The 461373-nt window shown below is 52.5% G+C and carries 421 protein-coding genes, 6 pseudogenes, 2 riboswitches and 2 other annotated features (2 of these 431 cut by a window edge); of the genes and pseudogenes, 197 read left to right on the forward strand and 230 right to left on the reverse strand.

The annotated features are described in order from the left end of the window. Nucleotides 1-320, reverse strand: the beginning of a protein-coding gene (locus tag ACZF99_RS11880) for an electron transfer flavoprotein subunit beta/FixA family protein (protein WP_483612007.1). Its footprint begins 448 nt before the window's first position; 320 of the gene's 768 nt are visible here — the first part of the coding sequence; its start codon is at nt 318-320; its stop codon lies beyond the left edge, outside the window. A gap of 288 nt (nt 321-608) precedes the next feature. Then, nucleotides 609-1193, reverse strand: a complete 585-nt coding sequence (locus tag ACZF99_RS11885; protein WP_483612009.1) for a TetR/AcrR family transcriptional regulator — start codon at nt 1191-1193, stop codon at nt 609-611. A 372-nt stretch (nt 1194-1565) separates the two neighbouring features. Here ACZF99_RS11885 and ACZF99_RS11890 point away from each other — a divergent pair, with 372 nt between their 5' ends. The 7 genes from ACZF99_RS11890 (at nt 1566) to ACZF99_RS11920 (ending at nt 12541) form a co-directional block, all read left to right on the forward strand. Then, on the forward strand, nt 1566-3752 hold the full coding sequence (locus ACZF99_RS11890; protein WP_483612011.1) for a (Fe-S)-binding protein: 2187 nt from the start codon (nt 1566-1568) through the stop codon (nt 3750-3752). Nucleotides 3753-3781: 29 nt separating this feature from the next. Continuing rightward, the gene (locus tag ACZF99_RS11895; protein WP_483612013.1) at nt 3782-6178 is read left to right on the forward strand and encodes a 3-hydroxyacyl-CoA dehydrogenase/enoyl-CoA hydratase family protein; all 2397 of its coding nucleotides are present in this window, start codon (nt 3782-3784) and stop codon (nt 6176-6178) included. Nucleotides 6179-6201: 23 nt separating this feature from the next. Continuing rightward, the gene (locus ACZF99_RS11900; RefSeq protein ID WP_483612015.1) at nt 6202-7389 is read left to right on the forward strand and encodes an acetyl-CoA C-acyltransferase; all 1188 of its coding nucleotides are present in this window, start codon (nt 6202-6204) and stop codon (nt 7387-7389) included. Nucleotides 7390-7405: 16 nt separating this feature from the next. Next, nucleotides 7406-9190, forward strand: coding sequence for an acyl-CoA dehydrogenase family protein (locus ACZF99_RS11905; protein WP_483612017.1), 1785 nt, complete (start codon nt 7406-7408; stop codon nt 9188-9190). A gap of 26 nt (nt 9191-9216) precedes the next feature. Next, nucleotides 9217-10905: a long-chain-fatty-acid--CoA ligase gene (locus ACZF99_RS11910; protein WP_483612019.1), complete on the forward strand. Its 1689-nt coding sequence runs from the start codon at nt 9217-9219 to the stop codon at nt 10903-10905. A gap of 52 nt (nt 10906-10957) precedes the next feature. Then, nucleotides 10958-11374, forward strand: a complete 417-nt coding sequence (locus ACZF99_RS11915) for a PaaI family thioesterase (protein ID WP_483612021.1) — start codon at nt 10958-10960, stop codon at nt 11372-11374. Between the two features lie 87 nt (nt 11375-11461). After that, nucleotides 11462-12541, forward strand: coding sequence for a glycosyltransferase family 4 protein (locus tag ACZF99_RS11920; protein WP_483612023.1), 1080 nt, complete (start codon nt 11462-11464; stop codon nt 12539-12541). A gap of 82 nt (nt 12542-12623) precedes the next feature. On the opposite strand, the gene ACZF99_RS11925 is transcribed toward ACZF99_RS11920, so the two are convergent. Then, a complete protein-coding gene (locus tag ACZF99_RS11925; RefSeq protein WP_483612025.1) occupies nt 12624-13394 on the reverse strand; it encodes a YheC/YheD family protein in 771 nt (256 codons plus the stop codon). A 173-nt stretch (nt 13395-13567) separates the two neighbouring features. On the opposite strand from ACZF99_RS11925, the gene ACZF99_RS11930 reads away from it, so the two are divergent. From ACZF99_RS11930 to ACZF99_RS11940, 3 genes are read left to right on the forward strand one after another with little or no spacing between them, the layout of a single operon-like run. Further along, nucleotides 13568-15121 carry a spore germination protein gene (locus ACZF99_RS11930; protein ID WP_483612027.1) on the forward strand — a complete coding sequence of 518 codons (1554 nt, stop codon included), beginning with the start codon at nt 13568-13570 and terminating at the stop codon, nt 15119-15121. Between the two features lie 16 nt (nt 15122-15137). Beyond that, a complete protein-coding gene (locus tag ACZF99_RS11935; protein ID WP_483612029.1) occupies nt 15138-16376 on the forward strand; it encodes a Ger(x)C family spore germination protein in 1239 nt (412 codons plus the stop codon). 24 nt (nt 16377-16400) lie between these two features. Further along, nucleotides 16401-17507 (forward strand): GerAB/ArcD/ProY family transporter, encoded by a 1107-nt coding sequence (locus ACZF99_RS11940; protein ID WP_483612031.1) that lies wholly within the window; start codon nt 16401-16403, stop codon nt 17505-17507. 32 nt (nt 17508-17539) lie between these two features. Here the strand turns inward: ACZF99_RS11940 and ACZF99_RS11945 are convergent, their stop codons facing one another. Both ACZF99_RS11945 and ACZF99_RS11950 read right to left on the reverse strand, forming a co-directional pair. After that, on the reverse strand, nt 17540-18397 hold the full coding sequence (locus ACZF99_RS11945) for an SDR family oxidoreductase (protein ID WP_483612033.1): 858 nt from the start codon (nt 18395-18397) through the stop codon (nt 17540-17542). Between the two features lie 157 nt (nt 18398-18554). Beyond that, a complete protein-coding gene (locus ACZF99_RS11950; protein WP_483612035.1) occupies nt 18555-18731 on the reverse strand; it encodes a hypothetical protein in 177 nt (58 codons plus the stop codon). 309 nt (nt 18732-19040) lie between these two features. On the opposite strand from ACZF99_RS11950, the pseudogene ACZF99_RS11955 reads away from it, so the two are divergent. Both ACZF99_RS11955 and ACZF99_RS11960 read left to right on the forward strand, forming a co-directional pair. After that, nucleotides 19041-20198 (forward strand): annotated as a pseudogene (locus ACZF99_RS11955) (family 8 glycosyl hydrolase); the annotation flags it as partial. A 63-nt stretch (nt 20199-20261) separates the two neighbouring features. Continuing rightward, nucleotides 20262-20621 carry a discoidin domain-containing protein gene (locus ACZF99_RS11960; protein WP_483612677.1) on the forward strand — a complete coding sequence of 120 codons (360 nt, stop codon included), beginning with the start codon at nt 20262-20264 and terminating at the stop codon, nt 20619-20621. A gap of 61 nt (nt 20622-20682) precedes the next feature. On the opposite strand, the gene ACZF99_RS11965 is transcribed toward ACZF99_RS11960, so the two are convergent. Next, nucleotides 20683-24024 carry a DEAD/DEAH box helicase gene (locus ACZF99_RS11965; protein WP_483612037.1) on the reverse strand — a complete coding sequence of 1114 codons (3342 nt, stop codon included), beginning with the start codon at nt 24022-24024 and terminating at the stop codon, nt 20683-20685. 198 nt (nt 24025-24222) lie between these two features. Here ACZF99_RS11965 and ACZF99_RS11970 point away from each other — a divergent pair, with 198 nt between their 5' ends. From ACZF99_RS11970 to ACZF99_RS12020, 11 genes are all read left to right on the forward strand, one after another. Next, nucleotides 24223-24909: an FHA domain-containing protein gene (locus ACZF99_RS11970; protein WP_483612038.1), complete on the forward strand. Its 687-nt coding sequence runs from the start codon at nt 24223-24225 to the stop codon at nt 24907-24909. A gap of 31 nt (nt 24910-24940) precedes the next feature. Further along, nucleotides 24941-25930 carry a glycerophosphodiester phosphodiesterase family protein gene (locus ACZF99_RS11975; RefSeq protein WP_483612040.1) on the forward strand — a complete coding sequence of 330 codons (990 nt, stop codon included), beginning with the start codon at nt 24941-24943 and terminating at the stop codon, nt 25928-25930. 66 nt (nt 25931-25996) lie between these two features. Further along, nucleotides 25997-27643: a helix-turn-helix domain-containing protein gene (locus ACZF99_RS11980; protein ID WP_483612042.1), complete on the forward strand. Its 1647-nt coding sequence runs from the start codon at nt 25997-25999 to the stop codon at nt 27641-27643. Nucleotides 27644-27752: 109 nt separating this feature from the next. Next, the gene (locus tag ACZF99_RS11985) at nt 27753-28751 is read left to right on the forward strand and encodes an ABC transporter substrate-binding protein (protein ID WP_483612044.1); all 999 of its coding nucleotides are present in this window, start codon (nt 27753-27755) and stop codon (nt 28749-28751) included. A 3-nt stretch (nt 28752-28754) separates the two neighbouring features. After that, nucleotides 28755-29762: a FecCD family ABC transporter permease gene (locus ACZF99_RS11990; protein WP_483612046.1), complete on the forward strand. Its 1008-nt coding sequence runs from the start codon at nt 28755-28757 to the stop codon at nt 29760-29762. After that, nucleotides 29755-30789 carry a FecCD family ABC transporter permease gene (locus ACZF99_RS11995; RefSeq protein ID WP_483612048.1) on the forward strand — a complete coding sequence of 345 codons (1035 nt, stop codon included), beginning with the start codon at nt 29755-29757 and terminating at the stop codon, nt 30787-30789. The genes ACZF99_RS11990 and ACZF99_RS11995 overlap by 8 nt, the downstream gene beginning before the upstream one ends. A 20-nt stretch (nt 30790-30809) precedes the next feature. Beyond that, on the forward strand, nt 30810-31631 hold the full coding sequence (locus ACZF99_RS12000; protein ID WP_483612050.1) for an alpha/beta hydrolase: 822 nt from the start codon (nt 30810-30812) through the stop codon (nt 31629-31631). Nucleotides 31632-31968: 337 nt separating this feature from the next. Continuing rightward, complete coding sequence (locus tag ACZF99_RS12005) at nt 31969-33015, forward strand: ABC transporter ATP-binding protein (RefSeq protein WP_483612052.1); 1047 nt, start codon at nt 31969-31971, stop codon at nt 33013-33015. Beyond that, complete coding sequence (locus tag ACZF99_RS12010; protein WP_483612054.1) at nt 33008-33811, forward strand: ABC transporter permease; 804 nt, start codon at nt 33008-33010, stop codon at nt 33809-33811. Before ACZF99_RS12005 ends, ACZF99_RS12010 begins: the two co-directional genes overlap by 8 nt. Nucleotides 33812-33817: 6 nt before the next feature. Then, nucleotides 33818-34603, forward strand: coding sequence for an ABC transporter permease (locus tag ACZF99_RS12015; RefSeq protein WP_483612056.1), 786 nt, complete (start codon nt 33818-33820; stop codon nt 34601-34603). A 193-nt stretch (nt 34604-34796) separates the two neighbouring features. Continuing rightward, nucleotides 34797-36149 carry a transcriptional regulator gene (locus ACZF99_RS12020; RefSeq protein WP_483612058.1) on the forward strand — a complete coding sequence of 451 codons (1353 nt, stop codon included), beginning with the start codon at nt 34797-34799 and terminating at the stop codon, nt 36147-36149. 207 nt (nt 36150-36356) lie between these two features. On the opposite strand, the gene ACZF99_RS12025 is transcribed toward ACZF99_RS12020, so the two are convergent. Together ACZF99_RS12025 and ACZF99_RS12030 are read right to left on the reverse strand one after the other, a co-directional pair. Further along, a complete protein-coding gene (locus ACZF99_RS12025) occupies nt 36357-37406 on the reverse strand; it encodes a FecCD family ABC transporter permease (protein ID WP_483612060.1) in 1050 nt (349 codons plus the stop codon). After that, nucleotides 37406-38386 (reverse strand): FecCD family ABC transporter permease, encoded by a 981-nt coding sequence (locus ACZF99_RS12030; protein WP_483612062.1) that lies wholly within the window; start codon nt 38384-38386, stop codon nt 37406-37408. The genes ACZF99_RS12025 and ACZF99_RS12030 overlap by 1 nt, the downstream gene beginning before the upstream one ends. Nucleotides 38387-38577: 191 nt before the next feature. Here ACZF99_RS12030 and ACZF99_RS12035 point away from each other — a divergent pair, with 191 nt between their 5' ends. Continuing rightward, on the forward strand, nt 38578-39597 hold the full coding sequence (locus ACZF99_RS12035; protein ID WP_483612064.1) for an ABC transporter substrate-binding protein: 1020 nt from the start codon (nt 38578-38580) through the stop codon (nt 39595-39597). A gap of 4 nt (nt 39598-39601) precedes the next feature. On the opposite strand, the gene ACZF99_RS12040 is transcribed toward ACZF99_RS12035, so the two are convergent. Next, complete coding sequence (locus ACZF99_RS12040) at nt 39602-40474, reverse strand: YitT family protein (protein ID WP_483612066.1); 873 nt, start codon at nt 40472-40474, stop codon at nt 39602-39604. Nucleotides 40475-40618: 144 nt separating this feature from the next. Here ACZF99_RS12040 and ACZF99_RS12045 point away from each other — a divergent pair, with 144 nt between their 5' ends. From ACZF99_RS12045 to ACZF99_RS12080, 8 genes are all read left to right on the forward strand, one after another. Further along, nucleotides 40619-40909, forward strand: a complete 291-nt coding sequence (locus ACZF99_RS12045) for an alpha/beta-type small acid-soluble spore protein (protein WP_483612068.1) — start codon at nt 40619-40621, stop codon at nt 40907-40909. 22 nt (nt 40910-40931) lie between these two features. Further along, a complete protein-coding gene (gene glsA / locus ACZF99_RS12050; RefSeq protein WP_483612070.1) occupies nt 40932-41873 on the forward strand; it encodes a glutaminase A in 942 nt (313 codons plus the stop codon). Nucleotides 41874-42018: 145 nt separating this feature from the next. Next, a complete protein-coding gene (locus tag ACZF99_RS12055) occupies nt 42019-43335 on the forward strand; it encodes an ABC transporter substrate-binding protein (protein ID WP_483612072.1) in 1317 nt (438 codons plus the stop codon). Nucleotides 43336-43496: 161 nt separating this feature from the next. Next, nucleotides 43497-44459 (forward strand): carbohydrate ABC transporter permease, encoded by a 963-nt coding sequence (locus ACZF99_RS12060; protein ID WP_483612074.1) that lies wholly within the window; start codon nt 43497-43499, stop codon nt 44457-44459. After that, entirely contained in the window at nt 44456-45298 is an 843-nt protein-coding gene (locus ACZF99_RS12065; RefSeq protein ID WP_483612076.1) for a carbohydrate ABC transporter permease, read from the forward strand. Before ACZF99_RS12060 ends, ACZF99_RS12065 begins: the two co-directional genes overlap by 4 nt. 21 nt (nt 45299-45319) lie before the next feature. Next, on the forward strand, nt 45320-47122 hold the full coding sequence (locus ACZF99_RS12070) for a cache domain-containing sensor histidine kinase (RefSeq protein WP_483612078.1): 1803 nt from the start codon (nt 45320-45322) through the stop codon (nt 47120-47122). A gap of 58 nt (nt 47123-47180) precedes the next feature. Beyond that, a complete protein-coding gene (locus ACZF99_RS12075; RefSeq protein ID WP_483612679.1) occupies nt 47181-48800 on the forward strand; it encodes a response regulator in 1620 nt (539 codons plus the stop codon). Nucleotides 48801-48918: 118 nt separating this feature from the next. Further along, a complete protein-coding gene (locus tag ACZF99_RS12080; protein WP_483612080.1) occupies nt 48919-49683 on the forward strand; it encodes a MerR family transcriptional regulator in 765 nt (254 codons plus the stop codon). Between the two features lie 53 nt (nt 49684-49736). Here ACZF99_RS12080 and ACZF99_RS12085 read toward each other — a convergent pair whose 3' ends face one another. Then, nucleotides 49737-50966, reverse strand: a complete 1230-nt coding sequence (locus tag ACZF99_RS12085; protein ID WP_483612082.1) for an aminopeptidase — start codon at nt 50964-50966, stop codon at nt 49737-49739. 186 nt (nt 50967-51152) lie between these two features. Here ACZF99_RS12085 and ACZF99_RS12090 point away from each other — a divergent pair, with 186 nt between their 5' ends. The 4 genes from ACZF99_RS12090 (at nt 51153) to ACZF99_RS12105 (ending at nt 55639) form a co-directional block, all read left to right on the forward strand. After that, a complete protein-coding gene (locus tag ACZF99_RS12090) occupies nt 51153-52301 on the forward strand; it encodes an NAD-dependent epimerase/dehydratase family protein (protein WP_483612084.1) in 1149 nt (382 codons plus the stop codon). 17 nt (nt 52302-52318) lie between these two features. Further along, nucleotides 52319-53494 (forward strand): glycosyltransferase family 4 protein, encoded by a 1176-nt coding sequence (locus ACZF99_RS12095; RefSeq protein WP_483612086.1) that lies wholly within the window; start codon nt 52319-52321, stop codon nt 53492-53494. A 257-nt stretch (nt 53495-53751) separates the two neighbouring features. Further along, the gene (locus ACZF99_RS12100; RefSeq protein WP_483612681.1) at nt 53752-55299 is read left to right on the forward strand and encodes an acetate--CoA ligase; all 1548 of its coding nucleotides are present in this window, start codon (nt 53752-53754) and stop codon (nt 55297-55299) included. Between the two features lie 70 nt (nt 55300-55369). Then, complete coding sequence (locus tag ACZF99_RS12105) at nt 55370-55639, forward strand: hypothetical protein (protein WP_483612088.1); 270 nt, start codon at nt 55370-55372, stop codon at nt 55637-55639. 87 nt (nt 55640-55726) lie between these two features. Here the strand turns inward: ACZF99_RS12105 and ACZF99_RS12110 are convergent, their stop codons facing one another. After that, a complete protein-coding gene (locus tag ACZF99_RS12110; RefSeq protein ID WP_483612090.1) occupies nt 55727-56176 on the reverse strand; it encodes a MarR family winged helix-turn-helix transcriptional regulator in 450 nt (149 codons plus the stop codon). Between the two features lie 143 nt (nt 56177-56319). On the opposite strand from ACZF99_RS12110, the gene ACZF99_RS12115 reads away from it, so the two are divergent. The 10 genes from ACZF99_RS12115 to thpD all read left to right on the forward strand — a co-directional run bounded on the left by ACZF99_RS12115 (nt 56320) and on the right by thpD (nt 64474). Further along, the gene (locus ACZF99_RS12115; protein ID WP_483612092.1) at nt 56320-57204 is read left to right on the forward strand and encodes a manganese catalase family protein; all 885 of its coding nucleotides are present in this window, start codon (nt 56320-56322) and stop codon (nt 57202-57204) included. Between the two features lie 53 nt (nt 57205-57257). Then, nucleotides 57258-57848, forward strand: a complete 591-nt coding sequence (locus ACZF99_RS12120) for a spore coat protein (RefSeq protein WP_483612094.1) — start codon at nt 57258-57260, stop codon at nt 57846-57848. A 68-nt stretch (nt 57849-57916) separates the two neighbouring features. Next, nucleotides 57917-58057, forward strand: a riboswitch (cyclic di-AMP (ydaO/yuaA leader). Between the two features lie 219 nt (nt 58058-58276). Then, the gene (ehuB, locus tag ACZF99_RS12125) at nt 58277-59185 is read left to right on the forward strand and encodes an ectoine/hydroxyectoine ABC transporter substrate-binding protein EhuB (RefSeq protein ID WP_483612096.1); all 909 of its coding nucleotides are present in this window, start codon (nt 58277-58279) and stop codon (nt 59183-59185) included. 1 nt (nt 59186) lies between these two features. After that, nucleotides 59187-59840, forward strand: a complete 654-nt coding sequence (ehuC, locus tag ACZF99_RS12130) for an ectoine/hydroxyectoine ABC transporter permease subunit EhuC (RefSeq protein WP_483612098.1) — start codon at nt 59187-59189, stop codon at nt 59838-59840. 3 nt (nt 59841-59843) lie between these two features. Beyond that, nucleotides 59844-60506 carry an ectoine/hydroxyectoine ABC transporter permease subunit EhuD gene (ehuD, locus tag ACZF99_RS12135; protein ID WP_483612100.1) on the forward strand — a complete coding sequence of 221 codons (663 nt, stop codon included), beginning with the start codon at nt 59844-59846 and terminating at the stop codon, nt 60504-60506. Between the two features lie 18 nt (nt 60507-60524). After that, nucleotides 60525-61313, forward strand: coding sequence for an ectoine/hydroxyectoine ABC transporter ATP-binding protein EhuA (gene ehuA, locus ACZF99_RS12140; RefSeq protein ID WP_483612102.1), 789 nt, complete (start codon nt 60525-60527; stop codon nt 61311-61313). Nucleotides 61314-61331: 18 nt separating this feature from the next. Continuing rightward, entirely contained in the window at nt 61332-61841 is a 510-nt protein-coding gene (gene ectA, locus ACZF99_RS12145; RefSeq protein ID WP_483612104.1) for a diaminobutyrate acetyltransferase, read from the forward strand. Between the two features lie 13 nt (nt 61842-61854). Continuing rightward, nucleotides 61855-63147 (forward strand): diaminobutyrate--2-oxoglutarate transaminase, encoded by a 1293-nt coding sequence (ectB, locus tag ACZF99_RS12150; protein WP_483612106.1) that lies wholly within the window; start codon nt 61855-61857, stop codon nt 63145-63147. Further along, complete coding sequence (locus tag ACZF99_RS12155) at nt 63144-63521, forward strand: ectoine synthase (protein WP_483612108.1); 378 nt, start codon at nt 63144-63146, stop codon at nt 63519-63521. Before ectB ends, ACZF99_RS12155 begins: the two co-directional genes overlap by 4 nt. Nucleotides 63522-63565: 44 nt before the next feature. Further along, the gene (gene thpD, locus ACZF99_RS12160; protein ID WP_483612110.1) at nt 63566-64474 is read left to right on the forward strand and encodes an ectoine hydroxylase; all 909 of its coding nucleotides are present in this window, start codon (nt 63566-63568) and stop codon (nt 64472-64474) included. A gap of 212 nt (nt 64475-64686) precedes the next feature. Here the strand turns inward: thpD and ACZF99_RS12165 are convergent, their stop codons facing one another. Next, nucleotides 64687-65127 carry a spore coat protein gene (locus tag ACZF99_RS12165; protein ID WP_483612683.1) on the reverse strand — a complete coding sequence of 147 codons (441 nt, stop codon included), beginning with the start codon at nt 65125-65127 and terminating at the stop codon, nt 64687-64689. 241 nt (nt 65128-65368) lie between these two features. Between ACZF99_RS12165 and ACZF99_RS12170 the strand changes: the two genes are divergently transcribed. Further along, a complete protein-coding gene (locus ACZF99_RS12170; protein WP_483612112.1) occupies nt 65369-65932 on the forward strand; it encodes a spore coat protein in 564 nt (187 codons plus the stop codon). Between the two features lie 80 nt (nt 65933-66012). On the opposite strand, the gene ACZF99_RS12175 is transcribed toward ACZF99_RS12170, so the two are convergent. Continuing rightward, nucleotides 66013-66831, reverse strand: a complete 819-nt coding sequence (locus tag ACZF99_RS12175) for an arsenite methyltransferase (RefSeq protein WP_483612114.1) — start codon at nt 66829-66831, stop codon at nt 66013-66015. A 480-nt stretch (nt 66832-67311) separates the two neighbouring features. Here ACZF99_RS12175 and ACZF99_RS12180 point away from each other — a divergent pair, with 480 nt between their 5' ends. The 10 genes from ACZF99_RS12180 to ACZF99_RS12225 all read left to right on the forward strand — a co-directional run bounded on the left by ACZF99_RS12180 (nt 67312) and on the right by ACZF99_RS12225 (nt 77289). Continuing rightward, nucleotides 67312-67647 carry an ArsR/SmtB family transcription factor gene (locus ACZF99_RS12180; protein ID WP_483612116.1) on the forward strand — a complete coding sequence of 112 codons (336 nt, stop codon included), beginning with the start codon at nt 67312-67314 and terminating at the stop codon, nt 67645-67647. An 83-nt stretch (nt 67648-67730) separates the two neighbouring features. Then, nucleotides 67731-68801, forward strand: coding sequence for an ACR3 family arsenite efflux transporter (gene arsB / locus ACZF99_RS12185; RefSeq protein ID WP_483612118.1), 1071 nt, complete (start codon nt 67731-67733; stop codon nt 68799-68801). A gap of 20 nt (nt 68802-68821) precedes the next feature. After that, a complete protein-coding gene (gene arsC / locus ACZF99_RS12190) occupies nt 68822-69244 on the forward strand; it encodes an arsenate reductase (thioredoxin) (RefSeq protein WP_483612120.1) in 423 nt (140 codons plus the stop codon). A gap of 101 nt (nt 69245-69345) precedes the next feature. Next, nucleotides 69346-70179 (forward strand): AraC family transcriptional regulator, encoded by an 834-nt coding sequence (locus ACZF99_RS12195; protein WP_483612122.1) that lies wholly within the window; start codon nt 69346-69348, stop codon nt 70177-70179. A 98-nt stretch (nt 70180-70277) separates the two neighbouring features. Further along, entirely contained in the window at nt 70278-71270 is a 993-nt protein-coding gene (locus ACZF99_RS12200; protein ID WP_483612124.1) for an aldo/keto reductase, read from the forward strand. Between the two features lie 152 nt (nt 71271-71422). Beyond that, entirely contained in the window at nt 71423-72979 is a 1557-nt protein-coding gene (locus ACZF99_RS12205) for an ABC-F family ATP-binding cassette domain-containing protein (RefSeq protein WP_483612126.1), read from the forward strand. A 73-nt stretch (nt 72980-73052) separates the two neighbouring features. Beyond that, nucleotides 73053-73469, forward strand: coding sequence for a VOC family protein (locus ACZF99_RS12210; protein ID WP_483612128.1), 417 nt, complete (start codon nt 73053-73055; stop codon nt 73467-73469). 156 nt (nt 73470-73625) lie between these two features. After that, nucleotides 73626-74348, forward strand: coding sequence for a YebC/PmpR family DNA-binding transcriptional regulator (locus tag ACZF99_RS12215; RefSeq protein WP_483612130.1), 723 nt, complete (start codon nt 73626-73628; stop codon nt 74346-74348). 124 nt (nt 74349-74472) lie between these two features. Beyond that, nucleotides 74473-76038, forward strand: coding sequence for a ClC family H(+)/Cl(-) exchange transporter (locus ACZF99_RS12220; protein WP_483612132.1), 1566 nt, complete (start codon nt 74473-74475; stop codon nt 76036-76038). 201 nt (nt 76039-76239) lie between these two features. Beyond that, nucleotides 76240-77289 carry a UDP-N-acetylmuramate dehydrogenase gene (locus ACZF99_RS12225; RefSeq protein ID WP_483612134.1) on the forward strand — a complete coding sequence of 350 codons (1050 nt, stop codon included), beginning with the start codon at nt 76240-76242 and terminating at the stop codon, nt 77287-77289. A 106-nt stretch (nt 77290-77395) separates the two neighbouring features. Here the strand turns inward: ACZF99_RS12225 and ACZF99_RS12230 are convergent, their stop codons facing one another. Next, nucleotides 77396-78880, reverse strand: coding sequence for an MFS transporter (locus tag ACZF99_RS12230; protein ID WP_483612136.1), 1485 nt, complete (start codon nt 78878-78880; stop codon nt 77396-77398). A gap of 151 nt (nt 78881-79031) precedes the next feature. Between ACZF99_RS12230 and ACZF99_RS12235 the strand changes: the two genes are divergently transcribed. From ACZF99_RS12235 to ACZF99_RS12305, 15 genes are all read left to right on the forward strand, one after another. Further along, complete coding sequence (locus tag ACZF99_RS12235) at nt 79032-79460, forward strand: MarR family winged helix-turn-helix transcriptional regulator (protein WP_483612138.1); 429 nt, start codon at nt 79032-79034, stop codon at nt 79458-79460. Between the two features lie 38 nt (nt 79461-79498). After that, nucleotides 79499-80014, forward strand: a complete 516-nt coding sequence (locus tag ACZF99_RS12240; RefSeq protein WP_483612140.1) for an N-acetyltransferase family protein — start codon at nt 79499-79501, stop codon at nt 80012-80014. Between the two features lie 168 nt (nt 80015-80182). Then, nucleotides 80183-80608 carry a DMT family transporter gene (locus tag ACZF99_RS12245; RefSeq protein ID WP_483612142.1) on the forward strand — a complete coding sequence of 142 codons (426 nt, stop codon included), beginning with the start codon at nt 80183-80185 and terminating at the stop codon, nt 80606-80608. Between the two features lie 42 nt (nt 80609-80650). Then, nucleotides 80651-81349, forward strand: coding sequence for a Crp/Fnr family transcriptional regulator (locus ACZF99_RS12250; RefSeq protein WP_483612144.1), 699 nt, complete (start codon nt 80651-80653; stop codon nt 81347-81349). 13 nt (nt 81350-81362) lie between these two features. After that, entirely contained in the window at nt 81363-81848 is a 486-nt protein-coding gene (locus ACZF99_RS12255; protein ID WP_483612146.1) for a DMT family transporter, read from the forward strand. A gap of 26 nt (nt 81849-81874) precedes the next feature. Continuing rightward, nucleotides 81875-82273, forward strand: a complete 399-nt coding sequence (locus ACZF99_RS12260; protein ID WP_483612148.1) for an NUDIX hydrolase — start codon at nt 81875-81877, stop codon at nt 82271-82273. Between the two features lie 287 nt (nt 82274-82560). After that, a complete protein-coding gene (locus ACZF99_RS12265; RefSeq protein WP_483612150.1) occupies nt 82561-86238 on the forward strand; it encodes a nitrate reductase subunit alpha in 3678 nt (1225 codons plus the stop codon). Then, nucleotides 86228-87775 carry a nitrate reductase subunit beta gene (gene narH / locus ACZF99_RS12270; protein ID WP_483612152.1) on the forward strand — a complete coding sequence of 516 codons (1548 nt, stop codon included), beginning with the start codon at nt 86228-86230 and terminating at the stop codon, nt 87773-87775. The genes ACZF99_RS12265 and narH overlap by 11 nt, the downstream gene beginning before the upstream one ends. After that, a complete protein-coding gene (gene narJ, locus ACZF99_RS12275; RefSeq protein ID WP_483612154.1) occupies nt 87768-88343 on the forward strand; it encodes a nitrate reductase molybdenum cofactor assembly chaperone in 576 nt (191 codons plus the stop codon). The genes narH and narJ overlap by 8 nt, the downstream gene beginning before the upstream one ends. After that, the gene (gene narI, locus ACZF99_RS12280; protein ID WP_483612157.1) at nt 88330-89028 is read left to right on the forward strand and encodes a respiratory nitrate reductase subunit gamma; all 699 of its coding nucleotides are present in this window, start codon (nt 88330-88332) and stop codon (nt 89026-89028) included. Before narJ ends, narI begins: the two co-directional genes overlap by 14 nt. Nucleotides 89029-89054: 26 nt before the next feature. Then, nucleotides 89055-89513, forward strand: coding sequence for a GAF domain-containing protein (locus ACZF99_RS12285; protein WP_483612159.1), 459 nt, complete (start codon nt 89055-89057; stop codon nt 89511-89513). Beyond that, the gene (locus tag ACZF99_RS12290) at nt 89510-90571 is read left to right on the forward strand and encodes a sensor histidine kinase (RefSeq protein WP_483612161.1); all 1062 of its coding nucleotides are present in this window, start codon (nt 89510-89512) and stop codon (nt 90569-90571) included. Before ACZF99_RS12285 ends, ACZF99_RS12290 begins: the two co-directional genes overlap by 4 nt. Nucleotides 90572-90628: 57 nt before the next feature. Next, on the forward strand, nt 90629-91276 hold the full coding sequence (locus ACZF99_RS12295; protein ID WP_483612163.1) for a response regulator: 648 nt from the start codon (nt 90629-90631) through the stop codon (nt 91274-91276). A gap of 19 nt (nt 91277-91295) precedes the next feature. After that, nucleotides 91296-91814, forward strand: a complete 519-nt coding sequence (locus tag ACZF99_RS12300; protein WP_483612165.1) for a hemerythrin domain-containing protein — start codon at nt 91296-91298, stop codon at nt 91812-91814. 189 nt (nt 91815-92003) lie between these two features. Beyond that, nucleotides 92004-93506 (forward strand): nitrate/nitrite transporter, encoded by a 1503-nt coding sequence (locus tag ACZF99_RS12305; RefSeq protein WP_483612685.1) that lies wholly within the window; start codon nt 92004-92006, stop codon nt 93504-93506. 62 nt (nt 93507-93568) lie between these two features. On the opposite strand, the gene comA is transcribed toward ACZF99_RS12305, so the two are convergent. Both comA and ACZF99_RS12315 read right to left on the reverse strand, forming a co-directional pair. Further along, on the reverse strand, nt 93569-94432 hold the full coding sequence (gene comA / locus ACZF99_RS12310; protein WP_483612167.1) for a phosphosulfolactate synthase: 864 nt from the start codon (nt 94430-94432) through the stop codon (nt 93569-93571). 111 nt (nt 94433-94543) lie between these two features. Further along, entirely contained in the window at nt 94544-95854 is a 1311-nt protein-coding gene (locus ACZF99_RS12315) for an MFS transporter (protein WP_483612169.1), read from the reverse strand. Nucleotides 95855-95999: 145 nt separating this feature from the next. Between ACZF99_RS12315 and ACZF99_RS12320 the strand changes: the two genes are divergently transcribed. Continuing rightward, nucleotides 96000-96695, forward strand: a complete 696-nt coding sequence (locus ACZF99_RS12320; protein WP_483612171.1) for a 2-phosphosulfolactate phosphatase — start codon at nt 96000-96002, stop codon at nt 96693-96695. Nucleotides 96696-96729: 34 nt separating this feature from the next. Here the strand turns inward: ACZF99_RS12320 and ACZF99_RS12325 are convergent, their stop codons facing one another. Then, a complete protein-coding gene (locus tag ACZF99_RS12325) occupies nt 96730-97236 on the reverse strand; it encodes a DUF3231 family protein (protein WP_483612173.1) in 507 nt (168 codons plus the stop codon). A gap of 114 nt (nt 97237-97350) precedes the next feature. On the opposite strand from ACZF99_RS12325, the gene ACZF99_RS12330 reads away from it, so the two are divergent. The 3 genes from ACZF99_RS12330 (at nt 97351) to ACZF99_RS12340 (ending at nt 100168) form a co-directional block, all read left to right on the forward strand. Next, entirely contained in the window at nt 97351-98001 is a 651-nt protein-coding gene (locus ACZF99_RS12330) for an RNA polymerase sigma factor (protein WP_483612175.1), read from the forward strand. Beyond that, complete coding sequence (locus ACZF99_RS12335; protein WP_483612177.1) at nt 97962-98948, forward strand: hypothetical protein; 987 nt, start codon at nt 97962-97964, stop codon at nt 98946-98948. The genes ACZF99_RS12330 and ACZF99_RS12335 overlap by 40 nt, the downstream gene beginning before the upstream one ends. A gap of 65 nt (nt 98949-99013) precedes the next feature. Continuing rightward, nucleotides 99014-100168, forward strand: coding sequence for a hypothetical protein (locus ACZF99_RS12340; RefSeq protein ID WP_483612179.1), 1155 nt, complete (start codon nt 99014-99016; stop codon nt 100166-100168). A 62-nt stretch (nt 100169-100230) separates the two neighbouring features. Here ACZF99_RS12340 and ACZF99_RS12345 read toward each other — a convergent pair whose 3' ends face one another. Both ACZF99_RS12345 and ACZF99_RS12350 read right to left on the reverse strand, forming a co-directional pair. Then, nucleotides 100231-101133, reverse strand: a complete 903-nt coding sequence (locus ACZF99_RS12345; protein WP_483612181.1) for an aldo/keto reductase — start codon at nt 101131-101133, stop codon at nt 100231-100233. Between the two features lie 138 nt (nt 101134-101271). Further along, nucleotides 101272-102462: a M14 family metallopeptidase gene (locus ACZF99_RS12350; protein ID WP_483612183.1), complete on the reverse strand. Its 1191-nt coding sequence runs from the start codon at nt 102460-102462 to the stop codon at nt 101272-101274. Between the two features lie 169 nt (nt 102463-102631). Here ACZF99_RS12350 and ACZF99_RS12355 point away from each other — a divergent pair, with 169 nt between their 5' ends. The 4 genes from ACZF99_RS12355 to ACZF99_RS12370 all read left to right on the forward strand — a co-directional run bounded on the left by ACZF99_RS12355 (nt 102632) and on the right by ACZF99_RS12370 (nt 107110). Next, on the forward strand, nt 102632-103324 hold the full coding sequence (locus ACZF99_RS12355; RefSeq protein WP_483612687.1) for a response regulator: 693 nt from the start codon (nt 102632-102634) through the stop codon (nt 103322-103324). Next, the gene (locus tag ACZF99_RS12360) at nt 103321-104328 is read left to right on the forward strand and encodes a sensor histidine kinase (protein ID WP_483612185.1); all 1008 of its coding nucleotides are present in this window, start codon (nt 103321-103323) and stop codon (nt 104326-104328) included. The genes ACZF99_RS12355 and ACZF99_RS12360 overlap by 4 nt, the downstream gene beginning before the upstream one ends. Nucleotides 104329-104426: 98 nt before the next feature. Further along, nucleotides 104427-105182: an ABC transporter ATP-binding protein gene (locus tag ACZF99_RS12365; protein WP_483612187.1), complete on the forward strand. Its 756-nt coding sequence runs from the start codon at nt 104427-104429 to the stop codon at nt 105180-105182. Next, nucleotides 105179-107110 (forward strand): FtsX-like permease family protein, encoded by a 1932-nt coding sequence (locus tag ACZF99_RS12370; protein ID WP_483612189.1) that lies wholly within the window; start codon nt 105179-105181, stop codon nt 107108-107110. Before ACZF99_RS12365 ends, ACZF99_RS12370 begins: the two co-directional genes overlap by 4 nt. 88 nt (nt 107111-107198) lie before the next feature. On the opposite strand, the gene ACZF99_RS12375 is transcribed toward ACZF99_RS12370, so the two are convergent. Further along, on the reverse strand, nt 107199-109253 hold the full coding sequence (locus tag ACZF99_RS12375) for a GxGYxYP domain-containing protein (RefSeq protein WP_483612191.1): 2055 nt from the start codon (nt 109251-109253) through the stop codon (nt 107199-107201). A gap of 367 nt (nt 109254-109620) precedes the next feature. On the opposite strand from ACZF99_RS12375, the gene ACZF99_RS12380 reads away from it, so the two are divergent. The 4 genes from ACZF99_RS12380 to ACZF99_RS12395 all read left to right on the forward strand — a co-directional run bounded on the left by ACZF99_RS12380 (nt 109621) and on the right by ACZF99_RS12395 (nt 113022). Next, nucleotides 109621-109785 (forward strand): hypothetical protein, encoded by a 165-nt coding sequence (locus tag ACZF99_RS12380; protein ID WP_483612193.1) that lies wholly within the window; start codon nt 109621-109623, stop codon nt 109783-109785. 98 nt (nt 109786-109883) lie between these two features. Continuing rightward, a complete protein-coding gene (locus ACZF99_RS12385) occupies nt 109884-111302 on the forward strand; it encodes a glycoside hydrolase family 1 protein (RefSeq protein WP_483612195.1) in 1419 nt (472 codons plus the stop codon). A gap of 65 nt (nt 111303-111367) precedes the next feature. Next, the gene (locus tag ACZF99_RS12390; RefSeq protein WP_483612197.1) at nt 111368-111478 is read left to right on the forward strand and encodes a DUF3502 domain-containing protein; all 111 of its coding nucleotides are present in this window, start codon (nt 111368-111370) and stop codon (nt 111476-111478) included. 293 nt (nt 111479-111771) lie between these two features. Next, nucleotides 111772-113022 carry an Nramp family divalent metal transporter gene (locus ACZF99_RS12395; protein WP_483612689.1) on the forward strand — a complete coding sequence of 417 codons (1251 nt, stop codon included), beginning with the start codon at nt 111772-111774 and terminating at the stop codon, nt 113020-113022. A 51-nt stretch (nt 113023-113073) separates the two neighbouring features. Here the strand turns inward: ACZF99_RS12395 and ACZF99_RS12400 are convergent, their stop codons facing one another. Both ACZF99_RS12400 and sleB read right to left on the reverse strand, forming a co-directional pair. Continuing rightward, entirely contained in the window at nt 113074-113451 is a 378-nt protein-coding gene (locus ACZF99_RS12400; protein ID WP_483612199.1) for a collagen-like protein, read from the reverse strand. Between the two features lie 141 nt (nt 113452-113592). Then, complete coding sequence (sleB, locus tag ACZF99_RS12405) at nt 113593-114183, reverse strand: spore cortex-lytic enzyme (RefSeq protein ID WP_483612691.1); 591 nt, start codon at nt 114181-114183, stop codon at nt 113593-113595. A 413-nt stretch (nt 114184-114596) separates the two neighbouring features. Between sleB and ACZF99_RS12410 the strand changes: the two genes are divergently transcribed. The 6 genes from ACZF99_RS12410 (at nt 114597) to ACZF99_RS12435 (ending at nt 119692) form a co-directional block, all read left to right on the forward strand. After that, nucleotides 114597-116030, forward strand: coding sequence for a helix-turn-helix domain-containing protein (locus ACZF99_RS12410; RefSeq protein ID WP_483612201.1), 1434 nt, complete (start codon nt 114597-114599; stop codon nt 116028-116030). 451 nt (nt 116031-116481) lie between these two features. Next, nucleotides 116482-116922, forward strand: coding sequence for a GreA/GreB family elongation factor (locus tag ACZF99_RS12415; protein ID WP_483612203.1), 441 nt, complete (start codon nt 116482-116484; stop codon nt 116920-116922). Between the two features lie 176 nt (nt 116923-117098). Next, the gene (locus ACZF99_RS12420; RefSeq protein WP_483612205.1) at nt 117099-117506 is read left to right on the forward strand and encodes a hypothetical protein; all 408 of its coding nucleotides are present in this window, start codon (nt 117099-117101) and stop codon (nt 117504-117506) included. Between the two features lie 49 nt (nt 117507-117555). Further along, nucleotides 117556-118047 (forward strand): hypothetical protein, encoded by a 492-nt coding sequence (locus ACZF99_RS12425; protein WP_483612207.1) that lies wholly within the window; start codon nt 117556-117558, stop codon nt 118045-118047. An 80-nt stretch (nt 118048-118127) separates the two neighbouring features. Then, entirely contained in the window at nt 118128-118790 is a 663-nt protein-coding gene (locus ACZF99_RS12430; protein ID WP_483612209.1) for a carboxypeptidase-like regulatory domain-containing protein, read from the forward strand. A gap of 254 nt (nt 118791-119044) precedes the next feature. Further along, entirely contained in the window at nt 119045-119692 is a 648-nt protein-coding gene (locus ACZF99_RS12435; protein ID WP_483612211.1) for a FusB/FusC family EF-G-binding protein, read from the forward strand. A 289-nt stretch (nt 119693-119981) separates the two neighbouring features. Here the strand turns inward: ACZF99_RS12435 and ACZF99_RS12440 are convergent, their stop codons facing one another. Next, nucleotides 119982-120905: a serine/threonine protein kinase gene (locus ACZF99_RS12440; RefSeq protein ID WP_483612213.1), complete on the reverse strand. Its 924-nt coding sequence runs from the start codon at nt 120903-120905 to the stop codon at nt 119982-119984. Between the two features lie 164 nt (nt 120906-121069). Between ACZF99_RS12440 and ACZF99_RS12445 the strand changes: the two genes are divergently transcribed. The 16 genes from ACZF99_RS12445 to ACZF99_RS12520 all read left to right on the forward strand — a co-directional run bounded on the left by ACZF99_RS12445 (nt 121070) and on the right by ACZF99_RS12520 (nt 138518). Continuing rightward, a complete protein-coding gene (locus ACZF99_RS12445) occupies nt 121070-123466 on the forward strand; it encodes a polyprenyl synthetase family protein (protein ID WP_483612215.1) in 2397 nt (798 codons plus the stop codon). 236 nt (nt 123467-123702) lie between these two features. Further along, on the forward strand, nt 123703-124716 hold the full coding sequence (locus ACZF99_RS12450; protein WP_483612217.1) for an ABC transporter substrate-binding protein: 1014 nt from the start codon (nt 123703-123705) through the stop codon (nt 124714-124716). 4 nt (nt 124717-124720) lie between these two features. Beyond that, nucleotides 124721-125734 carry a FecCD family ABC transporter permease gene (locus ACZF99_RS12455; RefSeq protein WP_483612219.1) on the forward strand — a complete coding sequence of 338 codons (1014 nt, stop codon included), beginning with the start codon at nt 124721-124723 and terminating at the stop codon, nt 125732-125734. Then, nucleotides 125731-126774 carry a FecCD family ABC transporter permease gene (locus ACZF99_RS12460; RefSeq protein WP_483612221.1) on the forward strand — a complete coding sequence of 348 codons (1044 nt, stop codon included), beginning with the start codon at nt 125731-125733 and terminating at the stop codon, nt 126772-126774. Before ACZF99_RS12455 ends, ACZF99_RS12460 begins: the two co-directional genes overlap by 4 nt. Nucleotides 126775-126788: 14 nt before the next feature. Beyond that, the gene (locus ACZF99_RS12465; RefSeq protein WP_483612222.1) at nt 126789-127613 is read left to right on the forward strand and encodes an ABC transporter ATP-binding protein; all 825 of its coding nucleotides are present in this window, start codon (nt 126789-126791) and stop codon (nt 127611-127613) included. After that, entirely contained in the window at nt 127579-128364 is a 786-nt protein-coding gene (locus ACZF99_RS12470; protein WP_483612224.1) for an IucA/IucC family C-terminal-domain containing protein, read from the forward strand. The genes ACZF99_RS12465 and ACZF99_RS12470 overlap by 35 nt, the downstream gene beginning before the upstream one ends. A 75-nt stretch (nt 128365-128439) precedes the next feature. Next, nucleotides 128440-129051: a DUF1349 domain-containing protein gene (locus tag ACZF99_RS12475; RefSeq protein ID WP_483612226.1), complete on the forward strand. Its 612-nt coding sequence runs from the start codon at nt 128440-128442 to the stop codon at nt 129049-129051. Nucleotides 129052-129081: 30 nt separating this feature from the next. After that, entirely contained in the window at nt 129082-129723 is a 642-nt protein-coding gene (locus tag ACZF99_RS12480; RefSeq protein ID WP_483612228.1) for an HAD family hydrolase, read from the forward strand. A 290-nt stretch (nt 129724-130013) separates the two neighbouring features. After that, a complete protein-coding gene (locus ACZF99_RS12485; protein ID WP_483612230.1) occupies nt 130014-131492 on the forward strand; it encodes an Lsa family ABC-F type ribosomal protection protein in 1479 nt (492 codons plus the stop codon). A gap of 41 nt (nt 131493-131533) precedes the next feature. After that, nucleotides 131534-131659, forward strand: coding sequence for a hypothetical protein (locus ACZF99_RS12490; protein WP_483612232.1), 126 nt, complete (start codon nt 131534-131536; stop codon nt 131657-131659). 139 nt (nt 131660-131798) lie between these two features. Further along, a complete protein-coding gene (locus ACZF99_RS12495; RefSeq protein ID WP_483612234.1) occupies nt 131799-132833 on the forward strand; it encodes a Cfr family 23S rRNA (adenine(2503)-C(8))-methyltransferase in 1035 nt (344 codons plus the stop codon). 349 nt (nt 132834-133182) lie between these two features. Beyond that, the gene (locus tag ACZF99_RS12500) at nt 133183-134232 is read left to right on the forward strand and encodes a FecCD family ABC transporter permease (RefSeq protein WP_483612236.1); all 1050 of its coding nucleotides are present in this window, start codon (nt 133183-133185) and stop codon (nt 134230-134232) included. Nucleotides 134233-134235: 3 nt separating this feature from the next. Next, on the forward strand, nt 134236-134997 hold the full coding sequence (locus tag ACZF99_RS12505; protein ID WP_483612238.1) for an ABC transporter ATP-binding protein: 762 nt from the start codon (nt 134236-134238) through the stop codon (nt 134995-134997). Between the two features lie 16 nt (nt 134998-135013). Continuing rightward, nucleotides 135014-136045: an ABC transporter substrate-binding protein gene (locus ACZF99_RS12510; protein WP_483612240.1), complete on the forward strand. Its 1032-nt coding sequence runs from the start codon at nt 135014-135016 to the stop codon at nt 136043-136045. A gap of 46 nt (nt 136046-136091) precedes the next feature. Next, on the forward strand, nt 136092-137807 hold the full coding sequence (locus ACZF99_RS12515; protein WP_483612242.1) for an ABC transporter ATP-binding protein: 1716 nt from the start codon (nt 136092-136094) through the stop codon (nt 137805-137807). 183 nt (nt 137808-137990) lie between these two features. Further along, the gene (locus ACZF99_RS12520; RefSeq protein ID WP_483612244.1) at nt 137991-138518 is read left to right on the forward strand and encodes a hypothetical protein; all 528 of its coding nucleotides are present in this window, start codon (nt 137991-137993) and stop codon (nt 138516-138518) included. Between the two features lie 3 nt (nt 138519-138521). Here the strand turns inward: ACZF99_RS12520 and ACZF99_RS12525 are convergent, their stop codons facing one another. Continuing rightward, the gene (locus tag ACZF99_RS12525; protein WP_483612246.1) at nt 138522-139493 is read right to left on the reverse strand and encodes a helix-turn-helix transcriptional regulator; all 972 of its coding nucleotides are present in this window, start codon (nt 139491-139493) and stop codon (nt 138522-138524) included. A 214-nt stretch (nt 139494-139707) separates the two neighbouring features. Here ACZF99_RS12525 and ACZF99_RS12530 point away from each other — a divergent pair, with 214 nt between their 5' ends. Continuing rightward, complete coding sequence (locus ACZF99_RS12530) at nt 139708-141402, forward strand: M3 family oligoendopeptidase (RefSeq protein WP_483612248.1); 1695 nt, start codon at nt 139708-139710, stop codon at nt 141400-141402. Between the two features lie 45 nt (nt 141403-141447). Here ACZF99_RS12530 and ACZF99_RS12535 read toward each other — a convergent pair whose 3' ends face one another. Further along, nucleotides 141448-141618 (reverse strand): hypothetical protein, encoded by a 171-nt coding sequence (locus ACZF99_RS12535; RefSeq protein WP_483612250.1) that lies wholly within the window; start codon nt 141616-141618, stop codon nt 141448-141450. 156 nt (nt 141619-141774) lie between these two features. On the opposite strand from ACZF99_RS12535, the gene ppsA reads away from it, so the two are divergent. Then, nucleotides 141775-144372, forward strand: a complete 2598-nt coding sequence (gene ppsA / locus ACZF99_RS12540) for a phosphoenolpyruvate synthase (protein WP_483612252.1) — start codon at nt 141775-141777, stop codon at nt 144370-144372. A 165-nt stretch (nt 144373-144537) separates the two neighbouring features. Beyond that, nucleotides 144538-144942, forward strand: a complete 405-nt coding sequence (locus ACZF99_RS12545; RefSeq protein WP_483612254.1) for a hypothetical protein — start codon at nt 144538-144540, stop codon at nt 144940-144942. Between the two features lie 6 nt (nt 144943-144948). Here ACZF99_RS12545 and ACZF99_RS12550 read toward each other — a convergent pair whose 3' ends face one another. Together ACZF99_RS12550 and ACZF99_RS12555 are read right to left on the reverse strand one after the other, a co-directional pair. Then, complete coding sequence (locus ACZF99_RS12550) at nt 144949-145689, reverse strand: EcsC family protein (RefSeq protein ID WP_483612256.1); 741 nt, start codon at nt 145687-145689, stop codon at nt 144949-144951. A gap of 215 nt (nt 145690-145904) precedes the next feature. Continuing rightward, entirely contained in the window at nt 145905-146693 is a 789-nt protein-coding gene (locus ACZF99_RS12555) for a helix-turn-helix transcriptional regulator (RefSeq protein WP_483612258.1), read from the reverse strand. A 113-nt stretch (nt 146694-146806) separates the two neighbouring features. On the opposite strand from ACZF99_RS12555, the gene ACZF99_RS12560 reads away from it, so the two are divergent. The 6 genes from ACZF99_RS12560 (at nt 146807) to ACZF99_RS12585 (ending at nt 155719) form a co-directional block, all read left to right on the forward strand. Next, complete coding sequence (locus tag ACZF99_RS12560) at nt 146807-147952, forward strand: DUF2264 domain-containing protein (protein WP_483612260.1); 1146 nt, start codon at nt 146807-146809, stop codon at nt 147950-147952. Between the two features lie 30 nt (nt 147953-147982). After that, the gene (locus tag ACZF99_RS12565; RefSeq protein WP_483612262.1) at nt 147983-149098 is read left to right on the forward strand and encodes a glycoside hydrolase family 88 protein; all 1116 of its coding nucleotides are present in this window, start codon (nt 147983-147985) and stop codon (nt 149096-149098) included. 379 nt (nt 149099-149477) lie between these two features. Continuing rightward, complete coding sequence (locus tag ACZF99_RS12570) at nt 149478-150458, forward strand: ABC transporter permease (protein WP_483612264.1); 981 nt, start codon at nt 149478-149480, stop codon at nt 150456-150458. A 75-nt stretch (nt 150459-150533) separates the two neighbouring features. After that, complete coding sequence (locus tag ACZF99_RS12575) at nt 150534-151412, forward strand: carbohydrate ABC transporter permease (protein WP_483612266.1); 879 nt, start codon at nt 150534-150536, stop codon at nt 151410-151412. 52 nt (nt 151413-151464) lie between these two features. Beyond that, complete coding sequence (locus ACZF99_RS12580; protein ID WP_483612268.1) at nt 151465-152979, forward strand: extracellular solute-binding protein; 1515 nt, start codon at nt 151465-151467, stop codon at nt 152977-152979. 181 nt (nt 152980-153160) lie between these two features. Beyond that, the gene (locus tag ACZF99_RS12585; protein ID WP_483612270.1) at nt 153161-155719 is read left to right on the forward strand and encodes a helix-turn-helix transcriptional regulator; all 2559 of its coding nucleotides are present in this window, start codon (nt 153161-153163) and stop codon (nt 155717-155719) included. A gap of 362 nt (nt 155720-156081) precedes the next feature. On the opposite strand, the pseudogene ACZF99_RS12590 reads toward ACZF99_RS12585, so the two are convergent. After that, nucleotides 156082-157325, reverse strand: a pseudogene (locus ACZF99_RS12590) (MFS transporter). Between the two features lie 208 nt (nt 157326-157533). Between ACZF99_RS12590 and ACZF99_RS12595 the strand changes: the two are divergent. The 3 genes from ACZF99_RS12595 (at nt 157534) to ACZF99_RS12605 (ending at nt 158570) form a co-directional block, all read left to right on the forward strand. Beyond that, nucleotides 157534-157686, forward strand: a complete 153-nt coding sequence (locus ACZF99_RS12595) for a hypothetical protein (protein ID WP_483612272.1) — start codon at nt 157534-157536, stop codon at nt 157684-157686. 139 nt (nt 157687-157825) lie between these two features. Next, nucleotides 157826-157963, forward strand: coding sequence for an ester cyclase (locus ACZF99_RS12600; protein WP_483612693.1), 138 nt, complete (start codon nt 157826-157828; stop codon nt 157961-157963). 25 nt (nt 157964-157988) lie between these two features. Next, entirely contained in the window at nt 157989-158570 is a 582-nt protein-coding gene (locus ACZF99_RS12605) for a TetR/AcrR family transcriptional regulator (RefSeq protein WP_483612274.1), read from the forward strand. Nucleotides 158571-158793: 223 nt separating this feature from the next. Here ACZF99_RS12605 and xerS (ACZF99_RS12610) read toward each other — a convergent pair whose 3' ends face one another. Beyond that, a complete protein-coding gene (gene xerS / locus ACZF99_RS12610; protein ID WP_483612276.1) occupies nt 158794-159864 on the reverse strand; it encodes a tyrosine recombinase XerS in 1071 nt (356 codons plus the stop codon). A 198-nt stretch (nt 159865-160062) separates the two neighbouring features. After that, the gene (locus tag ACZF99_RS12615) at nt 160063-161235 is read right to left on the reverse strand and encodes a bis-aminopropyl spermidine synthase family protein (protein ID WP_483612278.1); all 1173 of its coding nucleotides are present in this window, start codon (nt 161233-161235) and stop codon (nt 160063-160065) included. A 618-nt stretch (nt 161236-161853) separates the two neighbouring features. Between ACZF99_RS12615 and ACZF99_RS12620 the strand changes: the two genes are divergently transcribed. Beyond that, nucleotides 161854-162225 carry an ArsR/SmtB family transcription factor gene (locus ACZF99_RS12620; protein ID WP_483612280.1) on the forward strand — a complete coding sequence of 124 codons (372 nt, stop codon included), beginning with the start codon at nt 161854-161856 and terminating at the stop codon, nt 162223-162225. A 134-nt stretch (nt 162226-162359) separates the two neighbouring features. On the opposite strand, the gene ACZF99_RS12625 is transcribed toward ACZF99_RS12620, so the two are convergent. Beyond that, entirely contained in the window at nt 162360-164597 is a 2238-nt protein-coding gene (locus tag ACZF99_RS12625) for a heavy metal translocating P-type ATPase (protein ID WP_483612282.1), read from the reverse strand. A 352-nt stretch (nt 164598-164949) separates the two neighbouring features. On the opposite strand from ACZF99_RS12625, the gene ACZF99_RS12630 reads away from it, so the two are divergent. Beyond that, nucleotides 164950-165903: an IS110 family RNA-guided transposase gene (locus ACZF99_RS12630; protein WP_483606406.1), complete on the forward strand. Its 954-nt coding sequence runs from the start codon at nt 164950-164952 to the stop codon at nt 165901-165903. After that, nucleotides 165897-166190, forward strand: coding sequence for a hypothetical protein (locus tag ACZF99_RS12635; RefSeq protein ID WP_483606408.1), 294 nt, complete (start codon nt 165897-165899; stop codon nt 166188-166190). Before ACZF99_RS12630 ends, ACZF99_RS12635 begins: the two co-directional genes overlap by 7 nt. Before the next feature lie 149 nt (nt 166191-166339). On the opposite strand, the gene ACZF99_RS12640 is transcribed toward ACZF99_RS12635, so the two are convergent. The 3 genes from ACZF99_RS12640 to ACZF99_RS12650 form a co-directional block, all read right to left on the reverse strand. Next, nucleotides 166340-166576 carry a hypothetical protein gene (locus ACZF99_RS12640; protein ID WP_483612284.1) on the reverse strand — a complete coding sequence of 79 codons (237 nt, stop codon included), beginning with the start codon at nt 166574-166576 and terminating at the stop codon, nt 166340-166342. 162 nt (nt 166577-166738) lie between these two features. Continuing rightward, nucleotides 166739-167518 carry a class I SAM-dependent methyltransferase gene (locus tag ACZF99_RS12645; protein ID WP_483612286.1) on the reverse strand — a complete coding sequence of 260 codons (780 nt, stop codon included), beginning with the start codon at nt 167516-167518 and terminating at the stop codon, nt 166739-166741. Nucleotides 167519-167644: 126 nt separating this feature from the next. Next, nucleotides 167645-169819: a 5'-nucleotidase C-terminal domain-containing protein gene (locus ACZF99_RS12650; protein ID WP_483612695.1), complete on the reverse strand. Its 2175-nt coding sequence runs from the start codon at nt 169817-169819 to the stop codon at nt 167645-167647. A gap of 186 nt (nt 169820-170005) precedes the next feature. Here ACZF99_RS12650 and ACZF99_RS12655 point away from each other — a divergent pair, with 186 nt between their 5' ends. Next, the gene (locus ACZF99_RS12655) at nt 170006-170185 is read left to right on the forward strand and encodes a small acid-soluble spore protein H (protein WP_483612288.1); all 180 of its coding nucleotides are present in this window, start codon (nt 170006-170008) and stop codon (nt 170183-170185) included. Nucleotides 170186-170252: 67 nt separating this feature from the next. Here the strand turns inward: ACZF99_RS12655 and ACZF99_RS12660 are convergent, their stop codons facing one another. Continuing rightward, nucleotides 170253-171812 (reverse strand): 2-isopropylmalate synthase, encoded by a 1560-nt coding sequence (locus tag ACZF99_RS12660; protein WP_483612290.1) that lies wholly within the window; start codon nt 171810-171812, stop codon nt 170253-170255. Between the two features lie 122 nt (nt 171813-171934). Then, nucleotides 171935-172166, reverse strand: a binding site (T-box leader). A 66-nt stretch (nt 172167-172232) separates the two neighbouring features. Then, a complete protein-coding gene (locus ACZF99_RS12665; protein ID WP_483612291.1) occupies nt 172233-172802 on the reverse strand; it encodes a hypothetical protein in 570 nt (189 codons plus the stop codon). 400 nt (nt 172803-173202) lie between these two features. Between ACZF99_RS12665 and ACZF99_RS12670 the strand changes: the two are divergent. Further along, nucleotides 173203-174534: pseudogene (locus tag ACZF99_RS12670) on the forward strand (IS4 family transposase). Nucleotides 174535-174596: 62 nt separating this feature from the next. On the opposite strand, the gene ACZF99_RS12675 reads toward ACZF99_RS12670, so the two are convergent. The 5 genes from ACZF99_RS12675 to ACZF99_RS12695 all read right to left on the reverse strand — a co-directional run bounded on the left by ACZF99_RS12675 (nt 174597) and on the right by ACZF99_RS12695 (nt 179851). Further along, nucleotides 174597-175406 (reverse strand): hypothetical protein, encoded by an 810-nt coding sequence (locus ACZF99_RS12675; protein WP_483612293.1) that lies wholly within the window; start codon nt 175404-175406, stop codon nt 174597-174599. 214 nt (nt 175407-175620) lie between these two features. Next, nucleotides 175621-177579 (reverse strand): GTP-binding protein, encoded by a 1959-nt coding sequence (locus ACZF99_RS12680; RefSeq protein ID WP_483612295.1) that lies wholly within the window; start codon nt 177577-177579, stop codon nt 175621-175623. An 18-nt stretch (nt 177580-177597) separates the two neighbouring features. Beyond that, nucleotides 177598-178953: a DUF711 family protein gene (locus ACZF99_RS12685; RefSeq protein ID WP_483612697.1), complete on the reverse strand. Its 1356-nt coding sequence runs from the start codon at nt 178951-178953 to the stop codon at nt 177598-177600. Between the two features lie 22 nt (nt 178954-178975). Beyond that, a complete protein-coding gene (locus ACZF99_RS12690; protein ID WP_483612297.1) occupies nt 178976-179245 on the reverse strand; it encodes an ACT domain-containing protein in 270 nt (89 codons plus the stop codon). Nucleotides 179246-179332: 87 nt separating this feature from the next. Beyond that, nucleotides 179333-179851, reverse strand: a complete 519-nt coding sequence (locus ACZF99_RS12695) for a MerR family transcriptional regulator (protein ID WP_483612299.1) — start codon at nt 179849-179851, stop codon at nt 179333-179335. Between the two features lie 158 nt (nt 179852-180009). On the opposite strand from ACZF99_RS12695, the gene ACZF99_RS12700 reads away from it, so the two are divergent. After that, on the forward strand, nt 180010-180660 hold the full coding sequence (locus tag ACZF99_RS12700; protein ID WP_483612301.1) for an SDR family NAD(P)-dependent oxidoreductase: 651 nt from the start codon (nt 180010-180012) through the stop codon (nt 180658-180660). 18 nt (nt 180661-180678) lie between these two features. Here ACZF99_RS12700 and ACZF99_RS12705 read toward each other — a convergent pair whose 3' ends face one another. The 6 genes from ACZF99_RS12705 to ACZF99_RS12730 form a co-directional block, all read right to left on the reverse strand. After that, entirely contained in the window at nt 180679-182241 is a 1563-nt protein-coding gene (locus ACZF99_RS12705) for a glycine betaine uptake BCCT transporter (RefSeq protein WP_483612303.1), read from the reverse strand. 94 nt (nt 182242-182335) lie between these two features. After that, entirely contained in the window at nt 182336-182905 is a 570-nt protein-coding gene (locus ACZF99_RS12710; RefSeq protein WP_483612305.1) for a GNAT family N-acetyltransferase, read from the reverse strand. 103 nt (nt 182906-183008) lie between these two features. Continuing rightward, nucleotides 183009-183875, reverse strand: a complete 867-nt coding sequence (locus tag ACZF99_RS12715) for a VOC family protein (protein WP_483612307.1) — start codon at nt 183873-183875, stop codon at nt 183009-183011. Nucleotides 183876-184033: 158 nt separating this feature from the next. Then, nucleotides 184034-184468, reverse strand: a complete 435-nt coding sequence (locus ACZF99_RS12720; RefSeq protein ID WP_483612309.1) for an Rrf2 family transcriptional regulator — start codon at nt 184466-184468, stop codon at nt 184034-184036. Nucleotides 184469-184585: 117 nt separating this feature from the next. After that, nucleotides 184586-185074, reverse strand: a complete 489-nt coding sequence (locus tag ACZF99_RS12725) for a cysteine hydrolase family protein (RefSeq protein WP_483612311.1) — start codon at nt 185072-185074, stop codon at nt 184586-184588. A gap of 249 nt (nt 185075-185323) precedes the next feature. Further along, nucleotides 185324-185791 (reverse strand): hypothetical protein, encoded by a 468-nt coding sequence (locus ACZF99_RS12730; RefSeq protein WP_483612313.1) that lies wholly within the window; start codon nt 185789-185791, stop codon nt 185324-185326. Nucleotides 185792-185941: 150 nt separating this feature from the next. Between ACZF99_RS12730 and tnpC (ACZF99_RS12735) the strand changes: the two genes are divergently transcribed. Further along, the gene (gene tnpC, locus ACZF99_RS12735) at nt 185942-187405 is read left to right on the forward strand and encodes an IS66 family transposase (RefSeq protein ID WP_483606239.1); all 1464 of its coding nucleotides are present in this window, start codon (nt 185942-185944) and stop codon (nt 187403-187405) included. Between the two features lie 116 nt (nt 187406-187521). Here the strand turns inward: tnpC (ACZF99_RS12735) and ACZF99_RS12740 are convergent, their stop codons facing one another. Further along, on the reverse strand, nt 187522-188604 hold the full coding sequence (locus ACZF99_RS12740; protein ID WP_483612315.1) for an AI-2E family transporter: 1083 nt from the start codon (nt 188602-188604) through the stop codon (nt 187522-187524). A gap of 48 nt (nt 188605-188652) precedes the next feature. Next, complete coding sequence (locus ACZF99_RS12745; protein ID WP_483612317.1) at nt 188653-188925, reverse strand: hypothetical protein; 273 nt, start codon at nt 188923-188925, stop codon at nt 188653-188655. A gap of 116 nt (nt 188926-189041) precedes the next feature. On the opposite strand from ACZF99_RS12745, the gene ACZF99_RS12750 reads away from it, so the two are divergent. The 3 genes from ACZF99_RS12750 to ACZF99_RS12760 all read left to right on the forward strand — a co-directional run bounded on the left by ACZF99_RS12750 (nt 189042) and on the right by ACZF99_RS12760 (nt 192503). Then, nucleotides 189042-190391 (forward strand): TrkH family potassium uptake protein, encoded by a 1350-nt coding sequence (locus tag ACZF99_RS12750; protein ID WP_483612319.1) that lies wholly within the window; start codon nt 189042-189044, stop codon nt 190389-190391. 85 nt (nt 190392-190476) lie between these two features. Further along, complete coding sequence (locus ACZF99_RS12755) at nt 190477-191709, forward strand: aminopeptidase (protein WP_483612321.1); 1233 nt, start codon at nt 190477-190479, stop codon at nt 191707-191709. Nucleotides 191710-191915: 206 nt separating this feature from the next. Continuing rightward, on the forward strand, nt 191916-192503 hold the full coding sequence (locus ACZF99_RS12760; protein WP_483612323.1) for an RNA polymerase sigma factor: 588 nt from the start codon (nt 191916-191918) through the stop codon (nt 192501-192503). A 28-nt stretch (nt 192504-192531) separates the two neighbouring features. Here ACZF99_RS12760 and ACZF99_RS12765 read toward each other — a convergent pair whose 3' ends face one another. The 3 genes from ACZF99_RS12765 to ACZF99_RS12775 form a co-directional block, all read right to left on the reverse strand. Further along, on the reverse strand, nt 192532-193812 hold the full coding sequence (locus ACZF99_RS12765; RefSeq protein ID WP_483612325.1) for a hemolysin family protein: 1281 nt from the start codon (nt 193810-193812) through the stop codon (nt 192532-192534). 315 nt (nt 193813-194127) lie between these two features. Further along, nucleotides 194128-194574, reverse strand: a complete 447-nt coding sequence (gene gerQ, locus ACZF99_RS12770) for a spore coat protein GerQ (protein WP_483612327.1) — start codon at nt 194572-194574, stop codon at nt 194128-194130. Between the two features lie 43 nt (nt 194575-194617). Continuing rightward, nucleotides 194618-195040: a cell wall hydrolase gene (locus tag ACZF99_RS12775; protein ID WP_483612329.1), complete on the reverse strand. Its 423-nt coding sequence runs from the start codon at nt 195038-195040 to the stop codon at nt 194618-194620. A 266-nt stretch (nt 195041-195306) separates the two neighbouring features. Between ACZF99_RS12775 and ACZF99_RS12780 the strand changes: the two genes are divergently transcribed. Beyond that, on the forward strand, nt 195307-196629 hold the full coding sequence (locus ACZF99_RS12780; RefSeq protein WP_483612331.1) for an FAD-dependent oxidoreductase: 1323 nt from the start codon (nt 195307-195309) through the stop codon (nt 196627-196629). A gap of 140 nt (nt 196630-196769) precedes the next feature. Here the strand turns inward: ACZF99_RS12780 and ACZF99_RS12785 are convergent, their stop codons facing one another. The 4 genes from ACZF99_RS12785 to ACZF99_RS12800 all read right to left on the reverse strand — a co-directional run bounded on the left by ACZF99_RS12785 (nt 196770) and on the right by ACZF99_RS12800 (nt 200146). Further along, entirely contained in the window at nt 196770-197189 is a 420-nt protein-coding gene (locus tag ACZF99_RS12785; RefSeq protein WP_483612333.1) for a DUF2500 domain-containing protein, read from the reverse strand. A 206-nt stretch (nt 197190-197395) separates the two neighbouring features. Next, nucleotides 197396-197593 carry a hypothetical protein gene (locus ACZF99_RS12790; protein ID WP_483612335.1) on the reverse strand — a complete coding sequence of 66 codons (198 nt, stop codon included), beginning with the start codon at nt 197591-197593 and terminating at the stop codon, nt 197396-197398. 204 nt (nt 197594-197797) lie between these two features. Then, the gene (locus tag ACZF99_RS12795) at nt 197798-199084 is read right to left on the reverse strand and encodes a WD40/YVTN/BNR-like repeat-containing protein (RefSeq protein ID WP_483612337.1); all 1287 of its coding nucleotides are present in this window, start codon (nt 199082-199084) and stop codon (nt 197798-197800) included. Nucleotides 199085-199150: 66 nt separating this feature from the next. Beyond that, entirely contained in the window at nt 199151-200146 is a 996-nt protein-coding gene (locus ACZF99_RS12800; RefSeq protein WP_483612339.1) for a polysaccharide deacetylase family protein, read from the reverse strand. Between the two features lie 342 nt (nt 200147-200488). Between ACZF99_RS12800 and ACZF99_RS12805 the strand changes: the two genes are divergently transcribed. Then, nucleotides 200489-201415: an L-lactate dehydrogenase gene (locus ACZF99_RS12805; RefSeq protein WP_483612341.1), complete on the forward strand. Its 927-nt coding sequence runs from the start codon at nt 200489-200491 to the stop codon at nt 201413-201415. A 158-nt stretch (nt 201416-201573) separates the two neighbouring features. Here ACZF99_RS12805 and ACZF99_RS12810 read toward each other — a convergent pair whose 3' ends face one another. Then, on the reverse strand, nt 201574-202029 hold the full coding sequence (locus ACZF99_RS12810) for a CBS domain-containing protein (protein ID WP_483612343.1): 456 nt from the start codon (nt 202027-202029) through the stop codon (nt 201574-201576). 220 nt (nt 202030-202249) lie between these two features. Between ACZF99_RS12810 and ACZF99_RS12815 the strand changes: the two genes are divergently transcribed. Both ACZF99_RS12815 and xerS (ACZF99_RS12820) read left to right on the forward strand, forming a co-directional pair. Next, complete coding sequence (locus tag ACZF99_RS12815; protein ID WP_483612345.1) at nt 202250-202906, forward strand: spermidine synthase; 657 nt, start codon at nt 202250-202252, stop codon at nt 202904-202906. A 31-nt stretch (nt 202907-202937) separates the two neighbouring features. Next, nucleotides 202938-204020 (forward strand): tyrosine recombinase XerS, encoded by a 1083-nt coding sequence (xerS, locus tag ACZF99_RS12820; RefSeq protein WP_483612347.1) that lies wholly within the window; start codon nt 202938-202940, stop codon nt 204018-204020. Between the two features lie 71 nt (nt 204021-204091). Here xerS (ACZF99_RS12820) and mobB read toward each other — a convergent pair whose 3' ends face one another. Genes mobB through ACZF99_RS12845 form a run of 5 tightly spaced genes read right to left on the reverse strand, consistent with a single transcriptional unit; the run spans nt 204092 to nt 207904 of the window. Then, nucleotides 204092-204589 (reverse strand): molybdopterin-guanine dinucleotide biosynthesis protein B, encoded by a 498-nt coding sequence (mobB, locus tag ACZF99_RS12825; protein ID WP_483612349.1) that lies wholly within the window; start codon nt 204587-204589, stop codon nt 204092-204094. 41 nt (nt 204590-204630) lie between these two features. Next, the gene (locus ACZF99_RS12830; protein WP_483612351.1) at nt 204631-205899 is read right to left on the reverse strand and encodes a molybdopterin molybdotransferase MoeA; all 1269 of its coding nucleotides are present in this window, start codon (nt 205897-205899) and stop codon (nt 204631-204633) included. Next, nucleotides 205896-206240: a prenylated flavin chaperone LpdD gene (lpdD, locus tag ACZF99_RS12835; RefSeq protein ID WP_483612353.1), complete on the reverse strand. Its 345-nt coding sequence runs from the start codon at nt 206238-206240 to the stop codon at nt 205896-205898. The genes ACZF99_RS12830 and lpdD overlap by 4 nt, the downstream gene beginning before the upstream one ends. Before the next feature lie 39 nt (nt 206241-206279). Then, a complete protein-coding gene (locus ACZF99_RS12840; RefSeq protein WP_483612355.1) occupies nt 206280-207212 on the reverse strand; it encodes a dihydroorotate dehydrogenase in 933 nt (310 codons plus the stop codon). Further along, entirely contained in the window at nt 207209-207904 is a 696-nt protein-coding gene (locus ACZF99_RS12845) for a dihydroorotate dehydrogenase electron transfer subunit (RefSeq protein ID WP_483612357.1), read from the reverse strand. The genes ACZF99_RS12840 and ACZF99_RS12845 overlap by 4 nt, the downstream gene beginning before the upstream one ends. Before the next feature lie 198 nt (nt 207905-208102). On the opposite strand from ACZF99_RS12845, the gene ACZF99_RS12850 reads away from it, so the two are divergent. Continuing rightward, nucleotides 208103-208924, forward strand: coding sequence for a polysaccharide deacetylase family protein (locus tag ACZF99_RS12850; RefSeq protein ID WP_483612359.1), 822 nt, complete (start codon nt 208103-208105; stop codon nt 208922-208924). Between the two features lie 38 nt (nt 208925-208962). On the opposite strand, the gene ACZF99_RS12855 is transcribed toward ACZF99_RS12850, so the two are convergent. The 4 genes from ACZF99_RS12855 to ACZF99_RS12870 all read right to left on the reverse strand — a co-directional run bounded on the left by ACZF99_RS12855 (nt 208963) and on the right by ACZF99_RS12870 (nt 212345). Next, nucleotides 208963-209664: a 3D domain-containing protein gene (locus ACZF99_RS12855; protein WP_483612361.1), complete on the reverse strand. Its 702-nt coding sequence runs from the start codon at nt 209662-209664 to the stop codon at nt 208963-208965. 7 nt (nt 209665-209671) lie between these two features. Beyond that, nucleotides 209672-209844, reverse strand: a riboswitch (cyclic di-AMP (ydaO/yuaA leader). Between the two features lie 181 nt (nt 209845-210025). After that, nucleotides 210026-210748 carry an amino acid ABC transporter ATP-binding protein gene (locus ACZF99_RS12860; RefSeq protein WP_483612363.1) on the reverse strand — a complete coding sequence of 241 codons (723 nt, stop codon included), beginning with the start codon at nt 210746-210748 and terminating at the stop codon, nt 210026-210028. Continuing rightward, the gene (locus ACZF99_RS12865) at nt 210735-211397 is read right to left on the reverse strand and encodes an amino acid ABC transporter permease (RefSeq protein WP_483612365.1); all 663 of its coding nucleotides are present in this window, start codon (nt 211395-211397) and stop codon (nt 210735-210737) included. The genes ACZF99_RS12860 and ACZF99_RS12865 overlap by 14 nt, the downstream gene beginning before the upstream one ends. Nucleotides 211398-211493: 96 nt before the next feature. Continuing rightward, nucleotides 211494-212345, reverse strand: a complete 852-nt coding sequence (locus tag ACZF99_RS12870; RefSeq protein ID WP_483612367.1) for a transporter substrate-binding domain-containing protein — start codon at nt 212343-212345, stop codon at nt 211494-211496. Between the two features lie 272 nt (nt 212346-212617). On the opposite strand from ACZF99_RS12870, the gene ACZF99_RS12875 reads away from it, so the two are divergent. Further along, nucleotides 212618-214360: an alpha-glycosidase gene (locus ACZF99_RS12875; RefSeq protein WP_483612369.1), complete on the forward strand. Its 1743-nt coding sequence runs from the start codon at nt 212618-212620 to the stop codon at nt 214358-214360. Nucleotides 214361-214390: 30 nt separating this feature from the next. Here the strand turns inward: ACZF99_RS12875 and glgA are convergent, their stop codons facing one another. Next, nucleotides 214391-215821, reverse strand: coding sequence for a glycogen synthase GlgA (glgA, locus tag ACZF99_RS12880; RefSeq protein ID WP_483612371.1), 1431 nt, complete (start codon nt 215819-215821; stop codon nt 214391-214393). Further along, the gene (glgB, locus tag ACZF99_RS12885; RefSeq protein ID WP_483612373.1) at nt 215818-217749 is read right to left on the reverse strand and encodes a 1,4-alpha-glucan branching protein GlgB; all 1932 of its coding nucleotides are present in this window, start codon (nt 217747-217749) and stop codon (nt 215818-215820) included. Before glgB ends, glgA begins: the two co-directional genes overlap by 4 nt. Nucleotides 217750-217933: 184 nt before the next feature. Here glgB and ACZF99_RS12890 point away from each other — a divergent pair, with 184 nt between their 5' ends. Beyond that, nucleotides 217934-219154, forward strand: coding sequence for a glucose-1-phosphate adenylyltransferase (locus tag ACZF99_RS12890; RefSeq protein WP_483612375.1), 1221 nt, complete (start codon nt 217934-217936; stop codon nt 219152-219154). 94 nt (nt 219155-219248) lie between these two features. Here the strand turns inward: ACZF99_RS12890 and ACZF99_RS12895 are convergent, their stop codons facing one another. The 6 genes from ACZF99_RS12895 to ACZF99_RS12920 all read right to left on the reverse strand — a co-directional run bounded on the left by ACZF99_RS12895 (nt 219249) and on the right by ACZF99_RS12920 (nt 225396). Continuing rightward, nucleotides 219249-219785: a GNAT family N-acetyltransferase gene (locus ACZF99_RS12895; protein WP_483612699.1), complete on the reverse strand. Its 537-nt coding sequence runs from the start codon at nt 219783-219785 to the stop codon at nt 219249-219251. A gap of 43 nt (nt 219786-219828) precedes the next feature. Further along, a complete protein-coding gene (locus tag ACZF99_RS12900; protein ID WP_483612378.1) occupies nt 219829-221274 on the reverse strand; it encodes a sensor histidine kinase in 1446 nt (481 codons plus the stop codon). Beyond that, entirely contained in the window at nt 221271-221969 is a 699-nt protein-coding gene (locus tag ACZF99_RS12905) for a response regulator transcription factor (protein ID WP_059042890.1), read from the reverse strand. Before ACZF99_RS12905 ends, ACZF99_RS12900 begins: the two co-directional genes overlap by 4 nt. A gap of 29 nt (nt 221970-221998) precedes the next feature. Beyond that, nucleotides 221999-223273, reverse strand: a complete 1275-nt coding sequence (locus ACZF99_RS12910) for a hypothetical protein (protein WP_483612380.1) — start codon at nt 223271-223273, stop codon at nt 221999-222001. Then, nucleotides 223270-224004, reverse strand: a complete 735-nt coding sequence (locus tag ACZF99_RS12915) for a phosphonate ABC transporter ATP-binding protein (RefSeq protein ID WP_483612382.1) — start codon at nt 224002-224004, stop codon at nt 223270-223272. The genes ACZF99_RS12910 and ACZF99_RS12915 overlap by 4 nt, the downstream gene beginning before the upstream one ends. Nucleotides 224005-224106: 102 nt before the next feature. Next, on the reverse strand, nt 224107-225396 hold the full coding sequence (locus tag ACZF99_RS12920; RefSeq protein WP_483612384.1) for an MFS transporter: 1290 nt from the start codon (nt 225394-225396) through the stop codon (nt 224107-224109). A 74-nt stretch (nt 225397-225470) separates the two neighbouring features. Between ACZF99_RS12920 and ACZF99_RS12925 the strand changes: the two genes are divergently transcribed. Further along, nucleotides 225471-226388 carry an ArsR family transcriptional regulator gene (locus tag ACZF99_RS12925; RefSeq protein ID WP_483612386.1) on the forward strand — a complete coding sequence of 306 codons (918 nt, stop codon included), beginning with the start codon at nt 225471-225473 and terminating at the stop codon, nt 226386-226388. 107 nt (nt 226389-226495) lie between these two features. Further along, the gene (locus tag ACZF99_RS12930; protein ID WP_483612388.1) at nt 226496-227263 is read left to right on the forward strand and encodes an HAD family hydrolase; all 768 of its coding nucleotides are present in this window, start codon (nt 226496-226498) and stop codon (nt 227261-227263) included. 51 nt (nt 227264-227314) lie between these two features. Here the strand turns inward: ACZF99_RS12930 and ACZF99_RS12935 are convergent, their stop codons facing one another. The 11 genes from ACZF99_RS12935 to ACZF99_RS12985 all read right to left on the reverse strand — a co-directional run bounded on the left by ACZF99_RS12935 (nt 227315) and on the right by ACZF99_RS12985 (nt 240924). After that, nucleotides 227315-227809: a DUF4358 domain-containing protein gene (locus tag ACZF99_RS12935; RefSeq protein WP_483612390.1), complete on the reverse strand. Its 495-nt coding sequence runs from the start codon at nt 227807-227809 to the stop codon at nt 227315-227317. Next, nucleotides 227806-228948 carry a DHHW family protein gene (locus tag ACZF99_RS12940; RefSeq protein WP_483612392.1) on the reverse strand — a complete coding sequence of 381 codons (1143 nt, stop codon included), beginning with the start codon at nt 228946-228948 and terminating at the stop codon, nt 227806-227808. Before ACZF99_RS12940 ends, ACZF99_RS12935 begins: the two co-directional genes overlap by 4 nt. Before the next feature lie 21 nt (nt 228949-228969). Continuing rightward, nucleotides 228970-230376, reverse strand: a complete 1407-nt coding sequence (locus ACZF99_RS12945) for an MBOAT family O-acyltransferase (protein WP_483612394.1) — start codon at nt 230374-230376, stop codon at nt 228970-228972. A gap of 46 nt (nt 230377-230422) precedes the next feature. Continuing rightward, nucleotides 230423-231103, reverse strand: a complete 681-nt coding sequence (locus ACZF99_RS12950; RefSeq protein ID WP_483612396.1) for a GDSL-type esterase/lipase family protein — start codon at nt 231101-231103, stop codon at nt 230423-230425. Nucleotides 231104-231247: 144 nt separating this feature from the next. Continuing rightward, nucleotides 231248-233077, reverse strand: a complete 1830-nt coding sequence (locus ACZF99_RS12955) for a sensor histidine kinase (protein ID WP_483612398.1) — start codon at nt 233075-233077, stop codon at nt 231248-231250. After that, nucleotides 233074-233751 carry a response regulator transcription factor gene (locus ACZF99_RS12960; protein WP_483612400.1) on the reverse strand — a complete coding sequence of 226 codons (678 nt, stop codon included), beginning with the start codon at nt 233749-233751 and terminating at the stop codon, nt 233074-233076. Before ACZF99_RS12960 ends, ACZF99_RS12955 begins: the two co-directional genes overlap by 4 nt. Before the next feature lie 106 nt (nt 233752-233857). Then, the gene (locus ACZF99_RS12965) at nt 233858-236119 is read right to left on the reverse strand and encodes a type IA DNA topoisomerase (protein WP_483612402.1); all 2262 of its coding nucleotides are present in this window, start codon (nt 236117-236119) and stop codon (nt 233858-233860) included. Between the two features lie 142 nt (nt 236120-236261). Beyond that, on the reverse strand, nt 236262-237749 hold the full coding sequence (locus ACZF99_RS12970) for a glutamate synthase subunit beta (protein WP_483612404.1): 1488 nt from the start codon (nt 237747-237749) through the stop codon (nt 236262-236264). A 165-nt stretch (nt 237750-237914) separates the two neighbouring features. Further along, nucleotides 237915-238379: a dihydrofolate reductase gene (locus ACZF99_RS12975; RefSeq protein WP_483612406.1), complete on the reverse strand. Its 465-nt coding sequence runs from the start codon at nt 238377-238379 to the stop codon at nt 237915-237917. A gap of 51 nt (nt 238380-238430) precedes the next feature. Further along, nucleotides 238431-239225: a thymidylate synthase gene (thyA, locus tag ACZF99_RS12980; RefSeq protein ID WP_483612408.1), complete on the reverse strand. Its 795-nt coding sequence runs from the start codon at nt 239223-239225 to the stop codon at nt 238431-238433. Between the two features lie 103 nt (nt 239226-239328). Next, complete coding sequence (locus tag ACZF99_RS12985) at nt 239329-240924, reverse strand: alkaline phosphatase family protein (RefSeq protein WP_483612410.1); 1596 nt, start codon at nt 240922-240924, stop codon at nt 239329-239331. A 307-nt stretch (nt 240925-241231) separates the two neighbouring features. On the opposite strand from ACZF99_RS12985, the gene ACZF99_RS12990 reads away from it, so the two are divergent. Continuing rightward, the gene (locus ACZF99_RS12990) at nt 241232-242005 is read left to right on the forward strand and encodes a hypothetical protein (RefSeq protein ID WP_483612412.1); all 774 of its coding nucleotides are present in this window, start codon (nt 241232-241234) and stop codon (nt 242003-242005) included. Nucleotides 242006-242012: 7 nt separating this feature from the next. On the opposite strand, the gene ACZF99_RS12995 is transcribed toward ACZF99_RS12990, so the two are convergent. Beyond that, on the reverse strand, nt 242013-242477 hold the full coding sequence (locus tag ACZF99_RS12995) for a hypothetical protein (protein ID WP_483612414.1): 465 nt from the start codon (nt 242475-242477) through the stop codon (nt 242013-242015). A 176-nt stretch (nt 242478-242653) separates the two neighbouring features. On the opposite strand from ACZF99_RS12995, the gene ACZF99_RS13000 reads away from it, so the two are divergent. From ACZF99_RS13000 to ACZF99_RS13020, 5 genes are all read left to right on the forward strand, one after another. Further along, nucleotides 242654-242947: an ArsR/SmtB family transcription factor gene (locus ACZF99_RS13000; RefSeq protein ID WP_483612415.1), complete on the forward strand. Its 294-nt coding sequence runs from the start codon at nt 242654-242656 to the stop codon at nt 242945-242947. After that, nucleotides 242944-245454 (forward strand): FAD-dependent oxidoreductase, encoded by a 2511-nt coding sequence (locus ACZF99_RS13005; protein ID WP_483612417.1) that lies wholly within the window; start codon nt 242944-242946, stop codon nt 245452-245454. Before ACZF99_RS13000 ends, ACZF99_RS13005 begins: the two co-directional genes overlap by 4 nt. 148 nt (nt 245455-245602) lie before the next feature. Then, complete coding sequence (locus ACZF99_RS13010) at nt 245603-246421, forward strand: class I SAM-dependent methyltransferase (RefSeq protein WP_483612419.1); 819 nt, start codon at nt 245603-245605, stop codon at nt 246419-246421. Nucleotides 246422-246568: 147 nt separating this feature from the next. Next, nucleotides 246569-246931, forward strand: a complete 363-nt coding sequence (locus ACZF99_RS13015) for a MerR family transcriptional regulator (RefSeq protein ID WP_483612421.1) — start codon at nt 246569-246571, stop codon at nt 246929-246931. Between the two features lie 13 nt (nt 246932-246944). After that, nucleotides 246945-247763: an SDR family oxidoreductase gene (locus ACZF99_RS13020; RefSeq protein ID WP_483612423.1), complete on the forward strand. Its 819-nt coding sequence runs from the start codon at nt 246945-246947 to the stop codon at nt 247761-247763. 177 nt (nt 247764-247940) lie between these two features. Here the strand turns inward: ACZF99_RS13020 and lpdA are convergent, their stop codons facing one another. From lpdA to pdhA, 4 genes are all read right to left on the reverse strand, one after another. Beyond that, entirely contained in the window at nt 247941-249356 is a 1416-nt protein-coding gene (gene lpdA, locus ACZF99_RS13025) for a dihydrolipoyl dehydrogenase (RefSeq protein ID WP_483612425.1), read from the reverse strand. 3 nt (nt 249357-249359) lie between these two features. Beyond that, nucleotides 249360-250652: a dihydrolipoamide acetyltransferase family protein gene (locus ACZF99_RS13030; protein ID WP_483612427.1), complete on the reverse strand. Its 1293-nt coding sequence runs from the start codon at nt 250650-250652 to the stop codon at nt 249360-249362. Nucleotides 250653-250744: 92 nt separating this feature from the next. After that, nucleotides 250745-251725, reverse strand: coding sequence for an alpha-ketoacid dehydrogenase subunit beta (locus ACZF99_RS13035; protein ID WP_483612428.1), 981 nt, complete (start codon nt 251723-251725; stop codon nt 250745-250747). Between the two features lie 50 nt (nt 251726-251775). Then, the gene (gene pdhA / locus ACZF99_RS13040; protein WP_483612430.1) at nt 251776-252843 is read right to left on the reverse strand and encodes a pyruvate dehydrogenase (acetyl-transferring) E1 component subunit alpha; all 1068 of its coding nucleotides are present in this window, start codon (nt 252841-252843) and stop codon (nt 251776-251778) included. Nucleotides 252844-253101: 258 nt separating this feature from the next. Between pdhA and ACZF99_RS13045 the strand changes: the two genes are divergently transcribed. Next, nucleotides 253102-253830 carry an alpha/beta hydrolase gene (locus ACZF99_RS13045; protein WP_483612432.1) on the forward strand — a complete coding sequence of 243 codons (729 nt, stop codon included), beginning with the start codon at nt 253102-253104 and terminating at the stop codon, nt 253828-253830. Nucleotides 253831-253932: 102 nt separating this feature from the next. On the opposite strand, the gene ACZF99_RS13050 is transcribed toward ACZF99_RS13045, so the two are convergent. After that, on the reverse strand, nt 253933-254619 hold the full coding sequence (locus ACZF99_RS13050) for a trimeric intracellular cation channel family protein (RefSeq protein WP_483612434.1): 687 nt from the start codon (nt 254617-254619) through the stop codon (nt 253933-253935). A 146-nt stretch (nt 254620-254765) separates the two neighbouring features. Between ACZF99_RS13050 and ACZF99_RS13055 the strand changes: the two genes are divergently transcribed. After that, the gene (locus ACZF99_RS13055; RefSeq protein ID WP_483612436.1) at nt 254766-255407 is read left to right on the forward strand and encodes a thiamine diphosphokinase; all 642 of its coding nucleotides are present in this window, start codon (nt 254766-254768) and stop codon (nt 255405-255407) included. 278 nt (nt 255408-255685) lie between these two features. Beyond that, entirely contained in the window at nt 255686-256195 is a 510-nt protein-coding gene (locus tag ACZF99_RS13060; protein WP_483612438.1) for a C40 family peptidase, read from the forward strand. 112 nt (nt 256196-256307) lie between these two features. On the opposite strand, the gene ACZF99_RS13065 is transcribed toward ACZF99_RS13060, so the two are convergent. The 3 genes from ACZF99_RS13065 to ACZF99_RS13075 form a co-directional block, all read right to left on the reverse strand. Further along, nucleotides 256308-256985 carry a winged helix-turn-helix domain-containing protein gene (locus ACZF99_RS13065; RefSeq protein ID WP_483612440.1) on the reverse strand — a complete coding sequence of 226 codons (678 nt, stop codon included), beginning with the start codon at nt 256983-256985 and terminating at the stop codon, nt 256308-256310. 97 nt (nt 256986-257082) lie between these two features. Beyond that, nucleotides 257083-258135, reverse strand: coding sequence for a MoeB/ThiF family adenylyltransferase (locus tag ACZF99_RS13070; RefSeq protein ID WP_483612442.1), 1053 nt, complete (start codon nt 258133-258135; stop codon nt 257083-257085). A 34-nt stretch (nt 258136-258169) separates the two neighbouring features. Next, nucleotides 258170-259048: a LysR family transcriptional regulator gene (locus tag ACZF99_RS13075; protein WP_483612444.1), complete on the reverse strand. Its 879-nt coding sequence runs from the start codon at nt 259046-259048 to the stop codon at nt 258170-258172. 141 nt (nt 259049-259189) lie between these two features. Between ACZF99_RS13075 and ACZF99_RS13080 the strand changes: the two genes are divergently transcribed. Then, a complete protein-coding gene (locus ACZF99_RS13080; RefSeq protein WP_483612446.1) occupies nt 259190-259939 on the forward strand; it encodes an SDR family NAD(P)-dependent oxidoreductase in 750 nt (249 codons plus the stop codon). 52 nt (nt 259940-259991) lie between these two features. On the opposite strand, the gene ACZF99_RS13085 is transcribed toward ACZF99_RS13080, so the two are convergent. The 21 genes from ACZF99_RS13085 to ACZF99_RS13185 all read right to left on the reverse strand — a co-directional run bounded on the left by ACZF99_RS13085 (nt 259992) and on the right by ACZF99_RS13185 (nt 282075). Beyond that, entirely contained in the window at nt 259992-260984 is a 993-nt protein-coding gene (locus tag ACZF99_RS13085; protein WP_483612448.1) for a hypothetical protein, read from the reverse strand. Further along, nucleotides 260971-261513 carry a hypothetical protein gene (locus ACZF99_RS13090; protein WP_483612450.1) on the reverse strand — a complete coding sequence of 181 codons (543 nt, stop codon included), beginning with the start codon at nt 261511-261513 and terminating at the stop codon, nt 260971-260973. Before ACZF99_RS13090 ends, ACZF99_RS13085 begins: the two co-directional genes overlap by 14 nt. 10 nt (nt 261514-261523) lie before the next feature. Continuing rightward, complete coding sequence (locus ACZF99_RS13095; RefSeq protein ID WP_483612452.1) at nt 261524-261940, reverse strand: hypothetical protein; 417 nt, start codon at nt 261938-261940, stop codon at nt 261524-261526. 40 nt (nt 261941-261980) lie between these two features. Then, the gene (locus tag ACZF99_RS13100) at nt 261981-262472 is read right to left on the reverse strand and encodes an ABC transporter permease (protein WP_483612453.1); all 492 of its coding nucleotides are present in this window, start codon (nt 262470-262472) and stop codon (nt 261981-261983) included. 23 nt (nt 262473-262495) lie between these two features. Next, on the reverse strand, nt 262496-264586 hold the full coding sequence (locus ACZF99_RS13105) for a hypothetical protein (protein WP_483612455.1): 2091 nt from the start codon (nt 264584-264586) through the stop codon (nt 262496-262498). Next, nucleotides 264576-266417 (reverse strand): P-loop NTPase family protein, encoded by a 1842-nt coding sequence (locus ACZF99_RS13110; RefSeq protein WP_483605491.1) that lies wholly within the window; start codon nt 266415-266417, stop codon nt 264576-264578. The genes ACZF99_RS13105 and ACZF99_RS13110 overlap by 11 nt, the downstream gene beginning before the upstream one ends. Before the next feature lie 3 nt (nt 266418-266420). Beyond that, nucleotides 266421-267263: a hypothetical protein gene (locus ACZF99_RS13115; RefSeq protein WP_483605492.1), complete on the reverse strand. Its 843-nt coding sequence runs from the start codon at nt 267261-267263 to the stop codon at nt 266421-266423. Then, nucleotides 267260-267949, reverse strand: a complete 690-nt coding sequence (locus ACZF99_RS13120) for a hypothetical protein (RefSeq protein ID WP_483605494.1) — start codon at nt 267947-267949, stop codon at nt 267260-267262. Before ACZF99_RS13120 ends, ACZF99_RS13115 begins: the two co-directional genes overlap by 4 nt. Before the next feature lie 14 nt (nt 267950-267963). Continuing rightward, entirely contained in the window at nt 267964-268920 is a 957-nt protein-coding gene (locus tag ACZF99_RS13125) for an SAF domain-containing protein (protein WP_483605496.1), read from the reverse strand. 18 nt (nt 268921-268938) lie between these two features. After that, nucleotides 268939-270462 (reverse strand): protein kinase domain-containing protein, encoded by a 1524-nt coding sequence (locus ACZF99_RS13130; protein WP_483605498.1) that lies wholly within the window; start codon nt 270460-270462, stop codon nt 268939-268941. 180 nt (nt 270463-270642) lie between these two features. Then, nucleotides 270643-272022, reverse strand: coding sequence for a cyclic-phosphate processing receiver domain-containing protein (locus ACZF99_RS13135; RefSeq protein WP_483605499.1), 1380 nt, complete (start codon nt 272020-272022; stop codon nt 270643-270645). 54 nt (nt 272023-272076) lie between these two features. Further along, the gene (locus tag ACZF99_RS13140) at nt 272077-272931 is read right to left on the reverse strand and encodes a deoxyribonuclease IV (protein WP_483605501.1); all 855 of its coding nucleotides are present in this window, start codon (nt 272929-272931) and stop codon (nt 272077-272079) included. Continuing rightward, nucleotides 272921-273739, reverse strand: coding sequence for an Fpg/Nei family DNA glycosylase (locus ACZF99_RS13145; protein ID WP_483605503.1), 819 nt, complete (start codon nt 273737-273739; stop codon nt 272921-272923). Before ACZF99_RS13145 ends, ACZF99_RS13140 begins: the two co-directional genes overlap by 11 nt. A 55-nt stretch (nt 273740-273794) precedes the next feature. Further along, nucleotides 273795-274613 (reverse strand): HAD-IIA family hydrolase, encoded by an 819-nt coding sequence (locus ACZF99_RS13150; protein ID WP_483605504.1) that lies wholly within the window; start codon nt 274611-274613, stop codon nt 273795-273797. Nucleotides 274614-274811: 198 nt separating this feature from the next. After that, the gene (rnz, locus tag ACZF99_RS13155) at nt 274812-275753 is read right to left on the reverse strand and encodes a ribonuclease Z (RefSeq protein WP_483605505.1); all 942 of its coding nucleotides are present in this window, start codon (nt 275751-275753) and stop codon (nt 274812-274814) included. A 97-nt stretch (nt 275754-275850) separates the two neighbouring features. Further along, nucleotides 275851-279294, reverse strand: coding sequence for a methionine synthase (gene metH, locus ACZF99_RS13160; protein WP_483605507.1), 3444 nt, complete (start codon nt 279292-279294; stop codon nt 275851-275853). A gap of 252 nt (nt 279295-279546) precedes the next feature. After that, on the reverse strand, nt 279547-279957 hold the full coding sequence (locus tag ACZF99_RS13165; RefSeq protein WP_483605508.1) for a FixH family protein: 411 nt from the start codon (nt 279955-279957) through the stop codon (nt 279547-279549). Nucleotides 279958-280008: 51 nt separating this feature from the next. Next, nucleotides 280009-280803 (reverse strand): HAD family hydrolase, encoded by a 795-nt coding sequence (locus tag ACZF99_RS13170; RefSeq protein ID WP_483605509.1) that lies wholly within the window; start codon nt 280801-280803, stop codon nt 280009-280011. Between the two features lie 30 nt (nt 280804-280833). Continuing rightward, nucleotides 280834-281364, reverse strand: a complete 531-nt coding sequence (locus ACZF99_RS13175) for a hypothetical protein (protein WP_483605510.1) — start codon at nt 281362-281364, stop codon at nt 280834-280836. 12 nt (nt 281365-281376) lie between these two features. Next, the gene (locus ACZF99_RS13180) at nt 281377-281550 is read right to left on the reverse strand and encodes a DUF896 domain-containing protein (protein WP_442420262.1); all 174 of its coding nucleotides are present in this window, start codon (nt 281548-281550) and stop codon (nt 281377-281379) included. A 153-nt stretch (nt 281551-281703) separates the two neighbouring features. After that, nucleotides 281704-282075, reverse strand: coding sequence for a LysM peptidoglycan-binding domain-containing protein (locus ACZF99_RS13185; protein ID WP_483605511.1), 372 nt, complete (start codon nt 282073-282075; stop codon nt 281704-281706). Nucleotides 282076-282279: 204 nt separating this feature from the next. On the opposite strand from ACZF99_RS13185, the gene lexA reads away from it, so the two are divergent. After that, the gene (gene lexA, locus ACZF99_RS13190) at nt 282280-282906 is read left to right on the forward strand and encodes a transcriptional repressor LexA (RefSeq protein ID WP_483605512.1); all 627 of its coding nucleotides are present in this window, start codon (nt 282280-282282) and stop codon (nt 282904-282906) included. A 109-nt stretch (nt 282907-283015) separates the two neighbouring features. Here the strand turns inward: lexA and ACZF99_RS13195 are convergent, their stop codons facing one another. The 21 genes from ACZF99_RS13195 to ACZF99_RS13295 all read right to left on the reverse strand — a co-directional run bounded on the left by ACZF99_RS13195 (nt 283016) and on the right by ACZF99_RS13295 (nt 308484). Further along, complete coding sequence (locus tag ACZF99_RS13195) at nt 283016-283171, reverse strand: hypothetical protein (RefSeq protein WP_483605514.1); 156 nt, start codon at nt 283169-283171, stop codon at nt 283016-283018. Between the two features lie 159 nt (nt 283172-283330). After that, nucleotides 283331-284659, reverse strand: a complete 1329-nt coding sequence (gene glnA, locus ACZF99_RS13200; protein WP_483605516.1) for a type I glutamate--ammonia ligase — start codon at nt 284657-284659, stop codon at nt 283331-283333. A gap of 23 nt (nt 284660-284682) precedes the next feature. Next, a complete protein-coding gene (locus tag ACZF99_RS13205; RefSeq protein ID WP_430704110.1) occupies nt 284683-285096 on the reverse strand; it encodes a MerR family transcriptional regulator in 414 nt (137 codons plus the stop codon). Between the two features lie 82 nt (nt 285097-285178). Continuing rightward, nucleotides 285179-286432 carry a methionine gamma-lyase family protein gene (locus tag ACZF99_RS13210; protein WP_483605517.1) on the reverse strand — a complete coding sequence of 418 codons (1254 nt, stop codon included), beginning with the start codon at nt 286430-286432 and terminating at the stop codon, nt 285179-285181. An 18-nt stretch (nt 286433-286450) separates the two neighbouring features. Further along, complete coding sequence (hflX, locus tag ACZF99_RS13215; RefSeq protein ID WP_483605518.1) at nt 286451-287785, reverse strand: GTPase HflX; 1335 nt, start codon at nt 287783-287785, stop codon at nt 286451-286453. A gap of 41 nt (nt 287786-287826) precedes the next feature. Next, nucleotides 287827-288810, reverse strand: coding sequence for an AAA family ATPase (locus ACZF99_RS13220; RefSeq protein ID WP_483605520.1), 984 nt, complete (start codon nt 288808-288810; stop codon nt 287827-287829). A gap of 109 nt (nt 288811-288919) precedes the next feature. Next, nucleotides 288920-289606 (reverse strand): YdcF family protein, encoded by a 687-nt coding sequence (locus ACZF99_RS13225; RefSeq protein WP_483605521.1) that lies wholly within the window; start codon nt 289604-289606, stop codon nt 288920-288922. 3 nt (nt 289607-289609) lie between these two features. Then, nucleotides 289610-290170 carry a ribonuclease FAU-1 family protein gene (locus ACZF99_RS13230; RefSeq protein ID WP_483605523.1) on the reverse strand — a complete coding sequence of 187 codons (561 nt, stop codon included), beginning with the start codon at nt 290168-290170 and terminating at the stop codon, nt 289610-289612. A 155-nt stretch (nt 290171-290325) separates the two neighbouring features. After that, the gene (locus ACZF99_RS13235) at nt 290326-292965 is read right to left on the reverse strand and encodes a transglycosylase domain-containing protein (protein ID WP_483605524.1); all 2640 of its coding nucleotides are present in this window, start codon (nt 292963-292965) and stop codon (nt 290326-290328) included. 272 nt (nt 292966-293237) lie between these two features. After that, nucleotides 293238-293477, reverse strand: a complete 240-nt coding sequence (gene hfq / locus ACZF99_RS13240) for an RNA chaperone Hfq (protein WP_016312028.1) — start codon at nt 293475-293477, stop codon at nt 293238-293240. Nucleotides 293478-293501: 24 nt separating this feature from the next. Continuing rightward, a complete protein-coding gene (gene miaA, locus ACZF99_RS13245) occupies nt 293502-294476 on the reverse strand; it encodes a tRNA (adenosine(37)-N6)-dimethylallyltransferase MiaA (RefSeq protein ID WP_483605525.1) in 975 nt (324 codons plus the stop codon). Further along, on the reverse strand, nt 294460-295245 hold the full coding sequence (locus ACZF99_RS13250; protein WP_483605526.1) for a class I SAM-dependent methyltransferase: 786 nt from the start codon (nt 295243-295245) through the stop codon (nt 294460-294462). The genes miaA and ACZF99_RS13250 overlap by 17 nt, the downstream gene beginning before the upstream one ends. 24 nt (nt 295246-295269) lie before the next feature. Then, nucleotides 295270-297357 carry a DNA mismatch repair endonuclease MutL gene (mutL, locus tag ACZF99_RS13255; RefSeq protein ID WP_483605528.1) on the reverse strand — a complete coding sequence of 696 codons (2088 nt, stop codon included), beginning with the start codon at nt 297355-297357 and terminating at the stop codon, nt 295270-295272. A gap of 511 nt (nt 297358-297868) precedes the next feature. After that, a complete protein-coding gene (gene mutS, locus ACZF99_RS13260; RefSeq protein ID WP_483605529.1) occupies nt 297869-300595 on the reverse strand; it encodes a DNA mismatch repair protein MutS in 2727 nt (908 codons plus the stop codon). Nucleotides 300596-300668: 73 nt separating this feature from the next. Beyond that, nucleotides 300669-302135 (reverse strand): putative amidoligase domain-containing protein, encoded by a 1467-nt coding sequence (locus ACZF99_RS13265; RefSeq protein WP_483612701.1) that lies wholly within the window; start codon nt 302133-302135, stop codon nt 300669-300671. Between the two features lie 156 nt (nt 302136-302291). Next, nucleotides 302292-302837, reverse strand: coding sequence for an outer spore coat protein CotE (cotE, locus tag ACZF99_RS13270; RefSeq protein WP_483605530.1), 546 nt, complete (start codon nt 302835-302837; stop codon nt 302292-302294). A gap of 64 nt (nt 302838-302901) precedes the next feature. Beyond that, nucleotides 302902-303897, reverse strand: coding sequence for an aromatic acid exporter family protein (locus ACZF99_RS13275; RefSeq protein WP_483605531.1), 996 nt, complete (start codon nt 303895-303897; stop codon nt 302902-302904). 228 nt (nt 303898-304125) lie between these two features. Next, nucleotides 304126-304872: an ABC transporter permease gene (locus ACZF99_RS13280; protein WP_483612703.1), complete on the reverse strand. Its 747-nt coding sequence runs from the start codon at nt 304870-304872 to the stop codon at nt 304126-304128. A 90-nt stretch (nt 304873-304962) separates the two neighbouring features. Beyond that, nucleotides 304963-305742, reverse strand: a complete 780-nt coding sequence (locus tag ACZF99_RS13285) for an ABC transporter ATP-binding protein (protein ID WP_483605532.1) — start codon at nt 305740-305742, stop codon at nt 304963-304965. 31 nt (nt 305743-305773) lie between these two features. Continuing rightward, nucleotides 305774-306778, reverse strand: coding sequence for an ABC transporter substrate-binding protein (locus tag ACZF99_RS13290; protein WP_483605533.1), 1005 nt, complete (start codon nt 306776-306778; stop codon nt 305774-305776). A gap of 185 nt (nt 306779-306963) precedes the next feature. Then, nucleotides 306964-308484 carry a carboxypeptidase M32 gene (locus ACZF99_RS13295; protein ID WP_483605534.1) on the reverse strand — a complete coding sequence of 507 codons (1521 nt, stop codon included), beginning with the start codon at nt 308482-308484 and terminating at the stop codon, nt 306964-306966. A 140-nt stretch (nt 308485-308624) separates the two neighbouring features. Here ACZF99_RS13295 and ACZF99_RS13300 point away from each other — a divergent pair, with 140 nt between their 5' ends. From ACZF99_RS13300 to ACZF99_RS13310, 3 genes are read left to right on the forward strand one after another with little or no spacing between them, the layout of a single operon-like run. Then, nucleotides 308625-308948, forward strand: coding sequence for an iron-sulfur cluster biosynthesis family protein (locus ACZF99_RS13300; protein WP_483605536.1), 324 nt, complete (start codon nt 308625-308627; stop codon nt 308946-308948). 42 nt (nt 308949-308990) lie between these two features. Then, complete coding sequence (locus ACZF99_RS13305) at nt 308991-309563, forward strand: beta-class carbonic anhydrase (RefSeq protein WP_483605537.1); 573 nt, start codon at nt 308991-308993, stop codon at nt 309561-309563. 55 nt (nt 309564-309618) lie between these two features. Continuing rightward, nucleotides 309619-310797, forward strand: coding sequence for a MalY/PatB family protein (locus tag ACZF99_RS13310; protein ID WP_483605539.1), 1179 nt, complete (start codon nt 309619-309621; stop codon nt 310795-310797). A gap of 49 nt (nt 310798-310846) precedes the next feature. On the opposite strand, the gene ACZF99_RS13315 is transcribed toward ACZF99_RS13310, so the two are convergent. Next, nucleotides 310847-311632: a class I SAM-dependent methyltransferase gene (locus ACZF99_RS13315; protein WP_483605540.1), complete on the reverse strand. Its 786-nt coding sequence runs from the start codon at nt 311630-311632 to the stop codon at nt 310847-310849. Nucleotides 311633-311667: 35 nt separating this feature from the next. Next, nucleotides 311668-312357: a glycosyltransferase gene (locus ACZF99_RS13320; RefSeq protein ID WP_483605541.1), complete on the reverse strand. Its 690-nt coding sequence runs from the start codon at nt 312355-312357 to the stop codon at nt 311668-311670. A gap of 234 nt (nt 312358-312591) precedes the next feature. Here ACZF99_RS13320 and ACZF99_RS13325 point away from each other — a divergent pair, with 234 nt between their 5' ends. Next, nucleotides 312592-313302 (forward strand): GT-D fold domain-containing glycosyltransferase, encoded by a 711-nt coding sequence (locus ACZF99_RS13325; RefSeq protein ID WP_483605542.1) that lies wholly within the window; start codon nt 312592-312594, stop codon nt 313300-313302. Nucleotides 313303-313332: 30 nt separating this feature from the next. On the opposite strand, the gene ACZF99_RS13330 is transcribed toward ACZF99_RS13325, so the two are convergent. The 4 genes and pseudogenes from ACZF99_RS13330 to ACZF99_RS13345 form a co-directional block, all read right to left on the reverse strand. Next, nucleotides 313333-314601: an MFS transporter gene (locus ACZF99_RS13330; RefSeq protein ID WP_483605543.1), complete on the reverse strand. Its 1269-nt coding sequence runs from the start codon at nt 314599-314601 to the stop codon at nt 313333-313335. A 191-nt stretch (nt 314602-314792) separates the two neighbouring features. Next, nucleotides 314793-315167 (reverse strand): annotated as a pseudogene (locus ACZF99_RS13335) (ABC transporter permease subunit); the annotation flags it as partial. Between the two features lie 613 nt (nt 315168-315780). Beyond that, nucleotides 315781-318897, reverse strand: coding sequence for a hybrid sensor histidine kinase/response regulator (locus ACZF99_RS13340; RefSeq protein WP_483605544.1), 3117 nt, complete (start codon nt 318895-318897; stop codon nt 315781-315783). 73 nt (nt 318898-318970) lie between these two features. Continuing rightward, complete coding sequence (locus tag ACZF99_RS13345; protein WP_483605545.1) at nt 318971-319894, reverse strand: hypothetical protein; 924 nt, start codon at nt 319892-319894, stop codon at nt 318971-318973. A gap of 316 nt (nt 319895-320210) precedes the next feature. Here ACZF99_RS13345 and ACZF99_RS13350 point away from each other — a divergent pair, with 316 nt between their 5' ends. The 7 genes from ACZF99_RS13350 to ACZF99_RS13380 all read left to right on the forward strand — a co-directional run bounded on the left by ACZF99_RS13350 (nt 320211) and on the right by ACZF99_RS13380 (nt 326436). Next, on the forward strand, nt 320211-320618 hold the full coding sequence (locus ACZF99_RS13350) for a BlaI/MecI/CopY family transcriptional regulator (RefSeq protein WP_483605546.1): 408 nt from the start codon (nt 320211-320213) through the stop codon (nt 320616-320618). Beyond that, nucleotides 320618-322150 carry a M56 family metallopeptidase gene (locus ACZF99_RS13355; protein WP_483605548.1) on the forward strand — a complete coding sequence of 511 codons (1533 nt, stop codon included), beginning with the start codon at nt 320618-320620 and terminating at the stop codon, nt 322148-322150. Before ACZF99_RS13350 ends, ACZF99_RS13355 begins: the two co-directional genes overlap by 1 nt. An 86-nt stretch (nt 322151-322236) precedes the next feature. Continuing rightward, nucleotides 322237-322605 carry a hypothetical protein gene (locus tag ACZF99_RS13360; RefSeq protein WP_483605549.1) on the forward strand — a complete coding sequence of 123 codons (369 nt, stop codon included), beginning with the start codon at nt 322237-322239 and terminating at the stop codon, nt 322603-322605. A 440-nt stretch (nt 322606-323045) separates the two neighbouring features. After that, the gene (locus ACZF99_RS13365; RefSeq protein ID WP_483605550.1) at nt 323046-324278 is read left to right on the forward strand and encodes an N-acetylmuramoyl-L-alanine amidase; all 1233 of its coding nucleotides are present in this window, start codon (nt 323046-323048) and stop codon (nt 324276-324278) included. 66 nt (nt 324279-324344) lie between these two features. Then, nucleotides 324345-325262, forward strand: a complete 918-nt coding sequence (locus tag ACZF99_RS13370; RefSeq protein ID WP_483605552.1) for a helix-turn-helix transcriptional regulator — start codon at nt 324345-324347, stop codon at nt 325260-325262. Nucleotides 325263-325346: 84 nt separating this feature from the next. Beyond that, on the forward strand, nt 325347-325862 hold the full coding sequence (locus tag ACZF99_RS13375; RefSeq protein WP_483612705.1) for a DinB family protein: 516 nt from the start codon (nt 325347-325349) through the stop codon (nt 325860-325862). A 4-nt stretch (nt 325863-325866) separates the two neighbouring features. After that, entirely contained in the window at nt 325867-326436 is a 570-nt protein-coding gene (locus ACZF99_RS13380; protein ID WP_483605553.1) for a YdeI/OmpD-associated family protein, read from the forward strand. A 20-nt stretch (nt 326437-326456) separates the two neighbouring features. Here ACZF99_RS13380 and ACZF99_RS13385 read toward each other — a convergent pair whose 3' ends face one another. Together ACZF99_RS13385 and ACZF99_RS13390 are read right to left on the reverse strand one after the other, a co-directional pair. Beyond that, a complete protein-coding gene (locus tag ACZF99_RS13385; protein ID WP_483605554.1) occupies nt 326457-326864 on the reverse strand; it encodes a hypothetical protein in 408 nt (135 codons plus the stop codon). Nucleotides 326865-326894: 30 nt separating this feature from the next. Continuing rightward, the gene (locus tag ACZF99_RS13390; protein ID WP_483605555.1) at nt 326895-327749 is read right to left on the reverse strand and encodes a helix-turn-helix domain-containing protein; all 855 of its coding nucleotides are present in this window, start codon (nt 327747-327749) and stop codon (nt 326895-326897) included. A gap of 110 nt (nt 327750-327859) precedes the next feature. On the opposite strand from ACZF99_RS13390, the gene ACZF99_RS13395 reads away from it, so the two are divergent. Then, nucleotides 327860-329026, forward strand: a complete 1167-nt coding sequence (locus ACZF99_RS13395) for an epoxide hydrolase family protein (protein WP_483605556.1) — start codon at nt 327860-327862, stop codon at nt 329024-329026. 38 nt (nt 329027-329064) lie between these two features. On the opposite strand, the gene ACZF99_RS13400 is transcribed toward ACZF99_RS13395, so the two are convergent. The 7 genes from ACZF99_RS13400 to ACZF99_RS13430 all read right to left on the reverse strand — a co-directional run bounded on the left by ACZF99_RS13400 (nt 329065) and on the right by ACZF99_RS13430 (nt 335886). Further along, nucleotides 329065-330102 (reverse strand): Gfo/Idh/MocA family protein, encoded by a 1038-nt coding sequence (locus ACZF99_RS13400; RefSeq protein WP_483605557.1) that lies wholly within the window; start codon nt 330100-330102, stop codon nt 329065-329067. Between the two features lie 15 nt (nt 330103-330117). After that, a complete protein-coding gene (locus ACZF99_RS13405) occupies nt 330118-331086 on the reverse strand; it encodes a sugar phosphate isomerase/epimerase family protein (protein WP_483605558.1) in 969 nt (322 codons plus the stop codon). A gap of 13 nt (nt 331087-331099) precedes the next feature. After that, on the reverse strand, nt 331100-331810 hold the full coding sequence (locus ACZF99_RS13410) for a ThuA domain-containing protein (protein WP_483605559.1): 711 nt from the start codon (nt 331808-331810) through the stop codon (nt 331100-331102). Nucleotides 331811-331828: 18 nt separating this feature from the next. Beyond that, entirely contained in the window at nt 331829-332902 is a 1074-nt protein-coding gene (locus ACZF99_RS13415) for a Gfo/Idh/MocA family protein (protein WP_483605561.1), read from the reverse strand. 161 nt (nt 332903-333063) lie between these two features. Beyond that, nucleotides 333064-333930, reverse strand: coding sequence for an AraC family transcriptional regulator (locus ACZF99_RS13420; RefSeq protein WP_483605562.1), 867 nt, complete (start codon nt 333928-333930; stop codon nt 333064-333066). Nucleotides 333931-334069: 139 nt separating this feature from the next. After that, nucleotides 334070-334543 carry a hypothetical protein gene (locus ACZF99_RS13425; RefSeq protein ID WP_483605563.1) on the reverse strand — a complete coding sequence of 158 codons (474 nt, stop codon included), beginning with the start codon at nt 334541-334543 and terminating at the stop codon, nt 334070-334072. Continuing rightward, nucleotides 334528-335886, reverse strand: a complete 1359-nt coding sequence (locus ACZF99_RS13430) for an IS4 family transposase (protein WP_483605564.1) — start codon at nt 335884-335886, stop codon at nt 334528-334530. Before ACZF99_RS13430 ends, ACZF99_RS13425 begins: the two co-directional genes overlap by 16 nt. A gap of 452 nt (nt 335887-336338) precedes the next feature. Between ACZF99_RS13430 and ACZF99_RS13435 the strand changes: the two genes are divergently transcribed. Next, on the forward strand, nt 336339-337331 hold the full coding sequence (locus tag ACZF99_RS13435; protein WP_483605565.1) for a phosphotransferase: 993 nt from the start codon (nt 336339-336341) through the stop codon (nt 337329-337331). A gap of 59 nt (nt 337332-337390) precedes the next feature. On the opposite strand, the gene ACZF99_RS13440 is transcribed toward ACZF99_RS13435, so the two are convergent. The 4 genes from ACZF99_RS13440 to ACZF99_RS13455 all read right to left on the reverse strand — a co-directional run bounded on the left by ACZF99_RS13440 (nt 337391) and on the right by ACZF99_RS13455 (nt 339493). Next, nucleotides 337391-337741 (reverse strand): hypothetical protein, encoded by a 351-nt coding sequence (locus ACZF99_RS13440; protein WP_483605566.1) that lies wholly within the window; start codon nt 337739-337741, stop codon nt 337391-337393. Next, on the reverse strand, nt 337731-337919 hold the full coding sequence (locus ACZF99_RS13445) for a hypothetical protein (RefSeq protein WP_483605567.1): 189 nt from the start codon (nt 337917-337919) through the stop codon (nt 337731-337733). The genes ACZF99_RS13440 and ACZF99_RS13445 overlap by 11 nt, the downstream gene beginning before the upstream one ends. Nucleotides 337920-337975: 56 nt before the next feature. Then, complete coding sequence (locus ACZF99_RS13450; protein WP_483605568.1) at nt 337976-338191, reverse strand: hypothetical protein; 216 nt, start codon at nt 338189-338191, stop codon at nt 337976-337978. A 333-nt stretch (nt 338192-338524) separates the two neighbouring features. Then, nucleotides 338525-339493 (reverse strand): tyrosine-type recombinase/integrase, encoded by a 969-nt coding sequence (locus ACZF99_RS13455; protein WP_483605569.1) that lies wholly within the window; start codon nt 339491-339493, stop codon nt 338525-338527. A gap of 149 nt (nt 339494-339642) precedes the next feature. Here ACZF99_RS13455 and ACZF99_RS13460 point away from each other — a divergent pair, with 149 nt between their 5' ends. The 6 genes from ACZF99_RS13460 to ACZF99_RS13485 are packed head-to-tail and all read left to right on the forward strand — an operon-like array spanning nt 339643 to nt 344287. After that, complete coding sequence (locus tag ACZF99_RS13460) at nt 339643-340275, forward strand: HD-GYP domain-containing protein (RefSeq protein WP_483605571.1); 633 nt, start codon at nt 339643-339645, stop codon at nt 340273-340275. A 10-nt stretch (nt 340276-340285) separates the two neighbouring features. Beyond that, on the forward strand, nt 340286-340735 hold the full coding sequence (locus ACZF99_RS13465) for a chemotaxis protein CheW (protein WP_483605573.1): 450 nt from the start codon (nt 340286-340288) through the stop codon (nt 340733-340735). Next, the gene (locus ACZF99_RS13470) at nt 340732-341022 is read left to right on the forward strand and encodes an Hpt domain-containing protein (protein ID WP_483605574.1); all 291 of its coding nucleotides are present in this window, start codon (nt 340732-340734) and stop codon (nt 341020-341022) included. The genes ACZF99_RS13465 and ACZF99_RS13470 overlap by 4 nt, the downstream gene beginning before the upstream one ends. Continuing rightward, nucleotides 341019-342671: a chemotaxis protein CheW gene (locus tag ACZF99_RS13475; protein ID WP_483605575.1), complete on the forward strand. Its 1653-nt coding sequence runs from the start codon at nt 341019-341021 to the stop codon at nt 342669-342671. The genes ACZF99_RS13470 and ACZF99_RS13475 overlap by 4 nt, the downstream gene beginning before the upstream one ends. Before the next feature lie 31 nt (nt 342672-342702). Continuing rightward, a complete protein-coding gene (locus tag ACZF99_RS13480) occupies nt 342703-343029 on the forward strand; it encodes an MCP four helix bundle domain-containing protein (RefSeq protein ID WP_483605576.1) in 327 nt (108 codons plus the stop codon). Next, entirely contained in the window at nt 342989-344287 is a 1299-nt protein-coding gene (locus tag ACZF99_RS13485) for a HAMP domain-containing methyl-accepting chemotaxis protein (protein ID WP_483612707.1), read from the forward strand. The genes ACZF99_RS13480 and ACZF99_RS13485 overlap by 41 nt, the downstream gene beginning before the upstream one ends. Nucleotides 344288-345017: 730 nt before the next feature. Here the strand turns inward: ACZF99_RS13485 and ACZF99_RS13490 are convergent. The 16 genes from ACZF99_RS13490 to ACZF99_RS13565 all read right to left on the reverse strand — a co-directional run bounded on the left by ACZF99_RS13490 (nt 345018) and on the right by ACZF99_RS13565 (nt 364652). Further along, on the reverse strand, nt 345018-347327 hold the full coding sequence (locus ACZF99_RS13490) for an FtsX-like permease family protein (RefSeq protein WP_483605577.1): 2310 nt from the start codon (nt 347325-347327) through the stop codon (nt 345018-345020). Continuing rightward, on the reverse strand, nt 347324-348007 hold the full coding sequence (locus ACZF99_RS13495; RefSeq protein WP_483605578.1) for an ABC transporter ATP-binding protein: 684 nt from the start codon (nt 348005-348007) through the stop codon (nt 347324-347326). Before ACZF99_RS13495 ends, ACZF99_RS13490 begins: the two co-directional genes overlap by 4 nt. A 64-nt stretch (nt 348008-348071) precedes the next feature. After that, on the reverse strand, nt 348072-348344 hold the full coding sequence (locus tag ACZF99_RS13500; protein ID WP_483605579.1) for a type II toxin-antitoxin system RelE/ParE family toxin: 273 nt from the start codon (nt 348342-348344) through the stop codon (nt 348072-348074). Continuing rightward, the gene (locus ACZF99_RS13505) at nt 348326-348511 is read right to left on the reverse strand and encodes a hypothetical protein (protein ID WP_483605580.1); all 186 of its coding nucleotides are present in this window, start codon (nt 348509-348511) and stop codon (nt 348326-348328) included. Before ACZF99_RS13505 ends, ACZF99_RS13500 begins: the two co-directional genes overlap by 19 nt. 76 nt (nt 348512-348587) lie before the next feature. Further along, nucleotides 348588-349649: a sensor histidine kinase gene (locus ACZF99_RS13510; protein WP_483605581.1), complete on the reverse strand. Its 1062-nt coding sequence runs from the start codon at nt 349647-349649 to the stop codon at nt 348588-348590. A gap of 9 nt (nt 349650-349658) precedes the next feature. After that, nucleotides 349659-350357 carry a response regulator transcription factor gene (locus ACZF99_RS13515; protein ID WP_483605582.1) on the reverse strand — a complete coding sequence of 233 codons (699 nt, stop codon included), beginning with the start codon at nt 350355-350357 and terminating at the stop codon, nt 349659-349661. Between the two features lie 588 nt (nt 350358-350945). Beyond that, complete coding sequence (locus ACZF99_RS13520; protein ID WP_483605583.1) at nt 350946-351560, reverse strand: carbohydrate-binding protein; 615 nt, start codon at nt 351558-351560, stop codon at nt 350946-350948. Continuing rightward, a complete protein-coding gene (locus ACZF99_RS13525; RefSeq protein ID WP_483605584.1) occupies nt 351520-351936 on the reverse strand; it encodes a hypothetical protein in 417 nt (138 codons plus the stop codon). Before ACZF99_RS13525 ends, ACZF99_RS13520 begins: the two co-directional genes overlap by 41 nt. Before the next feature lie 726 nt (nt 351937-352662). Next, complete coding sequence (locus ACZF99_RS13530) at nt 352663-353436, reverse strand: alpha/beta hydrolase (protein ID WP_483605586.1); 774 nt, start codon at nt 353434-353436, stop codon at nt 352663-352665. Between the two features lie 111 nt (nt 353437-353547). Then, entirely contained in the window at nt 353548-354594 is a 1047-nt protein-coding gene (locus ACZF99_RS13535; RefSeq protein ID WP_483605587.1) for a response regulator transcription factor, read from the reverse strand. Further along, nucleotides 354591-356381: a sensor histidine kinase gene (locus ACZF99_RS13540; protein ID WP_483605589.1), complete on the reverse strand. Its 1791-nt coding sequence runs from the start codon at nt 356379-356381 to the stop codon at nt 354591-354593. Before ACZF99_RS13540 ends, ACZF99_RS13535 begins: the two co-directional genes overlap by 4 nt. A 38-nt stretch (nt 356382-356419) precedes the next feature. Beyond that, on the reverse strand, nt 356420-358969 hold the full coding sequence (locus ACZF99_RS13545) for a hypothetical protein (protein WP_483605590.1): 2550 nt from the start codon (nt 358967-358969) through the stop codon (nt 356420-356422). A 25-nt stretch (nt 358970-358994) separates the two neighbouring features. After that, nucleotides 358995-360599 carry an extracellular solute-binding protein gene (locus ACZF99_RS13550; protein WP_483605592.1) on the reverse strand — a complete coding sequence of 535 codons (1605 nt, stop codon included), beginning with the start codon at nt 360597-360599 and terminating at the stop codon, nt 358995-358997. An 83-nt stretch (nt 360600-360682) separates the two neighbouring features. After that, nucleotides 360683-361558, reverse strand: a complete 876-nt coding sequence (locus tag ACZF99_RS13555; RefSeq protein WP_483605593.1) for a carbohydrate ABC transporter permease — start codon at nt 361556-361558, stop codon at nt 360683-360685. A gap of 22 nt (nt 361559-361580) precedes the next feature. After that, a complete protein-coding gene (locus ACZF99_RS13560; RefSeq protein ID WP_483605594.1) occupies nt 361581-362513 on the reverse strand; it encodes an ABC transporter permease in 933 nt (310 codons plus the stop codon). A 24-nt stretch (nt 362514-362537) separates the two neighbouring features. After that, the gene (locus ACZF99_RS13565; RefSeq protein ID WP_483605595.1) at nt 362538-364652 is read right to left on the reverse strand and encodes a glycoside hydrolase family 88/105 protein; all 2115 of its coding nucleotides are present in this window, start codon (nt 364650-364652) and stop codon (nt 362538-362540) included. Between the two features lie 158 nt (nt 364653-364810). On the opposite strand from ACZF99_RS13565, the gene ACZF99_RS13570 reads away from it, so the two are divergent. Then, a complete protein-coding gene (locus ACZF99_RS13570; RefSeq protein WP_483605596.1) occupies nt 364811-365464 on the forward strand; it encodes a VOC family protein in 654 nt (217 codons plus the stop codon). Beyond that, on the forward strand, nt 365461-365658 hold the full coding sequence (locus ACZF99_RS13575) for a hypothetical protein (protein WP_483605597.1): 198 nt from the start codon (nt 365461-365463) through the stop codon (nt 365656-365658). The genes ACZF99_RS13570 and ACZF99_RS13575 overlap by 4 nt, the downstream gene beginning before the upstream one ends. Nucleotides 365659-365889: 231 nt before the next feature. Here ACZF99_RS13575 and ACZF99_RS13580 read toward each other — a convergent pair whose 3' ends face one another. Beyond that, the gene (locus ACZF99_RS13580; RefSeq protein WP_483605598.1) at nt 365890-366570 is read right to left on the reverse strand and encodes a serine/threonine protein kinase; all 681 of its coding nucleotides are present in this window, start codon (nt 366568-366570) and stop codon (nt 365890-365892) included. A 184-nt stretch (nt 366571-366754) separates the two neighbouring features. Continuing rightward, a complete protein-coding gene (locus tag ACZF99_RS13585; RefSeq protein ID WP_483612709.1) occupies nt 366755-367786 on the reverse strand; it encodes a glycoside hydrolase family 88/105 protein in 1032 nt (343 codons plus the stop codon). Nucleotides 367787-368020: 234 nt separating this feature from the next. On the opposite strand from ACZF99_RS13585, the gene ACZF99_RS13590 reads away from it, so the two are divergent. Then, complete coding sequence (locus ACZF99_RS13590) at nt 368021-368854, forward strand: cupin domain-containing protein (RefSeq protein WP_483605599.1); 834 nt, start codon at nt 368021-368023, stop codon at nt 368852-368854. A gap of 48 nt (nt 368855-368902) precedes the next feature. Next, entirely contained in the window at nt 368903-369403 is a 501-nt protein-coding gene (locus tag ACZF99_RS13595; RefSeq protein ID WP_483605600.1) for a hypothetical protein, read from the forward strand. 747 nt (nt 369404-370150) lie between these two features. Here the strand turns inward: ACZF99_RS13595 and ACZF99_RS13600 are convergent. Together ACZF99_RS13600 and ACZF99_RS13605 are read right to left on the reverse strand one after the other, a co-directional pair. Further along, entirely contained in the window at nt 370151-370867 is a 717-nt protein-coding gene (locus ACZF99_RS13600) for an NAD(P)-dependent oxidoreductase (protein ID WP_483605602.1), read from the reverse strand. Between the two features lie 211 nt (nt 370868-371078). Next, nucleotides 371079-373715 carry a winged helix-turn-helix domain-containing protein gene (locus tag ACZF99_RS13605; RefSeq protein ID WP_483605603.1) on the reverse strand — a complete coding sequence of 879 codons (2637 nt, stop codon included), beginning with the start codon at nt 373713-373715 and terminating at the stop codon, nt 371079-371081. A 182-nt stretch (nt 373716-373897) separates the two neighbouring features. Here ACZF99_RS13605 and ACZF99_RS13610 point away from each other — a divergent pair, with 182 nt between their 5' ends. Together ACZF99_RS13610 and ACZF99_RS13615 are read left to right on the forward strand one after the other, a co-directional pair. Beyond that, nucleotides 373898-374158, forward strand: a complete 261-nt coding sequence (locus tag ACZF99_RS13610) for a hypothetical protein (protein WP_178019601.1) — start codon at nt 373898-373900, stop codon at nt 374156-374158. After that, nucleotides 374155-374535 (forward strand): pepsin/retropepsin-like aspartic protease family protein, encoded by a 381-nt coding sequence (locus ACZF99_RS13615; protein WP_483605604.1) that lies wholly within the window; start codon nt 374155-374157, stop codon nt 374533-374535. Before ACZF99_RS13610 ends, ACZF99_RS13615 begins: the two co-directional genes overlap by 4 nt. Nucleotides 374536-375009: 474 nt before the next feature. Here ACZF99_RS13615 and ACZF99_RS13620 read toward each other — a convergent pair whose 3' ends face one another. Genes ACZF99_RS13620 through ACZF99_RS13635 form a run of 4 tightly spaced genes read right to left on the reverse strand, consistent with a single transcriptional unit; the run spans nt 375010 to nt 381736 of the window. Then, the gene (locus ACZF99_RS13620) at nt 375010-376293 is read right to left on the reverse strand and encodes a Wadjet anti-phage system protein JetD domain-containing protein (RefSeq protein WP_483605606.1); all 1284 of its coding nucleotides are present in this window, start codon (nt 376291-376293) and stop codon (nt 375010-375012) included. Between the two features lie 56 nt (nt 376294-376349). Then, nucleotides 376350-379736, reverse strand: a complete 3387-nt coding sequence (locus ACZF99_RS13625) for an ATP-binding protein (protein WP_483605607.1) — start codon at nt 379734-379736, stop codon at nt 376350-376352. Next, entirely contained in the window at nt 379705-380310 is a 606-nt protein-coding gene (locus tag ACZF99_RS13630; protein WP_483612711.1) for a DUF4194 domain-containing protein, read from the reverse strand. The genes ACZF99_RS13625 and ACZF99_RS13630 overlap by 32 nt, the downstream gene beginning before the upstream one ends. Before the next feature lie 4 nt (nt 380311-380314). Then, nucleotides 380315-381736: a Wadjet anti-phage system protein JetA family protein gene (locus ACZF99_RS13635; protein WP_483605608.1), complete on the reverse strand. Its 1422-nt coding sequence runs from the start codon at nt 381734-381736 to the stop codon at nt 380315-380317. Between the two features lie 458 nt (nt 381737-382194). On the opposite strand from ACZF99_RS13635, the gene ACZF99_RS13640 reads away from it, so the two are divergent. After that, nucleotides 382195-382389: a type II toxin-antitoxin system HicA family toxin gene (locus ACZF99_RS13640; RefSeq protein WP_483612713.1), complete on the forward strand. Its 195-nt coding sequence runs from the start codon at nt 382195-382197 to the stop codon at nt 382387-382389. A 62-nt stretch (nt 382390-382451) separates the two neighbouring features. Then, the gene (locus ACZF99_RS13645) at nt 382452-382799 is read left to right on the forward strand and encodes a toxin-antitoxin system HicB family antitoxin (protein ID WP_483605610.1); all 348 of its coding nucleotides are present in this window, start codon (nt 382452-382454) and stop codon (nt 382797-382799) included. Nucleotides 382800-383663: 864 nt separating this feature from the next. Here ACZF99_RS13645 and ACZF99_RS13650 read toward each other — a convergent pair. Continuing rightward, the gene (locus ACZF99_RS13650) at nt 383664-384128 is read right to left on the reverse strand and encodes a hypothetical protein (protein ID WP_483605611.1); all 465 of its coding nucleotides are present in this window, start codon (nt 384126-384128) and stop codon (nt 383664-383666) included. A gap of 37 nt (nt 384129-384165) precedes the next feature. Next, complete coding sequence (tnpC, locus tag ACZF99_RS13655; RefSeq protein ID WP_483605612.1) at nt 384166-385629, reverse strand: IS66 family transposase; 1464 nt, start codon at nt 385627-385629, stop codon at nt 384166-384168. A gap of 286 nt (nt 385630-385915) precedes the next feature. On the opposite strand from tnpC (ACZF99_RS13655), the gene ACZF99_RS13660 reads away from it, so the two are divergent. Together ACZF99_RS13660 and tnpC (ACZF99_RS13665) are read left to right on the forward strand one after the other, a co-directional pair. Then, complete coding sequence (locus tag ACZF99_RS13660; protein ID WP_483605613.1) at nt 385916-386188, forward strand: hypothetical protein; 273 nt, start codon at nt 385916-385918, stop codon at nt 386186-386188. Between the two features lie 192 nt (nt 386189-386380). Continuing rightward, the gene (tnpC, locus tag ACZF99_RS13665; protein ID WP_483605614.1) at nt 386381-387844 is read left to right on the forward strand and encodes an IS66 family transposase; all 1464 of its coding nucleotides are present in this window, start codon (nt 386381-386383) and stop codon (nt 387842-387844) included. A 6-nt stretch (nt 387845-387850) separates the two neighbouring features. Here the strand turns inward: tnpC (ACZF99_RS13665) and ACZF99_RS13670 are convergent, their stop codons facing one another. Together ACZF99_RS13670 and ACZF99_RS13675 are read right to left on the reverse strand one after the other, a co-directional pair. Beyond that, complete coding sequence (locus ACZF99_RS13670) at nt 387851-388210, reverse strand: hypothetical protein (protein ID WP_483605615.1); 360 nt, start codon at nt 388208-388210, stop codon at nt 387851-387853. Nucleotides 388211-388435: 225 nt separating this feature from the next. Continuing rightward, nucleotides 388436-388723, reverse strand: coding sequence for a DUF6809 family protein (locus ACZF99_RS13675; protein ID WP_483605616.1), 288 nt, complete (start codon nt 388721-388723; stop codon nt 388436-388438). Nucleotides 388724-388873: 150 nt separating this feature from the next. On the opposite strand from ACZF99_RS13675, the gene ACZF99_RS13680 reads away from it, so the two are divergent. Next, nucleotides 388874-389092, forward strand: coding sequence for a helix-turn-helix domain-containing protein (locus ACZF99_RS13680; protein WP_483605617.1), 219 nt, complete (start codon nt 388874-388876; stop codon nt 389090-389092). A gap of 422 nt (nt 389093-389514) precedes the next feature. Here ACZF99_RS13680 and ACZF99_RS13685 read toward each other — a convergent pair whose 3' ends face one another. The 5 genes from ACZF99_RS13685 to ACZF99_RS13705 are packed head-to-tail and all read right to left on the reverse strand — an operon-like array spanning nt 389515 to nt 391111. Beyond that, nucleotides 389515-389649, reverse strand: a complete 135-nt coding sequence (locus tag ACZF99_RS13685; RefSeq protein WP_483605618.1) for a hypothetical protein — start codon at nt 389647-389649, stop codon at nt 389515-389517. Then, nucleotides 389634-390596 (reverse strand): ABC transporter substrate-binding protein, encoded by a 963-nt coding sequence (locus ACZF99_RS13690; RefSeq protein ID WP_483612715.1) that lies wholly within the window; start codon nt 390594-390596, stop codon nt 389634-389636. Before ACZF99_RS13690 ends, ACZF99_RS13685 begins: the two co-directional genes overlap by 16 nt. Then, complete coding sequence (locus ACZF99_RS13695; RefSeq protein ID WP_483605620.1) at nt 390566-390775, reverse strand: hypothetical protein; 210 nt, start codon at nt 390773-390775, stop codon at nt 390566-390568. Before ACZF99_RS13695 ends, ACZF99_RS13690 begins: the two co-directional genes overlap by 31 nt. Beyond that, nucleotides 390738-390884 carry a hypothetical protein gene (locus ACZF99_RS13700; protein ID WP_483605621.1) on the reverse strand — a complete coding sequence of 49 codons (147 nt, stop codon included), beginning with the start codon at nt 390882-390884 and terminating at the stop codon, nt 390738-390740. The genes ACZF99_RS13695 and ACZF99_RS13700 overlap by 38 nt, the downstream gene beginning before the upstream one ends. Continuing rightward, nucleotides 390875-391111 carry an AraC family transcriptional regulator gene (locus ACZF99_RS13705; protein WP_483605622.1) on the reverse strand — a complete coding sequence of 79 codons (237 nt, stop codon included), beginning with the start codon at nt 391109-391111 and terminating at the stop codon, nt 390875-390877. Before ACZF99_RS13705 ends, ACZF99_RS13700 begins: the two co-directional genes overlap by 10 nt. A gap of 64 nt (nt 391112-391175) precedes the next feature. Between ACZF99_RS13705 and ACZF99_RS13710 the strand changes: the two genes are divergently transcribed. Further along, entirely contained in the window at nt 391176-391664 is a 489-nt protein-coding gene (locus ACZF99_RS13710) for an N-acetyltransferase family protein (protein ID WP_483605623.1), read from the forward strand. Between the two features lie 140 nt (nt 391665-391804). Here the strand turns inward: ACZF99_RS13710 and ACZF99_RS13715 are convergent, their stop codons facing one another. From ACZF99_RS13715 to ACZF99_RS13755, 9 genes are all read right to left on the reverse strand, one after another. Then, nucleotides 391805-392419, reverse strand: coding sequence for a hypothetical protein (locus ACZF99_RS13715; protein ID WP_483605624.1), 615 nt, complete (start codon nt 392417-392419; stop codon nt 391805-391807). A gap of 187 nt (nt 392420-392606) precedes the next feature. After that, nucleotides 392607-392768 carry a hypothetical protein gene (locus tag ACZF99_RS13720; RefSeq protein WP_483605625.1) on the reverse strand — a complete coding sequence of 54 codons (162 nt, stop codon included), beginning with the start codon at nt 392766-392768 and terminating at the stop codon, nt 392607-392609. Nucleotides 392769-392982: 214 nt separating this feature from the next. Beyond that, nucleotides 392983-395568: a glycosyl hydrolase gene (locus ACZF99_RS13725; RefSeq protein WP_483605626.1), complete on the reverse strand. Its 2586-nt coding sequence runs from the start codon at nt 395566-395568 to the stop codon at nt 392983-392985. Between the two features lie 351 nt (nt 395569-395919). Continuing rightward, entirely contained in the window at nt 395920-396669 is a 750-nt protein-coding gene (locus ACZF99_RS13730; RefSeq protein WP_483605627.1) for a sugar phosphate isomerase/epimerase family protein, read from the reverse strand. Nucleotides 396670-396821: 152 nt separating this feature from the next. Beyond that, nucleotides 396822-397319 carry a hypothetical protein gene (locus ACZF99_RS13735; protein ID WP_483605628.1) on the reverse strand — a complete coding sequence of 166 codons (498 nt, stop codon included), beginning with the start codon at nt 397317-397319 and terminating at the stop codon, nt 396822-396824. A 215-nt stretch (nt 397320-397534) separates the two neighbouring features. Continuing rightward, nucleotides 397535-398767 carry an NAD-dependent epimerase/dehydratase family protein gene (locus ACZF99_RS13740; RefSeq protein ID WP_483605629.1) on the reverse strand — a complete coding sequence of 411 codons (1233 nt, stop codon included), beginning with the start codon at nt 398765-398767 and terminating at the stop codon, nt 397535-397537. Between the two features lie 36 nt (nt 398768-398803). Then, entirely contained in the window at nt 398804-399619 is an 816-nt protein-coding gene (locus tag ACZF99_RS13745) for a patatin-like phospholipase family protein (RefSeq protein ID WP_483605630.1), read from the reverse strand. Nucleotides 399620-399647: 28 nt separating this feature from the next. Continuing rightward, on the reverse strand, nt 399648-400121 hold the full coding sequence (locus ACZF99_RS13750) for a GtrA family protein (RefSeq protein ID WP_483605631.1): 474 nt from the start codon (nt 400119-400121) through the stop codon (nt 399648-399650). After that, a complete protein-coding gene (locus ACZF99_RS13755; protein WP_483612717.1) occupies nt 400121-401152 on the reverse strand; it encodes a glycosyltransferase family 4 protein in 1032 nt (343 codons plus the stop codon). The genes ACZF99_RS13750 and ACZF99_RS13755 overlap by 1 nt, the downstream gene beginning before the upstream one ends. A 19-nt stretch (nt 401153-401171) precedes the next feature. Between ACZF99_RS13755 and ACZF99_RS13760 the strand changes: the two are divergent. Further along, nucleotides 401172-401273, forward strand: a pseudogene (locus ACZF99_RS13760) (DNA-binding response regulator); the annotation flags it as partial. Between the two features lie 637 nt (nt 401274-401910). Here the strand turns inward: ACZF99_RS13760 and ACZF99_RS13765 are convergent. The 3 genes and pseudogenes from ACZF99_RS13765 to ACZF99_RS13775 form a co-directional block, all read right to left on the reverse strand. After that, on the reverse strand, nt 401911-404559 hold the full coding sequence (locus ACZF99_RS13765) for a MerR family transcriptional regulator (protein WP_483605632.1): 2649 nt from the start codon (nt 404557-404559) through the stop codon (nt 401911-401913). Between the two features lie 55 nt (nt 404560-404614). Further along, nucleotides 404615-405028: pseudogene (locus tag ACZF99_RS13770) on the reverse strand (CPBP family intramembrane glutamic endopeptidase); the annotation flags it as partial. After that, entirely contained in the window at nt 404976-405140 is a 165-nt protein-coding gene (locus ACZF99_RS13775; RefSeq protein ID WP_483612995.1) for a hypothetical protein, read from the reverse strand. The gene ACZF99_RS13775 and the pseudogene ACZF99_RS13770, both read right to left, overlap by 53 nt. A 93-nt stretch (nt 405141-405233) precedes the next feature. On the opposite strand from ACZF99_RS13775, the gene ACZF99_RS13780 reads away from it, so the two are divergent. Continuing rightward, nucleotides 405234-405710, forward strand: coding sequence for an SAM-dependent methyltransferase (locus ACZF99_RS13780; RefSeq protein WP_483605633.1), 477 nt, complete (start codon nt 405234-405236; stop codon nt 405708-405710). Nucleotides 405711-405790: 80 nt separating this feature from the next. Here the strand turns inward: ACZF99_RS13780 and ACZF99_RS13785 are convergent, their stop codons facing one another. The 11 genes from ACZF99_RS13785 to ACZF99_RS13835 all read right to left on the reverse strand — a co-directional run bounded on the left by ACZF99_RS13785 (nt 405791) and on the right by ACZF99_RS13835 (nt 413596). After that, complete coding sequence (locus ACZF99_RS13785) at nt 405791-406384, reverse strand: DUF5780 domain-containing protein (RefSeq protein WP_483605635.1); 594 nt, start codon at nt 406382-406384, stop codon at nt 405791-405793. A 51-nt stretch (nt 406385-406435) separates the two neighbouring features. Beyond that, nucleotides 406436-407578 (reverse strand): ABC transporter permease, encoded by a 1143-nt coding sequence (locus tag ACZF99_RS13790; RefSeq protein ID WP_483605636.1) that lies wholly within the window; start codon nt 407576-407578, stop codon nt 406436-406438. Next, a complete protein-coding gene (locus ACZF99_RS13795) occupies nt 407575-408525 on the reverse strand; it encodes an ABC transporter ATP-binding protein (RefSeq protein ID WP_483605637.1) in 951 nt (316 codons plus the stop codon). Before ACZF99_RS13795 ends, ACZF99_RS13790 begins: the two co-directional genes overlap by 4 nt. Before the next feature lie 52 nt (nt 408526-408577). Beyond that, nucleotides 408578-408997 (reverse strand): DUF3788 domain-containing protein, encoded by a 420-nt coding sequence (locus ACZF99_RS13800; RefSeq protein WP_483605638.1) that lies wholly within the window; start codon nt 408995-408997, stop codon nt 408578-408580. A 39-nt stretch (nt 408998-409036) separates the two neighbouring features. Then, nucleotides 409037-409396 carry a VOC family protein gene (locus ACZF99_RS13805; protein WP_483605639.1) on the reverse strand — a complete coding sequence of 120 codons (360 nt, stop codon included), beginning with the start codon at nt 409394-409396 and terminating at the stop codon, nt 409037-409039. Between the two features lie 203 nt (nt 409397-409599). Further along, complete coding sequence (locus ACZF99_RS13810) at nt 409600-409959, reverse strand: VOC family protein (RefSeq protein ID WP_483605640.1); 360 nt, start codon at nt 409957-409959, stop codon at nt 409600-409602. Between the two features lie 215 nt (nt 409960-410174). Beyond that, on the reverse strand, nt 410175-410699 hold the full coding sequence (locus tag ACZF99_RS13815; protein ID WP_483605641.1) for a hypothetical protein: 525 nt from the start codon (nt 410697-410699) through the stop codon (nt 410175-410177). Between the two features lie 54 nt (nt 410700-410753). Further along, nucleotides 410754-411167: an ester cyclase gene (locus tag ACZF99_RS13820; protein ID WP_483605642.1), complete on the reverse strand. Its 414-nt coding sequence runs from the start codon at nt 411165-411167 to the stop codon at nt 410754-410756. A gap of 87 nt (nt 411168-411254) precedes the next feature. After that, on the reverse strand, nt 411255-411773 hold the full coding sequence (locus ACZF99_RS13825; RefSeq protein WP_483605643.1) for a signal peptidase II: 519 nt from the start codon (nt 411771-411773) through the stop codon (nt 411255-411257). Next, nucleotides 411770-412612, reverse strand: coding sequence for a nucleotidyltransferase domain-containing protein (locus tag ACZF99_RS13830; protein WP_483605644.1), 843 nt, complete (start codon nt 412610-412612; stop codon nt 411770-411772). The genes ACZF99_RS13825 and ACZF99_RS13830 overlap by 4 nt, the downstream gene beginning before the upstream one ends. A 15-nt stretch (nt 412613-412627) precedes the next feature. Next, nucleotides 412628-413596 carry a phosphotransferase family protein gene (locus tag ACZF99_RS13835; RefSeq protein WP_483605645.1) on the reverse strand — a complete coding sequence of 323 codons (969 nt, stop codon included), beginning with the start codon at nt 413594-413596 and terminating at the stop codon, nt 412628-412630. On the opposite strand from ACZF99_RS13835, the gene ACZF99_RS13840 reads away from it, so the two are divergent. From ACZF99_RS13840 to ACZF99_RS13850, 3 genes are all read left to right on the forward strand, one after another. Next, complete coding sequence (locus ACZF99_RS13840; RefSeq protein WP_483605646.1) at nt 413583-414800, forward strand: helix-turn-helix transcriptional regulator; 1218 nt, start codon at nt 413583-413585, stop codon at nt 414798-414800. The two genes, ACZF99_RS13835 and ACZF99_RS13840, sit on opposite strands and share 14 nt — an antisense overlap. 222 nt (nt 414801-415022) lie before the next feature. Further along, the gene (locus tag ACZF99_RS13845; protein ID WP_483605647.1) at nt 415023-417323 is read left to right on the forward strand and encodes a hypothetical protein; all 2301 of its coding nucleotides are present in this window, start codon (nt 415023-415025) and stop codon (nt 417321-417323) included. A 275-nt stretch (nt 417324-417598) separates the two neighbouring features. Continuing rightward, entirely contained in the window at nt 417599-418309 is a 711-nt protein-coding gene (locus ACZF99_RS13850; RefSeq protein ID WP_483605648.1) for a transposase, read from the forward strand. Between the two features lie 1272 nt (nt 418310-419581). Here the strand turns inward: ACZF99_RS13850 and ACZF99_RS13855 are convergent. The 7 genes from ACZF99_RS13855 to ACZF99_RS13885 form a co-directional block, all read right to left on the reverse strand. Beyond that, nucleotides 419582-420739: a glycoside hydrolase family 172 protein gene (locus ACZF99_RS13855; RefSeq protein ID WP_483605649.1), complete on the reverse strand. Its 1158-nt coding sequence runs from the start codon at nt 420737-420739 to the stop codon at nt 419582-419584. A gap of 28 nt (nt 420740-420767) precedes the next feature. Beyond that, nucleotides 420768-421601 carry a carbohydrate ABC transporter permease gene (locus tag ACZF99_RS13860; protein WP_483605650.1) on the reverse strand — a complete coding sequence of 278 codons (834 nt, stop codon included), beginning with the start codon at nt 421599-421601 and terminating at the stop codon, nt 420768-420770. Beyond that, nucleotides 421598-422530 carry a carbohydrate ABC transporter permease gene (locus ACZF99_RS13865; protein WP_483605652.1) on the reverse strand — a complete coding sequence of 311 codons (933 nt, stop codon included), beginning with the start codon at nt 422528-422530 and terminating at the stop codon, nt 421598-421600. The genes ACZF99_RS13860 and ACZF99_RS13865 overlap by 4 nt, the downstream gene beginning before the upstream one ends. 90 nt (nt 422531-422620) lie before the next feature. Further along, nucleotides 422621-424030: an ABC transporter substrate-binding protein gene (locus ACZF99_RS13870; RefSeq protein WP_483605653.1), complete on the reverse strand. Its 1410-nt coding sequence runs from the start codon at nt 424028-424030 to the stop codon at nt 422621-422623. Nucleotides 424031-424207: 177 nt separating this feature from the next. After that, nucleotides 424208-425992, reverse strand: a complete 1785-nt coding sequence (locus ACZF99_RS13875; protein ID WP_483605654.1) for a cache domain-containing sensor histidine kinase — start codon at nt 425990-425992, stop codon at nt 424208-424210. Nucleotides 425993-426001: 9 nt separating this feature from the next. Beyond that, nucleotides 426002-427609: a response regulator transcription factor gene (locus tag ACZF99_RS13880; protein ID WP_483605656.1), complete on the reverse strand. Its 1608-nt coding sequence runs from the start codon at nt 427607-427609 to the stop codon at nt 426002-426004. A gap of 200 nt (nt 427610-427809) precedes the next feature. Then, nucleotides 427810-428685: an ROK family protein gene (locus ACZF99_RS13885; protein ID WP_483605657.1), complete on the reverse strand. Its 876-nt coding sequence runs from the start codon at nt 428683-428685 to the stop codon at nt 427810-427812. 262 nt (nt 428686-428947) lie between these two features. Between ACZF99_RS13885 and ACZF99_RS13890 the strand changes: the two genes are divergently transcribed. The 7 genes from ACZF99_RS13890 to ACZF99_RS13920 all read left to right on the forward strand — a co-directional run bounded on the left by ACZF99_RS13890 (nt 428948) and on the right by ACZF99_RS13920 (nt 438021). Beyond that, the gene (locus tag ACZF99_RS13890; RefSeq protein WP_483605659.1) at nt 428948-430411 is read left to right on the forward strand and encodes a GH32 C-terminal domain-containing protein; all 1464 of its coding nucleotides are present in this window, start codon (nt 428948-428950) and stop codon (nt 430409-430411) included. A gap of 68 nt (nt 430412-430479) precedes the next feature. Further along, complete coding sequence (locus ACZF99_RS13895) at nt 430480-431829, forward strand: ABC transporter substrate-binding protein (protein ID WP_483605660.1); 1350 nt, start codon at nt 430480-430482, stop codon at nt 431827-431829. Between the two features lie 105 nt (nt 431830-431934). Continuing rightward, a complete protein-coding gene (locus ACZF99_RS13900) occupies nt 431935-432810 on the forward strand; it encodes a carbohydrate ABC transporter permease (protein WP_483605661.1) in 876 nt (291 codons plus the stop codon). 1 nt (nt 432811) lies between these two features. After that, entirely contained in the window at nt 432812-433645 is an 834-nt protein-coding gene (locus ACZF99_RS13905; RefSeq protein WP_483605662.1) for a carbohydrate ABC transporter permease, read from the forward strand. Between the two features lie 31 nt (nt 433646-433676). After that, the gene (locus ACZF99_RS13910) at nt 433677-434765 is read left to right on the forward strand and encodes a glycoside hydrolase family 172 protein (RefSeq protein WP_483605663.1); all 1089 of its coding nucleotides are present in this window, start codon (nt 433677-433679) and stop codon (nt 434763-434765) included. A 43-nt stretch (nt 434766-434808) separates the two neighbouring features. Further along, on the forward strand, nt 434809-435807 hold the full coding sequence (locus tag ACZF99_RS13915) for a LacI family DNA-binding transcriptional regulator (RefSeq protein WP_483605664.1): 999 nt from the start codon (nt 434809-434811) through the stop codon (nt 435805-435807). Nucleotides 435808-436197: 390 nt separating this feature from the next. Then, nucleotides 436198-438021 (forward strand): rhamnogalacturonan lyase, encoded by a 1824-nt coding sequence (locus tag ACZF99_RS13920; protein WP_483612719.1) that lies wholly within the window; start codon nt 436198-436200, stop codon nt 438019-438021. A gap of 228 nt (nt 438022-438249) precedes the next feature. Here the strand turns inward: ACZF99_RS13920 and ACZF99_RS13925 are convergent, their stop codons facing one another. Together ACZF99_RS13925 and ACZF99_RS13930 are read right to left on the reverse strand one after the other, a co-directional pair. Next, nucleotides 438250-439215: an aldo/keto reductase gene (locus ACZF99_RS13925; protein WP_483612721.1), complete on the reverse strand. Its 966-nt coding sequence runs from the start codon at nt 439213-439215 to the stop codon at nt 438250-438252. 202 nt (nt 439216-439417) lie between these two features. Further along, entirely contained in the window at nt 439418-440263 is an 846-nt protein-coding gene (locus tag ACZF99_RS13930; RefSeq protein ID WP_483605665.1) for a helix-turn-helix transcriptional regulator, read from the reverse strand. Between the two features lie 168 nt (nt 440264-440431). Between ACZF99_RS13930 and ACZF99_RS13935 the strand changes: the two genes are divergently transcribed. Beyond that, nucleotides 440432-441490 carry an LLM class flavin-dependent oxidoreductase gene (locus ACZF99_RS13935; protein ID WP_483605666.1) on the forward strand — a complete coding sequence of 353 codons (1059 nt, stop codon included), beginning with the start codon at nt 440432-440434 and terminating at the stop codon, nt 441488-441490. A 316-nt stretch (nt 441491-441806) separates the two neighbouring features. Here ACZF99_RS13935 and ACZF99_RS13940 read toward each other — a convergent pair whose 3' ends face one another. Further along, entirely contained in the window at nt 441807-443129 is a 1323-nt protein-coding gene (locus ACZF99_RS13940) for a hypothetical protein (protein ID WP_483605667.1), read from the reverse strand. Beyond that, nucleotides 443122-443679 carry an RNA polymerase sigma factor gene (locus ACZF99_RS13945; protein ID WP_483612723.1) on the reverse strand — a complete coding sequence of 186 codons (558 nt, stop codon included), beginning with the start codon at nt 443677-443679 and terminating at the stop codon, nt 443122-443124. Before ACZF99_RS13945 ends, ACZF99_RS13940 begins: the two co-directional genes overlap by 8 nt. A 420-nt stretch (nt 443680-444099) precedes the next feature. Between ACZF99_RS13945 and ACZF99_RS13950 the strand changes: the two genes are divergently transcribed. Both ACZF99_RS13950 and ACZF99_RS13955 read left to right on the forward strand, forming a co-directional pair. Further along, entirely contained in the window at nt 444100-446259 is a 2160-nt protein-coding gene (locus tag ACZF99_RS13950; RefSeq protein ID WP_483605668.1) for an alpha-amylase family glycosyl hydrolase, read from the forward strand. 221 nt (nt 446260-446480) lie between these two features. Continuing rightward, nucleotides 446481-447185, forward strand: a complete 705-nt coding sequence (locus ACZF99_RS13955; protein ID WP_483605669.1) for a type II toxin-antitoxin system prevent-host-death family antitoxin — start codon at nt 446481-446483, stop codon at nt 447183-447185. Between the two features lie 72 nt (nt 447186-447257). On the opposite strand, the gene sstT is transcribed toward ACZF99_RS13955, so the two are convergent. Both sstT and ACZF99_RS13965 read right to left on the reverse strand, forming a co-directional pair. Then, entirely contained in the window at nt 447258-448502 is a 1245-nt protein-coding gene (sstT, locus tag ACZF99_RS13960; protein WP_483605670.1) for a serine/threonine transporter SstT, read from the reverse strand. 114 nt (nt 448503-448616) lie between these two features. After that, nucleotides 448617-449744: an NAD(P)/FAD-dependent oxidoreductase gene (locus ACZF99_RS13965; protein WP_483605671.1), complete on the reverse strand. Its 1128-nt coding sequence runs from the start codon at nt 449742-449744 to the stop codon at nt 448617-448619. A gap of 103 nt (nt 449745-449847) precedes the next feature. Here ACZF99_RS13965 and ACZF99_RS13970 point away from each other — a divergent pair, with 103 nt between their 5' ends. Continuing rightward, entirely contained in the window at nt 449848-450159 is a 312-nt protein-coding gene (locus ACZF99_RS13970; protein WP_483605673.1) for a YbjQ family protein, read from the forward strand. 81 nt (nt 450160-450240) lie between these two features. Here ACZF99_RS13970 and ACZF99_RS13975 read toward each other — a convergent pair whose 3' ends face one another. From ACZF99_RS13975 to ACZF99_RS13985, 3 genes are all read right to left on the reverse strand, one after another. Further along, entirely contained in the window at nt 450241-450699 is a 459-nt protein-coding gene (locus ACZF99_RS13975) for a GNAT family N-acetyltransferase (RefSeq protein WP_483605674.1), read from the reverse strand. Nucleotides 450700-450731: 32 nt separating this feature from the next. Further along, nucleotides 450732-451817, reverse strand: a complete 1086-nt coding sequence (gene asd, locus ACZF99_RS13980; protein ID WP_483605675.1) for an aspartate-semialdehyde dehydrogenase — start codon at nt 451815-451817, stop codon at nt 450732-450734. Nucleotides 451818-451900: 83 nt separating this feature from the next. Beyond that, nucleotides 451901-452166 (reverse strand) — a binding site (T-box leader). A gap of 292 nt (nt 452167-452458) precedes the next feature. Continuing rightward, nucleotides 452459-453337, reverse strand: coding sequence for an AraC family transcriptional regulator (locus tag ACZF99_RS13985; RefSeq protein ID WP_483605676.1), 879 nt, complete (start codon nt 453335-453337; stop codon nt 452459-452461). 133 nt (nt 453338-453470) lie between these two features. On the opposite strand from ACZF99_RS13985, the gene ACZF99_RS13990 reads away from it, so the two are divergent. Then, nucleotides 453471-455429, forward strand: a complete 1959-nt coding sequence (locus ACZF99_RS13990) for a beta-galactosidase trimerization domain-containing protein (RefSeq protein ID WP_483605677.1) — start codon at nt 453471-453473, stop codon at nt 455427-455429. A 46-nt stretch (nt 455430-455475) separates the two neighbouring features. Here the strand turns inward: ACZF99_RS13990 and ACZF99_RS13995 are convergent, their stop codons facing one another. Next, nucleotides 455476-455670: a hypothetical protein gene (locus tag ACZF99_RS13995; protein WP_483605678.1), complete on the reverse strand. Its 195-nt coding sequence runs from the start codon at nt 455668-455670 to the stop codon at nt 455476-455478. Between the two features lie 49 nt (nt 455671-455719). On the opposite strand from ACZF99_RS13995, the gene ACZF99_RS14000 reads away from it, so the two are divergent. Beyond that, entirely contained in the window at nt 455720-456445 is a 726-nt protein-coding gene (locus tag ACZF99_RS14000) for a DUF6199 family natural product biosynthesis protein (RefSeq protein WP_483605679.1), read from the forward strand. Between the two features lie 47 nt (nt 456446-456492). Here the strand turns inward: ACZF99_RS14000 and ACZF99_RS14005 are convergent, their stop codons facing one another. Both ACZF99_RS14005 and ACZF99_RS14010 read right to left on the reverse strand, forming a co-directional pair. Then, entirely contained in the window at nt 456493-457035 is a 543-nt protein-coding gene (locus ACZF99_RS14005) for a polymer-forming cytoskeletal protein (RefSeq protein WP_483605680.1), read from the reverse strand. A 216-nt stretch (nt 457036-457251) separates the two neighbouring features. Continuing rightward, nucleotides 457252-461373, reverse strand: the 3' portion of a protein-coding gene (locus ACZF99_RS14010; protein WP_483605681.1) for a discoidin domain-containing protein. It continues 852 nt past the right edge of the window; only the last 4122 of its 4974 coding nucleotides appear in the window; the start codon falls outside the window, past its right edge — the gene reads right to left on this strand; its stop codon occupies nt 457252-457254.

Raw genomic sequence — 461373 nt, forward strand, 5'->3', positions numbered from 1 at the left:
CTCAGCGTTTGCAGGAAAGCGGCGAGCAGGCGGGAGATGCCGTATTCGTCCGTATCGACCGCCTCCGTGGCGATTCGCACGGCCTCGTCGGCGCCCATCGCCAGCGCGGTGCGCAGCGCCTCCGCCGTTCTTTCCGGCCCCGCCGACACGACCGTCACCGTGCCGCCATGAGCTTCTTTCAGGCGCAGCGCTTCCTCCACCGCGTATTCGTCGTAAGGATTGATCACGAACTTGACGCCATCCTCACTCACTTTTCCATCGGTTATGACGATTTTTTCCTCCGTGTCGAAGGTTTGTTTCAGGATGACAACCACATGCATACTAGCCAACTCCTTTCGAGGGTAAAGGTAGAATGGGGCATGACAAAATGAGCGCGTCTGATCCTTGGCGTAGGCGCTAACGCTTACCAGCGGGCTTATTTGGGCCAAAAGCAGGACTTGTCATATCTAACGCTTGCCAGTCACGCTATTGGATCGGATGCAGCGATTTTCCGCATGAAAACTCCAAATTAAGCTGTCTGACAAGCGTTACACGGCGTACGTCCGGTTTCTGAGGCGGTTAGCGATTGACATAAGCGTTAGAACTCATACATGCGAAATAGAGAGGAGCTACTTCTTGACCGCGCGCAGAAAAAAATCGACGGTGTTCTCCACTTGGCCGGAGAGGGAATACTTCATGCCGGAAATGAGCCAGGAGGTGACGACCTCGTCCAGCGCGCCGAAAATCAACTGCCGGGAGAGCTTCGGATCCAGGTTGGAACGGAACGATCCTTCCTCGATCCCTCTCTTCAAGATATGCTCAATCAGCGTGATATAGGGCTTCACGGCGAGGCCGATGGCCTTGCGCAGTTCGAGGGAGCTTTGCCGCAGCTCGATTTGCGTGACGTACGCAAAATTGACGTTCTGCTCCAGATGGGTGAAATGGATTTCGCACACCTTGCGCAGCGCTTCTTCGGCCGTATTCGTCTCGCGGATGCTTTGATGGAACAGTTCGACGAGCTTGCCCAGCCGGTCTTGGAAGAGAGAGATCAGGATATCTTCTTTATTTTTGAAATATAAATAAATCGTACCGTCCGCGACGCCGGCCTCTTTGGCGATTTTAGACACCTGGGAGCCGTGAAATCCGTTCTCCGCAATGACTTTTTCCGCCCCATCCAAAATCATTTCAAATTTTTCCTGTTTCCTACTTGTCATCGGGCCACCTCAATGCTAAAATTTAAAACACCTGAATGAACCGTCATTCATTTTCTTAATCTTAGGGGAACCACGCACCGGTTGTCAAGGCTGAATCCTTAAGATTTCAATTAAAAACCAACATGCAAGCGCTTACTCGGATTGTCCTACTTAAAAAGGCCACACTCAATCACTGCACTTAATCGCAACTCTCAATCACTACTACTCTCAATCGCAACACTCAATCGCAACATTAGTCCTCCACAAATGGAACCATTCGACCTCAACGCTTGATCACAATTTTTAGGAAACATCGCCATCCGAAGGAACCATTTTCGTCCGCAATCCACTTGTCACGAAAGGAAATTTCCCATAAGGAGGGAGGTCTGAATCATGGTCACGTTTTGGCTAACGCTGAACGCTTTGCTGTTTGCGGTCGTCACGGGATACGCCGTGTTTGCGTTCTATCAGGCCGTATTCCGCCGGTTTCTTTATCTGCGGCTCGGCCGGCCGATCGATTTTCGCGCAAGGCGCGGAGGAGCCCAAGGCGAATTCTGGTCGCAGGTGTTCGGGCAGAAGAAGCTGCTCAAAGACCGCAAAAGCGGCATCATGCATGTCGTCGTGTTCTACGGATTTATCGTGCTGCAATTCGGGGCGATCGATTTGATCGTCAAAGGGCTGTCGCGCGGCGGACATCTGCCTTTGCCGGCCTACGAGCTGTTCGGATGGTTCCAGGAGTTTACCGCACTGGCAATCCTCCTCGCGATGGGGTACGCGGCATACCGCCGTTATATCGAGAAGCTGCCGCGCTTGAAGAAGGGCTGGAAACCCGGCATCGTCGTGATCTTCATTTACTCGTTAATGGTTTCGGTCCTGTTGTCGCTAGCCTTCGAACGCGTCTGGATGGGGCTTGAGTTCTCTTGGTACGCTCCGGTTTCGTCGGCCATCGCCGCCGCATTCGCCGGGCTGCCTTCCGTCGCTGCGGAAGCTGTCTTTTACGTGTTCTGGTGGCTGCACTTGTTGATTCTGCTCGCTTTTCTCGTCTATGTCCCCCAGTCGAAGCACTTCCATCTCATCACCGCGCCGATCAACATCTGGCTGCGCCGCCGGGAACCGCATGGCCGGCTGCAGAGCCTGAACCTCGAGGATGAAGAGGCGGAAAGCTTCGGCGTGGGCAACGTCGAGGACTTCACGCAAAAGCAAATGCTCGACTTCTACGCTTGCGTAGAGTGCGGGCGCTGCACCAGCGTCTGCCCGGCGGCGAGCACCGGCAAAACGCTGTCGCCGATGCATCTGATCACGAAGCTGCGTGATCATCTTACCGAAAAAGGCGCTGCGGTCACCGGCAAATCGCCGTGGGTGCCGGCGAATGTGTTCGGCTCCGCCGGCGTCCATGCGGTGGCGGCCGGTGCAGGGCACGCCGCACCAGCCTGGGACAGCGCTGCGGGCATCACCGACATCCGCCCGACGCTCGATTGGCAGAAGGCGGCCTGGCAGCCGGCCGCCCAGGGCAAAGCCGCAACCGAGCTTGAGCTGATCGGCGACGTCATGACCGAAGAGGAAATCTGGGCCTGCACGACGTGCCGCAACTGCGAGGATCAGTGCCCGGTCGGCAACGAACACGTCGACAAGATCGTTGACCTGCGCCGCCATCTGGTGCTGATGCAGGGCAGCGTGCCGGCGGAAGGGCAGCGCGCGATGCAGAACATCGAGCGCCAAAGCAATCCCTGGGGCATCAGCCGCAACGACCGCGCCGCCTGGACCGGCGAGCTTGCGGGCATCCCCGTGCCGACGGTCAAGGAGAATCCGGCCTTCGAAATTTTGTTCTTCGTCGGATCAATGGGCTCCTACGATTTGCGCAGCCGCAAAATCACGCGGGCGTTCGTCCGGCTCTTAAACGAAGCGGGCGTCAATTTCGCCATCCTTGGCAATGAGGAGCGCAACTCCGGCGATACGCCGCGCCGGATGGGCAACGAGCTCTTGTTCCAGCAGCTGTGCCAGGAGAACATCGCGACGTTCCAAAGGTACGGGGTGCGCAAAATCGTCACCGCTTGCCCGCACACGTTTAATACGCTGAAAAACGAATATCCCGAATTCGGTTTGGAGGGGGTGGAAGTGCTGCACCATACGCAGCTGCTCGAGCAACTGATCCGCGAAGGCCGGCTGAAGCCGGCCCACCGGGTGAGCGAACGGATTACCTATCACGATTCTTGTTATCTCGGGCGGTATAACGGCGTATATGACGCACCTCGCGAGGTGCTGCGGGCCGTGCCCGGCGTGGAGCTGGTCGAGATGGACCGGTCGCGGGAGAACGGGATGTGCTGCGGCGCCGGCGGCGGGCTGATGTGGATGGAGGAAACCGCCGGCAAACGGATCAACCTGGCCCGCACCGAACAAGCGCTGGAGGTCCGCCCCAGCATGATCAGCAGCGCGTGTCCTTACTGCCTGACGATGCTGGAGGACGGCACGAAACTCAAGGAAGTGGAAGGCCAGGTGAAGGCGCGGGATATTGCCGAAATTCTGGAGCTGTCCGTATTTGGCGAGCAGGCGGCCGATTTGGTTCCCGTGTTGTCTCAATGAAATATTCAATGTCATAGGAGGTAGATCAAATGAACAAACCGATCCGGAAAGCAGCCGTCATCGGCTCCGGGATCATGGGCTCCGGCATCGCAGCCCAACTGGCAAACGCGGGCATCACATGCCTGCTGCTCGACATCGTCCCGCAGCGGCTGACCGACGCGGAGATGGCCGCCGGGTTGACGCTCGACCACCCGTCGGTGCGCAATCGCCTGGCGACGACCGCCATCGCCGGGCTGGCCAAGACCAAACCCGCCCCGCTTTATGACAACGCTTTCGCCGAGCGAATCACGCCCGGCAACCTGGAGGATCACTTGCCGCTGATCGCTGACGTAGATTGGGTCATCGAGGTCGTCGTCGAGAACCTCGCCGTCAAACAGCAACTGCTGGCCCAGGTGGAGCGCCACTGGAAACCGGGAACCGTCGTCAGCTCGAACACGTCGGGCATTTCGATCAGCGCGATGGCCGAAGGCCGGTCCGAGGAATTCCGGAGGCATTTTCTCGGCACGCATTTCTTTAACCCGCCGCGGTATATGAAGCTTCTGGAGATCATTCCCGGGCAAACGACCGACCCGGAGCTGGTTCGAGGCTTAAGCCGTTTCTGCGAACGCACGCTGGGCAAAACGGTTGTGCTCGTTAAAGACACGCCGAATTTCATCGCCAATCGCATCGGTACTTACGGGCTGCTGGTGACGCTGCGCGAAATGGCGGAAAAGGGGTACACCGTCGAGGAAGTGGATGCAGTCACCGGACCGGCGATGGGCCGTCCGAAAAGCGCCACCTTCCGCACCCTGGATCTGGTCGGACTCGATACGTTCCTGCATGTGGCCGATAACGTGTACGCCAATGTGACGGAGGAGGCGGAGAAACAGGCGTTTGCCGCGCCGGAGCCGCTCAAGGAGATGGTATCCCGCGGCTGGCTCGGGGAGAAGAGCGGGCAGGGCTTTTACCGGAAAATCAAAGGGGAACGGGGGAGCGAGATTTTGTCCTTGAACCTCCGGACGATGGACTACGCCCCGCAGCGTAAGGTGGCGTCCGCTTCCTTGGAAGCCGCCAAGCTGGCGAAAGGCGCGGCCGCCAAGACGAAAGCGCTGCTCGGCACCCCGGACCGCTACTCGCAGTTGGCCTGGGATGTGCTCAAGCAGGTGTTGATTTACTCCGCCGCCAAGCTGGGCGAAATTGCGGACAGCATCCGCGAGATCGATGAGGCGATGAAATGGGGCTTCAACTGGGAGCTGGGCCCGTTCGAAACGTGGGACGCCATCGGCTTGGTCCGCTCGGTCGAGAAGATGGAAGCGGATGGGCTTACGGTGCCGGCCTGGGTTAAAGATTGGATTGCACAGGGGAATACCTCGTTCTACAAAAAAGACGGGGGCTCCCTCTTTCAGGCCGCGGTTGGTGGATATGCGCCAGTGGAGCTCCCGCCGGAACAGATATCGCTGCGCGATCTGAAGGCGCAGAACCAAGTGGTTCGCAGCAACAGCGGCGCTAGCCTGATCGATCTCGGCGACGGCGTGGCCTGCCTGGAGTTTCATTCGCCGAACAATGCGATCGGCGCCGATATTCTGCAAATGATCTCGCAAAGCATGGACGAGGTGCGGGACAATTTCGAAGGCCTCGTCATCGCCAACCAGGGCCGCAATTTCTGCGTCGGGGCCAACCTCATGCTGCTTCTGATGGAGGCGCAAGACGAGGAATGGGAGGAAATCGACGACATCATCCGTCTGTTCCAGAACACGATGTACCGGCTGAAACGGTTCGAGAAGCCGGTGATCGCCGCACCGCACCGCATGACGCTGGGCGGCGGAGTGGAGGCGTGCATGCCGGCCGATCAGGTGATCGCCGCCGCCGAAACGTATTACGGACTTGTGGAGGTCGGCGTGGGGCTGATCCCGGCGGGCGGGGGCTGCAAAGAGCTGGCGCTGCGTGCCAGTCAGCAGGCGTCCCTTGCGGAGGCCGACTTACAGCCTTATATCAACGCGTACTTCCAAACGGTCGGCACCGCCACGGTTTCAAGCAGCGGCCACGATGCCAAACGATTGAGCCTCTTAAAACAGACCGACCGAGTCGTGCTGAATCCCGACCATACGATTTATGAGGCGAAGCAGGCTGTGCTGAAGCTGGCGGGCGGCGGGTATGAGCCGATTCCCGAAACGAAGTTCCGCGTCGTCGGCTCCGAAGGGAAAGCGGTGTTGCAATTGGGCGCGCTGGGTATGCGCGAAGGCGGCTACATCAGCGACCACGACCTGCTGATCGCGAACAAGCTGGCCCATGTGCTGGCAGGCGGCGACGTTCCAGCGGGAACGTTCGTGACGGAGCAATACATGCTTGACCTGGAACGCGAGGCGTTCCTGAGCTTATGCGGAGAGCCGAAGACGCGTCAGCGCATGCAGCACATGCTGAGCAAAGGCAAACCGCTGCGCAACTAATCGAGAGGGAGAGTGAGTCTACGATGAAAGAAGCTGTAATCGTATCGACAGCCCGAACGGCGGTGGGCAAAGCCAAAAAAGGCAGCCTGACCCAAACGCGCGCCGACGACTTGGGCAAGATCGTGCTGGATGCGGCGGTGGAGCGCGCTCCCGGGCTAAGCAAAGCGGATGTCGAGGACATCATCATCGGCTGCGCCATGCCGGAAGGCGAGCAGGGATTGAACTTCGCGCGCATTATGGCGTTATACGCCGGTTTCCCGGTGACGGTGCCGGCATTAACCATCAATCGCTTCTGCTCGTCCGGACTGCAAGCGATCGCTTTCGCGGCGGAGCGGATCATGCTGGGCCAGGCCGACGTGCTGATCGCCGGCGGCGTGGAAAGCATGAGCCACGTGCCGATGACCGGCTTTAAGGTGTCGCCGAATCCGCGGATCGTTGCCGAGATGCCGGAGGCGTATATGGCGATGGGCCATACGGCGGAGCGCGTCGCCGAGCGGTTTGGCGTTTCCCGCGAGGATCAAGACCGCTTCGCCTTGGAGTCGCATCGCAAGGCGGCCCGGGCTATCGCCGAAGGCAAGTTTAAGGAGGAGATCGTACCGTTTGAGGCGGAACAACGCAGCCTGGATGAGAGGGGGAAAGTCAACGTGAAGCGTTTTGTCTTCGACACCGACGAAAGCGTACGCGGCGACACGACCCTGGAGGCTCTGGCCAAGCTGAAACCGAGCTTTAAGCAAGGCGGTACGGTGACTGCGGGGAACTCCTCCCCGATGAACGACGGGGCGGCGGCGGTTGTCGTCATGAGCCGGGAGAAAGCCGAGGAGCTGGGGCTTCAGCCGCTGGCCACGTTCCGCTCTTTCGCCGTGGCTGGCGTAGAGCCGGAGCTGATGGGTGTAGGGCCGGTAAAGGCGATTCCGAAAGCCCTTTCGGCAGCCGGAATCACGTTGGACGATGTGGATCTGTTCGAAATTAACGAGGCTTTTGCTTCCCAATGCCTGCACGTGATCCGTGAATTGGGTCTGGACGAGGACAAAGTGAACGTGAACGGCGGTGCGATCGCGCTGGGGCATCCGCTGGGCTGCACCGGCACGAAGCTGTCCATTTCGCTGATCCACGAGCTGCGCCGCCGGGGCGGCGGGTACGGGGTCGTGTCGATGTGCATCGGCGGCGGTATGGGGGCGGCCGGCGTGTTAGAAGTTCATCCCATTAATTAATGAAGGAGAGGATCGCATGAGCAACGAAACGATGGAGAAAATTGCAGGCGGCAGCTTCGTCATCACGGATATCGATTACACCCGGGTCGTTACCCCGGAGGACTTCAGCGAAGAACAGCGCATGATCGGGGAGACGACGGAGGAATTCGTGAAGACCGAAATTCTCCCGCGGGACGAGGAGATCGAGCATCTGAACTATGAGCTGACCGCCGATTTGCTGCGTAAAGCGGGCGAAGTGGGGCTGCTGGGGGCTGACGTACCCGAAACTTACGGCGGGATGGGGCTCGACAAGGTCAGCACGACGCTGATCAGCGAGAAGCTGACCAAAGCGTCCTCGTTTGCGCTTTCCGCCGGAGCCCATGTCGGGATCGGGACGCTGCCGATCGTTTATTTCGGGACCGAAGCGCAGAAGCGGAAATATTTGCCGAAGCTGGCGACGGGCGAGCTGCTTGCGGCTTATTGCCTGACGGAGCCTTCCTCGGGCTCCGATGCGCTGGGCGCCAAAACGACGGCCGTGTTGTCGGAGGATGGCACGCATTATGTGTTGAACGGCACCAAGCAGTTTATTACCAACGCCGGTTTCGCCGACGTGTTCATCGTCTACGCCAAAGTGAACGGCGCGGATTTCAGCACGTTTATCGTTGAACGGAGCATGGATGGGGTCAGCGTCGGGCCGGAGGAGAAAAAGATGGGCATCAAAGGCTCCTCCACCTGTCCGCTGATTCTGGAGGATGTGAAGGTGCCGGCCGAAAACCTGCTTTGGGAGGTGGGCAAAGGCCATTTGATCGCCTTTAACATCCTGAATATCGGGCGCTTCAAATTGGCGGCGGGATGTCTCGGTTCCTCCAAAGACGCCATCGAGTACGCGGCGAAATACGCCAACGAGCGCACCCAGTTCGGGCAAAAAATCTCGTCCTTCCCGCTCATCGGCAAAAAGCTGGCGGAGATGAATACGCGCACGTTCGTGCTGGAAAGCATGGTGTACCGCACCGCCGGCCTGTTCGATGTCGGTTTGGCCGACGTGGATCACGGCAGCGCCGATGTAGGTTATCAATCGGCCAAGGCGATTGCCGAATATCAGCTGGAATGCTCGATCAACAAAGTGTTTGGCTCGGAGACGCTGGATTTCGTTGCGGACGAAGGGGTGCAGATCCACGGCGGTTATGGATTTACGCAGGAATACCGGATCGAGCGGATCTATCGCGACTCGCGAATCAACCGGATTTTTGAAGGCACGAACGAAATCAACCGTCTCTTGATTCCCGGCAGCCTGGTGAAGCGCGCAATGAAAGGCGAACTGCCGCTGCTGCCTGCCGCACAGAAGCTGCAAGCGGAGCTGATGGAGCCGATGCCGAGCCGTTCGTTCGAAGGGACGTTGGAGGAGGAAGCGCACCTGCTGTCCATGTCCAAAAAGATCTTCCTGATGGCCGGGGCCCAGGCCGTGCAGAAGTATCAACTAAAGCTCGAGCGCGAGCAGGAGGTGCTGAGCCATCTGGCGGACATCATGATTTCCGTTTACGCGATGGAAAGCGTTCTGCTTCGAACACAGAAGCTAATCGCACGTGTCGGCGAAGACAGGGCGGAGCTTCCGATCGCCATGACCCGCTCATTCATCCATGAAGAATTCGGCAACATCGAAGCATGGGCCAAAGAGGTGTTAAGTTACATGGAACAAGGGGATCTGCTGCGTACCCAGCTGTCCATTCTCAAGAAATTGACAAAGCGTTCGGCCGTGAATGCGCTGTCATTAAAACGGAAAATCGCCGTCAAAGTGATCCAGGCGGAGAGATACGTTGTGTAAAAATTGCGAGGTTGGGAGGCAGGCGTATGACAAGGAAACCTTGGCTGAAGTTTTATCCCGCTGAAGTACCGCCCACCTATGAGTATCCAAAGCAAAATCTCGCCCATTTCCTGGAACTTTCCGCCGCTCGGTATCCCGAAGTTACGGCTCTGGAATTCATGGGAAAGAAAATGACGTACCGCGTTTTGCTGGAACAGTCGTACCGGTTTGCGAATGCCCTGCGGAAGCTGGGCATTCGCAAGGGCGACCGGGTAGCCATCATGCTGCCGAACTGCCCGCAGGCGGTGATCGCGTATTACGGCACCCTGCTGATGGGCGGCATCGCGGTGATGACGAATCCGCTGTATATGCCCAGGGAGCTGGAGCATCAGCTTGGGGATGCCGGCGCGCGCGTCATGGTCACGCTCGACCCGTTCGTCGAACGCGTGAGAACGGCAACGAAGCTAAACCCGCTGGATTACATCATCGCAACCTCCATCAAGGACTATTTGCCTTTTCCCAAGAACCTCCTGTATCCGATCAAAGCCAAGAAAGACGGCATGGCCGCTCATTTGAACTATACCGATCGGCTGCTCGCCTTCCCGGCTTTCCTCGCTGGCGGAAGCCCGGAGCCGTGCCGCGTCGAGCTCGATCCCGAGCAGGATCTGGCCTTATTGCAGTATACCGGCGGGACAACGGGTTTTGCCAAAGGCGTCATGCTCACGCATATGAATCTGGTGGCCAACACGATTCAGAATCAGCTCTGGTTCTACCGTTCCCGTTTGGGGAAAGAGAAATATTTGGCCGCGCTGCCTTTTTTTCATGTGTTCGGCATGACGGTGTTATTAAATCAATCGGTCGCTTTGGGCGGCACTTTGCTGATGTTGCCGCGCTTTGACATCCATCAGGTGCTGCAGGTGATCCATCACAAGAAGCCGACGGTATTCCCCGGAGCGCCCACGATGTACGTGGCTATCATTAACCACAAGGACATCGCGGGATACGATTTGTCCTCGATCAATGTGTGCGTTAGCGGTGCGGCGCCGCTGCCGCTGGAGGTTCAAACCCGGTTCGAGGAAGTGACCGGGGGAAAGCTGATCGAAGGTTACGGCTTGACCGAGGCTTCGCCCGTCACCCATGCCAACAATATCTGGGAGACGCGGAAGAGCGGGTCGATTGGGATTCCTTTTCCCGACACCGACGCGATGATCGTGCATCCGGACACGCTTGAGGAAGTCCCGGTCGGCGAAATTGGCGAGCTGGCCGTGCGCGGCCCGCAGGTGATGCGGGGGTATTGGAACCGTCCGGAGGAGACGTACAAGACGCTGCGCGAAGGCTGGTTGCTGACCGGCGACTTGGGACGAATGGACGAAGACGGCTTCTTCTACATCCTGGATCGTCGCAAGGATTTGATTATTGCCGGCGGGTATAACATCTATCCGCGCGAAGTCGAGGAGGTGCTGTTCGAGCATCCGGACGTGGAGGAGGCGATTGTGGCGGGGATTTACGATCCGTACCGCGGCGAGACCGTCAAGGCGTACATTGTATTGAAGGAAGGTGCCTCCCCGGACGCAGAGGGAATCAAGCGCTGGTGCAAGGAGAAGTTGGCTGCCTATAAGGTGCCGAAGGTTTACGAGTTCCGCGATAGTCTTCCCAAGACGTTAGCCGGTAAAGTGTTGCGCCGCAAGCTCGTTGAAGAAGAAGCGGAACGCCAGAAACCGCCGCAAGCGAATTAACCGCCAGAGGATGAAGTTCGCCGCGGGCGAAAGGAACAGGGAGGGAATCGAAATGAAAGCGGATTCAGAAGAACTGCGGCAGCGTCTGGAGCTGTGGAATCAAGCTGCGGTCGGTTCGTTCGTCGAGTATCTCGGCTGCCGGGTGGAGGAGGCGAATGAACACAGGGTCGTGATGACGCTGGATATCCGTCCCCATCATTTGAATTTGATCGGCATTGTGCACGGCGGAGTCCATGCGACGCTGATCGATTCGGCCATGGGGCTGCTGGCGATGATCGCCAAGCCCGAGGCGAGCGTCGTCACGACGAATTTGAATTTGAATTATGTGGCCAAAGCCGAGCATGGGCGCATTACCGTGACCGCCGAACGAGTCCACGTATCGCGCAAATCGGTGACGACGATGGCGTATGCCCGGTTGGATCAGGGCGAAATTTGCGCTTTTGGGACAGGAACGTTCCGCGTTACCTGACAGCTTGGGTGGTTGCCGCGGTGCGGGAGGCTCGCTTTGCGCATATGGTAAATAGACACAAGCCATATGCGCAAGGAGGAGCCCCCCATGAACCTATTGATGGTGGCGCCCGAGCAAATTCCCATTCCGGGCAGCGGCTCGGTCGAGATTAGCATGCTGGCCATCGCCAAACAGCTGGCGGTTAACCACACGGTGACGCTCATCAGCAGAGCGGACCGAGGCCTACCGCGCGTCAGCCGTATGGGCGGTTTGACGATCGTCCGCGTAAGGGCCGGCAGCCCAAGCCGGTATATCGCTTCAGTACTGCAATACATCCGGGGATGGCGCTACGATATCATTCAAGTGGATAATCGCCCGCATTACGCGGCCAAAATCAAAGCCGCGCTTCCGCATACGCCCGTCACCTTGTTTCTGCATTCGCTGACGTTCGCCAAACCGACGGCGCGGGTGAACGAAAGCTTAGGCAAAGCCGATCTGATCATTGCCAACAGCGAGTCGCTTAAAACGAGCTTGGCCGCTCGTTTCCCCCGCCATGCGGGCAAGCTGCGAAAGGTCCATCTCGGCGTCGATACCGGACGGTTCAGACCGGAAGAAGGGCGTTCGAGCCGTTCGGGCCGCCGTTTCCGCGTGTTGTTCGTCGGCCGGGTGATCCCGCGAAAAGGCGTTCCGGTGCTGATCCGGGCGATCGGACTCGTCCGCAAGGAATACGGGCCCGTCGATTTAATCGTTATCGGCCGCGGACGGCCCGGCTACATGCGGGAGCTGAAACGGTTGGCTAGAATCAATGGATTGTCGGTTACGTTCGCCGGGAAAATTCCGCATCGCGCCATTCACCGCTGGTTTCGCGAGGCCGACCTGTTCGCCTGCCCTTCCCAGCAGCATGAAGCGTTTGGACTCGTGAACGTGGAAGCGATGGCTTCCGGACTCCCCGTCGTAGCCTCCAACATCGGCGGGATCGGGGAGATTGTCAAACATGGAGCCAACGGTTATCTGGTGGACGCGTATACCCAGCCGAAAGAACATGCGAAGTGGATTTTGAAGCTGGCCCGGGATCGCGACCTGACCGCGAAAATGTCCAGGCAAGCGCGGAAAGATGCCGTAGCGCAGTTCAACTGGAAGCAGACCGCCGGCAAGCTGGTGGGAATCTACCGGCAGTTCGGTGCCTGAAGGCTGAAGACAAAGAAACCGGGCGGAAGGCGCCAAAATGGCTGCCAACTCCGTCCGGTTTTCTTGATTGGCGTTCAGACGCTCATTTGTATTTGCCGTAAGCCCGGGCATATTTCATGATCTTGCGGAAAATGTTCTTGTCCTTTAGCTTACGGAAGATGAACGGGTCCGGAGAAGTGTTGACCTCCAGAATCCACGGCCGCAGCTTTTGGTCGATCGCGACGTCCACCCCGATTTCGCGCAGTCCGGGAAAACTGATTTTCAAGTGATTGGCAATATCCTCGCCGAAGTTCTCCAGCATATTCATATAAGACTTGAGCCGCGGTTCCTTCAAATAGGGAGAGAGCAGCTTCTCCGCCGCCATAAGTTTTCCTTCGCTGTGATAGTTGGTGACAATCTTCTTCGGGTGGGCCAGTCTGCCGATGATGCCGGTCGTTTCCCAAACCTTCCGGGGGGTACGCTGAACCATGACGCGCAGATCGAATCGGCGTTTGTCATATTTGAGCAAGTCGATGCCTTGCTGGACCAGGTAACGGCCCCGCAGCTTATGCTTGCGGATCACAGCGTACAGCTCGTCGAACGAACCGCAGGAACGAACCGTTTTCTCATGCTGAAACTGGTAGGTCCCTTGCCGCAGGTAAGGTCTGAATTCCACTCGCATGACCCCGTTCCCCCAGGTTCCGTTCACGGGCTTCACGTAAACCATTTTATGTTTTAGCAGCATATTCAGCAGATGCTCTTTACTGAATCTTCGGGTTTCGGGGAGGTAGGCCCGCAGCTCGCTGCTTTGCATCAAAGCTTCGTTTTTTCTCCATTTACTGGTGACATGGCGCGCATGCCGTGAAGATTTCATTTGCGCATTTCCCCTTCGATATCGTATAGGGTAGTGTATTCCCGCGCTCCGAAAAGGGAGAAGATGATCACCTAATGATCTGAAAATGGACATCGGCAGGCGTCCGGACGCATACAAAATTTGGATATGAAGCATATTACAAATTACAACTGCTTTAGAGCCGGAGGCGCGCGATGAGAAGAATGAATCGAAATCTAGCCCCCCATATCCGCCGGAAGAAAAAAACGGAACCTGCCGCAAATGGGCTTAATGACGCGACAAACCGTTCATTGGACGGTTCCCTCGCCGGAACGGTCGCTTTGATCCAGGAAGCATTGGGAAACAGCCCGGATGTCATTATCCGCAGGATGGCGGACGGGAAGCTCGTTGCGAGTTATATTGACAGCTTGATTGATCCTCAACTGTTAAGCGAGCTGATGGGCAATATCGAAAACATGATCCAGACAGGGGAAGCGGTGACTTCGACGGCACGGTTAGCGGACTCGATGAATGCGGGAAGCGTAAAGTTGGTTGGCACCGAGCGCGAGTTGTTAGCTGGAATGTTGGCGGGAGGGGCAGTAATTATCGTCGACGGGGTGGTTGGAGGAATGGTTGTCTCCATTCCCGGAGGGGCGCGGCGGTCTGTCGAAGAACCGTCCTCCCAGACCGTTATCCGCGGGCCAAAGGAAGGCTTTACCGAAGATTTGTCAACGAACCTCTCGCTGCTCCGTAAGAGGTTACGAACGCCGGATTTGCAATTTGAAAACCGTGTCATCGGCTCCTACACCCAAACTCGAGTGGTTGTTGCTTATATCAGGGGGATCGCCCACCCGCCGGTGGTGAAGGAAGTGTTGAAAAGGCTCGATGCCATCGATACGGACAGCATATTGGAAAGCGGTTATATCGAAGAGTTTATTCAGGACCGTTCGTTCACCCCGTTCCCGACGATCTTGAACACCGAGCGTCCCGATGCTGCTGCGGGAGGGCTGCTGGAAGGGCAGGTCACCATACTGATCGACGGCAGTCCCTTTGTACTGATCTGTCCGGTAACGTTCTTTAAGTTCTTCCAATCTAGTGAAGACTATTATCAAAGATATGACATTTCTTCATTGCTGCGGAATATTCGCTTATTTTCCTTTGTGGTCGCGCTGCTGCTTCCTTCCCTTTATATTGCGGTGACCACGTTTCACCCGGAAATGCTCCCCGCCACGTTGCTGATTAGTATCGCGGCTCAGCGCGAAGGGACGCCGCTACCGGCGCTGCTGGAAGCGATGCTGATGGAGATTACCTTTGAGGTAATTCGGGAAGCCGGCGTTCGTATGCCTCGGGTGGTTGGTCCGGCCATCTCGATCGTGGGAGCCCTGGTGCTGGGACAAGCCGCAGTGCAGGCAGGGCTCGTTTCCGCTGCAATGGTCATTATCGTGTCGTTTACGGCGATTGCCAGCTTCGTCATCCCGACATTTGGCATGTCGGCGGCCGTACGCTTAATTCGTTTTGGCCTGATGCTGCTGGCGGGCTCCTTCGGCCTTTACGGTATCCTGGCGGGGTTGATTCCGTTGCTCATGCATCTGGTATCGCTTCAATCGTTTGGTGTTCCCTATTTCTTGCCGGTTTCTCCGTTAAGCTGGTCCAATATGAAGGACGTGTTTATCCGGTTGCCTTGGCCAAAGATCGTAAAACGCCCTGAATTTATCAGCCTCCATAACCAAACGAGACAAGACTCCGGCCCGGAAGAGGCCCAAAACTGAACTAGGGGAGTGCGAGATGCGACGTATTCTGTTGTGCTGCGCAGCTGTGCTTATCTGTTTGGCATCGGCCGGTTGCTGGAACCGTACGGAGTTGAACGAATTGGGGATCACCGTTGCAACCGGATTTGATCGCAGCGGTGACGATTGGGAAATGACGTACCAGGTCATCGTTCCGTCAGCTAGCGGGACGAGCCATGGCGGAGGAAGCCCCGGCGGCGGCTCCCAGCCCAGCGTTTATGTCTTTACGACGAAAGGGAAAACGATTCGCGAAGCGGCCGATCTCGGCTATACGGAGAACCCGCGGCGTTTGTATTTCGGCCATACCGACATTATGGTCATCGGGAAAGATGCGGCCGAATCGGGCATTGAACAAATCTTTGATTTGTATTTTCGAAATATAGATGCGCGCGAAACCGTGCTGGTCGCTGTAACGGACACGAAAGCAAGTGAAATCTTGCGCAAGATGGTGCCTCCGGAAAAAATACCGGGCACGGCCTTGGCTGATTTGTTACGGAAGCAAGACAGTTTCTCTTCTTATTTTTCGATCATTAATGTATTTCAAATGGGCCAGAAGCTGGTTTCTGACGCGCAAGCGGTTGGCGTGCCGGAGATTATCGTCACAAAAGGGAATGATAAAGCGCTGGAGTCGCTGGACGTGAATAAAACCACATCACCCCCCGTTAAAATGAAAGTTGAACGATTGGGCGTATTCCATCAAAACCGGCTCGTTGGGTACCTTAACCGAGATGAAAGTTATGGCATCTCTTGGTTAACAAACCAGGTCAAAGGCAGCACGATCTCGTTTTCCTGCCCCGACACCGATGCAAAGACAAAGGATGGAACCGTTCGGATTACGGGCGCCAAAACCAAAGTGACGCCGGTTCGGGCAGGTGACCGGTACAACATGCGCGTAGAGACGGAAGCCAGCGGCGGTTTGCTGATGGAATATAAGTGCCCGGTGGATTTGTCCAAGCCGGGAAGTATCAATGCCATCGAAAAGGCGGTGGAGGAGGAAATTCTTAGCGCAATCGAGACGGGTTGGGAAGCGAGCCGGAAACTTCGGGGCGATTTGCCCGGGTTTGCCGATATTATCCATCGCAAAGATCCCAAAGCATGGAAACGACTGCAAAAGAACTGGAGCGAGGAGTTAACCCGCATCGAGCTGGACGTCCGCGTCAAGATGAAGCTGCAGCGTCCGGGGTTGACGAAAAAATCGTTTGGTTCCCTGCTGAATCGGGAACAGGAGCAGGAATGAAACGCTGGAAGGAGGCAGAACATCATGACATTAAATAAAAGCCGGGTACCGGAGTTGATCGCCTGTTTTGCGTTGTTTGAAGTCGGAAGCACCACCTTGTTCCAAATCGCCGCCGAAGCAAAGCAGGATGCCTGGCTGGTCATGCTCATAGCCGCGCTGGGCGGATTGCTGCTTCTCCTGATGCATCTGGCCATTCACCGCCTGGACCCGAAACGGGATTTATTCGAATTATGCCGAACCTATTTCGGTAAAATCGTCGGTACGTTCATCGGCGTGATTTTTGCGGGATACTTCGCTTACGAGGCCTCTCGAAATTTACGGGATTTGGGGGAACTCGCTTCGTATGTACTGTTGAATCGGACTCCGACAGGGGTTATTGCGCTCATCGCCATACTGGTGATTGCCAACAACGTTAGATATGGACCCCGATTGGTATTTCTATTGTTACTGGCTTTGCTTCCTTTTGTCATTCTGAGTTATTTGACGCTCATGTCGATGATAACCGGAGTGGGCCTACTTCATTTCGAGAACATGCTCCCCGTACTGGAGAACGGGTTGCTGCCGGTGTTAAAGAACGTTCCGGACGTCATTTCTTTCCCGTTTGCGCAGTCCGTCCTGTTTTTGGTTTTTTTTCCGATCATCGCTCCAGCCAAGAACCTTCGTAAATCGATGCTAATCACCTACGGAATAACCGCGGTGTTTCTGATTCTCGTCAATCAAATGAACATTCTGGTCTTGGGGCCAAAGCTGGCGGAGATGGTAACCTTTCCGCTGCTGCAGTCCGTTCAGCTGATCGAATTGGTTGAAGTATTTGAAAGAATGGATATTTTGTTCGTGCTCGTTCTGTTTATCGGTCTGGGGTCCAAAATACTCCTTTTCTACGTAGGGGCGGTGGTGGGAGGCTCCCGAATCACGGGGACTCCTTACAAAAAGTGGGTTATCCCGTTTGGCATCGCCATTTACGGCATGTCGTTCATTTCTCCCAATTTTACGCACCATTTATGGTTGGGGATCGACGTAGTCCTGAAATGGTACCCCTTGGTTCAAATCGGGCTGCCGGCTTTGCTGCTCATCCTGATTCTCATACGGAAAAACAAGAGGGGGGGCGAGGAGGAACGGCATATCGCCTAAGTTCATCTATTTCCGTCCCCCGCTCAACTTTGCTATTTGCCCTTCCGCGTCAACTCGGCAAGCCGATCCCATTCCTCCTTTGTGACTTCAGCAAAATCGTTGAACTGCCCGGCCCCCCGCAGCCACTCGCCGCCATCGATCGTGACGACCTCGCCGTTGATGTATGCCGCGGCGTCCGACACGAGGAAGGCGGCCAAGTCCGCCAACTCCCGCGGGCGGCCGGTTCTGCCAAGCGGGACGCGTCCCGACAGCTTCGCTTCCAATTCCGGCGTAGGAGACAGGCGCGATCCGGCTCCTTCCGTCGGAAATGCACCGGGCGCGATCGCCACCTGGCGGATGCCGTAAGGCGCCCATTCGACGGCCAGCGATCGGGTTAAGGCGAGAACGCCGGCTTTGGCCGCCGCGGAAGGGACGACGTATCCCGAGCCGGTCGAAGCGTAAGTGGTGGCGATATTCAGCATCGTCCCCGGCCGTTCCTGATCAATCCAGCGTTTCCCGACCTCCAGCGTCATGTAAAACGTGCCGTGCAGCACGATGCCCAACACCGCGTCAACGGCTCGGGGCGACAGGCGTTCGGTCGGGCTGATGAAATTCCCGGCAGCGTTATTCACAAGCACGTCGATCCCGGCGAAATGACGCCATACGGTGTCGACGCAGGCCCGTACCTGCTCGGGATCGCGCACGTCGCAGCGCTGGACAAACACCTCGCCGCCGCTGCCCTCGGTCATCTCTTTGGCCGCGCTCCGCAATACCTCGTCGCGGCGTCCGCAGATGGCGACGTTAGCCCCGAGCCGGTGAAACCGCTCGGCCATGGCCCGGCCCAATCCCGTGCCGCCGCCGGTAATCAGGATGGTTTTATTCTTCAGCAGATCCTTCGCAAACGCTTCCATCATTCCACGCTCCTCGGGTCGAATTTGAAGCTTCCGATATCAAGATATTCGCCTGCCAAGCCTATTTATCCTGTTCTCTTGTTACCTGGGAGCAAACGAAGGCATAAAAAAGCAGGAACCCAAGCGGGCCCTGCGGACGGTTTCATGGGAGTGCCAGTTATTTCGCGGAATCCGTATCGGCAAACGGCGCCGGTTTGGCTACCCATTCATCGGCTTCCGGTTCGATATCCACGCCGTTTTCCATTTTCTTCTTCTCGGCCAACGAGTCGCCCTGACGGTCCATTTTGTTGCGCAACTCGGCCTCATCGCGGTTTTGTTCGTTTTGATGTTCCATCCTGATCCTCCTTATGTCGGTCTGCTATGTTGGTCATTACCTTCTTTAGGGTATCCCGATCGCGGCGTTTACAAACATCGGGTTTGTGGAGGGCCGTCCGGTTTATAATCCTGGCGATTTGTAATAAAATACAAATAAGACATCCTTGCTGCTTCACGACAAGCAATTCCGAAGGCGCTTAACGAAAGATGAAGGTTTGCACTTTCGATTTGAGGAGGAATGAGAAGGATGCTTCAGAAGATTTGTCTTATCCTGTTATGCTTATTCGTAACGGCCTCATTAGGGGCGGCCGGTCCAATTTCTCCGGCTTCCGCCGCCGGTGAACTGAAACCTTTCCCTCAGCAGGCCAGCTATCCGGGGACCCTGAAGCCAAACCACGTGACCCAAGCAGCGATGAATCAGGCGGTTGCGGCTTACTATGATTACTGGAAAGCGACTTATCTCAAAAGCAATTTGACTTCTTTGCCGGGCGGTTATTACGTGAAAGGGAATATCACAGGCGATCCCGACGGATTTACGGCGCTGGGTTCCTCCGAAGGTCAAGGCTACGGGATGATCATTACCGCGCTGATGGCCGGATACGATCCGAACGCCCGGACGATTTACGACGGATTGTTCAAAACGGCGCGCGCGTATAAGAGCAGCGGCAACCCGAACCTGATGGGTTGGGTCGTAGCCGACAGCAAAGCGGCCCAAGGACATTTCGGCTCGGCGACCGACGGCGATCTCGACATCGCATACTCGCTTATTTTGGCACATAATCAGTGGGGGTCGGGCGGGGCCGTAAACTACCTGCAGGAAGCGAAAAAAATGATCACCGACGGGATCAAAGCCAGCTACGTCACGACCGGCTACCGGCTCAACCTGGGCGATTGGGACGGCAAAGACGCTTTGAACACGCGCCCATCGGATTGGATGCTCAGTCATCTTCGGGCCTTTTACGAGGTGACCGGAGACGAAACGTGGATTCACGTGATCGACAACTTGTACGGCGTCTACCAGCAGTTTACCGCGACTTATTCGCCGAATACCGGACTCATCTCCGACTTTGTGGTCGGCAATCCCCCGAAGCCGGCGCCGGAATGGTATCTGGACGAATTCAAGGAAACCAATCAATACTCCTATAACGCCAGTCGGGTGCCGCTTCGCATCGTTATGGATTACGCGTTTTACGGCGATCCGCGGGCCAAAGCGCTGGCCGATCAAATGGCCGGCTGGATCAAAGGCAAAACCGGCGGATCGCCGGCAAATATCAAGAACGGGTATAAACTGGACGGCACGCCCTTCGGCGATTACGCCACCGCCGTATTCGTCTCTCCCTTCATTTCGGCGGGTACGGCTAATCCGGCCAACCAAGCATGGGTGAATGCCGGCTGGGATTGGATGAACAACAAAAAAGAGGATTATTTCAGCGACAGCTACAATTTGCTGAATATGTTGTTTCTGACGGGCAACTGGTGGAAACCCGGCGGCTCACCGGTACCGGAAGCGCCAAACCTGGCGCTGAACAAGACGGCGGTTTCCAGCACGATGGAAGGCGTCGGGTTTGAGCCGGGTCAAGCGGTGGACGGCAACCAGATGACGAGATGGGCCAGCCGGGAAGGCAGCGATCCGGAGTGGATCTACGTCGACCTGGGAGCGGTGCAGCAGATCACCGGCGTCAAATTGCGCTGGGAGGTTGCCTACGCCAAGCGCTACAAGATCGAAATTTCCACCGACAGCGGAGCGCCGGAGCATTGGCAAGAGGTGTATTCGACCGCGGCCGGGGACGGTGGACTTGACGAAATCCCGCTGGCGCCGCAGCCTGCCAGGTATGTCCGCATGTACGGCATCGAGCGGGGGACGCCTTACGGCTATTCGCTTTACGAGTTCGAAGTCACCGGTCGGTAAAGCAAGAGGGGGCGGGACCGCCGGTTTCGCCAGGCGGACTCGATCCCCATTCGAGAGTGGGCTATATCATCAAAATTTCGCGGATTTCCTGCTCGGTGAGCGCGGACAACGTTTCCTGACCGGGCTTCAGCACCTCTTCGACGAGGTGCTTTTTCTTTTGCTGCAGCTCGTACATTTTGTCTTCCACGGTGCCTTGCGCCACCAGACGAATGACCTGGACGATATTTTTCTGACCGATCCGATGGGCGCGGTCGGCCGCTTGCTGCTCGACCGCGGGATTCCACCATAAATCATAGAGAATCACGGTATCCGCGCCGGTCAAATTCAAGCCGGTGCCGCCGGCCTTCAGCGAGATAAGGAATAAGTCGCGCTCCCCGTCGTTAAATCGGGAGCAAAGCTCCACCCGTTCGGCCGCCGGCGTCTTTCCATCGAGATAGAAGAAGGGGAGGCCCCGATATCCCAGCTCGCGGCCGATCAGACCAAGCATTTCCGTAAATTGGGAGAAGATCAGCACGCGTTTGCCGGCGCTTTGGCATTCCTCGATCATTTCCATCAGTTGGTCGAACTTCGCCGAACCGCCGTCATAGCCGTCGACGAACAAGGCCGGATGGCAGCAAAGCTGGCGAAGCCGGGTCAATCCGGCCAGAATGCGGATGCGGTTTTGGCCGAAGGTGTCCGCATCCAAATGCTTTAACGTCTCCTGCTGCAGCTTGGCCAAGTAGGCGAGGTACAGCTTCTTTTGCTCGGGCAGCAGTTCGGAGGCCTGAAGGGACTCGATTTTTTCCGGAAGCTCTTTCAGCACGTCGGATTTCAACCGGCGCAAGAGGAATGGGCGTATGCGTTTGGCCACCGCCTCCCGGGACAGGTCGTTAAAGGCCTGGCGGCTCGGAAATAATTCGGGGAATACCGCGCTGAAGATCGACCATAGTTCCTCCAGCGAATTTTCCACCGGGGTGCCGGTCAAGGCGAACCGGTGCTTCGCCTGCAGGCTTTTTACCGCTTGGGCCGTTTGGCTCGCGTGATTTTTTAAGCTTTGGGCTTCGTCCAAGATCAACGTATGGAACGACAGCTCGGCGAACTGCTCGATATCGCGGCGCAGCAGCGGGTACGAGGTTATGACCACGTCCGCTTGCGAAGCGTCGCGCAGCGTCCGAACCCGTTCGGCTTTGCTGCCGTCGGCGATGACCGCCTTGATGTCCGGCGCGAATTTCGTCAGCTCGTTTCGCCAGTTATACACCAGGGAAGCGGGGGAGACGATCAGCGCCGGCTGTCCGGATTCGGCGATTTCCGGCAGCACCGAAACGAGGAAGGCGATGCTTTGCAGCGTCTTCCCGAGTCCCATGTCGTCGGCGAGAATGCCGCCGAAGCGGTAGTGGGCCAGCGTCTTCAGCCATTGATAGCCGTAGGCCTGGTAATCGCGAAGCACGCCGGAGAGCTGCGGCGGCACCGGGAAGTCCAAATTACCGGGCTGCTGCAGGTTATGCAGCAGCTCGCGGTAAGCTTTGCCGAGCTTCACCGGGCCGCCTTGCCCCTGATCGTCCCGAATATGCAGACCGCGAAGCACCGGCAGCCGGAACTCCGGTCCGCGGATTTCGCTTTGGCGCAGGCCGAATTCGTTCAGGAAGCGGACGATGTCCTGAAATTCTTCGCTCTCGAGCGGCATCAGCGCGCCGCTTGGCATTCGGTAATACCGGCGTTTCTCCTCCAGCGCCGTAAGCAGGCCGCGAATTTCGGATTCGCCGATCCCGGTCATGCTGAAGCTGAATTCCAGCCAATCCGTACGCTCGTCCAGCTCGACGGAGATTTTCGGCGGACGCAGATCGGGAATGAGCCGGGTCTTCACGGCCGAGGTGGCATAGATTTCCGCCAGCTTCTCGAGCTCCGGCATGACATGGTACAGGAACTCGTACTCCGCCTCCTCATCGTCGAGGAAATAGGCGCTTTCCGTCCGCGCAAACAAGCCGGCTTCCATCAAATCCAGGATCTGCCGTTCCCGCTCGCCGTCGCGCAGCAGAATCAAATCGGTTCCCCGCTTGGGGCCATGCTCCTCCAATGGATTAAACACGACATCTCCGTATTGGAATTCCAGGCCGGCCAGCAGGCGATCCTTGACCCGGTCGAGATACACCCGGGCCTTAAGCTGGGTCCGCACCATGCGGGCGGCAACCTTCTCTTCGACGTTGACGGCCCCCAGCTTCATCAGCCCGGGCAGCACCCGTTCCACGAAAGGCTCGATCTGATCGGGGGAGATCAGGATATGCTGCTTGCGGGCGGTAGCGAGCATATGCTTCATTTCCGCAAGCCGGCGGGTTTGCGCCGGCGGCCGCCGGATCAGCTTGCCTTCGGACAAAATTACGCCGTAGGCGTCCATCACCGTCACCTCGTCGAGGCCCTGGGCGGAAAACTGGTAGCTCTCGTCTCCGGCTTGGCCGAGGTCAAAGCTTAGCGGCAGCGGCTCGTCCGTCACCGTAAGCCCCGGCCAAATCCGGCCATCCTGTTCCAACTGCACGAGCGGCGCCTGGGTCAGCAGGGGCAGCAGTCCGTCCCAAAAAAACGGCGGCACCGGCAGCAGCCGATCGGTATGCCCGTAGGATTTGGCCGAATATCCTCCCAAGCTCTCTTGGTACATCTGCTCATTGCGTTGGATCTCCGCCAGCTTCTGCAGGATCGCCTCATCCTCCGGCCGGAAGCCGTAACGTTCCGGGTCGTAGTTGAAGTGTTTGGAGAAGCTGTAGGGCTCGCGGCGCGAGATTTTATCGAGAAAATCCCGAATGTTCTTGACGATGTACAGGCGCTTCTCGCCGATCTTCAGCTCCAGGCCGAACAGGTACTTGCGGTATCCGTACGGTAGCGGACGAAGCGTGAATTCGGCCTCCAGCGGGGTCCGCTGATCGAACCTCATACCGGTCCGCAGCGGCGGCTGGCCCTGCTCTTCGAACAAGCGCATCATATCGCGGGCGATCCAGATGTCGCGGGAGGGGATATCCCCGGGATGTTTCCTCTGGATCGGGCCGAGGGCCCCGTCCCAACCGTCCGTTGCGATATTCGGGCTGTCGCCAAGCAACCGTTCTTCCTTCAGCAAAGACGGGGAGGGACGAACCGGGGCTTTGCCGCCTTGCAGCATGTCGTGAATGCCCAACAAAACGGCGGCGATATGTTTGCAATAATTGTTGTAGGAATAGAAGGCTGGGCAATTGCATTCCGCGTGCACGTCGCCGTGTTGATCGATCTGCAGAGCGACGTGATAGTGTCCGGTCCCGGACACTGCCGCTTCATAAACCCGGGAGCCGTGATCCATGCGGAGAAAAGTCACTTTACCGGTCCGGTAATAAGCTTCTCCGCGCTCGTAAGCGATTCGGCCGCATAACAATTTAATGACGCGCTGCGTTAACTGAAAGCTCATGGCTGGGTTCCTCTCTCGTTCATTTCCCGTTCGTCAGGCGTTCGCCTTTTGTTCTCCTCTTATGATAACAGAAAAACGCTTCGGGAAAAACGTGGGGTTATCAGCCGGGTGTGAGGATAATGTCACTGCGGTTGCCATATTCTTTGCGCTTCCCTTAAGATAAGATGATGATGGAATCGCAAATGGAGGGAATTAGGTGTGGATACCTTTGCCTGTATTTATATTCTTCGCGGCGACCCGTTTCGTCCCGGAACCTGCTTGTACCTGGATCAAGATGTGACGGAGATCGGGCGCACGTCTTCGGATCACTTTCCGGATATGGCGTTTACGAACATTTTTATTTCCCGCAAGCACTTGGTCATTCGGAGGGAGCGGGATCGTGCGGTCGCGTACGATATGGGGAGCCGTCACGGCACCGAGCTGAACGGGATTCGAATGATCCCGCATGCCCCTTACGTGCTGGAAACGAACGATATCCTGATGTTGGCGCGGGGCACGAGCGTCCTGCATTTCTCCTATTCGCCCGGGGAACAAACGCTGGAGTTTGAGCCGGTCAGCGGCTCGGCGCATCCGGAGGCGGTGGAGGGACCGGTTACGATTCATTGGGAGAAGCGGGAATGCATCGTGGACGGCGTGAAAATTTCGATGTCGGAAAAAGAATTTTTGCTGCTGCAGCTGCTGCACGAACATCCGAATCGGCTGGTGACGATCCGCGACATCAAGCAGAAAGTGTGGTACGACCGCAATCCTGGCCCTGACGGGCTGCCGGATGTGACGATCGACGAATTGACGACGCTAATCTATCGCATTCGCAAGAAGTACGGCCGAGACACGTTCCAGATCAATGCGATCCGAGGAAGCGGATATATATTAGAGACAGAATAGGTTTGGCCTGGGAAGGATCGGGGGGACTGGTTTGCGAAAGCTTAGAAATATTTTCAGAAAAAGAACGTTGTGGATTTTGCTCTTCCTGATCGCATTCATTTATTTGAACAATACGCCGCATTTGACCGCCGCCCGCGACGGAGAGCCCAAACTGCTGGCACATCGCGGGCTCGCGCAAACCTTCCCGATGGAAGGGATCGATAACGACACGTGTACGGCCGAGCGGATTTACGAGCCGGAGCACGAGTTTCTTGAGAATACGCTGCCTTCCATGGAAGCGGCGTTTGCGGCGGGAGCGGACATGGTGGAGCTGGACCTGAAGCCGACCAAGGACGGGCAGTTCGCCGTGTTCCACGATTGGACGCTGGATTGCCGCACCAATGCCCAAGGCACGACCAAGGACTACACGATGGCCGAGCTGAAAATGCTGGACATCGGCTACGGCTATACGGCCGATCAAGGCAAGACGTATCCGTTCCGCGGCAAAGGCGTTGGACTGATACCGTCGCTGCCCGAGGTAGTGGAGCATTTTCCCGGTAAAGCCCTGCTGCTGCATATCAAGAGCGAAGATCCCGAAGAAGGCAAGCAACTGGCGGCTTACCTTTCGACCCTGACGAAGGAGGAGCGCGACTTGCTGACCGTCTACGGCGGCGACCAGCCGATCGCGGCTTTAAAGGAACTGCTGCCGGATTTGCGGGTCATGTCCAAAGCGACGTTAAAGCAATGTCTATTATCATACGAGGCCTCCGGCTGGTCGGGGTACATCCCGGACGCTTGCCGAAACACCGAGCTTCATGTCCCCGAGAAAATCGCGCCATGGCTGTGGGGCTGGCCGGACAAGTTCTTGAGCCGCATGGAACGGGCGAACACGCGCGTCGTCGTGGTCGGCGGCGACGGCAGCGACTTCTCCAGCGGCTTCGATACCCCGGAGGACGTACAACGCCTGCCGGCGGGATACACCGGCTGGATCTGGACGAACCGGATCGACCGGATTGCGAAGACGATTCGCGGCGGGGGTTGACGATTGAGAACCATTATCAATATACTGGGATCAGGATATGATATGGATAAAGAGAGATGAAGGACGATGAGTCAAAATCCCCAAGAATTGCAATTGCGAAAGCTGGATGAGTTATGGGTCCGGCTTCGTTCCGTTGAGGCGGTATCCGGAACGGGAGACCGGGCCATGCGCCAGCAGTTGGCGTTGTCTTTCGCGCTCATCGTTGCGACCCGCGGGGAAGGGCGGTTGACGGTCGACCGGGAAACGGTGGAGCTGGATTTCGGCAGCGCGTATCTGTGCGTGCCCGGTCAGACCTTCGGGGCCATCGGTTTAAGCGAGGATGGCGAGCTGCTGGTCTTTTATTTCGATGCATACGGTTCGTCCGCTGCCGGAGAGGATGCCGGGCCATCCGCTCGAGAGGCGGGCCAGAAGGACTCGCTGCTGCCGTATCATGGAAAAATACGGGTTCATCATCCCGGCAAGCTGGCCTTCATGGCCGAGGACGCCTTCCGACGCCGGCAGCACGGGGAACCGATGGGGCATTTCCGCAGTCAGATCGATCTGCAGGAGATGCTTTATTATTTGTACCGGAACAGCCGGACCAAACCGGATCACGCGAGCGGGGCGTTGGAGGCGGCGAAACGGTATATCGATCAGCATTACGACGAATCGGTTACCTTGGAGCAACTGGCCCGTGTGGCGGAGTTGAGCCCGAAGTATTTTGCCGAAATGTACAAGAAGAAGTACGGAAAAAGTCCGATCGAATACGTCACCGAGAAAAGAATGCAGCGGGCGAAGCAACTGCTGGCCACCGCTTCCGCAAAACTGCGTGAGATCGCCCATCAAACCGGGTATGCGGACGAGTTCTACTTCAGCCGCAAATTCAAGCAGGAGATCGGCGTATCGCCGTCCGCATATATGAAGAGCCGCCGGCGGAAGCTGGCGGCCTATAGTCCTTCGGTGCTCGGTTTTCTGGCTCCGCTGGGCTGCATGCCTTACGCTGCGGCGCTGCACCCCAAATGGACCGAATATTATTACCGCGAATTCCGCAACGACATACCGCTGCTGTTCAGCGCTTACCGCTACAATGAAGACTGGCGAGACAATCTGGAACGGTTGCGGCAAACTCCCGTCGATGTAATATTGGCCGTGGACTCGATCTCGGAGGAAGAGCGGCGGGAATTGGAACAAATGGCACGGGTGTTGCTGCTGTCGGCATCGCGGACGGATTGGCGCGAGCTGCTGATGCAGGTCGCGGAGGAGCTCAATGAGTCGTGGCAAGCCAAACAATGGCTCAAGGCGTACGCTTGCCGCTTGGAGCAGGTGAAAGAACAGCTTCCGCGCTCGTTGCGACAGGAAACGCTGGTCATCGTTCGCATGAAAGAGAACCGGCTGTATCTCCACTGTAATCGCGGCATGGCCGGACTGTTGTTTGATGACTTGCAGCTCGCGCCCGGATATGCTTGCGGCACCCCTTGTTACAATCGTCCGGTCGCTCTGGAAGAACTGGAGCGCATCGACCCGGGATATCTCCTGATGATGATCCGGCAGGACAGCGATACGCTTGAGGCGTGGGGGAGACTGCAAGCCGATCCGGACTGGCAGTCGCTAAGGGCCGTCCGGCGGCGGCGGGTCAAACAGTTGTCCTCCGATCCGTGGCTCGAATATTCCGCGCACGCGCATCTTCGGATGCTGGACCAGTTCAGCGCGCTGTTTTCGGAAGAATGTCCATAATTGTTCGGTGTTTTGTCCATGGCCTATTTCGGGCCTCTTTTTTATAATCGACAATGATAATCATTATCACTAGAGAGTTTGTCGGAATAGACGAAAGGGGTAAACCGAAATGAAAAAACCAACTTGGGCAGCTGGGGCGATCCTTTTGCTGGCCGTGGTCTTAACGGCTTGCGGCGGAAACAATCAAGGAGGAGCCGCAAACGGCGGGAGCGGTGCGAATCAAGCGGCGACCGCCGCGGAAGCGAACGCCGCCGGATCGAATGCCGGCTCGCGGACGATTCAATATCTGGACAAGAGCTATGAGGTTCCCGCTAACATAGAGCGGATTGTCATCACCGGCGCGATGGAAGCCATGGAGGACGCATTGGTGCTGGATGTTCATCCGGTTGGCGCCATCACTTTTGGCGGCGCATTCCCGGAGCGGTTTGCGGCGATCACGGACGGCGCCGAGTCCATTGGCGAGAAAACTCAGCCGAATTTTGAAACGATTTTGCAGTTGAAGCCGGACCTTATTCTCGGATCCACCAAATTCCCGGAGGAGGTTTCGGAGCAACTGGTCAAAATCGCACCGACGATCCTGGTCTCCCATCAGGCCGTCCATTGGGAAGATAACTTGCTGCTGCTGGCGGAAGCGACGGGCAAACCGGACGCCGCCAAGCAGGTCATCGCCAGCTATAAAAACGATCTCGAAGCGGCAAAAGCCGAATTGACCGAGAATTTGAAAGATCAGACCGTGATGGCGATCCGTATCCGGACAGGGAAGTTGTTTATTTATCCGGAAAGCGTCTTCTTCAATCCGATCCTGTATGAAGATCTCGGTTTGCAAGCGCCGGCCGAAGTTAGCGCGGCGAAAGCCCAGGAGGAAATCACGATCGAACAGCTGGCGACGATCAATCCCGACCGATTGTTCATTCAATTTGCCGCCGATGAAAATAAGGAAACGGAAACCGCGTTGGACGAGTTTCTGAACAACCCGATCGTCAAAAACGTTGCCGCGGTGAAAAACGAGAAGGTGTACGTTAACGTCATCGACCCGCTGTCGGAAGGCGGGCCGGCGTGGAGCCGAATCGAGTTTTTGAAAGCGGCGCGGGAACGGCTCGCCGAATAAGCCGTGCGCAGTTTTAAATGGAAAGCGGCGACGATTTGCGGATTGGGCCTGGTGCTGATGGCGGTGACGGTCGTCATCTCCGTGTTGCACGGTACGAAGCCGATCGGCTATGAAACAGCTTGGGATGCTCTCGTCCGGTTCGATGAAGGAAACGTTGACCATCAGATCATCCGCACCTCGCGAATTCCGAGGGCGATCGGTGCGCTGCTGATCGGCGGCCTGCTTGCCGCATCCGGGGCGCTGATGCAGGGAATGACCCGCAACCCGTTGGCTTCCCCCTCGATCATGGGGATTTCCGACGGTTCGGTGTTTGCGATTACGTTATGTATGGCGTTTTTGCCAGGCACCGGCCATTTGACGATGGTGGGCTATTCGCTGGCGGGTTCCGCCCTGGGCGGGATTCTGGTCTTCGGAATGTCCCGGCTGCTGCCGGGCGGCTCCTCCCCCGTGATGATGGCGGTGCTTGGAACGATTATGGGGACGTTTCTGGGCGGAGTATCCCAGGCATTGGCCAGCTATTATCAGGTATCGCAAAATATCAGCTTCTGGTACAACGCCCGGCTGCACGGCATCTCTCCGGATATGATCCGGCTCGCTCTCCCGTTTGCCGCCGCCGGGCTGATTCTGGCGTTGTTCATGGCCCGCCCGATCACGGCGTTGTCGCTCGGGGAGGAGATGGCGGCCGAGCTCGGGATGAACGTGAAGCGGATCAAGTTGCTGACGATGCTCAGCGTCGTGATCATGACGGGCATTTCCGTGGCGATCGCCGGAAAAATCGCGTTCGTCGGGTTAATTCTGCCGCATGTCACGCGTTTTCTCGTCGGTCCGGATTACCGGCGGATCGTTCCGTTTTCGGCGCTGCTCGGCGCGTTGTTTTTGGGCTGGTGTGACCTAATCAGCCGATTCTTGAACCCGCCGTTCGAGGTGCCGATCGGTGTTGTCACCGCGTTGTTTGGCGTGCCCTACTTCCTGTACTTGATCAAGACGAGAGGAGGGGGCAGAAGTGAATAAATATCGCGAGGCTTCCCGTTTTTGGCTGGTGCTCTTCGGCTGCCTGATCCTGGCGTTGGCTTGCTTCTACATCAGCCTCACCAACGGAACCTTCGACTTGTCCGTCCGCGATATCGTCAAGACGCTGCTGCGCATCGATCCGCAGCGGGAGCATGACCTGGTCGTCTTCGACTTCCGACTGCCGCGCATCGTGATCGCGGCTTTGGTCGGCTGCGGGCTTGGCGTTGCCGGAGCGGTTCTGCAAGGGATTACGCGCAATGGACTGGCTGACCCCGGCATTTTAGGCATTCATGCCGCCGCCGGTTCGGCGGTGGTCGTATTCATGTTTCTGACGCAAGGGACAGTGAAGGGGGCGGGGATATGGTCCTTCCTGACGATGCCGATGTTCGGCTGGCTGGGCGGATTCGCCGCGGTCTGGCTGTTGTATCTGTTTGCCCGCCACAACGGATCGATCGATCCCCAGCGTTTGATTCTGGTCGGCATTGCGCTGGGTTCGGGTTTTGGCGCGTTAACGATGTATGTCTCGCTGAAAATGAATCCGCAGGACTTCGAGATGGCCACCGTTTGGCTGTCGGGAAGCATTTACGGGGCCAACTGGGAACAGGTGTGGGGGATCCTGCCGTGGCTGCTGGTGTTGATCCCGGTCATCTGGCGGAAGGCGGCCGTGCTGGACATCATGCAGCTGCATGAAACGAGCGTTGTCGGACTTGGCGTCCGCGTCAATATGCAAAGGCAATGGCTGCTGATCTGCTGCGTCGGGATCATTAGCGCCTGCGTATCCGTGTCCGGGAGCATCGGCTTTGTTGGTTTGATCGCTCCGCATATCGCCCGGCGCCTTGTCGGCCTTCATTACCGTTATCTCGTACCGGTTTGCGGAGGCATCGGCATGGTGATGGTGCTGCTGGGCGATTTTCTGGGCCGGACCGTGTTCTCGCCGGTTGAATTGCCCGTAGGCATCGTGATTTCCGTTATCGGTGTCCCTTATTTTGTCGTATTGTTGTATCGGGCAAAAAAGGCTAAGGCCTAGTCGAAGGAGGGCGTGGTTAGATGAATCAGGTTGGCGAACGGCAAACGTTTCGGATTCCCGGTGCCGAACAATGGACGATGACGAGCCGCTCCGGCCGCAATTATCGCATCATGTTGTGGACGCCGGACACGGAAGCGCCGCAAGGCGGCTTTCCGGTCATTTACATGCTGGATGCCAACGCATGTTTTGGCGCGATGACGGAAGCGGTGCGCATGCATTCGCGCGGGCCGCACCGGCTGGAGACGGCCGTGGTGGTTGGGATCGGCTATGAGACGGATCAACCGTTTGCAACGGAACGCCGTTTTTACGACTATACGATCCAGGCGACGGCGGAGGAGCTGCCGGAGCGGAAGATCGATGTGCCATGGCCGGAGACCGGCGGGGCGGAACCTTTCCTTGCGTTTATCGAAGAGGAGTTGAAACCGAAGATCGAGCGGGAGATTCCGATCGATCGGCAGCGTCAAGCCTTGTTTGGCCATTCGTTGGGAGGGTGGTTTACGTTATACACTCTGTTTAAGCGGTCTCAAGCATTCCAGGTGTATGCGGCGGGTAGCCCGTCGATTTGGTGGAAAAATCACGATTTGCTCGCGGTCGCTAAACGTTGGTTAAGCGATCGCGAGCTCGCAGACACCCAAGCTGAAATACCTTTAAGGGTATTCCTCGGCGTTGGCAGCTTGGAGAAGCCGCATATGGTCCAAGACGCGAAGGTCATGTCGGAACTGCTGGCATCCGGTATCGCAGGTTTGAATACGGAATATTGCCTTTACGAAGATGAAACCCATTTGTCGGTGATCTTTCCCTTTATCGTCCGGGTCGTCCGAAACTTCCTGAAGCCGATGTAAATCGCGGCAAAAAAGCCGGCTTACAGTCTTTCTTTAGACGTTGAGCCGGCTTTTTTAGAGCCGGTGGATAAGTTTAGAGAGGGAAAAGGCCTGGGTGCCCTCCCCGCAGCATTGCACGATTATCCCTTTCGTTAAGGGAATAAGATTCAGTCCCTGGGAATGAGTAAATCTTGTTTTCTGATCCAAAGGGATAATGGTGGAAAAGCGTCCCAGCCATAGGCGCTGACCGGCCTGACACTAGGACTTCAAAAACTCGCGTTTAAGGGGTGGTGCTTTGACGGAAGTTACTATATAATTTTTAGCGGACTCCAAATTGATTTAAAGCGAGGGATTACCCATGGCTGCCATTGAAGTGCGCGATTTGCGCAAGACATTTAAGGTGCAGAAAAACCGCGAAGGCCTCAAAGGGGCCTTTCTTGATTTATTTAAGCGGGAATACAACGAAGTGGCTGCCGTAAAGGATATTTCGTTTCAGATTCCGGAGGGGGAGATCTGCGGATATATCGGGGAGAACGGGGCCGGCAAATCGACGACGATCAAGATGCTCACCGGCATTCTGGTGCCGACGTCGGGCCAGTTGAAGGTCGGCGGCTTCGTGCCGTACGCCGAGCGCGAGAAGTTCGTGCAGCATATCGGCGTCGTGTTCGGCCAGCGTAGCCAGCTCTGGTGGGACATCGGCGTGATCGAGTCGTTCGAGCTGCTGCGCAAGGTCTATCGGGTGCCGCAGGCCGAATACAAGAAACGGCTCGACGAACTGGTGGAACGCCTGCAACTGCAGGACCTGCTGAACCGCCCGGTTCGCAAGCTGAGCCTGGGCCAACGGATGCGCTGCGAACTGGTCGCGGCGCTGCTGCACAATCCGTCGATCGTCTTTCTGGACGAGCCGACGATCGGCCTGGACATCGTCGTTAAATCGGAAATTCGCGATTTTCTCAAGGATATGAACCGCGAGTACGGCACGACGATCCTGCTGACGACGCATGATCTGCAAGATATCGAGGCGCTTTGCTCCAGAGTCATTATGCTCGATGACGGTCGGATCATATATGACGGGGGCCTGGAGGAACTGAAGGACCGCTGGGGCACGGGCAAAGAGGTGCTGTTCCAGTTCGGGACGGCCACCAAGCTCGAGCAGCTGCGGGGATGGACGGGAACGCTGCCCGTCATCTGGACGGCGGAGAACGACCTGAACGCCAAAGTCTGGATCCCGCGGGAGATCGGCGTCTCCGAGGTGCTCTCGCAGGTTGTCGGCCAGGCGGACATCACCGACATCAAAATCATCGAAACCAATACCGACGAAATCGTTCGCAGCATCTACCAATCCGGTTCGGCGGACAAACCGGCGGATACGGAGAGCAAGGAAGGTGCGGTCGTCCATGTCTAACCAGTGGGGGGCGTACCTCGATTTTATCCGCATCCGATTTTTGACGATGCTGGCGTATCGGGTGAACTATTATTCCGGCATTTTGATTTATTCGCTCAATATCGGGGTTTACTATTTTACCTGGAAGGCGATATACGGCGGCGGCGGCGAGCTGGGCGGTTTTACCGCCTCGCAGATGACGACTTACCTGGCCGTTTCCTGGATGGCCCGGGCGTTTTATTTCAATAACCTGGACCGGGAAATTTCCACGGACATCCGCGACGGAAGCATCGCGATTCAATTTATCCGCCCTTATAACTATCTCATTGTAAAAATGATGCAGGGCTTCGGCGAAGGCATGTTCCGCTTCATCATGCTGATGGTTCCCGGCATGGCGATCGCCATGCTGCTGTTCCCGGTCAAGCTGCCGACCGAGGCGAGCGCTTGGGCAGGATTCCTCGTGATGCTGTTCTTCAGCTTTCTGATCAACTCGCAATTGAACGTGATCACGGGACTCATGTCTTTTTTCGTGGAAAATAACGAAGGCTTCATGCGCATGAAACGGGTTGTCGTCGATCTGTTCTCGGGTTTGATCATCCCGATCAGCTTGTTTCCGTCCTGGCTTGGCGGCATCATGTCGTTCCTGCCGTTCCAGGCGATCACGTATTTGCCGGGTTCGGTCTTTACCGGCCGGATTCAAGGCGCTTCGATCTGGAACGTGCTTGGCATTCAAGTCGTCTGGTTTGTCATCCTGCTCATTCCGATGATGGGGTTATACCGCGCTTCGCGGAAACGCCTGTTCGTGCAAGGGGGTTAAGGAAGCATGTACTTCTTGGGCCTCATGGGCGAATATTTGAAAAATTATATGAAAACCCGCATGACCTACCGCGCCGATTTCTGGGTGGAGGTGATCTCCGACCTGTTGTTTCAGGCTACAAACCTGATCTTTATCTTTGTCATCTTTATGCACACCAACAGTCTGGGCGGCTGGAGCGAAAGCGAAGTGGTGTTCGTTTACGGCTTCTTTATGGTGCCGTTCGGCGTGTTCAGCTGCTTCATCAACCTGTGGAACTTCAGCGAACGGTATATCGTCAAAGGCGAGATGGATCGGATCATGACGCGTCCGGCCTATAACCTGTTCCAAATCTTCCTGGAAAATGTCGATCCGCCTGCGCTCGTCGGCTCGATCATCGGATGCATCATCATGGCGATCAGTGGAGGCCAGTTGGGGCTCGGCTTCGAGTGGTGGACGATTCCCGCTTTACTGCTGTTTACGCTGAGCGCTGTAGCCATTTACACGGGGATCTACACGACGTTGACGTCTCTGTCGTTCTACTCGGACGCGCCAACCGGCATCCTGCCGCTCATGTACAATGTTCAGGGGTACGGGCGCTATCCGGTGACGATTTACAACCGGACGATTCAAGTACTGCTAACGTGGATTTTGCCGTTTGCTTTCGTTGGCGTCTATCCGGCTTCGCTCTTCCTGGAGCGCGAGGAGATGCGGCAAATGGCTTGGCTGACCCCGCTGGTCGGCGTCGTATTCCTGGCGATCGGATTAACCGCATGGAACTATGGCGTCAAGCGGTACAGGGGGGCAGGGTCGTAGAAATCAATCAAAGCCGGCGTCCCTGATGGGGCGCCGGCTTTGATTCGTCAGGCGGACTTTGACACAGTTTTTTCCTTTTTATTCATTGACCATTGGTAGATTAAATTCTACTATTAGAAATATATGGTTGTATATTCCATTAATAAGCAAAGGAGGTGTTGACTTGAAACGGACAGACACGATACGCGCCCATATGGAGGATTATATCAATAAGGAGGGGATTTCGCTTAAACATTTTTCCGAACTGACAGGGATTAACTGCGGGACGTTAAGCGGGATTCTCAACGGTCATCGCCACATTGCTATGCAGCAGCTTGACCGGATTACAAAGGGGATGAAGCTCCCCGAGGGTTATTTTTACGAAATGTATATTGACGAGTGCTTCTACCGGGCCGCGCCTGATTGGCGCAGACTGGGGCCTTTCTTGCAACGGTGCGCCGATTTGAATATGTTGGACTGTATCGCACGGTCGGTTCGGTTACTGTTGGACAACCTTTTTTACCTCCCTCTGCTGTTTCACTTGGCCGAACAGTTTTATCGTGAAGGCAAAGGGGAAGCGGCCGTCTTGCTGTACGAAGCGATAGCGGAGGGGGAGCAGAAACAGCATTCCGAAAGGCTGGCGCTGTGCCAATACCGGTTGTTCACGTTGCGGCTGTCCAAAGATCAGACCCGAAATCTCTTGTTGACCGCACAATTTGAACCTTATGTCGACCGGTTGGATGAAGCTTATCAATTGGATGCGCTGAATGATTTAATCAATGTATTTGGTTCATTGCGTCGGTGGAACAAAGTTAAGGAACTAGCCGAAAAACTGAAAGTAAAAGCGACCATTCTCTATGAGTTGGGCGGGAGCAATAAATCAACCGAAACGAACAAGCAGATTATATTCTACATATTGTATTCCTATTTAGCATTGGGTGCTGCTCATATCAACTTGAATGATTATGAGAATGCACTATACTACGTCTCTATGTATACGGATTGCAGTTGGGTACAGAACCCTACAGAAGACGAGATGGCAGTGATCGAGCAGTTTCAGGAGTGGGCCGAAGGCAATCGCTGCATGTATCAACTGGTATCGGGCAAGGTCGAGGTTCTTCCGGAATATTTGGAGTATATTTCCACGAGGGAGGATGAAGTATTCCCGGCCTTATGCGAGATCGTAACGGCGGCCAACAAATTTGGTTTAAATATCGACGATGTGCTGGAAAAGTACGCTTCTTATCTAACTTACCAAGAGCGACACTACCGGATTAAGAAAATCGGCGAGCAATTTACCGGAGATCGATACGCCAATTTGTTGGTTGGTTTAGGGGAGTATTATTTAAATAAACAGGAGTTTGCCCGAGGGCTGGAGTATGTGCTGGACAGTATGCAATTTGCTATTGAAATTTACAACAGTTACGGTATTCTAAAATGTATAGGGCTATTTGAACAACACCGGAATTTTGCAACTGAAGCGGCGAACGGGCGGTACAAAAAATTAATCAGCGAGGTGCAAAAGCGGAATGAAAAGAAAATTGGCTATATGGATAGCGACTTGTAGCTTATTGGCCGCAGTGGCGGCCCCGGTTACGACTCTGTTTCCTGGCGGAAACCAGCCCAACCCAGGCATCATCACCACGAATAGTCACGGATTTGGTTAATGTTTAACTTTATAAGATGCTAAAAAAGACCATTTGGCATTTTGAACTGCGACCCGCAAGAAGAACACTTGAAAAAGTGACCTTCTTGCGGGTCATTTGTGTTTAAACTAAAACCGATTGCGGTTGCGATACAGCATCACCATGAAGAACGGTGCGCCGATCGCCGCTGTCAACACGCCGGCAGGCACGTCCCGCGGCAAAAATGCCGTTCGGGCGACCAGATCCGCGACAAGCAGGATCAACGCGCCCAGCAATGCGCTGACCGGGAGCACGCCGGAAAAGGACGGGCCAATCAGCCGGCGGGCCATATGCGGCGCCATCAGCCCGATAAAGGCGATGGCGCCGCCGATCGCCACCGCGGCGCCGGCGAGCGAAACGCTGAGTACGATCAGCAGCAGACGCTGCAACTGAACGCGGGAACCGACGCTGGTGGCGATATCGTCGCCCAAGGCCTGGATGTTCACCTGGCGGGCTTGCAGCCAGGTCAGGATCAGCAAAGCGGTCGTCCACGGCAGCAGCGTCAGCACGTCGCTCTCCCAAGAGACGCCATAGATACTGCCGGTCATAAACGTGAGTGATTGATTGGCCAATTGCATGGGACCGGAGATGATCAGCATGTACGACAACGATTTAATCGCGGCGGATACGCCGATCCCGATGAGGATGATGCGCAGTGGGGAAGCGCCTTTTTTCCAGGCCAGTACGTACAATAACGCCGTCACGAAGAACGCGCCCAAGATCGACGCGAGCGGCATCCAGTGAATTGAGACGGTCCCTTGGAACAGGTAAATAAACAGAATAGCGCCCAGCGAAGCCCCTTCGGTGATCCCTGCGACATCGGGCGAAGCGAGCGGATTGCGGATGACGCCCTGCAAAATGGCCCCGGCCACCGCCAAGGAGGCTCCGACCAGTACGGCCACCAGAATTCGCGGCAGGCGGAGGTTGACGACGATGACCTGATCGCCCGGCTCGGCCATGCCGAACAAGGATTTCAAGACGGTCAGGGGAGGAAGGTAGTGGCTGCTGACTCCCACGCTGATGACCATCAATCCCAGACAGAAGACGGATAAGAGCAGGCAAATCCAAAGGATTCTTTTCTTCTTCGCCTCCAGGGATGAATGGACGGTGAGCAGAGATGATTTTCCGGATTTGACCATCAGTTCTTCACCCCTTTCCTGGCGATGTAAACGAAAAACGGGACGCCCAAGATCGCGGTCATGACGCCGACCGGGATTTCCTTCGGCATGGCGATGTATCTTGAGCCGATGTCGGCCGATACGAGCAGCAAGGCCCCGGACAAAGCGCAATAAGGCAAAATCCAGCGGTGATCCGTTCCGACGAAATGGCGGACGATATGCGGAATAATGATGCCGACAAACGCGATCGGTCCGGCCACGGCCACGGAGCTCCCGGCTAACAGAATGACGGCGGCTGCAGAGAGCGTCTTGATCAGGCCCGTACGTTGGCCGAGACCTTGCGCCACGGTATCCCCCATCGCCAGTACGTTGAGCTGGCCAGCCAACAGGAGGGCGGTAACCATCCCGATCCCCATATAGGGCAGCACATTAAGAAGTTGGTCCGTTTCTCGTCCCGCTACGGAACCAACCAGCCAGACGAGCACCTGGTCGAACATTTTGCCGTCGGAGAGCATCAGGCCCTGAGTCAACGAATAGAAGAAAGCGGCCATCGACGCGCCGGCCAGCGTAATCTTCAGCGGTGTCATGCCGTCCCGTCCGAGGCTCCCGAGCAGGAAAACCACCGCTCCGCTTACGGCGGCCCCGATCAAAGCAACCCAGGTCAATGCCTGCATGCCCGACAGACCCAGCCATCCGGACGCCAGGATGATGAAGAAAGCAGCTCCGGAATTGACGCCCAGCGTGCTGGGCGAAGCGATCGGGTTCCGGGTGATCACCTGCATCAGCGCGCCCGCAACCGCGAGGCTGGCCCCGACGGCGGCAGCGATGAAGGCACGCGGCACGCGGGCGGTTTGAATGAGCAGGTGCTCGTTGCTGCCGTTCGGATGAACAAAGGATTCCCAGACGGCGGGGAACGGGATGTCCGTCACGCCAAAGCTGATGCTGCATACGAGCGCTGCGGCCAAGGCCAAAGCGCAAATCAACAAGCCGAAACCTTTCATGAGGATTTTCCCACTTTCAGATCGAATAGATCATGTCCATTAAATCTTAGAAGATGGGGAAACGGCTGTCAATGAGTATGAGAATCATTCTTAGTGTATTGACAAGCGGATAGCTCATGCCCTATATTCGTGAAGATGATAATCATTATCACTTTGCGTACGCAGACTCATTTTAAGGGGGAAAATAAATCATGAATCCAATGCGTAACCGCTCCATATGGTGGGCCTTCGCGGTGCTGGCGCTTGCGCTTGTTGTCGCGGGATGCGGGAAGAACGGGAATCAAGGGGCGTCCGGCAATACCGGAACTAAGGACAGCGCGGCTGCCGAGAGCCAAGCGGGAAGCTCTAACGCGGCTAGCGATGGGGCACGTACCGTAACACATGCGATGGGGGAGACCGAAATCGTCGGGATGCCGCAAAAAGTCGTGATCTTGACCAACGAGGGAACGGAAGCGCTGCTGGCGTTGGGCGTCAAACCGGTAGGCGCGGTTCGCTCCTGGACGGGGGACCCTTGGTATGCGCACATCAAGGACGAGATGGAGGGAGTGACAGTCGTAGGCGAAGAAAGCCAGCCGAACCTGGAGTTGATCGCCGGGCTGCAGCCCGATCTCATTATCGGAAACAAGATGCGTCAGGAGAAAGTATACGAGCAGTTAACGGCGATCGCTCCCACCGTGATGTCCGAGGATTTGCGCGGGAACTGGATGAATAATTTCAAATTGTACGCGGAAGCGTTGGGAATGAGCGACAAAGGCAACGAGCTGTTGGACGCATTCGAAGCGCGGATTGCGGACTTTAAGGATAAAGCCGGCGATCAGTTGAAAGAAACCGTATCGGTCGTCCGGTTCATGGACGGGAAAACGCGCGTCTACCATACGAACACGTTCTCCGGCATTATTTTTGAACAGCTGGGTCTTGCCAGAAATCCGATGACGCTTAACGCCAAGGATACGTTCGTCGATGAGATTACCAAGGAACGGCTGCCTGAGGTGGATGCCGACCGTTTATTCTATTTTACGTATGAAACGGGCGACGGCAAGGCGAATCAGACCGAACTGGACTGGACAAACGACCCGTTGTGGAACAATTTGAACGCCGTCAAGAACGGGCAGACCTACAAGGTCGACGATGCGGTCTGGAATACGGCCGGCGGCATCCAAGCGGCCAATCTGCTGCTTGATGAACTTTACAAAATCTACGAGTTAGAGTAAAAGATCATTTGACCGGTCTGGCGAACCGTCCAAGAATTTCCGTGGACTGGACCACATTCATGAAAGCATGGGGATCGGTTTCGGCCACGGCTTTTCGGACGGCCGCCAGCTCGTACCGGGTCGTAACGGTCATCAGTGTGTAGTTCTGCTCTTCGCGGTACCCGCCTTCGGAATGAAGACAGGTGATGCCGTGATGCAGCTTGCGCAATCGGCAGAGCATCTCTTCTTTGCGCTTCGTAATGATGAAGCAGGTTACCTTGATATGCCTGACGTGGATCATATCGACGACTTTGCCTTTGACGAAGGTGGACAACATGGAATACAGGGCCAAGTCCCAGCTTTGAAAAAAGCCGAGGGCCAGAATGACGAGCCCGTTGAGCAGAAAGAGGATGTTCCCCATGGGAACGTCCCTTTTTCGCGTGACGATGGACCCGAGAATGTCAAACCCGCCGGTCGAGCCGCCGACGCGCAGCGAAAATCCGATGCCCGCCGCCGAAATGATCCCGCCGAAAACCGCCGCAAGTATCGGATCTTTGGTCACTTGCACCTCGGGGATGATCGAGATAAACCAGGTGGTGCTGACGACGGAAATGCAACTGAGCACGATATAACGGCGGCCCACCGCTTTCCATCCCCATAAAATCAGGGGGACGTTAAGCATAAAGTAAACGAGCGAGATGTTCCAGCCGGTTAAATAACCGATGATCGAGGCGACGCCCGTGACACCCCCGGACAGCAGTTTGTGCGGGATCAGAAATAAGTCGAGCCCTGCGGCCACAAGCAAGGCTGACAACAAGATGATGCCGACCTCCTGCGCAGGTTTCAGCGAGGCTCGAATCGGTTTTTCGATCATCGGGCGATACTGGTCCAAATTCATGTCTGCCCTTCCTTACTTCTCATTGTTATAAAATATAATTATCGGCTTAAATTATCTTTTTTATCACAACATCGGACTATGATTTATCTCACGACTGAAGGGGTATCTTATTGGGTAAATCTCACTTGAAAGCGAGGGACATCCATGGTACAACCAAAAGGGAACGGCGGGAATGGCCGTCAGGAGACGGATTCAGCGGTCCGACTTAGCCGGTTCAAGGCAGAAGTAATGAAGCGTGAGGGATATAACGTCAATCCGGAGCGGCCGGATGACGTGAAGTTTGAAGTAGCCCAATCGTTGGGCGTGACGATGCGAGAAGGCGATAACGGCGATTTGACAACCGCGAAAGCAGGCAAGGTCGGCGGCGCGATCGGCGGTTCGATGGTCAAGGAAATGATCCGCTTGGCCAAACAACGCTTGAACGATCAGCCGTAAACTAACCATATGGGGGTTCGCCATGGTCTTGAATGAATGGGATCAATTGAAGCTCCACCTTCAAGAGTGGGTGGAAGAATGCCGGGGAACAAGCGCTGCAGGTAAAGTTGCGGAGTACATTCCGGAACTGTCGAAGGCGAAGCGGGATTGGCTAGGGATTTATCTCCTGGATGCCAAGGGAAACTCGATTTCCGCAGGCGAAGCCCGTGCAGAGTTTACGATGCAGAGCATTTCGAAGGTGTTTACGTTGATTCTTGCGCTCATGGACCATGGGGAAGCCGCCGTATTTTCCAAAGTGGGCATGGAGCCGACCGGCGATAACTTCAATTCGATCATGAAGTTGGAGCTGGTGCAGCCGGCGATTCCGTTCAACCCGATGATCAACGCCGGAGCGATCGTGGTCTCCTCCATGATCAAGGGGGAGAATGCGGAGGCGAAAGCGGCGCGCATTTTGGCTTTTTTTCGCGAGTTGGCCGGAAACCCCGGTTTGGATTATGATTTGCAGGTCTACCGCTCGGAGTCGGAGACGGGACATTTGAACCGGTCGATGGCTTATTTTTTGCTGGATAAAGGCATCTTGGGCTGCGGTGTGGAAGAGGTGCTGGACGTCTATTTCCGCCACTGTTCGATCAAAGTTTGCTGCGAAGATCTGGCAAGAATGGCGCTGGTGCTGGCTTTTGAAGGAACGGATCCTCTGACGGGCAAGACGCTGATTCCGCGGCGATATGTGCAAATCGCCAAAACATTCATGGTCACCTGCGGAATGTACAACGGCTCCGGCGAATTTGCGATCGGCGCGGGGCTGCCGGCCAAGAGCGGCGTGTCCGGAGGGATCTTGACGCTCGTGCCCGGACGATACGGCATTGGCGTCGTGGGGCCGGCATTAAACCGCAAAGGCAACAGCATCGCGGGGGTCGAACTCATCGAGCGTCTGTCGCGGACATTTGATTGGAGCCTATTTTAAATAAGGAAAGGGCATGTCTGGGTGAATCCATATAATCGGGCAATTTTAAAACAAATCGTGCATTGCTCTCCTACCCACTTCCAATTGGAGTCGTTACTATAGAGGTGTAAACCAGATACTCACGATTCAAATGGGAGGGTTATCAATGTTTAAATGGAAGCGTTTACTAACGGCGCTGGTTGCGGTTACCCTGGTCGGGTCACTGGCCGCCTGCGGTGGCGGAAAGAACGGAAATTCGGCTAAGCCGGCAGGAACAGATGCCGAAGGCAATACCGTAAACAGCTCGGGCAGTGAGCCGGTGAAGCTGCGGATCATGTGGTGGGGATCTCAGGAACGGCATGAAGCGACCTTGGCTGCCCTTGATTTGTATTCGAAAAACAATCCAAACATCACTTTCGAACCGGAATACTCCGGCATGGACGGTTACCTGGACAAGCTGTCTACGCAGGCGGCGGCGAAAAATGCCCCTGACATCGTCCAACTCGATCCGGGCTGGGCGCCGGATTGGGCAAACCGCAAGCAACTCGCAGCGCTGGATGCCGTCGACGTGTCCAAGATCGATCCGAAACTACTGGCCGGCGGACAGCTGGACGGCACGCAATATGCCGTACCTCTGGGCTCCGTCGCCTTCGGGATGATTTACGACAAGGCCGCGCTGGATAAGTTGGGTGTCCAAAATCCGGAAAACGGCTGGACCTGGGACGATTTCTTCGCGCTGGCGAAAGAGCTGAAAGGCAAGCTGCCGAGCGGCCAATATTTTACGAAGGATTATGCGGCGAACTACTTCATGTATTCGGCTTACCAGTACAGCAAGGGCAAAGGCATGGTCATCACGGAGGACGGGAAATTCAACATCGACGAAACGTCGTTTCTGGAATGGACCAAGCACTTCGAGGAGCTCCGCAAGGAAGGCCTGGTGCCGCCGGCGGACGTGAACTCCTCCGATAAAGAATTCGACCCGCAAATGGATCTGATGGTTGCCGGAAAGATTTTGTTCCGTTACAGCTTCTCCAATAATTACAGCGCTTGGGACAGCATCAAGAAAGGCGCTTACGCCCTGGTGACGATGCCGCGGGCCGAGGAAGCCGGCGGTTGGCTAAAACCGTCGATGTATCTGTCCGTCTCCGATAACTCCAAGCATAAGGCTGAGGCCGAGGCATTCATCAACTGGTTCGTTAATGATCCGGAAGCCGCGCAAATCCTGAAGACGTCACGGGGCTTGCCGGTGAACAAGGATAACGCGGCGGCGCTGGAATCCAGTATGAGCGACGTGGACAAGGTCGGCATGCAACTGCTCCGCGCCACCGAGAAGGACGGTCAAACCTGGACCGCCGGTGCGGGCGGCTGGACGAACTACATCGATAAAGATTTCCCGCTGGTGCACGACCAACTGAGCTTCAACAAGATCACGCCGGAAGAAGCTTACAAGCAGCTGAAAGAAGCGGCTGCGGCTTACGAATAAGACGTTCGATCCCAGCCCGGAACAGGATTCCCGTTCCGGGCTGATTATTGATATTTTCGTGATATTTTAAAAGATTTCGAGGATTCCTCTTCTACAACCGGCCGCAGGTACGCCCTATACTTGAGTTATAAGCACTCAGAAACTGCAGAGGTGAAGCAAGTATGAAAAGTTCCGCGGCCTTGTCTGTCAAAGACGCACCGGAAATCAACAAGCGCCGGCATTTCCTGAAAAGATGGAATGCGCCGGTGGCCGGCTATTTATTTATTTCGCCATGGCTGCTCGGTTTTCTCGGGCTGACCGCGTATCCGCTGTTTTTATCGCTTTACTATTCGTTTACGGACTACACGCTGTTGGAACCGATCAACTGGGTCGGCACCAAAAACTACGAACAGATCTTTACGGCGGATTCCAAGTTCGTCACTTCGGTCAAGGTCACGTTCCTGTACGTTCTGGCTTCGGTCCCCTTAAAGCTCATCGCGGCGCTGCTCGTCGCCATCGTGCTGAACCGGGCGGTGCGGGGGATCGGACTGTATCGCACAGCGATTTATTTTCCGTCGCTGATCGGAGGCAGTATCGCTGTATCCCTGTTGTGGCGTAACATTTTTGGGGTGGACGGGATCTTCAACAAAATCATCGGGGTGTTTGGCCTCGAGGGGAAAGGCTGGATCACCAGTCCCGATACGGCATTAAGCACACTGATTCTCCTCACGGTATGGCAGTTCGGCTCGTCGATGGTTATTTTTCTGGCGGGGCTCAAGCAAATTCCGGGCGATCTGTACGAGGCCTCCGCCGTGGACGGCGCCGGCAAGTTGCACCAATTCTTCAACATCACGCTGCCGATGTTGTCGCCGGTCCTGTACTTTAATTTGGTCATGGGCGTCATCAACGCGTTCCAGATGTTCACCTCGGCATTTGTCATCACGAACGGCGGCCCGATGAACTCGACGTACGTTTATGCGCTGTATTTGTACGAGCGGGCGTTTAGCCGGTACCAGCTCGGTTATTCGTCGGCGCTGGCCTGGATCATGCTGGTCATGATCGTCATTGCCACGCTGATCATCGCGGGGACTTCGAAATATTGGGTGTTCTACGAATCGGAACCGGAAGGGAGAAAAGGCAAATGACCTTCAAATGGAAGCCGTTGATCCGGCACTTCTTCATGATTGCGTTCAGTCTGATTATGGTTTATCCAGTGCTTTGGTGGATCGGAGCGTCGCTCAAAACGAATGCCGAGCTGGCATCGCCGAACATTTTCCCTGCGGTCCCGCAATGGAGCAATTTCGTCAAGGGCTGGAATTCGGTGCCGGGGCATTCATTCACCGACTTTTATCTCAACACCTTCGCCCTGGAAGCGGCCGTTATCGCGGCGACGCTGGTCTCCAGCACGCTCGTCGCGTTTGGGTTCGGAAGACTGAATTTCCCCTTGAAGAATCTCTGGTTCTCCCTGTTCATGCTCACGTTGATGATGCCGGGGCAGGTGCTGATCATTCCGCAGTACGCCTTGTTCCATCAACTCGGATGGGTGAACACGTATTGGCCGTTTATCGTGCCGCATCTGCTGGCCGGCGGCGCGGGCGGAACGTTTTTCGTCTTCCTGCTGATCCAGTTCGTGCGCGGCATTCCCAAGGAATTGGACGAATCGGCGAAAATCGACGGCTGCTCCTGGTTCGGCATCTACTTCCGGATCGTCATGCCGCTGATGGTTCCGGCGATCGTGACGGTGACGATCTTCTGCTTCCTGTGGAATTGGGACGATTTCCTCGGCCACCTGTTGTATTTGAATTCGGTGGACAAATATACGGTCAGTCTGGCGCTGCGGATGATCAACGATTCCCAATCCGCCCAGGAGTGGGGACAACTGCTGGCGATGTCGCTCGTGTCCATCGTTCCGGCCACCCTGATCTTTATGTTCTTGCAGAAATACTTCGTCGAGGGGATTGCCACGACCGGAATAAAGGGATGAAGGGAGGAGCTCAGCTCTAAGATGAAGAATCCATTCAAAAAATTCCGCATCGACAGCTTGTTTTTTCGCAGCTTCTCCATCTTTATCGTAGCCGTGCTGGCCTGCATTGCCTGGGCCAGCTATCGCATCTCATCCAACGAGCTGGCGAAGACCAGCTCCCATTACCAGCAGTTGCTGCTGGATGAATTAAACAACGAAATCACCACCCGGCTGGTGACCATCGAACAAATCTCGTTATCGACGTCCCGCGATAGCGAGCTGATTACGTTTCTGCGCGACCGGCAGGACGAATACGACCGGCACCGCCGCTCGGTCAGCGTAGAGCGGGCACTGGCCAATCTGACCTATTCGATCCCGATTATTCAGGGGATTGACTTATATATGGAACGCCCCTTAAGAGGGGACGCCAATAGCTATATCCAATTCCGCGGGTTGGGCGATCTGGCCAAACAGGAATGGGCGGAAGCGCTCGATAAGAACGATTTCGCCTGGTTTCGCGAGCATGAAATTCCAAGCTTTCAGGGGAACGTGCCGGTGCTCAGCTTCGCGCGAAAAATCGTCGAGGAGGACAAATACCTCGGCGTTCTTGTCGTTCACGTCAAAGCGAAGGAAATTCAGAAGTTGTTGGCGGGGCATTCCGCGCCAGTCAACCGGATGATGATCGATACGCTGGGTCAGCAAACGGTAAAAACCGGCCAGGTGCCGGAGCATACGGAGCTGTCCCAGTGGATTAACGTGAAAACCGACCAGTCCGGGTATATGCATATTCGGGGCGATCGGGAGCTGGGAAATTCGCTTCTGGTGTATTCCAAGCTGCGTGAATCCCATTGGATGCTCGTAGAAATTACGCCTTGGAGCGAAATCACCGACGGCAGCTTCCGTCTGGCGCTGGTTATCGGGGTCATCGGGGTTATCGCCGTTCTGTTGGTGCTGCTGCTGACCCTCTACTTGAGCCGCCAGTTCACGAAGCCGATCAAGCAGCTCGTCACGGCGATGCGGCAGTATTTCGTGGGCGGCGGGGGCCCTGCCGGCAGCGGCGGGCATCCCGTCGATCTGCCGGTCGACTACGAGAACGAGTTCGGTTATTTATTCGCCGGGTACCGCAAGCAGATGGAGCAGATCGAAGAGCTGTACCGCTCGTTGCAGCGGCGGTACGATCAGCAGCGTAAAGCGGAAATCGAAGCGCTGCAGGCCAACATTAACCCGCATTTTCTGTACAATATGCTGGATCAGCTGAACTGGATGGCGATCGAAGCGGGACAAGACGAGCTGAGCCGGATTCTTGAGCTGATGGGACGGATGTTCCGGATCGGCTTATCCAACGGCAACAGCTTTATTACGATCGGCGAGGAGCTGGAACATATCCATTGTTATTTGGAAATTCAACAACTGCGTTGGCGAACCGGAGGCGGGGACAAGTTGGATTACACGATCGATGCGCCGTTCTCCGTCCAGGAGTTGTTTATTCCGAAGCTGACGCTGCAGCCGTTCGTGGAAAATGCTATCGTCCACGGGTTTAACGGGCGTTCCCGCGGCAAGGTATGGATCCAACTGGAGGAGCAGCCCCACCTGCTCGTCATCACCATCGAAGATGACGGCGCCGGGCTGCAGCAAGCCGTTCACCGCGAGCAAAAGCGGCGGACCGGGGGGTATGGCATCCGCAATGTGAAGGAACGGATCGCCGGGTATTTTGAAGGCGCTTACGGCGTGGAATTGTCCGAACGGGAGGAAGGCGGAACCCGCGTCGTCATTACGCTGCCGAAACTGCTGGAGCCGCCGGTGCCCCCGCTCGGCGAACCGATAGAGCCGGGACCTGCCGCGTGAGGCGTCATGTCCGAGGCAAAAGATTCATCTGGGAGAACTACCAAGGGGGTAGATGAGGGTGTGGAAAATCGCCATCATTGATGATGAACGCCAAGTGCTGCAAGGGATGAAGCGGGCCATTCCCTGGGAGCAATTGGGGGCGAAATGGGTTGGAGAAGCGCAAAATGGCGCGGACGGGTTGGATGTGGTTCGCCGAACCGAACCGGATATCGTGATTACGGACATTTACATGCCGGCGATGAACGGCATTGACATGATCGAGCAATTGCGTAAGGAAGGGTATGACGGCAAAGTGATCATTTTCAGCGGCTATTCGGACTTCGAGCATGCCCGGCAAGCGCTGCGCTTTCATGTCAGCGACTACGTCTCCAAGCCGATCAGCGTACCGACGCTGAAGTCGATCTTGGCCAAGGTGATCGGCGAGCTGGCCAAGGAGGAAGAGAGCCGGCAGAAGCAAGGCGAGATGGAGTGGAAGCTTAGCTTGTATGAACCTTTCATCGAAAAAGAATGGGTCCGATCAGCCGTCGTCGGTACGCTGGACAGCTCCTACCGCGAGGCAGGTGGGCTTCCGGAGCCCTACCGGTATTGGACGGAATTCAGCCATGTCACCGTCGGCATCGACCTGGTCCGAGATGCTCGCGTCGGCGAATTTTCCTTGTCGGACTGGAACCTGTTCCGGTTTGCGATCCGCAATATCGCTTGCGAAGTGGGCCGCAAAATGTTCGGATCCGTGGAATATACCGAGCTGCACGGCACAAGGGCGGTGCTGATCGTCCACCCCCGGCCAGAAGAGCCGGCAGAGCTGCTGGACCGGAAGCTGCATGAGCTGGGCGCGAAGCTGATCGATGCGATCAAAAGCTACCTCAAGCTGGTCGTGCGGATTGGGATCGGAGGCGTCAAGCGGCAGTGGCAGCACATCCCGGATTCGACCGAGGAAGCGTTCCGTGCCATCGATTTGAGGTCGGGGCGGCGGGATCCGGCATACGTGCTGTATGCATATCAAGAGCAAGAAGGCGCTGACGCATCCGCAGACAATTTGTTTTCGGTCAAGTTCTACGTGGAATTGGCCGCTGCGATGAAAGCGTCCCAGGAAGCCGAAGCGAAGAAGCTGGTCGCCGATTATATGAGCCGGCTGGAGCTGCAGAGAACGATGACGCCCGAATCCGTGCAGATCCTCGCCTGCGAGCTGTGGGGGGTATTTACGTATTGTCTCTATGAAGCCGGCGTGCTGCTCAATGATCTCGTGCCCGGCGAGCAGATCACGAAGGAGCTGGTTGGCTTGGCCAGCCCGGAGCAACTCGCCGAATGGTTGACGGACAAAATCACGCTCATTTGCAGCAGCCGCCAATGGCGAGGGAACAGCAAGCACCGGCAGGTAGTGGATTACATGACCGGTTATATCCATGAGCATTATGCCGAGGACCTTACTTTGGCTGAGTTATCGGAGAAGCTGTACATTTCCCGAAACCACTTGTCGATCATTTTCAAAAACATGACCGGCGAAACGTTCAACAACTATCTGACCCGGGTACGGATCGAAAAAGCGCGCGAACTGCTGCTGCAGCGCACGATGCTCGTCTATGAGGTGGCCGAACGGGTCGGCTACAAAAACGTGCCCTACTTCAGCACCTTGTTCAAAAAAATTACCGGCATGAACCCAACCGATTTGATCAAATAAGATACCGGAGGAATGACGGTTGCTGCACATCCGGTTTGGGCTTAAAATTATTTTAAAAAAAGATTTGACCTTCACGTTACGTCAACGTTTATCATGAGTTTTGTCAGGAGGTGAGCATATGGAATACACCGTTCAGAAGCTGGGCCGCCTAGCCGGGATCAGCACCCGGACGCTGCGGTATTACGACGAGATCGGGATTCTGAAGCCGGCAAGAACGAACTCGTCGGGGTACCGTATCTACGGTCAGCGGGAAGTCGATCTGCTGCAGCAGATCTTGTTCTATCGGGAGCTTGGCTTGAGCCTTGAGGATATCCGTGCCATCGTTACCGATCCCGGCTTCGACCGTGCTCGCGCGCTGAGAGAACACCGGAATCAGCTCCTTGACAAACGCAAACAATTGGACGCTTTAATCGCCAATGTGGAGAAAACGATGGCGTCACAGGAAGGGAGAATCACGATGAGCGATCAAGAAAAATTCGAAGGCTTCAAAAAACGGATGATCGAGGAAAACGAGCAAAAATACGGCCGCGAAATCCGCGAAAAATACGGGGAAGACACGGTTGATCAATCCAACCGGAAGCTGATGAACATGACCGAAGAGGAATACAAGAAGGTGACGGAGCTGGCGGACGAGGTGAACGCCACGTTGGCCGAGGCTTATCTGACGGGCGATCCGGCAGGGGAGTTGGCGCAAAAAGCCGCCGATTTGCATCGGCAGTGGTTGACCTTCTACTGGACCGAATACAGCAAAGAAGCCCATGCGGGCGTCGCTCAAATGTATGTGGACGACGAGCGCTTCACGGCGTATTATGACAAGGAACAGCCGGGAACCGCGAAGTTCCTGCGCGATGCGATCCGCATCTATACCGGGATGGATAAGTAAAAATACCGACAGGCCCCGCGGCACGCGCTGCGGGGCCTGTCGGCATGAGCCGTTTACGCCCAATTCCCTTTGCGGAACACCGGCTCGATCGTACCGTCGGCCAGTTCGCCGTCGATGTCGAGCTCGGCGGAGCCGATCATGAAATCGACATGGGTCAGGCTGACGTTGGCGCCTTTGGCCAGCAGTTGTTCTTTGCTTAGCCGGGCGCCGCCTTCGAGATTAACCGGATATGCGCTGCCCAAGGCGAAATGGCAGGAGGCGTTCTCGTCGATCCCGGTGTTGTAGAAAATCCGGTTCATCCGGGAAATCGGCGAGTCGTGCGGCACGAGGGCGATTTCGCCGAGATGCCTCGCTCCTTCGTCCGTGCCAAGCAGATTCTCAATATGCTCTAGGCCGGATGTTGCCTCATAACGGACCACTTTACCGTCCCTGAACGTCAGCGTCAGGCCTTCCACAAGCTGGCCGTTCAAATTCAGCGGCATCGTGCTGGCTACGGTGCCGTTCACGCCGGTACGGTGCGGCATCGAATAAATTTCCTCGGTCGGCATATTGGCGACAAAATAAGCGCCCGCCGCGTTGGAATCCCCGCCGCCGAGCCAAAGGTGGCCTGTGGGCAGTTCCACTTGAAGGTCGGTGCCCGGAGCGCGGTAATGCAGCTTTTTGTACCGTTTGGCATTCATCTGTTCTTGTTTTTCTTTCAACTGATCGATATGTTCGCGCCAGACGGCAATCGGATCCGCGCGGTCGACGCGGTTCATTTGGAACACGGCTTCCCACATCGCCGGGATGCGCCGTTCTTCGGGCAAATCGGCAAATACTTTGTTTGCCCAGGCCTTGGTCGGCGCTTTGATCAGCGACCAGGTGATCCGGTTGTTGCGCGTTTGGGCGGAATGTTTCTCGCGCGCTTGGGCCGCCGCTTTGACCGCGGTGGACACCTTGGACGAAGGAATGCCCTGCAGCAGTTCCGGATCCGGCACTTTGATCCGAAGGATCGCACCGCCTTCCTCCCCGAATTGTTCGGCCATATCGGCGAGCCATTTTGGATAATAAGATAAGGAATCGTCCGCGGCGTGCTCGTAGCGGATGCGGGTCACTTGTTCGTCCTCCCAGTCGACGTGAACGTATTTGGCTCCGGCGTCGTAGGCTTTGGCCACCAGCAGCCGCGCGAAGTCCACGGTTTCCAGCGGCGCCGTCAGCATCAGATTTTGGCCGGGCTGGATGTTGACGCCGACCCGGATGACCAATTCGGCGTATTTTTCAAGAAGAACCTCGAAAGCTTCCATCGTTGCAACTCCTCCCGTATTTCTTCTTCCTATGTACAAACAATCTATATTGTAGCACGAACGGGCGGGGAGTGAAAAAGGATCGGCGAACGCTCCGCGAAAGTCCGCCAGTTTATGTCTCCTTAATATTCCGGTGTTATGGTTAATCTGTATCAATTCATGACGCCATGGAGGAGGTCGATTTCGATGCGCCTGATCGTAGCGGGCGGCGACGGTTTTTGCGGGTGGCCGACGGCGCTGTATTTATCCAGGAAAGGCCATGAGGTAGCCATCATCGATAATTTGGCAAGACGCAAATGGGACGACGAGCTGCGCTCCAATTCCTTGACCCCGATCGCTTCATTGCAGGAGCGGGTGGAACGGTGGGAGGCGCTGACGGGCCATAAGATTCGCGTGTTTCTCGGGGACTTGAACCATTACGATTTTTTGGGCGAGGTGATGCGCCAGGTACGTCCGGACGCCTTCGTGCATTTCGCCGAGCAGCGCTCCGCGCCTTATTCGATGATCGACCGCGAACATGCGGCGTTCACCCAAGCCAACAATGTCATCGGAACGTTAAACGTCGGATACGCGATCCGCGAGTATGCTCCCGATTGCCATTTGATCAAGCTGGGCACAATGGGGGAATACGGAACGCCCAATATCGACATCGAAGAAGGTTATCTCGAAATCGAACATAATGGCCGGAAGGATGTGCTTCCTTATCCGAAACAGCCGGGTTCTTTTTATCATCTGTCGAAGGTGCATGACAGCCATAACCTCATGTTCATGTGCAGGATATGGGGGTTGCGCGTGACGGATTTGAACCAGGGCGTGGTTTACGGCCTCCATACGGAGGAAACGCGGCTGGATCCGGTCTTGGTCAACCGGTTCGATTATGACGGGGTATTCGGGACGGCGCTCAACCGGTTCTTGATCCAGGCCGCGATCGGGCATGATTTGACCGTTTACGGAAGCGGCGGGCAAACCCGCGGGTTCCTGAACCTCACGGATACGGTGCGCTGCATCGAGATCGCGGCGAACCATCCGGCGGATCGCGGGGAATTCCGCGTGTTCAACCAGTTTACGGAGGAATTCTCCGTGCTGGATTTGGCGGAGAAGGTGAAGCGAGTGGCGGAGCGGGAAGGGTTCCCCGTGAGCATCGACCATTTGCCGAATCCGCGGATCGAAAAAGAAACCCACTATTACCGCGCCAAGAACACCAAGCTGCAGGAACTGGGCCTGGTGCCGAATCTGCTGACGGACGAGGTATTGTTGGACATTTTCCGCACGGCCGTCCAATATCAAGACCGCGTCGTTAGGGATAATGTGCTGCCCGGCGTGAAGTGGGGATAACAAGGAGGCGGCTGGCCATGAAAATCGCGATCGTCACGGAGACGTTTTTTCCGTCCACGAACGGGGTCGTCACTCGGCTGACGCACAGCATCCGCTGGCTCACGCGGCAGGGGCATGAGGTGATCGTCATCGCCCCGGATCAGGGCGTCGGGGCTTACGCGGGCGCGCAAATTTACGGCATTCCGTCGTTTCGTTTCTTCCTCTACCCGAATCTGCCGCTTTCGCTGCCCGGCCGGAAGGTGGGCAAGCTGCTGCGCGCATTTTCGCCGGACGTGGTGCATGTGGTCAATCCGGCGATGCTGGGCGCCGCCGGCGTCTGGTTCGGGCGGCGCTACCCGCTTGTCGCTTCCTATCATACCCACGTTCCGCAATACGCCGATTTCTATAAGCTGCCTTGGCTGAAGCCGGCGCTGTGGGGGTATCTGCGGATGCTGCATAACCGCGCGGACCTGAACCTCTGCACGTCGGAGGCCGTGCGGGGCGAGCTTGAGGAGCGGCGGTTCCGGAACGTGCGGCTGTGGAAGCGGGGCGTCGATCCGGAGCTGTTCGGCCCGCATCGCCGCAGCGAAGCCATGCGCCGCCGGCTGTCCGGCGGGGAGCCGGAGAAACGGCTCCTGCTGTACGTCGGCCGGCTGGCGGCGGAGAAGGAGATCGAGCGGCTCCGCGATCTTCTGCTGTCTTCCAGCGGATTCCGGCTGGCCGTCGTCGGAGACGGCCCGCACCGCGCCGCGCTGGAAGCTTATTTCGCCGGTACGGGCACGGTGTTTACCGGCTTCCTGCACGGGGCGGAGCTCGCGGAGGCGTATGCCTCGAGCGATGTGTTTGCGTTTCCGTCGGCCACGGAAACGCTGGGGCTGGTGCTGCTGGAGGCGATGGCCTCGGGCTTGCCCGTGATCGCCGCCGCCAGCGCGCCCACCCGGGAGCAGGTCGCCGAAGGGACGACCGGCTTCCTGTACGAGCCCGGCGCGGCGGACGGGCTCGTGCGGGCGGCGCAGCCGCTCCAGGACGTCGAGCGGCTGCGCCGGATGGGCGCCGCGGCCCGGGCGGAAGCGAGCCGGCTGGGCTGGGACGAACCCAGCCGGCAACTGCTGGAGCTGTACCGCCATGCCATACGGGAACGGCAACTACGCGGTGCGGGAGCGCTTAAGCGGAAACGGGTCAAGGAGGCCGTCAACAAAACCAACAGCCAATAAGCTCTACCGATAGGTGTACTAAACGAAAACCTGCAATTTCGCGGGTTTTTTGTTTTATGCAAACCTGTTGATTGTCGATTTATTGGCACACTTGGATGGGGTTATTTTTTAGAACCTGGTACTATTACGTGGTATAATGAGTTCGATTGTAAATGACATCAATAAGGACTCGATTTCGTGAGTTGCGAAGGGGATAGGATCATTTGAAACCGTATGAGCAATGGATCGCTCCCGAATCCTACAATGTCGCCTCGGAAATGGAACGGCATGATCCAAACAAAATCGCGTTGAAATGGCTTAGCGAACTAGGAGATTACGAGGAAATTTCTTATGGGAGGCTGCTGGCCATGGCCAACCGATTGGCCGGCGGATTAAGCCAATTGGGCTTGCACCCGGGCGACCGCGTGCTGGTAATGATGCCCCGGCATATTATGGCTTACGCGATTTATCTCGCTTGCTTGAAGCTGGGAGTGACGATCATTCCCTCTTCGGAAATGCTGCGGGCCAAGGATTTGGCATACCGATTGCGGCATTCCGAAGCGCGCGCGGTCGTCGTGTGGCATGACGTGACGGCGGAGGTCGACCAAATCGGAGATGATTTGCCGGCGCTGGACTTCCGTTTGCTGGTTGGTTCCGACACCTCGGAGGAATCGTTCAGTCATAAAGGCTGGACCCCGGTCGAATCGCTGATGGACGGTCAGCCGGAGACGTTTGATGCCGTCAAGACGCATCGCGACGATCTGGCCGTGTTGGCTTATACCTCCGGTACGACCGGGAATCCCAAAGGCGTGATGCACAGTCATGGCTGGGGGTACGCGCATTTGCGAATCACCCGATCGTGGCTGGACATTCGGGAGAACGATCTCGTATGGGCTACGGCGGCGCCGGGCTGGCAAAAGTGGATATGGAGCCCGTTTCTGTCGGTTCTGGGCAACGGGGGGACCGGCTTCGTGTACCATGGCTCTTTTCAGGCCCGGCGGTATTTGGAGCTGATCAAGCAATACGGCATCCAGGTGCTGTGCTGTACGCCAACGGAATATCGAATTATGTCGAAGATCGACGGTCTGAATCGATATGATTTATCGGGACTGCGCAGTGCCGTTTCGGCGGGCGAACCGTTAAACCAAGAAGTGATCCGCAAGTTCAAGAGCGTGTTTGACATTACGATCCGGGATGGATACGGGCAAACGGAAAGTACCCTCTTGATTGGAAATCTTAAGGATACGCCGTTGCGGCTTGGTTCGATGGGCAAGGCGATCTCGCCCGGCGTGGCGGAAATTGTCGACGAAGAAGGTACACCGTTGCCTGCCGGCGTTGTGGGGAACATTGCCGTCCATATCGACATGCCTGCCTTATTTCAATCGTATTATTTGGATCCCGAACGGAAGGAGCAAAATGTCCGCAGTTCTTATTTTATGACCGGGGATCGGGCTCGAAAAGACGAGGAAGGGTATTTCTGGTACGAGGGACGCGGGGACGACATCATTATCAGCTCCGGCTATACGATCGGACCGTTCGAGGTTGAAGAGGCGCTGATGAAGCACGACGCCGTCAAGGAATGCGCGGCGGTAGCCAGTCCGGACGAGCTGCGCGGCCATATCGTCAAAGCGTTCGTGGTGTTGAAAGAAGGCATTCGTGGCAGCGATGAGCTGGTTAAAGAGCTACAAGCCCATGTCAAAGCGTGGACCGCGCCTTACAAGTATCCGCGTCAAATCGAATTTATCGACGACTTGCCGAAAACCAACACCGGCAAAATCCGCCGGTTGGAGCTGCGGGAACGGGAAGAGCGGGCATATCGCCAATAGCTAAAGCCTCGTGTATGATTTCATGTTTTTCATCGCATCCTAAGCCCATTATCGCTAGAGGAGGCTGAACATGGAAAACCCGTTTTCCAGCATGCAATCGCAAAATCCGATCTCACTCGCGCAGCAGTCGGTCAAAAAAGCGCATCGCGCGGTAACCCAGGCTCAATCGCACCCCAGCGAGGAAACGGTGGAGGGCGCCCGCAACGCCATCGAAAAAGCGGAAAACGCCATCGTCCAGGCCGACGGCCGGATGAATACCGAGCCGATGGAACGGGCCAAGGAGGATTTGGCCGAAGATCAGGCGGCTTTGGCGGAAGCGGAGAATCAATTGAATTCTTGAATATGAACGCATGGCGAAAGCCGGCAGCGACTTACGAATCGGTTCGTGAATCGCTTGCCGGCTTCTTTGCCTCCGAGCCTAGAAGGATTAAACGGAGACCGGATTGCAGCATTTGCTGGATTTGGCCATCGCCTCGTTAAACAGCTTGACGGATCGGAGAACGGTATCTTTTTCAAACTCGCTCATATAGGAAAAGACCTCATCCAAGTATTCATTCATCTGCACGTCGATCGTCGTAGCGATGTATTTGCCTTCGGTAGTCAGCGATAACGTTTGAACTCGGCGGTCGTCGGGATCGGCCGTTTTCTCCACCAAGTTCAGCTTGATCAGCGCCTGGATCTGCCGGCTGAACGTCGTAATATCGGTACCCAGGGCGTCGGCAATTTGCTGCATGGACGGTTTGTCCCGCCGGTCGATTTCATAAAGGATATGACTTTGAACCAGAGAAATATCGCAACTGCCTACGCTGCAGCAATTCCGGTTTAACAATCCAAAACGGCGGGTCATGATTTGGAATAACTCGCGCGGATTTTCCATAGTGAACTCACCTCTTGCTTCATTTATAGCCCAATTGCTTGCAAGATGCAAGTTTTTTGCGATTTCCATCAATTGGTGGAGGATAAGGGGGACCGAGTCCGTTCAATACTAACTTGGACACGAAGCAAAAAAGGAGGGATGAGATGTTTTTTCATATAAAGGAGTTGCAATACAATGCCAAACCCGATAAACCCGATGCTGTATATGCCAAAAAGCTGCAGGAGGTATTAGGCGGCCAGTTCGGCGAGATTACGGTGATGATGCAGTACCTGTTCCAAGGATGGAATTGCCGTGGGGAACAAAAGTACCGCGATATGCTGCTGGATATCGGAACCGAAGAAATCGCACATGTCGAAATGTTGTCCATCATGATCGCTCAGTTGCTGGATAACGCACCCGTTCAGGATCAAGAGGAAGCAGCTAATAAGCCTATCTTGAATGCGGCGATGGGCGGAATGAACGTGGAGGATGCAATCGTGAAGACCGTGATGGCCGGGATGAATCCACAGCATGTCATCGTCTCCGGATTGGGTGCGACCCCGACGGATAGCGTAGGATACCCTTGGAACTCCCGTTACACCATAGCCAGCGGCAATTTGCTTGCCGATTTTCGGGCCAATCTGAATGCGGAGTCCCAAGGCCGTTTGCAGGTTTGCCGTTTGTACGAAATGACGGCGGATCGTGGCGTTCGTGACATGTTATCTTTTCTGATTGCCCGGGATACGATGCATCAAAATCAATGGATGGCCGCGATTGAAGAACTAGAGAAAAACCAGAAGCCGATTGTCCCTAGTACGTTCCCGCAGGGGTTGGAGAAACATCAAGTTTCTTACTCCTTCATGAACTTTTCTTCCGGGGAAGAAAGCAAGCAAGGACGCTGGGCACAAGGGACCAGCATGGATGGACAAGGCGAATTCGAGTATATTACCCATCCGGAAGCCATGGGGCAAAAGCCAGTATTGTTGCCGCCTCCATTATATGTACACGGAACACCTCCGACGTCCCATAATCCCGTTGACGTAAGGTAAATAACGATCCTAAAAGTAAGCGGGTTAACTCCATTCGAGATTAGAAAGGAACGATGGACAACATGAAAAATTGGGGAGCTCATGAATTTCTGGAAACGAACGAATTGCTTCGGAAATTGACTGCGGATATTGAGCTTCATGCGCTATTCGCCGGAATGACGAATGATCAGGCTTTTAGAACAATGCTGCAACGCCATATCCAAATGATGGATGGGGCTTATCACCAAGCGATCCGTTTAATGCAGTACAAAGGGGTGGACGTGTCTCCAAGCACCACCGCGGCTCGCCGGTTCAACCTTCAACAGACGCCCCATGTTGGTTTCCAGCACCCGCATTCGATTCCGGCTCCGTCCTTGAACGTCCAGCAGTTAAGCGATATGACCATGGCGACGCTAATTTTAAATTCTCACAAAACAGGCTCGGCGGTCGGTATGTTATGGGCGGCCGAATGCGTGGACCCGGATGTACGTGCACTCCACGTCATGTGCGCCAACAACTGCCAACAAATGGCATATGAAGCATTTCAGTTTATGAACGAACGCGGGTATTACGAGGTTCCGGCAATGCCGCAATCCGACGTATCGCGAATGGCGTCGCTTTATCAATACGGATCTCCGACAAGTTACGCAAACAACCCTGTTTGATCATTATTTTGAAAGTTAAAATGTGAAATTGCAGATAATGGGTTGACATTGTCTGGAATAGCCTTTACGATAAACACACGCTTAGTTTCCAGTTCATGGCTGGAAAGCGGGGGAACCAGTTTTTTGGGGCGAATCATTCTTTAACGATTGTAGGGTACCATCTTACCCGAGTCCGTCAGCTAACCTCGTCAGCAGTGGATGGGTCTAGTTTCACGCAACTTTACGCAAACTTCCAATGGCCCTTATATAAGGGCCGTTTTCTATTTTTTTGTGCGGACCCCTGCTGGCGGAGCTATGCTTTCCCCTAGGCGAGGGGTCTCTTTTTTGGACTCCGGATTGAAAAATGAAAGGGGGAGTCAGGCATTCGGAATAGAGTTTGAATTTAAACCTACTAAACCGATGAAAAAAATGAGAATGAAAGGCTGTGAATGGGGTTGAGAAAAGTATCATGGTTGTTAATTTCATTGCTTGTAACGGTCTCGCTAACCGCTTGTAATCCGGGACCAACCGCTAATTCGGGCAACGGGGGCACAAACACCGATTCCGAAGCTGAAGGGACGCTGGCCGAGGCAATTCGAACCGGGTCCATTACGGTTGGATTCGCGAATGAGAAACCCTATGCCTACAAAGACGCTAACGGAGAACTAACCGGCGAAGCGGTGGAAATCGCCCGGGTGATCCTCAAAAGGCTGGGCGTTAACGAGATGAAAGGCGAGTTGACCGAATTTGGCTCCTTAATCGCCGGGTTGCAGGCCAATCGATTCGATCTGATTACCGCGGGAATGTTCGTGAACCCGGAAAGGTGCGAGGCCGTATTGTTCGCCAACCCGGAGTATAGTATCGGCGAAGCGATTGCCGTAAAACAAGGGAATCCTCTTCGTCTTGGTAGCTATGAAGACATCGCGAATAATGAGAAGGCTCGCGTTGCCGTTATGACAGGCGCGGTGGAAATCGGATATCTGCAAAAATCCGGTGTCCCGGATGATCGGATTATTCAAGTTCCGGACCAGGCGTCTGCGATCAGCGCCCTCCAATCCGGACGCGTGGAGGCGATCACAATGACGGGGCCTTCGCTGCAAGCGATGCTTGAATCCGCCGGGGACAAGGACATCGAGAGGGTCAACGATTTTTCGCAACCGGTTATTGATGGACAAAGTGTACGCGGGTACGGCGCTACGGCGTTTCGTTTGGCAGACAAAGAATTTCAGGAAGCCTATAATGCGGAATTGACCAAGATGAAGGAATCGGGCGAACTGCTGGATATCCTGCAGCAATTCGGATTCACGGAGCAGGAATTACCCGGGGACATGACGGCTGCCGAGCTTTGCGGGGCATGATATGCCAGAGTCCTGGATCGACTTTATTCCCACCTTGCTGGAAGGAGCGAAAACCACCGTTACTGTCGCCTTGTTTGCGGCATTATTGGCGGTCATCGCCGCCTTCGTCTCGGGCTTGATGTGCTTATCCCGCCTTCGCCCGATTCGTTGGCTCTCCTCAATTTATGTGGAGGTTTTCCGAGGGACGTCCTTACTCGTTCAGTTGTTCTGGCTGTATTTTGCACTGCCATTCGCCGGTCTGGAGCTTCCCAAATTGCTCGCGGCCATATTAGCGGTGGGATTGAACTTTGGAGCTTACGGCTCTGAGGTTGTACGTAGCGCCATATTGGCCGTGCCGAAAGGCCAATGGGAAGCGTCGATTGTTTTAAACATGAAACCATGGCAAAGGATGACTCACATTATTTTGCCGCAGGCTGCATTAAGAATGCTTCCTCCCTTTGGCAATTTGCTTGTTGAATTAATCAAATCCACGTCACTGGTTTACTTCATCACTATGGCGGATCTCACTTACCAGGCAATGGTTCTCCGCAACAACTATATTTCCTGGACATCGGAGATTTTGTTCCTGCTGCTGCTTATGTATCTGGCGATCGCTTCTATCGTCTCCTTCGGCATCCGGATTTGGGAGCGCAAATGGTCCGAAGGGAGGATGTGACGGATGTGGGATTGGCAGTACGCCTTTGAAATCCTTCCGGAGCTTCTCGTTGCTCTCAGAATGACCATAGTAGCTACGCTTTTGGGATTCTTGACTGCATTGATCGGTGGATTGCTGCTGGCTCTCGCCATGCGTTCGAGATTTGTCGGGCTACGTATGGCGGCAAAGGGATTCAATGGATTTATCCGGAACACGCCGTTGTTGGTTCAGGTGTTCTTTATTTATTACAGCTTGCCGATGATGGCCGGCATTTCATTACCGGCTTTCTATGCCGGAATTCTAGGATTAGGGTTGCACTATAGTACTTATTTATCCGAGGTTTATCGCTCAGGAATTGATGCCGTTCCCAGAGGTCAATGGGAGGCGGCCGTAGCGCTGAATTATTCCAAGGTAGATACCTGGCGTTCGGTGATACTTCCGCAAGCTATTCCGCCAATCATTCCAGTTCTTGGGAATTACCTGATTGTGATGTTTAAGGAAACCCCGATCTTGTCCGCTATCACCTTGGTTGAATTGCTATTGACCGCGAAAAATATCGTTTCGGAATCCTTCCGGGTATTTGAACCTTATACACTGGTTGGCGTCTTGTTTCTGGCTATCAGCTATCCGTCCTCGCTATTCATTCGCCGATTGGAAAAAAGAATGAATCTCCAAAGGGGCAAATAACGAAGGGAGGTGGAAAAAATGTCTTTGCCGATGGTGAAGTACACGGGGGTTACGAAGACTTATGGCGAACGTCAGGTGCTTACCGGCATTGATTTGGACATCGCGGCAGGCGAAAAGGTAGCGGTCATCGGACCAAGCGGTTCAGGCAAAACGACGATGGGTCGTATGCTTGTGACTTTGGAGGAGCCTACGACCGGTACGATCGAAATTGACGGCGTCCATTTGTGGCATATGTCCAGGAAAGGTCGGCTCGTACGGGCTAATGAGAAGCATTTGCATGAGATGCGTGGAAATGTAGGCATGGTATTTCAACACTTTAATCTTTTTCCGCATCGGACAGTACTACAGAACGTGACTGAAGCTCCAAGGAGAGTGCTGAAGCTGTCAAAGGAAGAAGCTGAAGAGCGGGCAATCGGCATGCTCCGCAAGGTGGGATTGGATGAAAAATTGGCAGATTATCCGGCTCAATTGTCCGGCGGACAAAAACAGCGCGTGGCGATTGCCCGGGCGCTCGTGATGCGTCCCAAAGTGATGGTGTTTGATGAGGTGACTTCGGCGCTTGACCCAGAGTTGGTTGGTGAGGTGCTGGAGGTCATTCGGGAAATCGCCGATGAAGGGGAAATGGCAATGATGCTCATTACTCACGAGATGGACTTCGCTAGGGAGATCGCGGATCGTGTGCTCTTTTGCGCGGATGGGAACATCATAGAAGAAGGGCCGCCGGAGGCTATTTTTGAACATCCACAAACGGAACGGCTTCAATCGTTCTTAAAGCGATTCCGCTCTGCCGTGTATTCCATGGCGTGAAAAGGTAGGTGAGTCTACATGAACAATACGCTACGCAGTCTGATTATTCGCAAACCGGATCCAAACGATGCGAAAGGCGTTTATGAATTGATTCGCAGCTGTCAAACGCTTGATCTGAATTCTGCTTATGCTTACTTGGTATTATGCGATTATTTTAGAGATACTTGTGTGATTGCGGAGGATGGAGCGAATCTTGCCGGTTTTCTCTCGGCTTTTCGATCGCCGCTCCGCCCGGATTTGTTGTTCGTGTGGCAGGTAGCGGTAGCGGACACTCATCGAAGGCAGGGTATCGGTAAACGGATGCTATCCTACGTACTTTCGGAGAATACGGTTCCCCCGATTATTTATTTGGAAGCCACGATCTCCCAAAGCAATTTGGCGTCGTCCCGTTTGTTTACAGGGTTGGCCAGGGAACATTCCGCTCCGGTCGAGATCACATCCGGCTACAAGGCATGGATGTTCCCCGAGGGGATTCATCATGAGGATGAACCTCTTTACCGAATCGGCCCTATAATTCATCAACTTTAAATGGAGGTATGAGATGCAGACCCAAACTCTTGAAACACCGAGTATGAACGTGTTCGAACAGCTAGAATCGGAGGTCCGAAGCTATTGCCGAAACTTCAGAACGGTTTTTCACAAGGCGCAAAATGCCAAGCTTTGGGATACGAAGGATAGAGAATATATCGATTTTTTTGCAGGTGCCGGTGCTTTGAATTATGGACATAACAATCGAAAGATCCGCGATAAGCTGATCACTTACTTGCTTGAAGACGGCGTGACCCATAGTTTGGATATGGCAACCCACGCTAAAGAACAATTTTTGAGCAAATTTGATGAAGTTATATTGAAGCCACGCGGGTGGCAATACAAAGTGATGTTTCCGGGACCGACAGGGACCAATGCTGTGGAGAGTGCCTTAAAAATCGCTCGCAAAGTGACGGGGCGCTCGACGGTCATCAGCTTTACCAATGCCTTCCATGGGATGACGCTGGGTTCGCTGGCTGTCACGGGGAATGCATTTAAACGCAAAGGGGCGGGAATCGAGTTGCCTCACTCCGTTTTCATGCCCTATGACGGGTATTTCGGCGAAGACGTCGATACGATTCACTATATGGAGAAGCTGCTTGATGATCCAGGAAGCGGAGTGCCGTTGCCTGCTGCTGTTATTGTGGAGGCGGTTCAAGGCGAAGGAGGACTGAATACCGCTTCGGATGACTGGCTTCAAAGGCTGGAGCTTCTCTGTCAAAAAAGGGGCATTCTGTTGATTCTGGACGACATTCAAATGGGCTGCGGCCGAACGGGACCGTTTTTCAGCTTCGAGTCAGCCGGGATCGTGCCGGATCTCATTTGCCTATCTAAATCCATCGGCGGTTATGGCTTACCGTTAGCACTTACTTTAATCAAACCGGAGTTGGATGCTTGGAAGCCAGGTGAGCACAACGGAACTTTTCGCGGCAACAATCTCGGGTTTGTCGGGGCTTCGGAGGCACTGGATTACTGGAAAACCGAGACATTTCGCGAACAAATTGAAGGCAAGGCAAAGCGGATCGAGTCTTCTTTACACCGGATGATCGAGCGGAAGCCTGAGCTGAAAGGCAAACATCGCGGAAAAGGAATGATTCAGGGCATTGCCTTTGAGCAGCCGGGTTTGGCGGAAAGATTGTCCGAATTGGCTTTTGAATCGGGGTTGATCCTGGAAACCTCAGGTCCATGCAGCGAAGTGGCTAAATTAATGCCGCCGCTAACGATTGAATATTCGACGCTTGAACAAGGTCTTGAAATACTGGAACATTGCTTGAACCAATTAGCTGCTGAGGAGGTTTCTTCATGATTGTGAAACATCTAAGTAACATCGTCGGAACGATTGATGACGTAGATACGGAAACTTGGAACTCTCGGAGATTGCTCCTGGCTAAAGACAAAATGGGGTTTTCACTAAACGATACCCTGATTAAAGAAGGGACGGAAACGCTGATCTGGTACAAAAATCATGTTGAGGCGGTTTATTGCATTGAGGGCGAAGGGGAAATCGAGGTAATTGGCGGCGAAACCTATCCGATTTCACCGGGCATGATGTATGCGCTGAATGGCCATGAGAAGCATTATCTGCGGGCGCGTTCGCAATTGCGAGTGATCTGCGTGTTTAATCCGCCGCTTACGGGCCGGGAGGTTCATGATCAAGATGGGACCTATCCATTGCTGTAGCCCGTACGAATACATCTATTTTATTATAGAAAGGATGAAGTGAAATGCGCGGTACAGAACTCTCAGCGCAAGTCGATTTTTCTAAGGATGTTTATCCTTCCCGAATCCATGCGGAGCCGCAATGGTTGCCACGGCAGGATCCGGTGGTGTATTCCGAGTGGAGCTCGGCGAGTCCTATCCCTAAGGAGCAGTTAGAGTTTTACCAGCAGAACGGATACTTATTCTTGGAAGGTTTCTTAGCTGAAAATGAATTGAGAGGGTATCAAAACGAGGCTCGCCAACTGCAAGAGTTGTCGCGGAAACAGCAAGCGGATGAAATTATTCGCGAACCTGGCGGAGACGAAGTGCGATCCATTTTCGCTATTCACCGAAGCCAACCGGTGTTTCGCGAGCTCTCGCAGCATCCGAAACTGTTGGCGATCATTGAATTCCTCTTAGGCAGCTCCGTGTACATCCATCAATCCCGGATTAATTATAAACCCGGGTTTACGGGTAAGGAATTTTATTGGCATTCGGATTTTGAGACCTGGCATGTCGAGGACGGGATGCCGCGTATGCGGGCACTTAGCTGCTCCATAGCGTTAGAAGACAATTATGCTTTTAACGGCCCGCTGATGGTGCTTCCCGGTTCGCAACAAATCTTTGTTCCCTGCATTGGCCAGACGCCGGATCATCATTATAAAGAGTCGTTGCGCAAACAGCAGTACGGCGTACCTGATCAAGAAAGTCTCACCGAGCTTGTAAAACGCTACGGCATCGATATGCCCGTGGGCCCGGCGGGCTCGATCCTGCTCTTTGATTGCAATATCATGCATGGATCAAACAGTAATATTACACCGTACCCACGTAGTAATATCTTTATGGTGTACAACAGTGTGGAAAATAAGGTCGTACAACCGTACTCCGGACAAAAACCAAGACCCGAGTATATAGCAACCCGTCAGGGGCTTTAAATTAACGGATCGGCCATTGTCCTGAGGGAGAATGGCCGTTTCTCGGGGATTAGTTGCTAACCTAATAAATATTATGTAAACCAAAATAAAAACGGAGGACACATTATGCAATAAAATTAAAACCATCACGACAAACGTAAACGAAGCGGTGGAGCAATCACGGCGCAATGAAGAGCCCCGACTCCCGGGGCTCTTCGGTATTTCCAGTACATTTACAGATTCAAGGCGTTGTTGGCCATCTTCACGTCATTGGCAAGCAGTTGCTCCAAGTTATAGGAAGGGTAGTATCCACGTTGATGCATGTAGTGGAAGACTTTAGCATGCAAAGCGATGGCGCCGAGCAGTTGTTTCTGGAAGGTCTCACGAAGCTGCGGCGTGGCGGTTTCGGTAATGGCGATGGCGTAGTTGCGCACGGCGGTCTTCAAAAAACCAAGCAACGTGGCCGCTTCCACCGCCGTCATGTCGGGAGCGGAGTTCCGAGCCATGGTCGGAGCCATCGGATAAAATTTCAGCAATTCGCGCAAATTTTGTTCCAGCGCTTTGATCGTTTCGGCGTAAAGCGCCTTGAGGGCAGGTTCTTGAATGGTTGGAAGTTTCTTCTTAAATACCGTCAAATGAGTAGATTGAAAAGCGACCAGCTCATGCAGTTCCATCGTTTCATGCCATGCCAAGTGTTCATGCGTCCAAGAATTATTCACGATTTCACTCTCCAAAGGATAGAATTAGTTCATTATATTCGCCTGGGTGGAATTGGGTATTTGTCCTTAACAATCCTTAAGGAGTAATTTATGCGGGAGTTGGATTCATTTCATGGCAGCGAACTCCGGTTAGTTCGCAACTATAGGTGCATTCTATAGGCGGTATGAAAAAATCAACTAAGGAGGGCATGACCCCATGCAACTGGCCGCACACGAAGCGCAAGATTTAAACGAACTGACATTAAGCTGCGTCAATTCCATTACGAATATGGCATGTTTTATGAACCAAGTCCAAGATCCCGAGCTGAAAGCGATTTTGCAGCGCCATTTTCCTCTCCACGTTCAGGATTATAATATGAAGGTCGATTACTTGAGCAAGGTGGAGGGAGCCGTAGGCAAGTTGCCGATCCCCGATTTGACGCCGATGCTGCAGTCCTTCACGATGGCTCAGACGCCCCCCGTACCGGTCATGCCGAGAACGGAGGTTCAACAATTCAATGACCGCGAAATCGCCACCGCCTATCTGCTGACGTTGAAGCGGGCGGGGCGGGAGTACGCCTGGGCGGCGATGGAAATGAGCCATCCGGAAATCCGCAGCTTCTTGGAGCACGCCTTTTGCATGAGCTCGCACCATGCGTACGATGTTTGGCAGTGGATGGTGAAAATGGGTTACTATCCGCTTGAAGCTGCTCCGACCACGACAATGGCTACTTTGGGTTCTATGTATCAAAAAGTGAAAGAACCTGTTGCCGCGCTCTAACCCGGATTCAAGCTAGTCGAAAGCCCCGTGCCAAAGAGGAATTGGACGGGGCTTTCCGTATTTTGCTGGCCGCCCCCCTTTTAGGCCTTAACCGCTTGGATGACGGCGGAGACGAGATAGTCCTCCAGTTTGGTGCCGGGCACCCAATCTTTGATGAAGGCTTTAGAGTCGTCTTTCGGCTGGACGTTGATCTCGGAGAAGCCGCTGCTGGTTAGCATGCTTACCAATTCCGGGATGGAGGAAGCACCGGAGATACACCCGGCGTACAGATCCTCCAGGTCGTTTTTGATTGCCGGAGGAAGTTCCGCTGTCGTGACGACATCGGAGATGGCCAGCCGTCCGCCGGGAACCAGCACGCGGTAGGCCTCCCGGAAAACCTGCTCTTTATCGGGCGAGAGATTGATGACGCAGTTCGAGATGATCACGTTGACGGACTGATCGGCAACCGGAAGGTGTTCGATTTCGCCCAGGCGGAAGTCCACGTTGGCGAATCCGCCTTTGAGCGCGTTTTGACGGGCACGGCTGACCATTTCCGGCGTCATGTCCACTCCGATGACTCGCCCTGTTTCCCCAACCTGACGCGAGGCGAGGAAACAATCGAATCCTCCGCCGCTCCCCAGATCAAGCACGGCTTCGCCCGGCGAAAGCTCCGCGATCGCTTGGGGATTGCCGCAGCCGAGGCCAAGATTGGCGCCTTCGGGCACGGCGTTTAATTCCTCGTTCGAATATCCCAATCCGGCGGAGATTTCCTGGAAGTCGGTGGGGGTGCGGCAGCAGTCGATGGCATCCGTTGAACAACAGCTTGAAGGTGCGCTGGAATCGGAAGCAGATTGAACGGCCACTTGCCGATACCGTTCGCGGACGTTTTGGCGGATTTCATCATGAGTTCGTTTTTTCATGGCCAGTTCCCCCTAACAACAACCGGCACAGCAAGGATCGGCCGCAACCGTGCGGGAACGGAACCACTCCGAAATACGCGTGGAGATTCGAACCCTAGGCGATTTTGGTACAACCCACATCCAGGCTTCCCGGTTAATCCTTTGGAGTTCTTGTTCCTGGAACTTCATCAACATTTCGGCGGTGTACCCGTGATCCAGCATACGAATCCCTCTTTTCTTAAATTTGATATTTGCAACTAATTCGGGACGCAAGAGCCCTTTTGTCAAGATGGGTTATAGAAGCTGTAATATTACGACAACTTGCTATTAGTAGTGAATTCGCTGTTCCGACTAACCCCATCTCCTGCTTTATGTTATACCGCATTTATTTGCAAAATACAAGTAATAAATGAGGTGATTCTAAATATTCGTATTTGCTTATATAATTATATTCAGCTACGATATACATTGTTGAAGATTTATAACCAGGAGGTGTAGGAGATGAATCCGACTCAAACCATCGATGCGATGGCAGAAACGTTTAAACTGCTGGGCGATAAAACCAGATTGACGATCCTGGCCATGCTAAAGGAACGAGAGCTTTGCGTTTGCAATATCGTCGACTTGCTGGACATGTCGCAGCCCAGTATCAGTCAGCATTTACGCAAAATGAAGACAGGTGGGCTAGTCAAGGAAATCCGCCGCGGGAAATGGACCTATTATTCTTTGAATCTGGAGGATAAGCCTTATATTCAGGAATTGCTTACTTATTTACCATCCCAGGCTGTTCGGCTTAAGCAGTTGGAGGAATGCGACTTGGCCACAACTTGCGACTAATTAAATTAAGATATAATTATTTACTTATATGATGATATGTATATATAATAGGATTAAGTTTCAATAGGTTTCAAAATGAAAGGATGGTGAAAAGCTTGCCGGAAACGCCGAGATTGTCTTTTCTCGACCGGTATTTGACCGTTTGGATCTTTGCCGCCATGGCGCTCGGACTGGGCCTGGGAACGCTAGTGCCGAATTTCGCGGAGCTCTTATCCCGCATGCAGGTGGGGACAACCTCGATTCCCATTGCGCTCGGCTTGATCGTCATGATGTATCCGCCGCTGGCCAAAGTGAAATACGAAAAGCTGGGTCGCGTGTTCAAGGATTGGAAGGTCCTGCTGCTCTCCCTGCTGCAAAACTGGGTGATCGGGCCAATCCTGATGTTTTTCCTGGCGATTCTACTGCTTGGTGACATGCCGGATTATATGGTGGGCCTGATTATGATCGGGTTGGCGCGCTGCATCGCAATGGTGCTCGTCTGGAGCGATTTGGCCAAAGGCGATCCGGAGTATACCGCCGGATTGGTTGCCTTTAACTCGATTTTTCAAATTTTATTCTATTCGGTGTTTTCCTATGTATTTATTACGGTGCTCCCGGAATGGTTTGGGGTGCAGGGCGCGCAAGTGGGGGTGTCCATGGGAGAGATTGCCCGCAGCGTGCTCATTTATTTGGGGATTCCGTTTGCGGCCGGACTTCTTACCCGGGTTATCGGGATACGCTGGAAAGGCAACGAGAAGTATGAACGGGAGTTTATGCCGAAAATCAGTCCGCTGGCATTGATCGCTTTGCTGTTCACGATTGTGCTGATGTTTTCGCTGAAAGCCGAACTGATCGTAACGCTGCCGCTGGACGTGATTCGCATCGCGATTCCAATGGTGATTTATTTCGTGGTCATGTTCCTGTTGTCTTTCCTGATCTCCAAAAGAGCGGGAACGTCGTACCCCGTAGCTTCTTCCTTGTCTTTTACGGCGGCGAGCAACAACTTCGAACTGGCGATCGCGGTGGCGATCGGCGTGTTTGGCTTGGATTCCGGCGTCGCTTTTGCGGCGGTCATCGGTCCGCTCGTGGAAGTGCCCGTGCTGATTGCATTGGTTAATGTGGCGCTGCGCATCAAGCGAAACTATTTCGATGCCTCGCCGGCAAAAACTCAATAACCGAAGGAGACTTTGAAATCATGGACAAAAAAACAATCTATTTTCTCTGCACCGGTAATTCTTGCCGCAGCCAAATGGCCGAAGGATGGGCGAAAAAATATTTGGCGGGCGGCTGGAACGTATACAGTGCCGGGATTGAAGCACACGGTTTAAATCCTAACGCGGTGAAGGCGATGGCGGAGACGGGCATCGACATCTCGGAGCAAACCTCGGATATTATCGATATGGAGCGGTTGAATTCCGCGGACATGGTCGTAACCCTTTGCGGCGACGCCGCGGATCGCTGTCCGATGACGCCGCCGCACGTGCGCCGCGAGCATTGGGGGTTCGACGATCCGGCGAAAGCAACGGGCACGGATGAAGAGAAGTGGGCGGTGTTTGAGCGCGTCCGCGACCAAATCGGCGAGCGTATTCGGCGGTTTGCCGAAGAAGAAGGAAGATGAACCATGGGGATCATTCGGAGTTAACGCCGAATGATCTTTTTATTTGCGTTGATGTGATACAATGGCAGCAACGAAGGTTACGTTAAGGGAGGCGGCAGCCGTTGCCGGCGATATTTCGTTACAATCCGGATCGCCCGTTTCGCGAAAGCCCGGAGCTCTATTTATGCTATTGGGGAAAAGAACGCTGTGCGCCGCTCCATTCCTTTGGTCCGGGCGTGCGCGATATCTACAAAATCCATTTCGTTCACGCCGGACGGGGGATCGTGCGCGCCGAAGGCGTCACGCATGAATTGACGGCCGGGCAGGCGTTTCTCGCTTACCCGGAGCGGGTGATCTTTTACCAGGCGGACGAAACCGATCCTTGGACATATTCGTGGATCGGCTTTTGCGGCGATCAGGCCGCCGAGATCTTAAGCCGGACCCGGTTAAGTCCGGCGGCTCCCGTGTTTCCGATGGATACGCGGCTGATGCCGCAGCTGTACGAGCTGCTGAACGAAGCCGAGGGCAACGCCGCGACCCGGGACTTACGCCTGCAGGCGTTGCTTCACGAATTTTTGACGCTGTTGGTGGAACTTACGCTGGCATCGGGGCAGTCTGCGCCAAACCGGATGCAACCCAAGGATGCATACATCCACCGCTGCCTCGATTTCCTGCACGGCCATTACAGCGAGGAAATCACCGTCGGCCAGTTGGCTGCCATCGTAGGTCTGGACCGCAAGTACTTATCCGTCCTGTTTAAGCGCGCGACCGGAATACCGCCGCAGCAATATTTGCTGAATTACCGGATGGAAAAAGCCTGCGGCCTGCTGAGAAAAGGCCATTATTCCATCGGCGAGGTGGCGCGGTCGGTCGGGTACCAGGATGCCCTGTTGTTCTCCAAAATGTTCAAAAAGACGGTAGGCGTGTCGCCGTCCGATTATCGAAGCCATTCCTAACAGCAGACATCATGCCATATTTATCATCCTTGTTGACATAGGTAAGTCGTGCCGGTTGCTTTATATTGGACATATATGGACCAAAGGAGGAACAAGCATTGACATATCAAGCAGCCGATAATAGATATGAAACGATGACCTATCACCGTTCGGGACGAAGCGGTTTGAAGCTGCCGGCCATTTCGCTGGGCTTGTGGCATAATTTCGGCGGCATCGACGTGCTCGAGAACGGGCGCGCCATGCTGCGGAGAGCTTTTGACTTGGGCATAACGCATTTTGACCTCGCCAACAACTACGGACCGCCAGCGGGATCGGCAGAGGAGACGTTCGGCCGGATCCTTCATGAAGATCTGCGCCCTTATCGCGATGAGATGATCATTTCGACCAAAGCGGGTTATTACATGTGGCCGGGACCGTACGGGGAATGGGGTTCCAAAAAGTACTTGATTTCCAGCCTCGATCAAAGCCTGAAGCGGATGGGCCTGGAGTATGTCGATATTTTCTACCATCATCGTCCCGATCCGGATACGCCGCTGGAGGAAACGATGGCCGCGCTTGACCTGATCGTACGCCAAGGGAAAGCCCTATATGTCGGCTTATCCAACTATCGTCCGGAAGAGACGCGCGCAGCGTCCCGAATCCTGAAACAACTCGGCACGCCGGCGGTCATCCATCAGCCGAACTATTCGATGATGAACCGTTGGATCGAAGAGGGTCTGCAGGACGTGCTGGAGGAAGAGGGCATCGGCTCGATTGTGTTCTCTCCGCTGGAGAAAGGCATTCTTACCGACCGCTACCTGAACGGGATCGCGCCGGATTCCCGCGCTGCCGGTCCTAGCGTGTTCCTTCGCCCGGAGGATTTGAACGAGGAACGGATTGCGAAGGTTAAGCAGTTGAACGAGCTGGCCGCCGCAAGAGGTCAGAAGCTCTCGCAAATGGCATTGGCTTGGGTGCTGCGCGGCGGCAGAGTGACTTCGGCGCTGATCGGCGCCAGCAAGGTGAGCCAAATCGAGGATGCGGCAGGCGCATTGGCCCATCGTTCGTTTACACCGGAGGAGTTGCGCAAAATCGACGAGATTTTAGGTTTTTAGGATATTAAGGCGTGCGCCGACCGAGAGAGCCTCGGAACGGCGCTTTTTTTCTGCAAAATTTCCCCTCCATATTGAGCTTTGACCCGAATAACCAGTATAATATGCCCTAGTGCAACCAACCATACTTCCTATAGAAAAGGTGTTAATATCCCATGAGTATTTTAAGCGTAGAACGGCTGAGCCACGGATTTGGCGACCGGGCTATTTTTAACGACGTGTCCTTCCGCCTTCTGAAAGGCGAGCATATCGGATTGGTCGGTGCCAACGGCGAAGGCAAATCGACCTTCATGAACATCATCACGGGGAAGCTGCAGCCGGACGAAGGCAAAGTCGAATGGGCCAGACGCACGCGCGTCGGTTATCTGGACCAGCATGCCGTCCTGGAGAAAGGAATGACCATCCGTGACGTGCTGCGCGGGGCTTTCCAATACCTGTTTGATTTGGAACAGGAAATGAATGACATGTACGGCAAAATGGGCGATGTGTCGCCGGAGGAGCTGGAGCAGTTGCTCGAGGATGTGGGCACAATCCAGGATACGCTCACAAATCAGGATTTTTACCTGATTGACGCCAAGATCGATGAAACGGCCCGCGGACTGGGTTTAACGGATATCGGGCTCGATAAGGACGTCAACGATCTCAGTGGAGGGCAACGCACCAAGGTGCTGCTGGCTAAGCTCTTGTTGGAGAAACCGGATATTCTGTTGCTTGACGAACCGACCAACTACTTGGATGAGCAGCATATCGAATGGTTGAAGCGATATTTGCAGGAGTATGAGAACGCATTTATCCTGATATCGCATGATATCCCGTTCCTTAACAGCGTCATTAACCTGATCTACCACATGGAAAATCAAGAACTGAACCGCTACGTCGGCGATTATGACAATTTCCTGCAGGTGTATGAGGCGAAGAAGCAACAGTTGGAGTCGGCCTACAAGCGCCAGCAGCAGGAGATTGCCGATCTTAAGGACTTCGTGGCACGCAACAAGGCGAGCGTGGCGACGCGCAATATGGCGATGTCCCGGCAGAAGAAGCTCGATAAGATGGAAATCATCGAGCTGGCCAAGGAGAAGCCGAAACCGCAGTTTCATTTCAAGGATGCGCGGACATCCGGCAAATTGATCTTTGAGACGACGGAGCTCGTGATCGGTTACGATTCGCCGTTATCCAAGCCGCTCGATCTGCGGATGGAACGCGGGCAAAAAATCGCCCTTGTCGGCGCAAACGGGATCGGGAAAACGACGCTCCTGCGCAGCATTCTGGGGCAAATTCCGGCGCTGTCCGGTTCGGTGCAGCTCGGCGACCTGCTGGAAATCGGCTACTTCGAGCAAGAGATGAAGGAGGCCAACTACAATACGTGTATCGAGGAAATCTGGAACGAGTTCCCGTCGTTCACACAGTTCGAGGTGCGTGCCGCTTTGGCGAAATGCGGCCTGACGACCAAGCATATCGAAAGCAAGGTCGCCGTGCTGAGCGGGGGCGAGAAAGCTAAGGTGCGCCTGTGCAAGCTGATTAACCGGGAAACGAACTTGCTCGTGCTGGACGAACCGACAAACCATTTGGACGTTGACGCCAAAGAGGAGTTGAAGCGCGCATTGCGTGCCTACAAAGGCAGTATTCTATTGATTTCCCACGAACCGGAGTTTTACCGCGATATCGTTACGGAGACCTGGAACTGCGAATCGTGGACGACGAAGATGCTATAATCGTTAATCGTTGTCTAGCAATCTCTGGTTGGATCCGCTATAATTATTTTAAATTTGAAATAGGGGTGATCCGATGGCCGTGTCTTTGAGCAATATCTTTGTGAACCTTCCCGTCAAAGATTTGCAGAGATCCATGAATTTCTTTCAAGCAGTTGGATTTGAATTCAACCCGCAATTTACCGATGAGAAAGCGGCTTGTCTGGTGATTGGCGAGAATATCTTCGCCATGCTGCTGACAGAGGAGTATTTTAAATCGTTTACCAAGAAAGAAATTCCGGATACCACGGGCCATGCGGAGGTCATCATCGCCTTGTCGGCCGATAGCCGGGGCCAAGTGGACGAGATCGTGAACAAGGCGCTCGCCTCCGGCGGGAAGCCTTACAGCGATTCGGTCGACCATGGATTTATGTATACCTGGAGCTTTCAGGATCCCGACGGCCATTTATGGGAAGTCATGCACATGGATCCAAGTGCAGTACCGTCAGAATAATGAATGTGTAATCTACTCATCACAATTGTCCTATGTGAATCGCATAGGGCATTTTTTGTTCCCGGGTATATGGGAGCAACCCGGGCAGCATTCATTGCCGCCAAATCAGTTGTTGGTTATAATAGTTGGGTAGATTATTAAGAAAGTGGGAAGAGTATGGGCCGCAAATGGAATAATATTAAAGAGAAGAAGGCTTCGAAAGATGCCAACACCAGTCGAATCTACGCGAAGTTCGGCGTCGAAATTTATGTTGCCGCCAAAAAAGGCGAGCCGGATCCGGAATCGAACCGCGCCTTGAAGGTCGTTCTGGAACGGGCGAAAACGTACAATGTACCCAAAGCGATCATCGATCGGGCCCTCGACAAGGCGAAGGGCAGTTCGGACGAAGTCTATCAAGAGCTGCGTTATGAAGGCTTTGGCCCTAACGGCTCCATGGTGATTGTAGACACATTGACGAATAACGTAAACCGTACCGCACCGGAAGTACGCTCCGCATTCAACAAGAACGGCGGGAATATGGGCGTAAGCGGATCGGTTTCTTATATGTTTGACGCAACCGCGGTCATCGGGATGGAAGGCAAATCGATCGATGAAGTGTTCGAGATCTTGATGGAAGCCGAGCTTGAGGTGCGTGATATCGTCGAAGAGGACGAGTCGGTCATCGTGTACGCCGAACCGGATCAATTCCATGCGGTGCAGGAAGCGCTCAAAAACGCCGGGATCACCGAATTTACGGTTGCCGAACTGACGATGCTGGCACAAAACTATGTAACTTTGCCTAACCAAGAAGCTGAAGCGCAATTCGAGAAGTTGATCGACGCGCTGGAGGACCTGGAAGACGTGCAGCAGGTGTATCATAACGTGGAGTTTGCCGAATAGTCGGAACATCGGGCCAAGGGCTGAAGAGGACACCCATTCTCTCAGCCCTTTTGCTGTGGCCCGGACCATGCGAGCCTCCAAACATAAATGACACGTATCAAATCTAACAAAGAAGGTCTTACCTTTGCATGAAAACGAAACGCGCAATATTTTGTCGGTATGGTTTAATTTTAAATTCCGGCTGCTGATCGGCGGGATTGCGGTAGGTTTTGCCGCCGGTATCATTGTGGTGCTGTACCGCTTTGTCCTCGAAGAGGTTTTGACGGGCGTGCTGGAGCTTTACGGGTATTTTCTGCATCATCTTTGGCTGGTCCCTTTATGGCTGGTTGTCCTGGCCGCCGCCGGTTGGGTCACCGGAAAGCTGGTAACCTCACAGCCGATGATTTCCGGCAGCGGCATCCCGCAGGTCAAGGGGATTTTGCAAAACAAACTGCACATGAATTGGTGGAAAGGGCTGACGGCCAAATTCATCGGCGGTTCGCTTAGCATCGGCTCCGGGTTGTCTTTGGGCCGGGAAGGCCCGTCCATCCAAATCGGAGCGAGCGTAGGGCAAGGACTGAGCCGGCTTCTGCGCCGCTCGAAGACGGAGGAGCATATGCTGATCACATGCGGTGCGAGCGCGGGGCTGGCGGCGGCTTTTAATGCGCCGATCGCCGGCGTCATTTTTGCGTTGGAAGAAGTGCATATGAATTTCTCCCCTTTGATCATGATCGCGGCGTTAGGCTCCTCGCTGATTGCCGATTTCATATCCAAGGAGTTTTTTGGACTTAACCCGATTTTTCACTTTTCTTCGATCGGCGCGTTGCCGTTAAGTCAATATATTCAATTGCTTCTGTTAGGAGTGATCGTCGGGGTCGCCGGCATAGGGTTCAATAAGGCCATTTACGCTTTTCAAGACCTGTATCGGCGGATGAACCGAATTCCGGCCGAATTCCGCCCTGTATTGCCTTTTCTGGCATCCGCCGTGGTGGGCTTAGGTTTACCTCAAGTGCTGGGTGGAGGAAATCACCTGGTGAACGAACTGGTCACGAAAACTTTTCCGCTAAAAATGCTGCTTGTTATCCTTCTAGTGAAGTTTTTGTTTACCATGTTCAGTTACGGTTCATCTGCGCCCGGCGGCATTTTTCTGCCGATGCTGGTCATCGGTGGGATGATCGGAGTGATTTACTGCAAGGCGGTGAACGGATTAACGGGATCTTCTCTTAGTGAAAGCGGATTTCTAATCCTGGCGATGGCCGGTTATTTTACCGCCAGTGTTAGAGCGCCGATTACCGGCATCATTTTAATAACGGAAATGACAGGATCCTTCAACAATCTGTTATCGACGGGGGTCGTATGTCTCGTCGCTTATATGACGGCGGAATGGTTTCATTCCCGTCCGATCTACGAGGTTCTCCTGGATCGCTTTCTGCATCAAGGAAAGGGGCAGGAGGAAGTGGGCACGCCCGGCAAAATCCTTATGGAAATCGCGATTCATCAAGGTTCTCCGTTGGATGGCTTGCGGATCAGGGATTTCCGGTGGCCGGGGCATTGCTTGATCGTTTCCGTTAAGCGGGGCTCGGATGAGGTGATTCCTGCTGGCGATTTCGTCATGATGGCCGGCGACTATTTAACGGTATTAACCGATGAAGGCTACGCCAAACGGGTTCGGCAAACCTTACATCAGGCAGCGGTTCAGTCATTAGGATAAACAGACCTAGGCAGGCCGTCAACGAAGGTTTCAACCTCGTGATTTTTTGGTCGGGTCGATTTGGAGGGTCTGAGGGAGGATGAGGTCGCGCACGACTTTTTGGTACGAAAAGGACTTATAGAATAACGTCCCTTGACACGGTTGGCGCCGGGCGACATAATATACATTACTGTTTAGTAAGCGGCAAGGAAGGGGCTTCTTATGTCTGACTGGAATCTGTCATGTTTACGAAAAGGACAAATGTTATCCCGTTATTCGACCTATGAAATCGGGGGAGAGGCCCGGTTTGTGGGAGCGCCTCAAACGCAAGAACAATTGCAGGAACTGCTGGGGCTGGCGTATCGCCGCGGAATCGCGCCGGTTTTTTTTGGCGGGGGCTCCAATATGCTGTTTCCCGATCGGCCTGACCCCGATGCTTTGTTTCTCACGACCCGGGAGATGGTAGATGTCCGGCTTGACGGGGATCGGCTGTACGTCTCGGCGGGGATGCCGATGTCGATGTTGGCCGTTATTGGATATGGCCTGGGTATTGCTGACTTTGATTTTACCTTTTTGCTGCCGGGAACGGTCGGGGGTGGAATTTATATGAATGCCAAGTACTTTGACCGCCATATATCGGATGGATTGGTCAACGTTCACTATATCGATTTGCATCGGCCCAACGGGATTCAAACCCTAAGCCGGGAGGCTTGCGTTTTCGGGTATAAACAGTCGGTGTTTCAACACCATCGAAGCCGTTGGCTGATTGTTGGAGCCGAATTCAAGTTGAACACGTTCGCTCGGGAAGCCGTTTTGCCGTCGTTGCCGGAACTGGACGCTCTACGGGAGGGAAAGCTGCCGCCTACCCGATTGCCGGATTTTGCTTCGCATTTCATCGATTGGTTGGAAGCCAAGAAAGGGAGGGGGACGGAGAACCCGACATTGGCCCCGATGCGAAAGATCGTTCAGGACCGCGTAGGAAAAATGCATTTCGCTTATCCCTCCTGCGGATCGGTGTTCAAAAACAACTACTCCGCAGGCGAGCCGATCGGTAAACTGGCGGACCGCCTACATTTGAGAGGGGTCCAGCGCGGCAAAGCCAGGATTTCGCCCGTTCACGGCAATGTGATTCAAAATGTGGGCGGGGCGGCAGGGTCCGACGTGATCGAACTGATCCATCTTGTGCAGGACGCCTTTGATCGTCATTACGGATTCGTCCCCGAGCCGGAAGTCGTGATCATCGATAATCAGGCTTCTTCGCTCCAGTATTAATAAACTTTTAAGCCCGTCTCCGGCGTCACATTGCCGGGACGGGCTTTTGCATGACTTCGGGAGATTTCGTTGGCGGCTTGCTGCAAGTTCGGGATGGCCTTCCGGGTTAATACGACGACCGGACCTGCTCGCGCCGCAGCGCGCGTCTTGCGGACCAAAACCGCCAGCCGGTCATAAGCGCGGCGACCAGACAGATGGTAGCGGACGTCATGAACACCACATGCATGCCGGACAGAAACAGATCGGGTCGATCCGGCACCAAACCGGTCACACGGCGTCCGGCCCGGCTGCTCATGACGCTGAACAGCGTGGTCGTAGCGACCGTAATGCCGACAACCATGCCGATATTGCGCACGAGCGAATTGATGCTGCCGGCGATGCCCAGCTGGGTTTTGGGGATCTTCGACATGACCAGCGAGTTGTTCGGAGATTGGAATAAGCCGCTGCCGAGGCCGAGCATGGCGATCCATACCCCCACCAGCGCGATGGGGCTGCTGCCGTGCAGACGGGCGAGTCCGATCTGCGCGATGACCATCACGATCAACCCGGCGAACGTCAGCAGCTCGGAGCCGATCTTGTCGGACAACGCGCCGCTCAGCGGCGCCACGATGACCATGACGATCGGGAACAACATCATCAGGAATCCGGCATGGGAAGGAGAAAGGTTTAAGATGCTTTGCGTATAAAACGGCGCGATGATATTAAAGCAGAAATTGGCGACGAACACCAGGAACCCGGTCAGGATGCTCAAGCTGAACAACGGGTTGCGGAACAGGGTAAGCTGGAGCATCGGCGCTTTGCTGCGCCGCTCGACCCAGAGAAACAGGATGAATACGGCCGCAGCCAGCACGAGCGCACCGATAATCCGAGCATCCCGGTAACCGATCTGCTGCCCCAGCAGCAGGCCGGAAAACAGCGCCAGGATAAAGACCGGAAACAGCAGGCTGCCGGATTTATCGATTTGTACGTTTAACTTGGTGCGGTCCGCGGGGAGCATTCTCCAGCCAATGCCAATCGCAATCAGACCTACGGGGAGGTTGACCCAAAAGATATATTCCCAGCCTAGACCGGAGACGATCACGCCTCCCAGGCTCGGTCCGGCGATACTGCCCAGGGATACAAAAGTACCAATCAACCCGAGGGCTTTGCCCCGCTCTCGCGCCGGGAAGATGTCCGTGACAATCCCCTGGCTGTTGGCCATCGTCATGGAAGCGCCAAGCGCTTGAATCAGCCGCGAGCCGACGAGCAGCGGCAGGCTGTAGCTGAAGCCGCATAACAGAGAGCCGATCGTAAAGACGACCATTCCCCACTTGAAAATCTTGATTTTGCCTAAAATATCCCCCAGCTTGCCGAAGAAGAGAATGGCCGCGCAAATCATCATCAAATACGCAGTGACGATCCATTCAGCCTGGGCTACCGTCAGATTCATCTCATGGGAGATCACGGGCAGGGCGATATTGACGATGCTGCCATCGAGCGTTGACATAAACGTAAATAAATTCAGTACGATCAAGATCAACCAACGTTTGCGCTGGATGTCCGGGTCCTCCTGATAAGAAGCCGTACGAAGGTCTGAGTGATCGGGACGCATGAAACTACACCTCACTATTCGAATCTGAAACCATTTTGTTGCGTCTGCAACTAATTTTTGAGCATCATCAGTTTACTCTAATTTAGTTGCGTGCGCAACTGACATCGGGTAAAATTTGCGTAAACCAGAAGAATGCAAAGAGGTGCAGGGGATGAACAGCCCTTCCGTAAGCAAATTGATCGCCTATATTCAACGGATTAACCAAAAGGAGCTGGCCGCGCTGTTGAAGCCGTACGGACTCCGGGGCGGTGGAAACCACAGCTATCTGTTGGCCATCCTCACGACGCCCGGATTAAACCAAGATCAGTTGACGAGCATGATCAAGTTCGACAAAGCCACCACGGCCCGCTGCGTCAAGCAGCTTGAGGAAGCGGGTTTTATCGAGCGCCGGGTTGACGAACATGACCGCAGGTCGATCTTATTGTATCCAACGGAAAAAGGCCGGGCCTTCGAGCCGACGTTACGGCAAATTTTGGCCGATTTTAACCGCCAATTGACATCCGTACTAAGCGAAGCGGAAAAACGTCAGCTCGAGGGGCTGCTTACGAAAATATATAAAAGTAAGCTATATGGCGATTAAGGGTCTTTATTTATTTCTTCCGAAAGCAGGTGATCCAGATGGAATTACAGATCAGGCCGGGACGCCCGGATGAATTGGACGAGATCATGGATATGATCGCGCGTTGCATCCAAGTCATGCGGAAGGGCGGCAGCGATCAATGGAACGACGACTACCCGAACCGTAAGGTACTGGAGGATGACTTGCGGCGTGGCGTACTGTTTGCCGCTGAATTGAAGGGGGAAGTAGCCGCCATCGTCGTTTTGGACGAACATCAAGACGAGGAGTACGAGACAATTGTTTGGAGAGAAACCGAAGGACCTTGTTTGCTGATGCACCGCCTGGCCGTTGACCCAAATCAACAAGGGCGGGGGATCGCCCGCCGGATGGTCGGTTTTGCCGAGGCGTATGCCCGGCAGCAAGGGTATCGAAGCCTTCGGCTCGATACCTATGCAAGAAATACCGCCGCTTTGAAGCTATACCGCGGGCTGGGCTATGAGCAGCGAGGAGAAGTGCGTTTTCCCGGCCGAATGGACGTTTTTCCCGTGTTCGAGAAGATTCTCGAGGCGGAATGAACCAAAGGCAGCACATTCTCCGGTTCGGCCCCATGCTGAAACGCTTCCCGATAGATCGGTCTCGCATTTCCTACTTTCAGGACATATGTCCTTTCCAAACGGCAGAAGATATCCTTTAATAAGGTATTGACATAAAGGATCTCAGGGTCCATAACGAGGAGAGAGAAGATGAGGGGTTTGTTGTTTGCGTTCTTGGCCGGGGCGTTCATCACCCTGCAGGGGGTGGCCAACACGCGGATCAGCGCGGATATCGGCACATGGCCGGCTGCGGCGCTGACCCAGTTTACCGGCTTTGCGGCCGCCTTGATCATTTGGCTGTTCGTCCGCGACGGGGGGCTGAGAGATTTGCGGCGGGTGCGTCCGCTGTATGTCAGCGGCGGGGCTTGGGCGGCAATCATTATTTTTGCCAATGTGACGGCAATTCAGCAGGTCGGGGTGACCTTAACGATCTCGGCGGTCTTGATCGCCCAATTGTGCATCACCTTTTTGATCGATAGCTTGGGATGGTTCGGCGTACCGAAGCAAAAGATGCGCCTGCCGCAATTTATCGGCATCGGCTTGATGATTGCGGGGGTCGTGATCCTCAAATTTTAGCGAAAAACCGGAATCGCCCATGCGTCAGGGAGGAGAACGGACATGAAAGAAGTTGCGGACCGGGTTCTGATGGCCGGTTATATGGAAACTTACGGACTCCGGCACGTGTTTCCCGAAGCGCTGCTGCCTTATCTCACGTTATACGGATTTGAGCAGGGGGAGCTGATCTGCACGCAAGGGGAACCATCGCATTCGATCTATGTGCTGGTTCGAGGAAAAATCAAAATTTACAACACGTCTCCGGAAGGCCGCACGTTAGTCATCTCCTTCAAAAATCCGCTAGAGGTTGTCGGAGATGTCGAATACATCCGCGATGGAGATATTATCAATACGGTCGAGGCGGTGTCGCCGGTCCAAATGATCGGGGCGGAATACCGCTGGTTGCGAAAATACGGCGCCGATCATTCGCCGCTGCTGCATTTTCTGCTGGACATCATCACGAAGAAGTTCTACATGAAATCGAGCTCCATGAGCTTCAATTTGCTGTATCCGGTCGAAATCCGGCTGGCCAGTTATCTGTTGTCCGTTTCCTTTGACGAAGCGGATGCTCTGTTTCTCGGGAAGCTAGGTACGGGGGATTTGGCGGATGCGGCCAATTTGATCGGCACCAGCTATCGGCATTTGAACCGGGTGCTGCAAAAGTTCGCGGCGTTAGGCTTGATCGAGCGGAGCCGGGAGGGCATTACGGTCATCGACCGGGAAGGCCTCCGCAATCTGGCCAGCCGGAATATTTACGAATAGGGGGACACCATACGTGCTGTGGGGAATAGTGTTCGCGTTAACCGCGGGGGCGCTGGTCGGGATGCAAAACGTGTTTAACACGCAAGTCAACGAACGAACGGGAAACTGGACGACAACGATGCTGGTACTGGGTTTGGGATTCGCCGCATCCTTCGCGATCGGCCTGGCGGTCGAGGGCAAAGCGATGTTTACGTCGTTGCCCGGGATGCAAACCTGGTTTTGGTTCAGCGGGTTGATCGGCGTCGGCGTCGTCACCTGCATGGTTCAAGGGGTCAAACTGCTGGGGCCGACCTACGCCGTAGCCATTGTCATGACTTCGGAACTGGGGTTTGCCTTGTTGTTCGATTCACTGGGCTGGCTGGGCTTGCAAAAGGTGCCGTTTACGCTCCATCAACTGATCGGCGTGCTGGTTATTGTCGGAGGGATCTTCGTATTTAAACTGGGCGGAGGCCGCGAAAGCGAGGAGAACGCCGTTCGGCAGAAAGAAGCGCTGAATTAAAGCGCAGAAGTAGGGAGGTGTTGGTTATGGAGGGAAATATCGATAAGATCGCTTGGATCTGCCTGCGGAACGGGCGCATGTTGAACGTGCGTTCCAAGGGGAAGGAGCTGTTTTATGCTCCGGGCGGCAAACGGGATGCGGGCGAGTCCGATCTTGAAACCTTGCAGCGGGAAATTCAGGAGGAGTTATCCGCTTCTGTCAAGCCCGATACGGCCGAGTATTTTGCTACGTTTGAAGCCCAGGCCGACGGAAAGCCGGAGGGAGTGCTCGTTCGCATGACCTGCTATTTTGCCGAGGTTGACGGCGAACTTCAGCCAGCCTCCGAGATCGAGGAAATGGCTTGGCTCAGCTATGCGGAGCGCGATCGTACTTCGCTGATCAGCCGAATGATATTTGACCGGCTGCATGAGCTGAATTTGTTGTGACGGAAGTGCGGGCAACGAAAATCATTCGACCTTTGCATGCCGAGGATAACGCGGCGATTAAAGCCGTCATCCGCTATATTAGGGATTTACAACAATAAGGATATCGATTTGGTCCGAAAAAACGCCATCCGGCGTTTTTTTGTCGTTATAGGGCATTCTCCGGCAACCTAAGGGAATTCCCTGATGGGAAGCGGGAGCAAGGAGTTCCATAATGGAATCAGAAGCTCGAATACCATTGATTCCCCGTCAAAGGCATTCATTTGGGCGATGAAGGAGTGAACGCTTCCATGAAACGAAGATCAGGACTTAGCTTTTTTAAGAAGCCGGAAACGATTTCGGGAAACTGGACGAAAATCGAAGAGAAAAGCCGGGAATGGGAGAACATGTACCGCGGGCGCTGGTCGCACGATAAAGTGGTGCGGACGACGCACGGCGTGAACTGCACCGGCTCTTGCAGTTGGAAGGTATTTGTGAAAAATGGCATTATCACCTGGGAGAACCAGCAAATTGATTATCCGTCTTGCGGACCGGACATGCCGGAGTTCGAACCGCGCGGTTGTCCGCGGGGCGCCTCGTTTTCTTGGTACGAATACAGCCCGCTGCGGGTGAAATACCCTTATATGCGCGGTAAGCTGCTGCGCCTGTGGCGCGAAGCGATGACCAAGCATCACGGGAATCCCCTGGAGGCCTGGGCGAGCATCGTGGAGAATCCGGAAGCCGCTCAATCGTATAAGCAAGCCCGCGGGAAAGGCGGCCATGTGCGCGTCACCTGGGAAGAAGCGACTCAGCTGATTTCGGCGCAATTACTTTATACCATTAAGAAATACGGACCGGACAGGATCGCCGGCTTTACGCCGATTCCGGCGATGTCGATGATCAGCTACGCTTCGGGCGCACGGTTTATCTCCTTGCTGGGCGGCGAGATGCTCAGCTTCTACGATTGGTATGCCGATTTGCCGCCGGCTTCCCCGCAAATCTGGGGCGAGCAGACCGACGTGCCGGAGTCGTCCGATTGGTACAACGCCGGATACCTCATGATGTGGGGTTCCAACGTACCGCTGACGCGGACCCCGGATGCGCACTTCATGACCGAAGTCCGCTATAAAGGGACCAAGGTGGTGTCGGTAGCGCCGGACCATGCGGAAAACGTGAAGTTTGCCGATAACTGGCTGGCTCCGCATCCGGGGACGGACGCGGCGGTTGCGCAAGCGATGACGCATGTTATCCTTGACGAGTTCTATGTACAGCGCCAGGAACCGATGTTCCTGAACTACGCCAAGCAATACACGGACATGCCGTTCCTGATTTTGCTCGATCCGCACGAAGGCAGCCATAAGGCTGGACGGTTCCTGCGGGCAAGCGATTTGGGACAAACCTCCGAACATGCCGAATGGAAGCCGGTCATCTATGACGAGGCGGCGGGTGAACTGGTCGTACCGAACGGTACGATGGGGCAACGCTGGGAGAAGGACGTGAAGTGGAACCTGATCCTGGAACGGGAAGACGGCAGCCGGATCCAACCGGCCTTGTCGGTCGAGCCGCACGGAGGGGTATGGACGGAGATCGTGTTCCCTTATTTTGATGCGGCCGGCAACGGCACGTTTACCCGGTCGATTCCGGCCAAAACCGTCACGCTGGCCGACGGATCAACCCGACTGGCCGCTACGGTTTACGACTTGATGCTTAGTCAATACGGTGTCAACCGCCTTGGCAGCGCGTTTGCGGCCAAAGGGTATGACGATGCCGAATCGCAATACACCCCCGCCTGGCAAGAGCGGATCACCGGCGTCAAGGCTTCGCTTGTCGTGCAGATTGCCCGCGAGTTTGCGCAGAACGCGCTGGACACCGGCGGACGTTCGATGATCATCATGGGCGCCGGGATCAACCACTGGTTCAACAGCGATACGATCTATCGCTCGATTCTGAACCTGGTGGTGCTTACGGCCTCCCAAGGCGTTAACGGCGGCGGTTGGGCCCACTACGTCGGGCAGGAGAAATGCCGGCCGATCGAAGGCTGGTCGACCATCGCATTCGCCCGCGACTGGCAGGCGCCGCCGCGGCTGCAGAACGCGACTTCGTTCTTCTATTTCGCCACGGACCAATGGAAATACGAGGAGATGAGCGCGGATTCGCTGAAATCGCCAACCGGCGGCGACATCCCGTACCGTCATCCGGCGGATTACAATGTGCTCGCGGCTCGTCTGGGCTGGCTGCCGTCGTATCCGCAGTTCAATAAGAACAGCCTGGCGTTCGCCGAAGAAGCGGCCGGCCAGGGCAAAACGGACAATGCCGAGATCATTCAGCATGCGTATGAGCAAGTGGTCTCCGGCGAAACCAAGTTTGCCGTAGAGGATCCGGACGCGCCGGAGAATTTCCCGCGTTCGTTGTTCGTCTGGCGCTCCAACTTGATCTCCAGCTCGGCCAAAGGTCAAGAGTTCTTCATGAAGCATCTGCTGGGTACGCATAACGGACTGTTGTCCAATCCGAATGAAGAAGAGAAGCCGGAGGAAATCGTTTGGCGCGATGAGGTTGAAGGCAAGTTGGATCTGCTGGTATCGCTTGATTTCCGCATGACGGCGACGCCGATGTACGCGGACATCGTGCTTCCGGCGGCCACCTGGTACGAGAAAGTCGATATTTCCTCAACCGACATGCATCCGTTCGTGCATCCGTTTAATCCGGCGATCGACCCGCTGTGGGAGTCGCGGACGGACTGGGATATATATCGGACACTGGCTAACGTCTTGTCCGAAATGGCGAAGGAGCATATGCCGGGGGTCTATAAAGATCTGGTTACCTCTCCGCTCGGACATGATTCCATGGCGGAAATCGCCCAACCTTATGGGGAAGTGAAGGACTGGAAGCGCGGAGAAACGAAGCCGGTCCTCGGCAAAACGATGCCCGGCTTTACGGTCGTCGAGCGCGATTATACGAAGATCTATGACAAGTACATTACGCTGGGGCCAAATCTGGAAACGGGCAAGGTTGGCGCACACGGGGTTTCGTTCTCCGTGAAGGAAGAATACGAAGATTTGAAGAAAATCAACGGCTCCTATATCGACGACACGATCAAAAACGGTCGGCCGAAGCTGCGTACGGCGAGACAAGCGGCCAACGCGGTGCTGCATTTGTCCTCGGCTACGAACGGTAAAGTGTCGCAGCGCGCCTGGGAATCGGCGGAACAGGATACGGGCGTGGAACTCAAGGATATCTCCGCCGACCGTGCAGCCGAGCGGATTACGTTCGCCAATATTACCGCTCAGCCGCGCGAAGTCATTCCGACGCCGGTGTTCAGCGGCTCGAACAAATCGGGACGCCGGTATTCGCCGTTTACGACCAATATTGAACGGCTGGTGCCGTTCCGGACGTTAACCGGACGCCAGCATTTTTACCTGGATCACCAAATCTTCCTGCAGTTTGGCGAGGCGTTGCCGGTTTACAAGCCGACGCTGCCGCCGATGGTATTCGGCCCGAGAGACAAGCAGGTTCAGGGGGGCAAAGATGCGCTGGTACTGCGGTACTTAACGCCGCACGGCAAATGGAACATCCACAGCACGTACCAGGATAACCTGCACATGCTGACCTTGTTCCGCGGCGGTCCGACCGTATGGATCAGCAACGAGGATGCCGAAGCGCATCGGATCAACGATAACGATTGGCTGGAGGTCTATAACCGCAACGGCGTTGTAACGGCAAGAGCGGTGGTCAGCCACCGGATGCCGAAAGGCACGATGTTTATGTATCATGCCCAGGACAAACACATCAACGTACCGGGCTCGGAAATCACGCAGGAGCGGGGCGGAAGCCACAATGCCCCGACGCGGATTCACTTGAAGCCGACGCAGCTTGTCGGAGGTTATGCGCAGCTCAGCTACGGCTTCAACTACTACGGACCGATCGGCAACCAGCGCGATGTCTACGTTGCCGTGCGCAAACTGAAGGAGGTCGACTGGCTTGAAGATTAAAGCGCAAATCGCCATGGTGATGAACCTGGACAAATGCATCGGTTGTCACACCTGCAGTGTGACCTGCAAGAGCACCTGGACCAACCGGGAAGGCGCCGAATATATGTGGTTCAACAACGTGGAAACGAAACCGGGCATCGGTTACCCGAAACGGTGGGAGGATCAGGAGCACTACAAAGGCGGCTGGACGCTGCGTAACGGCAAGCTGGAACTGAAGTCCGGCAGCAAGCTGTCCAAGATCGCTCTCGGCAAAATTTTCTACAATCCGGACATGCCGGAAATGAAAGATTATTATGAACCCTGGACTTATGATTACGAGAAGCTGACGAATTCGGGCGAGAAGAAGCACCAGCCTGTTGCGCGACCCAAATCCGCCGTGACCGGCGATCAGATGGACCTGGACTGGGGGCCCAACTGGGAAGACGATTTGGCCGGCGGCCATATCACCGGGCCTAAGGATCCGAACATCGAGAAGATCGAAGAGGAAATCAAATTCAACTTCGAACAGTCGTTCATGATGTATTTGCCCCGCTTGTGCGAGCATTGCCTCAATCCGAGCTGCGTGGCCTCCTGCCCGTCGGGCGCCATCTACAAACGCGATGAGGACGGCATCGTCCTCGTCGACCAGGAGGCTTGCCGTGGCTGGCGTTACTGCATGACGGGTTGCCCTTACAAGAAGGTCTACTTCAACTGGAAAACCAATAAAGCGGAAAAATGTACGTTCTGCTTTCCGAGAATTGAAGCGGGACTTCCGACCGTGTGCTCCGAGACGTGCACCGGACGCATTCGCTATCTTGGCGTGTTGCTGTATGACGCGGATCGCGTGCAGGAAGCCGCTTCCACCCCGGACGAGAAGGATCTGTACGAAGCGCAGTTGGGCTTATTCCTTGACCCGCACGATCCGAAGGTGATCGAGCAGGCCCGCAGGGACGGCCTGTCCGAGGAATGGATCGAGGCGGCGCAAAACTCGCCGGTCTATAAGCTGGCGATCGAATACAAGCTGGCGTTCCCGCTGCATCCGGAATACCGCACGCTGCCGATGGTTTGGTACGTGCCGCCGTTGAGCCCGATCATGAGCCATTTCGAAGGCAAGGATTCGATCCAGAATCCGGATCTGATCTTCCCGGCGATCGAGGAGATGAGAACGCCGGTCCAATACTTGGCCAATCTGTTGACGGCCGGAGATACCACGACCGTCAAAATCGCTTTGCAGCGCATGGCGATGATGCGCTCGTACCAACGGGCGCAATTCTCCAAGCAGCCGTTTGACGAAAGCCGCTTGGCCCGCGTCGGGCTGACCGCACAGCAGATCGAAGAGATGTACCGCCTGCTGGCCATCGCCAAATACGAGGACCGATTCGTGATCCCGACTTCGCATAAGGAAGGTTATATGGATCCGTACCGTGCCCAAGGCAGCGCAGGATTCGGCATGGATTGCGACGGCTGCGGTCCCGCAACGCCGATTCCGGCCAACACCGGCAAGAGCGGTCGGGAGCTTTACGAACAAAACTTCTACGGGGGGATCTGGCGTGATTGATCTGGTGAAACTGGATGAGAATCGCGAGTTGTTCGGCTTCTTTGCCGGGCAACTCGCCTACCCGGATAAGGAGACGTTCGCATCGATCCGCGAGAGCGGGGAGGAGGCGTGGCCGCCCGCGGTTATGGACCCGGTGGCGAAATATCGGGAACGGATGCTTGCGCTGAGCATGGAAGAAATCGAAGAGCTGTATGTCGATACCTTTGATTTCGAGAAATCGTCGACGCTCTATATGACGTATTTCAAATACGAGGAATCCAAAGAGCGCGGCCAGTTGCTCACGTCGCTCAAAGCCGTTTACGAGATGTTCGGCCTTGAAATGGTCGACCGCGAGCTGCCGGATTTTCTGCCGCTAATGCTGGAGTTTTTGTATGTCGCCGATTGGCTGGGACATCCCCACGGCGAGGCAGGCATCAACACGGTGATTGCGATTCTGGAGGACGGCACGTATCAGTTAATGAAGTCCTTGGAACAAAAGGAGAACCCCTATTTCAACCTGATCAAGGGGCTCCGGGAGACCTTTAAGCGCTGTTTGTCGCAGGAGGTGAAAATCCATGGGTCTGTTTGAGCAATTTTTATGGATCATCTTCCCGTATTTATGCGTAGCCATCTTCGTGGTGGGGCATATTTTCCGTTACCGCTACGACCAATTCAACTGGACGGCCAAATCCAGCGAATTCATCGAGAAGAAACGGCTGATGCTGGGCAGCATGCTGTTTCATATCGGCATCATCCCGGTCATCATGGGGCACGTGGCCGGGTTAGGCATTCCGAAGGAATGGATGACCGCGATTGGCGTGAGCGAGCATTTGTATCATATCGGGGCGATGTACGGCGGCGGCTTCTTCGGCGTCGTCACGTTCGCCGGGATGCTGATCCTGACGATGCGCCGTTTGACCATGAAAAACGTACGCCGCCTCAGCTCCGCGTCGGATATGATCGTGAACGGACTGCTGCTGTTCATCATTTTCATGGGGATGTTCTCCACGTTGGTGACGAACAACGTACAACCGGATTTTGATTATCGGGAGACGATCTCCGTCTGGTTCCGCAATCTGTTGATCTTCCGACCGGAAGCATCCTATATGGCGGAGGTGCCGCTTTCTTTTCAAATTCATATTTTGGCAGGATTCTCGATCTTTGCCTTATGGCCGTTTACCCGTCTCGTCCACGTCTGGAGCGTGCCCTTGAATTATGCTCGGAGAAGCTATATCCTTTATAGGAAGAATCGCTCGCATACCGCGGGACGTTAAGGATTTGAAGTTTAGGAGACGAGTACATGAATCCAACCTCCAGTGACTACCAGGGAATCATAGATCGGTTAAGAGAACAGATGGGTTATGACTTCGTGTCGGTGGCGATCGCCGAGTCGGCCGTCAACGATTTCGTTCTAACCTGGAAATATGCCTCGGGCAACTTGAACAATCGCTACCAGCGCATCGTTCTCCAGTCGGGCAAAGGCATTGCCGGCATCGTGTTCAAGACCGGAAGCCCCATGCTGGTTCCCTGTGTCGCCGACGGGCTTGACCCGCAACAATTGTACAACTATCCAATTTTGATCTCGGAGCGGTTAACCAGCCTGACGGCAATCCCTTTGTATTTGGCGGGCCGAGTGGAAGGCGTGCTGTTGGCGGCCTATCGCGGAGAGCAGCGTATGTCACAGGAAGAATTACACCGGCTGTACGAAAAGCTTCAAGGCAGCTTTGGCGATTATGAAATCAAGGAGCTGACCCCATGAATCCGTCATCCTTGAATATCCCGATCCAGATGCTTCAAAAGCATTTTGAACATAGCACCGATTCCATCGTTTTCTTCGATGCCGAACATCGGATCATGGCGATGAATCCTCAGGCCGAACGATTGCTGGACCGCCGGGTGCTGGAGGATCCGGCAGAACCGGACCAAAATGCGTTCTGCTTCTCCTGCCGAGGGTACACCAGCGAGGAAGAACCGATGTCCTGCTTGAATTGCTACCTGTCCAATTCCGAGAAGGATTTCAGTTCCTTCCAGCTCTATCTGGAGACGAAAACCAAAGGCGTGGTGCCGTTCTCGGCAAGCTTTCAAACCGTGGATGCGGCGGCGGGGGTTCGGGTGCTCATCTTGCGCGACTTGACGAATCAGCTCATGACGCAGCAGACGCTCAACCGGAACACGATGATGAAAAGCGTGATCAAAGCGCAGGAAGACGAACGCAAGCGGATCTCCCGCGAGCTGCACGACAGCGTGGCCCAGGAGCTGATCAGCTCGCTGGTGGATCTGCGGGTCCTTAAGTATCTGAACGTGCAGGAGGAAGCGCTGCAGAAAATCCAGCAAACCGAAGCATCGCTCACGCGGCTGCTGGAGCAAATCCGCAACCTGTCGGTGGAGCTGCGGCCGGCTTCTCTGGACGATCTCGGCCTTGACGCCGCGTTTCGCTCGCATTTCAAGTGGATCGAAAAGAACTACGGCGTGCTGGTGCGTTTTGTCGCGGAGCTCGGCGGGCGGCGGTTTAACAGTGAAATTGAAACGGTCGTGTACCGCGTCTGCCAGGAATCGGTGCTTAACGCCTTGAAATATGCCGATGTGGACGAAGTCGACGTACGCCTGTTCGCCACGGAGCAGAAGCTGGAGCTCATCGTTGCCGATCGGGGGAGCGGATTCGATGTGAATACGAACGATCCGAAGGGAACCGGACTCGGCATCTACGGGATGAAAGAGCGGGCCGAGCTTGTGGGCGGGGAGCTCTCGATTACCTCCGAGCGGGGAAAGGGGACGAAGGTTCATTTACGGATTCCGATCGGAGCCGCCTCTTCGTGAATGGCCGCAGCTCGCAGCCGGAAGGCTTTACTTTCGAGTGCAAGGGGGAAAGGGGCTATGAAAGTGGTAATCGCGGATGATCACGCCGTCGTCCGAAGCGGATTTGCAATGATCATCAATTTTCAAGAGGATATGGAAGTGGTGGCGACGGCCGCGGACGGGATTGAGGCGTACAAAATGGTGGCGAAACACCGGCCCGACATTTTGCTGATGGATCTCAGCATGCCTCCCGGGGAGAGCGGGTTGATCGCGACGGCCAAAATCCACGAGGATTTTCCCAATACCCATATCATCATCCTGACGATGCACGATGACGAGGAATATTTATTTCATGTGCTTAAGAAAGGCGCCCGCGGATACGTTCTGAAAAATTCCCCGGATGAGCAGCTCATCTCGGCCATTCGAATGGTGCATCAAGGCGGCGTCTATATTCATCCGAAGCTGGCTTCTTCCCTTGTCCGCGAATTCGTGAACCATGATCAGCAGGCGGATGAAAGCAACCCGTATCAACTGCTGTCCACCCGCGAGATCGAGATCCTGCCGCTGGTCGCCAAGGGCTACGGCAATAAGGAGATTGCCGAAATGCTGCACATCTCCGTGAAAACCGTAGAGGCGCATAAGGCCAAAATTATGGAAAAGTTAAATTTAAAATCAAGACCCGAGCTGGTGGAATATGCCATCAAGAAAAAGCTGCTCGATTTTTAACGGAAGCTGGTGAGGTGACATGGAACAAGGAGCGCTGCTGAGCGAATCGCCCGCCATGCGTGTTCTGGAGAACGAACATCGGTATTTGGCCAGTTTAATGAACGAATGGCATCGCATCGTGCTGGACTTTCAAAACGACCGCTATCCGCAGGAACAGGCTAAGCCGCAATTCGCCCGTTTGCGCGAACTGTTGAGCGATTTCAAATCGCCTTTGCGCAGGCATTTCGAGAAAGAAGAGGCTTATTTTTTTCCTCGTTTGGGGAAACATATAGGATATGATCAAGGGCCTATCGTTTCAATTGAACAGGAGCACGAAGAGATCTTCGCTTATATCGACCATTTTCTCCATTATGCCGTCGGCGATTTTTCGCTGGAGGAGATGAAGGCTTTGTCCCGGGACGCGGGCGAAGCTTTTGAAATTCTGACCGTGCATTTCGTCAAAGAAGAAACCGTGTTGTTTCCGATGACCGGTCAGGTGATGAAACCGGCGGAACAAGATCAGTTGAATAAGGAGCTTTACACCCTGATTGTTGAATAGTCCGATTCAATGAGCAGCCCATAATCATCGAACGGTGCTTATGGGCTTTTTTGTGTCTAAACCGGCAGATTAGGGAGTTTCCGGCGGCGAATGGGGAAAACCCTGTTCAGTGCGCCGAAGCCGATCGGCTAAAATACGGGTGGGGAAATCGATGGTCATTCAGAAGTCATTTTGGAAAAGGTGATCGTTTTGATTAAAAAAGTTCAATTGCCGCTGCAAACGTTTAATCTGATTGTAGGTTTTGCCGTTTGGGTCATTATTTCGTCCCTCGTCTCGTTTATGGGCGAGGATATCGAGATCCCGCCCGATAAGATCGCGATCATCACGGCAATCCCGGTCGTATTGGGCTCGGTCCTGCGCATTCCGCTCGGATATTACGCCAACATTTTAGGGGCGCGGATCGTCTTCTTGGTCAGCTTCATCTTGCTGTTGTTTCCGGTGTATTACATCAGTGAAGCGAATTCTTACGTTGATCTGATCATCGGCGGGTTGTTTCTCGGGATTGGCGGGGCCGTGTTTTCCGTAGGCGTCACCTCGCTGCCGAAATATTACCCGAAAGAACGTCACGGTCTTGTGAACGGCGTATACGGTTTGGGGAATCTCGGGACCGCGGTGACTTCGTTCTCCGCACCGGTAGTAGCGACGCAAATCGGCTGGTCGATGACCGTCAAGCTGTATCTGATCCTCTTGCTGGTTTTTGCGGCGCTGAACCTCTTCTTCGGCGACCGCAAGGAACCGAAGGTGAAAACAGCCTTGATGGAACAAATCAAAGGTGTCTACAAGAACGAAAAGCTCTGGTTGTTCTCGCTGCTGTACTTTATCACGTTTGGCTCCTTTGTGGCCTTTACCGTCTATCTGCCGAATTTTCTGGTCACGAACTTTGAGTTGACTAAGGTGGATGCGGGAATGCGCACCGCCGGATTCATCGCTCTCGCGACGTTTATGCGTCCGGTCGGAGGCTGGCTGGCGGATCGGTTTAATGCTTTAATGCTGCTGATCGTCGTGTTTTCGGGCTTCACGTTGGCCGCGATCGTGCTGGCCTTCTCCCCGACGTTTACGCTATATACGATCGGCTGCTTGGTGATCGCGATGGTCGCCGGGGCAGGGAACGGGGTTATCTTTAAGCTGGTTCCGCAATACTTTAACAAGCAGGCCGGGATCGTAAATGGGATCGTTTCGATGATGGGCGGCCTGGGCGGATTTTTCCCGCCGTTGCTGTTGTCCTATATCCACTCGGTAACCGGGCAATATGCCATCGGATTCATGTTGCTGTCGCAGGTAGCTTTGGCCAGCTTGATTCTCGTGCTCTGGATGATCTACTCCGACAAGCTGAGCTTGTCCTCGGAGGTATTCAACAATACGGCGCAGGGCATTCTGGTGACGGACCCCAAAGGCATGATTGTGGCGGTGAATCCCGCGTTTACCGCGGTAACCGGATTTAGCGAAGCGGAGGCGGTCGGGCGGAAACCGAGCATTTTGCGTACAGACCGGCAAGCCCCTGATTTCTATGCGCGGATGTGGAAGAGCATTAAAGAAACCGGCATGTGGCAGGGCGAAATCTGGAACAAGCGCAAAAACGGCGAGGTGTATTTGCAATGGCTGAATATCAGCGCCGTGAGGGACGAAACGGGGGAGGATATCCGCTATGTCGGAACGTTCTCCGAACTGCCGGAAGCCAAAGCGAATAAATAAGATCGAAAAGCGATTAAACAGGCGGGCTGTTTAATCGCTTTTTTTTCGTGCCGAACAAAGATTTAGATTACATAGATACACTCTTCGGCCGGCTTCTGGCGGATGCCGAACTCGAACGTATCCTGACGGAGTCCCCGCCGCATCGTTTCGAGCGACAGAATATCCTGCGGCTGGATATTGCCCAGGTGCACGCCCGCCCCGAATTTACGCAGCAATAGTACTTGCTGCTGTTTAAGCGGAGCTTCCCACATGAGCCGCTTCGTATCCGGCACGAATTTGAGGATATTGTCCAATATGTCCTGGCGGCATTCGCCATGATCATCGAATATGCCGACGCCCATCCCCGATTCGCGCGCTTCCACGGTCATCAGCTCGGCTCCGGCTTCGAGATCGGCTTCCTGGGTTTCCGCGAGATGGGTCGCATCGATCAAAGAACCGGATAATTTCTTGCCATATTCGGTGACGACGCGCAGGCCTCGACTTTTGCCTTCCTGGATTAGTTCGGTGCGGCGTTTGCGAGGCAGATCGATCGTGCCGTCGGACACCTCGATGCCGTTAAAGCCAAGCCGGCAGATGGTATTGAAGAAGTCCGGGACTACATCCTGTTGAACCGCCGTTTCCAGCAGCGTCCCGCCGGGCATCACCATTATGCCCTGCTGCTTGGTAAGATTGATCTTGTACATCAACAGCTCCGTGCTGTAGAGCGGGGCCGTGCCGAATCCGAATTTGATGCAATTTACGTAATCCGCGGCCAGTTCAATGAAATCCGTGAAGGCGCTCCGGCCAAGCCCTTTATCGATTACCATCGTCAGGCCGGGACCGGTAACCTGCAGTTCGGGCAGGCTTCCTTCCGGATCGTTCGTTTGACGCAGTCCGCTCGGATCAAACAGCTCGGCAGGCCATACGGCACGTAAGGTACTCTTCATACTGGAATCTCCTCGTTTCCTTGTTAACTTATCGTTTCACCGATGACATAAGCATCATATGCAAATCCGATGCGGCGGGTGCCCATGAATTAACAAATAATGGTGAAAGAATCAGTTGATTTGGCGAGGAGGTTTGATCAGAAAAAAGACCAGTCCCAACGCAACCAGAGATAAAGAGGACACCGTGATAAACACGACGCGGTCGGAGATGTCCATCATCCATCCGAACAGGGGTGGACCAAAGGCAACGCCCAAAAAACGCAGGCTGTTGTAAAGCGACGTAATCATGCCGCGCTCGCTTTTTTGCACCGCGCCGGTAATCATTGTGTTCAAACAAGGCAGAAGCAAGCCGGTACCGATGCTGCTGACCGTCAATAGTCCGATAAATACATAAATGTTCTCGAAAAAGAAAATCGTCGCGGCCAGCGCCAACGTCATCATGACCAGCCCGATGTTCATCAGCCAGCGGATCAGCAGCCCCTTCTTCTTGATCAAGCTGCCCGTCGTATAAGAAGTGATGACCATGCCGAGCAGGGGGATCGCCAATACCGCGCCCTTTAAGACTCCGTCAATGTTATAGGGAGCTTCCTCCAACGTATTGGACAAGTAAAACAAAACCCCGAATAAAATAAACAGGCCCAAAGAACCGGCGAAAAAGGAAGTGATGAGCCAGCTCCCCTTTTTGCGGAAGATTTGGCCGATTTTATGGATATACGCCTTCAAAGGCTGTTTTTCGCCCAGCTTGGGTTCCTTGATTAGAAACAGAACGGCCAGCAGCGATAAAGCGCAAAACACGGGGAATGCGAAAAAGGAAGCATACCAAACAATCAGCACCAGCAAAGACCCGATGATCGGGCTCAGCACCTTGCCGACGCCGTTCGAGGCTTCGATCAATCCCAGGGCTTTGCTTTCCGTCCCGCCTTTGTACAAATCCCCTACCAGCGCCATCGCAATCGGCGCCGTTCCCGCCGCCGCCATTCCTTGAATGGCCCGCGCCGTGATGATAATGGCGTAGGAGTCCCAAATCGCGCCGAAACCGGCCAAGAGCCCGGCGCTCCCGTAGACGATCAAAGCCGGTATCATGATTTTCTTGCGGCCAAACCGGTCGGACAGGTAACCGATCACCGGAATGAATACGCCTGCGGCCAAAGAGAAAATCGAAATGATCAAGCTGCTTTGAAACTTGCTGATTTCCAACTGCCGCTGCATTTCCGGAAGAACGGGCACCAGCATCGAATTGCCGAACACCAGCACGATGGGGATTGTAGCAATGGCCATAAATTCCCATATCCGGCCTTTAGAACCGCTCTTTTCCGAGGTTTCCGCCTTGGGGTCGTTCCGTTCGGCCGATTCCTGCTCGGGCAGGGAAATGTCGCTTTGGAACGTGATTTGCAGCCTTTTCCGCGTTTTGGTGTTATCCATGGGTTTAGCTCCTCAACGTTGAATTCGGAACACAAAGAATACGTTCATTATTTGTCATTCGGAAATCGGGTATGCATCGATTTGCACGGCGCACCACCTATCGGGCATAAGCTGATAGTGTTCAAAGCAGAAGGGTAGGGGAAACATGATCCAAATTGTACAGGGGAATAACCACCGGCTGCCGGATGCGGAGGTCCATGTGGTGATCGATGTGATCCGGGCCTTTACGGTGGCGCATTACGCTTTTATTCGGGGAGCAAGAAGAATTGTTTTGGCCGGTTCGCTGGAAGAGGCGTTTCGCTTCAAACGGGACGATCCGGATTGCTTGCTGGCGGGAGAGATCAATGGCTTGCCCATTCCGGGGTTTGATTTGGACAATTCGCCTGCTCGGATCGCGCAAGTCGACCTGACCGGAAAAACGTTGATTCAAAAAACGACGAACGGCGTGGAAGCCGCTTTGAACTCGCTCAATGCCAAGCATGTTTTCGTTACGGGGTTTTCCAATGCGGCAACGACGGCGGCATGGATCAAAAGTCGGCTTATGAGTGCCAGTTCCGAGCTTGCGTTGCATTTGGTCGCGTCGCATCCGACGGGCGATGATGATCTGGCCTGCGCCGAATATATCGCCGGGATCTTGCGCGGGGACGGAAGGCCAACGGCGGCGCAAACCTTGGAGCGGATACGCGGGTCAGAGGCGGCGGCCAAATTTTGGGATCCGGAGCAGCCGGCGTTTTTCCCCGAGGATCTCGAGCTTTGCTTGCGGGAGCGCCTCGCCGGTTTTGTGATGAAGGTGATTACCCGTGGCGGAATCCCTGTTGTTGAACGGGAGAACATTTATTAAGGGAGAATCGCGAAGGATTCTCCCTTTTTTGTGCCTACTCCGGCTTTTTGACTTGCAGCGGCGGAGGAACGAGCCAGCCTTTGTCTTTGCTCATGCGCAGAATTCTTAATGCCAGCGCGGTTTTCGTCGCATGGTATTTGGCAAACAATGCACCGATATCCTCCCGGATCGATAACCCCATGGCTCCGCTGCAGCCGGTCAATGAAGCGGCAGTGTCCATGGCGATTTTCGCCCCGATTTCCGCATCGGCAAATCTGGCACCCGGCGGGATATCCTCCAGCTTCACTTCCGGCCGCTCCGGCAGCATTGGGGATGGGGTGATCCCATTATCCGTTAACAGCTTGTCCAATTCTTTAATCTCCAGCTTGGCTTGATCCATCAAATCCTTCAGGATCTCTTTCAAATCTTTGTCACCGGCATGATACGTGAACAGCTGGTAGCAGGACAAGATCATCTTGGCCGCCATCGAACTTTCCCAAACGGTAAATATTTCGCCGTAATGCATCGGCTCGTGCTTCGGATTGCCGTCTAACACACCCATGAAGATTTCTCCTTTGCTTCGTCAAATTTCCTTGCTATGTGTAGTATGTCTCCGGATGGGAGGTTATATGATGAAGATTTGTGTGGCCAACTAGGCACTTTTGCAGCAAGTCATTTGTTATATAGTGTAGTTAAAGGCAAGGAGGGGTGTAAAACGGAACGGGAACAAGGAAGGGAGCAAGCCTTCATCGAAGCGCTGGTCGCTCGCGTGCAACAAGGGGACAAGGAGTCGTTCGCACCGATCGTCGACCAATTTCAGCAGCAAATCTTCCGCTATTGCTGTCGGTTGCTTGGAAATCACTGCGATGCGGAGGATGCGGTTCAGGATGTCTTTGTCAAAGCTTACCGCGCGATTCATAGTTACAAGCCCACCGTGAATTTCTCCGCGTGGTTGTACCGGATTGCAATGAACCATTGTTACAACCTGCTGCGAAGAGAACGTCTGCACCGGAAATGGCTTGGGCACTTTAAGCCGATCCTTACCGCAGCAAGCGCGGAGCAAGAGATCGAGGGGCGATTATACAGCTACCCGGTTGAGCGGGCATTGAAGCAATTATCGTTGGAGGAACGCAACATGGTAGTGCTTCGCGTTATGGAGCAGCGTTCATTTACTGAAATGAGCGAAATTTTGGGGCTCAGCTCCAATGCGTTACATAAACGGATGAAACGGATACAGCGCAAGCTGCAAACGGCCATATCCGCGGATAAAGAGGAGGAGGAAATTGCATGTTGCGAAACGGAAACCGCCTTGAATTCGAAAATCTGATTCGAGTCGAAGGCCGAATGGAACAGCTTCCGAGGATCGAGGTGACACAACGGGTCATGGCAAGGATTGAAGGGGTGACGCCGGTACGAAAACGGCATACCTGGAAGCTCCTGAGCCCAACCGGGGCGGCGGCCGGGTTGCTTATGCTGCTGCTGATCTCCGTCACTGCATATGCGGCATCGGAGTATATTCAAATTCGCAATGCGGCGGGGCAAGTCAAAGTACAGTATGCGGCACCGGAACGTAAACCGGAACCTGCAGCGTACAACAACTTCGAGCAGCAAGCACTGAAGAAGGCAGAGCCTGGGGAGCTTGTCGCCTACTACGTCAGAGATAACCCGAATAACCCGAGTCCGGCGTCCTCCGATTCCGATCCGAGGAAGAAACTGCAATTCGCTTATCAAGAAAAACGCTGGACCTCTTATGCTGCATTTCTAAAAGAAATGAAACGAACGGGCGCACCGCAGCTGCCGGAAAGCGTGGCCGGTTATCCGCTCGATTATGGGATATTGTGGCCCAATTATCCAACATCGCAGCAACTGAATACGTCACCTTTTTATCAAAAGGTATTGGGTGAGTTAATCTCGGAGGCGGAGGGTGCGACGGGAACACGGGTGTTTAGCCAAACTGTTCCATGGTCGGAGGCGGCTTCCGTCTATGGCAAGTATACTCTCGGGACGGCTCATATCGGGTTAAGCGCCAACCTGTTGCATGGGGGGGATATGACCGTTTTCCAGGAGCCGGAGAATCATACGGAAACCTTCCAAGTGGAAGGGCGGACCGTAATTTACAATGACGTGGATCGGAAAGAAGTCAGCTATCACTACCTTAGTTGGTATAACGAAAAGCAGGACGCTTATTATATGTTGACGACCCATGGCGGGCGGGTGCTTTCAAAGGAAGAACTGCTCCTTCTGGCCGAAGAATTAATTCGAGATGGATTATAATATCGTAACTTTCTCCCGGATTCGCCGTCTATATTTGGTAGATGAGCGAGAAAGGAGAAACGAGTATGAAGTTAGGCAAAATTCGGCTGCGGCCGGCGGTATACGGCGCGTTGGCGACAACGCTCGCCTGGATCATGACCGCGAACCCGGTTGCTGCCGCAGAGGCGGAGTTTTACCACGCCTATACGAACCCGGATACGAAGGAGGCTTACTATAATGCCTATTTACCGACAGATGGCGGCAAATTGGAGCGGAAGGTCTTGTCCCGGACGGCGGACGGGACTTGGTATGTGCTTCCCGATACCGTCAGCGAGCTGTGGGGCGACGAAATGAGTCCCTATGTGCATGTACTGACGCAAGGATTAAACCCGCCGCCGTTCGGCGAAGTCTACCTGGACACGGCCGGGGACCGGTTGGTGGGGAAGACGGGGTATCAGCATTCGCCAAGCGGGAAGTTCGGGATTCGAAAGGTGATTTATTACGAGGGTTATTCCAAGCGGGTCGCCCTGTTTCTGAAAAATAATCAGAACGGCGTGATCCGTCAGGTCTCGGATCGCGGGGAATGGCCCGTAACCTATTGGCTTCCGGACGGTTCTCTCTTGATGGAGCGGTACAGCGAAACGGCCAAGCAGAATGAAATCGTCCGCCTGAACCCCGATACGCTGGAAACGCAACGATTGTTGCTTGCTTCTTTGCTGGGTTATGACGAGCAGCGGGGACAGCTTCTGCTGGCTTATAACGAGCCTGCCCGGCAGCCGAATTTATACGATGTTCACACCCGTAAGGTCCGGAGCGTAACCGATCAAGAGGTTAAAGCTTTTTATGACCGATTGCAAGATTCGGCCGGGACGAAAGCACCTGAAGTGCCGAATGATTTGGCAGCCGATCAACTGCCGGTGAAAACGCTGGAGTACGTTCAAGAAGGGGAGGCCCATTTGACGGTAAACGGCACGAAAATCGCTTTGCCGTTCGTCTTTTTTGGACTCGACCGAAAGTTGTATATTCCGGTTCGCCCCGTCTGCGAAAGTTTGAGTTGGGAAATGGAGCGGAGCTCGGGAAGCGATATGAAATCCTATCGGTATACCGTTTCAACGGGGACCGAGTCCTTTCAAATTGACCGCTCGAACTCGAAGGTGATTGGGGATCGGCTATATCTGCAAGCCAATGTGCTCAACCGACTGGTTTCCGACTGGGGGATTGAATGGGACCCCGTAAAATAACGTAAATCCCGCATAAAAAAGCAGGCCGTTTGGTATCCTTAAGGCCTGCTTTTTTATGCGGATTAACGGTGCAACGTATAACGATTTGCTTTACTTAAGCTGCGAATCAGCTCAACTTCCTCGGCGCGTAGCTCGGGAAGGTCCGCCGCGGCAAGATTCCGCAGCAACTGGTCGCGCGAGCTGGCTCCGGGAATGGCCACGGCCACCGCCGGATGGGCAAGCGAATAGCGGATCGCCAGTTGGGTCAAGCTGCGTTCCGGCGTTTCCAGCTCCTGCAGCTTCCGGCGCAGCTCAAGCAGCTCGTCCAGCTCGTAATCCAGCACGCCTTTGGCCGGTTCGCGGTTAGCTGCCAGCGCTCCGCTGGCTAACGGACCCCGGGCGATCACGCTGATCCGATGCTCCTGAAGCAGGGGAAACACGGTCTCCTCACCGCGCCGGTCCAGCATGCTGTATTGATTCATGACGCTGACGATCGAAGAACGGGAGACATACTCCCGTATCACGTTCGGACGAATCGAAGAAATTCCGTATTCGCGGATGACGCCTTCCCGCTTTAGTTGTTCAAACGCTTCAATCGTGTCCTCGATCGGATCTTCGATCGTCCCGCCGTGGAGTTGATACAGATCGATATAATCCGTGCCGAGCCGGCGCAGGCTGTCTTTGACCGCCGACAGGATATACGCCTTGGACGGATCCCAACTCCAGCCGTCTTGGCCGGGAATCCGGCGGTTGCCGACTTTGGTCGCCAAGATCACGCGATTCCGGCGTCCCTGGATTGCCTTGCCGACGATTTCTTCATTGGTTCCGGCATCGTATAAATCGGCGGTATCGAGAAAATTGACGCCCCGGTCCAGCGCCTCATGGATCAGGGCAATCGCCTTCGACTCCTCCGTCCCCAGCGACATGCAGCCCAGTCCGATTTCGCTGACCATCAGGTCGGAGGAGCCCAATCGGTTCATTTTCATTTTTATGTACTCCTTATCATTCATAGTGGTCATTCTATTATAAACCAACCCTCGAACATCTGGAATCTTACAGAAGCTCCATTAGCAATGAAAAATAACGCGGGACTCTCCGTTGTTCTCGGAAGGCCCCGCGTTAATTTACATATACAAGCTGGCCAGCAAGATCCCCAAGCTTTCCTCATAAATCTCGTCGAATTGCGATAACGGCAACGGGTTGACGCCGGTTCCCAGCTCGATGGTAAACCCGGGACGCCGAAAATCATAGATGAACCAATCCTTAAATCCGGCATAGCTTTCCACGTTGCGGATCGCCTCGTACCCGCTGACCCGGGCGAATTCGTTCGCCATCGTTTCGGCATAAGCCGGCTCGCGGTTTTCGAAGCCCCAGTAAATGACCTCGCCTTGGGTATGGAAAGCGAGCACATGGGCAAAGTTGCTTTCCCGGGTTAGGTTGGCCATGGCGATCGCTTCGGGTTCGGTCAGCGGAGCGGTGCCCGGAAAATCCCGGGGGCCGCGTTCCACCGGATTCCGGGCAACCTCGCGCTCCCATAGCGCCGGGAACTGGTCGTTCAAGTCAACTCCGTTGATATTGGCTTTCCACCCCTGGAAATCGGTGTTGCCGCCGTTGTAAGCCAGCACGTTGCTGCGGTAGGGCTCTTCGGGCGGCAATCCGTGAAGCGCGAGGTCTACGCCGTCCGGGTTCACCATAGGCACCATCGAGAAGGTAACCCCTTCGTAATAAGGCCACATTTGCAGACCGCGAATCGGGCCGCTGTTCGTCAGAGCAAGCAGATACTGGTTCAGAAATTTGATCAACACCGGCGTCGTGATCCATTCATTCGCATGAAAAGCCCCGTTGACATGCACCGATTTACCGCCTTTTCCGATGCGCAGTTCGGGGATAGGCTTGTTCATGACCGTATTCCCGATATTCCGGAAGGCTATAAACGGATAGATGTCCATCAATCGGTTCAAATCGTCCCGCAATGCGGCGTAATCGTACGGTTTGCGGATGTCGACCACGAACCAGGTAACCCGCAGCGGAAGCTGCAGCGGCTGACCGGCGGCAAGCTGGTTTGGATTCACCGATTGGTTGAGCAGCAGGATCGCATCCATCGGAACTCCGCGGTCCCTGGACAGCTTCCAAATGGAGTCCCCGGCTTTGACCCGGTATTCGCTGGACACAAAACCGGGGATGCGGATGGTCTGGCCCGCGCTCAGACTCTCGGCTTGAAGGCCCGGGTTGGAATCCGCGATCAACTGCAGCGGCAGTTGAAAGATCTGGCTGTAATGCCATAACGTATCCCCCGGGCGCACCTGTATACGCATAACTCATCCCTCCTGCACATTATTGCCTTATAACAGCCTATGTAGGAGGGAGCGAGCTCCATGCCAAAAGGAATTCGCCAGCGGACGGCGATTTAACGGAAGGATAGCACAACGACCCGTTTTCCATTACACTGGATGAAGTAAAGAATCCGAAAATGTGGTGATCCGTTTGTTTCAAATCATGTTAATTGAGGACGATCCGTCGTTGTTTCAAGAAATTCGGGAACGTCTGCAGCAGTGGTCCTACGGGGTGCATGGCGTTCAGGATTTCGGCAGCGTTCTGCAGGAATTCACGAGGATCCGCCCGGATCTGGTCCTGATCGATATTCAGTTGCCCAAATTCGACGGTTTTCATTGGTGCCGCCAGATCCGTGCCCATTCCAACGTACCGATCATTTTCCTGTCCTCGCGCGATCATCCGACCGACATGGTGATGTCCATGCAATTAGGCGCGGATGATTTCGTCCAGAAGCCGTTCCATTTCGAGGTGCTGATTGCCAAAATCCAGGCTACGCTGCGCCGTGTGTACAATTACAATACGGAACGCGTCGAGCTGAGGACCTGGCGCGGAGCGACGATCGAATATGGCCGGAACACCATCGCGACGGAGCGGGGAACGATCGAGTTAACGAAAAACGAGATGCTGATCCTCAAGCTGCTGGTAGAGCAGAAAAACCGCATCGTCAGCCGCCAGGAGCTGATCCGCAGTTTGTGGGACAACGAGCATTTTGTGAGCGACAATACCTTGACGGTGAACGTGAATCGGCTGCGCAAAAAGCTGGAGGAGCTCGGGCTCGGTGCTTACATCGAAACGAAAGTAGGACAAGGGTATATGGCAACGGAAGAGGTCCAGGTTCTATGATTGGAAAATACTTGCGCGAACGCTTAAGCTGGATCGTGCTCGTGCTCGCCTTGCAGGTGCTGCTCCTGTTCGTCGCTGCGGTTGACACGGCCATTCCGTTCATGCCGATGGTGTACGTCGTTTTTTTGTCTCTGTTATTGTTTGGAGCGTTTCTGCTGATTCGCTATCCTAAGGAAACCCGCTTCTATCAAAGTCTGGCGGCCTGGGACGACACGTACGATCTGAATGCGATCGCTGCGCCGGAAAGCCCGCTTGAAGGCGTCGTCATGGACCGGTTAAACGAGCAGACGGACAAGTTCCGCAAAGAAACGTCGCAGCTCGTTGCCCAACTGGAAGAGGAGAAGGACGAGCTGATGTCCTGGATTCACGAGGTTAAAACGCCGCTCACCGCCATGCGGCTGATGATCGACCGGATGGGCGACGAGCCGTTGAAGGAGCAACTGCGGCTGGAATGGCTGCGCATACACCTTCTGCTGGACCGCCAACTGCACCAGAAGCGGATCCCGTTCATCGAAAACGATCTCTACATCGAACAGGTGAAGCTGGAGCCGCTGCTGTTTCAAGAAATTCGGGAATTGCAAGCGTGGTGCTTGCAGAAAGGCATCGGCTTTGATGTTAACCTAGTTGTCCAGGAGGTACTTACGGATGCCAAATGGCTGGCGTTCATCGTTCGGCAGCTCTTGACCAATGCCGTGAAATACAGTGAAGCCTCCGACATCGCAGTGGAATCGGGATTTAGGCCGGATGGCCGGGTCTGGCTTAGAATCCGCGACAAAGGGAGGGGGATCGACGCCAAGGATTTGACGCGCATCTTCGATAAGGGGTTCACCTCCACGATAAATCATGAGGATCAAGCGGCTACCGGAATGGGGTTATATTTGGCGAAGAAAGCGGCGGATTCCCTGTCGATTCGCATTCGCGTCGAATCGTTGCCCGGCGAAGGCACCGCTTTTACGTTGCATTTTCCAAGAAGCAATGGCTACGTCCGTACGCTGGGCATGTGACGATATTGTCACATGCCCGGTTGCTTTGTTCGGCGAATCGCAGGAAATGCTCATCCCGGTTGAGCTAAGATTAGGGCAGGACAAAGGAGGGATCAATCATGGCGATACTCGAAGCCAGCAAAATCCATAAAAGCTACGGCAACAAATTCAATCGTCAGGAAGTGTTGAAGGGGATTGACCTGAACGTGGAGAAGGGCGAGTTCGTCAGCATTATGGGGGCGTCCGGCTCCGGCAAGACAACCTTATTAAACGTGCTGTCTTCCATCGACAAGGTCAGCCTCGGCAGCATTAAGATCGAAGGCAAAGAGTTTACGGGGCTGAAGGAGAAGGAACTGGCCGAATTCCGCAAATCCCATCTCGGCTTTATTTTTCAGGAATACAACTTGCTGGATACGTTAACGGTCAAAGAAAACGTTCTGTTGCCGCTCTCGATCCAAAACGTCTCCCGCAAAGCGGCTGATCATAAGTTTCAGGCGATCGCCACCGAGCTGGGCATCTACGATATCAAGGACAAATACCCGAACGAAATCTCGGGCGGGCAAAAGCAGCGGACGTCGGCGGCGCGGGCGTTCATCCATGATCCGAGCATTATTTTTGCCGATGAACCGACAGGTGCGCTAGATTCGAAGTCGGCGTCCGATTTGCTGAACAAGCTCAGCGAGCTGAACCGCAAAATCTCGGCTACGATCATTATGGTCACCCACGATCCGGTGGCGGCGAGCTACACCAGCCGCGTCGTCTTCATTAAGGACGGACAAATCTATTCGCAGTTAAATAAAGGCGATGAGCCGCGTCAGGCGTTCTTCAACGACATCATCAAGGCGCAGGGCGTGTTGGGCGGGGTGCAGGAATGAGCTTGACCCATCTGATTTACCGGAATTTGAAGAAAAATCTCAAAAACTATTACCTGTATGTATTTGCCTTGGTATTCAGCGTTGGGCTCTATTTCGCGTTCGTCACGTTACAGTACGATCCGGCGCTGGATGAGATAAAGGGTTCCGTGAAGGGCGCTGCCGGGCTGGCCGCGGCTTCGGTGCTGCTCGTCGCGATTGTCGCGATTTTCTTGCTCTATGCCAATACCATCTTCATTAAACGGCGAAGCAAGGAGATCGGACTGTTTCAATTAATCGGGTTAACGAAAGGGAAAATCTTTCGTATCCTCAGCAGCGAAAATCTGATTCTTTATTTCGGATCGATGCTGATCGGCATGTTCGTCGGGTTTTCCTGCTCTCGGCTGCTGCTCATGATTCTGTTCCGGATCATCGGCGTGGACGCCGAGGCGAAGCTGCGGTTCTCTTCACTAGCGCTGGTGCAGACTGTTGTCGTCTTTGCGGCGATCTACCTGCTGATCATGCTGATGAACTATATGTTCATCAAACGTCAAAGCATCCTGTCGCTGTTCCGAGTGACGTCCACAACGGAGAATACCTACCGCAAAATGCCGTTGTCCGAAATTGTCATCGGCGTTCTGGGAATCGGCTTGATTCTCTTCGGCTACCGGATATCGGCGGATCTGTTCAGCGGCGAGTATACCGAGATGAAGGGGTTGTTCCTGGCGATGATCCTGATTTTAGGGTCGGTGATCATCGGGACGTATCTGTTTTATAAAGGATCCGTCAGTTTTATCTTTAATCTCGTTCGTAAAGCCAAAGGCGGCTACCTTTCCCTGAATGAGGTGTTGTCGCTATCCTCGATTATGTTCCGGATGAAATCGAACGCGCTGCTGCTGACGATCATCACGACCGTATCGGCGCTGGCGATCGGATTGTTGTCGCTCAGTTATATCTCATATTATTCGACGGAAAAATCGGCCGAACAAACCGTACCGAATCATTTCGCGTTAATGGATCCCGTGGACGTATCCGCATTCGAGCAAGCTTTGGCCAATGCCGGGATCGATACGCGTAAAACCCAGCGCCGGGTGCTTACGGCAAAGGCCGATATATCACAGATTTTCGGCAACATTCCGGAGGCGGAAGAGGGCGTCACGCTGGCCGTCGTTGACGAACAAGAGGTCGAGGGCGTGGATCTGGATCCGGAGGAAGCACTGTTCGCCGGTTCGAGTAATGCTATGGAGCAATTCATGGGACTCAAGAATCGGGGAGACGTGATTCTAACGGGCCGTGCGGAAGTGGTGCAAGTGACCGTGATCGAGACGATCAAAGATGCCGTCGTGTCGATGTCATTTTCCTCGGTCATGCCGTCGCTGATCGTCGATCATACGGTTTTTGAGCGTTTAGTCGAGGATGCAGATCCGGGGCTCCAAATCAGGTCCCCGTATTATTACGGGATCGACGTGACGAATCCCGATTTCTTGGAGCGGGCGAACCGGATCTTTCATGACACGGGCTTCGATGAGCGTGCCGGCGCGATGTCCCAATTCCAGATCATCATGGACCAGAAGAGCAATATGGGATTGATCATGTTCATCGTCGGATTCCTGGGATTGACCTTCCTGATCACTTCGGGCTGCATCCTGTATTTCAAGCAAATGGGCGAAGGGGAAGAGGAGAAGCCGAGCTATACGATCCTGAGGAAGCTTGGATTTACGCCGGGCAACCTGCTCCGCGGCATCCAGTTCAAGCAGGTATTCAACTTCGGCATTCCGCTGGCCGTCGGCTTATCGCACAGTTATTTTGCCGTCAGATCCGGCTGGTTCTTGTTCGGAACGGAGCTGTGGACGCCGATGATTCTGGTGATGTTGATCTATACGGTTTTATATTCTATCTTTGGTTTGCTGTCGGTCTTGTTTTACAAGCGAGTGATTAAGGAATCGCTGTAACGCGAGGGAATTCTAAGCGCAAACAAGGCGGAATCGCCCATTTTGGGGCGACCCGCCTTGTTTTGTTGGTTGATTCGGTCGATTAAGATTAAGGTTTCTTCGGAAGCCCGTAAGCTTCACGAACAAGTGCAAAGTAAGAATCTGCCAGCACGACTTCAAATTCCGGTCCGAGCGATTCCGTGATGGCCACCACGTCCGACGGTTTCATGCTCCAGGCGTTGATCCCCACGGAAATAAACGTCGGAGAGTTCCCGTCCCAAGCGGATTTGAACTCATTTAAGATGTTGATCCCGTCCTGGACGGTGGAGGTGCCGCGAAGATAGGACACGGGCAAATTACCGTTGACGATTTCTACGCCCATCTTATCTCCGCCTCCGAGGAACAGGCCCGGTACTTTCAAATATTTCACGTAGGCCTCCGCTTTGGAACCCGTGAGTGGAACGTCCAAGGCGACTTCGCGGTTCAGCACGTAAGGATACGACATGCCGGATTTTTTCAAGTAGGGGTAGGAATCTTTCATGAACCGGGCAAAGCTTTCCTCCGGCCAAACCTGCGGGCTGAAGTAACCGGCTCCCGACGGCCCGGCGACCAGTTGGTCGTTCTTCGTTGCGGTTGACTGGTAGTAGCCCAAAATCGCCGGCGCCGCATCATAAAGAAGCGGGCTGGCCGTCCAGTTGATCGGTACTTGACCGCGTGCGGGATCATCCCACAGATTGCGCATATGATTTTGATCGTATTGCAGATTGTCGCCTTCACCAAACGTGAAGGTCACGTAAATCTTGTTGTTCAGTTTTGGAGTTGTCGGCTTGTTGGCAGGCGCCGGCTGCGCTTTGGTTCCCGACAGCACCGTCATATTGTGGAACCAGTCGGCAGGCAGGACGTAAACGCCATGACGTGAGGTCAGATCGATTCCGGCCACTTCGCCTTCAAAATCATTATCGAACCAGCCCAAATACGGCGTCCCCGGCTCAACGTCCGCTAAAATCCGTTCGAACAACGCCTTTTGTTCGGGCACTCCGCTGGAGAGCCAGAACACCATCGCTTTGTTGGCAACCGCGTAATCGCGGAGGTAACCGAACGGCTCCTTTTGCTCCGAGGAGAGCGGCTTCACGCTGCTGGCGGAGACTTTGAATTGGTTCCACATTTCAACGGATACGGTCAGTTGCTCGGTTCCCGCCGGCGGGATGAACTCGTACACGAAATAATTGCCATTGTCGGCAAAACGGTGGTCGGCGCCCGGTAGAAATTTGGAGCCTTGCCGGTCATACAGATACGGTTCCTCTTCCGGCGTGCCGGTGTCGAAGCGAAGGATCTCTTCCCCGTCCGCCGTCACGCGGATTTCATGGACCGCAGGCCCCCAGCCGTCCTGTGTAAAGGCATCCTGAAACCGCAGGTAGACGGCATCTCCTCCTAAAAACTCGGACAAATCAAGGTCATACGATCTCCGGTTGCTCGCATCGCGAATTTGCTCCGATTCGGCAAGGATCGTCCGGAATGAAGCGAAATTATCCGGAGGAAGCGGGATCGACGTATTCGGGCTGAGGCCAACCAGCATTCGTTTCGTCGTTTGGCTCCATAAATGCTCATATTGCCAAGTGTAGGCATCCATCCGATCTTGGAATTTCCCTTGCAGGTCCTCGACCACGCGCAAACGATAAGGCGCCGCAGTCAGTTCTTCAGCCATATCGGGACTGGCGACGACGGCGTCTTTCAAACCGGCAAGCGTCGTCGCCACATTGATCGAGTCGGGTACGGCCGGATCGTAGACGATCACGCCCTTTACCTCTCGGGCATAAGCCTTGACGATGTCTATCGCGTCGTCATGAACCCGATAAGGAACCCGAATCTCGTTTAACCAGGGATCGTTCTCGTTTTGCTGCACATAAATTCTCGGTTCTTTGCGGTTAACGATGCCTTGAAGCGTCGTGAGCAGAATTTTGATGTCGCCTGGCGCATCGTACACTTGAGCCACATCCAAACGCTTGGCCTTGGCGAACGTGGGAAGCTCCTGATCCTTCGGCCATACGATGCCGCTCTTCTTGTTTAAATCCGCTTGAGCGGAATTCTCCGCGGATGCCCCTAAGGGCAGAGTGAATGTACAAACTAATGCCAAACTTAACACAATCCATTTTCGAAACATCATTCGTCACCTCTCTTAATTAGAAAATAAGTTGCGAAGAACATGTGATGATCGATGATCCACCTCCTGGCTTGACGAAATGGGTGAAATGGAAAGGCTTTCATGATATATTTAATATATTCATTTATATATTTCAATACCTTCGACAAAACTTCGCATGGATCGATTGAAAATTTTAGGTTTATATGAATTTTCGACCCCTGCCGCAATAGAATAATAAATTCCCGCAAGGACTAAATCACGCCTAACGATATATCAAATATGACATTTTAGGTTTGAGAAACATGACGAATGCCTTCCAGATTTAAGTTCGGCTGAATGAAAAGCCAAGCCGCAGGAAACGCTATTCAGCGAAAAGGGGGGAATCGCCATGCCCAATCGCGATCACGCACCGATCGAAACGGATGGAGATGCGCGCACGATTTACGAAGATACGACCCCGCATACGCGGTCCGGTTTCATGCCGGAGCAACCGGATGTCACCTCATTCGAGTCCGACGATCGGGATGCGGACCAAGACGCAGCGCGAACTTGACGGAAAACAGGCCTTTCTTCCGGACGTAGAGAGGCCTGTTTTTGCCTATGTTGATTCCGGGAGCGAAATTACGATACGGGTATAAAGGATGGGGAACTATGGGGTTGCAATTTCCGAAGGGATTTCTGTGGGGAGGTTCCGTTGCCGCCAATCAGCTTGAAGGCGCGTATCGGGAGGACGGAAAAGGCTTGTCCATCCAAGACGTCCTGCCGCATGGCGTGAAGACGCCGCCGACCGAAACGCCGACCGAAGCCAATCTGCGGTTGGTCGGGATTGATTTTTACCACCGTTACAAGGAAGATGTCAAGCTGTTCGCCGAGATGGGATTTCGAACGTTCCGCACCTCGATCGCTTGGTCGCGGATCTTCCCGAACGGGGATGAAGCCGAACCGAACGAAAAGGGGCTGCAATTTTACGATCGTCTGTTCGATGAGTGCCTGAAATACGGGATCGAACCCATGGTGACGCTCTCCCATTATGAAACGCCGCTGCATTTGGCAAAGGCATACAACGGATGGACGAATCGCAAATTGGTCGATTTTTATATCCGGTTCGCCGGAACGGTGTTTGCGCGGTACAAAAACAAAGTGAAATATTGGCTGACCTTTAACGAGATTAATTCCATCCTGGAGCATCCGTTTATGGGCGGGGGCATCGTGACCCCGAAGGAAGAGCTGACCCAGCAGGATCTGTATCAGGCTATCCATCATGAGCTGGTGGCGAGCGCTGCGGCGGTGAAGATCGGGCATGAGATCAACCCCGATTTCAAGATCGGCTGCATGGTGCTCAGCTTGCCGACTTATCCGTTAACGCCGCATCCGGGCGATGTGATGCAAGCGATGCATACCGATCATCAAAACACCTTTTTTCTTGAGGTTCACGCACGCGGCCGTTATCCGGGATATATGAGACGGTTCTTTCAGGAAAACGGGATCGAGCTCCGCCTGGAACCGGGGGACGAAGAGACGCTCGCGCATACGGTCGACTTCATCTCCTTCAGTTATTACATGAGTATATGCGAGACGGTCGATCCGAAGAAACAGCGCAAAGGCGAAGGGAATTTGTTCGGTGGCGTGCCCAATCCGCATCTTCCGTCCAGCGAATGGGGCTGGCAAATCGATCCTCAAGGGCTTCGGTACATCATGAACGCGTTTCACGACCGATATCAAAAGCCGTTGTTTATTGTCGAAAACGGCCTGGGTGCAGCGGATCGGCCGGTTACGAACGATTGGGGGGAGCTTACGGTAGAGGATGATTACCGGATCGATTATTTGCGGGCGCATCTTCTCCAGGTGGCGGAAGCGATTGCCGATGGAGTCGAGGTCTGGGGATATCTCGTTTGGGGATGCATCGATCTGGTCAGCAATTCCACCGCCGAAATGAAGAAAAGATACGGATTGATCTATGTGGACCGGCATGACGACGGTTCGGGAACACTTGGGAGATATCGGAAGAAATCGTTCCACTGGTACCGGGAAGTGATTCGCACCAACGGCCAGAGCCTGTTTGAAGGTTGACTCGATCCGTCGTATGAAGCCCGGTTAGTGTTGGGGACCGTATATTTGCTCCGAGTGGGACGGAGATGCGTTTTCAGGCGTATCTCTGCAGCAAGCTGAAACTGGCCGGCTACGATAAAGTGCTGGCGGAGCTGCCAAAACAGCTGGACGCCTATAAGGTCCAGTTGGGCGACTAACCATTTCACCAGGCTTACCTGTAGCTCCAACGTGCAAGGAAATGTTAGGCTGAACCGGCGTGAACTCCTGGAGTCGCGCGACCGGTTCGGCCTCTTTTTCTGGGAAGACGAGAGGGGATTTTAATTTGCAAGAAAATAGATTTACATTTTTCATAATGAGGCATATACTAGAGCTATAAAGTTGCATTGGGGAAACTTTAATGGATATAGACAACTTTGGATGGCGCAAGGGAGGGAACGTCATGATGGAACAAAGTGTTGCGCAGCAACCCACTCAACTAGCTTCAAATGGGATGGATCACCCATCGTCCGCGCAGGCCGCTTTGGACGGCCGAACGAAAGGCCTGAAACGGCTATTGCCGTTTCTTGGACCTGCGTTCATCGCAGCGGTTGCTTATATCGATCCCGGCAATTTTGCAACGAACATCACGGCGGGGTCCAAATATGGATATCTCTTGCTGTGGGTCATCTTCGCCTCCAATTTAATGGCGGTATTGATTCAAGCGTTATCTGCCAAACTGGGCATTGCCACCGGCAAAAACCTGCCTGAGATCGCCCATGATCGGTTTCCGAAAGGCGTTTCGATTTTCTTGTGGATTCAGAGCGAACTGGTCATTATCGCTACGGATTTGGCTGAGTTTATCGGGGCGGCTTTAGGGTTATATCTGTTGTTTGGGATCCCGATGTTGCCTGCGGCCATTATCACCGCGCTCGGTTCCTTTGCGATCCTGGAGCTGCAGCGCCGCGGCTATCGTTCGCTTGAAGCCGGCATCGCCGCGATGGTATTGATCGTCGTGCTGGCTTTTGCGTTCCAGGTTATCGCGGCGAATCCGGATTTCGGCGCAGTGGGCGCCGGCATGGTTACCCCGCGGTTTGACGGAGTGGATAGTGTCTTGCTGGCCGCGGGCATCTTGGGGGCGACGGTGATGCCCCACGCGATTTACCTGCACTCTTCGTTGACGCAAAACCGTATCGTCGGCCGAAATGAAGCGGAGAAGAAGAAAATTTTCAAGCTGGAATTCATCGATATCGTGCTGGCCATGTTGATTGCCGGAGCCGTAAATATGGCTATGGTGGTCGTGTCCGCCGGGCTGCTTTTCAAAAATGGGCTGGTGGTTGAGGATTTGGACGTTGCCTTTCACCAATTCGGTACGATTGCCGGACCGGTTACCGCGGTTTCCTTCGGACTTGGCCTGCTGATTGCCGGATTATCCAGTTCTTCGGTAGGTACAATGGCTGGGGACGTGGTCATGCAGGGATTTATCAACAAGCGTATCAACCTGTACGTTCGCCGGGCGATTACCACGATTCCTCCGCTCGCGATCATTATTTCCGGCGTCAATCCGACCAGCGCTTTGGTCATGAGTCAGGTTGTGTTATCGTTTGGCATCGCATTCGCCCTAATCCCGCTTATTATGTTTACGTCCAATCGACGGATCATGGGAGGTTTGGTGAACCGCCGATTAACGACCGCTTTAGGCTGGAGCATCTCCGCTTTGGTAGTCGGATTAAATCTGTTTTTGATCATGCAGGTGCTTATTTAAACTAAGGCGAAAGAGAACAACCCGCAGGTTGATTCTCTTTCGCCTTCCGTCTTAGAAGCACGTAAACGAGCGAATCCGATTCAAATCGATGCCGAAGTATCCCCAGAAGAACCCGAACCATCTGAACCCTGCAATCGAAGTGCGTCCGGCGAAGATCGGAAAGAACCAGAATTGCTCGCCGTTGTTCAGCCAAATGTAGGTGTTGCGAAATAAGCAGGGTCTGATCCCGCCGGGGTCGATGGCAAATGTACCGATCTGCATTTGCGGGACAAATGGCGGCGGGGGAGATGTCGGCGCTTGAACGCCTCCCGGAGTCCCCGGGAATCCCCCTGGCCCTCCCCCTGGAAACCCCGAACCCCCCGGTATGCCGGGCCCGCCCGGAAATCCCGGAAATCCCCCGCCGGGTCCCGGTGATGGAAAAAATCCCATATGTGATCGCTCCTTTTCGATAAGTAGGCATAATCATCATATGCATTCGCGGAGAGGACGTGCGGGGACACCTTCAAATGTGCTTCATATCAAAACAGGACCCTGCGGCAAAGGCATGATCCCGTGAGGTAAAGCTATCGATTAACCGGTGAAGATGTGATTTCCGATTTGAAGCTTCTGCGGCCTTGACCAAATCCACTTGCTTGTGGCCGTTTTCGGATTGAAATAATAAAGCGAGCCGTACGATGGATCCCAGCCTCTGACCGCATCGAATGCGGCTTGGTAAGCCGTGCTGTCCGGCGTAAGCCAGATTTGCCCGTCATCAACCGCCGTAAAGGCGCGGGCTTGAAATACGACGCCATTAATCGTATCGGGAAACAGCGGCGATTGAATTCGGTTCATGACAACCGCGCCGACGGCCACCTGTCCCGTATAGGGTTCGCCTCGCGCCTCACTGTAGATCACTCTGGCCAACAGATCGATCTCGCTTTGGTTCAGCGAATATTTTTTTAGCGCCGCCCGCGTTTGAGGACCTGCCGCCCCGTCGATCTGGAGCCCATAGTTCGCCTGGAAGGTTTTAACTGCTTTTTGGGTATGCGATCCGTAGTAACCGGTCAGTTGTTGATTGAAAATTCCTAACGCTTTAAGTCGGTATTGCAGATCCCATACATCGCCGCCCGTGCTGCCCACCTTGAGCGTGCCGGCGGCCGCATGCGTCGTTTCGCTAAACATCCCTAAGCTGAATGCCAGGATTGCAAGCAAAAGGAATCCTCGGAATGTCTTCATCTCGAATGGCCTCCTTTCCAATACACATTGTAGGAGGAGACCGGGAACGAGACAACCCACAACATTTGGCATAGGAGAAATGCTTCTAACATAAGCATTCGTTTTTCAAAAAAAGGAATGCGATCATTATCGTCAAATTTACTAGTAATGAAATATTTGCGAAACTGTAAAGACGATTTTTGGCAAATCAATATGGCATATGAAATGGGACGAAGTTGCGGAGGAATGGGAACCAGGAAGCTTAAAGATGATGAAGGTTTCATTTTCATGTAATGTACTATAGACAGATAAAGTCGTATAATGACAGGAATTTTCTTAATAAACAGGTTACCATTTGTTTGAGCGGGAGGTCATGTGAGTTGTATTGGATCGACGATATTCAGAAAGCCATTAATTACATTGAAGAAAATTTATTGGAGGCCATCAGTGTTGAGGACGTTGCCAATAACATTCATTCCTCAAAAGATTACTTCCAAAAAGTATTTAATGTGGTCACCGGTTTTTCTATTAGCGAATATATCCGCAACAGAAGACTGTCGCTCGCTGGTCAAGAATTGTTCAGGGGAAAAGCAAAAGTGATTGATGTGGCGTTTAAATACCATTACGAAACGCCTGAAAGTTTTTCGAAAGCGTTTTTTCGATTTCATGGTGCAGCTCCTTCGTCCATACGGACACGGGAACGGTTAAAAACGTTCAACCCGATTACCATTCAAATCAATATTCAAGGAGGATTCAACATGTCTGTAAAACTTGACGTAAGGAGCGTAGGATTTCTTCAAAATCTAAAAAATGATATGCGTTCACCGGAAAGCTTTGCCCTGCCCGCTTGTATGACATCATTGATGGAGTACATTGGAGAGGATGCGAGGTGGCAAACTATCCAAGCCCATAACCGTGATTACACCAAACGTAAGCTATATGATGCGATTTTGGCCGCAACCGGGATGGCTTTCGGACTCCTTTGGCATAAAGAGAATTGTCCGAGCAGTTTCGATTTGACGCAAGTAAATGATCATAACGCAACCCTATTTTACGCATTCGACTATGTTGGTTACAACTGCGAGATCGTGGATAAGACAGCCTCGAATTTTAACGAAATGAAGAGTTTAATAACCCAAAGCATTGATGCGGGCAAGCCCGTGCTTGCCTTCGGCATTGTGGGGCCACCAGAATGTTCGATTGTATGCGGCTATGATAGCGGCGGTGACACGCTTTTTGGCTGGAGTCATTTTCAATCCTACCATCCCGCCGACTGTGAAAACAACGGAATGTTCCGTAAATCCGACTGGTATACTGACATATGGAAAATCGTATTATGCAGAGATAAAAAAGAGCCAAAGACTGATTTAAAAGACATTATCCGGCGCGGCATTGCCATAACAACAGCAAATGAATTGGATGGGCTATACTCCGGCGCGACAGCTTATGACGCTTGGGCCAAATACGTCGCAGACCCGGCCTATAAATCAATGAGCGACGATGAGTTGCGCGACAAATATGAGTTTCACCATGATTTGGTTGGTAATCACGCTGAAGCAAGATGTTATCTCGGGAGTTTCCTGCACGAAACAGCGGAAAACGATGAACATCTCCATAAAATTGCGGACCTTTATAACGAAATACACGATACCTGTTGGCAAATCTGGGGGGTTGCAGGAGGCATAAACGCAATGGATGGGTACAAATGTCTACGTGACGAGACAAAGCGGGAAGAGCTTGAGAATTTGATAAGGAAAATCGAGAAACTTGACTTCTCGGCAGTTAAAGAACTAAGAGCTTGGCTTGACTCGTAAGTTTTAGATAACAATTCGAGCTTCTTGGACAATTTTCAGGTAAGTACTTGAAATCTTTTATAAGGAATGGTGTAGATGCAAAAACCTTTAGTAGTTGCGGTTAGCGGTTATTCCGGGTCTGGGAGATGTATTTCCTCCATGGAATTCGCGTAAAGGAAAAAGCGGATTTAATCGAGAAATACTTAGAACAATACTGAAAAATAATAGATGTAATTATAACTGAAGCCATTGGAGTCCATGATTTATGATATGGAAAAAGATTCATTTCCCGGAGAACATATAGAAGATGGAGAAACCAGTTTCCTGTCGCTTGCAGTAGCTGGTAATGCTTGGTACACTAACTTGAAGGTTTCCATTTAGGAAACCTCTATTTACATGGGAGGGATTTATATGGTAAGAAGTGTTATTTTTACTGTGCGCGGTGTTCTTCGGGAAGGGGGAGAAATCTACTATGAACCCTAGTTCCTTGGATCAGCTTTCCCGAACGCAACTTCTTCAGCAGCTGGTTTATTTGGATGAAGAGAAAATGAATCTGCTGGATCAGCATTTCCCGGAGCGGAATCGGATGCGTCGTATCGTCGAGAAGACCTTATCTGAATATTGTTCAACGCTGGAACGGATTGTCAATGATCTTGAAGCCATCCATGACGTCGCCTTAATCGGAAGCTGGTTGGACTTGAAATTTCTGGATGACGGTTCATCGGAATCGTTCACGATCGTATTCCCCAATTTGGCTGATCCCGATAAGAACTTGATCTCATTCCTATCTCCTTTAGCTTTTCAATTGCTTATGGCGCGCACCGAGGAAACGTATACCCTGGTTATCCCTTCGGGGGAGACCAAGGTGAAGGTAGAACATATTAAATTTGTAAATCGCGGCGATTTGAATTGACTTTTGAATAGGGAAAATACACGAATTGTATATTCGTAGATAAAGCTTAGACATGAACGCCCCAGCTTAAGATATAAGCCTATCTAAGGCTGGGGGGATTTCATGTAGGAAAGGGTTCGGTATCCGTAGTTACGGCGCATAGATGGAATCGCAAAATATTACATAGAGCGTGAGGGATGGTTTTGCAATATTATGCGGGAATTGAAAAAGTTGATTCTATCGAAAGATCCAAACAACATCAGCTTACGAAATCACTATGGCAGCAACTCTGTGATATGGGAATCAAAACGGGAGACAAAGGGCGAATTAAAGCGCTCCTTGTCTCTGATTCCTGTGAAAACGCAGAAGAACTGAAAGCAAAATATCAAGAGGACTTTGATGCCACTTTATATAAGAATGAGGAGGAGGCAACCTATCTCGTAGAACTTGAAACTCCCGTAAGCAGATTAAGTTTGGAGGCATTTTTAGAACTGGCGGATATCTTGATGATCTCTGCCGATGAGACAGGATGTAAATTCGACGGGCTTGAGATCGACGCCGAGGAAGTCCGAAAATTAAACGTCCCATGGTGGAAATTTTGGTAACTGACAGTGTTTAATGTCACATGATGGATAGTATTTAGGAGGCTCAAAGATGGAGGTTATAAAGGAACTGGGCATTAATATACTTGCGATTATCGTAGGGGGGCTGATCGTTATTAGAATTGCTAGATGGCGAGATGAAGCTCATGAGTTATCCGTAAACCGAAATCATGAAGTTTTACTTAAGGAGAACGTCGATCGCATAAGAAAAGAATTAAGAAAAAATCTTGAAACAGTTATTAAACTTAATCGGGTTCTTGGTAAGGGTTCAAAAGTGGATATTTTAGAAGGAGAAAGGGCTGATGCGAATACAATTTCTTTTTTCTCGTTTCATTATTTAATGAACTCCCAACTAATCGCTCAGCTTCCAACGCCTCTGGAAAGTTATATTTTTGAAGCCTATAAAGAATTGGAGAATGTAAGAACCTTATATCAGTCAATTCCGGCTGCGGATGATCATTATGAAACGATAAGGAAGGATATCGAGCAAATCAGGACCAGGCTCGAAACCGGCATTAAAAAAATTGAAGAGTTTAGGTTTTAATGAAAGCTGGTGAACAACAGTGGCGGAGTGTAGGTTAATTCATGAAGAAGAATCAGAAGATCTTTTGAGGTGATGTCTTGATGAGTTCGGAAACGATTAAAATTTTCGGTAAAGTAACGGATTTTCAAAGCAATCCACTCTCAGGAGCTATCGTTCAAGTATTTAATGATCGATTTGAAGAACTAAACCATACATACACCAACGATTTGGGACAATTCGAACTCGTTTTGAATCGGGGACTTTACTATGCCTTTTACGCTTGCAAAGATTATAAAGTAAATTATTTAGAATATTGGGCATGGAACTTACCGGCTTATCAGGATTTGGAGATTAACCCTAGAATCGATGGATTGGAAATTTATTCTCTCATTGCATTCAAAATTTTACGCGCCGCTCCTCAATTAATGCTTTATTTTAGGCCGATGAGTTTAAAAAGAGCAGTACCTTACCTGGAAAATCAGAAAACGGAAATTGCGAAAAAGAGGATCGATATCGCCCCCAACTTAACAACGGATGATATTAGGGTATTCATTAATGGCCAAGAATCAGACATCTATCAAATCAACAAAGTGCAAGAATACGGAGACGGGCTTCATATGTACGCCTACTTGGTTCACGTAAGCTTGGATGAAAAAGTAAACATTTACGAATACAACAGAATCGACCTGACTCTAAAAGATAGTGAAACTGGCGAGTTGGGGGAGGGGACGACCTATTGGAAACAAGCCGTAACCTCATCTTAACAATCAAGTGAATTCATTTGCAGCCCCCGCGACTTGTTGATATACTTTTTCGTATGAAAAGGGATTGGGGGTTTTACAGATGGCAATGCCGAATTGCTCATTTGCTAGGAAGTCCTCATGCAAAGCCTGATTTAGGGCGATACTTTGCGTGAGGGTGCGATAAGAATGGATTCGATCGCCCAAACTTCATTTTATCGTTTCTAATAATGGCTTTGCACCTTATGACGATTCATTAAAATAAGGGGCTGAAAGCTATGAGTACACCATTTATTAGAAACCATCAATTTAATGTGATTCAGAAACAAGCTGATTTCCTTCTGAAAACACTGCGGTCCGTCGCGGATCGAAGCGTTCTGGAAACCGTAAGATTCCGTGCCGTGACGAACATTATCGAATCGTTTCCAACGCTGGCCGAAGATCAGAAGCAGATGCTGGGACGAATTTCGACTTTGGAGTCGGCCTATGATTTCCAGAGATATCTTAGCGGATTAGAACCATATCTGGTGCCTTTTCCGCCGATTACAGTGAAACAGATCGAGAAGCTGTTCCCTAAAGTCAAAAAGCTTAAGGTACCTGATCTGTCATCCATCGACTTTCGATATGTGACGTATCTGAGCTGGGTCGATATTGCCACGAACAAATTATTTTTGGTCTATCCGTTCGAAGGAAAGTTCATCGGGATCGAGGGGAGAATAACGCCGACGCATAAGAAAGGGTATTGCTTGTTCTGCAATCGGCACCAAGAACTTGCGTTCATCACGGTTAAGACCAAGTCTGCCTATGCTTCGCCGGATCATTTCTCTTCACTTGGCCAATACGTATGTAAGGAAAGTTTAGGATGTAATCAAAGTATCACCAATACCGAATCATTGGAGAAGTTCATTCAATACGTCAAAAAATAACGTAAAATCAGAAACGGCTGCCTTGGATAGGCAGCCTTAATTGTTTGTTGTACAGGGGAATCGTCCCTGAATCGACTAGCTGGAACTGTGTCTCCTGGATTTATAATATCCTTGGCCCATATGGCCGTGGCGGCGGTGCTTGTAATCGGAGGAGGAACCTCTCCTTGGCCGCGCGTATCCGTGGCTGCTGCTGTAGCGCCTTCCATAAGGCTTGGCCGAGCTGCTGTAATGCCTTCGATGGCTATGCGATGCGGAATGAAGTAATTTATTGAGGAATCTTCTTAGCATGTCAAAAACCTACCTTTCGGATTTGATTTGCTTGCATTTTATTGTATTCGTTGTTGGACACAAAAGAAACCGGGCGATCAACGGGCGGGGACAAGAGCGCTCGCAAGGCCTCCATTGCTTCCGAGGCGTCCGCATAAGGCTCCCGTAGTTGAAGCAGGCGTTCGATAATTTCGGTCAATTGGGCGGAAAGCGATAACTCTTCCTGCCAGCTTTGCTCTTTGGCGCCAAGGGCGGGCCGGGGCGTTTCAAAGGTCGAGTAGAGCAGGAACAGCATAAAATGACCGACATCAAGCAGGTCGGACTGCGGTTCCGCCAGGGATGTTAAGCGGGAGACTTCCAGATCAGTGTCGGTTGCGCGCCGGTACGGCCGGATCGATGGAATCCTGAACGGGGGTTCACCGATCGCCCGTGCCAATCCGAAATCGATGACGCTCAAGTCTCCTTCATGCAGCAGGATGTTGGGAATACGCAAATCGAGATGAACGACCCCGCTTTGGTGGAGGTAACGAACCAGCTCTAGCAGTTGCAGCGTGATTCGCGCACAGTCCGCCTCTCCATATCGCCGACCTTGTTCAAAGATCAAGTCCTCCAGCGTTGCTCCCTTTAAGTTGGACATCACCAAATAAGTTTGGCGGCCGATCGTCATCCCATCTTTACAAGCAGGGATCCGCGGGTGATTCAGAGACTGCAGGATCCGCGCTTCCTTCTCCAGCAATTGCCGGGCTAACGGGCCTTTGCTGGGCCTGGCTTGCTTCACGGCTACAGGATTTTCATCGGTTTGGTCGATGCCCAGGTAAGTGATCCCGTAACTGCCTTCACCGATCACTTCCTTCAGAAGATAGCGTCCTCCCAGCAACGTGTTCGGCTCCGCCGGATAATCCCTCCATGCCGCTCCGAAGGACCTGATGAACCTTATTAACCGCATATCCGCCCCTCCCGGTTATCCCTAGACTTTGGTCCAGGTCGAACATAGACCATTGACGTTTTTGAACCGCCTGATTTTATACTATTATAAAGGATAATGATTCTGTATGATATGAATATATCAAATTTGAATAAACGGAAATTCAAAAGTCGAGGGATGCAAGGATGACGATAATAAAGGCAAATGCGGAACTGGCGGACAGGTGGTATCAACGGGCCGAAAACAAGGCGAAGGATTATTGGGCGGCTTTGCAGGATCACGTCCGCTCGAAGAGCTACGTGCCTCTGCTGCTCGACGATTTGAAGGGGTGGAAAAGAAAACATCTTCCGCATCGGACGCTGCTCCCGTTCCGGCTTCGCGGCGGCAAACCGCCGGATTCGTCGGAAGGCTTGCGATATCTTGCATGGTTGGCTCGTACCGGGAAACTGGACGCTTATTTGGAGCGGAGCGTTTCCTATATGTATCTGCGGGATCTGGGACAGGATTTGTCGGATCCGCGAACTCGCACGAAGATTCAGCGCCTGATCGCCGAGTTGAAGCGGCAGATCGTTCGCCACGATGAAGCTCCAAACGGGGCTCCCGCAATGGAATGGTTGAGTCCGGCTTCGCTATACCGCTGGGCCCAGCGCGAGGGCGTGGAGGAGGCCGTGATTTGGGTCATGGGGCGGCTACAGGGCGTCAGTGCTCATCTGCCTCCGGAGATGAATGCCGAGGAGGCCGAACGGAAGCTGATCAAAATTATCTTTGGCGTCGTTATACACGTCATGGACGAGATGGATGGCCAGGCGAGTTCCGTGGAACGGTCCCGACGGCTGGGAGAGGCACTGAAGCTGGGGTATTATTACGGACTGACCTATCCGTTTATCGATGATCTGCTGGATTCCGGTGCTTTAAACGCCGATGAGCAGGAACAATATTCGCGAATGATTCGGAAAACGATCCGAACGGGCATCGTGCCCGAACTCGGGGATTGGACCGGAAACCATCAAGAGATGGTGCGATTTATCCATGCCGAACTCCGAGAGGCGTATGAATTTATTCGCGGATATCAGAATCGGGAGACGCAGGAGGTTTTTTTTGAACAATCGTATGTATTTTTTGAATCTCAAGATGCCGACCGCTGCAAAACGCTGGATGATCCGCATTATTCCAACGAAGCGTTGTACCTGCCGATCATCTTAAAGTCGGCCTCGTCACGGCTTATCGTTCGCTCCGTGATTTCCGCTCCGCAGGATGAAGGTTTCGACCAGCGCGTTTTCTATTATGGCCTGTACAATCAGCTTGCCGACGACTTTGCCGACATGGCCGACGACCGGAAGACCGGAGCGGTCACGCCTTATACGTATTATTTGACCTATCGGCACGCACGGCCCGACCTCATTAACCCGTTTGAACTGTACTGGGCGGTCATTTCCCATTTGATCCACCACGTCTACCGCTCGGAGCCCCAAACCCGTGAGATCATTTTGGCTCGCGCCGTCAATGGACTCAAACGATATCAAAGGCGAGTCGGCGAGGAGCGTTTTAACGAAGTCATGGCGGTTTTCTCGTTGGGCAACCCGGAGCTTGAGGAGCTGATCCAACTGCTGGTCCGTCGTGCGGTGGACGTGGATTTCTACGACAAATGGCTGCGGGACCAGTTGCTGGCTACGATGAGAACGAGCCGCCAAGAGAAGGAGGCGTTCGTCCAACTCGTCAAAACCGCCCGTCTGCACATCAATGCGTTACTGCGTGTCTCTGGTACAACGTCGCCTTCAACGGAGGCCGACCGCCTGCTGGTCGATACGGCGAATTACAGCCTGGAAGGTAGCGGGAAGCGACTCCGTCCGATCCTGGCTTGGGTAATGGGGGTGCAGGTGTACGGCCTGGAGCAAACCGCTTTATCGCCGCTGTTCCGGGCGCTGGAATACATGCATACGGCTTCCTTGATCTTCGACGATTTGCCTTCCCAGGACAATTCGGCGACTCGCCGCGGCCGCCCGACCTTACACGAGGTGCATAACAGCGCAATTGCCGAGTTGACCGGCATTTTCCTGATCCAGAAGGCGATTGAAGAGCAGGCATCCATGAAGGGGTTCGATAGCAAGTCCGTCCTTGCGCTGCTGCAATATTTATCCCGGAAGGCCGGGGAGATTTGCATAGGGCAAGCGATGGATTTGAATGCCAAAGGCAAGATTCTGACCGTAAAGGAACTCGACCGGGTGTGCTTCTACAAAACGGGCATTGCGTTTGAAGCCTGTTTGGTGGCGCCGGCTATTTTAGCCCGGGCTCCGGAAACGGAAATTGCCGTTCTGCAAAAAATCGCCTACCACACGGGCATCGCCTTTCAAATCAAAGACGATCTGCTGGATAGGGAAGGGGATCAGCGTTTGCTGGGCAAACCCGCGGGAAAAGACGTCGAGAACGAAAGCTCGACTTATGTGACGGTGCTGGGGCCGGACGCAGCGAGCCAAGCGATGTGGGAGCATTATTGCCTGGCGATGGAAGCGCTCGAAGAACTTCCGCGTTCCCCCGTATTTTTGAAGCATTTGCTCAATTACATCATCAACCGGGAAAGTTAACGGACTTTTTTAGTCCCTTATACTAAGCAGGCTTGGTATAATTTGCTATTATAGCGCTCCTTCCATAGCGAAAGGGGCGCTTCTTCATGAGGTGCTGGACTTGGTGCGATACGCTCAATTCGTTGGCTAAAATTTAAAATAAATGCTTGATAAACGGTTCCCTCTCGATTACAATCCTAGTTGATAGTGATAATCAATATCAATTAGGAAAGAATAAAGGAGGAAATGAGGTTATTATGTTGAAATTCAGGAAAATATTTCTTAGTTATACGGCACTTCTAGTGATGATTGCGGTATTGGCCGGTTGTGGAGCCGGGGGGACGGCCAATACCGGCAGCCAGGCCGGCGCGGCCGCCGGTACGAATCAGACGGCGGGCAGCGGTACGGACACAGGCACCGGGGAAGATAGCCGCGTTGTCCAGCATGCGATGGGCGAAACCGAGATCAAAGGAACGCCGCTAAAAGTCGTAACGTTGTTCCAAGGAGCTACCGATGTGGTCGTGTCGCTTGGCGTGAAACCGGTCGGCGTCGTGGAGTCCTGGGTTCAGCAGCCCGTATATGAGTATCTGCGGGCCGATCTGGAAGGGGTTCCGGTCATTGGCCAGGAGACGCAACCGAATCTGGAAGTAATACATAAGCTCCAGCCCGATCTGATCTTAGCCACGAAGTCGCGGCATGAAGATATTTATGAGCAGCTGTCGCAAATCGCCCCGACGGTCGTGACGGAAACGCTTTATGACTGGAAGGAAACGTTGGCGAAGGCAGGAGAGGCGATGAACGTCCAAGACAAATCCGACCAACTGCTCGCCGATTGGGAGGCGAGAGTAGCCGACTTCAAGCAGAAAATGGGCGACCGCTTGCCGATCGAAGCGACGATTACCAATTTCAGGGCGGATCAGGTGCGGATTTTCTACATGGGTTATGCGGGGAGAATTCTCAAGGAACTTGGATTTACGAGACCTCCCGGACATGATGATGAGGAAACCTGGGGCGTTCAACTTGCTTCCAAAGAGAGCATTCCGGACATGAACGCGGACATGATCTTCAACTTTAATTCCGGTACAGATACCTCGGCCATTCAGAAAAATTACGAAGAATGGACCAAGAGCAAGCTCTGGACCAACCTGGACGCGGTCAAAAACGGCAAGTTGGTTCAGGTGGACGAAGTGGCATGGAACAGTGCCGGCGGCTACAAAACGGCCCATATGATGCTCGATGACCTGTACGAATATTTCGAGTTGAAAGAGTGAGGACATGTTTCCGCTTTTTGCACAAGAGAAATCGAAAATATGGGGACTCGCGGCGCTATTTGTCTTACTTGCGGCCGCTTTTACCGCCAGCATGATATGGGGACGTACGGAAATTACGTTGTCCACGGCGGTGGAGGCCTTCCGGCATTATGACGAGGAGTCCGTCGAACATATCGTGCTTCATACCGAACGGCTGCCCCGGACGGTCATCGCCGCCGTCGTAGGTGCCGGGCTTGCGGTTGCCGGAGCGCTCATGCAAGCCTTGACCCGCAATTCGCTGGCCTCACCGAGCGTATTCGGGATCAATGCCGGAGCGATTTTTTTCATCGTGCTGGCGATTGTGCTGCTGTCCGTGTCCTCCTTAACCACAATGATGTGGTTCGGTTTCGCCGGTGCGGCGATCGCAGCGGTGATCGTATATGCGCTTGGCTCCGTCGGTCGGGATGGCTTAACTCCGATCAAAATCGTTCTGGCCGGTACGGCGATCTCTGCCTTGTTTACGTCATTTACGCAGGGGATGCTCGTGCTAAACGGGACCGGACTGCAGGATGTGCTGTTCTGGCTGGCCGGCTCCGTCAGCGGGAGAACGCTGGAGATGTTATACCCGGTGCTGCCGTATATGGCGGTGGCTGCCGTTGTAGCCCTGTTCATGGGCCGAGCGATTAACCTGCTTACGACCGGCGATGACATCGCCAAAGGCATGGGGCAGAACGTTCTGTTGGTCAAAACGCTCATGGGGGCCGTGATTGTCTTGCTTGCCGGAGGTTCCGTCGCCGTCGCCGGCTCCATTGGCCTCGTCGGCCTTGTCGTCACCCATCTTATGCGCGCTCTGGTCGGGAACGACTACCGTTGGCTCATCCCGTATTCTCTCTTTGGGGGAGCGCTGCTGCTGCTATGGTCCGATGTGTTCGCGCGATTGATAATCCTGCCCGAGGAACTCCCGCTGGGGGTCGTAACCGCGCTGATCGGCGGACCTTTCTTCGTCTATATCGCCCGCAAGGGAGGGACGAAGTTATGAAAGAAACGCTCGTGGTTCGCTCAAAGAAAGAAGCGGTATCCTTTCACATCGAGCGTAAGGCGGTGATGGCCATCGCCGTGCTGATTCTCCTCGTCTTCATGGCCGCGGTGGTCGGAACCAGCATGGGCAGTGATCTGATTTCGCCGCTGGATGTGCTCAGGACGATTTTGGGGCTTAACGCGGGGGAGTACGATTTCGTCGTGCTCACGCTCCGGCTGCCGCGCGTGCTGTTGTCCCTGCTTGTCGGGGCGGCGCTTGGCATGTCCGGCGCCATCCTGCAGGGGATCATCCGCAATCCGCTGGCCTCCCCGGATGTCATCGGGATCACCGGCGGCGCGGCGGTAGCGGCGGTTGGCTTCGTCACGCTGCTGGGCGGCGCGATCAGCATCAAGCTGTTGCCGGTATTCGCGGTCGCCGGCGCCCTCGCGACATCGTTAATCATTTATGCGTTGGCCTGGAAATCCGGGGTGACTCCGATTCGCTTGGTGCTGATCGGAATTGGCATTTCCGCCATTACCGGCGCCGGCACCACGTTCATGCTGATCCTGAGTCCGTTCTTCATCGCCGGGCAAGCCTACATCTGGCTGACGGGCAGCGTGTACGGCGCTTCATGGACCGATGTATACACCCTGGTTCCGGTGATTCTGATTGTTGTGCCGCTGGCCCTATGGCTTGCACGCAGCCTGAATGCGCAGGCGTTCGGCGACGAGCTGGCCACCGGGCTTGGCGCTGCCGTCAAGCGGCAACGGCTCGGGCTTCTTTTGTGCAGCGTGCTGCTTGCCGGATTTGCGGTATCCGTCGCCGGTACGCTTGGCTTTGCCGGTCTGATCGCTCCGCACATCGCCAGAAGGTTGGTGGGTCCCTTGTTCGGCAGATTGCTCCTTGCATCGGCGCCGATCGGAGCTCTGATCGTGCTGGGGGCCGATTTGATCGGACGAACCGCTTTTCTGCCGCTGGATGTTCCGGCCGGGGTGTTCACGGCGGGAGTCGGAGCGCCCTTCTTCTTATACCTGCTGTTCAAGAACCGAAACCAATATTGAAGAGGAGGAAAACCGTGAGCATTTTGGAAGCCCAAGACCTCACCATTACTTATGGGGCGGAGCCCGTGATCGAGAACTTGAATTTGACGATACCGAAGGGAAAAATCACGGTCCTGATCGGCAGCAACGGCTGCGGGAAATCGACGTTGCTGCGGACGATGGCGCGCTTGCAGAAACCTCGTTCGGGCGCGGTGCTGCTGAGCGGGGAAGAGATTGCCAAGCTGCCGACCAAGGAAATCTCAAAGCGGATGTCCATTTTGCCGCAAGGCCCTTCCGCACCGGAAGGCCTGACGGTAAGCCAACTCGTTAGACAGGGAAGATACCCGCACCAGAGCTGGCTGAAGCAATGGTCGCGCGAAGACGAATGTAGGGTTCGCCTTGCGCTTCAGTCCACGCGTTTGACGGAACTGGCGGACCGCCCGGTGGACGCGTTGTCGGGAGGGCAACGCCAGCGAGCCTGGATTGCCATGACGCTCGCCCAGGGCGCAGAGATGATGCTGCTCGATGAGCCAACGACCTATCTCGATATGAGTCACCAGATCGAGATCCTTGATCTTCTGTTCGAATTGAACGAGCAGGAGCATCGCACGATCGTAATGGTCCTGCACGATTTGAATCTGGCCTGCCGTTACGCCCATCATATCGTCGCCGTCAACGACAGATCCATTTACGCTCAGGGACGGCCGGAAGATATCGTCACCCGCGAGATGGTCCAAACCGTCTTTCGAATGGATTGCGAGATTGCCGTCGACCCGATGTTCGGCACGCCATTATGCATTCCACATGGGAGGGGCAGGAATATATATGAAGAACAACAACACTACGACCACTTGGCTTGAGCCGGATCAATTTCAGGCATTGGCCGCCGACTACCGGCTAACCCGGGAACCCTCCGCCGATCGGGCGTTCTCCATTCCATTTGCCGACTTGCTGGATCCGGAGCAGAGCTTGAACTATTTTCGCGGGGTAAGCGGTATATTCAAGACCGATTCGCAAACCGCCGCCGTATCGCTGTTCGCCAAACGGTACGCCTTCCTCGTCATTGCCGCCAATTTATACGCGATGTCCCGCTTCAACAAAGGGCTGAACCTGGAGCTTGCGAACGGCTGGATCGAGTCGAGCTACCAGGGGGAAGCCTGGTTGCCCAAGGCGCGGCTCAACGATTGGCAGGTCAGCGAGCCGTCGGCAGAGCGGCGCGACGAATGGCGATTCGAGGTGTTCGAACGGATGTTTGCCGGTAATTTGTCGCGGGTATGGACCGCCGTTTCCCAAACGGTCAAAATTTCCAAAGCGGTGTTATGGGAAAATACGGCCATTTATGTCTACTGGCTATACGAGAAGAAATTTGCGGAAGGGGCCAATCCCGAGCAGAAGCGGCGGATGGAGGAGGATTATCACTATCTGCTCCATGAAGCGCCGCCCCGCTTATTCGGCGAATCGCGGAATCCGCTGAAGCAGTTCGACAGCCCCAAAGTGTTCAGGAGCGGTTACGAGAAACCGTTAAGAGTGCGCAAGACCTGTTGTTTCTATTATCTAACGTCGGACGAACCGGCCGATTACTGTTCGACATGCCCCAAGAGGACATCCTAAGCTTTACCTTGCAGGGATATGGAAACATAAGCAGAATATATACGTGAGAGGATTTTCATAAGGAGGAGCCGTTCGATGTCCAACACCATTTTGGATTGGGAAACAGGGAACTGGTTAAACCCGCCGTTGTCGGTCAGACGGGAAGGGAGCCAGCTAAAGGTCATTCCGGAAAAAGGTAAGGATTTTTGGAAGAAGACCCTTTACGGTTTTGAATTTGAAGACGGCGCGGCTCTGCTTACCGACTGGCCAACGGACAAAGCGGTGGAGGCGTCCTTTTTGCTGACGACGTTCACCGAGTTGTATGACCAAGCCGGCATCTTGTTATACCACGGACCGGGGCAGTGGATCAAAGCAGGGATTGAAATCAACGACGGAATCCCCCAATTGTCCGCCGTAGTCACGGACGGGTATTCGGACTGGTCCTTAACGGCGGTGCCCGACTGGGCGGGAGAAGAGGTCACCATCCGTGCTTCCCTTATGAAGGATGCCGTCATTATCCGGGCGCGCACGAATCGCCATGCCTGGCGTACAGTCCGGGTGGCCCGGTTCCCTTACCTTTCCGGGAATCAAGCCGGTCCCTTCACATGCTCGCCGACTCGGGACGGCCTGGAGGTCACGTTTACCCGCTGGGCTTTTGCCGAGCAGGATCAGGATCTCCATACGGATCCTCCGATTCCAGAAACGTAATACGAAAAAATACAACACAAGGAGTAACGCATGCTGAAAGCCTTTATTTTTGATATGGATGGCGTTATCATTGACAGCGAACCGATGCATTTTGAAATGGATCTCTATACGTTACATTCCATCGGCGTCACCTGCAGTAAAGAAAAGCTGGAGCAGTACGTAGGAATGACCAATCCGGAAATGTGGAAACTCATCAAGGAAGAATATCGATTGCCGCAGTCGGTTGAGGAATTGATTCATTTGCAATTAACGAAAAAACTCGCTTATTTGGATGAAACGGAGATGGAACCGATTGCCGGGATTCGGGAGCTTATTCAGGAGCTTCGCCAAAATAACATTCCGATCGGTCTGGCCTCATCCTCCCCTCGAGTTTTTATTGAAAAGGTGTTGGGCAAATTCGGCTTGCTGCATGAATTCGCGTGCATTACGAGCGGGGAGGAGGTCCAGAAAGGGAAACCCGCTCCGGACGTATACTTGGAAACCGCGAGAGCGATGAACGTGGAGCCTGAGCATTGCTATGCCCTGGAAGATGCCAAACATGGGGTGGCGGCAGCAAAAAACGCGGGCATGAAATGTATCGGTTTCGTGAATCCAAACTCCGGGAATCAAGATCTGTCGGCGGCTGATTTCACCGTAAAATCGATCCAAGCTATAAGCGTCAAGGAGCTTTAACAACGGTTTGTTGATATCTTCCGCGGAATGTGATAAGATTTCTGTAATTAAAACGATGGGAGATGAAAAGGATAATGGATTTTTCTTGCTAAGAAACATAAAACGGAAAAGCGAAGATTTTTCGCATGTTTTATCTTTCGTAGGCAAGAAAGTTACTTATTCTTTTCACTCCAGCGGAATATTTCGGATCTGACCGACACGACACGTGGGTCGGATTTGCCGTATTTGAATTGAGCTGCGAGAAAGTAACTTTCTTGCGGCTCAATTTTTTTTTGCGGGAGGATTGTTTTATGTCATTAATTAAAGTCACGAACCTGACGTTCGCCTACGACGGCACTTACGACAACATTTTCGAGAACGTCAGCTTCCAAATCGATACCGATTGGAAATTGGGGTTTACCGGGAGGAATGGACGAGGCAAGACGACTTTCCTTAATCTGCTGATGGGCAAATACGAATACGGCGGGCATATTTCCGCGGATGTCGGTTTCGAGTATTTTCCTTTCGAGGTTAAACATCAAGAATACAACACGCTGGATGTCGTGGAGGACATCGTTCCGGATTACGCCCAGTGGGAGCTGGTGCGCGAGCTTACCCTGCTTCAGGTATCCGACGACGTTTTGTACCGGCCTTTCGACACCTTATCCAACGGGGAACGGACGAAAGTGATGCTGGCGGCTTTATTCCTGAAGGAAAACCGCTTCCTGCTGATCGACGAACCTACCAACCATCTGGACATGGAGGCGCGGGAACTGGTCGGCGATTATTTAAACCGCAAAAGCGGGTTTATTCTGGTGTCTCATGATCGAGCTTTTCTGGACCGGTGCGTCGACCACGTCCTGTCCATCAATAAGACGAATATTGAGATTCAGAAGGGCAACTTCTCCGTTTGGTGGGAAAATAAAAGGCGCCAGGACAACTACGAGCTGGCCGAAAACGAAAGGCTGCGGAAAGACGTCAAACGCTTGTCGGAAGCGGCGAGGCGAACGAGCAACTGGTCGCATGAAGTGGAGAAGACGAAAAACGGTACGCGGAATTCCGGCTCAAAGGTAGATAAGGGCTACATTGGCCATAAAGCGGCCAAGATGATGCAGCGTTCCAAATCGATCGAGCAGAGGCAGCAAGCGGCCATCGAGGAGAAATCGCAGCTCCTCAAAAATATCGAAACCTCGGAAAGTTTAAAAATCGCGCAACTGCCTTACCACAAACACCAGCTCGCGGAGCTTGACCGTGTTTCGATTTATTATGGCGAGAAGCGGGCTTGCCGCGATATCAGCTTTACGGTCGAGGCAGGAGACCGGATTGCGCTTACCGGGCGGAACGGCTCCGGCAAATCCAGCATTCTGAAGCTGATTTGCGGCGAGAACCTCGCACATACGGGAACGATCCGCAAGGGGAGTCAATTGAAAGTTTCCTATGTGTCCCAGGACACTTCGCGGCTGCAAGGGAACTTGACCGATTTTGCCAGAGCGCATGACATAGACGAGAGCTTGTTTAAGGCGATTTTGCGAAAGTTGGATTTTTCCAGACTGCAGTTTGAGAAGGATATCGCGGATTACAGCGGCGGCCAAAAGAAAAAGGTGCTGATCGCCAAGAGTCTTTGCGAAAAAGCGCATTTGCTGGTGTGGGACGAACCGCTGAATTTCATCGACATCATTTCCCGCATGCAAATCGAAGAGTTGCTGCTGGCGTATGCGCCTACGATTTTGTTCGTTGAGCATGACCGGGAATTTTGCGAGAACATCGCCACGAAAGGGATTCAACTGTAACGATCACCAAGGACACTCATCAATTTAGGAGGATGAAAAACATGAAGGATTTGTTGGTAGTCGCAGATGATCAAGTGAACCTGTCAAAAAACTTGACCCTTGACACGGTTCAAATCAAAACCATACGAAGACCGGAGCTTTGTCCGGCGATTTACAGGGATTCCTAGCGGTGAGAGACAGCGTTCGAGTAAACGTGACCTCTCATACCTTCGCGATATCGCTTGGTTCGAAGTGACGCCAAAAAAGCTCCGTCCCATCGGGGTATTTTTTGGCGTTTTTTTCTCCGGTTTAAAGGAGAAAACCACGATGAAACCTATAAACAAATACGTAAAAATCGGGCAGCTGTTAAAAAGTTTGAAGCAACCCGATTATCGATACCGGCAAATCATGGACGCCGTCTTTAAGCAAAGAATCGCAAGTTTCGAACAAATGACCCTGCTGCCGAGACCGCTGCGCGAAGTACTGAGGAGGGAGATTGGAGAGCGTGTTTCCGGCATAACGCCGATTTTGGAGAAAAGCTCGAGTCAAGTCCATAAGGTTCTATTCTCCATCGACGGGGGAGAGCGCGTAGAAGCGGTCCGCTTAAGTTACCGGCGCGGGTGGGAATCCTATTGCATTTCCTCTCAGTGCGGCTGCGGATTTGGCTGCCGGTTTTGCGCCACCGGGACGATGGGGTTAAGGAGGAACCTGACGGCGGATGAAATCACCGATCAGTTGCTGGAATTCCACTTGCGCGGATATCCCTTGGACAGCGTATCTTTCATGGGGATGGGGGAAGCGCTGGCTAATCCGCAGCTGTTTGACGCGCTCCATCTGCTGACCGACCCGCAGCTATTCGGGTTAGGTCACCGAAGAATCACGGTTTCCACGATCGGCATTTTGCCGGGAATCCAAAGGCTCGGGGATGAGTTCCCGCAAGTGAATCTGACATTCTCGCTGCATTCGCCGTTCGATGAGCAGCGCAGTCAGTTGATGCCGATTAACGACCGGTTTCCGCTGCAGGAGGTGCTGTCCGCACTTGATCGCCATATTAGGAAAACGGGGCGAAAGGTGTATATTGCCTGCATTTTGCTGCGGGGGGTCAACGATTCTCCGGAACATGCGGAAGCGGTGGCATCCTTATTGCGAGGACGAGGAGAAGGGGAGCACCTCTATCATGTCAATTTGATTCCTTACAATTCGACGGATGCAACGCCCCAACATTATGAGTCATCCGATCGATCCCTTGTGAACCGATTTGTCCGTATCCTGAAATCCAAAGGGATTCATGTGACGGTCCGAACCCAATTCGGCGGCGATATCGATGCGGCCTGCGGTCAGTTGTATGGGGCGGAGCAATAGAGCAGAGCTGCCAAGGCGGGTGAGGGGATGAAATGTTGTAAATTGTACAACAATTTAACCGAGTCCAAGGCGTTCGAGGCCGGATTGTTGTAAAAAATACAACAATAATACAGCAGTAGGCCCAATCTACCCTATAATGTTGTATGAAATACAACAATCGGTCGGCAAAGCCTCGATATTTAAAAACGCGCGAGTGCCAGCTCCAGTTGAGAGCTTGATTCGCGCGTTTTTCACGTTGTGACTAGAGGCGTATAAATAATTTGGGTTGACTCCCTAATTGATAATGAATATCATTATCAATTAGGGAAAAGGGGGTGAATTTCTGAATACGACAGACGCCAATAAAAAAATGGGGAACCTCTATTACCTCATGATCCTATTTTTGATCGGACTGATTCTGCTATCTGCCGTATATTCCGTTTCGATCGGGCAAGTGCATATTCCGTTCAAACAAGCCATGCAAATCATGATTCATGCATTGACAAACGGCCAATGGGGATCGCTGGATCAGGTTGAAAGCGAATCCTACTTGAATATTATTTTGCAAGTCAGGATGCCTCGCGTCATTTTCGCTCTCCTCATCGGCATGGGGCTTTCGTTGTGCGGTGCCGTCATGCAGGCCGTTGTACAAAATCCGCTCGCTGATCCCTACATCCTCGGCATTTCTTCAGGTGCTTCGCTAGGGGCCACTTTTGCCATTTTGGTCGGGTTTGGAAGCGGCGCTTTATTGTCCCAGTTCGGCGTAGCTTTTGGCGCCTTTGTCGGCGCAATGATCACTTCGTTCGCCGTGCTTGTTCTCTCCAGTATCGGCGGAAAGGCTACATCGGTGAAGCTCGTTTTATCCGGGGTTGTCATCGGCGCTTTGTGCGGCTCGTTTTCGAGCCTGATCATCTATTTTGCCAACAATGCGGAGGGCATTAAGACCGTTACTTTTTGGTCCATGGGCAGTTTGGCTTCATCCAGTTGGGAGAAAGCGCCGGTGCTGGCGGTTATCGTGTTGCTTGGCAGCGCCCTGTTTCTCTTTCAACACCGGGTGCTTAACACCATGCTGTTAGGCGATGAATCCGCCATTACCCTCGGAATCAACTTAAGCGCCTTTCGCAAATTTTATATGATCATTACCGCGCTTATTACCGGAACCATGGTAGCTTATGCCGGAATGATCGGTTTTGTGGGCCTCATCATCCCGCATATATCCAGAGGTGTATTTGGTGCGGAACATAAGCGATTAATGCCGGGAACGCTGCTGCTGGGAGGATTGTTTCTGATCTGGTCGGACATTTTATCCAGGACGCTGATTCATAACGTCGAATTACCTATCGGGATCATTACTTCTGTGATTGGTTCGCCATTATTTATCTACATGATCGTGAAAAAAGGCTACAATTTCGGAGGGTAAACCATGGAATTGACCGCGAAAGAAATAGAGATCAAGATCGGCAAAAAAGAAATCGTCAAAAACGTTTCGATTCGGGTGAAAAATCAACAATTCGTGGGACTCATCGGCCCCAATGGATGCGGTAAATCAACTTTGTTAAAAAGTATCTATAAAAGCTTAGTGCCACAGAAAGGTACCGTTTTTCTGGATGAATTGGATGTCTTGAAAACCTCCGAAAAAAAAGTTTCGCAGCGATTAGGGGTGGTGAGCCAATTTAATGAAATGAATTTTGATTTGACGGTGCAACAAATGGTGATGTTGGGCCGAACGCCGCACAAAAAGATGCTGGAGACGGATAAACAAGAAGATTATGCGATCGTCGAGGAAGCGTTAAGGAGAACGAATTTGCTGGATTACCGGGACCGCAGTTATTTATCGTTGTCCGGCGGCGAAAAACAGCGGGTGATTCTTGCGAGAACCATTGCGCAGCAGCCCAAGTTCATGATATTGGACGAACCTACGAATCACTTGGATATTCGCTATCAGCTGGAAATTTTATCTTGCGTGAAGGAGTTGAAGGTTGGCGTGTTGGCAGCTCTTCACGATTTGGAAATGGCCGCGCATTATTGCGATTATCTTTATGCGATCAAAAATGGCGAAGTGTATGCGCACGGCACGCCGGATCAAGTTCTGACGCCGGAAACCATCGAGTCGCTCTATCAAATCAAATGCCAGACTTATATTAATCCGGTTACAAACGGGTTAGGCTTCGCATATGGAATATAGAAGGGGAGAAGAGGTTGTGAAAAAGAAGGTATGGCTAGGCATCGCCTTAACGTTCATGTTGACCTTAACGGCTTGCGGAGGGGCAGCGAATAGCGGCTCGGCGGAAGAGCAAACTCAAGCCCTAGCGGAAAGTCATTATCCATTAACGATCCAAAACTATACGAAAGCGGAAGGCGGCACCGTGTGGGAGAAGAAAGAGCAAGTGTTCGATAAAGCGCCCGAACGGATCATGGCCAATACCAGACCGGCGGCAGAACTGTTATTGCATTTAGGACTAGCCGACAAAATTGTCGGAGTTGGGGCAAACTTCGGCGCGCCGGATAAAGCGGTGGAAGCTGAATACTCCAAATTGAATATTTTGAGCGATGAATATGTCGGAAAAGAGGTTACTTTGGGAACGAACCCGGACCTGGTCTATGGCCGGGGCGGATTATTCGATAACGCCGACTGGGGAGTGGGAACGGTCGATACACTGAACGACATGGGCATTAAAACCTATGTCCTTGAGTCTTCGGTATCCGGGGGAACGTACGACTCGATCTATCGGGATATCGAAAATTTGGGCGAGATTTTTAGCGTACAAGATAAGGCGGATCTTTTCATAAAAGAGTTAAAAGAGAGACAAGCCGCCATTAGCTCGAAACTAGCTGTCATTACTGAGGGAAAAACGTTCGCCTATTTACATATAAGCGATCCCAACGAAGTGAACGTTTATGCCGCTCACCAAGAAACCTTCTTTAACGATGCCTTCAAAATGGTGAAGCTGGACAATATTTTCAAAGACGAAGCCGGAGAGGTAAGTGTCGAAACGCTGATTGGGGCAGATCCGGACGTATTGATCATTCCGAATTGGGACACCTCCGACGGCTCTAATGCGAATAAGCTTAAGGAAGCGCTTTATGCCAACCCCAAATTATCCAGCATGAAAGCGATCAAAAACAAGCAAATTTATGCGGTCGACTACAACTATATGTTCGGATACGGCTACAATACGATTGACGGAATGGAAGTGTTGGCCCAAGAAATGTATCCGGATCTGTTCAAATAGAAGGCAATTGAGGGCTACTTGAACCGGGAGGGAGTTGCGAAATCCGTTGATTCGAAGATTTTTTGCTTATTATCGGCCCTACAAGCGGTTGTTTCTGCTCGACTTCGGCTGCGCCATGATTGCCGGCTTATTGGAGCTTGCGTTTCCGATCGCCATTAACGTGTTCATCGACGATCTGCTGCCGGGCAGCAAGTGGAACCTGATCGTTGGGGCATCGCTTGGCCTTGTCGCATTATATGCGGTGAGCGCGATACTGACGTACATCGTCAATTACTGGGGTCATATGCTTGGCATCAACATCGAGACGGACATGCGTCGCAAGCTGTTCACGCATATTCAAAAGCTGTCGTTTCGTTTCTTCGACAACACCAAAACCGGCCACCTGATCGGCCGTCTGACGAACGACATGAATATGATCGGCGAGATGGCGCACCATGGACCGGAGGATTTATTTATTGCCGTGATGACGCTCGCCGGCTCTTTCGCGCTGATGCTGTCGATCAATTGGCAGTTGGCGCTGCTGACCTTCATCATCGTACCGGCGATTTTGTGGGTGGTTGTTCATTTCAATCAAAAAATGACAAAGGCGATTCACCAGTTGTTTCGCGATATCGGTGATTTTAACGCCCGGATCGAGGACAGCGTGGGGGGCATTCGGGTCGTTAAGGCGTTCTCCAACGAAGCGCATGAGGAAGCGCAGTTTGCCGTCAACAATGGACGTTTCCGCCTGACGAAGCTCGCCTCCTACAAGCTGATTGCCCGAAACGGTTCGATCAGCTACGTGATGATGCGGTTTGTTACGGTGTTTGTCATGGTATGCGGCACTTGGTTCGTCATTCGGGGCCGACTTTCTTACGGAGAGTTTGTCAGCTTCCTGCTGTTGACCAACGTGTTCTTCCGTCCGATCGAGAAGATCAATGCGATCGTGGAAAGTTATCCGCAAGGGTTTGCGGGATTCAAACGTTATACGGAACTGTTGGATACGGATCCGGATGTGGAAGATGCGCCGGATGCCGTGGAGATGAAACCGTTTGAGCGAGAAATCCGTTTCCAAGGCGTATCCTTTGGATACGAGGGGCAGAAAAAGGTGCTCGATCGGGTGAGTCTTCGTATCCGCAAAGGCGAAACGGTTGCTTTCGTCGGTCCGTCCGGCGCGGGGAAAACCACGCTTTGCAGCCTTCTGCCGCGTTTCTACGAGGTGGAGAGCGGGGCGATTCTCGTCGACGGCGTGGATATCCGCCGGGTGACGCAGGAATCGCTGCGCAGCCAGATCGGCATCGTGCAGCAGGATGTATTCCTGTTTTCGGGGACGATCCGCGATAATATTCTGTATGGCAAGCTCGGGGCTAGCGAAGACGAAGTATGGGAAGCCGCCCGGCGGGCACAATTGGACGAATTCATTCGCAACCTAGAGAATGGAATGGAGACCGTCATCGGCGAGCGAGGCGTGAAGTTGTCCGGCGGCCAGAAGCAGCGTCTGGCGATCGCCCGCATGTTCCTGAAAAATCCGCCGATCCTGATCCTCGACGAAGCGACTTCGGCGCTCGACACCGAGACGGAGCTGGCGATTCAGCAGTCGCTTATGGAATTGTCGCAGGGGCGGACGACGTTGGTCATTGCGCATCGGCTGGCAACGATCAAGGAGGCGGACCGCATTGTGGTCGTCACCGATCAAGGCATCGCCGAACAGGGCCGGCACCAGGAGCTGGTGGCCGCAGGCGGCATTTACAGCCGCTTGCACCGGGCGCAATTTGGCACTTAAAGGCGGGAGGAAAACAGATAACGCGGGGCGGGCAATAGATAGTGGCATGATTGAATTAGTTATATATTGGGGACAAAGAAAACCAAGACGGCCGCGACATCGCGGGTCTTGGTTTCTTTTACATGACGAAATCCCTTTACGAAGGACGCAATCCAGGAGAGTGGGGCATATACATATCACTAAGTGAATCTGAAAGGGGTGGGCTCCATGCGATTTACGGTGCAATATATCCCTCTTAACAAGCTTAGACCCGGAATCTCCGTTCAACTTACGCAGCGAATCAAAGACCTTCGGAAAGCCGCGCAGGATTGCATGCATCTGATGATTGTCCGCAAAAGCCGAAAGGATGGAGGGTATGTCATTCTCAGCGGAAGTCACCATTATGAATTTTTAAGAAAGCATACGAAAAAGGCGGTTGCCCCTTGCCTCGTGGATGAAAGCAGGGCTTCGGCCCGCCTCAATTCGTGGGTACACCGTTTGCGAAAACCAAACCTGCCTTACGAAGTACCGCAGATCCAGCGGGGAAGGACTTCGGCGAACAGCTGGTCGATCATTCGCAAATTTATGAAGCAAGAGCCTCGGTTCAAACAATTATCCCGTACGCAGCAGCTCAAAGTGCTTCGGCTTGCGCTGCAATATCGGAAAACGACGATCTCCTCGATGAAAGCGAATGTCGACGGCTACTTGAAGCCGACCCAAAAGACGGGATAAGCCTCATGATGACTTCCGCACCGGTCTGATATACTTAAAAAACCGCTCCGGATCATGATACATGTAAATGATTCTGCCGGGGGAAGTATCCAGGCAGTAACCGGTGCCTGCAAAATCAAAAGTTGCCATTGCTTGTTCCAGCTTTTCCTCCACACTGCGATTTTCTTGCTCATAATCGAACGGCCCGTGTTCAAAGACAAGATAATCGGCTTCGGGAATATCAGTCAAAAGCATTTGTGGGGGGATTTCGCCTTGATAATCCAAAGGAAGTCGTACACCATAACACTCTGTACGTGGAATCCCCCAACCGCAGAGTCTGCCGTCCGGATCAATGATGTATGCCATAATCTGACCGCTGCCGCTGTTCGTTACGCTCCCGCCATCGTCATCCAATTTACCCTTGATGCTATCGAGCAGGCCGCTTATGGTTTCGCAGTCCTGACCGGGAATAAGGCTTTGCTTTTGCCAAAAATCCCAATACCCATTACTCTCACCGTTTTTGATATGCAAAAATTTGTGCGCGGGAATGGTTACAAAATAAACGTTAACCCCATCTGTAGATTTGATCATCCCAATCTCTCCCAATCCGAAAAAGTAACGGTCGAAAGGGGTGATTTTTGTACGAAGGGCGACAGGCTTAGGCTGTTTTCGATATTCACTTGGAGTTACACCATAGGTTCCCTTGAAAGCTCGCGTAAAAGCTTCATGCGATGAAAAACCATATTCAAACGCGATATCCAACAGACTTTTGTCACTATCGCGAACCTCTTTTAGGGCAAAGGCCAATTTTCTATGCCGCAGATAATCCCTAAATGGCATGCCCGATATTTCTTTGAATTTTCTCGTCGTATGAAATTCGGAATAACCTAACTTGCGGGAAAGAAACCGAAGCGATATCGCTTCACCGTTACGATGTTGAATACACTCGTCAATTTCATCAACGATGATTTGGATTTGCTTGTGCCACTCGTACATTCGTCCATTCACCTCGTTTCAACCATTCTATAGCCACTATAGAATATTGGGAATGGCTTTGCTTGATTTTACTTGCGGAAATGAGAGGAACTATTTTATTCCCGCATCGTTCATCGGAGCCGGTTTGCCTTCCAAAAAAAGGATTAGTATAATGTTCATATCTTTTTCGTAGACCGATTTATACCATTTCTCGCGAAAGGGGCAGATGCATGCCATGAAATTTAACGAATACCGCTATGAACGCCCGAATGTCCAAGCGTTCCGGCAAGCGTTCAAGGAACTTCTGAGCGCATTTGAAGCGGCGGATACATATGAGGAACAGGACCGGATTATGCGGGAGATCAACCGGCTGCGGAGCGGCTTCGACACGATGCAGGAGATTGCCGGTATCCGGCACACGATCGATACCAACGACGCTTTCTATAAAGCGGAGCAGGATTTTTTCGATGAGAACGGCCCGGTCGTGCAGGAGTACATCACGGACTACTACCGAGCGTTGGTCGGCTCGAAATTTCGCGCGGAGCTGGAACAAAAGTGGGGAAGTCAGCTGTTCCGGCTCGCCGAGCTTTCGTTGAAAACGTTCAGCCCCGAGGTGATCGAGGATTTGCAGCGGGAGAACAAACTGACGACCGAATACGCTAAGCTGATTGCATCGGCCAAAATCCCGTTTGACGGCGAGGAACGCAATTTATCCCAGCTGATTCCGTTCCAGCAATCGACGGATCGGGAGGTTCGCAAGCGCGCGGCCGAAGCGGCGTACGGTTTTTTGGCCGAGCATGAGGACGACCTGGATCGTATTTACGATGAACTGGTCCAGGTCAGAACGAAAATTGCCAAGCGGCTTGGCTTCCGCAACTTCGTGGAACTCGGGTACGCGCGGTTGTCACGGACGGATTACGATGCCGATCGGGTGGCGAATTTCCGGAACCAGGTGCTGGAGCATCTTGTGCCCGTCGCCACGAAACTGAAGGAACGGCAAAAGAACCGGATCGGTGTGGACCGTCTGTTGTATTACGATGAGAGCTTTGCCTTCAAGTCGGGGAATGCGGCGCCGAAGGGCGATCCCGAGTGGATCGTGAAGAACGGGGCGAAGATGTACGCGGAGCTGTCCCCGGAAACGGATGAGTTTTTTACTTATATGACGGAAAATAAACTGATGGATCTTGTGGCCAAACAAGGCAAACGGAGCGGGGGATACTGTACCTATATTAGCGATTACAAGGCGCCGTTCATTTTCTCGAATTTTAACGGAACGTCCGGCGATATCGATGTGCTGACGCATGAAGCCGGGCATGCTTTTCAGGTCTATGAGAGTCGGAACTTCGAGGTGCCGGAGTACCATTTCCCGACGCTTGAAGCCTGTGAAATCCATTCCATGAGCATGGAATTTTTCACCTGGCCCTGGATGGACTTGTTCTTTCAAGAAGAAGCCGATAAATATCGGTTTGATCATCTGTCCAGCGCCCTCGTCTTCATTCCTTACGGGGTGGCGGTCGACGATTTCCAGCATTTCGTTTATGAGCATCCGGAGGCTTTGCCGGCGGAGCGTAAACAAGCTTGGCGGGAGATCGAGCGCAAATATGTGCCTTATCGAAACTATGCGGATAACGCCTATTTGGAAAGGGGCGGTTTTTGGCACAAACAGAGCCATATCTTTAATTCCCCGTTTTACTATATCGATTATACCCTGGCGCAAATCTGCGCGTTTCAGTTCTGGAAGAAGATGCACGAGGACCGCGAAGCGGCTTGGGCCGATTACTTGCGCTTGTGCCGGCAGGGAGGCAGCCGTTCCTTCACGGAGCTGGTAAAGACGGCCGGCTTGATTTCGCCGTTCGAAGACGGCTGTGTCACTTCGGTCATCGGAAGCATTGAAGCTTGGCTTGACGGAGTGAACGACCAAGCCCTATAAACTAGGAAGCTTGCGGCAAAGCTGCGGGAGAAAAGAAGCAGAGACTTATGGGGTCTCTGCTTCGGATGTTTTGGCCGAACGTTTGGCGTTCTGTTTGACGCGCTGATCGATGCCGGCTTCGCCCTGGATTTCGGCAGCCGCTTCCATTTGATGGTTCAGTTGCTTCTCGATTTGACCGATACCGTGCGCGCCTTGGTGGTTTCTGCTGGATGCCATCGCTTACCTTGTACCTCCTATGTGGGATGTCGGGTTCAGGGCGCCATATCGGGAAGAAATATGCAACCGGCGGAACGCGATCCTATAGATGGCGCTGACCCCCAAGGGCGTACCTGTCAAATGAATCTTCAATCAAAATTGAGGAGAGATGCGAAAATGAGTTCTTTGGTTCTTGAGTTTCAGGATCTGGATAAAACGATGCTTCCGCGTGTTGGCGGAAAAGGGTTGAATTTGGGGGAACTATCAAAAATCCAAGGCATCCAAGTACCTGAAGGATTTTGCTTGACAACGGCAGCCTATCAAAGAGCCATCGAACCCAACGGAACGTACCATGCTTTGCTGGGGCAACTAACCAAGCTAAAAACCGAAGACCGGGATCCAATCCGCGAGCTCGGCGGGAAGATTCGGCAAACCCTGATGGATACGGAAATTCCTTCCGATGTTGTGAAAGCGGTGGTTCACCATCTCTCCCGGTTCGGCAAAGAACAGGCTTATGCGGTGCGTTCCAGCGCGACGGCGGAAGATTTGCCGAATGCCTCTTTTGCCGGACAACAGGACACCTATTTAAATATCATCGGCGTCGATGCCATTTTGCAGCATATCCGCAAATGTTGGGCATCCCTCTTTACGGATCGCGCGATCATCTACCGAATGCAAAACGCTTTCGACCACCGGCAGGTTTATTTATCCGTGATCGTTCAAAGAATGGTTTTCCCCCAGGTTTCCGGCGTTTTATTTACCGCCGATCCGATGACCGGAAATCGAAAGGTGCAATCCATCGATGCCGGTTACGGACTTGGGGAAGCGCTGGTGTCCGGCTGGGTATCCGCCGATGGTTATCAAGTGTGCGAAGGGGAAATCGTCGAGAAGCGAATCGCGGCCAAAGCATCGGCGATCTATGGGCGAAAAGAAGGAGGAACCGAGGCAAAGCCGATCGATCCCGATCGGCAAAGGACGCAAGCCCTAGCGGACGAGCAAATTTTGCAGTTGGCGGCCATCGGCAGACGGATCGAAGCTCATTTCGGCCAGCCGCAAGACATCGAATGGGGTTTGGCTGACGGCATCTTCTATGTGGTTCAAAGCCGTCCCATCACGACTTTATACCCGATCCCCGAAGTGAGCGACCAAAACAAGCACGTTTATATCTCCGTTGGACACCAGCAAATGATGACGGATCCCATCAAACCATTGGGATTGTCTTTTTACCTGTTCATTACTCCAGCACCTATGCGTCATGCCGGCGGGAGGTTGTTTGTTGATATTGCGCCTAGGCTGACAACTTCGGCCGGCCGGCAAGCTTTATTAAACACCCTGGGATCCGATCCGCTCATCAAAGGCGCACTTGAAACCTTAATCGAGCGAGATTTTATCAAATTGTCCCCCCAAGATCCCGCGGCGCCGGTGCCCGATACAAGCAGTTCGGCTATGCCTGTACAACTGGAGAACGATCCTTCCGTCGTATCCGATTTAATGAAGCGAACTCAAGCCTCGATCGAAGCGTTGAAACAAAACATCCAAGCGAAATCGGGAGCGGATTTGTTTGATTTTATCCAGGAGGACATCCAGCACGAATTAAAGAAGATTTTATTCGATCCGAAAAGTACGGCCGTGTTTATGTCTGCGATGGACGCTTCCGCATGGATTAACGAAAACATGTACAATTGGTTGGGCGAAAAAAACGCGGCAGATCCGCTTTCTCAGTCCGTGCCGGGCAATATTACTTCCGAAATGGGATTGGCGCTGCTGGATGTTGCGGATGTGATTCGTCCTTATCCGGAAGTCATTGCGTATTTGCAACACGCCAAAGAGGATCTCTTTTGGGAGGAACTGGTGAAGTTGAAGGGCGGTCAGGAAGCGCGCGACGCGATCAACGATTTTCTCGGCAAATACGGAATGCGGTGTACCGGAGAAATCGATATTACACGAACCAGGTGGAGCGAAAAACCTATTGCGCTTGTCCCGATGATTCTGAGCAACATCAAAAACTTGGAGCCTCAGGCCAGCAGCCGAAAATTCGAACAAGGGCGGCAGGAAGCTTGGGCCAAAGAACAGGAGTTATTGGCGCGTTTGAAAGCATTGCCGGACGGCGAACAAAAGGCGAAAGAAACCAAACGGCAGATCGATCTCATTCGGAATTTCATCGGATATAGGGAGTACCCCAAATATGCTTATATCAGCCGCTTCTTCATTTACAAGCAAGCTTTGCTGAAAGAAGCCGACCGGCTCGTACAATCGGGTGTGATTCAGGAAAGAGAAGATGTCTACTATCTTACTTTTGAGGAGTTTCACAAAGCCGTACGCACAAAGCGGCTGGATGGCCGGATCATCGCCAAACGAAAGGACGGCTACAAATGGTATGAAAAGTTAACTCCGCCGCGCGTGATCACGTCGGATGGCGAAATCATTACGGGGGCGTACGACCGAGATCAACTCCCCTCCGAAGCGATTGCAGGCCTGCCGGTTTCTTCCGGGGTTGTCGAAGGGCGGGCCCGCGTCCTCTTAACCATGGAAGGGGCGGAGCTGGAGAAGGGGGATATCTTAGTCACCGCCTTTACCGATCCCAGCTGGACCCCTTTATTTGTAAGCATTCAAGGCTTAGTCACCGAAGTTGGCGGGCGGATGACCCACGGAGCCGTGATCGCGCGGGAGTATGGCTTGCCGGCTGTCGTCGGCGTGGAGAATGCGACCCAACGGATCAAAGACGGACAACGCATTCGCGTGAATGGAACGGAGGGGTATATTGAACTCTTGTAATGGGGGGTAGCATCACGAATGTATCGAGTATCATGTTGCTCTCAACGGAGTCTAATAGGCCCAGAATGGTGAGGAGGATCAATGCAGAGATGGATTGAAATCCCTCCCGTAACGGTTTAGTTGTGATATACTAATAGAAGAGAAAGTTAGAGGGAGACGGGATAGATGGATAAACTGGACTTGATCCTCCAGAAGCTCGAAGCTCTTGAGGAGGGACAAAAAGCTCTTCAAAAAGGACAACAGGCCCTTGAAGTTCGGCAAACGGCTCTAGAAGCGGGGCAAAAAGCTCTTGAGGTAGGACAAAAAGAACTTTATCAAATCAGTCTCGCGATGCGTGACCGGCAAGAAGAAACCGATGCAAAGCTGGAAGCGTTGGTGATGGATGTACATAAACTGTACGGCAAAGTAGAGGCGCAAAATGAAAAGCTGAATGCCGTGTCCGATGAGCTGCACACATTTCGCAGGGAAACGAGAAGCAACTTTCGCAAGATAGAAGGTCACATGAAAATGTACGACAATGACCTGGATGAAGCTTTAGAACGTATTGAACAGCTGGAATCCCGTCAATAAATGCATTCACGCACGGAAGTCATCGTGCAATCTGCGCAGGCGGTAAGCGTTCATGGCGAATTCGCGCAGCTCCTCGAGAATGGTGTAATTCGCCCATGCGCCTGCGAAAGCGCCGATCCCGGGCAACATCTGCAGCATTTTTCGGAAGTCGATAGCGTCGCGATACTCGATCTGAAAGGTCTCCCAGTCCATAGTCTGGGAGTATTCGGCGTCGGAGCGCCATTGTTCCTGTTCTATATGCCAATGCTTGATGGAATGGAGCAATCTGGCACGGTTTTCCGGCCCCGAAAACGTCATTTGAAATACCTTGAGAATGAATACACGCTCGGAAAAGTGTTTGGTGTCATAGCCATAAACATGCGCCAACTCGAATAAAAATTTCATCTTGATCGCAATTAACGCAGGAAAGTCTACCATGCCAAGTATGATGCCGCCAGCTCCGGTTCCGGCACCTTCGGCAACCGCGATTTTTTGATACAGGGCAAATAGCTCTTTCGCTTCTTGATCGGCAGACTCCAGTTCCGGAGTGAACTGAACCGAGCGGCTAGGGGTATATTCCGCGCCGAATAACGCCGTACGCACAATTGATCGTATGGTGGTCGTCATGATGCTGTGCACCTTCGGGGGAATGAATTGGTTTATGCGATTGCCGATGGTTTTTGAAGTTTTCTCCAGCCATCCCGGCGGTTTGAACATTTTTTGTTCCCAGTCGGCAATTTCTCTTTGTACTTTATGTTCATAGTTCATGATCAATCGCACCTCCCAAACACTTAGCCATTATTTTAACGAAGTTCTCCGTGATTCGGAACAGACCGGGGCAGGGAGCGGGCCTCGACTTAAGTCCAGAATCAACTGCAGTAATGTATAGTATGCCCGGGTGTCGGAGGACAAGAACATAGACCCATTGAAAGTCGCTTTATTAGCGGCTTTTTTGTTTTATCGGTACAAGTTCTAGTCCCGAGTCAAGGACAAGAACCATCTCTAAATCGATATTGCCTTGGTGTCATGCCAACAAACTTTTTGAATTGACGCATGAAGTGAGTGTCATTTTCGTAACCACAGGTGCTAGCAATTTGATTTATTGACATCTCGCTGTGATCCAAAAGATATTTGGCGTGCTCTAGCCTCCCGTTAATCATATCGGTCATTACAGAGCAACCAAATAACTGCTTGTAGATATGTTGGAAATAAGATTTACTCAAACTTAAACGTGCAGCCAGTTCAGTTACAGAAACGTTCTGGTGAGGAGAGCGATAGAGTTCATTACGTAATTCGTTAAATCGGATGTAATAACGATGGAGTTGATGAGGAGCCGTTCGTTCCCGCAAATCACTTAATTTCATGAAAAAGGACCGAAGATCGCAGTCTATGATACGCTCACGCAACGTTCCGTTAAGCCGGTTCACATTCTGTAGTTCCATGATGGACCTGGAAATCAGTAGCGGATCAGATGCTTCAATTGGAGTGTCCAGAGGGAAGTTTAGTTCTGCAAGAAATTCATTCATATTTTCGCCATAACAATGAAACCAGTCATTAATGAAAGGGCTCTTTATTTCGCAGTAAGCATGGGGAGTCTCGGGTTGAAAAAAGACAAAAGTATTCTTTTCGACGATCAATGTTTGCCCATTCAACTTCAACTCTGCATTGCTATTAAAGAATACAAAAGTGTAATGACCAGAACCTTTCGGACGATTTCTTCTAATTCCTTCATGGTGGATGGTATGAAAACCGCATGAAATTAATTTCAGCATCCGTTCACGCTCCCAGCACAATATATCAGTTTTTGATGATTATAGTTTATTGTGGAGGATTATACAACGACCTATACTAATATAAAAACTACATCTTGATGAAAGGAGAACACATGGGGGACGATAGGAAGTTTTGGGTGGATACCTTAGTTCGAATTACGCAGCCTGTTCTACATTCATTATCGGAACGTCGGATGGTGTTAGAGATGCCTATCGAAGCGAGAGAAGGTGATCGGTCCAATTACACATACTTGGAAGCATTCGGACGTACCTTAGCCGGAATGGCACCATGGCTCGAACATGGACCACGTTCTGGAGAGGAAGGAGAAATTCGATCTAACATGGCCGTGATGGCGAGGCAAGCCATCGAGGCGGCTACTGATCCAGCTTCCCCGGATTATATGAATTTCACAAAAGGAGGACAGCCTTTAGTTGACGCAGCCTTCCTTGCCAACGCCGTTCTCCGTGCTCCAAACGAGCTGTATGCCATGCTTGATGATAAAGTGAAAGCAAATCTGATTTCAGCTTTGAGATCTACGCGGGTGATCCGTCCGGTTTTTAGCAATTGGCTCTTATTTAGCGCCATGATTGAAGCCGCTCTGTTCCGTATGGGCGTAGAAGATTGGGATCGTGTGCGTGTAGATTATGCTTTAAGACAACATCAGCAATGGTACAAAGGGGACGGGGTGTACGGAGATGGGCCTGCGTTCCACTGGGATTATTACAACAGCTTTGTCATTCAGCCCATGTTGGTCGATATATTGGATGCAATAGGAGATCAATTTGAAGATTGGACTACACTGCAAGTCAAGGTGTTGAAAAGAGCCGTACGTTATGCTGCCGTTTTGGAACGGTTAATATCACCTGAAGGGACCTTCCCGCCACTGGGCAGATCACTTGCTTATCGTTTCGGGGCATTCCAGCATCTGTCTTTAATGTCACTTAGGGAAGAGCTCCCGGAAGGACTGTTACCAGCTCAAGTCCGTTGCGCACTTACGGCCGTCATCAGGAAGCAGATTCAGATGCCGGGTACATTCGATGATTCCGGCTGGCTTCGCATTGGCTTTGCCGGCAGCCAACCTGAAATTGGAGAAGGGTATATTTCGACAGGCAGCTTATATCTGTGTACGACGGTATTTCTAGCGTTGGGGCTATCACCGGAAGCTGAATTCTGGCAAGGAGAGGCAGAGTGGACTGCGCTGAAAGCATGGTCTGGTGGAACAGTTCAAATAGATAAAGCAATCCCGGGTGAAATGTAGGCGCTTACAATAAGAAGGGAGAGATTACGGATGACGGTTGAATCAAATTGGGTGCAAGAAGCATGGAATCAAACGAAGGCAAAGGTGAAGCATGTTCATCAGCGTATCGGAGATGGATTCCCACATGCAAGTCAAAATGGAGAATACCGATTGGAACCAGCCTCCTGGTGGACTGCTGGCTTCTGGCCTGGATTGCTGTGGCTTATTTATCAGGATACGCAAGATGAGGATTTGAAAGCATCCGCAGAATCATGCGAACGCCAGCTGGATGTATTATTGACCGATTCGAATAAAATAGATCACGATATTGGTTTCATGTGGACTTTAACAAGCGTAGCAAGATATAAAATTTTAGGATCAGATGATTCGAAGCGAAGGGCTTTACTTGCCGCCAACCTTCTCGCTGCGCGTTTTAACTCCCAAGGGAAATTCATCCGTGCGTGGAATGGTAAAGATGTTGCAGGTTGGGCCATTATCGACTGTCTGATGAATCTGCCACTGCTGTATTGGGCGTCAAACACAACAGGAGATCCGCGATACAAGCACGTCGCAACCAATCATGCGGATACCGTGTTAAAGCATTTTTATCGGACGGATGGCTCGGTTGCCCATATTGTATCTTTTGACCCTGAAACCGGAGAAAAGCTTGAAGTGAAGGGAGGGCAAGGCTACTCACCTGAATCAGCATGGTCACGTGGAGCGGCATGGGCGATCTATGGAATGAGCCTGAGCTACCATTACACAGGCAACCAACAATACTTGAATGGCGCCAAAAAAACAGCTCAATTTTTCTTAGCCAATTTACCACAAGATTATGTTCCGGTTTGGGATTTCCGTTCGTCTGAAGAGAGCCGTACGGTCCGTGACTCATCGGCTGGAGCCTGCGCAGCTTGTGGGCTTCTGCTTTTAGCAGAACAGGTTGACGGAGATGAGGCAAGGATCTATAGCGAAAGCGCGAAAAAAATACTCCATTCTTTGTATACAAATTATGGAGCCTGGGAATCGAAAACGGAGGAAGGTCTTATTTTACACGGAACGAGTCATTACCCCGAAAAACAAAATGTCGATGTCCCATTGATTTACGGGGATTATTACTTTACGGAAGGAATCTCCTTATTGATGGGTAACCGGAATCGCTTCTGGTAAAGCAAATAAATAGGCTTGTGTTGGTTTCTGCTGAGAAGCGAAGCCAACATGAGTTTTTTTTATTGCTCATTTTGGAAAGGGAACAACTTATCCACGGATTCGCCCACCACGCGTCGTTGAGCGAATGGATTGCGCTTGCAAGAAAAGTCAATTGCCAGAAATTCTTATCAGGGTCAGCTTATATTTTGAGCTTTTCCTTCTTGGTTTTCTTTAGCGCACACAACATATGATATGCCTTTACTTCGTTACATAGATTGCTGCAAAAAGCGTTGGTTGCCGGAAATTGCCCCAGCCCCTATGCTGACATTAACCGCTCCCGGTCAGACCTGAACACGGATGATCCGGGTGAACGGTAAACCAGCAGATGGAGGTGTAGGGGATGGCTTCCCGAACGGACACAGCCGGCAATAGAAAAATAGAAAGCGATTACAAGAAGAGCCAGGCTGCGGAGCGAAGACGAAGTATCTGGAAAGGCGTAAAGCGCGATCGCTTTTTGTATCTGCTTGCGCTGCCGGGCATCGTGTTCTTTATCCTATTTAAGTATGTGCCCATGTGGGGTATCTTGATCTCGTTTCAGGATTATTCGCCTTATCAGGGGATGTGGGCAAGTCCGTGGATCGGTTTCGAACATTACATCCGTTTCTTTTCGAATCCCGACTTTCTGATCTTGTTCCGAAACACGATGGCGATCAATTTGCTGTCACTCATCTTTTTCTTCCCGCTGCCCATTTTGTTATCGGTCATGATGAACGAGCTGCGCGGCAACAAGTTCCGCAAAACGATTCAGTCGATTGTTTATCTGCCGCATTTTCTGTCTTGGGTCATTATCGTTGGTATTACGTTTCTTCTTCTGTCTACCGGCGAAGGCATTGTCAATCAACTTCTGGTAGCAGCCGGTTTCAACAAGATCGACTTTTTGACCAATCCCAATTACTTCTGGATTCTGTTGACCGTCCAGTCGATATGGAAAGATGCAGGCTGGGGTACGGTATTGTTCCTTGCCGCGATGGCCGGGATCGATCCGCAGTTGAACGAAGCAGCGAAGATCGACGGAGCGGGACGCTTGCGGCAGATCTGGCATATTACGCTGCCGGGCATCCGTTCGGTCGTCATCATCCTTCTTATTCTGCGGATTGGACATATTATGGACGTCGGTTTCGAGCAAGTCTTCCTGATGATGAACGGCGCCGTATCCGAAGTCGCAGATGTATTCGATACTTATGTTTATAGGCTAGGTATCAAGCAGGGACAACTCAGTTTCAGTACTGCCGTCGGCGTGTTCAAATCGTTTGTAGGCCTGATCCTCGTTATCGGAGCGAACAAGTTAGCCAAGAAATTCGGCGAAGACGGTGTTTATTAAGAAGACGATGTTTATTAAAAGGAAGGTTCATAAGTTCCAACCGGAGTAAAGAAAAGAAAGGAGGGCGGGTTTCCTATGCTCCAGTCCAAAAAGGATCGTCTATTCAATGCAACTAATCTGTTTTTCCTAACTGTAATCGGTCTGGTCACGTTGTTTCCTTTGTATTACGTGCTGGTCGTGTCGTTCAGTGACCCGGCAGAATTCATTCGCAACAAAGCGACGCTTTTCCCGAAAAAGTGGAGTCTCGATTCTTACCGGTATTTGTTGTCCACCAATTCTTTTACGCGTGCAATCGGCAATAGTGCGTTTCTGGCTACCGTCGGCACGATGCTCAGCTTATTTGTAACATCCTGTCTTTCTTATGCCCTGTCTCGGAGACGACTGCAGGGGCGGCGGGTGATGATGCTGTTGATTCTGCTGACAACGCTCTTCAATCCCGGTATTATTCCACCTTACCTGTTAATCCGCGATCTCCATTTGATCAACAGTACCTGGTCATTGATTTTGCCGGTGCTAACGAGCGGGTGGTATGTATTATTGATGAAAGGTTTCTTTGACAGTATCCCGTCCAGCCTGGAAGAAGCGGCCCGTATTGACGGCTGCAACGATATCGGAGTCTGGTGGCGTATCATTTTGCCGCTGTCACTGCCGTCGCTGGCCGCATTTGGCCTGTTTTACGCTGTAGCGTACTGGAACACCTTCTTCACCGCGCTGCTCTATATCAACGATTTCAACAAGCAGCCTCTTCAAGTCCTGCTGCAAAACATGCTGATCGACTCGTCGACGGCGTCAGGAGGAACGGCAGCGGTCGAGATAACCGCGGAGCAGCAGATTCCGTCGGAAACATTGAAAATGGCCGCCGTTGTAATCGCAACTGTTCCGATCCTTATGGTATATCCATTTTTGCAAAAACATTTCGCAAAAGGCGCGATGGTTGGTTCGGTGAAAGAGTAAGCGCTGGTACAGGCAAGCTGAATTATATATCCGAATAAAAGGGGAGATTCAAGTGAGAAAAAGAATAGGAGCGAAATTGGGGCTTGCATCCATTATGGCGCTGTCTCTGGTTACAGCGGCCTGCGGCAGTCAAAACGCGGAAACCGGCGTGCCGGAAGATGGAAAGCCGATGCCGGTCAGTATCATGTCGATGTATTTTACACCTGAACCGCCCGGAGAAGACAATGTGATCACTCAAGAGATCGAGAAGAGAACGAATACCGACCTCAATATCACGTGGGTATCACCGAACAGCTATGGCGACAAGGTCAACGTTACGCTGGCGTCGGGTGACATTCCCGATCTGATGCTGGTCGACGATCCTTTCTCGGCTCAGGTACGTACTATGGTGAAGCAGGGTGCGTTCTGGGATCTGACGCCTTATATTCAAGACTACCCTAACCTGTCTGGGTTTCCGAAAGAGTCCTGGATCAACACCAAGCAGGCCGACGGCAAAAATTATGGGATTCCTCGGGTACGTCCGGTTGAAGGAGGTCCATTCCTGTTCCTGCGTAAAGACTGGCTGGACAATCTGGGCATGGAAATTCCGGAAACGACAGACGAATTTTACGAAGTGCTCAAAGCATTTACGAAAAACGACCCGGACGGCAATGGTAAAGACGATACGATCGGATTCACAGGATTGGTCAATCAAAGTAATATGGGCGGCTATGGGGCAATCGTCAGCGCATTCACGCAAAATACCGGAGATTGGAAAGATGTCGACGGCAAGCTGGTCAACGTTAACCTGTTGCCGGAAATGCGCGATGCTCTGGAATGGTTAAGCAAAGCTTATGCTGAAGGGTTGATCTCGGAAGATCTCGCCGTTCTGAAAGAGAGCCAGACCAAGGATCAGCTGAATGCGGGCCGTGCGGGCGCTGCCGTCAACACCGTCGAAGCGGCGTGGGAGCCAATGGAAGCGAATCTGAAGAGCAACCCGGACGCGGATTTTCTGCCGCTTGTCTCCATGAACGGCTGGAACAACAAAGACGGCGGATTCTTCGGGATGTTTGTGATTCCCAAAACGGTATCGGAAGAAAAAATGAAAAAACTGCTTGAACTGATGGACTACGGCGCGTCGGAAGAAGGCGGAACACTGGCCAGCTACGGTCTGGAGGGTGTTCATTATACGGAAGAGAACGGAATCAAGATGGCGACGGAGAAGGCCAAGACCGATATCGTCGGCTCGCAGGCGCTTGGCCAAATCTTCATGAATTACGACAAATACATGCGCGCGTATCGGGGCGGTATGCCGCTGGAGATTTTTGAACGGAACAAAAAGATCATCGACGAGCGTGCAGAAATAAGTGTTCCTGACAGAGCGATTGGATTGTATTCGGAAACGAATATTTCGGTGGGACCTGAGCTGGCGAAGAATATTCAGGATATGAAAACCAAGATTATACTCGGCAAGCTGTCGCTGTCGGACTGGGACAAATTTGTTGAGAAATTGAAAAACGATTCGGATCTGCAAAAAATTACGGACGAGCTGAATCAGGCTTATGCCGACCGTCAAGCGGAGCAATAAGCGGCAGTCTGAATTATTCCGCAAATGGTGCATGTAAACAAGGGAGTCTCCGGAAGCGGGGACTCTATTGTATATGTTCCCTTTCTTATACAATTATGTAGTGTATTATGTAGACTGTTAATAGTATAGAGAAGAAGGGGGAGCAGGAGTGACTGATATTCGAAGCTGGCTAAATTTTCGGTTGACGAGTCGTAGCCGGGAAGGAAGAGGACGCTTTTATCGTTACAGCCTGATCCTGGCACTGTGCATGTCGAGTATCCCAACAGCGGTTATCGGCTTCTCGTCTTATGTGCTCGGTACGCAGCACATCGAACGCGAGGTGATGAGCAGCCACCGGGCACTCGTTAAACGCTCGGCAGAAAGCATGGACGAACTGTTCGTGCAGGTGGAACAGTCTGCGGCCCGTTGGGCGCTAGATCCGAGACTTGACGGTGATCTGAGAAGAGCAAATCTTCGTTTGGAATACCAGAGAACCCAGGAGCTGTATCGCTTTCTGGGACTGATGAAAGCGTCTTATCCGGAGCTGAAAGACGCACAGCTGCTGCTTGCTCGTAACGAGCCGCTTTTGCTGTCGGATACGGAAGGTTTAAGGAAGATCTCGTTCACAGAAGATAGTAAGCGGTTTCATAGTATTGTTGATGCTCCGTCCGCTTTGTATTGGCTGGATAATTTTCGTTGGACGGCTTCCGAGAACGGAGAGGTCGTATTAGTCCGGAAGCTGCCCGCTTACGGAGATCCTTACGGAGCTCTTCTATTGAACATGGACAGAGATAAAATTGAAGAACGGATGCGCCGGGTATCGTTCGATGATAAAGGCGCTTCGTTTCTATATGCAAGTTCCGGACCACCCATGATCCGCATGTCGGATGTGCCGTCGGATGATCCGATGCGAACCCCGACTTTCGAATCCGCGCTGCGTGAGGAGCTTCGAACTCAGGTCTCGGACACACCGGGCTCTTATCTGTTCAAATGGCAGGGCAAAACCTACTCCGTTTCCCATAGCCAACTACATCGTCCGGGGGTTGAATGGACTTATGTGACGGTGTCGCCTTTAGAAACGCTAACTCGTCCTGTCGTGCTGCTCTCACGTTCGCTGCTCTCCGTGAGTTTGGCCGGTATGCTGCTAGCGCTGCTGATCGCCTGGTTGGCTTCGCATCGATTGCACCGGCCGATAGGTCGATTGGTACAAATCCTAGGCAGCCAGTTTTCACCGGCGCTCGGTCAGCCTTCGGGGGACAGGGCCGTCGGGACGGCAGAATCACCTGAACAAGAAATAGGCCTGAGCGGACTGCTGCGGAAAATCAGCATAAGCCAGCGTTCCAAAAACGGACCTGACGGTACCGGAATAGAGAACAATATGCATCCCTACGACGAGCTGGACTATATCGAGACGAGTTGGCGCGGTCTATCCGATGCCAAAAGAGAAGCCGAAGCCCGGCTTGAACACACGTATCCCGAATTGAGATCGGCCTTTTTGATGCAGCTGATGCAGGGGCATTATCAGACATTGAGCGAGCGAGAACTGCTGTCGCGAATGGAAAGATTCGGATGGTCGATCCATCCCGACGAGCGGATGTTAGATTTCTTGCTGCAGGTTGGCGTGCTATCACCACCGGAATCGAAGTTCCGTGAAGAAGATGAACTTCTGATGACGTTCGCTGCCGCCAACGTAGCCCGTGAAATTGTGGAGCAGCGTACCCAACGTGCAATCGTTGTAAATTTTCAGGATTTGACCGCTGCCGTGCTGATTCCTTATTCCATGGATGAAAGCGGCGTGACAGCCGAGACGGATCGAGAACATATGCACGGTTTGCAAAGTTCAGCCGAAAAGATCCAAGGGGATACTGCAAATGAAGAGGGCGCTGTACAGCGGCTGAACGTACTGGGGAAAGCGCTGGCGGGAGAGTTGGCAGGTACGATACGCTCTGTGCTGCGGCTGCAGACCCTAGTGTGCACAGGCAGTGCTTCCGGAATTCGGGAAGTGCCGGAGCTGCTTCATTCTCTGCGAGCTGCGCTGCGCCATATTCAGCATGACGAAGATTGTCGGGTTCTGCATCTGGATGAATGGATGCCGGATCTAGATGGGCAGAGCACTTATCCATTCGAGCTCGAACGTGAGCTACTCCGCAGTGTCAAGCTTGGCCAAATCGAGGAAGCGGCCCGGCTGACGGATGAATTTATCGATGAGCTGGCACGCCGAGCGGCCTCGAAGTCGGAAATGCGTAATCTGACTTTGCATCTGCTCGGCAGTCTGCTGCACACGATGATGGAGAACGGCGCTCCATCCGAGCACGTCGACTTTATGGGACTGTATGAACGTCTTGCCACTATACGCCAGCCCAAAGCAATGGCCGCCTTTATGCGTACACAGGTATTGGAACCTTATGGCCGCGAGATCGACGGTAGCGATCGGCTGTATGCTGATCGTCTCGCCGAACGAGTCAAGGAGGAGATCGAACGTGATTATACGGCAGATTTCTCTCTGGAGAGCTGTGCGGAACGTTTTGGCGTCAGTTCTTATACGCTCAGTCGCTCATTCAAGCAGGCCTATGGGAAAAACTTCGTCGATTATGTGATGGAACTTCGTCTTGAACGGGGCTGTGAGCTGCTGTGCACGACCGATCTCAAAGTGAACGAGATCGCCGAGTCGGTAGGTTATCATCCCTCGTATTTTATCCGGCTGTTCCGCAAGCAGAAAGGCATGACGCCCGGGCAGTACCGAATGAAGAAAAACGGATAAATTGGGCCATTGGGAGGAGCTCGATATTGTGGTATCCAGCCGGGGAAAAGCAAGGCTTGTGAAATAAATAGAATTATACTGAGGTAAGAATAAGTAAGGCGCCGTGCTGGAACACGACTCCTAAGCACAACACAATAAGGGGCACGGCAAGAATTCCTTCTTTTTTGAGCCACTAACAGACAAAGCTTAATGGGGGTTCCCGCCAGCATTTTGATATCGTACGATAACCAAGAAACAAAAAAACCGGATTCCATTCATAAGGAATTCCGGCTCTCCCCATGTCAGCATCCTATTACACTAAGCACTCATTAGTATAAGCGAACTAACCTAGTCATCAGAATCATAAAAAACTAAAAATGTTCTTATTTCTCTTGCTTATTCAGACTGGACGTTAGTGCCCAAAACAAAAGGGCGAAAGCACTGACAGATGCACCTAATAGACATACTCCGTTCCATCCAAAAATTGCGTAAATATTGGTTGAAGCAATTGAACCTGTTGCACTGCCAATAGAATAAAAAATCATGTAAGCAGCAGTAAGTCGACTTCTCGCTTCAGGACGTACTCTAAAAATCATACTTTGGTTGGTGACATGTACGGCTTGCACAGCGAAGTCAAGAAGGATAATACCAATGATCATACGAACAGGGAGTGATCGATAAAGCTGATTAGGAACCATGATGCTAACAATAAAGCTAGGGAGATGCCTGTTGTTCGCTGCCCTAATCCTTGATCAGCCAGACGCCCTGCTCGAGTAGCAGCTAATGCTCCAGCCACTCCAGCAAGACCAAATGCACCTATAGCAGAATGTGGAAGAGAATGTGGTGTTGAGCTAAGAGACAGTACCAATGAAGTCCACAGAATGCTAAAGGAAATGAAAATTAACAGTCCCAGTATTCCACGAACCAGTAGGATCCTTTCTTGTATGAATAACAAAAGGACGGAACGCAATAGTTTGGGATAGGACATCGATGTTTGTTTGCGTTTTGAATTTGGTAATTTTCTGTATAATAAACTAACGATGAAGAGCATAAGTGCGGCAGACGTAAGATAGATTAAACGCCAACCACCTATATCTGTCAAAATACCAGCAAATACTCGGGCAAGAAGGATTCCTATCACAACTCCACTAGTAACGAAGCCTACTATACTTCCGCGCTCTGCAGGATCAGACAATCTCGATGCGTATGCGACGAGTGTTTGTGTTACAGTAGCAAGCATTCCTACCACAGCCATACCTATAAAAAGTACTGTACTCGAGTGGGCCAAACCAATAACAACGAGAGCGGCAACAGATATTAGCATTTGGCCAATAATCAGTCGCCGTTGGTTCAATAAATCACCAAGTGGAACTAGTAGGAGTAATCCTAGTGCATAGCAAACTTGAGTGATTGTAATTATAATGCCAATAGTTGAGTGATCAATCTTGAACTCATACGATAGTTCATCAAGCAACGGGTGGGCAAAGTATATATTTGCTACAGCCATCCCACAGGCGATTGCAAACAACAGTGCCATATAGCGAGACATGGTTGTGCTGGATCCTGATTGTAACTGATCATCGTGATGTTCAGCAACAATTGTTGTTTTTTCTTTAACCTTCCCCATTATTAACATCTCCTTTGTATACTTAACAGTATAATATACCGATGAGTATAAATGATTCGCAACAAATATAGCTAACATAAAGTTATATTGTCAAGTGATTTGTACTGAATTCGAATACTTTCTCTGGAAAAATATTACTTTTTGACAAATTCACTTTGATTTAATAAGATTATAATATACCAATCAGTATATAAAGGGGGGATTATCTATGACTCGAATTCGGAAAATTGACACGGAAGGGACAATAGATGAATCAAATCAATCATCAGGAAATAACGAATTAAGTGAAACAACTATGGGTGATTCACCATCCTCCAAAATTGCTAAAATCAAACGAACAGATTTTAAAAAGCTTCTTTGAAATTGTCAGATCAGGTTGTAATCCCGAAAGAGCTGAGGTTTTTATGGCGAAGGAGGTTAGAGCGCATCAAATGAATTCATAAAACATGGTAACAATTATAAGGTCACCTAGGAATTATGCTGATCATATAAGAGAAATGATGGGCTCATGGGGGAATTTCAAAATAGAAATTGAAGAATTTATTACTCAAAATCAAAAAGTTTATGTCAGATGGAAGCAGACGGGAATGCATATTGGAGAGTATGAGGGTTATCTACCTACAAATCGGAATCATTGAATTTTTTTGAAAAGAGGGATTTTTTATGGTTCGACAACGTGAATTTGATGAGGAAAGAGCATTAGATGATGCTATGTGGCTTTTTTGGGAGAAGGGGTATAAGGCTACCTCATTAAACGATTTGACAAACAAAATGGGGATACAACGACCAAGTTTATACTCAGCTTTCGGAGACAAAGAGGAATTGTTTGAAGCCGCATTGCGCAAATATATAAAACTACATTCTTCTGACATTCGAAAAAAACTTCAAAACAATCAACCTGTAAAGGAAACATTTCGCACATTTTTTGAAGAATTGGTGGAAGAGGGATATAAAGAAAGTCCGAGTAGGGGATGTTTTTGTATTAATACAATGGTAGAACTTGCTCCTCACGATGAAAAATTTGAAATCCTTACAAGGGAACATCAGATGTATCTTTCGGTCGTATTTCAAGAAACGATTGCAGCAGGTATTAACTCAGGAGAGCTCAAAAGCAGTCTAAACGCTAAAATGTTAGCACAGTCACTAGTTGTTTCATTAATCGGACTTACAGTGTTAATGAAATCCCGTCCGGAGCGCTCATTTGTAGATAATTCTGTAACGATGATATTATCATTATTAAAATAAATTCAGCAGTGAGGGTGGTCTATTTCTTTTTCATATAGATAAATAGCTAGTTATACAACAAGAGGGCAAGGTACAAAAGTTACAGAACCAAACTAAACGAGTGCAATAAATGAAGTGAATCCTTAATATAGACATATGTACATAATACGGGTTTTGTGAAAAAGTCTAGCGGAAACAAGGCAGGACCCGTTTTCTCCGGTTTTTCGCACTTGTTTCCAAGTCTTTATTTATCCATATTATTAACGGCAATTCGCATTTCCTCATCCGTTAAATGGGTGTAAATCATCGTCGTTTGAATTGACGAATGACCCAATTGATTCTTTAGACGCGGCACGTCGTTGTTCTCCTGATGATAACGCGTCGCAAAGGAATGCCGCAACGAATGTACCGTTAGTGCCGGTTTGCCGAACGCCGCTGCGTATTTTTCGATCAGCTTTTCGATCGATCTTGGCGTTAATCGCTTGTCTTTGCCTTTGCGACCGATTGGCGCCGCCATGAACAAAAACGTCTCTGATTTCTCCGGTTTATACCTGGCTTCGCGAACCTTTAAATATTGGTCCAGATCCGATTTCGCTTGTTCGCTGAAATATACGTATTGTTCCTTGTTGCCTTTACGGATGACCCGTACCAAACCTTTGTTCATGTCGAGATCCTCCAGGTTGATGCCGGCGACTTCCGATAAACGCAATCCGGATCCAAGAATCAAAGAAACGATCGCCGTATCGCGTTCGCGGTTAAACTCGTGAAACTGATGGAGCCGCTTATTGTCGCGGTTTTGCGCACCAAAATCATAGGCGACAAACTGTCGGAACAATTCAAAATCGTCCGCCCGCAGGATTTTGCCTTCCATGCGATTGGCGATCGTTTCCTGGGTTTCTTTCATGGCATTAAATTCAATTTTGGCCATCACGTTACGCTCAAGATACGGTTTAAGTTCGGCGGTTTCGGCTTTGTTCTGCAGGTAATCGAACAATGACTTAAGCGCGGAAAGCTTCCGGTTAATCGTCAATTTCGAGTTGCCTAATTGATATTCCAGAAACGTCAGGAAGCTTTCGATTTCACGGACAGTCAGTTTCTCGAGGACCGACAATTCGACGTCTTTACGACTGGAAGCTGCAAAACGCTCGGCCACGAGCCAATCAAAAAAGATGATATAATCGTGGCAGTAATTCAACAATGTGGTGTGCGATAACTTGCGTTTGCGCGTATCGATATATTCGGCAACGTACCAAGGCAAATCCGATAATTTCTCATCAATACGGCTCATATAATGCGTTTTCGTCGTTTTATCCATTTCCGAACGCGCACCTCCTAATTCTAGAATAATCCAATTCTATAATTTCGTCAAATTATTATTTTACGTAATAATGAGAGTAATAAATACTTTTGGCCGCCATCATTGTCCCCATTCACAAAAAACAGCCAAAAGAGATGTCTCTAATGGCTGTTTTAAAGATACTGCTTATACTTTTAGAGAAAGCCGAATTTTCCCCTAGTTCAGTTTCTCTTTGCAGATGATTTTGAAAATCGAGCTCCCGCATTTCGGACAACCGTTGCTTTTGAGCAGTTCAACCGTAGAGATTTCCCCACGCTCCCCTACCTTCACCTGTGTCATACACCGCTTGCATTGGTAGGTGCGGAGAGTTTGGTTTACCTCGCCAGTATACAGCACGTCTCTGAAACTGTCCGTCACTTCCGGCGTGCTTTGATCGGTTGTACGCAAAACGATCATTTGGCTCCGATTGGCGATCGATTCCGCTCCTTCATAGATATTAAACTGGGGATAATCGGCACTGACGGTCAGATTCATATTTACGAAAGCTCGTTGCATCGCCAAGGTAAACCCTGGTGGTTTATGGGCGAAGGACAAAAAGATTGGCAATCCCGTTTCTTTGCGTAGCGCGCTAAGCCCTCGGGAAAGAAACAAAGACAGACCGTGCATAGTGTAAGGCGGATCCGTAAAAAAACAGTCAAACCTGCCCTGCAGATCGTCTGGCAAAGGTTCGCGCAAATCCCACGTCTTGCAACGGATGGGAAGGTGATACGTATCCGCCAATTCCTCGATATAGTGAAGAAATCTCGTGTCGATATCCACAACCACAATTTCGGTTGCTCGGTGCTCCGAATCCGGAAACAAGCGTTTTAACAAAAAGCCGGCCGCAACGCTGACAAGATCGTCATCGCCGATGCAAATTATCTTCTTACCGATCAAGGCTCGTTCACGAAGACACAAAACCGCCCGCTTCAGGCTCGTTTCAGGCGTGCATTTGGCCTGGTCCAGTTGTACATTGGCCTGAGGTCTTGAAGCATAATCTTCTTCAAGGCCTCTAAGCATACATTGAACCTCTTTGCCCCAATCTGCCCTACTTTCGGCGACAAGTTGATGGTAAAGGGATTTATTCATTCCCCGGTATCCCTGTTGCCATTCTGCCCAGGCCTCTCCTTTGGGGGTGCAACGGACGCCTCGGTCCTGAGCCAAGACGCCTGCCCGCACAAACTCTCTTTTGATCGCTGCTGTCAAAGGGACAGGTAGGCTGCATTTGATGGCCAAAGCTTTAGTGGAGATGCCAGGGTTCAGATAACATTCCAATAAAAGCCTTTCCAAAGCAACTGTCCCTTCTTGTAGCTGAATCCGTTCAGATACTTGTTCAATCAAGGTCTTCATCCCATCGCTCCTTTTTTTTATATCCTCCTCCAACTGCCGGCATAACAGGGCGTACAATTTGTTTCATTCCGATCACTCCTCGTTCAAAATAAATAAAAGAGCGGTGCATGAACATCCGTTCACGCCCGCTCTTTTGCGATTGTCCCATATGCCGAAAACGCAAAAATCCACGCTGAACTCAGCGCGGATATACGATCGACATATCAAGACAACTCCAAATTCGGAGAGTATCCGCTGTTCTTAACTAAATCCATAAGCCCCATTTAGCCAGATGCAAAAAAAACTCTGAACCGTCTTCAGAAAGCCAGGCATATTAGGTGCTTAATTATGGAATTATCTTAGTTAAGAACGACCCCGGACATAAAAACTTCTCCTTCATGGAAGATAACTACATACTAATCCAGTCTTAACCTGTAAGTCAAGCAAAAAATCATCAGAAAGCCATATTCTACTTGTTCCCAAAAAACAAAATGCGTATCTTACCAGTTCACTCAACGTCTTGCCCGTTACAGCCTTCTATGTTATTGTGATGACAACAGTGGCTTAATTGTAATAATTTCGTTTAACCTCTTCTTTTTGATATAATGATACAAACGACCAACAGAAGGGTGATCATGAATGACACAGTCTATAAATACGGTTGAAGAATGCGAAACGAACTGCGCGGGAACAACGGCGGATTTGGATGCCATCAAGGCAGAACTTATCGACGACCAAGCAGCGGTTCAATTTGCTGACTGGTTTAAGGCTTTCAGCGATCCGACGCGCGTCAAAATCATCAGCGCCCTGCTAAAAAATGAGCTTTGCGTACACGACCTGACAGTACTCCTCAACATGGGGCAATCTGCCGTGTCTCACCAACTGCGATATTTGCGCAATCTCAGAATCGTTAAACGGCGTAAGGTTGGGAAAACCGTCTATTATTCACTCGACGACGGGCATATCGAACAAATCTTTCTGCAAACCCTCCAGCACACGAACCATGGATAATGCGGGGTGTGCCGCAAATGACAAGGACTGCCTCGCGCCATCTTCAATGGCTTGCGGGACAGTCCTTGCGTTCATTTACGCTCAAGCATGATTTTACGATATTATTCCAGCGATGGTTTATCATCCAAATCCCCTTAAGCCCAATTAGGCTTGATCTTCAATACACGCATCGCGTTCAGAACAGCGAGCAGCGTCACGCCTACATCCGAGAATACCGCTTCCCACATCGTGGCAATCCCGAAGGCGCCCAGAAGCAGAAAGACCGCTTTGACGAGCAACGCGAAGAAGATGTTCTGCCATACGATCCGCCGGGTTCTCTTGGCAATATGGATCGCGGAAGCCAGCTTGGAAGGTTCGTCGGTCATGATGACGATATCAGCGGCTTCAATGGCCGCGTCGGAGCCAAGTCCGCCCATGGCCACGCCGACGTCGGCTCTGGCCAACACCGGGGTGTCATTGATCCCGTCGCCGACGAACACCATCTTTTCTTTGCTCGATTTTTGGCGGTCGATCTTCTCCAGTTCTTCGACCTTATGCTGCGGCAGCAGTTCGGATCGGACCTCGTCCACTTCCAACTTTTTGCCGACGGCTTCCCCCACTGCCTTGATGTCGCCCGTCAGCATAACAATCTTCTTCACGCCGAGATTTTTCAGCAAACGGATCGCTTGTGCCGAGTCCGCTTTGACCTCGTCGGCAATAACCAAATAACCGGCATATTGTTTGTTGATCGCAATATGCACGATGGTGCCCAGCTCGGTTGGTGCGGTGAATTTCATATTCTCTTGCTTCATAAGCTTCGCATTCCCGGCCAGCACTTCTCTGCCCTCGAAGACAACCTGGATGCCGTGCCCCGATATTTCGTTGTAACTCTCAACCAACCCTTCATTCAATTCTTGTCCGTAAGCTTCCCTGATGGATTGGGCAATCGGATGGGTAGAGTGCATTTCGGCATAAGCGGCTTGGCGTAACAGCTCTTGTTCGGTCCATCCGTTTTGCGGATAAATCCCGTTTACTTTAAATGCGCCTTTTGTCAGTGTCCCCGTCTTATCAAAGACTACGTATTTGACGTCATTCAACGCTTCCAGATAATTGCTGCCCTTAACGAGAACGCCGTTCCTGGAGGAAGCGCCGATGCCGCCGAAGAATCCGAGCGGGATTGAAACCACCAGGGCACAAGGGCAGGAAATGACCAGAAACACCAGAGCCCGGTACACCCAATCCGAGAAGGTCTCGCCGCTGAACAGCAGCGGGGGCAAAACAGCCAGCAAAACAGCGACAATGACGACAAATGGCGTATAGTAACGTGCAAACTTCGTAATAAAGTTTTCCGTCGGGGCCTTTTTGCTGCTTGCATTCTCGACGAGATCGAGAATTTTGGCAACAGTCGACTCCCCAAATTCCTTCGTGACTTCAATCGTCAGAACCCCGTTCTTATTCATAAATCCGCTCAGCACGTCATCGCCGGCAGCCACCTCGCGCGGAACGGATTCGCCAGTCAACGCCGAGGTATCCATGGCCGAATTCCCCTCGATAACTTTACCGTCAAGAGGTACTTTTTCGCCTGGCCGCACGATGATCAAATCGCCGATCCGCACTTCCTCCGGACTCACGCGTTTGATCTCCTCGCCCGCTTTCAAATTGGCAAAATCCGGTCGAATGTCCATCAGAGCACTGATCGATTTTCGCGACCGATTGACGGCAATGCTTTGAAACAGTTCGCCAATTTGGTAAAAGAGCATGACGGCTACACCTTCGGGGTACTCCCCGATCACAAAAGCGCCGACCGTCGCAATCGACATGAGGAAGTACTCGTCGAACACCTGACCCCTTACAATATTCTTCAGGGCCTTGAACACGATATCCCCGCCCACGATAGAATAGGCGGCCAGAAACAGGAGCAGTTCAAGCTCCCGGCTTAGAGATAACGCGAATGCGGCCGCTCCAATGGCAAGACCCGCGATCAAACGAGCGACCATGATTTTGGTATTTTGCGCACCATGGTTATGGGTATGTCCGTGTCCATCTTCCGACGCTTCGGCACTATGATTATGGCTGTAGTCATGATTATGAGCGTGATGATGTTGGGCGGTCCCTCCCTTTTGACTTTCCGCTTGCAATCCAGCCACTCCATATTCCAGCACTTTGATCCCCGGCTCAAGTGTGCGAATTTTCTTCTTCGTCTGCTCGAGAATGTCATCCGAACGGTCTGACGACAACATCTCCATGGTCAACGTTTTGTTTGCAAAATTCACCGAACAAGCCGAAATCCCGTCAATCTTCCGGACACCGTTCTCGATTTTTAAAGCACAGTTCGCACAATCCAGACCCTCCAACACCAATTTTCGCTTAACCGCAGTAATCCCGGCTTCCATATTCCAGTCGCATCCCTTCGTCAAGAACTACATATGAGCACGTGTTCATATGTAGTATATTCCTCCTCTCTCACCGTTGTCAACAATATGGACTCTCGATAAAACAAAACTTTCATGACCGTCCCGGTCACAGGCTATGATGAAAATTTCGTCGTAGCCTTTTTTCTTTCCTTCTTGCATACTTAAATTACCAGCACAAGTTCCAGGCTTTTTGCGGTGGATCTTACCCCGAAAACAAAACTGAATGGACAACCTTCGAAGCACAGGCTATTGGACCGAGAGTCCGGATAAAAAAATTTCATGATTCAGGTTGTCCCGCTGGTTCATAAATCCCGTAAAGGAGTTGAGTCTCATGATGGAAGCCATTCTCGAACGGTGTGCCGGTCTGGATGTCCATCAAGAAACGGTTGTCGCCTGCGTGTTATTCGGGACACTAGATCAGTCTCCCAAGATGGAGATTCGTACGTTCGGAACGATGACTGACGAATTGCTTTCTCTTGGCGAGTGGCTAACGGACATGCAGTGCACGCATGTCGCCATGGAAAGTACGGGCGTTTTCTGGAAACCCGTGTGGAACGTCCTCGAAGCCTTTGAACTCGAACTGTTACTTGCGAATGCCCATCACATTAAGAATCTACCCGGTCGGAAGACTGACATGAAGGACGCCGAATGGATCGCTAAGCTTTTGCGTTGCGGATTGATTGAAGGAAGTTTCGTACCGCCGATCGCAATCCGGGAATTGCGCGATCTGACTCGTTATCGCAAGAAGCTTGTTCACGATGCCACCGCAGAGAAGAATCGAATCCATAAGCTTCTCCAAGATGCCAACGTCAAACTGACGACGCATATGTCAGATATCTTCGGTACATCCGGACGCATTCTACTGCAGAAGGTCGTTGACGGTGAGGTCATCACTCTGTCGTTCCTAGAGCAGCACATGAAAGGAACACTCAAGCATAAATCCCCGAAGCTTCTTCAATCCCTAAACAGCAGACTTCGCAAGCATCATCGGGATCTCATTCGCATGTCTTGGAACCATCTCTTGTTCATCGAACAGTCCATTAAAGATGTAGAGCAAGAAATTCGAGAACGCCTTGCTACAAAACAGGAAGCAGTGGATCTTCTTGTGACCATCCCCGGCGTTAACGAACAAGCGGCCTCCATCATTCTTGCTGAGATTGGCACTGACATGAGCCAATTTAAGAATGAACACAGTCTCTCCGCATGGGCCGGTGTAAGTCCGGGAAACCATGAAAGTGCGGGTAAAAAAAACGGCAACGAGCCCGATCCGGAAACAGCATGTTAAAAGCTGTGCTATGCGAATGTGCGTGGGCTGCTTCCATGACACGAAACACACGATTGTCTGCAAGGTACTGGTCGTGGGTGAAACGCCTCGGCAAGAAGAAAGCCCTAGTTGCACTTGGTCATACGTTGTTACGCATTATCTACCACATGTTGCTCCACAAACGTCCTTATTTGGAGATTGGCCCTGATTACTTGGACCGCTATAAATCCGAGAGTCATAAGCGCAAACAATCTTTAATGATTAAGCAGCTTGAAGCTGAAGGTTACATTGTGACTCGTACTGCATAACATCCGTATCTACCACCCCTCTAGGACTGCCGAATCGGTAGCCCTACTTTGTTGTGCATATTTTCGGCGTTCTCACCCACTTTGATTTTCATAAAAAAAAAGCCGCAGTTACGCGACTTTTACGCACATATATTGCTCATAGCGCTCATTTACGTATCGCTTAGAACTGTAGATAACGATACGAGGACCGGGCCGGCAAAGTCCGAAGCTTCCTCGCCTTTGGGATTGCGAAGGCGGAACAGGAACACATCACCGCTTTCCGTCTGCCACACGATATAATCGCGAATCCCGTCCGCGCCCGAGACTTGAAGATAGATTTCGGCAGAGCCCAAGGGATGCTCGACAAGCTCGCCGCTATAATCGGATACGGTTCCCCTCCTGAGCATGCCGCTAACGATAGCATCATAATGAATATCGAGATTTTTAGGAGTACGCGATACTTTTGAAGCATGGTTATTCCCTCCTTCCTATCGTTAGTGCATATGCGTAATCCCGCTTTCTCATTACCTTATTCGAAGACGTCTTCCATTGCTAAAGAAAGGTTCGCCCTATTTCCGTCCGATATATAAAAAATGCTGGCTGGTCCCCATCACGTTTGCATCCCGGCTCAAGCGGTAACCGATTTCGAGCCACTTTTTATATTCGATATCGCTTAACCGGTTGATTTCGTTTTCTTTGCTCCCTAATACATTTTCAACTCCCGCAAAAGTCAACTCCGTCAAGCCAAAGCCTGCCATTAAACTTCTGGCCTCCCGGTGGTCGATGAAATAGGCGGTTGTAAAACCTTCCGAAGTTTGGTTCTCGCCATGGGTTAAATACCCGAGCAACTGATCCACCGATTCTACCGGCAGCAGTCGGGCTAAATAATCTTGAAGCGGCGCATAATTCGAAATAAACGAGGCGACGAGAAGGCCGCCCGGCTTCAGACATTTCAGCGCTTCCTCCACCGCCGTTTTTCGATCGGCTTCTCTAACCAAATGATACAGCGGACCCATAAGCAAAATAACATCGAACGTTTGCGTGATCCCGCTTAAGTCCAGGGCATTTCCATGAATGTAGCCCGATAGAGAAATCCCTCTTTCCTCCGCTTTGATTCGGGCAACCTCAAGATGGCGTTTCGATAAATCCAGCAGCGTTACTTGGTGTCCTTTTTCAGTCAAATAAATGGCGTATCTTCCGGGGCCTCCTCCAATGTCGAAGATCCGCAAATTTTCGCCGGTCACGTACTCGTCCAGGTAGCGCCGGGTGATGTCGAACTCGATTTTATGCCTTTCCAGCCGCTCCCATTCGTCGTACTCCGTATCATACCATTGTTCGATCTCCTTCAATTTGCACGACCTCCTGAAATGAAATTAGAAAAGATTATAGGTAACAATGGGTTGCGATGCAAGGACAATATCCACTGCGAAATCGAAAAAAGGAGCTGTCCGGTTGGGACAGCTCCTGTATGCCGCTTAATTTTGAGCGGCCATTACCAGCAGTACAAGGTCGCTGCGCGTAACCTTGGTTTCGGCAGCAAGGCCGGCCAGATGAACTTCTTGGCCGGACGCCGCCGCAATCACCGCGGCGGCCTCTTTGGCGCTAAGCGTACTCTTCGGCTGGAACGTTTGATCGGCGAGCGCCTCGAGAGCCCCGGCTGCCTTCAACGCTTTGACCGCCGGCAGCGCCCAAGACGGTATGTCGGTTTCATCGGCAAAGTCGGTCGCTGCGGAAGTGGCGGGCACATTGAAGGCTCGGCTGACCAGGACCGCAAATTCAGCACGCGTTACTTCAGCTTGAGGACGGAACGTACCGTCGCCATATCCTTGCACGATGCCGGCCGCAGCCGCTTCTCCAATTAAGGCTGCGTTCGGATCGGAGGAGATGTCGCTAAATGCGGCCGAACCCGTATCCGGGGCGGAGTCTTGATCCGCGGGCGCTGCTCCGCCGGCTTCGGCCGGAAGCGCGGCACCTTTCAGATCCGTAATCCGGCCTTGAGCGGCGGACTTTACGGTTCCTACTTTATCGAGATATTCGCGGAACACTTCATAATCGACAAGATTTAGTTCGTAGAACCGACCGTCGTCCTTCGCCTGCTTCATCGAAGCGTAGAAATCCCCGCCTGTCGCCATAAACGAATTGGTGGCTACGATGTAATAAGCTTTGGGATCGATATCGGCATATGTGCCGTCTTCGTTTTGAATTTGGACTTTAACGATGCGTTGACCGTTTTGCGTTTTCTCGCCGGTAACGTCATCGATGAGTTCGCCCGGTTTCGTCGAGTCGTAATAGAAGCGCAGGCCCGAAACTTGCGGGAACCGCCCCTCTCCATTTTCGACGCCGCTCACGCCGTTTTCCAGCGCGGCCGTAATTTCGGCTCCGGTCATCTTCAGCGCCGTCAAATTGTTGCCGAACGGCATCGTCGTCAGCAAATCGCCTAAAGTGATGTCTCCGGCTTGAATCGAGGCGCGAATGCCGCCCCCGTTTTGAATCGTGACATAACCTTTAACATCCGATTCCTTTACGATGCTCATGACCTTCGAACGCATGCCATCGGCGATCAGATTACCCAGGTTGGTTTCCTGTTTGCGGACGCTGCCACGCTCGCCATCCAGGTCCACTTCCGCTTTGCCGACGACGGTCTTCTTCAGCTCCTCCAGCGGGGCTGCGTATTCCTTCAGCTTGGCTTCTGCTGCGGCATCGCTCTTGATCTTGAAGTTGCCGGCGTCATCTTTGGCGTCCAGCTCAATCAACTCGCCTTTCCAAGCGGTAAGCTTCCCGGTGGAATCAAACGTAACATCCAGTTGGCCGAGATTTTGATTATATTCGCCCGTCTGTACGATTAGCGTCGGCTCTTGATCCGCATGGTGCACTTCCGGCTCCGTCAGTTTGGTATGGGAGTGACCGCCTACGATAATATCGATGCCGTCGACAGCCTTGGCCAGTTCCCGGTCCACGGTATAGCCGAGGTGAGACAACACGATGATCTTGTTGACTCCTTCGGCCTCCAGGGCGTCGACCTGCTTCTGCGCGCTTAGGGCTTCGTCCTCGAATTTGACGCCGGGTCCAGGCGAAGACAACACGGAGGTTTCCGGCGTAGTCAAGCCGATAATCCCCACCTTCTCGCCAGCGATATCTTTAATCATGGCGGGGTAAATCTGTCCCAGCTCGCCGGGCTTGCCCAACCCGGAATGACTTAACGTTTTCAGGTCAGGATCGGCGCTGAAGTCCAGATTGGCGCTGACAAACGGAAATTTGGCTTGCTTGACGAACTGGGCCAAGGTTGCAGGGCCTTTGTCGAATTCGTGATTGCCGAACGTCATCGCATCATAATTGAGCTCATTCATGAAATACAAATCCGCTGATCCGCTGAACTGATTGAAATACAACGTTCCGGAAAATACGTCGCCCGCATCCAACAGCAGTGTGTGATCGTTTCTGGCCGCGTTTACGGCCGTCACCCTACGGGCGATGTTGTCCAGATGCGCGTGCGTGTCATTCGTATGCAGGACGCGCAGTTGGAAGTCCTTGGCACTGGTGCCCGTCGCATCGGCTGCGCTCACGGGCAGGCCGGCTGCCCCGGAAGCGAGTCCGGCCACGATCGCGCTGATGGCCAGCAGCTTGCCGAAAGCTTTGTTTCCCCATTTCATCAATCCCATTCCTCCTCTAGCCCAATTTAATGCACTACTCTATTAAATATAAGTAGACGAGATTTGAATGTAAATCATTTAAACCAAATACGCGAATAAAATTTACATTACGAATAAAATCCGGTTGACTCGGGCATTTTAGGATCAGCAGGAAGAAGCATCATCATTTCTTTCAGGAGGTTAATTATGAACAGTCAACGGGCCAAAGAGATCGTCGCTTCCCCTTCCATGGTCGACGTGATTTGCGACGGTGTGCCGATTTACATTCAACACGTCGACGAGAAGAACGAAACCGCGCGGATTTATCCGCTGGGTCAACCGGAGAATGAAAAAGAGGTTGCTTTATCTCAACTGAACGAGCAGTAAAAACCAAGCAGGAGGGATGGTGTCATGATCATCCCTCCTGCTTTTTCATCGACCGATAACTTTTAGTTTACATAATATTTGTTATGTCACCCTTATTGATACCGGCTAAAATCATCGCATTGATCCCGTTAAGGAACGCCTGCCCGCTCGCTTTGATGATATCGGTATCCATGGCGCGTCCCGTAAAAGTTTTTCCATCCGCTTCAAGCTGAATATTCACGCGTCCAATCGCTTCTTTCCCGTGGGAGATGCTGCCTATCTTATAGGAAGTCAGCTTCGCGTCGATGCCGGTCAAGTTCTTGATCACGCTGTACAACGCGTCGATCGGTCCGTCGCCGATGGCGCTGCCCTTTCGCTCTTGTCCGTCGATTTTCAAGACGGCGGTGGCGGTAGGGCAAACCTCGTTGGTAATGACCTGGAACGAGGCCAGTTCAAACAGCGGATGGCCGGATTCGCTTTGCACCTGCTGTTCGCTCAGCAGATAGTAAAGGTCGTGGTCGTACACCTCCTTTTTCGCATCAGCCAACGTCAAGAAGCGTTGAAACAACCTCTCGAATCCCACCGCCTCGGAAGTATCGAAGCCCAGCTTCTCCACCGCATGTTTGACGGCGTGCCGGCCGGAGCGGGCCGTCAGAATCAGCTCCATGCTTTCGGCTCCCACCTCTTCGGGCGACATGATCTCGTAAACCTGCTTATCCTTCAGCAATCCGTCCTGATGAATGCCGGAGGAGTGGGCAAACGCATTGTCGCCGGTGATCGCCTTATTCACCTGCACGTCAAGTCCCGTCAAATGGGTAAGCAGCCGCGACGTGCGAATCAACTCCTTCGTATCGATGTTCGTGCGGCAGCCGTACAACGCCTCGCGAACCTTCAGCGCCATCACCGCCTCCTCGAGCGAGGCATTTCCAGCCCGTTCGCCAAGCCCGTTGATCGTGCACTCGATCTTCTCCGCTCCGTTTTTGATGGCGCTTAGCGTATTTGCCGTAGCCAAGCCGAGATCGTTGTGGCAGTGCACGCTCAGAATGACGTGGTCATCAAGGTTTTTCAACCGCTCTTGGATGCGCCGGATCAGTTCGCCGAATTCCTCCGGCTCCGCATAACCGACCGTGTCGGGGATGTTGATCATCGTAGCTCCGGCCTTGATTACGGCCTCGATCGTTTTCCACAAATACTCGAAATCCGCCCGCGAGGCGTCTTCCGTGGAATATTGGACATGCGGCAGCAGCGTTTTGGCATATTTCACCGCATCGACGCCCATTTGCAGCACGGCGTCCTGCGAGCGGTTGAATTTCTTCTCCACATGGACGTTGGAGGCCCCGAGCACGATATGGATCAGCGGTTGTTCCGCCTCGCGTATACTCTCGTACACGGCGTCGATGTCGGCCTTCACCGCTCGAGCTAACGCCGTAATGCCAACGCTGTCCCCCACGCTGCGGGCAATTTGCCGCACCGCCTCAAAGTCTCCTTGCGATGAAGCGGGAAAGCCCGCTTCGATAATATCGACGCGGAGGCGCTTCAGTTGCTGGGCGAACTCCAGCTTTTGCCGTACGTTTAATTTGGCGCCGGGAACTTGCTCCCCATCGCGTAACGTTGTATCCAATACGATAATGTTGCGGTAACGGTCCATCTGTGCGTTCCTCCCTGGTAGGTGATTGTTTTTAAAAGCGTTCATCAACGTCAGGTGATGATCTATATGAAGCGGGGTTGATTAAACCCGGTCTTTAATCAACACAAAAACCCCGTCTCTGCAATAGAGACGAGGTTTAACCCGCGGTACCACTCTAATTCATTTCACATGATGAAATGATCTCTTTCGATGGCCAACACCATCTATCCTTGTAACGGCGGAATCCCGGCTTACCCTACATTTCAGGCAGCTGTTCATAGACGAGTTCAACATGACGGACGCTGCCGCTTCGCACCACCCAGCGGCTCTCTGAAAGGTCAAGTCATCTTTACTATTTCTAATCAACACATTTGGCATATGGAATTATTGGTTATTATATGCACCCGGCGGCGGGTTGTCAACCAGAGGCCATTCACTTCATCATTCCTTTTCCAATTCACTTTTAAGTTCTTTGATCTTGATTAGGGCTAGCTGTAATTGTTCCTTATAGTCATTTATATTTTTTTCATCCTTAATGTAACTTGATGAGACATTCAACTCTTCACATATTTGGATTATTTCCAGAATCAATTTTTGGTTATCGCTTGCATCCATCATTTTTTTATCCTCATCCATATTCTGGCTAACTAAACTCAAAATATGGTTTGATTGTTCAATCAACTCATACATGGTAGAACGAAGTTCTGCAGGGACTGCGCGTTGAAGTGAAGGACTATCCTTGCGATTTATGGAGTAAAAAACAAACCAACTATTTTTAGAATAACCTTCAATTTTACCTTTAAGATAAGCCAGTTCTACTTGATTAGTATCTTCTTGTGCTAGGCCATTTAAAATTTCTGAAAAAAGATAAAGTTGATTCGAATATTGGTGGTAGAAAATACTATTGTACAAGGTATAAGCCTCAGAATTAGGATTGTCCTTCATATTCTGATTCGCACATGAAGTTAGAATTATGGTTAATATCAGTGGGATCATAATTTTTTTATACATCTTCTCTCCTCATATCACTAATATGGATTTAGGCATTACTACCCTTAACCTAGTGGCAAGCTATAAAACCTTGATTTCTGATCTATGCTTACCTAAGTTGGAATTACTTTCTGTCAGATTTGCCTACACTTCTAGGAGTGCATAAATACCATTATGCAACCATACAATTAGCCAATAAACATTGTTGACTGTATCATTCATATAACGCTTAGTTCGGAGTCGCACGCATAGTTAAGCTGACTTTAGTCATTAACTCAACTCTCGCACCAGGAAAATGAGCCTAAACCCTTAAGTACGTAAGAAAAATTCAATAGATTTACTCGCTTGACAAAAAACACCTCACTTGTTTGGTATCTTGGAAGTGCGACCAACCATGCCAACAAGAAAGGTGCGTAACTCTATGTTACAACAACATTCCCTGTCTGAACAGTCTCGCTTTTCCAACCTTTTTGCCAGTCATCACATCGGAAAATCGTTGCGACAAGCGGGTATTTCCAAATCTTTCGGTCTTTCGAGTCTAGCTATTTTCCAAATCGTGTTCTCTCTGGTTTTCGAAGGAAAGAATTGGTTTCGTCTTCTGGAAAGTGACCGCGGAGCCGATCTTCCCGGCAAAGACGTTGTCTACCGTTTTTTGAATCAGGCTTCTTCGGCGTGGCGGCGCTTTTTACAGGCCATAAGTCTTCGCATCGTGCACCATTTCGAATCGCTTATTTCGTCGCACCGAGTACGCGTGTTCATTATTGACGATTCCGTGCTCAGCCGAAACCGGAGCAAAAAAAGCGGAACTTTTGGCACGTGTATTTGACCACTCCACAGGCAAATTTACCAAAGGCTACACGATGCTAACGCTAGGCTGGTCAGACGGCTTTAGCTTTGCTCCACTTGACTTTGTCATGCTGTCTTCAGCCCAATTAGCCAACCGTCTGTGCGAACGCAGTAACGGCTACAAACGCCGGATGGAGGCCTTTTCTCGGAAGCCGGATGCTGTCGTAGCCTTGTTGGAACGAGCCTTACGTGCAGGATTCACCGCCGACTACGTGCTTATGGATAGCTGGTTTACGCAAGCTCCACTGCTCCGTGAGCTCGCTGCCAAAGAGCTTCCCGTGATTGGTATGGTGAAAGAAATGAAGCAACGCTACCTGGTTCAAGGAAAGCGAATGACACTCTGCGAGGTGTTTCAAAGCCTTCCCTCATCGAATGCCAAAGACATTAAAGGCTCGGTCATCGTGCACACCGCCTGCGGTCTGCCCGTGAAGCTTGTGTTTGTCCGCAACCGGAATAAAAACGGGAGTGGCTGGCCATTTTAAGTACCGATGTAACGCTGGATGCAACTGAAATCGTACGAATCTATGGCATGCGCTGGAGTATAGAGACCTTTTTCAAAGTCACCAAAAGCTATTTGAAACTGGGAACTGAGTTTAAGGGCCGTTCCTTTGACGGGCTGATTAGCCATACGACGATTGTGTTCAGCCGATATTTGGCAATGGAATACGAACGGCGTCAATCGAGTGATGACCGAACACTGGGAGGACTCTTCTTTCCCTTTGCCGACGAGGTCCGCGATCTGGACTACCAGACCGCGCTCCAGCAGCTCATAAGTTTATTTCTCGAAATGTCCCAGGCGAAAATCAAGAAGAACAAAACAGCTGTTTTTTGTCAACTACAGGAATGGATCTCCGGTTTACCCAGCTGTATCAAGGGTTTGTTTGGAGATTTGAGCTGCGAAAGTTGAGTCATTAATAAATACAGCGAGTTGAGCGTAATCAACTCGCTGTTACAAGAAGTCAAGATTTATTACCTAATTATAGCATTTGTATCAGCAATCTCCCAGCTTCTCTCAGTGGTCGTCGTAGTTACTGAGTATCCAATAGAACCACCAACTATACCTGTTCCGCCAAAATTAATACTCGCTTGTCCTGTTGATGATGTGGATTTTATATCGTAGGTGTGAGTCCAATCGGCTCCAAATGCTATTTCTCCAGTACTAGCGGTCGGTGTAACGTAAACAGCAACCCAATAGTCATTTATAGAATTTAAGTACATTTTGGAATCGTAAGCATTAAACAATGCTAGCCCATCTCCAGTTCTCTGACCGGATCTTAGACTGTTGTGATCACTATTTGAATTATTATAGCTATAGTATTTAGCTGCATTTTTATCCCAATAGATTCCTACAACATCATAAGAAGCAGGATTATCTTCCGTGTCACTAACAAACCCATAATCAGCATATAATCTATAATATGAATCTCCAATTCTTTTTGCGGAATATGCAAGTATCTCAGAATCATAAGCTTCTACTAAAAAAGGTTGAATTTTTTGAGTAGAATTAATAGTGAGGGTGACTCCCAATTTCGATAAATTAGCAATTGTTTGTTCACGATCAGTATTGTTTCTCAAATAATTCACAACGAAACTGTCGAACTCTGAATCTTTTAATTCGGCTATTTCACTCTTCAAAAAATTTAGTTTATTAAGAGAAAGTAAATCAATACTTCGATTATTTAGTTTTTGTAGTGATACGTTATCTTCTGCAAAAGCTGATGTTGGGATAATAAGCAAGGTCAAAAGAAAAGACATCAATAATAGAAATCTTCTTTTCACAAAAATCCCTCCAATATAAAATTGTGGAAATAATACACCCGGGTTTATATTCCATTTTATATATTAGAAGATTTTTAATTTTTTGTAAACCTTTTTTTACCATAATTATATCTCGTCTGGTATAGATTATCATTAATTAGCTTATTATATTATAATTTCAAAAATATCATTTTCCTACTGTTTTAAAACATTTTTGAGCTAATATTCATTTGGGCTAATCCACTGAGGCATGCATATTACTCCTCGCCTCTTCCCACGATACCGAATACGCCTGTCCCTTGGCGCAAAAAATCGAAGAGGAGGTATAAGCCGGATCGGCGTCCTTATTGTAGTTCTTCCGGGCGATCACCGTCTCGGTTTGATGACAAGGCTCGTAACCGCCGGATTTTAGCGTAATTGCCCCTTTCCCGTGTGTCATGGAGGCGAGTTCAACCGCGTAGTCCATAAATGTGACTACTGGGACAACGCCGGTAATGACCGCTGTCTCAGCCCCCGTTTCGGGCGGGTTGAATCGGCCGTGGGCTTGCTGGATGTCGGTCATCACTTTGCCCAGTTGATCCAACCCTACTTTGATTTTAAACTGATACACCGGTTCCAAAAGCAGGTTCTCTGCCTGCTCCAGCGCTTGCCGCAGCGCGCGGGAAGTGGCTTCGCGGAAATCCCCGCCGCTGGTATGTTTGTGATGCGACCGTCCGGTTAGCAGGGTCACCTGGACATCCGTCAGGGGCGAGCCGGTCAACAAGCCGTGATGCTCCCGCTCCAGCACATGCTGGCCGATCAAGTTCTGATAGCCAACGGACAAATCGTCGGCATGACAGGCGTTCACGAAGGTTACGCCGCTTCCCCGTTCCCCCGGCGTGAGCCGCAAATGCACTTCGGCATAATGGCCTAAAGGCTCGAAATGTCCGCAGCCAATGACCGGAGCGGCGATCGTTTCCTTGTACAAGATCTCCGGCGGGCCAAAGGCGATATTCATCCGAAACCGATCCCGCAGCACCTGCTGCAAAATTTCCAACTGGATGTTGCCCATCACGTGAATGTGCAGCTCCTGCAGCGCCTCATCCCAACGGGTCCCCAAGGTCGGATCCTCGGCGTCCAACAGCCGAAAGACGCGCAGCACTTCCTTCAGGTGCAAAGGCGCTGCAAACCGCACCTTGGATTGCAGCGCAGGCGTGAGCTCCCGTCGGATCGAATCGTGCAGGGCTCCTACGGCATCGCCGGATTGAGCTTCGGTTAGTCCCGTCACTGCAAATAATTCGCCTGCGCTTCCGCGATCCACTTGAACGAAACGCTGGCCATTGTATTTGCGGATACCGGTAATTTTCTCCGAACGCCGGTCTCCATCGGGTCCCGACTCGATTTCATCGCGGACGTTTAACGTGCCCTGCAGGGCTTTAATAAACGTAATCCTTGTCCCTTGCTCGTCATGCCGAATTTTGTAGACGCGGCCGGCAAACGGAAGCTGTGGATCGTACGCGGTTGGCATCAACCGGTCCAGCGCGTTAAGAAAAGTATCGATCCCTTCATCCAGAAGCGCAGAGCCACGCAAGCAAGGGAATACCCGCTCGTCTTGGACGAGCCGGACCAGGTGCGCGTTCCATTCCTCATCCGTCCCGGCTCCCTCCAAAAACGGCTCAAGCAACGCTTCCTCCCGTTCGGCCAACCAAGCTTTTTGCGTATCGTCCAATCGGCCGCGTTCCGTCCAGCCGGACAAGTCCAGCGCATCGCCGCTCAATTCGCGCCGAATGTCCAACAGAACCCGGTCCGGGTCCGCACCGGTGCGGTCGGTTTTGTTGATAAAGAAAAACGTCGGAATCCCGTAGGAACGCAGCAACTGCCAGACCGTTTCCGTGTGGCCTTCGACGCCCTCCACCGCACTGACGATGATGACGGCGTAATCCAGCACCTGCAGCGTCCGTTCCATCTCAGCGGAGAAATCGACATGACCGGGCGTATCCAGCAGGAAATACGTCGATTTCCCGTATTTCATTTCCGACTGATCGGCGAAAACGGTAATGCCGCGCGCCCTCTCAATCTCGTGGCTGTCAAGAAAGGCGTCGCGGTGGTCGACCCGCCCCCGGCTGCGAATCGTTTGCGTGCGATATAGCAGCGCCTCGGCGAAGGTCGTTTTGCCGGCGTCGACGTGCGCCAGCAGTCCGATCGTTTTATACATGGCTGCGCCTCCCGCCGCCTAGTTCTTAAAGCTGTGGATCGGCGCCGGAATGCGACCGCCCCGCTCGATGAACGGCGCGCAGTTAAAGGCGTTGACCGGCAGAATCGGCGCGTAGCCCAGCAAGCCGCCGAATTCCACGATCTCGCCGACGTCCTTGCCGATGACCGGAATGATCCGGACGGCCGTCGTCTTGTTGTTGACCATGCCGATCGCCGATTCGTCGGCGATGATGCCGGAAATCGTCGCGGCGCTGGTGCTGCCGGGAATCGCGATCATATCGAGCCCGACGGAGCACACGCACGTCATCGCTTCCAGCTTCTCCAGCGTCAGCGCGCCGCGCTGCACCGCTTCGATCATCCCGTGGTCCTCGCTGACCGGGATGAACGCGCCGCTCAGGCCGCCGACGTATGAGGAGGCCATGACGCCGCCTTTTTTCACGTTGTCGTTCAAGATGGCCAGCGCAGCCGTCGTTCCCGGCGCTCCCGCTTCTTCCAAGCCCATCACCTGGAAGATCTCCGCGATCGAATCGCCGATCTCCGGCGTCGGGGCAAGCGACAAGTCGATAATGCCGAACGGAACACCGAGCCGCTTGGAAGCTTCCTGCGCAACGAGTTGACCGACCCGGGTTACTTTAAACGCCGTTCGCTTAATCGTTTCGCACAACGTCTCGAAGTCTTTGCCCTTCACGTCCTCCAGCGCGCGCTTCACCACGCCGGGACCGCTGACCCCCACGTTAATGACGCACTCCTGCTCTCCGACACCGTGGAACGCCCCGGCCATGAACGGGTTATCTTCCACCGCGTTGCAGAACACGACCAGCTTGGCGCAGCCGATGGAACCCCGGTCCGCCGTCCGCTCGGCGGTACGGACGATGATGTCGCCCATCCGTTTTACGGCATCCATATTGATCCCGCTGCGCGAGGATCCGACGTTGACCGAGGAGCAGACCCGGTCCGTGACGGCCAGCGCTTCAGGGATACTGTCGATCAACACTCGGTCGCCGTTCGTAAAGCCCTTTTGCACGAGGGCCGAGAACCCGCCGATAAAATTGACGCCCACCTCCTTGGCAGCCCGATCCAGCGCTTCGGCTACCGGCACGAACGTATCGGTCTTCAGTCCGCCCGCGGCGATCGAGATCGGAGTCACCGAAATCCGTTTGTTGACGATCGGCACGCCGAATTGCTTCTCCAAATCCTCGCCCGTTTTGACCAGGTTTTCGGCCATGCGGGTGATTTTGTCGTAGATGTTCCGGTTAAAAACGTTCATCTCCTCATGAGCGCAGTCCATCAGACTGATCCCCATCGTAATCGTGCGCACGTCGAGGTTCATTTCGCGGATCATCGAATTCGTTTCTTGTACTTCTACGCGTGAGATCATGGTGTTCTTCTCCCCCTTCTCAGATCCGGTGCATCGTATTAAAAATGTCCTCGTGCTGCAGTTTGATTTCCACGCCGATCGTTTGCCCGAGCGCTTGCAGTTCCTCCACAAGCAGTTCGAACGTTTTGGCCGGCGCGGAGATATCGACAATCATCATCATGTTGAAATATCCCTGAATGATCGTTTGCGAAATATCCAAAATATTGACGTTGTTGTCGGCCAGGTACGTGCAAACTTTGGCGATAATGCCGACCTTGTCCTTGCCCAGTACGGTAATGATCCCCTTCAACGAAGCTTCCCCCTTTAAGTTCAAGACTCCCCGCCAATACGGACGAATCGTCTATTCCGCTTATTATGGCAAAAGAACGAAAAATCTTCAATAACGGCTTTCACTCGGTGACGCGGAAAAATAACGCCTTTCGGCTGGCGATACGGGCTTTGCTGGTGATTTCTCCTTCGTGCCGTTAGAGCGGAAGCCCTGACTGCCCTCCACCTCACAGTCCATGGCACGATACCTTCCTTGCTTCAGCTTCAAGTCGATAAAATCGACCACCTGCTGCAGCGAGGCGATTTGCTCCACGATGTGGGCTCGGTGTTGTACCATCTGCTCGACCAGCTCCGGATATTCCCCGGGATCGGCATCGGCGGACACTTTCAGGAATGGCCGCATTTCCTCCAGCGGCATTCCGGTTTTTTTCAAACAATTGACCAGCTTGATCGTTTCCAGGGCTTCCTTACGATAAACGCGATGGCCATTTTCCTTCCGCTCGGCTCGTGGCAGAAGCGCAATTTTCTCATAATATCGGATCGTATCCTCGGTAATGCCGGTTAGTTCGGCTGCTTGCTTGATGGTAAAGGTAGGTCCGTCAATGGATTGAATGGATTGGATCGCCATGCTTCCTCCTCCTGCTCTTCCGTAGATTCTCTTTCTGCATTATATAACTTGGAGTCAGCTCCAAGTCAACAACGGCTTGACTTGGAGTCGACTCCAAGATCTACAATCGGGCTCAAGACAGGAATGGAGTCTGCAAAATCAATCAGGAGGGAACAAATATGCATACGGTAAGCGAAAATATAACCTTAATCACGGGGGCCAACGCCGGAATCGGGCTGGAGTTAACGCGGATTCTGCTAAACGAAGGATGGCAAGTCATTGGCTTGAACCGTTCCGACTGGCCGGCGGACGATCGGAAGCTGCAAAGCGCGGCTCTAACCGGACAGCTAAGAACTTACAAAACGTCGGACTTATCCGATTTTGCCAGCTTGCGGCAAGCGCTTGAACAAATGAAAGCCAACGAAGATCGAGTTGACGTGCTGTTCAACAACGCCGGCCGCAGCTTCCCGGAATTGGAGTATTCAAGGCAAGGCCGCGAGATTCACTACGAGCTGATGACGGTCGTGCCTTATATTCTCACGATGGAATTGAAACCCTTATTGAACCGGGGACGCTTGAAAACCGTCCGCAAAGGGAAACGCTCGGGGCTGCCGTTCTGGCTAATGCCGATAATGAAACTCTTCTTCTCCCCGCCAACCCATGGGGCAGGGCAACTGTATGCGGGGGCGCTGGGCAAGTCTCGCGGTCTGACCGGCGTCTATTTGAATAAAGGTCAGGTCGCGGAGATCAAGTTCCGGGAACACGCCCAAACGGTGCTGAACCAGGTCCGGACGGTTTATGAAACCGAGTATCTCAGGGAACGCCGCTAAACCTGCGGCGTTTCTTCATTATCCCGAGGTTCCGCCCGGTTCCGGACGGTTTGATGTCTCTTTAGCCCGCAATCGTTCAATGAACAACTTGGTTTGCCGTTCCTTGCGCTTGCGCTCCTTGTCTTCTCCGTTCAGTGCCTTGAGCAAGGAGGCGCACATCCCCAGCATAATCACGGCGAAAGGAAGCGCCGCAACGATTGAAGCGGTTTGCAGGCCGCTAAGTCCTCCGCTGATCAGTAGAATCAAGGCGATTAGCGACTGCAGGATCCCCCAAGTCAATTTCACCTTATTGCTTGGATTCAAAGTCCCTTTGGACGACAACATCCCCAGCACGAAGGTTGCTGAATCCGCGGATGTTATGAAAAAAGTGATGATTAGGAGAGTGGCAACCGTGGCAATCACCATGCCCAGCGGCAACTGTTCCAACATGAGGAACAAAGCGGTCGTCACGTCTTCCTGCACAGATTGGGCCAACCCGGCATGCTTGAATAACTCCATATTCAGGCCGGTGCCTCCGAATACGGAAAACCAAATAAACCCAAAGGTGCTGGGAACCAGGAGCACCCCAAGCACGAATTCTTTGATGGTTCTTCCGCGCGACACCCTAGCAATAAAAGTGCCTACAAAAGGAGCCCAGGCAATCCACCACGACCAATAAAACAACGTCCAGTGGCCCACCCAGGTTCCCTGAGTGAACGGTGTCATCCGTAAGCTCATGACGACCAGGTTTTGCAAATAGTCTCCAAGCGTCGCCGTAAGCGTATCGAAAATAAAGGAAGTCGGGCCGACTAACCATACGAATACCAGGAGAGTGATGGCAATGATCAAGTTCAAATTGCTGAGCCGCTTGATTCCTCGGTCCAGACCGGTTGTTGCGGATAGCAAGAACAAGACTGTTACCGCTGAAATGATCAAGGCCTGAATCGTCAACGTATTTTGAATGCCGAACAAATGGTGCAGCCCTCCGCTGATCTGCAAAGTGCCTAATCCTAACGAAGTGGCTACGCCAAATGCGGTGGCGATGACCGCCAACACATCGATCGTTTTGCCCAGAACGCCTTGGACCGTCTTCTCGCCCAATAAAGGGATGAAAGTCGTGCTTATGAGACCGCGGTAACCTTTGCGGAATTGGAAATAGGCGAGAGCAAGCGAAATGAGCGTATACACTCCCCAGGGATGCAGTCCCCAGTGAAAAAAGGAATACCGCATCGCCAATCTGGCCGCCTGCGGAGTCCCTCCTTCCGCCCCTTCCGGAGGAGTCAAATAATGCGACAAGGGTTCTGCGGCGCCCCAAAAGACGAGTCCGATTCCCATTCCGGCGCTAAACAGCATGGCGAACCACGATACGTTCGAATATTCGGGCTCGTCGTCGTCATTCCCCAGTTTAATCTGCCCATACTTGCTAAAAGCCAAATAGAAAGAAAAAACAAGAAGTCCCAGCGTGGTCATCAAATAGAACCAGCCGAAACTTCCAATAGAAAATCCCAATACCCGATCTGCCGTTGCCGCCAGTTGTTCCGGAGCTAACGCCCCCCATAGGACGAACAACAGGATGATCAGAAAAGAAACGATGAATACCATCCCCAAACCCCCAGCCCAAGTCTAATTTATAACCTGATACAATTGTTTGCCGTGACTGGGGAATTATGCACGTCGGGGGAAAGATTCAACTGCTTTAACGAAAATTCCGGTTTCGTTTCGTTTCGTATTGCTTCTTCAGCAGCGCAAAAAGAACGGCATCAACGAATTGATTCTTCTCAAAGAAGGTTTCCTTCAAATAGCCTTCTTCATGGAAGCCGGTCTTCTCCAGCAAATACCTGGAACGAATATTGTCCGGGTCAATATACGCCTCGATCCGATTCAGCCCCAAATCCTCGAACCCGAACCGCAGGATCTCCTGCAGCACTTCGGTCATAACGCCTTGGCGCCAATAGTCCGGGTTGAGCTCATATCCGACCTCGGCTTTATAGTTTTCTTTCGACCAGTTGTGAAACCCGCAGGTGCCGATAACCCGGTCGCTTTCGGCTTTAACCGTGATCGCCCAGCGAAAGCCCCGCTTCTCCACATACCGGCTGTTCCACTTTTGGATCAGCTCCACGGCTTCCCGGAGCTCCACGAAACGATCCAAATCATAATATTTGGTCACTTCGTCGTTGGAGAAATAATGGAACAAATCGGCAGCGTCTTTCGTCGTCAGCCTTCTCAGTACAAACCGCTCCGTTTCCAGTTGGGGGAACAATTTCATAACGACCGGTCCTTTCCTAGAGTATACGTAAATCTATTATAGGTGAAGGACCGCACCGAAAGGAAGAGTCAAATCCATAGGGGCTTCTCTCGAAACAAACCGATCAGGTTGTAACCGCCAGTCTGATTCCGATGCCAAACGGATCGCGCAAATGGAGTTCATTCCCCTCCCGCGCATAGGACACCTCTGCTTCGGCTAACCGGCTCTCCACGGCTTCCAGGGCCGGCACGTCCGGCAGTTCCGTCGTGAAGTATCGGATGCCGACTGCATCCTCCGGCGCTGGCGGCGCCCCTTTGCCGGCCCACAGGTTCAGGCCGATATGGTGGTGGTATCCGCCGGCGGAGACGAATAACGCCGACCCGCCATAACGGGAGGTGACCTCGAATCCGAGAATGCCGCTATAGAACTGTTCCGCCTGGTGCAGATCGCCTACATGAAAATGCACATGGCCGATCCGCGTGCCTTCAGGCAAACCGTTCCACTCCGCGTGCTCGGACAGCGACAGCAGGTTTTCGATATCTACGGGATCCGTGGTCATGAGAATTTCGCCGCCCGCGTTTTTTTGCCAGGTATCACGGGGACGGTCGGCATAGATCTCGATGCCGTTGTGATCGGGATCGTTCAAATACAGCGCTTCGCTGACCAGGTGGTCGCCTTGGCCAACCGGGATTTGGTGGCGGATCAGATTGCGCAGCGCGAGTCCCAATGCTACCTGGCCGGGAACCAAAATCGCAAAATGATATAAACCCGACACGGACCGTTCGGGCAAAATTCGATAGCGGTTATCGGCCTCCAGGATCAACAAAGGGGTTGTGCCGTCGGCGGTCAACTCGGCAACCGGGCCGTTTTGGCGCAGCAGCCGGAAGCCGATCACCTCCTGATAAAAGGCAAGCGACATTTCGAGATCGCGAACTTTAAGTTGAACAACGCCGATTTGCGCGGCGGGATCGATCGTTAAGGGATGAGTCATCACCATTTCCTCCTTCGGGATAGTACGGATCCGGTATAAATGTAACAACAATGGTTACAAATCGAACGTTGTAATCAGTATAGTTACAGGGAGCAGGATTGTCAATCCGCCGCCCAAAAAGCCCCCTGTTCGTTCCAGGGGGCTTCATCTGTATTGCGCTAGACCGATCCGCTTTTGGCTGAGATCTCATCCACGACGTCCTGCAGCGTCACGGCCGCCAGCGTGTTCTCCATCGCCTTCTGCGCCAGAGAGAAAATCGGTTCGATGGCCGATTGAATATTCCGACCGACCGGGCAATCCGGGTTGGGATGATCATGAACGGCAAACAAACCGTCTTCCTCCACGACGTGCACCGCGCGGTAAACGTCAAGCAGCGTAATCCGGTCAAGCGGACGCGACAGCTTCGACCCGGCGACCCCCGTGCGCACTTCCACCAGGCCCGCTTTGTTCAGCATGCCCATGATTCGGCGGATGACGACCGGGTTCGTATTTACGCTGCCGGAGATGTACTCCGAGGTGCTAATCCCGTCCTTGTTGATTTCCAGCAGGGACAAAATATGAATGGCTACGGAAAATCTGGAGCTAATCGTCATGATAAGCCTATCCCCCTTTCCATCGTCTTGTAACCATATTAGTTACCCAAGGAGCGGAATGTCAACCGACTTTCTCACCGTCAGGCGAAATCGCTTCTCGTCTTCGTTTTACCTGAATTAGACTTGCTTCAGAATCGCACGTATAACGGAGTAGCTGATCAGGCTGCGGTCCCGGTACACCGCCGCTACCGAATCGGGATGTTCGCCGAGGATGCCCTTCTGAAGGATGGCCGCGCCAAACCCGCGTTCCACCGCTCCGTTAAACGTAAAGGTGACGCAATATTCGGCCGCGAACCCGCATACCACCACGAAGTCGGTGTCTCGTTCGCGCAGAAGTTGCTCGAGGTCGGTCTTCCAAAACGAGTTGCTCCACGCCTTGGAAATCCGAATGTCGGATTCGTCCAGCTTGACTTCCGGAATCACCTCGTACCCTGGTGTTCCCTCGCCCCCGTCCTGGTCCTGAACCACGACGACCGGCCGGCCCGCTTCCCGAAACAGGTCGGCGACAGCATTCATGTACTCGCACGCTTCCGGTATTTCGTTTTGGAATCGCGGACGGTTCAAAAAGGCTTGCTGCATATCGATGATCAATAAAGCCGGTTTCATGCCTGTTCCCCCTTGTATCGCCCGCTTACGGGCCCTAATTTCTTACATTATACACGATCCGAAGGATCCGTCGACGTAATTGCCGCCCCATTTTTTTGGCACAACAGAACGAAAGGCTGCGGCCGAAGGAAGTTTATGCGATTCTAATCGCCAAATTCGGGATAGACGATCAACTGCATTAAACGCACAAAAAGATGCCTCAAGCCGAGAGTTCTCGCGCCTGAAGGCATCTTTTTGTACGTCGAAACTTCATCCGTAAACATGAATATCGCGAAGTTGCTTGGCTTGCTCAATATAAGGCCCCTCCGACAAGTTGTTGAAGGCCAGATGGGTGGCTCGCAAACTGAGCAGTTGATCGCCCGGCTTGAGGCCAAATTGCCGCCAGGTCGGCAGCGGCAGCGTAAAATAACCCTTGCTGTTCAAATAAACCCAACTGAACGTGCGTTCCTTAAAGGTAATGGCCTCCCCTTCCGGAATGGCGAATTGTTGAAGCTGAGGAATGCTGGCAAAAATTGAGGCAAGCGGCGAGTTGGGGATCAGTTCTTTGCAAACGACGCTAAAGCCTTTGGCCGTATTCCGGCCGGTCATCAGAATAATGTTGGAGTCCGGGCGAATCTGGTACTCATGCAGGGCTTGATCCGGAAGGTAAAACGATCCGTCGGGAAGAATTTTGCTCCATGCGTAAAAGTACTTCCCGCCTTTGGCATTAACTGCCATATCTATCATCCCCCGAGCGTAATGAATAACATAAATGTCGTTACTACTTAGGTCTCCTCCTATCGCGAGGAGATTTTTTTTTGTCTCAAGCAGTAATTCCCATGCAAACGTCGAATGTAATATTATCCATTGAATCATGAGGTGAGCCGTATGAAGCTGACGAAACAACAGGTCAATACTATTTGTAAAGGCGATCAGGAGATTGCCAGTTACTTTCATGCGCTGCTGGATCAAAATGAGAAGCTCACCCAAATCGTAGAGAAGCAAGCCAAACGCATTCAACAATTGGAGAAGCGAGTTCAGGAACTGGAGCGCCAACTCGGCCAGAATAGTCAGAACAGCAGCAAACCGCCTTCGAGTGACGGATTCCGTAAACCAACCAATTTACGCCAACCAGGAGGGAAAAAAGGCGCTCCTCAAGGTCACGAAGGTCATACGCTGCATGTGGTTACGAACCCGGATTATGTCATGGTTCATCCGCTTGAAACCTGTTCCAGCTGCGGTTTTTCCTTGAAACAGGTACCCGCACAAGAGCTAGAGAAGCGACAAGTCTTTGACTTACCTGCCCCTCGCATGGTCATCACCGAACATCAGGCTGAAAAGAAATGTTGCCCGCAATGCTGCGTCCAACAGACCGCTTCCTTTCCTTCTCATGTTCGAGCGCCTGTGCAATACGGAAGAGAAATGGCAGCATGGACGGCTTATCTTCATGCCTATCAATTGTTGCCGCTTGAGCGTATTGGACAGCTCTATGCCGATCTCACGGGATACCGCCCGAGCGAGGCCACCTTACTTGCTCAACTGGAAGAGATGACAAGTCGTCTTCAGCCGCTAGAGCGAACCATTCGCGAGCAGCTGTTAGCCAGCCCCGTGGTACACGCCGATGAAACGGGATTTCGCGTCAACGGAAAAGGGTACTGGATGCATACCGTGTGTAACCAAGAGTGGACACTCTTGTTCGCCCATCCCAGCCGCGGAAGCAAAGGAATGGATGCCATGAATGTATTACCCCACTATAAGGGGAATCTCGTTCATGACTGCTACGCCTCTTACTTTAAAGACCAGTATGCTTTCCGTCATGTGCTTTGCAATGCGCACCTGCTGCGGGATTGTAAAGAAATTGCCCAGTACGATAACCATCAATGGGCAACCGATATGACGACGCTGTTGCAAGAGAGTTGGAAAGCTGCACGCATAGCTCGCAGCCTTCAACAGCCTCTATCTGATGCGGTGGTCCAAGCATTCAGATCCCGTTATGATGATATTCTGCAGCGAGGTCGTGAAGAATGGGCGAAAGATGCCGTGCCCGAGAAAACGGGACCTCGCGGAAGAAAATCCAAGAGCAAAGCAGCCAATCTAGGTGGGAGGTTTCTGGCGTACAAAGACGCCGTACTCGCCTTTCTTTGTGATGCCCGAATTCCTTTTGACAACAACCAAGCGGAGCGAGATATCCGTATGGTGAAAGTCAAAACGAAGATATCTGGTGGATTCCGCACTTCGCAAGGTGCGGAGCAATTCGCTCGCATCCGCGGCGTCATCTCCACGTTTCGCAAAAAACAACTCCCCATCTTAAACTCCCTGATTTCTGCACTTCAAGGTCAATTCAGTTTCTAACAGCACCTAAGTAGTAACTAAATGTCTACCTAATAGAATTATCATCGCCCAATCGCTGGGGCGCGAGATATGATATTAATCACCTTGGATACAATTTGGAATGATATGGGTATCGCCTATTCGATAAGCTCTTCAATTTTCTCGGCAAAATACACCTTATGCGCTTTAAGCACAATAATCTTCAAGATCATGTACACCGGGATAGCTAAAATCATCCCCAGGATGCCGCCAAAGTCTCCGGCCACAAGCAGCAGAATGATCGTGGTTAAAGGGTGGATGTTGATCGTTTTGCCATAAATGTACGGGGCAATCAAGTTGCCTTCGACTTGTTGCGCCACTACCACGATCAAAATGACCCAAACCACCATGGACGGGGACACGGTGAACGCCACGATTACGCAAGGAATCGCCCCGAGCAGCGCGCCAAAATAAGGAATGAAGTTAAACAGCGCACCAACGACCGCAAGAAGCAGAGGGTATGGCAGTCCGATCAGCCAAAACCCGATGAAGCTCATAAATGCCAGCAATACGGCGCTAATCATCCTCCCGGCAATGAACCCCTTCAACATGCTGTCGATCTCGTGAATAACGTCCGCACCTTCACGGCGGTAACGAACGGGTAGCATCCGAACCAGTGATGGCGTAATCCGCTCATCTTCCTTCAGCATGTAATAAAGCAAGATCGGGACGGTGCCCACCACGATCACGAAATCGTTGAGAAAGGTCACCACATGCGATAAGTAGCCGGAAATCGCTTCCATAGCCGAGTTCAGATATTCCGTGACTTTGTTCATCAGCTCTGGCCCCGTTTCGTTCGTCACCATCGGGAAATAAAGGTTGCGGAAATCGTACATCTGCGACTGTACGCCGTTGACCAGCTTCGGCACGTTATTCATGAATTCGATGATCTGCTTCCGCAGCGGCGGCCATACGACGTTCAGGAAGATCGTGACCACACCGGCAAACAGCAAATAAATCAGCAGGATCGAGAGCACGCGGCTCAGCTTCTTGCGTTCCAGGAAATGCACGATCGGCCGCAGCAGATAATACAGAAATCCGGAGACCGTCAACGGAACGATCAAAATGGACACTAGCGTCACCAGCGGATTAAATATAAAGCTGACCTTGGACAACAAATAAATGATCGTCAGCACCAGGATGATCCCCAGCGACGTTCGGTAGAACGGACGTTGCCACACGGTTGGTTCCTCCTCTCCCTCTCTTCCGGCCCACCGGAAGTTCGCGGATCAAGCCTCCGGCAGCGTATCCAGCGCGGCATCCAGCAGCGTATCAAACCATTCGTCGTCTTCCTCGATCCGCGCGTCAACCGCAAGGAATTGCTCCTCGATGCCCGGCTCGCCGGCATAATGAAGGCTGTAATCCCAATCCTTCCCCTTCTGGCTGTAAAACGTAATTTCATAGCCGGCCTTGTGCGTACTCACTTCGAAGACGGTTTTGCCGATGCAGGCTCCATCCTCCTGGCGCTGCATTTCGGCGTGAACAATTTTCAATTCGGTCATGCGTATCGCATCTCCTTATATCCGTCAAAAACTCAGTTTAATATTGGACAGTCTTCTTGCAATATCGTACCATAAGTCAATAGCAATCTGCAGAACTTTTACGGAGGTAACATCTCTTGCCGAAACGAAAAAAAACGGTGCTTTCGCCCCCGAAAATATTAACCTTCGGTTTTGCGCTGGTCATCACGCTTGGCGCATTTTTGCTATCGCTTGCTCCCGCAACGGCGGAGGGTCATCGGCTTGGTCTGATCGATGCTTTGTTTACCGCCACTTCGGCCGTTTGTGTAACCGGACTGACGGTCGTGGATACCGGTACGCATTTCACCGTGTTCGGACAAATCGTCGTCCTGCTACTGGTACAGATCGGAGGGCTTGGTTTTGCGACGGTCGGCACGTTGATCTCGCTTGCCTTCAACCGCCGAATTTCACTGCGTGAACGGCTGGTGCTGCAGGAATCGCTGAACCATCATCAGATCGGGGGATTGCTTCCCTTGATTCTGCGCGTCATGGCGTATTCCTTGACGTTCGAAGCGACCGGCGCGCTGCTGCTTTTCGCCAGGTTCGCCCTGGATATGCCGCCGGGACAAGCGTTGTATTTCGGCATCTTTCACAGCGTTTCGATTTTCAACAACGGCGGCTTCGAATTATTCGGCGGAATTCACGGGCCCTTTAGCGGGTTGACCGAGTACGCCGGCGACCCGTTCGTGAACGTTGTCGTCATGCTTTTGATTTTCCTCGGCGGGATCGGCTTCATCGTGATTGCCGACCTGCTTGGTTATAAGCATAACCGGCGATTGTCGCTACATACCAAGGTCGTCTTGACGGTGTCCGGCATTCTGACGGTCGTCGGCGCAATCATCTTATTGGCGATCGAAGCGAATAATCCCCATACCCTGGGGCCGATGAATTGGACGGACCGCCTCTTCGCCAGTTTCTTTCATTCCGTCAGCTCCCGGTCCGGCGGAGTCAGCACCGTATCGGTGGCGGATATGGAGCAATCGAGCCAGTTTTTGCTGATCTTGCTCATGTTCATTGGCGCGGCTCCCGGATCTACCGGCGGCGGGATCAAAGTCACGGTATTCGCCATTTTGCTCGGGGCGATTTATACGATGATACGCGGCAAGGAGGATATTGTCTTCTTCCGCCAACGTTTGCCCAAAGCTTCGATCATTAAAGCGATTACGCAAACTTGGCTGGCGATGTTCCTGGTGGTTTCCGTCACCATGGCGTTATCCGCGCTCGAGGACCGTTCGTTTCTGACGCTGCTCTTTGAGGCGACGTCCGCGTTTGCTACCGCCGGGTTGAGCCTCGACGTGACGCCGAAGCTGACCGAGATCAGCAAGGTGCTGCTCTGCGCGGTCATGTTCCTCGGACGGATCGGCCCGCTGACGTTGGCTTATGCATTTACCCCGAGGTCCAAGAAGGAATTGCTGAAGTACCCGGAAGGTAAAATTATTATTGGCTGACCCCTTCGGCCCGCAATACAAATTCGTTATGGGATGGTGTATGATAGAACAATAACCTATTTCCAAAGTATGGAGGAGACCGTATATGTCCGATTTTCAAATGAAACTGGAAAAGTATGCAGAACTGGCCGTCAAAATAGGCGTAAACGTGCAGCCCGGCCAAAACCTGATCATCAATGCGACCATCGATAGCGCGGAGCTCGTCCGTCTCATCGTTAAGCAGGCCTATGAAGCGGGGGCAAGGTTCGTCAAAGTCAACTGGAGCGACGATGTCGTTACTCGCTTGCGCTACGATATGGCCGCCGAGGAGTCGTTCCTGGACGAACCGAAATGGTATGCCGGCGAAATGCTGGAATACGTGGAGAACGGTGCGGCCGTGCTGCATGTGATCTCGTCCGATCCCGACTTGCTGAAGGGCGTGTCCACCGAACGGCTTACCAACCATCAAAAAACGTACGGCAAAGCGATGAGCAAATACCGTGAAATGCAGATGTCCGATAAATTCAGTTGGTCGATCGTTGCGGTTCCCTCCAAGGTTTGGGCGGATAAAGTGTTCCCGGGCCTTCCCGAAGAACAACGCGTACAGGCCTTGTGGGAAGCGATCTTCCGCACGGTTCGCCTGGATCAACCGGATCCGGTTGCGGCTTGGCGACAGCATATCGGCAATTTGACGCAGAAATCCGATTATTTGAACGCAAAACGTTACAAGAAGCTGCATTATAAGGCGCCCGGGACCGACCTCACGATCGAGCTGCCGGAAGGCCACCTGTGGGTCGCCGCCGAGAGCATCAACGCGCAGGGCAACACGTTCCTGGCCAATCTTCCGACGGAAGAGGTCTTCACCGCTCCGCTCAAAACCGGGGTGAACGGCACGGTGGCGGCTACGAAGCCGCTTAGTTACCGGGGCACCATCATCGACCGTTTCTCCTTGACCTTTGAAAACGGCCGGATCGTGGATTATCAAGCCGAAGTTGGCGCCGACGTCCTGAAACAGCTCGTGGAGCTGGACGAAGGTTCGCATTATCTGGGCGAAATGGCGCTTGTCCCGCATAATTCGCCGATCTCGCAATCGGGCATTTTGTTCTACAATACGCTGTTTGACGAAAATGCCTCCAACCATTTGGCCATCGGCAATGCGTACGCCTTTAACTTGGATGGCGGGAAATCGATGTCTCAGGAAGAACTGGCGCAGCGCGGATTAAATTCCAGCCTGGCGCACGAGGATTTTATGGTCGGGTCCGCCGAGATGGATATATTCGGCATCACTGCGGACGGCAAGGAAGAGCCGATCTTCGCCAAAGGCAATTGGGCGTTCTAATCAACCGCAATCGAGCAGCGCTCCCGGCAGTCCGAACTGCCGAGGAGCGCTTTTTTATGGCATGAAGAATCTGTTGAAAATGGGCGAAATTTATCACATTGTTGTTATATTTATGGTAAATCGTTCCTTTTCCTGCGATCATAGAGTAAAATTGGGGATAGATTCTAGCAAGTGGGGATTAGGATACGAGATGGAGAGGTAATTTTATGGCCAGTCGTTTACGGTGTTTGCTTACCTCCAATTATTTGGAACTGTCCAAGCAAGCACAGGAAGAAGTTTATTACGCATATTCCGCTCTGGTACACGGTACCGTTTATTATATGGTAAAGGATCGCCAAGCAACCGAGGACATTATCCAGGAAGCGTTCCTGATGGTCATCCTCAAGAAGCCGTCTTTCGATAACGAAAACAGCCTGCGTGCCTGGCTGAAAACGGTCGCCCGCAATATGGCCATCACCTATTTGCGCAAGAATCGGAAACACGACTGTAGCTTCAATTCGGACTGCGCGTTGCAAGAGATCGGCGCGACGGCATGGCCGGACGATTCCGTGGAGGGCTGCGTGGAAACCAAGCTGTTGGAGGAAACCATCTGCGCATATCTGCACCATATCAAACCGGAGTACCGGATGTTGCTCGAATATCGCTGGAAGCAGGGCCTAAGCTATAAAGAGATTGCGGACCGAATGGGGCTCTGCGAAAATCTTGTCCGGCAACGGTTATACCGTACCCGGGAAGGAATCAAGAAAATGCTGCACACGGAATGGGAAGACCAAAAACCGGATGCCTCGATCTAATATAGAGACATCCGGTTATTATTTAGAGTCAGGCGCCGGCTTCTTCCAACGGTAACAACTGCTGGCGAATGAGCTTAACGCGAGAGATTCTCTTGTTGTCGGTTTCTTCCACCACGTAAGTATAATCGCCGTACTGCACGGTTTGCCCCACCTGCGGAGGCAGGAGATCAATCCGGGAGTATAGCCAACCTCCGATGGTGTCATAATCGTCGGAATCCAGTTCCAAGCCGAACCGGTCATTAATGGACTCGATCAGCATCAATCCATCGATCGAATACTCATGAGTGTCCAACTGCTCGATGCCGGGGCGTTCCTCATCGAACTCATCCTGGATCTCGCCAACGATCTCTTCAACGATGTCCTCCAATGTGACCATCCCCGAGGTTCCGCCGTATTCGTCGATCAATATGGCAATTTGCGTTCTCCCCCGCTGCATGCGTTTCATCAAATCGCTAATCGGAATCGATTCCGGCACGGCCATGATCGGACGGATCAAGTCGCGAAGGTCTCGGGTTTGGGAACGGATCAAATCCTTAATATGAATAAATCCGATAATATGATCTTTATCCTGATTGCATACGGGATATCGGGTTCTTGTGCCTTCCAAGGCGATTTCCAGGTTTTCCGCCAGCGAATGCTGGGTGTACAAGCAGATCATTTCGGTCCGGGGAATCATGATTTCCCGGGCGGTCGTATCGGCAAACTCAAAAATATTGTCCATGAGCGACATTTCCGTACTATCGATCAAGCCGCTTTCGCTGCTCTCCTTCATCATGACGCGAATCTCTTCCTCCGTATGCAGCGAGTCCTGCTCCGAGACCGGAGCGATGCCGAACAGCCGCAAGAGACTGGTGGAAAGTCCGTTTAGCATCCAGATGAAAGGATACATCAGCCGGTAAAATATGCGCATCGGCCAGGCAAACCATAACGTGATGGTCTCGGCCTTGCGGACGGCGATCGTTTTCGGGGCCAGCTCCCCCAGGACGATATGCAGGATGGCGATCAGAATGAACGAAACGGCTAACGAAACGACAATCCCCGGCCTTTCGCCGAAACCCATCATTTCAAAGAAGGGCCCAAGCATTTGGGCAACCACCGGTTCGCCCAGCCAACCCAGCCCAAGCGAGCTGAGGGTAATCCCAACCTGGCAGGCTGACAAATATCCGTCCAATCTGCTTAACAGATCCTTAGCGATCCGCGCATTCCTTCGTCCCTCCTCGGCTAAAGCCTCGATCCGGGAGCTCTTCACTTTCACGATGGCAAATTCGGCCGATACGAAAAATCCGTTAAGCAACACCAATAACACCATGAATCCTATGGAATAAAGACTCGGTAAAGGGTCACTCAATACGTTTCCTATTCCCGCCGGTCCGGCGGAGAACAGGTGCACCTCCTTCGCGGGTTAAAATCAACAATATTCATTTGCTTTTCATATGAGAACTGCAGCGTTAATTTCCCAAGGGATCCATCTCCTTTTCAGTGCTTTGCATACGATAGGATGAATTCTTCTTAATGATATTATTATACACTACACAGTCAAACGCTGCGGTATTCCTGAGAAACGGGCTGGCAGGCCCAAAAAAACAAAAATGGCCCCCTCTTTCGCAAGGGGACCTAAAGTTTCTTATCGTCTTGTCGGCGGCGGGGAGCCGATCACGCCGGGATATTGATAGACAAGCGGCTCGTCGAACGTCGCATAGTCGAAGTTGACCATCAGCATAACCGTCCGCACGCCCGTAACCGGATCGCTGATGATGATATGGTCGCGCCCGGCGGCTTCCAGCACGCCTTTGAAAATTTTAGCGTTCCATTCGCTGTTGTTCTCGTACGTCATGTAAAATGTACCGACTTTGCCCAAATTCAGACGCAAGATGTTCTCGATGTAAGATTGCTCATAATTCTGCGCAGGCATCGGCATAACGGTGCCGCCTGGAGTCATCGGGCTTCCGCTCGGCACTTGAGGCGGCATTCCCCCTCCGGTGGGCAGCGGATATCCGCCTCCGACAGGCGCTGGCGGATAAGTACCATGAACCGCGGGATAAGCGGCCGGCCGGTATGACTGAGTAAACATGCAATTCATTCCTCCTTATGATTGATCAAGCGATACGTTGGAGTCAATAGACGGAAGGGCAGTCTTCCGCGGATGGAGCAAAGAAACAATGCGCTCTAAACCGGCCGGTATTCTGCTGGTTATACCAGGTTGCCGGGCAATCTCCCGCAGGCCGAAAAAACCACAAGGCGTTGGTAGCCGGCCAGACCCGTTCGCCGTTAATGACGCGCTGCGCCAACCGGATATCGCGTTCACGCGCCCTTTGGTAGAAATATCCTTTCACCGTAGCTTCAAACCCGCCGGGACTCTGAAACACCATCCGATTCATGTCGCGGATATCCTGAAAATCAAGGCAATTGCCCAAGATTCGGTTCACACCGACATTGCCGACCATCAACATGCCCTGCTCGCCTTCTCCTTCCGCTTCCGCACGCATCAGGCGCGCCAGCAGCCTAACGTCTTCGGAGTTTGCTTTAATGACGGCCAAATTGGCTCCTCCTCCCTCTCTGCTGAACGATATATCCTATGTGCACCCGCCTATCTTGGTGCTTGCCGCTGGAAAAAAATCGGTGTCAAGTGCTCATCCGCCGGCAATTACTTGAATGCGGTTGCAATCTTGAACATTTCGTGTCTATTTCTATGGACGCGCTTACATGAATAGCATATACTGTAGATGAATAACGTTTTTTTATACGTTTTTTCTGGTTTCGTTATAATACGGTTGCTTCATTTTTCCTTTTAGGAGGTTACCTCATGAGAATCGCGATTGTTGGCGGCGGCCTGGCCGGGCTTACGGCTGCTGCATACCTGTCGGACCACGGCGATACGTCCGGAACAGTGTTTGAACGGAGCCCGCAGCTCGGCGGACGGGCTTTCACTTATGAGAAATCGGGATTTACTCTGAACTACGGAGCACACGCGGTATACGGCATCGACAGACATACGCTCCATTCCATGGAAGAAGAGCTGAATTTGAAGTTTCAGAGCAAACAGGTGGATAAACGCAAAGTCATGTACGCCAAACACGGGCGCTTAACTCCTGCCCCGCTCGACTTCGTCAACATTATGAAGACGGATGTACTCACGCCAAGGGAGAAAGTCCGTTTCGTCGCGGAAATCGCCGCCGTCATCGGCAACATCCATCAATTGAAGCAACATCGGACGCTCGGCGATTATTTGGATCACTCGCACGCTTCCGCGGACGTCAAAGAGCTGTGGGAGCATCTCGTATGCTCCAACTTCTTCATCACCCCGGAGGAAGCGCGCAAAGTTTCCGGCAAGGTGATCGCGGAATATTACCATAACCTGTTCCTCTCCGGCCAGCCGGTCAGCTATATTCTGGGCAGCTGGGCGACCATCACCGATCAGTTGATCGACAAGATCGGCGGGAACGAAGCTTGGGACATCGCCGTCAAGGAACCGGTCGAATCGATAACGATGGAAGACGGAAAATTCGTGCTGAATACGAAGACAAGGCAGCAACTCGTTTATGATCAAGTGATCTTCGCCATGCCGGTACAGCAGGTAGCCAAACTGTTGGAAGATACGCCTTGGGCAAGCCCGCTCGAACCATTCAAAGACAGCACCTCGACGGAAGTGCTCGTTTACGACGTGGGCTTCACCAAAGTCGTTGCCCGTCCGTTCCACTATATCAGCGATATGGATCACAAGATTTTTATCAGCGACGTCTCCGCCACCGATTTTACGGTTGCTCCCGTGCACGGTCAGTTGCTGCAGGGGATCGCCTACTTGAACGACGACTTCACCGACGAGGAGCAGAAGAAGCAATATCTGGAGCTGAAGACTCGGCAAATGGAGGCGTTGTTTGATACGTATTACCCCAACTGGCGGGAGTTCGTGGAAGTCAAACGCGTGTCCAAGAAAGCGATGGTCGCCAGCGTCAAAAATGTTCACACCAACAAGCTGCTGCCCAACCGTCTGGCCGGCGTGCCCTTTTTCTTCTGCGGCGATGGCTGCGAGGGCAAAGGCGAGCTAGCCGAACGCGCCTTCTCCAGCGGCCGTGCCGTCGCTCAGGCAATCTTGGAACAAGCCGAAACCAAGGCCTTATCCTATTAATCCAACCCAAAAAAACAGAAGCGTATCCGCAAGAGTCGTCAACGGCCGACTTTTCGTCACGCTTCTGTTTTTTGTTGTTAGCCTGTTTCAACCTTACCTGCCTGCCTTTCTTGTGTTTTCGCGGATCCCGACCCCGGATTTTACCCCGAGCTGTGCGACTTCCGGTATTCCTGCAGTTCGGTGCGATAGGTGCGTCCCACCCGCTCGAAGCCGTGGTAACGGCGGCCCTGAAACGTCAGCTTCCCTTCGTCTCCTTCCGCACATTGTCCATACTCCGTCCCGGATACGGCAAATTCCAAACGATCGCCGCTTTCGACCTCGAAGGTCACATAATACTTCGTGTCGGAGCGGTTCACCGACGTGTCGGTGTCATGGCGGTGGCTCACCTCGGTCCGCTTGCCGACGATGACGGACTGAACGCTAAGCACCGGCTTCCTGTTGTTTCCGATGGAGCGCAGAAGTCCTCCTGCTGCCGTAACGGCCAAGATCCCGATGATCACGACAAACAAGATTGGCAGCGCCGTTTCCACCACGCCAAACATTTCCGTCCAAGACTGCATAGCGTTATCCCTCCTTCAAGAGGTTGCTCCGTACCGCTGTTCTCCCTTTCCCCATATGTATATGCCGGCCGGAAATAAAACTTGTTATTCAACGTGTCCATAAAATATGCCACTCTTGTCCAAGATATCGTGAGAAAAACCAAAAACCCCCGATTCGGACTTTGCGAACCGGAGGTTAATTGGGGGTGAAACGGGAGTTATCGGGTTTAAGCATAGTACTCGAACAGCAATTGACGGGTCTCTTCGGCGCCGTCGGCTTCCATTTCGAACGCCTCGTCAAGTCCTTTCTCTGCCCAACAAGCTTTGCATTGCTCTTCGGTCGTGCACAGGTGAGCATCTTCGCAGTTGTAACAAAATTGAAGGTAATTGCGGGTTACGGTTTCTTCATGGGCTGTCGTTTTCATTTAGGTTCCACTCCTATCGTTATGGGAGCGTAAGCTCCGTTGATGATTGCCTTTTGTCGCTGATCCTTCTTACAAGTTAAATATATCACAAAGTTCAAGACGTGCACGTGATAAATTTCACAATATGATGAACATCACATCGCGAAAGTTGGTTAGATCAAAAAAAGCACGACACTTCTGTGCCATGCTCGATTTGACGTCATCCTACAGTACCTGCCAACTCTGTCCCCCGTCCTTCGTTTGCATGAGCAGCGAACGCTGCTGATCCACTTTGGCCACCAGCAGCCATCCCACTCGGGAGTTAAAAAACTGCAACTTCACGATTTCGGGGTAGCCTTTCAGCGTTTCGATCAACCTCTCGTTATCCGGCAACGGCTCCCAGCTTGCTCCTTGGTCGGTCGTATGATACACCGTTGAATCCAGAATCGCCCAACCTTCGTTGCGGGTTAAGAAGGTCGGAGCCAGCTTCTCGTTTAAGCCCGTCTGCCAGGACAGCTTAAACGGGGCTAACGACCATGTGCTGCCGGCATCTTCGGTGAAGTATCCATTGAATTTAGTGGAATTCCCTCGGCTGCAGCCGACAGGAATCCAGCCTTCACTGTCGCTTCCCGAGAAGAAGGACACCGTCCCGATCGTAAAGCTGTCACAGGTTTTGTACTTGTCCAAACGAAAGAACCGATCGTTTTTCGTCCAGGTCAACCCACCGTTATGCGTCATGTGCAAGGTCGGCAGTCCTTCCTTAATCTCGCTGATAAATCCGCGGAGCGGACTCGTAAAAGCCATGGATGGTTGCATCCCGGGATTCACGGTCCGGTTATCCGAAGACAGAAGGCTCACGAGGTCTGTCCCTCCGAGCAGCGCTTCAAAGGATTGGGCTCCATCGTCCGTCGCATATAATGCCCGGTTTCCTTTCGCTCGCGAGGTGCCTTCGGATAAAATCCACCCGTTAGCCGAATCGGCGAACACCATTGCTTTTACCTCCCCGCTTCCAGGGAACGACGTTACTTTCCAGGTTGCCCCGCCGTCGGTCGTACGCAGGACAATCGTATCTCCGGCACCTGCGGAATTGCGTACGATAAAGCCATGATCCGGATCGAGAAAAAAGATATCCTTGCCATACTCGGGCGTGGTCGGAAACGCCACGGAAGCGGCCGGAGAAATATTCTTCCATGTTTTTCCGTTGTCTTCCGTGATATAGAGCCTTAGCTCGTTGCGCGTGCATCCCCAAGCTAAGCCGGTCGTTGCGCTCAGCAACTGAAAATCGGTTAAACGGGTTTGAATCTGGTAGCGGTTGTTTTTGTTCTCCGCCGAAGCGGCGGCGGGATTCCCCTGCTTCTCGGACGATTTCCGATTGATCACCGTGATCGTCTGCCCTTCCTCGGCAGGCTCGTCTTGCACCGGAGCGGCGGCCGGAGTCGGCTCGGACGTGCAAGCCGTCAGAAGGATCGCCAAGACCAGGGCGGTTCCGGTCAACTTATACCACAAGTTCAACCCGAACCACCTCGCTTTCTGCATAAACTTGTATGTACCCCATTATAACATAGGCGCTTTCCGCCGCTATAGACGCGAATCGTTCCCAAAATTGACGGTGAAATGCTGATCCGGTTTGTAAACAGCAAAGGCGTACCCCTTGCTCTGCAGGTATTCGATCATTTGCGGCAAGACCTTCACCGTTTGCGCTTTTTCGTGCAGCAGAATCACTTCCGTGTCCCGGTGCGTCTGGCGCTTCACTTCCTTCAGGATGGCGGCGGGGTTGTCCGGGTACTTCCAATCCTTGGAATCGACCGTCCAATCCCACATCTTAAATCCGGCTTTGGCAATATCATCGCGGAATTTCTCGTCGATTTCCGGTTTGCTTCCGTAGGGCGCGCGAATCAGCGTTGGTGCGGTTCCGGTCAGCTTCTCCACCAGCTTCTGCTCCTGCGTGAATTCTTCGATAAAATGAGCCGAGTCGTCCCCACCGTACAATTTCTTCTTACTGTGGGTCATGCTGTGCAGGCCGATGTAATGGCCGTTTACCAGCGCATCGTTTACGGCCTCCTGATAGCCGTTAAGCTGGTTTCCGATCATAAAAAACGTGCCGTGAATCTGATAACGCTCCAAGATATCAAGCAGCGGCTTCGTATATTTGCCGGGTCCGTCATCAAAGGTCAGGTAGATTACTTTTTGCTTCACGGGCGTTAGGGATTTCTGATCGGTCGTCCCCGGCGCTTTCGTTTCCATCGGCGGCTGAACGGAAGGAAGGTCAGGCGCGGTTTTCGTCAAAGGTGTGCCGGGTTCCGCTGAAGGAGACGATTCGGCAAGCGTAACGTTCCGTCGGCCTTCTTCCGCTTCCCCTGCGGCCGTCAATTTTGCCGATACGACGACCTGGGTTGACTTCTTAGACGGGAGTGATTCGCGCAGCAGCGGGGCGACCGCTACCGCGGTCAGCGCCAGGGATGACGCCGCCAGAACGATCGCCGCCGTCATGATGAATGTTGCCGGCCGTGTCGGACCAGACCGCGTGGCGCGTTCTCCATGCTTTTCACTTCGTTTGACATAAGGCGACATCATGTTCACCGGATTCCTCTCTCTTTTTCTACTTAATAGAATAATATAAAGCGAGGGGTTCGTCCTTACAGAATCGTTAATCGACGGTTACAAAGTGATAACAAGTTTCAATCGCTCCATTTTAGTTAACATAATATAGATTATGTTTCATATTTGATGAAAACTGAATATTCCACATTTTACTTTAAATTTTGATCTTTTTTCGGGTACAATGAAGTGGGCGGATACATATCGCGTTTTTCCGTTGAAGCGCGAAAGCGGCCTGAACGCATGCGGCGCAGCAGGTTAAGAATGCATGCATTGGCGCAAGCTAAGTTCTGGAGAATACGACGAGGAGATGAAAAAATGAAGAACAAACTGCGTCCCAGCCGGGTCGTGATCATCGGTACGGGGGCGGTTGGCGCAACGACCGCCTACACACTATTATTAAGAGAACGGATTTCCGAACTGGTATTAATCGATGCCAATAAGGAAAAAGCGCTTGGCGAAGCGCTCGACATGAACCACGGTCTTCCCTTTACCGGCGGAGTCAAGCTATGGGCCGGCGATTATAGCGATTGCGCCGATGCCGACATCATCGTCATCGCCGCAGGCGCTTCCCAGCGTCCCGGGGAGACTCGAATCGATTTGCTGAAGCGCAATGCCGGCATTTTCGACAGCATTATTCAGAATATTGTCCAATATAACGATCACGGAATTATCCTAGTGGCCACGAACCCGGTTGACATTTTGTCCTATGTGAGCTTAAAGAAAAGCGGGTTCCCGTCCAACCGGGTGATCGGTTCCGGCACCCTGCTCGACAGCGCGCGCTTCCGTTATTTGATCGGACAGAACAAGAAGATTAACCCGCGCAGCATCCATGCGCACATTATCGGAGAGCACGGGGATTCGGAGCTTCCGCTTTGGAGCTTGGCGAACGTAGCCGGCATCGGTCTGGAGTTTTCCGATGAGGATCGCGAGGAAATTTTCAACAGCACGAAAAACGCCGCTTACGAGATCATTAACGCCAAAGGCGCAACATCGTACGCGATAGCGTTGGCGCTGGACCGGATCATCGTCTCCATTCTGCAGAACGAAGCGTCCGTGCTGAACGTATCGACCCTGCTGACCGATTATAACGGGGTCTCCGATGTGTATCTCGGGGTGCCGAGTATCGTTGACCGCTCCGGCGTCCGCGAAGTGCTTGACCTGAACCTGAGCAATGAAGAGCTGGCCCAATTCCACGCCTCCGCCAATAAACTGAAAGCGGAAATCGCCAACCTGGATCTTTAAGCGGCCGCGAATCAGCCTGCAATGATAACGACTTCAAAAAACGTCCGGACTGCACCTGTGAAGTGCACCGGACGTTTTTTAGTCAAATAATTCACTTGATTAACTAATATATTTCATTACATTAAATATAAAGTATAATTCTCGGTTTATCCATGGGGTTATAAGAGAGATTTAAAGGAATGCCTGATCACATCTCCCCGGCTGATTATTCCGACAAGCACCCCATTGCGTTCGACCGGGAGCTTCTTGATTTGCTTCTTGCCCAGAATCGCCGCAATATTTTCAATTTCTTCATCCCATGAAACAGTGAATACTTTCTTCTTGCCGATCTCTTTCACGTTTAGGTTCAGCAACCGCTGTGCGCGCTGCTCGTAGTCCTCCTGATCGCCTTTGAATACGGCGACGTAATAAATGGAATCGACCACGACGTCGCGATGTTTGCCGATGTACCTCATAATGTCGCCGTCACTGATGTAGGAAACGATTTCGTTACGATCGTTGACTACCGGGAGTCCGCTGATGCGGTATTCGATGAAGCGTTCAATGACGGAACGAACCGTGTCGGTCTCCTTGACCTTGTAAACTTGCCTGATCATGATCTCATGCGCCTGCATGTTTATCCTCCTCTTATCATTCTATGACACAACTGCATAAATTGAGTGAATTGCCAGAATCCATAAAAGCGTTTTCCCTACACTAAACCCCGCATTCCGTTTAATTTCATGTCCATTCTATGATACGATAAACTTATCCTATATGGCTATGTAAGGGATTCGAAATCATTTGATTAATTTACATAATATCTATTACGTCAATCAATTGGAGGTTATACAGATGAATGATATCGATTTGCCCTTCGAGGTCATCGAGCGCGCCGTCACACCGCGAGGCGAAATCCAGCTGCAGCGGCGCGGCGATGAATTCGAAATCATCAGCAACGGCACCTTTTTGATGGCTACGTATAACGGCGAGTCGGAGCGCCTGCTGGTCCGCCGTGCGCTGGAACTGGTCCCCGCCCCGGATAAAGTACTGATCGGCGGCCTGGGGGTCGGTTTTTCGCTGCAGGAAGCGCTTTGCGACGTCCGCGTGCGGGAGGCGACCGTCGTGGAGATTGAAGCCAAGGTGATCGACTGGAATCGCTCCGTATTGGCGCATGTGAACGGCTATGCCCTGGAGCATGCCAATACGCGATTGGTTCATGCGGATCTTGTCGCCTGGATTCGCGAAACGGAGGAGTCGTTCGACTTGATCTGCCTTGACATCGATAACGGCCCGGATTGGAAAGTGTTCGACGGAAACGCCTCGCTGTACGATGAAGCCGGCCTGACGGCGCTGCAAAGCCGGCTGCGGCCCGGCGGATGCTTGTCGTTTTGGAGCGCCACCCCTTCGCCGGATTTCGCTCGGCGGTTGCGAGAGACGTTCGGGAACGTGGAAATCCGCGAAGTCCCGCAAACCCATGGCGATCCGGATTATATTTTTTACGTCCGATAAGAAGAATCCAGGATAAGCAGGAGGAACCGATATGAATATCCAAAAAGCCATCGACCGCCGGAAGCTGGACGAGAAGGTTGTACATATGCCTTGGTTCGTGCAGCAGTTTATCGATTATAAGCTCCCGGACCTCTCCCCTTCCACGCTGCTCGAATATGTGCGGGACTATGAGCAGTTCTTTGGCTGGCTGCGCGCGGAGGGATTGTCGGCGGCGGAAACCAACGCCCAAGTCACGCTCCTGGAGCTGGAGACGCTGCATATGGAAAGCATCGTCGGTTACCGGCTTCACCTGACCACGCGGACGGAGAGCACCAATTCCAAAATTACCGTATCCCGAAAAATGTCGTCCTTGCGTTCTTTGTTTCACTACTTAAGCCAAATTGCCGAGGACGAAAACTTTTATCCTTTGTTGAAGCGAAATATTATGGCCAAGGTGGAAATCAAACGGATTCATAAACCGAAGGATACGGCAGCCAAGCTAAAGGGCAAAATTCTGGAGGAAGACGAGCTGACCGAATTCATCGCCTACATCGCCGAGGGCTACGGCCGGGATGTTGCGGATAACAAACAGGCGTTATACGCTTATGAGCTGAATAAGGAACGCGATGCCTGTATCGCCAGCCTGATCCTGAATTCGGGGCTGCGCGTTTCCGAGGTCGTGAATCTGAACGTGGACGATTTGGATCTCGCGAATAAACTTATTTACGTTTACCGGAAAGGCAACAACGACGAGACGTTCAAAACGCCGGTTTACTTCCGGGAGCAGTCCAAGGAAGATTTGGCTGGCTATATGACGCTCCGGCAGACAAGGTATCGTACGCCCAAACGGGAGAAAGCGCTGTTCGTGACGGTCCCGAACGGTCAAAAGGAAGGCAAAAGGATGACCAAACGCGCGATCCAAGCGATGATCATCAAATATGCCAAGCGATTCGGCAAGCCGTATCTGACGGTCCATAAACTGCGGCATTCCTTCGCCACCGACTATTATTTGCAAAACGATATTTACAAGACGAAAGAGCAGCTCGGCCATGCCTCGACGGAAACCACCGAGGTGTATGCCCACCTCACCGACAAAACGATGTCCGAGGCGATTGAGCGCCGCGTCAGCGGTTAACCGGCAAATCCCCTATCGGGCCCGCAAAAAGAGGACTTCCCTGCAATATATGCGAGAAAGTCCTCTTTGCGTTAGGGGGCCTCCATCCAGTTGTGCCGGATGTATTCGGCGATTTGCTCGATCTCGTCGCGTTGGAACCGAAGCGGGCCGGCGTCATTGACGGAGAAGTCGGCTTCTTTCCGGACGATGGCGCATACCTGACTCAGTTCCCGGATCAACGGTTCATCCTCTGCGGAGCGCAGCAGCACCATTTTCGGATACGATGCCTGCTTGAAGCCTTCAACCAGGATCAAATCATAGCCTTCAAAACGGGCGACCAGCTCGGCGAGCGTCGTTTCCCGCTCTTCGAAGATCGCCGTCCGCCAGGGTGACGTAATCGCAGCCGCAGCCGCCCCGGCCTCCCGATGGCGGAACGAATCCGTGCCCTCCCGATCGGCATCGAACCCGTGCAGGTCGTGTTTGATCACGGCTACGCGAAGGTTTATGCCGTTAAATAACTTCGCCAGCCGGGTAATTAATGTCGTTTTACCGCTGTTTTTGTAACCGACGATTTGTATAACCGGTGCCATGTCCGTTTCCCCCTTCATCCATTCTCGGTCGCAACCCCGATTTAGAAACAGCCTCCCGGCAGCTTCAACACGGTCACCTGCACGCCCGCTTCCATCCCCGTATTGGAAGGAGGAATGACGATCAGCGCATCGCTGTCCTTAATCGTGATCATCACGCCCGATTCGTCGAGTTCGGCCGGTATGGCGTAAAGCTTGCCTTCCCGGAACTCGAGCCGGCCGCGTACAAACCGGGTAAAGTTATTGATTTTTCGGTAAGGACGGGCAAGTTCCGCCGTTAATTCGCGCAGAAAAGGCTGTGCGATCCCCATCATCCGGCCGATCGCCGGACGGACAAACAGCTCGAAGCCGACGAAGCAAGCCCCAGGGTTGCCGGATAACGCAAACAGCAGTTTGCCATCATTGGCTGCGGCGGTCGTCACGCTTCCCGGGCGCATCGTCACTTTGTTGAACAGCATATCCACGCTGCCGCCCGAGATGTAGTCAGCCATGATATCGTAGTCGCCGACAGAAACTCCGCCGGTGGTTACGACCATGTCATGCGTCTTGAAGGCTGCATCTACCTGTGCTTTGGCCTGGGCCAAATCGTCCTCGATCGCATCGAACAGAATCGGTTCGCCGCCCGCTTCAACAATCTGACTGTATAGCATATACGTGTTGCTGTTGCGGATTCGGCCGTCCTGGAGCGGCTCCTCCACCCGCAGCAGCTCCGAACCGGTGGAAAAAACGGCGATCCGCGGCCGCTTCCTCACCTGAACGCGGTGTATGCCAAATGTGGCCAACACGGAAATTTCACCGGCCGACAGCTTGCGGCCTGCCTCGAGAATGACATCGCCTTCCGAGAGTTCATGGCCGACTGGCGTGATATTTTTTCCCGGTTCGATTTCGCGGATCAATCGGATATAGGTTTTGCCTTCCCGTTTTACGGTTTCGGTCATTTCGAACATGACCACGGCATCCGCTTCATCGGGAACTTTGGCTCCGGTCATGATGCGGGCCGCTTGTCCCGATTCCAACTTCACGTTCGGAACGGAACCGGCGGGAATCTCATCCACCACTTCCAGTAGGACGGGCTGTTCCGCGTGGCAACCTGACGTATTGCCGCTCAGGATGGCGAATCCGTCCATGCCGGACCGGCGAAAATGCGGATACGGATGCGGCGCGCAAACCCGCTCCGCCAGGATGCGGCCCAAGGCCTCCGGCAGCGAAACCGCCTCGACTTCGGTTTCCTTGGCGTAAGGCATGATTTTGGCTTGTGCTTCGGCTACCTGCAGCGCTTTGCGGCGATATTTATCCTGATCTGCTTCCCTCATTGCCGGTCCGCTCCATTCCTTTGCTGCTCCAGCAAGTATTGATCCAACATCTCGGAGGTTCGCCTTGCGATCTCCCTAATTTCTTCTTGGCTTAAATGGTCATAATGAATCCCCATGACCACGGTGACGGTTCGACCTAACGCCGCCGAGGCGCGGCGGGCATACGCTTCGCTTAAGGTATGCTCCTTGTGACCCGGTACGGCGGAAGTCATCGCCTCGGTCCCTTCCCCTGACGGATAAGCGGTGGACGCCGCGCCGATATGCGCGACGCCCCCGGTCATCAGCAGCAGCAAGTCGCGGCCGACCGGGATCGCTTCCAGCTTGATATCCTCGAATGACAAATTGCCGCAGCTCCCTTCCACAACAGTATGCCTTATATTTTATAGGATTCCGCGGATTTCGTCCAAGGTTCGGATGCCCTCCCGGCTTAGCCAGGCTGCAAGGTCAACGACCAGTTGCTCTCCCGCATGCAGGTTTACGAAATTATGGGTTCCCACCTGAACGACGGCGGCGCCGGCCATAACGAACTCGACGATGTCCTCCGCGCAACCGATGCCTCCCATCCCCATCACCGGAATCGTGACGGCTTGGCTGACTTGATGCACCATCCGCAAGGCGATCGGCTTGATTGCCGGACCGGACAGCCCCGCGTACAAATTGTCGAAGACGCTGCGCCGCTTATAAATATCGATCTTCATCGCCGAAAACGTATTGATCAGCGATACGCCGTCCGCTCTCTCCTCCTGACACATAACGGCCATGCCGACGATATCCTCGGCATTCGGCGACAGCTTGACGACCAGCGGCAGCGTTGTTGCTGCCCGTACTTCGCGGACGACCTGCCGGGCGATGTCCGTCTTGATCCCGTAGGCCATGCCTCCCGCCTTAACATTCGGGCAGGAGATGTTCAGCTCGATCATGTCGACGGCGGTTCGACCTTCCCGCTTGCGCCAAGCCGCATCTTCGGCGATCAGTTTGGCACCCTCCACATACTCCTCGATCGTATTTCCGCCCAAATTCACGATCCGCGCCAAGTCGAGCGTCTCCCACCGCGGACATTCCTCGTGCAGGAATGCGGCTACGCCCGGATTCTCCAGCCCGACGCTGTTCAACATCCCGGAGGCCGTTTCCGCAACGCGAATCCCATCGTTACCGGCTTTCGGATGCAGCGTCAGTCCTTTGCCGGACAATCCGCCCAGCTTATTGATATCGTAAATCGCACCGTATTCCTTGCCAAATCCAAACGTGCCGGAGGCCATAACGATCGGGTTCTTAAACGAAACCCCGGCGATGTTGCACGATAAATCCGTCATGCAAACACCACCTCCTCCGCCAAAAATACCGGACCGTCGGTGCAGGCTTTCCTCCGTCCGTCTTTGCATTTCACACTGCACACGAGGCACGCCCCAATCCCGCAGGCCATACGGTTCTCCAGAGAGACGTATACCTTGGCCCTGCCGCCGCTAAGCGCCTGTTTGCGCTGGACGGCATGCAGCATCGCGTGAGGGCCGCAGGCGATGACCGTATCATAAGCCTCAAAATCCACTTGATCCAAAATCAATCCACCTACGTCAACTGTCACTTTGCCCCGGGATACGGCACGAAACTCCTCCACCATGTAAGCCTCTCGGCTGAATCCGAGGTAGACGTCGGCCTCCGGCGTTTCTCTTAAGGCGTAATAAAACGGAGCGATGCCGATCCCGCCGCCAACGAAAGCTATCTTCCCCTCCAACTGCGGAAACCCGTTGCCAAACGGCCCTTCCAGTATCAACGGATCGCCCGGCTTCAGTCCGGATAACAAAGCGGTTCCTTCGCCCGCGACCATAACCAGAAATTCGATCCGGTCTTTGGTGATATCAAAGATGCTGATCGGCCGGGACAGTAAAGGATAACGTTCCCCGGCGCGCAGCATGTAGAACTGCCCCATTTTACCCGTGAACCGCCCTTGCGCCGTGAGCCTGAACACCCCTTGCGCCACTTCTTGGTTGGACACTACCGTTGCCATGATTCCACCTCATCCCTTCAATTACGCTTCATCAAAGGATGCAATTTTTCGCAAGGATCGTCTGTGATATATCTCACATCACCAACAACAAGTCGAAAACCGTGACTTTTTTCACGTTTTCATTATTTTCTGCAAGGGTTAGGGAATACTAAACCGCAGCAGTTACAGTATTGGGATGAAGGAGGACTTAAATTGCTTATGCTGATAAAGAAAGCTTGGGTCTTGTTCACGGTCGTTTCTTTGTTGACGCTCGGCGGCTCCGGACTCTATAAAGTTGATGCCTCCTCTGCCGTTCTTGAACCGCAGGGGCCGGGATCGCCGGCCAATCTGGAGGGGAACAAGTCAGCACCCGTCGTTGCGAGACCCGTGGATCTCGGCGAGCTGCGGCGCAAATACTCGGAAACTTTCAAATTCCGTGGTCCGGAAGTGAAGCAGATTGCGCTGACCTTCGATGACGGTCCCGACCCGCGGTTCACGCCGCAAATTCTCGACGTGCTTCACCGTAAAGGGGTCAAAGCGACCTTCTTTGTCGTTGGAGCGAGGGCTAAGAAATTTCCCGCCTTGATGCGGCGGATGCATCAGGAAGGTCATCTCATCGGCAATCACTCCTTCAGTCATCCGAATTTTCACAATCATTCCGTCAAACAGTTCCAAACCGAAATTCTGCGTACGGAGAAAATCGTTCAGCTCACCGTCGGGTATCGTCCCAAATTAATTCGTCCGCCTTATGGTGAGGTGAAGGAGGAACAGGTGAAATGGGCCAAGAGAAACGGCTACACCCTCGTCAACTGGAATGTGGACTCGCAGGATTGGAAAGGGCTCGATAAGGATAAAGTCAAATCCAACGTCATCGGCACGGCGGGCCCCGGCTCCATCATTCTGCATCATTCGGGAGGTGGCGTCGGCTCCAATCTCACCGGCACGATTCAGGCGCTGCCGGAGATTATCGATGCTCTGCAGGCGCAGGGCTATCATTTTGTCGATCTGGCCGAGTTGCTGCAAACGACCAAATACCGCTAACGAAGCAGAGCTCCCTCGTCGAGGGAGCTCTGCTTGTCCTAGTTCAACACGTAAAGGGTGACGTCTTGATAACCGAATGATTTCACGGAAGCGGCGCTGCCGGGAATGAAGATGTCAATGCGGTTGCCTTTGATCGCACCGCCCTGGTCGGAGGCCGTAGCTACAAAGGCTTGATCCGGCAGGCCGTCATGGTTGTGTCCGGTTACGAGCACCTTCGTCCCCATCGGAATGACCTTCGGATCGACGGCGATGGTACCCAGCTTCAGCGGGTTGCCGAAGTAATCTACCGCGCCCCATTTCCCGTTTTCGCTAGCCGATGCCGAATAAGCCGAGGCTTTGACGGCGATGGTATGCGAGTAAGTGAACGTTTTCCCCCAAGCCTCAACGATCTTGTCGCTGGACATGACCTTCAGTTTGGAAGCGGCAGCCGTCATGGGGGCGGCGGCCGGCGCAGCCTCCTGTTTGGCTGGCGCGGCGGAAGCTAAGGCGATCGCACGGGTTTCAGCCCCCGGAATGATGATATTCAGGCCTTCATATATGTTCTGCGGATGTACGGATGGGTTTGCGGCCATAAGCTTGTTCAGATCCACTCTGTAATGTTTGGCAAGAAGATAAAAGGTGTCTCCTTCCACGACTTTATGTACCGCGTCTGCATGAACGGAAGCCGTCAGCAGCGTGATTGTCATACTTGCGGCGATCAACGCCGATGCGGCAATTTTGGAACCGATGCGACTTATCAATGAATGATCCTCCTTTTTACTGCGCCTGCGGAGTTAGTTGTCGGATTCGGAAAAAAGGAACATTCCCGGCGCTCCCTATTGGGCTGCGCTTCACCCCAAGAAAACGAAGCTCGTTTATCGCCGTTCGTTTCCAGCTTTCGTCCCCCGCACCTCGGTTTCAGGTTTCGGCTTATTGAATATATCACAATTTTGTAACCAATAGCTCAGGTAATTCCCACCAAGTGGCTTGAAACCTTGATAGGTCGGGTTACATTTTTGTGTTCGAACGTAAAATCAAGGTTAAAACCGAGCGTGCGTTCGGCCCGAAAAAGGGCAAAAAATAACCGCCCGAATTTTTGATTTCGGACGGTTACATGGGCCTTTATAATACCTTGCTCAGAAAATCCTGTGTCCGCTGATGCCGCGGTGCGCCAAATACCTCTTGCGGCGTACCCTGCTCCAAAATGACGCCTTGATCCATAAACAGGATGCGGTCGCCGACCTCGCGGGCAAACCCCATTTCGTGGGTGACGATGACCATCGTCATCCCCCGTTCCGCCAAGCTCTTCATGACGTCGAGCACTTCGCCGACCATTTCCGGGTCCAGCGCCGAAGTCGGTTCGTCGAACAGCATGACATGCGGTTCCATGGCTAGCGCGCGGGCGATGGCGATCCGCTGCTTCTGGCCGCCGGACAGCTGCGCCGGGTAGGCGTCCCGCTTATCTTCAAGGCCGACCGTGCGGAGCAAGTCCATGGCGATGGCTTCCGCCTTGCTTTTGTCGAGCTTTCTCACGCGAATCGGCGCTAACGTAATGTTGTCGATGACCGTCTTGTGCGGGAACAAATTGAAATGCTGGAACACCATTCCCATTTTCTCGCGGGTTTGGTTGATGTTATGTCCCTTGGCGGTAATCGAAGCGCCTTCGAACGTGATCTCGCCTTCCGTCGGGACCTCCAGCAGGTTCAAGCAACGAAGGAACGTACTCTTCCCCGAACCGCTCGGACCGATGACGACGACGACTTCGCCTTTGGAGATGTCCAGGTCGATGCCGCGCAAAATATGCAGTTGGCCGAACTTTTTATGCAAGTCTTTAACGGTGATCACTGGTCTTCAACTTCCTTTCGAACACGCCCAAAATGCGGGACAAGGTGAATGTCAAAATAAAGTACATGATGGCGATGATCAAATACGGCGTCATCCCGTCGTACGTGATCGTCACGACCGATTGCGCTTGATAGATCAGCTCGGCCGTACCGATGATCGATACGATCGACGATTCTTTGATGATTGTAATAAACTCGTTGCCGATGGCGGGAAGCACCGATTTGATCGCTTGCGGAATGATGATGTGGCGCATAGTCATCCCTTTGGTCATTCCCAAGGAACGGGCCGCTTCTCCTTGCCCCCGATCGACGCCTTGAATGCCGGCCCGGAAAATTTCCGCCAAATAAGCCGAACTGTTGATCGACAGCGTGATCGCCCCGGATTGAATCGGCGTGAAGTTAACGTCAAACATAAACGCAAACCCGTAGTGAATAATCAAGAGCTGAACCATCATTGGCGTGCCGCGCAGAAATTCGACCCAGGCATGGCCGAAGAAACGTATGATTCTCCAAGGCGACATACGCAGCAGCGCGATCAACAATCCAAGGATAAAGCCGCAAAACACGCTGATCGCTGCCAAGATTAGCGTATACTGCACGCCGGCCAAGAAATAACTCCGGTATTCCATAAACATCGATATAAGATCCATATTGCCTTCCTTCCTCCTCCTTTACCTCAAACCCTTGCGCAAAAAAACAGAAAATAGCGAATGGGTTTCGCTATTTTCTGCAGGTTCGAATCCATCCTATTTGATGGCCAGATCGCTCGCTTCGGCGACAAACTTGTCGATACTGCCGTCGGTAAGCAAACGATCCAGTGTTGCGTTTACTTGATCCAGCAGTTCCGTGTTGCCCTTCTTCACGCCGACCACATAACCTTCATCCTCGTTCTCCAGCTCTGCATCCGTAATCGATAGTCCATCGACTTTCTTCACGAAGGCTGCGGCAACCGGGCCGTCGAGAATGGCTGCATCCACGCGATTGGTATTGAGTTGCATAATAATATCGTTGATTTTAGCTAGCGAAGTCAATTTGGCATTTGGGATTTCCTTGGCCATGTCCTCTTGGATTGACCCTTGCTGAACGCCGATTTTGGCGCCTTCCAGCGATTCCACGGTACCGAATTTGTCTTTGTCTGCCGCGCGGGTAACTACGGCCTGCTCGGCGTTAAAATAAATTTTAGACATGTCGATTTGTTCGGCACGTTCAGGCTTTGGGCTCAACCCCGAGATGACCAGATCGACCCGGCCGCTCGACAGTTCGTTCAGCAGGGTGTCGAATTTCAAATCCTTGATTTCCACTTCGGCGCCCAAATCCTTGGCGATTTCCTTCGCAATCTCCACATCGAACCCGACGATTTGGTCTTCACCTTGGTCGTTTTTAATGTGGAACTCATACGGCGGAAAATCCGCGCTCATGCCGACGATCAGCTTCTTGGCCGGTTCGGTTTGCTCTCCGCCCGCCTGGGTTTCGTTTTGGTTCGCGGCTTGGCCGGCGTTGCCCGCGGCGTTTCCGCTGTTATTTTTTTCCTGACCGCAAGCGGCCAGCACCAAAGTTACCATCATGACGGATAGGAATAACATGCCCCATTTTTTCATGAATCTCTCTCCTGTTCTGCTTGGCTTATTTTCATTCTATGATGATTACTGGGCTAATTATAAATCAGAATGTATATATATGCAAAACAATTTTCACAGCATTTATCATATTTTCACAGTTCCGACTTATATCGGCCGTTCGAATTCTCATTTATCATACTTTGGTCAATTCGTTGAATATTTATGTCCCTCTCCCGGTTCATGCTTCGCGCCGCGTTTGGGAATAATAAGCCTGCAACGATCACTAGCGAAATGAGAGGAGGCGCCGATCCGTGTTGCTTGAAGCGCTCTACCACGTTCCTCGGGACAAATGGGCCTATGCCTACGATCCGACCACCATTCATCTCCGCATTCGTACCAAACGGGATGATGTGGAGCAGGTCTACGCGATGACCGGGGACAAATACGACTGGGCGGGGACTTATCAGGAGCTACCGATGGAAAAAGCGGCCCATGACCGCATGTTCGACTATTGGGAGGTTGCCGTGCGTCCCAAGTTCAAACGCCTCTCCTATGCTTTCAAATTGACCGCCGGGTCTGAAACGGTATACTTGCTGGATGCGGGGATGCAATCGGAAGCCCCCTCTCCGCCCGGCGAATGCTTCGAATTTCCGTACATCCACGAAATCGAAGTGGTCCGGGTGCCGGAGTGGGCCAAGCAGGCGGTGTTTTATCAGATCATGCCGGAACGGTTCGCCAATGGCGATCCCTCCAATGACCCGAAGCCGGTGGAAGCCTGGGGCGGCAAACCGACCCGGGACAATTTCTTTGGCGGCGATTTGCAAGGGATCATCGATCACCTGGACGATTTAACCGATCTGGGTATCACGGCGCTTTACCTGACGCCCTTATTCACGGCGCCGTCCAATCATAAATACGATATCGTCGATTACAAGCGGGTCGATCCCCATTTCGGCGACAATGCCTTGCTGAAAACGTTGGTGGAACGCTGCCATGACCGAGGAATTCGCGTCGTGCTGGACGCCGTCTTCAATCACTGCGGCGAACATTTCCCCCCGTTCCAGGACGTGCTGAAGAATGGAGAAAGCTCCCCCTATGCCGGCTGGTTTCATGTGAACCGCTTTCCCGCAAAAGTGGAAAACGGCATCCCTACTTATGATACGTTTGGCTTTTTTCCCAATATGCCTAAATTTAATACGGCCAACCCCGATTTGCGCAAATATTTGCTCGGCGTCGCCGAATATTGGATTAAAGAGATCAAATTGGACGGCTGGCGGCTGGATGTAGCCAACGAAGTCGATCATCCCTTTTGGCGCGAATTTCGGCAGGTCGTGAAACGGGCCAATCCGGAAGCCTATCTGATCGGGGAAGTATGGAGCGATTCATTAAATTGGCTCCTGGGGGATCAATTCGACTCCGTCATGAATTATCCGTTTGCCGACAAAGTGCTGGAGTTCTTCACCGGAGGCACGGACGGAGCGGCTTTCTCCAATGAGATGGGCACGCTGATCATGCGATACCCGCATCAAACGAATGAAGTTGTTTTTAACATGCTGGGAAGCCACGACACGCCGCGTCTGCTCACTCGCGTCGGCGGCGACAAGCGAAAGCTCAAGCTGTGCGTCGTGTTTCTGTTTACGTATATCGGGACGCCTTGTGTGTTCTACGGCGATGAAATCGGGCTGACTGGCGATGGCGATCCGGATTGTCGGAAATGTATGGAATGGGACCGCAATAAGCAGGATCGCGAGCTTTACGACTTCTACAAGCTGTTGATCGGACTGCGTAAGCGGTATCCGGCTCTCCGCCACGGCCGGTTTCGGTTCTTGCATGCCGAACCGGGCGATCCGTGCATCGTGTACGAACGAATGGATGAGCAAATGCATTTTACGGTGTGGATGAACAATACGCCGAAAGCGGTCACGTTAACGCATCCGATGCAGACCAGCGATTGGCGGGACGCCTTGACCGAAGAAGCGGTGGCGCCGGCAAGCGGGATCATGAACATTACGCTTGAACCCTATGGGTTTCGAATCTTGTACCGGCACATTTAATTTTGGAAATAGCGGACGCCAGCGCGTCCGCTATTTCTTTAGGCTTTCGTAAATTTCGATATATTGCCGTGCCGAAGCGTCCCATCCGTATTCGCCGCCGAAGGCGTTAGCCGTAATCCGCCCCCAATGCTCTGGCCGGCGGTAGAAAGCCAACGCCCGGCGCAGCGTGTACAGCATATCATGGGCGTTGTAATTGCGAAAGGTGAAGCCGTTGCCGTCCCCCGTAAATTCGTTGTAAGACCGTACCGTATCGTTCAAACCGCCGGTTTCCCGCACCACGGGGATCGTACCGTAGCGCAGCGCCAGCAACTGGCTGATGCCGCACGGCTCAAACCGCGAAGGCATAAGAAATAAGTCGCTGCCGGCGTAGATGCGCCGGGACAACGCATCGCTGAATTTGATTTGCACCGCCAACTTTCCCGGGTGACGCGACGCCGCTTCCCGGAACCAATCTTCATAAGCCCGGTCCCCCGTGCCGAGCAGCGCAAATTGCACGTCATCCTCGCTCAGCCATTCGTCCAGCACCCGCATCACTAAATCCAGACCCTTCGGTTCGACCAGCCGGCTAACCATCGAGACAAGCGGCGTATCCGGCGCTTCCGGCAATCCGAGCTCCCGCTGGAGCGCCGGTTTGTTGGCTCGCTTCTGCTCCAGACTGCGGCCGTAACGGGCAAACAGCTCCAGGTCCGTCTCCGGGTCGTAAGCCCGGGCGTCAATTCCGTTGACGATACCCGACAAGCGCCTGCCGAGCGAACGCAGCAGACCATCCAACCCGTAGCCGTAATGCTCCGTCTTGATCTCCTCCGCATACGTGGGGCTAACCGTCGTTACATGGTCGGCGTACACCAAGCCGGCTTTCATGAAGCTCACGTTGCCGTAATACTCCACACCTTCCGGCGTGAAATAGTTCCAGGGCAGGCCTAACAAATCCCCCAGCACTTCTTCGGGGAAAATCCCCTGATACAGCAAATTATGTACCGTATAGACCGTTCGAATGTTCCGGTATTCCGGCCGGTCCGAGTAATGCTCCCGCAGCAGCAGCGGGATCATCGCGGTATGCCAGTCATGGCAATGGATAAGATCCGGAAAGAACCCGGTTAACGGAAGCAGCTCCAGCACGGCCCGGTCCATGAACGCAAATCGCTCGCCATCATCCCAATGCCCGTACACCCCTTCCCTGCCGAAATAATCCTCGTTGTCTATCATGTATACGGGGAGGCCTTCCCAGTTCAGTAAAGAGATTCCGCCGTATTTGCTCCGCCAACCTACCGGAACCTGGCCGGTCCCGAGGTGCTTCAGACGTTCGCGATACACGGAAGGCAGCTCGCGGTACCTCGGCATGACAACCCGCACGTCATGACCGGCTTCGATCAACGCCTTCGGCAGCGCGCCGATCACGTCGGCCAGACCACCGGTTTTGATAAACGGCGCAACTTCCGCCGCGGCAAATAAGATCTTCATCCTTTCGCCCTCCTTCTTGGCGCTAGACGCTTCCATACCGTCATGCTCAGCGGAGGAAGCGTAACGGTTATGCTTTGGGGTTGACCGTTCCAAGCCGTGCGTTCGCTCGGCACCGCTTCCGGCTGCCGGCTCCCTGAACCGCCGTACATGGCATCATCGCTATTGAACGCTCGGATGTACCGCCCGGGCAGCGGGACGCCGACGCGATACCCGCTTCGTTCCTCGGGCCTAAAATTCAACATCACGAGCAGTAGATCTTGTTGCAGCTTCCCTTTTCGCACATAAGCGATCACGCATTGCATGTCGTCGTCGGGGATGATCCACTGATAACCTTCGGGGTCATGATCCAGCTCCCAAAGCGCCCGTTCCTGCCGATAAAATCGGTTTAACGCCTTACAATAGCTTTGGATGTTCCGGTGAGCCTCGTAATCGAGCAAAAACCAGTCCAACTCCCCCCGATCCCGCCACTCGATAAATTGGCCGAATTCACCGCCCATAAATATCAGTTTTTTCCCCGGAGACGTCAACTGATACCCCAGCAGCAGGCGAAGTCCGGCGAATTTTTGCTCATAGGTGCCCGGCATTTTGTCCAGCAGCGATTTTTTGCCGTGTACGACCTCGTCATGGGATAGCGGAAGCGTGAAGTTCTCCGAATAGGCGTACCAGATCGGAAACGTAAGCCGTTGATGTCGAGAAGGCCGTTCTTCGAACGGGGTTTCGAAATAATCCAGCGTATCGTTCATCCAGCCCATGTTCCACTTGTAATTAAACCCGAGACCGCCGTGATGAGCCGGAGCGGTGACCATCGGCCAAGCGCTCGATTCTTCCGCCATCATCAAGGCATGCGGATAGTAGCGGAATACCGCCGTATTCAACTGCCGCAAAAACAAGATCGCCTCCAAATTCTCGCTGCCCCCGTGTTCATTGCGGGCCGCAGCCCAAGAAGGCTTCTCGAAGTCGAACCGAATCATGCTGGTGACGGCGTCCACTCGGAGCCCGTCGAAATGATACATCTCAAGCCAATATATCGCGCTGGAGATCAAAAAAGAACGAACTTCGGGTTTACTGAAATCAAAGCTGAGCGTCCCCCAGCCGGGTTTCTCCGCTTTGGCCGGGTCAGCATATTCGTACTGCGGCGTCCCGTCAAAAAGGCGCAGCCCATGATCATCCTTCGCAAAATGTCCCGGTACCCAGTCCAGCAACACCCCGATCCCGGCTTGATGGCAGCGGTCCACGAAATACTTTAGATCCTGCGGCTCGCCGTAGCGGCTGGTCGGAGCAAAATAACCGGTTGTCTGGTAACCCCAGGATAAATCATACGGGTGCTCGCAAAGCGGCATGATCTCGATATGGGTATAGCCCATCTCTTTGACATAAGGGATTAACAAATCGGCCATCTCCCGGTAGGAGTAGAATGTCCCGTCAGATGGTTGCCGCCAGGTACCGAAATGCAGCTCGTAAATGTTTACCGGTTGTGCGTAAGGAGCGGCGCGTCCCCGAACCCACTCGCCGTCGCCCCAGGCGTAGTCGTCCAGCGAGGCGATAATCGAGGCGGTGTTCGGCCGTGTTTCGGCGTAAAAGGCATAAGGGTCCGCTTTGAAACGGGTCCCCCCGTCCGGTCCGGTTACGGCATACTTGTAAAAACTTCCAAGCGGGACATCCGGAAAAAAACGAGTCCAAATTCCCGAATCGGGTATCTTATATAGTACATCACGAGTCCCCTTCCAACCGTTCCAGTCGGCGACAACGGCCACTTGGCATGCATTCGGGGCCCAAACGGTAAAGCGGACGCCGGGTTTTCCTTCTTCGGTTGCGGGATGGGCGCCAAACGTGCGGTAGCTTTGATACAAGGTTCCTTCGCGGAACAAGTAAATATCCCTCGGCGAAATGGCATGGGCCCAACTGGATTCGGGCGCGGAATCGAACAAATCACTCACCACCCTGACACGATCTGAAAAGTTCTTTAAGTAACTTTAGCAATTTTTAAAAAAATTTCTGCATTTACAATAAAATGATGTAATATTCTCGCTCGATTTCCATAATTTATTCCAACTACATTATATCCTTTAATGTATGTGCTACACAGACAAAAACATACGGGAGGGAAATGAAATGAGGAAAAAGGACTGTATTGCCATGCTTCTTGCCGGCGGGGAAGGACGAAGATTGTCTCCGCTGACCACCAAGCAGGCGAAACCGGCCGTGCACTTTGGCGGACAATACCGGATCATCGATTTTCCTCTCAGCAACTGCGTCAATTCCGGGATCGACACGATTGGCGTACTCACGCAATACGAAGCGGCTTCGCTCCATGAGCATATCGGCGAAGGCGAGCCCTGGAAGTTGACGCGCTCGGAGGACGGCGGGATCACCTTGCTGCCCGCTTTCCGGGAAGGCGTTGAGGAATACGCGGGAACGGCGGACGCCATTTACAAAAACATGGCATTTGTCGACGGCCATTCGCCCAAATACGTCCTTATCCTTTCGGGAGACCATATTTACCATATGGACTACCGTCACATGCTGGATTTTCACCTCAGTCACCAGGCCAAAGCGACGATTTCGGTGATGCCGGTGCCTTGGGAAGAAGCCCATCGCTTTGGCGTCATGACCCGGGATGAACGGAACCGCATTACCGAATTCGCGGAGAAACCGCCGCAGCCCACCAGCAATCTCGCCTCCATGGGCATCTATTTGTTCGAGTGGGATTTCCTGAAAAGGCAGTTGGAGGAAGATGCGGCCAATCCCGAGTCCAGTCACGATTTCGGCAAAGACTTGATTCCGAAAATGCTGGCGGGAAGCGAACCGCTGCACGCTTATGAATTCAAAGGGTATTGGCGGGACGTGGGAACGGTTCAAAGTCTGTGGGAAGCCCATATGGATTTGCTCGCCGAATCTTCCGAATGGAAGCTTCATCGGGAAGATTGGCCGATGTATACCCGGGAACGACCGGTCCTTCAAGCGGGGGGCAAAAAACGCATCGCTCATGCTCCATACTCTCTCGTCCATGATTATTGCTCGCTTGAAGGATTTGCCGAACGTTCGGTTATTTTCGACGGAACGGAAATCGGCAAGTATTCCCGGATCAAGGACAGCGTCATCATGCCGGGTGCCCAAATCGGCCGCAACGTCCAGATCGAGCGGGCCATCATCGGTGAAGGCGCCGTGATCAAGGATGGCGCCGTGATCAAAGCGGGCCCGGCGGATATCAGCGTCGTCGCCCCCTACGAAACCGTGTTCGCCAAACCCATCAACCGGTCGCAACCATCGCGTCTGCTTCAGGAGGTTTACGACAACACCCCCCGGCTTCGGGCCGAAGGTTTGCTCTCGTAACCGAAAGAAAGGGGCCGCCTCGAAAGAATCCAGGAATGATCTTTCGAGGCGGCCCCTTTGGGTATGCCTGTTCGCCGACATAGCTTAATCGCCGTTAGCTTTGCAGGTACAAATGAGGGTCCAACTGGTATAAATTAAATTCGCGGCCGTTGAGTTGCCCCGTTCCTTGGGACTGGAACCCCAGGCTTTGGTACAACCGATTTAGCTTCAGGTTCTGGTTCCAGCAGTCCAGCCGCAGTCCGGTTCGCTGCAACGCCCTGGACCGTTGGGCCGCATACCGCAAAATATCGGCACCCAGTCCGCGGCCACGGTACGGCAATCGGATCGTCAGCCGGTGCAGGTAGCTGTATCCGGGAACATTGCGCTCCCCCCAGTAGTCCGGATCGGAGTCCTGGAGCGTGAACATCGCTGCCGCTTCGCCCGAGGCATGCAGCAGATAAATCTCCCGTTCCCCATAATACGACCGGATCAACTCCGCCGTAAATTGCTGCGGATTCCACTGCTTGACGCCGTTCTCCCGCATCCAATCCGCAGCCTCAACCAGCATCCGCCGCACCTCTTCCAAATCGTCCTGACTTGCCAGCGAGACGATAAATGTCCCCTGAGCCGTTTCCAACGTATCGATTGGCATATTCAATGCAAATCCCCTTCTCTCCCTGACGTATCCAATCCCTTTAAAGTTGGGGTTGTGTCCCGTCCGGAGCGCCTTCGCCTTGTGCGTCGGTCAGCAGCGGCAGGATCACCGATACGGTCGTTCCGACGCCAAGTTCGCTTTGAATTTCCATTTCCCCATGATGCAGCTCAACCAGTTGCTGGCTGATGGCCAGCCCCAGGCCGGTGCCGCCTCCCTGGTGATTCACCTGGAAGAAACGATCCTTCACTTTGTTCAAATACTCTTCGCTGATCCCAATTCCGGTATCGATGACATCGACCCGCACGCGCCCATTCTCCAAGTGGTCGATCACCAGATGGATCCAACTTTGCTCATGGGAAAACTTGATCGCATTGTCCACGACGTTCAGGAATACCTGTTTCAGTCGGTTGCCGTCCCCGCTGACGATTGCGCTGCCATCGGTTTTGTCTTCCAGCTTCAATTGAATTTGCTTCTGCTCCGCCTTGGCCCAAACGTTCAACATCGTCTCCTGAAGCAGCTCTTTGAGGTTCACCTCGCCGATCACCAGCTTCATTTCATTGGATTGCAGTTTCGAGAAATCGAGAATTTCTTCGACGAGTCCGATCAAACGATCGGTTTCCTTGGCGATGATCCCCATCCCGATTTTCGTCTCCTCGGGATCGAAGCCGCCGGAGGTCAACGTCTCGCTCCAGCCTTTGATTCCGGTGAGCGGCGTACGCAGCTCGTGCGAAATCGAGGAGATGAAGTCGTCCTTGATCTGGTTGCTTCGGACGATCTCCTCGGCCATATAGTTCAAGGTCGCGGCCAGCTCGCCCAATTCGTACCGGTAATTTCCCTTGATTCGCGCGTCGAATTTGCCTCGTGCCATCTGTGCCGATACGGCGCGAATATTATTAATGGGTTTAACGATCGAGTTGGCCAACCCGATGCTGAACAACGTAACCAACGCCAGCACGGCGCCCGAAACGGCGATCGACATAAACGTGAGGTTCAACAGCTTGGAGTTTACCGACTCCATCGAGGTGACATAGCGGACGATATATTGCGTCTGTCCTTGAATCTGCAGCGGCCGGGATACGGCCATCACCAGTTCGCCGGTCGCCGTCTGCCGACCGATCCACTTGCCGACGTTGCCGGCTAACGCTTGCGGAACATCGCTGGTTTGAATCGCTTTATCCGCTTGGAATACGTTCGTGCTCGCCTTGACCTCCCCGTTGCGGTCCAGGATCATCAGCTCGGTGTTATCGAGTTCGAAGGTACGCAGCATCTCCGTAAAATAGTCCGGATCTCCTTCCACGTTCAGCCGGACGAACTTCTGGAAGTAATCCGATGCCCATATGGAATGATTGGACATATGGTTATAGATCGTATCGTAATAATACATGCGAATGGCCAGCGTAAAAATAACCTCGATCATAAACAGCGTTACGAATACGACAATGAAATAGTGTAAGACGATTTGCCGTCCGATCCCTTTCTTGATCATTGTCCCTCGCCTTTCCATTTATAACCGTGCCCCCACACGGTTTGCAGGAAAGCCGGTTCGGACGGATTCGTTTCGATCTTTTGCCGCAAACGTCGAATATTCACGTCCACGATCTTCGGATCGCCCATATATTCCTTGCCCCAAACATGATCCAGGAGCAAATCGCGGCTGAGCGGCGTATTCTCCTTCTCAAGGAAAAATTGGATCAGCGAAAACTCCGTCGGGGTCAACTCGATCAGCTGCCCGTTTTTCTTGAACTGTTTAGAGATCAAATCCAGTGTAAACGGTCCGGAAGTGAACGTCACCTTTGCGCTGCTCTCGCGGTAAACATTAACGCGGCGGAGCAGCGACTGGATCCGGGCAATCAGTTCGGTTGGACTAAACGGCTTGCTGACGTGATCGTCCGCCCCGACGGACAACGCGTAGACCTTATCCTGCTCCTGCACTTTGGCTGTGAGGAAAATAATCCCGATCCGTTCGTTCGTTTCCCGGATGCGGCGGCACACCTCGAAGCCGTCGATCCCCGGCACCATCACGTCGAGAAGCGCGATGTCAATGTCCGGAACGCTCTGCAGCTTGCTTAACGCTTCGTTGCCGTCCGCCGCCTCGAGAACGTCGAAGCCGTTGCGTTTCAAGTTAATGACGATAAAACTGCGGATGGACTCTTCGTCCTCCAAAATCAGCACTTTGCTCAATTTGGTTGCCCCCTCTTCAAAAAAACAGCTTAACGCTTGATTTCCGTCTCGCCTTTGTTCACTTTCAAATCCGTGTGGCTGAGGAACCCGATCACCTTATCGGCATCCCGGGCGAGCAGCTCCCAATCCGCTTTGTTCCGCTCCCATTCCGACAACGTAAAGAAACGGATCTCTGCCACCGATTCGTTCGTATCGGTTTTGACGAAAATCAGATGTTCGTTTTTGTCCGATTTCGTATCGATCGTCACATTCCCAAGCCATTCTTTCGGGAAATTGAAGTAAAACCGTCCGGCCATATCCATGTACTGCTGCATCACGAATTTGAGCCCTTCCTTCTCATCCCATTGATAATACGAAAACAGCCACGGAATTTCATCGAATGAAATATATTCCCAGCCTTTCGGCTTCTCCAGCATGCCGAGTTCCAGCAGGCCGTCGTTATTGACGTCGCCGCTCAAGATCGGATATTCTTTCAGCGTCATGTCCTGTGAAGGCAGCAGGTTGATGAGTTCCCCGTCCTTCATGACGATTACCGTCGAGAAAGCGGAGTGGGGTCCTACCGTCGCGTCGAGAATAACCCCCTTGAGGTTAGGCGTGATGTTGCCGCTGACCGCATTATAGTACTCGCTGATCGGATCGTCGAGTTCCAGATGGCTTAATTCCTTGAAAGATCCGTCGTATTGATACGTCGTTACCGTCGCATATTGCTCCCGCTTTAAATTCACGACCGTAATGTCCGGAATGCCGTCCTGGTTCAGATCGTCCACCATAAAATAATGATAGGGCAACGCGATCGCCTTCTCGACTTCGGAACCGTCGTAAGTATAAACGGTTAACCCTTTTTGAAGTTCATCGGATCCGCTCGAGAAGCCGGCGATAATCTCCAGATTGCCGTCGCCGTTCAGGTCCAGCAGATCGAACGTTTCGAGCACCTGCCCTTCGCCGTCGAATCGAACCTTCAGCGCCCAGGTGTCCCCTTGATGCTCCAAAATCATCCCGTGGATCCGCACCGCCTCATCCGGCGTTTCATAGAATACCACCGCCTCTTTATTCCCGTCGTTGTTCAGGTCCGGCGTTCGGATGGAGCTGATGTTGCGGACGTCTCGCGGCGAGACGATTTCTCCTCCCTTCAGCTCTGCCTTAATCACGCTGATTAGCGATGCGCGATCGGTGGAAAGTTGCGGCGTTTGCATCAACGATTTCGGATCGTTTATAAAGCTGCAGCCGCTCAGGACCAAGAGGAGACAAACTCCCGCCCAAGCGGTTAACCGCCTTTTGGTGAACATTCTCATCACTCGTTTCATGCCAAATCGATTAGGCGTTTCTCTTGTGGCGTCAACCGGCGTCCGGACACGTCAAGCTTGAGTTCTCCTTCATGGAGGCCCCAGATCCGCGTGCAGTAACGCTCCGCCAGTTCCAACGGCAATGCCGCAATCACGATTTTGTCCTGTTGCGTGCAAAGCTCCTTCAGCGTCTCCAACACCCGTTCCGCCGACTTGGGGTCGAGACCGATCACCGGCTCGTCCGCGGCAAGGAAGCTCGCCCCGTGCACCAACGCGCGGCAGATCGCTACCCGTTGGCGCTCGCCGCCGCTGAGCTGGCCCGCCTTAACATGGGCTTTGTCCAGCAAACCGTATTTCTCCAGTTCGTCCATCGCGCCCATATAATCGTCCGACCGCACCATCCCGGTGAGACGGCGCAACAGCGGGGTCTGTCCCGCTTGTCCGATCAAGACATTCTTCAGCGCGGTCTTTTCGGGATACAGGGATGGGTTCTGCTCAAGGTAAGCGCACTTGGACCGGTATTTCTGCGAACCGCGTCCGCCGCCTTCGACCACCTTGTCCCCATTCCACGTATAGTCTCCCCGGTTCCAGCTTTCGCGAAGCGCCAAGCAGCGCAGGAGCATGCTTTTTCCGCTGCCGCTCGCCCCGACCACGCCGATTATTTCCCCCGCACCAAACTGGACGGTAAGGTCGCGAAGCACTTTCTTCTTATTCCCATCCACCGATTTCTGCAAGTGGTTGACTCTGATCATGTCCGATTTCTCCTTTGACCCCTATGAGGTATTTCCAAAAGTCATCATCCCAGTGCAATAACCTATACCCTTTAGTGTATTGGAAAAACCGACGAAAATCCATTACAGCCTGTTCATATTTGCGCTTTTTTTGCCAAGTTCCGTCCTGAACGCCAGTCCCGACGCGGAAAACAACAGATAAGCCGCCCCCAGAAGAAGGAACAATAACGGCGCAGCGCCAAGCTGCATCGCCGCCCCGCCGAGATTCGGTCCGACGATGCTTCCGAAATTGAAATGGAAGGAAGCGATCACGTTGGCCATCGGCAGCAAATGGCGCGGGAGCAAATCCGCGGCATACGCCAGACCCAGCGAGAAGAACGAGCCGACCAGGCCGCCCGCGCCCATAAACAAGAGCAACAGAGCCATAAAGTGATTTCCGGCCAGCGGCACGGCCAAAAACAATAGCCCGCCGGACAACCCTGCGGCCATCAGCACCTTTTTGCGGCCGTACCGATCGCTGAGCATACCGAGCGGGAGCTGAAGAATCAACCCGCCGATGCCGAAGAACGGCAGCAGCGCAGCGATATCCGCGGCGCTAAGGCCCGAGCGCAAGCCGTAGATCGGGAAGTTGCTATTCATGGAAGCTTCCATGTATCCGTAAAGCAGCGAAGGCAGCAAAGCAAACCAAGCCAGCCGGTAGATGTGCGGGATTTTGCTGGGAGCGCCGGCTTCCTCCTGGCGAACAGGTTCAGGGGCGCGGTCGGGCAAGTAAATCGCGGCGAGGACCACGATGGCCAGAAACAGGAAGGCCAGCATCACGAACGGGACGGCTTGCCCGAATTCCAGGAGCCGGATGCCGAGCGGTCCGAGGCTGAACCCAAGCCCGTAGGACATCCCATACAAGGAGATGTTTCGGCCCCTTTTTTCCGGCGGCGACACTAAGATGATCCATAACTGAGAAGTGAAATGAATCGCGCTATCCCCGATCCCTACCAGCAGACGCAGCATAAACCATACCCGCAAATCCGAGACCAGCGGAAATACCGGCAAGGCGAGCATAACGAGCGCGACGCCTCCCAGCAGCAAACGTTTGAAACCGGTCCGGCGCAGCAGTTTTTCGGCAACCAGCGACATGGCGAACGATCCGGCGTACAATGCGGCGGCGTGTAGCCCGTTAACGGAAGAGGAGATCCCCCTTTCTTCCATAAAGATGGACAACACCGGCAGCAGCAGCCCTTGGCTGAGTCCGGCAATCACGATGACGGCGATCAGGATCACCGTTGGAGAAACCAAGCGATACGGTCTTGATGGCGAAAGGTTCAATGAAAGCACTCCTTCATAAAAACAAAGAAAAATCGTCAATTTTCTGACGACTTTTCCCCAAATGGTTTTTTCCGGATAATCCTTAAACATTATAGTAGACAATCCCCTCCCTAACAAGCCATAATGAATCTGAATGCTAAGATCTTTGGGAGGTTTGTTCTGTCATGGCCTATGATGTGAAAGTGGACCATTCCTTGGTCTACGAACTGATCAGCAGCTTTATGATATATACAACGCAAAAATGGGTGAACAATCTCGATGTGGGGCCGGAATGGATCGCCGAGATCGACGCCCGCCTGACGCCGGAAGAGCGGCGGCAATTCGCCGAAGCGGCCAAGTTCCCGTTCGCCGACTACGACGTGTTGTACGTTTGGGCTTTGGAGCGAAACGGAGCTGGCGAGGCAACCCGTTTTCTGGACGAGGTGGCGGAGACCCCCGTCGAAACCCTTTACCGCCGCACCAAATCCTACATTTCCGCTGTGAATATTGATACTATAGAACGGATTCGCAGCAGCTACATCCCGTTGTTGAAGTGCTGGCAGCGGCTATATTTCGGTCCGATTGAAAACCAATTTCTCCCGCTGCTGGAGGAAGATGCAGCCGAGAAGCACACGCTGCTGCAAAAGATGGATACCGACGCTCTCATCGAATACGCTTCCGGCGGCTTGGTGCTGGAACCCCTTAAACCGATCGCGCAGGTCGTACTGACCCCTTCGATTCATTTTCGGCCGATCAATACATACGTCTTCTACGAGAATGTGCTATTCATCCAATATCCGCTCGACATCCCGGAACTCGACGAGGACGAACCGCCGATGGTGTTGAAGCGCCTGACCCGCGCGCTGGCCGAACCGCAGCGCTTGCGCCTTCTTCGCTACGTCGCCGACGAGCCGAAGTCGATGCAGGAGATGCTGACGGATCTGGGCGAGCCCAAGGAACAGTTGATGCACGATTTAATGCGGCTTCGGGTCGCCGGATTGCTGCGCATCCATCTGCTGGCGCAGGATACGGAGAAATTCAGCATCCGTCCGGACGGCGCAGCGGAGCTGCAGATGTTCCTGGAATCCTACATTCGGCTGTAGCGTAAGTAGCCAATGGACGGCTTGCTTTTGGCGGGGCGCTTCCGCTTGTGTTAGGATAGAGTTAGAACTAGAGACAAGCGTTTCTTGGATAAAGGAGTGACCCGTCAATGAATAACCCCCTGCGTCAACATATTCTATTCGATTTGGACGATACGTTGGTCCATTGCAATAAATACTTCGATTTGATTCTTGACCAATTTTCCGACCTGCTGACCGAATGGTTCAAACCGCACGGCATCTCCACGCAAGAAGTCCGCGAGAAGCAGACGGAAATCGACGTCGCCGGCGTTCATCAAATCGGGTTTGCCAGCTCGCATTTTCCCGAATCGCTGGTCGACACCTATCGGTATTTCGGCCGCGTGACGGGACGGAAGGGGCTTCCCGAAGAGGAAGAACGGCTGATGAAGCTGGGGCTAAGCGTGTACGAGCAGCCGATCGAGCCGTATCCCGGGATGGTCGAAACCTTAAATCTGCTGCGCAGCCAGGGGCATGATCTCCACTTGTACACGGGAGGAGAAACCGTGATCCAACAGCGCAAAATCGAGCAAATGCGGCTGGCCGATTATTTTCAGGACCGGATTTACATTCGCCAGCACAAAAATGCCGAAGCGCTGGAGGAAATTTTGCGCTCGCGGCGGTTTGACCGTTCCCGTACATGGATGATCGGCAACAGCTTGCGTACCGATGTCATGCCGGCCCTATCCGCCGGTATCAAAGCGGTCTATATCAAAATCCCCAATGAGTGGCTATACAACATCGTGGAGCTGCAGCATGACGGGGATGCGGAATTGCATACGGTCTCTTCGCTCGAAGAGGTGCCGCGCGTGATCTTTAATCATCTTCATCAAGCAACACGGCAAAAACGGACCTTGTGAGGTCCGTTTTTGTGATTAAGAGACATAATGGGGACATACCCGCCAAACCGATCATGAAACAACCTCGTCAAAAATCCGCTCCATGGAGTCCGCCTCGGCCGAGACCGAAAACAGGATATAACGGCCATTCGTTTTCAGTACGCGCTTTTCGATCAGAAAATACTGCTCCGGCCGGTAATCCTTGAATTTGGCGGCTTGCGCGGCAATCCGTTGTTCGATTTGCTCCATAACGCGGTCCGTCTCGCTTGCTTCCTTGAGCCGGATAACCAGCAATTCGTCCGCTTTTACGTTGGATGATGCCGTAAATAATACGAAATCCTCCAGATCGTTGCTTGTGAGATGATACAACTTTTCCAGCCTATTCGCATCGCCCTGCTTCATGTTGCTTAAATCCGCCGACTTCTCGATTCGCTCGGCCACCTCGGCCGCCGTCAGGCTCCCGCTTTCCTCGTTCTTCCCGGCGCATCCTGCCAGCAGGCCGACCATAACGGCCAGTGCCAGTATTGCGATGGTTAATTTACTTCTCCATAAGTTTCGTCGCTTCATTCAATCATCTCCTGCAAATTCAGAATCGATGGATCCGCAAAAAACGTGTTGATATTGTATAGGATCAGCAGGTCCTGAATTCCCTGATCCCGAATCAGTGCCGACAAGTCGCCGTCGTAATATCGCGGATCCACGACACAGATTTCGCTGAAATGCTTTGTCAAAAACGGAATCAGGCTGTTGGCGTACGAATCTTTCACGACCAGCAGTTTCTTCCCCTCCGCTTGATCCGACGTGATCTTCACCAGTCCATGGTTCCCGTTTAAAAAGACGGCGTACTTGTCCTTCCCGCTCAAGTTCTCCATCGCGTATAAGGAATCGGCAACATACTGCTCGCCGACATACTCTACGGACACACGCTCTTCGCCTTTCGGCAGCCATAGCTCGATTTCATCCGGCCGCAGGTGTTTGAATCCACTCTTTGAATACAGCGATCCGTAGAATTGATCCGTGGCCTGCCGAAGTTCGAACTCGTTTTTGGCCTGCGGGACGATTCCCATTTGCCAGCATAACTCGCGGTATGCGTAATAAGCCCCTAAGGTCGTCCAGTGATGGTCCGTCCTGTAGTATAGATCCTCCCGGCGATTGGCGGATAGTGCCGGATAAACGTCGACAACCTTCACGGAGTTGCCGAGCGCATCCCGCATTTGCTTCAAAGAAGCGAGTTCATCGCCCACAGGCGCGAAAGCCGGCAGCTTCTCCTGATTCATCGTTAACGAAGTAGGCGCCAGCATGAAGTAGATTTGCAGGTTCGGCAGCGCAGCGGCAACCATCCGGATCGCCTCGGCGTTTTCCTCCACCTGTGCCTGCGTCGGCGGTTGAAACTGCTGGATCAAATAACCGGCCTTGCCGAGGTAGACCCCGCTCCGTTCCTTCTGTCCTAAGGCCCGTCCCATATCGGAGCTGACGCCAATCCAAAAGTCGCGGAACGGGAATTGGTCGGACACGTATTTCTCGTAATCAACTGCAAATTTACCCGAAAGTAGACGGTGCAGTGAATAATTCGGTTGCGGTTCCAGCATCCGGTTTTCCTCCGGGGAAAACTTGCGGTCCGGCGTCAGCCAACCCGCAACCGGCAGCGCGCCTATAAATACCAGCAGCAAAACGGCCATGACCTTGTGAACCTTTCTCAATTTCAACGTCCCCTCCTCTCCCCCGCATCAAAAGCGAAAATATAAAAACGGATTATAGGTTTGATGGACGAGATTCGCCGTCGATAGGAACAGCAGCAGCAAGTACAGGCCCAACGTTAAAGCGGATCCCGCGATTGCCCGTCTCTTCCGCATGCGCAACAGAAGCCGGCGCGGAAACGGCGTCGCGCATATCGCCAGCAGAATCAGCCAACCGGTGTATTCCGACAGATCGTAGAGCGCCTGCCGATCGGCTAAGCCGGGCGTGCCGTATCCGAACATCGTCCCGATGAAACGGACGGCGGTCCCCAGATGTTCGTATTCAAAAAACACCCATCCGATGATGACGGCCGCAAGCGTGTAGCCATGTGCGACAAAACGCGGGAGGCGGTGCAGCCCTTTCAGCCAAAACAGCTTTTCGGCCGTAACCAGGAACCCGAAATAAAGCCCCCACACGATAAAATTCCAGCTGGCCCCATGCCATAACCCGGTTAAGAACCACACGATCAGCAAATTACGCAGCTGTTTCGGCAATCCATTTCGGTTGCCGCCAAGCGGGATATAGACGTACTCCCGAAACCAGGAGCCCAGGGAAATATGCCATCTGCGCCAAAATTCCGTGACGCTCCGGGATATATACGGGTAGTTGAAGTTTTTCATAAAATCAAACCCGAACATCTTCCCTAGCCCGCGAGCCATGTCGGAGTATCCGCTGAAGTCGAAGTAAACTTGCAACGTGAACGCCAAAGTTCCGAGCCATGCGGAAAGCACGCTGAGTTCTCCCGGCGGCGTCGCTTTGACGCTCGTCCACAACGGGCCGATCTGATTAGCCAGCAGCGCCTTTTTGGCGAGGCCGCGGATAAACAGTTCCGCCCCTCTTCCAAACCGGTCAAGCGTCATGTGCCGGGCAACAAGTTGCCGGGCGATGTCTCCGTATTTGACGATCGGACCGGCCACAAGCTGGGGGAACATCGTCGCATAAGCGCCGAACGAGATCAGATTGCGCTGCGCGGTCACTTTGCGCCGGTAAACGTCAATCACATAGGACATCGTTTGAAACGTATAAAAGGAAATGCCGAGCGGCAGCGGAAGGTCCTCCATCTGCAGGTGAAGATGCAATAACTCGTTCAGATTGTCCGCGACAAACCCGGCGTACTTAAAGAAGAACAATACGCCCAAATTGACGATGAGGGAACCGGTCAATAAGCCGTTGGCGATCCCAAATCGCTCCCGATGCTTCTCAACCATCCGCCCAACCGCATAATTGAACAAGGTGGAGAACAGCATGATGAACAGATATAACGGCTCTCCCCAAGCGTAAAACACCAGGCTGGCCGCGAGCAGGACGGCGTTGCGAAGCTTCGGGGGCGATAAATAATAGACGAACAAGGTCGCCGGCAAAAATTGAAACAGGAAGATCAGGCTGCTGAATACCAACGCTTATCCCTCCCTGCTCCATCGGGCCGCAGGAACACAACCATCGTCACTTGACCCTTTCCTTCAAGGCTTCCAGCATGAGCGGATAAAACGCCGGCTTAAAATGAATGCCGTCCGTATCGTACAGGTCCGGATGGTCCACCGCTACCGGGGTCAGATCGACAAAAGCGACTTGTTCCTCGGCGGCCATTTCTTTCAGTTTCTCGTTATAGTCCGGGATATTTTGATAACGCGGCTCTTTTCCGAGCGCTTCGTCCGTGACGGGAGTGACCGACAAGACCGTGATTTCGGCCTGCGGCAGCTTCTGTTTGATCGCTTCAAGCAAGGCGGTGTAATGGTTGATCGCATATCGCTGCGGATCTTCCGTCGGCCACAGGATATCGTCCGATCCCAACTGAATGAAAATATGCTTGGGGTTTCGCTTGGTCAGCTGCTCCATATCCTCCATGGCGAATTCCGCCGTTTTTCCCGCACCGGCCAACACATTCTCATCAGCCAACACCTCGTGATACGCCAAGCCTTCCGTGATGGAGTCCCCCAGGAACACGCTGCTATGAAACAGCGAAGCAAGCGCGTCTTGCGGCGATTCCGAAGAAGCGAGTCCCTGTGTTTGCCGAGCGGAGTTGAAGCCGGCAGGCTCCGGCTTCAACTCTCCGCTCTGCCCTCCGCAAGCCGTGAGCGTTGCAGCGGTAATTCCGGCGATTAACATTCCAATCATTTTTTTCATTCCGTCTACTTTCCTTTCTGCGGTTTTCTGTCTCTTCACACTCAGATAGGATAAAACAACAAAATGCAGATAAGGTGCAGACCGGATCAAGATGATTTAAAAATGGACCGCATGCGGCCGCAAAAAAAGCGCAGAACCGAAGTTCTACGCTGGTTTGCGCAAATAAAAGTAAAACATCACACCCTCCGCCGTATTCGTTACGCCGTAGGGCAAGCCGTGCAACTCCAATATTTTTTTGTTGATCGCCAGGCCCAGACCGGTTCCGCCGGTTGCCGCATTTCGCGAAGGCTCCCCGCGATAAAAGCGATCCCATACTTTTTCCAACTGCTCCTCCGGTAGATGAACTCCGCGATTTTCGACGCTCACCTGGATGGCGTCCGCCTCTTCGGCCGCCGTAATGAGGATGACTCCCCCTTCCGGCGTATAACGAATCGCATTGGTCAGAAAATTGACCAAAACCTGCTCGATGCGGCGTTGGTTCGCCATGACTTCGGACGGTGCCAGCCGGGTTGAGAGCTTGAGCCGCTTGGCGGCAAGCTCCGGGGCCAGCTTGGTGCAAACCCGCTCGATCGCATGGCCGATGTCGAACGGTTCCAACTGCATTTTGTATGTGCCCGACTCGTATTTCGCCAGCTCCAGCATATCCTCGATCAGCAGGATCATCCCGTTCACTTCTTCTTCCATGGCCGCAAAATAATAGTCCCGCTTGTGGCCGGCAACTCCGTCCTTGAGCACGGCCAAGCAGCTTTGAATGACGCTTAGCGGCGTCTTCAACTCGTGCGAAACGCCGGCGATAAATTCTTTTCGCGTATGCTCCAACTGCTTTTCCTTTTCGATGTCCCGCGTAAGCTGCTGGATATGGGAATGCAGCCGCTCGGATAGCTCGTTGATGCTGCCGGACAGCTGTCCCAATTCATCCCGGCTGCGCACCGGCAATTTCTCGGAAAAGTCCAGCCGGGCGATCTGCCTGGTGGTCCGGTTGATTCGCAGCAAGGGCCGGGCAATCCGGTGGGAATAGTATAGAGAGGCCAGCACCGCCAGCAGCAATGCGGCGACTACGATATAGCCATAATAGCTCCGCATCACCGCAGCGGCCTCGCTAACGGGCTGAAGCGACGTCATGGCGAAGAGGTAAGAAGGCTGCCCCGTCCGGCCTTCGGTGCGTTTCACGAATAGTTTGTAGTTCACCTCATTCTCCGCGAAATCCATCACCTCGCCATTTGCGCTCCCGTCGTAGTCTCCGTAAAGCAGATCCGCCTGAAAAGCTTTGATCCGTTCCAGAAACAAACCGTTCGTATAGCGGGTGACGCCGGCTCCCTCAGGAAGCCGAAGGCTCGTGATGATTCCCCGAACCAGCGCCGAAGGGTACTTATCATGATACTGTTCCGGGCTCCCGAAGCGCGGGACAACCTCGTATTCCTTGCGGATCAAAGAGGAGTTTTCCAAGCGGCCTTCCTCTCTTAAATGGGAAACGCTCCTTCCCATCCGCTGCGGAATCAAATGCCCCTTCATCATAAGGCCCTCGATCGCGATCGGCTGGCCTTCCCGGGCCCACGTCCCCCCAAAAGCGTAAAGCGGATTGTCGGCGCTAAAATCGTCCACATTCGCCACGGCGTAAAGCGGAATCGTCAGCGTTTGGCCGGAAAGGCCGGGGACGTCGTCCGTCTGTTCCAACTGGACCTCCATCTCAAAATCGCCGGAGTACAGCATATTCCCCATTTCGTCCAACGCCGCGATCCAAGTGTCATGCTTCCGGTAAAATTCCCGCTCCAGTTCGGCAACGTCCTTCGCTTCCCCGCCGGTGTTCAGATAATCCTGCTCAAAGGTTTGGACGGAGGCTTTGATATCCTCCACCTTTTGATGCGCATAAAACTGTTTAAAAAACACGGTTTGCCCAGCGAAAATCAGCGCGACGATAAACAAGCAAAGCGCCGTCGTCAACAAAAACAGCTTAAGGACAATCCCTTTGATCATGGCTGCTCCTCAAATTTATAGCCAGCGCGTACGACAGTTACGATACATTTGGCCTTATCGTCCAACTTCGCCCGCAAGTTTCGCATATGGCTGTTGATCGTCCGTTCGTCGCCGGGAAAATCGTATCCCCAGATTTTCGTCATCAATTGCTCCCGGGTTACGATCGTTCCTTTGTTCTTCATGAGACAGGCCAAAAGTTCGAATTCCGTGTACGTAAGGCTGCATTCTTCCCCGCCGATCGTCACGGAACGGGAAGGAAGGTGCAAAGCGATTCCGGCGCCTACCAGGGTATCTTTCTCTTTCGCGGGCATGTGGCGCGGTTCCAGGAAACGTTTGGCCCGCGCCAGTAAAATCGGCGGACTGCACGGCTTGACGACGTAATCGTCCGCACCCAGCTCGAAGCCGAGCAACGTATCGTCTTCGTCCGAACGGGCCGTCAGCATGATGATCGGGACATCCGATACCTTGCGGATCCGTTGGCACACCGACCAACCGTCCAATTCCGGCAGCATAATGTCAAGGATGATCAATTGGACCTCGTGCTGGTCGAACAGCGCCAGCGCCTGTTTTCCGTCGCCCGCTTCCAGCACGGCGTATCCTTCATTCAGGAAATAATCTTTGATAATCTCCCGCAAAAGAAGTTTGTCTTCGACAAGCAGTATTGTTTTCGACATGGTTCTACTCCTCTTTAACTCAATAACGTTGAAGATTCTCCATGCCTACACTAACCGTTTTCGCCGGAAACATCAACCGAAGCGTCTGCTATTCCGTTCCGAAGCGTCATGAGCCGGATGAGGCCGCCGTTGTATCGGTATGCTCCAACGCGAGTTTGCCGCTGTTCCGATCGGATAAAACGATTCGCGCCTTCACCTCACCGCCCGCTTGTTTGAACGTAAGCAGTTGGGTCTGGCCTTTGGTCAACAGCGCGTTTAGCATGGAAGCGGAAATTTTCTTTCCGGCAAACTCCTTCCAGATCACGAAGCCGCAGCCCTGCTTGTAATGGGTGCAGCCGTAGCCTTTGCGGCCTTCGATGATCTGGCCGCCGCAGCCCTCGCGCGGGCAAGGCGCGAGCGGCTGCAAACCGCCGGCGGCCGACGATTTTGCGGCGGCGGAGGCGCTGCGGGACTCGCCCGCCGCCGCGCGACCGGATTTGCCGGCGCCGCGCCGGCTTCCTTTGGCCGCCTCCTCCGTGCCGAACAGGGAGGCGGCCGCTTTTTGCTGCGTGCGTACTTTCTCGATGATCGAAACGGTGAACCGGCGTACGTTATCCATAAATTTTTCCCGAGCTGCTTCGCCTTTGGAAATCTGATACAATCGCCGCTCCCACTGCCCGGTCATCTCCGGCGAGGTCAGCAGCTCGACGCCGGCGCGCCGGATCAGCTCCACAGCCGTACGGCCCTTTTGTGTTACCGTGATCTTCTTGCCCTGCATCGTAATATAACCTACGTTCTTCAAGCGCTCGATCGTTGCCGCGCGCGTGGCCGGGGTGCCGAGGCCGGCATCCTTCATCGCCTCCCGCAGCTCTTCGTTCTCTAACTGCTTCCCGGCGCTTTCCATCGCTTTCAACAGCGTTCCTTCCGTATAATGCTTCGGCGGCTGCGTCGCCTTCTCCTTGGCCAGGGCATCGACGCATTGCACCGGACGGTCCTTGTCGACCTGGAACGGTTCGCTGACCAGCTCCTCGGTTTCTTCTTCCTCTTCCTTTTTCTTCCCGCGACCGCCGCTGGATTTTGTCCCGTCGTCCCCCGGCAGGCATACTTTCCAACCGAGCGACAGCAGTTCCTTCACGTTCGTTTTGAACGTTTCGCCTTCCACCTCGGTCAGCACCGTATGCTGCTTGTACTCCGCCGCCGGATAAAAATGCGACAAAAAACGCCGGATCACCAGATCGTAGACGTTTTGTTCTTCCTTACTCAATGTGCCCGGCCGCCGCAGCGTCGGCAAAATCGCATGGTGGTCCTCGACCCGCGACGGATTACATACCGATTTGTTCCCGACATGCACCAAACTCGGCCGTCCGCCCTCAGCCAGCTCCTTGTAGCTAGATGATTTCAGCATGTGCTGCACCTTGTGCATGCCGTCGATGTTTTGCTCGGTTACATAATTGGAGCTGGTCCGCGGATAGGAAATAACCTTATGGCGTTCGTACAAGGCTTGGGCGATATCCAGCGTCTTTTTGGCGGAATAGCCGAACTTGGCGTTGGCTTCCCGCTGCAGCAAGGTCAGGTCATACAGCTTGTAGGGGTACTCCTTCGTGTCTTTGACCTCGTATTCGGCAATCCGTCCTTCCTTCCCGCGGACTTTCTCGGCAATGGCCGCCGCTTTCTCCCCGTCCGTCAGCCGGTCGCCTTGCCAACTGCCCGTATACTTGCGCGCGTCCTGCTCGAACTCCGCTTTGATCTCATAGTAGGTCAGCGAATCGAAGTTTTCAATTTCCTTCTGACGGTCGTAAATCAGTGCCAATACCGGGGTTTGCACCCGGCCGACCGACAGCAGCTCCCGATGCTTGGTCGTAAACGCCCGCGTGGCGTTCATCCCGATCAGCCAGTCCGCTTCGCTGCGCGCCCGCGCAGCCAGCGTCAAATTCTCGAACTCGGACGCATCGTGCAGCTCGTCAAACCCTTTGGCGATGCTCTCGCTGGTCAAGTCGGATATCCACAGCCGCTTGACGGGCTGGGTCAACTGCAACTGCTGCTGGATCAGCGCAAAAATATACTGTCCTTCGCGCGCGGCGTCGCAGGCATTCACGATCGTGTCGCAGCGTTTGGCCAGCTCGCCGATCGTGTTCAATTGCTCCTTCGTCCGCGGGTTCGGCACGATCTTGAACCGGTCCGGCAGAATCGGCAGGTCACCAAAACTCCAGCGTTTGTATTTTTCGTCATAGGCGTCCGGCTCGGCCAACCCCAACAAATGACCTATCGCCCAAGTGATGATATAGCGCTCTCCCTCCAGATAGGACCGGTTGTTTTTCGCTTTCGGCTCGATCACCGCGGCGATCGTCCGTCCCATGTCCGGTTTTTCGGCAATTACGAGCGTTTTCATGCTTAAGCGCCCCTCTTCCTTTGTCTCTCTGTCGTTTCCCGAAAAAAAGAGCCGCGCTTCGCGCAGCTCTAGTAAGCTAGTAACTATTATAGCATATTGACCCAGGATCGTCCTGTAAATTCTTGCGGCCTTCAGGCAAACGTTAGACCAGGACCGTCGATCCCATTAGGTATTTATCCACTTCGCGGGCGGCCTCCCGGCCCTCGTTGATCGCCCATACGACCAAGCTTTGGCCGCGGCGCATATCGCCGGCGGCAAACACTTTGTCGACATTCGTTTTGAATTGGCCGTATTTCGCCTTCACGTTGGTGCGGCGGTCTGTTTCCAGTCCCAATTCCTCCGTTAGCGTCGATTCCGGACCATCGAAGCCGATCGCAATGAGCGCCATTTGGGCCGGGAAGACGCGTTCCGTGCCCGGGATCGGCTGATAGATCTTGCGGCCGGTCTCATCGACGGTCCGCTGGATTTGCACGGTGTGCAGCTCCTTCAAGTTGCCGTTCTCGTCGCCGACGAACCGCGTCGTCATGATCGAGAATTCGCGCGGATCGCTGCCGAACAAAGCCTTGGCTTCTTCTTGGGCGTAGTCGAGCGTGTAGACGTTCGGAAACTGCGGCCAAGGATTGTGAATCGGATCGCGTTCGAGCGGGGCTTTGGTATGCGTGCCGAATTGCGTAATGCTGCGGCAACCGTGGCGCAACGCCGTGGCCACGCAGTCGGAGCCCGTGTCGCCGCCGCCGATCACGATGACGTCCTTCCCTTCGGCGGACAAATATTGCCCATCGGTTAAACCGGAGTCCAGGTAGCTCTTGATCGTGCCGTTTAAGAACGGCATGGCATAATGCACGCCATTCAGATCGCTGCCCTCGATGTTGAATTCGCGCGGTTTCGTCGCCCCGCCGCACAGCACCACAGCGTCGAATTCGGCGACAAGCCGCTGCGCTTTGATATCCTTGCCGATTTCCGTATTCGTGATGAATTTGACGCCTTCGGCAGCCAACAAGTCGACTCGGCGTTGCACGACCGTTTTATCCAGCTTCATCGTCGGAATGCCGTACATCAGAAGGCCGCCGATCCGGTCCGAACGCTCATAGACGGTCACCTCGTGACCCGCCTTGTTCAATTGGGCGGCACAGGCCAGACCGGCCGGTCCGGAGCCGACGATCGCCACTCTACGGCCTGTCCGCTTCTCCGGAGGTTCGGGTACGACCCAGCCTTCCTCGAATCCTTTGTCGATAATCGCCTGCTCAATCGTCTTGATCGTTACCGGATGCCCGATCAGGCCTACCGTACAGGAGCCTTCGCAAGGCGCGGGGCATACTCGGCCCGTAAATTCCGGGAAATTGTTCGTTTTGTGCAAGCGGTCCAGCGCCTCTTTCCATAGATTGCGGTAGACCAGGTTATTCCACTCCGGAATCAGGTTGTGCACCGGGCACCCCGACGTCCCGCCAACCATATCGATGCCCGTATGGCAATACGGCGTGCCGCAATCCATGCAGCGCGCGCCTTGGGTGCGCAGCTCCTCGTCGGACATGTGCTTATGAAATTCCTCCCAGTCCTTCACCCGTTCGGACGGGCTCCGGTCTCCGGGAAGCTCGCGTTTGAACTCCATAAATCCTGTTGGTGTCGACATCAAAAAGTTCCCCCATCCGTTTATCTTGTTAAAAAGTCAGCCGATCCGCCAAACCGGACGAAATGTGACTTTTTATACGCCGTCATTAGTGTATCTTGATGTTAGCATTTCGGGGGAACTGTTATTAATGGATTATTGATATGATAATTTGTACTTATCATCACATCATTTGCGGCGTTCATAAGTCAGAAAACGGTAATCATAGGGGTTCTTCTCGTCCCGCACCCCCGGTTCTTCATGGACTAATTCAAAATCTTCCCACGCAAAGTGAGGAAAAAACACATCCCCTTCGATGTCTTCATCGATTCGGGTCACCAGCAGCCGATCCGCCAACGGAAGGAAATGTTGGAATACGCCCGCGCCGCCGATCACCATCAGCTCGCCACGCTTCGCGTAAGCCAACGCTTCATCCACCGAATGAACGACGTCAGCCCCCTCGGCCGTGTAAGAAGCATCCGCCGTAATCACGACGTTATGCCGGTTCGGCAGCGGTTTGCGTCCCAGCGATTCCCAGGTTTTGCGGCCCATAACGATCGTTTTTCCCGTCGTCTGCGCCTTAAAAAATTTCAGATCGGCGGGCAGCCTCCAGGGCAGCTGGTTATTCCGGCCGATAGCTCCGTTCCTGGACATTGCCCATATAAGTGTAATCATCCCTATGCGATACCGCCCTTTCCCGTAAAATTAAACGGCAACCGTCGCTTTAATCGTCGGATGGTATTGATAACCGACAAATTCGAAATCTTCGTACACATAATCGAAGATCGATTCCGGCTTGCGCTTGATCACCAGCTTCGGCAACGGATAAGGCTCGCGCTCCAGCTGCGTTTTCACCTGCTCGACATGATTGTTGTAGATGTGCACATCCCCGCCGGACCAAATAAACTCCCCAACCTCAAGATCGCATTGTTGGGCGATCATATGCGTCAGCAGCGCATAACTTGCGATGTTAAACGGCAGTCCGAGGAACGTGTCCACCGAACGCATCGTCAGCATGCAGGACAGCTTGCCGTTCGCCACATAAAATTGAAAGACGAAGTGGCATGGCGGCAGCTTCATTTGATCCACCTCGGCCACATTCCAGGCGCTGACCAGGTGGCGGCGCGAATCGGGATTCTTCTTGATCGCTTCCACGACACCGGCGATTTGATCGATCTTCCGGCCGTCCGGCGCTTCCCAGGAACGCCATTGCGAACCATATACCGGCCCCAGGTCGCCGTTCTCGTCCGCCCACTCGTCCCAAATCCGGACGCCATGCTCTTTGAGATAAGCGATATTCGTATCGCCCCGCAAAAACCACAGCAGCTCGTGAATCACCGACTTCAAATGAATCCTTTTGGTCGTCACCAGCGGAAACCCTACGCTCAAATCGAAACGCAGCTGCCGGCCGAATACGGAGCGCGTCCCTACACCGGTTCGGTCCTCTTTGGGCGTTCCGTTCTTTAGAACATCCTCCAGCAAATCCAAGTAATTTCTCATCGTTCTAACACCCCGTCACATTGGTCTTCTAATCCATCCTATTATAGCAGACTTCCCTGTGTTTTGAATTGGATGTTGTGGAAGGCCATACGACTCGGATGCCTCATTTGCGGCTTTCCGTCCGCAGCAGATCCAGCACATACGATTTCAAGTTAACCATACGCAAAAAATCCGGTCTCTTCTCCGTTCCGCAGATGATCAGCGGCACAAGTGACGCCTGCGCATCCAAGCCGCCGTGAGCCCCTCCCGAGGCATGCGTGGGCGCCCCGGCTTCCGCCAGTTCATAACCCGGTTTGGCGGTGACGACGAGAAATCGCCCTTCATGCGACCGGAGTGCGCCTTGCAGCCGGCTCAGCGGATCAGGATATTGGCCGTATCCGATCCGGGTTTTCCCCGCTCGCCCGGCTTCGCTTCTCCGCGTCAAATCCAGAACCTGTTCCGCTCCCTGCACGGTCCACGATTGATCGTAGTCATCCTTCAGTTCGCCCCCCGCTTTAAATTTCATGGATGCCGAATTTCCCGCTTTGATGCAGTGAATCCAGCCATCTTCTTGCCAGGAGATGATGTCGATCCGCGGGTCGGTTTTCAGTGTGTCGGCTATTTCCCCCAGCGTCACCTCCGGTTTCAAACTGTAGACGTAGGCCATCGTATCGTTAACGCCGAGAGCAATTTCGGTGGACTTCTCGATCGTTTCGCCGGTGGGCAGCACCCGATAACGCTGCAACTGTTTCGGCAGATCGATCACCGGCCGTTGTTTTTTGGGAAAAACCCTGCTCATCCCGCTATCCCCCGCAACGATCAGAACGAAGTCGTTGAGCGCTTGCTTTTTAGAACCGAAAGCGTCCAGCAATTCCCGCAATCGACGATCCGTCTCCCGAATCCCTTCGCGGTCGTCCGGTCCGTGCTTGTGCAATTTCCCGTCAAGCTCAGGCAAATAGACGAGCAAAAAGTCCGGCAGTTGATCGGTCCGGATCAAGTATTTTACGGTCTCTACGGCATAGCGGTCATTGAAGCCCAGTCGGTCGAACGGCCCGTCAGGCAAATCGGTTACTCCGTCCAGCGGGTTCGACAAAGACCCGAAGGCCAGGAAATCCGGTCCGTGCACTTGGATGGGCTGAGTCAGCGATAACAGATCGCGGATCGGTGGCGGCAAGACGAAATGATGTTCCGTTTTCCCGCGGTAAACCAAGCCGTTGACGGACCCGGAGGTAAGCCCCAAGCGATGCAAATCCTCATACAGGGTCGGCAGTTCGGGATTCAAATGCTTTCCGTTTAAATCCCTTAACGCATGAAGCAATACCGGCTTCGTTCCGCGGCGCAAGATTTCAAAAGGACCGGATCCATAGCCGATCACTTTCTTCCCATTTTCGGGATACCAGGTCAATCCCGGCACATGATGCCCGTCAGGGTAAGTTCCGGTCAGCAGGGTGCTGTCAATCGTGACCGACATGGTTGGGAAAGAGCTGACCATATCCGGATAAAATTGGCCGTGTTCAATTAAATATTGAAACGTCGGAAGCTCGTTCGCCTGGACTCCGCGTTGGATCGATTGAGCCATAAGGGAGTCGGCCAGCACGAAAATGACTTTTTTCTTTCCTTCGGACAGCCCGTTAGCCGATTGAATATGCTGTAAATCTGGTTCTTCCGGAATTCGGGATTGCTGACATCCGCCCGGAATCAGGCAAACGACCAAGAGCATAAGCCATAAGTTTATGTACTTGTGCCGAGCAAATTTTCGGTGCATTTACTTTCACCCGCCTTGAAGTTTAGGCTTAGTATGTCATTTCTCCCTGCGAAAATTCCGTGAATGATCAATGTTCGGAACGTAGGTTCGCATCGATGATTGACTTTCGGGATTTGGTAGTTTATAGTGGATAATACCAAAATCAAATAGAATGATCGCGAGTGAAGCACCTCGCAAGGCAGGCGATGATCGCCTTTCTTGGGGTGCTTTTTTTCGTTCTCTATGATGATGGTAAATTCATTGTGATGGGAGTTGACGGTTTGTGAAGTGGAGAACATCAGTCAGGCTGGCCTTGTTAGCGGCGCTCTTGCTTTCGGTGATGCTGGGCGGAACTAGCCAAGCGAAAGCCGCAAGCAGTTGGGAAGCGGCTTTCAACGGGATCGATGCCATCTACGACGGGCTAACGGCGGTACAGGCGGTGGTCAAGCAGGAAAGCGCCGAGATTACGGCGCTGCGGAAGAAGAATAACGAAGCATTGTCGGCGTTAAACGCCAAGGTCAAAGCGATCGATCAAGCGACGGTTACCCGCCTGACCCAGGAAACCGAGGCCTTGCAGCGCAAGCACGCCCCTCTGTTGGAACAGTACGCGGCATTAGGCAAACAAGTCGCGGCAGCCAAGAAACGCAAGGATAAGAAGGCGACGGATCTGCTGGAATTGAAGCGTAATCAGATGAAGCCTGCGGCAACGAAGGCTTCGGCGGAGATCAAGGCGAAGAAGGATGCACTCGCCGCCGCGAAGAAGTCCAAGGCAGCCAAAGCGAAGGTAGTGAAAGACGCGCTAGCCCCGGTGCAGACGTTAAAAAAGCAGATCACCGCCGAAAACAAATCCGTCGCCGCCGCGCGAAAACACCTTTCGGCGGCGGATAAGCGATATAAGGCCAGCGTAAAGCGAGGCGACGCAATCACCGCCGCGCTGGAACTCAAAACAGTGTATGACCAAACCAAAGCCGTCCACAATTCCTTAACGAAAGTATACGAATGGGAGAAGAAAATCGCCCAAACCGTATCGGCAGCGGCCGCCAAGCTGCCCAAGTGAATCTTCGTTACTTCTCCGGCGTCAAATCCAGCTCAAGGGTCCCGCGGACGCCTTCGTCTTCGTATCGGACCTTGATCTTCAAGCTTTCGTTCTTCACATACTCCGCGGGCAGATCATAGCTTTCTTTCTCCGATGCATTTTTGGGTAAGCCCATGGAATGTACGGCAGCGCAGTCACGGTCTTCACGAGCAAACTCTTCATGCTCGATGGTGACGAGGCTTCCGCAGTTGGCTAGAATGTCCACCATCGTGTTCGTTTTGTTCGTTATCGTGACTTCCAGACGATAAGTTGCGCCGTCCTCCAACCGAACGGCTTGCGCAGTCACCTGAAGAATCTTGTCTTCGGCTTGGCTCGACAATCGGTCGGGATAAACCGGGGGCGATTCTTCGGTTTGCTTCAACGGCTGGGAACCAAGCAGCATCGTGAGCAGCAGGTAGACCAGAAAGATGACGTTAGTGCTACGAGCGATCATACGCACTCCTCCTTCCCTTCAAACTCGCAATTTTAATTTTCTCCTGTCGGTTTTTCGACGTTAATCGCGGCCTAAAGGTTGCCGGCAGGAGGGGATGGAGGAATGCATTTTTAAAAATGTATTGCTATATCGCAATATTACGATATAATGATAATATGAAAACGAGGTGAATCCACGTGGATAACAACTTTAAAGCCTACCAAGAAGCGGCCGACATGCTGAAAGCGCTGGCCCACCCGGTCCGACTGTGTATCGTGCGCGGCTTGCTCGGTAAACCGCAGTGCAATGTTACTTATATGCAGGAATGTTTGGATCTGCCGCAATCGACCGTGTCGCAGCACTTACAAAAGCTGCGCAGCTTTGGCATCGTCGAAGCTGAACGAAGCGGTTTAGAGGTCCATTATAAACTGGCGAACGACAAAGTGATCAAGCTGGTTCGCCAGTTGTTTGAGGAGGAGGATGACAAATGAGCAAAAAAGTATTGATTGTCGGCGGCGTTGCCGGCGGAGCCTCTGCGGCCGCAAGACTTCGCCGGCTGGATGAGGAAGCCCATATCGTCATGTTCGAGCGGGATCCGTACATTTCGTTCGCCAATTGCGGGCTCCCCTATTATATCGGCGATTCCATCAAAGAGCGGTCAAAGCTGCTCGTCCAAACGCCGGAAGCGATGCATCGGCGCTTTAACATCGATGTCCGCATCGAAAGCGAAGTGATCGGAATCGATCCGGCCACCAAAACCGTGCTCGTTCGCAGTAAAGAGCGCGGCGAATATCGGGAAAGCTACGACGCGCTGATTTTGTCGCCCGGCGCCAGACCTATTCGTCCGAATCTTCCCGGCATCGACAGCAGCCGAATCCATACCTTGCGGAACATTCCGGACACCGACCGTATTAAACGACGGGTCGCCCAAGAGCACGCCGCTTCGGCAATCGTGATCGGCGGCGGATTTATCGGTGTGGAAATGGCCGAGAATTTAAGAGACATCGGGCTTGACGTGACGTTGATTGAAGGCGGCTCCCAAATTTTAGCACCGTTTGATACCGAAATGGCAGGCGTCCTTGCCAAGGAACTGGAGGATCACGGCGTCAACCTACTGATGTCGCAGACCGTCGCTTCGTTTACGGAACAAGCGGATCGGATCGAGGTTCACACTTCGGATGGCCATGAAATATCCGCGGACATTGTGATTTTGGCGATCGGCGTTACTCCGGATACGGCTTTTTTGAAGGACGCCGGCATAGAGCTGGGGCCAAGAGGACATATTGTCGTGAACGACAAGCTGGAAACCAGCATTCCCGATATTTACGCCGTAGGTGATGCGGTTGAAGTCGTCGATTTCGTTAATGGCTCCCAAACCGCCATCCCCCTAGCCGGGCCCGCCAACAAACAAGGACGTATCGCTGCGGATAACGTCTGCGGCCTGGGGACTTCCTATAAAGGCTCGCAAGGTACGTCTATCATCAAGGTATTTGGACTTACCGGAGCAGCCACCGGGAACAATGAGAAAACACTGCAGCGGCTACGCATCCCCTACCGGGTCACCGTGGTTCATCCCAATTCCCATGCCTCCTACTATCCCGGCGCAACCCCGCTATCCATTAAGCTGTTGTTTAAGCCGGACGGTACCGTCCTTGGGGCACAAGCCGTCGGTTATGACGGGGTGGATAAACGGATCGACGAGATCGCCACGGTCATTCGTTTCCGCGGTACGGTAACGGATCTGACCGAGCTGGAACTGGCTTATGCCCCACCCTACTCTTCGGCGAAGGATCCGGTCAACATGGCCGCCTATACCGCGGAGAACGTGTTAAGCGGACGCGTCCAAGTGTTCGTTCCGCAGGATTTGGCGGGGCGGGATGAGCACGCGACCTTGCTGGTGGATGTCCGTTCCGAGATCGAGCATGCCAACGGGCATATCCCCGGCTCCCTGCTGATTCCGGTCGACGAGCTGCGCGATCGGCTGGACGAATTGGACCCTAATAAGGAGATTTGGGTTTATTGTCAAGTTGGGTTGCGCGGATACACCGCTGCGCGGATCCTGCAGCAAAAGGGGTATAAGGTGCGGAATCTGACCGGCGGCTACAAGCTCTATCAAATGGCCAACTACCGGCCCGGACGGGCAAGCTCGCCGGATCGTCCCGCCGATCGTGCGGTACAAGCGGAAATTGCCGCAGCGTCGGCCTCGGAGGCAACCCAGCCGATACCACATGCGACTGACCCCAAGGACGCCAAGCCAAATGCCGATGCCGAGCTCGACGCCTGCGGGCTGTGCTGCCCCGGCCCGCTGATTCAAGTGAAACAAGCCATGGACCGGTTGCAAGCGGGACAAATTCTGCACGTGACCGCCTCCGATCCTGGATTTTACGAGGATGTGCAGGCATGGGCCACGATGTCCAAACACCGGATGGTCCAGGTCAGCAAGAACGCCAATGGCGTTATCGAGGCCTATCTATGCAAGGAAGGTACAAATCGTCGCGCCGAAACAACGGCACAGCCGGCGAATTCTCCGGAGGGCACGACGATGGTCGTGTTCAGCGGCGACTTGGACAAGGCGATCGCATCGTTCATCATCGCCAACGGCGCAGCGGCCAGCGGCAAGAAAGTAACATTGTTTTTCACCTTCTGGGGGCTGAACATTCTGCGCAAGTCGGAAAAGGTGCCTATCGCCAAATCCTTCATCGGCCGCATGTTTGGGATGATGATGCCGCGCGGCAGCCGCAAGTTGTCCCTCTCCCGCATGAATATGCTGGGGATGGGAACGAAAATGATCCGCAGCGTGATGAAAAATAACAACGTCTCGTCATTGGAAGAATTGATGGACACCGCCATTCACCAAGGCGTAGAAATCGTCGCCTGCCAAATGTCCATGGATCTGATGGGCATTCGCCGGGAAGAGCTGATCGACGGGGTCAAAATCGGCGGGGTTGGCTATTATTTAGGCAAAGCCGATCAATCGGGCATCAATTTGTTCATCTAGTCTATCACTTTCACAAGAAGACCGCTGCAGCCTAGCCCGAAACGGGCTTGCTCCGTCGGTCTTTTTCGTTGTGCGGAATGGTTTGCTCGCTCCCTACGATATCGTATAATGGATGAATCGTAATTTTCATTTAAAGGAGTGAGTTCCCATGAGCAAGAAGATCCGACAAAATAACGTGGATCGCTTCAGCGGGTTCGGCGGTCTGTATGATCAGAGCCGTCCCAAGCCACCGGTTGACCTCATCAACATCCTTACGATGTATTTGGGCCGCTCCCCGGAGACGATCGCGGATGTCGGCTGCGGTACCGGACTCTCTTCCTTTGTCTGGCTGGGTCATGCGAAGCAAATCCTCGGGATAGAGCCTAATGATGACATGCGCGTTGTAGCGAACGCTCACTGGCAAAAACGGAACCGGCCGGCCCAACTTCAATTCGTCAAAGGTTTATCTTATGAATTGCCGCTGGAACCGGCTTCCGTAGATATTGTCACCTGCTCTCAATCCTTCCACTGGATGGACCCTCAACCGGCGCTGCAGGAGTTCGCCAGGGTGCTGCGCTCCGGAGGCATCTTCGCTGCATACGACTGCGATTGGCCGCCGGTCTCAACCCCGGAGCTTGAGCAAGCTTATGAACAGCTCATCCAACTGGCTGACAGGCGGGTAAGCGAGCTGATCGAAAACGGCAAGGAAGCCTATAAATGGCCCAAAGACCGGCACTTGCAGCAAATCCAAAATAGCGGCCTGTTCCGGTATTCCCGAGAGATCGTATTTCACCATTGGGAGAGATTTGACGCCGAGCGTTATGCGAATCTGGCCCTCAGTCAAGGCGGCCTTCAAACGGCCTTGAAACTAGGAGCGGACGAGATCGCCTCCGCCGCCGAGCAATTTCGCGATCAGGTGAAGCGGGGATTTGGCGGAGAGATCCGCAACATCCTTTTTAGTTACCGGATGCGGCTCGGCATACTATGACTCAAAATAGAAAGCGGTACAGTTTTTCCATCGAGCTTGGTCGTGATGAAAGCCTTGACATAGAGCGCGCTCTAGCTGCTAAACTACCATTAATTTCGTGGTGAAAGGAGGAATGTCCAATGTGCAAAAGAATGGACGAAATCTTCTATGGCCCTTCAAATTAGTCAGCTTGCGGACGAGATCGGATTGTCTATTCACACTCTTCGTTACTATGAAAAGGAGGGGATTCTCCCACCCGCCAAACGTAATGAAAGAGGTGTTCGCATATTTGATGCGGAAGACATTGAATGGATCAAATTCGCATGCTGCCTTCGCGATTCGGGAATGAGTATTGCCGAAATGAAGCAATTTGTGCAACTGGTCATAAAGGGAGATGAAACGAAACCTGAACGTATCCAAATGCTTCAATTGCAAATTGAACGTATCGAAGCCCAATTCAAACAATTAACTCGCTTCAAGGAAAACATTCAATACAAGATTGATTTATATTCCTCTCAGGTAGGAGATTAGGGGGCGCCAGTCCATGAAAACAATCATGATCACCGGTACATCTGCAGGAATCGGAAGAGCTACAGCCTTACATTTCGCCAATAAAGGATGGAACGTTATCGCTACTATGCGTTCTCCTGAAAAAGAAACGGAATTGGCCAAGGTTCAGAACGTATGGGTTACCTATCTCGACGTTGAAAACAAGGAATCGATCCAAAATGTAATCGAGCAAGGGATATCAAAATTCGGGGAAATCGACGCCGTTGTAAACAATGCAGGTTACGGTGCATTTGGTATCTTTGAGGCCGCAACGGAAGAACAAATTCAAAGGCAGTTTGATGTCAATGTTTTTGGCCTGATGCGGGTAATCAAAGCGATCCTGCCTCATTTCAGAAAGAACCGTAAGGGAGTAATTATCAACGTTACCTCTGAGGGAGGCAGAGTCACCTATCCGTTGTTTTCGCTTTATCATGCTTCCAAATACGCCGTAAACGGATTCACCGAGTCTCTGCTTTATGAACTGTCTCCATTTAATATTCGGGTAAAGATTGTGGAGCCGGGCCCTACCAGAACCGAGTTCACGGGCAGATCCAGGGATGCCATTCAGGATACCCGGTTGACAGATTATAGTGAATTCGAGCAAAAAATCAATTTCATGTATCAAAGCCTGTTCGACCCTGAACAAATCGCTTCTCCGGAACTTGTTGCTGAAGTTATCTACAAGGCGGCAATCGATCCTTCCCGCCAACTGAGATATCATACCGGCTCTGACTTGATGAGGGAACGTGAAGAACTACACGATCATGAATTTATCGGCAAAATGGCTCAAAGATTTGGTATAGATATCGAATAATCTTCAGCATATTATAAACCTGGACTACACCACCGCATAGCGGGTGGTTTTCTGTTTCGCACGCTTCGCGTACTCAACTGGCTTATGCCACTTAAAAAAGGGCAAGACCGCAAAATCGGTCTCGCCCAATATTCTTAGGAGATGATCCACTCTTAGGAGGAGTGGGATAAACAATGCTTAGCGAGAAATGACGTGGATCGGATGACCTTCCACCAGCTCGGCGGTTTCCATCACGATTTCGCCCAACGTTGGGTGAGCGTGAATGGTCAGCGAGATATCTTCGAGCGTCGCCCCCATTTCGACCGCAAGCCCCAGCTCGGCGATCAGGTTGGAAGCTTCGATCCCGACGATTTGCGCGCCGAGAACCACGTTGTTTTCTTCGTTGGCCACGATTTTGATGAAGCCTTCAGGTTGATTCAAAGAAGTCGCGCGGCCGTTGCCCGCAAACGGGAACTTGCCGGCTTTGACCTTGAAGCCCTTCTCCTTCGCCTCGGATTCCGTCAGACCCACGCTGGAGCATTCCGGATCGGTAAATACGACCGCAGGAATCGCTTTGTAATCCACCACGGAAGGCAATCCCGCGATAACTTCGGCAGCAACCTTCCCTTCATAGGAAGCTTTGTGCGCCAGCGCAGGGCCAGCCACGATATCGCCGATCGCAAAGATGTTCGGGTTGCTGGTGCGGCCTTGGTGGTCGACTTTAACCAAACCGCGATCGGTTAATTCAACACCGGCCAGGTCCAGACCCAAGTCGCCATCCGTGTTGGGACGACGGCCAACCGTTACCAGCAGGTAATCCGCGGTGACTTCCTTGCTTTCGCCGTTTACGGAATATTTCACCGTTACATTCTTATCGGTTTGCTCGGCACTTTCGGCTTTGGCGTTGGTTACGATTTCGATGCCGGTTTTCGCCATGTTCTTGGCAACCAGACGGGTCATGTCTTTGTCAAAGCCAGGCAACACGGTATCCATTCCTTCGATGATCGTTACCTTGGTGCCGAATTTGGAGAACATTTGGCCGAGTTCGGCGCCGATGTAACCGCCGCCGATCACCACGAGGCTGCTCGGAATCTCTTGCAGCTCAAGCGCTTCGGTCGAAGACAGGATGCGTCCGCCAAACGGGAAGGCTTTCAGCTCGATCGGGCGGGAACCGGTAGCCAGAATGCAGTGCTTGAAGCGGTAGCGCGGCGATTCATGATCATTAAAGGCGCGGGCTTCGTTTTCGTTGATGAACATCACTTCACCGCTGAACACTTCCACTTTGTTGCCTTTGAGCAGGCCGCTAACGCCTTGGGTCATCTTTTTGACGACGCCGCTTTTGAATTCTTGCGTTTTCTTAAAGTCCACTTTCACGTTCTCCGCCGTAATCCCGAACGCGTCGGCATGCTGCGCGGACTCGTACTGATGCGCTGCCGAGATCAGCGCTTTGGACGGGATACATCCGCGATTCAAGCAGACGCCGCCAAGCTCCGATTTGTCAACGATGAGCACTTTTTGCCCGAGCTGGGCGGCACGAATGGCCGCCACATACCCGCCGGGACCTGCACCGACAACTAATGTATCAATATCAAGAGAAGCATCTCCTACTACCATTGATTACACCTCCATAACGAGCAGCTCAGGATTGGCGAGCAGCTGTTTGATATAATTCATAAAGTTTTGCGCGGTTGCGCCGTCGATCAGACGGTGGTCGAAGCTAAGCGACAAAGCCATGACCGGAGCGACTACGACTTCGCCGTCGCGAACAACCGGTTTCTCACTGATCCGGCCGGTGCCAAGGATCGCCACTTCAGGGTAATTGATGATCGGCGTAAAGAACATGCCGCCGGCGGAGCCGATATTCGAGATCGAAATCGTGCTGCCTTTCATTTCATGGGCAGCGAGCTTGCCTTCGCGGCCGCGGGCCGCCAGATCGGAGATCGCTTCGGCAATCATCCAAATGCTCTTGCGGTCGGCGTCTTTGATGACCGGAACGATCAAGCCGTTATCCGTATCGGTCGCGATCCCGATGTCATAGTGCTTCTTATACACGATTTCGTTGTTCGCGTCATCGATCGAAGCGTTAAGCGCAGGGAATTTCCGCGCAGCCGCGACAAGCGCTTTGACGATGAACGGCAGGTAAGTCACTTTGATGCCTTTCTTCTCCGCTACCGGCTTCATGCGCGTCCGGAAAGCCACAAGCTCGGTGACGTCCACTTCGTCCATGATCGTGACGTGCGGAGCCGTATAAGCCGATTTGACCATGGCGTTGGAAATCGCTTTGCGGATCCCTTTGAACGGTACGCGCTCCTCGTCGGCGCCTACAGGGATTGCCGTAGGAGCCGCCGTTGCCGGTGCCGCAGCCGCTGCATCAGCGCTGGCCGCTGGAGCCGCTGCTGCCGGTGCCCCGCCGTTCTTGAAGGCCTCCACATCTTCGCGGGTGATTTTGCCCGCTTTGCCGGTGCCAGGAACTTGAGCAATGTCGATGCCTTGCTCGCGAGCGAATTTGCGCACACTAGGCGTTGCCAGCACTTCGCGGTTAGACGCGGCCGGAGCGGCCGGCGGTGCCGCAGGAGCCGGAACAGGCGTATTGGAAGGTTCAGCGCCTTGCGAGGCAGCGGCTTGCGGTTCCTCATGCGCCGGTGCGTCGCCTTGATCCGGAATGTCGCCTTCGGCATCGATCACAGCTACGACTTGGCCGACGCGGAATACCGCACCGTCGGCACCAAACACTTCTTGAACCGTCCCGTTAACCGGGCAGGGTACTTCTACGACCGCCTTGTCGTTTTGAACCTCCATGATGATATCTTCATCCGTTACTTTGTCGCCGGGTTTAATATGCATTTTGATAATTTCGCCTTCATGCAAACCTTCCCCAAGCTCTGGAAAACGGTATTCGAACTTTGCCACAGGAAAGACCTCCTAAAAGTTTTGTGAGCCCATGCCTTGAATCAACTTCAAGCAAAACTTGCTTCGGAAGCATAGGCTATTTCTTCTTCGATTTAGAATTCTAGCACTTTATTAACGCCCTCGATTACGCGAGCCGGGGACGGCAGCCATTGGTCTTCGATTTGCGCGAACGGATATACCGTATCCGGCGGAGCGATGCGAAGCACGGGAGCTTCGAGGTGCAGAATCGCTTTCTCGTTGATTTGCGCGATGACTTCCGCTGCGATGCCGGCCGATTTTTGCGCTTCTTGAACGATGATCGCGCGGTTCGTCTTCTTCACGGAAGCGATGATCGTATCGATATCCAGCGGTACGAGGGTACGCAGGTCGATGACTTCAGCCTTGATGCCCTTGGTTTTCTCCAACTCATCCGCTGCTTTGACGGCGGTATGAACCATAAGGCCGTAGGCAAGAATCGTTACATCGGAACCTTCGCGAACGATGTTGGCTTTGCCCAGTTCGACCGTATATTCCCCTTCCGGCACTTCGTCGCGGAAAGCATGGTACAGGTTCAAGTGCTCCATGAAGAAGACCGGATCGTTATCGCGAATGGCAGAAATCAACAACCCTTTCGCGTCATAGGGATTCGAAGGAATGACCAGCTTGATCCCCGGCGTTTGGGCAATCAGGCCTTCCAACGCGTCGGTATGCAATTCGGCCGCTTTAACGCCGCCGCCAAAAGGAGTGCGGAACACGATCGGCGCGTGGTAACGTCCGCCGGAGCGGTAACGCATCCGGGCCGCTTGTACGAGAATTTGGTCCAAGGCTTCAAAAATAAAGCCGACAAACTGGATTTCCGCGATCGGACGGAAACCTTGAATCCCCAGGCCTACCGCCATCCCGCCGATGGCCGATTCCGCCAGCGGCGTATCCATGACGCGCTCTTCCCCGAATTCTTTTTGCAGGCCTTCCGTTACGCGGAACACCCCGCCGACATTACCTACGTCTTCGCCGAAAATCAGAACGTTTGGATCGCGTTGCAGCTCGACGCGCATGGCGTCGCGAATCGCTTCTTTCATATTCATTTGTGCCATTGCTTGTATCCTCCTCTATAGAACGATCAGACTAGTTTACACGTACGCAATTATTGAAAATCGGCTTTTTGCTCTTCCAGATGCTTTGGCGTTGTTTCGAACATGCTGTCGATCAGACCCGGAATCGTCATTTTTTCCGTTTGTTCCGCTTTTTTGATTTGCTCGTTGACTTTTGCTTTCGCTTCTTCCTTCACGCGAGCCGTATCTTCTTCGGTCCAAAGGCCCTTCTTTTCCAAATATTTGGCCAAGCGGGCGATCGGGTCTTTCTCGCTCCACTGTCCTTCTTCCTCTTTCGTCCGGTATTTCGAAGTATCGTCGGACAAGGAGTGTGGACGGAACCGGTAAGTGACCGCTTCGATCAAAGTCGCGCCTTCGCCATTACGGGCGCGTTCGGCGGCTTCCTGCACCGCGCTGATGACGGCGAACACGTCCATCCCGTCGATTTTCACGCCGCGAATTCCGGCAGCAACCGCTTTATGCGCGATCGACAACGCCGCAGTTTGTTTGGAGAACGGAGTCGTGATGGCGTAGCCGTTATTTTGCACGAAGAAGATCACGGGCAATTTGAACACCCCGGCAAAGTTCAGCGCTTCGTAGAAATCGCCTTCCGAGGAGCCTCCGTCACCGGTGTAAGTAATGGCCACTTGTTTTTGCTTCTTGAGCTTGAAGCCCATCGCGATCCCCATCGCGTGCAGCACTTGTGCGCCGATAATGATTTGAGGCATAAGTACGTTGACGCCTTCCGGAATTTGTCCGCCATGCTGATGGCCGCGGGAATACAGGAAAGCTTGGTACAGCGGAAGACCATGCCATACGAGCTGAGGCATATCGCGGTAACCCGGGCAGACAAAGTCGTTTTTGTCCAAGGCGAATTCGCTGCCTACCATGGTCGCTTCTTGTCCGGATACCGGAGCGTAGAAGCCGAGACGGCCTTGACGGCCCAAGTTGATCGCGCGTTCGTCCCAAGTACGCGTAAATACCATGCGATACATCAGTTCTTTCAATTGATCGTCGGACAACGCCGGCACTTTATCTTTGTTAACGATTTCACCGTCTGGCGAGAGCACGGTCAAAGCTTCGACTTCTTCCGTGTATACTTCATAAGGAATCTTGCTCATTTTTTTCACCTCGACTGAAAATTTGATTAACTTGCTCCTCTGTTATAGAATTATTATACTCCTGTTTCATCCTAGAAGTCAAAGGAATTAGGGTCTATTGTGTTATATTTTTATTTTTGTGTATGTAACAGTTTTTCAAAAATAGTATAACACGAACCTATATTGTGGTAAGCTAACGTTATCCCTATTTCATGGTAAATGTTACTTGATCCAGAAGGCAAAAGCAAAATCCATATAACTGGGAGTGTGTGTAAAACCATGACGGATTCGAATTATTTGAAACGAACCATCATTAAAGAGGAAATCCAAAGCCGGTACTTGGGGGAGAAACGATACCTTCGCGTTTACCTTCCTCCCGGGTATAACGAAATCCTGAGCTACCCCGTCATTTACTGCCAGGATGGTGAGGAGTTTTTCAACTTCGGACGCATTGCGACGCACGCCAATCGCCTGATCCTGGACGAAGGCCTCGAGCCTTTCATCATCGTGGGCGTGGAGGTGAATACCTCGGTGCGCACGGAGGAATATGCCCCGTTCGGAAACCGTTTTGACGCCTATACGCGCACTTTTACGGAAGAAATTATTCCCTTTATCGAACGCAATTATCCGGTTCGCCGCGAACCCGAGGAAAGGGTGCTGGCCGGGGATTCATTGGGGGCAACCGTCTCCCTTCACCTCGCTATGAAAAACCCTGAACTGTTTTCCAAAATCATCAGCTTGTCCGGAGCATATTATGAACCGTCGTTGGAAATCCTCGCTCAGGAGACCGACCTTTCCTATTTGTCGCTCTTCATGATCGTAGGATTGCAGGAGGACCATTATACCACCGATACGGGTACCTATAATTTTGTCGAACTGAATCGCAGGGCCAAAGCGCTGCTCGAGGAACGCGGAGCCCAGGTTGCCTACTATGAGAAGGACGGTAAACATTTATGGGGATTTTGGCAGCAAGAGCTGCCCGACGCGTTGATCCACTTTCTGAAATAGCGCTTTCATGCTGTCGGAAAATCAGAGGCTGTCCAGGCGTAGAAACGTTCATCTACTTCGGACAGCCTCTCTTGGTGTCTTTCATTGCCGTCTGACTGCGCGTTAAGGAGTCTGGGTCTGGTCCTGCACGAGGGCCCGTTCGGTTTTTGGCTCGGCCTTCGCTTCCGCCCCGATATAAATATTTCCCGTTGCCAAAGACCGTCTGGGCAGCTTCCATTTATAATGAACGGACAGCATTCGGAAGCAGACGACAGCGACAAACAGCAGAATCAATTCCACCGTCGAGCGGAACCAGCCCAGACCGATCGCCAGCCCCGCCAGCATCGCCCATACGGCGTAAATTTCGTCCCGCAGCACCAGCGGCTTACGCCCGGCCAGCAGATCGCGGATGATCCCGCCTCCGATGCCGGTAAGGACCGCAGCTACCAGCACAGCGCTCATCGGATGCTTCATCTCCGTAGCGTATAACGCCCCTTGGACCGCAAATGCCGACAAACCGATAGCGTCAAACAGCACCTCCGTCCGCTTCCAATGGCGAACCCATGGCATCGGCAGCACGAAGGCGACAAACACGGACAATACAGCCAGCAAAATCAAATCCCCTTGTCCCCATAACGTCGTTACCGGAACGCCGATCAAGACGTTGCGGATGATCCCGCCGCCAAAAGCCGTCACCAGACCCAGCACCAGCACGCCAAGGATGTCGTATTCCTCTTCCATGGCTACGAACGCGCCGGACATGGCGAAAGCGACCGTCCCGATGATGCTAAAGATATCAAAGATGTGCATCTCTTCCGTCCTTCTCTGCCTTTCTCTGTAAGCTATTTTATCAATCCCCATTGTAGGCCCTTAAGGTGAAATTGTGCAACCCTAAAATCTGAATTATACTACTATCTGGAGCAAAGGATTTTGTTGTGACGAAAGGAAGAGTAGAAATGATCGACAACCGGGTTCTCATTTTTGCCGGCGGGCGCTTAGATCCGGGGTTCCTCCGGGAAATTCGTCCGGACGATTTTCTGATAGGAGCTGACCGCGGAGCCTTATTCCTGGTGGAACACGGAATCAAGCCACATATGGCGGTAGGCGATTTCGATTCCGTGAGCCAAGAAGAGTTGGCCCTTATCCGCAATAACTGCAAGGAGCTTCTGACGTGCGATCCGGTCGACAAGGACTTGACGGATACGGAACTGGCCTTTGACCTTGCCGTTCGGCGAAATCCCGCGGAAATCGTGCTCATCGGCGTAATCGGAACACGGTTGGATCATACGCTGGCCAACCTTCATATGCTGCTGCCGGCGACGGAGCAAGGGATCGCCTGCGCGATTTGGGACGAGCATAATTACGTTACGCTGTGCGGATCGGTCTGCCGGGTCGAAGAGCGCGGATATACCTATGTCTCCCTGCTTCCGCTCAGCCCCGTCGTTACCGGCATTACGCTGGACGGATTCCTGTACCCCTTACATAACGCAACGCTCAGGATCGGGCAATCCCTAGCGGTCAGCAACCAATTAGCCGCTTCCACCGGAACGGTACATGTCGACGAAGGATGGCTCCTCATCATTCAAAGCCGGGACTGAGTTAAATATGTTTCATTTTTGTAACCTTTTTGTCATTGATTTAAAACGTGAAATGTATGCAAAAACCCTTGAGTTTTCAAGGGTTTTTTACATGCTGTTTTTCTATGAAATACTCGACATCTTAAAAAAATGTAAACTTTAATGTGATTTTAATAATCGCCGCCAAACCGTTGAGACGCAAGGTTTTTAGGGGTTTATACCAGATATTAGGAGATTACAAATCTGTTATACTCACTTACGAACCGATCCAACAACAAGAATTTTGGAGGTATTACAACATGAATAAACGCAACTTATTCCAAAAAGTATTGACGGTCGGACTTGCGTCCACCATCGGTTTCAGTACGCTGCTTGCCGGCGGGGCTGAACCTGTACAAGCCCAATCCGCAACCAGCACTGCCGTTTCCAAAGGAACGCAAGTTGTAAACTACGGCAAGAAATTTTTGGGCACGCCTTACAAATTTGGGGCATCCACGTCCACGACCCGAGTATTCGACTGCTCTTCGTTTACGAAATATGTGTTCAAAAAGTACGGCGTCACTTTGCCTCGCACTTCCGCCGCGCAAGCCAAAGCCGGTTATGCCGTATCGAAGTCGAATCTGAAAGCCGGCGATCTGGTGTTCTTCTCCAGCGGCAGCCGGGCTAACGGCAAAAACGTTACGCACGTAGCCATCTACATGGGCAGCGGCAAAATTTTGCACACTTACGGCAAACCCGGAGTAACGATCTCCAATTTGAACTCCGGCAACTGGAAGAAAACGTATCTGAAGGCTCGCCGCGTCCTGTAATCGGACAAGCCTAAATCCCCTTATTCAAGAAGTCGTTGCAAGGATCATTTGATCGCAGCGGCTTTTTGACCCTATCAAAACCTGGCGGGACGATCGCCGGGTTATTTGCCGTTTATCCCAGCATGTATCCGGTGCCGCGAATCGTATGAAGCAGCTTCTTCGTGTGGCCGCTGTCAATTTTTTTGCGTAAATGGCGAATATACACATCCACCACATTCGTTCCCGTAGCGAAGTCGTACCCCCATACTTGCTGCAAAATCATGTCCCGCCCGCACACCTTCCCGGCACGCTTCATTAAAAAAAGCAGCAGATCGAATTCCTTCGGCGTCAATTTGATCGGCTCTCCGTCTCTCCACGCCTTGCGGCTGCGCAGATCCATCCTCAAATCCTCAAAGGACAGCTCGGTTAAGGAGCCGTCGCCCAGCCGCTTGAACAGAGAAATCAGATGGCCAACCCGGGCATAAAGCTCGGCCAGGGGAATCGTAACCCGGACCACGTCGTTGGCTCCCCGGGCAAAGCCGGCGACAACCGACTCCGTGCTCCATTCCTTCAACAGAAGAATAATCGGAAACGCGGCAAAACGCCCCATCCCTTCCTGAAGAACCAGCGAGGCGTCGTCCGGCAAATCCGTCCCCAAGAGCAGTAAATCCGGCAGATCTTCCTCCAACAGTCGAAATACGCCAACGCCGTTTCGCTTCCAACTAATCCGGTAGCCCGCTTCCTCCAAACCGGCTTTGATTCGTTCCCCCTCTGCAGGGTCCTCCAACACAAGCATGATGTACCTTTTCATCGCGCAACCACCTTACCTGCATATGCCAATCCATTAATTAAGATGGTCATTCCTGCGGCAAACCATTCGGGTGCTGCCGGCGTCAAAAGGATCAACCTTAACCTAAATAACGGTCATAGATGGTTTTGGCTTCCGCCGAATCTTGCGTCCCGTGGATCAGCGCCCGCCCGTCCTCGAACAGAACCAGCCGACGCTCTCCGATCGAGTAGGAAAGTAAAAACGGATTGACTTCTACCGTCCCCTCTTGCAATCGGCGCAGCTTCTCCGCCATCTCCTGTAGCCCGATTTTTCGTTTGGCCGCCGGACGGATCTGCACCGTGTCCCTGCCGCAGAGCACCTCCGTTTTCCGATGGCTGGCTGCGGATAAATACGGATAAGTCGCTTCGCTACCGCAAGAAAGACAGTCCTCCCGCTTGGCCGATCCGACCTTGATTGAAGCTTGTTCATTCCGCCACAAGTCGAAGGTGAGCAGCGTACCGCGCAAGGCCTCGGGATGACCGGTCAATAGCTTTAGCGCCTCCGTCGTTTGATGGGCCACGACCGTTTGTACGGCCGGCGGAATCACGCCCACCGTATCGCAGGTATCCCCGCCGAGCGGAACGGTTCCGAGCAAGCAGTTCAAGCAAGGCGTTTCGCCGGGCAGGATCGTGTAGGTGATCCCGTAGCTTCCGACGCATCCTCCGTATATCCAGGGAATTCGGTATTTTTGCGATATATCGTTGATCATCAATCGGGTATCGAAATTATCCGTGGCATCCATAATCAGGTTGACGCCGGGGATTAAGCCATCCAGTTCTTCCGGGTCGACATCCATCACGTAGGCATCGATGCGTACCCGGCTGTTGATTGCGGCTAACCGCTGTTTGGCGGCAATCGCTTTCGGCACGCGCCCGGCTGCATCCGTTTCGGAGAAGAGCTGCTGCCGCTGTAAATTGCTCCATTCCACGTAATCTCGATCGGCGATGACGAGATGTCCGACGCCCGCCCGTACCAGGGTCTCGGCGATGCCGGTGCCCAGCGCGCCCGCTCCGACGATCAGCACCTTCGCCTGTTCCAGCTTGTCCTGTCCGGCACTGCCTATCGGAACGAACAACCTTTGCCGTGAATAACGGTCCGGTTGCTTCCCTTGATGTTCCTGATCGATTTCCATTCTTGGTCTCCTCTCCTGCGTTCGAATCTTGGTTTTATTCTAATCGGCGAACAAAACATTTGGTTATCGCAGAGGCCTGTTTGCCTTTTGGAATCGCCCAGCCGTAATACACGGGCTTAAAATCCGGGAGATCCAGCTCAACCGGCACGATATCCGCTTTTCCGCCGCTTTCGAAAGAATAATCCACTCCGACCGTAAGCGCAAGCCCTTCCCTGACCGCGCTTCGAATCGCCTGCACATTGTTGGTGGCGAACAAGATGTCCGGCTCCCCATATTCCGCCAATCTTGCGGTCAAGTCATCGCGTATATGCTCATCGTCATACAGTACCAGGGAATACCCGACAAGTTGTTCCGGCTTCATCGTCTTTGCCAAGGCCAGCAGGGAAGTTTTCGGGACACCGACAACCATTTTTCCTGTAAACCGTTTTTCGAAATGCAGCGTTTTGTTATGGTCGAGCAGATCGGAAGTCAATGCGATAAACCCGATGTCAATGACGCCGCGATGCAGTTCATCCAATATTTCTTTGGAGCCTTGCTCGAAGATGCGGATCTTGACCTCCGGATAATCCTTCTTGAAGTCGGCGATCGCTTCCATTAATAAATGCATCGGACCGGGGATCGTCGCAATGACCAATTCTCCGCTCAGCCTGTCGAGATAGGAATTCGCTTCGGCGCGGAGCGCTCCGAGTTTGTCCAGGATCTCCGCAGCTCGGCTTATGATCGCCTTTCCCTCCGGCGTCGGAACGGCACCAACACCCCGCGAACGGTTGAATAATACGAGTCCGAGTTCCGATTCCAGCAAGGATATGGACTGGCTGACTGCGGACAAAGTCACATGGGCGTTTTGCGCCGTTTTGGTGAGCGAATTCGTTTTGGCTACATCTACAATATACTCCAACTGCTCCAAATTCATGGAATCCCCTCCCGGATTTGAGCAACTTCTTAAGTGAATCTTATTTGATACTAATTATATATAAATTTAGTTTAACAATGACTTTTGTTACAATCATAGTATAGAACTTGATAAATATCAAAAAAGACAGGAGAAGCGCTCATGCAAAAAAACAGGGTTGCCGTCATTACCGGAGGAGCTAGCGGAATCGGAAAAGAAAGCGCATACACCTTTGCCTCCAAAGGGGATCGGGTCGTTGTGGCTGATTTTAATGAAGCCGGTGGACAAGAAGTAATCGAGCGAATTAAGGCAAATGGAGGGGAAGCGATATTCGTCAAAACCGATGTTTCGAAATATGAAGAAGTTGAGGCTTTGGTGGAAAAAGCCGTGGAGGTTTACGGGAGAATCGATATTATGTTCAATAATGCCGGGATCGGGAGAATTACGCCGGTACTGGATCAAAATTTAAACGATTATCATCAGGTGATTCAGGTGAACCAGCACGGCGTTGCCTATGGCATCATCGCTGCCGGCAAAAAAATGCGCGAAATGGGCATCAAAGGCGTGATCATCAACACCGCCTCAGTGTTCGGTTTCCTCGCTTCTCCCGGCACCTTCGCTTACCATGCTTCCAAAGGCGCCGTGATCATGATGACCAAATCCGCTGCTCTGGAGATGGCGGACTGGGGCATCCGCGTGATCGCCGTAGCGCCCGGCGCGGTTGACACTCCGATTATTCAAGGATATAAAGACAAAGGCATGATCGATTTGGTAAAGTCCAAAGTGATGGGCAACAAATTGACCTTGCCGGAACAAGTCGCCGATACCGTCTATTTGCTGACGCTTGACGAAGCCAGCGCCATTAACGGCAGTGTCGTCATGGCGGACGAAGGATATGCCTCCTTCAAATAACCAAGCAATAGCTGAAGAAGGGGCCGTCCAGTACGCCCCCTTCTTCCCATTTTCACGGCCCGCTCGTTCGGCAATCGAGCGGAAAGTACCCGCTTGCCGCTGCGCCTCGTTCATCCGGGAAAATCTCTTCTTCACGGTAACCCAACCTTCGGGCTTCAGGACAGGACTCCCGGTAGTAGTATTTCAGCCCCGTCAGCGGATCGGTCGCTCCGAGAATCACCGGCGTTCGCTCCAGCCTCCCTCCGCCTAACGCATAGTCGTTGTAATGGCGATCCCCCACCGGGATCCCTTGCAGAAACACCAGAATGCCGACGTCATTCAGCGTGTTGTTCCACTCCTCCTGCGGGATGACCGGCAGCGTAAACGTATAATGCACCCCCAGCTTCGCGGAGAGCAAATTATGCAGACGAATCGTTTGGGCCAAATCCTCCTCAATCCGGCGAACGATCGTGGCACGCCGAACGGCCTCAAATTCCGCGCCGCTCTGGAGCAGCGGGATGGAGACCGCCGACTTGACCTCGGGTTGCGGTCCGCTGACCCAAAGATCCGCCGCTGCATCGTAGGCCGTCACCTCCCCGTCCAAAGTAAAAGCGATGCTGTTCCCGTCTGCGTCCGCATAGGTATAGGGCTTCTTATCTCGCCAGCGGTAAATGATTGTATCGCTGTCCGGTACGCGATCGGCCGCATAGATGAAGTAGCCGTCGTAATCGATGACGACAGCCGCCGGGATATAACCGAGGAACGCCTGCTGGCCTAACGGATCGTCCGCGATGCCAAAGTTTAAATACAAGCTCCGAAGCAACGCGGCCAGCGCTTGCTCTTTATCGGCACGCATCCATTTTGCCGATCCGTATCCGCTTTCGTATTGCTGCAGCTCGTTGCGGTTCAACGCAAGAGCCGCGTCTTGAACGGCCGTGCGCAGCGCGGCGGTATACCGGGTTTCGAGGCGGTTCACTTCCCGTAGATTCTCGGCCCGTTGGCCGCTCAGCCAAAGAAACGGAGTGACGATCAACACAAAGATTACGGCCCAATCAGTAATCTTCATTCAACACCATCCCCCCGTACGATAGCTGAGACGGATTCGTTTGGCCTGCACCGTTATACAGAAACTCCGATAAAATATCAAACGGGCTGCGGGAACAATCAACTGCCGTGACGGCGAAGAAATCCCCTTCCTGAAGCATGTAGGGCTCACCCTGCTGCCCGGTACCGGTTGGAAACATTACCCGCAAGACATCCGATGTGTAGAACGCGTCGTAAACAACGTTGAAATCGTTCAGGAAGGTTCCGGGATCGGCCGGATCGCCGTATTCCGGATGGTAGGTCTTATGCCGGTGCTCCAATTCAACTTCATACCACCCCCCGGTGATTTCCAATTCGCGGATAAAATCCTCATACATCGCCGGCGTCACCATCCCTTTGTTCCGAACGGCATCGGTAAACTGAACCAACGTGCGATACGCCGCCAAATACCGGATGTCCTCTTGCCGCTGCGCCGCCTGAAGGGCCGGATACAGAAACAAGAGCAGCACGGCCAACAGTGCGGCCGTTATTTTGGACAAGGCATTGACCATCCCCAGCCACCTACTTTCTGCGAAAAATAACGCGAATCTCTTTCCCGGATACATCGTAAACGCGTTCCGCAACATAATCCGCGCGCAAATCCAACACGGCTAAAGCGCGTTTGCGGCTTTGCTCCAATACGTCCTCCAGCGGAGCGCCCGGGGGTGCGTTCAGCAATTCGCCGCTGACCTCAATCTCCATCCCGAGTTCGTTCCAGTCCGGAAGCCGATGCAAGATCTCAAGACCGGTATACGTTTCGCTTGCGAAGTCCAGGAAATCGGCATCTCCTTCATGGCCGTACACGCTTCGTTCGGCACCGTGCATCCGTGCAGCCAGCGCATCGTAGGATTCATTTTGCTCAACCGCAATCTCCAGCGTATAAAGCGCCGCCGCCAGAAATGAGCTGACGGCGAAGACCAGCCATATCAGGCTTTTCACGTGGCTAAACATTTGGGCCTGCGCCTCCAAACCGCCATCTTTACGGAATTAGCGTCGTTTGCGTAAATACCAATCCGCGGACTACATTGGAACTGTCCTTGACCACTTTCGCTTTGAATTTACCGCTCGGATTGACGTATTCATTCAGCCGTTCGTCCCAAGCATTGCTGATGGGGGCATAGCTCGGCCCGTTCACGGAACCGTATCGCTGGGATGATTCGGGCTCATTGATGATGAGCACATCCCCATACCATTCCCCTCCGCTGTTCTTCCCGGTTTTCACCAATATTCCGAATTGGTCGCGATCCCTAAATTTTCGCAATGCGTTGGTGACCTGCGAGCCGCTGACCGTCGTATCGTCATACACCGTAAATGAAGCCTGGGACAATTCGGTCTGGATGTCGGAGAAGCTATTTTGCGCCGTTTTGGTGGCTTCCTGCGCAGATACGAACAAGATGACGACGATCGTAATCAAAGCAATCGTCAAAAAGATACCTGCCGCGACTTTTAAAGCGGATGAAGCGTTGTTCATCGATAAATGCCTCCTTTAAATCTTTATAATTTTTGAAGTTGTTCGAAATACAAGCCCATCTGTTCAAAGCTCATCCAGATCAGCGGAATGACCAAATAGGCGAACACCAGCGCATACATCGGGGTAAATCCGATGATTTGACCCCAACCGGCTTTGACATCCAGCGCTTTCTCGTAATCAAGGCGCCGCCGCTCAAATTGATAGGACATGTCGCTGTCCAGATCGTCAAAGGCGGCGAAGACCGTAAGTTTCTCCGACGCCAGCAGCAGCTTGTCCGCCAGACGTTGGAATTCCTCCAGCACAATCTCCTCCTTCAGCTCCAGCAGCGCAGCCTCGGGGTCATGGCCGTAGTTTAACATGCATTTTTCCAGAGGTATCCGAAAGATCACGGCGTATGCGGCCAGCCACTCCAGGATTTCTTCCACGGAGATGCGCTCCAGCTCCCGCAGGATGGCGATCATCGTCAGAAATTGATACACCTCATGGCGCATGTCCATCCTCCGCATCCAACGCTGGAATTGCACGGTCCAAAGCGGCAGTTGGTAACCCACCAACCCGGCGAGAAATGACAGGGCAACCTCCCACCACTTGAGATACTCCCGATTCCAACGCTCCAGCTTGCCCATGATCCGCCGGGCGGTTTCCGATATCGCTTCGTGGGAAGCCCTCTCCCCGCCGCTCGCGTGCAAAGCGGAGACGGAGCGGGCGATCTCGTCATAACCGGCCGACGCCGACATCCCCAGCTCCCGCATCACCGCAGCATCCCGTTCGGCATCCTGGCGTCCGGCTTCAATCGCATCCTTCGGCAAGGCGCCAAAAAAGGCGGCAGCGGCGGGAGGTTCCGTCAGAATGCGTTGCTGCGCAAAATGGTGGAGCGCAAGGAACGCGCCAAGGGTAACGACAAAACCCAAGACAAAAGCGCTTATCCGCCTGACCTGAAACCATTCGACCCGCAGCCGATGGTTCGTCTCCTTCAACAGCTGGGAAATCCGATGATAAGCCATGGAATCGAGCGGCGGAACCAAGCGGCGGCAAATGCGGCCAAGCGCTTCATGCGCATACACCCGAGCTTCCCACGGCCGGTTTGCCGGTTTCGCGCGATAGGCCGTCTCTTCCTCGCTCTTCAGCTTTTGCAGCAGCACATAACTGAACAATATGGTCAGAAAAAGACCGGCTTTGATCAACATCCCCGCTTTGCTTAAATAAAACGAATCCATCAAAGGGAAATGCCCTCTGGCCCACATCTCAACCGGCTTCGTAAAAAAGACCGGCAGCAATGCGATGACGTGCAGCCCTTTTAACAAATAATCCAGACGTTTTTTTCGGATAAGCTCCAATTGAACTTCGCCGGTCAAGCGGCTAATGCCGCGAAGGTACATTGAACCTTCCGCGCGTTTCCGGTCGCCGTATTCCGACACCAGCCGGGAAATGCCGGCGAAGGCTTTCAAATAACGGCTGGGCGCCGTTTCGTAATATTTCTCCAGAGCCACGTCCGGATTCGCGTCCCCCAGCGCTTCGCTGATCCAATGGGCATGAACCCCGATTTCGCGTCCAACTGCCTCGCCGGCTTCCTCAATCGCGTCCGATACCATACCGTGCCGATGGTACGCATGCCGTACGGCGGCATAAAAACCGAGCGTTTGTTCAAGCAGCTTGGTCTCCAGACGATTGACGTAACCGTCGAGCACCAGGCCTTGCAGAACGGCGGCGGCAATCAACAGCGACAGGAAGAACATCAAATCGGGATTCAGCGCAGTCAACACCGCGATCGAAGCGGCAACCGTCCCCGTGATCCCGTAGGAGAACTTCATCGTTTGGCGCCTTAGCTCCGGCTCGTCATAGGGATGAATGACCGCCAAACGCATCCGGACTTTTCCGGCATAATGCCTGAGCGGCGGTACCTTCATCCACACGGCATACGACTGGAGGAAGAAGGCGGAAAGCCCAAGCTTGATTCGGCGCAGCGGTTGCTCGGAAGACGCACCGGCCGGCCCCGAAGCATCCGCCCATAACGGATTTTCCCTCTTCCCCATCAACCGACCGGCGGCATAGAAGCCGACGCAACCGCTCATGGAAATCCCAAGCACCAGCAGCAGGATCGTCTTAAGCTCCAACCGTCTCCCCCCAATACGAGCCGACAAACCGCTCAAAATCCGCGGCGTCTTCCGGCAGCATCTCCCGGGCCATAGCCGCGCGGGATTGAAGCGAAATCGGCTGGACGGCCACGTAACGCCCGTTCCGATATTCCATAATCACCCGCTCCTCGTATCCGCTTGGATACGCCGCATTCTCCGGCTCCCGGCGGCAGCATTCCGTGATTCGTTCGATATAACGCTGGCCCGTCATATCGCGGCGCAGGTGAATGTCGAAGTCGATGACCGTGGCGACCTGCAGCTCGGCGATTTTTTCGTCGCGGAACATGCCGGTTTTCAGCAGCGAGTTGCGCAGCGACTCGATCAAATCGCGAAACGTTTTGGCATGATGCGTAAACAAGGTGAACAAGCTGGCCACCTGCGCCATCTGCACCATCCAGGCGGCAACCTCGTCGGTCGCAACCTCTCCAAGGATATGGACGGTGCCGTCCGTCTTTTTCTGCAAGTCCAAGGCGGCCTGTCCGCTAATGTACTCGGTTTCCCGGAAGCTAAGAATGTTGCGCCCGCTGTATAAGCGCCGCAGATGCAGCTCGAAGGACATTTCCTGCACGCGCAGCGTATACGAGGCATAGATATGCTTGACCATCGCCATCAGCAGCGTTGTTTTGCCCGAGCCTTGCGAACCGGTAATCGAGGTAATCCGGCTTCCCTTCATGAAGTATTTCAACAAACCGAGCGGCAGCTCGGCATGATCGCCTTGGATCAAGCACTCCAGCGAAGCGCCGGGGACATCGAACTTCCGTACGAAAAACGCCCACGTCTCCGCAAAAGGCGGCCGAACGACCACAATCCGCGAACCGTCCTTCAATTCGTTCACCTTATACCCATTCGCCTCCGACAGCTGGCCGGGCAGATTAAACTTGTAAATGTTTTGGCAAACGCGTTTTAATTCCGCTTCGCTACCGAAGGACAGAAAGGCCAGACGGATACTTTTGCCCTTGTAGAAAATCCAGACGCTATCCCATGTGTGAGTGATTCGTTCGCCGTCCACGTCCACGTCAATGCCAGGAATGGCCCTATCGTTTCCCGTATGATCAAAGGCGGCATTATGGGCCGGTTTGCTCGCCGTATAACCGTCCGGTATCCCGCTGACGCCGCCGCTCAGTCCGTCGATCCGCATTTCCCGCAGCTCGTCCACAACCGAAAAGCCTTTATACATCTGGTACACGCGCTGAACCACGATCTCCAGCTTCTCCTGGAATGTGAGCGCGCGGTATTCCAGGAAGAAAACGCGGTCAAGGTCATCGCCGGTAATTTCGTACACCGGGGAACCGTCGGCCGTTTTTGGCGGCTTCGGATCGTCCAGCGAGTAATCTTCGATCATTTGCGTCAGCCCGTCGGCACCATAACGCAGCTTGTACAGGTACAATACGATGTCGAAGCGGTCTTGGGCCGTTAATAGCTCCCGGCGCTGGAACGGCAGAATCCGGTCGATCTGATGTTCGTCGATTCCATAATCGCCCGCCAGCATGTCGCGAATAAACGCCTTAATATACTGTTTATCCTGCGGATCCCCGTACGTGCATCCCCGAAGGGCCTGACGGAGCTCCGCCCGCGCTTTGGCTTTGCGGTTCCATGCCTCCTCGCTCATGCCCCAATCCTGACCGGCCGAACGGCTGAGCTCATGCAGCCGTTCCTTGACGTAGGCCGCAATGACCGAAAGCTCGTAGCAATCCCGGCCATTTGGCCGAGCAGGCCCTCTTCCCCCTTTTGTTCGGACTTTGTACCCTATCCAGAGCAGCGCCGCCAGGATCAGGAACGCGATCAATAAACCGTTCATCAGCCCGTTCATTGTCTACGCCCCCTTCTCCTTCATTGAATCGGATGCGCCCGCTTCCGCCGCTAACTCCATCAGCTTATTCCCCAATTCGCGGTATCCTTTGAGAAGAAACTCGCGGTCTCCACCCCGTTTCGGCCAAAGCGGATATTTGCGAAAATACGCCAAGATATTTCGGTCGTTCCAGGCGTCGGAAAATTCGGTGTGGCGCGGTATGCCGATCATCGGCAGCGCGGAAGGAAGGCGGCGCTTCAAATTGTTCAGCCCCCAGCGGGACCGGGAATCGTAGGGCGAGATAACGAAGATCGCTTTTGTCTTCTGAGCGCCAAGGCACGAGGTCATTTCCGCAAACCGCTCGTCCAATAGGCCAAGCCGGTGCGGCTGCACCGCCACCAACACGTCGCCTTCGCGCCGATTCCGCAACACCTCGCTTAATCGCTGGCCCTGCGCACAAAGAACCAGCCCATCGTAGGCTTGCTCCGCCATCGCCAGCACCTCGGCGACGCTCCCCCTGTCGGCTTCCTTCCATGTCGATTCGCCTAAACGCGTCCCGCACACCAGATCAAGACGCCCGCGCAGCAGCGGGACGGTATAATCGGCAAAATTGCTTATCGCAAGCCGCCCGCTTGCCTGAAGGCGAAGCAGCGCATCGAGGCCATGCTCCGGGATCGCCTCCCCTCCGTAAGTATCGCCGTGCAGGCGGACGGTCTGCCGCATTCCTTCCTCCAGGCCGGAGCCGGCCGGCCCTTCATTAACCAGGAGCAGCCGCTGCGGATGTCGCAGCGCCAGCGTTACCGCGGTGGCTACAGCAGCTTCGGCGGCGCCGCCGAGACCGCCGTCCCAAAAAACAAACCGGCTCATGCCTGTCTCCTCTCCGCCTGGCGCACGGCGCGTTTGGTCATGGCGTCATCCCAACCCGCGAGCCCGCGGAGCAGGTTGCGCAGAGCTCTTTTGTAAGCGCGGGAGAGGCCGCCCAGGCGTAGACGCTGGGCATGTTCGTTCTCCAAAAGGGCGGCCAGATTCGACTCGCTCCAGGGAATGCAAAGTTCCGCGGAACGCCATTCCAACGGAAGCCCGTCGAGCAAGCTCAGGATCAAGCGGCTTGTCACGCCGCTGTCGACCGTACGGACAAAGACCGGCCGTACGGACAACCCGCGCAGTTGCGGCCAGAGGTGAAACAAGCTGCGGAACCACTGAGCACTGGCCTCTACCTCGTACCGGTCGAACGATGTTACCCAGACGATGTCATCCGCCGTAACGAACAGCTCCGGGGTAACTCCGTTGAGCGTTTCGACATCCATCAATTCGTAATCGTAAGCGGGGGATGTTTCCGGATGCATACCGCCCGCTCCCCCCGTCGCTACATCAAAACCGTAAAACTCCATGAGCGGAAGGTCGGCCTCCCCTCCGCCGATCGAATACCGATATTTGCCGTTCTCCGTACCGTCCGTTAACAGAACCTTCGAGCCGGCCGCGGCCAATACGCTGCATAAGTACAATACAAGGTCGCGTTTATCGCTTTTGCCTACGAACAACCATCGCTTCATTCCATACTCTCCTCTCATTGCGCCGGATCGAGTTCAAACCGGTCGGATTCCGCTGGCGTTCCATCCGAAACGAGGCTTCCGGGCGGGATATTTCCATTCGGAACCTCCGTTCTCGACCGTAGCGCCTGGGTCTGACCACTCGCGAACTCGGACGCCCGCTGCGGCGACATCGAAGACAAGTCGCTTTCCAGGCCGGACCGCGCCGTGTTGCTGAGACGGAGCGAATTCTCCGCTTTCTGCACGATATTCGGGTCTTTGCGGATCAGCTCCATGACGCCTTCATTTACCGGGTACGTCGGCACCGGCTTGCTTTGCAGATTCGGCTCGACATATGCGAGTGCATAAATTGAGGCTTTATGCAAATAAGCGTCCACGATTGCGCTCGACAGCGAGAGGATTTCCGCTTCGCCGAGCGTCACCGTCAACGTTTCGGCGCTCAGGGCCTTCACCTTCTTTTTGGACAGCAAAATATAATCCTGGCCGGTCGGAAATTGAATCCGGACGTCAATCACGTCATTTGCCTTCAATTGGCCGGGCAACTGGACGAAGGCCATTTCCCGCCAGCGCAAATCATCGGGGACCGGTTCTTCCTCGTAAAGCAGCGTTTCTGTCAGGGGCGTCAGTGACCGAAGCGATATTTTCGCGTATTTCCCTGATATTTCGACCTGCGATATCAAGAGATCCTCGGGCGCGCTGTCGGCCGGCAACTCCACCCGCTTCAGATCGTCCGCCCCGATCCGGTTGCCGGCGGGAATATCCCGGGTCGGCACCCATCCCTGAACCGTCCGCTGCTCCGCCTGACGGCGCAAGCCGGCCAGCCGGGCTTCATATTCCTGAACCATGGCGGCCCTGGCGGCGTGAACTTGTCTTTCCCGCACAACGGCAACCCCCGTGAACACCGCGCCTGCCGCCACAGCTCCGATGATTCCGGATAGAAGCAACTGTTTTGTTTTTTGCCTGAATCTTGGCATCGATCAGCCACATCCTTTCTACGTTTTGGATTTCACCAGGAACCCGAGGCCCGCCCGTTTGGGTTTGCTCAGCAGACTCTCGCAAACTTCCTGCAGCGCGGCGGACATCGGAGGCGCGGGATCAAACGGATTCGCATCCGCGGGAAGCCCGTACACGCCCTTGGTGTGAAGCCGTTTGCGGATCCGCCGCAAGCTGGCGGCCGAAGCGAACGGCACGCAAAATCTCCATGTTGGCGGAGTCTGAGCCTTACCGCCAACCGCTTCGGAGCAGCGCTCCAGCTCCTCGGCCTTCCACTCCGCCCCGGAGCCGACGATGATGGAGAGATCCGCGCGGCGGAATTCCTCCAGCAGCTCCTTGTCTCGGCCGGTGCCCAGGTCACAAACGACGCAACCGAAGCCTTCGGACAGCAAGGAGATGTAATCCGCGCGGGACGTTAATCGGGCATAGGTCACATGGCCGATGCGAAAACGTCTCCCCCCGCTCCTGTCCACAATGGGCGCTTCCTCCTCCAGGTGCCTGGCTAAACGGGAGAAGGCCGGGGACTTCGGATCCATCTCCACCACCGCGACCTTCTTGATGCTTCGGCCCAGCAAATGGGCCAGGGCGATGGCCGTATGGGTCGTCCCTGCGCCGGCCGAGGCGCCGACGAGACTGATCAAAACCGGGCGCCCGCTGTAATCGATGAAGCCGGCCCCCCGCTCCGGCGTTGCCGGATCCGAGAACCTCGCCCCGCCGGGTTGCCGCAGCAGCGAAACGAGAGCTTCGCTAACGTCCTCCGCCGAGGCGTAGCGGTCTTCGGGCCGAACCCGCAGCAGCCGGTCTACAATCGGCAGGATCCGCTCGCCCCCTTGTTCGCGCAGCGCCGCCGCTGCTTCGGACGTCCAGAGCGAATACCGTCCCCCCGTCCCCATATAAAGCAGAACGGCGCCCAAGGAATAAAGATCGGTCCGCGCGTCGCTTTGGCGTTCGCCGTATTGCTCCGGCGCAGCAAAGCCAACCGTCCCGAGCTGAACCGTATCTTCCGTTTTGTCGATCGAGAAGGTACGGGCAATACCGAAGTCCACGAACCGCAGCTCGCCTTTGTCGTCGACCAGCAAATTGGCCGGCTTGACGTCCCGATGGATGACCGGCGGATCATGCCGATGCAAATAGCGCAGCCCTTCGGCGATTTGAAGACCGAAGCGGACCAGCAGCTCCATCGGAATCCGTCCTTCCCTCGCCCGGATGAATTGGTCCAATCGAACTCCCTTGATATAATCCATGACGATATAGGAATAACCCTCCAGGTCCGGATCAATGAAGTCGACGATTCGCGGCAACCGATGATGATTCAGCGTGATCAGCAGCCTGACCTCCTTCGCGACGGTTACCGGTTCTCCGGGCGCGGTGAAACATTCCTTGACGGCCCAAAACTTCCCCGGCAGCTTCAGATCTTCAGCCAAATAAACCCGGCTCATGCCGCCTTGCCCGATCAATTGCTCGATCCGGTATCGTCCGGCCAACAATTCGCCCGCAGCGAGCTTGGGAACGAACCTTGCCATGACGCCTCCTTTCCTGAACGCAAAAAAAGGAAAGCCTCCTCGTCACATCTCGGCCGTTTGGCCAAGCGAAGTGACAAGGGATGCTTTCCCTATTGCGGTCATTGTATAATTTTGGAATCAGTATAGGACGGTTGGCGCCAAATGTAAAGCTCTTTTTTTCAAAACCATTAATTCATGCCATTAATACTTAATCATGTAGAGCGTGATTTCATCGCGGTTATGGAACAGCTGCTTCGCGCGCTGTACCTGAAGCCGCGCCTCCTGAAACAGGTCGGTGACCTCTTGGATCAAAGCCATCGGTTTCTTGGTCAGCAGCTTCACCGTTACGATCGCCGTTCCACCCGGAACCAGCGAATACAGCAGTTCCGTGACGAGTCTGGCCGTCAATTTCGGACTCCAGCTCATGTCGCAAACCAGCAGGTCGAATTGATGCTCCTTAAATTTAACACGGTTCGCATTCCGCTGCAAAAACGTCAACTTCGGCGAAGACAATAACGACGGGTGGAGTTTCGCCGTATCCACCGCGGTTACGCTTAAGCCGCGTTCCAGCAGGAACGAAGTCCAGCCGCCCGGCGCCGCGCCGATATCCAGCGCTTCGCGGAACGATGCGAACGGGATTCCGAAAGCCGCTTCGGCCTCCAGCAGCTTGAATTTCGCCCGGGAGATCTGCCCCTCCTCCTTGCGAAAGCGGATCGCGCCGCCGTTCCAATCGGAGAGGTTATCCTGCGGATGCGCCACTCCGGCATAAATCCGGTCTCGGCCCGCAAACACCGAAATGATCCAATCGGCATCCCGCACCACGAATTCCCCGACAGATACGTCCTGCAGTTCTTCCTGCAGGCGATCCTTCAGCTCCGGCGCCGTTCCGTCCCACAACCCGTCGTCCGATTTGCGCGCCTGCACGGCAATCTTGGCTCCGGGGAGGCGGAAATCCGCCATCAAATACTTCCGCAGCGGTTCAATCCAGTTCCCCGGCTCCACCTCCTCCGCTTCCCCGGAGCACCACTCCCAATCCACCAGGAAGGTATGCCGCAAAAAAATCGGCGGAGCCTGGCGCAGCCGTTGGTGCACATCTTCAGGCACCGCTTGCAGCGAAGCCGCAAAGACTTCGCCCGGCACGAGCATGGTGCTCTTCACGCTGCCGAACATCCGGCGCAGCTCCTCTTGGGCATAAGGCGCAAAGCCGTGATTGGCGGTACAAATCCATTTTGAATGGGGCGGCACTTTGCAATTCCGGGCAATTTCCTCCAGCCGCTCGAACGGGATCGGCCCGTAATGCAGCTGCACCTGCTCAGGCAAGCCCTGGTAGAGGATTTCGTACATGCTTTTTTTTCCGGAGATGCTGGAGGTGTGAAGATAAATTTCCCGCGGAAACAGCCCTTCCCGAACCATCGCGGCAGCCATATCCGTTCCCGTAGGTTCATCCGGCCCCATATCGTAATCCAGCGATAAAATGTCTACTTCCGTCAAACGGAGCAGCTCCAGACACTCCTCGACGGTGCGCGCTAACGTAAATCCCTGCGGACATCGACGAAAATCGTCCATATATACATGAATCAATAGTGTTCTTCCTTTCCCGCGGTATTTCACTCCAAGCGGAGCCCGGTTGTCTCTCTAGGCCTCCGCCCACCGTCTCACTCGCTCCATATCCTCTCTGTAGGTCCCATCTTCCCCGGTTTCGCTCTCAAAAATAAGCGGGGATTTGCGGATCGCGTCGATCTGCAGCAGCCGGCGAAAGCCGGCTTCGCCGATATGGCCCTGTCCGACTCTGGCGTGACGGTCTTTGCGCGATAATACCGGGTATTTTGAATCGTTCAAGTGGACGGCGCATAACCCGTCCCAATATCCGAGTTCCTTGGCTTTCGCCGCGAAGCTCTCGTCTTCTTCGCCCCGCCACATCCCCGCCGCAAAAGCGTGGCAAGTATCGAGGCAAAAGCCGATGCGCTGCGAATCCCGGCACAGGTTGCGGATCTGGACCAATTCCTCGATCGTCATCCCCATATCGCCGTGATCACCGGCCTGGTTTTCGATTAGCAGCTTTGCCGATCCTTTCCAGCCGGAAAGCACATCATTTATACATTGTATAATATTTTGATATCCTTGTAAGGGGTTTCCTGACTTAAATATGCCAAAATGAACAACGATCCCAACGGATCCGCACGCTTCGGCGATTTCCAGATCGTTGCGCAGCGAATCCACCACGCGTCCGTAAGCTCCCCCTTCGGCCTCCTTGCCAACGGCTAGATTACTGGGATAGGGCGTGTGTGCGATCGAAACCAAACCGTGCTCTTGGCACAGGGTTCGGCACTGCTCCGCATCCCGCGCATCAAAACGTTTCACCGCCAGGCTGCGCGGATTTTTCGGAAAATACTGATAAGCGCCGGCCCCCAGTTGCAGCGCGGTCTTGGCTGCACCGAAATAGCCGCCACGGATGCTTAAATGTCCCCCGACTTTTAGCTTAGCGGTCATGCTGGCACCCGGGGCTGTAAAACACTTTGCGCCCGTTCATTTGCGCTTTGACGATTTGATCGCCGCAGCGCGGACAGGTCTCTCCCTCCCGGTCGTACACCCGGCATGTTGCGTTCGCCCCCCCGGTCAGTTTATCGTCCCGGGTCAGCGGCATCTCCATATACCCGCCAGCCTCCGTCGCTTCAAGGAGCACGTCCCGCACCGCTTGGTACAGGCGGGAAAAATCCTCGTCGTTCAAATTTTGCAGCTTGACCATCGGCAGAAGCTCGGCGGCGAAGGCAATCTCGTCCGCGTAACAGTTGCCGATGCCGGCGATGACGTCCTGATTGACGAGCGTCGTCTTAAGGCTTCCCCGGCGCTTGCGCAGCAGTGTGGTAAACCGCTCTGCGTTCATCCGTCGGTCCAGCAGCTCCGGTCCCAGGTGCGCAAGCAGCTCCTCCGCTTCCTTAGCGCTGTGCAGATGCAAATAACCGAGACGCAGCCCGATGAAATACAGCACAAGGTTCTCTCCAAAGGCGATTTCAACCTGGGTGCTGCGGTCCGGGCGGTCCTCCTGGGAGCCCAGATAAAGCAGACCGCCCAGCATCAAGTGAAGCAGCAGTCTTTTTCCGTTATCCAGATGGAACAGCAGATGCTTGCCCCGGCGCTCGATGAAGATCACCTGTCTTCCCGTCAGTTCGCGGGCAAACTCCTCCGCCGGCAAATTCACCGATTTCTCCCGCCCAACGATCACCCCGGTTATCGGGAGATCCAAAATATGCTGCGATAGCTGTATTCGATAATTTTCCATCTCCGGCAATTCCGGCATGGTGCATCTTTCCCTTCATCCTGATAAGTTCGTTCATCCCATGAATCGTGGTTCGTTAACCGATTGATCCGCAGATCCGTTCCCTGACTTCCGCCAGGTCGCGGCACACCAGGTTGGCCTCTACACCGGAGGATTTCACGTAGTCCGGCAGGTTGTCGGACGTCGTGACGCCGGTCAGCGCCAGTATCGTGCCGCATCCGGCACCTACCCCTGCGGCGATGTCGGTATGGAGGTTATCCCCGATAACGGCCACTTCCGATGCCGCCAAACCAAGCCGCGCGATGGCGTAATCCATCAAAGGCGCAGCCGGCTTGCCGATCACCTCGGGCTTCACGCCCGATGCCGCCTGGATGGCCGCGGACAGCGCCCCCGCCCCCGGCATCAACCCCTCCTGCGAGGGCAGCAGCACGTCGGGATTGGTCAGTACATAACGGGCCCCGCCGCGAATCCAGCGGACAGCCCGGGTTAACGTTTCGTATGTAAATTGGCGGTAGATGCCCTGCACGACCACGTCCGGTTCTTCCTCGGTCAACTGCAGTCCGGCTTCGATCAGCGCCCGCGTAAGTCCGGCTTCGCCGATGGCCGCAACTTTACAGCCCGGCCGATCCTCGGCAATATACCTGGCCGCCGCAACGGCCGACGTACAGACCTCCTGCGCCCGGGCCGGTATGCCCATCGCCTCCAAATGCGCGGCGACCTCTGCGGGCGTCCGCGAGGAATTGTTGGTAACGAACAGAAAAGGAATCCGCTTTGCGCGTAAAGCGTTGATCAGTTCGTCCGCTCCGGGGATCATCTTAGGCCCATGATACAACGTGCCGTCCAAATCGATAAGAAAGGCCTTCCAACCCTTTGGCAAAATTCTCATTCCTTCCATTCAACCGTATCTATCATATTGTACCCAGGAAACCGGGGATCAGGCAAATTTTTCCGCCCGGATTCCGAGTTGATGTCACAAAAAAGCCCGAGCTCGCCGCACCCGCGTCGAACCACCGCGAACCATGAAAAAAAGGATCTTTTCCCCTTGCCAAACTTTGAAACGCCCTGTCATTTCCTGCGCTTTCCCGGAAAATAATTAGGATTTCCGGCCGCAGCGGCGCGCCACCGGGTAAAGCACATGCTCACGGGCCAACTGCGTATTCGGGAACACCGCCCGGGCCTCCTCCTGCATGCGCAACAGTTGATCGTCCGCTTTGTAGCGCGAGCTGAAATGGGTCAGCAGAAGCTGCTGCACCCCGGCATCCTTAGCGGCTTCCGCCGCCTGTCTGGCCGTACTGTGATGATAGTCGCGCGCGGTTTTGGCCAGTTCATGCATAAAGGTTGACTCATGCACAAGCATATCGGCGTTCTGGGCCAAGGTGAACACGGATTCGCACGGACGCGTATCGCCGAGGATCGTCACGATCCGCCCGGCTTTAGGTTCTCCCAGCACATCCTTGGCATGCAGCGTCTCCCCGTTCGGCGCGACCACGCTTTCGCCGCGTTTGAGCTTGCCGTACAGCGGGCCCGGACGGATGCCGCAGCGCTCCAGCACGGCGGCGTCCAGCTTGCCGGGCAGATCTTTTTCGATCACCCGGTAGCCGTAACTGTCGATCCGGTGCTCCAGCAGCGCCGCTTCGACCCGAAACGAATCGTCCTCAAATAGGACTCCGCCCTCATGCTCCACGATCTCCAGCTTATAGTTAATCCGCGATTCGCTCAGCGATAGCGACGTCTCTATGAATTTCTTCAGGCCTTTCGGACCGTAAACGACCAAGGGTGTGTCCCCGCCCTGGTAGGCACGGCTTGAAATCAGCCCCGGCAGGCCAAATAGATGGTCCCCATGCAAATGGGTGATAAAGATGGATTCCAGTTTGCTTAATTTCAGCGGCGAACGCAGGATCTGATGCTGGGTGCCCTCGCCGCAATCGAACAGCCAAAGCGAACGGCGCTCCTCCAGCAGACGCAAGGCCACCGAGGTCACGTTCCGTTCCAAGGACGGAACTCCCGCGTTCGTCCCCAAAAAATATAGTTCCATGCCTTTTCTTCCTTTACGCTAAAATGGTTCGCAACACATACAGATTGCCAAAACCCTCCGAAGTTCGGAGGGTTTTCCAAGGAGCTTCTTTACGGGATCAACTCCCCGCTTTGTCCACGTTGAAATATTGCGCTTCCGGGTGAGCGAAGACCATCGCCGAGACGGAAGCCTCCGGCTCCATCATGAAGCCTTCCGTTAAGGTGATGCCGATGTCCTCCGGCTGCATCAGGTCGAACAGCAGTTGCTGATCTTCGAGATCCGGGCAGGCCGGGTAGCCAAACGACACGCGAATCCCTTGATAACGCGCTCCATGACGCTGTTTCATCGTCATATTCGCCGGGTCCGGGAACCCCCAGGTATCCCGCATGATATGGTGCACCCGCTCCGCCAGCGCTTCCGCCAGCTCCAGGGCTACCGCCTGCAGCACATGGGAGCGCAGATAGTCGCCCTGTTCCTTCCACTTCTCGGACAAATCCCGCACGCCTTGACCGGCCGTGACTACCAGGAAGCCGACGTAATCCATTTGCCCGCTGTCCACGGATTTCAAGAAATCCGCCAAGCACAGGTGAGGCTCGACCTTTTGACGGGGGAAGCTGAACCGCTTCAGCACTTTGCCGGGCTCGGACAGATCATAAATCAGGATATCATTGCCGGACGACTGCGCCGGGAAGAACCGGTACATGGCCTGCGTGCGGATGATGCCGTCCGTGACCGCCTCAAGGAGGATTTGGTCGACGGTCTCCTTCAACTGCACCGCCTTCGCTTCGCCTGCCGCCAACTGCTGTTCCACCGAACCGCGTAGTCCGAGATGATGTCCGAGCAGCATTTGCATATTGATATAAGGCGTAATATGACCGATCGGATAATCGCGAAGCACATGCCGCTCCAGATCTGGCGGAAGATATACCGGCGCATCCGCCGAAATCTTGGACCGCTCCACGCGGGTCAGCTCCGGCAGCGGTTCGGCCACGGCGACGGCCCGGTCAGTTTCTTTTTCGACTTCCATTTCAAGGCGCATTTGCTCTCGGGCGGCCGGATCCATCAACTTGTTGGCCAAATCGAGCCCGTCCATCGCGTCCTTGGCGTAAACGACCATGCCGGCGTATTCCGGCCGGATCCGCGTTTTGGTAAATTTACGGGTTAATGCGGCGCCGCCCACGAGAATCGGGACGTCGATACCGGCGTTCCGCAAGTCCTGCGCCGTCGTCACCATTTGCTGCGCCGATTTCACGAGCAGGCCGGATAAACCGATCGCGTCCGCCTTCTCTTCCCGATACGCTTCGATAATGCGCTCCGGTGGTACTTTTATGCCCAAATTGACGATCCGGTAACCGTTGTTGGACAGAATGATCTCGACCAGGTTTTTGCCGATATCGTGGACGTCGCCCTTCACGGTGGCCAGCAATATTTTACCTTTGACACTGGTTTCGTTCTTCTCCATAAACGGTTCCAGATACGCCACCGAAGCCTTCATCACCTCGGCGCTTTGCAGCACCTCGGCAACGATCAGTTCATTGTTGTTGAACAACCGGCCGACCTCTTCCATGCCCGCCATCAACGGCCCGTTAATGACTTCCAGCGCGGTATATTTCTTGAGCGCCTCTTCCAGATCGGGGATCAGCCCTTCCTTCGTGCCTTCCACTACATATGAGGCCAAACGTTCCTCGAGCGTAAGTTGAGTGGATTTCTGGACCTTCTCCACCTTCTTGTTGCGGAAGGCGGCTACAAAAGAGGCCAACGTCTCGTCGTTGGTATGATAGATGAGTTGTTCGGCCAAGCGGCGCTCCTCATCCGGAATTTTCGCGTATCGCTCCAGCTTCTCCGTGTTAACGATGGCGTAATCCAGTCCCGCTTTGGTGCATTCGTACAAGAACACCGAGTTCAATACTTCCCGCCCGGCTTCCGGCAGACCAAACGACACGTTGCTGATCCCCAGCACGGTATGAACTTTCGGCAGCGCCTCTTTGATCAGGCGGATGCCTTCGATCGTTTCCTTGGCCGAGCCGATATACTGCTCATCCCCGGTACCGACGGGAAACACGAGCGGATCGAAAATGATATCCTCCGATTGGAGCCCATATTTATGAACGAGCAGTTCATGCGAACGTTTGGCGACTTCAAGTTTGTCTTCCCGCGTAATCGCCTGCCCGCGTTCATCGATGGTTCCGACGACCACGGCCGCACCGTACTTATGGATCAGCGGGGTTACGCGCTCGAACTTCTCTTCGCCGTCCTCCAGATTAATGGAGTTAATGATCGATTTGCCTTGACAGTATTGAAGCGCCAAATCCAGCACCTTGGGGTCGGTCGTATCGATCATCAGCGGCACCTTGACTTTCTTGACGACCAGCTCAAGGAACTTCTTGATATCCTCCGCTTCATCGCGGTCCGGGTCCTGCACGCATACGTCGACAACTTGCGCCCCGTTCTTCACCTGTGCGCGGGCAATTTCCGAAGCTTCCTCGTATTTGCCTTCGACAATCAAACGTTTAAATTTTCGCGAACCCAGAACGTTCGTTCGCTCCCCGACCAAATAAGGTCGGTTGGCCGATTCGATATAGACCGGCTCGATCCCGGAAAGTGCCGGCAGATGGCTGCCGGACAACTCGCGTGGCCGATAATTCTTCAGCGTGTTCGCTAACGCGGCGATATGGGCGGGCGTTGTACCGCAGCAGCCGCCGGCGATATTCAGCCAGCCCTGCTCGGCGAAAGCGGACATTTTCTGGGCGAGCGAATCCGGGGACTCGTGGTAAATGCCGTTCTCGTCCGGCAGCCCCGCGTTGGGGTGACAGCTGACCGCGGCTTGCGCGAGTCCCGACAAGGTACGGATATGATCGCGCATGAACTCCGGTCCGGTCGCGCAGTTAAGCCCGATGGAGATCGGAGTTAAATGCTCCAGCGATATATAAAAGGCTTCGATATTTTGACCCGCCAACGTCGTGCCCATCGGCTCGATCGTGCCGGAGATCATCAGCGGCAGCGTAATCCCCGTGTCCGCAAAAGCCAGTTTAATCCCAATGCTCCCCGCCTTTACGTTCAGCGTATCCTGTGAGGTTTCCAGCATCAGCGCATCGACTCCGGCCTCGATCAACGCCGCAGCTTGCTCCGCATAGCTGGTCGTTAATTCATCGAACGTTACGCCGCCGGTAACGGACAACGTTTTGGTCGTTGGTCCCAGGACACCCACCACGTAACGGGGCTGTTCCGGGGTGCTGTATTTTTCCGCAGCTTCGATCGCCAGCTTGGCCGCAGCCCAATTGATCTCGCGCGCCATTTGCGGAATATCGTATTCAGCCAGCACGACGGAGGTCGCGCCAAACGTATTCGTTTCGATCAAATCGGCACCCGCAGCGAGATACTTCTCGTGGATGCCGCGAATCACATCCGGACGGGTGAGCACGAGCATTTCGTTGCAGCCGTCCAGCTCATCGCCGCCGAAGTCGGCCGGAGACAGGTCTTCCTGCTGAATCATGGTGCCCATGGCGCCATCGAGGATCAATATTCGTTCTTTCATTCTTTCGAGCAGGCTTGGTTTACTCATGATCATGTCCCTCCCGTAAAACGTTACGTTTTAGTTTAACAGAATAAAGCGTTGAAGAAAAGAGAGATTGGCCAATTCCCTCGCGCTTTATGCTCAAGATAAGAAAGTGTTATCCTATCGATCATATCGGAATTAAAAACCGAACGAATCTGTTCCCACTCTTTTAAATAATTCGGAAATTTCTTCAACAAAAAAAGCCGCTCCCCGGTTCGGGATACAGCGGCTTATCTTCCGGTTTGCCGGCAGGCCGGCTTACTCCACCGTAAATTGCTTCGAGGGCATGGAGTGCTGATCGCGTGCGGTGACATGGGAGATCACTTCATAGGTGCCCGGTACTTTGAACGAATGCTCCAGCACATAAGTGCCGTTCCCGGCGCTCTTCACTTTCACCTGGTTGTGTTTGGCCTCATCGTCCGCCGTATTCCAAAATTCGAACATGACTTCCTTCGCATCGTCCACGTTCTCGCCGCGGTGGGTCACTTTCGCGGTAAACGTCACCGGTTCCCCGGCTTGGACAGCGGACGGCGTCACCTCAAGTTCAACTTGAATCGGCTCCAGCGGCGTGTCTGTCCGGGCAGCCGTCGATGCGCCGCGACCGCATCCGGCGACGACGAACAACACCAGCACGACGGCCAGCAGCCCTGCCTTCCCCTTGTTTCGCATGCAGATTCCCCTCCTTCCGCGGCGGATGCGCGGCCTTCAGACAGCTAGGGTTTATGCCAGTTTGTCCAGGAGGCCGTGCAATTCGGATAAATGCTTGATTTCATAATCCGGCACGATTTCGCCGGTCAGCGGTTTGCCGTCCCGATTAATCCAGACCGCCGTCATGCCGACACTGCGCGCGCCCTTGATATCCGTCGTCAGCTTGTCGCCGACCATGATCCCCTCATTCGGTTCGATCGCCAGTAATTCCAGCGCATGGCGGAAAATGGACGGATCCGGTTTGCCCTTGCCGAAATTTCCGGAGATCACCACCTCGTCAAAATACGGCGCCAACTCCGGCACGCCGTCCAGTTTCTCCTGCTGCAGCGCCGGACAACCGTTCGTCAGCAGCAGCAGCTTCACCTTCCCCTTCAGTTCCTTGAGAACCTGAAACGTCTCCTCGTAAACGTGAGGACGAGAGCGGCGTTCACGTCCGAACTGTTCCGCCAATCCGCCGGCCAGTTCCTCGTCGTCCACGCCAAGCGCAAGCAGTCCGCGCCGCCAGGATTCCTTGCGATAAACCGGAGCCAACTGCTCCAACTGGCGGAACTCCGGTTGTTCCCCGGCGGAGAACGTTGCCCATAACCCCTCGAACGGATTGATTCCGATCATCGTCGTGAATGGATAAGTCTCATAAGATTCATACAACCCCCGGGCTTCCCGGCGCACCGCTTCCTCTAGCTGTTCGGGGTTTAGTCCTGCCGTCTTGGCCGCGCTTTCGCAGGTCGCCGCGAAAGCTTCTCTTACGCTCCGCTCATCCCAGAGCAGCGTGTCGTCCAAGTCAAAACATACCGCTTTGATCGTCATTCTCCCAGCCCTCTCCGTTCGATTTCCTGATTATTCCTTCTCCAGCTTCACATGATGGGTGTTGGCGTACATCTCCAGCCGCGCGGCCATCGCTCCCGTGTCGAAACGGTTGCGGGTCCGGTAAAACACCCATTTCGGTTCCCGGGTCTTCGGTTCGATCACAATCTTGTTCCGGCTAACCTTGATTTTGCTGATATTGCCGGCATCCAACATCCGATCGCGGTTAAATTTCGAGGTGTGCAACCCGCTTTTGCTGATGCGCAAATAAGGCTTGCGCAGAAAAATGATCAGCGCCAGCAGCATATACAAAAAGATCGTTGCCCAATACAACACCGAGTTCACTTCCGCGGGATTGCCGATGATCCCTACGCTGGCATACAGAAGCGCCAACAAAAACAAAGCCGCAGGCAAAATGAAGTTGCGTCCTTTGAACACTTCGCCTTCTCCGCTAGCCCCAAGCGATGATCGCGAGTTTCGGGTCCCCTGCCCCACGTTAGGGCCCTTACCTTTCTTGTTCATTCTTAATTGATTACGCTCTACTTTACGGTCAAACGAACCCATACCCGTTCCTCCCTATTTATCTACAATCTCGATCGACTCGAGCTGTTGCCGAAAATTCCTGCGAACGTTTTGCAGATACGTTTCCCGGAGCTGGGCCCTTTCCAATAGCTCGTCCTGCGATAATCCTTCCTCTTTCGCTTTACGGGCCAGCTCGTTAATCCGCTTAACCAACGCATCGATGTCCATAAGTTCCTCCCGCTTCTTTATATACTATGCGTCCTATGAAGTCACACAGGGCATTAATTCTTACTTTGACATGAGAAAAAGAGCTTGTCAAGGCGACGACGGCCCCGTCCACAAGCTCTTGTTCTTCTCTATAAAAATTGCGCGAATCCAGCTCTACGGTTTGCTTGGCAGCATCAGCGTATCCCCGGCCTGAATCGAGCTGGTTGTCAGCCCGTTGACTCGAATCAGCTTCTGAACGTAGACTCTCGTATCTTGACCTTGCGGCTTGTTCTCTACGGCGATTTCCCACAGCGTATCGCCAGGCATAACCACCACGTATTCCGCCGGGGCCTCCGCTTCGGAACTATCGACGGACGCCGCAAAGGCCTGTACCACGCCGGTGCAAGTGACGCTGAGGATGACAAGAAGCAGGGCGATTTTGGACAATCTGCTCTTCAGGAATGCGCTCATATGTGATCTTCTTTCCACGGGACGACGAAAAGAAGGCTGTTCGTAGATGCTTTGATAAGAACTATACTTCAACATTTCACCATCACTCCAAACAAGTGTTCTGTTTCCTGTATTTAATATAACACGAACATTTGTTTGATTCAATAGTTTTTCGAACGGTTGTTCCTATTTTTTTGATTTGTTCTGCCGCGAGCCGTTTCTTTTTAGAACTAATGTTTGTACGAACGACAGTTCTGTGTTATAATTTTTCCAAACGTTACTAAATGGGGTTGATCCGTCATGTCAAAGGTATCGAGCCGGCAGCAAGCCATTCTTGAATTTATCCGCAACGAAGTGCGCGCCAAAGGGTATCCGCCTTCCGTGCGGGAGATTGGAGAAGCCGTCGGATTGGCGTCCAGTTCCACCGTTCACGGCCATCTGGACCGCCTGGAGAAGAAAGGGTTCATCCGCCGCGACCCGACCAAGCCGCGCGCCATCGAACTGCTGGGCCAAGAAGAGTCGGAGAATTACAATTTGTTCGCACATAGCGTTGCCCGCGTTCCCGTTGTCGGGAAGGTAACCGCAGGCATGCCGATCACGGCGACGGAGAATATTGAAGATTATTTTCCGCTGCCCGAGCACTACGCCGCTGACGGCGAAATATTCATGCTTTCCGTGGTTGGCGACAGCATGATCGAAGCCGGAATACATAGCGGGGATTATGTAATCGTCCGCCAACAACAGACGGCCAACAACGGAGATATCGTTGTGGCCATGACGGAGGATGACGAGGCGACGGTCAAGACGTTCTACAAAGAGAAAGACCATGTTCGCCTGCAGCCGGAGAATTCGACGATGGAACCGCTTCGTTTGAAGCATGTCACCATCCTGGGCAAAGTTATCGGTCTGTTCCGCGACTTGCACTAATTTCGAACCTCTCCTCGTTTACGCAGCACCATACCAAACAGGACGAAGCGACCGAATGACGTCGGCTTCGTCCTGTTTGCATTGGCCCCCTTCTCTTCCGACGCGCTTCTTAGTCCCATTCGAGATCCAGGAAGTTCATCGGATTGTACCCCGTTTTTTCGCGGCGACCGCGCGTTCTCCAGCCGAACCCGGTACGTTCCGCAATCCACCACTGCTTCAGTCGGTATCGGCGGCGTTGATATCTTTTGAGCTCGGTCACGATCATGAGTCTCATCCTCCTTTTTATTCATCTATAAGATGTCCCATTCCGAGCAAATCATGGCATCCGAATTGAAAGCCAAAATAATCCATTCCGGTTCCGAACGAAAAAAAGCCGCAGACCTGGAAGGGATTCCAGCATTCTGCGGCTTTTCGGTACGAGATTTTAGTACAAGGTCATGTATTGATCGCGTTCCCATTGGTGAACTTGGGTACGGAAGATGTCCCATTCGATTTCTTTCAATTCATAGAAGTGCGTCAACGCATGATCCCCCAGCGCTTCGCTGATGATTTCGCTGCGCAGCAATTCGCCCAACGCTTCCTTCAAGTCGGCCGGAAGGCTTGGAATCCCTTCTTCTACCCGTTCTTCTTCGGACATCACATAGATGTTGCGGTCCACCGGCTCAACGAGCGGCAGCTCCTTCTTAATTCCGTCCAGGCCGGCTTTCAGCATCACGGCCAAGGCCAAGTAAGGATTAGCGGCCGGATCCGGGTTGCGCACTTCGACGCGTGTACTGAGTCCGCGGGATGCCGGAATCCGGATCATCGGGCTGCGGTTGCTCGAAGACCAAGCGACATAACAAGGGGCTTCATACCCAGGAACGAGGCGTTTGTAAGAGTTCACCGTTGGGTTCGTAATCGCCGCAAAAGCGCGGGCATGCTTCAGAATGCCAGCCATATAGTGGCGCGCTTCTTTGCTCAGGCCCAATTCGTCGCTTTCATCATAAAATGCGTTCACTTTGCCTTTGAACAGCGATTGGTGGCAATGCATTCCGGAACCGTTCACGCCGAACAGCGGCTTCGGCATAAACGTGGCATGCAGCCCATGCTGACGGGCGATCGTTTTGACGACCAGTTTAAAGGTTTGGATTTGGTCGGCGGCCTTAACCGCATTAGCGTATTTAAAGTCGATTTCGTGTTGACCCGGAGCCACTTCGTGGTGAGAAGCTTCGATTTCAAAGCCCATTTCTTCCAGCGTCAATACGATTTCGCGGCGGCAGTTCTCGCCCAGATCCGTCGGAGCCAAGTCGAAGTATCCGCCTTGGTCGTTCAGCTCGGTTGTAGGGTTGCCCTTCTCGTCGGTTTTGAACAGGAAGAACTCCGGTTCCGGTCCGACGTTCATCGAGGTATAGCCCATCTCTTCGGCTTCCTTGAGCGCGCGCTTTAGAATCCCGCGCGGGTCGCCCGCAAACGGCGTGCCGTCAGGCATGTACACGTCGCAGATCAGACGAGCTACACGATCCTCGGTAACCCAAGGGAAAATGACCCATGTGTCAAGATCCGGGAAGAGATACATGTCGGATTCCTCGATACGAACATATCCTTCAATGGAAGAGCCGTCAAACATCATCTTGTTATCCAGCGCTTTCTCCAATTGACTGACCGGAATTTCCACGTTCTTAATCGTCCCCAGCAAATCCGTGAACTGCAAACGGATAAAACGCACGTTCTCTTCCTTGGCGATACGCAAAATGTCTTCTTTGGTGTAACTCACCTTAATCTCTCCCAACGTTTAAATTATTTTTTGAAAAACCGGGATAGTTCGCCTTGGATCAAAGAAACTTGACCCGGCTTGTTGCTCCCTGTAACCAATTGTTGCTTCAACATGCGGTAGAGCTGAGAATCCGTCATTTCTTTGCGTTTCTCTTCCGTGTCTTTCGTAATGACGGTCGCTTCTTGCGATTCCCGGGTCATCGGGTTCATCACTTGCTTGATACCTGCGATATTGACGCCCTTGTCGATGAGCCCTTTGATTTCTAGCAAGCGCTCCACATCATTAAAGGAAAACATGCGTTGGTTGCCTGACGTACGGGCAGGCACGATCAATTCGTGCTGCTCGTAATATCTGATTTGTCTTGCTGTTAAATCCGTCAGTTTCATCACGATACCAATTGGAAACAAGGCCATATTTCTGCGAATTTCGTCACTCATCGCTCTCAACCTTCCAGTTAGATTCTCATGACCTTATCATATGTGAGTTATCCTAACATGTCAATAGATATGTTAGGATAACTCACAACAAGTTGCGGTCCTTCATGGTCTGGAGCGCGGTGAGAAGGCCGAATTTGACATGGGAATACGTCAAGCCGCCTTGCATATACGCAATGTACGGGGCGCGTATCGGAGCATCGGCAGACAGCTCCAGACTCCCGCCTTGAATAAACGTCCCGGCCGCCATGATGACCGGATGTTCATACCCCGGCATATCCCATGCCTCGGGCACGACATGACCGTCTACGGCGGCTGCCCGCTGAATGCCCTGCACAAATGCAATTAGCTGCTCCGGGGCGCTGAAGGCGATCGCCTGGATCAGATCGGTGCGCGGATCTTGCCAGCCCGGCCGGCTTTGGAATCCGGCCCGTTCAAACAAGGCAGCCGCCAGGATGCTGCCTTTAACGGCTTGTCCCACAATGGTCGGCGCCAAAAACAGGCCTTGATAGATTCCCCGGGTTGTCCCCAACATCGCCCCGACTTCACCGCCGATCCCCGGGGCGGTCAAGCGGTAGGACGCCAATTTGACCAGTTCTTGCCGCCCGCAGATATATCCCCCTGTTTCGGCCAAGCCGCCGCCCGGATTTTTGATCAGTGATCCGGCGATCAGGTCGGCTCCGACCTCCGTCGGTTCCCGTTCTTCGGTAAACTCCCCGTAGCAGTTGTCCACGAAGACGATCAGATTCGGACGGATTTCTTTAATCCGACGAACCATCTCGCCGATTCGTTCAACGGTGAAGGAGTCTCTCCAGTCGTAACCGCGGGAGCGCTGGATCGCGATCACTTTAGTCCTGTCGGTAATGGTTGCTCGCACCGCCTCCCAATCGACCGTTCCATCGGCCAGCAGCGCCGTTTCGCTGTACGTGATACCAAAATCCTGCAGCGAGCCGCTGCCGTCCCCCGGGGTTCCTATTACTTTATGTAGTGTATCATATGGACGCCCCGTGATATAGAGCAGTTCGTCCCCGGGACGCAAGACCCCGAACAGCGCCGTGGCGATCGTATGCGTACCGGAAGCGAAATGCGGCCGTACCAGCGCGGCTTCCGCTCCGAATACGTCCGCATATACCAGATCCAACACTTCGCGGCCGCGGTCGTTGTAGGCGTAACCCGTCGAACCCGCAAAATGGTAGTCGCTGACTTGGTGGCGTTGAAAAGCTTCAATCACCTTCCACTGGTTGTGATCGACGATCCGGTCGATCTCCCGAAACCGGCTTTCCGCTTGCCGTTCGGCGGCTTCCAGCCAATGTACGATTTCCTCCGAAAATTCTGCCATCGTTACGTTATCTCTCCCTTAATCCATGCCATCGTTTGTCGTGTCTTCAGCTTTGGGAACCTGCTTGGGAATCGCAAAAGGAGCGAGACGACCGCCGTACCTATCAAAATCCGCCGGGTTCACGTCGATTTCGTAAATCATGACATCCTCGTCCATCCGCTTGTCCACTACTTCTCCCACCCGATACAGTACAGGGGTGAGATCCCCTCGTTCCGCAGGAATCCGGAACGTTAGGGTCCCGCCGGACAACTTGCGCTGTACGACGGCAAGAATCGCTGCCAGGTCCCTTTTGTCAAACGCGGAAATCTTCAAGTACCCCTCGCCCGTCGGCAGCATTTGCAGCCGTTCCGGCGGGCAGATATCCTTCTTGTTGAACAACACGATCTGAGGCTTTCCCCCGGCCCCCAGATCGTTCAGAATCCGGTTGACGACTTCCACTTGATCTTCCCGCATCGGCGATGAGGCGTCAACAACATGCAAAATCAGGTCCGCCTCGTTGACTTCTTCCAGCGTGGCACGGAAGGCAGCAACCAACTCATGCGGCAAATTTTGAATGAACCCGACCGTGTCGGTCAGCACCACTTCCCTCCCGCCCGGGAGCGGAAGCAGCCGAGTCGTCGGATCCAGCGTGGCGAACAGCTGGTTCTCCACAAATACGTCGGCCGAAGTCAACGCCTTAAGCAGCGTCGATTTACCGGCATTGGTGTAACCGACAAGGGCGATTTGCACGACGCCGGTTTCCTTCCGGCGTGCCCGATGCAACCGCCGGTGCCGCGTTACTTGCTCCAACTGACGTTTCAGCTCGCCAATCCGCCGGCGAATATGGCGGCGATCGGTTTCCAACTGGCTTTCCCCCGGCCCCCGCGTCCCGATGCCGCCGCCAAGGCGGGACAGGTTCTTGCCGTGCCCGGACAAACGCGGGAGCAAATACGTCAACTGCGCCAATTCCACTTGGATAATGCCTTCCCGCGTTTTGGCCCGCTGCGCGAAAATATCGAGGATCAGCTGAGTTCGATCAATGATTTTGACGTCCAGCATTTCTTCCAGATTGCGCACCTGGGCACCGGACATCTCCTGATCGAAAATCGCCGTGTTCGCTCCCCGTTGCCGGATGATCTCGCGGAGCTCCATCACTTTCCCTTTCCCGATAAACCAGCGAGGATCGGGTTTATCGCGATTTTGCACGAGGGATTCGGCGACCTCGACCCCGGCCGTCTCGGCCAGTTGCACCAGTTCGGCCAGGGAATATTCGGGATCGATTCCGCTTTGCTTCGTCTCCGACGTAACCAAGCTGACCAATACGGCTACGTCCGGGCGGTGGGTAGTAGTTTCATGTAACTGCAACCTCGGCATCATCACAACTCCTTAAAGGAAATCAAAAAAAGAGGCGGCCGTCACGTTTTTTTGGCGTCGAGCTTCAAGTCTTCGGTTCGGATGGTCATCAGCTCAAGCTTGCCCGGCGAGCCCCCGCCGTATTGATTCAGCAGACGCACGGCCTGTTGCCTCACCGATCGTTCAATCACGTTGCGGACATAACGGGCATTGCTGAACACCTGCTCGCTTTCGCATTTTTCCCGCAGCAAGTGCTGCTTTAATTTGAGTATCGCCTGCGGCATCAAGATATAATCCCGTTCTTTCGCCATCCCTTCGGCAATCTGTATCAACTGGTCGATCGAGTAGTCCGGAAAATCCATCTGAATCGGAAAGCGGGAGGGCAGCCCCGGATTGGTCGACAGAAAAAAATCCATCTCGTCCGAGTATCCGGCCAGAATCAGGATAAATTGATTTTTATGGTCCTCCATCGCTTTAACCAGTGTATCGATCGCTTCTTTGCCGAAGTCTTTCTCGCCTCCGCGCGCCAAGCTGTATGCCTCATCGATGAACAAAATACCGCCGAGCGCTTTTTTCACCAAATCGCGCGTCTTCTGAGCCGTATGACCGATGTATTCGCCGACCAGATCGGCCCGCTCGACTTCGATCAAATGCCCTTTGCTCAGCACGCCCATGCGCTGAAACATTTTGGCGACGATTCGCGCTACCGTGGTTTTTCCGGTCCCCGGATTGCCCTTGAACACCATGTGATAGACCTGCGCCCCGGATAACAATCCCGCCTCCGAGCGCATCGAGGCGATTTGCAAAAGCGCATATATCTCGTACATCAACTCTTTAATATGATCCAAGCCGATCAGGTGATCCAGTTCCTTTTGGATTTCGGCAAAAAGCCCCTGCTGCGGCAAACCTTTCGCCGTGGCTTGAGGTTCGCTGTCGGCAATCGCCTGCGAGACGACAGGCGGCTCGGTGTTGCGGAGAATCACGTTGATCTGACGCGACGGTCTCTCATCGGAAGAGCCGTTTCTGGCCATAACACGCCCAGACATAGGAAATCACCTCTTTATAAAGGTAGGGCTGAGAGGAAGTTCACAAAGCCAACTTGTTGAACACACATCTAAATGTATTCTCTCTCCCTGTCCGTTATTAGAAGTTTTGTCATCCTTTCAGGCCGACGGCCAGTCCCAGTTGATCAAGCTTCCATTTCGAATACGCCAAAATTTCCCGGAACGTGTTCGGGAACGGCTTTAGCACCTTGGATTTGGTTAACGAAAGCCGAGGTTTCTCGTAATCCAACGCTTTGGCAATTTCCAACGCGCGGTTTCCGTGATAGGTATGCGTTACGATCACGGCCGACGTAACCCCTCGCTCCTTCATCATCTCCTGGCTGAACTTGAGATTCTCATAGGTGCTGGTCGCCTTGTTTTCTAAGAGCATTTTGTCCCGTGGAACTCCGTGTTTCTCCAGATAATTCGCCATGCCCTCCGCTTCGGTGTATTTCGAACCTGGCGTATCCAATCCTCCGGTCAACAGAAATAGTTTGAATCTCCCCTCTTCATAATCCTTGAGACTTTGTTCTAAGCGCTCGCGAAGTCCCGGACTGGGCTCGTCCCCCCACAAGGCCGCCCCGAGGACGATCCCGACTTCGGCCGGTTGGCCGAATGCCGGGTTGGCAGCGGGATTCCGCTCCACGCTGCCGATTTGAGCCAGCACGAATAACGTCCAACCTACCCCGAGCAGAACGAACACGATTCCCCAGCGAAAGATCCGCTTCCTGCCCCTGCCTTTTCGCTTATTCCGAGCCTTCCCTAAAATAGGACTGTCGTTTGGTTTGGCATAACGCATCGTTCATCCCCCCGGTTGATTCGGCTCCGAAGTCATAAACCCGTTCCGGTAATGATCCAGGGACAAGCGGAAGTAGGGGAAACGCCGTTCCTTAATATCATGAAGCAATTGCTGGGCCGTCTCCGTAGCCAGATCATAGTCTTTGACCGATATGAGGCCTTTCGTTAACGCTTCGTCAAGTTCGTCTTCATCCAACAAATACACTTCACGGTTTTTCAGCACGACGATATCGAGATACAAATCGTCAAACCAAGGGACTCCCTGGTCGGTTACCCCTTGCGTCTTGCAAATATCGATATACCATTCCACGATTTCGCCTTGATCATCAAACATCGCCGTAACGACGTAATGAGCTCCTTTGGGATAGTACTGCAGCCAGGTGTAGCCCTTGTCGGCAATCCGGAAGGTGTGTCCCCCATAGGTTTTCCATAACGGATCACGCAAGGCGAAAATGCTGTACAGCGTGACGTATCCCGTAAAATCGTCGTTCTCCACAAACTTCGATTTGAATTGACGATGGGTTACACGGCGCCAATTCGCGCGGTCTCCGAATTTTCGCTTCATAAATAAGTTCCCTTTCAACACAATGTACTCTCAGCTTACCATATTTGAAAGAGAGTCACAAAAACCATTTTCAACAGAAAAACCAACCCTCACCTGCGTATCGCGCAGGGTGAGGGTTGGTTTGCCAAAAATGCTTCGTTGCCGGCATATCCGGTTTATCCGCCGATTCCCGAGGTTCCCTCCGTTGTACCCGCCGGAACATCGGTACCGCCGGTTTCGTCCCCGCCGTTGTCCGGAGGAACGATCACACCTCCTCCGTCATCATCCATGGGGGGCAGCTCCGGATCGTTACCGCTACCGCTTCCCCCATTGCTATTGCCATTACCGTTCCCGTTCTGACTTCCGTTTCCGTTGCCATTGCCATTATTGCCGTTACCATTGCCATGACCGTTGCCGCTTCCGCCCCCGTTTTGGCCGTTTCCGTTGCCTTCACCGTTGCCTGGCGGCGTATCTTGGCTGCCGTCACCGCCGCCGCTCGGAAGGTTCGGATCGACCGTTGTCCCCGGATTCGAACCCGGCGGTTCTTCGCCAAGCGGCGGCTCCACGCTGTCGATCAACACCTGAGCGTTGTTGGAAGGCTTGCTTTCCACCGCGTTGACCGGATCATAGGCCGTAACGTAGTATACGTATCCGGTTCCCGGAGTAACGCTGATATCTTCCGCCTCCGTCGTAACGGAATCCATGATATGAGTGAAGTCCGTTTCCGAAGCCTCGCGGCGGTAGATGTGGTAAACCGCATCGCCGGTTTCAACGCCGGTCCACCCTAGCGATACCGCTCCGGTATCCGGATTGTACGCGGCGGTTAAGCCTGTTGGAGCGGCCGTTTCCGTTTGTTCCTCGGGTTCCTCCTGCTGCAAGTTCTTCGGAACCGGGAAAGACTTCTCCGGCACGCCCTTCAACGCTTCTTTCATGACGGCGGCGAATAAGGCCGCCGTCTGGCCGCTGCTGCCGTTCAGCAGGTGATTCTTATCGGGTTTGTCATATCCCATCCAGACGGCGCCGGTCCATTCCGGCGTATAGCCGACAAACCAGACGTCGCGGTTTTTGCTGCTTTTCAGCCCGGGGATCCCGTGTTGCGTTGTCCCCGTTTTGCCCGCAACCGGACGGTCCAGCTTCGCCCGTTTCCCGGTGCCGTCATTGACGACGTTCTGCATCATCGTCGTCATGTAATAGGCCGTTTGTTCGCTGATGACCCGCTTCGGCTTCGGTGCGTTGTATTTGTATTTCTCCACGCCGTCGTGGTCGACGATCGATTTGATCGAGTACGGCGGGTTATACGAACCGCCATTGGCGAATACGCTGAACGCTCCGGCCATCTCCAGCGTGTTCGTGCCGTAAGTCAAGCCGCCCAGCGCAATGGCCAGGTTGCGATCGTTCTTATCCATCTTGATGCCCATCGCTTCGGCATATTTGACGCCGGTACCTACGCCAATCTCATTCAACAACCAGACAGCCGGGATATTCTCCGATTTCGTCAAGGCGTCGGTCAGGTTGATCGTTTTGGAATACCCGTGCAGGTTGGTCGGGCAGTATTTGCCGAAGCATTGCTTCTCATTGCTGATCTGCGAGTTCGGCGTGAATTTGCCGGACTCCAGGGCCGGGGCATACGACACGATCGGCTTGAACGCCGAGCCCGGTTGACGGCGGCTGTCCAGCCGGCTGAAGCCTTTACGCTGGTAATCCCGGCCGCCGAGCAAGGCGATCAGGCTGCCGTTCTCATGGTTCATGATGACCATGGAGGCCTGCACCTGCTGGTCATCCTTGCTTTTCTCGAAGAAATCGTCGTTTTCGAACGCATTCTCCAGCGCCTTTTGCGCCTTGGCGTCCATCGTCGTGTAGATTTTGTAGCCGCCGCGATTCAATTCGTCTTCGGTCAACCCGAATTTCTCCTCGGCTTCCTCCACGACATAATCCTTGAAGGCAAGATAACTTTGATTTTTCACCGGCGGCTCATAATCGTAGTCTACCGCCTTGGCCTCGTCCCGCTGCTCCGCCGTGATGTACCCCTCCTGAAACATCAGGTCGAGCACGACCGCGCGCCGTTCCTTGGACAACTCGGGATTCTTCAGCGGATTGTATCGGGACGGCGCTTTCGGCATGGCCGCCAGTGTCGCGATCTCCCAGACATCCAGTTGATTCAGATCGCTTTTGCCGAAATAGCGGATCGATGCCGCCTTAATGCCGTAAACCGTGCCGCCGAAAGAAATCCGGTTCAAATACAACGTCAGGATTTCATCCTTCGTCTTATGGCGTTCCAACGCCATGGCGATCGACATCTCGGTCGCTTTGCGGAAAAACGTTTTGTCGGCGCTTAGGAAAATGTTCTTGGCGAGCTGCTGCGTAATCGTACTGCCGCCCTCCACCAGGGAACGGGCCACGATATCCTTAACGGCCGCCCGGCCGATCGACCACAAATCAACCCCGTTGTGCTCGAAAAACCGTTTGTCTTCGGTTGCAACGAAAGCTTGCTTGAGCAGCTCCGGAATCTGGTCCGAATCCACGGGTTCGCTTTTATCGATGGACAGTTCGCCCATCAACACCCCGGTGCGGTCATACACCTTTGTCGTCTCATATACCATCAGCTTGTCCTCGTTCTCCACGAGGATTTTCTCGCCGCTGACCGTGATGTACATATAGCCGGCAATTGCGCAAAATATCGCGAAAGCAATCGTAAAAAATGAAGTCCATAACACGCGTTTGGCCGTCAGCTTTCTCTTTTTGCTCGCTTTCGGCGCTTTTCCCTTTTTGTCCGACTTGCCGCTTCTCTGCAGCCTTGACGGGCTTTTGCTAGACATGGTTTGTTCTGACTCCCTTCCTGCCGGTCTGCTTTGCAAGGTTGTTCCAAAGTCATCGTACAGTGTTATCATATCACCGCGCGAGCGTCGGTTCGATACGGATTCGATGACGCGAGAGTGATTTTTGGAACATTCCCTTGCCTGAACGGATCAATCATCCTTAAGCGCCCGGCTTAAAAGTGCCCGGAAAGAAAAGAACAACCTTGGTTCAGGTTGCTCCGTTCTTATCCTATACTCTTAACGTATTGAAATGCAAAAAGTTTCAGCCTGATTTAATCCTCGTTTTGTGATTCCTGCATGAGCGATACATTCCGCTGTGGCTGGAATGTTGAGATTGCGTGCTTGTACACCATCTGCTGGCGGCCGTCGCTATCGATGACGATCGTGAAATTATCGAATGCCTTAATCGTCCCTCTGATCTGAAAGCCGTTCGTTAAAAAGACGGTGACCGGAATGCTCTCTTTCCGTAATTGGTTCAAAAATGTATCCTGGATGTTAATGGTCTTATTCATAGCCGTACCCCCAATAGGAATCAATTAGTGTTTTGAATTATATTCAAGATCAGCGGGAAACTTTCCTGCTATTATAGCATGGGCAGCCGCCAAAATCCCGGAAAAATTTTCACCGCCGCCTACATCAATCCAGGCGATATCCTTCATGTGACGGAACCAGGAAAGCTGTCTCTTGGCAAACCGGCGCGTATCCCTTTTCAACTTCTCCACGGCGGCTTCCAGCGGAACGCCGTCAACCAGATGTTCGACGATTTCTTTGTAACCCAGCCCTTGCATGGAAACCGCATCGCGGCTGTACCCTTTAAGGAGGAGCCCGCGGACTTCTTCGACAAGGCCAAGCCTCAGCATCTCGTCAATTCGCCGTTCAATACGGTTATATAGCATTTGACGGTCCATTGTCAAACCGATTAGACAAAGCTCATAGGGCGATTGCTTCTGCTGCTTCTCGAGCTGCGACGATAACGTCTCTCCGGTCAGATGAACCACCTCCAACGCCCGAATCACCCGACGCACGTCATTCGGATGCAACCGAGCCGCGGATCGGGGATCCAAGTCCGCCAATCTGGCATGCAGCGCAGCGGCGCCATAGGCGTCGGCATACGCCTGTTGCTGCGCCCGAAAAGCTTCGTCGGCTCCGGCCTCCGTAAACTGGAATTCATAGCAGACGGATTCGATGTACAGCCCCGTACCCCCGACGATAAAAGGCAGCCGCCCGCGGCCGGCGATCTCCGGAATCAGCTTACGGCACCATTCCTGAAATAACGCGACGGAAAAAGGTTCACCGGGATCCAACACATCGATCAAATGATGGGGAATGCCGCCCATCTCCTCCACGGTGATTTTCGCCGTTCCGATATCCATCCCCCGGTACACCTGCATGGAATCGCCGGAGATGATTTCACAGGACAACGATCGGGCCAGTTCAATGCTGAGCTTCGTTTTGCCGACCGCTGTCGGGCCAAGCAGCACGAGCAGTTTCGGTTTATCGTTTCGGGTCAAGCGAAATCACTCCATAGGCAATTTTGGTATGGGATCGGCTGTTCGCGGTGAACCCCAGCCGATCGAATTCTCCGCTCCCGCGCTGCTCCTTTAGGACGACGGATTTTCGAGCGACCCGGCAAGCCTCGATCACCGCCTCCGGATCCAGACGATTCGGATTGGCAAATGTCCGCAGCGGTGAAATGGAAGACGATTCCACGATAGGATCGCGGAACATCGGGTCAAAGTAGACGATGTCCGCGCTTTTGTCCGGCATCGCCCGCAGCGCGTCCAAATGGTTCGTATGTACCGGTTCAATGCGCCGCAACGCTTCGTCGAAGGCCGGCAGGCCGGAGACGTAATGCTTCAGCCCTTCGTACAGCAATGCCCATAGCGGCAAGGAATCCTCCAGCGCCAGCACTTTCCCCGCAGCCCCCGCGGCGATCGAAAAAACACTCGCATCGGAACCCAGACCCGCCGTGCCGTCGATGATGACGTCGCCGGGAACCACCCTTGCGGCGTCAAGCATCGCATCGTTTTCCCCTTTAAACAGCCGTTTTGCCCGGACAAACGCCATGCTGGGGTGAAACGTCATCGGTTCCCGCCCGGTTCGATGCAGCCGGGCCCCCTGCTCCAGGACCACCAGAATATCGCTGTCGCCGTGGCGCTCGGCTAATCGCGCTAGGGAAGTCCGGCTGCGCGGGACGTAAGGAACGCCGGCCACATCGGCCAGTTCCCTCGCCCGGCGAACGGCGGCCGGTGTTTCATGGTCTCCCGTAGTAATTAACATGATGAACTCCTCCGTTTGCTGCCGTTACATGACCCGCTTGAACAGCTTCTCCAGATCATACGTGGAAAAGGAAACGATAATCGGCCGCCCGTGCGGGCAGGTGTAAGGCTGTTTGCAGGCGGCCAGCCGGCGGATCAGCGTGTTTGCTTCTTCCGGCGTCAGCTTTTGGTTCGCCTTGATGGACGCCTTGCAGGATACCATCGTCGACGAGGCCTCGCGCAGCTTGGCTAGGTCGATGGCCCGCTCGCTGAGCACCCATTCGGCCATTTCCTCAATGATGCTCGCCTCCTCCCCTTGCGGGAACCAATACGGATGCGCGACGACGCGGAAGGTACCGCCGCCGAAATGCTCGAGCACGACCCCGACCTGTTCGAACCAGTGCAGCCGCTCCTTCAATTTGGCGCTGTCCGATGGCGTGAATTCCAGCGTGATCGGAATCAGCAGCTCCTGCGAGGCATCGGTCGGTCGGCCGAACTTCTCGTAATAATATTCGTAATTGACGCGCTCGTGCGCCGCATGCTGGTCGATTAAATACAACCCCTGATCGTTTTGGGCGATCAGGTAGGTGCCGTGATGCTGTCCGATCAAGGACAGCTCGGGAAAGGCCGGAAGCTCCGGCGCCGCCGCAGGCGAGCCGTACAACGCTTCCGGCATTTCCTGCAGCCGCGCGCCCGGCAGCGGCTGCCGCTCCGCTGCGCCGCCGCCTGCGGAGGCGGCGCCGGTTTGGCCAAGCCCGCCCTGCGGCTTGGCCGGGTCAGGCGCGGCGCCGTACGTGCCGGCGCCGGCTGCGCCGCGCTCCCGCAGCGTCAGGCCTTCGGCCGCTGCGGGAGCGCCAAAGGCGCCCCCGCTGCGCAGCGGGGCGCCGCCAATCGGGGCGCCTGCCGGCGGCGCCCCGGCTTCGCCGCCGCGGTCCGGCCCAGCGGACCGCGCGCCCGGGTCACGCTCCGCGCCGCCGTTCCCCGGCGGCCGGAGCGCGCTTTCCGCCGCCGCAGCGGTTTGCCCGGCGGCGGCGGAAGCGCCCTCCCCCGCGCCGATAGGCGGCGCGGGGAAGTGGAACTGCTCCTGGATCACGGAGCGGTTCGGGCCTTTGCCGATCGTCTGGCGCACGACTTGCGGGATCAGCACCTGGCCGGACAACACGGCGCGGATGCTCGATTCCACGAAGCCGTTCAGCTCCGGCTCCTTGCTGAAGCGCACCTCCAGCTTGGCCGGATGCACGTTGACGTCGACCAGCGACGGATGCATGTCCAGCATCAACACTACGAGCGGATAGCGGTTGATCGGCAGCAGCGTATGATACGCGCGCAGGATCGCTTGATGCAGCCCGTGATTGCGGATATAACGCCCATTGACGATCGTTGACATGCCGCCGCGGTTGGAACGCGCCAAATCGGGACGGCCGATATACCCCGTAATCCGGTAATCCAGGTCCTCCGCTTCGATCGGAACCATTCCTTTGGAGGCGTTCACGCCGTATATAGCGGCGATGATCTGCAGCAGATCTCCGCCGCCGGGGCTTTGCAGCAGCGTGTTGCCGTTATGCCGCAACGTAAAGGCGATTCCGGGATGGGCAAGCGCCTGCCGGTACATCACGTCCGAGATATGTCCCAGCTCGGTTTGGATCGTCTTCATATACTTTAGCCTTGCCGGCGTATTGTAAAATAATTCCTTAACTACAAGTTCCGTCCCTTGCGGAGCGGCGATATCTTCGTTCAGCTTCAGCGAGCCGCCTTCGATTTCGATGACCCGCCCGAGCCCCGTATCGTTGCTTGAGGACACGAGCCGGACTTTAGCGACGGCCGCGATACTCGGCAACGCCTCGCCGCGGAATCCAAGGCTGCGGATCTGATACAAGTCGCGGCCGGAGGTGATTTTGCTGGTCGCATGGCGGTAAAACGCCGTTTCGCAGTCCTCCGGCTCGATGCCGGAGCCGTTATCGATGACGCGGATCAGTTGCAGGCCGCCCTCTTCGACGGCGACTTCGATTTTGGTTGCCCCTGCGTCAATCGCGTTCTCCACCAATTCCTTGACCACCGACGCCGGACGCTCCACCACTTCCCCGGCAGCAATTTGGTTGGCAATATGCTCGTCCAATATTGCGATTTTTGCCATGGCTATTCCCTCCCGTAGCTTTAGACCCTACGCATGATTACTTTACCTTTCCTTTCGCTGCCTGTCCGCTGCGCTAACGCTGATGAGAAACGCTATTCAGGTAATATTCGATGTTTACAATCGCCAACGACGCTGAGCAACTCTATTTCCTCTATAACGCCGGAATTCGGTCATCAAACGGGCATATAAGCATCGTGGTCAGCGTTAAAAAGACAACACGACGATTTTGGCCAACTTAAGCCTTCTCCCAAGCGCTAGAGTTTAAGAAAAGGCCTGGGTGGGCTGAACTAGACCTGAGCCTGAGGCGACCTAGCCTCAGCTTTGACCTTGCCTTGCCCTGGGGCTGACCTTACTAGGCCTTATCTTGCCAAAGGCATTGGTCTTGTCTTAACTCTGCTTGTCCTGCTCACTCCCGCCTTCTCCTTACCTTGTAAAGTCTGACCCTCACCTCGGCCCGACTCTAGTCCGGCCTAACCCCAAATCAGCCCGTCAGCCAGCCAACCCACCGTTCTTACAAATCCTTCGCCTTCATCTTTAAGTCATTGACCAACTGCATCGCCTGCAGCGGCGTCATGTTCATCAAGTCGGCGTCTTTGAGCAGGTTCAGGATCGCCCGAAGGCCCGGATTCTCCGGTGCCTGGACGGCCGGCTTGGCTGGAACCGGCGGCTCCTCGTCGCCAAAAATCGAAAGCTGCACCACCGCCCCGCCTTCTCCAGGAAGCGGGCCTGCGGCATCCTCCGCCGCAGCCACGGCCTCAGTCGTTGCCGCATCCTCCGCCACCGCAGCGGCCGTTTCCCGCACGGCCTGAACGGCGGCTTCCTGCCCCTGCTGCGCAGCCGGCTGCGGGCTTTTTTCCTCCAGGCTCTTCAGCAGCCCATAAGCCCGGCCGATGATCTCCTCCGGTAAGCCGGCCAGCCGCGCGCAGTAGATTCCATAGCTGGTGTCTGCCGCGCCGGGGATCAGCTTGCGCAGGAAATGCACCTTGTCGCCGCTCTCCTGCACCGCCATGCTGTAATTGCTAAGCCCCCGCAGGCTGTGCTCGAGATGAGCCAGCTCATGGAAATGCGTTGAGACCAACGCTTTGCAGCCGATCCGGTCGTGGACGTATTCGATCACCGCCTGCGCGATCGCCATCCCTTCGCTGGTGGACGTGCCCCTGCCCAATTCGTCGATGATGATCAAACTGCGAGGGGTTGCCTTTTCGGTCATGATCTGAATGTCGGCCATCTCCACCATAAAGGTACTTTGCCCGCCGATCAGGTCGTCCGCCGCCCCGATCCGCGTGAAAATCCGGTCGACCAGCGGAATCTCGGCCTTATCCGCCGGTACGAAGCTGCCGATTTGCGCCAGGATCGAAATCAGTGCGACCTGCCGCATATACGTGCTTTTGCCGGCCATATTGGGTCCGGTAATCAGCAGGATGCTGGCTTCGTCTTTGCGAAGCGCCGTTCCGTTGGCGATAAACGATGTGTCTTTCATGACGGATTCCACTACCGGATGGCGACCTTGCTCCACAACGAGGTCATAGCCGTCGGTCAGCTTCGGCTTCACGAAGCCGTTATCCGACGCTATCGTCGCCAGCGAGCGCAGCACGTCGATTTCGGCGATTTGCTCGGCCAGCTTCTGCAAGCGGGGAATCTCCGCGGCGATCCGTTCGCGCAGCTCGTTGAACAACGCGTACTCCAGGTCGACCATTTTCTCCTCGGCTTCGAGAATGAGCGCTTCCTTCTCCTTCAGCTCCGGGGTGACGAAACGTTCGGCGTTCGCCAGCGTCTGCTTCCGCTCGTACCTACCTTCCGGCAGCGCCGCCAGATTCGCCCGCGTGACTTCAATATAGTATCCGAACACTTTGTTGTAACCGATCTTCAGCGACTTGATCCCGGTCGCCTGCCGTTCGGCCGCCTCCAGCTCGGCGATCCAGCGTTTGCCGTTCACTCCGGCTTCGCGCAGCTCGTCCAGCCGCTCATGATACCCGGCTTTGATGATCCCTCCGTCTCGTACCGACACCGGCGGATCATCGGCGATGGCCGCCTCGATCATTCCGGCCAGATCGCCACACTCGTCCATCGCCGAGGCGATCCGCCGCAGGGTGGATGATGCCGAATCGCCGCACAGCCCCTTGATGGCCGGCACCTGGCGCAGCGACGTTTTCAGCGCGACCAGATCGCGCCCGTTGGCATTGCCGAAGGCGACGCGGCCGACCAGCCGCTCCAGGTCGTAAATATCCTGCAGCGCGCCGCGCAAATCCTCGCGCAGAATAAAAGCGCCATGCAGATGGGCCACCGCTTCCAGGCGCTCCTCGATCCGCGATTTTTGCAGCAGCGGCTTGTCGATCCAGCGGCGCAGCAGCCTGGAGCCCATCGAGGTCTCCGTTCGGTCGAGGAGCCACAGGAGCGAGCCTTTCTTCGAACGCTCGCGGACCGTCTCGACCAGTTCCAGATTGCGCCGCGTAAACGGGTCCAAAATCATGAAATGCTCGGGCTCGTAAGCCGATATTTTCGTCAGTTGGCCAAGCGAGCGTTTTTGCGTTTCGCTTAGATAGCTGACAAGGAGCGCGATATTGTCGCGCCGTTCCGGCTCCAGCCGAATCCACTCCGCTTCGCCGAACAGCGAACGGCCCGTCTCCTCCTTCGCTTTGGCCCAGGGCGTATAGACCACCGGCTTGCCGAGCGGAGCGGCTTGTCCGGCAATCCAATCCAGCAGCTCCGGATCCCCGATGATCTCCGCCGGGTCGTACAAACCGATTTCGTCGCGCAGCCACTCCTTGTTCGACGGCGCCGAAGTCGCGTACAACTCCCCGGTGGACAGGTCGCAGGCCGCCAGGGCCATCACGCCTTGCCGCTCGGTGACGGAGACAATATAGTTGTTCGACCGTTCGCCGACCGTCTTCCCTTCCATGATCGTCCCCGGGGTGATCACCCGGACGATTTCGCGCCGGACCATGCCCTTGGTTTGCGACGGGTCCTCCATTTGCTCGCAGATCGCTACCTTGTAGCCTTTTTCGATCAACCGGTGAATATAGTTGTCCGCCGAGTGGTAAGGGACGCCGCACATCGGGATTTTCTCCTCGGCGCCCCCGTCCCGCCCGGTCAGCGTAATTTCCAGCTCCTTCGCGGCCAGGATCGCATCATCGAAGAACATTTCATAGAAATCGCCCAGCCGGAAGAACAGAAACGCGTCCTGCGCTTCCGCCTTAATCCGTAAATATTGTTCAATCATCGGCGTGTAGGTAGCCATGATTCCCCTCCATTTAACCCTCTGCGGTCAGCTCTTTCATAGAATCCTATTATACCAGAAATGGGCAGCATGGTTATGAAGGATTTTGCATTTTCCACGCCAACCGGATATCGGCGGTTTCGTCCCAGACGCGTCCGGACTGAAGGGACTCGAGCAGCGGATTGACATAATCCCGGTACCGCGAATAGTCGGGAACCGCTTGAATGTCGGCCAACAAGCGAGGCAACGCGCCTCGGAGCGGCTTTTTTCTGCCGGCGTAAAACGCCGTCCAGATCTCGTCTTTCTCCAGCGGTCTCGCGCCAAGCCGTTCCGCGTTCTCGATGATCAGACACGCTAAAGCGACCACGCCTTTGGTAACGAGCGGGGAGATCAGGAAGCTCGGCAAAGTGCGGTATTCGAACCCCCCGTGCGCCTTGAGCCGGAAATCCCCGAGGAAACCGTACTTTGGCCGACGGGGCCGGCTTCGGGTGTCCTCCAGCACGGCCAGCGGCAGCGCCAGGTAATTGTCGAGCGTGCGCAACAGCTCCGGCGTCAGCGGCACCCCGCTGAAATGCAGATGTCCGCCCAGCGGAAAGCCGCGCTGCGGCATGGCCCCGGCCTGCCAGATCAGCCCCCGGTCCTCGATGGCCTCACGGGCTTCGCGAAACGCGTGCAGCAGATGGACGACAATTTCGCGAGGCTCTTTGCCGGGCCGAGGCCGCAGCTCGGCAAGCGGAAACAAGCGGCGACCGCGGTAACGCAGTACGTCGCACCCCGCTTCCCCGTGAAAATGCAAATATCGCGAGGCCGGAACCACTTTGCCGTGGGCCGGATCGAACAGCAAAAACTCCGGGTCCATCCCGATCAGACGTTCCGCCGGAGCAGCTAACAGCTTTTCCCGTTCCGCCAAGGTTTCCCGCATGGCCCGGGCCAGTCCGGCGGCGGCAGCGCTGCTGCCGGGGGAAGGGGTTAACGCATCAATCGTAAACCTCCCTTCCTCCCCGGCCGAGATGATCACTTCGCCAAAATCGAACCCGACGGCGTATAACGCGCGAACGGCCGTGCTTTCCAGTCGTTTGTGCAGCGGGGAGTCCGGGGACGGCGATTCACCCAGGAGCGGCAGCGTTTGCCCGGCTTTGCCGAGCGGCCGGATTTCCCATGCCCGCAAGTGGAACACGGTAACTGCGTAGCGGCGCGTATAGGCGGGAGCAGCCCTTCGGCTCGAGGGGAGAAGCCGTTCCGGCGAGGTCGTCATAACTCCGGCCGCTTCGAGACGCCGCCGCCAGTTATCCAGCGGCACCTTGGGCCGGCCCAGCACGATTTCATGAACCCGGTCGCTCCAATACGCTTCCTCGGGTCCATAGTACATCCACTCCGGTTCGTTCGGGACGGGTTGGTCCTGCCGCCCGCCTTTAAAGGCACCTGCAATCTGCTCGCCGGACGGCGCCGGGCCTTTCAACACCCGATATGGGCCGCCCAAGCGGGCCAACGCCTGAAACAGGCGCCCTCTGAACGCGCCGGAGTCCAGGCGAATCTTCAACACGAGGTGCTCATCCTTCATCACCGAGTTCATCCCCCGTCTTAGTTAGAGGTTACTCAAAAAATAAAAACAAAAAGAGGGCAGCCGCCCTCTTCGACGACGCCCTTGCCGCATATGCTACACTGTAGCCTGAAACATTCGGTGCTTACCGATCCGCCATTTTGTTTCCAACACGAATCACAGTTCGTCGTCGAGGAGATCCGGATCCAAATCTTCATAGTCGCCGAGTTCGGAGCCGAAATCGTAATCCTTGTCTTCAATGCCGCTGCTCGGTACGACAAGGACGTTCAACTTCGTTTCGGCAACCAATTCCACCGCGAATTCGCGTTCCACCCGAATGGATACGCGGCCGTCTCCCGATACCGTGGCTTCGACGGTGCTAGGCTCCTGCGTGGCTTCAGCGAACACTTCCACCGTCGACGAACGGTGTCGGGAATCCAGGTAATTCAGCGGAACGTTCTCAACGTAAGATACCGTTTCCTTGGCGACCTCGGTCTGCGAGTTCTTGTCATACGAATACCAGATGTTAATATCGTAAGTACCAATAACTTCAATTCCGTCTCCCGCAGCGACCGCTTCGTACTGGTGGTTGATGATCCAGGCCCCCAGGATGCTCGACGGTTTATGAGGGGGAGTCACGGTATGTGTTACGGTAGAGAACTTACGACCTTTGCCGCAGATCGCTTTCGTGATGATCTCTCTACTTTGATATTTCAATGACATGTTAGAACCTCCTCCATACATCATTCACTAAAAGTGTATGCAGGACATTCGTCTAGGGTGACAACTATTTTATCGGCTCCTGATTTCGCTTCAGCGCTTGATTCGCCGCCATTCGCGGAATGGGGGCTTTATTTTTTTTGGAAACGTCCAGATATAAAGAAAGTTCTCGGCACAATTGAAGGATGGCCGAACGGATTTCAAATTCCTCGCGGGTGGAAGGCAGCTCCATTTTTTTGAACTCCTCCTCCAGCTCGGCCAACATTTGCTCGGTGATGCCGGTGTATTCCTCCTGATTGACGTCCATGCTAAGCCGATCAAACAACACCGCGGCAGATTCCCCTTGCGGCATCCGGTGATACACCTGCGAAATCAGCTCCAACATGCCTTCGATCCGGCTAAGCTGCTCTTTGCGCATGACGAAATACGCGGTCCAGGCCTCATTGGGCGAGATCATCTGATTCTCTGCCGCCCGCTTGGCGATCGCATGCCCCTCCGCAACCAGCCGGGCCGCTTCCGTCAACTCTTTGCCGTCCCAGAGGCGATACGGATCGCGCAGCGAAGCCCCAATCTCCTGAAAGATACGCGAAAATAAGGCGTCCACCTCATGCCGAGTGTCCAACAGCTTGTCTTCCGTCTTCGGCATGTACAGGAAGTTAACGACCATCGCCGAACCGAGACCAATGATCAGCAACTCCACTTGGGTCAACAGCACGTGCCAGGAAAGCTCCGCACCGCCGAACACGCGGAACACGACGACGGAGCTGGTCACGATCCCTTCCTTGAAGCCCGCCCGGGCGATCAACGGGAAAGCGATCAAAATGTAAATCGCCAGCACCCAAATATGAAAGCCCAATAAGTAAAAAACGCCGAAAGCCAGCAATAACCCCAGTACGGAAGCGAAAAACCGCGCCGAGATCGAAGCCAAGCTGCGTTTGCGGGTGACGTCCACCCCGAGAATCGCGAGCAGCCCCGCGGAATTGGCGCCCGCCACTCCGGCAAAATCCGCGATAAAAATGGCCATTAGCGTGGCGACGGCCGTTTTGATGACCCGAAACCCCATGGAATCCCATCCTTTTTGTCGAAACCGATCTATGAAAATATCCTACTTGATTTTCGGAATCCAAACAATCCCACTTTCACCTTCAACCTTTGCTGTCTAAGGAAGAGGAAGCTTGTACGATGATCCCTTTCGGTAAGGGTTCTCCCCATTTCTCCTGATCCGATCGAACGGGATCATGCTGCAAAGCGGCCTTGCGCAACAATGATTCCCCCGCAAAAAAAGGGAGCGTTACCGCTCCCGCACCAGCTTCCTTTCGATATAGACGACCATCTGATACATCGCCGTCGCCACGATGGCGATGATGACCAGGCTCGACAGCACCAGGGTGAAGTTAAACACTTGAAACCCGTAGACGATCAGGTAACCGAGCCCGATTTTGGCAACGAGGAACTCCCCGACGATGACGCCAACCCAGGCCATCCCCACGTTCACCTTCAACGTAGACACGATGGTGGGGAACGAGGCGGGCAGAATCGCCTTCATAAACACGTCGCGCCGCGTGCCGCCAAACGTGCGGATCACCTTGACCAAGTTCGCGTCCACCTCATTGAAGCTGTTGAACACGACCAAGGTGGTTACAATCACGGTGATCGACAGCGTCGTAACGACGATGGCGGTGAAGCCGGCGCCGAACAGGACGATAAAGATCGGGCCGAGCGCCACCTTCGGCATGCTGTTGAATACGACCATATAAGGGTCCAGTACGCGGGAGAGAAACGGCGACCACCAGATCAGGACGGCCAACAAGGTGCCGATCAGCGTCCCAAGCAGAAAACCGACTGCCGTTTCCCCAACCGTCATCGCCAGATGCGGCCATAATTCCCCGCTGACCGCATCTTTGACAATCTGCTGTCCAACCTTGGACGGGTAACTGAAGATCAGCACATCGATCCATCGCAGTCGGCCCGCGAGTTCCCAAAGTCCGACGAACAACACGAGGATCAAGGCCTGAACGCCCACCACGTAGTTGCTCATCCGCCGCTTGCGCTTGCGGTGCAGTTGCCATTTCTCCTGCAGCCAGGCTTCCTGAGGGGCATTCGGTTTGGTTCTGGGCTGTGCCAAAAGCTATCCCTCCTCCCTTTCCGACGTTTCCAAGTCCCGCCAGATTTCATGGAACAGTTCGTTGAATCCCTCGGCTTCCCGGGCGTAGAACGGCTGCGCGTTTCGGATCGCCTCCGGAATTTCGTACATGCTGCGAATGCGACCGGGTCTCGGTGCCAGCACGATCACCCGGTCGCTGACCGCGATCGCTTCCGACAGATCATGGGTGACCAGGACGCCCGTTTTCTCCCTTTGTTTGAGCGTCCCCCAAACCAAATCCTCCAGTTGCAGCTTCGTCTGGTAATCCAGCGCCGAAAACGGCTCATCCAGGAGCAGCAGCTCCGGATCGGTCGCCAAGGTCCGCACGAGGGCTACCCGCTGGCGCATTCCGCCCGACAGCTGATGCGGATACAGATTCGCCGTATCCCCGAGGCCCATTTCCGCCAGCAGCGCCCGGGCGGCTTCGGTGCTTTCCGGCGTTAATCGCCCCGTCAGCTCCAACCCCAGTACGGCGTTGCTCAGAATCGTCCGCCACGGGAACAGATAATCCTGCTGCAGCATATACCCGACCTGCGGCGTTGGTCCCGCCACCGGCTTGCCGTGCAGCAGTACCTCCCCTCGCGACGGAGCGAGCAGACCCGCCATGACGGAGAGAAGCGTGGTCTTTCCGCAACCGCTGGGACCGACCAGACTGATGAACTCGCCCGGCTCCACCGCCAAATTCATCCCTTGCAAAGCGAGGACGGCCTCCCGGTCCGTCACGTAGACCAGATCCAGGTTTTTCAGTTCCACGACAGAAGGCAAAAGCGCTCACGCTCCTTTTCCGTTTTTTTCGTTATTTTGCCGCGTTGACGGCTTTTTCGGCGAAGCTGTTGTCGACCAGATTGCCTGCTTCGACCCGTTCGTTCAATTCTCCGGCGCTTTCCATCACGTCAAGCAGGTTGTTCCAGGCTTCCTCCGCCAATGCCGGCGTATCCGCATAGGTCCCTTGCTCCTGGTAACGCTTGATCGAACTGGCCAAGATATCCATGTCCGTGTCCTTGAAATAAGGCGCCACGGCTTCGGCCGTTTCTTCCGGCGTATGCGACTGTACCCATAGCTGCGCTTTGTGGATCGCGTTCGTAAACTTCTGGACGATTTCCGGACGGAACTTCATGTAGCTTTGCTTCGTCATAAACACCGTGTACGGCAGCTTCCCGCTTTCGGTTCCGAAGGAGGCCACGACATGGCCTTTGCCTTCCCGTTCCATAATGGAAGCCTGCGGTTCGAACAGTTGAACGAACTGGCCCGTTCCCGAAGCAAAAGCCGCGGTGATGTTGGCGAAGTCGATGTTCTGAATCAGCTCCAGATCCTGTTGCGGATCGATCCCGTGCTTGCGCAGGGTGAACTCGCCGGCCATTTGCGGCATGCCCCCTTTGCGCTGGCCGAGGAAGACACTGCCCTTCAATTGCTCCCAATCGAATTCCCCGACATCCTCCCGGGCCACAAGGAACGTTCCGTCCGTTTGCGTTAACTGGGCAAAGTTGATTACCGGGTCGTCCGAGCCCTGCTGATACACGTAAATCGACGTTTCCGCGCCGACCAGCGCCACGTCGATCGCTCCCGACAGCAGCGCCGTCATCGTTTTGTCGCCCCCCGCCGTCGTCTGCAGTTCCACGTCGAGACCCTCTTCTTTAAAAAAGCCCTTTTCCAAAGCGACATATTGCGGGGCATAAAATACGGAACGGGTGACTTCCCCGATTTTTACCTTTTGTGCTTGGCCGCTTCCTCCGCAGCCGCTCAGGGCCGCCGTCAGGAGTACGATGAGCGCGAGCCATAACACCTTTCGCGCGTTGTTCATGCCGTTCACCTCTCCTTCTGCTTGGAGTTCCGTAGCCAACTCAAATCCTAGCGGTCGGCCGGAACATACTAAATAGTATGCGATGGCCTAGCAAAAGGTTAAGGAGCCGAGTTCATCCCGTCCGCCGCTCTGTAAAATCAAAAAAAACCTCCAGGACCGTCAGGCCTGAAGGTTTGATCGGAACATTATTCCAATCCGTAAAGGCTTTTAAATTTTTGTTCCAGATAATCCGCGAGATAATCCGGATTCAGCTCCTCCCCGGTGACGGCCAGGATGAGCTCCGACGGTTTGCGGCTCTTGCCGTATCGGTAAATCTTGTCGGTCAGCCATTCCTTGATCGGCCGGAAATTGCCGTCCGCAACAAAGCCTTCGAATTGCGGCAGCTCCTTGCGCAGCGTGTTTGCGATCTGAGCCGCGTACATATTGCCTAACGCATAGGACGGGAAGTAGCCGAACAAACCGCCCGACCAATGAACGTCCTGCAGCACGCCGAGCCCGTCGTTCGGCGGCGTGAGGCCGAGATAATCGCGGTATTTCTCGTTCCATACTTTGGGCAGCTCGCTGACCGGCAAAGCTTCATTAAACAGCATCTTCTCGATCTCGTAGCGGATGATGATATGCAAATTATACGTCAGCTCATCCGCTTCGATCCGGATTAACGAGTTCTCCACGCGATTGATGCCGCGGAAGAACGCTTCCGGCGTAACCTCCTTCAGCTGTTCGGGGAAGTGCTGCTGAAGTTCACCGAAATACCGCTGCCAGAATGGCAGGCTGCGCCCGACGAAGTTCTCCCAGAAGCGGGATTGGGATTCATGGATTCCCATCGATGTGCCTTGGCCCAGCGGCGATCCGGCCAGCTCCGGGGAAACGTTCTGCTCGTAAAGGGCATGACCGCCTTCGTGCAGGGAACTGAAGATAGCGCTGGCGACATCATCCTGCTTGTAGCTGGTCGTGATCCGCACATCACCATGATTCAGCGTCGTTTGGAACGGATGCACCGTTTCGTCGATCCGTCCGGCTTCGAAATCGTAGCCGATTTGCTCAAGGAGGAACCGGCTGAACTTCGCCTGCTGTCCCGTATCGAACAGCTGATCCAGGAATGGCGCCTCCGGCTTGTTCTTCGCCGCCGCCACCGCCTCGACCAGCGGAACCAGACGGTCGCGCAGTTGCCCGAATACTTGGTCGAGCTTCTCGACCGTCAGATCCGGTTCGTACATATGTAGCAACGTATCATAACGCGTGGCCTTCGGACCCCAGTAGTCGATAAACTCCTGCGTTTTTTCCACGATTTGCGTTAAATAAGGCTCGAACCCGGCGAAATCGCTGTTTTCTTTAAAATCCTCCCACATCGTTTCGGAATGGGCCGTGAGTTCGGTATATTCGCGGAATTTCTGCGGCGGAATCTTGACATTCCGGTCATACTCCTCCTGCACGTCAAGCACCATCCGGCGTTTGACATCATCCAATTCATCCAAGACGGAAGGTTGATTCAAATAGGCCAGATATTCGCCCATTTCCGCCGAGGTTTGCAGCATAAACGCCTCCGTGGACAATAGGCCGATGGTGGCTGCCCGGGTCTCTGCGCCTTTCCGCGGCGCGCCCGTGCGCAAATCCCAATTCATTAGGGCGACCGCTTCCCCGTATCCGTGAATCTTCTGCAGAAGCTCTCGAAAGAGCTCCCATTTTTCAACCGTTTCCTGTTTCATGACAACTCCCGCCTTTACTGGTGAAATTTACTGCTACTCTTGATGATACTTTTAACAAACCGTATAATCAAATTTTAAGCGGGCGAAATCACCTTTTTTTGAAATATTTCATTTTCATGTAAAGGAGCTGTCTTCATCTTATGAAAATATCCTTAAACCCGACGGCCGAAAAACTGATCGCCGACAAGCTGGGCGCAAAGCCGGGCCTTCTCCGCCTCGTGTACGATACGGAAAACTGCGGCTGCGGAATGAGCGGCGTTCCGGGACTGGCCATCGTGTCCGAACCCGGCGCTTACGACATTCCGATGGAGAACGAGGTTTATCCGTTTTGGATCGATAAGATGCAGGCGGTATTTTTCGAAGAAGAGCTTACCCTGAAGGGGGAAGAAAACACCGGCACGTTCCGTTTGGATGGGCCGTCACAGTTTTACAAATCCAATATCCGCTTGGTTGACCGCCGATAGAACGCCGGCAGCCGCTACCCAAAGCTTAAGGAGGCAGGTAAAATGAATCAACTGCAAACGATTCTGGAGTTTAACCGTAAATTTGTCGAAGATAAGGAATACGAGAAATATGTGACGGACAAATTTCCCGAGAAAAAAATGGCGATCGTCACCTGCATGGACACGCGGCTCACAGAGCTCCTGCCGAAAGCGATGAATTTGCGCAACGGCGACGTTAAGCTGATCAAGAACGCCGGTGCGGTGATTTCCCAGCCCTTCGGCAGCGTGATGCGCAGTTTGCTGGTCGCCATCTATGAGCTGAAAGCGCAAGAGGTGTTCATCGTCGGCCATACCGGCTGCGGGATGGCGGCGCTGAATTCGGACCGGATGATCGGCTCCATGCGGGAGCGCGGGATCAGCGACGATACGCTGAACACGCTGGAGAACTCCGGCATCAAGCTGAATAAATGGCTGCGCGGCTTCGATAACGAAAAAGAAGGCGTCATCCAGACAGTAAATATCGTCAAGAAGCATCCTCTGCTCCCGGCCGACATCCCCGTCCACGGGATGCTGATCGATTCGACGACGGGCGAACTGGAGCTGGTGATCGACGGGTACCAGCCGCTGCAGAAGTAACATCAACTAAGAATGAATAGAAGCCGCCTGCGTGGGGAAAGGATGGAGTAACTTAATGACGTATGATTTCGACGAACGTTTGCCGCGGAGAGGAACGTTCTCCGAGAAATGGGATCATGGACGGGAGCTGTTCGGCGATCCGGACGTACTGCCCTTGTGGGTGGCCGATATGGATTTCCGCTGCGCTCCGGCCATTGTCGAAGCTGTCACGGAACGGGCCAAGCTGGGAGTTTACGGCTACACCACCCGGCCCCAAGAATACCTCGAGGCCATCATCGGCTGGCTGGAGCGCCGGCATGGCTGGAGCGTCGAAACGTCTTGGCTGACCGATACGCCGGGCGTCGTGCCTGCGCTAAGCGTCGCCGTCCAGGTATTGACCGAACCGGGAGACCGGGTGATCCTGCAATCCCCGGTGTATAATCCGTTCTATGACGTGATCCGCAGCAACGGACGCGAGGTCGCCGAAAATCCGCTGATTCTTGAAGAGGGGCGTTACCGCATGGATTACGGCCACCTGGAGTCGCTGATGCAGGACGGCGCCAAGCTGATGCTGCTGTGCAGCCCCCATAATCCCGGCGGGCGGGTCTGGACCCGGGAAGAGCTGGAACGGCTCGGCGAGCTGTGCTTGAAATACGGGGTGAAGGTCGTTTCGGACGAAATTCATGGCGACCTGGTTTTTAAGGAACACCGTCACGTGCCGTTTGCTTCGCTCTCCGAGGCCCATGCCGGCATCACGATCACCTGTGCGGCCCCTTCCAAAACGTTCAACATCCCCGGGCTCGCTACGGCGTATACGATCATTCCGAACGTGGCAATCCGCAAGCGGTTCGCGGAACGGATCAAAGCGTTGGCTATCGGTTCCCCGAACTATTTTGGCCCTTCGGCTACCATCGCGGCGTATACGCAAAGCGAGGATTGGCTTGACGCCGTCCTGGAGTATATCCGCGCCAACCGCGATTTCGCGGTCGCTTATCTTGCGGAGCATCTGCCCGCAGCATCCCCCGTCCTCTCCGAAGGCACCTACTTGTTATGGGTGGATTGCCGGGCGCTGGGATGGAGCAAAGCCCAGTTGAAGCAAGTGATGTACAAGGAAGCCAAAATCGCCTTTACCGAAGGCTCCATTTATGGCGGGAACAGCGAAGGATTCCTGCGGATCAACCTGGCGTGTCCGCGCTCTTTGCTGCAGGAGGCGCTGGAGCGCTTTTGCGCAGCGGTCACCGCGCGGAATGCGTAAAGGCCATGCCGATCCATCTGCTTAGAAAACATGACAAAGCCGGATAGACTTATCGTCTTCCGGCTCTGTTGTTTAGGTGCACCCGCACGGTTTTTAATTTCGGTTTGTCGCTGCGCAGCTGTTTCAACTGCTCGTAAGCTTGCTCCAGCGCTTTTTTTCGCTGTTCCATGGCTTGCAGATGCTCGCGCTCGATCTGGGCAAACCGCTTGCTGTCAAAATCCACCCAAGCCTTCAGCATAGCGGCGTCCGGTAATCCTTTGCTCCGTACCTCTCTTCGTTTCACGGCAACGCAGCACAGATAGTTATGTTGTATTTCCAACCCCGCGATCTCAAACCAAGGATCCAGACAAACCCCCAGGCTCCCGGCATAAAAGGTTTGCTTATGATCGTGGAAAGGATGATATCCGTAAGGCACCGTTACAATTAGGGTCCCTCCGTCGCCCAACAATCGGTAAGCCTGGCTGATCAAAAGCCCGGGATTGGCGAAGTGCTCCAGAATTTGTCCCAAAATGACCGTATCGAAAAGCCGTTTACCCGGCATCTCCGTGACGTCGGCCACTTTGAACTGAACCTTGGAGCGGACCGGACCGGATTCCCCGGACAACTCCTTACGCGCATATTGTATGGCCTTCTCCTCCAGGTCGATCCCGACCACTCTTCGTCCTTCCCGTCCCAGCAGGATCGAAGTGATTCCTTGACTGCACCCGACGTCCAGCACCCGGTTGCCGGCTACGTGCCGGCAAATCCAATGGATTCTGGCGCGCGTAGCGTCTTGGGATTTGGCCGAATTCACCAATCCGAAGTAGCGTTCGTTGACTCGGTCGTCGTTTACCATAAACACTCACCTCCTTCATCGAGGGGGGACCGCGGCTAACCCATGAATTCTTTCAGCACTTTGCGGATTTCTACGGGACTTAACCGGTCGCGGGGCGGCACTTTTTTGGCGGAAGTATTGTCTTGATGGATGACGTTCACGTAGTTGCGCGGTGCGAGCAGTTCATGCGGCAAATCAATCACGTTGCCGTGCGTTCCCCGTCCCGGGAGCTTGACGCGGTAACCGGACAAATACTCGGCCGTCTTGTACAAGTAAACGTAAAATTGCGGGGAACGATGAAAGGTCGGCGCCATTTCCCCATGTACGCTGTCCCACAAATACCCGTTCTGATTGATCAAAGCGACCGTTCCGGGCTTCGGAAGGTAATCATACAGCTGCTGCACATACGTCTTATGGTACAGATCGTCGGAATCCAATCGTGCGACATACAAATCAACGCTTTTTCCGGCAAAAGCCTTGATCCGCTCGATGCTGTCGCGGTTCGTCCCGAACCAGATATGGCTCGGAAGCGGTGGTTGTTTGGACAAAATATCGGCCACGAACGCTTCGCTTCCTTCGGCGATCTTGAACACCGCCAGAAAGTTCTGATTGGTCTGAGCTTTCAATGATTTCAAAGTAAAGTTGCGAAAGATTGCGATTCGTTTCTCCAACCACGGCCGCGTAAACCGTTGGGGGTCAAAACCAAACGTATTGAAGTTGCTTTCGATCACCACTTTTTTCGACACGCATATCCCTCCTTGTCATTTAGCCCGCCGGATTGCTTGGACTCTTGCAGCGCAGGGCTACCGATCTTTCACTATATGCTAGAGATCAAGGGAAGGACAGGACGCATTCCATAGGAGCCGGCGAAAATAGTCAAGCGAACCGTCTCTTCTACTCGCGGTACAAGCACACAATTCGAACGGGGTCCGAAATCATAGACTGAAATGATTAATGACGCGAAAGGAAGGAAACGTCCGATGCAACCAATTTACCTGGAAACCGGGGACTTGCTGCGGCATATCGAGGAAGCCGTCAAGAACCGGAAGCCATTTTCGCTGGTGCGAATCGGCGACGGCGAAAACTTGGTGATGTCTCAGCATGAGGTCTGGCCCATCTCGAAAGTGCTGCAGGAAAGGTGGGCGATCAAAGCCAACCGCGGTGAAAAAGGGGTCACCCTGCCGAATCTGCCGCTCCGCAACGCTGTGGTCTCTTCGGTCCGGAAGGCAAGCGTCGTCGGTATCCTGCCTGCAGGCGACGATACGATCAACGCGCCGGATTATTTGAAAAGGCCGCTAACGGATCAAGTTTTCGCCCATTACAAGCTTCAGCCGGCGAAGGTGTGCCATGCCGGGGTGAACCGGGAACTCGCCCGCATGAAGGAGTTTTGGTCGCTTCTGTCCGGCCGAAGAATCTTGGTCATCACGCGGGAAGCCCAAAAGATCAAAGAGCGCCTCAGAGAGGAACCGTACAAGCAAAATATCGTGCATGCCTTGTCTTTTAATCAGTGGCAGGATTACCGAAATACGTTGAAATGGGTTGTTGACCATAAAAACAGCTTTGACCTTGCTTTGATCTCATGCGGAGTCAACGCGGTGGTTCTGGCCGAACGGACTGCCGCCCTTACGGGTAAGGTAGCCCTCGATTTCGGCAAGGCGAACAATATTATACTCAAAGGGCGCCCCAATTAAAGATAGGGCGCCCTTGCCTTTGCTTCGGAATTAGGTTGCGGATTCCTGCATAGCCGGTTTGCCGGCTTCCAGCAGCGATCGGTTCCTACGGAGAAAGATCGACAGGAACAAGATCAGGACTCCGGTCCCGATCAACAGCCATTCAATAGCTACCGCATCGGCGATCGGCCCGAAGATCAGCATGCCGATCGGCATCATGGAAGTGGAGATCATGCTGAACACGCCGAAGATTCGGCCCATATAGTTCTCGTCGACTTTTTCCTGAATCATCGTCATCGTCGGGGTGTTAAAAGCCGGCATGGCCACCCCGAACAGGGCCATAAACGCCAGGTAGATCCAAAAAACGGGAACGACGCCCAGCAAAAAAGTACATACACCCATCAAAACGGTAGCCAAGGTCATCGTATGGACTTTATTTTTGAAGCCGCCCCATGCCGCAATGATGCCCCCTCCCGCCATCATTCCGACGGAGAAGGCGATTTCGATCGCCGTAAGCCGCCACACCTCCTCGCCAAAGCTGCGGATTACCTGAAGCGGGGTTAAGAAAGCCGCCGGGGCCATCAGAATAAAGAAGACCGCCATAAACGCAAAAAAGGATTTCAAATAGGCTTGTCCGCGGATGTAAGCCAGCCCTTCCTTAAGGTCGTTGAAATAACCGGCCTTCGGCGGGTTGGAAGCCTTTTGATGCGACGGCAATCGAAAATAAAGCAGCAGCGTCAGGATCGCGATCGCCGCCGTGACCACATCGATAAAGAAGATCGCTTCGATCGTCGCGACGGTAAGCAGCGCGGCGCTGACGATCGGCGATACGAACATAATCACCGCTTGGATGCTCCCATTGATTCCGTTCACCTTGGTCAACCGATCGGCGGGTACGATTTGCGGCAAAATCGCGCCAACCGCCGGCGTCTGCACCCCCGAGCCAAGCGCGCGGATCGCGGCCATCACGAACAGCAGCCAAGCCTCTTTGTAGCCCGTCAGGAACAGGATAGCCATCACCAGCGTAGCCGTTGCGATGAGTCCGTCCGCCAGCATGATCAGCACTTTCCGGTTGTAGCGGTCCGCCCAAACTCCCGCCACCGGCGACAACAGGAACGTCGGGATGAATCCGCAGATGATGTATAACGTCATCATGATCCCCGATTTGGTATTCAGCGATATGTACCACATGATCGCGTATTGCACCAGCGAAGAACCGAATAGCGAAATGGTCTGGCTGCTCAAGAAAAGAACGATATTCCTTCTCCAATGCTCCTTCGATGTTGAATGAATTGACCTATCTGCGTTATTCACAGCCATCCCCTCTCGATGTTGAAAATTTTAAATTTAATTATACTGTACTTGAAGCCCGACTGCCTAATCAATGGAATTGATAATTATAGAGAACTATAACCTCTTTTCCGCCGACCGCCGCTTCATACGCTCTCACGCAAACAACAAACCCCGACGAGCGGGGTTTGTCCGACGAACGGGGTTGGTTCAAAGCATCGTTACATTTTGACATTGTCTTCTTTGGCCATGGAGCGGATGTAGAACGCCCCCAGCACCGAACAGAGCAGGAACGAGAAAAAAGCCATCGCCGCCGCTTGCTCGCGCTCCTGGAAGACGCTGAACACCTGCTGCATCGATACCCCGAGCATCTGGGGAGAATTGGCGCCCAGCAGGAACGGAGCCGTAAACGAACCGATCACGCCCATGAAAACGAAGGTTAGGGCAACGAGGAACGTTTTGTACGAGAGCGGAAAAATAAATCGCGCGAACAATCGAACCCTCCCCGCTCCGACGTCTTTGGCGCTTTCGATGACCGACGAGGGAATCCCGGCCAGCGCGGAGCTAAGCAGCATCGTTGTGAACGGGATGTTGAACGTATACGGACGCGTTCCCGGCTGGGAACGGTCCCACATGTCTTTCATAGTACAGGTCAAATATCAAGGCGGTATCAGCAGCATGTTAATCTTCTGTAAATGAAAAAGCCGGTAAAGGTAAGGTAATAAGGTAAAGGTAGTAACGTTGTACTCGGATTAGGAGGGATTGGTCCGTTATTTCACGCCAGTCAAGCACGGGGCAAATGTTATGAAATGTAAAAGTGCAGGTGAATTTCATCTAAATCGGCGTTCACACCGGTTCGAGTGCAAAAGTGCATCTCATTCTCGTCATATTTACCATATTCATCCATATACTCCTTTATCAAATGTACTTTTGCATTACACACGCCTGGAAATGAGAAATGGCGCGAAATGAGATGCACTTTTACATTTCGTCTCATAAACCGCCTTATTTACTTGCTCAATCGCGCGCTATATCCGACAGGTTGCAAAAAAAAGGAAAACGGCGTTGCGAAGGTAGTAACCCTCGCAACGCCGTTAATTTGTTTCTAAATCATCCCGGATCTGACCTATATGGTGTTTGTCGTGAGAAATAAAAAATGTCCTAAGGTAAGACTCCAACGTGAATCCTCGTTCGCCCGGATAAACCATGCTATCGGTCCGGAGACTTGCCGATTCGTTTGCCGATCCCTTTGGGGACGACAAAGGAAACGATCGTTCCCTGTCCGGGCGCGCTTTGAAATTGCAGGCCATTTCCGAAAAGCTGCTTCAAACGGCGGTCGGTGTTGGCCAGGCCGACGCCCGATTTTATGCCGAGCGGCTCTTCCGGGCTTAAAGCCCGCCTCTGCGTTTCGGGTGCCATGCCGATCCCGTTATCCTCAACGGATATTTCCGCGCCGTTGCCCAAATCGCGTACCCGGATCCGGACGGTGCCTCCCCGGATGTGCCTTAGCAAGCCATGCCGGACCGCGTTTTCCACCAAGGGCTGCACGGACAGCGGCGGAACGAGCAAATCGAGCCGGACGTCCGTCTCCCACTCCACTTGAAGCCGATCGCCGAAACGCTCCTTCTCGATATATAGATAAGCTCGCACCAACTCCAGCTCCTTCCGCAGCGGTACCAACCGTTCCAGGTTGGCGAAATCGAAGCTGGCCCGCAAGTAATCGCTGAAAGCCAGCAGCAGGTTGCGCATGCGGTCGGGGTCAATTTCGACGAGCGCGGCTACGGAATTCAGCGTATTGAACAGAAAATGCGGCTGAATTTGCGCCTGCAGCCAGGCCGCTTCCAAACGCGACTGTTCCCGCGCGGCCCTGGCGACATCCGTGAGTGCTTTCACCCGGGCCCTCAGTTCATGGGCGTCGACAGGTTTGACGATGTAGTCGTTGGCCCCGGCCCGGAACCCCGCTTCGATGTCTTCCATCCGGTAACGGGCCGTAAGCAGCAGAATCGGCAACTCGGAATGGGAAAACAGCGAACGTACTGTTCGAGCAACTTCATAGCCGGATATTTCCGGCATCATCACGTCCGCGACGAGCAATTGCCAATCGCCCGAATTCAAAAGGGCCAAAGCCTCGGAGCCGCTCGTTGCCGTCACGATCTCGTATTGATCCGGGGCGAGCGCATTCGTCAGCACACGCAGGTTGACCGGATCGTCATCGACGGCGAGAATGCGGGGGCGATCTGCAAGCGCGGAAGCTTCCGGCAGAGATGCGGCGGCGGTTTCGACACGATCAAGCGTCTCTTCCTCCTCGATCGGCTCTAGAACGGCGGTTGTATTCGCCGTAGGTTCGGCATCGGCCGGCTGCGCTACCGGCAATGTAAACCGGAACACGGAGCCAACATTCGGCGTCGAACTGACGGTCAATTCTCCACGATGCAGCTCCACCAGCTGCTTCGTGATCGCAAGTCCCAATCCGAACCCCGCCGCATTCGTGTCCGCTTGCTCCGCGCCTTGTTCGTAAGGCTGAAAGATCCGGCCCGCCGTGGATTGGTCCATCCCGATCCCGGTATCGAAGACGCGGACAATCACCTTCTCTCCTTCGGCTTCCGCTTCGATCGCGACGAGTCCCTCATTCGTAAACTTGACGGCATTATGCAGCAGATTGAACATGATTTGCACCAGTCGGTTCTCATCCGCCAGCACCGGCGGCAGCGAATCGGGGATCCGGTTCTCCAGCTTGATCGGCTTGCCGTCCGTCATAAACCGGACCATGTCCAACACGCCCGCAGCCGCCGATTGTAGGCGGAGAGGCCCCGGTTTCAAGCGAAGCCGGTTCTCCCGCAGCCGGGTCAGGTCGATCAGGTCGTTCAGCAGGAGCGACATGCGTTTACCCACCGAAACCAGCAAGTTCAGGCGCGATCGATTGGCCTCCTCGTCGGACCGTCCGCCGCTGTCGAGCACGGTTTGGGCCATGTTCAAAATGGCGTGAAGCGGGTTTCTCAGCTCATGCGAGGTGTGGACCAGGAACTCGTCCTTGAGTTTGTCGGCCTCCTGCAACCGTTTCGCCAGTCTGGCCGTCTCGGCGGCGTTGCGGAAATACCGTTTAAACCAGTACAACGCAAAGGCGGTGAACATAGCCAACATATCGAAAGGATAGTAACCGATATCGAGAAGCAGCGTGTAATTTAAGACTCCCCAGATGAGATTCAGCGTGACGGCCACTACTCCGAGGAGCAAATAAATCGCGTCGGGAACGCCTTTTCGGACCGCCAAATAGAGAAAGACCGGGGCTGCCGCGAAAGCAACCAGCATCAGTGCCGTATGCAACCCATCGGCATAAGTGAACATGCTGGCCGGCATCGCCAAAACGCACACCCCGAAAACGCCGCACGCGGCCAAGTGCCAGCGGGAATGGCGAAGAACCGGGAACCCGGGCAGCAAGCTTCTTATATATTGCAGCAGCAGCGCGGCCGAGCCCAGGTACGACAGATAGTAAACCTTATACACCGTTTCGTAATCGACTCCGAACCAGGCCGACAATAGGCGTTCGTAATCGACAGTAACGGAGGCCGCCCCGCTAAGCGCCAGTAAAGAAAAGATCAGGAGCGGCTTCTGACGGGCACCGATAAAGTACAAGACGAAAGCGTAAAGGGCATGCATTATCGCCAGCAGGAACATCGCCGATTGCGAGCCGACCGAGAACCAATAAGCGCGGCTCATCGCCTTTTCCGTTCCAAGTTTGACCGGCTCCGTCAGACCGCCCATGACACGGTCGTCGTAATTGGCGACTTGCAGAACGAGATCCAGAACGCCGCGATCGGCTGTGAACGTGACGGAATACGGCGCATTGCCGGCCGTATAGGATGAAGCGCGATCCGCCGGATGACCGGAGTTGCCGAGCAGCCGGCCGTTGACGTACAAGGCCGAAGATGCAGACAGCCCCGGCACGCGAATCGTCAACTTCGGCAATCCTTCCTCCGGGATCAATACGCGCAGTCGATACGACCCGTAGCCGAAGGCGGAGTTTGGCTGCGGCGGCGATAAATCCCGCTGCCAGCTTCCGGGTACGGGTACCGTTACGCCGCCGTTTTCCGGTTCAAATGCGCCGTACGGGTCGGGCGTCAACAGTTGCGACGGGTAGAACTTCCACCCTCCGACGAGGGACAAAATCGGTTTGTCGGAAGGGATCCACCGGTGCAGGTCCAAACGTCCCTCTTCGGCTTCGACTCGGGTCGAAGTCGTCTGCGCGTCAATCCAAGCGAGGCGAACCCCGGTAAGTAAAAGTAGAAACAAGCCGACAATAGTTGCGATTTTTCTTTTTTTCATCATAAGGATACAAATTCGACAAAAATCGCCGAAGTTCCTTCATCACGAAGGGACGACCGGCGTGCAGCTCATGTCCTCAATCGCGTTGCTTAGTTAATGTTTTATAGGCAGTGTAGTCGTGAATGGCAATGCCTCCAAACCCGGCGTGGTTCGCATAAAAATAGCGGATCGAATTGAATTGCCGGTTGATATAATCCGCGCCTTTGTTATAGTAGGTAATTTCGTTCAGGATCGTGGTGCCGTTGGGCGGGCTGGTCTCCGCGCCGATGTAAACCTTCTTGCCCAATTTCGCCGCATAATCGGCTTCGGCCAAAGATGCGCGAATTTGTCTTTCGGCCGTGTCGCGATAAGCCATTAAGGATACGGTGTCCACGATGTCCAATACAAAATAGCTTAGCGGTTTTCGCTCCCCGCCGGTTTCTACGATAACCGGGGTTTCCCCCGTCGCGTACCAGCAAGGAATCGCCGCGTTGAACTCCAGAGGGTCTCCGCTCGAGGTGATCTCCTTGGCGATTTTCTTCAGAACCTGTAAATATTGATAACTTACGGAACCTCGCTTGGTTTTGTATTCCGGCAAAACGTGGGGCTCAATATCGAATTGAATCCCGTCAAAGACGGTGTCCGGATGGGAAGCATTAAACGACAATACCTCCTGAAGCTCCGCCAACGCCTCGCGGTGACGGCCCTCCAAGGCCCACTCCGCTCTTCCGACCAGGGCAAACACGCGAATCCCTTCCCCCTGCGCTCTCCGAATCAGTTCCTCGTAAGTCGCAGGCTGATCCGGCAGCGTCTTGCTCGTTCCGATAAACAATAAATTGATGTCCTGTTCCTTCAAAAACTTCAATAACGCCGTGATTTTGTGGGAATTCGAAGCCGCTTCGTAAAAATCCCAAGCCCATATCGCTTTGCTATGCCGCTCCTTCGCTTGAGCCGGAGAGGGAACTCCGCAGGCCAACGTCAAACAGATTGCCAAAAACAGCAGGATCGCCTTGTTCTTCACTCGATTCTCTACGCTCCATTCCTTCTCGTATTCTCCCCGCAGTACAGGGTTATTCGATTCAGAATGAGATTATCACAAAAGGGAAGAGCGACGAATGATCTGTTTGAACTAAAGTAAAGGTTGCCGAGTCCTAATCGCATTATTTCGCCGCCTGTTCCTGAGCCCTATAGAGATCCGTAGCCTGCTCGATCCATGCTCTAGACAGATGTAAAATCCCAAATTGCTTTATTTTCGATTAGACTATAAATATAGTCTATCTTCTGACCGATATATCTTTTAACTAACCTTACGCATCTCGGATAAAGGGGAATATTCTTTGAGAAAAAAAACACAGAGCATCAGCCCTGCCGAACTGGTCGTCATGAAGGTGTTGTGGAAGGAAGGCAGATGCACCGCCAGTATCATTATTGACATCGTATCGAAGGAAGCCGACTGGCATTTCCGCACGATCAAGACGTTGCTGCGAAATTTGGTGAGGAAGCAATTCGCGGGTTTTCAGGTGGATGCACATGACAGCCGTATTTATTACTACTTTCCGCTCATCGAAGAAGAAGCTTATTTACGGCAGGAGCGGCAGCAATTTCTGGACCTGTATTATGACGGGAACAGGCACTCCCTTCTGGCCGGATTCCTGCAGGACGGAGGGTTGTCCCCGCGCGAAGCGGAAATGCTGAAACGACTGCTGACCCGGGATGATGAGTCCTGCGGGGATGAGCAACCCTGATGGATATCCTGCTGCCTTTGCTCGCCTTGAAAGGAATCGAACTAACGCTGGCGGCATCCGTGATCGCGCTCATCGTGCTGATGCTGCGCCGGTTCGGGCGCAAATTGCTGGGTCCTCGAACCCTATGCTGGCTTTGGCTTTTGTTCCTGATCAAGCTATGCCTGCCTTTTTCGATCCCGAGCCCCACCAGTATAGAAAATTGGACCGACGCCTATCTGTACGAGCGGCCATTCAGCGTCGGCACCGCGTTCTCTTCCGTGGGAAGGAGCTGGAATGCAGTCAGAGACCATCTATTCGGCCCCTCCGTTGCTTCTCCTCCTTCCCGGGAAACGCGGATGTATCGCGACGGCGAAGAGACCTGGATCTCCCTGCCTCCGATTGAGCGCCCATTGCTTGAATCCACCCGTAGCCAATCCAGTCTATCGGAGGTTGTTAATGCGTTCACCTGCGTATGGCTCGGCGGGATTTGCATTTATGCGACCATCGATGGGTCACGAAGACGCCGGACGCGCCGGCTTGTCCGCTCCGCACTTCCGTGCGAAGACCCCGAACTGCTTCAGTTATTCGACAAATGCCGAGAAGAAGCCGGCATACGCGGGCATGTCCGGCTGATGAAATCGGGGATCCTCTTCCCCGCGCTTCACGGATTATTCCGGCCAAGCATTTTGCTGCCGTACGATTACAGCAGAACCTATTCGGCGGAAGAATTGCGGTTTATCCTGCTGCACGAGCTGATGCATTTCAAGCAGAAAGACGTTTTTCTGCTCGGATTGTCCCGTGCCTTGCAGATTTGCCATTGGATCAATCCGCTCGTACGCTTGGCGGTGCGCAAATATGGAGACGACCTGGAGATGCGCTGCGATTCGCGCGTGCTGCGGCTGCTGTGCCGGGAGGAACAAACGCGCTACGGGATGCTGCTCATCAGACAAGGGGAGCTGAACAGCCTGCCTCCCCATTCCGGAATCGGTGCGAATTTGGTGACCCGGCGCGCTCCATTGGCGGAACGGATCAAAGCGATCGCCCATTTCCGGACCGGGCGGCAAGGCAAATATAAGGCGGTCTTGGGGGTCAGCCTGTTCGTAATCCTGGGGCTTTGCCTCCTGCCTTCCAACAAGTTATACGCTGCTTTGTATGCGGAGAATACACCGAAGTTATATGCGTTTTGGCTGGACGAACACGCCGATCCGCGCAGTCCGTCGGCTTTATCCAGTATGGTGGAGCAAATGAGCGGCCTTCCATCCAACAACCCGAGCGTCTCTATGCTGCTCAAGTCAGAGTTTGACGGCTTGCCGCTTCTGCAGCTCCGGACCCGTATACGGCTGCTTGCGGAAACCGAGAGGGATGATCCGATTTATGTGGATACGCGGCCGATACGCGATTCGATCCGGGAACAAGGATTACGGGAAGGACATGTATTGGTCATGGCGCAATACCCATACCATTACGTCAAATATTGGGGCTTTGGTATCGGCAAAAGCGTGCTGACGGACCTGTCCAGTCTCGAGCGGTTGGAACGTCTGCCCTTGTACTGACAAGCTGACAGACAGGAGATTTTTTCGGTAAAAAGACTATATTTATAGTCCTTTTATAAATATGATGAATGAAAGGATGATCATGAATGCAAGTTGCTTCATTGGGAGACCACGTATGCCGCTGCATGGAACCCCCGGACCGAAAATTGGAAACGGGAAAAGAGGCAAAGGCTTTTTCAAGTTACCTAGCCTCGTCGTTAGCGGAAACGCCATCCCTTCATCCCTATCCGTATGCGGGACTGTCTACGATGGGGCTGGGCAATTACCCGCAATCCCCCTTCTCCATGCTGTTCCCGCTATTAGCCGGATTGGGCAGCCGGAACAATGAACTGATCAGCCTTGCGCTATTGTCCAACGCCGGGCGAGGATTCCTGTCCCCGGGCTACGGTTATGCGACGGGATGGGGAATGAATCGTCAAATAAACAGCGGCTCCGGCTTCGATCTTCGTCTGTAACCGCATTTGCGTCGGGCAATCGATCTGCCGGTTGCCCGAGCATCTGCCGCCAACTTCTCATCTGCTTCAACCGTCGCAAGCTGGACGTGTTCTTGCATTTCCTGCACCGCTATCAGGCCGATTGGATCCGCAGCCTGTGAGCCGGTGGGATCACGCATCAAAAAATGAAAGGCGTAGAAGTTCACATTCTACGCTTTTTTATTTGTTCTATATATCGACTGCATATAATCTTTATTTCTATCGTGTAATATTCCCTTTGAACATAAGAAGGGGAAGTGAACATGAAAAACAAGGCTGTCAAAAGGATGTATACTTTACTGCTATTATTCGTTGTCATGCTTATAGGTATTAGAATGGTTTGGGGCAGCGGGTCTTTCGTCGTAAAGCTCCCTTCTCCCCTGTCGGATACTAATCAGGCCGCATCATCGAAATTTCGGATCGTGATCGATGCTGGCCATGGCGGCAAAGATCCGGGAGCAACGGGAAGCAGCGGAGCCTATGAGAAGGAGTTCAACCTCTCATTGGCACAGCGCCTATACCAACTGCTTAAGCAAGACCCGATGTTCGACACGCGTATGACCCGTGAGGACGACCAATTCATTGAGCTCGAAGATCGAGCGGCGATCGCCAACGATTGGAATGCGGACGGACTGGTTTCAATCCACGCCAACACGTACGAGGATCCGTCGGTTTCCGGGACGGAGGCCTTATATTTTCATAATCATAGCAAAGTGCTTGCCAGGACGCTTCAGGAACAGGTCGCAACAGCACTGGATATTCGGGATCGCGGCGTGAAAAAGGAACAGCTCGTTATCTTGTCCAAGGCTCAAGTGCCGGCCGTGATCGTGGAGATGGGCTACCTGACTAATCCGGAGGAGGAGAATACGCTGCTAAGCAGCGACGGTCAGGATCGGGCGGCCCGCGCTATCTTGAAGGGGTTAAAGCAATATTTTAGTCAACGCACTCCTCGTAACTCTGCGCTCACTGAAGAATTCAAAGAAGTTCCGCCGGCATCCCTGAATCGGAATCCTCAACAAATCGAAAACAAAATCTATTTCAATGGTTCGTCAAAGGACGGGAAACAAGTGGCTTTAACCTTCGACGACGGTCCGGATCAGATGATTACCCCAAAAATTCTGAAGGTATTGAAAGAACATGACATTAAGGCGACCTTTTTTATCTTGGGCAATCGAGCCAAAGCCAATCCCGACCTAGTAAAGCGCATTGCCGAGGATGGGCATGCCATCGGCAACCATTCCTGGTCTCATCCGAACTTTGACGACATTTCGATGGACGAGGCGCTGAAGGAGATCGAAGATACGCAAGAAGTGCTCGAGGATGCGATCGGATATCGCACCAGCTTGTTTCGGCCTCCTTACGGCGCACTAAGCGAAAATAAACTGGATCAGATTCACCAAATGAATTTGGCAGTAGTCAACTGGACGGTGGATACGATGGATTGGTCGGGGAACTCCTCGGAGGAGATCTTAAAGCTGGTTCACGAGCAATTAAATCCAGGGGGGATCGTGTTGCAGCATACCGCCAACGGAACAAACCACCTCGCCAATACGATCGAGGCGCTGAAGCAAATGATTCCCGAACTTAAAGCGGAAGGGTATTCCTTCGTAACGGTTCCTAAACTGCTCCATTTGCCGGCTTCGCAGTCCGATTAATTAAATATGCAGTCTATGCTATAATCATGAGCAGCCATACGAATTGGAAAACAGGTGGGGATACCTATGAAATTGGAGCGATTGATCTCCATCATTTATAAGCTGCTGAATCACGAAGTGTTGTCGGCTTCCACGCTGGCCGAAGAATTCCAGGTCTCTCCAAGAACCATCTATCGGGATATCGATGTGCTCTGCGCGGCCGGCTTCCCGGTCGTTGCCTACCAGGGAACCAAGGGCGGATACGGCATCATGGACGGCTATAAAATGGATAAAAGCCTGCTGGGTTCCTATGACGTCGCCTCTCTGATCACCGTGCTGAACAGCCTTTCCTCCGTATTTGAAGATGAACGTGCGCAAGGAACCATCGAACGCCTGCAGTCGATTGAACCGGAGCATCGAACGCCAAATCTGGCTGTGGATTTGGAAACCCGCCGGACGGATCTTGGCGTGCTCCCGCTGTTGCGCTCCGCCATCAATCAGCGAAATCCCGTTCGCTTCGATTACATCAATGCGCAGAATGAACGCCGGACCCGCGAACTGGAGCCGCTGCGGCTTCATTTTAAATTCGGCAACTGGTACGTCTATGGGTATTGCCGGTCACGACAGGATTACCGGGAGTTCCGTTTATCGCGGATGTTGAATGTACGTCTCATGCCGGATACGTTTAGGCCGCATCATGAAGCGCCGGAAAAGACTAGTTCCGGTCGAACGGATGGGGAGGGTCAGGTAGAAGAAGTCGTGATCCGGGTAAGCCCTGGGGCTTTGGCGGAAGTGATGGATCAGTTTCACCAAGCGGAGAAGCAATTTCACGACGATGGAAGCATGACCGTACGCATTCCAGTGTACCAGCCGCTATGCGCACGTTGGCTATGGTCCATTCTGCTCAGCTTTGGCGGCGGCGCCGAAGTCCTTGAGCCGCCCGAGCTTCGCGGGATCATCAAGGAACAACTGCAAAAAGCGCTTAAACTTTATGAAGAAGTATGACAGTCCGTTGTCATACTTCTTTTTTTATAATCGGGACAGAAGCAAAAACAAATCCAACAATGACCCAAAGGAGCGATACGAATGATGAATTATCCGGAAGAAATGTACAACTACCACACTTGGGCGAACCAAACGATTCTGGGAAGAATCCGAGAACTCCCCGCCTCCGTATTAAGCCAAGAAGTAAACAGCTCGTTCCCTACTCTTGCCCATGCGCTAAGTCATATTTATGCCGTGGATCAGATGTGGTATCTGGTGTTAACGGGAATGGAGATGCCTGAAGCTTTTCAAGCAACCCGCCCTTTAAACGAACGTGTTCTAGCGTCCTTGGATGAATATTCCAAACTGTATGACGAGCTAGCCGGACAATTCAGCACCTGGTTCCAAAGCCAGCCCGATTTGGAGCAATCCGTACTGCTCAATAATCCGTTCGCCGGTCCCCGCCCAACCCGCCGATCGGAAATGGTGCTGCATCTGGTCAACCATGGATCCTATCACAGGGGGAATATCTCGACCATGCTGCGCCAACTCGGCCACGCTTCCACCATGAACGACTATGCGCTGTATTGGTACCGGGAACCGGCAGCCTCCCCGAGCTAATTCGATGGAGAACGTACCGCCGCTTCCCGTGAAATCAAGAGAAGAATTGAGGATTTGGCTGCGGGAGAATTGCCGGACCGCGAAGTCTTGTTGGGTCGTAGTCAGCCTGAAGCCGGTTCCGGACGTCCTCCTCTATTTGGATGCGGTCGAAGAAGCTTTGTGCTATGGCTGGATCGACAGTACCAAGAAGAAGATCAGCGAAACGGAAACCGCGCAAAGGCTGTCCCCTCGCAGGAATAAGAGTTCATGGACGGAACTGAATAAAGAACGGGTTCGCCGTCTGGAGAAGCTGGGGCTCATGACCGATGAAGGACGAAGGGTTCTTCCCGAGATGGATCCCGATTCGTTTCGGATCGACAGCGTTATCGAAGAGCGGCTGCGAGAGGACCCGCAGGTGTACGAGAACTTCATGTCCTTCCCGGCGCTTTATCGCAGGGTTCGGATCGATACGATCCAAAGCGTCATCAACCAACCGGATCTCTTTAAGCGCAGGCTCGACAAATTGATCGCCCGCACGAAAGAAAATCAAATGTACGGCCAATGGCATGATGGCGGACGATTGCTGGAAGAATAGCTGCGCCAAACGCTGGATCTTCACTCTGCGGTAACCAAAATCATCTCTTGAGCTTGGGTTGTTCCATCGCTGCCTAAGGCTTGGACTACGATACGGTCATGCATGCTCCGACGACCGAAATCCCAAGTCAAAGACCAACCGTCGCTTCCGTCGAGGTCGGAACCGATCAGTTCCCGTTCCGCCCACGTTTCCGTACCTGTAGGAACGACCCAAAATAAAACGGTGTCCACGTTTTGCGCTTTCACATGAACGGTCATCGTCGTCGTGCCCTCGGGAACTATCCACCAACCGGCGTTCTGCGGCAAATCCGTGGTAACTTCATCAATTTGAGCTTGCTGCTCCAAGGCTTGGGGTTCCACGGATTGGCTGCAAGCTGATAAGAGCAAGGTCATTACGAGACAAATGCCAAATCTGTTTAATCGCCTCATCTTGTCCTCCCTGTTATAAGTCCAGATTTCTTATTGAGCGTTGGAAAACTTGCGCGAGTTGATCCGATACGTCGTGGGGGACATCCCTTTCTTGGATGTAAACTGCTTGATGAAATAGGTATCGTATTCAAACCCCGTCGCGCGCGCAATATCGTTCAGGTTCATATCGGTATGGGTTAAAAGTTCGCATGCCACCTTCAATCGATAGGATAGCAGATACCCCATCGCGGTCGAACCGCATCTTGCCTGAAACCGCTTATTTAAAGTCACGCGGTTCAAATGCGCGATGCCCGTCAAATCCTCCAGGGTAAGCTTGCGAGAATAATTCGTGTGGATGTGCTCTAACACGAGATCTACCGGGGAAGGTTCGCGATTTCGGTTCAACTCCTCCAGCAAGCCAAAAATTTGGATGAGATACTTTTTAATTCGACACGCCCATCGTTCATCGCTTTGCGCCATCACTTCCGTGCCCAAGACAAAAAACCATTCAAAAATAAGCGGATAAGCATTTGCGGTAAGCCGAGGGATACCGGAATATGGATCCGATCTGTCAAAAAGCGAAAGCCCGGTCTGGATGCTTGGTGCCGACGGAAAGTACTTCTCCGTATCGGACAGCCTGACGCTGCTCAGGAAATCCGGGTGAAAGTGGAAGGACTGGGCAGCCGTCTCTTGAATCTCCACGACATTCAGTTCATCGTTTTCGGCCAGGCAAAGGACACCCGGAGCGACGATCGAGATGGGATGTCCGTTTAAAATGCCGTGCATGCTTCCGGAAGTGATCAACACCAGAGACCGGCGTTCCGGGTAAGGAAGCCGTCTCAGATCCTCCACGTGGACAAATTCAATGTTGACGGTACGGTTCTTATAGCGGTCTATTTGCGGCATAAGCTTCACCTTAATCAAATCGTATAGTCAGATTCTTCATTTATGCCAGTGTATCACATCTACTCCGGGGATATAATGATCGATGTAGCAAGCGAAGGAGGAGAAATCGAATGGCGCTTGAACCTTTTCACATTCACGTTCCCGAAGAAGTGCTGAACGATCTGAAGAACCGATTGCATCAGGTCCGCTGGCCCGATCAACCCGAAAATACCGCTTGGGAACGAGGAACCGAGATCACGTATTTGCAATCGCTGGTTGCGTATTGGAGAGAGCAATATGATTGGCGGGCCCAGGAAGCCGAGTTGAACCGTTTTTCTCAATTCCGCTGCCCGATCGACGGGATCGACATTCACTTTGTGCATGAGCGCGGGAAAGGACCGAACCCCCTTCCCCTGATTCTTACCCATGGGTGGCCCGACAGTTACCTTCGTTATCGGAAAATCATCCCTTTGCTTACGGATCCGGCCAGCCACGGCGGCAGTGCGGAGGACGCTTTTGATGTCATCGTCCCTTCCTTGCCCGGATTCGGGTTCTCCGGCCGACCAGCTCGTCCTGGTATCAACAATGCGAGCGTCCCCGAGTTGTGGGCGAAGCTTATGACTGAGGAGTTGGGCTACGACAAATTCGCTGCTGGCGGCGGAGATATGGGCTCCGGGGTGACCCGATACCTGGCGGCAAGTCATCCCGAGCTGCTGTATGGCATTCATCTCACCGACATCGGGATTATCCGCGGGCTCATGAATGCACCGAACGAGGCGGAGCTCTCGGAAGAAGAACGGCAATACAAACAAGCCGCTTCGGCATGGGTAGCTGAAGAAGGCGGCTATATGTCCATCCAATCGACGCGTCCTCAAACGCTGGCTTATGGTTTGTCCGACTCCCCTGTTGGATTGGCAAGCTGGATCCTCGAGAAGTTGCGAGCCTGGAGCGATTGCGGCGGAGACCTTCGTCAAAGATTCACCGAAGACGAACTCCTCACGCAGATTATGATTTATTGGGTAACGAACACGGCGGGATCGGCAGCCCAGATGTATTATGAAAACGCCCATACGCTGCCTCCACTCGGCTACATCGAGGTTCCAACTGCCCTTGCCTTGTTCAAGGCGGATATCTTGCTCCCGCCCAAGGAATGGGCCGCGCGAAATCTGAATGTGACCCGGTGGACTCCCCTGCCCCGCGGCGGTCATTTTACCGCCATGGAGGAACCGGAGCTGATGGCTCGGGATATCCGAGAGTTCTTCCGATCGTTTCGATCGGCAAACGCAGCAAAAGGCTAACCGCAATCGGTTAGCCTTTCGTTTTGAATGACTTCAGGTCATCCTTTGTGGCAGGACTTGAATATATCGTCGATCAGCTTCATGACCTTGCGAACTTCCTGATTCTTCACGATCGGCTCTGCGCCATGGCGAACGACCTCATAGAAGTTTTGATAGAACGGAACGAAATCCGCTTTCGGTTCCGGGAAGGCGACTCTTTCGGTGGCCTCTTCCGAAGGAGGCGCCATCGTCTTGGTCAGTCCCACGCCCGCTTGGATCGGCGTCGGAGCCGCCACGTCCTTCCGGCCGGTTGCGGCAATGATCTCGCCGGACAAATCCCAGTCGTTGATTTTCGCCGTCCCTTCGAGACCCTTAACGTACCAGCGAGGAAGCTTGGTATAGTTGGTGGTGCCTACCTCAACCAGCGCCCTTACGCCATTTTCAAAGGTAATGTAGCTCATGAATCCGTCATCGACTTCATCGCCCAAAATATAACTCAAATCCGACTGCACGCTTTGAATGGGACTGTCGACCAGCCAAAGCAGTTGATCCAGCAAATGGACCCCCCAGTCCAGCAGCATGCCGCCCCCATGTTTCTGCACATGGCGCCAGTCTCCCGGAATGCCGTTGGCGCCTTGAACGCGGGATTCGATTTGGAAAATATCCCCGATCGTCTTGTTCTGATACAACTGACGAATGATGAGGAAATCCGGATCCCAACGGCGATTCTGATGGACCATGAAGACGTTGCCGGTTTCTTCGGCAACCGCCAAAATCTCGTCGAGCTCATCGGTGTTCATCGCCACGGGCTTCTCGCACACCACATGCTTGCCTGCCCGCAGCGCTTTCATCGCGATTTCCTTATGCGAATCGTTAGGGGTCGCGATTAGAATGGCTTCGATGCTTGCATCCGTCAGCACCTCTTCCAGGCTTTCATAAATATGAAGGCCTTTGCCCTTGGAGATTTGCTGTCTTTCCCCGGAGATATCATAAGTTCCCACTACATGAAAGCGAGTGCTTTCCGCAGGGATGAGATTGTGGGCATGGTAGGAACCCATGCCGCCATAGCCGATTACGGCGAAATTGATGATTGACATCCTGATCGCTCCTTTTTACGCCCACCACATGGCTGAAGGTTGTTCATGGATCATAATCGATTTCAAGTTGGTAATCGCACGAGTTAGTCCTTCGTCAACGGACATAATCGGATCCTCATGCTCAATGCTTAACACATAATCGTAACCATATACGCGCAATGCGGAAATGATGTCCGACCATACCTTCAACTCATGGCCGCAGCCTACGGAGCGGAAGGTCCAGGCACGCGTCTTCACGTTGCCGTAAGGCTGCATATCCGTCAAGCCGTACATATTGATATTATCCTGGTCCAGATAAGTATCCTTCGCATGGAAATGGTGGATCGCGCCAGCTTCCCCGAGAATCTTGACGGCAGCGACCGGATCAATCCCTTGCCACCACAAATGGCTGGGATCCAAGTTACAGCCGATCGCTTTGCCGGTCGCTTCGCGCAATTTTAACATCGTATACGGGGTATGCGCCAGGAAGCCGCCATGTAGCTCAATCCCGATTTTCACGCCGGCCGCTTCCGCTTCTGTGTTGATTTGCTTCCAGTACGGGATCAATTTCTGTTCCCATTGGTATGTGTAGCTGTCGTCATATTCGGTTGGCCAAGGCAACACGGGCCAGTTCACTTGGGTATCCGCCGCATTCCCGCCCGATACGCCGGAGAATCCGTTGACGACCGGAACGTTCAGCAAGCTCGCCAGCTTGATCGTCTTGCGCAGCAACTCGTCCGCTTCAGCAGCCACTTGGGGTACCGGGGAGATCGGGTTGTTATGGCAGCTGAGTGCGGAGATCTCCAGGCCTTTGTCCGCTAATTTGGCCAGGTACTCCGATCTCGCCTCGCTGCTAGCCAGCAATTTGTCGATATCCAAATGCGCGTTGCCGGGATAGCCGCCGGTGCCGATCTCAACTGTTTGCAAGCCTTTCTTGGCGACTTCCTCAATCATCTCTTCAAAGCTCAAAGCGTTAAACAGCGGTGTAAATACACCCAGTTTCATCGACGATCCCTCCTTATTGTTCGCGTGCTTCGTAATGGCCGTAGACGGGATACCCATTTTGGGTTGGAGCGCACCAACGAATCCCGTTCTTGATGACCTTTTGCACTTTTTCGTGATAATAGATCGGATAAGTTTCATGGCCAGGTTGGAAATAGAAGATCTTCCCGTTCCCTCGGCGGAAAGTACAGCCGCTGCGGAAGACTTCCCCTCCGGGGAACCAGCTGACAAAGACCAATTCGTCCGGCGCCGGAATATCAAAATGCTCGCCATACATCTCTTCTTTGTCCAACTCGATGAAATCGCCAATCCCTTCGGCAATCGGATGGCTCGGGTTCACGTTCCAAATGCGGCTATGTTTTCCGTCTTCCCGCCATTTCAGGTCGCAGGAGGTGCCCATCAGTTTTTTGAAAATTTTCGAAAAATGTCCCGAATGCAGCACAACGAGCCCCATGCCTTCCAGCACCCGCTTATGCACGCGTTCCACAATGTCATCCCGGACTTCACCATGGGCCATATGTCCCCACCAGACCAGGACATCGGTGTCTTCCAACACTTCTTCCGTCAAGCCGTGCTCCGGTTCGTCCAACGTCGCGGTCTTTACCTTGAACTGGTCTTCGCCCAAGAACTTCGCCAGTTGTCCGTGAATGCCCTCCGGATACACCTCTTGGACGATTTTATTGGATTTCTCATGCCGATATTCGTTCCATACGGTCACTTGAATCATGAATATCGCTCCTTGATCTTATAGGTATACCGGCTCGCCGGTCTTCGAGGACTTGTAGATCGCTTCCAGGATTTCCGTCACCACCAGGGCTTCCTCCGGCTTCACAACCGGGTCGGTATCCTTCAGGATCGCTTGAATCCAGGATTGCGCTTCAAGCACCTCCGGTCTTTCGCCAGCGCCATCATAGAAGGCAACGCCACCGGTTTTCAGTTCAATCTTCTTTTCGTACAGCAAGCTGTGGTCTTCCCCGTTGATGGTCAAGCCGTTGTTCATATCGGCGCCCGCTTTGGTTCCGCACAGCGTTGTTTTGGCTTCCTTCACATCCAAGCTGTTTAAAGCCCAACTGGATTCCAGGAAGATCGTTGCGCCATTCTCCATCACGACAAACCCAAACGCGGAGTCTTCCACGGTGAATTTCGCGGGATCCCAGGGACCCCAAGCATTCGCGGCATTCGGTGTTTGGGACAAAGCATGGTAAGTTTTCCCTACCACGTATTTCGGCTTGTAGTTGTTCATCATCCAGAGCGTCAGATCCAGCGCGTGCGTGCCGATGTCGATCAAGGGACCTCCGCCTTGCGCTTCTTCATCCAGGAACACGCCCCAGGTCGGCACCGCACGGCGGCGAATCGCATGGGCTTTGCCAAAATAAATCTCGCCCAATCCGCCTTCTTCGCAAACTTGATGCAAATATCTCGAATCGGTCCGAAACCGGTTCTGATAACCGATCGTTAATTTCTTGCCGGTCCGCTTGGACGCTTCAATCATGCTTCTGGCTTCTTCGGACGTCTTCGCCATCGGTTTCTCGCACATCACGTGGCAACCCGCTTCCATCGCCGCAATGGAAATGAACGCATGCGAGGAGTTCGGCGTACACACATGAACGACATCCAGATCGGTATTTTCCAACATCGTCTTGTAGTCATCAAAAACCTTCGCGTCCGGCGTACCGAATTTCGCTTTGGCTTCCTCCGCACGCTCCACGATAATATCGCAGAAGGCCACCATTTCCACTTCTTTAACCTCTGAAAGAGCAGGCATGTGCTTGCCGTTCGCAATCCCGCCGCATCCGATAATTCCAACCTTCAATTTCATGCTATCCCTCCTGAAAACGTTTCTATTGTCGAATTCATTATAGCCAAATCCAAAGCCGCTTTCTTCCCGCTTTTCCCGTAAAAAACTCCCGAATATTGCTCCTTCGGTTTTGAAATTCAGAAAGGGCTTCAACGAGGAGCGCTCGTCAAAACCCTTTCGCCTTAAGGCCTATTCAAATTTTTGCGATACTGCAGCGGCGATTGTCCAACCTCATCTTTAAATACATGATGGAAGGTTTTCACGCTGGCAAAGCCGGCTTTTTCCGCCACTTCAACCATCGGAATATTTTCATTGGCCAAGATGAACTTGGCTTGATTCACCCGATATTCGGTCAAGAATTGCATAAACGTTTGACCCGTATTGGTTTTGAAGAAACGCGTGAAATAGTAAGGACTGAAGCCCACGAACTTTGCGACTTCCTCCAGCGTAATGACTTCCCGATAGCGATTCTCCACATATTCAAAGACTTGATTCAGCAGATCCAACGTCTCTTTATGTTGAATGGCCGAGCGTTTGCTGGGCGGATTCTTGGCTTGGCGCCTTGGCAAATGGAGATAAAATTCTCCCATCAATTGATACAGATACCCCAGTGTCAAATAATTCATCCCGGCGGGTCTGTTCTCTTCGACCTCGTGGAGACGAATCAACAGCTCAGTGGCTTTCCGGGCCAGCGACGGGGGCCAATTGCGGCTATGCGGCACTCCGGTTTCAAAGAGACTTAACAAAGAGTCTTCGGAAATCCGCAAGATTCGCTCGTCGAACAGCTTGAGGTCGAATTGGTAAACATACCGTTCACTCTCCGGGGAAGCCAAGAAATAATGCGCCTCTCCGCTGGGAAAGAAGAAGATCTCCCCTTCCTCCAATTGGATGATTTCCTCATCGACGCCGATGTTCACCTTTCCTTTTCGGGAATAGATGATTTCGATTTCTTTATGCCAATGCGGATAGACGATCGTCATGCCGTCATTCAAAAACGTTCGAAACAGAATGGAATCCTTGAATTCCGGGATTTCCAAATAATCGCTCATAACCCCGTTGACTCCCTATATGATGTAATTGGCTTACCTGGAATGATTTATAGTTCTTCGCTTGGGGCAAAAAATTGCTTCAATTATACTCCCTAATGAAGTCCGAGGTCAATCGATCGTATACGTCATTACGGGCATCCTAGATTTTAATCATCTCAAACGTATCCAAATGGCATGCATATTGGTTTCCATGATCATCCGTGAACAGAATAACTTCCGCAGAACGGTTTTGATCTTTGGCCACCAATTGCGCCCGTGAAGCTACGGTTGACGAAAGATCGAGATCTGTTTCGCTTAATTTATCCTTAGTTTCTTCCAGGTTTGACTTCAAGTCATAGGAATATGGAGTCTCACCGGATCGTACTTTTCCCAGCCCGCCACCATCTGCGGCATCGTATCGTAACACCATATAAAAATGTTTGTCGTTATCGTCTGTGAAGGTACAGTAGTAGAGATCCTCACCCTCATATTTTGTAAAACTATCGTAATTCCATACGGGGTTTACAATGGAATCATCTGTCCAATGATTCAAAAAACGATTTAAAGCGCTTGATGTAATGAGTCTATACGCATCTGTGTCGTTGAAAGCATAATAACTCAACTTTCGCAGCATGAAATCGGCAAGTAAGCCTTAATGTAGTTGGGCAAAGCAGCAATCCACTGCTGGAGTTGACGCTGAATGAGAGCCGAAAATTTCTTCCCGGCTTTGGTGGCGATCTCATGGATTAAATCGACCAGTTGCTGCAGGGCCAAGGCCCAATCTAGCGTACCGACTTCGTCGCAAAGCAAATAAAACAGACCACCGAACGAACGGGCGTCCGTACTTTGCCGATGCTGCCAAGCGAGCAGAATGTAGCGCGAAAACACAATGGTCGTGTGACTGATGAGCAAGTCGTAGGAACGGCCTTGAAATTCCTTTTGCAGCCGCAGCAGCGATTTGGTGCACTTGAAGAATACCTCTATGTCCCAGCGCATCCGGTAAATGCGGATGATATCCGAAGCCGCCAGGCTCAGGTCGGTGGAAAGCAGCGCCAGCCATTCGTTTTTCTTGGAACGATGGCGGACAAACACGATCACCACCGGGATTCCCGGAGCGAGCTGTGTTCGGATCAGGCGAAGAATGTTGCGGTTCTTCCCTTCGACACGCGGGGCCACGGCGTATAGTTCCTTCAGACTGAGCCGCTGCCCGTTTACGAGATAGCGCTTGTTGTCATTCTTGACCATGCCGATCACATGTAGCCCGCGACGGAGGATTTCTTGAACAAGCGGCGCATGCGTGAACCAACTATCCATCAAGGCGTACGAGGCCGAGATACCGGCTTTTAACGCACGATCCAGCATGGCTAAGATGACTTGCGGAGCCGAACCAAACGCTTCTTGCCGACGCTTGTAACCGTGACTTCGTTTGTCGATCCTGTCTGCCATTCCTGTGATGCCGGACTTTGCTGAACTCAGTAGCGCAAAGTCTACGGGGACGAACGAATGGCCGTCCGACCAGCCCGTGGTCAGCATGCGGAAGCCTTTGTAGAAAGCCCCTGTGGCATGATCTTTAAAGCGTGCCAGCATCTCCACGGCCTTGCTTCGGTTACGTTCAAACATGGAGTCGTCGAAGATGAAGGCCGTCTCCCGGCTGGACGAGGTCAGCGGTTCCATTCGAGCGATCGTGTCACCGCTGAGCGCGAGCAAAAACCGGCGCCAAGCATAACCGCTATGATTCAAGAAACGATAAACCGTGTCTTTACTCGGGAACCTTTCGCCTTTCTTGCTTTCCAAGAGACGGAACCAGTTTTTCTGATGAAACAGCAGGACAAACACAAGGCGGAATAGATAGGCGCACGTGAAGCCAAATTTCTTTTTGAAACCTGCGTCGCGCAAGTGTTTGAGCACCTTTAGTTCCTGAAAAGCAGGTTTGATTTCGTTTGGCAGTTGATCGAATGGTTGATTTTGATCTATCATAGAGAAGACACCTCTTCTGTGTGGTAGTGATTGCTAGTCACCTTCACTTTACCAAACGAAGCGGTGTTTTTCTATTTTTGTCAACCCAACAACCCAATTGACTTCAAACCTAAGCTACACGTACTGTTATACTATTTTTGACTGTGCGAAAGTTGAGATAATAAGAATCAAGAATAGAATCAAAGCGGTCATTGACGGGTTCTACCGAATCCGCTAAAGAAGGTTGTCCCGGGTAAGCACACGAGGAACATAACAGCAGGATCGTCAAGCCAAGGATAGACATTATTTTTTTCATGATACCAACTCTTCTCTATAATTTTATAAAATAAAAGATTCGCCTGGTAGAGCAAGCCGGAATCCCGAATAGGGAATTTACCTGTTTCATCCGCGTAGAGTCGATGATACAATGGTTGCTGAATTAGATTTAGACTACGCAAGGAGCTTGCAAATACATGGATACGAACACAACCTACTATCAAGCCATTCTGGCCGCTTATCCGCTGCCTTCCGCCCTGCGGATCGAGGAGCGCGACAGCGGCATGAACAATACCACTCGCTACGCCGTCCTTGAGGACGGACAGGTTCGGGTTCTGCGCGTTTACGAAAACCACCGTTCGACCCGGAAGCTGGCGGCCGAGCACGAGCTGCTGCTCCTGCTGGCACGGAAAGAGCTGCCGTTTCAAATCCCCTGCCCGCTGCGCACCGTGCAAGGCGCAACCTGGACGACCGCTCCGGACGGCAAGCTGGCGGCCGTGTTCAATTACTTGCCCGGCGCGAAACCGGCGGCTGACCGCCACGATCTGTCTTACGCCTACGGGCGGGTTGTAGGCCAACTCACATTAGCCATGAAGGGGTTACAGCTACAAGCCGCCCCCTCTTATTCCCCGTATGATGAGCTGCTCGGCCCGGATACGAAAGAAGCGGCGGTGAGCGCCCGCCGCCTCTTTCAAACAGATCCGACCCTCACCGCGCTGGCCGAAGAGGCCGATCTTCTGTTGGACGTCCTGGGTTCGTTGGCCGGCCAAACCGAGACCATCCGCGGCTTGGAGCGGCAATGGATTCATGGCGACTTCTCGTACGCCAACGCTCTCGTGGAGAAGGGCGAAATCTCCGCCGTGCTCGACTTCGAGTTCGCCACCCGTGACCTCCGGGCGATGGAACTCGCCGTCTGCTTGGCGGAACAGCTCTCCGCTCCCGACGGACTCACGAAGGCTGTCGTGAAGGAACTGGTCGCTGGCTACCGCAGCGTGCGCCCGCTGGAGGCGGATGAGCTGGTACTACTGCCTGAGTTGATCCAACTGCGCAAGCTGGACGTGTTCCTTCATTTCCTGAACCGCTATCAGGCAGGACTTGATCCGGTTCAAGTCCTGCGGGACCAGACGAGCAAATCCGCGGCCGTATGCCGCTTTATCGGCTGGCAAGCCGATTGGATCCGCAGCTTGTGAGCCGGATGGATTACGGAGATCGAAATGGAAAACTTCGAACTTTCCCTTATTTAGACGCACTACCCTTCGATCGTGACAAAATCCTGCGGATTCGAGCGGATAAATGTACGGATTCGTTTCAAACTGTCCGGGACCATCTCCTGAAACTTTTCATATAAACGCTCAACGGTTTCGGATAGCTCGCGCTCTTGCTCTAAATCTTTAAAGGCAGCAGATGTCATTTGTCTGTTTAGCTTGTGGTTTCGCTCTTCAATCACTCGCTTCGTATCTTCGAGCAGCATTGTCATGTTCTCGTCTCCGAAATAACGCAAGCCCCCGATCACGCCCGGCCAATAGCCCGGCGCCTGAAGCAAATAAGATACCCAAGCGTAATATTCGCTAGCCGAATCCTTGGCATGATCATAAAACACCCTGAACATGGAACATGCATAATGCTTGCTGACTTCGGTTCAAACCGGCGATCACCTCCTTCTTGGTCGCAGGATTTTTCCCGCGGATGCTTAAGAGTGCCGATTCCACGCACGCCCATCCGAGTCTTTCGTCGCTCATCGAATCAAAATCCGCCTGACTCATCGTCACTAATGTCATATAACACCTCTTTTTTTGATTTACATGAATGTCAATATAAAAGGCAAAAAAATACTTTACTCGGGCCTAATGATCGCTAAAGCCGTGTCAATCCGTTGCTCCAATACAGCCATCAGCTGATCTTTTATCTCTTTCTCGGACAGCTCTTTCCTGTGCAGCTCCCGCTTCAGTTGGTCCAGATAGTTTATGCCCTGGGATACGGCTCCCCAGAATTGTCTGGCCATCAGGATTTGTTCCTTCGTACGCGGCGACACGAGTAACCCTCTTTCCATTATTCATTGACATCCATGTCAACGAAAATTATGACGAAGTTTGAAACCTAAACAAGCGAGTTAGGGAATATCCCTGCGAACTCGCTTATTAGCTAGCTGTATTGTTGTTTATTTTGTTGGTTTCGCTCTAGAGCAATCTCAATGATTCCGGCTAAGCTTCTATGTATGCCGCATAAAGAATGCAAAAATCGCTAAAATAGTAATAATGAAAAAAGTAGGTCGTATAATGATAATTATCCGACAAAAGTCATGGGTAAAAATGTAGAAAAAAATAAAATTTTGCGGAGTGCTCAATCAAATTATAGGCCAAATAGCATACTTTTGCATAGTGCATTAGTGAATAAATTCCTTTAGGAATTCCTGTACATAATCGGGGGCTGCCTTTTTCATCTGATCCACCGTATGCAAATATCGCTGAGTCGTATTGATATGTGCGTGCCCGAGCGTTTCCTGTACTTGCTGAAGCGAAGCTCCTCCGAGCAAGGCCAAGGTTGCGTTGGTATGCCTTAGCCAGTGGGGCGTTAGCTTTTTCGCAATCCCGCTTCTTTCACCGGCTTTCCGAATGATGCGTTCAATTTGTCTGGTAGAAATCGGAAACAGCTTTAACGTTCCGGTCGGTTCCGAGCCTCCGGAAATACTCTGCGCATACTCGGAGAATATTTCCCATAAATGCTGGGGCACCTTTATTTCTCTAGTCCGCCCTCCTTTTGTATGATGAAGCGTGAGCCAAATACTCGACTCCATCGGATCGGTGTGAAAATTTTCCCAGCATATGGAGTTCAGCTCAGACACCCGCAAACCCAGCAATACAAGCGACAACCCTATCAAATAGTTTCTTTGACTCTGCAACTGCAATTGCTTGAGCAACAACCCTACTTCCTTTTTGGTCAAAAAATTCCTATGGCTGGTCACCTGAATCACCGGCAAACGCACATTAGAAGTCGGGTTTCGTTCAAAGAAACCCACATTGCTGTCGCTTCCCCACTTATACAGCGACTTTAACGGAGCAATGGAAGCGGCGATACTAGCCGGCGCCAATGCGCGTTTGGAAGTGAGTTTCTCTCGTTGCTGCAAATACAGCTTAAAGGCCTCAATCTCTCTCCATGTTACCGAATCCAGCTTCTTAAACCCGATAAACTCCCGAAAACAATGAATGGCCCTCAAGTAACTCCTCTTCGTATTGTCTGATGTGCAGCAGGCGCTTACAAACATGTTCACGATTTTATCGTCACTATAGCTATTCGTACTCGTGTGAAGCAAGGTCAACTGGTTTGCAAGATTCATGTTGCTGTTGGTAGTCATTCATCCCATCCTCCCCAATTTTTGTCGGATAATTATCATTATACGACCTGCTATGGACCCGTTCATTGACCATATGCACCGGGGTAAAAACAAACACCGCTTCATCTGCCGGAGATCACGTCTTACGAGGAAAGGAGGAGAAAAATATCTTGAACTCCTTGCAAAAGTTTATGGACATTCAGGCAAGGATGCAGCAAAAGTCAACCTCATTGCTTCGGTTGATCGACTTTATGCGTGATAAACGTCCCGAAGTCTATCGGCATAGTATACGGGTAGCTATGCTGGCGGAACGCATAGCAGCCGAGATGAATCTTGAGGGCCATGAAAAAGATAACTTGCTGCGCGGCTGCTTTCTTCACGACCTGGGCAAAATCATGCTGCCATTGGATATCCTGGAGCAAGCCGCCCCCCTTGCTCCGCACCAGTGGAAAATTATAAAACTTCATCCGCAGGTGGGAGCCGACATTTTACAAAACATTTCCGAGTTTGATGAATCGGTGGTCAAAGTTATTCTTCATCATCATGAACGTTGGGATGGAAAAGGCTACCCTCATGGATTAAGAGAATTGGAGATTCCGTTACTGGCTCGTATTTGCAGCGTAGCCGACGCCATTGACGCCATGATGTGCGAACGACCATACCGTCAACGTTTGTCGATGCAACAGGTCAGACAGGAAGTATGGCGGAACCTGGGTATCCAGTTCGATCCTGTTATCGCCCGCCTGACGCTTGAACTGTTCGAGTCGGACACGTCTTATTTCGGTTTTATTCAGGAAAGGTAGGGAAACGGGCATGCATTCAACAGATCAGAAGCAGTACATCGAATTTTGCGTAGATCGGGAAAGCTATGCGATCCCCATCTCCGAGATTCATGAAATTATTAAGATGCAGGAGATCACGGAAATCCCCAATAGTGTTTCCTATGTTCAGGGGGTCATCAATTTACGCGGCCGCATTGTACCTGTCATTAGCCTAAGAAGCCTATTTATGCTGGAGCCGGACGAATACACCAAAGCTACGCGCATCGTTGTCGTCAACCACCAACAAGAAGCGGTCGGAATCATTGTGGACAAGGTTAGCAAAGTGACGACCTTCACGGACATTCAGCCTCCTCCGGACAAGATCGCCAGTGTAAGCGGCAGCTATTTTACGGGGATTGGGTTGGCGCCCGACGAAAGCCTAGTAGGGATTCTTAAACTTGATGAAGTGCTTATCGGAAACGACCAGGGGGGAAGCTGGTGACGGATCTATCGGAATACCGGAACTTATATTTGGAAGAACTGGATGAGCAGCTTCAATTTATTGAAGAAGAAGTGCTGCGTCTTGAACATGAAGGAGCGGACGACGCGGCCATCGATCGGCTGTTTCGGGCGGCGCACACCTTGAAAGGCTCATCGGCGACCATGGGTTACCACAAAATGAAGGAAGTTACTCATCACATGGAGCATTTGCTGCATCAAGTGCGAAACGGTGAACGAACGGTAACTAAATCATTGATTAATCTCCTGTTACAGGAATGGATGTCATGAAAGGACTTCAAGAGGAAATTATTCAAACCGATGTCGAAACTTCGGACATCTCGGCTCTTTTGCAGCAACTTCAGGAATTCAGTATGAATGTTAAGCCAGCGATTCCGGAAGGTGAGCCGTTATTCTCAATCAAGGTGGCGCTTTCTCCCAACACGGTAATGCAACACCCGCGATTGGTTCTGGTTGAAACGGAGCTTAAGAGATTCGGTACCATCTTAGACAGTGAGCCCTCTCTATGGGAACCGTTAAAGGAGGAGGAGCTGAGTGAAGTCACCTGGATTCTGGCCACAAACCAAATGGATGAAAGCCATCTGCGAAAGACCATTGGTTCTATACTGGACGTTGAGCGAGTAGACGTGGCCCCCTATTCCCCAACAGAATTCACCGGAGATGCAATAGAGAAGCGGTCCGGGGGCATGGAACAGCCGCCTGTGCAGAGGGCCGTTTTTTCTGAGGCAAAAAGCAAAGCGCAAACGATCCGGGTCCCTATCGGACGGCTGGACCATCTGATGAACTTGGCGGGCGAGCTTGTGATTGACCAAACCCGGATCCAGCAAATCAAAGCGTTGTTTAGACAAAAATTAGGGCCGGACGACCTCGTAGAAGAGCTGTTTCAGCTTTCCGATCATTTGAGCCTGCTTATTAGTGAGCTGCAGGACGGCGTAATGAAAGCCCGAATGCTTCCGATGGAGCATCTGTACCATCGCTTTCCGCGCATGATTAGAGATTTGGCCGAATCTTTGGGAAAGCAAGTGGAACTCATTTTGCACGGCAAGGACACCGAACTGGACCGCACTTTAATTGAAGAGATCAGTGATCCATTAATCCATTTGCTTCGCAATGCCGTTGATCACGGGATCGAAGCGCCGGAACAAAGACGGCTAAGCGGCAAAAACGAGCGCGGCACGATCACTCTATCCGCCGCACACCAGGATAATCATGTCGTGATCTCCATCCGGGACGACGGCGCAGGAATCGATGCGGACAAGCTTCGCAGTTCCGCAATAAGCAAAGGTTTGCTTTCGAAAAACGAAGTCCAGCGTTTAACCGATGAGGAAGCTCTGCATCTCATTTTCAGGCCCGGTTTTTCCACCGCTACCGAAGTCAGTGATGTCTCCGGACGCGGAGTCGGCATGGACATCGTGCGTAACAATATAGAACGAATGAGCGGCATGATCGACATTGAGACCGTAAAAGGGCAAGGCACCCTGTTCCGAATCCGCCTCCCTCTTACTTTGGCCATTGTTACAGGACTGCTGGTGAATATCAGCGGGCGGATATTTATTATTCCTATGAGCAGTGTGGTGGAGATTACCCGGATCGAAACGCAGGAGATTACAAGATTGCGCGGAGAACCCGTGATTAAAATCCGCCACCAAGTCATTCCCGTCGTTTGGTTGCACGATCATTTCCAGTTCCCGCGTCCGCCGATTCGGCGTTTTCTGCCCATGGTCATTATTGGAAGAGCCGAAAAGCGTGTCGCGCTGGCGGTAGACGAATTGATGGGCAATCAGGAAATCGTCATCAAGAATCTCGGCGGCTTTATCGGAAAAATCGACGGCATTTCAGGAGCAACCATTTTAGGCAGCGGCAATGTGGCCCTTATCCTGGATGTGGACGGTGTTATTAAACTATCAAGTATCGCATAGACGAACTCATCGATTTAGGAGGCTTTATCAAATGAAATTTTTCTATAATCTGAAGACGAGCGTCAAGCTGATTTCCGCCTTTTTGCTCGTATCCCTGATTCTCGCTTTTGTTGGATTTTATAGTCTCAATAATTTGAACAAAATGAACGGTTCCGTGAAGTCCATGTACGAATACGGCCTTGTTCCCTTACAATCCGTCCAATCGGCGCAAATCAGCTACACCCGCATCCGGGTGCTGGTCCGCAACATTTACATGGCGGATGACAAAGCCGCGCAACAGAGTAACAGAACTCCTGGAAACAGAGAAAAAAGAAATGATGAATCAAATAAATACATTTCGCCAAACCGTCCTCAGTGAGGAATCCATGGCTGCTTTGGAGCCATTTGACGGACTCTGGAATGAATATCTGGCTTTGCTCGATGAAGCAGTACACCTGGGATCGAATGGACGCAATGACGAGTTGAAGACGCTGATTAACAACGAATTAACCACGGTCGGCGACAAAATCAGAGACTTGTTGAATGCTCTCGTCGATATCAATATGGCGGAGGCTGACGAGACCAAAGATGCGAGCGAAGCCACGTACATCTCCTCCCGGAATGTATCGATTGTGATTATTGCGGCTTCGGTGCTGTTATCAGTATTTCTTGGATACATGATCTCCCAGATCATTTCCCGCCCCCTTGCCCGCGTCAATCAGCTCGTTCAACAAGTAGCAGGCGGAAATCTGAAAAACACGCTGGATATCTCCACTAAGGACGAAATCGGACAGCTCGCGCAGGGAATGAATAATATGGTGGTCAGCTTGCGGGAAACCGTCAGCAACATCTTGGGGCATTCGCAAAGCCTTGCCGCGGCATCCCAGCAAATATCCGCCAGCACGCAGGAAATTGCCAGCGGGAATGCAAGTCAGGCCAATGATGCCCAGACCATCAGCGACTTGTTTAAAGAACTGTCCTCCGCAATCCATGCGGTCGCTCGCAACACCGAGCAGGCCTCGGAATTGTCCGGCGAAACGGTGCGCATTGCCGAGGAGGGAAGCGAGGTTATTCAATCATCGAGCGAAAGCATGAAATCGGTAAGCCTGCAAATGACAAGACTCGAAGAAGACTCGCAAAAGGTCGGCGATATCATCGGCGTGATTGAAGATATCGCGGATCAGACCAATTTGTTGGCGCTAAATGCCGCAATCGAAGCTGCGCGAGCCGGCGAACAAGGACGCGGGTTTGCGGTGGTCGCCGACGAGGTACGGAAATTGGCGGAACGGAGCGGCGAAGCCACGAAACAAATTACAGGCATCATTAAAGGAATGCAGGAAAACACACAGGCTAGTGTAAAATCCGTGCAGGAAAGTGCGGAATTGTCCGAACGGACCGGAGAATCTTTTGGGCACATCGTCAGCTACGTGAATGATGCCGGGCAAAAGGTGGCCGAGATTGCCGCCGCCAGCGAGCAGCAGGCTGCGCAAACCTCCAATGTCCTGTCCGCTGTCGAGAATATCTCGGCCACAACGCAGCAAGCGGCCGCTAGCAGCGAAGAAACGGCCGCCACCGCCCAATCGCTGGCCCAAATGGCGGAAGAACTGCAGCGCTCCGTTTCCGTCTTCAAGCTCTGAGAAGGATCGGGATTATTTGATTGACAAAGAGACCTTTTCGGCAGTGAACATTCGCCGAAAAGGCTTTTTCATAAGGTGTATTACGGTTTACGGATGATCGCTCCATCGCTTTGTAGATTCAGAGGTTATTCTGGCAACCTTCAACCTGGTAACCTGGCAACCTGGTAGCCTGGCAACCCGACCACCAAACGGCTAACGCTTGCCACAGTTCTTATATCGCCCAAAACCATCGTTATGCGGTTCTAACGCTTGCTACAAAGCTTATTCCCCCACTTTGCTTCCCTTCCCCTCGTTTTTCGCGTAAATAGCGTGTGTCAGCGTCGTTAGAATTTCGGGGGGAAGAATTTTGCCGGAATAGCGTCGCTCACCAGCGTTAGCGTCAGAGCCGTGGAATGGATCCGGCGGCCCCTCTCCCCTTTCGGGATATGGGAAGCCGGAACCACCGAAGAGAACCGGCCGATTCGCTCTGATCTCAGAGGAATCGGCCGGTTCCGGTTTGACCGCTGCATTGTCGTTCCCTAGTTGTTCTTCAGCTTTACGGGGCTAAAGGTTTCCATTTGAGCCGTACCGGTTGCCTTCGTCACTTCTGGCGGCGTAATGATATGTCCCATGGCATAATGATTCGCTCAACCGATCATTCACTTCGTGGTCGCCGTCGTTGTAGTGATACGTCACATAAATCCCGCCACCAAAGTCCATATCATTTGTCATACTTTCGATACGTTCGGGCTCACTGCGCATTCACCACATTGACAATGCTCGTTTCCGCAATTTTTTGGGTTGGGGAAATTACCGCGACAACCGTCGTGAAAATAGCCGCTAAAATGGCCACCGCCAAAACCGGGAGCGGCGGCTGCCAAGGCTCGCCCCAGTTGGAGGTAATCATCATCCCAAAAAAGAGACGATGCAGCAGCATTCCGAACACACCGCCCGCCAAACTGCCCGATATCGCATAAGCGGCGGCTTCGGCCGTAACCATCCTCTTCAACTGCTTGGCGGACATGCCGACCGCACGCATCACGCCATAGTTGCCCATGCGGCTGGACACGCTGGCATTTACCGTATTCAGGATGTTAATCAGCGCGACCAGTGCAATCACCAGCAAAAACCCGTAAACGAAGACTGCCATGGCGTAATAAGCCGCGCGAGATTCGCGGTTGCCTTGCTGATTGTCAAGCAGCCGCATTTGCGGCGTGATTAGGCTTCGGACCTGGTCGGAAATGTCTTCGTTGACCTGCATGTCGATAATGGTATAGTCCGTGATGCCGGTCAGCGCGGTAAAGGTGGCTTCGGAGCCAATCAGGATCCATTCGCCTTTCGTGGCCACAAACGGTGTATCGGAGAGAATCCCGGCCACTTGAACCTGTTGAGTTCCCCCGGGCATCTCAAGGGTAATCGTGTCGCCTACCTTCCAATTCATCTCTTCCGAATAACCGACGAATACCCCGTTCCCGTTTTGCACCTGATCCGGATTTCCGGATATCAGCGTGTCTTCCGCCCATTGAAATTGCGGTTCGTCATAAGAAATCAGCGTAACTTTATTGTCGCCCAGTTGGTGACTGGCCGGAATATCGCGGTAAACCATCCGTCCGTATATTTTCTTGATATGCGGAAGCGCCCTGGCTTGTTCCATGATCGAACGGTCAAGCAAGAGGGAATCCTTCACGCCCATGATGGAGAGATCAGGCGCGTAAGGTTTCAAAGGCCTTAAGGCATGGCCCATGAACGCAATCAAGACCGTGAAGCACAAGAAGAGGATGATGCTTAGCGCAAAAGAACCCGAAATCAGCACCATGCTCTTTTTATTGGAAAAAGCGTGCCTAAACCCCATCGCCGTTTCCACGCGAAACCATTTGGTGTTCGCCGCCCGGCCTACGGGCTGATGATTCGCGTGATTGATATTTCCGGTTACGGCCGCTTGCGGAGAGACCTTCGCCGCCCTTTGGGCCGGTGATCTGGAGGCGAGCATGACCACCAAAAAGCCGATGACCGTGCCGGCAGCGAGTGCGGGCCAACTGATTTGAAATACCGGCATGGCCGGTAAGTGCTTGACATTCAGGGCGTTCAGGAACAAAACCGCCGCCCACATCACGCCGCAACCCGCCAAGAGCCCAATCGGGATCCCTTTCAGGCAATATCGCAAACCTTCGCGCCGAATATACCGTTTGACTTGTTTTTTCGTGGCGCCAAGACAACGCAGCAGGCCAAAAAATTGCGTCCGTTCCATCACGCTCATATTAAAACTGCTGGCGATCATAAACGTGGCGGCCATCGTTATCAGGACAAAGAGAATGCCCGCCGTGAGGTAGAGACCGATCATCGAACTGTCTTTGCTCTGCCCCATCAATCCAAGCAGGATCAGGTTCGTGGACACCTGTTTCTCGGTCAGTCCAAACTCCGCTTTGATGTCGGCAAGCGCCCGATTTATGTTCACGTTTCCTTTGAATTGAACATAATAATATTCTTTGATTTTGGACGGAAGCGCGCGAATCCCTTCGGTCGACAAATACAGGCCATGGGAATCCGTCCCTTTTAAACTGGAAAAATCGTTGTACGTCCCTGTAATCCGGTACCCCCGCTTCTGCCCGTCGCTGAAAGCAATTTCAATCGTATCCCCGAGCGACAGGCTAAATTGCTCAAGGGCCGGCCGGTCAAGCAAAGCTTCCCTTTCAGAAGCCGGATACGCCCCCTCGGCCACGACCAAGTTCATCTGTTCGGAGATATCTTGCTCGCCGCCTTGAATAAGCAGTTTTTTTCCTTGAAAAGCCGTATCCTCGGCCATCCCGATCCAACCCGCTACGTTCACATCGCTTCGCCGTGCGATTTGCCCGGCGGTGGCGTCCGAAATCCCGGTCAGGACGGCATGGTAATTCCCTTTTTGCCGGATATTCTCGTTGATTTGGGCTTTCACGCTCATATCGGCCATTCCGAACACCGCTACAACCAACATCACCGAGATGGCGATGCAAATGACGGTAAGACGGTTTTTCTTCCGGTGAACTTTGGCATATTCCGAAACCAGACCCAGATAGCTCCTCATTCGGCGTACACCCCTAAATCGGTAAGCACACCGTCCGACACCTGCAGCACCCGATCCGCCGTCGAAGCTACGCTCCGGTTATGCGTAATCATGATAATCGTCTGCTGATAGCGTTTGGATGCCGTTTTGAGCAGGGAAATGACCTCATTGCTGTTTTGGCTGTCCAAGTTGCCGGTAGGTTCGTCCGCAAGGATCAGCATCGGGCGGGTAATCAAGGCGCGGCCGATCGCCACGCGCTGCTGCTGGCCGCCGGATAACTGGCGGGGCAAATGCTTGCGCCGGTCCGTCAAGGACAGAACGGCCAGGATTTCTTCCACATACGCCGGGTCCGGCTTCCTATAATCGAGCAGCAAAGGAAAGGTAATATTTTGCTCCACATTAAGCTCCGGGATCAGGTTGAAGGCCTGGAAGATAAAGCCGATATTTCGGCGGCGGAATAGGGTCAGTTTCTCGTCCTTCATCCGGAAAATATCGTTCCCGTCGATTCTCACATTGCCGGACGTGGGCGTATCCAGAGCCCCGATCATGTTCAGCAGCGTGCTTTTTCCGGAGCCGGACTCTCCGACCACCGCAACAAACTCGCCTTTCGGCACGGTAAAGCTTACATTTCTCAAAGCGTGCACGGCCGTTTCGCCGGTTCCATAAGTTTTGCATACGGAATTCACTTCCAACAGATTCAACTTCGCTCACTCCTTTCTATCACAGAGTTTACGATCTGCGGCTTACGATCCCATGAATTCCGGCTTACGGTTTTGTAAGGTTAAGTGAAGAAAGCGCTCCCAAATATAGACTCAGGATCAAGCGATACCTATGTATAAAAACTTCCCGCACTTCAGGATCATCCATTTCTGGAACAATACGTCCTCGGTGCGGGAACTCAGTAAGTGTTTTAGCTTTTTCCATTACATCTTCATAAAACGCTAATGCATAATACATGGAATCTTCGGCTATAAACTCCACAATGTTATGCAAATCTCTATACGCTGTGGTAGTCCAAATTATTGTTTGTTCAGCCATTTATCCATCCTCGCTTTAACTTCATCATGGGATAGAAATTTGCCTTCATCAATATCCTTCTGGCCCTTCTCAATTTTAGCTCTCACATACAAGGTATATTGAATGTCTTCAATCGAGCAATCTTCAGGAAGATTGTCTATCATCTGCTTTACATCGTCTTTTAACATGTTGGTATCACCTCATCAACAGTATATCATAAGGTTTTTGGCTAAGTGAAATTCTTATCCGCATTGCTCTTACGGCTCACTTTCTGGATGAACCCAGCTGACTAACGGCTTTATGATTAAGAAACCCCATCACGAAAGTACTGCCCTTCCCCAAGGTGCTGTCCACCATGATATTGCCGTCATGCGCTTCAACGATGGCTTTGGCTAGCGGCAGGCCCAGGCCGACACCTTGCGTATCCTTCGAATAACGGCTGCGGTAGAACCGCTTGAAAATATGGTGGATATCTTCCGGGTGGATCCCGCTTCCGTTATCCTTGACCGCAATTTGCGTCACGGAAGGCAACTCGTTCCACTCAATGACGATATGACCGCCGGCTTCCGTATGATCCAGCGCGTTTTTCACCACATTGCTTACGGCTTCCAGAATCCAGCTCCGATCACAAACCAACGCGGCCTGAGACGGCCCCGATAGGATCATCGTTTTCCGCTCCAGCTTGACGCGCGTTTCAAAATGCAGCCGGAGGTCGTTCATCAGATCGCCGATGTTTTCAGGGTACTTCTCAAGTAGAATCGAACCGGCATCCCATTTGGTCATCTTCAACAGGCTTTGGACCAGCGTTTCGATCCGGTCGATTTCCCGTTCCGACTTGACCGCAAATTCCCGCAGGGTGGCCGGATCCTCGCTGTCGTCCTGCAAAAGCCCGTTGTAAATATTGAGCGCGGCCAGGGGCGTTTTTAGCTGATGGGAAATATCCGAGATCGTGTCCTTCAGGAACTCTTTCGTTTTCTGCTCCTTGGCGGCATGCGCATCCAGCGTCGTAGCCAGCGTGTTCACCGCGTGAAACAACTTATAAAGGCTTCCTTCGCTATCGCAATCGATCCGCGCATGGGGATTGCCCGTTAGAAAAAGAGAGATTTGAGAGATAGCCTCCTCCATCAGGCGATCCTGTCTTTTAAAGTACAAGAAGCAGCTCCCCAGCACACCTGCGGCGACCGAAAGCGAAAGCAAGAAAAAGCCCAGACGCAATCCCCCACCGGACGTCCCGATCCAAAGCTGGGACAACCCCATAAACAACAATAAGATGACTAACAGGGAAATAAACAGCTTTTTAATGTCCGGATTGGTTAATACGCGCATCGTCCCACCTCAATTCGTCACTTTCCACTTATACCCCATGCCTCTGACCGTCAACAGGATTTGCGGATGATTCGGATCCTCCTCGATCTTCATGCGCAGCCTGCGAATATATACCGCCAGCGTATTGTCATCCACATAACTTCCCTGCCCATCCCACAGCTTGTCCAAGATCATATCTTTGGAGAGAACCTGATTCGGATGGCTCATGAGCAAGCAAAGCAGCCTATACTCCGCAGCCGTCAACGGCAGAGCCGTCCCGTCCTTATAAGCTTGTCCCTGCAGCAGCAGCACCTTGATGCCGTTCGACGCCATCTCCGCCTCCGCCGCGCCAAAATCCTTCGCCCTCCGCAGCACCGCATTGATCCTCGACACCAGCACCCCCAGCTTAAACGGTTTGGTTATATAATCATCGCCGCCCATATCCAGGCCCATCACCATATTCACTTCTTCGTCCGACGCCGTCAGAAAAACAATCGGAACCTTCGAAACCTGCCGCACCTTTCGGCAGACCTCAAAACCGGATCCGTCCGGCAAGGACACATCCAAGATCAGCAAATCATATACGCCGTCCGCTTTCCCTTCCGCCAAAAAAACCTCCGCCTCCCTGACCGTCCGCGCTATATCCAATTCGAACCCATGCTTCTTCAACGAATACGAAAGCCCGTCAATCAGGCTTAAATCATCCTCCAGTAGCAAGACCTTGTTCATTCTTTCACTTCCCCTTGTCATTCTTAAATCTATTATGATTCGGGAGGGTGGGAGAATACAAGGTCGCTTTTTTAACAGGGAGGTTGTTAACGTGAACTGAAATGTGGTTTAAACTAATGGGATATAAGCTCCAGTGTGACCAGACACCTAGGCAATCGCGCAAACATTCAGCGCTCGGCTACAGTGGAGTTTCGAAGGCGTTTCCCTATTCTGGGTCGATATCCTGTTGCTGTCAAAGGAATTGTCAATGAGCCACCTGAATGTAACCCCTGAAAATCGAAATCACATATTTTCTTTTAGACGGAAAGCTAATGAATTCGGAACCATATCGAAACTAAAGAGGCTAACCGCCCGCCTGGTTCGCCTTTGCCTCCTGTCTATTTCCGTTCACTTAGTTAATAGCACCTATATCATTTTGAGTTTTTAAAGGTTTAGCTCAATCGACACCATCTCACCGTAACTAAGGTGTTCATAATCAAAGTGCCGCTATCTTGGACGTTCGAATTTTTACTGCAAGAAACCCACGTCTTCTACTAAAGACGCGGGCTTCTCTTCGTATATACTCAAATTGTACGCTGCGTTGTCCCCCTACTTTAACTGCCACAAAGCAGGCACATTAGCCGGCTCCCATCCCGGAAGGGAAGTGTGCGCTTGGATGCAGGTATAAACGCTGCCGTTGTAGGTTACCTGATCGTTTACGCTATAGGAAACCCAAGGCTGCCAAGGTTGAGCTTCGCCCGGGGTGTCTTGCACTGCCGTTTTTCCTTGGACGGATGCGGCTGCGGAAACGTTGCCGGCGGCGTCTTTGGCGGTAACGGTAAACGTATACGTCGTATTCGGAGACAAACCGCTGATGGTCGCCGTGGTGTCGCTGACGTTTAAGCTGCCTACACCGTAGGCGACGGAGTATCCGGTGACGCCCACGTTGTCCGTGGAAGCGTTCCACGCCAAGGTGACGCTATTCGGCGTAGCCGCCGTCACGCGAAGTTGGCTCGGAGCGGTAGGCGGCGTTGTGTCGGGATTCGGGTCGGGTCCTGGTCCCGGGTCTGTCCCAAGGCCGTCCAGATAGGCCCGGTGAGAGCGGGAAAATTCATAGTTGGCTACTTTGTCCCAGTTGATCGACCAGGTCATCAGACCTTTGAAACCGGGATAACCTTGCGGATTACGCAAGGTGTAGCTGCCGCCGAACGATTGGCCTTTCATGAGATAATCGAGCGCCTTGTGCACATTTGCTGGTGTCGTATAACCGCCGCCCGCCGCCGACAATTCCGGCAACAACAAAGATATGGATGATGTCCTTATTTTTGCGTTGAATCTCCTCCAGAGAAACCCCTCCGTATAGGGTAAAGCCTGCCGGTTCCAGACGATGGCGAACAAATAAATAGGTGACCCCATTCATCTTGGCATATTGGGGATCGCCGGCTCCAATCAAGTGCATGAGCTGCTCCGTCTCCTCCTGATTCGTATTGGAGTAGAGCAGTCCCTCCAGAGGCTCCAGCAGCAGCACCTTGCCGTTGCCGTTCGCCGTAAGATCCCGCAGCACTTTGGATACCAGGCTTTCCTCCATCACCACCACCATGGTTCCGTACGGGATCAGCGGGGGTTGTTACCTCATGATCCACTTCTTCTTTAGCCGTTGAATCTCTCCGATGTACAGGATGTGAAAAGAGCGCTATCCGCAGTGAGAGAGCGTTTGGGTAGCTTATTACTCGAATCACAAAAAATGACCCATCCAAAGTGACTTGTACGGGTCATTTAGATCCTTGAGACGAATGGCTTTCCCTTATAACGGACCGTAGAGACGTTATTTTCCTATTTCCCAATCATTTCCCGCTGTAACGGACTCCAGGGACTTTATTGGGCGCAAACGTTGGTCATTTTGAAGCCTTTGGCCCAAATAACGGCTCTGAGGTCCGTAAGAATCGGACATTCCCCGTTTCGGGGCTATTAGGGTCTCTGGAGTCCGTTAGCGCGTGGGCGTTAGCTCGTAGCGGCCAGACGGACGTCTCGCGGCAAACGCCCTGACAGCGGGCAGTCCCGCCCCTCCCCCGACTCACGCTTAAACTCGCTCCGGGGGGCTCTTGAGCTCTCATCTCACGAAAGGAGCTCTCAAGAGCCGATTTTAGGTTGAGCCTTACAAGATTTCTTCGATTTCTCTTAAGGACCCTACGATATAGTCCGGCTTTACTGGATGGTCCCAGGTTCGCTTGTTTCTATTCACCCAGCAAGTAACGATCCCTTCTCTGAAACTTATACCGCCTCGCTCCCGCTTGGAGGAACGAGGCGGCCTTCCGTCCCCTGAGCGTCAGGCAAACACGGACTGGAGAAAACGCAACACGCCGCGGCATGCTTGACGCTGGGCTTCCGATTCGATGCCATAGCCGAACCCGTGCCCGACGCCGGCCAGCGTCAGAAGCTCCGCCCGGGATCCGGCGACCGCCAGCTTCCGCACGAACGCTTGCGCGTCTTCGAGCGGGGTTGTCTTATCCCGATCGCCTTGAACGATCAGCCACGGAATGCTCTTGCCCTTGATCCGATCCATCGGGGATCCCTCCCGATAAAGATCCGGAGCATTGGCTTCGGCCGCGCCCATAAACTTTCGGATAAAGTTCTGATCCTTGTGAAGCGTCGTTACCGGGCAGTATAGCGCCGCGGCATTGGGCCGCGTGTCGCGCATGCGCAGCTCCTCCGTGCGCCCCAGCTCTTCCTCCGGATCGATCAGGGCGAGCATCGCCGCCAGGTAACCGCCGGCGGACGAACCGACAACCGCCAGCTTGCCGCTGTCGAAGCCGTATTCCGCCGCGCGCTCGCGCAAATGCTGCACGGCCAGCCGCGCATCCTCGATCGCGGCGGGATAGATCGCCTGCTGCGACAAGCGATAATTCATCGAGGCGCACAAGTAGCCGTGCTCGGCAAACCATTTTGCCAAATCGGCAAAATGCATTTTATCGCCCTTCTCCCAGCCTCCGCCGTGTATAAACAAAATCGCCGCCCCGTTCCGCTCCTTTGGCTGCCAGATATCCATCAGCCTGCTATCCGGATCATGCGCCGAATAGCTCACGTCATGACGCACGCGCATCATGCTTCCCCCTAACTCTGGTCATTCACGTTTGTGTAGTCGTCATATTCCCATACTTCGATTTCCAACAATCTGGCGGTCGTATCGGTTGAACTTCCTCTGGATTTACGCCTATCCTTGCTGCTTACGGATCAACTTTCGATATTGGCTCGGCGATTGATCGGTCAAATGCTTAAACACGGTCGTGAAATAGTTCGGGTCGTCGTAACCGACCTTTTGGGCGATTTCGAATACTTTCAATTCCGTATTGCTGATTAACATTTTCGCTTTATTCATTCTAATTTTCACCACATAGTTGACAAAGCTTTCTCCCGTTTCCTTCTTGAACATATTGCTAAAATAATTGGGGCTTAAGTGGACATGATCGGCCACCTCTTTCAAATCGCATTCCCCCATATAATGTTCTTCGATATACCGGATCGCTTTGTTCACGATATTCTGGTTATGCTCATTCATCCATTTCAGAAAAGCCCGAAGAAACCAATCTTGCTGCCGGGCGGACCAGTCAAGTACTTCATGCAGCGAATTCATCCGAAAGAGCCGGTCGAGCTCCTTTCCGATGTTTACCGTCCGGTCTCCCAACGAAAAATCCTGATTCACCATTTCATGTAAAGCCACAGCCAAAGCCGATGCTTCGAGTTTAGCTTCCTCGATCGGCATTGTCTTCATCGATGCCGTGTAGCCTTCCAGTTGCTCTTTGATTTGATCGGCTTGGCCCAGCATGATTTTCGACATCATCTCGTTCCGGAAGTTTCGGATTCGGGTTCTGCCGATCGCTTGCTTCATTTTCCGATAGGCCTTATCTAACACGCGCAGAAGTTCTTCCTCCGGGCACGGCTTTAGCAAGAAGTCCAGGACCCCGTAACGAAGAGCGGTTTGCGCATATTCAAAATCTTTATACCCCGTCAAAAGAACGACGCCAACCTCTTCCTGCGCATCGTGGACCGTGCGGGCCAATTCGATTCCGTCCATCAGGGGCATGCGAATGTCGGAAATGATCAGATGCGGCTTACATTGATGCAGTTGGTCTAACGCCTCTCGGCCGTTTCTGGCTTCGCCGGCAACCTCCCAGTCCGCCGCATTCCTGGCAATGAATTTGGTCAGTCCTTGCCGGATCGTCGCTTCATCGTCCACAATCAGGACACGGCAACGGCTCATACGACGTCCTCCTTCGCTTCTTGATGTTCTTGCTGTTGGAACGGCAGGCACAGCTTCATCACCGTCCCCGCTCCGAGCTTGCTCCCAATCTCCAGACCGTACTCCTGTCCGTAAATCAAATCAATCCGCCTAATCACGCTATTTATGCCGATACGATCGCTGCCGCTTCGATCCAACACGCGCGCTTTGCCCACGTCGGTCAAACGCAGCACGTTCTCCTCGCTGATGCCGCAGCCGTTATCGGCAATTTCGATGATTAGCTTGTCGGCGTTGCGATAAGCTCGAATCTCGATCTTTAAATCGGACTGTTTTTCGCGAAAAGCGTGAATAAAAATATTTTCCACGAGCGGCTGCATAATCAAACGAATCACCAGGCAATCCCGCACTTCATCGTCAATGGAGATGTTCGTAATCAATTCATCCCGGAAGCGGATGCGCTGGATATATAAATAATTTTCGATCTGATGAATCTCATCGTTCAGCGTAGTTTTCTCATGCACCGATTCCAAGGCATACCGCAGCAATTGCGACAATGAAACCACAAGCTTCGCCGTTTCAAAATCGTCCTTCAAATACACGGACCAATAAATCGTGTCGAGCGTATTGTACAGAAAATGCGGATTGATTTGCGCCTGCAGGGCTTTTAGTTCCGCTTCCCGTTCATTAATCTTTCTTTCATATACCTCTTTGATAAGCGAGTCGATATTCGCGGCCATCGAATTAAAACTTTGCCCAAGAAAACCGAGTTCGTCCCTGGAGTGAATCTCAAGGCGCGTATCGAATCGCCCTTCCCTCAATCTCCGCATCCCTTGGACCAGCATTTTCAAAGGACGAAGCAGCCTTTGCCCTGTCAGCATCACAAGGATCCAGGCGGCAATAATCGATAAAATGGCGGAATACAGAGCGATTTTGAAAATATTTTGGGTTTGGCTGCGGATGTCCTGCAACGATACGCGGCTGATCAAAGAGAACGAGGTAGCGTCCGAATGACTTCTGCTAAACAAATAAGGCGTTTGATCCACCGTCCGGATCTCCGTAGCCTCCATCGTCGACAACGTGGGCGGCTTCAGGCCGGCGGCTTCCGAATCATCGGTGTATAGCAGTCGGTCCCTTGCGTCGAACAAATACACTTTTCCCGCTTCCCCGCGGGTTAACTCATCCAGAGAAGAGGAGAACAACGTTTGATCAAAGAGCATAATGAGCAGACCGTAAGTTTCCAGGTGCGACGTCTTCATCAGCCTGGCCGCCATCAAACAGTCGCGGTATCCGCCGGGTTCAATGGAACTGGACAGCCGGATGGGCGCCCATACGATGCCCCCCTCCGTTCCTTCGACGATCTTGGCCATATTGACGTACTCCCGCTCAACGATGGGATCAATGGATTGATTGCTATTGTCATAAACGAGCCGGCCGTTCAGATCGTACAGATAAAGGGCGGTCAACTTAGGGGCGTCCAGCCTCATCGTATCAAGCAGCTCTTTCAACTGTTCCCGGTCATAATAATGCTCGAATACGGAACTATCGTTTTGCCGGTTGGACCGCTGGAGAATCTCGACCACATAAGGGTGAAAAACCATGGAATTGGATGTCCGGTAGATTTGCTGGATCTGCAGCTCCATTCTTGCCATCGCCTGCTCGTTCGCTTTATGAACCTGCTTGCTAAGCTCCGCTTCGAACAGTTGCAAATGGAGCCGATAGGAAATGTATCCGCCCAGGCTAAAAATCAAGAGAAGGATGGCCGCCAAGCTGGCGATCAGTTTGGTGTTAAAACTGAAGCGATAATTCAATGACCCGAACCTTCCCCGCATGCCATCCCCCCGCTGCATCATATTTTGAAGTTCAAGATTTTTGTCTGCTCATCCAGGCGCAAACGGATGATCCCGCTTCCGTACTCCCCTTCCGCGAAACGATTCCGGACGAGCGGAAAATCGCTTTGAGGCACGGGAGGATCGCCGATCAAGCAGGCGCCTTCCCAACCGAGCCGGACTTTTCCGATCGACGGAGAATGGTAGAACAGCTCCTCATGCCGGCAAATCAATTCCGCCTCCGAAATCGCGGTGATGAAACCGGAGAACGAACCGAACCGCTCCCGGTTTCCCGCCTCAATGATCCAGATATTGCGCTTGTCGAGACATAACAACTCTCTATTCTTGTCTTTTCCGGAGGCCGTTTTCACGTAAGGCTTCATGGAGTACACGGCCACATATGCATTATATTTGCGTCCGAAAATCCATTTTCCTGCTTCCATGACCTCGTCAAATTGATCCATCGGAAAATAACAGTGCGTAAACCCGGCGGTCTCCTCGATTTTGTAAATGTAAGCGAGCATGTTTTGGTGCGCGATCGTTTTCGGCATTCGATATTGACCGCCCCAATAAGAAGGACGGGTTGTCTCGGACTTGTTGTCGAAGCAGGTGACGAAAATGGGAATATTCCCGTCAAGCAAGACTTGACCCGCCTGCACCTGATGTCCCGCTCTTCCCGTCATGGATTCGATGAGCCCGGAAACCATATAATCCTTCGTCCGGTAAGTCGCGCAATTTACCCCGCCAAGCCCATCGTGCGGAAACAATCCCATCCGGGTAAGGGTGTCCATTTCTTGTTCGGGGCGGGCCAACCGGACCACGGCGGGAGGAGGGGCGTAAGAACTGTCCATCAAAGCCACGGCCCCGATCGACAGCTTGTCGCCTCTTAACCGTTCGGGCACTCCGAACAGCAGCCAATTGATGTGGCTCATCGATTCCAATTCCGGATAAATCACCGCGTCTTCATAGCATCTTCCGTGCGTCGTCCCCATGACCCCTTTATAGCTGTGCGTCGCAATCAGGAAAACGATGAAATCGATCAATTGTTTGGCCAATAGACGAATATAGCTGTTTTCCTCCGCAAAATCCACCAGCCCCAGCAGCGCCAGCAAATCCTCTTCATAATACGTATTGGAATGCCACTCCATGAAGCCGTAAGTCCCCTTCTCCTTCACCCAACGCTCGGCCATCGCCTTCCCTTTCTGGATATGAAAAAGTCCGTTCTGGCCGCTGTTCGGAAATATCTCGTCCGGGAACAGCAGGCCGGCCAGGTATTCCGCGCTGTGAAACAAAATCTCGTGATTCTCCGATCTTGTAAACATCATGGAAGGGCCGGGCTCATCCTCCCAATATTTAAAGCGAAGAATGCATTGCTTCATCGCTTCCTTTAACCGCTCCGGAAGCAACTCGCTCTCCCGGTACCGGTAATACATTCGAAGCAAACCGTGCAACGCAAAATCCGCGCAATCGTATCTGGCATTGATGTACCGGATCGTCCGCTCGATTGCGGGAAGATCCAAAGCGCCGTCCCCGCGATCCGGCAACCGGACGAATGCCGCGTAGACGCTTTCCCGGTCGCTGAGGCTCGCAAGCGGCAGATCCGCGTACCGCTTCCGCAAAAAACGCTTGCGCTGCTCGTCGTCCGCCGCAGGAAGACCTTCCATCATTGTGATCCGGCGAAACGGAAGCCGTACGCCTTCAATGACCCCGTCGTCCTCGCAGACAAAATCGATGCACAGCACATACTCGCCCGGTTCACTCCATTCGCCCTGACCGCACAACCGGATCGCTTGCGCATTCTTGTCGATATTGGGCGCACCTTCCCATAACGGCGGATCCCCATCCTGCTCCCCTTGCCGCGTAAAAATGGAAACCTTCCACCCCTCCCTGCTCGCTAAAGGCTCTTGCAGGTTGAGGGTTAACGGTATTTCTCCCGGGAGCAGGTGACATTCCAGATAGAACTTCCCGAGATCGTTCTCCACCCGTTCGCGGGCATCGTTTTGAAGCAAGAGCGGAAGGCCGATTTGAAACTCGATGTCCTCCTCCAGGCGGAGCGCAAAAGAGTTCAGGCAATGTAGATGTACATTATACAGCATCACTTGGCAAAGATTGGCCCCTTGCTCAAGCTCGGCCTCGAAGGAGTAGGCGCCTTCCACCCTCCCGAGGCGGCGGATTTGAAATACTTCCTTGCCGTTTATCCAAACGGATAAGCCGCCCGCCGCCCAAAGGCGAAAGCGGTAAACGCCGCTTCGCTTCATTTGAATCTCGTTGCAGGCAAATGTCACCAGACAGCGGGCATGCACGCCGAATCGCGCCCAAGTCAATTTCTTTTCGGCAGGATCGGACCGTTTGTAGGCCCAGCGTTTGCTTTGTCCGAACAGTTCCAGCGTTTCCCCCTCTGTCGGGAGACGGAGGGCCCGCCTGTGTTCCGCCTCCGCGATCAGGGGCAAATACGGCTCCACCGGAACCGAATAGTTCGTTCGATATAACCCGGACACATCGCTTTCGTAAGGTCCGGCGTAAATCCATTTCATTATCGGCTGCTGGCCGCTCTGTTTGATTGCGATCACCCGATCCCCTCCACCTTGGAAGCCTCTATTTTATTCCTTGCTGCTGTCTAATAATGTCGTACAGATCTTCGGCCAGGAACGCGGTATCTTTGTTCTCCGCATACCATTGCTTCATCCAGGCCTCCGCTTCCGGGCCCTTACCTTTCGCCCATACGTTTTGGGCGTCCTGGATCATTTGCTCCACCGTATACTGAGGCCCGCTGACAATCGCCTTCACATACAGGTCGCCTATATTTTTGTAAGTCTGGCCCATCGTTATTTGCAGCTCTTTCGGCATTTGCGGCATATGTTCGGAAAGGGTGATCTCCGGGAAAGGACGGTCCAGATCGAAATAAGCCTCCTTGGCCAGCTTGAACAAAGCCAGACCTTCCTTCTCGTATGGGTCGTTCACGTTGAATTGGGATTCGAAAGCGCATTTCCCTTCGGTGGCGAACGTAGATGACGTCAGCATCCGGGCGTCTCCCATGTAACCGACCTGCTGCTTTTGCTCGCCTTCCAGAAGGACCGGACATCCTTGTTCGTTCCATTCGTAATGCTCCCCTTCGATGCCGTAGCCCATCGCCGTTCCCGTTGACGGTGTAGCCAAAAAGTCGGCAAATTCCATCACCGCCTCCGGATGTTTAGCCAGCCGATTGATGGCCGCCGTCATTTGCACCGGATTCTCGAACGTCGGATTGAATGCTCCCGCAGGGCTCTCCGGCAACGGAATCGGAATCAGCTCCGCTTCCGGGTCGTTTTCCTTCAGCGTCTTATATTCGTTCACCGCGAAAGTTCTCCAACTGATCTGCGCAGGGTAGATGCCGATTTTGCCGCTGACAAAATCCTGCTTGGCCTTCTCGCCGTTCGTGTCCGACAGAAAATCCCGATCGATAATCCCTTCGTCATATAAGCGTTTCATAAATTTGGCGGCCTCCGCCGTACTGTCCCAGGCATATTCGATCTGTCCGTCGCGGACGACGAAGCCCATATTTTGAAACATCTGGTCGATCGTTCGTCCGGCGCTGCCGCTTACCGCCATCCCGTAAATTCCGTTTCCTTGGGCCGCGAAAGCTTTAGCTACCTCAATCAATTGTTCCGTCGTTTCGGGCACCTTCAAATTCAATTTATCCAGCCAGTCTTTGCGGATGAGGATGGCGCGATTGGGGATCGACTCATTCAATCTGCCCAAATAGTAGAGCTTGCCGTCGCTCATCGTCCCCGCTTTCCTCAGTTCCGGGTATTTCTCCAGCATTTCTTTATAAACCGTGCTGTGTTGCTCGATCAGGTCGTCCAGCGGAAGCAGTTGTTTTTGTTCATACCACGTATTCCGGATCCAGGGACTATATTCGAATAACAGATCGGGCGCGCTGCCAGAAGCGAAGAGCGTATTATATTTCTGCTCGGAATCAAAACGCGGGATCGCTACGAACGAAACGTCGTGCGGACCGTTCTGCACCAGCCAATCCGTCCACCTGTTCTTTTCGATCGTTCCTTCCGCCGCCGGTACGCTGCCGCGATCATAGATCGCACTGGTGATTTTGACGCGTTGCTTCGTTTCGGTGTGCCCGGCATTCCCCTTCGTCTTCGTCGCGGCCTCCCCGCTCCCTCCCCCATTCGTAGAGCAACCCGACAGTATTGCAACGAACGCCAAACAACAAATCATAACGGCAACAAATCCATTTTTTTTCATATTCCGTTAGTCCCCTCTCTTGAAATTGAAGATGGAAGTTTTCGCTAACCTTTGATGGATCCGATCATCACCCCTTTAACAAAATATTTCTGCAGAAAAGGATAAACGATCAGCATCGGGATGATCATCAGCATAACCCCTGCCGATTTGATCGAATCCGGCGTGATTTTCCCCAAGTCTTCCGATTGCGAATAGAACGTTTCCGTCAAAACCGATTGACTTCTTACCATCTGCTGAACAAGCACGGACATATTGTATTTGCTCGTATCGTTAATATAGATCAGCACATTCATAAACGCGTTCCAAAACCCGACGCCGTAGAACAAGGTCAACGTAGCCAGCATCGGCATGGATAACGGCAAGATCACCTGCGCCAGCAATCGGATCTCGCCGCACCCGTCCATTCGGGCCGCCTCGTCGATTTCATCCGGCAAATTTTCAAAGAAGCTTTTCATGACGAGCATGTTGTAGGTGCTGATCAAACCGGGAAGCCAGATCGCATAATACGAATCGACCAATCCCAAGCTCTTCACCACCAAATACATCGGGATGAGGCCGGCCCCGAACAGCATCGTAAATACCATCAGCAACGTCAACATTTTGCGGGCGTAAAAATATTTGCGCGATAACGGATAGGCGGCCAGGATTGTCATCAGCATGCTTAGTCCCACACCGACAAACGTGATGACGAGACTGTTTTTGAAGGCGTTTACAATATTAGTTTCATAAACCAGCTTTCGATAAGCTTCGAACGACCATCCTTTCGGCCAGATCGTCACGCTTCCCGACAGAATGGCTTGCGTGTCGCTTAACGATAGCGCGGCCACATGCAACAACGGGAATAAACAAGTGGCGGCCAGTAAAGACATGAAGACGGCATTCAGCGAATAAAAGACGCGATCTCCAAGGGATGCTTTCATTCAAATCCTCCTTTCACGGAATCTAAAACAATCCCTGGTCAAATTTACGGGCAATCCGGTTGGCCGTCAATACCAGGATCAGTCCGACAACCGACTCAAACAGGCCCATTGCCGCACTCAGGCTGAATTGCGCTCCTTGAACCCCGACGCGGTATATGTAGGTGCTGATCACCTCGGATACCTCGGACACGACTCCGTTCTGCAGCATAAAGACCTGATCAAACCCGACCTCCATAATGCTGCCGGTTGACAGAATGAACAAGATAATAATAATGGAGCGAATCCCCGGCAGCGTGATATGCCAGATTTGCCGCAGCTTGTTCGCGCCGTCCAGGCTTGCGGATTCATACAAGCTGGGATCGATGGAAGTAATGGCCGCCAAATAAATGATGGCGTTAAACCCCATATCCTTCCACACCCCGGAACCGATAAACACGGCAATCCAGGAAATCGGCTTATAAAGAAACGGGTACGGGGCGCCGCTCCATTGTTCGATCCAGTGGTTAATGATGCCCGACTCCATGGAAAACACCGTCAAGACCATCCCGCCGATAATCACCCAGCTAAAAAAATGGGGCAGATAGATGATAGTCTGGATCGTCCGCTTGAACGCGGTTCTTCTGATTTCATTCAACAGAATCGCAATCATGATGGGGACCGGAAAACCGACGATCAATTTCAGGACGCTCAGCATCAAGGTGTTCCGAATAATATTCAGGGTTTGCGGCTGGGTAAACAGCATTTCAAAATTATGAAATCCTACCCAGGGACTTCCGAGCACGCCGTCCACAAAGTTATAATCTTTGAAGGCAATGAGGTTTCCGCCAATCGGCAAATACCTGAAAATGATATAGAAAGCCGCCACCGGCACGAACATCAGCAATAAAGGAAGATTTTGCTTAAATCTTCTCTTCCGGTGCAAGCGGAGCGATTCATTTTTTTCGCTCGTAAGCATAGTTCCCCTCCTTTCCGATTTTCTCTAGTTGCCCTCTTTGTGCAGCCTGGCAACTTCGGCCCCGGCCAATAACACAACGCCGATGCCATGCGTATCGTTGGTTCTCCAAGGCAAATCATGCTTGTAATAATCCGCCGAAAAAGAGTACCGGGAACCTTGACACACCCCGTACACATTGCCGTATTGATCGATGCTTTTTTCGGTCAGCGCCAGCCACCCCGATTCCACGGCATGCGCATACTTCGCCGGATCGGCAAACAACCCCAGTCGAATCCCTCTTGCAAGCGCATACACAAACATCGCCGTACAAGACGTTTCTTCATAGGAATCCGCATCCGTCAGCACCTGATGCCACATCCCGCTCTCCCCTTGAACCTGCAGGACGCCCAAGCTCATTTCCAGAAAAAAGGCAGCGACCGCATCGTAAGACGGATGCTTCTTGGGGAGCTTCGTCAGCAGTTCCGCCAACGAGAACATCGTCCAGCCGTTTCCCCGGCCCCAGGGCACCCGGGTCGGAGTATTGTACTTAAAATCGTAGACATGACTCATGAGCCGGACTTCCGGCATAAACAAATACGCCCGATACAGCAGGCACTGTCTTGCCGCTTCATCCAAACCAGCGGCGTTTCCGCGAAATCCGGCATAGCGGACAAGAAACGGCACGCACATATAGAGGTCGTCGGCCCATAAAGTATTTTCCATAAAATAGCCCTTTTGCTCCCGAAAAAAAGCACCGTCGCTTTTGCGCTCCTGTTCGTTCAGGATGTAATGCGCGATCCGGTCCGCCACCAGAGCGCCATCCGCGTCCCCGGAAGCGATGCCCGCCTCCAGCACGGCGGAGCCGCAGGAGCCGCAGTCGTCCAGCATATTCATTTCGATCAACTGCCGGTTCACGGACGGGTATCCGTATTCTTTTCCGCTCCAAAGGGCATAGGGATAAGCGCTTACACAAATTTGAAGATGCTTGCCGGCATATTCGGTGATATCCGGACGGGCGAGGATTCTACCGGTTTGCAGTAAGCCGTATAAGGTAACACCCACCGGATAGTTCCATTGACCGTACGCCGGATTTTCAAGGTAAGGCCTGATCCACCGGTTCGTCGCCCCCGCCCTCCAATACCGGGCTTCCCCGCCATCTTCATATATTGTCATGATGGAGGGCTGCTCTTGCGCGATAGGAGCCGGAGGCTGCCGGAAACCGCCGATGCACAACCAGTCGCCGTCATAACCATGAACCGGATGAGGGCAATGCCAATCCAGCGGTTTTCCTTCGCATGAAGCTTGCAATTCAAAGTCCCCCGTGGCAATAACGACAACGGAATGCGTCCCCTGCGCAAGTTCCTCTTCCCTTTGCCAGGGTCCGGATCTTCCGGCGAATAAACATCGCCCATCGACAAAAAGCTGCGTCTCACCGAAAGAATGGCCTGAAAATCGAACGATCCGTCTACCCGCCAACGGCAGGCGAAGCGTGCTCCATGAAAGGATATAATCCCCCTCTTCGTTGTAAGAAATCGTTTTGGGATACCACTGCAGCCTACTTGCCGCTTCCGAACTCGATGCAAAATGCCCTTTCTCCGGGATCGCATCCGCTTGCGTCGCTTCGGAATAAACCCAACCCGCCTGCCCTTGCCGCTCCCGAAACGGTGACAATACGTCCAGCGGCGACCACTTGCTTCTTGACGCTCCGATCAGACAGCCAAACCCGGAAGGCGAGCAACCTAGGCGCAGCAGCAATTCGTTCCACCCTGGCTTCAAATCGATCGTTACCGTCTTGGATATCGATCGATTGACTTCCTCCGCTATACCGGATTTGTACACCATATCATCGTTTAACCAAAACAACGTCGGTCCGTAACAATGGAGGCTTAGTTCCACGGGCCGCTGGACGTCGCTCCATACCAGCCCGCAAACATAGGCATATCGCCCATATTCCGTCTCCGGAAGCCGGTCCGCCAGGTTGATGTCGTATTTCCCATCCGCCGACTGCCGAAATCCCATTCGGTTAAAGACCCGAAAAACGGGAGGCAACGCAGGATTATCGCTCATATACCGGCCCGCGACCAACGACAAGATCCCTTCAAAATCCCGGCTGCCCAACCGCGCCGCCGCACTCCTTCGTTTCGAAAAAAACTCCGTCATCCCTTCATCCCTTCCATTGCTGCCTGCTTTCTTGTTTATTGTACCTGGTTCATCCTGCGCCAACCTCGAATCTGCACAGGGAAATCTTGAATTTCTACAGATGCAAAACGCCCCGGCCCCAGATAGCTCTGATCTAGGACCGGGTCGTTTGTGTTCGATTGGATCATCTGGCGATACTCGCTCCGAACCGGGCGGAACTGGCCGGACATCTCGAGCGAATGCTGCGCCATGAGGTTTCCCCGCAAATGATTGCGGATCATGGCGTAAACGAATCGCTGTATCTTCAGGACCCCGACGGCATTCTGATTGAAATTACCCGCGATTTCACGCCGGAGGAACTGGCCGGACACTCTCCGCTCGGCTCCCGGGAGCTGGCGCATCAACTGCTGGAGCTAGGCCGGAAATTAGGCGGCCCTGCCCCTCCCGGAGTTGGCGCGGACACCCAAATCGGCCACATCCTGCTCCGAGTGACCGGCCTTCGCGAGGCGGAGCAATTTTATACGCGGGAGATCGGCTTTGATGTATCGCTGCGTTTGCCTGGGGCGGTGTTCGTGTCCGCCGGACGGTACCACCATCATGTCGGATTTCATGTCTGGGAAACTGACGGCGGCTTACGGGCGGACGTTTCCGCCATTGGGCTCCGCCACTTTACGATCCTGGTCCCGGATTCCGCTGCCCCAAACGAAGCCTATGTATTGCGCGATCCGGCCGGGAACGGTTTGGCCGTAACTTCACCGGGCAACGTAACCCCGGAACGGCTCATCGAAATCGATCAAACCTTAATGAACTTGAAAGGAAGAAACACGAAATGACCCAACCTCAACCTTTGCAAATTATCGCCTTGTCGGGCAGCCTGCGCAGCCAATCTTTCAATACGGCGCTGCTGCGGGCCACACCGGGACTGGGCGGAACCGCCCGTGCCCAGACGAATTTGCGGGTGCTGCTGTTCGGATTAAACATGATCCCGTCAATCGCCCCGAGTTTCAACTCTCGCAAGCTCATTTGAAATTCGATGAATCCGGACAGCTTCAAGATCAGACCGGGCGGCAAATTCTTGAACAGCTCATGCACCAGTTTGTTGCTAAAGTGAAGCGATATCAACGGGAGAACGGCGAACGGTAACGACAAGCGTGGGGAACAGGACTTATTGGAAAACAGAAAAACAGCGGCAGATTAGAACATCCTTTCGGCGTTCCTGGTTGCCGCTGTTTTTCATCATGCTCCCATGATGTCCCCATTATTTCCGCTCACCCCAAAATAGACCGCTCACCCGTTTGGCAAAGTCTTCGATTCCGAAGGTTGCCGTATCGATCCGGTTATACCAGTTGGTTATCGTCTCCAATATCCACAATGGAACCTTTGTCCCGCTAATGAGCGGATAAACGTGCTGGTACGCCCAGGCCAAGTGCTCCCACCTGTTGTCGTTGCCCTCTTTGACATATTCCGAAACATCGAGGACTTTCCCCCTGCCCTCTTGCAGGAGCACGTTCTTAAGATGAATGTCCCTTGGGTTCAGGCCCTGACTTCGGACAAACCGACGGGCTTCCTCCACGTCCTGGATAACTTGCTCGGGAACCGGCACTCCGTACAGAAGACAATCATACAACGTCATCCCTTGCTCTAAACTTAATACCAAATAGTTCGAACCCACACCATAACACTTGGCAAAATAAGGCGACCCTTTTAACCGATCATAGATGTTTGCCTCAACCTCCTTCTTATCTATCGCCTGTGGGGTATACACTTTATAGGCGTAATCAGGGGTGGCCGGGTCATAAAATACGGCGGCATCCGTACCGATGCCGATGCAGCGCAGATGTTCCGGAAACCGAACGACCGAAACCGGCTTATTGTTTTCTTGGCCTTCCAGCTCGACAAGCCTTAAAGCTTCCTCCGCTCGTTTCCAATCCGAAATCATGCTCATCCCCTCCTCTAGCCCCGCCAAGAGCCTTCATTCCCAAAGTCTTATTCCGTTATCTTACCTTCATATATACCCAAAATCAAAAAAATCACCGTACAGCAAAAAAGGACGCGATTCGGTCGCGTCCCTCTCATTCTTGCCGGGACAAACGTACGTCCCTATTTAATCGTGTGCCGTAGGCTTACAGCGCCCGGCTCATCTCCACGCACATCAGAATAAAGGCTCCAACGCCGTGCAAATCGTTCTCGCTGGTAGGGCGGGCAACATAGTGGGCGTAATCGCCGATGCCCGTCCCGATACAAATATGCCCGAGGATCATCTTGCCGTTCTCATCGAATTTTAGCGTATCAATCACGCCCCGGTAGCCCTTCCGAGCAACCTCCAGATACTTGGCGTCAAGGTATCCGAGGCGCACGGCTTTGGCGATAGACAAGACGTACATCGCCGAGCAGGAGACCTCCACCCAATTATCCGCCCGGTCGCCTTTGTCGACAACCTGGTACCACAAGCCGGTTGTTGCATCCTGATATCTGGACAGGGAGATAAGCAAATCCTGAAGGATGTCGATCAGCTTGGCCTTGTCCTTGTGGTCTTCCGGAAGGAATTCGAACATTTCAAGCAGTGCGATAGGGTACCACCCCATCGCGCGGCCCCAGAACTCCGGCGCCAAGCCGGTAACCGGATCCGCCCATTCCGCTTCCTTCGTCTCGTCCCAGCCATGGTACAACAAGCCGGTCTTAGGATCCCTAGTGCGCTCCGCCATCAGAATGGCCTGATAGGTCATCGTATCGAAATATTCGCTTGCATCGAAAGTCTTGGCGTATTGAACGGCAATCGGCCCGGCCATATACAATCCGTCCAGCCACATTTGATTCGGAAGATGATCCTTATGCCAGAACCCGCCCGAGGGGTTGGTCGGCCAGGATTTCAACAAGGGGACCAGTTGATCCAATGCCTTTTTATAACGTTCGTCTCCCGTTTGTTCATACAAGTTAAACAACAGCACGCCCGGCTGAATATCGTCCAACTCTCCGGTATGGCACTTCTTGATACTGCCATCTTCAAGAACATGGCTGTCCACCCAACGCTTGATATAATCGAAATATTGGGGCTTCCCGGTCTCCCGCCAGCATTGCTCCATGCCGGACAGAAAAACCCCCTGATGATAATGGAACCAGTCCGGCGGAAGCTGTTCCGGCTCGTATTTGGCCATCAACGCTTCGCAGGCTTTCTCTGCCCATTGAAGGGGTGTCAGCGCTTCTTGCCGCCCCTTCTCGAAATCGGTTTGTGCTGAATTCAATCCGCTCATTCCTCCTCGTTATGTTCTCAAGCCACATACTAGCACAGGAATATGTACATTTTTTGCGACAAAGCGTGGATTCTTCTTATATCTTGCGCGAGTTCAAGGTATAATGGATTGACAATCGGATTTGAGGCGGTGCGTGTCTTGAGAGATCTTTTATACGACAACGATGAGGGAACTTTCTCGGTATCCCACCGGAAGGCATTGAGCATTCATATGCCGAGCAGCCATTTTCACAGTACGTACGAGATCTATTATTTGCTGGCCGGCAAACGGGAGATTTTTATTAAAGACCGGACCCTCGTGATTGAAGCGGGGGATATCGTCATTATCCCTCCGAATATTCTGCATCGGACCACCAATGCGAAAATTCCCGAACACGAGCGGCTGATCGTAAACATTCATGAAAAAGAAATGCTTCCGGCGAAAAACGCATCTCCGAACATCCTGCAGCCGTTGTTCGAGAAGGAATATCTCCTCATCCGAAGTGCCCAACTGGATCCAGGATCCACCCGGACGCTGGCGCAGCAAATCATACGGGAGATGCGCGAGGCCAAACCCGGCTTCGTGATGTACGCGCTCACTTTAACGCTGCAGTTGCTCATCATTTGCTGCCGACAGGTGAAGCAAAACAGCCCGGAGCCGCCGTTCCCAAGTCCGATGCATGAACGGATATCGGAGATCGTTCGTTACATTAACGACCATTATGCCGAGAAGTTGTCGCTTCATTTGCTGGCGGAGAAGTTTTACGTGAGTCCCTATTATTTAAGCCGCTGTTTTAAAGAAGCGACGGGGTTTACCTTTGTGGAATATTTGAACAGCATTCGGGTCAAGGAAGCCAAGAAACTCTTGGTCCACTCCTCCCTGAAGGTCAACCTGATCGCCAAAAAGGTAGGCTTCGGCAGCGTCACGCATTTTGGCAGAGTGTTCAAGCAAGTCACCGGGCATAATCCGTTGTTTTATAAAATGGATCCATGATAGAGCAACAAACACCCCCGCCCTATCGTCCATAGGATGGAGGTGTTTATGTTGAAACAACTAGGATTTATTCTCTTGTTCGCCCTCTTGCTTGGATGCCAAGCTTCCGAACCGGGCCCTGACGTCAATTCGGCGAAGACGGAACCAACTCCGGTCGCTCAAACGCAAACGTCAAGCAGCCAAGACGACTTTTTCTCCGTGCGGCTTGCAGCTCCTGAACAAGTGAAGGTCAACACGATTTTCTCCATGGAAGCGGAATTGAAAAACACGGCGGATCAAACGTTCGAAATCATAACGGGAGAGCCGGTCTTTTACTATGTCATACAAGACAGCGACGGAAATGCCGACCCCATCGTAAGAACCGACATTGGCGTCATACGCCCTATTGATTCGGACGACGTCATCCAGGAGAAACATCCGTATCGCTTTAAGACCCCGGGCGTCTATGAAGTCTCCGCCGTTGCTGAATTCACGCTGCAAGGGGCAGACGACAATCCCCAAGTCTATAAATTGGAGACCGATCGGAAGAGGATCGAAGTGATCGAGTAGGTTTTGACACTTTGCGCTTCCCAAATGGGGATTGGGCTATCAACCCATTCGATCGGGCCAAGGTATCGGTGATCTTCCCCCGCAACGCAGGCCCGGTGGAATAGAGGGCGCCGAAGGCGAGCACAGTCTAGCCAACCTGAAGCTGCGCAGAGTTCAACGTCCGAACAAGGCCAACCTGCGCCGTTTCCTATTTACGCTAACGCTTACCAGAACGCTTATTTGGGCAAAAAAAGGAGAGTTTCATTTCTAACGCTGACCACAGCGCTTATAGGGCCAAAAACACCGCTTTTCTGGGGAGAAGCCGGGAAATAAGCTCTCCTGCAAGCGTTACAACTTTCAAGTCCCCGTTTCGGCTCAAATAGCGTTGTTGACAAGCGTTAGATAGGGAGCGTCAACAAGAAGTTTGTGCAGTAGATGTGTCCATCAGCGAAACGGAAGTGGGGAAAGAGGCCTCCCCTCCCACCAAACCAGCCACCATAGTCGATAACATCTAATATAGATAGGTTCCTCTGCTGCGTCCATATTCGTCAAACTGTTCAGGCCATCCTTAATCGCATCTTGCGCCAAATCCTGGTCATGAGCATAGTAGATCGTGCCCCAATTTACGCTGTATTTTTTTGGAGAGGCCGTTTTTGCCAATTCCGGATGTCTTCCATGTCGTTTTTCCTCTCATTGCTTACGGCTTCCAGGATCGTGTCTTTCAGAAACTCTTTCGATTTCTGCTCCTCGGCGGCATGCGCAACCTTTCTATTTATTATAAATCACCGGAGTTTTGAATTCCCAACACTTCCACAGCTTATCATCCGTCGCCAGTTCAGCCATCAAATGACTTACATTGATTCTGCTTGTTTTTCCCGCATTGAATATGGGGCTTCTTACCGGAGATTCACAAACTTCATATGGACTCTCTTCCTCATGATTGACCAAGGTATCCGGCCGTACGGCAATCCATCCGACATTGTCGTCTTCCTTACCTAATTTGGCAATCAAATAATTTGCTGCCTTCATATTATCTCGATGAGGAGGAAGCAAAAGCTTTAGTAAGGATAGGATGATTTTTTCTCCCATTGAATTTGTCTCTCCCGATAACGTGTTCGTGTAACCTGTTGTACTCATCAGGATGAGTTTTACCCTTTTGTCGGCCCTTTTGGGGATGGTCTCACAGATTCTTTTGATTGCATCGAATACCAAATCACGAGGTTTGCCGAACATCCCTTTGAGCGTAAGATTGTGACCCAGACAGGAGATTATGACATCACAATCACGTAGTAACTGATTCATTTCAGCCTCATTTAACTCGTTGATATTCCCCTGTACAATCTCCACTAATGGATGTTCTAGTATGTCTTTGGGAAGAACGGCACTTTTGCGAATGAGAATCCGCGTATGGATTTGCCTTTTGATAAATTGCCTGACGACTTGTTTCCCGGTAGCGCCGCTTGCTCCAAGCACTAATACTTTCATACTTCATCTCCGTTTTCATTAGATTTTATTTAAGAAGTTGTTCTCACGCCTTAACTTGATTGAATCCTCTGAGTATTAGAAGTACCGCGATAAAGTGTTTTTATGAATAGTATATTGGCTGCAAGGCATGACCGAGTAGATACTAAAGTAGGGTTCGATATAAAAAAAGGCCCAAGCCTTGCCTCTAGGCATTGCTTAAGACCGGAGTAGGTTAGATCAGTCCGAGCTCTCTGGCGCGTGCGATTGCTTCGGTTCGCCGTTTAACCTGTAATTTATCAAAAATGTTGCGATTATACCCCTTCACTGTACTTAAGGCCAGGAAAAGCCGGTCCCCTATTTGTTGATTGGAGAGGCCCTGGGCGATCAGTTGCAGAACTTCCAGTTCACGCTCGCTTAAGCTATCGATTAAAGGCTCGAAGCGGGTGGGGGGACTGTGAACAGCGAAATCATGGAGCTTCTGTTCATGATGCATGGTAGACAGTAAAAACCCGGTATAATCCGGCTGGATGCGACGGGTAGCCGCTTCCGTTAACAAATCTAGCATGGGCATACCTTCGTCTACAAAAAGACGAACGAAACCCTCATTCTCCGCTAGTGTCAAAGCATCAGTTAATCTTTGCAGCGCCCTCTCCATATCGCCTTGGATCTGAAAGGCTAAGGCTTGGAGTACAAGAAGCTTAAGCTGTTCGTTCTTCCATTGCTTTGCTTTCGCTTGGTCACACAAAGTACCCAGTATGGCCAGGGCCGCTTTTGCGTTCCCTTGGATCATATGGATTCTTGATTGCAGAACAGGCCATTCACTAGTTTCCAGATGCTTTACGGCTTCCGGAAAGCTGCCGCGATGAAGAGAAATAAGCAGTTCCATGTGTTGAACTTCGCCCATAAGATGAGTAAAGGATCGTTCTTGCACTTCATGACGAGCTTTAGTTAACAAAGCTTCCGCTGCCGAAATATCTTGTCTGGCGAGTTTTAATTTTACCGCAAATAATTCACTATCGGATAGCCTATCCGTATTCTCGATCTGCCTGGCCAACAGGATACTCTGCCCTAAATGCTGTTCGGCGGCCTCCAAATCATTCCATTCATAGAAGATTCGAGCCATGCCTAAGAATGCCTCACAAGCGGCCGGCAGTGGCGGTTCCCCAGCTAGTTCAATGACTTGTTTATAGGTTCGCACAGCCAGGTTCAACTGATTGTCGAACTCCTGGATTTGGCCTGTACCTAAAGTTGCCATAAGCGTAATAATCAGATGTCCCATTCGCTTGCTGCTCGATAAGGCTTCGGTATAAGCTCGCCTGGCGGCTGCGCGATCGCCCTGCCGCTGGTAGGCAACGCCTAACGTCCAGGTTGTCGCCGCGCGTACAGGCAGATTATTCGGATGTAAATGCTCCAGCGCGAGAAGGGATTGGGTAATAATGGTATCCGTCTCGTTCCGTACGACTCCAAGCGTGGACCGGATCGATGCTATATGCCCGATGAGATGATGATCTGCCTCCTGGGGAGCGTTGTATTTCATGGCCGCTTCGGCAGCGGATAGTTTTTGTTCGATTCCGTCTACTTGGCCGATTATCAATAAGGCGGAGGCATAAATCACCCAGAGCGACGGCCGTTCGTTAAGCGTGGACTCGTCCTGGCGCTTTAACCAATTTAGTACAGGTTGAGCGGCGCCGCGAAAATGTAAGGGCATTCCCCTTCCTTCGATTAATGTTGCGGCCCGATCCACATCTTGAGCCGCCGCAGCGTGCTGAAAAGCTTCGATCTCAAGGTCATTCTCTTCAAACCACTGGCTTGCCCTGGTATGCAGAACGGCGATCTCCTCGGCCTTATCCTTGTTGGCATGATACAAACGCTGACGCAACAAATCGGCAAAAAGATGGTGGTAACGGTACCAATGACGCTCGCTATCCAACGGGATGATGAAGAGGTTGGAACGCTCCAGATACGCCAGGATTTCATCTCCTCCCATACCCTTCGGTAGAACGGCATCACAGAGGGGGCCGCAAATTCGATCAAGAATGGAGGTATGCAGCAAAAAGGTCTGAACCTTTTCGGACTGCCGCATAAGGACTTCCTCCATTAAATAGTCCAACACAAAACGGTGACTGCCGGTAAAGGACGAGATAAATTGAGCCGTATTCGAACGGTCCTGCATAGAGATCGCGGCTAATTGCAACCCGGCGATCCACCCTTCTGTGCGTGCCTCCAGGTATAATATCTCTGCAGACGATAGGTTAAGCCCCATGATTTGGTTAAAAAATAACCCCGCTTCATGCCGGGTGAAACGAAGGTCGTTTCCGCGCAGTTCAGTCAATTGGTTCCTTGCCCGTAATCTGGCGATCGGCAGCTGCGGCTCTTCGCGCGTGATGAGGATCAAATGCATCTGTAAAGGTTGATGATCGATCAGAAAAGACAGCGCATCATGTACAATTTGAGATTCAATGACGTGATAGTCATCAAGCACGAGAATAAATGGATCCGAACCGGAGGATATCTCATTGACTAAAGCCGTAAGGATGTATGGGATCGGCAGCGGTTGCGGAGCTTGCAGCGCTTTCCATGCACCTTGGTCGTTAACGTCAACGATGTTCTTTATGGCAGCGATAAGATGAAGGAGAAATCGCCCAGGATCATTATCACCTTCATCCAGCGACAACCAAGCGGCCCGACGTCTACAGTCAGCCAACCACTCGCTGACCAACGTGGTTTTCCCATAGCCCGCAGAAGCGGAGATTAGCGTTAGTTTTCCTTGCAGCCCCTCGTACAAGCGTTCAAACAAATGTGAGCGTTGAACCACCTTCGTTCGCGCCGGAGGAATATGCAACTTTGTGGTTAATATTGGGATGTTCATTTTTTTCACTTCCTCTTGGCTATCGCTGATGTACTCCTTCGAGACTATTACAGTTTGTATGCTTTTGGGAATTGAACATGATTTTTTCTCCCATATGCCTTCGATCTACTTTCAATTGATTTCAACTCTATGTTTGTTATAGTAAAATAAAAGTATCATAAAAAGGATTTGAGGTGTTTTTTATGAAATGGCCTAAGGTTAGAAAACAGTTTCCTGATCGTTGGGTATTATTTGAAGCCATCTCCGCAAAATCCACCAATCAACAGCGGCAAGTTGAGGAACTGGCCGTTATTTCTGATTTTGATGATACGAATTGTGCCTGGCAAGCTTACAAAGAACACCACCTTGCTGATCCCAGTCGGGAATATTACATTTACCACACCTCACATGAGCATCTTGAGATTATTGAGCAACCCTTTACTGGAGTACGTGGCTTACAATGAAGATTGTGATGAAAAATGGTCTACCGCTTGTTTCCGTTAAATTAGGCTATAAATCTAGCACGATTACTCTAGAAAACGTTCTCCTCGACACGGGCTGTGCAATTTCGGTCTTTGATACTGACATCGTTTCTTCGATCGGTCTCATGATTAACACCGAAATTGGCAGAGCTGTCCGAATGTATGGGATTGGCGGCAAAAGTGAACTAGCATTTCAACAAACAGTAGACGAAATCTCAATCGATTCAAACCATCTATCAAATTATACTTTACAATTAGCAATGACAAAAATCCCTTACGGTTTTGATGCAATACTCGGGGTTGATTATTTCACAAGAAGTCAAGCGGTTATCGACTTCAAAAACTTTGTGATGCACTAAAAACAAAATCACTCCAAAAAAAACCGCATTCCACAAACGGGAAACCAGCACAACTACTAATTCGCCCGCCGATTCACTCCTATTGTGCCTTTATATTGTTGATTTGCATGTCCTTTTTATAATGCGGTTCATGGGCTTATGTGTTGGGGGACGGCCTTTCAAAACATGATATAATTTCTATAAATGAAACACTGAGAAATGGAGTGATTTTATGCTGTGGCAGGAAGTTCGTACGGTTTATCCCGATCAATATGTACTGCTCGAAATTCTCGACTCTCATACCGTAGACAACATACAGTTCGTTAACGAGGTAGCTCTGGTTCGAGCCATTCAAGACCCCTCCGAAGCGACCAAAGAGCTCCTAAAATGCAAAGATAATAACATCGTTTACCACACCGGCCAAGAAAAAATTGCGATCGAGCTAAGAAAACCTCCATTCTATAGGAGCCGATAACATGAAACACTTCGAGGTTACTAAAAATCTTCTGGTCTTAATAGAATTTCACTTGTAGCCTCTTGCTCAAGACGAATTCTATTTTGCAACATATAGTGTAATACCAGTTTCCAATCCTTATATCGAAGATCTTCCAGCGCCACGGCAATTTGATCTGAATAGGCGTCTGTTATTGTCGCAGCCTGCTGCTCATACTTACGTAATGTCATAGTATCCATCCATAACGGTTTAAGATTAGGTAGTAGCTTATTCTTTATAAACTCAAATATTCGGATTCCGCCTAAATCAATATCACCCCAGTGCAAAATTGGAACGGTGTCACCCGTCCTTTCCATTAACGTGGAAAGCAATTTTAAAAATTGTTGCAAACTACGATGTGGAAAACCCCCTGTATAAATGACTAATTCCTGAGTAGCATAACGCTCGCGCTGTTCAATCCATTGATGGTAGCTTGTCAAGTTCTCAATTGTTATGATACGTCGTACTTCGGTTGTTATATCTGTCATAAGTTCTATAGTTCGATGGGACAAACCTACTCCTCCAAACAACCCTTCGGTTGAGTTCCATCCCCCGTTTGTCTTGAATTGAAGCGGACCACAAAAGTAGACATATTGCGGGTTTCGAGTCAGCCCGATAAGATCCAGCCACTCTTCGTCCGTTTCCATCTGTTCCCCGGAAGCCTGCTTTACCACAGATATTAACTTCTTTAATACACTCCCCTCCAAATGCTTTGAGTCATGAAATAAATGCTGACTAAACAATCGGATTGAAGCAACCTTTTCTCCTAACGTAGGCAAGTGATTCAGAACCCGTACAAGATCTTCATATTCAGATGGACTATCAATATCCAAATAAACAGTCTTTCCCTGTTGCAAGCTTGTCAGTGCCTGTACCGTCCAGTTCGCTATCCAGTCCCACGGATGATTTGCAAGCGGAGCTAGTATCTCATAAAGGCGATTCAATTTCTTACGAAGCGGCATTCTCCCAGAAAGTAAATAGGCCTCATCAATCATCTCCCAGTTTAAATAAATACGTTCTACTTCCTTCATTTCTCGAAACTTGGCCCAATGTAATGATAGAATTTTTCTATCCTCCAGATTAATCAGGACTTCATTCATCCATTGCCGTTTCACAAAGTCCATTTCATCCGTATAGTCCGAATGAAAAGAACTTTTGGACATCACAACCTGTGGCCGTTGTTTGCCGGGCTTTCCGCTTTGAAAAGATTGACTTTGTTCATATTTACTCAGTAATGCGTTTAACAGTTCCCGGGAAAAGTGTTTTTTAAAGTCTTTTTCTCCCAAGTCCGAAGTCATTCCTGTCACTTGAAAACGCCCCAATCAAAATCATGCTATTTTATTTAAAATAATGTAAGTTCATTATCGTCTATAGCCTGTTCGTCAGCTTCATCCGCTGCTCCGTACATACTTTGGTCATCCCAGCGGTCAATCATATCTACGTAGCATTGATAGTTGAACTTGGTGACAAACAAGGTAGTCGATACTTCAGGCGCCATATGCTGCATTTTCTCATCTGGGACGGCAGCAATCAATTGAAGTCCTAATTGTTTGATTAACCTAAGACTTGATTGAATGCGCTGCTCGTCCATCTTGTTAAAAGCTTCATCAAAAACAACCAGCCGCGATGTTTTGTTACTGGAGTACAAGTAATGAAATGAAGCTAAGATTGCAATATAAAACGGTGTTTGCGTCTCACCACCAGACTTCTCTTTCAGCACTTGTGAAAATTTGGATTTTGCACCGTTGCCTGAGGTAATAACAATATCAAAATCCAGATACTGCCGATAATCTGTAAATTCATCAAGTTCCCCTACCTCACCCCGTACCAGCTTTTCAAACAACTCATGAAGGTTTGCAGTGCGTTCATTATCAGGGAGCTCAAACAAAGATCCTTTTTCCATAAGCATAGGATCCATAATGGCATCGTAAAATTTTTTGTATCGTTCATTTGCTCTTACTTCAAAATGATATCGGTCGTCAGAAAAGGGAAAATGACGCAGGGCATAGTTAAGCTGATCGAACTCACGACGTGCCATTTCAATGGCTTCACGTAATTTAAAAATAAAATGTGATTTGAACTCTTCCTCCGAATCAGCCAGAGCCGCCTCCACTTTCGCTTGATATTCTGGAATGTTCAGGTGCTCAATTGTCTCATACATTTGATCATAGGCTGTATTATCTTCATCCTGGAAATCAGCATTGCTGGCATGGTCAACATTATAACGCGTACGCAGTTTAACTACCGATTTGAATTGTTCATCTCGTTGTGTCTGTGTGCTCCTCCAACTAATTGAATAATTATGTAACTTTTGCGCGGTTGGTATTGTTGTGGTTTGTTTTAAATAATCTTCATACCTTTGCAATGCCCGCTGCTCATTTTCCATTCCCCAATCATTTACCCATTGGTGACAGTTTTCCTCTGCCTCTCTGATCTTGTTTTCTTGTAGATGAACGGCCGCAGTATATTGCTTGCACTCTACTTCTAACTTTCCATGTTTCTCTTGATAATCTCCCAGTTGCGATAGCCAATTACTCTCCTGCTCGTTCCAGTATTCGTACTCGCTTTTCAGGCGTTCGGATTCTGTCAGATCGAGCGTTCTTAATCTTTCCTGATCTTGGTCAAGTTCAAGCGCTAGCTCCTCGAATTTTCGCATAAGACCTGTATTCTCCGATAAACGAGTATACTGAGACTCTTTTTCCTTTGTACTCCGAATTCTCATCTGAAATTCGTTATATAAGTGTTGGTGCTTAGCATGCGCTTCTTGAAGCTGTGACAGCTCGGTTCGCCGAATTTCCAGTTGTCGAACGATAGCCTTCGCTCCCATATACGGAACTTCATATTGCCTCTTGGCCATTTGTATGGCTACATAATTGCTATAAACCATACAACTTTTGGTTACTGCGGTACGATGATGCCGGAGTTCTTGCTCATTTGCCGCTTTCATCACCCTTCCAAGCAAATGTTCAATATGAGCTCGGATAACAGGATGACTGGCCTCAACCTCAAAGGCTAATGATCCCTTTTCGGAAGTGCCAAGAAATCGCTTCTCTTTTTCCGTATCGACTAGACCTACTCCCTCTAATTTATATTTCCATTTGTCCCGCTCATAAATATGTAGAGCCTCTGAAACATATTGAGGTTCGACCAGAATGTCAAACCGCTGGGTATTCAAGTAGCCTTCAATGGCATTCCGCCACTCTTCATCAATTAACTCCGCTTCCTCACAAAAAATCCAAACTGTCGAGCGACCTTTTAATCTGTCCTCTAACAATGCTTTCAAATGACGTACTGGCTCCGAATAGCTGAATCGTCTCTGTTCCAGTTCGCGAATAACCCGCTCCAATTCCCGGATTTGTACTTCATCGGTTTTAAGTTGTTCCTGCAAACGGGACTCGCCGACTATGAGTCGTTGATGGAAGATTGACAATGCGTTTCCTATCGTCTTCAAACATAACTGCCACTCCTCTTCCTCATACACTTCCAATTTCGTAGACCGGACAATTTCCAACAATAGTTGTAACGTCTCCTGATGCTCTTTTATTGTCCCTCTTTCTTGATCGGCCAATGTCCAATATTCATTGTCGGACCAATCAGTAAGTTGGCTCACAAGCTCAAGCTCTTGCTCCAACTGATATTCATACGTTTGCTTGAGTCTTCTAAATTCCTCAAGCTTTTCTTCTCCTTCCTTCACCTTCAGTTCAAGTACTTGTTTTTCTTTTTCAGCCGCATTGTCTTGCCAACGCCGATAAGCTGCTTTACTTTCCTCGCTTGCTTCCCGATGCTTGGTTTTAGCCAACAAAATACTTTCTTTTGTCAAGGCCAATTGCTGCCGAGAATATGCTAGATCTCGTTCCCTTTCTTCCTTGTACTCACGTTCTATTTCTAATTTTAAACGCCGAATAACATAATCCTGTTCCTTCGCCGTTTCCCGATATCTCACATATACTCGATAGCTCTCTTGAATGGCCTGCAGTTGTACTTTTCGTTCCTGAAGACGTTCCAATTCCAGCTTGTATCGTTCATGAAGCTCGAAATTGTGTTTTAACAAATCTAATTGCAACTCCCGGCGATCTAAAATGTAGTCATAAACAAAGCTGCGAATATCTGAAATTGGTTTAAACGATAGTGCCTTAGTAAATACTTTAAAGAAACGTTCAGGCATTCCTCCGGTCCTTGCAAGTAGCGCCTTTACATAATTAGACTTATTTCTTTCAAACAGCGCTTTATTGCGAGTCCCTCTTTTACCGATCGCCCCGGTAATACCGCCATAACGCCGTCGAAACTCTTCCCGATTCAACAATTCTTCACGGGAATTTACAAAATCAAGTTGTTCCAACTTGGTTTCTGCCAAAATAAAGTATTCTTCATCATAAGTACTGTCCCGGTACACATCTACAACAATCCCGATAATAAAAGATTCTTGCTTTTTTTCATCTAGAAATTCGGAGACGATGTAAGTTGTAAAATCACCATCACGAAGAAAAGAACGGTCATCGTTTCCAATTTTACCTTTTAGATAATTAATATAACTCCGTTTTGCCTCATCTGTAGCTGCATTGAAACGAATTAGCCGCTGATCTGCCACAAACAAAACTTGAAGTGCGTCAATAATCGTGGATTTCCCGGCACCGTTTTGGCCGGTGATAAGTGTCTGTTTTCCAAACTCCATGGTCACATCTGTGAAATAATGCCAATTAATCAATCGCAATCGTTTCATCCACTTCATCTAACATCCCCCCTTTCTTTTCAGGCTCGTATCTTGAAAGACGCTCAGCTAAATACTTCATTTCATCCGTCTGGATCACGTACATCCAAGTATGAAATAACTTAAAGCGTGCATCATCCGACCGTTGGTCTACATCAAGCGATTCAATCAGCTGAAATTGGACACACAATCGTACTAACCGATCCAATACAGTAGGCTTAACCCATTCCATACGAAAAGTCTCATATTTGCTTCGAATTTCGTACAACGTTACCATCGGGTAATCGGCCAGCGTCAAGCCCTGTCTTTTCTCTTCATACAAAATACGAAGGATTAGCAGCCAAATAGTATGATCACGATCAAGTCTTTTCCGTAAACGGCTGTCCTGGATATGCAAGTAAACACATTCGTGTCGTTCATCGACCGTTAATTCCCAACCTAAAAATTGAAAATAAGAAGATAAGCCGGAACGATTCCGCCGGATGACTGCATACACCTCTCGCTCCTTTTCCTTAACAAGCATATTTCCTTCCAACAATCTGTTTATTGCTTCCCGTACTTTTTCACGTTCCGAATCACCCAAGTCTTCAAACATCACTTCAACTGCCCCCTCTCCGTTTAATGGTATGGTTATCGAACCGGTAATTTCCGATAATAAGCAATTGCCGCTCAGTCCGGCGTTGAATGCGAAATGCAGAACCGCCATCACTTCCGTATAAATAAACATAGGCAAGCAATATAAATTCTTCTGCAGTTTGAGGGGCAAGTTCAGCTAACTCCATTTCAGCCCGACCATTCAACTTTTGCAGCACATAATCATTAACCTTCTTCCGGGTAACGGCCTTGCGCATTTTCTCAGCACTTTTTTCTTTCATTTCCTGCCTTATATGCTCAGGTATTTCAATGACAATGTGAGCTTCCGGCTGATGCGGCGCTCTTTTCCGCCTTGGCGGCAACAGCGATTGCTCAGAAAGCGACCTTACTTGACGGATTGCAAAAATCCGATCCTCTTCATCGGAAGGAGGCGACTTGCCAAGCAGTTCTATCAGCTTAGCGATTTGTTGTTCTGTTCCTTCATTTTGTTGGCTTAAATAACGCGCCCGTTCAAATGAAGACCGTAAGTACTGGTTATGACGAACATCAATTTGATAAAATAATTCGTCAAGCCCAAGAAATGTTTCCTCAATAAAAAATAATGCCTGACGAACTGCACGTTCAGCCTCCTCGACAGCGGCGTATAGCCCACTTTTCACTCCATCAAGAGCCGCTTCTTCCAATAACGTTGAATCCAGCAGCCATTGCTGCACAGTATTTAGAATTTGCATGCGGTACCGGGCCACGTGATCCGACGTTTTAAGACGGTGATAGCTCTTATCTATAATTTGAGATTTGTATTGTTCAAAGTGATGATCCAATACATCTTGTATGGAAGTCTTTAAGACTACCTGTTCCATATGAGCCTTCATATTGTTATACAAAGCAATAAGTTCCTGTCTGAATTGTGCACAGACATCTGCAGCACCAAGCACTGCCGAACAAGGTTGTAACTTGGCCGCCTCACCGGTGAGCGATTGATAAATAAGAAATGCAAACCGTTGATACTCAACTGTTTTTGCTTCGCACAATTCTTTAAAAAGTCCAATAAGCTTACTTGAGTAATGGGGCAAAACCAAATAGCGATCAAATTGGCTTCGAGTTTCTACACTTACCCAACGCATTTTTTCCAAACGTCTGAGAATAGCATTGGCCTTTATCCGCGCGGCCTCCTCCAATGAGACTTGCACCGTTTGATGCTGGACCGGTTGCTCTTCGTCTTCGTCCAGATCATTGATAGAGCCGCCTAATTCTTCGTGTGTCTCCAGCAGTTCCTGTATTAGGTCCCTCATTACCTCATAGCGGATACCAAATCGCTCAGCTTGAACGTTCTCATAGAGAAGCAATAAAATCTCTGCATAAAGCTGTTTATTTGATCCAGTCAGCAGCAAAAAAAGTCCATCAGGGATTACATCAAACAATTTCATACCATTCAGCTCATTCCTTCGAGATGATAACAGAAATTTACGGCAGTACTTCAAGGCATTATGGCATGTAAGAATGGGGATTATTTTCTTTAAAACTTTAATTCGTGGTACCTGAACTGCCCAAATCAAGTGTCTTATGATATATTTCTACATTTTTTCCAATTTACCTGCTTAACTCGACAATGTTCTAGTGCTTAAAACCTATTAATCGGTTCGAACAGCACTATATTAGCAATTTGTTTTCTGAGTATTTTTTAATAATCCAATATTTGATAACCGAGGGGTGTAAGTACCGATATGCAAAAACTTTGTTATAAGAAGTTTCTGCCTTCAATAAACAACGAAAAAAACGTGTGCTTCAAATAAAATTGCTATTGATTATCAGTACTATATTCAGTACTATATAAATAGTCGAAAGGAGGGGAAAAATGAGTGGGGTTGGAAAAATCATTGATAAAATGACTACCTGCCCTAACGGTATAAGATTTTCTGAAATACATAAGGTACTCGATGATCACGGCTATTCACTTGTTAGAACTAATGGCTCTCATAACCATTTTAGAAATAAAGCCGGTGATGTAATTACCATAAGGAAATCCAATCCGTTGAAGGCCGTGTATGTCAAGGATGTGTTAAGTCGGTTGGGGAGCTAACTCCCCTTCCTTCCTCAACCACTAACACACCCAATGATGAGTGATACCCTGCTACAATTATTATGGATAAAGAAAGGTTAAATTATTTCATGAATTTGGACTACACCATGATCGTAAAAAAGATGCGTGACGAATCTGGGGATTACTACTTTGGTTATTTCTTAGAACTTGAAGGATGTCAATCGGATGGGGAGAGTTATGAAGAACTTTTAAAAAACTTAGAGGAGGCTAAACAAGGCTGGTTAGAATCAAAGTTAGAGTATGGTGATTCAATTCCTGAACCATTTAATGAATTCAGCGGTAAAATTAATATTAGAATGCCAAAATCACTACACCAGAAATTAACTATCGAAGCGAAAATTGAAGGAATTTCTCTAAATCAATATATGTTATATAAATTAAGTAAATAAAATGAATGTATTTTTCCAAAATAGCTATTCAGGCAACATCTATATACAAAGACTTAGTTTTAAAAATAAAATGAATCAAAAAAATATTTGTAAATTTAATAAACTATAGTCTACATAAAGATAAAAATTATATGATCAAAATAACAGATTCAACAGCTTTATAAATATCTATATTTATTTTTATTAAAAATGTATCCATCAATGATAGGGACTGTCCCGATAGCGTGAGATAAATTAAAACACCTTCAAGAAAATCACGCCATTTCATGAGATGTGGAGATAACCTTGAAGGTGTTTTCTCTTTGGCAACTGGGTAGAGCTACATTCACGAAAACAGAAGCTTTAATAGCTCTTATCCTGTCCAGGGCAAATGGCTCCCTCATTAGATAATGCTATCAAACATGTTCTTACCGAAGATTCAGTTTAACATTCCCATACACACGAACCCGAGAGGCTTAAGGGGCCAAAGACTTAGCCTCGCAGGGTTGATCGTCTGACGTAACTTCATGGCTACATAACTTCAAGCGATCTCAGGCCCAACATCCCACCTCGTGAATCCGTTGTTAATTCTCGAATAGAATATTGAGCTCTGTTCTTCTTAAATCTAATTAGTAATTATAGACAATTTCGTATAACAATTGATTAACCTCTGACAAGTGATCACCTCAATCAAAAAAATCTGTTCCCAAATTTCACATAACGCTGTTGTATTCACCAAACAACCCAGCCCAAGATAGCTCTTTCCTTAGGCTGGGTCGATTATTGTTTGAGCTTCTTCCATATTATGCATCTGACAACCAAAGGGTGATAGCCCTGAAGCGTGAATACGATGTTAAAAAATGATGGGGATGCCTCCATAGATACTTAAGAAGATGCTTTTCTTTGATTCTCAAATCCTTCGTACTTAGGTTTAAACTTTAACTGTAGAAATGCCTCTGCCAAACTTAGAACAAATATCCCTAAACTAGAATCAAAAACGAAATCGATTCTCCTGGTATTATTCTTTATCCAATCCCCTACGTTATCTTTATTAATTCCATCATTTAAATCTCCATCCATCAAAACTGATTTAGATAAATTACTCTGTGAACTTGAAGGAATATAATGTTGGCTTCTAAATCTTGCATCACTTTTGGGTCCTGCTTTGCCAATCTTCAGAAAATAATCCTGATAAATAAATGAGTATATTCCCATTTTACCTTGGGGTAATCCAGAAGGTTTATGTGGCATACCTCTATCAATAATTTCAATTTGTTGATCTTGTATCTTTTCACCAGCCAGTCTAATAACATTTATAGTATCTTGTTTAAGCTCTAACAAATTGAACATGAATATAGTAATCCTCCTAGTTACTACTTAGGTGCTGTTAGAAACTGAATTGACCTTGAAGTGCAGAAATCAGGGAGTTTAAGATGGGGAGTTGTTTTTTGCGAAACGTGGAGATGACGCCGCGGATGCGAGCGAATTGCTCCGCACCTTGCGAAGTGCGGAATCCACCAGATATCTTCGTTTTGACTTTCACCATACGGATATCTCGCTCCGCTTGGTTGTTGTCAAAAGGAATTCGGGCATCACAAAAAAAGGCGAGTACGGCGTCTTTGTACGCCAGAAACCTCCCACCTAGATTGGCTGCTTTGCTCTTGGATTTTCTTCCGCGAGGTCCCGTTTTCTCGGGCACGGCATCTTTCGCCCATTCTTCACGACCTCGCTGCAGAATATCATCATAACGGGATCCGAATGCTTGGACCACCGCATCAGATAGAGGCTGTTGAAGGCTGCGAGCTATGCGTGCAGCTTTCCAACTCTCTTGCAACAGCGTCGTCATATCGGTTGCCCATTGATGGTTATCGTACTGGGCAATTTCTTTACAATCCCGCAGCAGGTGCGCATTGCAAAGCACATGACGGAAAGCATACTGGTCTTTAAAGTAAGAGGCGTAGCAGTCATGAACGAGATTCCCCTTATAGTGGGGTAATACATTCATGGCATCCATTCCTTTGCTTCCGCGGCTAGGATGGGCGAACAAGAGTGTCCACTCTTGGTTACACACGGTATGCATCCAGTACCCTTTTCCGTTGACGCGAAATCCCGTTTCATCGGCGTGTACCACGGGGCTGGCTAACAGCTGCTCGCGAATGGTTCGCTCTAGCGGCTGAAGACGACTTGTCATCTCTTCCAGTTGAGCAAGTAAGGTGGCCTCGCTCGGGCGGTATCCCGTGAGATCGGCATAGAGCTGTCCAATACGCTCAAGCGGCAACAATTGATAGGCATGAAGATAAGCCGTCCATGCTGCCATTTCTCTTCCGTATTGCACAGGCGCTCGAACATGAGAAGGAAAGGAAGCGGTCTGTTGGACGCAGCATTGCGGGCAACATTTCTTTTCAGCCTGATGTTCGGTGATGACCATGCGAGGGGCAGGTAAGTCAAAGACTTGTCGCTTCTCTAGCTCTTGTGCGGGTACCTGTTTCAAGGAAAAACCGCAGCTGGAACAGGTTTCAAGCGGATGAACCATGACATAATCCGGGTTCGTAACCACATGCAGCGTATGACCTTCGTGACCTTGAGGAGCGCCTTTTTTCCCTCCTGGTTGGCGTAAATTGGTTGGTTTACGGAATCCGTCACTCGAAGGCGGTTTGCTGCTGTTCTGACTATTCTGGCCGAGTTGGCGCTCCAGTTCCTGAACTCGCTTCTCCAATTGTTGAATGCGTTTGGCTTGCTTCTCTACGATTTGGGTGAGCTTCTCATTTTGATCCAGCAGCGCATGAAAGTAACTGGCAATCTCCTGATCGCCTTTACAAATAGTATTGACCTGTTGTTTCGTCAGCTTCATACGGCTCACCTCATGATTCAATGGATAATATTACATTCGACGTTTGCATGGGAATTACTGCTTGAGACAAAAAAAAATCTCCTCGCGATAGGAGGAGACCTAAGTAGTAACGAAACCCTAAATTATTTGATATAGACAAAGAAGATATTATTGAGATTAATGATAAAAAATATCCTGTATTGTGGATTAATATTGATACGAAAAAACTATTATATTCTTTCGAGGCAGTAGCAAGAGCTTTATTTTTTATGAATATGAAAATGTATTTAAGGGAAAGTGTCTCGTTATGTCTGAAATATTCAACCATCCTAGTAATCCTGATGGATCGAGATTAATTGAACGTGAACGGCGATATTGGAAGAGTGAAATTAAAGGAAGTAACCCGGACATATTTGCGTATCAATTTAGTGAAGTCGATGGGTTTAAATGCCAGACACTTGCATTAAATTTTTATGAAGGGACTAAAGTTTACGTAATATTTAATGGAATGACGAATAAAGATATGGAAGAAGCAAGGCCTAAATTCACTTCAATTATCAATTTAATTTATGGAGAATAAAACGATCAAATGACAAATTAATGAGATTTAACTCAACGTATCGATTCTATCGTCTCTCGGTTTCCCGATATATAATCTTTAGGTTACTACTTAGGTCTCCTCCTATCGCGAGGAGATTTTTTTTGTCTCAAGCAGTAATTCCCATGCAAACGTCGAATGTAATATTATCCATTGAATCATGAGGTGAGCCGTATGAAGCTGACGAAACAACAGGTCAATACTATTTGTAAAGGCGATCAGGAGATTGCCAGTTACTTTCATGCGCTGCTGGATCAAAATGAGAAGCTCACCCAAATCGTAGAGAAGCAAGCCAAACGCATTCAACAATTGGAGAAGCGAGTTCAGGAACTGGAGCGCCAACTCGGCCAGAATAGTCAGAACAGCAGCAAACCGCCTTCGAGTGACGGATTCCGTAAACCAACCAATTTACGCCAACCAGGAGGGAAAAAAGGCGCTCCTCAAGGTCACGAAGGTCATACGCTGCATGTGGTTACGAACCCGGATTATGTCATGGTTCATCCGCTTGAAACCTGTTCCAGCTGCGGTTTTTCCTTGAAACAGGTACCCGCACAAGAGCTAGAGAAGCGACAAGTCTTTGACTTACCTGCCCCTCGCATGGTCATCACTGAACATCAGGCTGAAAAGAAATGTTGCCCGCAATGCTGCGTCCAACAGACCGCTTCCTTTCCTTCTCATGTTCGAGCGCCTGTGCAATACGGAAGAGAAATGGCAGCATGGACGGCTTATCTTCATGCCTATCAATTGTTGCCGCTTGAGCGTATTGGACAGCTCTATGCCGATCTCACGGGATACCGCCCGAGCGAGGCCACCTTACTTGCTCAACTGGAAGAGATGACAAGTCGTCTTCAGCCGCTAGAGCGAACCATTCGCGAGCAGCTGTTAGCCAGCCCCGTGGTACACGCCGATGAAACGGGATTTCGCGTCAACGGAAAAGGGTACTGGATGCATACCGTGTGTAACCAAGAGTGGACACTCTTGTTCGCCCATCCTAGCCGCGGAAGCAAAGGAATGGATGCCATGAATGTATTACCCCACTATAAGGGGAATCTCGTTCATGACTGCTACGCCTCTTACTTTAAAGACCAGTATGCTTTCCGTCATGTGCTTTGCAATGCGCACCTGCTGCGGGATTGTAAAGAAATTGCCCAGTACGATAACCATCAATGGGCAACCGATATGACGACGCTGTTGCAAGAGAGTTGGAAAGCTGCACGCATAGCTCGCAGCCTTCAACAGCCTCTATCTGATGCGGTGGTCCAAGCATTCGGATCCCGTTATGATGATATTCTGCAGCGAGGTCGTGAAGAATGGGCGAAAGATGCCGTGCCCGAGAAAACGGGACCTCGCGGAAGAAAATCCAAGAGCAAAGCAGCCAATCTAGGTGGGAGGTTTCTGGCGTACAAAGACGCCGTACTCGCCTTTCTTTGTGATGCCCGAATTCCTTTTGACAACAACCAAGCGGAGCGAGATATCCGTATGGTGAAAGTCAAAACGAAGATATCTGGTGGATTCCGCACTTCGCAAGGTGCGGAGCAATTCGCTCGCATCCGCGGCGTCATCTCCACGTTTCGCAAAAAACAACTCCCCATCTTAAACTCCCTGATTTCTGCACTTCAAGGTCAATTCAGTTTCTAACAGCACCTAAGTAGTAACAGGGTTTCTAGTTATACTTCGATTAACTTTTGTAAGTGTATGAATATAAGCAACATTATTATTTCCTACTTTACTACTTAAATGAACCATTAAGTATTCATCTAGATTTGATTTATTTAAATTATGCTCTTCACAGGAATGAACTGTAATTAAATTTGTTCTAAACGACTTACTAAAAATATTTTTTACATCTTTTTCCTCAGGAAATATGCTTTTTGGTAGTACGTGCTCCATTGAAGTTACACTTTTCACGCACCAAAAACAATTTTCATGTCCATAAAACTCCAAATTATTGCTTTCACTGATTTTAATTTTCAGCAGATTTCGTATTATTTTCAGTGGTTTCAAATAACGTAATATTCGAGCAATATTTCATAATAAATAGTCTCAATGAACTATAATCTTATTCTACTATAAATTGGAATAAAATGACGAAAGAAATAGTACTTTTCTCAAACAAAAAAAACTCCCGCTAAAATGAATAGCGAAAGTATTAACAACAAGTAACATATGGGTTTACTGATTTCATATTTCAAAATTAATAACACTTTCCTAGATCATCTTGTAACAATCTCACTTCCCCAAACCCTTCCCCTCCCCACAAAACACCTCCACCATCATCAAAGCCCCCATCCTAAAACCCTGGACAAAAGCGGTGCTTGTGAGCATGGAACTAGTATCACCGTTCAAATCCAAGATTTCCTCAAGGGTTCTGAAGTCGTTCTCAGAAAATTTTTGTTTGACTTCCAACATCAAATCAGAAATTTCACCATTGAGCGAACGATATTCGGGATCTGTGGGAACCGTTCGCGCTTCAGGGTTAAGGTTTCCTTTGTAAAGTTCCTCCAAAATACTTTTCATTCCACTTTCCTCCTTTAAGAATTGTGAACAGTATCGTTAAAAACCTAAAAAACAGCCAACACTTTCCGTATAAATCAATTTTATGCGAAAAGTGCATAAAACTCAATATGCAGCTTTCGCATAACCTAAACTTAGCTTGGGTGATGAACAATGTATAAGAGAATACGCGATCTGCGTGAAGACCGGGATTTGACACAACAACAATTGGCAGATTATCTGAACATCTCTCAAGCAACTTATTCCCGATACGAAAGCGGAAACTTGGATGTGCCAAGTTCTGTGTTGATTAAGTTATCCGAATTTTACAACGTAAGTATTGACTACATTCTTGGCCAGACGAATATCTTCAAACGACCCAATGGAAAATAACCCTGTGCGGCAAAGGGTGTTAGGTTTGATGATTACAATAGAGGGGTGATCCCCATATCTCTATTAAAAAGAACCACCCTTTGGCTCTCTATCATAAGCCTTCTAATATGCTTAAGCGATTACCTAGGAAGCGGCCTAGCCAATATCCTATTAATAAAATTCAATCCGCTAATCGATTCTATTAAGTACACTGAGCCTTTCACAAATTGGATTGTGGATGCCGGTAATACAAAATGGGCGACGAATAGTGCTTTAATCCCCCTGCGCTTTCCGGCTTATTTGATACACTTTGGGAGCTTCTTATTGGTGGGGCTTGTTGTGGATTATCTGATTTACATATTTAAGGCGAAACGCCCTAATTAAACGAAAAAAAGACAAGCCCAAGTTCATATTGAACTGGGCTTGTCTTCGTATTCCCTATTCTACTTCTCCACCAACGATCCCTGCAAATTCGCCGCATTAAATCCCGGATCGGCTTCGATCGTGTCCCCCGCGGCTTTGGCCTTCTCAAGCGCGGCATTGTAGCGGGTGTTCAAATCGCTCAATACTTTGTCCAAGTCCTGGCCGTCGAAGATGAAATTGTTGAAGACGTCGACTTTTTTGGTGCCTTCGACGCGGCCTTCGGTGGCGACCAGCGGGGTGGCGGGGTAGATGCCGTCCAGCGAGGTGGCAGGAAGTTTTCGATGCCAGCGATGTCCGGAGCTTTGGCTTTGGCCGCCACGGACGGGATGACGGAAACGCCGTAGCCGCCTTCCTGGTAAGCGACCTGCACGTCAACGCTGTACATCCATTCGATAAATTTCCAGGCTTCTTCTTCATGCTCGGAATTTTTGCTCATGGCCAAATAGCTGCCGGCGATAACTTGATCAGCCCCGTTCTGCTTGCCGTCGAGCGTTGGCGGCATGGCCGCGGCCCAGCGGATGTCCGTCGGGAACTGCGTCTTGTACACGCTCGGCTCCACCGAGTGGTTGAAATACATGCCGATCTTGCCTTGCGCGAACTGGGCGCGCAGCGGGTCGATGTCGAGCGATTCGGAGCCGGGCAGCATGCTGCCGTCCGCTTTGATTTGATGCAACGCCTGCAGCACTTCTTTATACATGGTAAAATCGAACTGGCCGGTTTGGAAGTTGAAGCCCTCGTTGCCCGTGCTCAGCGATACAATCGGATATGCGATCCGCTCATAGCCGCTGGCGCTCTCGAAGTTGCCGGCAAACCCGTAAGCGCCGGTATCCTTGCCCGCTTCCGTGATCTTTTTGGCATCCTCGACCATTTCCGCGAGCGTTGTTGGCGGCCCGGCGATCCCCGCTTTTTTAAAAAGATCAACGTTATAGATCAGTCTCCAGAATTGGCCGATATTCGGCAGCGTGTAGATTTTTCCGCCGACCCTATTTTTCTCTTCGATTAGGACGTTTTTGAAGTTCTCCTTCATTTCCGGCGTGATGTACTCATCGAACGATTCCAGGTAGCCGCGCTTCACCCAAGTCGGCACATTCCCCGTGTCCACCCGCAAAATGTCCGGCGCCTGGTTGCTGGCAAAAGCGACTCCCCCGACTGCACGTAGTTATCCGCCATCACCTTCATTTCAATGTCGATGTCCGGATTTTGCTCCTCGTATTCTTTGATTTTTTGCTCAATAAAATCGGTGTCATGACGGTCGATCGTCCAATACGTGAGCTTCGTCATTGCTTCCTTCGGCCCCGGCGTTCGCGGCTGGATCCGCCTTCTCGCCCCCCGAGGAACAGGCCGCCAAGGCTCCCGCCATCAGCAAGGCCAGTCCGGATACTAACCACATTTGAACAAGTTGGAAAAATAGCTCGGACTCAAGTGCACCGCTTTGGCGCAGTCCGCCACGGACAAATTTTGCTGCAGATGGTTCTGAATGTAGGAGGCGCCCCGCTCGACCAGCAGCCGCAATTCGCTGACCTGTCGTTTCCGCAATTGGGTGCAGCTCTGCCGGCAAAAATACCGGCTCAAGCCGTACAACGCTTCAAAGCTGCAGAGTTTAATTAAAACAGACATTTCCCAAATACCCTATGTTAAAATATGGACAGTATAAACAAATTTCAAGGCTGGGGATGTGTATATGATTACGATTAAACCACTGGAACCTCATGAGTTTGATTTTTTCACAGATATGCACTATGAGTCTATCCACATGTTGCAGGGAAAGCTGGCTAAGCATGAGCTTATGAATGCTCCCCATATTAAAAAATACCATGAAGGATGGGGCAGAAAAGGAGATAGAGCGTTCGTTGCACTGAAAAGTAATCATCTTGCTGGGGCTGTTTGGTACAGATTGTTCGGCGAAACGAATAAAGGGTACGGGTACGTCGATAGCGATACGCCGGAGCTAGGCATCGCAGTACATTCAGAATACCGAGGTACCGGTATCGGACGAATCTTAATGGATGAAATCATCAAGCAAGCAGCGAGCGATGGATACAAATCGCTTTCCTTGAGCGTTGACCCCCAAAATACTTCCGCCGTGAAGTTATATCAGAAGCTGGGATTTGTCTATTGGGGCATTTCCGGAACTTCATGGACCATGAAACTTAATGTTCACCCCCATTAGGCTATCACAAGCTTGCAAACGAGCACAGCCATCTGATCAAATAATTATACTTCCGTGTAGGGGGAAAGGAGCGGGGCAAGATGGATAGCGTTTAGAGGGATTTAGCAGCAATAAAAATTCATCGCGCCAGGTCTTTCATCCTATTGCGTAGCGGTGGTGTTTATTGATATCGGCACTTCAATCGAATCGGTACCCATGATCTTTTTACCGTCTTCTTCATTTGAACCGACTTCTATACCCAATGTTGATTGAGTTGTAGCCTTTTTATCAGGAATCAAATCGATCACAATTATTCCGGTTCCGCCTCCAGTTGGTTCATAGCTGCGATTTCTTCCTACTTCAACCATCGCTCGCCATGGAGATTCCTCTCCTGATGTCGTCCAGGTTGATACATAGTCTGTAGGGTTTGAGCCCGTTCGGTTTTCAGGATAACTACTCGTGATGTTTGATATATACCAGTTATTCGGAATATAGAAAGCAACCCCTCCCCAATCCTTAGCGTCAACCTCAATCCGAGCCACAACCTGTACATGTTCAGCCCTCTCTTCACCCCCGCTAACAAATAGGGTACCTTCAACTGATGTTTTCAGGTTTGTGGAATCGGAGCTTACATGAAAGCTTTGGACTTGAATCACTTTCTCATTAGCTACTGCGTCGTTGAATTTAGCCTGCTTGGATTGCCACACCATGATAACGGTCGTCACAATTGCAAGTAACATCCCAAATGAAACAATATAACTCCACTTTAGTTTCATGCTCAATCCCTCGCTTCGTCCGTCTCGGTTTCTTAAATCATAACATATGAAGCAGGAATGGCGATGATATCAAAATGGTATACTCGAACTACAAAAAATGACCCATACAAATTAGCTTGTACGGGTCATTTCTAAACATCGCCTCGTGAACCTATTGTTACGACATAAAGGTCTTTTTTTGCTTAACTCAATTTCGTAATTCATGCTCGATATCCTTGAGGCGAACAGTTTTCCCTTGTTGGAACTCTAGTTCCGCTTGTTCAATTGCGTTTAAGTCATCTTCTGTTAATTCTTCATCATCGAAAGGGATATGAACATCAAATGGATCATCTTTCTTGGATACAGCCATGTTAACAACCCCTTTCAAGAACTAGTCATGACCATTATAGCATCAGATAACACTGTATTCACGCGTCGGGTCTTCGTGGCACGCGTCAAAACCCATTCGTGAATCCCTCCGGTGCCCCCGCCGCCCGCTTGCGATATTCCTTTGACGATCGTGCAGCCATCCACCATTCAAAAAGGGTTGAAGCAGGCTTCCCCGCCCCAACCCATTTACCTCCTTACGGCTCAATCCCCCATACAAGCTGGCCGTTCATATACCCGGTAACCTGTTCATGGTTGGCGAACTGGTTGCCGGAGGCTTTGAACGAGTAGTCGTCCGTCTGGTTGTAGTTGGACCAGTCGGTTTTGGAGAAGCGGGCTTGAATTTCTGCGCTTTGGCCGGGATTCAGCGTTCCGGCTGAGCTCGTAAAGCCGATTTCCAGGTAATAATCGGCTCCGGCAACCGGGGTTGCCAGTTTAACGAAATGGCCGGTTACCTTCTCACTGCCGATGCTGGCCCAGTCGCACCAGAAGTTCTGTGCCTTTTCCCCGTCAATCGTATAGTAATATCGGAGTTTTACGTCACTTAACGGAATCGCCGAATCCCCGGTGTTGACGATTTTGAATCTGGGTGAAATTCCGTTGGTCGAGGCACTCGTATTGCCGTTAAAGGCCTGGATCGTCAAGTCTCCCGCGGGTGCGGGAACGCTGCTGTCCACTATATTGACGGTCAGCACCGCGTGATTTCCTCCGCTGAAATGAAAGGTGATCGCATGCTGGCCCAGCGGCAACGTGGACAGATAGGATTTGCTCAGAACGACGGCAGCGCTTGATGCGGTATAATCCTGGCCTGAGGTTAGCGTAACATTTCCACTCGTTAGGCTTGTAAGCTGATGCCCGTTTAAAGCAAGGGATATGGAAATATCCTGCTGCAAGTTCTCCGCTTGATCAAAGGTCGCATTCACGGGCGAAATGGACGCGCTGGGTGTGGAGTCGACAACCTTGACTTTTAATACGGGATCTTGTCCCTGATTAAAATCAAAGACGATCGAATGCGTGCCAACCGGCAGACCGGCCAGGAATTCTTTCCTCAGCAGCAGCGTACTTCCGTTCAAGGTATATTCCTGGTTCGCGGTCAATGTATGGGCGCCTGCTCGAAGAGCGGTTAACGTATTGCCGTTAAAATTCACGGTGATGGCTTGGTCGCTTTGATCCGGCGTATTTTTGTCAAATTCGATGCTTGTCGGTGCGATGGACGCGCTTGGGCTTGGATTCGCAACCGTTAAATCGGGCAGTTCATCCAACGTGATGACATAATCGCTTTGATAAAGCGTCTTCAGCGTAGCCGGATAATTGTAGGCGTCACTCATGAGAAACTCGCCATACCAGGGGCAGAAGTAGAGCCAGCCCGCTTTTTCCTCGGTCAGATTCTGTAGGCTTGGAACGGTGTCATTCTCCGTCATGGCCACCATTTTCGCGCCGTCGGTTAAATCCACAAGCTGATAGAAAATCGAGGTAATCGCATCTTCATTGGGAACGCCGGACAAACCGTCATAGCGGTTGTAGATCGTATTGTATTTATCATAGCCGACAATATCGACCTGATCGTCACCGGGATACCAGGCGGGAGAAGTGCTATACACATAACTGTTGTAGGTCCAGATCAAGTTGTGCAAGCCGTACGTCTCCGTCAGTTCGGTATAGAGCAGATCCCATAGCTGTTTGTACACCTCCGCGCCTGCCGAAGCCCACCAGAACCACGCGCCTTCCCCATTCAACCCGCCGTTGCCCTCCGCCTCGTGATAAGGACGGAAAATCACCGGCACATGATTTTCTTGCAGAATCAGCAGCTGTTCCGCCAAATCCTCAATCGTCATCCTCACGTATTGATATTCTTTCGTACCGGGAACCACCGCATTGGCCGTATTAAAATTGGTTTCCGTCGGCTTGTAGGTGGCGTCCGTCCAATCCACAAACTCCCCAAGCTGGTAGCCGTTAAAATCTCGGGGCACATTGATATGCCAGGAAGCAGTCGCGATCCCGCCCCGGTTATTCACCCAATCGATCATCCGGTCGGTAGTACCGTCCTCCCAACCGTAGAGCGGATTATAGTTCATTAAATCGAAGCCGCGGATGGCCGGATATTTTCCGGACAAATTATAGATCCAATCAAACTCCAACTCATAATTGCCGTTATTGCCGCTTCCGTAAATCTCCTGCTGGCCGGAGATAATGTGGTTGCCGTAAACCTCCGTCAAATAATTCATCAAAACTTGCGTTTCCGGTGTAGCCTCGGGATCGGTAAGAATAGGCTGCACATCCAAGGGGTCAAGATCGGCAAAATCCACAGTGAAGGTATCAAAATAAGCGAATCCCCAACCGGCCTTCAATTGGATGGTGTTGCTTCCTTGGTTCAGCTTATGATACCCAAAATCGAAATCCGACCATGCGGTCGTGTAGGGCAGCATATACGAACCCTTGGCCACCCCGTTAACAGCCAAATATTGCATCCTTCCGTCAGGACTGAGCTCCTGCATATACCGGGTGGAGATCGCATACATGCCGGTTTCCGGGACGTTCACCGTAAACGTGATAGTGCCGGAGTTCTGCATCCAGACAAATCCGCTCCCCGAGAATCCCGGCTTGGGTTGTCCGTAAATTTCGGTCACCACTTGAAGATCGGAGGTGAGTTGGGCATGTTCGCCTTCAATCGTGAAAAGTGCGCTGTCTGCATGAACGGGCGCTGTCATCCATCCGAGCAGCAAACTAAATACCAGAGTAGATGCCAGCAGCATTGCGCTTGCCTTTCTGAGCAAACCCTTCATTCTCATCTTTCCTTTCCATGTAAAATTTGATAAATCATTTAACAATCTATCAATTCATGGATTCGCTTTCATAGTAAACATAACACATGTTCCAAAATATGTAAATCCATCCTTTTCCGCAGACATCCATCGTTAAACGACAATGAAATAAAAAAACAAGCCCAAGTTTGATGCTCAACGGGCTTGTTTTTTGTAGTTTATAGGCATCCTTAAGGAATTTAATTTCGTAATTCATCTTCAACATCCTTAAGACGGATTAAGTCACCGTTTAGGTATGCTTCACGGGCTTGGTTAATAGCATCTAAATCATCTTGAGTAGTTGGCTCATCATCTAGAGGAATTTCCCTTATCTCAAGCATATACCTCGTCAACCATCGCTCGAAGCCGCTGGCAATCGATCGCTGTTGCTACCAGTGGCGGATAGGTCTGAAACTCCTCTTGCTCCACAATCAACCAAGGGATATCCAATTGTTTGGCCATTTGGACGTACTCTTTCATCGGCAGCACGCCGGAGCCAATCTCCGTGCTTTGCCGAGGAGATTCCTGCATATCTTTCATATGGAAAAGACCAATTCGATCCTTGTGCGCCTCTAGCCAAGGAAGCGCCGCCACGCCGGAATCGGCCAGCCAGTAAAGATCCACTTCCAGGTCGATCTGCTTCGTCAGATTTACCATCTCATGCAGGATGTCACGGCCGGGGACCTCCGTAAATTCATTGGCGTGGTTATGATAGTAAAACTCGAAGCCTTCCTCAGCCGCCTTTTTCGCAATCTCTTCCATCTCGGTTATAAAGGTTTGCCAGGCTTCAAAGGTTGGGAAGCTCGCATAGGGAATGACAATTCGCGAATTTCCTATTTCCTTCTCAAAAGCCAACGTCTTCTCGAGATCCTTTTGCAGCATTTCAAAAGATAGATGCGAAGCCGCAACCTGCAGTCCCAATTCATCCAAATCGCTTTTCACTTCAGCCGCACTTTTCCCATGATAGCCGGCAAATTCAACGCCATCATAGCCGCTGCGCTTCACCTCTTTCAACGCCTCATAGAAGTTGTCTTTGCAGGCTTCCTGGATACTCCATAATTGCAAGGCAATTTGGGGTTTCATCGAATCTCCTCCCTTCTCGAGTTCATTATAGCCAAAACCGCTCCCTCTTTCTTCCCGGGATTCCCTCAAAAATTCCCGAATCATGCGCTTTCATCCAGGAATCCAGCATATATGATCACTTCAACATGAGTAGAAGCAGATGTATATAAGCTTCACGATGGACCTAGGCCGGTTGCAATCACCATCAAATGGACGACCATCGGTTCGTCGCAGCCGTCCATATGATCAAATCTGTTAAATTCCGTAACCTTAAGCACGATAGGATTTCCCTTTTGCATATTGCCCATATCGAGTTTAGGGGTCAGGTACATTTTGTAATCTAAAGCAACCGTATCCCCTTCTACAACACATTTTTCAATGGGTCCCAACTCCATATCAAAAACATCACGCTGATGCTTCATGGACGCGCGATAATCTTGATAGATTTGTGGCTCCTGTCCAATGGCCTCGATGATGCATTCACTCGCATATAAACCGTCTGCGATTTTAAGCCATTCCTCATAATCCGGAACCCAACGGGCCCACCAGCTAAACATTCTTAACTTAATGGTATTTTCAAAATCGCTGCGATTCGTTGCATTGGATTCTGCTTCCTTTAATACTTTCTCATATCCTTCTCTTCTTTGTTTTCCGTAAATGGTTTCTCCCATCATACTTACCTCTTTCAAAGAAAACTAGTTCGTTCCGAACCGTTGCCGTAAGTGTAACTAAGAAACGTTTAAGTTTTTTTTCCATTCTATTTATAAAGTGTTAACGGGCGCGATTCGGGGTTCCCCAAAGTGAAAGACCCGCCTTCGGCGCGCAGCCTTCGGGCGGGTCTATACTTATCGTAGATTATTGAGGATGGTACCTGATTTTATGGCTCCTAGATGCAATAGTCCGCGTATTCAAATGGAACATTCCCCGGACGCTGCTCTTTTGTCCATGTGCTCATCGCAGGGATTTTGGAATAGTCGGCGCGATAGGCGTATTTTTTGGCGATTTCGCTGACTTCCAGCATCAGCCCTTCGTTCAGCGTAACGGGAACAAGACCTTTGGATATAAAATGGCGGTTATCGACATGAAGCTCATTTTCGGCAGCCTCGTTCCGCGGATTGGGAACCAAAGCAATTTCGCTTCCCGTCAGCCCGCTGACATTCTGAGCCAGATCGATCACCCGGCGGGTCTCCGTCATTTGATTCATGATCAGAACGCGCTCGCCAAGTTCCGGTGGATGGTCGACGGCAAGCTGTATACAACGCACCGTATCCTGAATATGAATGAAGGCTCTGGTTTGTCCCCCCGTACCGTGCACCGTAATTGGATGGCCGACGGCCCCCTGCATCAGAAAGCGGTTCAACACCGTCCCGTAATCCCCATCATAATCAAAGCGGTTGATCAGCCGCTCATCGGCTTGCGTTTCGGGCGTATTCGTTCCCCAGACGATGCCTTGATGAAGATCGGTGATTCGGAGCCGGTCGTTCTTATTGTAATAATGGAACAATAGCTGATCCAGCGATTTGGTCATATGATAGATCGAACCGGGATTTGTCGGATAAAGAATTTGTTGATGAACCCTGTCACCGTTCTCCGTCTTCACCTCGATATCCAGATAGCCTTCGGGGATCCGAATTCCCGCCGTACCGTATCCGTATACCCCCATCGTCCCTAAATGGATCAGGTGGATATCCAGTCCGCTTTCGACGATCGCGCACAGAACATGATGCGTAGCTTTGATGTTATTGTTGACGGTATAACGTTTGAGCAGGGGAGATTTCATGGAGTATGGCGCAGACCGCTGCTCGGCAAAATGAATCATGACATCCGGCTTCTCCTCACGAATGGCGGACAACAACCGATCGTACTCCTCCGCGATATCGATCCGATAGAACCGGATCCGGTTCCCCGATACTTCTTCCCATGCCCTTAGGCGAACATCGATGGACTGAATGGGGGTTAGCGAATTGGTGCCGCATTCTTCGTCAATCCTCCTCCTGGAGAGATTGTCAATGATAATGACTTCATGTCCCGATCCGGACAAGTGAAGACTGGTCGGCCACCCGCAAAAACCATCTCCGCCCAAAACGAAAATCTTTTTGCGAATCTTTGCATTTGTCATGTTCCATCATCCTTTGCTCATGTTTTTTCTGTACGCTTATCCAAGCAGAAAGCTGCGCAAAGCTTCTTTCTTCTGTTGCATTTCTGTATAACCTTGCCTATACAATTCCTGAAGAACCCGCTTGTTGCGCTCCGTTCTTCCGGCGACCAGCGGTTTCTCGGGACAAATAAGGAACACCTCCCGGTCCCGATCCATTTTTTGAATCTCCCGAGTTGTGGAATTATAGATTTCATGCCTATTCTTCAGCAACTGGATTAACTCCGGATACGGCCTGAATAAGCGGCGATATGCCCATCCGAGGCGGCTGGGTTGCTTGAGGTATCCCCGGTTTCTGGTCATAATGACCACATTTCTTCTGTATCCCCGCTCGATGGACGCCTTGATGGGGATCGGATCGGCTACGCCTCCATCAACCAGAAGCTTGCCTTCATAGGCGACACTTGGAGCAAGAGCCGGCAAACTGCTTGAAGCGCGGACGAGCGTGAACAGAATATCGGACGACGGAAAGGCGTCATGATAAACGACCGATCCCGTCAGGATGTCTGTGGTGCTGATCAGAAGTTTGACCCCGGCTTCAGTGAATGCGCGAAAATCAAAGGGCGCCGCCTTTTCCGGAACGAGTTGAAACAGCAAGTCCATTCGAAACAATTCTTTATGGGTCATCATCCGCTTGAACGAGATAATCCGGTAGTTGTCCGCCAGATAGTTGTAGGCCTCGTAAATTTGGCCTCTCTGTTCGGAAACAAAGTAACTGCCGATCAATGCGCTGGAGGAAGTCGAGGCGACCAGCGGAAACTTCAAGCCCCAATCGCTTAAGCAATCCAGGACTCCCGCCGTGTACATGCCTCTCATCCCCCCACCTTCTAGAACGAGGCCAACGTCATTCTCTATTCTTGTCAACGGCACCTCTCCCTTGGGCGTTCATTTCGCTGAATACCAGATATTTGATAAACATAAAGCTGGATATCGAGGAGACCGCCCCCGCGATTCCCAATGCCGCATTGTAGCGAATCCAGTTCGGCAAACCGAGAGGGGCGAGCAGCGCATTTACGGCCTGGAAAGCAATATAGTTAATGCCCAGACTTGCCACCGATTGGATCACAAATCCAAAGCGCTGCCTCTTCGTTCCTCTAGCCAAGTCTTTGAACGTGACTCTTGAGTTCCAGAAGTAGCTGTTCAGCACGGCCATGACATAGGAGACCGCATTAAACATCCCCAACAGGACATCGCCCGGATCCGGTTGAATCAAGAGCAGGCTGTTCATCGTCACTACCGCTACGGCCGAATTCAGCAATGCAATGAATACAAACTGAACGAATTGCTTGCGATTCCGCCGCTTTATCGCCTCCTCCATCAGTCCCGCTCGTTTCCCTTCTTTGCCGTTTGCCGATAATAGTCCAGCGCCTGCTCTGCGACTTCCTTCCAACCTTTCCCCCTACTCTCTTGATAAGCCGCAGCCGACATGGCATCTCTCGTCGCTTTGTCTTCAAACCGTCGGATGGCGGCAATAAATCCCTCCTGATCGCCCGGGTCGAACAAAAGACCGGTGCTTTCGTGTTGGATCTGCTCGCAGGTCGGTCCGCTTCTCGCTGCGACGACAGGCAGACCGGAAGCCATCGCTTCAAGCAGAACCAGCCCCAGCGTTTCAGTAGTGGACGGAAAAACGAAAACATCGGAGGAAGCAAACGCTGCGGCAAGCTCCTGACCGTACAAGAAACCGGTGAATAACGTAGCGGTGCCGGAAAAATGTTGTTCCAAAGCGTTGCGGTGCGGCCCGTCGCCAACGATCACCAACACGAATTGATCGGAGGCATCGAAGATATCCCGTATTTTTTCGATTTCCTTTTCTGCCGCAAGTCTGCCCACATACAGCAAGATTTTCTTGTCCGGAAATCCTTGGGACAATCGTTCCCGCACGCTTGCATCGTACCGTCCGGGGTGAAATAATTGGCTGTCCACACCGCGTTCCCAGATCTTCACATTGCGAAATTTGCGTTTCGTCAGTTCCTCACGAACCGTTCGGGATGTGCACAAATTGATCGCTGCCCGATTGTGCAGCAGACGCAAGTACAGCCAGAGAAGCCCTCTCATGAAAGGAAGCCCGTAAAAGTCCAGATACCGGGAAAGATTCGTATGGTAAGAGGCCAGCAAGGGAATGCGCAATTTCTTTGCGTAATATACGCCGGAGGCGCCAAGCAACGCCGGATTGACCACGTGTACGATATCCGGCCTGTACTCCTTCAGCAACCTCCCGACTTTGCGGCTAGGCAAGGCGAATCTTTTGGTGCGATAAAAAGGAAGCGTGCTTGCCGGCAGTCCCTGAACGCGGGCAGCGCCGAATTGCGATATCCCTAAATCAGGCGCAAGAATCGTTACCTCATACAGCGCCTAGTTGAAGTCAAAATTGGGGCTGGGTGCGGATGATTACATATCGAAGCCATTCGATCCGGCAGAACTTGTGGCGAGGGTCAAATCGCATTTGGCTCGTTATGAACGGTTGACCAGCGGAAACAAATGTCCAAACAACATCGATGCTGAATACATTAAGGATAAACCAGGAGTTGTTCCTGCGTGTCGGAAACCCCTGCCCCATCGTCCTGAATGCGGATGACCACTTGACCGTTCTTCAGCAATTAATACACACTTCATTGCTTCTCCTCCTCGACCGGAAGTTCAATGATACGCTGTTTACGAACATGGGCGAGAAGGAATACTCATCCATTTCCAAATATCTGTCCCAGGACCATTTATATACCGCCACTCAAAGCCTTTGGGTTCCGGATGACGATCTCCGATCAATAGCGTTACCTATTCACCTTATTTCCTCACCTTCGCCGGATTTGAGCAAAATAGAGTGAATCTATCACCTTATGTTACTCCAACTGCCCGCATTTCCCTCAATCTCGGAGCAATAGCGTTACTTTTTCACCTTATTTCCTCAACTTCGCTGGATTTGAGCAAAATAGAGTGAATCCATCACCTTATGTTACTCCAACTGCCTGCATTTCGCCCAATCACCGAGCACTAGCGTTACTTTTTCACCCTATTTCCTCAACTTCACCGGATTTGAGCGAAATAGAGTGATTCTATCACCTTATGTGACTCCCAATGCCCTCATTTCCCTCAATCTCGGAGCAATAGCGTTACTTTTTCCCCTCCCCATAACGTTCAATTAGGGCGATGACATCGTCGACGCAGGTTGCGAACGCCGTCAGCTTGGTCGCGATTCGGCCGCGCTTCTCTTTATCCCGCAAGGCATCCAGTGTTACATTAAACCCGCCGCCCAGGGCCTCCAAATCCGTACCGTTGTCATTGTTCCAGTATCGCCCCATCCGCTCGTACAGACCTATCATCTCCTCGATAAAGGTCAAGTCGGGATTCAGCGCCAACGCTTTCTCCAAGAAGCTCATGCTAACGCTGCCGTTCGTCGCAAGACAGCACACATACGCCGTATGCATGCTCCAATCGTCAAACTGTTCCGGCTCGATCCGCTCAAAGAAGCCGTCGTTTATGCTCTGGGCCCATGCACGGAACGCCTTCTCCCCAAAGCAATAGTTTTCGTTCTCGAACTGGAGCAATTCCGGCAGAGACAAGATCCGTTCACGGTAGATGGCCGCCAGCTCCTTCTCTTCCTGCTTCTCGCCGATCACCAGCCAACCATAGCAATGCTCGCCTTCCTCTTGATAACCTCGCGGCAGCAAATCATCCACAGAAATGGAATCGGGTTCTGCTCCGTCGCCGCCCATATAGAGCAAGGTTTTTCCATAATTCTCATAGCCGACCAGCACCCCCCAGCTAAAACGGTTGTGCGGGTTGTGGCCATAATCATTGATAATGACAGGCAAGCCCTTATCGATGTACGTTATTAGCAGCTGGATGTACATTTCTCGGTTGCCCAAGATCTGCTTCAAGGGAACAAAGGTGCTAGCATAGCCGCATTTTTCGAAGATCAGCTCGATGAAATGATGGTTATCCCGTTCGCTCAGGATATAATCTACAGCCCCACTTCCTCGGAAATGATTTTTCGAGAAAATTTGCGTGAAATGTTCCCCTGTCAGACCGGCAAAAAACGAGTAATCAAAATCCTTTTCGCGAAGACACTCCATCAGATAAGCCGCACAACCATTGAACCAGTAATTTTCTCCAAGGTGCGGGAAGACCATTTGCCTGAGATTCGGCAGGATATTATTGCTTTGTTGGATATTCAAGCTTAACCCTCCTCGTTTTGTATTGGGTTTCGGTGTGGTTTTCAGCTGTGAAATTTGGATCGAGCGAAGCTGCTTTTTACCTTGGCCGTTTGTACCGATGACGATCGTGTTAAGGGGTTGCAGATGCAAATCCATAGCCATATAAGGAAAGTGGATCCCACAGAAGCGAACTTCACCATTTAAAATAACGGCAAAATGCTTTTCACCGACAATCCATGTCAGTTGGTTATAGCGGTCGTGAGGAATATCGCCGATCTGAGGGTAGGTATGCTCATTGCCCAGTACAGGCTGGTGAAAGGTGATGGCATGCTTTTTCAGCGCTTTGTCGGCGTAGTTTTCCGCATTGATGGCATAGAGGTTGTTGCCGTGAGAAAACCACAGGCTGCCTTCACTGGTTCCCCAAAGGTATTCCTCGCTTTTCTTTTCGGCTAAAAATTCAATATCGATACGGAAAGGCAGCCTCACCGCCACGTTAGTATCCAGTTTTCTTTCGGAGATCCATGCGATAAATTCCGCCTCGCCATTCTCCAAGACCTGATAATGCGGATGGTTAAGCGGCGTAATTCTATGAAAATTTACGTCATATTTTCTTAAAACCGGATTGGCCTTTTCGATTTCTTCCAAGGTGATTTCGTGGATTTGCTCAAAGTCGTCATAATCCGAATAATCCGGCTTTCGCTTCTTAACGGGCAGGTAAATGTTTACCCGTTCACGCTTGTTGTCCGGGGAATACACGGACTCAATCAGTGTATCGTGCCTTAATTCCCCGTTGTGTTGATAATCCACCTCATAGCTGGGGTTATCATCAAATCCTTGCAGCATCCTGTGCTGTAAAGCCCCCAAATTCTCATCCGCATAGGCGGAAGAAACCGCAAACAAGCCCCCGAAAAATTCCTTGCACACATAAGGGACGTCCGCAACGGGCAGGTCTAATCTTTGCATGAAGACGATCTCATCCCCATGCTGAAATTCAAACAAAGTTCGGCTACCCGATTCGCCAAAAGGAATTTGATTCGCGGAGAGCCAGTCCCATAAGCCATCTATGTCCGATATTCCGCTGTCCATTCTTATTGAAGTCACCACATGCATCGACGGCAACGCTACGATATCCATATCCAACGGCTTTGCCAGGTTAGCCGACAGGGTGTTTAGTCTTTCCATGGACAGGTCACGTTTTTCGACAGGCAGCAATTCAGTCTGCACCTTTTCATAAAGTAAAGGTAAAGCGGATATTTGTGTAATTCCATGTGCAATCATGGCGTTCAGGAAGTCGTTGACATAAGCTTTCAACTGGGAGAGAGCATTGATTTCATGATTAAGCTCCTCGATGTGTTTGACAAAGCTTTGCACCAGCGTGGTCATGTCCTGACTTTCATAGATTCGCAGGATGTCCTTGATTGGAATCTGCATTTTCCTTAGCACCAGGATTTGTTGCAGCCGGCTGATGTTGGCGTTGTCATAGTACCGGTATTTTTCAAAGGGCGGACGCTCACTTTGCAGCAAACCTACCTGCTCATAATACCTAAGTGTCCTTGAGGATATGTCGAATTTTTCCGTCACTTCGGTGATTTTCATTAACCCCATAACCATGACCTCCATAATATTTGCCCCCATCCTATCACTTGACGCAACGTCAAAGTCAATGAACCGGACGGCCATGAGCCTCCCATAGGTTCACGGTTAAGATTGAAACAAGAACAATGACAGCATTGGCGACTAGGGTTCCCGTCCAAGTCATCGTCATCGTGCCAAAGAGGGGCGAAGCCGCATTAAACAGGGTGTGGAAGAATACGCACATAAACACGCGGCCTTTTCCTGATATTTTGTAGAGGGCCCCCATAAAAAAACGAAACGCCAGAAGTTGAACCGCAAACATCCAAAAGTGAATGAGTCCCTCTCCGTGATTCGTCCCCGGAATGAAGAAAAGAGGGATATGCCATAAAACCCAAATGAGTCCGACAAGGAGGGAAGAACCGATAAACCCATATTTTTTATCAAGCTCAGGCTGCAATATGTACATCCAGCCCGCTTCCTCCAACCCGCCGATCACTAGACTTCTGCTCATTGATTGAGGTAAGTGTCGCAACCTTAATTTCTTTAAGCATCAAATCGGCTTTATTTTCAATCTCGGCTATTCTCGCCTTCTGAATCTCTGATGACTTCATGAATCTCACCCTCCTTTCCTTCTTGTAGTATAAAAATACATCGGTATACTGAATGTAACGGCGCCGTAAACCAATCGAATAGGAGACTCAAATATGGGAATGTTCACGGTAAAGTCAATCGGTCAAGTGCGCTCGGACGAGAGCGGAATGCGTATCGAGCTGGAAAAGGAGTTTATCCCGGCCCTAACTAACCTGGAAGGCTTCGGTTATATCAACATCCTTTGGTGGTTTCATCAGAGCGACACGGAGAAGTCTCGTTCCAAGCTGGTGGAGATAAGCCCTTATCAAAATTCTCCGGATACACTAGGCACTTTCGCGACGCGTTCTCCGGAACGCCCAAATCCAATCGCCCTTACTTGCGCCTGCATCACTGAATTGGATATCGACAACGGAGTCATTGGTCTAGCTTATATTGACGCAGAAGACGGAACTCCGGTTATTGATATTAAGCCCTATACCCCAAGCTTTGACCGGGTAGAGCATCCGGTTGTCCCGAAGTGGTGCGCTAACTGGCCTAAAAGTGTGGAAACCTCTGGAGAATACGATTGGAGTACGGTCTTTAAATTTTAAAATTTGAGAGTTAGCGCTTGTTCTTATTGCAAAAGCTGGTTTCCTGTAACAGGGAACCAGCTTTCATAGATTTCCCCTCTCTATTTAATGACTTGCACATAGGGATAGTAATTGCTTAAAAGCTGAACAGAGACTATCTTTCCACTGTAATTTTCATGCCATGCCTCATAGTCGGGATTTTCCCATACCGTACCGTCCGAAAAGGTGATCTTCCGATCGCAGTATAATACGTATGCGATTCTTTTCACGTTCTGATCCGTATCAAGAATATTAAAATTCCACCCTCCATCAACATTATCGGTTTGGCCGGGCATAATTTCAGTAGAGTCCCAATCGTATAAATAGTCATAGGACGGAGTCCCATTTGTGTCCAGGCTATACCAGTTTAGTTTTAGCGGATCTCCGCTTTTGTCAAATGCCAACATTCCCACTTCCGTTTTCACGATCGTTTTAGTCGTGTTGTTTGTTCTTATATCATGAATATAGGGGTAAGCGTCTTCCCCTGCTGATGGATGATGCATGGTTACCTTCTCATAAACAACCGTTTGTTCGACGGGTTTTTCCTTATCGGGAGGAACGGTGTAAGCACCAACGTAAACCGCACACCCCAACAAGATAGCCGTGAATGCCGTGGCCGTAAAAATCACAATTTTTAGCTTTCTTTGGTCCTTCATCTTCACCTATCCTTCCATAAACGAATCGGGTCTATCGATGACAATCGAAGTTTACGCTTTGGACAGCTTGCGCTTCTGATATAAAAGCAATCCCACTAAAAAATAGATCAGTGTGAGCACAACAATCATAAAAATCTCAAACCGGATCTCCGTCAATCCCGCCCCGTAATTCAAAATTTGATTGAAGGCATTCACCGTATGCGTAAGCGGCAATATATCCGTTATCCCCAGCGGATGCTCAAGGATCGAGAACAGATTCAACCTCGGCAGCGGGAACATCGTGCCGGAAAAGAACATGAGGATAAAAAAAGGAAAACAGCCCACGGTCAAAACATCAAAAACCGTATTCAGGAAGCTTGCCACTACCAGACTTACGGACACCATCGAAAGGCTGGAAAGAATGCCAATCAGAAGAACAGGCCCGAAATGTCCCGCCGGACTATAGCCCAGCCCCAGTGCAGTCCAATACGAAAGGACAAGCGCCCCCACAGCGATCAAGGCTTGCACCAAACAAATGGCCGTAAGGAAATGAAAAGCTCCGAGACGGCTTAGCTTCAGTCGGATCAGTGTTCTTTTATCGTTCTCCTTCACAATGGACGCGGATGCGGTAAACAAGATCATTAAGATGGCCAAAGCCAGCAACCCCGGAACATAACCGTCAAACTCATTTAAAGGGAGTTGTTTCTCCAAAAAGGTTTCGGTTATCGAAGCAGGAAGTGTAATTTGGGCGGCCGCGATCCCTTGTTTATTGACTTCATCAGCGGCCATGACTGCCGCAACGGGATATCGCAGATTATTCATGCTCCCGTAAAAATGGACTTTCGACGGGACAATCGCTTTCTTTAAGATGGCATCGGCATGGATTTTAGAATAATCGCTAGGAATAACCATTCCAATATCGATTGTTTTCTCTTTTACTTGCGCCTCCAATTCAGGGAGCTCGGTGATAGGGCTGAAATCGAATATATTCTCGCCATTCTGTCCCTTCTTCTCTTGGATCATTTTAACCAGTTCAGTCGCCGGTTTGCCACCATCGAGATTAAGAACTCCGATATGGTATGTAGTCGGCTCTCCCCCATAAAACAAGTACATGATCAGCAGAAAAAACGGAGAAAAAAACAGCACCATCCCAAGTACTTTCCAGTCCCGAATATTTTCTTTCCATGACTTTATTGCAGCCGCAATCAGTTTCATTCCCGAAGCCCCCTTCCCGTCATGGAAATAAACACATCTTCAAGCGTCCGCTTGCGGATCGTCAGGTCCTCCGTCTGGATATGAAACGCTTTTAACGTCTTGCTAACGATGGGGATGTGCTCAATCACACGGCTTGCGCTAAGCAATAAAAGACCGTCTACCAGCTTTTTTTCTGTGAATACGGGCGGAAAGGCTTCCAGCAGGTTATCGCTTTGACCCGCAGGTATTCCTCTGAGTCTGACCTGTAAAATATCTCCCTTGCCTGATTTTTCTTTAAGTCTTTCAGGCGTGTCGATCTGGAGTATTTTCCCATGGTCAATGATAGCTACTCGATTGGATAGTCTATCGGCTTCATCCATGTCATGCGTCGTAAGGAGTACGCTTTTCTGTTGGGCCGCCAGTTGTCTGATAAAGTCTCGCACAAGAACACAGCTCTGCGGATCAAGCCCTGCCTGAGGCTCATCCAAGATGATCAGGTCCGGATCATGGACAAGCGCAAGCGCGATATTCAGCCTTCTTTGCATGCCTCCGGAAAGAGTCCCGGCGAGCTTATTCTTTTTATCTGTAAGTCCAAGGGCTTCCAGCAGGTATCCCGCCCTTTTGCCGGCTTCTTTTGGAGCTAACCCGTAGGACATTCCGGCAAATTTCAACTGTTCGAAACAGGTCAGTTTCTCCCAGATCACAATGTCCTGGGGACATAATCCGATCATCCCTTTAACCTGACGATAGTTTGCCGATATCGAAATGCCGCCATAGGCCACGTTTCCGCCATCCGCTTTCAACAGTCCGCACAGCATACTGATCGTCGTCGTTTTGCCGGCGCCATTTGGGCCAAGCAATCCGAACACCTCTCCTCTAAATACCGAAAAGCTTACCTGTTCCACGACCCGTGTGCTTCCGTAGGATTTGCTTAACCCGTCCACAGAAAGGAATATTTCCTTCTCCATGCTCTCTCCCCTTTTAAGGATGGTCCCGTACCTAACCTGCTACAGATTCAAATCACTTGTACTTTTTGTTGGGCTTCCGTTTGATTTGTAGCAGCTTTTCCATATCAGGAAATAAAGAAGTATTGGTCAACTCAAACATCATCCATTTGCCATCATGGTAGGTGGTAGACTCATCGTAAACTCGTTGCACTTTTGGTGAATAATTATTTCTATCAGCCTCAAATTTGGCCCTCTCATCCTTACCGAAAATAATCATAAAGCCAAACACATTCTCTTTTGCGTACAAGGCACACAAAGATTTGCCGCCCCTGCGATACTTATACTCGTAGGTCCATCTCTTCCCGCCGCTATTCCAGAGACGTTCCATATCGTATTTTGATTCTACTAGGTCGGTTAGCTGTACCCATACATTGAATAACGGTTGTCCAATCAAATCTATCATTTCCTCATGGGTTGGTATCTTTTCAAGCATTACATCACCTCCATCTTCATGACTCAATGGCCTCCTTAATCATATGGCAATCCACCAAAATACACCAAAGCGGTCTATCAGGTTTGAACAATAGGAATTCCAATCGCATGCCCCGGGCGGGTCGATGACCGTACCGCCATCTTTCAACATGTCGTAGGCCTGCTGGACAGCTTCCTCACTCCCCATGTCGGATACATTGAAGGCCATCGTCTGCCAAGCTGTTTTGGGGTTGGTATCGCAATCTTTCGGCGCTTCGCTGACAGCTATGAACAGCTTGCCGTTTTGCATCAGTTCGCAGTGCTGATATTCATTTCCCGCTTCATTTTTGATTTCAAGTCCCTTCTCCAAACGAAATGCCTGGCAATACATTTCAGTCGCCTCTATGCTGCCTTTAACCACTGATTTTCATAAAGAGCCTCCTCGTATATCGACGTGTTAGATGATATCGCCGTCCTCATTGTGTACCCCAAAGTTGTACGACTAAGCACCTTCTTGACCGGTCACGACCGCAGTTGGATAAATGAACGCTGCCTGATTTTTCCTTTCTCCTCTTATCTTCTTGTGGCCAAATGATGGCGAAGCCCACTTGAAGCGCGATGCACTTAGTTCTTTGCATGATCTTCAATCAGATTCGCAAAAAAACTTATTGTATTCCCGTCAGGGTCATTAACCAGAAATGACCTTACACCCCAAGGCTTATCCGTTGGTGGAGAGTTCACACTTATATCAAGGTCAATTACTCTCTGATATTCAACATCCACATCATCAACAGCGTATATTATAGCTAAATTTTTGGTTGAAGAAGCATTTTCATCAGTCAGCTTAAAAATAACAAGTTGAGCATCATAAAAACGAAAATCGACTCCACCGTCTACATCCGGTTCTTGTTGAAAAATCTTCTGATAAAAATTAACAAGCTCTGTCGCGTTATGAGTCTGAATACAAGCTCCATGAAGTTTCATCTCTGTTCCTCCATTTGTTTTATATGATGCAGCATGTGACTTAAGTAATCATCAAATAACCAGCTTAGGGTAACCCTGCTACATGGTTTATTGAAATCCGGTTCACTAGCATTTCTCAGGACATTCAGTATTTGTTTGTTGAGTTGAATCCATAATGCAAGTTATGACCTTTGGGATTTCATAAAGCATTTTCTCTAATTCCACTATTGAACTCATCATTTATCACTCTTTCTTAGGTTTGAACGCAGTTTTAATGGCAAATAGATTTGCTGTTGGGCAACACCAAGCGCCTGATCAAAAGCACCGCCAGGGTTTGGCATATTGCACATTCCACTTTTAGGAAAGTCGCCATATTCAAAAACGTCGCTGTTTTTTATCCAGTTCATCATCTCATTCACGGTGTCGTTCAGGTCATCCTCGTTGTTTTCATCCCCTGTGGCAACCAAGAACATCCCACCCGGAAATTCAATGATTTCGTAAGGAACTACGTCCGCTTGTGTAACATCATCCTTGATTGCTGATATCAAAATATTTAGCCCATATCCCCATGTTTCTTTATCGCCCTCATGCCATAAAAAGTCTGCCGGTTCATAGATATGCTCTTGTACCAGATGGCAGTGAGACTCTAACCATTCGCTAAAGCCGTCTTTGCCAAAAAGCTCGTCAAATGTTTTTAAGCCGGATGAAACCGCACGGAATTTCCTGATTTCAATGCCTCGCATGTTTTGAAGTTTGCTCATAATAATAATTCCCTCCGTTGCTTATTTCGCCCGAAGTGGAACCGCAGTTCCTTGTTACGGAGCGGGGCAAATAATTTTGGCCGCAAACAACGCTTCAAATGTATTGGCCGCCCCACCGTGCTCCACAATTTTTCCATTTAGCACCTTATCAATATTGACTCCGGTAATACACAACTTCTTGCCGGACGGCTTCATCCCGAGCCACTCGCCTTGATGTGTTCCTTCCATTATAAATTCAGAAATGACGTAATCACCGTCACAATATTGAGCCGTAATGAGCATTTTTAAATCAGGATAGGTCAGCCTTACTTCAATCATGTGTTGCTTCATGCCCTCTATCCCAACCGGAATGATTTTGTCCCCTGTTCTAATCGCACACTGGTCTGATACATAATGAGGAACTTCATCCATCAAATGCTCAGATATAATCGACTCATAAAAAAACTTTACTTTTTCCACATGGTTCATGAGACTGCTCCTTTCACGTTAAAATAAATGAGTTCATCGCTTGAAGTCGAATCGTACCAACCTCTTGCCATGGGTTTCTCATGCGCTCTATCCTACGGTTCTTCTCACACACCATTTCACATATTCTGTCACGGAAATCTCTTTATGATGTTTGAGCCCGATACATACAAACAAGCATTGGGCAATTGTTAAATAGCATTCCTTCACATCGAACGTGAATAGGGCAGGCAACTGAATGAAATCCAGACTTCCTCCCCAGATTACTTTGTCAACTAAACTGCATAAAGAGCCAGCTAAACCTGTGATATAAATGAGATCTACCCAAGCGCTTGATTTTCTTCTTTTGCTTCGATAGAAGGCATACCCGCTCAAAAATAAAGCAATTATCAACATATTCAGAAGAACAACAACTATCATATCGCTAAGGATGACACTAAAGTTGCCGCCCCAGCTTAAATTGGTGTTGAAAACGGGACGAAATCTTACCATATTTCCTAAAATTTCTGTATGTATATTGAAGAAGAAATAGTAAATAACCACTTTCACAGCTTGATCGAAAACCATCAATCCACTGATCGGCCATAAATGTTGTTTGATATATTTCAAGGAGCACCCTCCAAACCGGTTTTTACGATCCAGTCCTGCTTGATCAGCTCAATGGCTCTTGGGCTGAGTATGCTTTCATCCGGCTCTGCGATTTCTCTGACATCGTCCTCAAACCATTCCATGGCTTGCTTGAGGTTATTTCTGACCATCACCAAATCTTCGGTACAACCATATTTCATCAAATGCTTTTGTCTTGTTTCATCTATATCATGCAGCTTGCTGGCCGAGCCGCCCCAGGTAATTTGATCATATGCCGTCAACAGCAAGGAGCTATGCGTATCCATCAATATGCGCAGGACCCCGTTTAACTTAAAAAAGTCTTTGCGCGAAAAATACTTGGCAGACATCTGCACATGAAACCAATAAGTCGTAATCAGCCTCCGAATGTCATCTTTCCACAAATGCCCTTTGACGCCCGAGTCCGCCAACGCTTGCACACTGCCATCCCGATCAAAGACGATATCCTTCGCTTGCAACTCAGTGTAATGAATCCGGCACATCTCCTCGTTGATGCGTGCCTTGTTTAAGAGGAACACATCATACTGAAACAGACGTTCCTTCTGCCGCAAAATATAGCCATAGTTTTTGATGGCCTGGCTGTTGAAATCCTCCGGCCAACAAAGGATGGTTTCATCACACACGCCTTCAAGCATAACCGTGAGTTTTTCATCCACCGACGCAAAAGCGCCTCCTTCCACGAGAAAAACAATGTCGATATCGGAATGAGCATCCGTTGTCCCATGAGCGGCAGAACCAAAATACCATGCCCCCAGCACACCTTGTTCTGCTTTCATGGCTGTTATAAAGGCGTTATGTATGGAGTGAAGTTGTTGCAACAATCCGCTCTCTCCTCTTCAGCCTAGGGCCGTCTTTTTCAATTCGGCATATTTTCCACGCAATAAGGTTGTCGCCCAGTCATAGGTATCCGCCGTTTCATATCCCCGATACACATGTTCTTGCGCCACGATCATTAACAAATAAAGATCGTACCAAAGAATTCTTCGGTTCTCCTCTTCCGTCAGCTTCCCAATCCCATAACCTCTTAAAAAATCAGGCGATTGAGCATAGGATCTGAATCCAACCTCCATTAGCGGATCGCCCCACAGGCATCGTTCCCAATCGATGAATCCGGTAAGGTTGCCCTGATCCATAAAAATATTGCCATCCCATAAATCCCAATGAACCAAACGGGGCGTTACGACCTCAAGAAACAGGGGTTTATCTTTATCAAGTAAATCCAGCAGTTCACGCGATGAGACTTTAAGATCTATATTTTCCTTATCCGCATCCATCAGGACGGCCTTCAACATTTCGCCAAAAACCTCATGCCAGCTTTCCCCCTGAAATGCCGTTTGACCCAGATAACCAAAGGTATCATTCGTAATCTGATTAATTTCTTTATTCAGGGAACCTACTAATGCATCGATCTCGCTTACCTGCTGGGGAGTGAATGATGCCTTTTGAGAAGCCAAGCTTTGTCCTTTCAGTTTTTCCATGAAAAAATAAGGCGCACTGCACCATTGACATGAAGGGTCATAAAACTCGACCTTGGGTAAGGGGACATTGGTTTTTTGTGCGACTAATCGCATGGAACGCACTTCGGCTTCCATGATATTCTGTTCGTAGGTCATGACCGTGACCTTAGGGTGAGGCGCTATCTTGAGAATACTTGCTGTCCCATCCGCGAAAGAAACCTCATAGGCGATATTAAAATACCCTTCGGTCAGTTCATGCAAACTTTCGAGTGTTCTCGCGGGGAAGGCATGTTGAATCAATTTTGCCAGTGTTTGTTCACTTTGGGTGTTTTGAGTGAAATACGCCATTCGGACCCTCCTGCAATTCGTGGTAATCCCTGCCGGTTTCGGCAAGCTTGGCTCAATTATAAATTCAATGCCGCAAAAGAAGTATCTAACCCGTTTGGAATCTTCCTTTCTTTGTTTTACCTTTTTCTTGCGTTATACTTTATTTGTATGGTTGGATTGGGGTGGAAATATGAGCGTGACTCCTTCTTTTGAACAGATCCTTCAGCTTTCGGACCAGGAAGAGAAGCAGCGAATGGACCGTTCACTTTATGAACTCATGGAAGATGAGTATAAGTTAAGCTCCGGTATGAAAAAGCTCATGGAAGATCAACAATACGTGTTTCCTTCCTTTCATGAAGATAACGCAACGCCCGATATTTTGGTTCGAACGCAAGATACGATCAGCGCAAAAAAACATCACCCTTCCACAACGCCTTATTTTCATCGGCATGATTTTATCGAATTGGTATATGTATACAAAGGTTGTTGTTATCAGTATATCGAATCACACGATCAACGCATGGTTCTGAATGATGGGGAATTATTCATTTTAAATCAGAATGTACTGCACGCCTTATATCAACCCCATCAAGAGGACGTCATCATTAAGATGATCATTCCCCCTAAATACTTAGGGCTGGAATTTGTCGAAAATCAAGAGTTCCATCATTCCATTCTTGATTTTCTTGAATATTCGGTGAGAGAAGGAAATTTATCCTATCACTATTTGCACTTTCGTACTAGATCGAATCCGTTAATCAAGCTTTTTGTCGAAAGAATCGTGATGGAATACTATCAGAAGGAAATCTACTATGAAGCGGCCATGTGTCACTATCTGCAGCTGTTATTCATTGAGCTCAGCAGAGATCATTCCTTAGTCGATTGCGTAAACTTCGGGTTGAAAGCGAAAAGGCTACAGCACCAAAAACTGCTGAATTACATTAGAAGAAATATACAAACGATCACTTTGGAGCAGTTGGCCAATGAGTTTTCATATAATAAATGCTATCTTAGCCGGTTAATCTCCGAAGAATTGGGCAGAAGTTTCCAAGACATCGTGAAAGAGATTCGGGTGGAGCAAATCGAAACTTTAATACGCTCTTCAACTCTGTCCATTGAACAAATTGCGGATCGGGTAGGATATAAGAATGCAGCGATCATCTATAAAATTATTCGCGAAAAATATGATATGACCCCCTCGGAGTATCGAAAGAGTCGACCTTAAAGCCAGCACTTCCTAGCCAACGCCAGCCTCATTTGCGTTTGGAAGTGCGGTTGACAAATGAGTCCGTTGCAATATCACCAATTTATCCGGATCCATTTAGGAAAGCGCTATACAAAATCCCATATTCCAAAAATTCTCCTATTTCTTTCGGCGCTCCGCCTCCCGAATAATGAAGGAAAGCGCCGCAGGCCGCTTAGTTTACCAGCAAAGGAGAATGACTTAATGACGTTATCCTTCAAAACCATCCGCGAGGCATTGGCGTTGCCCAAAAGCCGTTTTTTCGGTGTCGTCTACGAGAACGGACGGTATGCCGCTAACGACGAGGTGAGCTTCTTCGGGCGCAAGCTGCCCGATCCTGAACTGACATTCGACATCTCCAATAACAAAACCCTCGTCAACGTGAATATGAACGGATCGATCAAACATGTTACCGTTTATAACGGCCAATATGCCAGCGATAACATTCCCGGCGTCTGGATGTGCAAAGACTTCCGCAAAACGGGGCCGTACGCTTTTGGGTTGAAGTTAGGCGAGCAGAGGGTTGACCTGGGTCGGGACGATCTTCCCTACGCTACCTCCCTGCTGGATAATTTGTTCCCCGTGACCGAATTCCGGTTTGGGGACGTTCAGGCGACGTTGCTCGTCTACGCCCCGGTCTCCGCCGATGGTGCGATGCGCCTGCGGGGAACGGTGTACGGTCTGCATGTCGAGAACCGGTCCGGGCAGGAGATCCATGGCGAGGTGCGGCTTCCGCGCCCGGATACCGAAGCGGATCGATTATTCTCCGGACCCGATGTCTGCATTTATCCCGTGGAAAGAGAAGATTGGTATGCGGCAAGCGGAGCGGTTTCCTTTCGTCTGACTCCGGGGCAAGATGTCTGGATACCGGTCGTCATCTGCCCTCCTGGGGATGACACGCCGCGGCTCGTCAATGAAAAGGGCACGCTCTATTGGCTCAACGAAACATGGGCTTATTACCGCAGCCTGCTCGGGCGGCTTGAAATGAAAGACGATCCGTTCGCGGCGGAATTCTATGAACGGGCGATGCTGCAGTCTCTGGGTTCCATCGCCATGGATCGCCAAGGCGCCGTCGTCGGGTCGAACTGGGGAACGTATCCGACGACGGAGTTCACCTGGAATAAGGATATGTACTATTCCCTCCTCCCCTTCCACACGGCCGAACCGGAGTTGTTCAAGCAAGGCGCGTTATGGTTTCTGGAGCACGGAGTGCGGCCGGCCGGCAATCGCTACCCGGGCGGGATTTCCCACTCGCTCAGCAACTCCCTGTCTTCCGTCGTGATGGCCGGCCTGTACTACCGAAGCACCGGGGATAAGCGGTTGTTCCTGGAGCGGCCGGATATCGATCTAAGCATCCGCAAGCTGCTCGAGGAAACGCTGCGGACGCGGAGGCCTGATGGCCTATGGCTCTTTCCCTCGGAATGGCTGTCCGATGCATACTCGCTCGGCGACTACCACACGGGCTCCAACGTCGTGGCCTGGGCCGCTTTCCACCATTACGCCCGCATCGTCCGCGAGGTGTTCGGAGATACGGAAACCTCCGAACGTTATCGGACCATCGCCGCAAACATCAAAGAGGATTTACAGCGGCACAATACGGTGGAGGGCCCGTTCGGCCTTCAGTATACGGAAGGAACAAGCGCCGGGGGCGATGCGCTTAAAGACGAGGCAAGCAAGTACAAGGGGACTTACGACGATTTCGGCATGCAGTTCATCGGCCGGCTGACGAAAGACGGCGCGGTCGATTTGTTCCACCATGACGGAGAGGAATCCGATACGATTCTCATGCCGTTGTACGGATACGCCGCTTATGACGATCCGGCGTACCGGCACTATATGCAGTTCTCGCTCAGCCCCGCGAATCCGACCTATAATTCGGAATCCAGAGGCATTCAATGGGGGGATCATGCCGCCTGCACGTTCCCGGGCTATATGAGCGGCATGGGGATGCTGACGGATTTCGCTTCCATGTCCGGGACGGATGGCTATCTGACGGAAATCCGCAAGCTGACCGACGCCGACGGCTCGCTTTGGTGGTGGCCTTACCTTAACGGCGCGCGGTACGGTGATGTGATCCGGCACCACAATTGCGGCAAATGCGGCTGGGCGTCGGGGGTATTTGCCGGCCTGTTCGCCTCGCGGATCCTGGGGATCGCCTATGACGCTCCCGCACGCCGGCTGTCCTTCCGCCCGTTGCGCGCCGCCGGTTCCTTCGCCTGGGAAGACGTCCGGCTTGGCAGCGGCGTGTTCAACCTTTCTTTGCGCCGAGAGGGGAACATCACCGAAGCGATTGCAGCCAATTTCGGCGCCAAAGCGGTGACCGTGCTGGTGGAGCTTCCCTGCGAACAAGCGGCCAGCGCCCGTACGTTCGTAAACGGCAAGCCCCCTGTCGGCCGCGTGGACAACGGTTATTACAACGGCTGTACCACCGTCATCATTCAAGAAACGCTGCTGCCCGGAGAAAGCAAATCCTTTATCGTTACTTTCTACTCTCCCAGCGAATAGAGGCGAGGAGCGAGGAGGGGCGCATCTCCCCCTCTCTTTGCGGCGTCGGGCGCGCAACCCGAAAAACAGAGGCAAGCCGGAATTTCCCGAGCTTGCCTCTGTTTTTTATCCGCGCGGGCGGACTTCTAACGCTTGCAGGAAACGTTATTTGCGCCGAAACGGGGACGTGCAGCACTGGCGTTGCATTAAAATTCGCAGACAAAAAAGAAGACATCTCCTATTGTTGAGTTACCCACGCGTTATCCATAAAACGCCTCAACAATAAGGAGATGACTATGGATAACGTACCGAATCAAACCGTCATTTGTCAATGTCTGAAACTGTTAAATGTGGATTCTTCCCGGGATGCAACCTTAGACTATCGGTCTCGGAAATTATTTGTCGGCGCTTCGACGCTCTTGTTTATCGAAGCTCAGTTGCACCAGCGCAGTTCTTACAAAGTCATGTCAGAGCATTTAGCCGCCAATCGCGAATTTCAGAAACTGCTGAAACTCGAAAGCATAAGTGCTGCCCAGTTATCGCGGAAAATGAAGCGGCTGCCTATGGCCAACCTTCAAACCCTTTTTTTCTCGATCATCGAGCAAATCAAGCAAAGAACAAAGGATTTAAAAGGGGTGACTCCTGGCATGGGTAAGCTCAAACTCATTGATTCGACGGGGATTACCTTGCCGCCTATTCTCGCGAAATGGTGCTACTGCTCAGAGACGAATCATGGTGTGAAGATGCACACTTCCTTGGTCGTCATGGATTCCAAAACCATGTATCCGGACAAAATCATCGCTTCCACCAAGGACGTCGCGGACCATGAAGTGGCTCTGGAATTTACGATCGCCAAAGACGCGACTTACGTGATGGATCCCGGCTACCAAGTATATAAGCATTTTCAGAAATGGCTAAAGGACAAAATCAAGTTTGTCTGCCGCGTCAAGGAAAAAAAAGTAACGCTATTGCTCGGAGAATGGGCGAAATGCGGGCAGTTAGAGTAACATAAGGTGATGGATTCACTCTATTTCGCTCAAATCCGGCGAAGGTGAGGAAATAAGGTGAAAAAGTAACGCTATTGCTCGGTGTTTGGGCGATATGCGGGCAGTTGGAGTAACATAAGGTGATAGAATCACTCTATTTCGCTCAAATTCGGCGAAGGTGAGGAAATAAGGTGAAAAAGTAACGCTATTGCTCGGAGAATGGGCGAAATGCGGGCAGTTGGAGTAACATAAGGTGATAGAATCACTCTATTTCGCTCAAATTCGGCGAAGGTGAGGAAATAAGGTGAAAAAGTAACGCTATTGCTCGGTGTTTGGGCGAAATGCGGGCAGTTGGAGTAACATAAGGTGATAGAATCACTCTATTTCGCTCAAATTCGGCGAAGGTGAGGAAATAAGGTGAAAAAGTAACGCTATTGCTCGGAGAATGGGCGAAATGCGGGCAGTTGGAGTAACATAAGGTGATAGAATCACTCTATTTCGCTCAAATTCGGCGAAGGTGAGGAAATAAGGTGAAAAAGTAACGCTATTGCTCGGTGTTTGGGCGATATGCGGGCAGTTGGAGTAACATAAGGTGATAGAATCACTCTATTTCGCTCAAATTCGGCGAAGGTGAGGAAATAAGGTGAAAAAGTAACGCTATTGCTCGGAGAATGGGCGAAATGCGGGCAGTTGGAGTAACATAAGGTGATAGAATCACTCTATTTCGCTCAAATTCGGCGAAGGTGAGGAAATAAGGTGAAAAAGTAACGCTATTGCTCGGTGTTTGGGCGATATGCGGGCAGTTGGAGTAACATAAGGTGATAGAATCACTCTATTTCGCTCAAATTCGGCGAAGGTGAGGAAATAAGGTGAAAAAGTAACGCTATTGCTCGGGTCGTGCAGAATGTAACGCTTATGAGCGAGCTTATTTCCCGGTTTCGGTGCAAAAAAGGGACAGTTTCGCCTCAATAAGCTCTCTGATCAGCGTTAGAATGGAAACTGCCCTCTTTTCGCCTAAATAAGCTCTCTGGCAAGCGTTAGAATAAATGCGCACGGGATAGGACGGCGAACGGTGCTGAAATCGGGGGTTGTCCATGGCGCGTTGAAGCTCAACCTCATTGACTGCTTCGATCGCATTGAACAATTGACCGCATTGAGCGTCTCAATCGTCTTAACCATATTGATCGCACTAACCGCTCAACCGTCTAGACCGCATCGACCACATCGATTGCACTAACCGCTCAACCGCCTCATATTGACCGCCCTACCCCCTCGCCCGCCCCCACCACTCCGCTAGAAAGTCCGGTAGAACAACCTTGCGCTGACCTTCTCCGGGATCGGCAGGCGCTGCGAGACGGGCAGCATCTGCGGGAACGCCTTGTGCGGCTCGCGCTGATACCAGTAGGCGACCGACGAATAGTCGTTCGATTGGGCGTTCCCATGCCCGTGCTCGATGCTGAAGCGCAGCGACTTGCGGAAAATGATCGGGTCGACGATATGAAAGCGGTATTGCGTCATTTTGCCGGAATAATCGTTAAACGAAATCGTGTTGCTCTCTTTCCACGCATCGCCGTTTTCCCGGATCGGCGCGTAGAGCGACAAGCCGTGGTACGGCGAATCGTATTTTCCGGCGGGATATCCCCAAGCGGCGCAAAAATAATCCTCCGTCCCGGTCCCGTGCAGCCGGGGCGGCCACGGTTCGCCGTCGATGAAGAACATGTCGTCCCCCTCCCCCGGCCAGCTAAAGCCCGGCATCGGGTTCAGATGGTCGATGCTCAGGTTGCAGCCCACATAGTGGCCTTCCCCCACCGCGTCGAGCAGAACGTAATTATCGTCCCCGGTCAAGTTTTTCAACTCGTAGACTTTCTGGTCGGCGTAATTGGCCTTGTCCTGCCGATCGTGCTCTACTTTCAGCGCAGCCAAGTCCACCAATCCCTGCGTCGGATTCTCCCTGCGCCAGGATGCGTGGAAGTAGAAGCTGTCATCCGGCACCTCTTTCTCCACATAGTCCACGTAAAAGTACAAAATCAGCTCGTCTTCGCACTCATTAACGATTTCGATCCGGGCTCCCTTGCGGAACGGCATTTCAAAAAAACAGTTCATCGCCGCTTTGTCTTCGATTACCCCCTGGGTCGTGATCATATTGAGCGGCGCGGACACATAGTGGCTGGCCACGCCGTGCCCGACCCCGAAGAAGTCACCGACCGGCGAGTCCACACTGGGTTCCCGTTCGTCATCCCAATACATACGGATCAATACTTTGCGGAACGCATATTTGTTCCTGGCCGCGAGGGTCATCCAAATATGCTGGATCACGCCGGAACCGGCGATTTCCGCAATCGCCGCCGTTTGCCCGGCTCCAATCACCATGAAGTCCCGGTTGCCGCCCGTTTGATCCCAGCTCGACAGCCGCCGGGATGTTCCCTCTTTACGCAAATATAACTCGTTCATTCTACTCTCTCCTCCCTCGCATTCCAAATCAAGCCTTAATCCCCGTTAACGTAATCCCTTCGATGAAATAGCGCTGCCCGATGAAAAAGACGACAATCGCCGGCAGCAGCACCACGGTCGCCGCCGCCATCATCAAATGCCATTCCGCCGAATACATGCCTTTGAATTGCTGCAGCCCGAGAGCCAGCGTATATTTGGTTTCGTCGCTCAAATAAACGAGCGGACCGAGGAAATCGTTCCACGCGGCCAAGAACGAAAACAAACCGACGACGATCAGCGCAGGTTTGGTGAGCGGCAGGATAATCGAACGGAAAATCCGCAGATGGCCGGCGCCGTCCACGTAAGCCGCTTCATCCAAATCCCGGGGGATGCTGAGATAGAACTGGCGCAGCAGAAAAATGTTGAACGCGCCGCCGCCAAGCCAAGCCGGAGCGATCAGCGGGATGAAGGAATTGGTTAAGCCCACTTTGCTCCAGCCGATAAACGTCGGGATCAGCGTCACCGCGTACGGCAGCATCATGCTGGACAGCAGCAAGCTGAACACCAGGTTCCTGCCTCTCCATTTCATCCGGGCGAAACTGTAGGCGCTGATCGAGCTGGTGACGATGACGCCCAGCACCGAAAAGACGACGATGATCGCCGTGTTCACGAAATACCGTCCAAAAGGCAGGATCGTCAGTGCCTCGCTGTAATTGGAAAATTGAACAGGATTGGGAATCCACACCGGCGGCAGCTCGAAAATTTGCCCCATATTCATCAAGGAACTGCGTATGAGCCACACCAGCGGCAGCAGACTGAAGATGCCCCCGGCTACCAGCACCAGATAGATCAGCCCTTTTTCAAACCAAGCCTTGGCTCTCATCGCGCGCCATCCCCCTCGTAGTAAACCCATTTATTCGATGTCCGGAATACAACGTACGTCAACACCATAATGATCACGAACAACACCCAGGCAATCGCGCTGGCGCTCCCCATCCGCGAGAACTGGAAGGCTTCCCGGTACAAATAGAACACATAAAACAAGCTGGCGTTATTCGGTCCGCCGTTCGTCATGACATACGCCTGCGAGAACACCTGAAAGCCGTTGATGATGCCCATGATCAGGTTGAAGAAGATCGTCGGCGTCATCATCGGAATCGTAATATGCCGCAGCTTGGCCAGCCTTGACCCGCCGTCCATTTCAATCGCTTCGTACAGCGAGCGGGGAATATCCTGCAGACCCGCCAGGAAAATAATCATCGTTCCGCCCGTTGTCCACAGATTCATTAATGCCAAAGAAGGAACGACCGATTTCTCGCCGAAAATCCATTGGCTTCCCGGCAGGCCCAGCGAGCGAAGCAGCTCGTTGGCCAGACCGAGATCGGGATTGAGCAGCCATAGCCAAATAAACGAAATGGCGATGATCGGCACGATCGAAGGCAGATAAAAAATCGTACGGAAGATCGACTTTCCTTTGACGTTCTGATTCAGGAGAATCGCCAGCAGAAAGGAGTAGATGATGCCGGTCGGCACGCTAAGGATCACAAAGTAAAAAGTAACGGCCAGCGACTTGTAAAAATATGGGTCTGCCCCGCCAAACATCCGTCTATAATTGTCGAGGCCGGTAAAAGTCGGCGAATTCGATCCGGTGTAGTCGGTAAAACTCATGTACAGGCTAAACAGCATCGGGCCCAGTGTGAAGATTAGCAGGCCCAGGATTGCCGGCATGGCAAACAGCCAGCCGTAAAGATCTCTTTGTGTGCGGCGTTTCTTTCGCATACGGTTCCCGGTATGGGAAGAGATGGCTTCCATAAGCTAGTTCCCCTCCGTTGAAAACGCTGCCGAGGGGCGGCGCCGTTTCAAGCGGTAACACGGCAGTGCCGCCCTTCGGACAAACGTTCGTTATTTCAAATAAGTGCCCTGCACCAGCGGCTTCACTTTCGTTTCCACTTCTTTCATCGCCGCTTCCGCCGTTTTCTCGCCGAGCCATACTTGATCCAGGGCCGCTGCGACCGCAGCATCGATTTCGACGAAGTTTTTGACGTTGTTTTCCGGCGACGGCTCGGCATGTTCATAGGTGGAGCGCATCACGGCATCCTGGAAACCGGCCGGTCTTCCGGGCAATTCTTCATTCGCCCATTGATCGATCAATTCCGGATCCTCATACCATTTATTGAGCTGCGGCATCCACAACCCTTGATGCAAATCGAGCACGTTTTGCGGATCGGTGAGGAATTTGGAGAATTCCCAAGCTTCCTTCGGGTGCTTCGAGCTTTTGAAAATAATCAGGGAACCGCCAAGGAAAAACGTTTTGTAGTCCTTGATCACCGGCAGTACGCCTACGCCCCAGTTGATGTTGGTTTTGCTCAAATCGAGGTGATTCCAGCTGCCGTCGATGATCATCGCCACTTTTTTGGACTGCAAGGCGGTGGCCGGAGCGGGAATGCTGCTGGCCTGAACCGGTGAAGGCGAGACATGGTGTACGTTGATCAGATCAGCTACTTTTTGCAGCGCTTCGGTCGCCTCCGGTTTGGACAATCCGAATTCCTGGCCGTCCGCCGTCAAATAATCCCCGCCATTGGAGAGAACCAGCGGCATATAAGACGACCAAGCCAGATTGAGTTTAACGCCGTATTGCTTGATGTTCTTCGGATCGAAGCCCGGATCGTCCGGATGCTTGCCGTTCCGGTCGAGCGTCAGCCGTTTGGCCGCGTCCACGAACTCCTCCCAGGTCCACGCCTCTTCCGCCTGGGTAGGCGGCAGCTCCACTCCCGCTTCCTTGAACATATCCGCGTTGTACATCAGGGAAGGGACGACGGAGGCCTGATACGGTCCGGCGCTCTGGTCCTTGTCCCAGTTCCACCAGGCATACTCCAGATAATCCTCTTTCTTGATGCTCGGATCGTCTTTCATTAAATCGAAGAAGTTGTAGATCAGTCCTTCCTCGCCCATTTTCAATTTCCAGGCGGCCGAATAGCTGATGTCCGGCGCCTCGTTGCCGGCGATCATGGCATTCAGCTTCTGCAGAAAATCCGTGCCCGGAATGTGCACCGGGTCTATAGTGATGTTCGGGTTCTTCTGCTCGTAGGCCTTGATGGCCGATTCGACCGCTTTCTTTTCCTCCGGGCTGCCCCAGAAGGTGAATTTCAGCGTTACCTTTTCTCCGTTATTCGCCCCCGCGTTATTTCCGTCGCCGTCTGGGCCCGCGTTCGTTTGCGAGCCTCCGCCCCCTGTTCCGCAAGCGGTTACAAATAAAGCCATGATCATGAGGATCATAAATGCGATCTTCCATTTTCCCGTTCGGTTTGTCATGGAATGCTCCCCCCGATTTTCAAAGTAAGCGCTGCAGCCGCTTGCTCTCATTGTAAAAGCGCCGCTCGTGAAAGCCTATGGGACGTTTTTTCGTTTCCTGTACGATTTTTCGCTCAATTCAAGATTCGACGTCGATTCCGCTCCCTGAAACTGCTTCATCATGGGAAGATGACTTCCTTATTCAGGCTTTCCATGAGGGATCACCAGCTTGACCCGGGTCCCGAGCTCCGGAACGGACTCGATGCTGATGCCGTACCGCTCGCCGTAAAGCAGCTTGATCCGTTTGTCGACGTTATGGATCCCGATGTGAGAGGAGTTCTCCTCCAGCACCTCCTTCAAATGTTCCGGCTCAATTCCGCATCCGTTGTCCTCCACACAGAACTCGATATCGTCCCCCAGCTTGCGCCCGTAGATCGTAATGAGGCCGCCGCTTTCCATATCCCGGAAGCCGTGAATGATCGCATTCTCCACCAGCGGTTGCAGAAACAGCTTCGGTACGCTAACTTCCATCAGTTCCGGTTCAATGTTGAAGTCAACCCGAAAACGATGCTCAAACCGGTTGGACATGATGACGATATAATCCTTCAGCCACCCGATATCCTCGGACAGCGGCATCGAATCCTTGCGGTTGTCCGTCGTATAATGCAGCATGCGGGACAAGCTGACCAGCATCCGGCTGACCTGCTCCTTCTCGCCGTAAACGGCCATCCAATTGATGATATTCAGCGTGTTGTACAGAAAATGGGGGTTAAGCTGGATGTTGAGCGCCAAAATTTCCGTTTCGCGCTCCCGGAGTTTGGCCACATAGTTTTCGTCGATCAGCTGCTTCACCTTCTCGTTCATGCTGTTGAACTTCATCAGCACATGTCCCAGCTCGTCCTTTCCCTCCACTTTGATTTTGGCGTTGAAGTCGCCGCCGCCGACCCGTTTGATGGCGAGCAGCAGTTTGCTGACCGGCGAGGTGATCCGCATGGAAATCAGGTAGGCGAACAGCAGCGAAAGCAGCAGCAGCGAAGCGCCCAGGGTCAGGATAAAGAAGGTGATCGTCTGCGCGATATCTTGGGTCAATGCGCCCGGGGGAATGAGCACAACCGACGTCCAACCCGTGATGGCGGAGGTCGCGTAACAAGCGAGCATCCTTTTTCCGTCCACCGTCACATAAGAGGATCCGCTGCCGCGATTTTGCACCTCGCCCAGCCATGGCAAGTCGGGTTGGTTTCCGACGAGTTCCGCGTTCGCATGGGAGATAATTGTGCCGTCCGTGCCGGCTACCAAAAAAAACGCACCCTCGATCGGAACGCTGTTCCAGAAAAGATCGGCATAGACATGATCCCGGAAATTCATCACCAGAATCGGCTTCTCCGCCCCTTCCCCGGCCCGCACTATGGAGTCCCCCCGCACGCAGGAAGGGTTCATTTGCCGCACGGCGGAGAATAAATAACGGTATTCGATATCGGCGCCGGCCAAATCCGGCAATTGATGCATCAAGCTGTAATTATACGTCGGCACCCAGGCCAAACGCCCCTTCTGCTCAGCGGCCTGCCGATATAACTCGGACTCGTAAAAATGATCCGGCGGGTACGTATTGCGCGCTTTGCTTCCGTATACGAAGGCGTGGGTGACGAGCTCCACCGAATACAAATCCCGGGATTGCGAGAAGTAACGGTTCAGGATCTCCGTAACCCGTTTATTGGTCGCGAGCAGTTCGCTTTGGGCAGGCGCGGAACCGCTAAAAACTTGGAACAGATCGCATTCGACCATCAGGGAAAGGCTGTCGTCCTGAATGATCTTCAACCGTTCGTCGATGATTTGATTGTTCTTATGCACGATTTCCGTCACGTTGTCCCGGGCCAGCTTGAGCATGATATTTTTGCTGGCATAGAAGGCGCCCGTCCCCAAAGTCGCAAGGGGAAGCGTTATCAATACGATGTAGGATAAGATCAGCTTGTGTTTTAGTCGCATGGGCGTCACCTACAGCAGATCTTTCTTGCGGAATTCCTCCGGTGACAGGCCGGTTTCCCGCTTGAAGATTCGGGTAAAATACCCCGCATCCCTGAAGCCCACGCTTAGGGCAATTTCGGAAATTTTCCGGTTTCCGTCCTTCAGCAATTCCTTGGCTTTCTCCATCCGGAGCCGCAGCAAATATTCGGTAAACGTCATTGAAGTATGCGACCGGAAGAAGCTGCTGAAGTAAGCGGCGCTGAAAAAGAACCGTTTGGCGACCAACTCCAGCGACAGGTCCTCCATGTAATGCTCCGCGAGATACGCTTTGCACATCGCGATGATCCGCTCGTTTTTATTGTTCTTCCGGCTCTCGATGCTGTCGATAATCCGATGCAAATAATAACCTGCCTTCTCCTTGACTTCATCAAGCGACGCGCAAGCGGGAATCTGAAATTCCATCTCGGAAACGAAATTGCCGGCTTCTTCGCTCCGGATGGACGTTTCGCTGGCTTTGACCAGGTTCACCAGCACGTACAGAAGGCAGCGCTTCAAATGAGCGGGAGAAGGATAGTCGCCGTCCAACAGCTGCCGGATCAACAAGTTCAAGGCTTCCAGCGCCGACTCCCGGTCCCTGTTCGCCACGGCGGCCGCGATTCCGGTATCGGCGGGAATCAGCTCCAGCGAAGGCTTGGACGGATTGTAAGCGATTTCGTAATTAACGATCAGTTTCCCGCTCCCGCAGTAAAAAGCGTAATCCAACGCATGCAAAGCTTGCCTGAAGGAACGGGGAGCCTCGCGATACAGATCGGTTACGCCGTCGCCCACGCCGATGGATAGAGTAAGCCCGAATTCCTGGCGAATCTGCTCGATGAATCGGGTTAACCGCTCGGCCTCTCTCTTCATCAGCCATTCCAGGGAATGCGCGGGGGCAAGGACAGAGACCAGCATAGGCTCATCCCCCTCCAGGTAAAAGGATAAAGCCGGACCGATCGGTTCGGTCACCTGGCTCATCCAGTCCTTGAGGCTGGTCTTCACTTCCGCGAATTCCTCGCCCCGATACTTCTCATCGATCTCGGATCCGGAGAACTTGGCAACAATGACGAATCCGGCCTGTCCCGGCGGGACCCGCCGTTCGATTTCTCGAAGCTCGTCTTCGTTCGCTGCCGAACGCAGCCAAAGGCTATACAGATGCTGCTCATAGACGGGGATGGCCGAACTCAGCTTCTCCTTGAGGCTCGCCCGGTCTTGAACGCTTAGCCGTTCTTTTTCGATCGCAGCGTCCAGCTTGTCCAGCATCTCCGCGATATCTTTGGATTCCAGCGGCTTGAGCAAGTAATCGAACGCGCCGAGCTTAAGCGCCTGCCTGGCGTAATCGAAGTGCCCGTACACGCTGAGGATGACAATTTTTGTCGATTCGCCGCGCGCTCTCAATTGCTCGATCAACGTAAGGCCGTCCATATGGGGCATGCGAATATCCGTAAAAAGAATATCGATCCGGTTATCCAGGGCAACACGCAAGGCTTCCCCTCCGTCCCTGGCCATAAACAACCGATAATCCGGCCGATACGTCTTGATCATCTCTGCGATGCCGCGGCGGTGACGCGGTTCATCGTCCGCTACCAGCACGTGATACATCATATCCCTCCCCTGAAGCTGTCGATACTAAATTTTTTCAAAGATCCCTTACGTTACGCGGACGCTTTGCACGATTATCCCGTTGGATCAGCCTCTGCCCGTTGGGTCAGCTTCCCCCCGCTAGCTCAGCTTCCTCCTGTTGGATCAGCCTCTCCCTGATTGAGAGGGATAATCGTGCAAAGGCCGCCTCCGAATCATCATTAGCGCAAGCTCGCCTCGATTCCGAGCGCAAGGGCGCCGCATAATCCGGCGTTATCGCCCAGGCCCGGCGGCACGATGTAGCTGTCCATTTCGTCAAGAATGGCCGGAGCCGCCACATAACCGTTTAAGTTTCGTGCAACTTCCTTGCGGATGAGCGGAAACAACTGCTTCTGATGCATGACCCCGCCGCCAAGGATCACTTTTTTCGGCGATAGCAGCAGGACGACACCCGAAATCGCCTGAGCTAGATAGTAAGCTTCCATCTCCCATGCTTGATGATCGTCCGGCAATTCGCTTCCTTTCACTCTCCAGCGTTGTTCGATCGCGGGTCCGCTGGCCATCCCCTCCAGGCAGTCGCCATGAAATGGACAAGCCCCTTTGAAAGAGTCCTCCGGATGCCGACGGGTCAAGACATGCCCCCCTTCCGGATGGACCAGACCATGCACCAATTGGCCCTCCGCATACACTCCGACGCCGACGCCCGTCCCGATCGTATAGTAAACGCAGCTATCCAGTCCCTGGGCCGCGCCCCACTTCGCCTCGCCGAAAACCGCCGCGTTCACGTCGGTATCGAAACCGATCGGCACCGGAAAGAAGCGCTTCATATATCCGACGAAGTCAAACCCCGCCCATCCCGGCTTCGGCGTCGTGGTCACCCGCCCGTAAGCGGGACTGGAACGGTCCAGATCGATCGGGCCAAAGGACCCGATGCCGATCGCCTCAACGCCTTTGTCCCGAAAGAAAGCAACCGCTTGTTCCAACGTGTCCTCCGGCGTTTCCGTCGGAAAGCTGATCCGTTCGAGAATTTCCCCCCGTTCATTCCCGACCCCGCATATGAATTTCGTGCCTCCGGCTTCAATCGCACCGATTCGCATAGTTAACTCCTCCTCAAAGTGTTGTGAGCCCAAGCTTCCTGCTCGATCTTCGGCAAAACTCGCTTCGGAAGCATACGCTTTAACTGTAAGTGCTTACCCTACCATTTTACCTTTTTGATAATCGTTTTACTATACCGTTTCAACATTTTCTTTAATTCAAATGAATTATTCGTTATATTATACCAATGTAACCGTTGACAAAAAGAAAATCGGCATTTATCATAATCCTTGTAAAACGTTTTACTAAATTGGAGATGACAAGATGAAAAAAGTATTTTTCAAACCGCAAGACGGATGGGTCGGAGACGTCATCCCATTCTACGACCGTGGAGAGTATAAGCTCTACTATCTCCATGATCAAAGAGCCGATGGCGATTACGGGAATCATACGACATGGAACCTGATCACCACCAAAAACGGCTTGGATTTCGAGAATTACGGCGTCGTGCTGCCCAACGGCGGCGAAAACGAGCCGGACCGAAACGCTTATACCGGTTCCGTGATCAGGGACCAAGACGGCTTGTACCACCTTTTTTACACCGGGCACAATCCCAACGCCGAGTTTTGCGTGGACGGCAAGCCCTTGCAGGTTGTATTGAAAGCCACCGGTACCGACGGAATTCATTGGACGAAGGATGCCGATTTCAAGCTATATGGCGACGGGGTGATTTACGAGAAGTTCGATTGGCGCGATCCGTTCGTGTTTTTCAACGAGGAGCGGCAAGAGTACTGGATGCTTGTGACCTCCAGATTAATGAGCTCCTCCGAGAAGAAAGGCGGATGCATCGCCCTACTCACTTCCGATGATCTCGTGCACTGGAGTTATCGCGAACCGTTCTACAGTCCGGACAAGTATATCACGCTGGAATGTCCGGATTATTTTCAAATGGGAGACTGGCATTACCTGGTCTACTCGACGTTCAGCGAGAAGTTCGTCACGCATTATAAGAAGAGCAACAGCACCCTGGGCGCGTACACCTCCCCGATCCCGGACACCTTTGACGGCAGGGGGTTTTACGCGGCGAAGACGGCCTCGGACGGACGGCAAAGGTATGCGTTCGGCTGGGTCCCTTCCAAGCAAGGGTCAAACGATTACAACGATTGGGAATGGGCCGGGACCCTGGTCGTGCATGAAATTTACCAAAATGATGGCGGCGATCTGCTCGTCAGGATGCCCCAAGCCATCTATGAGCATTTTAATACCAAGACCGCGCTCTCTCTCGAGGCGGAGAGCAACTGCCGCGATGACGGCAGCCGCTTCGAATTGGCTTCTCAAGATGGACTGGCCTACCGGGTGTTGAATGAACTTCCAGCCCAAGTCCTGATCGAAGCCGCGTTCACGGATTGGAGCGAGGCGAAGGATTTCGGCATCGCGCTGCGCACCGACAAGGCGCTCGATACCGGCTATTTCATCAAATTCGATCCGTTCCACAACCGGATTGCTTTCGATATGTGGCCTCGAACCGAGCCCGGTTTCTTCCAATGGCAAATCGCCGGCGACAAACCGCAAATGATCGAATTGGAGCGTCCGTTCCGCTTTGCGGAGCACGATCAAATCCACGTCAAGCTGATTTTAGAGGACGATATTATGTGCCTTTACGTGAACGACAGGGTTGCGATGACTGCGCGAATCTATAACTTCCAAACCGGCTATCTTGGTTTTTATGCCAATGAAGGTTCCGTGAAAGTTCACGACATCAAGATCAAGACCGCGGAAATGCGTTAATCTGCTGCGAATTTAAAAGTCTCTTCATGAGATTTTTAAAGATAAAACCATAAATGGGGGGTTTTGAAATGGCAAGAAACAGTCAAAAGTTTAAGCTCTTCTCTCTTATCGTCATCTCCGCTTTACTTGCAACCGCTCTCGCGGGCTGCGGCGGTTCGGCGAACAAAAACGCCGGAGACAACGCCAAAGATCAGGGGAATTCGTCCGCAGTCAGTGCGGGTAAAACGATTACCTGGCTGACAGCCCGGCCGGAGAACGGGGCGATCGTGCAAACCGTTCGGGAGCTGGCTGACCGTTACGCTGAGAATCATCCCGAATTCAAGCTGGATATCCAGGTGACGGCCGACAGACCTTCGTATTTGACCAAGCTGAGAACGCTCGTCGCTTCCGGCGAAGTTCCGGAATTTATCGATACGGACGCCGATCCCTACGCTCAGGAACTGGCGGAAGCCGGCATGCTGGTTGATATGAAGCAATTCTTGGATGAGCAAGGTTTGTATGATCAATTCTATGAACCGGCGCTGAAGTACCAGGAGCTGCCCGATGGCAGCCTGTACCTTCTCCCCTTGGAATACCATCTGGAGATGACTTGGTACAACAAGAAAATATTCGAGGAAAATAACCTTGCCATTCCGAAAACGATCGACGATATGCTTGCCGTCAGCAAGGCGCTTAAAGAAAAAGGCATCACTCCGATCGCCGTTGACGGCGTGGATGTTTGGCCCGTGCTGCGCTATGCGGCGATGATCCCGTTCCGCGCCACCGGGAATGAATTTGCCCGGAATCTGAGCCAAGGCCAAGCCAAAATGACCGACGAAGTCGGCATGCAGGCGGCAAACTTCGTCTCCGATATCGGCCAGTACTTCCAGCCAGGATTCGCCACGACGGATTACACGACCGCCCTTAACATGTTCCTTAACGGCGAAGCCGCCATGTATCGCATGGGCACTTGGGAAATTCCGTCCTTCGTGGACGAAAATCTGCCGGATAATATGAAGGGGAACGTCGACTATTTCTACCTGCCGACGATGGAAGGCGCCAAAACGCCGGATAACGAATTTTTCGGCAACAGCGGGATCGGTCTGGCCGCGACCGCCGACAAATTTGAAGGAACGGCCAAGGACTTCCTCAGCTTCGTCCTGAACAATTACAGCGACGTCTACGTGGCCAAACAGCAGATGTCCCCGCTGAAATTCACGATTGAAGACGAGTCCCAATTCTCCGAGCTGTTCCTGCGTATTAAACAGGATATGGACAACTACGGTTCGGAATTTGCCAAGCCTTGGGATACGCTGCTGGACGCCAATACGAACTCCGTCATGAGCGATTTGATCATGAAATTGGCCATGGGGGCCATGACTCCGGAGGAATTTGCCAAACAAGTCGACGACACCGTCGCCCAAAACGCGGGCAACTAAACGCCTGCGCCCAGACAAACTGTCCCCCCTGCCCGGCCCGCCCAAGGTCCGGGCGGGGACTTTTCCTCCTAAGTTTGTCAATCTGAATCAATGGAGAGATTCCACATGAATGTACTCAAAGATAAGAAAGCATGGTTGGTCTTTATCACTCCCGCCCTGCTCTTTTATTTGGGAACCGTCTTTGTTCCCATCATTCAGTCGCTGAACTACGGTTTTCAAGATTGGAACGGCATCAAGGACGCCAAATATATCGGGTTGGGCAATTATATCAAAATGTTTCAAGACCCTTACTTTTGGAACTCTGTGCAAAACAATCTGGTTTACGTCGTTATCGTCGTGTTGATGCAAGTGTTTATCGGATTGTTTTTTGCGCTGTTGCTCTCGTACGTCAAAAAAGGGGCCGGCGTTTTCAGAACGTTATATTATATGCCGGCTGTCGTGGTCACCGTCGCCATCGCCCAGATGTTCCGCAACTTCTACTCCTTGCAGCCGCTTGGCCTGCTCAACATGTTCCTGGGGTGGATCGGGCTCGGCCATCTGCAAAGCGCCTGGTTATCCGATCCGCACACCGCGCTCATCGCCGTCTCCATTCCCGAAGGCTGGCGTTTTACGGGGATGTACATGGTGATCTTCTACGCGGCGCTGATCGCCATTCCGAAAGAAATCGAGGAAGCCGCCACCATCGACGGCGTGAACGGCTGGCAGTTAATTCGTTACATCAAATTGCCGAGCATCAAGCACGTGCTGAGTCTGGCGCTGATCATGTGCACCACCGGGGCGCTGCGCGGCTTCGATATCCCTTATATCATCGGCGTGCCGGGTTCGACGACCGAGCTGGTCACGACCTATATGTACAAAAAAGCGTTCTCCACGATCCAATACGGTTACGGAAGCGCGATCGCCGTCTTTATCGTCATTGAAAGCCTGCTTGCCGTCCTGATCATCCGGGCTATCTTTAATTCCAGGAAAGGAGAAGCCTAACATGAAATCCAAGAAGACTTCCCTATCCTTCCTGCTCTATTTTATCGTGACCGCGATCCTGCTCGTCCAAATCTATCCGGTCGTCTGGCTGTTATTGTCCAGCTTTAAATCGAGCATCGAATTGACGACAAGCCCCTTTTCGTTGCCTAAAATCTGGTCGTTCGACAATTATGCCGCGGTATTTCGGGAAAGCGATCTGCTGCTGTATATCAAAAATACCGCCATCGTGACCTTCAGTTGCCTGGTGCTGATCGTTTTTCTCAGCGCAACGGCGGGTTTCGCCCTCGTCAAAATGAAGGTGAAGCTGAATTCCAAGCTGCTGCTGTTCTTTACAATCGGCATTATGATCCCGATTCAGGTCACCTTAATCCCGTTGTTCATCATGTACAAAGATTACGGGCTGCTGAACTCCTATTTGGCATTGATCCTGCCGCAAGTCGGCTTCGCCCTGCCTTTGTCGATTCTGATTTTTACCAGCTTCTACAGCTATGTGCCTAATGAATTGATCGAAGCCGCCGTGATCGACGGCTGCAATATCTATCAGGTGTTCTATAAAATCATCTCGCCGCTGACCATCAACACGACGGTTACGGTCGCTTCGATCAACTTTATTTTCATCTGGAACGACTTTATATTTTCCAACACCTTTACGAACGACAAGCAATACAAAACGATCGCTGTCGGGCTCCAGGAATTCATCGGGGCGTTTGGCGCGACGGATTGGGGCCAGACGTTTGCGGCCATCTGCATCAGCATCATCCCGATTATCATCACGTACCTGTTCCTGAATAAATATGTGATGGCCGGCGTGTCCGACGGCGCGGTCAAAGGATAAGAGACCAGCAGAGACAAGAGGAGAGATACCTATGCAATCGATGAATCAACTTTTTGGCAGAATGAAAGGAAGAAGCAGAGCGATCACAGCGGAAAATCCGCGCGGCTTGAAAGGCGAAGGCGGACAAGCGGCCGGCCCGCTAGGGGTGGCCCGGAAAGGCAAAGCCTTCATCCCGCTGGCTCAGGGCGAGACGGCCACGCTCGTCGATATCGAAGGCCCCGGCATTATTCAGCATATCTGGATGACCGTAACCGATCAGACCGAATCCGGCTGGTTCGTATTGCGCGACCTGGTGCTGCGGATGTATTGGGACGGCGAAGAATCCCCGTCCGTGGAAGTTCCGCTCGGCGATTTCTTTTGCAACGGCTTCGGCGCCAGAGCGGTCGTCAACTCCATGCCGATCGTGGTCAATCCGGTTGGCGGCATGAACAGTTACTTTCCGATGCCTTTTAGAAAGGCGGCCAAAGTAACCATTACGAATGAACATCCTCAGGAAATCGAGGCGTTTTTCTACCAATTTGATTACATGCTGGTCGATGAGCTTCCGGAGGACACGGAATATTTCCACGCCCAATTTCGCCGGGAAAATCCGACCCGGCTCAAGCAGGATTATACGATTATTGATGGAATTAAAGGAAGAGGGAAATATGTCGGCACCTATATGGCCTGGACCTCCCTGTCCCGCTATTGGTACGGCGAAGGAGAAGTGAAATTTTACCTGGACGGCGACAAGGATTGGCCGACGATTTGCGGCACGGGGGCGGAGGATTACTTCGGCGGCGCCTGGGGGTTCGTGAGACCCGACAACGGCAATCCGGTTCATGAGCAGACGTACTCCACCCCATTTATGGGTTTTCCGTATTTTGCGGTAACGGATACGACAAGAGCGCATATTTACGATGGAGCCGCTTGTCCGATGCGCGGTTTTTATCGTTGGCATATACTTGATCCCATTTTGTTTGAGGAGGATTTGCGGGTCACCGTTCAGCAGATCGGGCATGACGGCAAGGCGTTGTTCGAAAGAAGCGACGACGTGAGCTCCGTATCTTACTGGTATCAGACCGAGCCGCATCAAGCGTTTCCCGAACTGCCCGGCGTGCTGGACAGACGCCCGCGTTAATACAAAGAAACTTCGCAAAACCTAAAGAAACAGAGGTTCGAACATGACGAATAAGAGGGTTACCTTGGTTCAAGTCGCCAAAGACGCGGGCGTATCGCCCGCGACGGTCTCCCATTTTTTGAACGGCAACTTTCAGAAAATGGGCGCGGAGACAAGGGAGAAAATCCGTCTCTCGATCAAAAAGCTGGGGTATCAAGTCAACCCGGTGGCCAAAAGCCTGATTACCGGCAGAATGCATACCATCGGGCTTGTATTATCCGATAGTATTTATGACGGAGACGGGTATTTCGAAGACTTATACTTTCTCCACTTCGCCAAAGTCATCAAGCAGCAGCTAAAGGTCTTGGGGTATAAAATCATCCTGCTGGACTTTGAAGAAATCTTTATGAACGTCCAGATGGTTGACGGGATTATCGTCAAAGCAACCCTGGACACGGAAAAATTCATGCCCAAATTAATGGACCTCAACGTGCCGGTCATTACGGTGGGCCGCCATAATTTACCTTACGGCGCGCATGTGCTGCGCGTCAATGACTACCAAAGCGGCCAAACCGGAGTGAATCACTTATTATCCCGCGGCTATGATAATTTGATCATTTTGACGTATCCGCACGGGCAAGTTCCCGGATTCGACGACCGGCTGAACGGAGCGAGCGAGGCCTTGCAGCAACAGGGCAGGCTGACGACGGTGTTGACAGGCGATATGACGGAGAAATTCGGATACGATACCGTAGTGAACCTTGCCCAATCCAACCAACTGCCCCAGGCGTTGTTTTGTTTGAACGATATTTCCGCCATCGGGGCTTTAAAGGCCTGCAAGGATTTAGACCTGGCCGTCCCGGAACAACTCGCCGTATTGGGCATCGACGATATGCCGACCGTTTCCGAACTGCTGAGCTTATCGACGATTCGCCACCCTATCAACGAATTGGCCGAGGCCGCGTCCAAACTGATGATCAAATCCATTGAATCCGACGGGGAGCCGATCGCTCCGGTCGAAGAAGTGTTCCCTACGGAACTGATGGTGCGGCGCACCAGCTAATATCCGGGATCGTGTTTTGATTCTCCTGCACGCCGCTTTGTACGTTGAGCCAATCTTGAAACAAATCATTCAGAAAAATCGAGCGTGGGATTCATTGTCCCCCCGCTCGATTTTTTTGCGTTATCCTGACATCCATTCGCACTTCACAAAACCTGGCATGCCGCCATCATCTTGATTCCATGATCTTCCCGCGATTGCTCAGGCAGCTCTTCGTTAGGGGCTTGCTGAAATTTGAACCGGCAGGTCATTCAACTCTTCCTGGATTCACATGTTTTGTAATATATTCACACTGACTTCATAGTTTCTACTTCAAGGCGATTTTCGAATAAGAACTAGGAGGTTTTGAGAGTGAATAAGCGATTATCTTCTTACTGGCGTCAGGCTCTTAGTGTGCTGATCGTTCTCTCCTTCATTTGGTCGGCATGCCTGCCCCTCTCCAGCGTATCGGCCGCAGCGCCAAGGCAAGCGGAAAAGCTGGGTCGGGGACTGGTTGCGGTGAAAGTAAGCGGCGGCGTGTTCGTGAGCTGGCGGCTGCTCGGCACCGAGGAACTGTCGGTTTCATTCAACCTGTATCGAAACGGAACCAAGGTCAATTCCAGTCCGATTACGAACAGCACGAACTATTTGGATTCGGCGGGGACGACTTCCTCCAGCTATACGGTGCGGGCCGTCGTCAACGGTTCCGAGCAGCCGGCTTCCCCGGCGGCCGCGGTCTGGACGAACCCTTATCGGGACGTGCCGATTCAGATCCCCCCCGGCGGCACGACCCCGGACGGCGTGAACTACACTTACAGCGCCAATGACGCCAGCGTCGGGGACCTGGACGGTGACGGGGAATACGAAATCGTGCTGAAATGGGACCCGTCCAATGCCAAGGACAACTCGCAAAGCGGATATACGGGCAATGTCTACCTGGATGCGTACAAGTTAAACGGCACGCGCCTGTGGCGGATTAATCTCGGCAAAAATATTCGCGCCGGCGCCCACTATACGCAATTTCTCGTCTACGATTTCAACGGGGACGGCAAAGCCGAGCTCGTCTGCAAAACGGCGGACGGTACGGTGGACGGCACGGGCGTAACGATCGGCAACGCCAACGCGGACTACCGCAACTCAAGCGGGTATATTTTGTCGGGGCCCGAATTTTTAACGGTATTCTCCGGACAGACGGGCAAGGCCTTGACGACCATCGATTATGTTCCGCCCAGAGGCAACGTATCCAGTTGGGGCGACAACTACGGCAACCGCGTCGACCGTTTTCTCGCCGGCGTCGCTTATTTGGACGGCGTCCATCCGAGCATCATCATGGCCCGCGGCTACTACACGCGTACGGTCGTGGTGGCATACGACTGGAACGGCAGTTCCTTAACCCGTAGATGGACGTTTGACAGCAACAGCTCCACCAATCCGGGAACGGCCGGCCAAGGCAATCACAGCTTAAGCGTGGCCGACGTGGACGGCGACGGCAAAGACGAGATTATATACGGCGCGCTGACCATCAACGATAACGGCGCCAGATTGTACAACACCGGCCTGGGACACGGCGACGCGCTGCATGTGAGCGACTTGAATCCGAACCGCCCCGGGCTGGAGGTTTTCAAAGTCATGGAAAGCTCCAGCGCACCTTACGGGGCCGCCGTGTGGGACGCCGCCACCGGGCAGATTTTGTGGGGCGTCCGTACCGGGGCGGACACCGGACGGGGCATGGCCGCCGACATCCATCCGGGCTACCCGGGAGCGGAAGTCTGGGCCAGCAACGGGGTCGGCTTATATTCCATCACCGGTACCAAAATCAGCAATTCCACGCCTTCGATCAACTTCGGCATCTGGTGGGACGCCGACCTGTCCAGGGAATTGCTTGACGGCGTCAAGATCGACAAATGGAACTCTTCCGCTAACTCCATGTACAACTTGTTGACCGGGTCCGGCGTGGCGTCCAATAACGGCACCAAAGCGACGCCGACGCTCCAGGCCGACCTGTTCGGAGATTGGCGCGAAGAAGTGATTTGGCGCAAATCCGACAATACCGCGCTGCGGATCTACACCACCACGGATGTCACTCCGCATAAAATCTACACGTTAATGCATGATCCGGTATACCGACTAAGTATCGCTTGGCAAAACGTTGCTTATAATCAGCCGCCGCATACGGGATATTTTCTCGGCAACGGCATGGGACCGGTCGTCAAACCGAATATTTACGTCGTGCCGTAAATCCAACGACAAAGCCGGAGCACATGACGCTCCGGCTTCCTCTTGCGTTGATGCGGCAATCCCCGTTGAGTGGTATTCCAGACGGTACTCCGCGCGATGTCCAGGCCATTCCCCCGCACTTGCGCAATATCATTTACCATTTCTCCTAGGGATAAGCACCTATCCCCTCTTTGCTGCGAAATCTACCGGTCGTATTCCGGGTTCAGTTCATCGCACATCCGGGCAGCGTCAAGCCTGCATAAAGGAAGGGTAGCGCGCTCCCGCTGCGGCCCCTTTCGGCGAAATGCGTTCGATCTCCGCCAATTCCTCCGCAGAAAGCGTCACTTCCAGTGCACCGAGATTTTCCCGTACGCGGTCAAGGTGTTTCGTTCCGGGAATCGGAACGATCTGCTCGCCCTGGGCAAGCAGCCAAGCCAACGCCAGTTGAGACGGTTTGCAGCCTTTGCGTGCGGCGAACGTTTCGATCAGAGCGACAAGCTCCAGATTTTTGGCGAAATTTTCACCCTGAAAACGGGGGTAAAAACGGCGATAGTCGTTTTCCGGGAGATCGTCGAAACTGCGGATTTGCCCGGTCAGGAAGCCGCGGCCAAGCGGGCTGTACGGAACAAACCCGATGCCGAGCTCGCGCAAAACGGGCAGCACCTCGTCCTCCACTTCGCGGCTCCACAGCGAATATTCCGTTTCCACCGCAGTGAGCGGGTGTACCGCATGGGCGCGCCGAATCTGCTCGGGCGTCGCTTCCGACAGGCCGATGTAGCGTATTTTCCCGGCTTGAACTAGCTCGGCCATGGCGCCTACCGTCTCTTCGATCGGCGTATTCGGATCGATGCGGTGCTGATAATACAGGTCGATATAATCGATGCCAAGCGCCAGAAGGCTGGCGTCCACCGATTTTTTGACGTAAGCGGGGTGTCCGTGGGCTTTCATGTCCAGCGAGACGATGCCAAATTTCGTCGCAATCGCGGCTTGATCCCTGCGTCCTTTCAAAGCGCGGCCCACCAGCCGCTCGTTGCTGCCGAACTTCCCTCTCATCATATACTCGCCGTAAATGTCGGCCGTATCGAACAACGTGACGCCCAGATCCAGCGCGCCCTGAATCGTGTGTACCGATTCTTCGTTGTCCGGCATCATCATCGTGCCCAGGCCAAGGGCCGACACTTCAAGCCCGAGACTTCCGAGTTTTCTTTTCGTAATCGCATTCCCCATGATCGTCCCCTCTTTTCCGCAGTTTTGAATATGGATCGTTTCATTGCTTAAGTACGATCTTATTCTAAAACACGGCTCCGGGAGCAGCCACAGTGCGCTTATGCTAGTAATGGCAGTAACAGGCTCGCGGTTAACTAACGCTTAGCGCTAAGCTAGGAGAGCTTACCGCATAGGCGCTTCCCGGATGTGGTTATTCCGGCACCGGGGTGTAAATGCACAGATGCAGATCGGGATGATCCGTCGTAAACGCCAAGGAATTGATATCGTAAGTCAGCACTTGCTTTTCATTTTCATCGGAGGCACGAAAAAAAATCCGGGTGACCCGCTTGACTTCCACGCGATGCAACTCCCACAAAGCCGCAAATTCGGCGCTTTGCTTGGAAAGTTCGGCCACGAACCGCGCGAACCACGGATCATGGGCGTATTTGTCGTAGGAGGTGCGGAAGATCGCGACCGAATGCGCCGCCATCTCCTCCCAATTGATCAACCGGCTGCGCATCTTGGGATCGGTAAACAGCGCGGCCATCATATTGCGCTGCTCCCGGGGACGTAAGGAAAAACCGGCGATAAGCTCATCGACCGCACCGTTCCATACCAACAGTTCAGCCCGGTCGTTGCTGATAAAACAAGGAAAAGCCATCGCCTCGACGATCTCCTTCCACTGCGGATTGACTTCCGTCGTAATCGTCGTCACCGTTTCGGGCTCATTGCCATTCCACAGCTCGAGCAGATGCATAAACTCGTCGCGGCTTAGCCTAAGCGCCTTGCCGATGCTTTCGATCACATCCCGGGACACGGCAACTTCCCGCCCTTGTTCCAGCCAGGTATAATAGGTCGCGCTGACGCCCGCCAAAATCGCAACCTCCTCACGGCGCAAGCCCGGCGTCCGGCGCTGGCCGGGCGATCTTGCCAGCCCCGCTTGTTCCGGCTGCAGCCGGGCCCGGCGCGATTTTAAAAAATCGCCCATCGTTTTGGCCCGTGTGCTGTTCATGTCCACGGCCCGGGAACTTCCGTTCATTTCATTTCGATTCAGCATTGGCATCACCTCTCATAAGGAATCATCGCAGATCTTCCGCTCTACCTTAGGTCTCATCATTCATTAGATTATACCATTTCCAACCCGATACTTACTAAAAGTATGTAACTGTAATATAATAAAAACGACAATACGAATCACCATCAAACAACAGAGGTGAAGAAACCTATGGAAAAATACCGCATCGATCCTGGCAAAGGATTGGAGTTCGGCATATACACGTTGGGCGACCATTTGCCCGATCCCCATACGGGGCAGCGAATTTCGGCCCAGGAGCGAGTTCGGCAAATCATTGAATACGCCAAGCTCGCCGAACAGGCGGGCCTTGATTTTTTTAGCGTCGGGGAAAGCCATCAGGACTATTTTGCGACGCAAGCGCATACCGTGGTGCTGGCCGCGATCGCCCAGGCCACGAGCAACATCAAGCTGGGCAGCTCCTCGACGATTATCAGTACATCGGACCCGGTACGCGTGTACGAAGATTTTGCGACGATCGATTTGATTTCGAACGGCCGGGCGGAAATCGTGGCGGGCCGCGCCTCCCGGGTCGGTCTGTTCCGTTTGCTCGGTTACGATGTTCGCGATTATGAGGAATTATTCGAAGAGAAATTTAAGCTTTTGCAGCAAATCAACGAGCAGGAAATCGTCAACTGGGAAGGTGAATACCGCGCCCCGCTGCATAATGCCAAGGTCCTTCCCCGGCCGCAAAACGGCTCCATGCCGATTTGGCGGGCGGTCGGCGGAGGGCCGGCCAGCGCGATCAAAGCCGGATCCGCCGGCGTTCCGATGTTCATGGCCCATTTGGGCGGTCCGGCCTCGGCCTTTAAACCAACGGTTGACGCCTATCGGCAGGCCGCAAGCGAGGCGGGCCATAATCCGGCCGCGCTGCCTATCGCGACCGCAGGTTTTTTCTATGCTGCCGAAACCTCACAGCAAGCGCTGGAGGAACTGTATCCTTACATCAACGAAGGCATGAAAAAAACAAACGGTCAAGGTTTTTACAAGCCGCTTTTTATGCAAGGCGGAGATCCGCACCACATCATAAACGTCGGCAGCCCGCAGCAAATCATCGAAAAAATTTTATATCAGCATGAAATGTTCGGGCATCAGCGGTATATCGCCCAAATCGATTTCGGCGGCATGCCGTTTGACCGGCTGCAGCGGAATATCGAACTGATCGGCACGGAAATTTTACCGGCGATCCGAAAATATACGGCAAAATCCTAACCCTTAACCGAATATTAACCAGCAATATCATTTGCCACGGGAATCGCCTCTAACGCTGATGATAAACCCTATTATGGCAAATTCGACGTTATCGAAATTCTAACGACGCTGAGACACTCTATTACGTCACAAATCCATGTTTTCGGGAGCAAAAAAGTGATATAAGCTCGCTGGCAAGCGTTAGAATCGCAGAGCGATGATTGAAGTGCATTTAAGCTCTGTGGCAAGCGTTAGAGGCTGGAAGCAGATAGGAGCAATCAAGTAGAAGGACCTCAAATTCCTCGCCACACCGGGGAATTTGAGGTCCTTTCGCAAGTTAATGGAGGTGATCCTCAAACGTTGCATCCTCCACGACAAACAGCGCTCCGTCATACTTGTATTTCAGGCGGATCGTAACCGGGAATTCGGCCGGCGATACCTGGATCGGCACCGACGCATACAAGGTATTCCCTTCAAAGAAATAACGAACGATGCTGCCGAGACCCGGTTGGTCCAGCCATAATCCGGCGTCATCCCCGTTGTATTCGAACGTGCGCGTTTCGCCGTCCAGCGTAAATTGAAACGTTCTCTTGCCATTTTCCGCCGTCACGGTTGATGTAAGTCTGGAGCTCGCCACCAGTACCGGATCCGCCACGGACACTTCGGTTAAATCGCGTCTCAGCAGCTTCACTGTCGATTCGTAAACCCCGGTACCGTATCCGCGGGTCAAGATGACAGCCAGCACCTCCTCATCCCCGTCGCCCGTTCGCAGCAGGGAAACTTGCGGATAATAGGATTCATTGTCGACATTGTCCCAATCGTCGAACGTTTTCTCCGCACCGCCATAACGGACGCGGATCGGGTAAATCATGCTTGCATTCGGTCGCAGCGTACCCGTGATCTTTAGATCAAGTGCCGGCTCCTCCTTCAAAAGGACCTCCTTGCCCTGATTTTCTCTGGCATAGGCTTCAAGCGACATTCCGACTTCATCCGTTTCCACTTGTTCGATGTGCCCGATTTTGTGGGTATCGCTATGAACGTGCACATCAATCGTTTCCTGATACACTTGGGGGACCGAATCCCGCAGCAGCAGACGAAGCCGATAAATGGTTTTTTCCTTGTTTTTTTCCTCATCGGGTATGGTCGTGTCGATGTACACTTCATCCACCCACGGACTGGACACATCGTAGCGTTCCAGCGGCTGTTTAACCTCGGGGTTGTCCCATATGTCCGGCGTCGGGCCGCCCCAAACGCCCAGTTCCCGCTGCATCAGCGCTTTGACAAACGTCACGATCGTGCGGTCGCTACCCTGTTTCGCCGCGTTTTCGGCGGAACTCCACCAGTCGAAATCCCCCCCGGCCCTACGTTTGAAGGTTGAGCGAAACGGCCCTTCACCTTCACTGCCTGAATCTTGAACCCCTTGGACCGGAACGGGCAATGGCGTCTGCTCATCATGTTCAATCCAGATCCCGCCTCCCACCGCCAGGAGCAAGAGGGGAATGACCGTCAATGTCGCGGTAATCCATGCTTTCCGATCGCGCTTCTTTTCCGCCACCCGCAACTTGTTCTCGACACCCTCCATCATATCGCTTCTAAAACGCCGCTGCTTGAAAGGCGGTTTGGCTAAACGGCGATCCCAATCCGGTCTCCATTCATTCATGTACATCCGCTCCTTTCCATTCGGCGGCAACCTTCTTTTTGGCTCTGTGAATCCTTGATTTTACCGTGCCTGGCGGGATGCCCGTAACCGCGGCTATTTCCTCCATGGACAGTTGATAATGCACGCTCAAGACCAATGGATCGCGAAATTGGCTTGGCAGCTTTAACACCTGTCGCCACAATTCGTCCGCGACTTCCCGATCCAAGAATTCCGACTCGGCAGACGGCGATGGCCTCGGGAAAGCCGTCCCGTCCAGCTCGTCGCTCGGCGAACGCTCGCCGAACAGCACCACTTTGCGCACGAATGCCCGTTTTTGATAAGAAAGGGCGGTATTTCGCGTGATTTTCAACAGCCAGGTTTTGACGGAAGCCTCCCCTCGAAAGGAAGCCTGACTTCGGTAGGCTTTAATAAATACATCCTGCGCGACATCATCCGCCGTATGCGTATTCCGGGTGATGACGTAAGCATAATTCCAAACATCTTCCCCGTACGACTCCATAAGCCCCCGTATATTCGAAATGCTCGGCTCCGCCGGAGGCTGCAACTGCATTTCCCTCAAGTGCTTCTCCTCCCCTTCACCTAAACAGACTCTTCAAGTGCAACGAAAGTTCCCTATTCACAAAAAAAGGGCCGGGATTTCGGTCCCGCTTCAATCATCCTACAAAACTATCGAATGATGCATCTAGGATTTGACAGATTTGGTACCTTGATATAAAATGAAAGCGCATCCTAAGTTTGCCATCTTTGTCTATAAGCATCGGGAAGGATGTGGATCCCACAATTTGAGGGCGCTGCTTTCCTGATCTCTCCCTATCAGGAACAACCCCGTAATCTTCCGGTGAAGATTGCGGGGTTGTTTGTTTTTGGCAGCGGGAAAGGAGGAGGCGAAGGTTCAACCCGCGGTTGGTTTGGAGTTCAAATGAAGTCCGTGTGCAGAAACAGTATAAAAAGCTGGAAAGGTGGTTGATTTATGAAACCGTTTTTTAAAAAGTCCATGATCACACTGCTTGCTTCCACCTGTCTCTTTACAGCATGGCTCATCCCATCGATCGCCGTTCCTACGGCCAGCGCCGCTCCCGATACGTCCGTTCTTAACAAGCAGGACTTCTCTACCGATGTGATCTATCAGATCGTGACCGACCGCTTCGCGGACGGGGATCCTTCCAACAATCCGTCCGGCGCGGCCTATTCTCCAGGTTGTACGAATCTGAAGCTGTACTGCGGCGGAGATTGGCGGGGAATCATCAACAAGATCAACGAGGGTTATTTTGCCGGAATGGGTGTCAGCGCCTTGTGGATCTCTCAACCGGTAGAGAATATTTATAGCGTCATCAACTACTCCGGCGTGAACAGCACGTCCTATCACGGCTATTGGGCCCGCGATTTCAAACGGACGAATCCGGCGTTTGGCAGCATGAGCGATTTTCAGGAGCTGATCAACACGGCTCATGCCCATCACATCAAGATCATTATTGATTTCGCGCCCAACCATACCTCCCCTGCTTCCGAGACACAACCTTCCTTCGCCGAGAACGGTAGACTGTACGATAACGGCAACCTGATCACCGGCTACACGGGGGACACAAACGGAATTTTCCACCATAATCAAGGAACCGATTTTTCCTCGCTGGAGGATGGCATCTATCGAAATCTCTATGATTTGGCCGACATCAATCACCACAACAACGTGACGGATACCTACTTTAAAGATGCGATCAAGCTCTGGCTGGATATGGGGATCGACGGCATCCGGGTGGATGCGGTGAAGCATATGCCGGAGGGCTGGCAGAAGAACTGGGTAGCCTCCATTGCAGGATATAAGCCTGTGTTTACCTTCGGGGAATGGTTCCTCGGCGTCGGCGAGAATGATCCGAACAACATCCGTTTCGCCAATGAGTCCGGGATGAGTCTGCTAGACTTCCAATTCGGGCAAAAAGTTCGGCAGGTCTTCCGCGACAATACGGATACGATGTACGGCTTGAATAACATGCTGACAACAACCGCCGCCAATTACAAGCATATTCATGACCAAGTCACGTTTATTGACAACCATGATATGGACCGCTTTAAACTAGGCAACAATAACCGCCGTCTTGAGCAAGCGTTGGCCTTCACCCTGACGTCACGCGGCGTCCCGGCCATCTATTACGGTACGGAGCAATATATGGCAGGTAACGGCGATCCGGCCAACCGTGGTTTTATGAGCGGATTCTCGACCACAACCGCCGCGTATCAAGTCATCGGAAAACTGGCGCCGCTTCGCAAGTCCAATCCGGCACTAGCCTATGGAAGCACGCAGGAACGCTGGATCAATAACGATGTGTATATTTACGAGCGGAAGTTCGGCGGCAGCTCAGTACTAGTAGCGATTAACCGCAGCGCGACAAGCTCCGCCTCGATCACCGGCTTGCAAACCTCCCTCCCGGCCGGTGCTTACGCGGATGAGTTGAGCGGACTGCTTAACGGCAGCAGCATCACGGTTAGTGCCACGGGCGCCGTATCCGCCTTCAACCTGCCGGCAGGAGCAGTCGCCGTATGGCAATTTGCTTCTGACGAGTCGGCACCGGTGATCGGCAATATCGGAACGGATCTGGGGAAAGCCGGCACGACGCTGACGATCGATGGCCGAGGCTTTGGCCATGCCAAAGGGACCGTCTACTTCGGCACTACGCCAGTCACCGACAGCCAGATCTTGCAGTGGGAGGATTCCCAGATTCAAGTGAAGGTTCCGGCGATCACGCCCGGACAGTATAGCATCAAGGTCCGCAGCGCGTCCTCCGCGGACAGCAACAGCTATAGCAGCTTCAATCTGCTGACGGGAGATCAGGTGCCGGTTCGTTTCATCGTGAACAATGCCAGCACGCAATTCGGCGAGAATGTCTACCTGACGGGCAATACGGCTGAACTCGGCAACCGGGACCCGAACAAAGCGATCGGTCCGTTCTTCAATCAGATCATCACCGCCTATCCGACCTGGTATTACGATGTCAGCGTGCCGGCCGGAACAACCCTGGAATTTAAGTTTATCAAGAAGAACGGGGCGGCCGTCACCTGGGAAGGCGGCGCGAACCACAGCTTTACAACGCCAAGCAGCGGTGTCGGTACCGTTCAGGTCAACTGGCAGCCGTAAGCTCCATGGTGGAACAGTCCTAACTCCAACGGCCAGCCGGAGATCTCCTCCCCGGCTGGTCGTTCTCTCTCCCCGATAATTCATCGAAACTTTCCTTCGGTGCGTCTTCCTCCCTGCGCATAATAGCTAATCCTCTGTTGACTCCTGCAACTTAGTTAGCTAATATAAAATCATAAATTAGCTAATTCGAGGTGAAAATCATGCGAGTGACTTCAACTGACATGCAGAATAATTTCGGCAAATATTTAAAGTTTGCGGAAGCTGGCGAGGAAATCATCGTTACGCGAAACGGTAAGGACGTAGCCACATTAAACGCGATTGCCGAAGCCGGTTTATCCGTGCTAAGGGAGAAGGCAGCGAGCTATCATGGCGGGGGCGAATGGGTATCCTACCAGGAATTCCTCGAGCTGACGGAGACGTCGGAGCAACGTTACGAGCTGATCGATGGCATCGTATATAATCTCGCTTCTCCTTCCTTCAAGCACCAACTGGCCATAAATGAACTCCATGGCACTTTTTACAATTGGTTTAAAGGAAAGCCATGTACACCTCTGACTTCCCCGCTCGATATTACTCTGGAGAAGGAAGACAATAACACTTGCGTCGTACAGCCAGATCTCGTGGTGATTTGCGACAAGGATCGAATCGACGCCAACGGCAAATACAAGGGAACTCCCCAATTGGTCGTTGAAGTCTTGTCCCCCTCCACGCGGAGCAAGGACATGATCAAGAAGCTGGATTTGTACAGCGTATGCGGCGTAAAGGAATATTGGATCGTCGATCCAATGAAAGCACTCGTGATCGTATACACGCTGGAAGACGGCAATATTGCGGACATGACCGTATTCTCGAACACCGGGGATGCGCATGTGACCTCTCAGCTTTACCCGGGTTTGCAAGTATCGATCCAGGATTTAATTGCTTGATTCAGTTGAGGTGAATCGGAGAAACGATTTACGCTAGAAAAAGGCTGGCGAGTCATCGCCAGCCCTTATAGTTCAATCCAAGCTTGCCGTGTCTATGACCGGAAGCACCTCTTCCCTGCGTTTCTTCGCATAATCCGCAGTTGCCGTGAACAGCACGTCGGACGACGAATTCAGCGCGGTTTCGCATGAATCCTGGATCACGCCGATGATGAAGCCGACTCCAACGACCTGCATGGCGATATCGTTGGATATGCCGAACAGGCTGCATGCCAGAGGGATGAGGAGAAGCGAACCGCCGGCCACGCCGGATGCCCCGGCTGCGGATATCGCCGACAGCAAGCTCAGTATCAGCGCCGTCCCGAAGTCTACTTGGACACCCAGCGTATGCACGGCCGCCAGCGTCAGGACGCTAATTGTCACCGCCGCCCCTGCCATATTGATCGTCGCACCTAAAGGGATGGAAACCGAATACGTATCCTTGTCCAGCCCCAGTTTTTCGCACAAACGCATATTGACCGGAATGTTAGCAGCCGAGCTTCGCGTGAAGAATGCCGTAAGGCCGCTTTCCTTCAAACAACTAAACACGAGCGGATAAGGATTGCGACGAAGATGGACGTAGACGATGAGCGGATTCACGACCAGTGCCATAAACAGCATGCATCCGACCAGAACGAGAAGCAGCTTTCCGTAATCCAACAGGGAGGCAAGTCCGCTAACGGTAATCGATTCGAACACAAGTCCCATGATACCAAACGGTGCCAATTGGATCACCCATTTGACGATTTGCGAAACGGCGTCGGACCCATTCGTGAGCATGCTTTTCGTGGAATCGCCCGCGCTTTTCAACGCAACCCCGAGCAAGAGCGCCCAAGCCAGGATACCGATATAATTGGCATTCATCAGCGCATTTACAGGATTATCCACCACTTTGAACAGCAGCCCCTTCAGCACTTCGACGATGCCCTCGGGCGGGGTCAGACCTTCCGTCGCCGCACCGGTTAGTGACAAGCGGACCGGAAACATAAAGCTGGCTGCCACGGCGCTCAATCCGGCCAAAAATGTACTCGTGCCGTAAAGGGCAAGAATCGATTTCATGTTCGTCCGGCGCCCTTTTTGATGGTTAGCGATGGCGGACATGACCAGGAGCAACACGAGGACTGGCGCTACGGCCTTCAAAGCGGATACGAACAACGTACCGAGCAATGCGATCCCGCTGGCCTTCGGGACGATTAACGCCAAGAGAATTCCGACTGCTAAACCTGCCAAAATTCGTTTTACCAGACTAACTTGATTCCATTTGAGTAGGATTGCCTTCATGTTTCTCCCCCGTTTGTTTAAGATGTCGCCTAGAAGCATAGCGATAGTATACCACGCTTCATGGACATCTGTCCTTCAGGTGGAAACATTTGTGCATTACTTTTCACAAATGTCCTAGGAGGATGGGGATAATGCCTTCTCCAAACAGTAATCCTCCAAGCGCACCTCCGTCTTCCGTCCTAACATGGATTGAGCCAGTTGGGCACCTACGTAAGGCCCCATCGTCAATCCGGACGCCCCTAACCCGTTGGCGGCAAATAGGCCGTTCCAGCCGTTCAGCGCTCCCAGAACCGGGAGAAATCCCGGCGTAAACGGACGAAATCCGACCCGGGCTTCCAAAAAACTCCCTTCCTTCAAGCCGGGAGCCACTTCCAGCGCTTTTGCGAAAACCTCCTGCAGGCCGCCGGCCGTTACCCGGGCATCGAAGCCCGGCGGATCGTTTTCATGCGTCGCGCCGATGACGATGCGCCCGCCCTCAAACGCCAAAATGTATTGGTCGCCGGGCGGGATGATGACAGGCCAATGGGCGGTATCCGCTTCAAGAAGCGCCAAATGGACGATTTGCGCTTTTTGAAAGGTGACGCCAAACTCCAGGCTTAGCGGTTCGAACAGTTGCCGGGCCCATGCTCCGGCACAGACGGCGACGGCATCGGCGTCGAAATCTTCCTCCCCGACCCGGGCTCCGATCACGTTCGAACCTTCGCGGCGAAGCGAGGCTTCGCCTTGCAGCAGGGTTGCCCCGTGCCGAACGGCAGCCCGCAGCAGCGCTTCGCGGAGCGCTCGCCCGTCGACGCGGCCGGCCCCGCCGACATGCAGCGCGAAATAACCTTCCGCGAGCGGCGGAAATAAACGCTTCACGTCGCCGGGCTCGAGCAAAACGAGGTCGCCCATCTCCGGAGCGTCCCTTCTCCGCTCGAGCGCACGCTTCTCCAATTCGACGAGTTGATCTCGATCCTTGTGAAGGCGAAGAGCGCCGACGCGGGCATAACCGGTTTCGCGCTCCCCCTCCTCCTCCAGCTCTTTAATCAAGGCCCCGTAGTAACGCGCCCCTTCCTTGGCCAGCTTATACCAGGCTTGATTACGCCGCTGCGAAATCCATGGGCAGATGATGCCCGCCGCGGCATCGGTAGCTTGCCCCGGTTCCCGGCGGTCGATAATGATCACTTCCACTCCTTGTTTGGCCAGATGGTAGGCCGTTGATGCGCCTAAAATACCCGCACCGATCACGATATATTTTTGCATGAATCCGCATCCTTTTCTTACGATGGAATAAGTTTAAGTTGAAACCTTCTTGGCAAGCCTGCGTAACAACCTGTATCGTTTCCAATTTAAGGAGGATAAACACATGATTATGACCACTACCCCATCCATTGAAGGCTCGCCGGTTCGACAATACATCGGCATCGTCACCGGCGAAGTTATTATGGGCGCCAATGTCGTCCGCGATTTTCTGGCCTCGATTACCGATATCGTCGGGGGGCGTTCGGGCGCTTACGAGAACAAGCTTCAAGAAGCTCGGGACACCGCATTCGGCGAAATGTCCCAGCAAGCTTCCCAACTGGGAGCCAATGCCATCATTGGCGTAGACATCGATTACGAGGTGATCCGCGAAGGAATGCTCATGGTTTCCGTGAGCGGAACCGCCGTTATCGTTTAATCTTTTGCCTGATCTGTCCGGTAAACCACAAAAACCCGCATTTCGCGGGTTTTTGTGGTCATCGGGATGGCCCATCCCGGTTTAAATCGCCTTCGTCATAAAAACACTGTTGGGATCCTCTGCGTAGTCCGCAAAAGGTCCGCAATACGTAAACCCGAAGCTTTCGTACAACCTGCGAGCCGGGCCGAAAGCCTCCATCGAACCGGTCTCCAGACTAACCCGACGGTAACCGCGCCGGGCCGCCTCTTCAAGGAGAAATGCCAGCACTTGCTTGGCGATACCTTTCCCCCGGTACGGGACGGCGGTTCGCATCGATTTCACCTCGCCGTGCTGTCCATCCAGCTCCTTGAGGGCGCCGCATCCTGCGAGCACCCCGTCGATCCAGGCGCTCCAGAACGTCACGTCCGGCCTCTTCAATCCGTCCAAATTTAACGCGTGAATGCTCTCGGGCGGAGAGTTCTCGGCCATGTTCGCCAAATGCTCGCCGATAAAAGCCGCAATTTCGGACCCGCTTAAATCATCCAATTTGATGGTTAACAACCGGCTCCCTCCTAATCCCAACGTTTCATTCTCTATTTCGCATGAATATAGCCTTCCGCTTTCAGCAATTCGGCGATCAGCACCGCGCCGCCGGCCGCGCCGCGCAGCGTATTGTGCGAAAGCCCGACGAATTTATAATCGTACAGCGAATCCTCGCGCAAGCGGCCGACGGAGACTCCCATCCCCTGTTCAATATCGCGGTCGAGTTTCGTCTGCGGACGGTTTTCCTCTTCGAAATAAGTGATGAATTGCTTCGGCGCGCTTGGCAGCCCCAGCTCCTGCGGTTTGCCTTGGAATTGCCGCCAACGCTGAAGGATCTCATCCTTCGACGGTTTCTTCTTAAACGACACGAATACGGTAGCCAGGTGGCCGTCCGTCACGGGAACGCGGATACATTGCGTCGTAATGAGAGGCGCGCTCGCTTTCACGATCTGCCCGCCGTCCACCTGGCCCCAAATGCGCAGCGGTTCCTGCTCGCTCTTCTCTTCCTCACCGCCGATATAGGGAATCACGTTATCCAGCATTTCCGGCCAGTCGGTAAAGTTCTTGCCCGCTCCGGAAATCGCCTGATACGTCGAAGCGACCACCGTCGTCGGTTCAAACTCCAGCAACGCATGTAATGCCGGCACATAGCTCTGAATGGAGCAGTTTGGTTTCACGGCAATGAACCCGGTATCCGTTCCAAGGCGCTTCCGCTGCGCGGCAATGACTTCAATGTGCTGCGGGTTGACTTCCGGGATGACCATCGGAACGTCCGGCGTCCAGCGGTGCGCCGAGTTGTTGGAAATGACCGGTGTGCCGGTTTTCGCGTAAGCTTCCTCCAACGCTTGGATTTCCGCTTTCTTCATATCCACCGCGCAGAAGACGAAGTCCACGTCCGCCGTTACTTCCTCGACCTTGGCCGCATCCTGAACGACGATATTTTTAACGGCTTCCGGCATCGGCGTGGACATTTTCCAACGGCCTTGCACGGCTTCCTCGTAGGTCTTGCCCGCGGAATTCGCGCTGGCCGCGATGCCCTTTACCTCAAACCAAGGGTGCTGATCCAGCAGTTGAACGAACCGCTGGCCCACCATTCCCGTCCCACCGACGATGCCTACTTTCAATCTCTCACCCATTGTTTCATCCTGTCCTTTCTTTATATAAGTATTGTAGCGATCGCCAAAATAAAAAAATCCCACCGCCAAGACGAGTCTTCCGTCTTGGGGGCGAGATTGGTATGCCCGCGGTACCACCCCAGTTTCGTTAATATGTCGCCATATTAACCTCTTCAAGTACAGCCAGGCCCAGCCAAGCGTATACTCTAGCTCTGTAACAGGAGCTCCTGTCACACCATCCCGCTGGTTTAACGTTCCGATGTGCTGCTCGGAGGCTTTATTCGATAAAGAAACGCTTTGCTCCTTTTCAGCTTGCCGGAGCTCTCTGGGAAAGGCTTCATTTACCTACTCTTCTCGTCATCGCATTTCATGTTGCGATTATATTACCAGATAACCGGCCGAACGTAAACCAGTTAGAAAAATTTTTCTCCGAGCGGCCGTTCACGGTTGCAACCGATCCTCGGATACGGGATTGCCCTGCATATCGATGTAATGTCCATCCTGTATGACGTAAATCCATTCCGGAAGCGCTCCGTAAAAGACGTAGCCGTCCGGAGTTTCATCCGGGATAGCATATTGCGCAAACGCCGCGGCGATCTTGCCGCCTTCCTTGTGAATGAATTCACGATTGCTGCGAATCTTCCAAAAAATAGAGAAATGGCTTACTCCGCTCGGAACACCCGATACCTCTTCCGATATTCTCCCGGCGTGAGGGTCGTTTCGCGTTTGAACAGCCGAGTGAAGTAATTGGGTTCCGAGAAGCCGCACCGCTCCCCGATTTTTTTGAGCGGGAAGTCGGTATGCGCCAGCAGGCGTTTGGCCCGGTCGATTTGCAAGTGATGCCGGTATTGCAGCGGGCTCATCCCCGTGTGCTGCTTCAAGCAGCGCGCCAAATAATCGAAATGGTAATGCAGATCGCGTTCCAGTTGCCCCGCGTCGAACGGGTCTTCCAAATGATCGGCCAGATAAGCCGCTACCCGTTCGCTGAGCAGAAAGGATCTTGCCTGTGGAGCGCTCTGCCGTATTCCGTTTTGAAGCTGCAAAAGAAACTGGCCGAACCGCACCTGCAGCTCGAAGGACCGATGTGCCGTTAATGTCCGATGCAACGCGATCATCTCGTCCAGTAACGGCCGGACCGTCCGCAAATCCACGGAGTCGAATTTCGGAATGTTGACCAGCGCCGGACGCGGTTCCGTATCCTGATCGGTCCGCGCCAGCAGCGGCTGTTGCCAGTCCGGCTTGTCCGTCAGCCCGGGCGGCGAGGAAGCGGGATAGCCAAAGTGAATCCAATAGACCTCCGTCTCTTCCTCGGTTGGCCGGTAGCCGCGGTGCCGTTTCCCCGGCTCAAGGACCAGCAGCTTCCCCTCGCCGATCTCGTAGGGAATCCCTTCTTCCTCCATATATATGGCGCCTTTAGCACAAAGAATCAGGTCGTACGCATCAAACACCCGTTCGGCATGCGTCACGCCCGCCGGCCACACCGCGTAGCCGACCGTGGCCAATAACGGGACCGGCGGCACGGCAAACTCCAGCACGAGCATCCCTATCGCCTCCTACAGTTTATGTAGAAATTGTACTATATTTAGTCGCCTTCAACAGCTGTAATAAGATATTTCATCTTATAGAATAGTAGATATCGTACGAATATATAGATCAATCACGGGAGGACATCCAATGAGATTCCGTCAGGTTCATCTCGATTTCCACACATCCGAAGCGATCGAAGGGATCGGCAGCCGCTTCTCCAAGCAACAGTTCCAGGATATGCTGAAGCTGGGCCATGTCGATTCGATCACGGTGTTCGCCAAATGCCATCACGGTTGGGCTTACCACCCGACGACCGCGAACGAAATGCACCCGCATCTCTCCTTCGACCTGCTGGGCGCCCAGATCGAAGCGGCGCATGAAATCGGCGTCAACACGCCGGTTTATCTGTCCGCCGGGCTGGACGAGAAACTGGCGCGCCGGCACCCGGAATGGCTTATCCGCGATCCGCAGGAGAAGGTCAACTGGGCGCCCGACTTCATGACGCCGGGATACCATCAGTTCTGCATGAATACTCCTTATCTGGACATCCTCGCCGCCCAGGTTCGCGAAGTCGCGTCCAACTACGACGCGGATGGGATCTTCCTTGACATCGTCGGGGTGCGCGAATGCTATTGCCAATTCTGCGTCGCCGAAATCCGTCGGCGCGGCTCGGATCCGCGCAACCTGGAGGATATGCGAGCCCTTTGGGAAGAGACGTACCAACGTTACGCCAACACCATGAACGATGCCGTTCATGCCGTCAAACCCGGCCTGCCGGTCTTTCACAACAGCGGTCACGTCAAGCGCGGACGGCGAGATCTCGCAAAGCTGAACACGCATCTGGAGCTGGAGTCCCTGCCGACGGGCGGCTGGGGGTATGATCATTTTCCGCTTTCCGCGCGATATGCCCAAGGGCTGGGGATGGATTTCCTGGGGATGACCGGGAAATTCCACACCTCGTGGGGCGAGTTTGGCGGCTACAAGCATCCGAACGCGCTGAAATACGAGACGGCGCTTAGCTTGGCCAACGGAGCGCGCATCTCCATCGGAGACCAACTGCACCCGACCGGGTTGATGGACCCGGCGACCTACGCGCTCATCGGCGAAGCTTACAAGGAAGTCGAAGCGAAGGAAGCCTGGTGCCAGGATGTGACCTCCATCGCCGAAGTGGCACTGTTGTCCGCCGAGGCGGCGGGGCGTTCGGGCTCCGCGGGGCCGCAGGCCGATCCGGGGGCCGTGCGAATCTTGCTGGAAGGGCATTACTTGTTTGATGTCGTGGATTTGGATAGCGATCTGAGTTCCTATTCCGTCGTCATCCTGCCGGACGTCATCGCCATCGACGAAGCGCTGAAGGCGAAGCTTGCGGCGTATATCGCCAACGGCGGCAAGATCCTGGCCACCGGCCGCTCCGGCTTATCGCCGGACGGTTCGCGGTTCGAGCTGGATTTCGGCGTGAAACCGCTTGGTGATTCCGCGTTCAAGCCGTCCTATTTTCGGCCGGACTTCGAGCTTCCTTCCTTGGGCAACGCGTCTTTCGTGATTTACGCCGACGGTCAGGAGGTGGAGCTGAATCCAAGCGGCATCCAGTTGGGGAGCCGGGAAAATCCCTATTTCAACCGCGACATCTTCACTTTTTGCTCGCATCAGCATACGCCGTCCGATTTGCGGGACGCCGGACCCGGGATGGTTGAAGGTCCCGCCGGCATCTACGCGGCCTGGAACCTGTTCGAGGACTACGCACTAAAGGGCAGCCTGCCCGTCAAAGAAATTATGCATTATGCCTTGGACCGCTTGCTGAACCGCAAGCAGGCCTGTACGAACCTGCCGGCGCAAGGGGTGACGACGCTTCAGGCACAACAGGCCGAGAATCGCTGGATCCATCATCTGTTATACGCCGCTCCGGTACGCCGGGGCCAGAACATTGAGGTGATCGAAGACCTGCCCGTCCTAAGCGGCATTGAATCCTCCGTGGCGGTTCCAGCACCCGTTCGGGAGGTTTACCTGGCGCCTCAACGGACACCGCTCCCGTTCCGTCAGGAGAACGGCTATGTCAGTTACACGCTTCCGCCTTGGTCCTGTCACCAGATGGTCGTGCTGCAATTTTAACCGGCACAACACCCCAAAGCCTTGAACCGGCCGGTTCAAGGCTTTTTTATCCCAGACCACTCGCTTCACTTCCCGCAGCGCCGTCAACAGGACCCAACAGCGATCTCGCGATATTGGACGTAGACAACAAGCCCAATGCCCAACCCGCATGTGTCTTGTCCGTTTGCGTGACGATCGGCGTCGTGCTGCGGCAAATCGCAGCTACTGCGATTAGACCATATCGGCCAACAATCCGCAACATCCGACCCTAGAAGACGTATATATAGTATCTGATTATGGGAGGAAAAGCGGTGCGTTTGAAACCTTGGACATCCCGGTGGATCAGACCTACGCTGATCCGGCTTCTGATCATATTCCTCGTGATCGCGGGCCTCAGCGTTTGGTCGGCACCTTATTTTTCGGAATCGGTATTTTACATGCATGGGAACAAATTCAGGCTGGATCAGCAAAATAGCCGGCAAGCTACGTATCGTTCCTCCGGCGGCCAACGGATCGTCGTGCTGAACGACGGCGACATCTACCGCAAACAGGTGAGGATTGACCAGCAAAATTACGCGGTAAACGTGCTTGAAGCAACGCCGGTTCCCCGTTATGAGGTGATTTATCCGTCCGGGGAGCGTTTCAATGTGGACAGCTATGGAGAAATGTTAGTGGGAACAAGCGATCAAGGCGAGACGATCCCTGAAATATCATGGAGTATTAATGGCGTTCCTCAGCCTTTTGACGATAAAGTAGGCTTGTACAGCCCCGGCATGATCGTCAGGGCGGCTTTTCCCGAGTATCACGCCAAGCAGGGGAGTTTGCTCCTCTATTATAGTTCTTTTATCCTCATGATCTTCGGATGGTGCCTGTTCCGTTACGAGAAGCTGCAGAACGTATTGTTTCATCTCTCTTTGCGGGGAATTTGGGTACGTGAAGCGGAGCCAAGCGGTTTCTATTATTTCTCATGCAAAATAAGCGGCGTTGCGATCCTCGGTTTTGGAGTTTATGTATTCGTAAAGTCCTTCTTGGTGTAAAACAAGGCCAACCTTATTCGGCTGGCCTTCATTAAGCTAGTTTCGGTTTATTTCACTTCCGTTGCGCCCGTAACTTTACCGTCGATTTTCGCGCTGGCTTGCACTTCCGCGTTCGCAAAGTACAAGTTACCGTCGATCGTAGCCGTTTTGTCCAGGTTGAACCCGTTGGCTTCGACATAGACGTCGCCTTTCACGGTGCCGCCTTGAATTCTCAGGTTTTCGCTTTGTACCGTCAGTTTAGGAACGGTCAAAGTAAACGAAGCGGTGATGTTGTGATCTTCGTCCTGGGTATACAAAGCGATTTTGCGATAGATGTCTTTCGAAGCGTCGTTCTTGTCATGGAATTCGCCGGCTACCACTACGTCCTTGTCAACCGTCAAGTCGTTCAGGATCGCGATGATCCAAGTGCCCTTCTCGCCGACCGCGTTCACGAACGCGTCCGCTTGGTTTACGAGCGATGCCGTTGCCGTAACGTCCGCTTGTTCAGCGGGCTTATTAGTGTTTGCCGCCGAATTGTCGCTGTTCGAACCGCAACCCGCCAGCAGCGCCGCCGCAATCCCCGCTACGACCAAACCTTTGACCATTTTCATTTGATTTCCCTCCTGTTTTTATCTTCAGTTTGAATTATAAAAAAAAGTGGAATTGCATAATGTGATTTATTTCACTATTAATGTGCGATTTTTCACATTCCGTGTCACAGCTTGTTCACTATTGAAATTCCCCCCTAAAGTTTGTTCATGCCAAATAAACAGCTCCCGGCTACGGAGATTTCCGTCCGGGAGCTGCGTCGACTCATCGTCGTTTGATTAGCGATAAAAGTTCATTTCGGCAATCGACCACCACCACTCGGGTGTTGCGGAGGTTTGCACGATTTTCACGTACCGGGCGCTTTGCTGAGGGAATGTCGTCACGATATGCTTGCTCGTACCGGACTCCTCCGCAACCGTCCTCCAGTTCTCGCCGTCCTCGGAGACGAGGACCTGGAAGCTGCGGGCATAATCGTTGGCACTGTCGCCCGAGTCCATGCTCAACCGGCTGAAGTACCGCTCGCGGCCCAAATCGATCTGAATCCACTGGCCGGGGGTTTGTCCCTCCCCGGACGTCCAGCGACTGCCTAGATCGGCGTCCAACAGGGCCGAGACGTTGTCGTAAGTCGAAGCCGTCACCGTCCAGCCCGTGCGGTCCAGTTCATTCGGGAACCCCTCGTCCCCGTCCTTTGGTTCCGGCACCCAAGGCGTTGGATCCGCCGTATATACCTTCACTTCATGAATCGACCACCAGTGGGAATCCGTGCCCGTCTGTACGACTTTTAGGAAGCGTGCCGTCTGCAGCGGGAAGGCTGCCGTCACCATCGGACCATTGCCGGTCCCCGAAGCGACGGGACTTCCCCAGGTCTCGCCGTCCAGGGAGGTATACACCTCATAGCCGTGCGCATAGTCCTCGGGGCTTTGTGTGCTGTCCATCACGATCTGATCGACCGGTTGCGCGGCGCCCAAATCGAGCTGGAACCATTCGCCGCCGGTTTGCTCGCGGCCGCTCGTCCAGCGGGTGCCCTCGGCGCCGTCCAGCATGGCCTCCATGCCGTCGCCGGAGGAAGCCGTGACGGCCCAACCGTCGGGCGTCAGTTCTTTTTGCTTGCCGATGCCGTAATTATTTACGTATAGCTCGGCGATCGACCACCAACGGTTGGCTTCGCCGGTTTGCATCAGCTTCAGGTAACGGGCGGTTTGCGTCGGGAAAGTGATCGACAAGCGCCCCGGCTGTCCTATACCGCCGATAACCGGATCCCCCCAGTTCTCTCCGTCGTTAGAAACATATAACCGATACGAGCGAGGGTAATCCTCCCCGGCGTTGCCGGGGTCAAGCACGACAGAATCAAAGCGATGCACCGCACCCAAATCCACCTCCACCCATTGGCCGCTTGTCTGCTCGCGGCCGTTCGTCCAGAGCGTGTCGCGATCGCCGTCCAGCATATTTGCGGTTACATCCTGCCCCTGTGCGGAGGAGGCGGTCACGACCCAACCGGTTCGATCCTCAAGCGAACCGGTTGCAGGCGGCGGCGTTACCGGCGCCTGAGCGCCGAATTCGGCCAGCTTGAGCTCGGAAATCGACCACCAGCTGTCCGCCGATACCGTCAGCACAATCTTTACGTAGCGGGCTTGCTGCTTATTTAGGGACACCGCCAAGCTGGGCGATGTTCCGTTGCCGGCGGCTACCGGTTCATTCCATTTCTCACCGTCAGCCGAGACGTAAACCTCGTAACCATGCGCATAATCTCCCCAATTCGTGCCGGAGTTCATGAACAAGGTATCAAACGTTTTCTCCGAGCCCAGGTCGATTTGCAGCCAATCGCCGGGGGCTTGCAAACGTCCCGTAGACCAGCGGGTGGACAAATCGCCGTCCACAAGGCGCTCGACGCCTTCCGAGCTGGAAGAAGCACTTAGGGTCCATCCGCTGCGATCCAGATATTTCACGCCATGCGACGGATCCGGTCCTTCCAACACCGTCTCCTCCAGCGGGTTTACTTTCACTTGGGCTTTGGCATACACCGTCGCCGATCCCAGTGGCCCGTTCGCGCCGAAGAAATGCACGGTCTTGGCACTGTCCGACGGATTCCAGATTTGCGCCGTGTAGACGCCGTCTTTTTCGTATACGGTAACCGCCGGATCGTTCGCCCAAATATCCATGGTACGAGTTCCGGTCGAAACCATGCTGTGAATGAACCAGTAGGCATTAAAGACTTCGTTTTGCTGCATTTGGCTTGTTTCCCATTTCGCCAGCGCGCCTTCCGGATCGCCGATCGATTGGAACGGCCAGATGATATGCTGCCACGAACGCTCCGGCTGGCCGCCGAGGTCCTGGATCAGTCCCGCATACAGCTCGTTCGTTTTTTGCGGATCCCGTCCGTAGTAAGTCATCCATTCCGCTGGCGGGAGCCAGTGAATGCCGTAAATCTGCTCCGGATCGCCGGAGAAATACGTGCCGTACAAATAGGCGCTGCCGTATACATGGCCTACAGTAGCGTGCTTGTAGCCTTCCACCCAGTTGTCGTGGTCATAGTTGAACCAGTACTGCTCGGCCGCTTTTTCCTCGGTCGTAAAGCCCCAAATGCCGGTATCCCGATATTCGTCGTTGCCGGTCACGAGGCCCCACATATATTCGCCGACCCAACTGAACAAAGCTTCCCCGGCGGCTTCCTGGTTGTTGCCGCTGCGGTTATCCGCATAGCCGCCAGCCCAGGAATGGCCCTCATACGGATCAAAATTGCGGAGCCAAGGGAACTGGCTGTCCGTTCTCGACGGGTTGGCATAATCGCGAATCAGCAGCTCGACCATACCGCGGTAATCCTGAAGGAACTGCTTGTCGTACGTCGCCAGCACGGCGGAAGCGAAGATGTAATAGCCATACGTGAAATGGTGATCCGTCAGCCCCGTATTCACGCCAAAACCGCTGCCGTACGGGAAAATCGCGCCCCACTCGTCCGAATAATGGAAATAATACGAGTGCGGCCGTTCTTCCGGCGAATAAGTGTACCAGTCCGTCAAAATATACTTCAATTTGGACAGATAAAGGTCTCTTCGTTCCGTGTCGCCAAGCTGATCGCTGATTAGGACACCCAGCGACAGCGGGTGCAGCTTTTTGCCTTGCCAATAGGGATCTTCGCTCATGATGTCCCCCGCAACATCGGCATCCAATTGATCCAGGTACGCCATCAGCTGCGCCCGGGAATAGGTCGGATCGTCAGGTTCGACGAACTGCGGGATAATCCCATAGAAACGATCCTGGGTCGTAAAAGAATTCCCCTCGCTCACCTTCAACAACCCGCGGATCGAAGGGTAGCTCAGATCGGTTAAAGGCGTGATGGCGATTTTCCATTGATGCGGAAGCAACGCCATCAAGGTGTCCGAAGAGAAGCCCGGACGTTTGAGTTCCGTGATCGAGCGGAAATCGGTCGTTACGAGCGAAGTCGCTTCATCGTAACGGTAGTCGACTTGTGTATCCGTCACGAACGCATAGGCATGCTGATAATAATTGTCAAGCTCCCCCGCGGACGGCAGCGCCGCCAGGGACAGGTAACTGTCGCCTTGGCCAAATTTGATCTTGATCGTATGGCCAAGCTTCATGAACAAGGTGCCTTCCGGAGCGAACACCCCGTAATGGCGCACGAACGTCTGCGGCTGCGGCGCCTTGTCCTGGTTGGTCACTTCGATGCCGATATGATCGGCCGTCAGCACGTCGCCGTCATTGAGCAGGATCGGTTGACCGTGATCGTCATACAACCGGGTGATGAACTGCGACTGCAGAATCGCCGCATCCGGATTTTCGAACGTGTTGTAAAGAAACGGCGAGCCTTTGACGAATGTCGTGCTCATTTTCGCCGTATCGTCGTCACTCATCACCACCGTGGCGGAATAGTCCCCATAGCCGGCTATCTGGGTGACGATCTCGGCAGGGTTGAGGTTATTCGTCGACAGGATCAAATCCGGTTCGCCGTCGGCGTCAATCGAACCTCCATCCGCAGAGGCATAACCGGCCCCTGGGTTTAAAATATTCAGCCCCTGCTTGGTATACCGGTTCTTCAGCGGGAGCGTCACCAGGCTGTTGCCGTCGCCCAAATTGGAGATCAGTATCGACTGCCACCAATCGTTCGAAGGAATCGGGGCTTCAACGTTGGAGGTGCGATACTTCGGATTTTTCGGCTCCAGCATCGTCACGTCGTTGATTTCATAGCTGCCCGCACCGACCTGAACGGCGGAAGCTGCCGGAATTTCCGGGATATCGTAGGTTGATTTCGGGTCGCCCTCCCGGTAAGCGTATACGCCGAAATCGTATAGCGAATAGCCGTTGGTGGAGCCGCGGCCGAGACCGGCCATTTTTACGTAACGGGCCTTCGCGTAGACCGGAATGTTCTCCCGTCCGCCCGATCC

This window comes from Paenibacillus sp. JL3B1040 (genome assembly GCF_057063165.1).

Bases quoted from the DNA above. Each gene is read 5' to 3' on its own strand.
- ACZF99_RS11885 (WP_483612009.1), bottom strand. From the start codon at position 1,193: ATGACAAGTAGGAAACAGGAAAAATTTGAAATGATTTTGGATGGGGCG.
- ACZF99_RS11890 (WP_483612011.1), top strand. From the start codon at position 1,566: ATGGTCACGTTTTGGCTAACGCTGAACGCTTTGCTGTTTGCGGTCGTC.
- ACZF99_RS11895 (WP_483612013.1), top strand. From the start codon at position 3,782: ATGAACAAACCGATCCGGAAAGCAGCCGTCATCGGCTCCGGGATCATG.
- ACZF99_RS11900 (WP_483612015.1), top strand. From the start codon at position 6,202: ATGAAAGAAGCTGTAATCGTATCGACAGCCCGAACGGCGGTGGGCAAA.
- ACZF99_RS11905 (WP_483612017.1), top strand. From the start codon at position 7,406: ATGAGCAACGAAACGATGGAGAAAATTGCAGGCGGCAGCTTCGTCATC.
- ACZF99_RS11910 (WP_483612019.1), top strand. From the start codon at position 9,217: ATGACAAGGAAACCTTGGCTGAAGTTTTATCCCGCTGAAGTACCGCCC.
- ACZF99_RS11915 (WP_483612021.1), top strand. From the start codon at position 10,958: ATGAAAGCGGATTCAGAAGAACTGCGGCAGCGTCTGGAGCTGTGGAAT.
- ACZF99_RS11920 (WP_483612023.1), top strand. From the start codon at position 11,462: ATGAACCTATTGATGGTGGCGCCCGAGCAAATTCCCATTCCGGGCAGC.
- ACZF99_RS11925 (WP_483612025.1), bottom strand. From the start codon at position 13,394: ATGAAATCTTCACGGCATGCGCGCCATGTCACCAGTAAATGGAGAAAA.
- ACZF99_RS11930 (WP_483612027.1), top strand. From the start codon at position 13,568: ATGAGAAGAATGAATCGAAATCTAGCCCCCCATATCCGCCGGAAGAAA.
- ACZF99_RS11935 (WP_483612029.1), top strand. From the start codon at position 15,138: ATGCGACGTATTCTGTTGTGCTGCGCAGCTGTGCTTATCTGTTTGGCA.
- ACZF99_RS11940 (WP_483612031.1), top strand. From the start codon at position 16,401: ATGACATTAAATAAAAGCCGGGTACCGGAGTTGATCGCCTGTTTTGCG.
- ACZF99_RS11945 (WP_483612033.1), bottom strand. From the start codon at position 18,397: ATGGAAGCGTTTGCGAAGGATCTGCTGAAGAATAAAACCATCCTGATT.
- ACZF99_RS11950 (WP_483612035.1), bottom strand. From the start codon at position 18,731: ATGGAACATCAAAACGAACAAAACCGCGATGAGGCCGAGTTGCGCAAC.
- ACZF99_RS11960 (WP_483612677.1), top strand. From the start codon at position 20,262: ATGGAAGGCGTCGGGTTTGAGCCGGGTCAAGCGGTGGACGGCAACCAG.
- ACZF99_RS11965 (WP_483612037.1), bottom strand. From the start codon at position 24,024: ATGAGCTTTCAGTTAACGCAGCGCGTCATTAAATTGTTATGCGGCCGA.
- ACZF99_RS11980 (WP_483612042.1), top strand. From the start codon at position 25,997: ATGAGTCAAAATCCCCAAGAATTGCAATTGCGAAAGCTGGATGAGTTA.
- ACZF99_RS11985 (WP_483612044.1), top strand. From the start codon at position 27,753: ATGAAAAAACCAACTTGGGCAGCTGGGGCGATCCTTTTGCTGGCCGTG.
- ACZF99_RS12000 (WP_483612050.1), top strand. From the start codon at position 30,810: ATGAATCAGGTTGGCGAACGGCAAACGTTTCGGATTCCCGGTGCCGAA.
- ACZF99_RS12005 (WP_483612052.1), top strand. From the start codon at position 31,969: ATGGCTGCCATTGAAGTGCGCGATTTGCGCAAGACATTTAAGGTGCAG.
- ACZF99_RS12010 (WP_483612054.1), top strand. From the start codon at position 33,008: ATGTCTAACCAGTGGGGGGCGTACCTCGATTTTATCCGCATCCGATTT.
- ACZF99_RS12015 (WP_483612056.1), top strand. From the start codon at position 33,818: ATGTACTTCTTGGGCCTCATGGGCGAATATTTGAAAAATTATATGAAA.
- ACZF99_RS12020 (WP_483612058.1), top strand. From the start codon at position 34,797: ATGGAGGATTATATCAATAAGGAGGGGATTTCGCTTAAACATTTTTCC.
- ACZF99_RS12025 (WP_483612060.1), bottom strand. From the start codon at position 37,406: ATGGTCAAATCCGGAAAATCATCTCTGCTCACCGTCCATTCATCCCTG.
- ACZF99_RS12030 (WP_483612062.1), bottom strand. From the start codon at position 38,386: ATGAAAGGTTTCGGCTTGTTGATTTGCGCTTTGGCCTTGGCCGCAGCG.
- ACZF99_RS12035 (WP_483612064.1), top strand. From the start codon at position 38,578: ATGAATCCAATGCGTAACCGCTCCATATGGTGGGCCTTCGCGGTGCTG.
- ACZF99_RS12040 (WP_483612066.1), bottom strand. From the start codon at position 40,474: ATGAATTTGGACCAGTATCGCCCGATGATCGAAAAACCGATTCGAGCC.
- ACZF99_RS12045 (WP_483612068.1), top strand. From the start codon at position 40,619: ATGGTACAACCAAAAGGGAACGGCGGGAATGGCCGTCAGGAGACGGAT.
- glsA (WP_483612070.1), top strand. From the start codon at position 40,932: ATGGTCTTGAATGAATGGGATCAATTGAAGCTCCACCTTCAAGAGTGG.
- ACZF99_RS12055 (WP_483612072.1), top strand. From the start codon at position 42,019: ATGTTTAAATGGAAGCGTTTACTAACGGCGCTGGTTGCGGTTACCCTG.
- ACZF99_RS12060 (WP_483612074.1), top strand. From the start codon at position 43,497: ATGAAAAGTTCCGCGGCCTTGTCTGTCAAAGACGCACCGGAAATCAAC.
- ACZF99_RS12065 (WP_483612076.1), top strand. From the start codon at position 44,456: ATGACCTTCAAATGGAAGCCGTTGATCCGGCACTTCTTCATGATTGCG.
- ACZF99_RS12070 (WP_483612078.1), top strand. From the start codon at position 45,320: ATGAAGAATCCATTCAAAAAATTCCGCATCGACAGCTTGTTTTTTCGC.
- ACZF99_RS12080 (WP_483612080.1), top strand. From the start codon at position 48,919: ATGGAATACACCGTTCAGAAGCTGGGCCGCCTAGCCGGGATCAGCACC.
- ACZF99_RS12085 (WP_483612082.1), bottom strand. From the start codon at position 50,966: ATGGAAGCTTTCGAGGTTCTTCTTGAAAAATACGCCGAATTGGTCATC.
- ACZF99_RS12090 (WP_483612084.1), top strand. From the start codon at position 51,153: ATGCGCCTGATCGTAGCGGGCGGCGACGGTTTTTGCGGGTGGCCGACG.
- ACZF99_RS12095 (WP_483612086.1), top strand. From the start codon at position 52,319: ATGAAAATCGCGATCGTCACGGAGACGTTTTTTCCGTCCACGAACGGG.
- ACZF99_RS12100 (WP_483612681.1), top strand. From the start codon at position 53,752: ATGGAACGGCATGATCCAAACAAAATCGCGTTGAAATGGCTTAGCGAA.
- ACZF99_RS12105 (WP_483612088.1), top strand. From the start codon at position 55,370: ATGGAAAACCCGTTTTCCAGCATGCAATCGCAAAATCCGATCTCACTC.
- ACZF99_RS12110 (WP_483612090.1), bottom strand. From the start codon at position 56,176: ATGGAAAATCCGCGCGAGTTATTCCAAATCATGACCCGCCGTTTTGGA.
- ACZF99_RS12115 (WP_483612092.1), top strand. From the start codon at position 56,320: ATGTTTTTTCATATAAAGGAGTTGCAATACAATGCCAAACCCGATAAA.
- ACZF99_RS12120 (WP_483612094.1), top strand. From the start codon at position 57,258: ATGGACAACATGAAAAATTGGGGAGCTCATGAATTTCTGGAAACGAAC.
- ehuB (WP_483612096.1), top strand. From the start codon at position 58,277: ATGGGGTTGAGAAAAGTATCATGGTTGTTAATTTCATTGCTTGTAACG.
- ehuC (WP_483612098.1), top strand. From the start codon at position 59,187: ATGCCAGAGTCCTGGATCGACTTTATTCCCACCTTGCTGGAAGGAGCG.
- ehuD (WP_483612100.1), top strand. From the start codon at position 59,844: ATGTGGGATTGGCAGTACGCCTTTGAAATCCTTCCGGAGCTTCTCGTT.
- ehuA (WP_483612102.1), top strand. From the start codon at position 60,525: ATGTCTTTGCCGATGGTGAAGTACACGGGGGTTACGAAGACTTATGGC.
- ectA (WP_483612104.1), top strand. From the start codon at position 61,332: ATGAACAATACGCTACGCAGTCTGATTATTCGCAAACCGGATCCAAAC.
- ectB (WP_483612106.1), top strand. From the start codon at position 61,855: ATGCAGACCCAAACTCTTGAAACACCGAGTATGAACGTGTTCGAACAG.
- ACZF99_RS12155 (WP_483612108.1), top strand. From the start codon at position 63,144: ATGATTGTGAAACATCTAAGTAACATCGTCGGAACGATTGATGACGTA.
- thpD (WP_483612110.1), top strand. From the start codon at position 63,566: ATGCGCGGTACAGAACTCTCAGCGCAAGTCGATTTTTCTAAGGATGTT.
- ACZF99_RS12165 (WP_483612683.1), bottom strand. From the start codon at position 65,127: ATGGAACTGCATGAGCTGGTCGCTTTTCAATCTACTCATTTGACGGTA.
- ACZF99_RS12170 (WP_483612112.1), top strand. From the start codon at position 65,369: ATGCAACTGGCCGCACACGAAGCGCAAGATTTAAACGAACTGACATTA.
- ACZF99_RS12175 (WP_483612114.1), bottom strand. From the start codon at position 66,831: ATGAAAAAACGAACTCATGATGAAATCCGCCAAAACGTCCGCGAACGG.
- ACZF99_RS12180 (WP_483612116.1), top strand. From the start codon at position 67,312: ATGAATCCGACTCAAACCATCGATGCGATGGCAGAAACGTTTAAACTG.
- arsB (WP_483612118.1), top strand. From the start codon at position 67,731: ATGGTGAAAAGCTTGCCGGAAACGCCGAGATTGTCTTTTCTCGACCGG.
- arsC (WP_483612120.1), top strand. From the start codon at position 68,822: ATGGACAAAAAAACAATCTATTTTCTCTGCACCGGTAATTCTTGCCGC.
- ACZF99_RS12205 (WP_483612126.1), top strand. From the start codon at position 71,423: ATGAGTATTTTAAGCGTAGAACGGCTGAGCCACGGATTTGGCGACCGG.
- ACZF99_RS12210 (WP_483612128.1), top strand. From the start codon at position 73,053: ATGGCCGTGTCTTTGAGCAATATCTTTGTGAACCTTCCCGTCAAAGAT.
- ACZF99_RS12215 (WP_483612130.1), top strand. From the start codon at position 73,626: ATGGGCCGCAAATGGAATAATATTAAAGAGAAGAAGGCTTCGAAAGAT.
- ACZF99_RS12225 (WP_483612134.1), top strand. From the start codon at position 76,240: ATGTCTGACTGGAATCTGTCATGTTTACGAAAAGGACAAATGTTATCC.
- ACZF99_RS12230 (WP_483612136.1), bottom strand. From the start codon at position 78,880: ATGCGTCCCGATCACTCAGACCTTCGTACGGCTTCTTATCAGGAGGAC.
- ACZF99_RS12235 (WP_483612138.1), top strand. From the start codon at position 79,032: ATGAACAGCCCTTCCGTAAGCAAATTGATCGCCTATATTCAACGGATT.
- ACZF99_RS12240 (WP_483612140.1), top strand. From the start codon at position 79,499: ATGGAATTACAGATCAGGCCGGGACGCCCGGATGAATTGGACGAGATC.
- ACZF99_RS12245 (WP_483612142.1), top strand. From the start codon at position 80,183: ATGAGGGGTTTGTTGTTTGCGTTCTTGGCCGGGGCGTTCATCACCCTG.
- ACZF99_RS12250 (WP_483612144.1), top strand. From the start codon at position 80,651: ATGAAAGAAGTTGCGGACCGGGTTCTGATGGCCGGTTATATGGAAACT.
- ACZF99_RS12260 (WP_483612148.1), top strand. From the start codon at position 81,875: ATGGAGGGAAATATCGATAAGATCGCTTGGATCTGCCTGCGGAACGGG.
- ACZF99_RS12265 (WP_483612150.1), top strand. From the start codon at position 82,561: ATGAAACGAAGATCAGGACTTAGCTTTTTTAAGAAGCCGGAAACGATT.
- narI (WP_483612157.1), top strand. From the start codon at position 88,330: ATGGGTCTGTTTGAGCAATTTTTATGGATCATCTTCCCGTATTTATGC.
- ACZF99_RS12285 (WP_483612159.1), top strand. From the start codon at position 89,055: ATGAATCCAACCTCCAGTGACTACCAGGGAATCATAGATCGGTTAAGA.
- ACZF99_RS12290 (WP_483612161.1), top strand. From the start codon at position 89,510: ATGAATCCGTCATCCTTGAATATCCCGATCCAGATGCTTCAAAAGCAT.
- ACZF99_RS12295 (WP_483612163.1), top strand. From the start codon at position 90,629: ATGAAAGTGGTAATCGCGGATGATCACGCCGTCGTCCGAAGCGGATTT.
- ACZF99_RS12300 (WP_483612165.1), top strand. From the start codon at position 91,296: ATGGAACAAGGAGCGCTGCTGAGCGAATCGCCCGCCATGCGTGTTCTG.
- comA (WP_483612167.1), bottom strand. From the start codon at position 94,432: ATGAAGAGTACCTTACGTGCCGTATGGCCTGCCGAGCTGTTTGATCCG.
- ACZF99_RS12315 (WP_483612169.1), bottom strand. From the start codon at position 95,854: ATGGATAACACCAAAACGCGGAAAAGGCTGCAAATCACGTTCCAAAGC.
- ACZF99_RS12320 (WP_483612171.1), top strand. From the start codon at position 96,000: ATGATCCAAATTGTACAGGGGAATAACCACCGGCTGCCGGATGCGGAG.
- ACZF99_RS12325 (WP_483612173.1), bottom strand. From the start codon at position 97,236: ATGGGTGTGTTAGACGGCAATCCGAAGCACGAGCCGATGCATTACGGC.
- ACZF99_RS12335 (WP_483612177.1), top strand. From the start codon at position 97,962: ATGTTGCGAAACGGAAACCGCCTTGAATTCGAAAATCTGATTCGAGTC.
- ACZF99_RS12340 (WP_483612179.1), top strand. From the start codon at position 99,014: ATGAAGTTAGGCAAAATTCGGCTGCGGCCGGCGGTATACGGCGCGTTG.
- ACZF99_RS12345 (WP_483612181.1), bottom strand. From the start codon at position 101,133: ATGAAAATGAACCGATTGGGCTCCTCCGACCTGATGGTCAGCGAAATC.
- ACZF99_RS12350 (WP_483612183.1), bottom strand. From the start codon at position 102,462: ATGCGTATACAGGTGCGCCCGGGGGATACGTTATGGCATTACAGCCAG.
- ACZF99_RS12360 (WP_483612185.1), top strand. From the start codon at position 103,321: ATGATTGGAAAATACTTGCGCGAACGCTTAAGCTGGATCGTGCTCGTG.
- ACZF99_RS12365 (WP_483612187.1), top strand. From the start codon at position 104,427: ATGGCGATACTCGAAGCCAGCAAAATCCATAAAAGCTACGGCAACAAA.
- ACZF99_RS12370 (WP_483612189.1), top strand. From the start codon at position 105,179: ATGAGCTTGACCCATCTGATTTACCGGAATTTGAAGAAAAATCTCAAA.
- ACZF99_RS12375 (WP_483612191.1), bottom strand. From the start codon at position 109,253: ATGATGTTTCGAAAATGGATTGTGTTAAGTTTGGCATTAGTTTGTACA.
- ACZF99_RS12380 (WP_483612193.1), top strand. From the start codon at position 109,621: ATGCCCAATCGCGATCACGCACCGATCGAAACGGATGGAGATGCGCGC.
- ACZF99_RS12385 (WP_483612195.1), top strand. From the start codon at position 109,884: ATGGGGTTGCAATTTCCGAAGGGATTTCTGTGGGGAGGTTCCGTTGCC.
- ACZF99_RS12390 (WP_483612197.1), top strand. From the start codon at position 111,368: ATGCGTTTTCAGGCGTATCTCTGCAGCAAGCTGAAACTGGCCGGCTAC.
- ACZF99_RS12395 (WP_483612689.1), top strand. From the start codon at position 111,772: ATGGATCACCCATCGTCCGCGCAGGCCGCTTTGGACGGCCGAACGAAA.
- ACZF99_RS12400 (WP_483612199.1), bottom strand. From the start codon at position 113,451: ATGGGATTTTTTCCATCACCGGGACCCGGCGGGGGATTTCCGGGATTT.
- sleB (WP_483612691.1), bottom strand. From the start codon at position 114,183: ATGTTTAGCGAAACGACGCATGCGGCCGCCGGCACGCTCAAGGTGGGC.
- ACZF99_RS12415 (WP_483612203.1), top strand. From the start codon at position 116,482: ATGAACCCTAGTTCCTTGGATCAGCTTTCCCGAACGCAACTTCTTCAG.
- ACZF99_RS12420 (WP_483612205.1), top strand. From the start codon at position 117,099: ATGGTTTTGCAATATTATGCGGGAATTGAAAAAGTTGATTCTATCGAA.
- ACZF99_RS12425 (WP_483612207.1), top strand. From the start codon at position 117,556: ATGGAGGTTATAAAGGAACTGGGCATTAATATACTTGCGATTATCGTA.
- ACZF99_RS12430 (WP_483612209.1), top strand. From the start codon at position 118,128: ATGAGTTCGGAAACGATTAAAATTTTCGGTAAAGTAACGGATTTTCAA.
- ACZF99_RS12435 (WP_483612211.1), top strand. From the start codon at position 119,045: ATGAGTACACCATTTATTAGAAACCATCAATTTAATGTGATTCAGAAA.
- ACZF99_RS12440 (WP_483612213.1), bottom strand. From the start codon at position 120,905: ATGCGGTTAATAAGGTTCATCAGGTCCTTCGGAGCGGCATGGAGGGAT.
- ACZF99_RS12445 (WP_483612215.1), top strand. From the start codon at position 121,070: ATGACGATAATAAAGGCAAATGCGGAACTGGCGGACAGGTGGTATCAA.
- ACZF99_RS12450 (WP_483612217.1), top strand. From the start codon at position 123,703: ATGTTGAAATTCAGGAAAATATTTCTTAGTTATACGGCACTTCTAGTG.
- ACZF99_RS12455 (WP_483612219.1), top strand. From the start codon at position 124,721: ATGTTTCCGCTTTTTGCACAAGAGAAATCGAAAATATGGGGACTCGCG.
- ACZF99_RS12460 (WP_483612221.1), top strand. From the start codon at position 125,731: ATGAAAGAAACGCTCGTGGTTCGCTCAAAGAAAGAAGCGGTATCCTTT.
- ACZF99_RS12470 (WP_483612224.1), top strand. From the start codon at position 127,579: ATGAAGAACAACAACACTACGACCACTTGGCTTGAGCCGGATCAATTT.
- ACZF99_RS12475 (WP_483612226.1), top strand. From the start codon at position 128,440: ATGTCCAACACCATTTTGGATTGGGAAACAGGGAACTGGTTAAACCCG.
- ACZF99_RS12480 (WP_483612228.1), top strand. From the start codon at position 129,082: ATGCTGAAAGCCTTTATTTTTGATATGGATGGCGTTATCATTGACAGC.
- ACZF99_RS12485 (WP_483612230.1), top strand. From the start codon at position 130,014: ATGTCATTAATTAAAGTCACGAACCTGACGTTCGCCTACGACGGCACT.
- ACZF99_RS12490 (WP_483612232.1), top strand. From the start codon at position 131,534: ATGAAGGATTTGTTGGTAGTCGCAGATGATCAAGTGAACCTGTCAAAA.
- ACZF99_RS12495 (WP_483612234.1), top strand. From the start codon at position 131,799: ATGAAACCTATAAACAAATACGTAAAAATCGGGCAGCTGTTAAAAAGT.
- ACZF99_RS12500 (WP_483612236.1), top strand. From the start codon at position 133,183: ATGGGGAACCTCTATTACCTCATGATCCTATTTTTGATCGGACTGATT.
- ACZF99_RS12505 (WP_483612238.1), top strand. From the start codon at position 134,236: ATGGAATTGACCGCGAAAGAAATAGAGATCAAGATCGGCAAAAAAGAA.
- ACZF99_RS12525 (WP_483612246.1), bottom strand. From the start codon at position 139,493: ATGTACGAGTGGCACAAGCAAATCCAAATCATCGTTGATGAAATTGAC.
- ACZF99_RS12530 (WP_483612248.1), top strand. From the start codon at position 139,708: ATGAAATTTAACGAATACCGCTATGAACGCCCGAATGTCCAAGCGTTC.
- ACZF99_RS12535 (WP_483612250.1), bottom strand. From the start codon at position 141,618: ATGGCATCCAGCAGAAACCACCAAGGCGCGCACGGTATCGGTCAAATC.
- ppsA (WP_483612252.1), top strand. From the start codon at position 141,775: ATGAGTTCTTTGGTTCTTGAGTTTCAGGATCTGGATAAAACGATGCTT.
- ACZF99_RS12545 (WP_483612254.1), top strand. From the start codon at position 144,538: ATGGATAAACTGGACTTGATCCTCCAGAAGCTCGAAGCTCTTGAGGAG.
- ACZF99_RS12550 (WP_483612256.1), bottom strand. From the start codon at position 145,689: ATGAACTATGAACATAAAGTACAAAGAGAAATTGCCGACTGGGAACAA.
- ACZF99_RS12555 (WP_483612258.1), bottom strand. From the start codon at position 146,693: ATGCTGAAATTAATTTCATGCGGTTTTCATACCATCCACCATGAAGGA.
- ACZF99_RS12560 (WP_483612260.1), top strand. From the start codon at position 146,807: ATGGGGGACGATAGGAAGTTTTGGGTGGATACCTTAGTTCGAATTACG.
- ACZF99_RS12565 (WP_483612262.1), top strand. From the start codon at position 147,983: ATGACGGTTGAATCAAATTGGGTGCAAGAAGCATGGAATCAAACGAAG.
- ACZF99_RS12570 (WP_483612264.1), top strand. From the start codon at position 149,478: ATGGCTTCCCGAACGGACACAGCCGGCAATAGAAAAATAGAAAGCGAT.
- ACZF99_RS12575 (WP_483612266.1), top strand. From the start codon at position 150,534: ATGCTCCAGTCCAAAAAGGATCGTCTATTCAATGCAACTAATCTGTTT.
- ACZF99_RS12595 (WP_483612272.1), top strand. From the start codon at position 157,534: ATGACTCGAATTCGGAAAATTGACACGGAAGGGACAATAGATGAATCA.
- ACZF99_RS12600 (WP_483612693.1), top strand. From the start codon at position 157,826: ATGGGCTCATGGGGGAATTTCAAAATAGAAATTGAAGAATTTATTACT.
- ACZF99_RS12605 (WP_483612274.1), top strand. From the start codon at position 157,989: ATGGTTCGACAACGTGAATTTGATGAGGAAAGAGCATTAGATGATGCT.
- xerS (WP_483612276.1), bottom strand. From the start codon at position 159,864: ATGGATAAAACGACGAAAACGCATTATATGAGCCGTATTGATGAGAAA.
- ACZF99_RS12615 (WP_483612278.1), bottom strand. From the start codon at position 161,235: ATGAAGACCTTGATTGAACAAGTATCTGAACGGATTCAGCTACAAGAA.
- ACZF99_RS12620 (WP_483612280.1), top strand. From the start codon at position 161,854: ATGACACAGTCTATAAATACGGTTGAAGAATGCGAAACGAACTGCGCG.
- ACZF99_RS12625 (WP_483612282.1), bottom strand. From the start codon at position 164,597: ATGGAAGCCGGGATTACTGCGGTTAAGCGAAAATTGGTGTTGGAGGGT.
- ACZF99_RS12630 (WP_483606406.1), top strand. From the start codon at position 164,950: ATGATGGAAGCCATTCTCGAACGGTGTGCCGGTCTGGATGTCCATCAA.
- ACZF99_RS12635 (WP_483606408.1), top strand. From the start codon at position 165,897: ATGTTAAAAGCTGTGCTATGCGAATGTGCGTGGGCTGCTTCCATGACA.
- ACZF99_RS12640 (WP_483612284.1), bottom strand. From the start codon at position 166,576: ATGCTCAGGAGGGGAACCGTATCCGATTATAGCGGCGAGCTTGTCGAG.
- ACZF99_RS12650 (WP_483612695.1), bottom strand. From the start codon at position 169,819: ATGAAATGGGGAAACAAAGCTTTCGGCAAGCTGCTGGCCATCAGCGCG.
- ACZF99_RS12655 (WP_483612288.1), top strand. From the start codon at position 170,006: ATGAACAGTCAACGGGCCAAAGAGATCGTCGCTTCCCCTTCCATGGTC.
- ACZF99_RS12660 (WP_483612290.1), bottom strand. From the start codon at position 171,812: ATGGACCGTTACCGCAACATTATCGTATTGGATACAACGTTACGCGAT.
- ACZF99_RS12665 (WP_483612291.1), bottom strand. From the start codon at position 172,802: ATGTATAAAAAAATTATGATCCCACTGATATTAACCATAATTCTAACT.
- ACZF99_RS12680 (WP_483612295.1), bottom strand. From the start codon at position 177,579: ATGTATAAAACGATCGGACTGCTGGCGCACGTCGACGCCGGCAAAACG.
- ACZF99_RS12695 (WP_483612299.1), bottom strand. From the start codon at position 179,851: ATGGCGATCCAATCCATTCAATCCATTGACGGACCTACCTTTACCATC.
- ACZF99_RS12700 (WP_483612301.1), top strand. From the start codon at position 180,010: ATGCATACGGTAAGCGAAAATATAACCTTAATCACGGGGGCCAACGCC.
- ACZF99_RS12705 (WP_483612303.1), bottom strand. From the start codon at position 182,241: ATGGTATTCATCGTTTCTTTTCTGATCATCCTGTTGTTCGTCCTATGG.
- ACZF99_RS12710 (WP_483612305.1), bottom strand. From the start codon at position 182,905: ATGAAATTGTTCCCCCAACTGGAAACGGAGCGGTTTGTACTGAGAAGG.
- ACZF99_RS12715 (WP_483612307.1), bottom strand. From the start codon at position 183,875: ATGACTCATCCCTTAACGATCGATCCCGCCGCGCAAATCGGCGTTGTT.
- ACZF99_RS12720 (WP_483612309.1), bottom strand. From the start codon at position 184,468: ATGACGATTAGCTCCAGATTTTCCGTAGCCATTCATATTTTGTCCCTG.
- ACZF99_RS12725 (WP_483612311.1), bottom strand. From the start codon at position 185,074: ATGAAACCGGCTTTATTGATCATCGATATGCAGCAAGCCTTTTTGAAC.
- ACZF99_RS12730 (WP_483612313.1), bottom strand. From the start codon at position 185,791: ATGGCAGTTAATGCCAAAGGCGGGAAGTACTTTTACGCATGGAGCAAA.
- tnpC (WP_483606239.1), top strand. From the start codon at position 185,942: ATGAAGCTGACGAAACAACAGGTCAATACTATTTGTAAAGGCGATCAG.
- ACZF99_RS12745 (WP_483612317.1), bottom strand. From the start codon at position 188,925: ATGACCGAATTGAAAATTGTTCACGCCGAAATGCAGCGCCAGGAGGAT.
- ACZF99_RS12755 (WP_483612321.1), top strand. From the start codon at position 190,477: ATGTCCGATTTTCAAATGAAACTGGAAAAGTATGCAGAACTGGCCGTC.
- ACZF99_RS12760 (WP_483612323.1), top strand. From the start codon at position 191,916: ATGGCCAGTCGTTTACGGTGTTTGCTTACCTCCAATTATTTGGAACTG.
- ACZF99_RS12765 (WP_483612325.1), bottom strand. From the start codon at position 193,812: ATGGTGTTATTGGTGTTGCTTAACGGATTTTTCGTATCGGCCGAATTT.
- gerQ (WP_483612327.1), bottom strand. From the start codon at position 194,574: ATGTTTACTCAGTCATACCGGCCGGCCGCTTATCCCGCGGTTCATGGT.
- ACZF99_RS12780 (WP_483612331.1), top strand. From the start codon at position 195,307: ATGAGAATCGCGATTGTTGGCGGCGGCCTGGCCGGGCTTACGGCTGCT.
- ACZF99_RS12785 (WP_483612333.1), bottom strand. From the start codon at position 197,189: ATGCAGTCTTGGACGGAAATGTTTGGCGTGGTGGAAACGGCGCTGCCA.
- ACZF99_RS12790 (WP_483612335.1), bottom strand. From the start codon at position 197,593: ATGAAAACGACAGCCCATGAAGAAACCGTAACCCGCAATTACCTTCAA.
- ACZF99_RS12800 (WP_483612339.1), bottom strand. From the start codon at position 200,146: ATGATGTCGCCTTATGTCAAACGAAGTGAAAAGCATGGAGAACGCGCC.
- ACZF99_RS12805 (WP_483612341.1), top strand. From the start codon at position 200,489: ATGAAGAACAAACTGCGTCCCAGCCGGGTCGTGATCATCGGTACGGGG.
- ACZF99_RS12810 (WP_483612343.1), bottom strand. From the start codon at position 202,029: ATGCAGGCGCATGAGATCATGATCAGGCAAGTTTACAAGGTCAAGGAG.
- ACZF99_RS12815 (WP_483612345.1), top strand. From the start codon at position 202,250: ATGAATGATATCGATTTGCCCTTCGAGGTCATCGAGCGCGCCGTCACA.
- xerS (WP_483612347.1), top strand. From the start codon at position 202,938: ATGAATATCCAAAAAGCCATCGACCGCCGGAAGCTGGACGAGAAGGTT.
- mobB (WP_483612349.1), bottom strand. From the start codon at position 204,589: ATGGCACCGGTTATACAAATCGTCGGTTACAAAAACAGCGGTAAAACG.
- ACZF99_RS12830 (WP_483612351.1), bottom strand. From the start codon at position 205,899: ATGAGGGAAGCAGATCAGGATAAATATCGCCGCAAAGCGCTGCAGGTA.
- ACZF99_RS12840 (WP_483612355.1), bottom strand. From the start codon at position 207,212: ATGACGGATTTATCGTGCAACATCGCCGGGGTTTCGTTTAAGAACCCG.
- ACZF99_RS12845 (WP_483612357.1), bottom strand. From the start codon at position 207,904: ATGGCAACGGTAGTGTCCAACCAAGAAGTGGCGCAAGGGGTGTTCAGG.
- ACZF99_RS12850 (WP_483612359.1), top strand. From the start codon at position 208,103: ATGCTGATAAAGAAAGCTTGGGTCTTGTTCACGGTCGTTTCTTTGTTG.
- ACZF99_RS12865 (WP_483612365.1), bottom strand. From the start codon at position 211,397: ATGGATCTTATATCGATGTTTATGGAATACCGGAGTTATTTCTTGGCC.
- ACZF99_RS12870 (WP_483612367.1), bottom strand. From the start codon at position 212,345: ATGAAAAAATGGGGCATGTTATTCCTATCCGTCATGATGGTAACTTTG.
- glgA (WP_483612371.1), bottom strand. From the start codon at position 215,821: ATGAAGATCTTATTTGCCGCGGCGGAAGTTGCGCCGTTTATCAAAACC.
- ACZF99_RS12890 (WP_483612375.1), top strand. From the start codon at position 217,934: ATGAGGAAAAAGGACTGTATTGCCATGCTTCTTGCCGGCGGGGAAGGA.
- ACZF99_RS12895 (WP_483612699.1), bottom strand. From the start codon at position 219,785: ATGCCAATCGATACGTTGGAAACGGCTCAGGGGACATTTATCGTCTCG.
- ACZF99_RS12900 (WP_483612378.1), bottom strand. From the start codon at position 221,274: ATGATCAAGAAAGGGATCGGACGGCAAATCGTCTTACACTATTTCATT.
- ACZF99_RS12910 (WP_483612380.1), bottom strand. From the start codon at position 223,273: ATGAAACGAGTGATGAGAATGTTCACCAAAAGGCGGTTAACCGCTTGG.
- ACZF99_RS12915 (WP_483612382.1), bottom strand. From the start codon at position 224,004: ATGATCAGAGTCAACCACTTGCAGAAATCGGTGGATGGGAATAAGAAG.
- ACZF99_RS12920 (WP_483612384.1), bottom strand. From the start codon at position 225,396: ATGTTTAAGGATTATCCGGAAAAAACCATTTGGGGAAAAGTCGTCAGA.
- ACZF99_RS12925 (WP_483612386.1), top strand. From the start codon at position 225,471: ATGGCCTATGATGTGAAAGTGGACCATTCCTTGGTCTACGAACTGATC.
- ACZF99_RS12930 (WP_483612388.1), top strand. From the start codon at position 226,496: ATGAATAACCCCCTGCGTCAACATATTCTATTCGATTTGGACGATACG.
- ACZF99_RS12935 (WP_483612390.1), bottom strand. From the start codon at position 227,809: ATGAAGCGACGAAACTTATGGAGAAGTAAATTAACCATCGCAATACTG.
- ACZF99_RS12950 (WP_483612396.1), bottom strand. From the start codon at position 231,103: ATGAAAAAAATGATTGGAATGTTAATCGCCGGAATTACCGCTGCAACG.
- ACZF99_RS12955 (WP_483612398.1), bottom strand. From the start codon at position 233,077: ATGATCAAAGGGATTGTCCTTAAGCTGTTTTTGTTGACGACGGCGCTT.
- ACZF99_RS12960 (WP_483612400.1), bottom strand. From the start codon at position 233,751: ATGTCGAAAACAATACTGCTTGTCGAAGACAAACTTCTTTTGCGGGAG.
- ACZF99_RS12965 (WP_483612402.1), bottom strand. From the start codon at position 236,119: ATGAAAACGCTCGTAATTGCCGAAAAACCGGACATGGGACGGACGATC.
- ACZF99_RS12970 (WP_483612404.1), bottom strand. From the start codon at position 237,749: ATGTCGACACCAACAGGATTTATGGAGTTCAAACGCGAGCTTCCCGGA.
- ACZF99_RS12975 (WP_483612406.1), bottom strand. From the start codon at position 238,379: ATGTCCAGGAACGGAGCTATCGGCCGGAATAACCAGCTGCCCTGGAGG.
- thyA (WP_483612408.1), bottom strand. From the start codon at position 239,225: ATGAGAAATTACTTGGATTTGCTGGAGGATGTTCTAAAGAACGGAACG.
- ACZF99_RS12985 (WP_483612410.1), bottom strand. From the start codon at position 240,924: ATGCTCTTGGTCGTTTGCCTGATTCCGGGCGGATGTCAGCAATCCCGA.
- ACZF99_RS12995 (WP_483612414.1), bottom strand. From the start codon at position 242,477: ATGATCGCTCGTAGCACTAACGTCATCTTTCTGGTCTACCTGCTGCTC.
- ACZF99_RS13005 (WP_483612417.1), top strand. From the start codon at position 242,944: ATGAGCAAAAAAGTATTGATTGTCGGCGGCGTTGCCGGCGGAGCCTCT.
- ACZF99_RS13010 (WP_483612419.1), top strand. From the start codon at position 245,603: ATGAGCAAGAAGATCCGACAAAATAACGTGGATCGCTTCAGCGGGTTC.
- ACZF99_RS13015 (WP_483612421.1), top strand. From the start codon at position 246,569: ATGGCCCTTCAAATTAGTCAGCTTGCGGACGAGATCGGATTGTCTATT.
- ACZF99_RS13020 (WP_483612423.1), top strand. From the start codon at position 246,945: ATGAAAACAATCATGATCACCGGTACATCTGCAGGAATCGGAAGAGCT.
- lpdA (WP_483612425.1), bottom strand. From the start codon at position 249,356: ATGGTAGTAGGAGATGCTTCTCTTGATATTGATACATTAGTTGTCGGT.
- ACZF99_RS13035 (WP_483612428.1), bottom strand. From the start codon at position 251,725: ATGGCACAAATGAATATGAAAGAAGCGATTCGCGACGCCATGCGCGTC.
- pdhA (WP_483612430.1), bottom strand. From the start codon at position 252,843: ATGAGCAAGATTCCTTATGAAGTATACACGGAAGAAGTCGAAGCTTTG.
- ACZF99_RS13045 (WP_483612432.1), top strand. From the start codon at position 253,102: ATGACGGATTCGAATTATTTGAAACGAACCATCATTAAAGAGGAAATC.
- ACZF99_RS13050 (WP_483612434.1), bottom strand. From the start codon at position 254,619: ATGCACATCTTTGATATCTTTAGCATCATCGGGACGGTCGCTTTCGCC.
- ACZF99_RS13055 (WP_483612436.1), top strand. From the start codon at position 254,766: ATGATCGACAACCGGGTTCTCATTTTTGCCGGCGGGCGCTTAGATCCG.
- ACZF99_RS13060 (WP_483612438.1), top strand. From the start codon at position 255,686: ATGAATAAACGCAACTTATTCCAAAAAGTATTGACGGTCGGACTTGCG.
- ACZF99_RS13065 (WP_483612440.1), bottom strand. From the start codon at position 256,985: ATGAAAAGGTACATCATGCTTGTGTTGGAGGACCCTGCAGAGGGGGAA.
- ACZF99_RS13070 (WP_483612442.1), bottom strand. From the start codon at position 258,135: ATGGAAATCGATCAGGAACATCAAGGGAAGCAACCGGACCGTTATTCA.
- ACZF99_RS13075 (WP_483612444.1), bottom strand. From the start codon at position 259,048: ATGAATTTGGAGCAGTTGGAGTATATTGTAGATGTAGCCAAAACGAAT.
- ACZF99_RS13080 (WP_483612446.1), top strand. From the start codon at position 259,190: ATGCAAAAAAACAGGGTTGCCGTCATTACCGGAGGAGCTAGCGGAATC.
- ACZF99_RS13085 (WP_483612448.1), bottom strand. From the start codon at position 260,984: ATGAAGATTACTGATTGGGCCGTAATCTTTGTGTTGATCGTCACTCCG.
- ACZF99_RS13090 (WP_483612450.1), bottom strand. From the start codon at position 261,513: ATGGTCAATGCCTTGTCCAAAATAACGGCCGCACTGTTGGCCGTGCTG.
- ACZF99_RS13100 (WP_483612453.1), bottom strand. From the start codon at position 262,472: ATGAACAACGCTTCATCCGCTTTAAAAGTCGCGGCAGGTATCTTTTTG.
- ACZF99_RS13110 (WP_483605491.1), bottom strand. From the start codon at position 266,417: ATGAACGGGCTGATGAACGGTTTATTGATCGCGTTCCTGATCCTGGCG.
- ACZF99_RS13115 (WP_483605492.1), bottom strand. From the start codon at position 267,263: ATGAGCCGGTTTGTTTTTTGGGACGGCGGTCTCGGCGGCGCCGCCGAA.
- ACZF99_RS13120 (WP_483605494.1), bottom strand. From the start codon at position 267,949: ATGAAGCGATGGTTGTTCGTAGGCAAAAGCGATAAACGCGACCTTGTA.
- ACZF99_RS13125 (WP_483605496.1), bottom strand. From the start codon at position 268,920: ATGCCAAGATTCAGGCAAAAAACAAAACAGTTGCTTCTATCCGGAATC.
- ACZF99_RS13130 (WP_483605498.1), bottom strand. From the start codon at position 270,462: ATGGCAAGGTTCGTTCCCAAGCTCGCTGCGGGCGAATTGTTGGCCGGA.
- ACZF99_RS13140 (WP_483605501.1), bottom strand. From the start codon at position 272,931: ATGACCGCTAAGCTAAAAGTCGGGGGACATTTAAGCATCCGTGGCGGC.
- ACZF99_RS13145 (WP_483605503.1), bottom strand. From the start codon at position 273,739: ATGCCGGAATTGCCGGAGATGGAAAATTATCGAATACAGCTATCGCAG.
- ACZF99_RS13150 (WP_483605504.1), bottom strand. From the start codon at position 274,613: ATGGAAGGAATGAGAATTTTGCCAAAGGGTTGGAAGGCCTTTCTTATC.
- rnz (WP_483605505.1), bottom strand. From the start codon at position 275,753: ATGGAACTATATTTTTTGGGGACGAACGCGGGAGTTCCGTCCTTGGAA.
- metH (WP_483605507.1), bottom strand. From the start codon at position 279,294: ATGAGTAAACCAAGCCTGCTCGAAAGAATGAAAGAACGAATATTGATC.
- ACZF99_RS13165 (WP_483605508.1), bottom strand. From the start codon at position 279,957: ATGCGAAACAAGGGGAAGGCAGGGCTGCTGGCCGTCGTGCTGGTGTTG.
- ACZF99_RS13170 (WP_483605509.1), bottom strand. From the start codon at position 280,803: ATGACGATCAAAGCGGTATGTTTTGACTTGGACGACACGCTGCTCTGG.
- ACZF99_RS13175 (WP_483605510.1), bottom strand. From the start codon at position 281,364: ATGGGTTCGTTTGACCGTAAAGTAGAGCGTAATCAATTAAGAATGAAC.
- ACZF99_RS13180 (WP_442420262.1), bottom strand. From the start codon at position 281,550: ATGGACATCGATGCGTTGGTTAAGCGGATTAACGAGCTGGCCCGTAAA.
- ACZF99_RS13185 (WP_483605511.1), bottom strand. From the start codon at position 282,075: ATGTTGAAGTATAGTTCTTATCAAAGCATCTACGAACAGCCTTCTTTT.
- lexA (WP_483605512.1), top strand. From the start codon at position 282,280: ATGTCAAAGGTATCGAGCCGGCAGCAAGCCATTCTTGAATTTATCCGC.
- ACZF99_RS13195 (WP_483605514.1), bottom strand. From the start codon at position 283,171: ATGATCGTGACCGAGCTCAAAAGATATCAACGCCGCCGATACCGACTG.
- ACZF99_RS13205 (WP_430704110.1), bottom strand. From the start codon at position 285,096: ATGAGTGACGAAATTCGCAGAAATATGGCCTTGTTTCCAATTGGTATC.
- ACZF99_RS13210 (WP_483605517.1), bottom strand. From the start codon at position 286,432: ATGGCAGAATTTTCGGAGGAAATCGTACATTGGCTGGAAGCCGCCGAA.
- hflX (WP_483605518.1), bottom strand. From the start codon at position 287,785: ATGCCGAGGTTGCAGTTACATGAAACTACTACCCACCGCCCGGACGTA.
- ACZF99_RS13220 (WP_483605520.1), bottom strand. From the start codon at position 288,810: ATGTCTGGGCGTGTTATGGCCAGAAACGGCTCTTCCGATGAGAGACCG.
- ACZF99_RS13225 (WP_483605521.1), bottom strand. From the start codon at position 289,606: ATGCGTTATGCCAAACCAAACGACAGTCCTATTTTAGGGAAGGCTCGG.
- ACZF99_RS13230 (WP_483605523.1), bottom strand. From the start codon at position 290,170: ATGAAGCGAAAATTCGGAGACCGCGCGAATTGGCGCCGTGTAACCCAT.
- ACZF99_RS13235 (WP_483605524.1), bottom strand. From the start codon at position 292,965: ATGTCTAGCAAAAGCCCGTCAAGGCTGCAGAGAAGCGGCAAGTCGGAC.
- hfq (WP_016312028.1), bottom strand. From the start codon at position 293,477: ATGAATAAGACCATTAACATCCAGGATACATTTTTGAACCAATTACGG.
- ACZF99_RS13250 (WP_483605526.1), bottom strand. From the start codon at position 295,245: ATGTTAATTACTACGGGAGACCATGAAACACCGGCCGCCGTTCGCCGG.
- mutL (WP_483605528.1), bottom strand. From the start codon at position 297,357: ATGGCAAAAATCGCAATATTGGACGAGCATATTGCCAACCAAATTGCT.
- mutS (WP_483605529.1), bottom strand. From the start codon at position 300,595: ATGGCTACCTACACGCCGATGATTGAACAATATTTACGGATTAAGGCG.
- ACZF99_RS13265 (WP_483612701.1), bottom strand. From the start codon at position 302,135: ATGAAGGATGAGCACCTCGTGTTGAAGATTCGCCTGGACTCCGGCGCG.
- cotE (WP_483605530.1), bottom strand. From the start codon at position 302,837: ATGTCATTGAAATATCAAAGTAGAGAGATCATCACGAAAGCGATCTGC.
- ACZF99_RS13275 (WP_483605531.1), bottom strand. From the start codon at position 303,897: ATGGGGTTTCGGGTCATCAAAACGGCCGTCGCCACGCTAATGGCCATT.
- ACZF99_RS13280 (WP_483612703.1), bottom strand. From the start codon at position 304,872: ATGAGCAACTACGTGGTGGGCGTTCAGGCCTTGATCCTCGTGTTGTTC.
- ACZF99_RS13290 (WP_483605533.1), bottom strand. From the start codon at position 306,778: ATGAACAACGCGCGAAAGGTGTTATGGCTCGCGCTCATCGTACTCCTG.
- ACZF99_RS13295 (WP_483605534.1), bottom strand. From the start codon at position 308,484: ATGAAACAGGAAACGGTTGAAAAATGGGAGCTCTTTCGAGAGCTTCTG.
- ACZF99_RS13300 (WP_483605536.1), top strand. From the start codon at position 308,625: ATGAAAATATCCTTAAACCCGACGGCCGAAAAACTGATCGCCGACAAG.
- ACZF99_RS13305 (WP_483605537.1), top strand. From the start codon at position 308,991: ATGAATCAACTGCAAACGATTCTGGAGTTTAACCGTAAATTTGTCGAA.
- ACZF99_RS13310 (WP_483605539.1), top strand. From the start codon at position 309,619: ATGACGTATGATTTCGACGAACGTTTGCCGCGGAGAGGAACGTTCTCC.
- ACZF99_RS13315 (WP_483605540.1), bottom strand. From the start codon at position 311,632: ATGGTAAACGACGACCGAGTCAACGAACGCTACTTCGGATTGGTGAAT.
- ACZF99_RS13325 (WP_483605542.1), top strand. From the start codon at position 312,592: ATGCAACCAATTTACCTGGAAACCGGGGACTTGCTGCGGCATATCGAG.
- ACZF99_RS13330 (WP_483605543.1), bottom strand. From the start codon at position 314,601: ATGGCTGTGAATAACGCAGATAGGTCAATTCATTCAACATCGAAGGAG.
- ACZF99_RS13340 (WP_483605544.1), bottom strand. From the start codon at position 318,897: ATGATGAAAAAAAGAAAAATCGCAACTATTGTCGGCTTGTTTCTACTT.
- ACZF99_RS13355 (WP_483605548.1), top strand. From the start codon at position 320,618: ATGGATATCCTGCTGCCTTTGCTCGCCTTGAAAGGAATCGAACTAACG.
- ACZF99_RS13360 (WP_483605549.1), top strand. From the start codon at position 322,237: ATGCAAGTTGCTTCATTGGGAGACCACGTATGCCGCTGCATGGAACCC.
- ACZF99_RS13370 (WP_483605552.1), top strand. From the start codon at position 324,345: ATGAAATTGGAGCGATTGATCTCCATCATTTATAAGCTGCTGAATCAC.
- ACZF99_RS13375 (WP_483612705.1), top strand. From the start codon at position 325,347: ATGAATTATCCGGAAGAAATGTACAACTACCACACTTGGGCGAACCAA.
- ACZF99_RS13380 (WP_483605553.1), top strand. From the start codon at position 325,867: ATGGAGAACGTACCGCCGCTTCCCGTGAAATCAAGAGAAGAATTGAGG.
- ACZF99_RS13385 (WP_483605554.1), bottom strand. From the start codon at position 326,864: ATGAGGCGATTAAACAGATTTGGCATTTGTCTCGTAATGACCTTGCTC.
- ACZF99_RS13390 (WP_483605555.1), bottom strand. From the start codon at position 327,749: ATGCCGCAAATAGACCGCTATAAGAACCGTACCGTCAACATTGAATTT.
- ACZF99_RS13395 (WP_483605556.1), top strand. From the start codon at position 327,860: ATGGCGCTTGAACCTTTTCACATTCACGTTCCCGAAGAAGTGCTGAAC.
- ACZF99_RS13400 (WP_483605557.1), bottom strand. From the start codon at position 330,102: ATGTCAATCATCAATTTCGCCGTAATCGGCTATGGCGGCATGGGTTCC.
- ACZF99_RS13405 (WP_483605558.1), bottom strand. From the start codon at position 331,086: ATGAAACTGGGTGTATTTACACCGCTGTTTAACGCTTTGAGCTTTGAA.
- ACZF99_RS13410 (WP_483605559.1), bottom strand. From the start codon at position 331,810: ATGATTCAAGTGACCGTATGGAACGAATATCGGCATGAGAAATCCAAT.
- ACZF99_RS13415 (WP_483605561.1), bottom strand. From the start codon at position 332,902: ATGAAATTGAAGGTTGGAATTATCGGATGCGGCGGGATTGCGAACGGC.
- ACZF99_RS13420 (WP_483605562.1), bottom strand. From the start codon at position 333,930: ATGAGCGATTATTTGGAAATCCCGGAATTCAAGGATTCCATTCTGTTT.
- ACZF99_RS13425 (WP_483605563.1), bottom strand. From the start codon at position 334,543: ATGCTGCGAAAGTTGAGTTATTATGCTTTCAACGACACAGATGCGTAT.
- ACZF99_RS13430 (WP_483605564.1), bottom strand. From the start codon at position 335,886: ATGATAGATCAAAATCAACCATTCGATCAACTGCCAAACGAAATCAAA.
- ACZF99_RS13435 (WP_483605565.1), top strand. From the start codon at position 336,339: ATGGATACGAACACAACCTACTATCAAGCCATTCTGGCCGCTTATCCG.
- ACZF99_RS13445 (WP_483605567.1), bottom strand. From the start codon at position 337,919: ATGACATTAGTGACGATGAGTCAGGCGGATTTTGATTCGATGAGCGAC.
- ACZF99_RS13450 (WP_483605568.1), bottom strand. From the start codon at position 338,191: ATGGAAAGAGGGTTACTCGTGTCGCCGCGTACGAAGGAACAAATCCTG.
- ACZF99_RS13455 (WP_483605569.1), bottom strand. From the start codon at position 339,493: ATGACTACCAACAGCAACATGAATCTTGCAAACCAGTTGACCTTGCTT.
- ACZF99_RS13465 (WP_483605573.1), top strand. From the start codon at position 340,286: ATGCATTCAACAGATCAGAAGCAGTACATCGAATTTTGCGTAGATCGG.
- ACZF99_RS13475 (WP_483605575.1), top strand. From the start codon at position 341,019: ATGAAAGGACTTCAAGAGGAAATTATTCAAACCGATGTCGAAACTTCG.
- ACZF99_RS13480 (WP_483605576.1), top strand. From the start codon at position 342,703: ATGAAATTTTTCTATAATCTGAAGACGAGCGTCAAGCTGATTTCCGCC.
- ACZF99_RS13485 (WP_483612707.1), top strand. From the start codon at position 342,989: ATGAATCAAATAAATACATTTCGCCAAACCGTCCTCAGTGAGGAATCC.
- ACZF99_RS13490 (WP_483605577.1), bottom strand. From the start codon at position 347,327: ATGAGGAGCTATCTGGGTCTGGTTTCGGAATATGCCAAAGTTCACCGG.
- ACZF99_RS13500 (WP_483605579.1), bottom strand. From the start codon at position 348,344: ATGGCTGAACAAACAATAATTTGGACTACCACAGCGTATAGAGATTTG.
- ACZF99_RS13505 (WP_483605580.1), bottom strand. From the start codon at position 348,511: ATGTTAAAAGACGATGTAAAGCAGATGATAGACAATCTTCCTGAAGAT.
- ACZF99_RS13510 (WP_483605581.1), bottom strand. From the start codon at position 349,649: ATGCGCGTATTAACCAATCCGGACATTAAAAAGCTGTTTATTTCCCTG.
- ACZF99_RS13515 (WP_483605582.1), bottom strand. From the start codon at position 350,357: ATGAACAAGGTCTTGCTACTGGAGGATGATTTAAGCCTGATTGACGGG.
- ACZF99_RS13520 (WP_483605583.1), bottom strand. From the start codon at position 351,560: ATGAAAGGCCAATCGTTCGGCGGCAGCTACACCTTGCGTAATCCGCAA.
- ACZF99_RS13525 (WP_483605584.1), bottom strand. From the start codon at position 351,936: ATGGTGGTGGTGATGGAGGAAAGCCTGGTATCCAAAGTGCTGCGGGAT.
- ACZF99_RS13530 (WP_483605586.1), bottom strand. From the start codon at position 353,436: ATGCGCGTGCGTCATGACGTGAGCTATTCGGCGCATGATCCGGATAGC.
- ACZF99_RS13535 (WP_483605587.1), bottom strand. From the start codon at position 354,594: ATGAGCCGTTGCCGTGTCCTGATTGTGGACGATGAAGCGACGATCCGG.
- ACZF99_RS13555 (WP_483605593.1), bottom strand. From the start codon at position 361,558: ATGAAAGCATCCCTTGGAGATCGCGTCTTTTATTCGCTGAATGCCGTC.
- ACZF99_RS13560 (WP_483605594.1), bottom strand. From the start codon at position 362,513: ATGCTTACGAGCGAAAAAAATGAATCGCTCCGCTTGCACCGGAAGAGA.
- ACZF99_RS13565 (WP_483605595.1), bottom strand. From the start codon at position 364,652: ATGACGGAGTTTTTTTCGAAACGAAGGAGTGCGGCGGCGCGGTTGGGC.
- ACZF99_RS13575 (WP_483605597.1), top strand. From the start codon at position 365,461: ATGACCCAACCTCAACCTTTGCAAATTATCGCCTTGTCGGGCAGCCTG.
- ACZF99_RS13580 (WP_483605598.1), bottom strand. From the start codon at position 366,570: ATGATTTCGGATTGGAAACGAGCGGAGGAAGCTTTAAGGCTTGTCGAG.
- ACZF99_RS13585 (WP_483612709.1), bottom strand. From the start codon at position 367,786: ATGGCCAAATACGAGCCGGAACAGCTTCCGCCGGACTGGTTCCATTAT.
- ACZF99_RS13595 (WP_483605600.1), top strand. From the start codon at position 368,903: ATGTTGAAACAACTAGGATTTATTCTCTTGTTCGCCCTCTTGCTTGGA.
- ACZF99_RS13600 (WP_483605602.1), bottom strand. From the start codon at position 370,867: ATGAAAGTATTAGTGCTTGGAGCAAGCGGCGCTACCGGGAAACAAGTC.
- ACZF99_RS13605 (WP_483605603.1), bottom strand. From the start codon at position 373,715: ATGAACATCCCAATATTAACCACAAAGTTGCATATTCCTCCGGCGCGA.
- ACZF99_RS13610 (WP_178019601.1), top strand. From the start codon at position 373,898: ATGAAATGGCCTAAGGTTAGAAAACAGTTTCCTGATCGTTGGGTATTA.
- ACZF99_RS13615 (WP_483605604.1), top strand. From the start codon at position 374,155: ATGAAGATTGTGATGAAAAATGGTCTACCGCTTGTTTCCGTTAAATTA.
- ACZF99_RS13625 (WP_483605607.1), bottom strand. From the start codon at position 379,736: ATGAAGTGGATGAAACGATTGCGATTGATTAATTGGCATTATTTCACA.
- ACZF99_RS13630 (WP_483612711.1), bottom strand. From the start codon at position 380,310: ATGTTTGAAGACTTGGGTGATTCGGAACGTGAAAAAGTACGGGAAGCA.
- ACZF99_RS13635 (WP_483605608.1), bottom strand. From the start codon at position 381,736: ATGAAATTGTTTGATGTAATCCCTGATGGACTTTTTTTGCTGCTGACT.
- ACZF99_RS13640 (WP_483612713.1), top strand. From the start codon at position 382,195: ATGACTACCTGCCCTAACGGTATAAGATTTTCTGAAATACATAAGGTA.
- ACZF99_RS13645 (WP_483605610.1), top strand. From the start codon at position 382,452: ATGGATAAAGAAAGGTTAAATTATTTCATGAATTTGGACTACACCATG.
- ACZF99_RS13650 (WP_483605611.1), bottom strand. From the start codon at position 384,128: ATGTTCAATTTGTTAGAGCTTAAACAAGATACTATAAATGTTATTAGA.
- tnpC (WP_483605612.1), bottom strand. From the start codon at position 385,629: ATGAAGCTGACGAAACAACAGGTCAATACTATTTGTAAAGGCGATCAG.
- ACZF99_RS13660 (WP_483605613.1), top strand. From the start codon at position 385,916: ATGTCTGAAATATTCAACCATCCTAGTAATCCTGATGGATCGAGATTA.
- tnpC (WP_483605614.1), top strand. From the start codon at position 386,381: ATGAAGCTGACGAAACAACAGGTCAATACTATTTGTAAAGGCGATCAG.
- ACZF99_RS13675 (WP_483605616.1), bottom strand. From the start codon at position 388,723: ATGAAAAGTATTTTGGAGGAACTTTACAAAGGAAACCTTAACCCTGAA.
- ACZF99_RS13680 (WP_483605617.1), top strand. From the start codon at position 388,874: ATGTATAAGAGAATACGCGATCTGCGTGAAGACCGGGATTTGACACAA.
- ACZF99_RS13695 (WP_483605620.1), bottom strand. From the start codon at position 390,775: ATGACGAAGCTCACGTATTGGACGATCGACCGTCATGACACCGATTTT.
- ACZF99_RS13700 (WP_483605621.1), bottom strand. From the start codon at position 390,884: ATGTGGTTAGTATCCGGACTGGCCTTGCTGATGGCGGGAGCCTTGGCG.
- ACZF99_RS13705 (WP_483605622.1), bottom strand. From the start codon at position 391,111: ATGTCTGTTTTAATTAAACTCTGCAGCTTTGAAGCGTTGTACGGCTTG.
- ACZF99_RS13710 (WP_483605623.1), top strand. From the start codon at position 391,176: ATGATTACGATTAAACCACTGGAACCTCATGAGTTTGATTTTTTCACA.
- ACZF99_RS13715 (WP_483605624.1), bottom strand. From the start codon at position 392,419: ATGAAACTAAAGTGGAGTTATATTGTTTCATTTGGGATGTTACTTGCA.
- ACZF99_RS13720 (WP_483605625.1), bottom strand. From the start codon at position 392,768: ATGGCTGTATCCAAGAAAGATGATCCATTTGATGTTCATATCCCTTTC.
- ACZF99_RS13725 (WP_483605626.1), bottom strand. From the start codon at position 395,568: ATGAAGGGTTTGCTCAGAAAGGCAAGCGCAATGCTGCTGGCATCTACT.
- ACZF99_RS13730 (WP_483605627.1), bottom strand. From the start codon at position 396,669: ATGAAACCCCAAATTGCCTTGCAATTATGGAGTATCCAGGAAGCCTGC.
- ACZF99_RS13735 (WP_483605628.1), bottom strand. From the start codon at position 397,319: ATGGGAGAAACCATTTACGGAAAACAAAGAAGAGAAGGATATGAGAAA.
- ACZF99_RS13740 (WP_483605629.1), bottom strand. From the start codon at position 398,767: ATGACAAATGCAAAGATTCGCAAAAAGATTTTCGTTTTGGGCGGAGAT.
- ACZF99_RS13745 (WP_483605630.1), bottom strand. From the start codon at position 399,619: ATGAGAGGCATGTACACGGCGGGAGTCCTGGATTGCTTAAGCGATTGG.
- ACZF99_RS13750 (WP_483605631.1), bottom strand. From the start codon at position 400,121: ATGGAGGAGGCGATAAAGCGGCGGAATCGCAAGCAATTCGTTCAGTTT.
- ACZF99_RS13765 (WP_483605632.1), bottom strand. From the start codon at position 404,559: ATGGGGTTAATGAAAATCACCGAAGTGACGGAAAAATTCGACATATCC.
- ACZF99_RS13775 (WP_483612995.1), bottom strand. From the start codon at position 405,140: ATGAAGTCATCAGAGATTCAGAAGGCGAGAATAGCCGAGATTGAAAAT.
- ACZF99_RS13780 (WP_483605633.1), top strand. From the start codon at position 405,234: ATGGGAATGTTCACGGTAAAGTCAATCGGTCAAGTGCGCTCGGACGAG.
- ACZF99_RS13785 (WP_483605635.1), bottom strand. From the start codon at position 406,384: ATGAAGGACCAAAGAAAGCTAAAAATTGTGATTTTTACGGCCACGGCA.
- ACZF99_RS13790 (WP_483605636.1), bottom strand. From the start codon at position 407,578: ATGAAACTGATTGCGGCTGCAATAAAGTCATGGAAAGAAAATATTCGG.
- ACZF99_RS13795 (WP_483605637.1), bottom strand. From the start codon at position 408,525: ATGGAGAAGGAAATATTCCTTTCTGTGGACGGGTTAAGCAAATCCTAC.
- ACZF99_RS13800 (WP_483605638.1), bottom strand. From the start codon at position 408,997: ATGCTTGAAAAGATACCAACCCATGAGGAAATGATAGATTTGATTGGA.
- ACZF99_RS13810 (WP_483605640.1), bottom strand. From the start codon at position 409,959: ATGAAACTTCATGGAGCTTGTATTCAGACTCATAACGCGACAGAGCTT.
- ACZF99_RS13815 (WP_483605641.1), bottom strand. From the start codon at position 410,699: ATGAGCAAACTTCAAAACATGCGAGGCATTGAAATCAGGAAATTCCGT.
- ACZF99_RS13820 (WP_483605642.1), bottom strand. From the start codon at position 411,167: ATGAACCATGTGGAAAAAGTAAAGTTTTTTTATGAGTCGATTATATCT.
- ACZF99_RS13835 (WP_483605645.1), bottom strand. From the start codon at position 413,596: ATGGCGTATTTCACTCAAAACACCCAAAGTGAACAAACACTGGCAAAA.
- ACZF99_RS13845 (WP_483605647.1), top strand. From the start codon at position 415,023: ATGACGTTATCCTTCAAAACCATCCGCGAGGCATTGGCGTTGCCCAAA.
- ACZF99_RS13850 (WP_483605648.1), top strand. From the start codon at position 417,599: ATGGATAACGTACCGAATCAAACCGTCATTTGTCAATGTCTGAAACTG.
- ACZF99_RS13855 (WP_483605649.1), bottom strand. From the start codon at position 420,739: ATGAACGAGTTATATTTGCGTAAAGAGGGAACATCCCGGCGGCTGTCG.
- ACZF99_RS13860 (WP_483605650.1), bottom strand. From the start codon at position 421,601: ATGAGAGCCAAGGCTTGGTTTGAAAAAGGGCTGATCTATCTGGTGCTG.
- ACZF99_RS13865 (WP_483605652.1), bottom strand. From the start codon at position 422,530: ATGGAAGCCATCTCTTCCCATACCGGGAACCGTATGCGAAAGAAACGC.
- ACZF99_RS13870 (WP_483605653.1), bottom strand. From the start codon at position 424,030: ATGACAAACCGAACGGGAAAATGGAAGATCGCATTTATGATCCTCATG.
- ACZF99_RS13875 (WP_483605654.1), bottom strand. From the start codon at position 425,992: ATGCGACTAAAACACAAGCTGATCTTATCCTACATCGTATTGATAACG.
- ACZF99_RS13880 (WP_483605656.1), bottom strand. From the start codon at position 427,609: ATGTATCACGTGCTGGTAGCGGACGATGAACCGCGTCACCGCCGCGGC.
- ACZF99_RS13885 (WP_483605657.1), bottom strand. From the start codon at position 428,685: ATGCGAATCGGTGCGATTGAAGCCGGAGGCACGAAATTCATATGCGGG.
- ACZF99_RS13890 (WP_483605659.1), top strand. From the start codon at position 428,948: ATGAAAAAAGTATTTTTCAAACCGCAAGACGGATGGGTCGGAGACGTC.
- ACZF99_RS13895 (WP_483605660.1), top strand. From the start codon at position 430,480: ATGGCAAGAAACAGTCAAAAGTTTAAGCTCTTCTCTCTTATCGTCATC.
- ACZF99_RS13900 (WP_483605661.1), top strand. From the start codon at position 431,935: ATGAATGTACTCAAAGATAAGAAAGCATGGTTGGTCTTTATCACTCCC.
- ACZF99_RS13905 (WP_483605662.1), top strand. From the start codon at position 432,812: ATGAAATCCAAGAAGACTTCCCTATCCTTCCTGCTCTATTTTATCGTG.
- ACZF99_RS13910 (WP_483605663.1), top strand. From the start codon at position 433,677: ATGCAATCGATGAATCAACTTTTTGGCAGAATGAAAGGAAGAAGCAGA.
- ACZF99_RS13915 (WP_483605664.1), top strand. From the start codon at position 434,809: ATGACGAATAAGAGGGTTACCTTGGTTCAAGTCGCCAAAGACGCGGGC.
- ACZF99_RS13930 (WP_483605665.1), bottom strand. From the start codon at position 440,263: ATGCTGAATCGAAATGAAATGAACGGAAGTTCCCGGGCCGTGGACATG.
- ACZF99_RS13935 (WP_483605666.1), top strand. From the start codon at position 440,432: ATGGAAAAATACCGCATCGATCCTGGCAAAGGATTGGAGTTCGGCATA.
- ACZF99_RS13940 (WP_483605667.1), bottom strand. From the start codon at position 443,129: ATGAATGAATGGAGACCGGATTGGGATCGCCGTTTAGCCAAACCGCCT.
- ACZF99_RS13945 (WP_483612723.1), bottom strand. From the start codon at position 443,679: ATGCAGTTGCAGCCTCCGGCGGAGCCGAGCATTTCGAATATACGGGGG.
- ACZF99_RS13950 (WP_483605668.1), top strand. From the start codon at position 444,100: ATGAAACCGTTTTTTAAAAAGTCCATGATCACACTGCTTGCTTCCACC.
- ACZF99_RS13955 (WP_483605669.1), top strand. From the start codon at position 446,481: ATGCAGAATAATTTCGGCAAATATTTAAAGTTTGCGGAAGCTGGCGAG.
- sstT (WP_483605670.1), bottom strand. From the start codon at position 448,502: ATGAAGGCAATCCTACTCAAATGGAATCAAGTTAGTCTGGTAAAACGA.
- ACZF99_RS13965 (WP_483605671.1), bottom strand. From the start codon at position 449,744: ATGCAAAAATATATCGTGATCGGTGCGGGTATTTTAGGCGCATCAACG.
- ACZF99_RS13970 (WP_483605673.1), top strand. From the start codon at position 449,848: ATGATTATGACCACTACCCCATCCATTGAAGGCTCGCCGGTTCGACAA.
- asd (WP_483605675.1), bottom strand. From the start codon at position 451,817: ATGGGTGAGAGATTGAAAGTAGGCATCGTCGGTGGGACGGGAATGGTG.
- ACZF99_RS13985 (WP_483605676.1), bottom strand. From the start codon at position 453,337: ATGCTCGTGCTGGAGTTTGCCGTGCCGCCGGTCCCGTTATTGGCCACG.
- ACZF99_RS13990 (WP_483605677.1), top strand. From the start codon at position 453,471: ATGAGATTCCGTCAGGTTCATCTCGATTTCCACACATCCGAAGCGATC.
- ACZF99_RS13995 (WP_483605678.1), bottom strand. From the start codon at position 455,670: ATGTTGCGGATTGTTGGCCGATATGGTCTAATCGCAGTAGCTGCGATT.
- ACZF99_RS14005 (WP_483605680.1), bottom strand. From the start codon at position 457,035: ATGAAAATGGTCAAAGGTTTGGTCGTAGCGGGGATTGCGGCGGCGCTG.